Genomic DNA, 453,965 nt, shown 5'->3' on the forward strand with positions numbered 1-453,965 from the left:
GGTGGAGGGGCGGGGGCGGGGCGTACGGGTGGGGGGCACGGCGTATGGGGGCGTACCGGGGGCGGTGCGGCGGGTCGTACGGGTGGGGGTGCTGCGGCGGGACGTACGGGTGGGGCGTGAGGGCGTCGGGGCGGGGTCGCGGCGTCCGCTGGGGCCGCCCCCTTGCCCGCCCGTTCCGCCCCCGGGGGGCGGCCCCGCCGCCCAAGGGACTCAAGGCGGGCGGCCGGGCCGCCTCTGGGGGCCGCCGGAGTGGAGACGAGCAGGGGGATGGCTGGATGTGACAGATGCTCGTCATTGCGGACGCGCGGGGCGGAGGCGACGATGGGGGCATGGCTGCTCCCCACCGCGTCGTCGTCGTCGTTTTTCCCGATGTCGACCTCCTCGATGTGACCGGCCCCGCCGAGGTGTTCTCGCTGGCGAATCGCGAGGTCGGCGGGGCGCCCCGTTACGAGGTGCGGCTCGCCGGGCCCGGGGGCGGGGTGGTCAGGACGTCGGCCGGGGTCCGGCTCGTGACCGATCTCGCGCTGGAGGACGTCGGGGCCGCGGTCGACACGCTGCTGGTTCCGGGGGCTGTGGAGGCGGGGCCTGAGGGCCCCGTGGCGGTGGTGGATCCCGGGATCGTTGCGTGGGTGCGCGAGACCGCGCCGTGTGCCCGGCGGATCGCTTCGGTGTGTGTGGGCGCGCATGTGCTCGCCGAGGCCGGGCTGCTGGACGGGCTGACGGCGACCACCCACTGGTCGACGGCGGCCCAGCTGGCGGCCGATTACCCCTCCGTGAACGTCGACGCCGACCCGATCTTCGTACGGTCGTCGGGGCGGGTGTGGACCGGAGCGGGGATCAGTTCCTGTCTGGATCTGGCGTTGGCGCTGGTCGCGGAGGACCTGGGTGAGGAGGTCGCGCTCGCGGTCGCCCGCAACCTGGTGCTGTACCTGAAGCGGCAGGGCGGGCAGAGTCAGTTCAGTGTGCCGCTGTCGCCGCCGGCTTCCTCCAGGCGGGACATCGACGAGTTGCGGCTGTGGATTTCGGAGCGACTGGCCGAGGATCTGTCGACGGCCGAGCTGGCGTCGCGGATGGGTCTGAGCGAGCGGCACTTCGCCCGGGTGTTCCGGCAGGAGACGGGGGCGAGTCCGGCCGCGTACGTGGAGGCGGCGCGGGTCGAGGTGGCCCGGCGGCTGCTGGAGAGTACGGACTCGTCGCTGGCGGCGGTGGCCAGGGCTTCGGGGCTGGGTTCGGTGGAGACCCTGCACCGGGCGTTCCGCAAGCAGCTGGCGACGACTCCGGCCGCGTACCGGCGCAGGTTCCGTACGACTGCCGGCGTTTCCCGGCCGTAGGCCTGCGGGATGTTCCTTCTTCCCTTTCCGGGTTTTTCTTCCCTCTTCGAGAAAGCGAAACGTGACCATGACGAATTCTTCCGTGCCCTCCTCGACGCTGCGTCAGGTCGGTGGGCTGAGCGATGCGCTTCCCCGGCTGGGTGACGCGGCCGCGCTGATCATGATCGACTTCCAGGACACCTATCGTTCCGGTGTGATGGCCCTGGAGGGGGTGGAGGAGGCCATCGCGGCGGGCGCCCGGCTGTTGTCCGCGGCGCGGGCGGCGGGGCTGCCGGTGGTGCATGTGCAGCACGACGGTGGCCCGGGTTCCCCGTACGACATACGGGCGGACATCGGCCGGATCAGTGCCGAGGTGGCGCCGGTCGAGGGTGAGGAGGTCGTGGTCAAGAACTTCCCGAACTCCTTCCACCGGACGGAGCTGGAGAAGGTGCTGGCCGCCCGGGGGGTGCCCAGCGACGGCACGTTGGTGCTGGCGGGGCTGATGACACACATGTGCGTCAACTACACGGCACAGGGTGCGTTCAACCTCGGTTATCGGCCGGTGGTCGTCGCCGAGGCGACGGCGACGCGGGCGCTGGGCGCTCCGGACGGGACGGTCGTTCCGGCCGAGGTGCTCAAGCCGGCTGCGCTGGCCGGGATCGCCGATCTCTTCGCCGTGGTGGCGCCGAAGGTGGACGACCTGCTGGTGTGAGGGTGCGCGCGAGTACGGGAACGGCCGGACGGGGAGGTGCTCCCGTCCGGCCGTTGCCGTACCTGTCCCGTGACGTGCGGAGGCGACCGTACGGGTCAGACCGCGTTCGACGACCTGACGGCCAACGCCCTGCGCAGGTCGTCGAGTTGGTCGACGAGTTTGCGGCGCAGGGCGGGGGTGAGGTCGGCGTCGTCCAGGTGCTTCTCCCCCAGCGCGAGGGCTTCCTTGGTCACCTCGTAGGCGGGAAAGGCGTACCGTCCGGCGGCTTCGGCGATGGCGGGGCCGCGGCGGGAGGCGAGTGCGGTGGCCGCGGGGTAGTAGGCGACGGCGTACGGCTGGAGGAGGTCGGCCTGTTCGGGCTGCCAGAAACCCTGGGCGGTGGCGGCGAACAGGTAGTTGGAGAGGTCGTCGTGGGAGAACAGGGCTTCCCAGGCGGCCGTCTTGGCTTCACGGGTGGGCAGGGCTGCACGGCAGCGGGCGGCACCTTCCTCGCCGGTGGCGCTGGGGTCGCGGGCGAGTTCGGCGTCGATGGCGGCCTCGTCGGTGGCGCCGAGTACGGCGAGCCGGTGAAGGATGCGCCAGCGGAGTTCGGGGTCGAGGAGGGGGCCGCCGGGGACGCCTTCGGAGTCGTACCAGTCGCGGATGCTGTCGGGCTGGGTGGCGGCGTCGATGAAGTGGCGGACGGCGGTGAGGCGCAGCCCGGGGTCATTGCCGTCCTCGGTGCGGCGGATCAGGTCGCGGCAGAGGCCGGTGAGGGCGGCGAGGGCGGCGGGGCGCTGCTCGGGGGCGAGGTAGTGGTCGGCGATGGAGTCGGCTGCGAAGGCGAGCACGCCCTGGACGACGGCGAGGTCGGTTTCGTGCGGGAGGTGGGCGCGGGCGGCGTCGAGGTAGGCGGTGGGCGGGAGTTGCCCGTCGCGGACCATGTCGCGGGCGGCGTTCCAGAGGACGGCGCGGGTGAGGGGGTCGGGGGTGTGGGAGAGGGAGCGCAGGACGGTGCGCCAGGAGGTGGGGTCGAGGCGCACCTTGGCATAGGTCTGGTCGCCGTCGTTGAGGACGAGGAGGGCGGGGCGGCGTCCGCGGCGGGTTGGCTGGGTGTCCGGGGCCGTGGCGTCCGGGGCGCCGTCGGCGGTCGGGGCTGCGGCCGGTACGTCCAGTTCGAAGCGTTCGCGCAGAACGAGGGCGTCCGGGTCGAGGAGGTCGTGGTCGTACGCGCCGACGGTGATGCGGTGGGGCCGGCTGCCAGAGTGGTCGATGTCGAGGGTCCAGCCACCGTCGATGTCGGTGACGGTGGGGGTGAGCGTGTCGACGCCGGTGGTACGCAGCCACGACTGGGCCCAGGCGTGGACGTCGCGGTCGGTGGCGGAGGCGAGGTTGTCGATGAAGTCGGCGAGGGTGGCGTTGGCGAACCGGTGCCGGGCGAAGTGGGTGTTGATTCCGGCGAGGAAGTCCTTCTCGCCCATCCAGGCGACCAGTTGGCGCAGGGCGGAGGCACCCTTGGCGTAGGAGATGCCGTCGAAGTTGAGGAGCGCGGAGGCGCTGTCGGGGACGGCTGCGGCGTCCGGGGCGACGGGGTGGGTGGAGGGGCGCTGGTCGGCGTCGTACCCCCAGCCCTTGCGGGAGACGGCGAAGCTGGTCCAGGTGTCCTGGAAGCGGGTGGCTTCGGCGAGGGTCTGGTAGCCCATGTACTCGGCGAAGGACTCGTTGAGCCAGATGTCGTCCCACCACTGGAGGGTGACGAGGTCGCCGAACCACATGTGGGCCATCTCGTGCGCGATGGTGACGCCGCGGGTCTGGCGCTGGGTGTCGGTGACGGCGGACCGGAAGATGTACTCGTCGCGGAAGGTGACGAGGCCCGGGTTCTCCATGGCGCCCGCGTTGAACTCCGGGACGAAGGCCTGGTCGTAGGAGTCGAAGGGGTACGGCTCGTCGAACTTCTCGTGGAAGCGGTCGTAGCAGGCGCGGGTGATGCCGAGGATTTCGTCGGCGTCGGCGTCGAGGTGGGGGGCGAGGGATCGGCGGCAGTGGATGCCGAAGGGCAGGCCGGCGTGCTCGGTGCGTACCGAGTGCCAGGGGCCGGCGGCGACGGCGACGAGATAGGTGGAGATCAGGGGGGTGGAGGCGAAGACCCAGCGCCGGTTTCCCTGCCCTGTGCTCCCCTGTCCTGCGCTCCCCCGCCCGGTTCCTTCTTGGCCGCTGCTCTCCTGCGCGGTGTTCTCCTGCCCGGCGTGCTGCTGGCGGGCGTTGTCCTGGCGGGTGGCGATGCTGTTGCCGAGGACGGTCCAGCCCGCGGGTGCGGTGACGGACACGTCGAACACGGCCTTGAGGTCGGGCTGGTCGAAGGCGGCGAAGACGCGTTGCACGTCGTCGAGGAACAGCTGGGTGTAGACGTAGGTCTCGCCGTCGGCGGGATCGGTGAAGCGGTGCATGCCTTCGCCGGTGCGCGAGTAGTGCATGGCCGCGTCGACGCTGAGTTCGTGGGTGCCGGGGGCCAGGCCGGTGAGCGGGAGGCGGTTGCCGGAGAGGCAGGTGGGGTCCAGGGGGTGCCCGTCGAGGGTGACGGAGCGCAGGACGGCGGGCTTGAGCTCGGCGAAGGTGTCGACGGTGGCATCGGCTTCCGGGACGGCGTCCGCCTCTGCGGTGGGGTGCACCGTGAAGTGGATGACGGTACGGGAGTCGAAGGTGGCGTCGCCGGTGGTCAGATCGAGGTCGACCGTGTACCGCTGGACATCGATGTGCCGGGCTCGGGTCTGCGCTTCGTCGCGCGTCAGTACGGGCATGGGGACATGCTGCACGATGCGCGCCGGGGAAGAGAGCGGGGGGCGGAAGCATGGACGCGGCTTTACGGGGATCGGGGCGTGGGGATGCGACGGGTGTGGACGCGTCCTCGCCCGCGCGTCCGCCCCCCTGTACGCCCGCGTCCGCCTCCGTACCCCGGGGCAACCACCTCCGTACGCCCGCGTCAGCTCCGTACGCTCGCGTCAGCCTCCCGCTGGATGGGTCCCCCGTACTGACGCCGGCGGGCTGTGGCGGGGGCGGGCGTGGGCGTGAGGGCTGCGGCGGGCGTGGGCGTGAGGGCTGGGGCGGGCGGTGCGGGAGGGGCGCCGGTCGGGGAGGTGAGCGCCCCCGAAGAGGTACGGGTGCGGGGCGGGGCGTTGAGTGGGGGCGGGACGCTCTGGGGGGGGGCCGCCCCCTTGCCCGCCCGTTCCGCCCCCGGGGCGGCCCCGCCGCCCAAGAGGGCTACGGAGGGTGGGCGACCCCGCCGCCCGAGGGGGGTTACGGGGGGCGGGCAGGGCCCCACCTGCCCGAGGGGGCTAGCCGGGGGCGGCCCCGCCGCCCAAGAGGGGTACGGGGGGGCTGGGCGGCCCTGCTGCACGAGGGGGCTACGGGGACGGGGGAACTGCGCCGCCCGAGGGGCTGCCTTCCCGTGCGCTTCGCCCGTTCTGCGCCGGAACGACGCGCCCGCTGCTCGGTGCGGGCGGGGAGGGTGCCCTGACCGGGTGGATGTCGGCACGGGCGGGCGGGCTGTGTCGCTGCTTCGCGCCCCGGCCGCTCCCCCGGTCACTGCTCCGGCGGCTGGTCCGCGATCCTCTCGTGGTGGCGGATCACTTCCGCGATGATGAAGTTGAGGAGTTTTTCCGCGAACGCCGGGTCGAGTTTGGCACTTTCCGCGAGGCCGCGCAGGCGCTCGATCTGGCGACCCTCGCGGGCCGGGTCGGCGGGCGGCAGGTGGTGTTCGGCCTTGAGGTGGCCGACCTGCATGGTGCACTTGAAGCGTTCCGCGAGCATGTGGACGACGGCTGCGTCGATGTTGTCGATGCTGTCACGGAGGCGGTCGAGTTCGGTGCGTACGGACGGATCGACGTGTCCGGATGTTCCGGCGGGGGCGGAAGACCCGGAGGCTGCGGGGGTGCCGGCGGGGTCCGTGGGGCCGGTGGCGCTGGTGGTCATGGTCTGTGAGCTTACGGCGCGCCCGAGCGGCCCGTCGGCGGTGGTCGGGATGCGGGATGCGGGATGCGAGGACTTCGGCCGCCGGGGGACGGGCCGACCCCACCGGGCCCGAAGGGGACGGGTGCGATGCCGTCGCGGCAGTGGCCGGGCGGCGGGGCGGGCACGCGTCCGACGGGCGGGGTGAGCGAACCCGCCCCCAGGCGGGAGAGCCGGGCCCCGGGTCGCGGTGACCGGCCCCCAGGCGGGACAGCCCCGCCCCCGGACGAGGTGACCGCCCACCCGGACGACGCCGCCCCGCCCGAGACTCCCCGAACCGGACCGGTACGACCCACGGAACCGCGCCTGGGTGACGGGACGCCTGCCCGACGCGCCCTCGGGAAGTGGACACACCGCCCGGCGCGCCCTCGGGAGGTGAACGCGCCGTCCGGCGCCACTCGTCGCGTGACGCCCACCCTGCGCCACCTCGGGACATGGCGCCCACCCGGCCGCCCTCGCCGCACGGCGCCCGCCCGGCACGGTCTCCTCGTGCTCCGTGCCGGGTCCGCTTCCTCGGGGGGTTACAGTCCCGCTGCCGCCCTCGCGATGTCCGCCGCGAAGGTCGAGACCTCCGTGTACACGCCCGGGTAGTTGGGCCGTGCGCACCCGTTGCCCCAGCTCACGACGCCGACCTGGATCCACGCGCCGGCGTTGTCCTTGCGGAACATGGGGCCGCCCGAGTCGCCCTGGCAGGTGTCCACGCCGCCTTGCGGGAGTCCGGCGCAGATCTCCTCGCCGGGGATGAGGTCGGAGTAGGACGCCTTGCAGCTCGCGTCGGAGACGAACGGCACCTGGGCCTTGAGCAGGTAGCGCTGCTGGGCGCCGCCCTCGGTCGCCGCGCCCCATCCGGCGACGGTGAACGTTCCCGAGTTGTACGCCGTCGTGGTGGCGATCTTCAGGGTGGGGAGGTTGATCGGCTTGGCGAGCTTGATGAGCGCCCAGTCCTTGCCGTTGCCGTTGTAGCCGGGGGCCCGGAGGACCTTGGTGGACTTGACCTTGATGGCGCTGGTGCTCCTGAGGTCCACGACGCCGGCGGTGGCGGTGATGCTGGTGTTGTTGCCGGAGCCGTTCACGCAGTGGGCGGCGGTGAGCACGATGTCCTGGGCGTAGAGCGAACCGCCGCAGCCCATCGAGAGCCGGACCATGAACGGGAACTCGCCCTGGGCGGCGCGCGTTCCTCCTACGACGGGCTGGGTGCCGTGCGGCGCGGGGGCGCCGGCGTGGGCCCCGGCGGGCTGGAGGCTGACCGCGGCGAGGGCGACGGCGCCTATGACGGCGCATCTCCTGAGGGCACGGAGTACGTTCTTCAACGGAGTGCCTTTCGTGGGGGGTGGAGAGGAAGGCATCGACGCGACGATGGCATGCGCCCGTCAACGCGCTGATGGATTATGTGGAGTTGATCGTCCGGCCGACAAGAATCCCTTTTCGGCCACTGCCGGGCAGGGTTCACGAGGGGTACGAGCATGGGCATCGGCAGCGAGGTCGAGCATGGTTTTCCGCATCTGGCCACGGTGCGTGCGGCGCTGACGGCGCTCTACCGGAGGATCGGCGAGGACGGCGTCCGTTCGTACGCGCCGAGCGTCTTCCCGGTGGACGTCGCGTTCTCGGAGCAGGACGACCCGCATCTGGGCGCGCAGTACGTGGCGCGGGCGCTGGTGGCCCACCTGCGGCTGCCGGACGCCCGGGTGATCGTCAACTACCGGGAGATGGAGCATGCCGCCGGGGTCGAACTCACCGCGGGGCCGGAGTACTTCATCGAGCTGAACGAACGCTTCCGTCATCCCGCGCACCGCAAGGACATCGGCGCCGCCCTCGCCCACGAGATCACCCACGTCCTCCTGCACCGTCTGGACCTGAGCTTCCCCGGCACGCCCGACAACGAGATCCTGACCGACACGGTGACCACCTACCTCGGGGCGGGCTGGCTGCTGCTGGACGCCTACCGGCAGGACGGGGCGTCCAGCCAGAAGCTCGGCTACCTCACCCCGGAGGAGTTCGGTTACGTGCTGGCCAAGCGGGCGCTGGCGTTCGGTGAGGACCCCTCGCCCTGGTTCACCAGCGCGGAGGCGTACACGGCGTACACCAAGGGCATGGCGCAGGCCCGCCGCGACGAGCAGCAGCCTCCGCTCGCGGCGGCGGGCCGGCTCGCCAGGCACCGGTACGCGAAGGACCGCCGGCAGGCCCTGGAGCGGGGCGGCTCGGGGGTGCCGGGCCCGCTCGCCCCGTACGCGTTCGAGGGCGAGCCCGAGGCGCTGCGTGTCTCGTTCCCCTGCCCGGCCTGCCACCAGCGCATCCGGGTGCCGGTGCGCGGCGCGCTGCGGGCGCGCTGCGCGCTGTGCCGTACGGTCCACGACTGCGACAGCTGACCCCTCCGCACCCCGCGCTGCGCCCCCCCACACCCACAACTCCCGTCCGCCGCACGCGCGTAGTCGCTGACCTGCGGCAATGTCAGCGGTGCGACGTACGCTCGAAGGCATGGACGACAAGCCGACAGCGGGCCTCCGGGACCTGTTCGAGGCTGTGCACGGTGACGAGGACGACGCTGTTGTACGGCTGCTTCGGGCAGGCGCCCCGGCCGAGGCCACCGACGAGGACGGAACGACGGCGCTCTACGCGGCGGCGGTGAACAACCGGGCGGGAGCGGTCCGGCTGCTGCTCGCGGCCGGGGCCGACCCGGACCGGCCGAGCGGGTCCGGGGGCGACCCGCGGGACGGCGACCTGCCGCTGTGTGCCGCGGCCGTCGGCGGTCACACCGAGGTGGTACGGGCCCTGCTCGCCGCGGGCGCGCGGCCGGACCTGCGGGAGGCGTACGGGTTCACCGCGCTGATATGGGCGGCGGGGCGCGGTCATGCCGAAACGGCACGGGCGCTGTTGGAGCACGGCGCAGACCCGGACCTGCCGGGCCCGTCGGGTGAGCCGCCGCTGGTGCTGGCGGCGCGGCGCGGTTCGCCCGCGACGGTTCGGGTGCTGCTGCGGTACCGGGCGGCGGCGCGGCGGGCCGCCCTGGAGGAGGCACGGCAGTGGCTGGAATGTGATGTGGAGCACATGCTGCGGCTCGGGCTGACGCACACGTACGGAGCCCTGGACGGGGACGAGTTCGCCGCGCGGCGGGTCGTCGAGGAGGGCGGAACGACGGTGGTGGTGGAACTGCTGCGGGACGGCCTTCCAGTGGCCGCGGCCGAGCAGCAGACAGGGCATGCGGCCGTGGTCACGCGTCTGGAGTGCGTACTGGGCGTCGAGACGCCGGCCGGGGAGCTCGCCGGGCGGGCGGTGCGGTCGGGCTCGCCGGTGAGCAACGACTGGCGGGAGGCGGTGGCGGTGCTGTGGCAGCGGGCCGACGAGGCGACGCTGCGCGCGGCGGAGGAGTGGTGTGCGGAAAGCTCCACGGCTCTGCACCAAACCTTCGCAGCGGATGTGCTGGCGAGGGCGGCACCGGGGGCTCGGGCGGTGCCGTTGCTGCGGGAGCTGGCGTCCCGGTCCGGCCCCGCCCATCTGACGCGCGCGGCGGTACGCGCGCTGGGCCGTCACGCCGACCCGTCGGCGCTGCCGGACGTGGTGCGGCACGCCGCGCACCAGGACGGCGAGGTGCGCAGGCGGGTGGCCGAGGCCCTCGGGTGCCTGGTGCCCCGCGCCGGGGACAGCACGGCGGCACCGGCGCCCGCCGCGGCGGCACTCCTCGACCTCACCCGGGACGACGACCTCGCGGTGCGCCGGGAGGCCGTGGTCGCGCTGGCACGGACGGCCGACGCCACGCAACAGGTCTGCGACGTGCTGGCGGAACAGGTCGGGGCGGAGGCCGAGAAAGGGACGGCCACAGAAGGGGAGGAAGCGGGCCGCCCTGCGGACAGGGCCGCCGCCGGCCCTGCGGAAGCGGAAGCCGCCGCGCCGACGGGCCACGCCGAAGCGAAGGCCCCACGAGAGGCGGACGGCCACGGACAGCCGGCCGGGCCCGGTCGGCTGGACGGCGCCGCGGCAACGGTTTCCGGGTGCGGTGGGGTGGCATCCGGTCCGCGCCGCGGTCCGCGGTCCAGCACCACAACGCCCCTTTCCCCCACCGACCCCGCCTACGCCGAAGCGGCGCGAGGGCTCGCCGTACGGCAGGATCCGCGGGCGGTGGGGGCGTTGCTGCGGGTGCTCGCGGACGGGGCTCCGGAGGGGCCGGGGCGGGCCGTCGCCGTCGAGGCAGTCGGCTTCGTACGGGACGCGGCCCTCCGGCGTCGACTGGAGTGGACGTCGCCGCGCCTTCGGTAACACCCGCCGGACGAACGGGACATCGTCGCGCCTTCGGTGACGGCCGCCGGACGAACGGGACATCGCCGCGCCTCTGATGACGCCCCGGAGCGGTCGGCTCCGAGGCGTGGTCGTCGACGCGGAACAGAGCGTCCGGGGCGGGGCTGTACGGGGGCGAAGCCGCCCGGGGGGCGGTGCGGGACAGGTCCGTCGTCCGGGGCGGAGCTGTGGCCCTACAGGACGGGGCCACCCAGGGCGGTGCGGTTCCGGACTCGGCCCTGCGGGACGGGGCCGCGTCCGGGGCGGGGCCCTGCGGGACGGGGCCGCGTCGGGGGCGGGGCCCTGCGGGACGGGCACGGGGCGCCTCTCCGCTCCCGCCACCGCGGCTTGCGCCGCGACGCCTCGACCCCTCGCCCGCCCCTAGAGCACCGCCTCCGCGAAGAGCTCCCGTACCCAGCGGGCCACATCCGCCCCCTCCCCCGGCCCCGCCCCGGCCTCCGGGAACAGCCGCCCCCAACAGCCGGCCCGGGACACCGCACCGAGCCGGCAGGCCAGGCTCACCGCGCGCCGCAGGTCGGCGGTGCTGTGCCCGTCCCCGGTCCAGGGTTCCAGGTAGGCGTCGCGCAGCCTGGGCAGCACCTCGGCCCCGTACCGCGCCCTTGCCACCCGCGCGTTGACGAGAAGGCTGCTGAAGGGGTGGCCGACCACCGCGTCTCCCCAGTCGAAGAACGCGTACCGTCCCGGATGTTCCGCCCCCGGGGCGAAAACCTGTGCCTCGTGCAGGTCGGAGTGGTCGAGGGAATGGGGGATCCCGAACGCCTCCAGTTCCTCGCACCAGTCGGCGACCCGGTCCTGTCTGCCGAGCAGTTCGCCCTTCTCTTCCGTGCCCAGCACCTGGCTCCCGCCGACGAGCCGCGCGAAGAGTCCGGGCAGCATCCGGGGGCGTCCGCCCGGCACCCCGAGCGCTTCCGCTTCCTCCGCGTGAGGGATCAACGCGCGCTGCATCGCCGCGTACTGCCGCAGCGGCTCCTCCCAGGCGCGGGCGTCGACGGCTCCCCCGTTGAGCACGTCGGCGAAGACCGTGCCCCCGTCCGGCCACAGCGCCCAGCCCCGCCCGGTGTCGACGGCGTACGGCCGCAGCACGTGCTCGGGCACCCAGCGCGCCAGGGCTTCGCCCAGACCTGCTTCGAACGCGGATGCGGGCGGGTTCGCCTTGAACCAGGCGGCGGCCGTCCCGTCGCCCACCGGGATCCGTACGAGTACGGACCAGGGCCGCACCCGTACGGTACGGGGCCCATGGGGTACCAGTCCGGCGTCCGCCACCGCCTGCTCGGCCCAGCCGAGGGCGTCCCGTCGCCAGTCGGGGCGGTCCCAGGGCGTGGCGGTGTGCGCGTAGTTGCCGCGGTCGACGGCCGGATTCGAGTGCTCGTGCATACGGCCATCACACCACCAGGTGCAACGCGGTCTCCACGCAGTATCCGTCACCCACGCGCGGGCCCGCACCAGCGGCGACACCTTCTCGGGTGCCATCTCGTCGAAGCCGCCCGCGCCTGATCCGCGACGTCGTCGATCCGCGCCGAGCCCGCGACCGCGAGGTGAAGTCGTAGTGGACGCCGCCCTGACCCGCCTCGTCGGCGTCCGGCAACCCCCCGGTGCAGACGGGCATGGACTTGGTCTCCGGTCCGCGGCTCGTCTGCGCGACGCCGACGCGGGGAATGCGCGGGAACGGGTGCGGATCGTCGTCGACGAGGGCGTGCGGGTGGCGTCGTTCGCCCTCGCGTACGGGGCGGCGGGCGTCGCCATGGGAACCCGCTTCCTGCTCACGTCCGACTCCACCGTCCCGGCCGCCGGTAAGGCGACGTACCTGGCGGCGACCGTCAAGGACATCACCGTCACCACCGCGGTCGACGGGCTGCCGCACCGGATGCTGCGCTCGGAGCTCGTCGGCTCGCTGGAGGGGACGGGGCGTGCGGGGGCACTCGTACGGGCGGTGGGCCCGTGCGGCCGGTTCCAGGAAGCTGTCCGGCATGTCGTGGTCGCACATGGTCCGGGACGGTCTCGCGATGAAGCACGGCAGGGAGTTGACGTGAGGTCAGGTTCTGCTGGCCGCCAACACGCCGATGCTGCTGAAGGCTTCGCCGGTCGAGGGCCGCACCGACCTCGGAGTGAGGGCGTCGGGGCAGGTCGGCGGCGTGATCGACCACCTGCCGAGTTGTGCCGCTCCCGTGACGCACATCATGGCCGCGGCGGACGCGGCGCTGAACCTGCACTCACTGCACCGCACGCCGCCCGCCCCGGGGTGAGCGCCCGGTGGCCCCGTACGGGGAAGCGCCCTGCGGGCCGCCGCGCGGAGGCCGGAACCCCGTGCGTGGCCGCACCCGGGATTCCCTGCGTGGCCTGTCCGGAAAAGGGGCTGGGCCCGGACCTCCGCAGTCGGCGAAGTTCCGGGCCCAGCCCACGGGTTGACGCAGTGTCAGCCCTTTTCGTTCCTCAGGTCACCCGGTCAGGCAGCGGTGCGACGGCCGCCCTGGCCACCGCCCTGCCGCCGCTGCGAGGACTGGCCCTGGCCGCCTCCGGCACGGGACTGGCCCCCGCCGGTACGCGCCTGGCCGCCACCCGCACGGGACTGCCCGCCGCCGGTACGCGCCTGGCCGCCGCCCGTACGGGGCTGGCCACTGCCGGAACCGGCGCGCGCCGGACGCCCGCCCGTTCCCGTACCGCTGCCACTGCCGCGGGTCCGGCTGCGCGCGCCGCCGCCGGAGCCCGCGGGGCGGCGCTTGGCGGGCTGCTGCTGCACCTGCTGCGGCACCTCCACTACGACGGCCACACCGGACGGCTCGCGCGCGCCCGTGAGGGACGCCAGCTCCTCGTCGGTGGACTTGACGCGGGCGGTGCGCGGGTCGATGCCCGCGTCACTCATCAGCCGGGTCATCTCACGCTTCTCCTCGGGGAGGACGAGCGTGACGACGGATCCGGACTCACCGGCGCGGGCGGTACGGCCGCCGCGGTGCAGGTAGTCCTTGTGGTCGGTCGGCGGGTCGACGTTCACGACGAGGTCGAGGTCGTCGACGTGGATGCCGCGCGCCGCGACGTTCGTCGCGACGAGCGCGGTGACCTTGCCGGTCTTGAACTGTTCGAGGGTGCGGTTGCGCTGCGGCTGGGAACGCCCGCCGTGCAGCGCCGCCGCGTACACGCCGGCGGCCAGCAGCCGCTTGGCGAAGCGGTCGGCGGCGCGCTTGGTGTCCACGAACATGATCACGCGGCCCTCGCGGGCGGCGATGCGCGCCGCGACGGCCTTCTTCTCGGTCTCGTCCATGACGTAGAGCACGTGGTGCTCCATCGTGGTGACGGCGCCGGCGGAGGGGTCCACCGAGTGCACGACCGGGTCGGTCAGGAACATCTTGACGAGCTTGTCGATGTTCTTGTCGAGGGTCGCCGAGAACAGCATGCGCTGTCCGTCCGGCTCGACCTGCTTGAGCAGCGCCACGACCTGCGGCATGAAGCCCATGTCGGCCATCTGGTCGGCCTCGTCGAGGACGGTGATGGCGACCTGGTCGAGCCGGGCGTCGCCCCGCTCGATGAGGTCCTTCAGCCGTCCCGGCGTGGCGACGAGGACCTCGGCGCCGCGCCGCAGCGCGTTGGCCTGCTTGGTGAGCGACATGCCGCCGACCACCGTGGTCAGCCGCAGGTTGACGGCGGTCGCGTACGGCGTCAGCGCGTCGGTGACCTGCTGCGCGAGTTCGCGCGTCGGTACGAGGACGAGCGCCAGCGGCGCGTGCGGCTCGGAGCGGCGTCCGGCGGTACGGGCCAGCATCGCCAGCCCGAAGGCCAGCGTCTTGCCGGAGCCCGTACGGCCGCGGCCCAGGATGTCCCGGCCGGCGAGGGAGTTGGGGAGCGTCGCGCCCTGGATCGGGAACGGCTCGGTCACCCCCTGCGCGGCGAGCGTCTTGAGGAGTGCGGCGGGCATGTCCAGCGCTTCGAAAGCCTCGACCGACGGCAGCGCGGGGGTGATCGACTCCGGCAGTGCGAATTCACCCTGGAGCGGCGTGGACCGGCGGGCGGAGCCCTTGCCGGAAGTCTTCGTCGAAGCCTTGCCGCGGCCCCGGGACGGGGCGGCACTCGACGGTCGGTTGCGCGCCGGACGGCCGGTGCGCTCGGAGGAGGATCGTTCGAAACGGGTCATGCAGTCATTGCCTTCTTCCTAAAGGACGCCCGAGGGAACCGGGCGGGCAGCGGAACACCGTAATTCGGCTCCGCCTGCGAACACAACGCAAGCCGGGGCCCGCACCTCTCGGTGCGGGCCCCGGCTAGGAGGTTCGCGTCCGGGCGATTAGGCCGGGACGATGTTCTCCGCCTGCGGGCCCTTCTGGCCCTGCGTGACGTCGAAGGAAACCTTCTGGCCTTCCTGGAGCTCACGGAAGCCCGAGGTGGCGATGTTGGAGTAGTGGGCGAAGACGTCGGCGCCGCCGCCGTCCTGCTCAATGAAGCCGAAGCCCTTTTCCGAGTTGAACCACTTCACGGTGCCAGTAGCCATTTTTATTCTCCTAAAACAGGGGCAGAGCCGGAAATCCGCACTTTACGAATTCCTCGTCGCCGCAATGACCCCATCCGGAGAGCCGTAAAGGCAATGACCGGATAAAACAAATGTGCGCCTGTCGAAGCGTTCTCGTCAGGCGCACATAAAGTTCATGGGTACCAAAACTGCAACTCGGCTACCGTAGCACGCCACCTCGGGAGGCGCACGGGGGAACATGGATCTTCTTCGGCCACTCGGCTCGCACTCCCCCGGCGCCAGGGGGCGCGGCACCCTTCACATCCGTTCGATGATCGTCACGTTCGCCTGTCCGCCGCCCTCGCACATGGGCCGTCGGCTGCACCCTGAAACTCGATCTCTCGCTGTGGCTGCGCACGGCACGACCCCTGCGGGACGCGTGGGGGACACCGGGTGCGTGCCGGGCGCGGGTGGTGGAGGGACGGACGGTCGAGGACCGATGCCGCCCTCCTGTCCGGCCGCCCTTGCCGCCGCCGTGAGGTGACTTCGTACCCTCGTCGCATGATCGCCAGACTCCAGTGCACCGTCCTCGACTGCCCCGACCCGCAAGAGCTCGGATATTTCTACGCCGCGCTGACCGGTGGTGACGTCGACCGTCCGGACCCGCAGTGGGCCACCGACGACGACTGGACGACGGTCCACACCCCGGGCGGGCCGGTCCTCGCCTTCCAGCGCGCCCCCGACTTCCGCCGCCCGCGCTGGCCCGACCCCGACCACCCGCAGCAGTTCCACCTGGACTTCGCGGTGCCGGACCTGGCCACCGCGCACGCCGAGGTGCTGGCGCTGGGCGCGGAGGTGCTGGACCATGTCGCCTCGGGGCGCTCATGGAACGTGTACGCGGACCCGGCGGGCCATCCGTTCTGCCTGGTCGGGCACTGAGTCGCACGCCGGGAACGGAGGCGTCGTCGGTGGTGGCGCGGGAGCGACGGGGCTCCGGCCCACGGGGTGCAACGGCCGAGGGCACGGTGGCCGCCGGGCAATGTGCGGCAGCTGTGCCGTGACTCCTGCGCTCGTCACGCGTTGGGCAGGGCATGAAGAAACGAAGCATGGCCGCCGTCGCCTCCCTCGCCGCCGGTTTTGTCGCCGCTATGGTCTCCCCCGCCCCGGGTGCGCACGCCGCCGCGCCCGCCGACCAGCTCGGTTCGCTGCCCGTCTCCGGCGAACTCCTCGACGAGGTGGCGGACACCGCCACCGACGCCGTTACAGGGGTCGCCTCCCAGGCGGGACCGGCAGCCGGGAAGTAGCGCGTCGAACGTTCTTGTTCCGGCCGTGCCCCGCACCCAGCGGTATCCGGGTGCGGGGCACGGCCGTGCCGCAGTGCGTTCGGGCAGGGCGCGCGGGGCGAGTCGGCGCACGGCTCGCGGCCGGCTCGCCGACGGCTCGTGCAGCGCTCAGACCGGACGCATGCTGATGAGCGCCAGGCGGCCGGCGCATTCCAGCAGTCCGCCCGGATCGGGCCCGGCGTCCCCGGTGCTGGTGCCGGTGTCCGTGCCGGTGCACAGTACGGCGTCGTACGGCAGCAGGGTGGTCGTGGTTTCGCCCGCGAGCACGGCCGGGCCGTCCAGGGGAATCGCGAGGGCGGTGCCCGGCCCGTCGGGCCACCGGCTGCGGTGGCCCCGGGCGACTTCGACGCGGACGGCCAGGCCGCTCGTCCGGTTGTGCATCACGTTGAGGTTGGCCACCGGGCCGTCGAGGAGCCGGCAGTCGGTGGGCACGTCACCCGGGAAGTGCTGGGGCACGTAGCGGGCGTCGACCATGCGGGACCCGGGAGTGCCGCCCGCGGCCGGGGTCGTGGTCAGGGCCATGCCCGCGCCCTCGACCATCGTCAGGATGCGGTCCACGCCCGGGAAGACGGAGAACGGGCCGTCGGTGGCGACCTCCGCCAGACTCACCCGCCACGCGAAGCCGGACCCCGCGGGCCCCGGTGGCCAGGAGGCGATCTCGCGGGTGACGCCGCCGCCGTTCCTCCACGGAACGGCGGGGCGGCCGGCGGCGCGCATGATCCGCGTGCTCACCGCAGGACTCCTTGCGCGCGGGCCGCCGCGAGCCAGCTGGGGAATTCGCGCACCAACTGGTCGTAGAGGTCCGCGTCGGAGAGCGCGGACGGGTTCTCACCCGCGTGGAAGTAGCCCGCGTTGTCGACCAGCCGCTGCTCGGGAACGGCGAGTTCGTCGAGCTTGCGCAGGAAGTCGAACTGGTTGCTGCGGGTGTTGCCGAAACCCACGAACTGCCAGAACAGCGGGAGACGGGCAGCCTTGCAGATATAGCGTTCGGCGGCCTGCTTGTTGATCGGGCCGCCGTCCGTCTGGAAGACCACCAGGGCGGGGGCGGTCGCGCCGCTGTCCAGGTAGTGGTCGATGACGGCGTCCATGGCCAGGTGGTAGCTGGTCTTCCCCATGTGGGCGAGGCCTCGCGTGATCTGCTCGACGCGGCCCCGGTGGTGGGCGAGTTCGATCTCCGTGACCGCGTCGACGTCCGTGGAGAAGAACACGGCCGGGACCGTGCCGTCGTCGTCGAGGTGCGCGGCGAGGCCCAGCACCTGGTCGGCGAGGGCCTGAACGCTGCCGTCCTGGTAGTACGGCCGCATCGACCCCGAGTAGTCGACGACCAGGTACACCGCCGCACGCTGCCCGTCCAGCCCGTGCTTGCGCAGGCTGACGCCCGCGCTCTTGTAGAGACTGACGAGCGCGGGGGCCGTCTCCTGAACCTTGCGGAGGTCGATCGGCATGGGGCGGACCCGCCTTCCGTACGTGCGTTCCGGGCCGGTGCGTTCCCGGACCGCCGAGGCTACGCGACCCCGGCTCACCGGTACGGGGCGTCGAGAGCGGCAGCCTGCCCGGCACGCCTTCCTGGCGGGCGAGGTCGCCTACGTCTGGCAGCTCGCGCTGTGCGCGGTGGCGGTGCTCATGGCCGCTGCCGCCCTCCTGGTACGCCGGATGCTGCGTCCCCCGCCGGAGAGCGCCGTCCCGGCGGCCACCGCACGCCCCGCGCGGTCCGCCGCGCGGTGACGGGAACGTGCCGCGGCGCCCGCCCCTTGTCCGGTCGGGGACGAGGTGGGGCGGGCGCCGCGTAAGTTCCGTACGACGCTGTACGGGACATCAGTGGGCGTTGTTCACGGAGCGCGCGGGGCTGCCCGGAACAACGTAGAAGCCACCGTACGCCAGGTCAGACCGTCAGTGCACGGTCGGTCGGCTTCACCGGGGCCGGGAGGGCGCTGACACCGGTGAGGTAGCGGTCCACGCCGCGGGCGGCGGAGCGGCCCTCGGCGATGGCCCAGACGATGAGGGACTGGCCACGGCCCGCGTCACCTGCGACGAAGACCCCGTCGACGTTGGTGGCGTAGTCCGCGTCGCGGGCGATGTTGCCGCGCTCGTCGAGGTCGAGGCCGAACTGCTGGACGAGGCCGTTGGCCTGGTCGGTGCCCGTGAAGCCCATCGCGAGGGTGACCAGCTGGGCGGGGAGGACGCGCTCGGTGCCCGCCTTCTGCGTCGGCTTGCCGTCCTTGAACTCCACCTCGATGAGGTGGAGGGACTGCACGTTGCCGTCCTCGTCGCCCTCGAAGTGGGTGGTGGAGACGGAGTAGAGCCGCTCGCCGCCCTCCTCGTGCGCGGAGGTGACCTTGTAGAGCATGGGGAACGTCGGCCAGGGCTGGCCCGGGTTCCGCTCCTCGCCGGGCCTGGGCATGATCTCCAGCTGGGTGACGGAGGCAGCGCCCTGGCGGTGGGCGGTGCCCACGCAGTCCGCGCCGGTGTCGCCGCCGCCGATGACCACGACGTGCTTGCCCTCGGCGGTGATCGGGGAGACGGTCAGGTCGCCCTCCTGCACCTTGTTGGCGAGGGGCAGGTACTCCATCGCGAAGTGGATGCCCTTCAGGTCCCGGCCGGGGACCGGGAGGTCGCGGGAGACGGTCGCGCCGGCGGCGACGACCACCGCGTCGTACCGGCGGCGCAGCTTGGCCGCGTCGACGTCGCGGCCGATCTCCACCTCGGTGCGGAACTTGGTGCCCTCGGCCCGCATCTGCTCGATGCGCCGGTTGATGTGGGACTTCTCCATCTTGAACTCGGGGATGCCGTAGCGCAGCAGCCCGCCGATGCGGTCGGCACGCTCGTACACGGCGACGGTGTGTCCGGCCCGGGTGAGCTGCTGGGCGGCGGCGAGACCGGCCGGGCCCGAGCCGATGACGGCGACGGTCTTGCCGGAGAGCCGCTCGGGCGGCTGCGGGGTGACGTCGCCGCTGTCCCACGCCTTGTCGATGATGGTGACTTCGACGTTCTTGATGGTGACGGCGGGCTGGTTGATGCCGAGCACGCACGCCGACTCGCAGGGCGCCGGGCACAGCCGCCCGGTGAACTCCGGGAAGTTGTTGGTGGCGTGCAGGCGCTCGGACGCGGCCGTCCAGTCCTCGCGGTAGGCGTAGTCGTTCCACTCGGGGATGAGGTTGCCGAGCGGGCAGCCGTTGTGGCAGAACGGGATGCCGCAGTCCATGCAGCGGCCGGCCTGCTTGCTGATGATCGGCAGGAGGGACTTGGGAACGTAGACCTCGTTCCAGTCCTTCACGCGCTCCTCGACCGGGCGGGTCCTGGCGACTTCGCGCCCGGTGGTCAGAAAGCCCTTGGGGTCAGCCATGGGTCGCCGCCTCCATCATCTTCTCGGTGGTCTCCTGCTCGGAGAGCCCGGCCAGCTCAGCGGCGTCCTTGGCGGCGAGCACTGCCTTGTACGTGGACGGGATGATCTTGCTGAATCGGGCTGCGGCGGCGGGCCAGTCGGCCAGCAGCTTCGCCGCGACGGTCGATCCGGTCTCCTCCTGGTGGCGGCGCACGACGTCGTGCAGCCACTGCTGGTCGGAGGTGGACGGGGTTTCGACGGCGCCCAGGTTGCCCGCGTTGACGTTGTTGCGGTCGAGGTCGATGACGTACGCGACACCGCCCGACATGCCGGCGGCGAAGTTGCGTCCGGTCTCGCCGAGGACGACGGCGTGGCCGCCGGTCATGTACTCGCAGCCGTGGTCGCCGACGCCTTCGGAGACGACGGTCGCACCGGAGTTGCGGACGCAGAAGCGTTCGCCGGTCCGGCCGCGGAGGAAGATCTCACCGCTGGTGGCGCCGTAGCCGATGGTGTTGCCGGCGATGGTCGAGTACTCGGCGAGGTGGTCGGCGCCCCGGTCCGGGCGGACGATGACCCGGCCGCCGGAGAGGCCCTTGCCGACGTAGTCGTTGGCGTCGCCCTCCAGGCGCAGGGTGACGCCGCTGGGGACGAATGCGCCGAAGGACTGGCCGGCCGAACCGGTGAAGGTGATGTCGATGGTGTCGTCGGGCAGTCCGGCGCCGCCGAACTTCTTTGTCACCTCGTGGCCGAGCATCGTGCCGACGGTGCGGTTGATGTTGCGGATGGCGATCTGCGCGCGGACCGGCTGGGCGGCTTCCGCGGACTCCGCGCCCAGGGCGTCGGCGGCCAGCTTGATCAGCTGGTTGTCGAGCGCCTTCTCCAGGGCGTGGTCCTGGGCGGCGACCTGGTGGCGGACGGCGCCCTCGGGCAGCTCCGGCACGTGGAACAGCGGTGCCAGGTCCAGGCCCTGGGCCTTCCAGTGGGTGATCGCCCGGTCGGTTTCGAGGAGTTCGGCGTGCCCGACGGCCTCCTCGATCGTGCGGAAGCCCAACTCGGCGAGGATCTCGCGCACTTCCTCGGCGATGAACTGGAAGAAGTTGACGATGTACTCGGCCTTGCCGGTGAACCGTTCGCGCAGTACCGGGTTCTGGGTGGCGATACCGACGGGGCAGGTGTCGAGGTGGCAGACGCGCATCATGACGCAGCCCGACACGACGAGCGGGGCGGTCGCGAAGCCGAACTCCTCGGCGCCGAGGAGGGCGGCGATGACGACGTCGCGGCCGGTCTTCAGCTGGCCGTCGGTCTGCACGACGATGCGGTCGCGCAGCCCGTTGAGGAGGAGGGTCTGCTGGGTCTCGGCGAGGCCGAGTTCCCAGGGGCCGCCCGCGTGCTTGAGCGAGGTCAGCGGGGAGGCGCCGGTTCCGCCGTCGTGGCCGGAGATCAGCAGGACGTCGGCGTGCGCCTTGGAAACACCGGCGGCGACCGTGCCGACGCCGACCTCGGATACCAGCTTCACGTGGATGCGGGCCGCCGGGTTGGCGTTCTTGAGGTCGTGGATCAGCTGGGCCAGGTCCTCGATGGAGTAGATGTCGTGGTGCGGGGGCGGCGAGATGAGGCCGACGCCGGGCGTCGAGTGACGCGTCTTGGCGACCCACGGGTACACCTTGTGGCCGGGCAGCTGGCCGCCCTCGCCGGGCTTCGCGCCCTGCGCCATCTTGATCTGGATGTCGTCCGCGTTGACCAGGTACTCGCTGGTCACGCCGAAGCGGCCGGACGCCACCTGCTTGATGGAGGAGCGTCGCGCCGGGTCGTACAGGCGCTCGGCGTCCTCGCCGCCCTCACCGGTGTTGGACTTGCCGCCCAGCTGGTTCATGGCGATGGCGAGGGTCTCGTGCGCCTCCTGGGAGATGGAGCCGTACGACATGGCGCCGGTGGAGAAACGCTTGACGATCTCGGCGGCGGACTCGACCTCGTCGATCGGGATCGGCTGCCGGCCGGACTTGAAGCCGAACAGACCGCGCAGCGTCATCAGCCGCTCGGACTGCTCGTTCACGCGCTCCGTGTACTTCTTGAAGATGTCGTAGCGGCGGCCGCGCGTCGCGTGCTGGAGGCGGAAGACCGTCTCCGGGTCGAAGAGGTGCGGCTCGCCCTCCCGGCGCCACTGGTACTCGCCGCCGATCTCCAGCCGGCGGTGCGAGGCGGCGATGCCGGAGGCGGGGTACGCCTTGGCGTGCCGGGCGGCGACCTCCTGGGCGATGACGTCGAGTCCCGCGCCGCCGATCTTGCTGGGGGTGCCGTTGAAGTACGTGGCGACGAAGTCCTCGTTCAGGCCGACGGCTTCGAAGACCTGGGCGCCCCGGTAGGAGGCGACGGTGGAGATGCCCATCTTGGACATGACCTTGAGGACACCCTTGCCGAGGGCGTAGATCAGGTTCCGGATGGCCTGCTCGGCGTCGTCCGTCTCCAGGAACGTCCCGGCGCGGACCAGGTCTTCGACCGACTCCATCGCGAGGTACGGGTTGACGGCCGCGGCACCGTAACCGATCAGCAGCGCGACGTGGTGCACCTCGCGCACGTCACCGGCCTCGACCAGCAGGCCCACCTGGGTGCGCTGCTTGGTGCGAATGAGGTGGTGGTGCACGGCGGAGGTGAGCAGCAGCGACGGGATCGGGGCGTGCTCGGCGTCGGAGTGCCGGTCGGAGAGCACGATCAGGCGCGCGCCGGCCTCGATGGCGGCGTCGGCCTCGGTGCAGATCTCCTCGATGCGGGCGGCGAGTGCGTCGCTGCCGCCGGAGACCCGGTAGAGGCCGGAGAGGGTCGCGGCCTTCATGCCGGGCATGTCGCCGTCGGCGTTGATGTGGATGAGCTTGGCCAGCTCGTCGTTGTCGATCACCGGGAAGGGCAGGGTGACCGAGCGGCACGACGCGGCGGTCGGCTCCAGGAGGTTGCCCTGGGGGCCCAGCGAGGACCGCAGCGAGGTGACGAGTTCCTCGCGGATCGCGTCCAGCGGCGGGTTGGTGACCTGGGCGAACAGCTGGGTGAAGTAGTCGAAGAGCAGCCGGGGGCGCTCGGAGAGCGCCGCGATCGGCGAGTCCGTGCCCATCGAGCCGAGCGGCTCGCCGCCGGTCCGCGCCATCGGGGCGAGGATGACCCGCAGCTCTTCCTCGGTGTAGCCGAAGGTCTGCTGGCGGCGGGTGACCGAGGCATGCGTGTGCACGATGTGCTCGCGCTCGGGGAGGTCCTCCAGCCCGATCTCGCCGCTTTCCAGCCACTGCTGGTACGGGTGTTCCGCGGCGAGCGTCGCCTTGATCTCGTCGTCCTCGACGATGCGGTGCTCGGCGGTGTCGACGAGGAACATGCGGCCCGGCTGGAGGCGGCCCTTGCGGACGACCTTCGCGGGGTCGATGTCCAGGACGCCGACCTCGGAGGAGAGGACGACGAGGCCGTCGTCGGTGACCCAGTAGCGGCCGGGGCGCAGACCGTTGCGGTCGAGGACCGCGCCGATCTGGGTGCCGTCGGTGAAGGTGACGCAGGCCGGGCCGTCCCAGGGCTCCATCTGGGTGGCGTGGTACTGGTAGAACGCGCGGCGGGCCGGGTCCATGGAGGCGTGGTTCTCCCACGCCTCGGGGACCATCATCAGCACCGAGTGGGGGAGCGAGCGCCCGCCGAGGTGCAGCAGTTCCAGCACCTCGTCGAAGGACGCGGAGTCGGAGGCGTCCGGTGTGCAGACGGGGAAGATCCGCTCCAGCTTGTCCTCGCCGAAGAGTTCGCTCGCCAGCTGCGACTCGCGCGCCTTCATCCAGTTCCGGTTGCCCTTGACGGTGTTGATCTCACCGTTGTGGGCGATGAAGCGGTACGGGTGGGCCAGCGGCCACGACGGGAAGGTGTTCGTGGAGAAGCGCGAGTGCACGAGCGCCACGGCGGTCGCCAGGCGGCGGTCGGAGAGGTCGGGGAAGAACGGCTCCAGCTGCCCGGTGGTCAGCATGCCCTTGTAGACGATGGTGCGCGCGGAGAGCGACGGGAAGTACACACCGGCCTCGCGCTCGGCGCGCTTGCGCAGGACGAAGGCCTTGCGGTCGAGGGCGATGCCCGCGCTGTGGCCGTCGGCCACGAAGAGCTGCCGGAAGGCGGGCATGGTGGCGCGCGCGCCGTTGCCCAGCAGATCGGGGGTGACGGGCACCTCGCGCCAGCCGAGGACGGTGAGCCCCTCCTCGGCCGCGATCGTCCCGATCCGCGCGACGGCCTCGGCGCCCGCGTCCGGGTCGGCGGGCAGGAAGCCGATGCCGACGGCGTACGCGCCTGCCGCCGGGAGTTCGAAGTCCGCGACCTCGCGGAGGAAGGCGTCCGGGACCTGGAGCAGGATGCCGGCGCCGTCGCCGGAGTCGGGCTCGGAGCCGGTGGCACCGCGGTGTTCGAGGTTGCGCAGTACCGTCAGCGCCTGCTCGACCATGTCATGGCTGGCCACACCGGTGAGGGTGGCCACAAAGCCGACGCCGCAGGCGTCGTGCTCGTTACGGGGGTCGTACATCCCCTGCTGGGCGGGGCGACCGTCCATGGGCGACCAGGCGTGGGTACGCATCGGCACTCCCGTCGTCGTCGTGGCATAAGGCAAATACCGAGGGACGACACTGGCCCTCCGCGAAATTTCGTGCAGGTTACATGATGGCTGGCTTCTCGGGAAGCGGATAGCTCATTCCACCATGCGGACACCGCCCGTAGCGGTGGATGTGGTGCGGGGCGGACAGAACGCCGCCCTCCGGACCGTGGCGAGCAGGCATCGTTGCCTGCGGCGCTTACGGCTCATGCCCGGTGGTCAACTGGACGAAACCGATGAGTAACGGCTACTTATGCGCCACCTTGCATAGAGCCTCATCCTACGGCGCGGTCCGGGAATCCGCGCCGGGGCGTACGTCACACTGCCGACACGCCCGCGTCGCGACGCGGAAACCCCCGGCGGAACCGTTCCACCGGCCCGCCAGGGGTTCCTCACGTCCTTCCGTACGGCCCCCGGGTCACGCCCTTCCGTCCGGTCCCGGGCCCGCCGCTCCGAGCGGCTAGACCGCGGCTCCGAGGAGCGCGCCCAGCCCGTACGTCACCGCCGCCGCCGATCCGCCCAGTACGAGTTGCCGCAGCCCGCTGAACCACCACGTCCGTGCGGTCACCCGGGCGACGACCGCCCCGCACGCGAACAGTCCGGCGAGCGACAGCAGCACGGCGGGCAGCAGCGAGACGGCTCCCAGCAGGTACGGCAGGACGGGCAGCAGCGCCCCGAGCGCGAACGCGGCGAACGAGGACCCGGCGGCCACCAGCGGCGAGGGAAGGTCCTCGGGGTCGATGCCCAGCTCCTCCCGCGCGTGGATCTCCAGCGCCTGCTCGGGGTCCCGGGACAGCTGTTCCGCGACCTGACGGGCGAGGTGCGGCTCGACGCCCCGCGACTCGTACAGCGCCGCCAGTTCCGCCATCTCGTCCTGGGGGTGCTTGCGCAGCTCCCGCCGCTCGACGGCGAGCTCCGCCTCGACCAGCTCCCGCTGGGAGGCGACCGAGGTGTACTCCCCCGCCGCCATCGAGAACGCACCGGCCGCCAGCCCGGCCAGCCCGGTGATCACGATGGTCTGCTGCGGGACGGCGCCGCCGGCCACCCCCGTCATCAGCGCCAGGTTGGACACGAGCCCGTCCATCGCACCGAACACCGCCGGCCGCAGCCAGCCGCCGTTCACGTCGCGGTGGGTGTGGTTGTCGCGGTGCGCCGCGTGCAGCGTCGCTCCGGTCTCGATGACGGCCATGCCGGTCCCCCCGTACCACTCGTCCTTCTCACCGTCGGGGAGCGCCCCGACGACAGCGAACCTACGCACGATTCGAAGCTCTCGCCAGCAAGGAAGGCCGTACTTACTCGCTCCTACCGGGGTTGCGCCGTGGTTTCCAAGGCAAGCCTGTCCTTGCTGCGAAGGCTTCGAACCGCTGAAACCGTCCCGGAACTCGCCGGGGATCCCACCTCTCCCCAAACGGCCCACCGAAAGGGATGATTCGGGCATGACGACCGTCGGTCCACCCGCCGGACCTCGCGGGCCGAGACGAGAACCCACCCACCGAGAGGCCACCGGATGACCCAGCCGCCCACCCGCCCGACCACCCTCACGGTCCTGGGCAGCACCAACATGGATCTCGTCGCGTACGTCGCCAAGGCCCCGGCCCCGGGCGAGACCGTCGCGGGCCACTCCTTCCGCACCGTCCCCGGCGGCAAGGGAGCCAACCAGGCCATCGCGGCCGCCCGCGCGGGCGCGGCGGTGACGATGATCGGCGCGGTCGGCACCGACGAGTTCGGCCCGCGCCTGCGCTCCGCCCTCGAACACTCAGGCGTCGACACCGACTTCCTGCGCACCGCCGAGGGCGCCTCCGGCACGGCGCACATCGTGGTGGACGACGACGGGTGCAACTCCATCGTCGTCATCCCCGGCGCGAACGGCACCGTCACCGGCCTCACCCCCGGTGACGAGACGGTCATCGCCGGGGCCTACGCGCTCCTGCTCCAGCTCGAACTCCCGCTGCCCGCCGTCACCGCGGCCGCCCGCGCCGCCCGACGGCACGGGGTGCGTACGATCCTCACCCCGGCCCCCGCCGGCGCCATGCCGCCCGAACTTCTGGAAGTCACCGATCTGCTGGTGCCCAACGAGCACGAAGCGGCAGCCCTCACCGGCCTCCACAACCCCCTGCTCGCCGCCCGCGCCCTCCTGGACCATGTTCCGGAGGTGGTGGTCACCCTGGGCGCCGCGGGCAGTGCGTACGTCACCCGTGCGGCCCCCGACCCGGTCTTCGTCCCGGCCGTGCCCGCCGAGCCGGTCGTCGACACGACCGCGGCCGGGGACACCTTCGTGGGCGCGCTCGCGGTGGCCCTCGGCGAGGGAAAGCCGATGCGGGACGCCATGCGCTGGGCGGCGGCGGCCTCGGCCCTGTCCGTCCAGCGGCACGGCGCGTCGACGTCCATGCCGTGCCGCCAGGAGATCGACGCCCTCTGACGCCGGGCCCGCGCACGGCAGACGCATGCGGCGCGCCCCGGGACGCGAAGGGGCCGCCGCAACCGTGACGGTTCCGGCGGCCCCTTTTCGCTTGCGCGGGCGCTCGTGTCTTCGCTTGCGCGGGCGCTCGTGCGGACGAGCGTCAGCCCTTCCTGGCGTCGGCCTTGCCCTCCTCGGTCGGGTCACCCTTCGACAGGCTCGCCCCCCGGCCCTTCACGAGGCTCGAGTCGGCCTTGCCCTCCTCGGTCGGGTCACCCTTCGACAGGCTCGCCCCCCGGCCCTTCACGAGGCTCGACCCGCCGGGCTTCGCGAGGCTCGACCCACCGGCCTTCGGCTCACCGGCTTCCGCGGCATCCCCGTCGGCGGCGTCCGCGTCGGTCGCCGCGTCCGGCTTCGTCTCCGGCCCGGGCTCCGGCTCGACGACGGCTTCGCGCCCCGGTCGCATGCGCGCCGACAGGACGAGGTAGACGACGGCCAGGACGAAGACGACGATCGCCGTCCACACGTTCAGGCGCAGGCCCAGGATGTGGTGCGCGTCGTCGACCCGCATGTACTCGATCCAGCCGCGCCCGGCGCAGTACAGGGCGACGTACAGCGCGAAGACCCTGCCGTGCCCCATCTTGAACCTGCGGTCCGCCCAGACGACGGCGGCCGCGACACCGAGGCACCACAGCGACTCGTAGAGGAAGGTCGGGTGGTACAGACCCGGCTCGTCCCCCCTGGTGATCCTGAGCGCCCACGGAAGGTCGGTGGCCCGGCCGTACAGCTCCTGGTTGAACCAGTTGCCCCAGCGGCCGATGGCCTGCGCGATGGCGAGAGCGGGAGCCATGGCGTCCGCCCAGGCGGGAAGCGGGATCCCCCGGCTGCGGCAGCCGATCCAGGCGCCGACGGCACCGAGCGCGACGGCGCCCCAGATGCCGAGCCCGCCTTCCCAGATCTTGAACGCGTCGACCCAGTTCCGGCCTTCGGAGAAGTAGAGCTGGTAGTCGGTGATGACGTGGTAGAGCCGCCCGCCGACGAGACCGAACGGGACCGCCCACACCGCGATGTCGGCGACCGTCCCCGGCTTGCCGCCACGGGCGATCCAGCGCTTGCTGCCGTACCAGACGGCTACGAAGACACCGATGATGATGCAGAGTGCGTAGCCGCGCAGCGGGAGGGGTCCGAGATGGATCTCACCGGCCGCCGGGCTGGGAATGTAGGCAAGGTTCATGGCGTGTCCGACGCTACCTTGCCGGGCGCGGACAGGAACAACCCGCCCGGCAACGGCTGGGTAACGGGGACCGCGCGCGAGCGGCGGGCCGGCGCGTGCCGGGCAGGCACCGATCCGCGCCTGTCCGGGGCCGTTTGTGCGGCACGGCCCGGGACGTGACGGACCGTCCGGGGCGGGATCGGCACGGCGGACGCCCCGGGCGCGTCGGTACGGCGGGCGGGGGAGGTTGCGGGCCCGTCCTGCCGGTCACCACGGCGTGCACGGGCGCGGGCACGGGACCTTCCGGTCCCGTCCGTACGCCGTAACCCCGCCGTACCTCGCCAACCGGCACCCGGCACCCGGCACGGTCACCGCCCCGTCACCCTCACCGGGGGCCGCTGCCACCACCCGCAGCAGGCGCCCCGGCCCCCTCCGGCACGGCCGCCGGACCCGAGGCCGCGCCCGGCGCCCCGGACGGTGCCGTCCGCGCCCCCGGCACGGAACCCGGCGCAGAGCTGGGTGCGGAACCCGGCGCAGAGCCCGGCACGGAACCCGGCCCAGAGCTGGGCGCGGCTCCGGACCCGGCACCCGGTGCCCCACCCGCTCCCGGAGCTTGCGGCGTCCTGGTCCCCGCCGGCTTGCCCCTGTTCGCCGCCTCCACCCACTTCACCAGATTGGCGGGCGTGATCTGCTCACTTCCCTTCTGCGGGTAGATCGGCTCCCCGTTGAGCAGCACCGTCGGTGTCGCCTTGTACTTCGACTTGTCGAAGTCCTTCTGGACCTTGGTGACCCACCCCGCGTGTGTTCCCTCGTCGACGCACTTGTCGAAGGCCGTTCCCCGCAGTCCTGGCACCTTGGACGCCAGGTCCAGCAGATGGCTCTTCTTGCCGAACGCGTCGTCCGTCTCCTCCGGCTGGTTGCGGAAGAGGACGTCGTGGTACTCGTGGAACTTCCCCACGCCCTGCGCACAGCCCAGCGCGTTCGCCGCGTACTTCGAACCGTTGCCCGTCACCGCCTTGTCGATGAACGACACCAGGTGGTACTCGGCCCGGAGCTTCCCGGCCTTCTCCAGCTTGTTGATCGTGTCGCGCATGCTGTTCTCGAACATGCCGCAGGCCGGGCAGCGCATGTCCTCGTACACGGTGAGGAGCGACGGCGCGTCCGTCGCTCCCACCGGGAGGGCGACCTTCTCGGCGCCGACCGCGCCCGCGGGGACGACGACCTGTCCGGAATTGCCGTCGGACGCCTCGTCGCCCTTGCCGTCACCGCTGTTCGCGGCGACCACGCCGACGACCGCGGCCAGGCCGAGGACACCGACCACCGCCGCGCCGACCACCAGCGCGCGGCGCCGTTTGTCGCGTGCCTTCTGTGCTTCGCGCTCCTGGATGAGCCGCTCTCGGGCGGTTCGCTTACCTTCGAAGTTCTTCTCGCTCACACCCGCAGCAACGAATCGGGGCGGCACCGATGTGCCACCCCGACCCACAATCCACTCAAATGGACTACGGAACCTAAAAGTTACGCCGCCGACAGATGGACGTCAGTCCTGCGTACGTCAGTTCCGCCGTACGCCGGCCGCCAACTCGGCGGCCAGTTCGCGCACCGCGACCAGACCGGCCTCCTCGTCCGGCGCGTCCAGCATCCGCTTGACGAACGCCGAGCCGACGATCACTCCGTCGGCGAAGGCCGCAACTTCCTTGGCCTGTACGGCGTTCGAGACCCCGAGCCCGACGCACACCGGCAGCCCGCTGCCGGTCGCGCGGGTCCGCCGTACGAGTGCCGCGGCCTCCTGGCCGACGGACTCCCGCGTTCCGGTGACGCCCATCAGCGACGCCGCGTACACGAATCCCGAGCCCGCGGCCGTGATCGTGGCCAGCCGCTCGTCACGGCTGCTGGGGGCGACCACGAAGACCGTGGCCAGACCGTGCTTGTCGGCGTGCTCGCGCCACAGCGCGGACTCCTGGACCGGCAGGTCGGGCAGGATGCAGCCCGCGCCGCCCGCCTCCGCGAGTTCCGCGGTGAACCGCTCGACGCCGTACCGGTCGATGGGGTTCCAGTACGTCATCACCAGCACCGGCACCCCGGTGGCGGCGTGCGCCTCGCGCACCGTGCGCATCACGTCCGCGATCTTCACGCCGCCCCGCAGCGCGATGTCGTCGGCGGTCTGGATGACCGGGCCGTCCAGCACCGGGTCGCTGTGCGGCAGGCCGACCTCGACCACGTCCGCGCCGCCGGCGACGACGGCCTTGACCGCCTCGATGCCGCCGTCCACGGTCGGGAACCCGGCCGGCAGGTACGCGATCAGCGCGGCCCGCCCCTCACCCTGCGCCGCGGCCAGAGTGTCGCTCAACAGCTGTACGTTCCCGCTCACTTGGCGTCCCCCGTGATCTCCGCGACCGCCGCCTCGTCCTCGGCGACGACTGCGTCCGTGTCGTACAGCCCGAAGTAACGGGCCGCGGTGTCCATGTCCTTGTCGCCGCGCCCGGACAGGTTGACCAGGATCAGTCCGTCCGCACCCAGCTCCTTGCCGAGGTCCAGCGCCCCGGCGAGCGCGTGCGCGCTCTCGATGGCCGGGATGATTCCCTCGGTACGGGAGAGCAGCCGCAGCGCCTGCATGGCGGCGTCGTCGGTGACCGCGCGGTACTCGCCGCGGCCGATGTCCTTGAGGTACGAGTGCTCCGGGCCGATGCCCGGGTAGTCGAGCCCGGCCGAGATCGAGTAGGGCTCGGTGATCTGGCCCTCCTCGTCCTGGAGGACGTAGGACCGGGAGCCGTGCAGGATGCCCGGTTCGCCGGCGCTCAGCGTGGCCGCGTGCTCACCGGTCTCGATGCCGTGCCCGGCGGGCTCGCAGCCGACCAGGCGGACGTCCGCGTCGGGGATGAAGGCGTGGAAGAGGCCGATGGCGTTGGAGCCGCCGCCCACGCACGCCACGGCCGCGTCGGGGAGCCGTCCGGTCCGCTCCACGATCTGCTTCCGCGCCTCCACGCCGATCACCCGGTGGAAGTCGCGGACCATGGCGGGGAAGGGGTGCGGGCCCGCGACCGTGCCGAACAGGTAGTGGGTGCGGTCGACGTTGGCGACCCAGTCGCGGAACGCCTCGTTGATGGCGTCCTTCAGGGTGCGGGAGCCGGACTTCACGGCCACGACCTCGGCGCCGAGCATCCGCATCCGGGCGACGTTGAGCGCCTGCCGCTCGGTGTCGATCTCGCCCATGTAGATGGTGCAGTCGAGGCCGAACAGGGCGCAGGCGGTGGCGGTGGCGACGCCGTGCTGGCCCGCGCCGGTCTCGGCGATGACGCGGGTCTTGCCCATCCGCCTGGTGAGCAGTGCCTGGCCCAGCACGTTGTTGATCTTGTGCGAGCCGGTGTGGTTGAGGTCCTCGCGCTTGAGGAAGATCCGGGCGCCGCCGGCGTGTTCGGCGAAGCGCGGCACCTCGGTGAGGGAGCTGGGCCGGCCCGTGTAGTGGACCATCAGGTCGTCCAGCTCGGCGGCGAACGCGGGGTCCGCCTTGGCCTTCTCGTACTCGACGGCGACCTCGTCCACCGCGGCGACCAGCGCCTCGGGGATGAACTTGCCGCCGAAGTCACCGAAGTAGCCGTCGCTGGTGGGGACTTGGCCCTGGGGATCGGGAATGAAGAACTCGCTGGGCATGCGGAAACTCCTCGTAGGAACTACGTGATCCGAGAGTGAGGTGAAAGGTGTGTCGCTGTGACGACGCCCGCGGGGCGTTCAGCGACGACGCCATCGCATGCCGTTGATCTGGCCCGGTTCGGACCCGATGTGGTACCGCACCCGTCGGCCCCGCACCCGGCGTGCGGGCGCGCGGCAGCCGCGCGGGCGGCAACCGCGGGCGAGACGGGCGTGCGGAGTCATGGCCGGGTCAGCTCCGGCCGTGCCGCAGTGCCGGGTGGGCGCCCGCGGCGACCAGGTCCGACACGGCCGCCTTCGGGTCGCGGCCGGTCACCAGGGACTCGCCGACGAGGACGGCGTCCGCGCCCGCGTTGGCGTACGCGATCAGGTCGTGCGGTCCGCGCACGCCCGACTCGGCGATCTTCACGATGTGCGCGGGGATCTCCGGAGCGATCCGCTCGAAGGTGCCGCGGTCGACCTTGAGGGTCTTGAGGTTGCGGGCGTTCACGCCGATGATCTTCGCTCCGGCGGCGACGGCCCGGTCGACCTCGTCCTCGTCGTGCACCTCGACCAGCGGGGTCAGCCCGATGGACTCGGCGCGCTCGATGAGGGAGACCAGCGCGTCCTGCTCCAGCGCCGCCACGATCAGCAGCACCAGGTCGGCGCCGTACGCACGGGCCTCCCAGAGCTGGTAGGAGGTGACGATGAAGTCCTTGCGCAGCACCGGGATGTCGACCTTGGCGCGGACGGCCTCCAGGTCGGCCAGCGAACCGCCGAACCGGCGCTCCTCGGTGAGTACGGAGATGACGGCTGCGCCACCCGCCTCGTAGTCGGCGGCGAGGCCGGCCGGGTCGGCGATGGCGGCGAGCGCTCCCTTGGAGGGGCTGGACCGCTTGACCTCGCAGATGACCTTCACGCTGTCGCCGCGCAGGGCCGCGACACCGTCCTTGGCCACCGGCGCCTTGGCGGCCCGCTCCTTGAGCTCCTCCAGACTGACACGTGCCTGCCGCTCCGCGAGGTCGGCGCGTACGCCTTCGATGATCTCGTCGAGCACACTCACGCGAGCTGCCCCCTTCCGGGACTGTGGTGGAGAGCCGGGATCGGCCACGCCGATGGTATCCGCACCGGGCCGAAGGTGGCGCATCCAGCGGCGCGGCGTCCCACTGTGTGGGCACCGACCTGCGGATTTCAGGGGGCGAGCGCAGAGCCGAACGGGAGGTTCCGGACCACGCTGAACACGGCGAGAAGTCCTCCCACGACCCACCACAGAACGGGGGGCGGGGCGAACCGCACCCGCTTCCGCTGCACCGCCCGAGTGATCCACACCACCATCAGCACCGCGAAGACCGCGTACCCGAGCACAGCCATGGCGTTGGCGCCGAGCGCGCCCACCAGGTCGCCGTGCGCGACCGCGTGCGCGCTGCGCAGCCCGCCGCAGCCGGGGCAGAGGATGCCGGCGGTGGCGAGCAGCGGGCACACCGGGTAGTGGCCGGGCTCGTTCGGGTCGACGGCGCCGACGTACGCGAAGGCGGCGACGGCCGCGGCGAGAGTGGCCAGCGGCGCCGCGAGGCGGCGTACCGGGGAGGCGGGCAGCGCCGGGGGCTGCTGCCGGGCGGGGGGTCCGGCGGGCGGGAGGGCGGGAGGAGGAGTCGGCGAGGGGGCATCCACGTGCCGATTGTCCCCGCTGCCGCCCTCCGGCGCACGCACCCGGCGTACCCGCGCCTCGTGCGGACGCCGGAATCCGGTCCGGGAGCGCGAGAAGGCGCAGCCCGTGCCGGACTGCGCCTTGCCGCGTTGCGCGGGAGCCGGCCGCGTGCCGGCCGCGTTCCGTGCGCGCCCCGGCCGTGCCCGTCCGCCGTACTGCTGCTGGTGACTAGTGCTGGTGCTGGAGCTGCGCGCGGCCTGCCGCCTCGCGGGCCTCGACGAGGGCCGGGGCCTCCTTGGGCATGCCCATCCCCGCCATGCGCATCGCCAGACCGACCAGTCCGCCGACCAGGGAGATGCCGATGCCGATCCAGAAGCCGACGGAGTTGGCCATCACGATGTAGGCACTGGAGACGCAGATGCCGATGAAGGCGATGACAACGCCGGTCCAGGCGGCCGGGGTGTGTCCGTGGTGTCCGCGGCTGGCCATGAGGTGCTCCTTGGTGACTTCGTGTTCTTCAGCTTCGGGATGCTCGGACTCATTGTTCCCCACCGGGACACTGCGCGTGACTTCGGGTCACCCTTCGCGCGTCGGCGCTTCGCGTTCCCGGGCGCCCGCTTCGCGGGTGGGGTCCTCGCCGCGGTCCAGGGCCTTCCAGAGCTCCTCGGGGCGTTCGGGGTCCGCGGGCCTGCGGGTGGGGGTGCGGGGGCTTTGTTCCCGCTCGTACCTGCCGCCCATGCCGGGCCACGACCCGCCGAAGCGCAGAGCGAGGAGACCGGCGACGAGGATGAGGAGGGCGCCGCCCGCGGTGACGTAGGGCCACGCCGTCCGGGTGAGGCCGGTGACGGTGGCGGCGAGGTCGCCGGAGACCTGGGCGGCCTGCTCGTCGAGCGCGGCACGGTCGTTCGCGCCGAGCACGGAGGCCAGGGCGGCCCCGGCGCCGCTCAGCGCGAGGAGCGCGGAGACCAGGACGCGGCCTGCCCTGCGTACGGCGAAGACGGCGACCAGGGCGGCCAGCGCGACGATCGCGAGGGCTGCCGGGACGCCGGTGACGGACTGGCCGTCCGCGTCGACGGTCCTGGCGCCGATGCCCGCGACGGTGGCGGTGCCCGACGTCCAGGTCTGTCCGGAGGCGATCAGTACGACGGTGGAGCCGAGCGCGCCGAGCAGCAGGGCGGCGGCGAGGCTGCGCCTGCCGCCGCTCCGGGCCGCTCGGGCGGCGGGTTCGGCGGGGGCTCGGGGGGTGGGGGGTACGGCGCTCACTCCCCCACTATCCCTCACCCCCCTCCACGCCCGGCGCGGCGGTCGCCGCTCAGCTGCCGAGGCGGTTCGCGGTATGCACGGCGCGCAGTACGGCGGCGGCCTTGTTGCGGCACTCGGTGTCCTCGGCGACCGGGTCGGAGTCGGCGACGACGCCCGCTCCGGCCTGCACGTACGCGGTCCCGTCCCGCAGCAGGGCGGTACGGATGGCGATGGCCGTGTCGGAGTCCCCGGCGAAGTCGAGGTAGCCCACGCAGCCGCCGTACAGTCCGCGTCCGGTCGGCTCCAGCTCCTCGATGATCTGCATCGCGCGCGGTTTCGGCGCGCCGGAGAGGGTGCCCGCGGGGAAGCACGCGGTCAGTACGTCGAAGGCGGTCCGCCCTTCGGCGACCCGTCCCGTCACGGTGGACACGATGTGCATGACGTGCGAGTACCGCTCGATCGACATGAAGTCGACGACCTCCACGGAGCCCGGCTCGCAGACCCGTCCCAGGTCGTTGCGGCCCAGGTCGACGAGCATCAGGTGCTCGGCCCGCTCCTTGGGGTCGGCCAGCAGTTCGTCGGCGAGCGCCTGGTCGAGCTGCGGGGTGGCGCCGCGGTGCCGGGTGCCGGCGATGGGATGCACCATGGCGCGCCCGTCCTCGACCTTGACCAGGGCCTCGGGGCTGGAGCCGACGACGTCGAACCCGTCGAAGCGGAAGAGGTACATGTACGGGGACGGGTTGGTCGCCCGCAGCACCCGGTAGACGTCCAGCGCGCTTGCCGTGCACGGCGTCTCGAAGCGCTGCGACGGGACGACCTGGAACGCCTCGCCCGCCCGGATCCGCTCCTTGACGTCCTCCACCGCCGCCCGGTAGTTCGCTCCGCCCCAGTTCTCCGTGTACGGGGGGACCTCGGAGGGAGGCATGGCGGCGGGTGCGGAGGGCACGGGCCGCGACAGGTCGGCCTCCATCGCGTCGAGGCGGGCGACGGCGTCGGCGTACGCCTCGTCGACGCCCGTGTCGAGGTCGTTGTGGTTGATCGCGTTGGCGATGAGCAGGACGGTGCCGTACCGGTGGTCGAGGACGGCGAGGTCCGAGGTGAGCAGCATGGTCAGCTCGGGGAGGCGCAGGTCGTCCGTTCCGTGCTCGCCGATCCTCTCCAGGCGCCGCACGATGTCGTACCCGAGGTAGCCCACCATGCCGCCGGTGAACGGCGGCAGGTCGCCGGCCAGGTCGCGCGGGGTGTGCAGGGTCTCGACGGTGGCCCGCAGCGCGGCGAGCGGGTCGCCGTCGGTCGGTACGCCGACGGGCGGTGTGCCGATCCAGTGGGCGCTGCCGTCGCGTGCGGTGAGGGTGGCGGCGCTGCGGACCCCGACGAAGGAGTAGCGGGACCAGGAGCGGCCGTTCTCGGCGGACTCCAGGAGGAAGGTGCCGGGGCGCTCGGCGGCGAGCTTGCGGTACAGCCCGACGGGGGTGTCGCCGTCCGCGAGGAGCCGGCGGCTGACGGGGATGACGCGGCGGTCGGCCGCAAGCTTGCGGAAGGTCTCCAGATCCATGCCCGCCGACCCTACTTGCCCTGCGCGGCGGGCACGACGACCGGCAGGACGTCGGCGTCGAAGCAGGTGCGCGCGCCGGTGTGGCAGGCGGCCCCCCTCTGGTCGACCTTCACCAGGACCGTGTCGCCGTCGCAGTCCAGGGCGACGCTCTTCACGTGCTGCACGTGGCCGGAGGTGTCCCCCTTGACCCAGTACTCGTTCCTGCTGCGCGACCAGTACGTGCAGCGGCCGGTGGTCAGGGTCCGGTGCAGTGCCTCGTCGTCCATCCAGCCGAGCATCAGCACCTCGCCGGTGTCGTACTGCTGGGCGATGGCGGGGACCAGACCGTCGGCGGTGCGCTTGAGGCGGGCCGCGACGGCGGGGTCGAGGGGGCTCTGGGGTGCGGGCGTACTCATGGGGCAATTGTGCAGCTTCCCGGACGGACCGAGGCCGGCAGTCCACTGTGCGGACGGCCCCCCGCGGTCGTACGCTGGCGACATGTCTACCCATGCCAAGCGCGAACGGCTCCTGCTCGCCGATCTGTTGGAGGCCGCGGGCCCCGACGCCCCGACCCTGTGCGAGGGGTGGCACACCCGGGACCTCGCCGCCCACACGGTGGTGCGGGAGCGACGCCCGGACGCGGCGGCCGGCATGTTGCTGGCCCCGCTCAAGAACCGCCTGGACCGCGTGCAGTCGGAATTCGCCGCGAAGCCCTACGACGAGTTGGTCCGGCTCATCCGTACGGGGCCGCCGCGCCGCTCCCCGTACTCCCTCAAGCAGGTGGACGAGGCGGCGAACACGGTGGAGTTCTACATCCACGCCGAGGACGTGCGGCGCGCCCAGCCCCAGTGGACGCCGCGCGACCTGGACCCGGTGTTCGCCGACGCCCTGTGGGCGCGGGTGGAGAAGACGGCCCGCGTGCTGGGGCGGAAGTCCCCCGTCGGCCTGGTCCTGCGCCGCCCGGACGGCCAGACGGCGGTGGCGCACCGGGGAACGCCGGTGGTGACCGTCACCGGCGATCCCGGCGAACTCGTCCTCTTCGCCTTCGGCCGCCAGGACGCGGCCCGGGTGGAACTCGACGGCGACAAGGAAGCGATCGCCCGGCTGCACGAGGCGAAGCTGGGCATCTGACCGGACCGCCGCGGCGACGGCGGAGGGGGGCGGGGCGGGTGCGGCGTGGGAGCCGTCCCCGCCCCGCCCTTCGCGCACCGGCCCGCCGTACGTCGTGCCGTGGGCCGGCGCGCTAGCCGCCGGGCAGTTCGGCCTCCCGCACCTCCCGGTACGACACGCCCACCAGCCCCGCCGCCAGGCAGAGCGCCCCGCACCCCCAGAACACCGGCGTGGCGCCCCACAGTCCGATCGCGGCCCCCACCACCGGGTAGGCCAGCGGTGCGATCCCGAGGCTGATCAGCGACATCAGCGAGGAGACCCGGCCCAGGTACGCGGGTGCCGTGGCCGTCTGCACCAGCCCCGCCGTCAGCCCGCCGCACAGCGCCACCAGCATTCCCATCGGCGCGGCCACCAGCACCGCCCACACGAGACCGGGCACCGACCCCAGGGCGCAGACCAGAACCGACCCCCCGGCCAGTCCCGCCAGCCGCACCCGGCCGGCCCGCGACACCCGTCCCCGCGCGGTGAGCAGCAGCGCGGTGGACGCCGCGCCTGCGCTGAACGCGCCCACGATCCAGGCGATGCCCGTGGCGCCCCATCCCCGCTGCGAGGACAGCAGGACGACGCCGACGTTGATGAGGGGGATGCCGCCGAGCTCGAAGAGGATGTTGGAGAGGATCAACGGTCCGACGAGCCGGTGCCGGCGGACGTAGCCGAAGCCGTCGGTCAGATCCCGCCACACGGAGCTGCGCTGCGGCTCGTCGCCCTCCCGCGCCGGTTCCTCCTGGGGCAGCGGGGCGATCCGCACCGCCACCAGCAGCACCAGAGACACCGCGAACAGCACGCCCGCGACCGCGAACGCCGCCGCGGCCCCGCCGAGCCCCATCGCCAGTCCGGCCACCGGCGCTCCGACGATGCCGCCGAACCTGTTCGCCAGCGCCTTCATGCCCTGGACCCGCACGAGTTGGTCGGGCGCGGTGATGCGCGGGGGCAGCGCTCCGACGGCCGGCATGAAGAGCGCGTCCACCGCCCCGAAGACCAGTGCCACGAGCACCAGCAGCCACACGGCGGGGCCGGTCAGCATCAGTGCCGCCGCGATGCCGAGGATCATCGCGCAGCGCACCGCGTCCGAGACGATGACGATGCGGCGGGGGCCGAAGCGGTCGGCGATCACGCCGCCGCCGAGCATCAGCACGGCCCGCGGCACCGCCCCGCTCGCCATGATCAGACCGACTTCGGCGGGGCCGCCCGCCTGGGCGGCGGCCCAGCCGAGCGCGAGGAAGTACACGGCGTCGCCGACGAGGGAGGCGGCGTAGGCGCTGAGCCAGCGCAGGACGTTGCCGTCCCGGTGGGCGGGCCGGCCCGTGGGCCTGGCCTCCGGGGCGTCCTGTGCCGGGCCCCCGGAGGCGTCCGGGGCGTCCGCCGGGTCGAGGCGTGGTTCAGTCATCGTTTGCTGGCCCTCTCAGGGACGGAACGGGAAGCCGCACATCCGGACGAAGACCTGTTCGCGTCCTTCGGTGTCACCGGCCGCCTCGGCGGCGCGTGCCCGCTCCCGGTAGGAGATGATCAACCCTCGGAGTTCTTCGGAGAGTTGCTGGAGCTCTGTCGCGGTGAGCCGGGGCAGGCACTCCCAGTCGAACGGCGTGTCCGACCACTTCTCGCCCCAGTTCGCGCCGTGGCCGGAGCAGGCGGCCCCGCACCCCTGGCCGAAGCGCAGGAGCGGCCGGGGCGCGCCGCCGACGGCGGCCACGCCCTGGGGTTCGGCCGCGCCCTGCGGTTCGGCACCGAAGCCGAAGTCGCGGAACGTGAAGCCGCGTGCCACCCGCCACCAGCGTTCCCGGGCGTCGCTGCTCTCCCCGGGGGCCTCCACGATGACGCCGTGCGCGGCCATCTTCCGCAGGTGGTAACTGACCAGCGAGACCGCCTCGCCCACCTGGTCCGCGAGGTGCGAGGCGGTGGCGGCACCCCCGGCGAGCAGGGCGTGGTAGAGGTCGATGCGCAGGGGGTGGGAGAAGACCCGGAGTGCGTGGAGGTCGGCGACGCACCGGGGCTCGGCCGAACGTTCGTATTCCGGTGCCATGTGCGCACCGTAGAGAGGGAGGGAAATGTTGCGCAATCTTCTTTGCGCAACATTCCCTTCGCAACTCACTTTCCACACGACTGAGTTGGGGAACCTACCAGCGCACGGGCAGCTTCCGTACCCCCCTTATCAGCAGCCCCGGAATCCACGGCCCGGCGTCCGGCGACTCCGTGGGCGCCAGTTCCGGGAAGCGCTCCAGCAGCGTACGGATCGCGATGCGGCCCTCCAGCCGGGCCAGCGGGGCGCCGATGCAGAAGTGGATGCCGTGCCCGAAGGCGATGTGCCCGCGGGCGTCGCGGCGGATGTCGAAGCGCCCCGCGTCGCCGAAGCGCGACTCGTCGCGGTCGGCGTCCGCCATGACGATCACCACCGAGGAGCCCGCCGGGATGCGCACGCCTTCGAAGTCCACGTCCTCGCGGGCGATGCGCGGCGTCGAGCCCTCCACCGGGCCGTCGTACCGCAGCGCCTCCTCCACCGCGCCGTCGATCAGACCGGGCAGGTCGGCGCGCAGCAGGGCGAGCTGCTCCGGGTGGTTGAACAGGGCACGCAGTCCGTTGCCGATCAGATTCACCGTCGTTTCGTGCCCCGCGACGATCAACAGGAAGGCCATGGACAGGAGTTCGTCCTCGTTGAGGCGGTCGCCCTCCTCGTCGGCGGTGTGGATCAGCGCACTGAGCAGGTCCTCACCCGGAGCCTTGCGCTTGTCCTCGATGAGCCCGCCGAGGTACGGCATGGCCGCGGCGTACGCGGCCTGCTCGGCCTCCGGACTCGTGGGCGCCACCACCTCGTTGGACCAGCCGCGGAAGGCGTCCCGGTCCAGGTCGGGCACGCCGAGCAGGTCGCAGATGACGGTCATCGGGAGCGGGAAGGCGAGCGAGTCGATGACGTCCGCGGTACGCGCCCCGCCCGCCTCCATCGCGTCGATCAGCTCGTCGGCGATCTGCTGCACCCGCGGGGCGAGCGCCGCGACGCGGCGTGGCGTGAATTCACGGGTCACCAGCCGTCGCATCCGGGTGTGGTCCGGCGGGTCCCTCAGAAGGACGTGCGCGTTGCCGGGCCCGTGGGCGTACGCGGGAAGCTGCGGGGCGAGGTGTCCGTGCGTACGCCAGTCGCGGCTGAACCGGGGGTCGACGTACGCGGCACGGCACGCCTCGTGCCCGACGACGATCCACTGGTCCTCCCCCAGCGGGGTCAGCACCCGGTGGACCGGGCCCTGTGCACGCAGTGCGGCGTAGACGGGGTAGGGATCGGCGACGAAGTCCGGGCTGAGTCGCAGGAGTTCGACGGCAGGGCCGGGCGACGGCGGTCGTGGTGACGCTGACATGACTGTTCCCCCTCGGTAGCACTTCTCCGAGGGGGAACGCTAGTCACCGGCGATCTTCCGCCACAGCTGCTTTTGCGACAGTTGTACGGGCAGAACAGGCTCGGCCCTTCCGGCGGAGCGGCTCGGCCTCCGGGCGGACCGGCTCAGCGCACCGGATGCCCGGCCGCCACCAGCGACGCCTTGACCTCCGCGATCCGCAGATCACCGAAGTGGAAGACCGACGCCGCCAGGACGGCGTCCGCACCCGCACCGACGGCCGGCGCGAAGTGCTCCAGCCTGCCGGCACCGCCGGACGCGATGACCGGGACCGTGACGTGCTTGCGCACGGCGGCGATCATCTCGGTGTCGTAGCCGTCCTTGGTGCCGTCGGCGTCCATCGAGTTGAGCAGGATCTCGCCCGCGCCCAGTTCGGCGGCCCGGTGCGCCCATTCGACGGCGTCGACGCCTGCGGAGCGGCGGCCGCCGTGCGTGGTGACCTCGAAGGAGCCGTCGGCGGTACGGCGGGCGTCGACCGACAGGACGAGGACCTGCCGGCCGAAGCGCTCGGCGATCTCGCGGATGAGGTCGGGGCGGGCGAGCGCGGCGGTGTTCACGCCCACCTTGTCGGCCCCGGCCCGCAGCAGTTTGTCGACGTCCTCGGCGGTGCGGACGCCGCCGCCCACCGTGAGCGGGATGAAGACCTGCTCGGCGGTGCGCCGCACCACGTCGTAGGTCGTCTCGCGGTTCCCCGACGAGGCGGTGATGTCGAGGAAGGTCAGCTCGTCGGCGCCCTCGGCGTCGTACAGCTTGGCCATCTCGACGGGGTCGCCCGCGTCGCGCAGGTTCTGGAAGTTGACGCCCTTGACGACCCGCCCGTTGTCCACGTCCAGGCAGGGGATCACCCGTACGGCGAGACTCACGCGGCACCTCCGGTTCCCGGGGTGCCCCGGTACGCCTCGACCTCGACCTCGACGACCAGCGAGGGGTCGACGAAGCCGGAGACGATCACGAGGGTCGCGACCGGCCGGATCTCGCCGAAGAGTTCCTTGTGGGCGCGGCCCACGTCGTCCACGTCGCGGGCGTGCGTGAGGTACATCCGGGTGCGGACGATGTCGGTCCGGGACAGGCCCAGCTCCTTCAACGCCTTCTCGGCGACGCCGAACGCGGTCATCGTCTGCTCGTACGGGGTGCCCGCCTCGATCATGCCGTCCTGGGTGACGGACGTGCAGCCGGCCACCAGGACGAGCCCGCCCGGCAGTTCCACGGCACGGGAGTAGCCGAACTGCTCCTCCCAGGGGGCGCCGGTCGACACGCGTCGTACGGAGTCACTCATCGGGAAACCGCCTCCAGGGCCTCTTCGAGCGTGAACGCCTTCGCGTACAGCGCCTTGCCCACGATCGCGCCCTCCACACCGTCGGGCACGAGCGAGGCGAGGGCCCGCAGGTCGTCGAGCGAGGAGACGCCGCCGGACGCCACGACGGGCTTGTCGGTGGCGGCGCACACGTTCTTCAGCAGCTCCAGGTTCGGGCCCTGGAGGGTGCCGTCCTTGGCGATGTCGGTGACGACGTAGCGGGAGCAGCCCTCGGAGTCGAGCCGCGCGAGGGTTTCGTACAGGTCGCCCCCGTCGCGGGTCCAGCCGCGGCCACGGAGGGTGGTTCCCCGTACGTCCAGGCCGACCGCGATCCTGTCGCCGTACCGGGCGATGACCTTGGCGACCCACTCGGGGGTCTCCAGGGCGGCGGTGCCGAGGTTGACACGCCGGCAGCCGGTGGCGAGCGCGGCCTCCAGGGACGCGTCGTCGCGGATGCCGCCGGACAGCTCGACCTTGATGTCCATGGCGTCGGCGACCTCGGCGATGACCTGCCGGTTGTCGCCGGTGCCGAACGCGGCGTCCAGGTCGACCAGGTGCAGCCATTCGGCACCCGACCTCTGCCAGGCGAGGGCCGCCTCCAGCGGGGAGCCGTACGACGTCTCGGAGCCGGACTCGCCGTGCACCAGCCGGACGGCCTGGCCGTCGCGGACGTCGACGGCGGGGAGGAGTTCGAGCTTGTGGGACATCAGAGGGTTCCGATCCAGTTGGTGAGCAGCTGGGCACCGGCGTCGCCGGACTTCTCCGGGTGGAACTGGGTCGCCATGAGCGCCCCGTTCTCGACGGCCGCCACGAAGGGCCGGCCGTGGGTGGACCAGGTGACGCGCGGGGCGCGGATGAGCGGGTTGGTGACTTCGAGCGACCACTCGTGGGCGGCGTACGAGTGCACGAAGTAGAACCGCTCCTCGGCGGAGAGGCCCGCGAACAGCTGCGAGTCCTCGGCCGCCTCGACGGTGTTCCACCCCATGTGCGGGACGACGTCCGCCTTGAGCGGCCCGACCACGCCGGGCCACTCGTCGAGGCCCTCGGTCTCGACGCCGTGCTCGATGCCGCGCGCGAAGAGGATCTGCATGCCGACGCAGATGCCCATCACGGGGCGCCCGCCCGAGAGCCTGCGCCCCACGATCCAGTCGCCGCGCGCCTCGCGCAGCCCCTGCATGCACGCGGAGAACGCGCCGACGCCGGGCACCAGCAGCCCGTCCGCGTTCATCGCGGTGTCGTAGTCGCGGGTGATTTCGACGTCCGCGCCCACCCGGGCGAGGGCCCGCTCGGCGGACCGGACGTTGCCGAAGCCGTAGTCGAAGACGACGACCTTCTTGGTGTTGGTCATTCCCAGAGTCCCTGGATCCGCAGGACGCCCGCGGTGAGACACATCACCGAGGCGAGGCCGAGCAGCACGATGACGCCCTTGGGCATCTTCTGCTTCGAGAAGGAGATGACGCCGCCGAGCAGGAACAGCCCGACGACGATCAGGACGGTGTTGAGGCCGGTCATGGGGTTACAGCGCGCCCTTGGTCGACGGGAGGATGCCGGCCGCACGCGGGTCGCGCTCGGCGGCGTAGCGCAGGGCCCGCGCCAGGGCCTTGAACTGGCACTCCACGATGTGGTGCGCGTTGCGCCCGTAGGGCACGTGGATGTGCAGGGCGATCTGCGCCTGGGCGACGAACGACTCGAAGATGTGCCGGGTCATCGTCGTGTCGTAACTGCCGATCATCGGCGCCATGTTCTCGGGCTCGGTGTGCACGAGGTACGGGCGGCCGGAGAGGTCGACGGTGACCTGCGCGAGCGACTCGTCGAGGGGGACGGTGCAGTTGCCGAAGCGGTAGATGCCGACCTTGTCGCCGAGGGCCTGCTTGAAGGCGGCGCCGAGCGCCAGCGCGGTGTCCTCGATGGTGTGGTGGGTGTCGATGTGCAGGTCGCCGTCCGTCTTGACCGTGAGGTCGAAGAGGCCGTGGCGGCCGAGCTGGTCGAGCATGTGGTCGTAGAAGCCGACACCGGTCGACACGTCGACCTTGCCGGTTCCGTCGAGGTCGATCTCGACGACGACGGAGGTTTCCTTGGTGGTGCGTTCGACGCGTCCGACGCGGCTCATGTGCTCTGCTCCTTCTTGAGGGCGCGTACCGCTTCGAGGAACGCGTCGTTCTCGTCGGGGGTGCCCGCGGTCACCCGCAGCCAGCCCGGTACTCCGTTGTCCCGGACCAGGACCCCGCGGTCGAGGATCTGCTGCCAGACGGCGTGGGAGTCCTCGAAGCGTCCGAACTGGACGAAGTTGGCGTCCGAGTCGGTGACCTCGTAGCCCAGTGCGCGCAGTTCGGCAACGAGCCGGTCCCGCTCGGCCTTCAGCTGTTCGACGTACCCCAGCAGCGTATCCGTGTGCTCCAGCGCGGCGAGCGCGGTGGCCTGGGTGACCGAGGACAGGTGGTACGGCAGGCGTACGAGCTGCACGGCGTCCACCACGGCCGGGTCGGCGGCCAGGTAGCCGAGCCGCAGCCCGGCGGCGCCGAACGCCTTGGACATGGTGCGCGAGAGCACCAGGTTCGGCCGGCCCGCGATCAGCGGGAGCAGCGAGGCGCGGTGGCTGAATTCGCCGTACGCCTCGTCCACGACGACCAGCGAGGGCTTGGCGGCCTGTGCCGCCTCGTACAGGGCGAGGACGGTGTCCGCCTCGACGGCGGTGCCGGTGGGGTTGTTGGGGGAGGTGATGAAGACGACGTCCGGCCGGTGTTCGGCGATCGTCCTGCGGGCCCGCTCGACGTCGATGGTGAAGTCGTCGTTCCGCGGGCCGGAGAGCCAGCCGGTGCCGGTGCCGCGCGCGATGAGCGCGTGCATCGAGTAGGACGGCTCGAAGCCGAGGGCGGTGCGGCCCGGGCCGCCGAAGGTCTGGAGCAGCTGCTGGAGGACCTCGTTGGAGCCGTTGGCCGCCCAGATGTTTGCGACGGTGACCGGGTGTCCGGCCGTCCGGGTCAGGTACCGGGCCAGTTCCGTGCGCAGCTCGACCGCGTCCCGGTCGGGGTAGCGGTTGAGGTCGCGGGCCGCCTCGCGGACGCGCTCGGCGATGCGCTCGACGAGGGCCTCGGGCAGCGGGTACGGGTTCTCGTTGGTGTTCAGCCGTACCGCTACGTCGAGCTGCGGGGCACCGTACGGGGACTTGCCGCGCAGCTCGTCGCGGATCGGGAGGTCGTCGATGCCGGTCACGTGGGCACCTTCCATCCGAACCGTGCCTTCAGGGCCGCTCCGTGCGCGGGCAGGTCCTCCGCCTCGGCCAGGGTCACCACGTGGTGGGTGATCTCGGCGAGCGCGTCCTTCGTGTAGTCCACGACGTGGATGCCGCGCAGGAAGGACTGCACGCTGAGTCCCGAGGAGTGGCAGGCGCAGCCGCCGGTGGGCAGGACGTGGTTGGAGCCGGCCGCGTAGTCGCCCAGCGAGACCGGGGACCACGGGCCGACGAACACCGCGCCCGCGTTGCGCACCTTTTCGGCCACCCGGGCCGCGTCGGCGGTCTGGATCTCCAGGTGCTCGGCCCCGTACGCGTTGACGACGGCGAGGCCGTCCTCGACCGTTTCGACGAGCACGATCGCGGACTGCTTGCCGGTGAGCGCCGGAACGATCCGCTCGTCCCGGTGCTTGCTGACGGCGACCTGCGCCTCCAGCTCCCTGGCCACCGCGGCGGCCAGCTCCTCGCTGGTGGTGACCAGGACCGACGCGGCGAGCGGGTCGTGCTCGGCCTGGCTGATCAGGTCGGCGGCGACGTGCACCGGGTCGGCCGTGCCGTCCGCGAGAACGGCGATCTCGGTCGGTCCGGCCTCGGAGTCGATGCCGATGACACCCGTGAAGTAGCGCTTGGCGGCGGCCACCCAGATGTTGCCCGGGCCCATCACCATCGGTGCGGGCGGGCAGGACTCGGTGCCGTACGCGAACATCGCCACGGCCGTGGCGCCGCCCGCCGCGTACACCTCGTCGATGCCGAGCAGCGCGCAGGCGGCCAGGATCGTCGGGTGCGGCAGTCCGCCGAACTCCTTCTGCGCGGGCGAGGCCAGCGCGATCGACGGGACCTCGGCCTCCTGCGCCGGCACCACGTCCATGATCACCGACGACGGGTACACCGACCGCCCGCCGGGCGCGTACAGCCCGACGCGGTCCACCGGCACCCAGCGCTCGGTGACCGTGCCGCCCGGCACGACCTGCGTCGTCCCGGTGGTACGGCGCTGGGCGCGGTGCACGATGCGGGCGCGCCGGATGGACTCCTCCAGGGCGGCGCGCACCTTCGGGTCCAGGGTCTTGAGCGCGTCGGTGATCGCCTGGGCGGGGACCCGGACCTGCTCCAGTGCGACCCCGTCGAACTTCTCCGCGTACTCGATCAGCGCCGCGTCGCCGCGATGATGCACGTCCTCGCAGATCGGACGCACCTTCTCCAGGGCGGCCGTCACGTCGAAGTCGGCTCGGGGCAGCAGGTCGCGCAGGGCCGTGCCCTCGGGGAGGGCACCGCCGCGCAGGTCGATTCGTGAGATCACACGGTCAATTCTCTCAGACCTCTTCCGGCCACAGGACGCCCGTATCACTGGCTGATACAGGCCACAAGACGCCACCGGCGTCCCGGATGTCCTCGGTGACCACTAGCGTGCACTGCGTTACGTACGGGAGCGAGGGGGGCAGGGGTGTCCGATCCGCAGCAGGACCCGGAGGCGCCGGACTGGCTGAGCGCGGCGGAACGGGGCATGTGGCAGGCGTTCCGCAACGGCAGCGCGTACGACCTGCGGGTGCACGACCCGCTGGCCGACGACCCGATGGTGGACCGCCCGTGGGGCCCCGAGCGCACCGTGCGCGCCCGGGTGATGGCGTTGCTGCTGCTCAGCGGACCCGATGCCCGCCCCGGGCGGGTCGCCGCGCTCAAGGTGCGCGGGGTGCAGATCGAAGGTGTGCTCGACCTGTCCGGCGGGACGGTCTCCCCGTACGTCGAGTTGCACGGCTGCCGTTTCGACAGCGAACTGCTGCTCCCGGAGTGCCGCTTCAGCACCCTGCGCCTGGTCGGCTGCGCGTTTCCCCGGCTGGAGGCCGCCCGGCTGCACACCGAGGGCGACCTGCACCTCCCCCGCTGCCGCGTCGAACGCGGGATACGCCTCACCGACGCGCAGATCGGCACCGACCTGCTCATCAACCAGATCGTCGTCCACCGCGACCGCAACGACCGTGCCATCGCCGCCGACGGACTCAACGTCGCCCAGGACCTGCAGGCCGAACTGATCGAGTCGTACGGGGAGGTCAGCCTGCGCGGCGCGAGGATCGGCGTCTCGATGAGCCTGCGCGGCAGCCACCTGCGCAACCCCTACGGAAAGCTCGCGCTGAACGCCCCGCAGCTGACTGTGGAGCGCACCCTCTACCTGACCCCGGCGGGCCTGTCCTCCGCCGCGTACGGCAACACCACTCCCCCGTACGGCATCGGCCGGGGCCTGGGGCACGTGCCCGTGCGGGGCATGCGGGTGCAGCGCTTCGAGTGCGAGGGCGGGGTGCGGCTGGACGACGGGCGGTTCGGGGACGCGGTCGACCTGCAGGAGGCCCGCTTCACGATGGAGGACGACCAGGAGCTGTCGCTGCGCCGCATCCAGGCCCCCGAGCTGCGTTTCCTGTGCGAGCGTCCGGAGCGCGGAAAGGTCGTGCTGTCCGGCGCGAAGATCATCACCCTGGTCGACAGGTCGACCAGCTGGCCGGGGCCCGGCAGGCTCTCGATGGGCGGCTTCGTGTACGAGACCCTGGTCCCCCTCGGTCACTTCCCGCTCGTCCGCCGCCTGGAGTGGGTCACGGCGGCCACCGCCGAGTACGCCCCGGAACCCTACGAACGCCTCGCGGCCGTGAAGCGGGCCGGCGGCGAGGACTCGGAGGCCCGCGAGGTGCTGCTCGCCAAGCAGCGGCGGCAACGGGAGACGATGCCGCCGGCCGGCAAGGCGTGGGGCTACCTCCAGGACTGGGTGGTGGCGTACGGATACCGCCCGGGGCGGGCCGCCCTGTGGATGGCGGTCCTCTGGGCGGCCGGCACGTTCGCCTTCTCCCGCTACGACCCGGAGCCCATCAGCCCCGGCCAGCACCCGCAGTGGAGTGCCCCGCTCTACGCCCTCGACCTGCTCGTCCCGGTGATCAACCTGGGCCAGGACGGCCACTGGCGGCTGGAGGGCGGCTGGCAGTGGGCCGCCGCCGTCCTCATCCTCCTGGGCTGGATCCTCGCCACCACGGTCGCCGCCGGCGCCTCCCGCCTCCTGCGCCGGGGCTGACACCCGCCCGCAACCCGGTTCCACTCCCCCCACACCCCGGTCACCGCGCCCTCTCATCCACCCCCTTTCTTTACCGTCCCTTGACCGGGTCCCGTACAACCTTCCCGCCGCCACCAAAGCTTCACACCCCACCCCTAGCAAGCCCCTCACCTGCGGTTTTCAATGGTTGAACCATGTCATTCCTTCGCGCGCTGCTGAGCTCCGCCCGCCTGGCCCGCCGCTCTCCCCAGCGCGCCGCGCACGCCGTCGCCGCCCCGTCGCCCGGCGACCGGGCGGCGTTCGGCGACGACCTGCTGCTCGACGCCCCCGACGACCGGATCGCCCCCGCTCTGGTCGCCGCCGCCCACGGCTCGTACACCCCCGCCTCGGAACTCCTCGCCGCCACCCGCGAGCGCGCCGAGTGGGAGGACCGCGACCGCTACACGCTGCGTCTGGCCACCTTCGCCCACCACCGCCAGGACTGGCTCACCGACTGGCTGCTGGCCGCCCCGCACAACCCGGACGCACTCCTCGTGCAGGCGGAGCTGGAGGTCAGCCGGGCACTGGATCTCCCCGCCCCGGCCGACCGCCTGCGGCCGGCCCGCCCGCTGATCGACGCGGCGGCCTCGGGCTCCCCCCGCGACCCGGTGCCGTGGCGGATCGCCCTGGACCACGCCCGCGGCGCCCAGGCCGGGCACGACACGTTCGAGGGGCTGTGGGAGCAAGCCGTGCGGCGCTCCTCGCACCACTACGGCTGCCATGTGGCCGCCCTGAAGTACCTGGCCGCGCAGGGCTCCACGTACCGCGAGTGCTTCGACTTCGCCGAGCAGGCCGCCGAGGAGGCGCTGCCCGGCTCGCTGATCCAGGCGCTGCCGCTGCGGGCCGCGTTCGCGCTGCTCGCGGACGGTACCGCCGCGCCGGCGCTCGCCGTCGACCTGGCCGCCCGCGTCGACAAGGCCGCCGATCTGGCGATCGCGCTGTCTGCGGAGTACGACGGGGGCGACCCGTGGGCGGCGGAGATGCGCAACGTTCTGGCATACGTGCTGGCGGGCCGGGAGCGGTGGACGGAGGCACTGGCAGAGTTCCGGCAGATCGGCCCGCACGCGACCTCCTTCCCCTGGGCGTCCCTGACCGACGACCCGCTCGGCCGTTTCCTCGAAATCCGGGAGACGGCACGCACCCTGGCGGTCGCCGACCCACCGCCCGCGCCGGACCGTACGAGGCCGGAGGAGGCCCGTCGGTGGACTCCCGGCCGCAGCAGGTCCGACGGCCATTACGCTTGACCGCTGTGACCACCGTTCGCCTTCCCCTCTTTCCGCTGAACTCGGTTCTGTTCCCGGGCCTCGTGCTGCCGCTGAACGTCTTCGAGGAGCGATACCGTGCCATGATGCGCGACCTGCTCAAGTCGGCCCCCGGGGACGGCGAGGACGGTGCCGCCCCGGAGGACGAGGAGCCGCGCCGGTTCGCCGTCGTCGCGATCCGCGACGGCCGGGAGACCGCCCGTACCGCCACCGGCATGCCCGACGACCCCACGGCGATGTCGGACAAGGGCCCCGCGGCCGGCTTCGGCGCGGACCCCGCCCAGGCCTTCCACCGGGTCGGCTGCGTCGCGGACGCGGCGACGATCCGCGAACGCGAGGACGGCAGCTTCGAGGTCCTCGCCACCGGCACGAAGCGGGTGCGGCTGCTGTCCGTGGACGCGACCGGCCCCTACCTCACGGCCGAGCTGGAGGAGCTGGAGGAGGAACCGGGCGACGAGGCGGGCGCACTCGCCGAAGGCGTGCTGCGGGCCTTCCGCAACTACCAGAAGCGGCTGGCCGGAGCCCGCGAGGCGACCCTCACCACCTCCGCCGACCTCCCCGACGAGCCGTCGGTGGTCTCCTACCTGGTGGCGGCGGCCACCATGCTCGACACCCCGACCCGCCAGCGCCTCCTCCAGGCGCCGGACACCGCGACCCGGCTGCGCGAGGAGCTGACCATCCTCCGCACCGAGTCGGCCCTGATCAGGCACCTGCCGTCCATCCCCGCGGAATCCCTGACCCGCGCCCCCACCTGCCCGAACTGACCTCAGGAGTGCATACGTTGGCCAAGTCCGCGAAGAAGAAGCAGGCCCAGACGTCCGGCGGGACGCCCGCGACGGTCGCACTGACAGCGGCGGGGACGCCCCATACCCTGCACTCCTACGCGCACGACCCGGCGGCGCCCTCGTACGGCGAGGAGGCGGCACAGGCCCTCGGCGTCACCCCGGACCGCGTCTTCAAGACCCTCGTCGCCGACGTGGACGGCGCGCTCACGGTGGCGGTCGTCCCGGTCGCGGGCAGTCTCGACCTGAAGGCGCTCGCGGCGGCCGTGGGCGGGAAGCGCGCCACGATGGCGGACCCGGCGGCGGCCGAACGCACCACGGGGTACGTCCGGGGCGGCATCTCCCCCCTGGGCCAGCGCAAGCGCCTGCGCACCGTGCTGGACTCGTCCGCCTCCGCGCACCCCACCATCTGCGTCTCGGCGGGCCGCCGAGGCCTGGAGGTCGAACTGGCCCCCGCCGACCTGACCACCCTCACCGGAGCCACGCTCGCCCCCATCAGCCGCCCCTGAGCAGCCACCCCCACGCATCCCGGCGACCCCGCGCGCGGGGAGGGCGCGCTCCACGTCGGCCCCCTTGGGCGACAGGGCCGCACGCTGCCCGACAGCCCCGCGTACAGGGAGGCCGCGCCCTACGTCAGCCCCCTTGGGCGGCGGGGCCGCCCCCCGGGGGCGGAACGGGCGGGCAAGGGGGCGGCCCCCCACCGGAGGTGCGCCCTCCCGCCCTACGCCCCCGCAACTCCCGTGCCGCCCCCGCCCTACCTGGGCCCGGCCTCTCCCCCGGACACGGCCCCGGGCGCCGCCCCACCCCCAGGCCGCCCGACCCCGTCCGAAGCCCCGGCCCCGCCCGAAGTCCCGTCCACAGCTCCGGACCCGGAACCGGCCTCACCATCCGCCCCCGCCTGCACTCCCGGCGCCCCGTAATACGCCCCCCACTCGAACGCCGGCTCCGGATCCCGCACCCCCCAGACCGCCGTCAGCCCCAGATGCACCAGCACGGCCACGAACGGCCATGCCAGCAGCGCCCCCTTCGCCTCCAGCTTCAGCGGCGCGTCGAAGACGACCTCGGTACCCACCGTCTTGGCGTGCGCGACCACGTCCGCCGTCGGCCCGAACCAGCCCCCGGCCATCCACCCCAGCCACGACCCGAACAGCCCGCCCAGCAGCAGCGCCACCACCACCGGCACCCCGCCCCGCCGGTGCAGCCAGAAGACGACGGCCCCGCTGACCAGCCCGAAAAGGACCCCGAGCAGGACGAAGGTGCTCTCGGCCCCGGCCGCCTCCTCGCCTTCGGTGTCCTTGAGGAAGACCGCCTTGTCCGTGGACACGAGCGGCACCTTGGGCGCCAGCCACGCCCACAGCAGGCCCAGTGCCAGCCCGGCCACGGCCATCACCACCAGTACGACCACGGCGCGCCGGATGTCCGTGGCAAGGTCGGGGTCGCCTTCGCCGGAACCGTCGGCCGAGGGCGCCGTGGGCGTCGTCCCCTCCCCGTACCCGGCAGACGTCTGCCAGGGGTCGTGGGGCGAAGGCTGGTGAGGCGGTGTCAGAGGTGCGGTCACCCTGACATCGTGCCAGGCGCGCCGGGGCCGCGCCTCACCGGACGGCCCTCCGGGAAATCCGCCGCTCAGCGCACCGCGGCCCGCCGGTAGGCCCACGTCGCGACCCCCAGCGACACGATCCCCACCCCGGCGCACACGCCGAGGTCCCGTACGACCGCCGCCCAGTCGGGGTGCGCGTCGAAGGTGCGGGCGAAGGCCTCCACTCCGTACGTCGAGGGGAGCAGATCCCGTGCGTAGGAGATCACGGCGGGCATCCGCTCGCTCGGCAGCACGCCCAGCAGCAACGCCGCGGACATGCCCAACTGGCCCAGCAGCGTCGCGAGTTCGGGACGCGGGGCGAGCAGTCCGAGCGCCGCGCCGAGCCCGGCGAGGGCCGCTCCCGCCAGCGGGATCACCGCTGCCAGTACCCAGAGGTTCCCCATCGGCAGCCCGAACAGCGCGCATCCGACACCCGCCGTCACGAGCGTCCCGGGCACGGTGAACGACGCGTACGCCGCTGCCGCGCCCAGTACGACGGACGCGGGCGGCACCGGCAGCGTCGCGTAGTGGTCGAGCCCGCCGCTCGCCCGGAGCTGCCCGAAGTACTGGGCGAGGAGGTTCAGCGCCACGAAGGCGACGACGAGCACGCTGGACCCGGCCACCACGGCCCGCGCCTCGTTGCCGCCGTCCACGACCCCGCGCATCAGGATCATGATGCCGACGGACTGGAAGGTCGCCACGAACAGCAGCGGGATCCGCGCCACCCGCGCCCGCGACAGCTGCGCCCGGTACACGGCGGCCAGCGAGGGCAGGAACCGCGCGCGGGGAGCCAGCTCCGCCGCCTCGCACGGGGCGGGCGATGCGGCGCTCGGCGTTGTCGCAGCCTCCGTCGCATCCGTACCGATACCCGTCCCCGCCTCGATCTCAGACACCGCGCTCACGCCTTGACCAGTCCTTCCGTGCGCCCGCCGCCGAGCGCGAGGTAGACGTCCTCCAGGCTCGGGGTGGCCAGCGTGAAGTCGTCGAGGGCGGCGAAGGCCGCGCCTCCGGTGACCGCGGCGACCGCGGCCCGCGCCTCGTCCGGGGCGAGCCGGAGCGTCCAGCGCCTGCCGGACTCCTGCACCCGGTCCGCCCCGAGGCCGCGCAGCGCGGCCACTTCGGGCACGTCGAGCGGGGCCCGTTCCCGCCACACAAGTTCCACCCGTACCTCGTCGGCGACCCGCGCCTTGAGCCCGGCGGGGGTGTCGCAGGCGATGACCCGCCCGCGCTCCAGGACGGCGACCCGGTCCAGGACGGTCTCCGCCTCGATGACGTTGTGCGTGACGAGCAGGACGGTGGCGCCGCGTTCGGCCCGCCGCCGGTCGACGGCCGACCACACCGCGCGCCGGGCGACCGGGTCCATGCCGGTCGTCGGCTCGTCGAGGACGAGCACCGGCCGCTCCCCGACCAGCACGGTCGCGAAGCACGCCAGCCGTCGTTGCCCGCCGGACAGTTTCTTCAGGGGCTTTCCGGCGATCGCGGTCAGCCCGAGTTCTTCGAGTACGTCGTCCCGCTCGCTCCGCGCGTCCCTCGCGGCGAGCCCGCGCAGCCGGCCCGTCGTCTCGACGGCCAGTGACACCGTCAGCTCGTCGAGGGCGGTGCTCTCCTGCCCGAGGTAGGCGAGGAGGCGCGAGGCCCGCTCGGGGTGGCGCACGAGGTCGTGGCCGAGCACGTCGACGCGGCCGGCGTCCGGGCGCATCAGACCGGTGAGCTGCCGGACGAGAGTGGTCTTGCCGGCGCCGTTGGGGCCGAGCAGGCCGAAGATCTCGCCGCGCCGGACGGTCAGGGAGATGCCGTCGCTGGCCCGTACCTCGGGTACCGCGGGCGCGCCGCGCCGGGCGCGGGCCGGGGGGTACACCTTGAGGAGGTTCTCGACCGCGCACACGACGGAGCCGGCCCGTCCGTCGTGGGGGGCCGGGGCGGTGCCCACCGGACCCGCTTCAGCCGCTGCTGTGCCCGTACTCACGAGCCACGAGCCTACGTGGTCCCGGGCCGTGCGGGGTGCGCCGGGTCCCTCCGCGGGCGTACGGGCGGGGCGCCCCGGAACGTCCGCGGGGGGCGGGCCGGGGAACGGGCCGCGGCGGCGCGGCGGTTCTGGCGCGGTCCGTGCGCGCACGGCCGCCCGGGTGGTTCAGTCCGACGACGCCGTGGCGTGTTCCGCCGCCGCCCGGACGTCGATCTCGCGCCAGAAGCCGGCCCTGATCGCGTACCGGTCGTGCTCGTCGATCTGGTCGTCCTTGTGGGCGAGGAGTCCGAAGCGGGCCGCGTACCGCAGGAGCTCGCCGTCGATGCGGTGCGGGATGCGCGGGTACATCGTCGACAGCTTCTGGGTGTGGCCCGGCTCCGGGAGGCGTTCCATCCAGCGCCGGGCGAAGACCTGGCCGACCTCGAAGGGGTCGCCGCCGACCGTGGTGATGTCCTCCTCGCGGTCCGCCCAGCGCTGCTCCGCACTGGTGAGCTGGGCGAGGGTGGGCAGCGAGGCCGTCTCGGGCGGCTCGCCGACGGAGGAACCGCCGGGGCGCTCGACCCAGCCCCGGTCGGAGGACCAGCGCAGGGTGGCGCCGGCCGGGGGCGGGGTCTGGGGGTGCTGCGGGTGCGGGGCGGGATGGCTGCCCGGACCGCGCAGCCCGGCCAGGTCCTTCGGCGTCGGAACGCCCTTGACCGTACCGGCGGCGGGGGCCTGGGAGCCGTTGCGGGAGGGCGCCGCGGGGGCGCTGTCCCCGTTGCGGGCCGCGGCCTGCGCATCGGCGCGGGCCGCGGTCTCCCGGGCCTGTGCCTCCGCCTGTGCGGCGAGCGCGGACTCCGGCAGCGGGGCGGAGAGGATGGCGGCGATCTCGGGGCGGGGCGCGGGCGGGGGGGCGCAGTTGCCGCCGTACTCCTTGGCGCGTACGGCCCTGGTGATCCACACCCGGTCCAGGACGCGGCGTTCGTCGGCCTCCGCGACCAGGTCCTCGGACTGGTTGTAGTCTCCGTCGGCGGCCTGTACCGCCCACAGGTGCACGGCGACGCCGTGCTCCTTCGCGGACATCAGCCCGGGGAGCAGATCGCCGTCCCCGGTGACCAGGACGATGTCGGAGCAGGCGCGATTTCTGGCCAGTTCGGTCAGTTCGGCGTGCATGGCCGCGTCCACGCCCTTCTGCGCCCAGCGGCCGTCGCTGCGGGTCAGCGCCCCCAGCCGTACGGTCACCCGGGGCATGACGCGCAGCCTGCGGTGCTCGGGCTGCGGCACGCGGTCGGGGGCGCCGTCGAACCAGTAGATGCGCAGCAGCGGCTGCTGGGTGTCGGCTTCGGCCCGCTCGCGCAGACCCTGGATGAGGGCGGCGTGATCGACGGTGATGCGCGAGCGGGCCGGCTCTCCGGCCAGCAGACTCGCGGCGGCGCCCAGCAGATAGCCGGCGTCCACCAGGACGACGCAACGGTCCACGCGTTCCACCCTCTTTCTGAACCTCGGAAGAAATACTTTCGAAGTACGCGAAAACAAAGGACACGGATCGGGAGACGTACGGGTTTTCATCGAGTCTGCCCGACCTCGAAGGGCTTAACGGCCGGAACTCGATCATCGGCGTGGCGGGGAGCGAAGTTCCCGGGAAGTTAGCCCCGATGGCCGTCCCTTACGTACCGTGATGATCCAAAATGCGCGGTCTGCCCCGCTGTGTGAGTCTGATCCCGGCCCTGGCACCGAGCCCTTTCAGGAGGCATTCGATGGCCAAGAACAAGAATTCGCGCAAGCAGAGCAGCCCGCAGGACCGCGCCTCGCAGCAGGCGGAGAAGAGCGGCTCCTTCGACACCGAGTCGCAGGTGCAGTCCCCTCCGCAGGGCAGCCCCGCGGATGTGGCCCGCAAGCACCAGAAGCGTTTCGGCCACAACTGATCCATGGTTTTAACGCGAGAGGCGCGCCCCTGTGCACGGGGGCGCGCCTCTCCTTCGTTCTGTGCCCCGCGCGGATTCGTCCTGTGCCCTGCGCGGGCGTCGTGCGGTCCGCGGCGGTCCGATGTGCCGCGCGGGCGCCGTGCGGCCTGCCGAGGGTGTCAGCCCGTCAGGCAGCTCGGGCCGAGCAGCACCTTCAGGTCGCCGAAGAGCGAGGGGTCCGCCGTCACCCGGTGCCGGTCGAGCCGCAGCACGGTCGTGCTGCGCGCCCCCTGCAGCTTGATCCGTACCTCCGTGTTGCCGCGGTGGCTCTGCAGGATCTCGCCGAGCTTGCTGACCATCGGCGGGGTGACCTTGACGGTCGGGATGGTCAGCACCACCGGGGCGTTGGTCCCGGCGTGTGACAGGTCGGGGACCTGCATCTCCATCGCGACCAGACGCGGCACGTCCTCGCGCTTGTCGAGCCGCCCCTTCACGAACACGACGGTGTCCTCGACGAGCTGGGTGGAGACGAGCTGGTAGGTCGCCGGGAAGAACATGCACTCCAGGGAGCCCGCCAGGTCCTCGACCGTGGCGATGGCCCAGGCGTTGCCCTGCTTGGTCATCTTGCGCTGGAGGCCGGAGATGATGCCGCCGACGGTGACGACCGCGCCGTCCGGGTAGTCGCCGCCGGTGAGCTGGGAGATCGCCGCGTCGGCCTTGTCGGACAGGACGTGTTCCAGGCCGAAGAGCGGGTGGTCGGACACGTACAGGCCGAGCATCTCGCGTTCCTGCGCGAGAAGGTACGCCTTTTCCCATTCGACGTCCGAGAACTCGACGTCGAGTCCGAAGCCGGGCTCGCTGCTGTCCTCCTCGCCGCCGAAGAGGTCGAACTGTCCTTCGGCCTCCTTGCGCTTGACCTGCACCACGTTGTCGATCATCGGTTCGTGGTGGGCGACGAGTCCCTTGCGGGTGTGCCCCAGCTCGTCGAAGGCGCCCGCCTTGATGAGGGATTCCACGGTGCGCTTGTTGCAGACCACGGCCTCGACCTTGTCGAGGAAGTCGGGGAAGGAGCTGTACTTCCCCTTGGCCTTGCGGCATCGGATGATCGAGTCGACGACGTTCTGGCCGACGTTGCGGACGGCGGTGAGGCCGAAGAGGATCACGTCGTCGCCCTGGGCGGCGAAGTTCGACTCGGACTCGTTGACGTTGGGCGGCAGCACCTTGATGCCCATGCGGCGGCACTCGTTGAGGTAGACGGCAGACTTGTCCTTGTCGTCCTTCACCGAGGTCAGCAGGGCTGCCATGTACTCGGCGGGGTAGTTCGCCTTGAGGTAGGCGGTCCAGTAGGTGACCAGCCCGTAAGCGGAGGAGTGCGCCTTGTTGAACGCGTATCCGGCGAAGGGGACCAGCACGTCCCACAGGGCCTGGATCGCGGCGTCGGAGTAGCCGTTCTTCTTCGCGCCCTCCTGGAAGAGGACGAAGTTCTTCGCCAGTTCCTCGGGCTTCTTCTTGCCCATCACGCGGCGCAGGATGTCGGCCTCGCCGAGCGAGTACCCGGCGATGATCTGGGCGGCCTTCTGCACCTGCTCCTGGTACACGATGAGGCCGTAGGTCAGGCCGAGCGTCTCCTTCAGGGGCTCTTCGAGCTCCGGGTGGATCGGCGTGATCTCCTGGCGGCCGTTCTTGCGCTCCGCGTAGTTGGTGTGGGAGTTCATGCCCATCGGGCCCGGCCGGTACAGGGCCGAGACGGCGGAGATGTCCTCGAAGTTGTCGGGCTGCATCTGGCGGAGCAGCGAGCGCATGGGGCCGCCGTCGAACTGGAAGACGCCGAGCGTGTCGCCGCGGCAGAGCAGTTCGAAGGTCTTCGGGTCGTCGAGCGGCAGGGAGAGCATCTCCAGGTCGATGCCCTTGTTCGCCTTCACCATCTTGACGGCGTCGTCCATGATGGTGAGGTTGCGCAGGCCCAGGAAGTCCATCTTCAGCAGGCCGAGCGACTCGCACTGTGGGTAGTCCCACTGCGTGATGGTGACGCCGTCGGTGTGCCGCACCCAGATCGGGGCGTGGTCGACGATGGGCTCGCTGGACATGATCACGCCGGCCGCGTGCACGCCCATCTGCCGTACCAGGCCCTCGACGCCCTTCGCGGTGTCGATGACCTTCTTCACGTCCGGCTCGTTTTCGTACATCCCCCGGATCTCGCCGGCCTCGCTGTAGCGCGGGTGCTTGGGGTCGGTGATGCCGGAGAGGTCGATGCCCTTGCCGAGGACGTCGGCGGGCATGGCCTTGGTGAGCCGGTCGCCCATCGCGTACGGGTAGCCCAGGACGCGCGCGGAGTCCTTGATGGCGTTCTTCGCCTTGATCTTTCCGTACGTGCCGATCATGGCGACCTTGTCGGCGCCGTACTTCTCCGTCACGTACCGGATGACCTCGACGCGCCTGCGCTCGTCGAAGTCGATGTCGACGTCGGGCATCGAGACGCGCTCGGGGTTGAGGAAGCGCTCGAAGATCAGGCCGTGGGTGATCGGGTCGAGGTCGGTGATGCCCATGGCGTACGCGACGATCGAGCCGGCCGCCGAGCCCCGGCCGGGACCGACCGCGATGCCGTTGTTCTTGGCCCACATGATGAAGTCGGCGACGACCAGGAAGTACCCCGGGAACCCCATCTGGATGATGATGTCCATCTCGTACTCGGCCTGCTTCTGCCGGTCCTCGGGGACACCGCCGGGGTAGCGGCGGGCCATGCCGCGGCGGACCTCCTCCTGGAACCAGGTGACCTCGGTGAAGCCGTCGGGGATGTCGAACTTCGGCATCAGGTCGCGCTTCTCGAACATGCCGGTGGTGTCGATCTGCTCGGCGACCAGCAGCGTGTTGCGGCAGCCCTCCTGCCAGGCGTCCGAGGAGTCGATGGCGTACATCTCGTCGGTCGTCTTGAGGTAGTAGCCGGTGCCGTCGAAGCGGAAGCGGTCCGGGTCGGAGAGGTTCTTGCCGGTCTGGATGCACAGCAGGGCGTCGTGCGCGGTCGCCTCGTGCGCGTACGTGTAGTGCGAGTCGTTGGTGACCAGCGGCGGAATGCCCAGTTCCTTGCCGATTCTGACCAGGTCGTCGCGGACCCGGCGCTCGATCTCGATGCCGTGGTCCATCAGTTCCAGGAAGTACCGGTCCTTGCCGAAGATGTCCTGGTAGTCGGAGGCGGCCTGTCTGGCCTCCTCGTACTGGCCCAGGCGCAGCCGGGTCTGGAGCTCGCCGGAGGGGCAGCCGGTGGAGGCGATCAGGCCCTCGGACCACTGCGAGATGGTCTCGCGGTCCATCCGCGGCCACTTCTGGAGCCAGCCCTCGGCGTACGCGTCGGAGGACAGCCGGAAGAGGTTGTGCAGCCCGGTCTTGTTCGCCGCCCAGATCGTCTTGTGGGTGTAACCGCCGGAACCCGAGACGTCGTCGCGCTTCTGGTGCGGCTGGCCCCACTGGATCTTGCGCTTGTTGCGCCGGGACTCCGGGGCGACGTACGCCTCGATGCCGATGATCGGGGTGACGCCCGCCTTCTGCGCGGAGTGGAAGAAGTCGTACGCGCCGTGCAGGTTGCCGTGGTCGGACATCGCGATGTGCGTCATGCCCATCTCGTTGCATGCCTGGAACATGTCCTTCAGCCGCGCGGCACCGTCCAGCAGCGAGTACTGGGTGTGGACGTGGAGGTGCGTAAAGGGCGGCTTGGTCACGGCGGGGGCCTCCGGTGCTGCGGTCGGTGACGGGGCGGGGAACGAGTGGATCGGGCAGGCTGGAAGTCTACTTCGGAGGACCGACAGACCCCCGGGCACTCAGCGGTACGGTCGTGCGTTGAACCGGTCAGCAGACCTGTCCCACTTGTCCCGCACGCACAGTCGCGTCATGCACCAGGAGGCCCCGGCGATGTCGGTTCCGCAGACAGAAGCCGCCCAGCGCGGCGAGCAGATTCTCGCCGTGTTCGACACCGCTTTCGGGCAGCTGCTGGCCGCCGATCCGGCCGCGTTCCGCGTCAAGTTCCGCAAGATGGCGGCCTCCGCGTTCGCCTTCTACCGGGGCACCGCCTCCCTGTTCTACGCCGACCAGGAGCGCGAGGAGCACACCGGCCCCTACCTGGACGAGCGGACCTCCCGGGTGTGGATCCACGGCGACCTGCACGCCGAGAACTTCGGCACGTACATGGACGCCGAGGGCCGTCTGATCTTCAACGTCAACGACTTCGACGAGGCGTACGTCGGCCCGTTCCTGTGGGACCTCAAGAGGTTCGCCGCCTCCGTCGCGCTGATCGGCTACCAGAAGGCGCTCGGCGACGACCAGATCACCGATCTCGTACGGGTCTTCGCCGCCGCCTACCGCGAGCGCATCCACCAGCTCGCCACCGGCGCCAAGAACGACGAGGTGCCGCCCTTCACCCTCGACACCGCCGAGGGCGCGCTGCTCGGGGCGCTGCGCGACGCCCGCTCGCTGACCCGGTTCGGCCTGCTGGACTCGATGACCGAGATCCGCGACTTCGAGCGGCGTTTCGCGGCCGGCGGCGGGACCGTCGACCTCGACGCCGCCACCCGCTACAAGGTCCTCGCCGCTTTCGACGGCTACCTGGAGACGCTGCCCGAGTCCTCGCTGACCCGCCCCGACTCCTACCGCGTCAAGGACGTCGTGGGACGGCGCGGCATCGGCATCGGCTCCGCCGGGCTGCCCTCGTACAACATCCTCCTGGAGGGCAACAGCGACGCCCTGGAGAACGACGTGATCATCTACATGAAGCAGGGCCAGACCCCCGCGGTCTCCCGGCACATCACCGACCGCGCCGTCCGCGACTACTTCCAGCACGAGGGCCACCGCACGGTCATCTCCCAGCGCGCCCTCCAGGTGAACGCCGATCCGTGGCTGGGCTGGACCGAGCTGGACGGCCAGGGCCAGCTGGTGGCCGAGGTGTCGCCGTACGCCGTCGACCTGGACTGGGCGGACATCGACGAGCCGGACGAGATCGCGGCCGTCGTCGCCGACCTCGGCCGGGCGACCGCCACCATGCACTCCGCGGCCGACGACGAGAGCGGCCACTCGCTGGTCCCGTTCTCCACCGAACGCGCCATCGACGCGGCCATCGCGGCCGACGAGGAGGGCTTCGGCGATCTCCTGGTGGACTTCGCCCACAGCTACGGGGCGCGGGCGCGGCGCGACCACCAGATCTTCGTGGACCTGTTCCGCAACGGTCGGATCACAGGTCTCTAGCGCTGCGACGTCCCTTGCGGGCGGCCGTGGCACACTCACTGCGATGGGCATATCCAGGACTCCGCTGAGAACCTTGCGGGCAGCACTCTTCACGGCACTTCTCGTGACGCTGTCCGTGGGTTCGCACGTGCTGCTGTCCGGAGCTCCGCTGCCCCCGGTCACGGTCGCGGTCGTCGGTGCCGCCGTGTTCGCCCTCGCGTACGCGCTGGCGGGACGCGAGCGCGGCTTCGGCCGCATCGCCGCCCTGCTGGTGCCGCTGGAGCTGGCGGCGGACACCCTCTTCACCGCCGGGCAGCACGTCTGTTACGGGCCGTCCGGCGGGCCCGTCGCCGGCGCGCTGCGCACCTTCGGCCTCGATGTGCTCTGCGCCGGCACGCCGCTCGCCGCCCCCTTCGTCCACACCGGTCCCCGCGAGGACCTCACCGCCCTGCTGGCCTCCCCCGACCCCACGCTGCCCTGGCTGCTGCTCGGGGCGCACGTGGCGACCGGGCTGCTGGCCGCGCTGTGGCTGCGGCGGGGCGAGGCGGCGCTGGCAGGGCTCCTCCGGACGGCCGCGGTGTCCGCCCTGGGGCCGTTGCTGCTCGCGGTGGCGTCCACGGCCGGTGCTCCGCCCGTACCGGAACCCGCGCGGCCGGCCGGGCGCCGGAACGCGGCCGGGTTGCTGCTGCGCTCACGGCTGCTGGTGCACTGCGTGGGCAGGCGCGGGCCGCCCGCCGCCGCGTTCGCCCCCGCCGCCTGAGCCCCGGGTCGCCGACCCCGGCCGGGCCAGTCCCCGCACGGCAGTCCAGTAATCACGGAGTTGGAACGATCATGAGCGCACGCAACAACCAGGCGAACAAGCAGGCGGCCCGCGAGCGGCTGCGCATCGAGCGCGAGCGCCAGGCGAAGAAGGACAAAACCAAGCGGCAGCTGGTCGTCGCCGGGTCGGTCGTCGCCGTCCTCGCGATCGCCGGCGGTGTCGGCTACGGCGTCATCCAGGCGAACAAGCCGAAGGCCTGGGAAGCGGCCAAGGAAGCCCCGGTGACCAAGCCCGCCAACAGCTCCGGCGAGAACGGCACCACGGTCGTCGTCGGCAAGGCCGACGCGAAGAAGACGCTGGAGCTGTACGAGGACCCGCGCTGCCCGAGCTGCGCCGCCTTCGAGCAGGCGAACGGCGAGCAGATCAAGAAGGACGTCGAGGCCGGCAAGTACAAGGTCCAGTACATCGGCGCCACGTTCATCGACAACATGGCGGGCGGCGAGGGCTCCAAGAACGCCACCAGCGCCCTGGGTGCGGCCCTGAACGTGAGCCCCGAGGCCTTCCTCTCCCTCAAGGGCGCGCTGTACGCGCAGAACAACCACCCGGACGAGCGCGAGGACAAGTTCGCCGACGACAACTACCTGATCAAGGTGGCCGACCAGATCCCCGCCCTCAAGGGCAACAAGAAGTTCCAGGACGCGGTCAAGGGCGGCACGTACGACGCGTGGGCGCTGAAGATGTCGGACAAGTTCGACGACAGCGGGATCAAGGGCACGCCGACGCTGAAGATGGACGGCAAGACCGTCGTCAAGGAGGGCACCGAGGCCGCGCCGATGGCCCCGGCGGACTTCCAGGCGGCGATGGAGAAGGCCCTCAAGGCCTGACGCTCCCTCACCTCGCGGGCACGTCGGGGCATCGCCCGGCCGACGGGTGGACGAACTTTCCCCGTTCGTCCACCCGTACGACCTACCGATCAGTAGTGTGATCGGCCGTGACCAGTCGAACCTCTCCTGCCACGGGTGTCCCCTCCGCGACCCGGACCCCGTCCCGCCGCACCGCTCTCAGAGCCGTCGCCGCCACCGCCGCGGTCCCCGTCCTCGTGGGCGGCGCGGCCGCTCCGGCCGCCGCGGTCGCCTCGGGGGCGACCGCACAGGCGTCCGCGTTCCTCCACGGTGTCGCCTCCGGCGATCCGCTGCCCGACGGCGTCCTGCTCTGGACCCGCGTCACCCCCGTACTCGAGGCGGTGCCCGGCTCCGGCCAGGGGCCGGACACCGCGGTCGGCTGGGAGGTCGCGGAGGACCGGGACTTCGCCCGTGTCGTCGCCCGGGGAACGACGACCGCGAGCGCCGCGACCGACCACACCGTCAAGGTCGACGTCAGGGGCCTGCGCCCGGAGAGCGCCTACTGGTTCCGCTTCTCCTGCGGCGACGTCCGCTCACCGGCGGGCCGCACCCGCACCACGCCCGCCGCCGACTCGGCGACGGAGGGCGTCCGCTTCGGCATGGTGTCCTGCGCCAACTGGGAGTCCGGCTTCTTCTCCGCCTACCGGCACCTGGCGGCCCGCTCCGACCTGGACGCGGTCCTGCACCTGGGCGACTACCTCTACGAGTACGGGGCCGGCCAGTACCCCGAGCCCCAGTACGCCGTACGGCAGCACGAGCCGAAGCACGAGATCGTCACGCTCGCCGACTACCGCGCCCGGCACGGCACGTACAGGACGGACCCCGACCTCCAGGCCCTGCACCACCGGCACCCGGTCGTCGCCATCTGGGACGACCACGAGTTCGCCAACGACGCCTGGTCGGGCGGCGCGGAGAACCACACCCCGGGCGCCGAGGGCGACTGGGCGGAGCGCGTGGCCGCCGCCAAGCAGGCCTACTTCGAGTGGATGCCGGTGCGCGCCTCCACCGAGGGCACCGTCTACCGCCGGCTGCGCTGGGGCAGGCTCGCCGACCTGCTCCTGCTGGACCTGCGCGCCTTCCGCTCGCAGCAGGTCCCGGTCGGCAGCGGCGCCGTGGACGACCCGGACCGCACGCTCACCGGCCGGGCCCAGCTCGACTGGCTGAAGGGACACCTGGCCTCCTCCGACGCCGCCTGGAAACTGGTCGGCACCTCGGTGATGATCTCGCCGGTGGCCTTCGGCTCGCTCCCCGCCCACCTCCTCAAGCCGATGGCGGAGCTGGTGGGCCTGCCCCGGGAGGGTCTGGCGATCAACACCGACCAGTGGGACGGCTACACCGACGACCGCAAGGAACTCATCGGCCACCTCACCGGCAAGGGCGTCCGCAACACCGTCTTCCTCACCGGCGACATCCACATGTCCTGGGCCAACGACCTCCCGGTGAAGGCCGCCACCTACCCGCTCTCGGGTTCGGCGGGCGTCGAGTTCGTCGTCACCTCCGTGACCTCCGACAACCTCGACGACATGCTGCGCGTCGCCCCGCACACCGTCTCGCTCGCCGCCGCGACCGCCGTCAGGGCCGCCAACCGGCACGTGAAGTGGCTGGACATGGACTCGCACGGCTACGGCGTCCTGAACGTCACCGCCGGGCACACGCAGATGGACTACTACGCGATATCCGACAAGACCCGCAGGGACGCGACCAGTTCGTGGATCAGGTCCTACCGGACCCGTTCGGGTACGCAGCGGGTGGAGCGCGTGTACCAGCCCGTACGCTGATCCGCATGAACGGGGGCGAGGGCCGGGACGGCACGGGCGGCAACAGGGACAGCGGCGGCAGCGGCGAGGAGGCCGGGCGGCGGATCGTCGACGGCCGGTTCGAGCTGCTGGAGCTGCTCGGCAGGGGCGGCATGGGCTCCGTGTGGCGGGCCCGCGACCTGGCGCTGCACCGCGAGGTCGCGCTCAAGGAGGTGCGGCCCCCCGACCCGGCCCTCGCCGCCGCCGACCCGACGGCCTCGCGCAACCTGCGGATGCGGGTGCTGCGGGAGGCCCGTGCGCTGGCCCGGATCAACCACCCGAACGTGGTGACGATCCACCACATCGTGGGCGGCGCGGACCCGGATATCGGCACGGGCGGGCCCAGCCCCTGGCTCGTGATGGAGCTGCTGCCCGGCCGGTCGCTGCACCAGCGCCTGGAGAGCGGGCCGCTGGCCTACCGGGAGGCGGCCCGGCTCGGCCGCCAGGTCCTGGCCGGGCTGCGCGCCGCGCACGCGGCCGGGATCCACCACCGGGACGTGAAGCCGGCGAACGTCATGCTCCGGCCGGACGGCACGGCCGTCCTCACCGACTTCGGCATCGCCGCCCTCGTCGACGCCTCCCCGCTGACCGTGACGGGCGAGTTCATCGGCTCGCCCGAGTACATCGCCCCCGAACGCGTCCGCGGCGCGGACGACTCCGCGTCCAGCGACCTGTGGTCGCTGGGGATGCTGCTGTACGTCGCGGTGGAGGGCCTCAGTCCGATGCGGCGCGGCAGCACCCTGGCCACTCTGGCCGCCGTACTGGACGATCCGGTTCCGCCGCCGCGGCTGGCCGGGCCGCTCGGCCCCGTGCTGGCCGCGCTCCTGGTCCGCGACCCGGCCGCTCGCCCCGACGGGGCACGGCTGGACGCTCTGCTGGCGGACGTGGAGGCGGGGCGCCGGCCCGACGCCGGGGCGGGCGCCGGGGCGGGGCCGGTGACGCCGACGGCACGGGACGGCATGCGGCCACCGCCCGTTCCGTCCCCGTACGCGCCCACGTTGGGCCCTGGACCCCTCCCGAGCGCCACCACCGCCCCCTCCCACGGTCACGGGCCGCCCGCCGGGCGGCGACGGCACCGGGCGCTGACCGTCGCGGGTGCGGTCCTCGCCCTGGCGCTGGTCGCGGCGGGCACGTACGTACTGGCCAGGCAGCAGGAGCCGGGGCCGCGCACCGACGCTTCCACCACCACGGGCGCCTCCGCCGCGACGGGCGGCGGCTCCGGCGTCCCCGCCCCGCCCCTCCCCGCGTCCGCCACTTCCCCCTCGTCCGGGGCGTCCGCCTCGAACCCGGCGGCGGCCACGTCCCGGACGGCCGCCGCCCCCACGCGGGCCCCGGAGCGCCCGCCCAGCAGGCCCGCGCCGTCGGCCGGTCCGGCCGACGCGTGGATCGCCCAGCTGCACTCCGCCCCGGTCCCGGCGGGCCGGGCCGCGCTGGAGAGCAGCCTGGCCTCGATCCGGCGGCAGGTCCCGGAGGCGCGGGTGCTGCGCAGCGACGACTTCGCGTCCCTGCGCCCCGGCTACTGGGTGGTGTACGCGCCCGGCCCGTTCGAGAGCGGCCGTGCCGCCCTCGCGCACTGCGCCTTCCGCGGCCGCCCGGCCGCCGACCAGTGCGTCGGCCGCTGGCTCAGCCACGAGGCGGCCGACCGCGTCTACCTGTGCGGCCCGCCCGCGAACAGGCCGAAGGGCCGCTGCACCCGCCCGTAGGACGCACCGCGGCGAGGTCCTCGGCCCCTGCGCCGGTGCGGGCCTACAGGGTTGCCAGGAACCCCACCGCCACCTTCCACGTCTGCTCCGCGGCCTTCTGGTCGAAGTCCGGCAGCTCGGCGTCGGTGTAGAGGTGCCCGGCACCCGGGTAGCGGTAGATCTCCACGTCGGCGCCGATGCGCTGCATCTGGAGGTACCAGGTGTTCAGCCAGTCGTCCGACTCGAAGGGATCCGGCGAGGCGACGTGCAGCTGTACGGGCAGTTCGTCGACGCTCGCTCCCTCCGCGATGTCCGAGGTACCGTGCAGCAGGAGCAGGCCGCGCGCCTTGTCGTCGCCGATGGCGAGGTTCTGCGCGACCGACCCGCCCCAGGAGAACCCGGCGTACACGAGCCCCTTGTCGGAGTGCGGTGCGGCGGCCAGCACGGCCCGTCGCAGCAGCTCGTCGCGGCCGGTCTTCTCCATCAGGGCGCGGCCTTCCTCCGCGCTCCCGGCGGTTTGCCCTTCGAAGAGGTCGGGCACGTGCACCTGGTGCCCGGCGGCGCGCAGCCGTTCGGCGGCAGCATGCACGGCCGGGCGCAGACCGTAGACGGAGTGGAAAAGAATGATGTCCATTCCGCAATCCTGCCAGTTAGCGTCGGAGTCATGGAGAACGTACTGCGCCCGTTGATCGTTCTGGGCGGCTCGGTCGTGCTCACGCTGTTGCTCGGCTGGGCCGTCGACCTCGTGCTGCGCCGAGCCGATGCACGCCACCACGAGACCCCTCTGTGGGGGCTGCTGCGCCGCTGCCGCCCGCCGCTCATGGTCGTCCTGCTCACCGCCTTCCTGAGAGGCGCGTACGACCAGACCGACCTCACCCTTGTCCAGGAGCACGAGGCGGGCATCGGGCAGGGGCTCTCCCTCGTCCTGATCGCCGCGACGGCCTGGCTGATCGTGCGGGTCGCGTCCACGGTCGTCGAGTCGACGTACGCCAGGTACGCGTCCCTGTCCCGGGACGCCGCCCGGGTCCGCCGGGTCCGCACACAGGTGACGCTCATCATGCGGATCGTGACGGCGGTCGTCGGCGTCATCGCCGTCTCGGCCATGCTCATGACCTTCCCCGACATGCAGGCCATCGGGAAGTCGATGCTCGCGTCCGCGGGAATCATCGGAATCGTCGCCGGTGTCGCCGCCCAGTCGACGCTCGGCAACCTCTTCGCGGGCTTCCAGATCGCGTTCGGCGACATGGTGCGGCTCGGCGACACGGTCGTGGTGGACGGCGAGTGGGGTGTCGTCGAGGAGGTCACGCTGACCTTCCTCGCGGTACGCACGTGGGACGAGCGGCGCATCACCATGCCCGTGTCGTACTTCACCAGCAAGCCGTTCCAGAACTGGTCGCGCGGCGGCGCCCAGATGACCGGCACCGTCTTCCTCCAGCTCGACCACCGGGCCCCGGTGGCGGCGATGCGCGTGAAGCTGCGGGAGATCCTGGCGGCCACCCCGTCCTGGGACGGCCGCGACTGGAGCCTGGCGGTGACGGACACCACCGCGAGCACCATGGAGGTGCGGGTGGTGGTGACCGCGAAGGACGCCGACGACATATGGACGGCGCGGTGCGCGGTGCGCGAGCAGCTCATCGACTGGCTGTGCACGCACCACCCGTACGCCCTGCCGAAGGTGAACACCGCCGAGGCGGTGCCGCCGCCGAGCGGCCAGTGGCCGTCGCAGGCCTCCCCCAACGGGCGGGCCCCGCGCGCCGAGGAGATCCACACCAACAACTCCGACATCCGTACCGACGACGACGCCCCGCCGCCGGGCGCGGACCGCGCGGACGGCCGCCGGGCCGCCGCCGCCCGCGGCCACCAGACGCGCACCGGGCGCGGCTAGAAACGGCGCACGACACGGCCCGCGGCGTACCGAGGCCGGACTCGCCCGCACGGGAGTCCGGCCTCCGCCGTCTCCGGCTACCGCCCGCGCGCAGGTAGCCGCCCTCGGCGTACAGCGCCACCGACCGCGGGTTGACGTCCGCACTGCGCCCTCGGACGCAGTCGCCCCCGGCGCGAATGCGCCGGGGGCGGGCCTCACCGCAGGCTGCGTATGTCCAACTGGTGCAGCACCCGGTCCACCACCTCGGGGTCCACCCCCGGTTCGTTCCGCGCCGCCAGCACCTCGTGCCGGGCCGCCGACATCATCTCGCGGCGGATCCGGCCGATCGCCTTCACCCGCTCGGCCCGCGACGCGTACGCCTCCCGGCGCTCGTCGTCGCCGATGTCCGGGCTGATCCGCGCCCCGATGTCGAAGGCGCCGCGCAGCAGCCGGTCCGACACCTCCTCCGGGAGTTCCTCCACCTCTTCGATCTCCTTGAGCCGCCGCCGTGCCGCCTTCGCCGCCCGCACCGCGAGCGTGTGCTCCAGTTCCCGCTCGGCGTTGGTGTCCGCCCGTACGCCCAGCTTGCGCACCAGCCAGGGCAGGGTCAGTCCCTGCAGCACCAGCGTCGTCATGATCACGGTGAAGGCGACGAAGAGGATCTCGTCCCGCGCCGGGAAGGGCTCCCCCGAGTCCGTTTTCAGCGGGATCGCCAGCACCAGCGCCACCGATGCCACCCCTCGCATCCCCGACCACCACATGACGACGGTTTCCCGCCAGCTCACCGGAATGTCCTCGTCCACGTCCCGCCGCTTGTGCAGCCGCTTGGCCAGCCAGGTCGCCGGCAGCAGCCACAGCAGCCGCACACCCACCACGGTTCCGGCGATGGCCGCACCCCAGCCCAGCATCTCGCCGAACCGCCCGTCGGCGAGGCCGAAGACGGAGTGCAGTTCCAGTCCGATGAGACCGAACGCGACGCCGGTGACCAGGGTGTCCACGATCTGCCAGAAGGTCTGTCCGGCGAGCCGCCCCTGCACGTCGTCCGCGTCGACCGCGTGCGAGGCGAGGTAGAGGGCGGAGGCGAGCACCGCCAGCACGCCCGAGCCCATGAACTCCTCCGCCAGGACGTAGCTGACGAACGGCACCAGCAGCGTCAGCCCGATCTGGAGGGTCGGGTCCCCCAGGAAGCCCATCAGCTTGTTGCTGAGCCAGCCGAGCCCGCCGCCGACCGCGACCGCGACCACCGCCGACAGCACCAGTTCGCCCATGGCCGCCGGCCAGGAGAACGTTCCGCTGACCGCCGCACCGATCGCCACGTGGTACAGCACGATCGCCGTGACATCGTTGAACAGGCCCTCCCCCTCCAGGATCGACACCAGCCGCCTGGGTAGCCCCAGCGATCCCGCGACGGCGGTCGCCGCGACCGGGTCCGGCGGCGCGACGAGCGCGCCGAGCGCGAGGGCGGCGGCGAGCGGCAGCCCCGGCACCACGGCGTTGGCCACGGCGGCCACCGCTGCCGTCGTCACGAAGACCAGTGCCACCGCCAGCAGCAGGATGGGCCGGAAGTTCGCGGTGAACTGCCGCCAGGAGGTGCGCTGCACGGCCGCGTACAGCAGCGGCGGCAGCACCAGCGGAAGGATGTACTCCGGCGGGATCTCCACGTTCGGCACGAAGGGGATGAGCGCCAGCACCACCCCGGCCAGCGTCATCAGCACCGGCGCTGGCAGCCCCAGTCGCTCTCCGAGCGGAACGGAGACGACCGCTCCGAGCAGCAGCACGAACAGCAGCGCCAATTGATCCACGGGGTGCCCTCCGGGCGGCTCGCAACGGTGACTCTGGGGTGATCAAGGCTTCAAGCGTGCCACGAAGCGCGTCAAACGGTCACAAAGGGGCTGAGCGGATGATCCGGCCGGCCCCAGGAACCCACGCGCGTCGGCACGCACACCGCGCAGCCGCCGGCGTCGCACACCGCACCCGCCCGGCCGTACCGCACCCCGCACGCGACCGCCGGTGCCGCACCGCACCCGGCCGTCGGTGTCGGATCCCGGACGCGCGGGCCGGTGTCAGAACTCGCGGCGCATGGCCCGGTGCACGATTCCCGCGTCGAGGAACTGAGGCCCGTACGCCGTGTACCCCAGCCGCTCGTAAAAACCCAGCGCACCGACCTGCGCGTGCAGGTCGATCGCCGTCAGCCCCCGCTCCCCGGCCGCGTCCTCGATGCCCCGCACCAGTGCGGCGCCGACGCCGAGCCCGCGCGCCTCCGCCCGGACCGCGAGCCGGCCCAGCGAGCCGACCTCGGGCCCCGCACCGGTGCGTCCGGCCGCGTCCGCCCCGTGCAGCAGCCGCCCGGTGCCCAGCGGCGTCCCGTCCGCTGTCACCGCCAGGACGTGCACCGCGGTGGCGTCGAGGTCGTCGTACTCCAGGTCGGCGGGCACGTCCTGCTCGACCACGAAGACCTCCTTGCGCACGGCGAAGCAGGCGTCGATGTCCTCGGGGCCCTCGGCCACCCGCACCGTGCAGGAGGTCATCGGGTCACTCGCTCTCGGCGCGGATCACGCCCAGCGCGTGCTGCAGGTCGTCGGGGTAGGGGCTCTCGAACTCGACCCACTCGCCGTCGCCGGGGTGCGTGAAGCCGAGCCGCATCGCGTGCAGCCACTGCCGGGTCAGCCCCAGACGCTTGGCCATGGTGGGGTCGGCGCCGTACGTCACGTCGCCGACGCAGGGGTGGCGGTGGGCGGACATGTGCACGCGGATCTGGTGCGTGCGGCCGGTCTCCAGTTTGATGTCGAGCAGGGAGGCCGCTCGGAACGCCTCGATGAGGTCGTAGTGCGTGACGGACGGCTTGCCCTCCGCCACGACGGCCCACTTGTAGTCGTGGTTCGGGTGCCGGCCCACGGGGGCGTCGATGGTGCCGCTCATCGGGTCGGGGTGGCCCTGGACCAGCGCGTGATAGCGCTTGTCGACCGTACGCTCGCGGAACTGCGTCTTCAGGGAGGTGTACGCGCGCTCCGACTTGGCGACGACCATCAGGCCGGAGGTGCCGACGTCCAGCCGGTGCACGATGCCCTGGCGCTCGGCGGCGCCCGACGTGGAGATCCGGTACCCGGCGGCGGCGAGACCACCGATCACGGTCGTCCCGGTCCAGCCGGGGCTGGGGTGGGCGGCGACGCCGACCGGCTTCACGATCACCAGGACGTCGTCGTCGTCATGGATGATCTCCATGCCCTCGACGGGCTCGGCGACGACCTGTACGGGGGTGGGCGGCGCGGGCATCTCGACTTCGAGCCAGGCCCCGCCGTGCACGCGTTCGGACTTCCCGACCACCGAGCCGTCGACCTGGACCTTTCCGGCAGCGGCGAGTTCGGCCGCCTTGGTCCGGGAAAACCCGAACATCCGGGAAATGGCGGCGTCGACGCGCTCGCCCTCAAGGCCATCGGGAACGGGCAGGGTGCGGATCTCGGGAATCGTACTCACCCGTCGAGTATGCAGGACCCCACCGACAAGCCTTACCGAAAGCCGCCTCCGCCTCCTGGCGACGGGCCCCTGACCTGCCCCCGCCCGCCTCCCCCGGGGCGGGCGCCGACGCCCGGGTCGCCGCCCGGCGCCGCGTCGGCCCTCGTCAGTCCTTGTGCACGGTGCCGTCCGGGTCCAGGCCGCGGAACGACAGGATCACGATCAGGATGCCGCCGCAGACGATGGCCGAATCGGCGAGGTTGAAGACGGCGAAGTTCACGGGCGCGATGAAGTCGACCACCGCCCCCTCCAGGAATCCGGGCGTACGGAAGATCCGGTCCGTGAGGTTGCCCAGCGCTCCCCCGAGGAGCAGACCCAGCGCGATGGCCCACGGCGTGCTGTAGAGCTTGCGCGCCAGCCGGGCGATCACCACGATCACCGAGGCCGCGATGATGGTGAAGATGATCGTGAAGGCCTCGCCGAAGCCGAACGCCGCGCCCGGATTGCGGATCGCCCGGAACTGCAACAGCTCACCGATCACGTCGATCGTCTCGCCACTGGGTTCCAGCTTGGCCACCACCAGCAGCTTCGTGCCGAGGTCCAGGGCGTAGGCGAGCAGCGCGATCACGAACAGGACCGCGAGCTTCCGCTTCCCCCGCCCGGCCGGCACCGCCTCGCCGTCAACCTGGCTGGACCCCTCCGGGGCCCGGCCCGCCGCGCCCTCGGCCCCACCGGCCGCTGACCCGCCGACGGGCTCCCCGGCTCGCGCTGTTCCCGCGCTGTCCCCGGCAGCCCGCCCCGCAGCAGCGCTCTCGGCCTTCGAGGGCTGCTCCGGTTCGGCTCCTTCCACATCTGGCGTACCGATGATGCGCTCCGCCTCTGCCACGTAAGTCCCTCGCCCTCAAACCTGAATGAGCACGAGGGTACGGCACACCCGTACGGACCCCGAGCCCCGACAACCCCGCCCTTCCGTGGCCTCCGGGGCAGGGGGCCGCCGAGCGGCGGACGGCGTCTCCCCTGCTCGACCGGGCCGAAGAGCCCGGGCAGGCGCCGGCCCGCACCGGAGGTGCACCCGCACCCGACGCCGGCCCCGCTCAGCGCCGCGGCAGCAGGACTGGACGGGACGCCCCGCGAACGCCCCTCAGTACCGCCGCTCCTGCTTCTGCTTGCACTCCACGCACAGCGTCGCCCGCGGGAACGCCTGCATCCGCGCCTTCCCGATCGGCTTCCCGCAGTTCTCGCAGACGCCGTACGTCCACGCGTCCAGCCGGTCCCGCGCGTGCTCCGTCTGCTCCAGCATCTCGCGGGCGTTGGCGGCCAGCGACATCTCGTGCTCGCGGGTGATGTTCTTGGTCCCGGTGTCGGCGTCGTCGTCGCCCGCCCCGTCCCCGGAGTCCCGCATCAGCCCGCTCAGCGCCTCCTCGGCGGCCGCGATCTCGGCGCGCAGCCGCAGGATCTCGCTGTCCAGCTCGGCCCGCGCCTCGGAGACCTCCGCCGGGGTCCAGGGGTCCTCACCGGGCCGTACGGCCAGTTCGCCCGGCACCGCCCCGGTCGTCGCACGCGCTGCCGGCACCGCCTGCTTCCCGGCCGTCGCGGCCCCGCCCGGACTCTTCTTCGCAACCACCGTCTCGGCTCCCGTCTCCGCGGCCTCGGCCGCCGCCTCGGCCGCGGGTGCGGCCTGTGTCCCGGCTTCTCCGGCGGGCGCCGCCGAAGCCGTCTTCCCGGCCACGGCCCTCTTGGCCGCAGCCTTCTTCACCGCTGTCTCCGCCGTCTTCGCCGCCGGGGCCTTCTTCGCCGCCTTTTTCGCCGTCTTCCCGGCAGCGGCGCGTTTCACCGGCGCCACCGCGTGCTCGCTGCCGCTCGCCCCCACGCTCTGCTCCTCCTCGGCGGACTGCTTTCCGGCCGCCGCTCCGGTGGTTCTCTTCGACGCCGTCTTCTTCGTTCCGGCGGTCTTGTCAGCCACCATGGCCGCGGCCCCTTCACATTTTGTGATCTTGCACGCGAATCGTGCTGGGACGATAAATCGGCCTCAGCGCCGCGGCAACGGGGGACTGCGCCGGTTGTGCCCTCCCCACGCGGTATCGAGACGAACCTGCATCCGTTGTGCCCAGCTCTCCGCCGGGTAATCGCCCCACGCGCGCGTGCCCGCACTCCGCCCGCCCGCGTATGGCCATTCGGGTCACTCCCGCCGCACGCCCCGCCCCGCGCTCCCCCCGCGCCCGCCCCGGAAAACCTGTCTGCCGCCGTCTGCGCGGCCCCGTACACTGGCCGGAGCGAAAGGCGTCGATGGGGCCGAGTAGCGCCGCACGCAGCGATGAGCGACCCGGGGACGGTGAGAGCCCGGGGGCGAGCACGGCGTGAAGCATCACCCCGGAGCCGCCGGAAGAAAGTCCGCCGCAGTCGGGCGGACGACTAGACCCGGCATCGCGCCCCTAATGAGGGGGCCGCGGACGCACGTCGTCCGGGGTCAAGGAGGGTGGTACCGCGGGAGCAGCACGATCGCTCTCGTCCCTCCGACGGAAGCCACCAGTCCGCCGGAGGAAGAGCGCCCGATGACACCGCCCCAGTACAACCCGGTCCCCGCGCAGGTCGACTTGCCCGCCCTGGAGCACGCCGTGCTCGACTTCTGGGAGCAGGCCAAGGTCTTCGCCAAGTCCCTCGAAGCCTCCGAGGGCCGCCCCGAGTGGGTCTTCTACGAAGGCCCGCCGACCGCCAACGGCATGCCCGGCGCCCACCACATCGAGGCCCGCGTCTTCAAGGACGTCTTCCCCCGCTTCCGCACGATGCAGGGCTACCACGTGGGCCGGAAGGCGGGCTGGGACTGCCACGGCCTGCCCGTCGAGCTGGCGGTCGAGAAGGAACTCGGCTTCAGCGGCAAGCAGGACATCGAGAACTACGGCATCGCCGCGTTCAACGACAAGTGCCGCGAGTCCGTCACCCGCCACACCGACGCCTTCGCCGAGCTGACCCAGCGAATGGGCTACTGGGTCGACCTGGACGACGCGTACCGCACGATGGACCCGGAGTACGTCGAGTCCGTCTGGTGGTCCCTGAAGGAGATCTTCAACAAGGGGCTCCTCACCCAGGACTACCGGGTCGCCCCCTGGTGCCCCCGCTGCGGCACCGGCCTCTCCGACCACGAGCTGGCGCAGGGTTACGAGACGGTCGTCGACCCGTCGGTCTTCGTCCGCTTCCCGCTGACCGGCGGCCCGCTCGCCGGTGAGGCCGCGCTCCTGGTCTGGACGACCACGCCCTGGACCCTGGTGTCCAACACGGCCGTCGCGGCGCACCCGACGGTCCGCTACGTCGTCGCCACCGACGGCACGGAGAAGCTCGTCGTCGCCGAACCCCTCCTGGAGAAGGCCCTCGGTGAGGGCTGGACGGTGACCGGCGAGTCCTTCACCGGCGCCGAGATGGAGCGCTGGACCTACCAGCGTCCGTTCGAGCTGGTGGAGTTCCCGAGCGCGAGCGAGGGAACCCATGAGCACAGCCCCACGGGGGCCCACTTCGTCGTCAACGCCGACTACGTCACCACCGAGGACGGCACCGGCCTCGTCCACCAGTCCCCCGCCTTCGGCGCCGACGACCTCGTCGTCTGCAAGTCGTACGGCCTGCCGGTGGTGAACCCGGTCCGCCCCGACGGCACGTTCGAGGAGGACATCCCGCTCGTCGGCGGTGTGTTCTTCAAGAAGGCCGACGAACAGCTCACCGCCGACCTGGACGCCCGCGGCCTGCTGTTCCGTCACGTCCCGTACGAGCACAGCTATCCGCACTGCTGGCGCTGCCACACCGCGCTGCTGTACTACGCGCAGCCGTCCTGGTACGTCCGTACGACCGCCGTCAAGGACCGTCTCCTCGAAGAGAACGAGAAGACCAACTGGTTCCCGGACTCGGTCAAGCACGGACGTTTCGGCGACTGGCTCAACAACAACATCGACTGGGCCCTGTCCCGCAACCGCTACTGGGGCACCCCGCTGCCCATCTGGCGCTGCGAGGACGACCACCTCACCTGCGTGGGCTCCCGCGCCGAGCTCTCCGAGCTGTCCGGCCAGGACCACAGCGCCCTGGACCCGCACCGCCCGTACATCGACGACGTCACCTTCGGCTGCACCCACGAGGGCTGCACCCTGACGGCGACGCGCGTGCCCGAGGTCATCGACGCCTGGTACGACTCAGGTTCGATGCCGTTCGCACAGTGGGGCTACCCGTACAAGAACAAGGACATCTTCGAGAAGCGCTACCCGGCGCAGTTCATCTCGGAGGCCATCGACCAGACCCGCGGCTGGTTCTACACGCTGATGGCCGTCGGCACCCTGGTCTTCGACAAGTCGTCGTACGAGAACGTGGTCTGCCTCGGCCACATCCTCGCCGAGGACGGCCGCAAGATGTCCAAGCACCTGGGCAACATCCTCCAGCCCATCCCCCTGATGGACCAGCACGGCGCGGACGCGGTGCGCTGGTTCATGGCGGCCGGCGGCTCCCCGTGGGCGGCCCGGCGCGTCGGCCACGGCACCATCCAGGAGGTCGTCCGCAAGACCCTCCTCACGTACTGGAACACGGTCGCCTTCCAGGCCCTGTACGCCCGTACGTCGTCCTGGGCGCCCAGCGCCGCCGACCCGGCGCCCGCGGAGCGCACGGTCCTCGACCGCTGGCTGCTCTCCGAGCTGAACGCCCTGGTCGACCAGGTCACCCAGGCCCTGGAGGCGTACGACACCCAGCGCGCCGGCAAGCTCCTGTCGGCCTTCGTCGACGACCTCTCGAACTGGTACGTGCGCCGCTCCCGGCGCCGCTTCTGGCAGGGCGACAAGGCCGCGCTGCGCACCCTGCACGATGTCGTCGAGACGGTGACCCGTCTGATGGCCCCGCTGACCCCCTTCATCACGGAGCGGGTCTGGCAGGACATGGTCGTCCCCGTCACCCCGGACGCACCCGAATCCGTCCACCTCGCCTCCTGGCCGGAGCCCGACCTGGCCGCCATCGACCCCACGCTCTCCACCCAGATGGCGCTCGTGCGCCGCCTGGTCGAGCTGGGCCGCGCCACCCGCGCGGAGTCGGGCGTCAAGACCCGCCAGCCGCTCTCCCGGGCCCTGGTGGCGGCCAACGGCTTCGCCGCCCTCTCCCCCGAGCTCCAGGCGCAGATCACCGAGGAGCTCAACGTCTCCTCCCTCGCCTCCCTGTCCGAAGTCGGCGGCTCCCTCGTCGACACGACCGCCAAGGCGAACTTCCGCGCCCTCGGCAAGCGCTTCGGCAAGGGCGTCCAGGACGTCGCGAAGGCGGTGGCCGCGGCCGACGCGGCAGCCCTCTCCCTCGCCCTGCGCGACGGCGAGGCCCCCCTCACCGTCAACGGCGAGACCATCGTCCTCACCCCCGACGAGGTGATCATCACGGAGACCCCGCGCGAGGGCTGGTCCGTCGCCTCGGACTCCGGTGCCACGGTCGCCCTCGACCTGGAGATCACCCCGGAACTCCGCAGGGCGGGCCTCGCCCGCGACGCGATCCGACTGATCCAGGAGGCCCGCAAGAACAGCGGCCTGGACGTCGCCGACCGCATCGCCGTCCGCTGGACCTCCACGAGCCCCGAGACGACCGAGGCGCTCACCGCCCACGCCTCCCTCATCTCGGACGAGGTCCTGGCCACGGAGTACGCGGAGGGCGCTGCTGACGACACGTTCGGCACCGCCTTCACCGACGAACCCCTCGCGCTGGCCTTCCACCTGCGCAAAGTCTGACCGCCCGCGTCACCGACGCGTCAGGGCCCGGAGGCAACAGCCTCCGGGCCCTGCTCATTCCCGCGAAGCCCTCCACCGCGCTCCGCCGGAGCCCCGCGCCCACGGCAAAGGGGCGGGCCCCGGAACCGAAGTCCCGGGGCCCGCCCCTCGCCTGCCGACGGCTACGCGCTCATCACGCGCACCGACCGCCTCAGTTGTCGTCCTCGTCGATGAGGAACCCGCGCATCGGCGAGGGCGCCTGCTGCATCGGCTGCTGGCCCTGCGGCCGCACCGGTGCCATCGGCTGGGTCATCGCCGGGGTCATCTGCTGCTGACCGCCGTACGACTGCGCACCGTTCGACTGGCCGTTGCCCATCGAGGGGCCGCCCATCGACGGGTTGCCACCCATGGAGTGACCCATGGACGAGGCACCGGCAGGTGCCATCGTGCTGCTCATCTGCGGGGCCGGCGGCAGCGAAGCCGTGGCCGGGGTCCGCGGCGGAGCCAGCGAGTCGTCCGCCTGGGTCTCCAGCTGACGCAGCTGCGACTCCAGGTAGGACTTCAGCCGGGTCCGGTACTCGCGCTCGAAGCCGCGCAGGTCTTCGACCTTGCGCTCCAGCGTGGCGCGGGCGGACTCCAGCGAGCCCATCGCGACGCGGTGCTTCTCCTGCGCGTCCCGTTCCAGTGCGTCCGCCTTGGCGCGGGCGTCGCGCTCCAGGCCCTCGGCACGCGAACGGGCCTCGCCGACGATCTTGTTGGCCTCGGAGCGGGCCTCCGCGATCGCCTGGTCGGCGGTCTGCTGCGCCAGCGAGAGCACGCGGGCGGCACTGTCGCCACCGGGCTGCTGCATCTGCTGCTGCGGCGGCTGCTGCTGCATCGGGTTCTGTCCCATGGGACCACCCATCGGACCCTGACCCATGCCCTGACCCATGCCGCCCTGCATCGGACCGCCCTGACCCTGCATCGGACCGGGACCGTGCTGACCCTGCATCGGGCCCTGGCCCATGGGGCCGGGACCGTGCTGGCCCTGCTGCGGGCCGGGACCGTGGCCACCGGGACCGGCGGGCAGCTGCGGCGGGCCGGGAAGCTGGGGCTGGCCCATCTGCGGCGGCTGCTGCTGTTGCTGCTGAGGCGGTCCTGATATGGCCGCGGGGACGGGCGCACCCGGTCCACCGGGCCGGTTGTCCTGCTGCTCCGGCTTGCGCATGCCCTGCTGCTGCTGGTTCTGCGCGGCCGCGCGGGTCGCTGCGGCCAGCTTGGCGCGCAGGTCCTCGTTCTCGCGGAGCAGTCGGGTCAGTTCGGACTCGACCTCGTCGAGGAAGGCGTCAACCTCGTCCTCGTCATAGCCTTCTCGCAGGCGGACGGTCGTGAACTGCTTGTTCCGCACGTCCTCGGGGGTCAGCGGCATCTCTTCTTCACCTCTACGTAGTCGTCGGCAGTCGGCAAGACCGTATCGCTCACATCCCGCGCCCAATGTTGTTCACAACACTGATCAGGATGTAGACGATGATCATCAGAACGAAGAAGGACAGGTCGAGTGCCACGCCCCCGAGACGCAGCGGCGGAATGAACCGCCGCAGAAGCTTGAGCGGTGGATCGGTGACAGTGTAAGTGGCCTCAAGAACGACCACCATCGCCTTGCCGGGTTGCCAGGAGCGCGCGAACTGAAACACGTAATCCATGACGAGCCGGAAGATCAGCACGACGAGGAAGCACATCAGCGCGATGTAGATCACGTCCAGTGCGATGCCCATTCCCGTGCGTCCCTCTCCCCTGGCTCTCGCCTCAGTCCGGCCTCGTGGCCGGTTGTTCCGGTCGGTCCTGCTCTCGGCTCCGTCAGCTCTGGTTGAAGAAACCGCCCTCTGCAATACGGGCCTTGTCCTCCGCCGTGACATCGACGTTAGCAGGCGACAACAGGAACACCTTCTGCGTCACTCGCTCAATGCTGCCATGCAGACCGAAGACGAGTCCTGCGGCAAAGTCGACAAGTCGCTTCGCGTCGGTGTCGTCCATCTCCGTGAGGTTCATGATCACCGGAGTGCCCTCGCGGAAGTGTTCCCCGATGGTACGGGCCTCGTTGTAGGTCCGGGGGTGCAGTGTGGTGATGCGGTACGGCTCCCGCTCGGACACGACCTTGGGCATGATCACCGGTGCGTTCTTCTCCAGGCTCGGGCGTTCGGGTGTGATGGATGCCACGGGGGCGATTCGCGCGGGTCGTCCGCTTTCCACCGGAAGTTGTACGGGCTCGCGGGGGGCCGGGGGCTGCACCACTCGTACCGGTTCGTCCCGCTCCCGCTCGACCTGGTGCGGGGGCTGGTGCCGACGGTGGTCGCGCTCCGGCTCCGGCTCGGGCTCGAAGTCGTCGTCGGGGTCAAAGCCCCGGCCGTCGTACCCATCGTCCTCCACGAGGCCGAGGTAGACCGCCATCTTGCGCATAGCGCCGGCCATTTCCTGAGTCCTCCGCTCTGTGGTGGATCGGCCTCGTCACCAAGTGCCAGCGATCCACTGGGCCTGTCCCTGATAGTGGGGATGACCATATTTTCTGCTGTGGTCCGACTGCTTCGCGACGTTACCCGAGGCGAGGGCGGACGCCGAGTACCGCAGTGCCGACGCGCACATGTGTCGCACCGGCGGCCACGGCCTCGTCCAGATCCGCGCTCATTCCCGCGGACACCATGGTGGCAGCCGGATGAGCGGTGCGCAGGCGGGACGACATTTCCCGCAGGCGCTCGAAGGCTTCCCGTGGACGCCCGGCGTACTCCCCGGCCAGCGGCGCGACGGTCATCAGCCCGTCCAGCCGGAGTCCCGGCGCCCCGGCGACGGCCGCGGCCAGCTCGTCCACGCCGTCCGGGGCCACCCCGCCCCGTTCGCCCCGTTCGCCCGATCCGGCGTCCAGGGCCACCTGCAGCAGGCACCCGACCTCGCGCTCGGCCCGCACCGCGGCGGCGGACAGCGAGTGCACCAGCTTCAGCCGGTCGACGGACTGCACCTGCTGGGCGTAACCGACCACCGAACGCACCTTGTTGGTCTGCAACTGGCCGACGAAGTGCCAGGTCAGCGGCAGGTCGGCGCACTGGGCCGCCTTGGGGGCGGCGTCCTGGTCCCGGTTCTCGGCGACATGCCGGACGCCCAGTTCGGCGAGCAGTCGCACATCGCTCGCCGGGTAGGTCTTGGTGACGACGATCAGGGTCACCTCGTCACGCGCCCGCCCGACCGCCGCACAGGCGGCGGAGATACGTTCCTCCACCTGTGCCAGGTTCGAGGCGAGCAGGTCCTTGCGCTCCGGGAGCCCCCGGGCGCCCGCGTCTTCCGTACGGTCCGTCATGTCCTACCCGTCCAACCAGACATAGCCGGCGAGCCGTCCCGTGGTGCGGTCCCGCCGGTAGGAGAAGTGGTCGCGCGACTCGCGCGTGCACACCGGCGACTGCGACCGCCCGCGCACCCCGAGCGCCGCGAGCTGGGCGTGCACTCCGGCGCTCACGTCGACCGCCGGGGTGCCCCAGCTGGTCTGGGCGAAGGACGCCGGTTCGATCGCGGCGGCGTCGGCGCGCATCCGCTCGGGCACTTCGTAGCAGCGCCCGCACACGGCGGGGCCGGTCCAGGCGGTGGTACGAGAGGGCTCGGCGCCCAGCGACACCATCGCCTTCACCGCCTCGGGCACCACCCCGGCGAGCATCCCGGGCCGTCCCGCGTGCGCGGCGGCGACGACTCCGGCGACCGGGTCGGCCAGGAGCACGGGGGTGCAGTCCGCGGTGAGCACGGCCAGAGCGAGTCCCCTGCGGGCGGTGACGACCGCGTCGACGGCCGGAACAACGGCCCCCGCGGGCCACGGCCCGTCGACCACGGCCACGTCCCGCCCGTGCACCTGGTTCATCCAGACCACCTGCGCCGGGTCGAGCCCCAGGGACCCCGCGGCCAGGCGGCGGTTCTCGCGTACGGCGCCGGGGTCGTCGCCGACCGCGCCGCCGAGATTGAGCTGCTCGTACGGAACGGCGCTCACCCCGCCCCACCTGTCGGTGAAGGCGAAGTGCGCGCCGTTCTCGTCGTCGTAACGCTCTATCACTTAGAGGCGTCCGGTCACTTCAGGAAGTCCGGTACGTCCAGCTCCTCGGCCGCGCTGTCCGCGTACGAAGGGCGGGCCGGCGGGACGTGCGGCGAAGAAGCGGGCGGCGCGGTGACCTCGTTGACCGGTGCGGGCTGCTCGGCCGGGGCCGGGGCCTCCTCGCGGATCGGCACGGAGCCGATGCCGGTCGGCCGCGACGGCGGCTCCGGTGCCGGGCGCGAGACGGGGGCGCTCTCCTCGCGCTTGCCCGCCCCCGCTCCCAGTACGTTCTCGCGCCGGGCCGGCGGCTGTCCGCCGTCGAATCCGGCGGCGATGACGGTGACCCGCACCTCGTCGCCCAGGGCGTCGTCGATGACGGCGCCGAAGATGATGTTGGCCTCGGGGTGCGCCGCCTCGCTGACCAGCTGGGCTGCCTCGTTGATCTCGAAGAGACCGAGGTCGGAGCCGCCGGAGATGGAGAGCAGGACGCCGCGGGCGCCGTCGATGGAGGCTTCGAGGAGCGGCGAGGAGATCGCCATTTCCGCCGCCGCCACCGCACGGTCGTCGCCGCGCGCCGAACCGATGCCCATGAGCGCCGAACCGGCCTCGGACATGACCGACTTGACGTCGGCGAAGTCGAGGTTGATCAGGCCCGGGGTGGTGATCAGGTCGGTGATGCCCTGGACGCCCGAGAGCAGGACCTGGTCGGCCGACTTGAACGCGTCGAGCACGCTGACCTGACGGTCGCTGATCGACAGGAGCCGGTCGTTGGGGATGACGATGAGGGTGTCGACCTCTTCGCGGAGCTGGGCGATGCCGTCCTCCGCCTGGTTCGCGCGCCGCCGGCCCTCGAAGGTGAACGGGCGGGTGACCACGCCGATCGTCAGGGCGCCCAGCGAGCGGGCGATGTTGGCGACGACGGGGGCGCCACCGGTTCCGGTGCCACCGCCTTCGCCTGCCGTCACGAAGACCATGTCGGCCCCCTTGAGGACCTCCTCGATCTCCTCGCGGTGGTCCTCGGCCGCCTTGCGGCCGACGTCGGGGTTGGCGCCTGCGCCAAGTCCTCGGGTGAGTTCGCGGCCGACGTCCAGCTTGACGTCGGCGTCGCTCATCAACAGCGCTTGCGCGTCGGTGTTGATGGCGATGAACTCGACGCCCTTCAGACCGACCTCGATCATCCGGTTGATGGCATTGACACCACCGCCGCCGACACCGATGACCTTGATGACTGCGAGGTAGTTCTGCGGTGCTGCCACGTCGAAGGCCTCTCGCCTCGATTTACGTGCCGCCACGGAGTTTGCAGCGCCGCGACGACTGATGCCGATTTGGGACGGTCCGAACGCCGACCCGAACCCTAACGCTGAAGTTTAGGGTTACCAGTGTGTCTGTTCCTTGGACTCTTCCGAACAGGACACTAAGTCGACAAGTGGTGCGCGTTCAACGAACACGCCGAACCTCCCGTTTTTCTTTTCACCCTATGTGATCACCCATATCCCTGACCAACCAGGGGCCTGACCGGCCCAAAGACCCGTCAACTCCCGGACGCGGCAGGGGCGGTGGGGGCACTTACGTCGAAGTGTCCCGCTCCGGGCACTGCTTTCATGAGAGCGAGCAGCGCACGGGACTTCGCCGCACCGTCCTCGCCGCTGCCCCAGAAGGCGCTGCGGCCGGAGCCGAGTTCCAGTGTGATCGAGTCGTACGAAGTCACCTTCACCGCCGTCAGGTTACGGGCCACGGCGGCCGGGAGTTCACCGGTGACGCGCACCGCTTCGTCCAGCAGACGCTGCTCGCCGAACCGGCGCAGGCTCGGGGAGCGCTGGGCCGCCAATTTCAGGAGGGGTACCCCGTCCGGAGCTTTCGTCACAGTGGCGAACCGCACACCGTTGCGGTCCACTTCGGTGAACTTCCCGCCCTTTTCGACGAGGAGCACCGGCTTTCGCTCCGTCACTTTCAGTCCGATTCCGTGCGGCCAGGCCCGGACCACATCGATCGTGTCGATGCGCGGCAGCTCGGCGCGCAGACGGCCCTCCACGGCACCGGCGTCGACCGAGATCATGGGCACACCGGTCGGCACGGCGGCGGTCCGGAGCACCTCGTCGGGTGACAGGACCCGGGTGCCGCTGGTCGTCACCCGCTCCACGCGCAGCCACTGGGAGCCGTAGAGCACCCAGACCCCGCCGCCGGCGAGCAGCACGGCGACCGCGAGGAGGAGGACGACCGGGCGGCTCACCGGAAGCCGAAACCGCCCCCCCGGGCGCCCCGTTCGGGGCGGGCGGGGGGTGGCCGGACCCGGTTGCTGTCGTGCGCCGCGTTCGCGGGTCGTCGGTCCGGCCACGTGGGTGCCGCCTCCTGCGTCGGGGGCCGGTCAGCCGGCCCGGTGTGCTGCGATCGCCTGGTAGACCATGCCGACGAGCAGCTCGTCGGCGTCCCGGCGGCCGAACTCCGAGGCCGCGCGCGACATCTCGTACAGCCGGTGCGGGTCGGAGAGCACCGGCAGGACGTTGCCCTGCACCCACTCGGGGGTGAGCAGTGCGTCGTCCACCAGCAGTCCGCCGCCCGCGTTGACCAGCGGCTGCGCGTTCAGCCGCTGTTCGCCGTTGCCGATGGGCAGCGGGACGTAGGCGGCCGGCAGCCCGACGGCGGAGAGTTCGGCCACCGTCATGGCGCCCGCGCGGCAGAGCATCATGTCGGCCGCGGCGTACGCCAGGTCCATCCGGTCCACGTACGGTACCGGGATGTAGGGCGGCATACCGGGCATGTTGTCCACGCGCGGCAGTTCGTTCTTCGGCCCGACCGCGTGCAGGATCTGGATTCCGGCGCGCTGGAGGTACGGGGCGGCCTGCTGGACGACCTCGTTGAGGCGCCGGGCGCCCTGCGAGCCGCCGGAGACCAGCAGCGTCGGCAGGTTCGGGTCGAGCCCGAACGCCGCGCGCGCCTCGGGGCGCACGGCGGCCCGGTCGAGAGTGGCGATGGAGCGGCGCAGCGGGATGCCCACGTAGCGGGCGCCGCGCAGCTTGCTGTCGGGGGTGGAGACGGCGACGGCCGCCGCGTACCGGGAACCGATCTTGTTGGCGAGGCCGGGGCGGGCGTTGGCCTCGTGGACGATGATCGGCACCCCGAGGCGCTTGGCCGCGAGGTAGCCGGGCAGGGCCACGTAGCCGCCGAAGCCGACGACGCAGTCGGCCTTGGTGCGCTCCAGGATCTGCTCGGCGGCCTTGATGGTGCCGCGCAGCCGCCCGGGAACGGTGATCAGTTCAGGGGTGGGCTTGCGGGGCAGCGGCACGGCCGGGATGAGGCCGAGTTCGTAGCCGCGCTCGGGGACCAGCCTGGTCTCCAGGCCGCGCTCCGTGCCGAGGGCCGTGATGCCCACAGTGGGGTCCTGCCTGCGCAGGGCGTCCGCGAGGGCGAGCGCGGGCTCGATGTGGCCGGCGGTCCCCCCGCCGGCGAGTACGACATGCACCGAAATTCACCGCTCTCCGGACGGACGCTTGGTAACGCGCCGTCTCATCGTCTTCCATCTCGTCCCGGGCCGCCTCATGGCCAGTGCGCCCCGCGCCGCCGGGTCCTGACGCGCGAAGGCGATCAGCAACCCTACGGCGAACATGGTCGGAAGCAGGGCGGAGCCCCCGTACGAGAACAGCGGGAGCGGGACCCCGGCGATCGGCAACAGGCCGAGCACCGCACCGATGTTGACCACGGCCTGCGCCATGATCCAGGTGGTCACGCCTCCCGCGGCGTACCTCACGAAGGGGTCCTCCGTGCGTCCGGCCACGCGGATACCCGCATAGCCTAGGGCCGCGAACAGGGCGAGTACCGACAGCGTCCCCGCCAGACCCAGTTCCTCGCCGGTGATGGCGAAGATGAAGTCGTTGTGGGGCTCGGGGAGTTGACCCCATTTTTCCACACTCGCACCCAGTCCGGATCCGAACCAGCCGCCGGATGCGAGGGCGTAGATTCCGTGCACGGCCTGCTGGCAGCGGTCGCCGATCATCTCGCTCTGCAGGACGCATTCGAGCCGGGACATCCGGTTGGGGCTGGAGGTGACCAGCAGGAAGCCGAGGGTGGCGGACACGGCGAGCACCCCCACGAACAGCCGGGTGGGCGCGCCCGCCAGCCACAGCAGGCCGAACAGGACGGCGGTGAGGATCACCGCGGTGCCCATGTCGCCGCCGAGCATGATCAGCCCCAGCAGCATGAACGCGACCGGGACCAGCGGCACCAGCATGTGCTTCCACTGGGCGAGGAGGTTCTTGTCCTGTTTGCGGGCGAGCAGGTCGGCGCCCCACAGGATCAGCGCCAGCTTGCCGAACTCGCTGGGCTGGAGCTGGAAGGGGCCGCCGACGGAGATCCAGTTCTGGTTGCCGTTGACCGCGTGTCCTATCCCGGGGACCTGCACGAGCGCCATCAGGAAGACCGTGCCCGCCAGCAGCGGGTAGGACAGCGCGCGGTGCAGCTTGAGCGGCATGCGGGAGGCGATCAGCAGCAGGACGCCGCCGATGCAGGCGGCCAGGAGCTGCTTGCGGAAGAAGTACGAGCCGGGCAGGTCGAAGCGCAGTGCCTGGATCATCGACGCGGAGTAGACCATCACCAGGCCGAGGCCGGTGATCAGCAGCGAGCTGCCCAGGATGACGTAGTACGCCGTCAGGGGCCGGTCCCAGGCCCTGTGGAGCTGCTCGTACAGCCTCCGGGGGCCGCTGGGGCCGCGGAGGCGGCCGGGGCCCGTCCCGCCGCGCGGGGCGGCGGGACGGCTGCCTGACGTTCTTCTGGCCGTGACCGGCATCTCGGTGGTCCCCTCCGACAACAGTTGCGCTGATGAGCCGGGGCCGGTCGCCGGCCGGGGTGTCTAGTGGCCGTCGTCCGCCCGGGTCGCGGCCAGTTCGCGCACGGCGTCGGCGAAGGCCTCGCCGCGCTTGTTGTAGTTGGCGAACATGTCCATCGAGGCGCAGGCCGGGGCCATCAGCACCGTGTCCCCCGGGCCCGCGAGTGCGGCCGCCTCGCGGACGGCCGCCTCCAGTGCCCCAGTGTCGGTCCGGTCGAGGTCGACCACGGGCACCTCGGGCGCGTGTCGCGCCAGGGCTTCGCGGATCAGGGCACGGTCCGCGCCGATCAGGACGACGCCGCGCAGGCGCGGTGCCGACCTGGCGACGAGGTCGTCGAAGGTGGCGCCCTTGGCGAGCCCGCCGGCGATCCAGACGATGGACTCGTAGGCGGCCAGGGAGGCCTCGGCGGCGTGCGTGTTGGTGGCCTTGGAGTCGTCGACGTACGCGACGCCCGCCACGTCCGCGACGTGCTCGATGCGGTGCGCGTCCGGACGGAAGGCGCGCAGGCCCTCCCGTACGGCCGCGGGCTTCACGCCGTACGCACGGGCCAGCGCGGCGGCCGCGAGGGCATTGGCGATGTTGTGCGGGGCGGGCGGCTGGACGTCCGCGACCTCGGCGAGCTCCTGGGCGTTCTTCTGCCGGTTGGCGACGAAGGCGCGGTCGACGAGGATGCCGTCGACGACGCCGAGCTGGGAGGGGCCGGGGGTGTTCAGGGTGAAGCCGATGGCGCGGCAGCCCTCTTCGACGTCGGCCTCACGGACCAGGTGCTCGGTGGCGGGGTCCGCGGTGTTGTAGACGCAGGCCACCTGGTTGCCCTCGTAGACGCGGCCCTTGTCGGCGGCGTAGGCGTCCATGGAGCCGTGCCAGTCGAGGTGGTCGGGGGCCAGGTTGAGGACGGCGGCGGAGTGGGCGCGCAGGGACGGTGCCCAGTGCAGCTGGTAGCTGGAGAGCTCGACGGCGAGGACGTCGTACTTCGCGCCGTCGAGGACCACGTCGACGATCGGGGTGCCGATGTTGCCGACGGCGGCGGTACGCAGGCCTGCCGCCGTCAGGATCGACGCGAGCATCTGCGTGGTCGTCGTCTTGCCGTTGGTGCCGGTGATCGCCAGCCACGGGGGGGCGTCGGGGCCGCGCAGCCGCCAGGCGATCTCCACGTCGCCGACGACGTCGACGCCGGCCTTGGCCGCGTACGCGAAGAGCGGGCTGGAGGGCGGCCAGCCGGGCGAGGTGACGACCAGTTCGGTTGCCCCGGGGAGGGACTCCGCGTCGTTGAGCCGTACGGCGATGCCTTCGCTTTCGAGTTCCGCTGCGCGGGCCCGGTGCGTGGCGCTGTCGCCGCCGTCGACGACGGTGATGCGGGCGCCGAGGCCGGCCAGGGCGCGGGCGGCGCTGATGCCGCTCACGCCGAGACCGGCGACGGTGATGTGCTTGCCGTTCCAGGATGCCTGGGTGGTCACTTGCCGGCTGCCCATCCTGCGTAGAAGAGACCGAGACCGACGATCACGCACATGCCCTGGATGATCCAGAAGCGGACCACGACAAGGACTTCGGACCACCCCTTGAGCTCGAAGTGGTGCTGGAGCGGGGCCATCCGGAAGACCCGCTTGCGGGTCATCTTGAACGAGCCGACCTGGATGACCACCGACATGGTGATGAGGACGAAGAGCCCGCCGAGGATGGCCAGGAGCAGTTCCGTACGGGAGCAGATCGCCAGTCCGGCGAGCGCGCCGCCCAGGGCGAGCGAGCCGGTGTCGCCCATGAAGATCTTGGCGGGCGAGGTGTTCCACCACAGGAAGCCGAAGCAGGAACCCATCAGGGCCGAGGCGACGACCGCGAGGTCGAGCGGGTCGCGCACCTCGAAGCAGGCGTTCGGGTTGGTGAGGCTGGTGGCGTTGGCACACGCCTCCTGGAACTGCCACAGGCCGATGAAGGTGTACGCGCCGAAGACCATCACGGAGGCGCCGGTGGCGAGACCGTCGAGGCCGTCGGTGAGGTTCACGCCGTTCGACATCGCGAGGATCATGAACAGCGCCCACACCACGAACAGCACCGGTGTGATCGACCAGCCGAAGTCCGTGACGAAGGACAGCCGGTCGGAGGCGGGGGTCTGGCCGCGGCTGTCGGCGAAGTTGAGCGACAGCACCGCGAAGGCGATGCCGACGATCAGCTGGCCGAGCATCTTCGCCTTGGCCCGCAGGCCCAGCGAACGCTGCTTGACGATCTTGATGTAGTCGTCGAGGAAGCCGACCAGGCCCATGCCCGCCATCAGGAACAGCACCAGCACGCCGGACAGCGTCGGCTGACTGGACGTCAGCACCTTCGTCAGGGCGTAGGCGATGAGCGTGGCCATGATGAAGGCGATGCCACCCATGGTGGGCGTGCCCCGCTTGCCGTGGTGGCCGCGCGGGCCGTCGTCACGGATGAACTGGCCGTAGCCCTTGCGGGCGAGCAGCTTGATCAGCAGCGGGGTGCCGATGAGCGTCAGGAAGAGGCCGATGGCCCCTGCGAAGAGGATCTGGCTCATGCGCCGGCGACCTCACCCTCGGTGGCGGGTTCGAGCAGTGCCTGGGCGACCGCTTCGAGGCCGACCGACCTGGATGCCTTCACCAGCACGACGTCCCCCGGGCGCAGTTCCTCGCGCAACAGGTCGATCGCCGCCTGCGTGTCGGACACGTGCACCGACTCCTCACCCCACGAACCCTCGTTATAGGCGCCCAGTTGCAGCCAGGACGCTTCCCGGCCCCCGACTGCCACCAGCTTGCTGACGTTGAGCCGGACGGCGAGCCGTCCGACCGCGTCGTGCTCGACGAGCGAGGCGTCTCCCAGCTCGGCCATGTGACCGAGCACCGCCCACGTCCGTCCCCCCCTTGCCCGTGAGGCCTCGCCCATTGCCGCGAGCGCGCGCAGGGCGGCTCGCATGGATTCGGGGTTCGCGTTGTAGGCGTCGTTGACAACCGTCACGCCGTCAGGACGCTCGGTGACCTCCATGCGCCAGCGGGAGAGGGTGCCCGCCTCGGAGAGCGCCACGGCGATCTCGTCTGCGGACATGCCCAGCTCATGGGCGACGGCGGCCGCGGCGAGCGCGTTCGACACGTGGTGCTCACCGTACAGCCGCATGGTCACGTCACTGCACCCGGAGGGTGTGCAGAGCGTGAAGGCCGGCTGTCCCAGTTCCGTCAGGCGTACGTTCTCGGCCCGTACGTCCGCGGACTCGGCCTCGCCGAAGTACAGCACCCGTGCCTTGGTGCGCGAGGCCATCTCCCGTACGAGGCCGTCGTCCGCGTTGAGGACGGCGACGCCGTCCTCGGGGAGCGACTCCACCATCTCGCCCTTGGCGACGGCGATGTTCTCGCGGCTGCCGAACTCGCCGACGTGCGCGGTCCCGACGTTGAGGACGAGGCCGATGCGCGGCGGGACGAGCTCCGTCAGGTGGCGGATGTGGCCGATGCCCCGGGCGCCCATCTCCAGGACCAGGTGCCGGGTGTCCCCGACGGTCCGCAGGGCGGTGAGCGGGAGGCCGATCTCGTTGTTGAGGCTGCCCTCCGTGTAGACCGTGGGGGCCTTGCGCTCCAGGAGCTGGGCGATCAGGTCCTTGGTGCTGGTCTTGCCCGCGGAGCCGGTGAGGGCGACCACGTCGGCGCCCAGGCGGGCGACGACGCTGCGCGCGAGTGCGCCGAGCGCCTCGGTCACGTCGGGGACGACGATCGCGGGTACGCCGACGGGACGGGTGGCCAGTACGGCCACGGCGCCCGCGTCGACCGCGCGCTGGGCGAAGTCGTGGCCGTCGGCGCGTTCACCCGCGTACGCGGCGAAGAGGCTGCCGGGACGGACCTGCCGGGAGTCGATGACGACAGGACCGGTGACAGTGAGGCTCGTGTCCGGTATGTCGTGCGGTTGTCCGCTGACGAGGTCGGCGATCTCGGCGAGGGAGAGGGCGATCACTGCTTCATCCCATCTCGTGCCGGCGGCGCTCGATGGCGTCGCGCAGCACCTTGCGGTCGTCGAAGGGGCGTACCACTCCGGCGATGTCCTGGCCCTGTTCGTGGCCCTTGCCCGCCACGAGGACGGTGTCGCCGGTCTTCGCGCGGGCGACTGCCTCGGCGATGGCGGCGGCCCGGTCCTCGAAGACGGCGACGTCGCCGCGCTCGTGCGCGGGCACCTCGGCGGCGCCCGCGAGCATGGTGGCGAGGATGGCGAGGGGGTCTTCGGAGCGCGGGTTGTCCGAGGTCAGTACGGCGGTGTCGGCGAGCCGTGCGGCTGCCGCTCCCATGGGTCCGCGCTTCTGTTGGTCGCGGTCGCCACCGCAGCCGAGCACGATGTGGATGTCGCCCTCGGTGACCTTGCGCAGGGCGCGCAGGACCGACTCGACGGCGTCCGTCTTGTGGGCGTAGTCGACGACGGCGAGGTAGTCCTGGCCCGCGTCGACGCGCTCCAGGCGGCCCGGCACGCCGGGGACGGCGGCGATGCCGTCGGCGGCGGTCTGCGGGTCGTACCCGGCGGCGGCGAGGGTGACGATCGCGGCGAGAGTGTTGGCGACGTTGAACGGGCCGGGCAGCGGGGCGGTCGCACGGATGTGCTCGCCGTGGGGGCCGAGCGCGGTGAACGTGCTGGACTGCGGGCCGACTTCGACCTTCTCCGCACGCCAGTCGGCGTCCGGGTGGCCCTCGGCGGAGAACGTGATGACGGGGACGCCGGCCTCGGTGACCAGGCGGCGGCCGTACGCGTCGTCGACGTTGAGGACGCCGAGCCGGGACCGCTCCGGGGTGAAGAGCATCGCCTTCGCCTGGAAGTAGTCCTCCATGTCGGAGTGGAACTCCATGTGCTCGGGGCTCAGGTTGTTGAAGACGGCGACGTCGAAGACGCAGGCGTCGACCCGGCCTAGCACCAGGGCGTGGCTGGAAACCTCCATGGCGACCGAGGTGACGCCCCGTTCGCGCATGACGGCGAACAGGGCCTGGAGGTCGGTGGCCTCGGGCGTGGTCCGTTCGGACTTGATCCGCTCGTCGCCGATCCGCATCTCGACCGTGCCGATGAGCCCGGGGAGGTCGCCGGCCGCCTTGAGACCGCCTTCGACGAGGTACGCCGTGGTGGTCTTGCCGGAGGTTCCGGTGATGCCGATCTGGAGCAGGTCGCGGCCGGGGTTGCCGTAGATGTCGGCGGCGAGCTGGCCCATGTGGGAGCGCGGGTTGTCGACGGCGAGGACGGGCAGCCCGGTGGCGGCGGCGCGTGCGGCGCCCGTGAGGTCGGTGAGGACCGCGGCGGCGCCGAGTTCGGCGGCCTGCGAGGCGAAGTCCGCGCCGTGGAGGCGGGCGCCCGGCAGGGCCGCGTAGATGTCGCCGGGGCGCACCGCGCGGGAGTCGTGGGTGATTCCGGTGGTCTCTCCAGGTCCTGGGGACTCGATGCCCAGCCGTTCGGCCAGCTCCCCGAGGGTCGTCGGGCGGACCCGGTCCGGCCTGGGCGCCCCGGGGTAGTTCACCGGGGCGTCCTTCTGGGTGGTTTGGGACTGATCAGCGTGTGGCACGGCGGTGAGCGTACCCGGCGCGACGGGGTCCGGGCGAAAGCAGGGGGCCCGTGCAACCCGTTTTCCGCGGTCGTTGGTGAGGGTTGTCACTGAGGGTTTCCGGTTCGCACTGTGGGTTTCCACGGAGGGCCGGATTTGTCGGTTTCGTTCCGGATGTTTTCGGCCAGTCCCCCGGGCCGGTGCGCACCGGCCCGGGGCCCGGTCAGCTTCCCGGGTCGAAGGAGACCGGCAGGTGCGGGGGCGTGCCGCCGGTCGGGGCGACCTGGAGGGACTTCAGGGCGAACTCCATGACCTGCTTGTGGACCGGGCCGCAGATCTGGCCGCCGAAGTAGCTGCCCCTGGTGGGGTTCTGGATGGCGCAGTAGACGGTGATGCGGGGCTTGTCGGCGGGGGCGAAGCCGGCGAAGGAGGCGGTGTAGCCCTTGTACCGGCCGGTCCGCGGGTCCACCCGGTTGGACGTACCGGTCTTGCCGCCGACGCGGTAGCCGGGGATGCGCGCCTTGGTGCCGGTGCCCTCCTCGTCGTCGACCACGGACTCCAGCATCTGCGCGAGGGTCCTGGCGGTCTGTTCGCTGACCACGCGGGTCTTCTTGGGGGCGGGGGCGGGGGTGAAGCGGCCGTCCGGCCCCTTCGTGCCCCGTACCAGGGTCGGCTCGATCCGCACTCCCCCGTTGGCGATGGTCGAGTAGACGGAGGCCGCCTGCATCGCGTTGACGGACAGGCCCTGGCCGAACGGGATCGTGTACTGCTGCGAGGTGGACCACTTGTCCGGCGCGGCCAGGATGCCGGAGGTCTCGCCGGGGAAGCCGAGTCCGCTGCGGCGGCCGATGCCGAACTTCGTCAGGTACGAGTGGAGGACCCGGTTCGCCTCGCCCTGGGTGGCGCCGAGTTCTCCGGTGGCCAGGATGGTGCCGATGTTGGAGGACTTGGCGAGGACGCCGTTGAGGGTCAGGTACCAGGTCGGGTGGTCTACGTCGTCCTTGAAGAGGCGGTCGCCCCGCTTGAGGCGGTTGGGGACGACGACGTGGGTGGCGGGGGTCGCCTTCTTCTCCTCCAGCACGGCCGCCAGGGACATGATCTTGGAGGTGGAGCCCGGCTCGTACGCGTCCTGCAGGGCGGCGTTGCCCATGGCGGCGGAGTTGGCCTGGGAGAGGTCGTTGGGGTCGAAGCCCGGGGCGTTGGCCATGGCGAGGACCTCGTGGGTACGGGTGTCCTGCACGATGACGTACCCGCGGTCCGCGTGGGACTTCTCGACCTGCGCCTCGATCGCGCTCTGCGCCGCCCATTGGATGTCGCGGTCGATGGTCAGTTCGATGTCGGAGCCGGGCACCGCGGGGGTCTCGTCGGCTCCCGCGGTGGGGACGCGGCGGCCGTTCGCCTGGGCGAAGGTGATCTCGCCGTCCCGGCCCGCGAGTTCCTCGTTCAGCTGGACCTCCAGGCCGCCGGCGCCCTTGCCCTCGGCGTTGACGTAGCCCAGTATCCCGGCGGCCAGGTCGCCGTTGGGGTAGACGCGGGCGCTGCTGGGCTCCTGGAGGATGCCGCCGAGGAGGTTGGCCGCGGAGTCCTGCTTGCGGCGGTTCGCGGCGGCCGCCTTGTCCCCGTACACGCTCTTGAGGTCCTTGATCTGCTTCCAGACCTGCGGGGTCTGACGGCGTGCCAGGACGACGTAGCGCGACTTGGGCATGGCGAGCTTCTTCGCCAGTACGGCGGGGGTGGTGTCGAGGATCGGGGCGAGGAGGTCCGCGGCCTGCTGCGGGGCGTCGGGGAGCTTGCTCTGCTCGGGGGTGAACAGGTACGGGTCGGCGGTGATGTCGTGCGCGGCGACGCTGGCGGCGAGCGCGATGCCGGTGCGGTCGGTGATCTCGCCGCGCACGGCGGCCAGGGTGTGCCTGGCCTGCCGCTGCCGCTCGGCCTTGTCGGTGTACGTGGCCGCGTCGACGGCCTGCACCTGGAACAGCCGTACGACGAAGGCCAGCATCACCAGCGTCAGCCCCAGGCTGACCAGGCGCAGCCGGGGCTTGGGACTGCCGAGCCGCAGCTGCTTGGGCCTGGCGGCGGACCGGGGACCCGCCTTCGCGGCCGGCCGGGCGGCGGGCCTGCGGGCGGCGGGGGCGGGCCTGCGGCCTGCGGGCCGGCCGGGGGCGGGGACCCGCCGGCGCGGCACGTCGTCTTGCGGAGGTCCAGCCTTCGGGGGCACTGCGTCACCTGCCGGAGGTCGTCGGGGGCTGCTGCGCGGGCGTCGGGGCGGTGGTACTGGCGTTCCCCGGCGGCTCGGCGGGCGGCGGGCTCGTGGCGGGCGGGATCGAGGAGGTCGTGGCGGGCGGGCCCGCGGGGGCCGTGGCGGGCGGGCCGGCGGGCGGCGGGGCCGGGAGGGCGTCCTGTGCGGCGGCCGGGGCTCCCTGCGGGCGTACGGGTTCGGGGGCCGGCTCCGGCGGGGGCGCCTCGCTCGGCGTGCCCCGTACCCTGCCGTCGGGGTCGAGGAAGGCCGGGGAGCCGCCGGGCACCATGCCCAGTTCGCGGGCCCTGCGCTCCAGGGCGCCGGGTGCCGAGCGGTCGTCGACGTCGCGCTGGAGCTGCTGTTCCTCGTCGGTGAGCTCGGTGGTCTGCTTCTTGAGGTCGTTCAGCCTGAACGAACCCTCGTTGAGTGCCGAGTTCAGCATGAGCAGACTGATCAGCCCGCCGCCGAGCAGCACCACGACCAGCAGCACGAAGGGCGTGCGGGCCGCCTGGTTGGGGCCCGACGGCAACAGCCGGGAAAGCCGCGCGGCCCTCCCCCTCAACTGCTCGGCCGGTCCGCTCACTCGGTTCCTTCCTCCCGGATGCGCTGGGCGCCGCGCAGCCGGGCGGGCGCCGCCCGGCGGTTCTCGGCGACCTCTTCCTCGGTGGGCAGTTCGGCGCCGCGCGTGAGCAGCTTCAGGCGGGGCTGGTAGCGCTCGGGCACCACGGGCAGGCCCGGCGGCGCGGTGTTGGCCGCGCCCGCGGCGAAGACCTGCTTGACGATGCGGTCCTCCAGCGACTGGTACGACATGACCACGACCCGGCCGCCGACGCGCACGGCCCGCACGGCCGCCGGGATGGCGGCCTCCACGCTGTCCAGTTCGCCGTTGACCTCGATGCGCAGCGCCTGGAAGGTGCGCTTGGCGGGGTTGCCGCCGGTGCGCTTGGCGGCCTGCGGCAGCGAGTCGCGGATCAGCTCGACCAGGCGGGCGCTGTTGCTGAAGGGCTCCTTGGCGCGTTCGCGCACGACGGCCGAGACGATCCGCTTGGCCTGCTTCTCCTCGCCGTACTGGCGCAGGATGCGGACCAGTTCGCCCGGTGCGTAGGTGTTGAGGACCTCGGCGGCGCTCATGCCGACGCTCTGGTCCATGCGCATGTCGAGCGGGGCGTCCTGGGCGTAGGCGAAACCCCGGTCGGCCTCGTCGAGCTGCATCGAGGAGACCCCGAGGTCGAACAGGACGCCGTGCACGCGCGGCGTGTCGAGCCGCTCCAGTACGTCGGGCAGTTCGTCGTACACCGCGTGCACCAGGGTGGCCCGGTCGCCGAAGGGTGCGAGGCGCTCGCCGGAGAGGCGCAGCGCCTCCTTGTCCCGGTCGAGGCCGATCAGGCGGACCCCGGGGAACTGGGTGAGGAGGGCCTCGCTGTGGCCGCCGAGCCCCAGGGTGCAGTCGACGACGACCGCTCCGGGCTCGGCGATGGCCGGAGCCAGCATGTCCAGGCACCGCTGGAGCATCACCGGGACGTGTCGGGTCTGGCTCATGCGCCCTCTCGAAACAGGAGCGCGCGACTCGATCGTCTGCGCGTACCGCCGCGCGCGGGGGGAACTGCTGGATTTCGTACAACGCGTCACTTTAGTCCACGGGTCCCCGCGGTCAATCAACGGCCGACGTGCCGCGTGCCGTTCCCGTCACCCGGGGCGGGGGCCGGCTTCTCACCCGGAAGAGGGAAGGCGATCCACCCCTTGAGAAGGTCCTGTGCGTTAGCTCACAGCAGGTCCGGTTGGCGATCATTTTCCCGGCCCCCGGCAGGCCCCGGGCCGCGGCGGCCATTACCGTCGTAGCCATGTCGACTTCCGCATCCTTCTCCGACGATTCCGTCGACCCGTCCGTCATCGACCGTCTCGTCGCAGCCAATGAGCGGTACGCCGCCGGCTTCGAGGACCCGGGAATGGACGCGCGCCCGGTGCTGCGCGTCGCCGTGGTCGCCTGCATGGACGCCCGCCTCGATCTGCACGACGCGCTCGGTCTGGAACTGGGCGACTGCCACACCATCCGCAACGCGGGCGGTGTGGTGACCGACGACGTGATCCGCTCGCTCACCATCAGCCAGCGGGCGCTCGGCACCCGCAGCGTCCTGCTCATCCACCACACCACCTGCGGCCTGGAGTCCCTGACCGAGGACTTCCGGCACGAACTGGAGGACGAGGTGGGCCAGCGTCCGTCCTGGGCCGTCGAGGCGTTCCGGGACGTGGACCAGGACGTCCGGCAGTCGATGCAGCGGGTGCGCACGTCCCCCTTCCTGCTGCACACCGATGATGTCCGCGGCTTCGTCTTCGACGTCACGAAGGGACTCCTGCGGGAGATCGACCCGGCCTGATTCACCACCTGATCGCGCACAAAAAAGCCCCAAGTCCGGCATTTCGCACTCACTTGTCCACAGGCGAGTGACACGAAGCGCTCACGCCAACAAGAATGCCTACGTGACATCCGGCCGGGAACCCTCCGGCCGGGCTGTCCGTGTTCAGGTGTGGGCCGCTCGCGTCGTCGTGACGCCGGCCCGTAGGGGCCGAGGAGGGCCGGGTGACGACCTATGACGATCGAGCGAGCCTTACGGATCTGACCACCACGGCGGAGCGCGTCCGCACGTCGGTGGAGGCCGTGATCGAGGGCAAGCCGGAGGTCGTACGGCTTTCGCTGACGGTGCTCCTCGCCGAGGGGCATCTGCTCATCGAGGACGTGCCGGGCGTCGGCAAGACGATGCTGGCGAAGGCCCTGGCGAGATCCATCGACTGTTCGGTGCGGCGCATCCAGTTCACGCCGGACCTGCTGCCGTCGGACATCACCGGTGTGTCGATCTACGACCAGCAGCGGCGCGACTTCGAGTTCAAGCCGGGTGCGATCTTCGCGCAGATCGTGATCGGCGACGAGATCAACCGCGCCTCACCCAAGACCCAGTCCGCGCTCCTGGAGTCCATGGAGGAGCGGCAGGTGACCATCGACGGGCAGACGTACGAACTGCCCAACCCGTTCATGGTGGTCGCCACCCAGAACCCGGTCGAGATGGAGGGCACCTACCCGCTGCCGGAGGCCCAGCGCGACCGCTTCATGGCGCGCGTCTCCATCGGGTACCCCTCCCCCGAGGCGGAATTGCAGATGCTGGACGTGCACGGCGGCGTCTCGCCGCTGGACGACCTCCAGCCGGTGGCGCACGCGCACGACATCGTGAAACTGATCGACGCGGTGCGCACCGTGCACGTGGCGGAGGCGGTACGGCGCTACGCGGTCGAACTGGTCGGCGCCACCCGCACCCACCCCGACCTGCGCCTGGGCGCCTCTCCCCGGGCCACCCTGCATCTGCTGCGGGCGGCGAAGGCCTCCGCCGCGCTCGGCGGCCGGGACTACGCGCTGCCTGACGACGTACAGGCCCTGGCGGTGGCCGTGCTCGCGCACCGGCTGCTGCCGACCGCACAGGCCCAGTTGAACCGGCGCACGGCCGAGCAGGTCGTCACGGAGATCCTCCAGCGGACCCCGGTGCCGACCAGCGGGCCCGTGGCCGCTCCGCCGTACAACGGCTCGCCCGGCGTCCGGCCGCTGTGATGCCGGCCGCGGGGCCCGAGGCCGTACCCGGGGAGAGGGGCGGGGTACGGGCGGCGCTGTCCGGGCTGACCACGCGCGGCCGGTCCTTCCTGGCGGCCGGACTCGCCGCGGCCGGCTGCGCGTACGTTCTGGGCCAGGGCGACCTGCTCCGGGTGGGGCTGCTCCTGGCGGTACTGCCGCTGATGTGCGTGCTGGTGCTGTACCGCACCCGCTACCGGGTCGCGGGCAGCCGCCGGCTGACGCCCGCACGGGTGCCCGCCGGGTCCGAGGCGCGGGTGCACCTGCGGATGGACAACGTGTCGCGGCTGCCCACCGGGCTCCTGATGCTCCAGGACCGGGTGCCGTACGTGCTGGGGCCGCGCCCCCGCTTCGTACTGGACAAGGTGGAGGCGGGCGGCCGGCGCGAGGTGTCCTACCGGGTGCGCTCAGACCTGCGCGGGCGGTATCCGCTGGGACCCCTGCAACTGCGGCTGACCGACCCGTTCGGGATGTGCGAGCTGAGCCGGTCCTTCAGCGCGTACGACACGCTGACGGTGATCCCCCGGGTGGTGGCCCTGCCTCCGGTGCGGCTGAGTGGCGAGGCCAACGGGTACGGCGACGGGCGGCTGCGGTCACTGGCGCTGGCCGGCGAGGACGACATCATTCCGCGCGGCTACCGGCACGGCGACGACCTGCGCCGGGTGCACTGGCGCTCCACCGCCCGCTACGGCGAACTGATGGTGCGCCGCGAGGAGCAGCCGCAACGGGCCCGCTGCACGGTCCTGCTGGACACCCGTCGGGAGGCGTACGCGGGCGCGGGCCCCGACTCGGCCTTCGAGTGGGCGGTGTCGGGGGCGGCGTCCGCGCTGGTGCACATGCTCGAACGGGGGTTTTCCGTACGCCTGTTGACGGACACGGGCACTTCCGTGCCGGGCGACGGCGGAGGCGGATTCACCGGTTCCACCCAGGAGTCGGCCGACTCGGCGGGGCTGATGATGGACACCCTCGCAGTCGTCGGGCACTCCGAGGGCGGCGGGCTCTCGCCTGCGTACGACGTCCTGCGGGGCGGCAACGAGGGCCTGCTGCTCGCCTTCTTCGGCGACCTGGACGACACGCAGGCGGCCGTGGCCGCCCAGATGCGGCAGCGCAGCGGCGGGGCCGTCGCCTTCGTCGCGGACAGTGCGCTGTGGACCGCCGAACAAGGCCCCGCCGAGGCATTGCGGGAGCAGGCGGAGGAGCGGTTGCGGCTGCTGCGTGACGCGGGCTGGACGGCCGTCCCGGTGGGGCCGGGGGCGCCCCTGCCGGACCTGTGGCGGCAGGCCGAGGCGCAGCGCAACGGCGGCGCCGACACCAGGAGCATGAAGACGGGGACATCGGGGATGTCGGGGATCTCGGGGGGCTGGTCGTGACCGAGGCACTGGCCGGGGGCGCGGACCCGTTCGCGCGGACTCGTCCCATCGGCAGAGGGTTGGCCGCCGGGCGCCGGCCCGTCACGGGCGGAGGGACGTCATGAGCGGGCAGGTGCGGATGACGTGGTGTGCGCTGGCCGCCACACTGATGGCCTCCGGCGCCATGATTCCGCTGGTCACGGAGGCCGGCTGGTTCTTCCAGGCGGCGCTGCTGGTCGCCGTGCAGGCGGCGGTCGGGACACTCGCTCGGCGGGTGCCGCTGGCCAGGACACTGACCGTCGCGGTGCAACTCGTGGTGTCGATGGGGTTGCTGACGCTGCTGTTCGCCGGAGACCAAGCGGTGCTCGGGGTGCTGCCGGGGCCCGACGCCGTCGGGGAGTTCGGGCGGCTGCTGACCTCGGGCACCGCGGACGTCAACCGGTACGCGATCCCGGCTCCGGCCTCCGAGGGCATCCGGCTGATGCTGGTGGGCGGGGTGCTGTTCATCGGTCTCGCGGTGGACGCGCTCGCGGTCACGTTCCGCAGCGCGGCCCCCGCCGGGCTTCCCCTGCTCGCCCTGTACTCGGTGGCCGCCGGGCTCTCCGGGGGCGGTGCGAGCTGGATGTGGTTCCTGCTGGCGGCCTCCGGGTACCTGCTGCTGCTCCTGGCCGAGGGGAGGGACCGGATCTCGCAGTGGGGCCGGGTGTTCGGCGGGGCCGGGCCCCGCCGGCAGAGCGCCGGAGGACTGGAGCGCGGCAGCGGTTCGCCGCTCGCCCCGCTCCGTACGGGACGGCGCATCGGCATCTTCACCCTGGGCATCGCCCTCGCGGTGCCCGCCGTGCTGCCCGCGCTCGACGGCGGGCTGATCGGCGGCAGCGGCCCGGGGCGCGGGGGCGGAGGGGGCGGCGGCACCATTTCCGCGGTGAACCCCGTCGTCTCCCTCCAGGACAGCCTGAACCAGCCGGTCGACCGGGAGGTGCTGCGCTACCGCACGACGGCGCAGCAGACCCAGGACATGTATCTGCGGCTCGTCGCGCTCGACCAGTTCGACGGCACGGCGTGGAAGTCGTCCGAGCGCAAGGTCAGGGACGTCCCCGATCCGTTCCCCCGCCCCGCGGGGCTGGGCCAGGACGTCCCCACGACCGAGGTCAGCACGAACATCCGGGCCGCCGACTCGTACGCGCAGATATGGCTGCCCCTGCCGTTCCCCGCCACGCAGGTCAACGTCGGCAAGCGCTGGCGCTTCGAGCCGGAGGGCCGCACCCTCGTCGGCGATCAGGGACAGACCACCAGCGGCGTGGAGTACAACGTCCGCAGTCTGGCCGTGCAGCCGACGAAGGAGCAGCTCGCTGCGGCTCCGCCCCCGCCCGCCGATGTGCGCAGGGAGTACACGCGGGTCCCCGAGTCGCTCCCGCCGGTGGTCGAGCGGACGGCCCGCCAGGTGACCAGCCGTGCCACGAACGACTACGAGCGGGCCCGCACCCTCCAGAACTGGTTCGCCTCCGAGGGCGGTTTCTCGTACGACACCCAGGTGCAGTCGGGTACCGGGACGACGGCCATCGTCCGCTTCCTGGAGCGGAAGGAGGGCTTCTGCATCCACTTCGCCTTCTCGATGGCGGCGATGGCGCGGACCCTGAACATTCCGGCGCGGGTCGCGGTGGGCTTCACTCCGGGCGCGGCCAAGTCGGGCGACACGATGTCGGTCGGGCTGCGGGACGCGCACGCCTGGCCGGAGCTGTACTTCGAGGGGCTCGGCTGGACCCGGTTCGAACCGACCCCGACGCGGGGCACCGCGCCCGAGTACACGCGTGAGGACGTCCCGGCGGCCAACCCCAGCGACCCCTCGCGGCCGTCCCCGGGGACGGCCGGCGAGCCCAGTGCCGCGCCGGACCCGGCGGACACCTGCCCGGCCGAGGCGCGCCGGATGGGCGAGTGCGGCCGGGACGATCAGGCGGCACCGGCCGGCCCGACGGACACCGGCCTGCCGACGGGCACGGTCGTGGGTATCGCGCTGGGCGTCGCGGCGGCTCTGCTGCTGCCGATGCTGCCGTTGTTGTGGCGGACCCGGGTGCGGGCCCGGCGGCTTGGCTCGGGCGGGCGCAGCCCGACGGACGCGGCGGCCAGGACCCTGGCTGCCTGGCGGGAGATCACCGATTCCGCGTGGGACCTGGGCATTCAGCCCGACGAGTCGCAGACGCCGCGCAGGACGGCCGCGCGGATCGTCCGGCTGGGCGCACTGGACGGCGGGCCGGCCGAGGCGGTGCACCGGGCGGCGGGCGCGGTGGAACAGGTGCTGTACGCGCCGCAGCCGCGGCCGACCAGTGGCCTGGTGGACGACGTGCACCGGGTGCGGGCAGGGCTGGGGGCAGGGGCGGACAGGCGGGCCCGGCTGCGGGCGCTGCTCCTGCCGCGCTCGGCCGCCCGGGTGGCCTGGGAGGTGGCGGCACGCCTGTCGGCGTCGTCCGCGGCCTGGAGCCGCCGGTGGAACGGATGGTCCGCGGCGCTGCGGCGTCGGACGGCCCGCCAGCGGGGGTGAGTGACCTCCCGGTCGCCGAGGTCGCCGGGGTCGCCGGGGTGAGTGGCCCGGGGCCGGAGTCCGCGCGCGGGCGGCATGCGGGAGGGGCGGCCACCCCGAAGGTGGCCGCCCCTCACACGTCGTCGTCCAGCATGTTCACCGGGTGTCCCGGTGTGCGCTCCACCCGTACGGTCCGGGTCTCAGCCGCCCTGTTCGTCCCGGCGGCGCTGCCAGCGTTGCTCTATCCGGTTCATCACCGAACGGCGCTGCCTGGTCTGTCGATGGCCTTCGGTCGCCGCGGCACCGGGTACCGGTTGCTCGCCGGGCTTGGGAGCCTTGCGCCATCCGGTGACCGCGAGTACGGCACAACCGAGCATGACAAGGAAGCCGACCACGCTCACCCAGATCATCTGGGCGACCATTCCGGCCATGAGGAGCGCGATACCCACAAGGAAGCCTGCGACCGCTTGGTAGACCCGTCGCCGGGTGTACGTACGCAGCCCGCTTCCCTCAAGCGCTGTCGCGAATTTGGGATCTTCGGCGTACAGCGCTCGCTCCATCTGCTCGAGCATTCGCTGCTCGTGCTCCGAGAGCGGCACGGAGTCCTCCTACTCGTCGGTCGCGGGGGGCGACCGGATGCGGCCCTTTCAGAATAGGCAGGGAATCGCCCCGGTGAAACCCGCCCTCTACGCCAATTCGCCAATCCGGGCCGCCGTGCCGGCTTGGCTGTTGAAGCGTGCATTCCCCAACGGCCGACCCGTCATGCCGACGGTGTCCTTCGATCATACGGGGCCCGGAGGCTGATCGGGGGGCCTGTGACGGACTCCGTGCTTCCCTCATGCCCGGTCCCGTCCCTGATCAGCCGCCTCGGCGGGCTTTCGGGGGAACCCTGAGGGCGTTGCTCCGACCGTGCCGGGTGACTGCTGGGGCGGGGGAAGGCGGTGGGGCGGGGGTGTGAGGGACGGGCGGCGCTAGCGCGGTGCCGCGGCCTCGGCGCGCTTCTCGCCCAGTACGTGCAGTTGGGTGGCGACCGCGTGGAACGCGTCGAGTTCGGCGGCGGCGGCCTCCAGCTTCAGGAGTGCCTCCATCGCACCGGGCTCGGTGTCGACCAGGGCGCCGGGGACCAGGTCGGCGAAGACCCTGACGCCGTGCACCGCACTGACTTCGACGCCCGCGCCGTTGGCGAGCTCACGGAGCTGCCCGGCGGTGAAGCGGCGGGGTACCGGGTCGCCCTCGCCCCAGCGGCCCGCCGGGTCGGTCAGCGCGGCGCGGGCCTCGTTAAAGTGTCCGGCCAGGGCGCGCGCGAGGACGGCGCCGCCGCTCCCTGCGGCGAGCAGGCTGAGGGTGCCGGCCGGGCGAAGCGCGGCGACGACGTTGCGCAGGCCTTCGGCGGGGTCGTCGACGTACTCCAGCACTCCGTGGCAGAGCACGGCGTCGTACCCGCCGCGCTCGACCACGTCGAACAGGCCCAGCGCGTCGCCCTGGACGCCGCGGACGCGCTCGGCGACCCCGGCCTCGGCGGCCCGGCGCTCCAGAGCGAAGAGGGCGTTGGGGCTCGGGTCGACGACGGTGACGCGGTGGCCGAGCTCGGCGACGGGCACCGCGAAGTTGCCGGTGCCGCCTCCGGTGTCGAGGACGTCCAGGGTGTCGCGGCCGGTCTCCTTGGCGCGCTGGTCGAGAGCGTCCTTGAGGACCTCCCGGACCACGGCGGTACGGAGGGAGGCGCGGGGGCGCATCGGGTCCGACACGGCATTGACTCCTCGGTGAACGGTGCGGGCGGGCCCCTCGGACAGGGCTCCGTGGGTCCGCGGACAAGGCAGCGTCCAGCCTAATGGCCCGGGGCCCCCGCCCAGGTCACCGCGCCTGCCGGGTTCACCCCGCCCGTGCGGGCCCGGGGCCGGGCTCCTCCTCCCGGGCGCGCGGCAGCACCGGCTGGAGTACGAGCATCCGCTCGACCAGGCGCAGGAACATCGCGGCGTCGCGCATCAGGTCGTCGGCGTCCCGCGCACTGGCCGCCCCCCGTATGCCCGCCTCCGCGCGGGCCCTGCGGTCGGCACCGGAGGCGAACAGGGCGCTCCACTCGGTCAGTTCGGGCGCCGTTTCGGGCAGCACCTCCCAGGCGCTGCGTATGCGCTGCCTGCGGCGCGGGGTGGCTTCGGGGCGGCCCCGGGCGGCGAGGACCGCGGCGGCGGTGCGCAGGGCGGCCAAGTGGGCGGTGGCGTACCGCTCGTTGGGGGCCTCGGTGACGGCTGCCTCCTCCAGGCCGTGGCGGGCCTGGGCGAGGAGGTCGAGGGCGGCGGGCGGCGCCGAGGCGCGGCGCACCACCGGGTGGACATCTGCATGGACACCAGCGCGAGTCATGACGAACCTCCTGATCGTCGGGTAACGGCGCTGTGGCCGTATGTGTCCACTGTGAGGGACGCCACTGACAATCCGGCCTGAGCTGGGCTTTTGCGCGCCGAGGGCCAGGCGATACTTTTGAACTGACCGGTCAGTTCAAAAGAGTTCGGCAAGTGGGGAGGGTGCGTGGACAGCCCGCACACCGTGGCAGCGGAGAAGGCCGGAACCGACGGAGCTGCGGTGACCGCAGTGGACTTCGGCTTGAAGGGCCCGCGCGGCTGGGCGTTCCGCGGCGTGGACTTCGCCGCGCCCGCCGGATCGTTCGTCGCGATCGAGGGGGTGTCCGGCTCCGGCCGCACCTGCCTGCTGCTGGCGCTCACCGGACGCATGCGCGCCACCGAGGGTCATGCCGAAGTGGGCGGCTTGCTGCTGCCGAAGAAGATGGCGGCCGTGCGCGGCGTCAGCGGCCTGGGCCCCGTGACCGGGGTCAACGAGCTCGATCCGGCCTTCACGGTCGCCGAGCACCTGCGCGAACGCGCCCTGCTGCAGAGCCGTTTCGACCGCGGACTGCGTTCGCTGTTCCAGCGGCCCGCCAAGCGACGCGCCGACGCCAGGGCCCGGATCGACGCCGCCATGGAGGCCGCCGGTCTCGACCTGGACTCGCTGCCCAAGGGCGCGCGGACCTCCGTACGGGACCTGGAACGGCTGGAAGCACTGCGGCTGTCCGTCGGCCTCGCGTTGATGGGCTCGCCCCGGCTGCTCGCCGTGGACGACGCGGACCTCAAGCTGTCCGACGCGGAGCGCGAGCAGGCGTGGGAGCTGCTGCGGTCGGTGGCCGCTTGCGGCACGACCGTCCTGGCGGTGTGCAGCGAGCCGCCCGAGGACGCCCTGCGACTCTGCGTACGGAACGCGACCAAGGACGCGGCAGAGGCAGAGCCCGCGCAGTCCGCGGCAGACGTGAAGTCCTCGGATTCCGTGAAGGCGACGGACAGCACCGCGGACACGACCGACGAAGGCACGACCGAGGAGGGGACGGCCGATGCGCTCGCCGAAACTGGCCGCTCTTGAGCTGAAGCGGTTCGGCAGGGGGAAGCTGCCGCGCGCCGCGCTCGTCGCACTGCTGCTGCTGCCGCTGCTGTACGGAGCCCTGTACCTGTGGTCCTTCTGGGATCCGTACGGGCGGCTCGACAGGATTCCCGTGGCGCTCGTCAACGACGACAAGGGCGCGACCGCCGGGGGCAAGAGGGTCGCCGCCGGTGACGAGATCACCAGGAAGCTGCTGGACAGCAAGGTCTTCGACTGGCAGGAGGTGTCCGCGGAGGACGCCAGGGACGGGGTCGAGAACGGCAGTTACTACCTGTCGCTGACCATGCCGTCCGACTTCAGCGAGCGGATCGCCTCCAGCTCCGGCGACTCCCCGGAGACCGGTGCGCTCCAGGTGCACACCAACGACTCCAACAACTACATCGTCGGGCAGATCTCCCGTTCGGTGTTCTCCGAGGTGCGCACGGCGGCCTCCACGAACGCCTCGCGCGGCTTCCTCGACAAGATCTTCATCTCGTTCTCCGACATCCACGCCGCCACCGAGAAGGCCGCCAAGGGCGCCCAGGACCTCGACGGCGGCATCGGGAAGGCGAAGAAGGGCTCGCAGGACCTCGCCAACGGTCTGAACGACGCGAAGAAGGGCAGCGGGAACCTGTCGGGCGGCATCAAGAAGCTCGACAAGGGCGCGGGCGATCTCGCCGTGGGCGCCAAGCGGGTCGCCGATGGCACCAAGGAGCTGGCCGGCAAGGTCAACCGGGTCGCCGGGCAGGTCCGCCCGTACCTGAAGGACGACGGCACCTCGATCGCGCACTCCGCACAGTTGGTCGCCGACACCTCGAAGGTGGCCAGGAACCACCTCAAGACCCTGGTCAAGGGTGCTCCCGTCGCCGCGCAGGGCGCACGCACGGCGGCCAACGAACTGGCCGCCGCGCACAAGGAACTCTGCGAGCAGGCACCCGCGGCCGACGACGAGGCACAGACCGCTGCCAGGGCCAAGGTCTGCCCCGGGCTCAAGAAGGCCGCCACGGCCGCCGAGGAGGCGGCGACGGTGTCCGCGGACGTCAACGCGATGGTCAAGGACAGCAACAGTGACCTGACGCTCCTGGACACTCGCCTCAAGGACATCCAGGCCAAGTCGCAGAAGCTGGTCCGTGGCGCCCCGCGTCTGGACGAAGACCTGCAGACCGCCGTCGCGCAGGTCAACGCCCTGAACTCGGGCGCCCAGAAGGTCTCCCGGGGCGCCGCCAAGCTGCACACCGGCCTCGCCTCCGCCCGCACCGGCGCCACCGACCTCGACCAGGGCGTCGGCAGGCTGAAGACCGGGGCGCACAACCTGGACGGCGGACTGTTCAAGCTCGCCGACGGCAGCGGAAAGCTCGCGGGCGGACTGCACGACGGGGTGGGCAAGATCCCCGACTACGACAAGGACTCCCGTGACCAGCGCACCGAGGTGATGGCCGACCCGGTCAAGCTCGCCTCGCAGTCCCTGCACAAGGCGCCCAATTACGGCACCGGGTTCGCCCCGTACTTCATCCCGCTGTCGCTGTGGGTGGGCGCGATGGTGGCGTACATGCTGATCCAGCCGCTCAACCGGCGCGCCCTCGCCGCGGGTGCGTCCGCGTGGCGGATCGCCCTCGCGGGCTGGCTGCCGGTCGCCGCGCTGGGCGTGCTCCAGGTGGCCGCGCTGATGTCCGTACTGCACTGGGGCCTGGGTCTGGAGATGACCCGCACCGCCGGCACGCTGGGCTTCCTCGTACTGGTGACGTGCTGCTTCGCGTCGATCGTGCAGTGGCTCAACGCCCGGTTCGGAGCGGCGGGGCGCATCCTGGTGCTCGCGGTGCTGATGCTTCAGCTGACGTCGGCGGGCGGCACGTATCCGGTCCAGACGTCTCCGACGTTCTTCAACGCGATCCACCCGTTCCTGCCCATGACGTACGTCGTCGAGGGGCTGCGCAGGCTGATCTCGGGCGGCGGGCTGGAGCCGGTGTGGACGGGCAGCCTCGTGCTGGCCGCCTTCACCGCGGGCGCACTCGCCCTCACCGCGGTGTCCGCCCGGCGCAAGCAGGTGTGGACGCTGGACCGCCTGCATCCGGACCTCAGCCTGTGAACGCGCGGCCGGTGAGCCCGGAGAACACCCCGGGGGCTGAAAGAATCGGCGCCATGGACAGCACCAGCACGCGTCGCCGCAACACCCGGCAGAAGCTCTACGAGGCGGCCGTGACACTCATCGCCGAGAAGGGTTTCTCCTCCACCACCGTGGAGGAGATCGCCGACCGGGCGGGTGTCGCCAAGGGCACGGTGTACTACAACTTCAAGAGCAAGAGCGAGCTCTTCGAAGAATTGCTGCGGTACGGCGTCGGACTGCTCACCGCCTCCCTCCAGGAGGCGGCCGACGCCACCGCCGCACGGGACGGCAGCAACGTGGAGTCGCTCGACGCGATGATCCGGGCCGGCCTTGAGTTCATCGACCGGTACCCGGCCTTCACACAGCTGTACGTCGCCGAACTGTGGCGGACGAACAGGGCGTGGCAGTCCACCCTCCTGGTGGTGCGTCAGCAGGCGGTCGCCGTCGTGGAGACGGTCCTGTCCCAGGGCGTCGCGAACGGCGAGCTGAGCCGGGAGATCGACATCAAGCTGACGGCCGCGGCACTGGTCGGGATGGTGCTGGTGGCGGCGCTGGACTGGCAGGCGTTCCAGAGCGAGCGATCCCTCGACGACGTCCACTCCGCGCTGTCGCGGCTGCTGCACGGCCGGGTGGGTGGCACCCAGGGCTGAGCCGGCGGGCCCAGCTCTGAGTATCCGTACCTAGTGCGGGAGATGAGTAGGTACGCGGATGGGCTCCCACCTGCGCGGACGACAGAGTGGGAGGCACGGAGGGGGCGCTCGCGCCGAGACCGCCGACACGGGGCGGCGGAAGCGGCGCGGCACCCCTGCCGAACGGGGAACGGGGACACGGGGGAAGCGCGGCGGCCCGGTGAGGCTCGGGGGGATCGAGCCTGACCGGGCCGCTGCCGTTCCGGTCCCCCGCCGGCCGGGGGCTCCGGAGGTCCGGCATCCGCACCACCGGACGGCATCCGGCGCTGTCCGGCGTCCTGCACCGCCGGGCGGCTTCTGGCTACGATCGCGTCCGTGTCCGTACTCCCCCTCGTCTTCACCAGCGGCTGGGCCAGCGGGATCAACGCCTACGCGGTGGTCCTGCTCCTCGGCATCTTCGGCGCCACCGGGCTGACCGACGAAGTGCCCGCCTCCCTGCAGCGCACGGACGTCCTGGTGGTCGCCGCGATCCTCTTCCTCTGCGAGGCGGTCAACGACAAGATCCCGTACCTGGACTCGCTGTGGGACAGCGTCCACACGGTGATCCGTCCGATCGCCGGCGCGGTCGTCGGCGCGCTGCTCGCCGGGCAGAGCGGTTCGCTGCCGGAGCTCGCCGCGGGCGCGGTCGGCGGCTCCACCGCCCTGATCAGCCATCTGGTCAAGGCCGGAACACGGATGGCGGTCAACACCTCGCCGGAACCCTTCAGCAACATCGCGGTGAGCACCGCGGAGGATCTGGGCGTCGCCGGGGTCCTCACCTTCGCCATGTTCCATCCGGTCGCGGCGGCGGTCGTGGCCGCCGTCCTGCTCCTGGCGGGGCTGGTCATACTGCTGTTCCTGGCGAGCCGGATCCGGCGGTTCCGGCGGCGCAGGGCACAGCGGCGCGAGGAGAAACGCCTGGCCGGGCCGGGTGCGCGGCCTCCCGGCTGAGTTGTCGGTTGCGGCCGTTAGAGTCACTGGCATGGCACGGACTGTGGTGATCGGCGCCGGACTCGGCGCGATGGCGACCGCTGCCCGGCTGGCCGTCGCGGGCCACCGGGTGACGGTGTACGAAAGGGGCGGGACCTACGGCGGTTCCGCGGGCCGCTTCGAGCGGGACGGCTTCGCCTTCGACACGGGCCCGGGCCTGCTGCACCTGCCGGCCGTGTACCGGGACGTGTTCGTCAAGACGGGCAAGGAGCCACTGGAGAGCTGCGTCGGGCTGACGCAGGTGGACCCCGCGAGCCGGCACTTCTTCCCCGACGGCACGGCGCTCTCGCTGCCCAATGCCTCCCGCGGGGGCGTCGTCTCGGCCCTGGACGATGCGCTGGGGGCCGGGGCGGGGGGGCGCTGGGACGCCTTCATGACCCGGGCCCGGGACGCCTGGGACCGCACCCGCCGACCGCTGCTCGAAGAGCCGCTGCGCGCCGACTGGCAGGTGCTGGGCCGGGACCCGTACCCCGCGCTGCGGCACCGGCGGCTGCTGCGCCGCGACCGGCAGGCGGCCACGACGGCCGAGGTCGCCGCCTGGGAGCTGGCCGATCCGCGGCTGGTCGCCCTGCTGGAGGGCTACGCGCTGGCGTACGGCCTGGACCCGCGTGACGCACCTGCCTCCGCCGCCGTCCTGCCTTATCTGGAACAGACGTTCGGAAGCTGGTACGTGGCCGGGGGCACCCGGGAGCTGGCGCGGGCGCTGTACGAGCGGTGCCTGGCCCGGCGCGTGCGGTTCGTCTTCGATTCCGAGGTCACGGCCGTGGTGGAGAAGGACGGCCGGGCCGCGGGAGTGGAACTGGCGGACGGGACGGTCGCCGAGGCGGACTCCGTCGTCGCGGCGGTGCCCCCGGCGCGGCTGGCGGCGCTGCGGACCGGGCACGGGGTGTACGGCGACCTGGACGCGCCCGCCCGCGCGCCCGAGCGGGTGGCGGCGGGCCGGGTGCAGGTCCTGCTGGCACTCGAAGGGGGGCGGGAGGCGGGCGCGGTGCACCGGAGCGTGGTGCACGCCGCCCACCGGGAGTTCGAGCTCCGGGAGGTCTTCGACGAACTGGGCCCGGTCGAGTCCGTCGGCGACGACCTCTCGCCCACCGTGTTCGTGTCCCGGCCGGACGATCCGGCGCTGCGCCCCGACGAGGGGCACGAGGCGGTGGTGCTCACCGCCGCCGCCCCCGTGCACCCGGCCTACGACTGGAGCACACCGGGCCTGGCCGGTCTCTGGGCGGACCGGATGGTGGCCGCCGCTGCCGTCGCGGTGCCGGGGCTGGCCGGACGGATCCTGTGGCGCGAGGTCCGTACACCCGCGGACACGGCCGCCGTCACGGGGGCGGCCGGTGGGGCGGTGCCGCCGCCCGCCCTGGCCGGTCGCGACGGCCGCTTCCTCGCCCCGTCCAACACCACCGCCCTGCCGGGGCTGTACGCGGCGGGGGGCTGGGCGCATCCGGGCGGCGGGCTCGCACACGCCGGGATGTCGGGCGCCCTGGTGGCCGGGCTGATCGTGGAGGGGGACGGCTTCCGCGGGTCGCGGTAGGGGCACGGCCGCACCCGGAAACGGCCGGGGTTCCCGGGAAGGCAGAGCTGGTTCCCCGGGAACTCCGGCCGTCTCACTTCCTCCTGCGCGGGCTCAGTGGCGGTACTGGCCGTTCGCCCCGCTGTCGTACCCGTTCGGGTAACCGGCGGGCTGCTGGGGGGCCTCGGGGACGAACGGCTGCTCCCCGTCGCGCTGCTGCGGCACCCACACCCCGCCGGGCGGTGTCTCGGTCGCGTAGGCGTCGTCGCCGTAGGGTCCACCGCTGTAGGGCTGCTGGGCGCCGTACGGGTCGTAGTCGCCGCCGCCGTAGGACTGGGTACCGATGTACGGGTCCGAGTACGCGGCGTACTGCTGCTGCCCCGTGTCGTACGTGCCGTAGGACCCGGCGTCGTGGAGGGCGCCGCCCTGGTCGTACGTCGGGTAGGAGCCGCCGCCGAAGTCGTCGAAGCCCTGCGGCTGCGATGCGGCGTAGGGCGCCGGGGTGTCGTAGACCCCGTACCCGCCCGTGTCGTCCGGCATCGGCTGCGCCTCGTGAACCGCGGTCTGCACCTCCGGCTGTCCGTGGGCGGCGTATCCGTGTGCCGGGTCGAAGCCGTCCGCGGCCGGCTCGGGCTGCGCCCCGTACTCCAGGTCCGAGACCTGGAGCGTCGGCCGTGCCCCGGCGGACTCGCCGGCCTTGCCCCGGCGGCGCTTGCTTGCGCCGGGATTGCCGCCGATCGCCCAGCCCGTCGAGAAGCCGCGGCGGAAGGAGAGGGTGACGTACGTCTGGCCCACGGCGAAGGCGGCGGCGCCCGCCGCGATCACCAGGACCGACGGCAGCAGCACGCCGACCACGACGACGGCGAAGCCCGCGAAGGCGAGCACGCGCCAGCGCAGTCGTGCCTTGTACTGCAACAGCACTTCGCCGAGCAGCCACAACGCGACCACGCCGAATGCGATGTAGAGGACCGTCCAGCCCATGTACGCCCCTCCTCCTGCCGACCGCCCGCCCCTGATGGGCGCGGCGGCGCGAGTACAGCTGTGGTGACTGCTACGACTGCGCCGGCCGTGACGACTGGTCGTGCAGTCCGAGATTCTCGTAGATTTCGAGGGTCGCCGTCGAGTTGTTCAGCGTGATGAAGTGCATTCCCGGTACACCTTCGGCAAGCAGCGTCGCGCAGAACTCCGTGGCGAACTCGATGCCAATGGAGCGTACAGCGGCCGGATCGTCCTGGACCGCGAGCATCCGCTCCCGCACGGCATCCGGGAAGTGCGCGTTGCTGAGCTGCGGAAGCCTGTCCAGCTGTTTGACCAGCGTGACCGGCATCACCTCGGGGATGATGGGGGTGTCGCAGCCCGCCGCCTGGACGCGGTCCCGCATCCGCAGGTAGCTCTCGGGATCGAAGAACATCTGCGTGATGGCGTAGTCGGCGCCGGCCCGGCACTTCTCCACGAAGTACCGGATGTCGGAGTCCCAGCTCTCCGAGCGCGGGTGCATCTCCGGGAACGCGGCGACCCCCACGCAGAAGTCGCCGGACTCCTTGATGAGCCGGACCAGTTCCGAGGCGTACGTCACGCCTTCGGGGTGGCGGACCCATTCGCCCATCGGGTCGCCGGGCGGGTCGCCGCGCACGGCGAGGATGTTCCGGATTCCGGCATTGGCGAACTGCCCGATCATGTTGCGCAGCTGGGCGACGGAGTGGTCCACGGCGGTCAGGTGCGCGACGGGCGTGAGCGTGGAGTCGGAGGCGATCTTCTGGGTGGCCTTGACGGTGCCTTCGCGGGTGGAGCCGCCCGCTCCGTACGTCACGGACACGAAGCTGGGGGCCACCGCCTCGACCCGGCGCAGGGCGTTCCAGAGGTTCTGCTCACCCTTCGGGGTCCGGCGGGCCGAGAATTCGAAGGAGAACGACGTCTTTCCGGTCTCCAGAAGTTCACGCACCGTAACGGCGCGGTCGGTTCTGGTGGAAGCTGTGCCAAGGGCCATGCGGAGAGGTTAGCCAGGGGCATGGCGGAGCCCCAACCGAACGGGCACCAAAGATCTGTTATGTCGGATTCTTGTCCATCCTTCGGACAGTTTTCCGGTCACTCGTGCTGGGAACCCGGCCGGACGGCATCGGTCGAGGGCTTCCGTCCGCGCGTTCCCGGCCGCGCCTCCCGGCCGCGCCTCCCGGCCGGGCCCCGCGCCGCCCGCCGGGCCCCCGGCTGCGGCTAGCGGCCGAACGACCTGATGCGCCCGGCGAGTTCGGCGGTCGCGGCAGCGGGGTCGGCGGCCTCGGTGAGGGCCCGGACGACCACCACCCGGCGGGCGCCCGCGGCCAGCACCTCGTCGAGGTTGCCCGCGTCGATGCCGCCGATGGCGAACCAGGGGCGGTCCTGGCGGAGCGAGGCCGCGTACCGGACCAGGTCCAGGCCGGGGGCGTAGCGGCCGGGTTTGGTGGGGGTGGGCCAGCACGGTCCGGTGCAGAAGTAGTCCACGCCGCTCTCGGCGACGGCGGCGTCGACCTCGGACTCGGCGTGCGTGGAGCGGCCGACCACGACGTCCTGGCCGAGGATCGCGCGGGCGGCGGGCACCGGCAGGTCGCCCTGGCCCAGGTGCAGGACGTCGCTGCCCACGGCGTGCGCCACGTCGGCGCGGTCGTTCACGGCGAGCAGCTTGCCGTGCCGGCGGCAGGCGTCGGCGAAGACGGCCAGGTGCTCCAGCTCCTCGCCCGCCTCCATGCCCTTGTCGCGGAGCTGGACGATGTCGACGCCGTTGGACAGCACGGCGTCGAGGAACGCGGGGAGGTCTCCCTGCGCCTTGCGGGCGCCCGTGCAGAGGTAGAGCCGGGCGTCGGCGAGCTGGGCGCGAGGCGCGGGCAGCGTGGGCATGGTGCGGTGTCCCCCGTTCCGCGGGCGCCCGTAGGGGCTCCCGCCTGGCGGGCGTGCGTACGGCCCAGGGGCTGGGCCGGGACCGTAGGCACGCCCCGATCGGCTTGTGTCAGAGGGCCAGCGCCTGAGCGCGGCGCTTCACCTCCGTGCCGCGATTCTCGCTCAGGGCCTCGGCGGGGGTGCCGGGCAGGGTCGGGTCGGCGGTGAAGAGCCACTCCAGCATCTCCTCGTCGGAGAAGCCGTCGTCCTTCAGGACCGTCAGGAGGCCGGGCAGACCCTTGACGATCTTGTCGCCGTCGATGAAGGCGGCGGGCACCTGGAGCGCACGGTTCTCACCGCGCCGCACCGCGATGAGCTGGCCGTCCTTCACCAGCTGGCGCACCTTCGTCACCTCCAGGTCGAGCATCTCCGCGATGTCGGGGAGGTAGAGCCAGGCGGGTACGAGTGCATCGGTCTTTGCGTCAATCTCGGTCACAGGACAAGCCTGCCATCCAGGACCGACAGTCGGCACCCGGGACCGCCCGGAGCGCCCCTGCCGACGGCTGCGCTAGGGCTGTCGGACTGCCGCCTTCAGCGGTACGGAGGGGTCGGCGGCCAGCACCGGGTCGAGCGCGGCGCCCGCCTCGACCAGCTTGCGCCCCTGCGCCAGGTCCCGGGCGCGGCCCACCGCGAGCAGCGCCACGAGGGCCCCGTCACGGAGCCAGCAGACCGACCAGGAGGGGCCGGCCGCGTCGCCGCGCCAGATCATCGAGTCGGCGTCGGCGTGGTGGCCGATGTACTGCACGAAGCGGCCGAACTGCTCGGACCAGAAGTACGGCACGGGGTCGTAGACCAGCGGCGTGCCGCCCAGGATGTTCGCGGCGACCGCGCGGGGACCCTGGAGGGCGTTGTCCCAGTGGTGGACTAGCAGCCGGCGCCCGTAGCGCCGGGACGGGAAGGAGGCACAGTCCCCGACGGCGTACACGTCGGGAGCCGAGGTGCGCAGGTGCGCGTCGGCGGTGACGGAGCCGTCCGGCCCCAGTGCGATGCCGGAGCCCTCCAGCCAGGCCGTCGCGGGTCTGGCACCGATGCCGACGACGACGGCCCCGGCCGGGACGCGGCGTCCGTCGGCGAGCAGCACCGCCCCGGGCTCCACCGCGGCCACGCGCGCCTGGGTGAGGAGTTCCGCGCCGCCCTCGGTGTACCAGGCGGCCATGGGCCCGGCGATCCCGGCGGGCATCGTCCCGGCGAGCGGCCGGTCGGCGGCCTCCACGACGGTGACCCGGCAGCCCGCCTCGCGGGCGGCGGTGGTGAACTCGGCGCCGATCCAGCCCGCGCCGACCACCACCACGTCGCTCTGCGCGTCCAGCACCGGGCGCAGCCGGTGCGCGTCGTCCAGGGTGCGCAGCAGGTGGACACCGGGGGCGCCGACGGTGCCGGGCAGGGTGACGGGGTGAGCGCCGGTGGCCAGCACCAGGGCGTCGTACGGAACGGCCCCGCGCACGGTGTCGATCTCATGGTCGGCGGGCCGCACTCCGACGGCCTCGGTACCGAGCCGCAGGTCGACGCCGAGCGCCTCGAAGTCGACGTCGAAGGCGGAGCCCTCCGCCTTGCCCAGGAGCACCGCCTTGGACAGCGGGGGCCGGTCGTACGGGGGGTGCCGCTCGGCGCCGAGCAGCACGAGGGAGCCTCGGAAGCCCTGCTCGCGCAGGGCCACGGCGGTCTGCACTCCGGCCATTCCCGCGCCGACGACGACGATTCGTTTCTGCTCGCTCACTCGGCCACCTCAAGTATCTGACACAGTGTCAGGAATGCGCTTCCCCGTCCGCCTGCTCCTCGACCACGCTCGTACCGCTGCCCTCCTGGGATTCCCATGCCCAGCTCTCCTCCAGCCGAACGCGACCGTCCGGCAGGAGGGTGACCGCGGACAGACAGTGTCCGGAGGACGTGGTGCCGTCCGACTTCAGCTGTACGTACCTGAAGTCCAGCCGGTCGCCCTCCCGGGTGCCGACGAGATGTCCCCGCACGATGTCGCCGCCCGTGTACTCGGCCCAGATCAGGCCGTCCTGTTCGTGGTAGGCGAAGCGGGTGCGGGTGCCGACCTGTCCGGGGGCCTGGTCGGCGACCGGGGCGAGGACGAGTCCGTCGAGCGAGCGGGGCACGGGGGCGCTCCCTTACGGGCCGTTGTGGCGAACGTCTAGTCTGGTCACCGTACAAGCACTCACGGGAGCCCGGCTGACCGGGCTGAGAGGGAGGCTGACCAGGCCTCCGACCGTACGAACCTGATCCGGGTCATGCCGGCGAAGGGAGGGGCTGGACGCCCATGCATTCCTCTGAGCAACGCCCGTACGACGTCCTGGTGATCGGCGGCGGGATCATCGGCCTCGTGACGGCCTGGCGGGCCGCACAACGGGGCCTGCGCACCGCGCTCGCCGACCCCGAGCCGGGCGGCGGCGCCGCACAGGTGGCGGCCGGCATGCTGGCCGCCGTCACCGAACTCCACTACGGCGAGCAGACCCTGCTCGGCCTCAACCTCGCGTCCGCGCGCCGCTATCCGCAGTTCGTCGCCGAACTGGAGGAGGCCAGTGGGCTGGACACCGGTTACCGCGCGTGCGGCACCCTGGCCGTGGCCCTGGACGCCGACGACCGGGCCCACCTGCGCGAACTGCACGCCCTGCAACGGCAGTCGGGGCTCACGTCCGAGTGGCTGAGCGGGCGCGACTGCCGCCGTCTGGAGCCGATGCTCGCCCCGGGGGTGCGCGGTGGCCTGCGGGTCGACGGCGACCACCAGATCGACCCGAGGCGGCTTGCCGCTGCCCTCCTGGCCGCCTGCGAGCGGGGCGGAGTGGCCTTGTACCGGACGACCGCCGAGCGGCTGTCCGTGGTACGGGAGCGGGCGGCGGGCGCTCTGCTGGCGGACGGCACCGAGGTGGTCGCCGACCAGGTGGTACTGGCCGCCGGGTCGCTCAGCGGGCGGCTGGCGGGTGTACCCCCGGAGGTCCTGGTGCCGGTGCGCCCGGTGAAGGGGCAGGTGCTGCGACTGACGGTGCCCCGCGCGTACGCGCCGTTCCTGAACCGCACGGTGCGCGCGGTGGTGCGCGGCAGCCACGTCTACCTGGTGCCCCGGGAGAACGGTGAGCTGGTCGTCGGCGCCACCACCGAGGAACTGGGCTGGGACACCACGGTCACGGCGGGCGGCGTGTACGAGCTGCTGCGCGACGCGCACGAGCTGGTGCCCGGCATCACCGAGCTGCCCCTCACCGAGACCCGGGCCGGACTGCGGCCCGCCTCCCCCGACAACGCCCCGCTGCTCGGTCCGACCGCCCTGCCGGGGCTGCTGCTCGCCACCGGCCACTACCGCAACGGAGTGCTGCTCACCCCCGTCACCGGGGACGCGATGGCGACGGTGCTGACGACCGGCGAGCTCCCGCAGGAGGCCCGGCCGTTCACCCCGCGCCGCTTCCCCGCCGTACCCCCACCGCCCGCCCCCTCCGTACGACAGGAGCAGCTCGTATGAACGTGTCCGTGAACGGCGAGCCGCGCGCACTGTCCGCCGGTACGACCCTCGGCGACCTCGTCGCGACCCTCACGCGCGCACACGCGGGCGTGGCCGCGGCGCTCAACGAGACAGTGGTGCCGCGAGGCCGCTGGGCGGACACCGCCCTCGGCGACGGCGACCGCGTCGAAGTACTCACCGCAGTCCAGGGAGGCTGAACACCATGGCCGACGACCTCTTCGAACTGGGCGGCGTGTCCTTCTCGTCCCGGCTGATCATGGGGACGGGCGGTGCGCCCAGCCTGGACGTACTGGAACGCTCGCTGACCGCCTCCGGCACCGAACTCACGACGGTGGCCATGCGGCGGCTCGACCCCTCAGTGCAGGGCTCGGTGCTGTCCGTGCTGGAACGGCTCGGCATCCGCGTCCTGCCGAACACCGCCGGCTGCTTCACGGCGGGCGAGGCGGTGCTCACCGCACGACTGGCGCGGGAGGCGCTGGGCACCGACTGGGTGAAGCTGGAGGTCATCGCCGACGAGCGGACCCTGCTGCCCGACCCGGTGGAACTCCTCGACGCCGCGGAGGTACTGGTGGACGACGGCTTCACCGTGCTGCCGTACACGAACGACGACCCGGTGCTCGCGCGGAAGCTGGAGGACGTGGGGTGCGCGGCGGTCATGCCGCTCGGCTCGCCCATCGGCTCCGGGCTCGGCATCCGCAACCCGCACAACTTCGAGCTGATCGTGGAGCGGGCGGGGGTGCCGGTGATCCTCGACGCGGGGGCGGGCACCGCGTCCGACGCGGTGCTGGCGATGGAGCTGGGCTGCGCGGGGGTGATGCTGGCGTCGGCGGTGACGCGGGCGCAGGAACCGGTGCTGATGGCGGAGGCGATGCGGCACGGGGTCGAGGCGGGGCGGCTGGCGTACCGGGCGGGGCGGATCCCGCGGCGGCACTTCGCGGAGGCTTCGTCGCCGGGGGAGGGCAGGGCGAGGCTGGATCCGGAGCGGCCGGCGTTCTGAGGGGGCGGAGTCGGCTGGGGCGCGGTGGCCGCCGGGGGCCGGGGGCGGCTGGGTACGGGGAGCGGTGGCGGCCGGTATACGGGGGGACGCGGGGCGTGGGGCGGGGGGTGCACCTTCGGTGGGGGCCGCCCCCTGGCCCGCCCGTTCCGCCCCCGGGGGCGGCCCCGCCGCCCAAGGGCGCTGGCGCTACCGGCGGGGGCGGGGCGATGTGAGTGGTATGGCCCTGTTACAGGTCGGCTTCAGTCCGGGGGCGGGGCGGGATCGCCGGCCGGTCCGCACGTACCGGCTCGTAGACTCCCTCCGTGGACACGACCCTTGAAGACCCCCTCGTCGGGCACCTGCTCGACGGCCGCTATCGCGTCGAGGCACGCATCGCCGTCGGCGGGATGGCCACGGTCTACCGGGCCGTCGACACCCGCCTCGACCGTGTGCTCGCCCTCAAGGTGATGCACCCCGCCCTCGCCGCGGACGCCTCCTTCGTGGACCGCTTCATCCGCGAGGCGAAGTCCGTGGCGCGTCTCGCGCACCCGAACGTGGTGGGCGTCTTCGACCAGGGCGCCGACGGCGCGTACGTCTACCTGGCGATGGAGTACATCGCGGGCTGCACTCTGCGCGACGTCCTGCGCGAGCGCGGCGCCCTCCAGCCGCGGGCCGCGCTGGACATCCTGGAGCCCGTGCTGGCCGCGCTCGGCGCCGCGCACCGGGCCGGGTTCGTGCACCGGGACATGAAACCGGAGAACGTCCTGATCGGCGACGACGGCCGGGTGAAGGTCGCCGACTTCGGTCTCGTGCGGGCCGTGGACACCGTCACCAGCTCCACCGGATCGCTCCTGGGCACGGTCTCCTACCTCGCTCCCGAGCAGATCGAGCACGGCACCGCCGACACCCGCGCCGACGTGTACGCGTGCGGAGTCGTCCTGTACGAAATGCTGACCGGTACGAAGCCGCACTCCGGCGGCACCGCCGCCCAGGTGCTCTACCAGCACCTCAACAAGGACGTTCCGCCGCCGTCGGCCGCGGTGCCGGGGCTGGCGCCCGAACTGGACGGACTGGTCGGCGAGGCCACCGCCCGCGACCCGGAGGCCCGCCCGTTCGACGCGGTCGCCCTGCTCGGACTGGCCAGGACGGCGCGCGCGGCCCTCGGCGACGAGCAGTTGGACCTCGTACCCCCGCAGGCGAAGCCGGAGGCTCCGGCGGTCGGTCCCGAGGAGCGCACCAGCGTGATCCCGCGCACGCTGCCCACCGAGCGGCACACCAGCCGGCTGCCGCGGCCGGAGCCCGACCCGTCCCGCGCGACGTCGCGGCGTGCCCTGCCCACCCGGCGGGGACTGGCCCTGGTCGTGGCGGCGGTGCTGCTGGCCCTGGTGGGCACCGGGGTCTGGTACATCAACTCCGGGCAGTTCACGCAGGTCCCGGCACTGCTCAGCCAGTCGGAGAAGGACGCACGGGCGAAGCTGTCGGCGGCCGGGCTCGACGTGAAGGGCGTGGAGCGGAAGTTCAGCGACACCGTCACGCGCGGCACGGTCATGGACAGCGATCCGGCGCCCGGCTCACGCATCCGCCACAACGGGTCGGTGACGCTGGTCCTTTCCCGGGGCCCCGAGATAGTGAAGGTCCCGGACGTGAAGCGGATGCCGCTGGCGAAGGCGAGGAACGAACTCAAGGACGCCGGCCTCGCACCCGGCGTCGTCACCAGGGCGTTCAGCGAGGACGTCCCCCTGGGCACGGTCATCAGCACCGAGCCGCGTGCGGGCACCGGCCGCGCACCCGACACCGCGGTGGCGATCGTCGTGAGCAAGGGCGCGCCGGTGGACATGCCGACGGTGACCGGGCAGGGCGTCGAGGACGCCACCGCCACCCTGGAGGGCCTCGGGCTGAAGGTCGACGTCGCGCCCGGGCAGGTCCACTCCCCCGCCGAGGCGGGCAAGGTGGCACGGCAGTCGGTCCCCGCGGGCACCAGGCTCGGCCAGGGCGAGCGCGTGACGCTCACCGTCTCCAAGGGGCCGCGGATGGTCGCGGTGCCGGACGTCCTCGGCAAGCAGGCGGACGAGGCGGCCCGGGTGCTGAAGGAGGCGGGTTTCCAGGTCGAGGTCGAACGGCCGCTCCTGTCCTTCAGCAAGGTCATCGAGAAGCAGTCGGTCTCCGGCGGTTCGCAGGCCCCCGAGGGCAGCACGATCACCGTCACCACGAAGATCCTCTAGCGGGGTCCGGGCGAGCACGACGGCGGGGGGCACGGCGCGGGTGCGGCATCCTGGAGGGTGATGAGCACCGCAGAAGTCCCCACCCCGTTCCCCGCCGGCACCCCGACCGCGCACGTCCCGTCGGCCCGTGTCCCGGCCGGCCACGATCCCGCCCTGCGCAACCCGGTCGGCGGCCATGTCCCCGTCGCCGGAGGGCTCGCCTCGACCGGGCTGCCGTACGCCCGGGAGGTGGGCGCCGAGGCCGTGCAGGTCTTCGTCGCCAATCCGCGCGGCTGGGCGACGCCGCTCGGGAACCCGGCGCAGGACGAGCTGTTCCGTGCCGCCTGCGCCGCCGAGCGCATCCCGGCGTACGTCCATGCCCCCTACCTGATCAACTTCGGTTCGCACACCGCGGCCACGGTCGAGCGGTCCGTGGAGTCGCTGCGGCACTCCCTGCGCCGGGCCCGCGCCATCGGCGCGCTGGGGGTCGTCGTGCACACCGGGTCGGCGACCGGCGGACGCCCCCGTGCGGAGGCCCTCGCGCAGGTACGGACGCACCTACTGCCGCTGCTGGACGAGCTGACCCACGACGACGACCCGTACCTGCTGCTGGAGTCGACGGCCGGCCAGGGCTTCTCGCTGTGCTCGCGGACCTGGGACTTCGGTCCGTACTTCGACGCCCTGGACCACCACCCGAAGCTCGGGGTCTGCCTGGACACCTGCCACATCTTCGCGGCGGGCCACGATCTGGCGGGGCCGGGCGGGATGAAGCAGACCCTGGACCTGCTGGTGGACACGGTCGGTGAGGGGCGTCTGAAGCTGATCCACGCCAACGACTCCAAGGACGTCACGGGCGCGCACAAGGACCGGCACGAGAACATCGGCGCGGGGCACATCGGCGAGGAACCGTTCCGCGAGCTGTTCTCGCACCCGGCGACCCAGGGGGTGCCGCTGGTCATCGAGACGCCGGGCGGCAAGGAGGGGCATGCGGCGGACGTGGCGCGGCTCAAGGGCCTGCGCACGTTCTGAGCGACTTCCGCCCCGGCCGGCCGGAGCCCGTGCAGGCGGCCCGGCCGCTACAGCTCGGGCCCGTCCCCCGGCTCCTCCTGGTACGAGTAGCGCTGTTCGCGCCAGGGGTCGCCGATGTTGTGGTAGCCGCGTTCCTCCCAGAAACCACGGCGGTCCGCCGTCATGTACTCGATGCCGCGGACCCACTTGGGGCCCTTCCAGGCGTACAGGTGCGGGATCACCAGGCGCAGCGGGAAACCGTGCTCGGCGGTGAGCAGGTCCTCGCCCTTGTGGGTGGCGAAGATGGTGCGCGGGTCGGTGAAGTCCTCGATGCGGACGTTGGCGCTGTAGCCGTACTCGGCCCAGACCATGACGTGTGTGACCTTCGGGGCCGGGGGGGCCAGTTCCAGGACCGTCCGGGCGGCGACGCCACCCCATTCGGCCCCCAGCATGCTGAACTTCGTCACGCAGTGCAGATCCGCGAGCACCGTCGTGAAGGGCAGTGCGGAGAACGCCTCGTGGTTCCAGCAGCGTTTCTCGCCGTCCGCGGTCGCGCCGAAGACGCGGAACTCCCAGCGCTCCGGCTTGAACTTGGGGACGGGCCCGTAGTGGGTGACCGGCCAACCGCGCTGGAGCCGCTGTCCCGGCGGAAGCTCGGAGTGCTCGATTGCGCGGTGTTCCCGGCTTTCCGGCTGACCCATGCCTCCCATGGTGACAGACGGCGAGGGGTGGTCATGACCGGGTCTGGGCCGATTCGGGCAACTCCTACTAAGCATGCACTTACTGGACGTCTTCCGAGCTGCGGTGCGAGGATGCGCGCAATCTGCCCGGCCACCCCCTGGAAGGAGCCCCAGCGATGCAGGGCGACCCCGAGGTCATTGAATTTCTCAACGAGCAGCTGACCGCCGAACTGACGGCGATCAACCAGTACTTCCTTCACGCGAAGATGCAGGACAACTTCGGCTGGACCAAGCTGGCGAAGTACACGCGGGCCGAGTCGTTCGACGAGATGAAGCACGCGGAGATCCTCACCGACCGCATCCTTTTCCTGGAGGGTCTGCCCAACTACCAGCGGCTCTTCCACGTCCGGATCGGGCAGACGGTCACCGAGATGTTCCAGGCGGACCGGCAGGTCGAGGTCGAGGCGATCGACCGGCTGAAGCGCGGCGCGGAGGTCATGCGCGCCAAGGGCGACATCACGTCGGCCAATATCTTCGAGGACATCCTCGCGGACGAGGAGCACCACATCGACTACCTGGACACCCAGCTGGAGCTGGTCGAGAAGCTCGGCGAGCCGCTCTACATCGCCCAGCTGATCGAGCAGCCGAGCGAGGCCTAGCAGCCCCTCAGGCGGCCTCGTCCAGGGCCACCCGGCCCGGCTGCTCCGCGACGGCGGACAGCTCGTGCTTGGCGATCAGTTCGCGGCGCGGGCAGGCCCCGCGGCCGAGCAGGCCCTGGATCGTACGGACGCAGTTGCCGCAGTCCGTGCCGGCCTTGGTGACGGAGGCTATCTGGCGCGGGGTGCACGCTCCGGCGGCGGCGTGGGCCTTGATCTGCTGGTCGGTCACGCCGAAGCAGGAGCAGACGAACACGCGGACACCTCGATCCCTCGGCCGGGCCGGTTCATGGTCAGGTAAACCTCACCTTACCTGGCTTGCCGTATTCGTAAAGACCCTGGCCGCACATGACGGAGGGGCACGGATCACATGGATCCGTGCCCCACTGTCGTACGTCCCCCGGGGGCTACTGGTCGCGGTACATCTCCGCCACCAGGAACGCCAGGTCGAGCGACTGGCTGCGGTTGAGCCGGGGGTCGCAGGCCGTCTCGTAACGCTGGTGCAGGTCGTCGACGAAGATCTCGTCGCCGCCGCCCACGCACTCCGTGACGTCGTCGCCGGTGAGCTCGACGTGGATGCCGCCCGGGTGGGTGCCCAGGCCCTTGTGCACCTCGAAGAAGCCCTTGACCTCGTCGAGCACGTCGTCGAAGCGGCGCGTCTTGTGGCCGGAGACGGCCTCGTAGGTGTTGCCGTGCATCGGGTCGGTGATCCAGGCGACGGTCGCGCCGGACGCGGTGACCTTCTCGACCAGGTCGGGCAGCTTGTCGCGGACCTTGTCGGCGCCCATCCGGACGATGAAGGTCAGCCGGCCGGGCTCGCGGTCCGGGTCCAGCTTGTCGATGTAGCCGAGCGCCTCGTCCACGGTGGTCGTGGGGCCGAGCTTGATGCCGATCGGGTTGCGGATCCGGGAGGCGAACTCGATGTGCGCGCCGTCCATCTGCCGGGTGCGCTCACCGATCCACACCATGTGACCGGAGGTGTCGTACAGGGTGCCGGTGCGGGAGTCCACGCGGGTCAGCGCGGCCTCGTAGTCCAGCAGCAGCGCCTCGTGCGACGCGTAGAACTCCACGGTGCGGAACTCCGCCGGGTCGGTCCCGGCGGCCTTCATGAAGTTCAGCGCGTTGTCGATCTCGCGGGCGAGCTGCTCGTAGCGCTGGCCGGACGGCGAGTTCTTCACGAAGTCCTGGTTCCAGGCGTGCACCTGGCGCAGGTCCGCGTAACCGCCGGTGGTGAAGGCGCGCACGAGGTTGAGGGTGGAGGCGGACGCGTTGTACATCCGCTTCAGCCGCTCGGGGTCCGGGATGCGGGCCTCTTCGGTGAAGGCGAAGCCGTTCACCGAGTCGCCGCGGTACGTCGGCAGGGTCACGCCGTCGCGGGTCTCGGTCCCCTTGGAGCGCGGCTTGCTGTACTGGCCGGCGATCCGGCCCACCTTGACGACGGGCACGGACGCGGCGTACGTCAGCACGGCGCCCATCTGGAGAAGCGTCTTGAGCTTGTTGCGGATGTGGTCGGCCGACACGGCGTCGAATGCTTCCGCGCAGTCGCCGCCCTGGAGCAGGAACGCCTCGCCCTTGGCGACGGCTCCCAGTCGGGCGCGCAGCTGGTCGCACTCGCCCGCGAAGACGAGCGGCGGATACGATTCGAGGTCCGCGACAACATCGCGCAGCGCCTCGGCATCGGGGTACTCGGGCTGCTGCGCCGCAGGAAGGTCGCGCCAGGTGTTGCCACCGTTGAGGGTGGTCTTCGCGTTCACGGTCACCCGGCCACCCTACGGGGTGCGGCCCGGTGCTCCGCGCCCCGCTCACAAGGTGAGACGTGCGGTCCACGGCCGGTGGAGCCCCGGCGTGCCGGAGCGGGACGGGCCGGCACCCCTTCTCGTTCACCGCGTCCGGTCCGTGCGTGGGGTAGGGTGCGCCACATGTTCGCGCCGAAGAACCAGACCCGCACGCAGAACTGGTGGTGGACCGCTCATCCGGCGGCCCACTGATCGCGCGTACATCCACTGACGCACAGGCCGCCCCAGGAGGGCGGCCTTTCTGCGTTGCAGGGCCGTTCCTCCAGCTCCCGCCCCTTCCTGGAAGGAACCGCCCGATGCTCGCGCACCCCCTCCCCGAGACCCTCCTGCCCCGGCTCGCCGCCTGCGACGGCCCGCCCTTCGCCCTGCTGCGCCGCCGGGCCCCGGGCCGCGACCACGACACCGTCGAGGTGCTGATCGGCTCCGTGCACGAGGCGCAGCGGCTGGCGGACCTGCCGGTCGGCGGGGAGGGGCTGCCGACGCTCGCCCTCGTCCCGTTCCGGCAGATCGCGGAGCGCGGCTTCGACGTGCGGGACGACGGGACGCCGTTGAGCGTGCTGGTCGCGCAGGAGGCGTACGAGCTGCCCCTGGAGGGGGTGCTGTCCGCGCTTCCCTCGCACGAGGTGCACGTGGAGAGCGGCGGTTTCGACGTCGCGGACAAGGAGTACGAGGAGATCGTCCGGCGTGTCGTGGACGGCGAGATCGGGCGCGGCGAGGGCGCCAACTTCGTGATCCGGCGCACGTACACGGGGAACATCCCGGGCTTCGGACGCGCCGACGCGCTCGCGCTCTTCCGCCGGCTGCTCGACGGGGAGCGGGGCGCGTACTGGACGTACGTCGTGCACACGGGGGACCGCGTGCTGGTGGGCGCGAGCCCCGAGGTGCACGTGCGGATGTCCGGCGGGACGGTGGTGATGAACCCGATCAGCGGCACCTACCGCTACCCGGCCGACGGTCCCACGCCCGAGGACCTGCTCGACTTCCTCGCCGATCCGAAGGAGACCGAGGAGCTGTCGATGGTCGTGGACGAGGAACTCAAGATGATGTGCACCGTCGGCGACATGGGCGGGGTCGTGGTCGGTCCGCGGCTCAAGGAGATGGCGCACCTCGCGCACACGGAGTACGAACTGCGGGGGCGCAGTTCGCTGGACGTGCGGGAGGTGCTGCGCGAGACGATGTTCGCGGCGACGGTGACGGGCTCGCCGGTGCAGAACGCGTGCCGGGTGATCGAGCGGCACGAGGTGGGCGGGCGCGGCTACTACGCGGGGGCGCTGGCTCTGCTCGGCCGCGACGCGACGGGCGCGCAGACCCTCGACTCGCCGATCCTCATCCGTACCGCCGACATCCGTCCCGGCGGGCGGCTGCGGGTGCCGGTCGGCGCCACCCTCGTACGGAACTCCGACCCGGCCGGGGAGGTCGCGGAGACGCACGCCAAGGCGGCGGGGGTGCTGGCCGCGCTGGGGGTGCGCCCTGGGCGTCCGCGCGAGGAGTCGGTACGTCCTCTCCTCGCGGACGACGCGCGGGTGCGGGCGGCGCTGGACGGGCGGCGGGCCCACCTCGCGCCGTTCTGGCTGAGGATGCAGGAACGCACCCGTACTCTGTCCGGACACGCACTGGTGATCGACGCCGAGGACACCTTCACCGCGATGCTCGCGCACGTCCTGCGCGCCTCCGGCCTTGAGGTGTCCGTGCGCCGCTACGACGAGCCGGGGCTGCGGGAGGCGGCACTCGGGCATCCGGGTCCGGTCGTGCTGGGGCCCGGTCCGGGAAACCCCGCGGACGCGGACGACCCGAAGATGCGGTTCCTGCGGACGCTGACGGCGGACCTGTTGCGCGAGGCGCGGCACGGGGTGCTCGGGGTGTGCCTGGGGCATGAACTGATCGCGGCGGAACTGGGCCTGGCGGTCGTGCGCAAGAGGGTGCCGTACCAGGGGGTGCAGGAGACGGTCGATCTGTTCGGACGGCCCGAGACGGCCGGCTTCTACAACAGCTTCACGGCGGTCTGCGACGACGCGGAGGCGGCCGAGCTGGCGGCACACGGCATCGAGGTGGCCAGGGGCGCCGGGGACGCGGGGAGCCGCAGTGAGACGCGGGACGCCGGGGACGCGGGGGCAGGCGGCGACGTGGGCCCCGCGGGCCCGGGCGAGGTGCACGCGCTGCGCGGTCCCGGTTTCGCCTCCGTGCAGTTCCACCCGGAGTCGGTGCTCAGCATGCGGGGGACGGCGGTGGTGACGGACCTGCTGGCAGGGGTGGCGGCAGCGGTCGCCCGCTCGGCCGACTGATCCCGCACCTCTGCGCACCGGCGCGGCCGGGACCTCCTTCCCGGCCGCGCCCGGTGCGCACCCGCGCCGAGCCGGTGACGGCATCCCCGGAACGACGCCCGCCACCCTCTCCGGCGCGTGACTCCCGGGCCCCTCGCACGGCCCCGGGCGTTCAGCCGAAGAAGACCTCCGCCTCCGCGTACAGCTGTGCCGGCACCGTCTTCAGCGTCGCCGTCGCCTCCCCGATCGGCACCCGCACGATGTCCGTGCCGCGCAGTGCCACCATCGTCCCGTAGTCCCGCTCGTGCACCGCGTCGATCGCGTGCAGCCCGAAGCGGGTGGCGAGCCAGCGGTCGAAGGCGCTGGGCGTGCCGCCGCGCTGGACGTGCCCGAGGACGGTCGTACGGGCCTCCTTGCCGGTCCGCTTCTCCACCACTCCCGCCAGCCACTCCCCCACGCCCGACAGCCGCACATGTCCGAAGGCGTCCCGCGTGCCGTCCTTCAGCACCATGTCGCCGTCCTTGGGCACCGCACCTTCGGCCACCACGACTATCGGCGCGTACGAGGACGTGAAACGCGAGGTGATCCAGCCGCAGACCTGCTCGACGTCGAAGGGGCGCTCGGGCACGAGGATGACGTTGGCGCCGCCCGCGAGTCCGGAGTGCAGGGCGATCCAGCCGGAGTGGCGGCCCATCACCTCCACCACCAGGACCCGCATGTGGGACTCGGCGGTGGTGTGCAGCCGGTCGATGGCCTCCGTCGCGATGGACACGGCGGTGTCGAACCCGAAGGTGTAGTCGGTGGCGGAGAGATCGTTGTCGATGGTCTTGGGGACGCCGACGCAGTTGATCCCGTACTCGCCCCAGAGCCGGGCGGCGACGCCGAGGGTGTCCTCGCCGCCGATCACGATCAGGGCCTCCACGCCGTGCCGGGCCATGGTGGCCTGCATGCGGCGCACGCCGTCCGCGCCGTCGCTGAGGGGGTTGGTACGGGAGGAGCCGAGGACGGTGCCGCCCCGGGGCAGGATGCCGCGGACGGAATCGATGCCCAGGCGCACCGTGCGGTGGTCGTCGAGGACACCTCGCCAGCCGTCCCTGAAGCCCACGAACTCGTGTCCGTAGCGCTGGACGCCCTTGCGGACGACGGCCCGGATGACCGCGTTGAGCCCCGGGCAGTCGCCTCCCCCGGTCAGTACTCCGACCTTCATGGCACCGTGCGTCCGCATGTGCGGGTCCCTTCGCCGCGCCGAGCACTGGGACCCACCACGCTAGGGGCGCGCTCAGACGTCGTCGAGACCGCGTTCGATCGCGTACCGCACCAGTTCGACCCTGTTGTGCAGCTGGAGCTTGCCGAGGGTGTTCTGCACGTGGTTCTGGACGGTGCGGTGCGAGATGACCAGGCGCTCGGCGATCTGCTTGTACGACAGCCCCTTGGCGACCAGCCGCAGGACCTCCGTCTCGCGGTCGGTGAGCTGCGGGGCCTTCGGTTCGTCCGGGGCGGCCGGCGCCGGGTCCGAGGCGAGGCGGCGGTACTCGCCGAGGACGAGCCCGGCCAGACCCGGTGTGAAGACCGGGTCGCCGGCCGCCGTGCGGCGCACCGCGTCGCACAGTTCCTCGGTGGACGCCGACTTCAGCAGATAGCCGGTCGCACCGGACTTCACCGCTTCCAGTACGTCGGCGTGCTCGCCGCTCGCGGACAGCACCAGCACCCGCAGCCCGGGGTCGGCGCCGACGAGTTCCTTGCAGACCTGCACGCCCGGCATGCCCGGCAGATTCAGGTCCAGGACCAGGACGTGGGGGCCGACGGCCTGCGCGCGGCGCACCGCCTGCGGGCCGTCCCCGGCGGTGGCGACCACGTCGTAACCGGCGGCCGCCAGGTCGCGGGCGACGGCGTCGCGCCACATCGGGTGGTCGTCGACGACCATCACCCTGATCGACCGGGCCTGCTCCGCGGTCGCTTCGGTCACTTCACTCATCAGCGTTACGCCTTCCCCCGTGGAACCTTCAGTTCGACTTCTGTGCCCTGCCCCGGCGTCGAGAGCAGTTCGGCGCTCCCGCCCAGGTCCCGCAGCCGCCCGCGGATCGACAGGGCGACTCCGAGGCGTCCTTCCCCCTCGGCCTGCGCGAGCCGCCCCTCGGGGATGCCGGGACCGTCGTCCCGTACCGTCACGATCACCTCGTGGGGCTCGTCCTCGACCAGCAGCCAGGCCTGGGCGCCGTCGCCGCCGTGCCTGCGGACATTGTCCAGTGCCGCACCGACAGCGGCCGCCAGCTCCCTGGCCGCCGCGGGTTCGAGGAGCACCGGAGCGCCGGGTTCCGCGAAGGAGACCCGGGCTCCGGCGTGCGGGGCGAGCAGCGCGCGCAGGTCGACGGCGCCCGTCCGCGTCGTGTCGTCCGGCTCGTCGACCTCGACACTGCGGACCACCGCGCCCCGGGAGGCGTCCTCCCAGGCCCGGCTGGGCGGCACGAGACCACTGGAGACCAGGGTCCGCAGGGCGACCTCCTGCTCGCCCGCCATGCGTCCCAGTTCGGCGGCCTCGCCGCCCAGGGCGCTGCCGCGCCGCTGCACCATGGCGAGCACCTGGAGGACGCTGTCGTGGATGTCCCGGGCGAGCCGTTCGCGCTCGCGGGTGGCGGCCTCGATCTCCAGGGCGCGGGCGAGGGTGCGTTCGGAGGCGCGGGCGACTTCCACCACGTACCCGATGGCGATGGAGGCGACCCAGACCAGCAGCACGTTGTGCAGGGTGTCCCGGCTGGGGGTGCCGCGCTCCACCAGGTTCGCGGCGGCGACCAGGGACGAGGCGCAGGCCGCCCAGCGCCAGCCGCCCTTGATGGCGAACGCCAGGACCGAACCGGCCGTCCATATGCTCGGCAAGGTCGGGCCGTCGATGTGCCGCGCCTCGAAGTTGGCGAGCGGGGTCAGCAGGATGCCGACGAGGGCGACGGCGAGGTCGGTGCACAGGAACGGCTTGGTGCAGTTCGCGGCGTTGGCCACCCTGGGGAGCGTGGCCAGCGTCCACAGGGCCATCACCGTCAGGTAGCCGACTGCCACCCAGGGGCGCTCGAACTCGTCCCGGGTGAACACGTACAGGAGCACCGCGTAGGCCATCGTGAGCACGCGGTACCCGGTGAGCGCACGCCACAGCGGCTGCTCGACCGACATCCGCACGACCCGCTCGCGCCGTGCCTTCGCCATCTCTCCCCCACCCCCGGAAGCACGTCTCCGGCCCCTCTGTGCGCCCCGCCCGCCGTACCGGGCGCGTCCCGGAGCAACGACGTCCCCGGGCACCGAAACGTTCCGCCGCGTTCGGCGCGTCCGGCCTACCTCGCCGTTTCCGCCTGCTCGGCCTCGGTCTTCGCCGCCTTCTCCAGCTCCGCCCTGGCGGCCTTCTGGGCCTTCTCCAGCTCGGCCTTCTCGGCCTTGGCCGCCTTCTCTGCGTCCGCGATCTGCCGCTTGGCCGCGGTGGCGTAGATGTCGACGTACTCCTGGCCGGAGAGCTTCATGATCTCGTACATGACCTCGTCGGTCACCGACCGCAGGATGAACCGGTCGCCGTCCATGCCGTGGTAGCGGCTGAAGTCGAGCGGCTTGCCGATCCTGATGCCCGGCCGCATCAGCTTGGGCACGACCTTGCCGGGCGGCTGGATCTTCTCCGTGTCGATCATCGCGACGGGAATCACCGGGGCGCCGGTCGCCAGCGCCACGCGCGCGAGGCCGCCGGGCTTGCCGCGGTACAGGCGTCCGTCCGGGGAGCGGGTGCCTTCCGGGTAGATGCCGAAGAGGCCGCCGTTCTCGACGACCTCGATGCCCGCCTTGATCGCCGCCTCACCGGCGCCGCGCGCACCGGAGCGGTCGACGGGGAGCTGGCCGACGCCCTTGAAGAAGGCGGCCGTGAGCCTGCCCTTGACGCCCGGCGAGGTGAAGTACTCCGCCTTGGCGATGAAGGTGACCTTGCGGTCCAGCACGGCCGGGAGGAAGAAGGAGTCCGAGAAGGACAGATGGTTGCTCGCGAGGATCGCCGGCCCGTCCGCGGGAATGTTCTCGAGGCCCTCCACCCAGGGCCTGAAGGCGACCTTCAGTGACCCTCCGATGGAGAACTTCATTGCGCCGTAGATCAACGTGTGCCTTTCCTTGTCTGCCGAAAAGACCATAACCCGTGTCCGGCCTGCGCTCTCTCCCCCGCGCGTGCCCGTGCCCACCCCGCGCGCGTGCCTCTGCCGGAGGTCCGCCGCAGCGCTGCCGCCGTGCGGGCCGGGGACCCTGCGGACCTGGTCGGTGTCGGTCCGGTCGCGTACGGTGAAGGCAGCTTGAGCCCCCCTTTCACGAACAGGAGACCCCGGTGCCGGTCCTTCCTGGAGCCGAGCCGTTCCGCCACGAGGGCGGAGAGGTAGGCGTCCTTCTCTGCCACGGTTTCACCGGTTCCCCGCAGTCGCTGCGCCCCTGGGCCGACCACCTGGCGGAGCGGGATCTGACGGTTTCCCTGCCGCTGCTGCCCGGTCACGGCACCCGCTGGGAGGACATGCAGGTCACCGGCTGGCAGGACTGGTACGCGGAGGTGGACCGCGAGCTGCGCGACCTCGTCGAACGCTGTGCGCAGGTCTTCGTCCTCGGCCTGTCCATGGGCGGAGCACTGGCCCTGCGACTGGCCGCGAAGCACGGCGACGCGGTCAGCGGACTCGTCCTCGTCAACCCCGGCAACAAGGTGCACGGTCTCGCCGCGCACGCGCTCCCAGTCGCCCGCCATCTGGTGCGTACGACGAAGGGCGTGGCCGACGACATCGCGCTGGAGGGCTCCCACGAGGTGGGCTACACGCGGGTCCCGCTGCACGCCGCGCACTCGCTGCGCCGCTTCTTCCGGCTGGTCGACGGCGAACTGCCGCAGGTGACGCAGCCGACGCTGCTGCTGCACAGTCTCCAGGACCACGTGGTCCCGCCGGCGGACTCGGCCCGCATCCTCAGCCGCATCTCGTCGACCGACGTCACCGAGATCCTGCTGGAACAGAGCTACCACGTGGCGACGTTGGACCATGACGCGGAGCGGATCTTCGACGAGAGTTACGCGTTCATCGGCCGCCTCGCTCCGAGCGTCGGGAAGAAGGGGAGCACTGCTGGTGGCTGAACACAACGCGGAGCGCGCGGACCGCGAGGAGGAGCGGGAGCCGGAGGCCGTCACGGGCGGCCACAAGGACGACGCGGCCGTGCCGCTGGACGAGTCCGCCGTCTGGGAGGCGATTGTGGCCGGTTACGGGGAAGAGCCTCCGGACCCGCCGGGGGCGAAGCCGTTCAAGTCGGTGGACGACCTGGCGCGTCTGGAGGGCGGGGTCAACGGGGACGCACCGGCCGCCGAACCGGGTCCCGTGGAGGACGACCGTCCGGTGGGCAGTTCAGTGATCTTCGCCCCGGGCGTCGGGATGGCCGGTCCCCGGGACTTCTCGCCCGCCGAGGCGAAGGACGAGGACCTCGACGAATCGGACGAGGGGCACTTCGTCCCGCCGGACCCGGACCTCCCGGAGGCCGACGTCACGTCCAGGTTCGCCTGGCTGGCGGTGATCGGCGGCCCGCTGCTGCTGCTCGTCGCGGTCCTGTTCAGCTGGGACATGACCTGGTGGCTCCAGGTCCTGGGCATCGGCGGCTTCCTGGGCGGCTTCGCGACGCTGGTGGCAAGGATGTCGCACGGCTCGGACGAAGAGGACGAGGACCCCGGCCGCGGAGCAGTCGTCTGACCCCACGCCCCCGCCGGCCGCACGCCGTAGCCTGCTTGGGCGGCGGGGCCGCCCCCCACGTCACGTCAGCCCGCTTGGGCGGCGGGGCCGCCCCCGAGGGCGGAACGGGCGGGCAAGGGGGCGGCCCCCCACCGGAGGTGCACCGCCGCCCCGCGCCCCGCGACCGCACCCGCCGCACCCGCCGCTCCCGCGCCCGCCCACCCCCCGCCAAGCACCTCGACGCCCACCCCCTACACCGCGCCCCCTCCCTCCCCCGGCACCCGCACCACCCCCACCACCGGCAAGTGATCCGTGGCCGCCCGCAGGTCCGCCCCCGGCAGCTCCGGCACCCCGCACCCCAGCACCTCCACCCCGTCCGTGGCGAAGATCGCGTCGATCCTCTGGTGCGGGTCCGCCGGCACGGACGTGAACTCCCCGCCCCATGGTGCGGTCGCCCACCCGTCCTGCAATTCCCCCGCCAGTCGGCGGAACGTCCGCCCGTCCGGCCGGTCGTTCAGGTCGCCACCGGCGATCGCGTGCGCCACGCCCTGGGCCCGCCACCCCTCCAGGTGCTCCAGCAGCAGCCCCGCCTGCTCGTAGCGTTCATCGGCCTGAAGGCTCAGGTGGCAGCTCAGCACCCCGAGCCGCGCGCCCCCGATCCGTACGACCGCCGTCGCGAACCCCCGCTGGTGCAGGCCGGGAGTGCGCGGCAGCAGCACGTCCTCGGTGCGCTCCACCGTCGCCCGCAGCGAACACAGCAGCAGCGGCCCCGCGGCGGGCGCGCCACCGCCCAGCACCACCAGGTCGCTGTGCGCGGCCAGCCAGGCGGCCTTCTTGCGCCAGCGGAAGAAGCGCGGCGCCTCCTGGATCAGCACCAGGTCGGGCTCGCAGGCGCGGATCACCCGGGCCAGCGCCTCCCGGTCGTCGCGCATGGAGCGGATGTTGTAGCTGAGGACACGGACGACGGCCGAGCCGTCGGGTTCCGTCGTGGACGGGGGCAGGGGGTCGGTCGCCATGCGGGCCAACATAGACCGGTGCCCGCCGTGTCCTGAAGTGGACGCGACGGGCACCGACGTACGTACGAGAGGGGGCTCAGCCCTGGCGCGCCAGGTCCGCCGCGCCCACCAGTCCGGCCTTGCCGCCGAGCTGTGCCGCGAGGACCTGCGCGTGCGGTCGCCACTGGCCGCCGATCAGCCAGCGCCGGAACGACTTGCGGATCGGGCCGAGGACCAGTTCGCCCTCGTCGGAGACGCCGCCGCCGACGATGAACGCGGACGGGTCGAACAGTGAGGCCAGGTCCGCCAGGCCCGCACCGGCCCAGCGCGCCAGCTCGCGGAAGGAGTCGACGGCGACCGGGTCGCCCTGCCGGGCGGCGGCGCTGACGTGCTTGCCCTCGATGCCCTCGACGGTGCCGTCGCCGAGGCCGAGCAGGATCTGGGCGTTCTCGGGGGTGGCGTTGGCGCGCTGGCGCGCGTAGCGCACGAGGGCGCGGCCGGACGCGTACTGCTCCCAGCAGCCCTGGCTGCCGCAGCCGCACAGCAGGCCGTCCGGGACGACCCGGATGTGGCCGAACTCGGCGGCCACGCCGAAGCGTCCGCGGCGCAGCTTGTTGCCGATGATGATGCCGCCGCCGAGGCCGGTGCCCAGGGTGATGCAGATGACGTCCTCGTGGCCCTTGCCGGCCCCGAACTTGTACTCGCCCCAGGCGGCGGCGTTGGCGTCGTTCTCGACGACGACGGGCAGCCCCACGCGCTGCTCGACCTTGTCCTTGAGCGGTTCGTGGCGCCAGTTGATGTTCGGGGCGAAGAGCACGGTGGCGCGCTTGTCGTCCACGTACCCGGCGGCGCCGATGCCGACCGCCTCGACCTGGTGGCCCGAGCTGACCTCCGAGACCGCCGCCGAGATCGCGTCGACCATCTCCTCGGGGGTCTTCGGTGTCTTCACCTTGTACGTTTCGAGGATCTGTCCCTCTTCGTCGACCACTCCGGCCGCGATCTTCGTGCCGCCGATGTCGACGCCGATGGTGAGTCCCATGAGTCCCTCAGTTTTAGGTCGAGCCCCGCTCGGAGCCGGAGACAGGCTCCGAGGGCCACGGTACCCGAGGAGGGCGCTCAGTCGAGGTCGATGTGTTCACCTTTTGAACGGTCATCCGGGTCATCCGGGCCGTTCTCGGACGACTTGGGCGTTTTGTCCATACGTTCGGCGCTCGTCGTCGGGTCGGCCGAGGCCTGCGTCCAGCGCTGTTCGTGACCGGCGACCGCCGACCGATAAGCCGCCAACAGCTCATTTCCCGCTGCCGCGAGATGATCGAAGACCTGCGGGTTGCGCTCCACCACCGGTTCGACCACTGCCTTCGCCTGCTGAACGAACTGCTGGGCGACGCCCTGGGCCGCCGCACCGAGCAGCGGGGACTGCAGGCCGGACACCTTGTCGGCGACCGCGTCCATCAGCCGGCGCAGTTCCTCGGCGGCGGACCCCGTCCCGGAGCCGTGCTGCGCACGACGGCGGGCCTTCTCGGCGGCGAGGTCCTCCTCGCACGCCGTCGCCCAGGCGTCCGCGTCGTACGCCTCGGACGCGTCGTGCGCACGTGAGGCATGCCCCTCGGAGTCGTACGCACGGGGATCGTCGGGGCGTTCGGTGGCTTCGCTCATGACGCACTCCTGCGACGCGGAGAGGGGGCAACGGAAACGTACCCCTTCGACGTTACCCGAACAGCGGTACGCCGTTCCTGGTTCGTTCACCCCGGGAGCCGCCGCCCCGCGGCGCACCGGAGCTCACCGCCCGTGCGGCCACAGCCCCGGGTCCGGAGTGAAACGGACCCGCAGCGTCCCGTCCTGGAGCGCCGCCCCCGAGACGGCGCACCGGCGCAGCGCGGACGGCAGCGGCAGTATGCGCCGGAACGGCCCGGCGGACAGCACGAGTTCGTCGCCGCGCCGGACGAGCCCCAGGTCACCCTTGGTCGCGCCCGGCAGCGGCAGGTGCCACACCAGCACGCCGTCCTCGCCGAGCCGGTCCTCCACGACGCGCACCGGACCGTTCGCGGGACCGCGGCGGGGATCGCAGGAGAGGTCCCGCGCGAGCAGCTCCAGGTCCTCGACGCCCCGCGGCGCGCGCCCCAGGTGCGGCAGCTCCCGTACCGGGGCGGGGCTCTCGCGCATCTCCTTGAGGTGCGCCTGCTGGTGCGCGGAGAGTGCGGCCAGCCAGGGGTCGGCGGAGGCCGTCGGCAGCACCCGGTTGGCGACGACCGCGTCCAGGACGAGACCGTGCAGGGCGAGGCCCAGCCGGGCGGTGCGCAGGGCGTCCGCGGCGGCCGGTCCCGGTTCGAGGACCAGGCGCACCGACAGGGCTGGGCTCTCGACCACGGCCTGGGCGGCGGCCAGTTCGGCGTCCTGGCGGGCGCTCGTCCCGTACAGCCACTGCGCGGGCATCGGCACCCCGGCGAGCTGCGCCAGCATCGGGCGAAGCGAGCGGGCGGCCTGGCGCTCCGGCGGCAGCAGGCGGCGCAGGTAGCGGCGCAGTTGCTCGGGCAGGGCGAGAGCGGCGAGGGCGGTGTGCGTGGGCGGCATGTCGACGACGACCAGGTCGTACGGGGCGCCGGGCGTCCGGTACAGGGTCCGCAGCGCCCGCAGCAGGGCGAACGGCTCGCTGCCGGGGAGTTCGGTCAGTTCGTCGGCGTCCAGGGCGCCGGCGCCCAGCAGGTCGAGGGCGGCGGCGGAGCGCTCCTGCAGGGCGACGAGTCCGGTGCGGAAGTCGTCGGCGGAGTCGATCTGTGCGGCCCGCAGGCGCGGTTCGGCGGCGAGCGGCCCCGGTGCGGAAGCGACATCGGCCGCGGATATCGCCGCGACGGGTACCCCGAACGCGGGCCCCAGGGTGTCCTGGCGGTCGGTGCCCAGGAGCAGCACGCGCGCGCCCGCGCGGGCTGCCGCGAGCGCGGTCGCGGCGGCGACGGTGCTGCGGCCGGCACCGCCGGGACCGGTGACGAGGACCGTACGCGGCAGCGATCCGCTGTTCTCGGCGGACCCGCCTGCCCCGGCCGCGGTCCCGGGCCGCGAGGCGCCGACGGACCCGGGCGGTTGTCCGGCGGCCTCCGGGGCCCCTGCCGCAGCCGAGGGCCCGGTGGGGTCGCCGGCCCCTGCGGACGCCGTGCGTCCCGTGCTCATACGCGTTGCTCCCGTGCCGTTCCGCGGTCCTCGGATCAGCTCGTGGGGCCGGACTCGACGCGCTTCTTCAGACCGGCGAGCGCGCGGTCGATGATGACCTTCTCGGCCTTGCGCTTGATCATGCCGAGCATCGGGATCTTGACGTCGACGGTGAGCCGGTAGGTCACCTCGGTGCTGCCGTTCGCCGCGGGGGCCAGGTGGTACGAGCCGTCGAGGGCGCGCAGCATCTGGGACTTCACCAGGGTCCAGCTGACCTCGTTGTCGCCCGTCCAGGTGTACGCGAGGGTGTGGTCGTCCTTGATGGCACCGGCGTCGAGCACCAGGCGGACCTTCTCGGCGCGGCCGTCGGCGTCGGTGGCCAGGACCTCGGCCTCCTTCACCTCGCCGGTCCAGTCCGGGTAGCGGCCGAAGTCCGCGATGACGCCCATGACGTCGGCCGGCGCCGCCTCGATGGTGATGCTAGAGCTGGTGTGTTCCGCCATCGCGGTGGCTCCTCAGGGTCCGGACCGGGGTGTGCTGACTGGGATGTGCTGGCTGGGGCGTGCCGAGTGGGGTGCGCCGGGTGGCGCGGGGCCGGTTCGCGGCTGGTGCGGGCCCCGCTCGCCGGGCAGGTGCGTGCCGCGTGAAGGCTACCGCGCACCGCTGGTTCACCACTCCAGGGCCCAGGGCCGCCCGGTGGAGGCGAAGTGCCCGACGTTCACGCACTCGGTGGCGCCGACGCGCATCCGGCGGGCCAGCGGCTGGTGCACGTGGCCGAAGAGCGAGTACCGGGGGCGGGTCCTGCGGATCGCCTCCAGCAGGGCGCGGCTGCCGCGCTCGAAGCGGCGCGCCACCGTGTCGTACACCAGCTCGGGGACCTCGGGCGGGATGTGCGAGCAGAGCACGTCGACCTCGCCGAGTGCCTCGACCTTGGCCGCGTACTCCTCGTCGCCGATCTCGAAGGGCGTGTTCATCGGGGTGCGCAGGCCGCCGCCGACGAAGCCGAAGACCAGGCCGCCGATTTCGACGCGCTCGCCGTCGAGCACGCGCGTACCGGGGCTGACCGTGCCGGGCCCGGCGAAGTCCGGCCAGAGCGCGGGGATGTCGACGTTGCCGTACGTGGCGTACGTCGGGTCCGGGAACGCCGCGAACATCTCCGCGTACTGCTTGCGGACCGCCGTGTCGGTCGCCGTGCGGCTGTCGGTCTCCAGTCCCGCCCACAGCCGCCGGCTCAGTTCGCGGGCCTCGTCGAAGCGGCGCGCGTTGCGCAGCTCGACGATGAGGTCGGCGTTCCCGGTGCCGAAGAGGTCGGGGAAGATGCCGCGCGAGTGGTCCGCGTAGTCGAGGTACAGGACGAGGTCGCCGAGACAGACCAGGGCGTCGGCCCCCTCGCCCGCGCGCGCGAGGTCCGCCGCGTTGCCGTGCACGTCGCTCACCACATGAACTCGCATGACGATCAGCGTAGAACCCCGGCCGATCGCTGAGTAGAGGCGGTCCCGGTCACCGTGGCGGGCGGGCGGACCTGCGGTTACTTCCGAGTCGCCCCGGGGGTCGACTACTGTGCGCCAAGCACCGTCCGATCAGTGTGACGCAGCGTACATCTGCCCGGGACCCCCTATCGGGAACCGAGTACTGGTGGGTAACGTCCGGGCAGTCCAGTCGTGCTCATCCCCCACTGAGCACCTGCCCGACCTTGGACCGCAGCCGGCCCCACGCCGACGTGGCGACCGGTGCCTGATGAGGAGCAGCAGTCTTGCGCGAGTTCAGCCTTCCGGCTCTGTACGAGGTCCCTTCGGACGGCAATCTGACGGATCTCATCCGCCGCAATGCCGCTCAGCATCCCCACACCGCGGTCATGGGCCGCAAGGTCGCGGGGACGTGGACGGATGTCACCGCCACCCAGTTCCTGGCCGAGGTGCGCGCCGCCGCCAAGGGCCTGATCGCCGCGGGCGTCGAGCCGGGCGACCGGATCGGCCTGGTGTCGCGCACCCGCTACGAGTGGGTGCTGCTCGACTTCGCGATCTGGAGCGCGGGCGCGGTGACCGTGCCGGTGTACGAGACCAGCTCCGCCGAGCAGGTGCAGTGGATCCTGGGCGACTCGGGCGCGAAGTTCTGCCTGGTCGAGTCGGAGGCCCACCGCGAGTCCGTCGCCTCCGTGCAGGGCGCCCTGCCGGACCTCAAGGGCGTCTGGCAGATCGACGCGGACGCCGTGGGGCAGCTCAACGCGTCCGGGGCGGAGATCTCCGACGAGCTCCTGGACGCCCGGATGTCCTCGGCGAACGCCGACGACCCGGCCACCATCGTCTACACCTCCGGGACCACCGGCCGCCCCAAGGGCTGCGTGCTGACCCACCGCAGCTTCTTCGCGGAGTGCGGCAACGTGGTGGAGCGGCTGAAGCCGCTGTTCCGCACCGGTGAGTGCTCGGTGCTGCTGTTCCTGCCCGCCGCGCACGTCTTCGGGCGGCTCGTCGAGGTGGCGTCGGTGATGGCGCCGATCAAGCTGGGCTGCGTGCCGGACATCAAGAACCTCACCGACGAGCTGGCGTCGTTCAAACCGACACTCATCCTCGGTGTGCCGCGCGTCTTCGAGAAGGTCTACAACTCGGCCCGCGCGAAGGCGCAGGCCGACGGCAAGGGCAAGATCTTCGACAAGGCCGCCGACACGGCGATCGCCTACAGCCGCGCCCAGGGCACCCCCGAGGGCCCGGCGCTGGGCCTGCGGCTCAAGCACAAGGTCTTCGACAAGCTGGTCTTCGGCAAACTGCGCGCGGTGCTCGGCGGGCGCTGCGAGTTCGCCATCTCCGGCGGGGCTCCGCTGGGCGAGCGGCTCGGCCACTTCTTCAGCGGCATCGGGTTCACGGTGCTGGAGGGCTACGGCCTCACCGAGTCCTGTGCGGCAACCGCGTTCAACCCGTACGACCGGCCGAAGGTCGGCACCGTCGGCCAGCCGCTGCCCGGCTCCGTGGTGCGCATCGCCGACGACGGCGAGGTGCTGCTGCACGGCGAGCACATCTTCACGGAGTACTGGAACAACCCGTCGGCCACCGCCGAGGCGCTGACCGACGGCTGGTTCCACACCGGGGACATCGGGACCCTCGACGAGGACGGCTACCTCGCGATCACCGGCCGCAAGAAGGAGATCATCGTCACGGCGGGCGGCAAGAACGTTGCCCCCGCCGTCATCGAGGACCGCATCCGTGCGCACGCGCTGGTCGCGGAGTGCATGGTGGTCGGCGACGGGCGGCCGTTCGTCGGCGCGCTGGTCACCATCGACGAGGAGTTCCTGGGCCGCTGGGCGGATGAGCACGGCAAGCCCGCGGACTCGACGGCGGTGACGCTGCGGGACGACCCGGATCTGCTGGCCACGGTGCAGCGGGCGGTGGACGACGGCAACGCGGCGGTCTCCAAGGCGGAATCGGTACGCAAGTTCCGCATCCTGCCCGCCCAGTTCACCGAGGAGGCCGGGCACATCACGCCGTCGCTGAAGCTGAAGCGCAACGTGGTGGCGAAGGAGTTCGCGGACGAGATCGAGGCGCTCTACCGCGGCTGAGCACGTGCCGCGGGGTCCGGCGGGCGCCGCCTCGGGGGCGGGGCCGGCTGCGGGCGCCGCGCCGGGGGCCGGGGGCCGGGGCGGCGGAGGTGCCGCACCGGAGCCCGGGCCGGCCGGAGGCGACCGACCAGGGCCGGGACCGCCCGCGGTCCCCGCCCGCGCCGTCGCGGCCGGTCGCGCAGCCCGGACGGCCTGTCGGTGCGCCGCGGCGCACCGGGCGCGCTCGCCGGGGACGGCGACCTCCCGAAGGCGCCCCGCTTGCCCGCGGGGAGCCCGGGCCGTGTCCCGTCCGGTCCCCCCAACGTCTCAGAGCAGCGTCCTCAGCTTCTCCGCCAGCAGGTCCCAGCGCCACTTCTCCTCGACCCAGGCGCGCCCCCGCTCGCCCATCCGCCGCCGCAGCTCCGGGTCCCGCAGCAGTGCGGTGATGCGGTCGGCCGACTCGGCGGCGTCACCACCCCGTACGACCCAGCCCGTCTCCCCGTCGAGCACGGCGTCCGGCGCACCCCCGGAGTCCCCCGCCACCACCGGCAGCCCGGTCGCCGAGGCCTCCAGGTAGACGATGCCGAGCCCCTCCACGTCGAGCCCGCCGCGCCGGGTGCGGCACGGCATCGCGAAAACGTCCCCCGCCCCGTAGTGCGCGGGCAGTTCACTCCACGGCACCGCGCCGGTGAACCGCACCGACTCCGCGACGCCCCGCTCCCGCGCCAGCCGGTGGAGGTCCTTCTCGTACGGTCCGCCGCCGACGACCAGCAGCACCGCGTCCGGCACCGCGCGCAGGATCGCGGGCATCGCCTCGACGAGGGTGTCCTGGCCCTTGCGCGGCACCAGCCGGGACACGCACACCACCACGGGCCGGTCGGTGAGTCCGAGCCGTGCCCGCACCGCGTCGCCGCCCGAGCCCGGGTGGAAGGTCTTCTCGTCGACGCCCGGCGGAAGCTGGACCATGCGCGCGGCGGCCTCGGGGGTGAGCGCGGCGGCGATCCGCGAGCGGGTGTACTCGCCCAGATAGGTGATCGTGTCCGTGCCCTCGCCGATCCGTCGCAACAGGTTGCGCGAGGCGGGCAGTTGCGCCCAGCCGGCCTCGTGCCCGTGCGTCGTGGCGACCAGTCGCCGGGCGCCCGCGCGGCGCAGCGCGGGCGCCATCAGCCCGAGCGGCGCGGCGGCCCCGAACCACACCGACGTGCAGCCGTGCTCCTGGAGCAAATGGGTGGCGCGCCGGGTCACCCGGGGCGTCGGCAGCAGCATCGTCGTACGGTCCCGCACCACCGCGAAGGGCTGCTCGGCGTCGAACGCGGCGGTGGCCTCGGTCCCCTCGCGCCCGCGTTTCCACGTCGACGCGTACACGACGAGCTGCCCGGGGTCCAACCGCAGCGCCATGTTGTGCAGGAACGCCTGGATGCCACCGGGGCGGGGCGGGAAGTCGTTGGTCACGATCAAGGTCTTGTCCATCGTCGCCGACAGTACCGAACGGCGCCGCGTCGTCGCCCGATCGCCTCCGCGCCCGGCATCATGACCCTTCAGCCGAACACATCGAACGAGGGTGGTCATGACACTCCCGAGCAGCACCGGACGCCCGGGCCGCTTCCCTGCCCCGCCCGCCGCACTCGCCCTGCCCGTCGCGGTGTGGGTCCTGACCCGGGCCCTGCTGCTGCTCTGCGTCTTCAAGGTGCTGGTCTTCCCCGGCCCGGACGTCACCAGCGACGTGTCGGTCATCTACCAGGGCTGGTTCGAGGTCCTGCGGACCGGCACCTTCCCGCTGGACGACGTCACCTGGCAGTACCCGCCGGCCGCCGCGCTCGCCGTCCTCTCCCCCGGCCTGCTGCCGTTCTGGGACTACGCGTCGGCGTTCTTCGTGCTCGCCTGCCTCGCGGACGCCGTCGTGACGGGCCTGCTGCTGTACGCCGGGCGCCGGCCCGGCAAGCGGATCGCCGGGGCGTGGGTGTGGATCGCGGGTCTGGCGCTGCTCGGGCCCACCTCGTACGCCCGCTACGACGTGATGGTGACCGCCATCGCGGTCGCGGCGCTGCTCGCGGGGGCCCGCAGGCCGCGCCTGATGGGGGCCCTGTCCGCCCTGGGGGCGATGCTGAAGGTCTGGCCCGCCCTGCTGCTCGCGGGGACGGCACGCGGGCGTACGACGCGTTCCTCGTGGTCGGCCTTCGTGCTGACGGCGCTCGCACTGGTGCTGCTGTTCACCGCGACCATGCCCGGAGCGCTGGCCTTCCTGACGTTCCAGCGGGACCGGGGCACCGAGGTGGAGTCGCTGGGCGCGCTGGTCTTCCACGTCGCCCGGCAGTTCGGCTGGCAGGGCGAAGTCCTCCTCAACTACGGCTCGGTGGAGTTCCTGGGCCCGTACGTGCCGCTGGTGAGCACCCTCGCGATGGCGCTCACCGCGCTCGCCTTCGGGTGGCTGCTGATGTGGCGGCTGCGAGCGCGGCGGTTCAGCGCCTCGACGGCGTGCGACGCCGCGTTCGTGGCGGTACTGCTGTTCACCACGACCAGCCGGGTGATCAGTCCGCAGTACATGCTGTGGCTGGTCGGCCTCGGGGCGGCCTGTCTGGTGTTCCGGGGCAGCCGGATGGACCGGCCGGCGCACCTGGTGCTGGCGGCGACCCTCGTCACCTGCCTGGAGTTCCCGCTCTGGTTCTCGCACGTGGTCGCCAGTGACGCCCTGGGCGTGAGTCTGCTGTCCGTCCGCAACGGTCTGCTGGTCGCGGCGACGCTCCTGGCCTGCCGCACCCTGTGGCGGCACACGGTCAGCGGACCGGCTGCCGCGCCGCAGCGTCCCATGCCGGCGCAGCGCCACGTCCCGGCGGAGCGGGAGGACTCCGCCGCGGCGGCTCAGCCGAGCGCCTCGCGCACGTAGGAACGCCACTGCGCGGTGAACTCGTCGAGGGTCGTGCCGAGTTCGGTGTGCAGTGCGTTCTCCACCGCGCCGTCCCGCTGCGGGTGGCGGCCGACGGACACGTAGAACGCGAAGAGCGTCCGCTCGTCGGTGCGTGCCACGATCATCCGGCAGGCCAGCCAGCCGCCCTCGTACGCCCCGGCGAGACGGTCGGCGTCCCCGGTGAAGCGGAAGTCGTCGTCGGCGGGCAGCGCGGCCGGCGGCCCGTCCCGGCGCACCGCGCGCCGCAGTTCGGGGGCGACCTGGGCCGGGGTGCGGTCGCTGCCCCGGTAGGCCACCCAGTCCGCGAAGCCCTCCGACAGCCACATGGGGGTCGCGGCGGTGGTGTCGGTACGGGTGGCCACGTGCGTCGTCTCGTGGGTGAGCACCACCTGTCGCCCGGCCGCCCCCAGCACGTCGTACGCCTCCGGGTTGACGATCACGCGGTCCGCCGACGTCCGCTTCCCGCCGCGGCCCGCCCCGGTGGTGACGGCCGCTATGCCCCGGTACCCGGCGGCGGGCGACCCCAGGAGCGCGCCCATCCCGCCGAGCGAGGGCGGCACCAGGAGGACCGCCGCGAGGTCGCGCTCCCGCTTCCACACGGCGGCGACGGCGGCCACCGCGCGGTCGGCGTTCTCCGCGACGGCCCGCAGCCGCTTCCGGTCCTGCCCGGCCCCCAGAACGATCGCCCGCCGCCCGCGCACGGCGGTCACGGGGCCCTGCTGCCAGATCTCCTGCGAGCCGCTCCGCTCCGGCCGGTCCCCGGTGATGTACCACTGACCGCCCTGCCGCAGCAGGTCGATGCGGCGCGGGGTGACGGCGGGCTCCGTGTCGTACCCGTCGATCCGGTACCGGTGTTCCACCCGGGCGGTGGCGGTAGCGCCGCCGGTCCTGTCGAGTCCGGTCAGCCGGTACTCCCAGGAGGCGAGCGGCACCGCGGCGAGGTTGTCGAACTCCTGCTCCTGTACGGCCCGCAGGCCGTCCGCGCCCGGTTCGAGTACGTCCAGGCAGGCCTGCCGGTCGCGGTTCACGAGGGCGGCGGCCCGCTTGTCCAGCAGCCGCCGCACGTCGCGGGCGGCGGTGTCGGCCGGCGCGGCCGGGGCGGCACAGGACGCCGTCAGCGCCCCGCCGAGCCCGAGACCCGCGCCGAGACCCAGTCCGAGCACCGCCCGCCGCCCGTACCGTCCGCCGCTCGCGTGTGCGCCCATCCGGCGATCGTACGACGGCGTGATCGGCCCCGTACCGCCGTGCCGCGGCGGGCCCTCCCCGCGCCGGGTACGGGCGCCCGCGGTCAGACCCGGGTCACCGCCGAGATCGGCATCATGCCCACCGGGTCGTAGCGCACCGGCGCCCCCGGGTAGGGCGCGTGCACGACCTGGCCGTTGCCCATGTACATCCCGACGTGGCTGGCGTCGTCGCGGTAGGTGACCAGGTCGCCGGGCTGCGCCTCGTCCAGCGAGACCCGCCGGCCCGCGGACCGCTGCGCCTGCGAGGTGCGCGGCAGCGACACCCCGGCCTGCCCGTACGACCACTGCATGAGGCCCGAGCAGTCGAAGCCCGACGGGCCGTTGGCCCCCCAGACGTACGGCTTGCCGACGGCGTTCCTGGCCGCCAGCACCGCGGCCGCCGCACGCGAGGACGCGGGCATCGCCCCGGACATCTCCGGCATCTCCTCGCGTCCGCCGCGCGAGGCCCGGTCGAACTCGGCGCGTTCCGCCTGGGGCAGCGCGTTGAGCAGCCGGCGGGCCTCGGCGAGTTTGTGCTCGACGGCGCGCTTGTAACGCGAGACGACGGCCCGGGTCTGCTCCAGCTCCGCGAGCTTGCGGGTGGCCTCGGTGCGCTCCTGGCCCAGCCGGCGCTGTGCCTCGGTGAGTGCGTGCACCCTGCCGGTGTGGAAGACGCCGATGCGGTCGAGCGCCGCCGCCTTGTCGAGGTAACTGTCCGGGTTCTCCGACAGCAGCAGCGACACCGCCGGGTCCATGCCGCCCGACCGGTACTGGGCACCGGCCAGCTGCCCGATCACACCGCGCATCCGGTTGAGACGCTCCTGGCCGCGGGCCGTGCGGTCGCGGGCCTGGCCGACCTCCTCGCGGAGGGTCTCGGCGCGCTCATTGGCCTTGTTGAACCGCTCGGTGGCCTTCTCCGCCTGTTCGAAGAGCCGGTCGACGGTGGCCTGGGTGGCGGTGGGCGCTCCCGCCGGGTCGGCACCGGCCGGCGTGGCCCCGAGGGCCGCCGCGGCGGTCGCCGCGGCCGCGGACAGGACGGTGACCCGGGTGCTCTGTGTGAGCCCGGACTGCGAGGGACGACGGTGTGACGCCACGGGAAGCCGCACTCCTTCCACTGCTGGGGGGCAGCGCCCTGCCGCCCGGGGCGGGCGGACTGCTCGACGGGCACTGCGCTGGCAGACAGTAGCGGGGCGCTCACAGGGCGGCCAAAGAGGCGGGCGGGCGGGAAAAGGACCAGGACAGCACGACGCCCCGCCGATGACCAGGTCATGGGCGGGGCGGGGCGGTCAGCACGGGCTGCCGCGATTCGCTCGAACGGGCGGTGTGTTCGGCGTCGCTCGCGGGGCAGGGCGGGCGCGGATGCCGCACACCGCCGGTGCGTGGGGCTCAGCCGCCGACGCGCACTCCGTACATGAACGACCCGAGGTACTTCATGTCCTCGTAGCGGACGTTGGTGCCCGGCTTGGGGGCGTGCAGCGACTGGCCGTTGCCGGCGTAGAAACCCACGTGGGCGAGGTCGCTGAAGAAGACCAGGTCGCCGGGGCGCAGGTCGCTCTTGTTGTAGATCTTCGGGCCGGCGTTCACCTGGGTGAAGGTGCTGCCGCCCACCGTCACGTTGACCTGCTGGAACGCCCAGTAGACAAGGCCGGAGCAGTCGAACGCGTTGGGGCCCTTGTTGCCCCAGTCGTACGGCGCGCCGATCTTCGTCGCGGCCTTCGCCATCGCGGCGGCGCCGATGCCGGAGGCGGCCACCTGGGTGCCGAGCTCGACGCGGCTGCCGGCGTCACGGCTGGCGCGCTCCTCCTTCTGCTGGATGGCCCGGCGCTCTTCCTCGGTCAGCGTGTTGTACAGCTTCCGCGCGTCGGCGAGCTTGCCCTGGATCGTGGCCTTCTTCGCGCCGAGTTCCTTGCGTACGGCGGCGAGGTCGGCGAGCTTGCCGCTCGCTTCCTCGCGCTGCTGGGCCAGGATGCGCTGCTTCGCCTGGATCTTGCGGAGCGACTCCGCCTGCCGGGCCGTCAGCTGGTCCATGGCCGAGGCGCGGTCCAGGAACTGGTCCGGCTCGGAGGAGAGGAAGAGCTGGAGCGACGGGTCGACGCTGCCGGTCCGGTACTGCGCGGTGGCCAGCGAACCGAGGCCGTTGCGCAGCTCGTTGAGGTCGCCCTGACCGCGGGCCACCGAGTCCTGGAGGTTTCTGACCTGCTTCTCCAGGGTCTCCTGCTTCTCCTTCGCCCCGTTGAACTTCTCGGTGGCGGCCTCCGCCTCCTCGTACAGCGCGTCGACCTTCGCCTTGACTTCCTTCTTGTCCGGCTTGGGCGTGGCGTTCGCCGACTGGGAGGTGAGCACGACGGCGGCCGCGGCGGATATGGAGAGCACGGTCACACGGGTGCGGCTCGGCTGCTTGGGACGACGGTGGGACGCCACGGAGGCGAGCTCCTTCTTCCTCAGCCGCCGACCAGCGAGGTTGGCGGGCCCCTCGCTGATACTCCGGATGAGTGATCAACCGCGCGAGGGTTCGAGCCCAGACCCTAGTGACCTTCTCGTGATCAGTTCAAATCCTCAGGAGAAAAATCTCGCCCCTGAGCCACATGAATTCCACGCGTCACACCGTGTGTCATGGGCAGTTGACGGAGCGCCATGCCCAATCCACGCCAATTCGGGCGTTGTACACATGAAGGTGACATCGGCCCGCACGGACCGTCACACACGCGACAGCCGCTTCAACAGCATCACCGAAGCGACCGGCCGGGCGCCCGACTTGGCGACCCCGTCGGCGACTTCGCGGTCCGTGGAGACCACGACCACCGGACGTCCGACCGGCTCCGCCCGTACCAGCTGCCGGATCAGTTCGTCCGCCGTCACGCCCGCCTTGCTGAACAGCACCCGCACCCCGCGCGGCGGCGCCAGCAGCACCGGGGCCGCCAGCTCCGCGCCGTCGAAGACACAGGTGACCTCGGCGCCGGTCGCCGCCGCCAGCATGGACAGACCGCCCAGCAGCCGCAGCCGCTGCTTCTCCAGCGGCATCGTCGGATAACCGGTCTTCGTCACGTTGTACCCGTCGACCACCAGATGCGCCTGCGGCAGCGCCAGCAGCTGGTCGAGGACGGCGGGATCCGTGTCGGACAAGGCGCGTGCCGCGATGTCCTTGGGCGACATCCGGCCGGGTTCCACCGCGTCCACGCCGTCCGCGGGCCGTCCGGCCGACGGCGGCAGGGCGAGTTCGCGACGCAGCCCCTGGGCCGCTTCGAGCACCGTGTCCAGCAGCAGCCGCAGCCGCATGTCCTCGACGCTGCGCCCCTCGCGTACAGCACGACGGCCCGCCTCCACGGACGCCTCCGCCTCGCCGAGCCTGGCCCGCAGCCGCCGGGACTCTGCCTCGGCAGCGGCGACCCGGGCGGCCGCCTCGGCCCTGATGCCGTCCATCTCGGCCTGGGTCCTGCGCAGCGCGGCCTCGCCGCGCTTGACGTCACTGAGAGCGCCGCGGAGCTTGCGCTGTGCCGCGTCGCACTCCTTGCGGGCGGCGTCCAGCTCGGTGCGCAGCCGCTCGGTCTCCGCCTTCGTGCGCTCCCGGGCCTCGGCCAGCTCGGCCCGCACCCCCTCCAGCTCGCGCTGGGCCGCCTCGTCGGCGCGCTCGGCGTCCGCGCGCAGCACCTCCTCGCCCGCGGCGGCCACCAGCTTCACCCAGCCGGCCGGACGCAGCACGTAGGCCGCCGCCGCGACATCGACGGGATCGGCCGCGGCGGGCAGCGACCCGGCCTCCAGCGCGCGCGTCAGCTCGGGCTGCGCCTCGCGCAGCCGCTCGCCGATCCGCTGCCGGAAAACCGGGGCGCTCTCCAGCGCGGCGGCCATCGCGTTGCCCGCGAACTTGGCGCGCCGGCTGGGGGTGAACCGGGCGTACTGCCGCAGCTGGGCGGGGAGTTCGGCGACGCTCAGGCCGCCGAAGGCGTCCGAGACCAGCGTCACGACCCGCCGCCGCACCCCCTCGGGCAACGGGCCGTCGAGCACCTCTGCGGCGTCGTCGGCCGACCCGGCCGCCTCAGCGCCGCTCGCAGGCTCCACAATCCGTCACCCCATCACCTTCGCCACCCGCGGTGAGCGGGTACTGCCCTGCCGGGCCGTCCTCCCATGGTCTCCCTAGGAGCCGGCGTCCGGCCTGTCCACCAGTTCGATCTGATCCACCGCGTTGCACCAGCGGCAGCGCACGGACTCGATGGTCTCACTGACCACCTCGCGTTCCTCGACCTTCGACTCCCCGGCAAGGTCCAGGTGGACGTACTCGACGACCTTCGACGAGCGGGTCACGTCGAACCGCGTGAGATTTCCGCAGAGCGTGCAGCGCCACCGGGTCGCGGCAGTCGGCAGGGGAACCGTCGTCGTCATGCGTACCGTCCTCTTCCTTCGAAAATACGAGAAACTACGAAACCTACGAGCACTGCGACACGCCGGGCGTGTCTCGTACGTCGTTGCCGCGGTGCGCCGTCGAACTGCGGATACCCTGCGCGCAACCCTACGGCCTACCGGTACCCCGCGCGGAGGGCAGCCGACCCTTGAGACCGGTACCGCGGGGGCGGACCACCGGCGAGCCGGAACGGGAAGGGCGGCGGTGTTGCCGCATGCTCGACACCATGAGCAAGGTCACGGTCAAGGCCCCCCGGCAGGTCCTGGGCCTCGCCTCCCGCTGGCGGGCCCTCTCCCGCGCCCCCCTCGTGACGTACTCCGTGATCGGCGCCTGCTGTGTGGTGTTCCTGCTCGGCCCGGCCTCCGGCTTCAACCCGTCGTACGGCACCGGCGACGCGCTCCTCCTCGCGCAGGGCGCCTACTTCGAGCGCTGGGGCGTCGTCCCCGAGGAGCTCGTACAGCTCGGCCCGCACGCCCTGCTGACCCCGCTCACCGCCCTGTTCGTGCACGGCAACTGGCTGCACCTGCTGGGCAACATGCTCTTCCTGTACGTCTTCGGCGCGATGACCGAGGAAGGCATGGGACGACTGCACTACGCGGTCTTCTACGTCGTCACCGGCTACCTCGCGCTCGTGGTGTACGCCGTCGTGCACGCGTCCTCGACGGAGACGCTGGTCGGGGCGTCCGGCGCGATCTCCGCGGTGCTGGGCGCGTTCCTGTGCCTGTTCCCGCACGTACGCGTCACCAGCGTCTTCCCCTTCCTCCTCTTCCTCCCGCTGCGCTTCCCGGCGTGGATCGTGCTGATCTTCTGGTTCGTGCTCCAGTGGCTGGCCGCGCAGGGTCTGGGCACCGGGCCGGGCGTCGCGTACCTGGCGCACGTGGTGGGCTTCGCGGGCGGCTTCCTCTACGCGTGGGCGCGATTTCGCCGTACGGCTAGAGTGAGGGCCGCAGCAGCGCCACCGGCCACCGAGGGAGAAAGCCAGCCGTGATCACCGCGATCGTGCTCATCAAGACCAGCGTGGACCGGATCCCCGAGATCGCCGAGTCGATCGCCGCGCTGGACAGCGTCAGCGAGGTCTTCTCCGTCACCGGTACCTACGACCTGATCGCCATGGTGCGCGTCGGACGGCACGACGACCTGGCGGACATCATCCCCGGCTCGATCAGCAAGATCCCCGGCGTCGAGGCGACGGACACCCACGTCGCGTTCCGCACCTACTCGCAGCACGACCTGGAGGCCGCGTTCGCGATCGGCCTCGACGGCTGACTCCCGTGGCCCGCAACGCCCGTCCTCGGTGCGGTAGTTCCACTGCGCACCGTTCGCCACGAGCTCCTTCACGGCCCGTACGAAACGTTCCACGTGCTCGTCGGGGGTGCCCGCGCCGAAGCTCACCCGGATCGCGTTGAGGGACCTCTCGCCCGGCCCGGCCTCGGGTGCGCCGCACTCACCGGCCTCCTGCGGATCGCTGCCGAGCAGTGTGCGCACCAGCGGGTGGGCGCAGAACAGGCCGTCCCGTACGCCGATGCCGTACTCGGCGGAGAGCGCGGCGGCGAAGTGCGAGCTGTTCCAGCCGTCCACCACGAACGAGAGGACGCCGACGCGCGGTGCCTCGTCGCCGAACAGCGAGAGCACCTTCACGGCGGGCACGTCCGCGAGCCCTTCGCGCACCCTGCGCACCAGCGCCTGCTCGCGCTCGACCAGGGCGTCGAATCCGGCCTCGGTGAGCGCCCTGCACGCGGAGGCGATGGCGTACACACCGATCACGTTCGGCGAACCGGCCTCGTGGCGCGCCGCGGTGGTGTGCCACTCGACGTCCACGCCGCCGTCCGCACGCCGCGCGACCTTCTTCGACGCGCCGCCACCGGCCAGGTACGGCTCGGCCGCCCGCAGCCAGTCTGCCCGCCCGGCGAGCACCCCGGAGCCGAACGGCGCGTACAGCTTGTGCCCGGAGAAGGCCACCCAGTCGACGTCCAAGTCCCGCACCGAGAGCGGGTGGTGAGGGGCGAGCTGGGCGGCGTCGAGCACGATCCGCGCGCCGTGCGCGTGGGCGACGGCGGCGAGCTCGCGCACCGGCCAGATCTCCCCCGTGACGTTCGAGGCACCTGTCACACACACCAGCGCGGGACCCTTGCCGTTGCCCGAACCAGGCCCGCGGCCGTCGCAGGGGGTCCGGTCGGCGAGTGCGCGTTCCAGCGTCTCGACGGCCTGCGCGGGCGTGCGGGGCGCGTCCAGGTACGTCACCCGGGCGTCCTGCCAGGGCAGCAGCGACGCGTGGTGCTCGGTCTCGAAGACGAACACCTGGCAGTCGGCGGGCAGTGCGGAAGCCAGCAGGTTCAGCGAGTCGGTCGTCGACCGGGTGAAGACCACCTGGTCGTCGTCCCGGCAGTCGAGGAACTCGGCGACCGTCACCCGGCTGTTCTCGAAGAGGTCGGTCGAGAGCTGCGACAGGTACCCGGCCCCCCGGTGCACGCTGCCGTAGTACGGGGCGTACGCCGCGACGTCGTCCCACACACGCTGCAGCGCCGGAGCGCTCGCCGCGTAGTCGAGGGCCGCGTAGGTGACCTCGCCCCCGGTGACCAGGGGCACGGCCACGTCCCGTCCGAGAACGGGCAGCGGCTTCCCGCAGCAGGGCTCTTCGGACGCGGCGGGGGCGGACGGGGTGGCGGTGGCGAAGGACTGAGCGGGCATGACGGAACTCCCGGCAGGACAAGGCGGAATGGCTTCGACACGTCCCGCACGCCTGACGCAGGCTCACTTGCCGTGGCGCGTACGGGAGTTGCCTCGACGCACGGCCGTCACAGGCCGCACGGAGGTGAAGGTGGAACGGGGCCGAAGGGCCCTATCGCATTCGCTTGCTCACGAGACTGCTCCCTTGAGGACCAGGACCCCAGGGGCGCGCCACTCCGAAGGAGTGCGCAGGGGTCCGCGCTTGCCGTAGACCTCGCTGCCTACGACCTGGTCTTCACCCGGGGCACCCCGCCACGGACGGAGGGTTGCCGGACAGCGGGCCGGGGCCGTAGTCGCTGTCACTCATGACCTGTGCAGCATCTTGCCACACGATCCACGACGCGCAAGAGCGCGGTCCGCTCGCCGAGACGGGCGGACCGCGCTCCGCGCCACGGGTGCGGCGGGTCAGGCGTTGCTGGCCGCCACCCACCGCTCCAGCGCCCGCTGGGCGGCGCCGGAGTCCAGCGACTGCCTGGCCCGCTCGATCCCGGCGGCGATCCCCTCGTTCAGCGAACCCCCGCCGGGCCCCAGGGCCACCAGCGCCGCCGCCGTGTTGAGCAGCACCGCGTCCCGTACGGGGCCCTTCTCGCCCGCCAGGAGCCGGCGTGCCACCTCCGCGTTGTACGACGCGTCCGCGCCCCGCAGCGCCTCCACGGGGACGATCTCCAGGCCCACGTCGCGCGGGTCGAAGGCCTCCTCGTGCACGGCCCCGTCGCGTACCACCCACACCCGGGACGTCGCGGTGGTGGTGAGCTCGTCGAGGCCGTCGTCGCCGCGGAAGACGAGCGCGCTGTTCCCCCGCTCGGCCAGCACGCCCGCCACGATCGGCGCCATCCTGGCGTCGGCGACTCCGACGGCCTGGGCGCGCACCCGGGCCGGGTTGGTGAGGGGGCCCAGGATGTTGAACGTGGTCTGCGCGCCGAGCTCCCTGCGGGCCTTGGCGGCGTACCGCAGCGCGGGGTGGAACTTCACCGCGAAGCAGAAGGTGATGCCGGCCTCCTCGGCGACCTCCGCGACCCGCTTCGGCGTCAGGTCCAGGTTGACGCCCAGCTTCTCGAGCACGTCGGAGGAGCCACTGGCCGAGGAGGCGGCCCGGTTGCCGTGCTTGACGACCTTGGCGCCCGTCCCGGCGATGACGATCGCGGACATGGTGGAGATGTTGACGGTCTTCGCCAGGTCGCCGCCGGTGCCGACGATGTCGACGCTGGGACCCGGCACCTCGATGAGGCGGGCGTGTGCGTACATCGCCCGTACCAGCCCCGTCACCTCCTCGACGGTCTCGCCCTTGGCGCGCAGCGCGACCGCGAAGCCGGCGATCTGCGCGTCGGTGGCCTCGCCGCTCATGATGCGGTCCATGGCCCAGGCGGTGTCGTCGGCACCGAGGTGCTCGCCGCGCAGCAGGGGGTTGAGGATGCCCGGCCAGCCGCGGGCCGCCACGCTGTCGCCGCCGACGGGGGTCACCACGTTCATGGTCCGCTCCAGGGTCCACGAGCCGGTCAAGGCTGCCGATAGGGGTGGCCCCACCCTATCCAGCGCGGGGGACAGCGAAGAGCCCCGTCCGACGTACGGACGGGGCTCCTGCTGTGGCGGACAGTTCCGGGCCGCGGGCGCGACCCGGCCGGGGATCAGTGGTGGCCGTGGCCGCTGGTGATCTCCTTGTACTCCTCGGCGGTGGGCTTGGCGATCTGGTTGCCCTCGCCGTACATGCCCTTGCTGAGCTTGGCGCGCAGCTTCTGGGTCGGGCCCACCTTGCGCTCGACGCCGTTCTCGTCCACGGAGGGGCCGATCTCGGCCGGCGCGTACTGCTCGTGCGCCGTGAGCGTGTGCAGCTGGTCCTGGCCGAGCGGCTCGTGGATCTCGACGAACTCACCGTGCGGCAGCCGCTTGATGATGCCGGACTCGCGTCCGTGCAGCACCTTCTCGGCGTCCCTGCGCTGGAGACCCAGGCAGATCCGCTTGGTGATGATGAACGCCAGGACCGGACCGGCGAAGAAGCCGATGCGCACGAACCAGGTGATCGAGTTGATCGACAGGTGGAAGTGCGTGGCCCACAGGTCGTTTCCACCGCCGACGAGGCCGATGAAGTAGACCGTGATCCAGGCGACGCCGAAGCCGGTGCGGGTCGGGCTGTTGCGGGGGCGCTGCGCGATGTGGTGCTCGCGCTTGTCCCCGGTGACCCAGGACTCCAGGAACGGCCACACCGCGATGACGGCGAGGATCAGACCGAAGAGCGTCAGCGGGATGAACACACCCAGGGCGAGCGTGTGACCCCAGAGGTTGATCTCCCAGCCCGGCATGACACGCACCAGACCCTCGGCGAAGCCCATGTACCAGTCGGGCTGGGCGCCGGTGGACACCTGGTCCGGACGGTAGGGGCCGAGCGCCCACACCGGGTTGATCGTGAACAGCGCCGAGATCATCGCGATGACACCGAAGACCAGGAAGAAGAAGCCTCCGGCCTTGGCCATGTAGACGGGCAGCAGCGGCATGCCGACGACGTTGTTGTTCGTGCGGCCGGGGCCCGCGAACTGGGTGTGCTTGTGGTAGAAGACCAGGATCAGGTGGGCCACCATCAGGCCGAGCATGATGCCCGGCAACAGCAGGATGTGGACCGAGTAGAACCTGGCGACCATGTCGTGGCCGGGGAACTCGCCGCCGAACAGGAACATCGAGATGTACGTGCCGACGACCGGCACGGACAGGATCGCGCCCTGCGTGAAGCGGACACCGGTGCCCGACAGCAGGTCGTCCGGGAGCGAGTAGCCGGTGAAACCGGTGAACATGCCGAGGACGAACAGCAGGAAGCCGAACAGCCAGTTGACCTCGCGCGGCTTGCGGAAGGCACCCGTGAAGAAGACGCGCATCATGTGCACGAACATCGCCGCGAGGAAGATCAGCGCGGCCCAGTGGTGGATCTGCCGGATCAGCAGGCCGCCGCGGACGTCGAAGCTGATGTCCAGCGTCGACGCGTAGGCCTCCGTCATGCGGATGCCGTGCATCGGCGCGTAGCTGCCGTGATAAACGATCTCGTTCATCGACGGGTGGAAGAACAGCGTCAGATACACACCCGTGAGGATGATGATGAGGAAGCTGTACATGGCGATCTCACCGAGCATGAAGGACCAGTGGTCCGGAAAGATCTTGCGCATGTTGGCCTTGGCGAGGGAGTAGATCCCCAGTCGGCCGTCCGCCCAGTCGGCGACCCGCTCACCGGCGGGGGCCTTCTGCTGCGGCTTGGATTCGGTAGTCGTCGCAGTACTCATCCGCGCTCCCAGAACGAAGGACCGACGGGCTCGTCGAAGTCGCCCAGCGCTTCGAGGTAACCCTCGCCGTTCACGCCGATACGCAGCTGCGGGAGTGCGTGACCGGCGGGGCCGAAGATGACGCGGGCGCCGTCGGAGAGGTCGAAGGTGGACTGGTGGCACGGGCAGAGGACGTGGTGCGTCTGCTGCTCGTACAGGCTGATCGGACAACCCACGTGGGTGCAGATCTTGGAGTACGCGACGATGCCCTCGTGCGCCCACTCGCGCTGCTTCTTGTCCTTGATCTCGTCCGGCTGGATGCGGACGATCATCAAGGCGTCCTTGGCGATCTTCGTGTTGAAGTCGTGGTCGTCCTCCTTCAGGCCTTCCGGCATGGCGAAGGTGAGCGAACCCACGACGACGTCCTCCGCACGCAGCGGCTCCATCGTGTTCTGGTTGATGAGCAGCTTGCCCTTCGCCCAGGACGTCGTGCGGAGCCTCTTCTCCGGCAGCGGACCGAGGTCGCGCAGCAGCACGACGCCGGACAGCGGCACCAGGGCCAGTGCGCCGAACATCGTGGTGCGGATCAGCTTGCGGCGGCCGATCGCGGACTCCTGGGCGCCGGCCTTGAAGTCGGCCATGACCTTGGCCTTGACCTCGGGCGTGGCCGAGATCGGGTGGCGCTCGTCGGCGACCTCCACGTCGGACATCAGGGTGCGGGCCCAGTGGACCGCGCCCGCGCCGATGCAGAACAGGGCGATACCCAGGGTCATGCCCAGGGAGAGGTTCAGCGCGCTCACGTGGCCCAGCGGCCAGACGTACACGATCCGGTCGATCGGGAACGCCACGAAGGAGGCGATGAAACCGACCGTGGCCAGCATGGACAGCGTGAACAGGAACGCGACCACACGCTCGGACCGCTTGGCCGCGCGCTCGTCGAGGTCCTGGATACGCGGCTTGTGCGGCGGCAGGCCCGGGTCCGCGAACGGATCGTCGTTGCGCGCCACCTCGCCGTGCGCGTCGCCCTGCTCAGCAGGCAGGGACTCTTCTGGATTCTCTTGGCTACTCATGACTTCTTGGCCTTAGCGGTGTGGGCCGCGACCCAGACGGCGACTGCGATGAGCGCACCCAGACCGAAGATCCAGGCGAACAGACCCTCACTGACGGGGCCGAGATTGCCCAGTCCGAAGCCGCCGGGGCTCGGGGTCTCTTCGCCATTCACGGCCTTGACGTACGCGATGATGTCCTTCTTCTCCTTCTCCGGCATGGTGCTGTCCGGGAAGGAGGGCATGTTCTGCGGGCCGGTCTGCATGGCCTCGTAGATGTGCTTCGGCGAGACGCCCTCCAGGCTGGGGGCGTACTTGCCGTGGGTCAGGGCGCCACCCTCACCGGTGAAGTTGTGGCACTGCGCGCAGTTGGTGCGGAACAGTTCGCCACCCCTGCCGATGTCGGCGCCTTCGGGGTTGGTCTGGCTTTCGGTCGGCGTGATGGGACCGGCGCCGAGAGAGGCCACGTACGCGGCGAGCTGATCGATCTGCGCCTGCGTGTAGATGACCTTCTTCTTCGGCACCTGTGCGCCGGGCTGCTGCGCCGGCATGCGGCCGGTGCCGACCTGGAAGTCCACTGCGGCGGAGCCCACTCCCACGAGGGAGGGACCGTCAGTGGTGCCCTGACCGCCGGTTCCGTGGCAGCTTGCGCAGCCAACGGCGTAGAGCTTCTTGCCCTCCTCAATGGCGAGGGACTGGGCGGTCTCGTCGGCCTGCGCCTTGCCCGCAGGCGCAAACGCGGCGTACAGCCCCCCAGTGGCCGCCAGCGCGAGGAGTAGGACGACGACCGCCGCCAGCGGATGGCGTCGTCGTGCGGAGAGCTTTTTCACGGATTACCCCGGTGTCAGGATCTTCTGCGTCGATGCGGGAAGTGTTGCGGGCTCGGGCCCGGGCTCGTGGAGCCGGGTTACTTGATCATGTAGATCGTGGCGAACAGGCCGATCCAGACGACATCGACGAAGTGCCAGTAGTAGGACACGACGATGGCGGCTGTCGCCTGCTCGTGAGTGAATCTCTTGGCGGCATACGTCCGGCCCAGGACCAGCAGGAAGGCGATGAGTCCGCCTGTCACGTGCAGTCCGTGGAATCCGGTCGTCAGGTAGAACACCGAACCGTACGGGTCCGACGAGAGCGAGAGGCCCTCGTGCTTGACCAGCTCGGTGTACTCGTACACCTGGCCGCCGATGAAGATCGCACCCATCACGAACGTGATGATGAACCACGTCCTGAGCTTCTTCACATCGCCCCGCTCGGCGGCGAAGACGCCGAGCTGACAGGTGACGGAGGAGAGCACCAGGATCGAGGTGTTGGTCAACGCGAACGGGAAGTTCAAGGCCGAGGCCTTTTCGCTCCAGAACTCGGGACCCGTCACCGATCGCAGGGTGAAGTACATCGCGAAGAGGGCCGCGAAGAACATCAGCTCGGAACTCAACCAGATGATGGTTCCGACGCTGACGAGGTTCGGCCGATTGACCGAGGGGTGCGCGTGCCCGGTATCTACTGTCGTTGCTGTCGCCACGACCGACATTATGTCGGTCGCTTATCCCGCCCTCACCCCGGGGGGTGCCGTTCGGAGTGTCAAGAGGGTGTGTCCTGCCCGAACGGCCCATCGAAGAGCGGTGCGAAGCGGTGTGGCGGGGGCGGCCGACGGAGTAGCATCCGCGCATCGGAGCGAGCCCGACCGGCCCGCTGCACTGTCCTGAAAACCCCGAGAACACCGCGCAGTTCACCGCGAAACCGGACGTCACGGAGGAACCATGCAGCAGCCGACCGCCACGGTGCTGGTCTACAGCGACGACGCCAGCACCCGCGAACAGGTGAGGCTCGCCGCCGGTCGCAGGCCGGCCGCCGACGTACCGCCGGTCGAGTTCCTGGAGTGCGCCACGCTGCCCGCCGTACTGAAGGCGCTGGACGCGGGCGGAATCGACGTGTGCGTACTGGACGGCGAGAGCGTCCCGGCCGGCGGCATGGGCGTCTGCCGGCAGATCAAGGACGAGATCTTCGACTGTCCGCCCGTGCTGCTGCTCATGGGGCGTCCGCAGGACGCCTGGCTGGCCACCTGGAGCCGCGCGGAGGCGGCGGTGACGCTGCCCGTCGAGCCGGTGGGCTTCGCCGCCTCGCTGGCCGCGCTGCTGCGCACCCGCCGCACGGACCGCACTCCTCCGGTACGGGCCTGACACCTCGTCGTACGTGCCCCTGGGCCGCCGCGTGCGGCCCGGGGGCACGGAGTGCGGCCGGGACGTCACGCGCCGCTGCCCCGCTCCGCCCGAGCCCGTCCTCAGACCCGGGGGCGCAGCCGGGGGGCGCGGACCCGGTCGCGCTGCTCCTCGGTGGCGGCGAGCAGGGCGCTGCCCTTGCGCCACTTCTTCCAGGGGACGTTCCAGTCGCCGAAGCCGTTGCCGAAGGGGTCCATGTCGGCGCCCCGGCTGCCGACGACCTTGACGATGTCGCCCGCGCGGACGGTCTCGTAGAACCAGCTCGCGTTGCCGGTGGACATGCCCGTGCAGCCGTGGCTGACGTTCGCGTTCCCCTGTGAGCCGACCGACCAGGGCGCGGCGTGCACGTACTCGCCGCTCCAGGTGACCCGGGTCGCGTAGTAGACCGGCAGGTCGTACGAGTCGCTGGTGCCGCGCGGGATGCCGATGCTCGTGCCGCGCATCCGTACGAAGTACTCCTTGCCGAGTACGACCTTGACGCCGTTGCGGGTGGAGAAGCCGCGCTTGCCCGTGGTCACCGGAATGGTGTTGATCACCTCTCCGTTGCGCCTGACCGTCATGTAGTGCGACGAGGCGTCCGTGACGGCCTCGATCTTGTCGCCGATGGTGATCTTCAGGGGGGCCGTGGCGGTCCCGTACAGGTCCTTGGCGACCTTGATGCCCTCCAGGGTGCTGTGCGCCCTGACGGTGGCTCCGGAGGGCCAGTAGGCGCGCGGACGGTAGTGCAGGAGCTTGTCGTCCACCCAGTACCAGGAGCCGTCGACGGACGGCTTGGAGTCCACCTTCAGGGCGCGCTCGACGACCGCCCGGGCGCGCGGGTCCTTGACCGGGGCGCTGAGTTCGGCGGTGAGGGGCTGTCCCACGCCGTACTTGCCCGCCTCGGGGCCGAAGGTGAGCTCCAGCTTCTTCTTGCCCGGGGCGGTCCGGAAGCCGAGCCTGCGCACGCCGGGGGCGCCGCCGCGGTCCTCGGTGGCGACGCGGACCGTGTAGTCGGCCCCTGCGGCCAGAGGAGCGGTGGAGTGCCAGCGGGACCCGTCGGCGGCGAGTTCGCCCGCCACCTGGCGTCCTGCGGCGTCCGCGGCGATGACGTCGGTGATCCGGGCCTCGTCGGCCGCGACGGTCACCTCAAGCGGCTTCTCGGGGTCGGCGTCGGTGCTGCCGGGCCTGCCGTTGAAGGTGACCTGCCGCGCCGCGTCGTACGGCTTCGCGGAGAGCGAGGTGACCCGGGGTTCGCCGCATGCGGTCAGTCCCGCCCCGAGGGAGGCGATCAGCAGGGTGCAGCTCAGGACCGTCCGGCTTCGGGGTGCGTGGCTCATGATCACACGATATGAAGCATCGTCAGTCCGAGCGCGTTGGAAGTGCTCAAGTGACTGCAAACGAATGAGGGGCTCGTCCACCTGATCGTTCTCAGGTGGACGAGCCCCTCAGGAGGTGCTGTCGCCGGCAGCGGTCCTACTGGGTGCGGTTCTCACCGCGGTAGAACTCGAAGACCCAGCCGAACAGGCCGACCAGGATCAGCGGCAGCGAGAAGAACAGCAGCCACCAGCCCATCGCGACCGCGAGGAAGGCGAAGGCGCCGCCGATGGCCAGCGAGAGCGGCTGCCAGCTGTGCGGGGCGAAGAAGCCCAGCTCACCGGCCTCGTCCGCGACGTCGGCCTGCTTGTTGTCCTGGGCCATCGCGTCGACCCGCTTGGCCGTGAAGGCCAGGTAGAAGCCGATCATCAGGCTCAGTCCGAAGGCCAGGACCAGCGCCGTGGTGCCCGCGGGCTCCTTCGACCACACGCCGTACACGCCGGCCATGATCAGGATGAAAACGCTCAGCCAGATGAACAGCCAGCCTTGGATCTTCACTTGCCCGTCTCCTTCGCGCTGAGGGCGAGCTGCTCGATGCCGTTGTCACGGTGGTTCTCGAGCTGGTCGATGGCCGAGATCTCCGGGTGGTGCAGGTCGAACGCCGGGGATTCGGACCGGATGCGCGGCAGCGTGAGGAAGTTGTGCCGCGGCGGCGGGCAGGACGTCGCCCATTCGAGCGAACGGCCGTAGCCCCAGGGGTCGTCGACCTCGATCTTCTTGCCGTACTTCGCGGTCTTCCAGACGTTGTAGAAGAACGGGAGCATCGACAGGCCCAGCAGGAACGAGCTGATGGTCGAGATCGTGTTCAGTGCGGTGAAGCCGTCGGCCGCGAGGTAGTCCGCGTAACGCCGCGGCATGCCCTCGGCACCGAGCCAGTGCTGCACCAGGAACGTGCCGTGGAAGCCCACGAACAGCGTCCAGAAGGTGATCTTGCCGAGCCGCTCGTCCAGCATCTTGCCGGTGAACTTCGGCCACCAGAAGTGGAAGCCGGAGAACATCGCGAAGACCACGGTGCCGAAGATGACGTAGTGGAAGTGCGCGACGACGAAGTACGAGTCCGAGACGTGGAAGTCCATCGGGGGCGAGGCCAGGATGACGCCGGTCAGACCACCGAAGGTGAAGGTGATCAGGAAGCCGACGGCCCAGAGCATCGGGGTCTCGAAGGACAGTGAGCCCTTCCACATCGTGCCGATCCAGTTGAAGAACTTCACACCGGTGGGCACTGCGATGAGGAACGTCATGAACGAGAAGAACGGCAACAGCACGCCGCCCGTCACGTACATGTGGTGGGCCCATACGGTGACCGAGAGGCCGGCGATCGCGATGGTCGCGGCGATCAGACCGATGTAGCCGAACATCGGCTTGCGGCTGAAGACCGGAATGACCTCGGAAATGATGCCGAAGAACGGCAACGCGATGATGTACACCTCTGGGTGTCCGAAGAACCAGAAGAGGTGTTGCCACAGAATCGCTCCGCCGTTGGAGGCGTCGAAGATGTGGGCACCGAACTTACGGTCCGCCTCCAGGGCGAACAGCGCGGCCGCCAGCACCGGGAAGGCGAGCAGGACCAGGACACCGGTCAGCAGCACGTTCCAGGTGAAGATCGGCATGCGGAACATCGTCATGCCGGGCGCGCGCATGCAGATGATCGTGGTGATGAAGTTGACCGAGCCGAGGATCGTGCCGAAGCCGGAGAAGGCCAGACCCATGATCCACATGTCGGCGCCGACGCCCGGCGAACGGACCGCGTCCGACAGCGGGGAGTAGGCGAACCAGCCGAAGTCGGCCGCACCCTGCGGGGTGAGGAAGCCCGCCACCGCGATGATCGACCCGAAGAGGTACAGCCAGTACGCGAACATGTTCAGCCGCGGGAACGCCACGTCGGGCGCGCCGATCTGCAGCGGCATGATCCAGTTCGCGAATCCGGCGAACAGCGGCGTCGCGAACATCAGCAGCATGATCGTGCCGTGCATCGTGAACGCCTGGTTGAACTGCTCGTTCGACATGAGCTGCGTGCCGGGACGAGCGAGTTCGGCGCGCATGAAGAGCGCCATCACGCCACCGATGATGAAGAACACGAACGACGTGATGAGGTACATCGAGCCGATCGTCTTGTGGTCAGTGGTGGTGAGCCACTTGATCACAATGTTTCCCGGCTCCTTGCGCCGCACGGGCAGCTCGTTCTCGTACGAGTCGATTGCTGCCGCGGCACCCTTGGGTTCGTTGAGGATGCTCACAGTTTGTTCGTCTCCGCATTCCGGGCCGGGTCGGTCTGGGCGATGCCGGCCGGGATGTAGCCGGTCTGACCCTTCGCCGCCAGGTCCTTGAGGTGCTGCTTGTACTCCTCGGGGGAAACGACCTTGACGTTGAAGAGCATCCGGGAGTGGTCCACGCCGCAGAGCTCGGCGCACTTGCCCATGAAGATGCCCTCCTTGGTGGGAGTCACCTCGAAGGCATTGGTGTGGCCGGGGATCACGTCCTGCTTCATCAGGAACGGCACCACCCAGAAGGAGTGGATGACATCACGCGAAGTGAGGACGAACCGGACCCTCTCACCCTTCGGCAGCACCAGCGTGGGGCCGGGGTTGTTGTTCTCCGGGTTGCGGGTTCCGGGGATGCCGTAGTCGTAGACGCCCTCGGCACCGTCCGGGAACTGCTTGGTGAACTTGTCCGGAACCGCACCGAGTTCCTTGGGAACGCCGGTCTTCTGCTGGGTCTTGGGGTCGGTCTGCGGACCGGTGGACTTGTTGCCGTCCACGTCCTCGACGTAGTTGAAGCCCCAGCTCCACTGGTAGCCGACCACGTTGACGGTGTGGGTCGGCTTGTCGTCGAGATGCAGGAGCTTCGTCTCGTCCCGGGCGGTGAAGTAGAACAGCACCGAGACGATGATGAGCGGGGCGACCGTGTACAACGCCTCGATGGGCATGTTGTAACGAGTCTGCGGTGGTACCTCGACCTTGGTGCGGCTGCGCCTGTGGAAGATGACGCTCCACAGGATCAGGCCCCACACCAGCACGCCCGTGACGAGCGCTGCCGCCCACGAGCCCTGCCAGAGGGAGAGGATCCGCGGCGCCTCTTCCGTTACCGGGGTGGGCATCCCCAGACGGGGGAAGTCCTCCCATGTGTACGAGCAACCAGAGGCGGTCGCCAGGACCACGCCCGCGGTCAGCACCTGGAGCAGCTTCCGCCGCATCGGGCGCCGCGACGAGCGGTCGGAGCCGTTGGGACTCACGTAGCGCCTTCCCGAGAGTCTCGCCCGCGCGTGTAGTGGTGGCTGCGGCCATCTGACTGGTCGGTCGCCGGCCCTGACGCGGGCAGGGGTTTGGATGTTTATGCGGACCAAACCCTACTGGACGCATTTTGGGGTCGCGCGGGGAGGGTGCCCAACGCGCCGCACCTCTCCCCGAAGGGGTGGCCCCGCGACGGGTTGTCCGCGGAACCCTCGCCTCCGCCCGGCATCCGGCGCTCCCTGCCCCGATGGGCGTACCGGCCGGAGCGCGAGCGGCGGCTAGCGTGGCCCGGTGCCCTACTTCGACGCCGCTTCCGCCGCTCCCCTGCACCCCGTTGCCCATCAAGCGCTGCTTGCCTCCCTGGACGAGGGGTGGGCCGATCCCGCCCGGCTGTACCGCGAGGGGCGCCGGGCCAGGGTGCTCCTGGACGCCGCCCGGGAGGCCGCGGCCGACGCCGTCGGCTGCCGCCCCGACGAACTCGTTTTCACTCCTTCGGGAACCCACGCGGTGCACACGGGAATTGCCGGGGCCCTCGCGGCGCGTCGGCGTGTCGGCCGTCATCTGGTGACCTCCGCCGTAGAACACTCCTCCGTACTCCATTCGGCCGCCGCCCACGCGGCGGACGGCGGGTCGGTGACCGAGGTCGGCGTCGGCCGGCTGGGCGCGGTGGCCGTCGGGGAGTTCGCGGGGGCGCTGCGCGCCGACACGGCGCTGGCGTGCCTGCAGTCCGCCAATCACGAGGTCGGAACGGAGCAGCCGGTGGCCGACGTCGCACAGCAGTGCCGGCGGGCGGGTGTGCCGCTCCTGGTGGACGCCGCGCAGTCGCTGGGTTGGGGCCCGGTGGACGGCGAGTGGTCACTGCTCACGGCGAGCGCGCACAAGTGGGGAGGGCCGGCGGGGGTCGGCCTGCTGGTCGTACGCAAAGGGGTGCGGTTCGCACCGCGGGGGGCGGCGGACGAGCGGGAACAGGGCCGCTCCCCCGGCTTCGTGAATCTGCCGGCCGTGGTCGCGGCGGCGGCTTCGCTGCGAGCGGTGCGGGCCGAGGCGCAGGCGGAGGCGGCGCGGCTGCGGGAGCTGGTGGAGCGGATCAGGGCGCGGGTCGCGGAGTCGGTGGCGGACGTGGAGGTGGTGGGGGACGCGGTGCGGCGGCTGCCGCACCTGGTCACCTTCTCCTGTCTGTACGTCGACGGGGAGAGTCTGCTGCACGCGCTGGACGCGGCCGGGTTCTCGGTCTCCTCCGGGTCCTCGTGCACGAGCAGCACGCTGACGCCGAGCCATGTGCTGCGGGCGATGGGGGTGCTGTCGGAGGGGAACGTACGGGTGTCGCTCCCGCGGGGGACGGCGGCGGAGGAGGTGGAGAGGTTCCTGGAGGTGCTGCCGGGGGTGGTGCAGGGGGTACGGGCGGAGCTGGGCGCTCCCGTGCCGGAGGCGCCTCGGGCGGCTGCGGGGGCGGGTCCGGCCGTGGGCGCGGCTGTGGCTGCCGGGGCCGTCACCGTGGACGCGCTCGGGAAGCGGTGCCCGATTCCGGTGATCGAGCTGGCGAAGGTGATCGGGGACGTGCCGGTCGGGGGGACGGTGACCGTCCTCGCCGATGACGCGGCGGCGCGTCTGGACATTCCGGCGTGGTGCGGGATGCGGGGGCAGGAGTACGTGGGGGAGGAAGTGCGGGAGAGGGGGGTGGCCTACGTGGTGCGGAGGGTGTCGTAGGGGGCGGGCGGGGGTGCGGGCCCCCTACGGGCGGTGGGACATCGTCCGGTGGTCCGGTGGGGGCCGCCCCGTGCCCGCCCGTTCCGCCCCCTCGGGCGGCCCCGCCACCCGAGGGGGCGGGGCGGGGGGCCGCCCGTGGAGGTGCCGTCAGGACAGGTGGGCGCGGACTTCGGCTGCGGCCTCGTGGCCGTAGGCCTTCGTGAAGCGGTCCATGAAGCCCGCGCGGCTCAGGGTGTACTCCTGGGTGCCGAGCGTCTCGATGACCAGCGTGGCGAGCATGCAGCCGATCTGCGCGGCGCGCTCGTGGTTGACGCCCCAGGCCAGGCCCGAGAGGAAGCCCGCGCGGAACGCGTCGCCGACGCCCGTCGGGTCGACCTTCGCCTCCTCCTCCGCGCAGCCCACCTCGACGGTGTCCAGGCCGAGCTTCTCGATGCGCACGCCGCGCGAGCCGAGCGTGGTGACGCGGTGGCCGACCTTGGCCAGGATCTCGGCGTCGGTCCAGCCGGTCTTCGACTCGATGAGGCCCTTCTCGTACTCGTTGGAGAAGAGGTACGTGGCGCCTTCGAGCAGCGTGCGGATGTCGTCGCCGGACATGCGGGCGATCTGCTGCGAGAAGTCCGCGGCGAAGGGGATGGAGCGCGAGCGGCACTCCTCGGTGTGGCGGAGCATCGCCTCGGGGTCGTCCGCGCCGATCAGGACCAGGTCCAGGCCGCCCACCCGGTCCGCGACGGACTTGAGCTCGATCTGCCGGGCCTCGCTCATCGCACCCGTGTAGAAGGAGCCGATCTGGTTGTGGTCGGAGTCCGTGGTGCACACGAAGCGGGCGGTGTGCAGGACCTCGGAGATGCGGACCGAAGCCGTGTCGACGCCGTGCCGGTCGAGCCAGGCGCGGTACTCGTCGAAGTCCGAGCCGGCCGCGCCGACCAGGATCGGCTTGGTGCCGAGCTGGCCCATCCCGAAGCAGATGTTCGCGCCGACGCCGCCGCGCCGTACGTCGAGGTTGTCGACGAGGAAGGAGAGGGAGACCGTGTGCAGCTGATCCGCGACCAGTTGGTCGGCGAAACGGCCGGGGAAGGTCATGAGGTGGTCGGTGGCGATGGAGCCGGTGACTGCGATACGCACGGCGGGGCTGCTCCCTGTGGGGATGGTGGGAAGACTGACGAGAACGATGCGACAGCCCAAACTACCGGGTCGTGCCCGCGGCCCGAAGAGGCAAAACTACCCGATAGTAGGGCTTTTTTGCTGAGGCCGCAGGTGCATACGGTGCGAGGAGACCGGGGCTCTCGCGGTTCACGCGGCCCCTTGAGTACGGGAGTTGCCCCAATGCCGAAGCACAGCGTCACGACCCCCGCCCGTACCGCCGCCAGGTCCGAACTCGACGGCGGGTGGGCGCAGTTGCAGGGGGACTGTGCGCGCATGGTGGCGCACTGGGCGGTGCCTGCCGCGGTGGCCGAGCGCGTTCCGGCGTCGCTGATCCACGGCGTGGTGGTGCCGCCGGCATCCGCGCGGCTGGTGGGCGCGATGCCGGAGTACGGAGCGTGAGCGCGCGGCACGGCTGCGGCCTCCGGGGCACGCCCGCGGCGGGGCTCTGACGCGCGGGCGTACGGAACCGGAAGCGCGCCGGCTCCGTCCCACCGGTGTCTCCCGCGCTGGGGGCAGTCGCAATCGGGCGCCGTGTGCGGCGCAGGCGAAGGAGCGATCCGGTGAGCAGCGAGCAGGACACGGAACGCACCCCCCGTCGGCGGCGTTCTCCGGCGGCCGTCGCCTCGGTGGCCGCCGCGGTGCTGCTGGTCGGCGGCGGGGGCGCGTACTGGGCGGCCTCGGCCGGCGGCGACGGGGCGGGCAACCCGCGGGAGCCCGGCGGCGCTCCCCCGCTGCTGGCCCTGGACGGTCATACCGACGCGGGCGCCGGAGGCGTGGGCGCGCGGGGCACGGGGCCTACGCCGTCCGGCAGCGGTCCCGGGATCGCGCCGGGCGAGCCGGACCCGCACGGCGGTTTCGGCGGCCGGGTGGTCTACCGGGCGGCCGGGGACCTGCCGGACGGGCCGGAGAGGGCCGCCGTGCACCGGGCGCAGGGCCTGGTGTCCGAGGGCGAGGTCCGCCGGCTGGCGCAGGCCCTGGGGCTGATGGACACGCCGACGCGCGCGGGCGGAACGTGGGTGGTCGGTGCGGTGGCGGACGGTTCGGGTCCGCAGTTGCGGGTGGACGAGCGCGCGCCGGGGGCCTGGACGTTCGCGCGCCACCCGACCGCCGAGGGAAGTGTCGACTGCGTCCAGGGCAAGCAGTGCGCGCCGGGGACGCCGGTGGGCGAGGAGACGGCGAAGAAGGCCGCCGCGCCGGTACTGAAGGCGTTGGGGATCGAGGACGCGAAGCTGGACGCGGGCCAGGTGCTGGGCGGTGCCCGGGTGGTGAACGCGGACCCGGTGGTCGGCGGATTGCCCACGTACGGCTGGATGACCGGCATTCCGGTCGGGCCGGACGGCCGTGTGAGGGGCGGCAGCGGCCAGTTGAAGGGGCTCACCAAGGGCGCCGAGTACCCGGTGGTCGGGGCGCAGGAGGCGCTGGGGCTGCTCAACAGGTCGGGGCGGGGCGGCGCACTGCCGGACATCGGCGGCTGCGCGACTCCGGTGCCCGTGGAGAAGGACAGGGGCCAGGTGGAGCCCGTGGCTCCGGGTGAGGGTACGGAGCCGTCCCCGGGGCTGGGGAGGATTCCGCCGTGCGAGCCCCGGCAGGTGCCGCAGCGCACGGTGACGGTCGATTCCGCGGTCTTCGGGCTGTCGGCGCAGTACGCGGACGGGCAGCGGATGCTGGTGCCGTCCTGGCTGTTCCGTATACGGCCGACCGGGGACGAGAAGCCGTACACGGTGACCTATCCGGCGGTGGAGCCGAAGTTCCTGAAGGCGCCCGGTCCGTCGGTGAGCGCGTCTCCGCCCGGCCCGTCGGACGGTCCGGCGGCACCCGGCCGGCACGTGGAGTCCTACTCGGCGGACGGCAGGAAGCTCACGCTCAGCTTCTGGGGCGGGGTGTGCAGCACGTACACGGCGGAGGTGACCGAGCGCGACAGGTCCGTCGAGGTGCGGATCGTGGAGACCGAGACGGAACCGGGCCGGGCCTGCATCGCGATCGCGAAGAAGCTCACGGCGACGGCGACGCTGGACGGGCCGCTGGACGGCCGCGAGGTGCTCGGCGAGGGCGGGGAGGCCGTACCGAAGGGCTGACGCCTGCCGTACGGCAGGCGGCGCCCCGTCGGGCACGGCGAAGGCGGACGGCCCGGAGTCCGGGTCGTCCGCCTTCGCCGTGCCCGATGACGGGACTAGTTGAACGAGTCGCCGCAGGCGCAGGAGCCCGTGGCGTTGGGGTTGTCGATCGTGAAGCCCTGCTTCTCGATGGTGTCGACGAAGTCGATGGAGGCACCGCCCAGGTACGGGGCGCTCATCCGGTCGGTGACGACCTTCACGCCGTCGAAGTCCTTGAGGACGTCGCCGTCGAGCGAGCGCTCGTCGAAGAAGAGCTGGTAGCGCAGGCCCGAGCAGCCACCGGGCTGCACGGCGACGCGGAGCGCGAGGTCGTCGCGGCCCTCTTGCTCCAGCAGGGCCTTCACCTTGGCCGCGGCGGCGTCGGACAGGAGAATGCCGTCGCTCACGGTGGTCTTGTCGTCCTGAACGGACATCTACATCTCTCCCGGGTTGTACGGACTGCTTGCCGACGGTTGCAACCGGCGGGGCCGCGGAGAAATTCCGGGCCTGCGTGCGTGTCTTGTTCTTTCATGCTCGCACACCGGCGCCGGGGCGGACGCGGGTCGGGGCGCCCGGTGTGCGCGGGGACGGCACCGGGAATTTCGTCACATCGACGAGATCGGCATCGTCAAAGTGACGTGAAGCAGTTATGATAGATAGCGTCAATTCGACGAAAAGGCCCTCTGTCCTTCCTACGGGCCCCTCTCGCATCGCAGAACAGAAAGGGTGCGTGTCGTGACCACCGCCCAGCCCCGCCAGGCCGTCGACCTCGACGTCCAGCCGTCGCCCCTCGCCCTGCTGCTCCTCGGCCGTGAGGCCGACCCCAGGAGCGAGCGTGGCGTGGAGTGCCCCGGCGACCTGCCCTCGCCGTCCGACCCGGACCTGGTGGAACGCGCCCGCGCCGCGAAGGAGAAGCTCGGGGACAAGGTCTTCGTCCTCGGCCACCACTACCAGCGCGACGAGGTCATCCAGTTCGCCGATGTGACCGGCGACTCCTTCAAGCTCGCGCGCGACGCGGCGAACAAGCCGGAGGCCGAGTACATCGTCTTCTGCGGCGTGCACTTCATGGCCGAGTCCGCCGACATCCTCACCTCCGACGACCAGAAGGTCGTACTGCCCGACCTGGCGGCCGGCTGCTCGATGGCCGACATGGCGACGGCCGAACAGGTCGCGGAGTGCTGGGACGTGCTGACGGACGCCGGTGTCGCCGAGTCCGTGGTGCCCGTCTCGTACATGAACTCCTCCGCCGACATCAAGGCCTTCACCGGCAAGCACGGCGGCACCATCTGCACCTCCTCCAACGCGAAGCGGGCCCTGGACTGGGCGTACGAGCAGGGCGAGAAGGTGCTCTTCCTCCCGGACCAGCACCTGGGGCGCAACACCGCCGTCCGCGACATGGGGATGTCGCTGGACGACTGCGTGCTCTACAACCCGCACAAGCCGAACGGCGGGCTCACGGTCGAAGAGCTACGCAACGCCAGGATGATCCTGTGGCGCGGGCACTGCTCGGTGCACGGCCGCTTCTCGCTGGAGTCGGTGGAGGACGTCCGGGCCCGGATCCCCGGCGTACGGGTCCTGGTCCACCCGGAGTGCAAGTACGAGGTCGTCGCCGCGGCGGACGAGGTGGGCTCCACGGAGTACATCATCAAGGCCCTGGATGCCGCCCCCGCCGGGTCGAAGTGGGCGATCGGCACCGAGCTCAACCTGGTGCGCCGCCTCGCCAACGCGCACCCGGACAAGGAGATCGTCTTCCTCGACAAGACCGTCTGCTTCTGCTCCACCATGAACCGCATCGACCTCCCCCACCTGGTGTGGACCCTGGAGTCGCTCGCCGCGGGCAACCTCGTGAACCGCATCGAGGTCGACCGCGAGACGGAGAGCTTCGCAAAGCTGGCGCTGGAGAGGATGCTGGCCCTCCCGTAGCCCGTCGGAACGCTCCCGTGCCGGGCCCCCGGTTCGTCTCGCGGGCCGGGGGCCGATGAGTTTCGCCGGGAAGGACGGTCCAACCTTCAGCAGGGAACAACGGAGCCCACCCGGCACGAGGAGCGCGGACCGATGCTGTACATGATCCAGATGAACGTGGACGCCGACAGCTGGGACAGTGTCATGTCGTCCTACGGCCCGGACGACATGAAGGCGATGTTCGCCCACATGGAGGCCCTCAACAACGAGCTGACCTCGGCGGGCGAACTGGTCGAGGCGCGCGGACTGGGCGGTCCCGGCCTGGCCAGAACCGTACGGGCCGACTCCGAGGGCAAGCCGCAGGTCACCGAAGGACAGGCGGTGAAGGGGCCGATCCTCGCCGGGTACTGGGTGGTCGACGTGCAGAGCGCGGAGCGTGCGTACGAGATCGCCGCGCGCGCCTCCGCGTGCCCCGGACCGGGCGGCAGCCCCGGCAACGACCCGGTCGAGGTGCACGCGATTCCGGACGACCCGACGGTCTGACGTCCGCGCCGCGCTTGCCGCACGCACATGAGTAAGGGGTGCCTTCCCGGAGGGCACCCCTTACTCATGTTTCCGGCCGCGGACGGGGTCAGACCGTCACGTGCTCCCGGTCACCGTCCTGCGACGCCGTGCGGGCGTCGTCCGGCTTCCGTTCGTCCCGCTTGGCCGCCCTCTTCGCCGCCCGGCGCTCCTTGCGGAGCTCCACCATGGCGTACAGGGTCGGCACCAGAAGGAGGGTCAGCAGGGTCGACGTGATCAGGCCGCCGATCACCACGATGGCGAGCGGCTTGGAGATGAAGCCGCCCTCCCCTGTGATGCCCAGCGCCATCGGGAGCAGCGCGAAGATCGTCGCGAGTGCGGTCATCAGGATCGGGCGCAGACGGTGGCGGCCTCCCTCGACGACCGCTTCGACGACGCCCATGCCCTGCGCCCGGTACTGGTTGATCAGGTCGATCAGCACGATCGCGTTGGTGACCACGATGCCGATCAGCATCAGCATGCCGATCATCGCCGGGACGCCCATGGGGGTTCCGGTGGCGAGCAGCAGGCCGATCGCACCGGTCGCCGCGAACGGGATGGACACCAGCAGGATCAGCGGCTGGATCAGCGACTTGAAGGTGGCGACCAGCAGCAGGAACACGATCGCGACGGCTGCCAGCATGGCCAGGAACAGCTTGGCGGTCGCCTCCTCCTGGTCGGCGGAGACGCCGCCGACGGAGACCGTGGCGCCCTTGGGCAGATCGGCCTCGATGTCGTTGATCTTCGCCTGGAGGGCGCTGGAGACCGCACCGGTGTTGTCGCCGACCGGCTTGGCGCTGACGGTCGCCGAGCGGGCACCGTCGATGCGGGTCATGGACACCGGGCCGTCGACCAGCTTCACGTCGGCGACCTGGCCGAGGGTGACGCCGGGGCCGACCGGCAGCTTCTTCAGCTCGTCCATCGTGGACGCGGGCCTGGCGGACTTGACGACGATGTCGCGTTCGGTGCTGTCCAGCATGGCCTTGCCGGACGGGGTGCCGCGTACCGCCTGGGCGACGACCGCGCCGAGCGCCGCGTCGTCGAGCCCGGCCTCGGCGGCCTTCGGGGTGCCCTTGACGGAGATGCGCGGCACGGACTGGGCGAGGTCGCTCCGGACGTCGGTGACGTCCTTCAGTCCGGCGACGGCGGACCGCACCTGTTCCGTCGCCCTGGCGAGCGTGCCGGGGTCGCCCGCCTTGACGACGACGCTCAGGTCCTGGCTGCCGAAGCCGCCGCCCGCACCGACCTTGGTGTCGCCGATGCCCCGAAGGTTCGCGAGCTTGTCCTGGAGCTCCTCGGTGGCCGCCTTGGTGTCCTCGGCGCTCTTCAGGGTGAGCTGATACGTGGCCTGGTGGGCGCCGGAGGCACCGCCGAAGGCCGCCATGAAGCCCGAGGAGCCCACGGTGACCTGGTAGTCCTTGATCGTGTCGACGGACTCGATGGCCTTCTCGACCTTGCGGGCCGCCGCGTCCGTGGCCTCCAGGCCGGTGCCGGGCTCCAGCTTCTGCGAGAGCGAGAGGGTCTCCTGCTCGCTCTCGTCGAAGAAGTTGGTCTTCAGCAGGGGCGCCATCGCGAACGTGCCCAACAGGACGACGAGCGCGATCGCCAGGCTGACCAGGCGGCGCCCGGTCGCGAAGCGGAGCACGGGGACGTACATGCGCTGGAGGCGGGACCTGTTCTCCTGCTCCTCCGCCCTGCGGCGCAGCTCCTGCGGGTCGACGCCCTCCGAGCCCTTGGGGGCGCGCAGGAACCAGTACGAGAGGACCGGGACGACCGTGAGGGAGACGAGGAGGGAGGCGAGCAGCGCGGCCGACACGGTGAGGGAGAACGAGCCGAAGAGCTGGCCCACCATGCCACCGACCAGGCCGACCGGCAGGAACACCGCGACCGTGGTCAGAGTCGACGAGGTGACCGCGCCCGCGACCTCCTTGACGGCGGTGACGATCGCGCTGTACCGCTCCTCGCCGTAGGACAGGTGCCGCTTGATGTTCTCCAGGACCACGATCGAGTCGTCCACGACGCGGCCGATCGCGATGGTCAGCGCGCCGAGGGTGAGGACGTTGAGGGAGAGGTCCCGGGTCCACAGCACGATCAGAGCGAGGACGACGGACAGCGGGATCGAGATCGCGGTGACCAGCGTCGAGCGGACCGACGCCAAGAAGACCAGGATGACGACGACCGCGAAGACGAGACCGAGCGCGCCCTCGGTGGTCAGACCGGATATCGACTTGGAGACCGCCGGGCCCTGGTCGAAGACCGTGGTCAGGGTGGCGCCGGAGCCGAGGGTGTCGCGCAGCTCGGGCAGCTTGTCCTTGACCGCGTCGGAGATGGCGACGGCGCTGCCGTCCTGGTCCATCGTGATCGACAACGACAGGCTGGGACTGCCGTTGGTACGGGTCACCGAGGTCGCCTGTGCGGGCTTCTCCTCGACCGTCGCGACGTCACCGAGGCGTACCGGCTTGGGCGCCGTGGCCTCGCCCGGCTTCGGCTGACCGCTGATCCGCAGGTCCTCGATCTGCTTCAGCGAGGTGAGGCTGCCGCCGACCTGGACGGTGCGGGACTTGCCGTCCTCGGCGAAGGCGCCGGCCGGGACGGTCGCGCCGGCCTGCTGGAGGGCCTGGCCGAGCGTCATCGCGTTGAGCCCCGCGGCGGCCAGCTTCGCGTCGTCGGGGGTGACGGCGACCTGGAGCTCCTGGACGCCGGCGACGGTGACCTGGCTGACGCCCTCGATGTTCTGGAGGACGGGGACCACGGTGCGGTCCAGCTGGTCGGCGAGGGCCTGCTGGTCCTTGTCCGAGGTCACGGCGAGCGTGACGGTCGGCAGGTCGTCCGTGGACCCGGCCACGACCTGCGGGTCCACGTCCTTGGGGAGCAACGCCCGGGAGCGGTTCACGGCCTGCTGGACGTCGGCGACGAGCTGCTTGGTGCCCTCGTCCCCGTAGTCGAACTGGGCCATGATCACGGCGGAGCCCTCGCTCGCCGTGGAGGTCACGGACTCGATGCCGTCGACCGCCTTGAGGGAGTTCTCCAGGGGCTCGACGACCTGCTTCTCGACCACGTCGGGAGCCGCGCCCTGGTAGGGGGCGATCACGGACACCATCGGAAGCTCGATGGTGGGCAGCAACTGCTGCTTGAGCTGCGGGATCGCTATCGCGCCGAAGACCAGCGCGACGATCGACATCAGCCCGATCAGGGCCCGCTGGGCGAGGCTGAATCTGGACAGCCAGGACATGGGTGGAGTCTCTCTTCTGTGGCGAGCGGTGCAGGTGGACGCGGAGGTCCACTCATACGATCGGCCACGGAGAACCACTCCCCGGTCGCCCCCAGGTCCCCTTTGCGACCCGCGCGTACCGCAGCTGGAGTACGCGGGATCGGACCCTCACTCCACCCTTGGGCGTACGAGGCCCGATTCGTACGCGAACACCACCAGTTGTGCCCGGTCGCGGGCGCCCAGCTTGGACATCGCACGGTTCACGTGGGTCTTGACGGTGAGGGGGCTCACGGCGAGGACGGCGGCGATCCCGTCGTTGGAGTTGCCGCCCGCGACGTGGACGAGGACCTCCCGTTCGCGGACGGTCAGGGAGGCGAGGCGTTCGGCGTGGGCACTGTCGGCGGAGGGTGCGGGGCCGCCGGCGTCGCCCTGCTTGAGGAAGGTGGCGATGAGGCCCTTGGTCGCCGCGGGCGACAGCAGGGCCTCCCCCTGGGCGGCGATCCGGATGGCGTTGAGGAGTTCGTCGGGTTCCGCGCCCTTGCCGAGAAAGCCGGACGCGCCGGCCCGGATCGACTCCACGACGTACTCGTCCACCTCGAAGGTCGTGAGCATCACCACGTGAACGGCCGCGAGTTCGGGGTCCGCGCCGATCGCGCGCGTGGCGGTCAGCCCGTCGGTGCCCGGCATCCGGATGTCCATGAGGACGACGTCGGGGCGGGTGCGGCGGGTCAGTTCGAGTGCCTGGGCGCCGTCGGCGGCCTCGCCGACCACTTCCATGTCCGGCTCGGAGTCGACGAGGATGCGGAAGGCGCTGCGCAGGAGGGCCTGGTCGTCGGCGAGGAGGACCTTGATGGGGGGAAGAGGGGCGGGGTCCTGCCGTCCGGTCATGTGCGTTCCTCCCCCGGGGCGGTGTGCGTGCGGGGCTCCCTGGCCGTACCCGCCGTTTCGGGCAGGATCGCATGGACGCGGAACCCGCCGCCGTAGCGGGGGCCCGCGGTGAGGGTGCCGCCCAGGGCGCCGACGCGTTCGCGCATGCCGAGGAGGCCGTGGCCGCCGCCGTCCCCGGGCGGTTCGGCGGCTGTGCCGGGGCCGCGGTCGGCGGGCGGGCCGACGCCGTCGTCGAGGACGGTGACCTCGATCGACGCACCGACGCGCACGACGCTGACCTCGGCCTTCGCGTGCGGGCCCGCGTGCTTGCGGACGTTGGTGAGGGCCTCCTGGACGATCCGGTAGGCGGCCAGATCGACGGAGGCGGGGAGCGCGCCGTCGTCGGTGCGGGCGAGGACGACCGGCAGCCCGGCGTTGCGGAAGGTGTCGAGGAGGCCGTCGAGGACGGCGAGGCCGGGGGCGGGCTCGGTGGGGGCGTTCGGTTCGCCGGACTGGCGCAGCAGGCCCACGGTGGCGCGCAGTTCGTCGAGGGCGCTGCGGCTGGCCTCCCGTACGTGCGCCAGTGCCTCCTTGGCCTGGTCGGGGCGTTTGTCCATGACGTGCGAGGCGACTCCCGCCTGGACGTTGACCAGGGCGATGTGGTGGGCGACGACGTCGTGCAGGTCACGGGCGATCCGCAGGCGTTCCTCGGCGACCCGCCGGCGGGCCTCCTCCTCGCGGGTGCGCTCGGCGCGCTCGGCGCGCTCGCGGATGGCGTCGACGAAGGCACGGCGGCTGCGGACGGCGTCGCCCGCGCTGGCGCCGATGCCGGTCCAGGCGAACAGCCCCAGGTTCTCCTGCGCGTACCAGGGGCCGTCGCTGAGGCACATGCCGGTGGCCGTCAGCGTGGTCATGGTGAGCAGCCCGATGCGCCAGGTGGTGGGGCGGTCGGTGCGGGCGGCGACCGTGTACAGCGCGACGACGGCCGCCATCGCGACGGGGGCCGGCGGCCCGGTGGGGGCGAGGGCGAGTTCGGCGACGGTGAGGGCCCAGGTCACGGCCAGCACCGGGAGCGGACGGCGGCGGCGCAGGACGAGCGCGGCGGCGGCCAGTGCCATCAGGGTGATGCTGAGCGGGCCGGGGGCACGGGTGCTGAAGGTGGGACCGTGCGGGCCGCCGTGCGGGTCGGCGAACGACGCGGAGACCATGCACGCGAGCAGCGCGGCGGCGAGGGCGGCGTCGAAGGCGAGGGGGTGGGCCCGGAGCCAGGACCGGGGGCGGGCGAGAGGGCCGGCGGGTCCGGAGCCCGGGACGGGGGCGGCGGTCATGGGGCCACGGTACGGGGACCGACGGCGGGCGCGGGCCGCGGTACGGGGGATGCGGCGCGAGCACCGGCCGCACGGGACGGGCGGGCAGGCAGCGGGCAACCGGACTCAGGGACGTCGGCAGGGACGTGCCGGTGGCCGGGGCCGCGGTCGGTGGCGGCGGCCGGGGACGTGGCGGACCCGGGACGGGGCGGGTCCGGGTACCCACGGTGCCGCGATCACGGGCACCGGCATGGGGCTGAGCCGGTGTGCCCCGGAACGCGCCGAGCCCCGCCAAGGGGTGGCGGGGCTCGGGGTCGGAGTGGGAGGCGGAGGGTCAGCCCGGGATGAGGCCGCCCTCGGTGAGCATGGCGCGGACGTCCTCCAGGGTGGAGTCCGGTGCCGGGAGGATCAGTTCCGAGGGCTCCAGGGAGTCGTCGGGAAGGGGCGCGCCCAGGCTCCGTACCGCGTCGAGCAGCGCCTGCAGCGTGCGGCGGAAGCCGGGCCCGTCGCCGTTCTCCATCTCGGCGAGCAGTTCGTCGTCGAGCTTGTTGAGCTCGGCGAAGTGGCTGTCGGCCAGGTCTCGCTGACCCTCGCCCATGATCCGTACGATCATGACGTCCTCCTCCCGGCTCTACTGCTTGTCGAACTTGGGGTGGGACCGGGGCTGGGACTGGGGCTGGGCCGCGTCCTGCGGGCCGCCCTCGATGGCCTGCTGGGACGGGCCGCCGGCCAGTTCCGCCTTCATCCGCTGGAGTTCCAGCTCGACGTCCGTGCCGCCGGAGAGGCGGTCCAGCTCGGCCTGGAGGTCGTCCTTGGCGAGGCCGGACTGGTCGTCCAGCGCACCCGAGGCCAGCAGTTCGTCGATGGCCCCCGCGCGGGCCTGGAGCTGCGCGGTCTTGTCCTCGGCGCGCTGGATCGCGACGCCGACGTCGCTCATCTCCTCGGAGATGCCGGAGAAGGACTCCGCGATCCGGGTCTGCGCCTGCGCCGCCGTGTAGGTGGCCTTGATGGTCTCCTTCTTGGTCCGGAAGGCATCGACCTTGGCCTGGAGGCGCTGTGCCGCGAGGGTCAGCTTCTCCTCCTCGCCCTGGAGGGTCTGGTGCTGCGTCTCCAGGTCGGTGACCTGCTGCTGCAGCGCGGCACGGCGGGACAGGGCCTCGCGGGCGAGGTCCTCCCGGCCCAGTGCGAGCGCCTTGCGGCCCTGGTCCTCCAGCTTGGAGGACTGGCCCTGCAACTGGTTGAGCTGCAGTTCGAGCCGCTTGCGCGACGTCGCTACGTCGGCGACTCCGCGGCGCACCTTCTGCAGCAGCTCAAGCTGCTTCTGGTACGAGTAGTCGAGTGTCTCCCGCGGGTCTTCGGCCCGGTCAAGGGCCTTGTTCGCCTTCGCGCGGAAGATCATCCCCATACGCTTCATGACACCGCTCATGGGCTTCGCGCGCCCCCTTCTGACGGACTCCGGCTCCTGGTCACTCCAACAGAACCCACAGTACGGGCCCTGTCTCCATTACCGCACTGTTAGGGCGCCGATGGACTCCTCCCTGGGGACGACTGTGCGGACGCGGGCTCGGGCGTAGGGAGTACGCGGGCCCCGGGGCAACCCTGTAACGCGACCCCGGCACCCGGCCCCCGGGCCCCGTACAGAGCCTCGAAGCGGCTTTGTACGGGCGTCGGGCGGCCTTCGTGTGCGGGCCCGCAGGACAGAGGTGTTGCCGGATCGTTCCCCTCAAGGCTGGGGTCCATGCGTCCCACCCCGTACCCTTGGGTTTTGTGTTCCGTAGCCGTGCCAACTCCAGCGCTGAGAAGACCGCCGTCTCCGACAAGGTGACTGCCGACCTCTCCAAGCAGCCCCGTGACCCGCAGGCGCCCAAGGGGCGCCCCACCCCGAAGCGCACCGTCGCGCAGTCGCAGCGCCGTAGCGCGGTGACCGCGCCGACGAACCGCAAGGAGGCGATGAAGCGCCAGCGGGAGGCCCGCCGCGCCGACCTCGCCAAGCAGCGCGAAGCCCTCGCCAGCGGTGACGAGCGGTACCTGCCCCTCCGTGACAAGGGCCCGGTGCGCCGCTTCACGCGGGACTTCGTCGACTCGCGCTTCTTCGTCGCGGAGTTCTTCCTGCCGATGGCCGTGCTCATCCTCGTGCTGAGCATGGTGCAGATCGGGAACCTGCAGACGGTCTCGCTGATGCTGTGGATGGCGGTGATCGTGCTGATCGTGATCGACTCGGTCGGTCTGTCGATCCGCCTGAAGAAGCAGCTGCGGGCGCGATTCCCCGACGAGCCGCTGCGCGGCGCCGTGGCCTACGGTCTGATGCGTTCGCTCCAGATGCGCCGACTGCGTCTGCCCAAGCCGCAGGTCAAACGCGGGGAACGGCCCTGAGCCGGGAAGCCCCCCTCTCTCCGGGAGCCCCGTCGACCGCCGATCCGGCGGGTCTCGACGGGGCTTCCGCCGCATGGCCGGCCTGCCCGACCGGCCCGGCACACGTGTCCGGTCCGGCCGGCGGAGCCGGTCCGGCGGGCGCGGGGCAGCCGGGGGGACTGCGCGACACGGTCCGGCGGGAACTCGTCGCCCGCCAGGTCGACGAGCAGATGTCCGACCGCTTCCCGGTCGGGCAACGGCTGCGGATACTCGACGTCGGCATGGGCCGGGGCGCGCAGGCACTGCGCCTGGCCCGGGCCGGCCACCGGGTGACCGGGCTCGAAGCCGACGCGCGGATGCTGGCGACGGCCCGGGAGTCGCTGTCCGTGGAGCCCGCCGGAATCCGCGAGCGGGTGCGGCTGATGCAGGGCGACGGCCGCGACACCGGCGTGCACTTCCTGCCGGGCAGCTTCGACGTGGTGCTGTGCCACGGGGTGCTGATGCACGTGCGGGAGCCCGACGCCCTGGTCGCGGGTCTGGGCAGGATGCTGGCGCCCGGCGGGCTGCTGTCCCTTCTCGTACGGAACGCGGAGGCGCTGGCGATGCGGCCGGCGCTGGCCGGGGACTGGGCGGGGGCACTGGCCGCCATGGACACCGACACGTACACCGACCGGCGCGGGCTGCCGGTACGGGCGGACCGGCTCGACGCGCTGACCGCCACGCTCGCCGGGATCGCGGCCCCGCTGCGCGCCTGGTACGGGGTGCGGGTCTTCACCGACGCCGCGCCGGACGTGGCCCCGCCGTCCGCGGACGAGCTGGCGCGGGTACTGGCCCTGGAGGACCGGGCCGGACGCACCGATCCGTACCGGCGGGTGGCGGCGCTGCTGCATCTGTGCGGGGTGCGGGGCTGACGGCGGGGTGAAATCCGTTCACCGCGGTGGTCAGGCGCGCGGCCCCGCTTCGCGTCCTCTTCAACGTGGCCACGACAACGCAAAAGACCGGGGCACCGGTCAGCACCCCCAAACTGCCCGCGCGCGAGACCTGGCGTGCCCTCTACCAGCACTTCCGTCCGCACCGCTGGGCCGTCGCGCTCGGCGCGCTGTTCACGCTGATCGGCGCCGCGAGCGGGCTGGCACAGCCGCTCGCGGCCATGGTGCTCGTCGAGCGGCTCGGTGAGGACAGGTCGATCGTCGGCCTCCTGCTGCTGCTCACCGCGCTCGTGGTGCTCGGCACGGCGATCGCGTCCGTCGGTTCGTACGTCCTGGAACGCACCGCCGAGACTGTCGTCCTGGTCGCCCGCCGAAACCTGATCGGCAGGCTGCTGCGGCTGCGGGTGCCCGAGGTGGAGCGCACCCAGCCGGGCGACCTGATGTCCCGGGTCACCTCCGACACGACGCTGCTGCGCTCGGTCACCACGAGTTCGATCGTCTCGGCGGCGACCGGCAGCCTGACCTTCCTCGCGACGATCGCGCTGATGGCGGTCCTGGACCCGGTGCTGCTCGGGGTCACCCTCGGGGTGATCGTGCTGATCGGCGGGGCCGTCGGGTTCGTCATGCCGAAGATCGCACAGGCGACGAAGCAGTCCCAGGAGGCCGTCGGAGCGATCTCGGCCGTGCTGGAGCGCGCCTTCGGCGCCTTCCGGACGGTCAAGGCCTCGGGGGCCGAGGCCCGCGAGGCATCGGTCGTGGAGAGCGCCGCGCAGGAGGCCTGGCGGCACGGCGTGCGCTCCGCCAAGTGGCAAGCTCTCGCGGGGAGTTCGGTCGGGCTGGCGGTCCAGATGTCGTTCCTGGCAGTACTGGGGATAGGCGGCGCACGGGTGGCTTCGGGGGCGATCTCGGTGGCCACCCTGATCGGCTTCCTGCTGTACCTCTTCTACCTCATCGACCCGATCAGCCAGATGGTGAGCGCGGTCACCGAGTACCAGGTGGGTTCGGCGGCGGTGGCCCGGATCGTGGACGCGGAGAGGCTGGAGGTGGAGGAGCCGGGTTCGTCGGTGGCTCCGGTGACGGGAGGTCCCGCGCAGGTCGCCTTCGAGGGCGTCACCTTCCGCTACCGGGACGATCTTCCGTACGTCCATCACGGCGTCGACTTCGAGGTGCCCGGCGGCGGCATGACCGCCTTCGTCGGCCCTTCGGGGGCCGGTAAGACGACCGTGTTCGGGCTGATCGAGCGGTTCTACGAGGCCACCGGCGGCCGGGTGCTGGTCGACGGCCGCGACGTACGGGACTGGCCGCTCGCCGAGCTGCGCGCCGCCATCGGGTACGTGGAACAGGACGCGCCGGTACTGGCGGGGACGCTGCGGGAGAACCTGGTGTTCGCCGCCCCGGACGCCTCGGCGGAGGCGATACGGGAAGTGCTGGTCAAGGCCCGGCTGGACGGGCTGGTGGAGCGGCTGCCGGACGGGCTGGACACGGTCGTCGGACACCGGGGGTCCAAGCTGTCCGGCGGTGAGCGGCAGCGCGTCGCCATCGCGCGGGCACTGCTGCGCAAGCCCCGGCTGCTGCTGCTGGACGAGGCGACCTCGCAGCTCGACGCGGTGAACGAGCTGGCACTGCGGGACGCGGTCGCGGAGGCGGCGCGGGAGACGACGGTGCTGGTGGTGGCGCACCGGCTGTCCACGGTGACGCTCGCCGACCGGATCGTGGTCATGGACGCGGGGAAGGTACGGGCCGTGGGCACGCATGCGGAGCTGGTTTCCGGCGACCCGCTCTACGGGGAACTGGCCGCGACGCAGTTCCTGCACGCGGAGTCGGCCGTGCCCCAGGCCCCCTGATCGGCCCCTTCCGGCGGGCCGTGCCGTACGGACAGAAGGGACACTCCAGACATGGACGACCGATCTTCACTCCTCCGTGCACGTCTCCTCCCTCTCCCCGGCGCCCCGGCCCGCCGCCGCGCGCTGGTCGCGCTGAGCGTCTGCTCCGTGCTGGTGGCCGGGGCTGCCGGGTGCTCCGAACCCGCTCCGAGCGCCCTCGCGCCGTCCGGATCGGCGGCCGTCTCCGCGTCCGCCACGCCCTCCCAGGGCTCCGGTGCCTCCGACCCCCGGCAACTGGAGCAGGACTACCAGCGAGTGATCAAGAACGTGCTGCCTTCGGTCGTGCAGATCGACGCGAGCGGCGGACTCGGCTCCGGAGTCGTCTACGACGACAGCGGCCATGTCGTCACCAACGCCCACGTGGTGGGCAACGAGAAGCGGTTCAAGGTCACTGTCGCCACCGAGGGCGGGGCCCCCGTGGGCGCGAAACTCGTGGCGACGTACCCGGAACAGGACCTCGCCGTCCTCAAGCTGGACAAGGTGCCCGACGGGGTGAAGCCGGCCCCGCTCGGGGACTCGGCGAAGGTCGAGGTCGGACAGATCGTCCTGGCCATGGGCAGTCCGCTCGGGCTGTCCAGCAGCGTCACCCAGGGCATCGTCTCCGCCGTCGGCCGCACGGTGAGCGAGCCCAGCACCGGGGCCGGGCCCGGGGCCACCATCGGGAACATGGTGCAGACCTCGGCGGCCATCAACCCAGGCAACAGCGGGGGCGCGCTGGTGGACCTGGACGGCCGGGTGATCGGCATCCCCACCCTGGCCGCCAGCGACCCGCAGATGGGCGGCGGACCCGCGCCCGGGATCGGGTTCGCGATCCCCGCGTCGATGGTGAAGACGGTCGCCGACCAGATCATCAGGACCGGAAAGGTCACGGACTCGGGACGGGCCGCGCTCGGGATCACCGGGCGGACGGTACTGGGTGACGACTTCCAGCCGGCAGGCGTGGCGGTGGTCGCCGTCCAGCCGGGCGGAGCGGCGGCCGAGGCGGGACTGAAGCCGGGGGACGTGGTGACCGCGATCGGCGGGAAGCCGGTGGAGACGATCACGTCGCTGACGGAACTGCTGGCTTCGTCGAAGCCGGGCGAGAAGACGAAGGTGGACTACGTCCGGGACGGCGGGAAGGCCACGGCGGAGGTGACCCTCGGGGAGATCTGAGCGAGGCGTCGGCCCCCCTCGGGCGGCGGCCCCCCCCTCGGGCGGGGGCCGCCCCGGTAGCCCTCTGGGGCGGCCCCCCTCGTAGCCCTTTTGGGCGGCGGGGGCACCGGACGGGCTGAAGGACTCCCCCGCCACCCCTCCTCGTACGCCCGCCCCCGCCCCGCCCCCTAGCCGTCCGCCCGCAGGCTCATCGGCCCGTACACCTTCGTCCCGTCCTCCGAGAGGACCACCTGTTCGGCGCCGCCCTCCAGGAGGTCCTTCCAGACCTCGCCGAGCCAGGACTCCGCGTCCCCCTGTGTGGTGAACTCCTCCGGCTCCACCGCCGGTTGGACCTCTGTCCCGTCCGCCGTCTCGAACCGCCACGTCCACGCCATGTACGCCTCCCGGGTCGATCAGATGCTGCTCGCAGCGTAGCCGGGCGCGCAGCGCGCACAAGGACGCGGGAGGATCGTCCTGTGGAACTGACTCTCCTCGGTACCGGCGCACCCACCGGCCTGCCCCGCCCCGCCTGCCCCTGCGCGACGTGCGCCACCGCCCGCGGCACGCACGCGCGTGCCGCCACCGCGCTGCTGGTGGACAACGCGCTGCTGCTCGACCTGACCCCCGGGGCGGCGCTGGCCGCCGCCCGTGCGGGGCATTCGCTGGGCGGCGTACGGCAGGTCCTGCTCACCCACCCGCACGACGGGCCGCCCGTGGAACTGCCACCGGGGCTGCCGCGGGCCGGGCGGGTGCCGGACGGCCAGGAGTTGACGCTGATCAGCGGACACCGGGTGCGGGCGGTGCCCATGGACTCCCCCGGGACCGGGTACGAGGTGACGTCGGCGGAGGGCAACCGGCTGCTGTACCTGCCGCCCGGGGGTGCGCCCGCCGGTGAGGGCGGCGGCGCGCGCCCGTACGACATGGTGGTGATGGATGCCGTGCGGCGGCCGGACGCGCTGGCCGGGCTGCGTATGCGGGGGGCGGTGGACGCGACGACCGACGTGGTCGCCGTGCACCTGGACCACGACGTTCCCGCGGGTGCGGAGACCGAGCGGCGGCTGGCGGCGCTCGGGGCGCGGATCGTGCCGGACGGGACGACGCTCGTGGTCGGGGCGTACCGCGAGGTGCCGGACGTGCCGCGGCGGACGCTGGTGCTGGGCGGCGCGCGGTCGGGCAAGTCGGTGGAGGCGGAGCGGCGGCTGGCGGGCTTCCCGGGCGTCGTCTACGTGGCGACCGGTGGCCGGCGCGAGGGTGACCGCGAGTGGGCGGAGCGGATCGGGCTGCACCGGGAACGGCGGCCGGGGAGCTGGCGTACGGAGGAGACGTGCGAGCTGGTGCCGCTGCTCGCCGAGCACGGGCCGCCGCTGCTGATCGACTGCCTGGCGTTGTGGCTGACGGACGCGATGGACCGGGTCGGGGCGTGGGACGACGAGAAGTGGGCGTCCGGCGGGCAGCAGGCGTTGCGGGAGCGGACGGCGGAGCTGGTGGCGGCGGTGCGCGCCACCCGGCGCACGGTGGTCGTGGTGAGCAACGAGGTGGGGTCGGGGATCGTCCCCGCGTCGGCGGGCAGTCGCCGCTTCCGTGACGAACTCGGCCGTCTGAACGCGGCGTTCGCGTCCGAGTGCGAGCAGGTGCTGCTGGTGGTGGCGGGGCAGGCGCTGGTACTGCGCTGAGCGGCGCGAGCGGACCCGCGCGGGGGCGGGGCCCGCACGAGGAGGGTGCGGGCTCTCAGGACCGGGCCGTTCGGCCGGTACTGTTCGGCGAATGAGCGCGCTGAATCTCGACGACTTCTCCGACCTGATCGAACGTCCCGACAGCGGCGTGCGGCGTGATGCCGAGGACCGCCGCGAGCGCCTTGCCGTGGCCCCCGGCACGCTCGGCCGCCTCGACGAGCTGGGCGAGTGGCTGGCCGCAGCGCAGGGGACGGTGCCCGTCAGGCCGGTCGAGCGGGCCAAGGTCGTGCTGTTCGCCGGTGACCACGGGGTCGCCGAGCTGAACGTGTCCGCCCGCCCGGCCGGGTCCGCCCACCTGCTGGTGCGGGCCGCGCTGGACGGGGCGAGCCCGGTGGCCGTGCTGGCGCGGCGTGTCGGCGTCCAGGTGCGGATCGTGGACGCGGGCCTGGACTGCGACCCGGCACTGCTGCCCGAGGAGGTCGTGCGGCGCCGGGTGCGGCGCGGTTCGGGGCGCATCGACATCGAGGACGCGCTGACGCTGGAGGAGGCCGAGACCGCCGTACGGCTGGGCATGGCCGTCGCGGACGAGGAGGCGGACTCCGGTACCGATCTGGTCGTCCTCGGGGATCTGAGCGTCGGCGGCACCACTGCCGCCGCCACCCTGATCGCCGCGCTGTGCGGCACGGACGCCTCGGTGGTCACCGGGCGCGGCGGCGCGCACATCGACGACCTGGCGTGGATGCGCAAGTGCGCGGCGGTGCGGGACGCGCTGCGGCGGGCCCGGCCGGTCCTCGGCGACCAGCTGGAGCTGCTGGCCGCGGCGGGCGGCGCGGACCTGGCGGCGATGACCGGCTTCCTGCTGCAGTGCGCGGTGCGGCGTACGCCGGTGATCCTGGACGGGGTGGTGTCGGCGGCGTGTGCGCTGGTGGCGCAGCGGGCCGCGTTCCGGGCGCCGGACTGGTGGCTGGCGGGGCATGCGAGCGGCGAACCGGCGCAGGCGAAGGCGCTGGACCGGATGGCGCTCAACCCTGTGCTCGACCAGGGCGTCACTGTGGGGGAAGGAACCGGGGCATTGCTCGCACTCCCCCTCGTACAGGCCGCCGCCGCGCTCGCCGCGGAGCTGCCGGTTCGGGAGGGAACCGCTGACGCGGAGAGGACCGGAAGCGACGGGGCGGACGAGGGCCTGGACGGCTGAGTCCACCCCCGGCAGTCCTCGCGGACATCCCGGGACACAACACCTCAAGCGGAGAAATGCCCCATATCATCGCGCTTTATGGGAGATGTCCGCTTGGTCACCGAAGCCCCACCCGCCAGGACGCCGGCCGCGCGCCGCGGCACGAAGCTGTCGCGGCGCAGCGCCTCCTTCGCCGTCTGGTACCTGCGCGTCGTGACGTTCGTCTGCTTCCTGAGCGCGGTGTGGGTCTCCCTCGGCAATGACCTGCGGCGGCACAACGACGGCGACCACTTCACCCCGTACCTGCTGACGGCCGGTTTCGCCTCGGGGCTGTTCGCGCTGGTCATGGCGGTCACGATGCGGCGGCGCAAGCGGGCGGCGTGGATCCTGAACACGGTGCTCAGCGGCCTGCTCCTGCTGCTGTTCGCACTGGTGATGGCCGTCCCGGAGATCCGCCAGTACGGGCGCAACTGGGTCTCCCTGGCGCTCACCGGCGCGTTCTTCGTGGCGCTGCTGCTGGGGCGGCGGGAGTTCTACGCCAAGGGCGACCGGTCGAACCCGAAGCTGGCGGCGTTCGTGGCCGTCGGCGGCCTGCTGGTCACCTCGCTGCTGGCGGCACTGCTGGTCACCGTCACCAACACCGCCTCGCACGGCGCGGGTTCGTCCACGTTCCTGGAGCGCTGGCGGTACGGGGCCTCCCGGCTGATCACGCTGGCCGCGCCGGACGCCCAGTTCGCTGGCATCATGACGCCCGGCTGGGTCAACGTACTGATCAACATCATGAGCACCGCCCTGCTGATCGGCGTGCTGCTGGCCGCGTTCCGCTCCCGCCGGGCCGTGGACCCGCTGTCGGAGGAGGACGAGGAGAAGCTCCGCGCGCTCCTGTCCCGGCACGGCGAGCGCGACTCGCTCGGCTACTTCTCGCTGCGCCGCGAGAAGAGCGCCGTCTGGTCGCCCACGGGGAAGGCGGCGGTCACCTACCGGGTGGTCGGCGGGGTGTCCCTGGCGTCCGGCGACCCGATCGGCGATCCCGAGGCGTGGCCGGGGGCGATCGAGCCGTGGCTGGCCGAGGCCCGGGAGCACGGCTGGGTGCCCGCGGTGATGGGCGCGAGCGAGGAGGCCGGCACCATCTACGCCCGGCACGGGCTGGACGCGCTCGAACTCGGCGACGAGGCCGTCGTGGAGACGGCCGAGTTCACCCTGGAGGGCCGCGCGATGCGCACCGTGCGGCAGGCGTACAACCGGGTGAAGCGGGCCAGGTACCAGGTGCGCATCCGCCGCCACGAGGAGATCCCCGAGGCGGAGATGGCCGAGTTGCTGCGCAGGGCCGACGACTGGCGCGACGGGGCCACCGAACGCGGCTTCTCGATGGCGCTGGGCCGGCTGGGCGATCCGGCGGACGGGCGCTGCGTGATGCTGGAGTGCACGGACGCCCAGGGCGAACTGCGGGCCGTGCTCAGCTTCGTGCCGTGGGGGCCCGAGGGGCTGTCCCTCGACCTCATGCGGCGCGACCGGGACGCCGAGAACGGGCTGATGGAGTTCATGGTGATCGAACTCCTCCAGCGCGCCGAAGAGATCGACGTCACTCAGGTGTCGCTCAACTTCGCCATGTTCCGCTCGGTCTTCGAGCGTGGTGCACGCCTCGGTGCGGGACCGGTGCTGAGGCTGTGGCGTTCCCTGCTCAGCTTCTTCTCGCGCTGGTGGCAGATCGAGTCGCTGTACCGGGCCAACGCCAAGTACCGACCGATCTGGGAGCCCCGCTTCATGCTGTTCGAGAAGAGTGCCGATCTCTTGCGCATCGGCCTCGCCGCAGGCCGCGCGGAAGGCTTCCTCGAAGCCCCCGGCCTGCCCAAGTGGATGCACCGCAAGCACCTGGGCACGGGGAAGAGACAGTGAGCGGCGCGACGGCTCCCGCCGGCTCGCCCGTCCGGCGCTTCGCCCGCCGTGAGTGGGGGCCGCTGTACGCGCGCGTGCGCGAGGCGCTGGTGGCCCGTACCTGGCGGGCCGTCCCGATGACCCTCGTCGCCGTGTGTCTGACTCTGCTGTTCCAGATCGTGCAGAACCAGGAATGGGGTTATCGGACGGTCCAGAACATCGGGGCGGTGCGCGCGCAGGACCCGCTGCCCCTGGCACTGCTGCGCACGCCCCTGTCGCTGTTCGTGCCGGCCCCGGACCTGCCGGTGTGGGGGGCGCTCGCCCAGATGCTGCTGGTGTTCGGCGTCGCGGAGATCTGCCTGGGGCGCCTGCGCACCCTCTTCCTCGCGTACGTCGCCACCCTGTCCGGCACGCTCTACGCGCGCGTGGGCGTCGCGCTCGGCCCGGAGACGGCGATCGGGCTGCCGGAGGCCGACAGGGCGGTCGTGGACACCGGCCCCTCGGCCGCCGTGGTGGGCCTCGCGCTGTACGTGTGCGGGCGGTACGGGGCCCACTGGACGGCCGGCCTGGTCGTCCTCGCGATGGTCGTCGAGGTGATCGTCAAGCCGAACCTGGCGGGCAAGGAGCACATCGCGGCACTGCTCGGGGTGTTCCTTCTGATGCTCGCCGAGCGGGCGGTACGCGGGCTCCGCGAGCGACGGCCGGCCGGCCGGGGCCGTGCCGTCCCGCGCAGCGACGGTCCCGTTCAGGGGCGGGACGAGGGGGCGCCGCCGATCCAGTCGTGAAGGGCACGCCTGCGCCGGGTCCAGCGGCGATCGTGCCGGTAGGCGCGGCGCGCCGCCCTCGCCCGCGCCCGGGGCCTGCGGCGGTAGAAGCGGCGCGCCCAGGGCGAGTGGGGGCGGGCCAGCCGGACCGCGCCGACGGCACCGACGAAGGGGACGACGACCCCGAACAGCGCCGTGCGCACCTTGCCCTTGAACAGGGCGATCACCGACCACGCTCCGTTGAGCACGATGTTCGTGACGAACAGGCCCCTGTTCTGCGCCTCCTCCTGCGTCAGGTCGTTCACGCCGAACGGCAGGAAACCGGTCAGCACCAGCACCACCAGCGCGGCGGTGAGGACCACGATCTCGACGCTGGTACGGCCCTGTTCGCTCCAGTACACGTCGTCCAGGTGCAGGAGCAGCGCGAACTCGTCCAGGACCAGTCCCGCGCCCAGGCCGAAGAGGACCGCGCAGATCGCCGCGCCCGCCCCGTGCCGGCCGCTGGAGACGGCGCCGAAGCCGCCGACGGTGGTGAGGACGACGCCGGGGACCACGTGGTGGATGTGCATGCCACCCGGGGTGACGTTCCGGAAGGGACCCTTGCCGGCCCGGATGAGGCGGGTGATGGTGCGGGTGACCAGGAAGGACAGGACGAAGGAGAGCAGCGCGAGGAAGAGCGGGAGCTTTCCCGGTTCGACGAGGTTCCGGTAGATCCAGTGACCCATGCCACCCACTCCGCTTTGCCGGTTTTGTGCCTGATGCGTAACCTACCGGCCGGGCCCGGGGGATAGCCTGCGCCCGGTGACCACTCCCCCGCCCGCCCCGTCTCCCGCTCCCCCGCCGTCCGCGCCCCCTTCCGTCGCCGACGGCCTGCGTTTCGCCTTCGGCACCCTCACCGCCCTCCCCGTGCGCCTCACCCGCTGGGACCGCGCGGCCGCCCGCGCGGGCATGCTGTGCGCACCGCTCGCCGGCGCGGTGGCCGGGCTGGGCGCGGCGGCACTGGGCGGACTCGTGCTGGTGCTCGGCGCAGGCCCGCTGCTCGCCGCCGTCGCGTCGGCCGCCGTACCGGCCGCGCTCACCCGGGGGCTGCACCTGGACGGTCTCGCGGACACCGCCGACGGGCTCGGCAGCGCCAAGCCCGCCGCGCGGGCGCTGGACATCATGAAGCAGTCCGACATCGGGCCGTTCGGCGTCATCACGCTGCTGTTCACGCTGCTCGCCCAGGTGGCCGCACTGGCACAGCTGTACGCGGCCGGGTGGGCGCACGGCGCACTCGCCGCGCTGGTGGCGGGCGTCGCCGCCCGGCTGGCGCTCACCCTGGCCTCGCGCGCGGGCGTGCCCGCCGCCAGGCCGGAAGGGCTGGGGGCCGCCGTGGCAGGGGTCGTCCCACAGCGCCGCGCGGTCCTGACGTGCGTCGTGGTGACGGCGCTGTGCGCGGCCGCGGGGCTCGCCCTGGGACCGTGCGGGGCCCTGCACCACGCGCTGGCGGTGCTGGGCGCCCTGGGGGCCGCCCAGGTGCTGCTGGCGCATTGCGTGCGACGGTTCGGCGGGGTGACGGGGGACGTGTTCGGGGCGCTCGCGGAGACCGCGGCGACGGCGGCCCTGGTGGTGCTCGCCCTGGGGTGAGGCCCGGTCAGCGGGGCCGGGCCGCTGTGGTGCTCGCCCCGGGTGAGGGCCCGGTCAGCGGGACCTGGCCGCTGTGGCTCTCGCCCCGGGTCGAGGCCCGGTCAAGCGGGCCCGTGCCGCGCTCAGCACTGCTCGCGCCACTCGTCCAGCTCGTAGTTCTTGCGCATGGAGCTGAGGCGCAGGGCGCGTGCCTCGTCGCAGAAGCGCGAGGTCGGCACCTCGTACTCCACGTGGAAGACCGCCTTGTCCGCCTCGATGAACGGGCTGAGCTTCGCGCACTCGTGGTACTCGGCGCACTGCTCGTTGACGGCGAAGTCGAAGTCCTTCACCAGTTCCGGGATCTGGTCGAGGTCGTTCTTGAGGCCGACCGCCATGCCCCGGTCGTGGGCGAGGCGCGCGATCAGACGGTTGTAGCGGAGCTGGTCGGCGGGGGTGAGCGGAAAGCCGGTCCTGTTGTCGTAACCGTCCATGTTGTCCGGCTCGACGGCGTCGAAGCCCTTCTCGCGGCACATGTCCATGCGGGCCGCCATCAGGGGTTCCAGGACGTCGGTGCGCCGGATGTCGAGCCAGCGTTCGCCCTCCCACCCGTTGCTCCTGCCGAGCACCTCCTTGGGGAACCGGGCGGCGTCCGGGCGGAACTCCTCCCACGCCCCGGTGGAGAGGTAGCAGATGACCTTGCGGCCCTCGGCGTGCAGCTCGGTGACCGTCCCGGCGGAGGTGGTGTGGCCGTCCACGTCGTACACCGGCACGTCGACCGACAGGTCCAGCTCCCCGCTGAGCTGCCACTGCCAGGCCGGCCCCGGGCGCGGCTGCCACCGGGGGCCGGTGGGCGCGGGAGCCGGCCCGGTGGGGCCGGGCGCAGGACCGGGCGCGTCGGCGCACCCGGCCGCCAGGAACAGGAACAGCACCGCCCAGAGCGCCGCGTGCCGCCCCCTCACGGCGACGTCACCGCGTCCAGCCCGTACGGCAGCGTCCCCCACGGGTGCGCGCCGTCGCCCGGCACCGCGCAGTGCACCGCCGCGCCCCGTCCGGCCGCGAGCGCGCCGACGTCCGCCGGGGCCGCGTACACCAGGTGGCAGAAGCGGTCCGCCGGGTGCCGCGCCGTCCAGTCGGGGGGCGGACCCGCCGTCCGGTACGTGTCCCAGGTGCCCTCGAAGGTCACCAGCACGTTGGCCGCGTCGAGGTATCCGGGGTCCGGGTGCACCCCGTGGTTGAACACCAGGGTGGCCGCCCCCGCCGCACGGGCCGCCACCGCGAGCCTGCGGTAGTGGGCAAGGGCGTCGGGCCCGGAGGAAACCTGGTCGAAGAAGGCGCCGTCGGCGGCGTACCAGTCGCGGTGGCGCACCAGGTCGCCGGTCACCGCCTCGTGGGGGCGGCGCGCGTAGTCCGTGTCGACGTACCCGAGGACCCGCACCCCCGATGCCCGCAGCCGCCCGGCGACCGCCGCGAACGCCGGGTCGGGCGCGCTCCCGGGCCCGCTGGCCGGGTTGAGGATCACCCCGTGGAGCCGCTCGGCGGCGCCCAGGAGGGCCTCCCAGGCGCCGGGGCGGCCGGCGGGATGTTCGTAGAACGGGACGAGCAGCTGGGTCACGGGGCGGGTCCTCAAGCTCCTGACGGCAGGGGTGGCCGGGGGCGTCCTCACGGCCGGTGCGCCGTCGCTCTCCCCAGGGTGCCGCAGGCCAGCGCGGTCAGCACCAGGGCCGCGCCCGCCGGGGCGGCCAGCGCGGCCGAGGGAGTGGCCCCGCCCAGTACCGCGAGAGTCTGCGCGAGGGCCGCGGCCCCGCACACCGAGGCCGCCACGGCGACCGCGCCGAACGCCTGGAGCAGCAGCCCCGTCCACATCAGGGTGCCGACGAACAGCAGCCCGAGGGCCCGTGCGCCGTCGAAGCCTTCCGCCTGTGGCCACAGCAGCGTTCCCGCGGTCGCGAGGGCCGCCAGCACCAGCAGGTAGGTCCCCAGGCAGCGGGCCAGGGTCAGCGCGGACGCCCTGCGGAACGCGCCCGGCGTGGTCGCCGACCGCAGCCCCGCCAGGGTCCCGCTGCGGAACCGGTGCAGCAGCCACTCGGCCGGGCCCATGCTGAGCGTGAGGGCGACCGCCCCGGGCGCGGCAGCCGCCCCCGACGCCCCGCCGGCCAGCACGTCGCCCAGTGCCACGTGCAGTACGAGCACACCCGTGGCCAGCCCGAAGACGCCGTAGGGCACGGACGCCAGCACCCGCGGCCCGCCGGGGCCGCGCCGGCCGCCCCGCACGCCGCGCAGCAGTTCCGCCACCGCGAGCCCCAGCACCGCGAGCGGCGACACCGCGAGGAGCACGAGGCGGGCCGCGTCCGGGACGTCGTACAGCAGAGCGAGGACCGCGCCCGCCGACATCGGGGCGAGCGCCGCGAGCAGCAGCCGTTCCCGGCCGAGGACCAGCAGGACGGTCGCGGCGCCCTGGTACAGCGCCTGCACGGACGCGAAGGCGACCGCGCCGCCCTCGCCCGCGCCGGACACCGCGAGGGCCACGCCGGTCCCGAGCAGCGCCCCCAGCGGCGCTCCGACGAGCAGGGCGCGGGCCGCCGCCGGCCGGTCGCCGAGCCCCAGCCAGGTGTACGCCCGGTGGGCCAGCGCCTGGTTCCAGGCCCACCCGGTGAGGGCGCTCGCAAGCAGTACCGCGACGGGCGCCGAGCCGGTGGCGAAGGGTGCGCCCAGGACGTACGCCAGGCCGGGCAGCGCGAAGACCAGGCCGCGCAGCAGGCACGGCAGCAGGCTGACGTGCCAGGGGTCGCCGGGCGGGAGGGTGGGCTCCGGGTATCCGCGGGGCACCCGCGCGTAGAGGTCCTCGGCGAGTTCGAAGGAGTTGGCCCGGCCGTAGGTGAGCCTGATGTGCTCGTCGTTCATGCCGTCGGATTCGAGGATGGCGGCGATCTCGTCGGGGTGCACCGCCGCCTCGACGAGACCGTGCAGGCGGGTGGCGAGTTCGTCCATCGGGTCGGCGGCCGTCGCGGTGGCCCAGCGCGGGCGCGGGCGCGGTATGGCCGGCAGGGTGTCCTGCCGGTCGTCGGGCGTCAGCCACAGGGGTCCGCTCATGAAGTGCCCTCCGGGACACGGGCGTTGCTCACCAGATGGATCCGTCCGCGGTCATCGCCCGCCACGGGTCCGGGATGCGCAGCTGTACGGTCCACTCGCTGGACACCTCCTGCAGGACGGGCTCCGGGACGCCGTCCAGCTCCTCGTATATGCGGCGGAATCCTTCGACGGAGCGCCGCAGGGTGAACATGTCGATGACGCGCTGGCGCGACAGCTCGCCCAGCCTGGCTCGCCGTTCGTTGTCCCGCAGCAGTTGCAGGGTGGCCCGCGCCATCGCCTCCGGTTCGCGCGGCGGGACGACCAGGCCGGTGTCCCCGACCGCTTCGCGCACCCCGCCGACGTCCGTGGAGATCGTCGTACGGCCGCAGGACATGGCCTCGATGATGCTGAAGGGGAAGCCCTCGCTGATGCTGGAGAGCATGACGACGCTGCCCGCGGCGTAGGCGCGCGCGACGTCCGGGACGCGGCCCTCGTAGGTGATGCCGTCGGTGACGCCCAGTTCCGCGGCGAGCTTCTCCAGCGTGGTCCGGTACGGTTCGCCGCCCTCGGGGACCCCGCCGAACAGCCGCAGCCGCAGCGCCGGGATCTCGGTGCGGCAGATCGCGTACGCGCGCACCAGCGTTTCCAGGTCCTTGATGGGGTCGATGCGGCCCGCCCAGCTGAGCGTGGGGGTCTCGGGTTCGGGCCCGGCGTGCGGGAAGAGCTGGGGGTCGACGCCGTTGTAGATGGTGCGGATGCGTTCGGGGTCGGCGCCGCCGCGCTCCTCCCACCTGCGGTTGTACTGGTTGCAGGGGGTGATCAGGTCGGCCTCTCGGTATCCCAGCGAGTTCAGCTCGCGGTAGAAGCCGAGCAGCAGGGCCTTGACGGGCCAGCGCTGGGCCGCCGACCGGTAACCGAGGTAGCGCTCGCGCAGGTAGATGCCGTGCTCGGTGAGCAGGAACGGCGCTCCGTCGAAGTGCTTGGCGGCGAGCGCGGGCAGGGTCGCGAGTCCGCTGCTGACGGCGTGCGCGATGCTGCCGTCGGGGAGGCGGGCGCCGAGCGGGCGCAGCAGGTGGTCGAGGAGGTCGGTGGCTATGAGTGCGTCGTGCAGGGTCGGCTGCGCGCGGGCGGTGTCCAGATGCGGCATGGTCCAGATCCGCGTCAGGGTGCGCAGCACTTCTTCGCTGCTCAGCGCGGCGGTCAGCCGTCCCTGCCGGGCGAGTTCGGCGAGCGCGAACAGCTCGCGGCCGAAGTCGCAGCCGGCCGACGGGTCCAGGACGGACAGCAGGAAGCGTTCGTAGGTGGCGAGGAAGTCGCGTCGGGCCCGGCCCCGGAGCCGGGCCCTGCGCGAGCCGTCGGCGGGGCCCCACAGGGGCACCACGCTGTGCTGGTGGACGTTGGCCGGCAGTTCCCAGGTGACGGGCTCGCGCCCGCTGCCCGTGAGGGACAGGACATGGAAATCGACGTCGGGCATGCCGCGCACCAGTTGGTCGCACCAGGTGCTGACACCCCCCTGGACATGCGGGTAGGTGCCTTCGGTGAGCATGCTGACATGACGCCCACGGCTCATGTACGTGTCCCCCCAGGACGAGTTGCCGATGGCTGTGACGGGTAGGGCCGCGGCGGTCCACCGCGGCCCTACGGTGTCACGGAGCGGTCGGAGCGGTCGGCAGCTTCAGTGTGACAGCGGACTGGAGCGCCTCCGGGCCGGTCCACGCGGAGCGCTGTCCGGCGTACGGGGACCCGAAGGCGCCCGTGCCGAGCAGCAGTTGCTTCCTGGTCCCCTCCGGAGCGGTGACCGGCGCGACGACCCCCGACGGCGCCTGGACGGTGACGGTCTCACCGATGCGGTACGCGGTGACCTTCCCCGCGGCGAGCGCCTTGTCCCAGGCCGCGCGGCGCGTGAACTCGGCGCCGACGTCGCGCTGGCGCGGGTTCACCACGGGCGCGTTGTCCGCGAAGAGGCCGCGGTAGTCCGCCAGGATCCTGTCCAAGACCGGGTAGAGCAGCCGCTCCTCCGCCAGGTTGGACTGGTGGACGTAGTGCGGGCGCGGGTCGTTGGCGACGACGTGGTTGAGTGCCGTGCGCGCCTCCTGGGGCACGATGTACGACCCGTAGCCGGTGGCGGTGTCGAGCGGGGCCGGCAGGCAGGTGGAGGCCGGGTTGTCCTCGCAGGCGCCGCTGCCGCCGTCGGCCCTGCTGCTGTAGATCCAGTTGTACTCGTCGGTCATCTCCGCGGCGGTGCCCACGTTGTAGTACACGTTCATCGGGTGGCGGGGCACGGTCAGCGCCCCTGCGGTGCCGACGGCCCGCTGCTGCGGCTCGCGGGAGGCGTCGCTCGCGATCCACTTCACGCCGTTGTCGGCGAGGGCCGGAGCCAGGTTCGGGTTGTCCACGGGCTGCTGCGGGGTGGTCCTCAGCCCGGAGTGCTCACCGGTGACGAGCTCCGTGCGGTCGACGGTGATGCCCTTGGCCACCGCCCACTTGTGGTTGTCGGAGATCTGCTTGGCGATCTCGGCGCGGCTCATCCACAGCGTCTTGCCGGTCGCGTCGGTGGCGCACTTCCACGGCACGACCGTGTTGTCCTGCGTGCAGCCCAGGAAGGGGTGCGTGTACGTGTGGTTGATCCACCGGTACTGCGTCCGGTCGGCCACCAGCCGCGCGGTCAGCGCGTCGGTGCCGCCGTGCTCGGCCTTCCACTCCTCGCCCGCCCCGGCGTTGTACACCATGTCGAGCACGAAACCGCGCTCGCGCTGCCACTGGGCGGTGTACTGCGCGTCGGCCGCCGTCATACGGATCGGACGCTCACCCGCCTCCTCACCGCCCTTGCAGTCGAAGTCGCCCGGCGTGCAGTTGAGCGCGCTGTCCCAGCGAGCATCGGGGGCGAAGACGTCGTCGACGTGAACGGAGAAGTAGTTGCGGCTCTGCCCCAGGTGTACGCCCTGGGTCAGCCACTCCACGACCCCGCGCGCCAGCACCCGGAACTGCCGCTGGTACTTGTTGTAGGCGAAGGTGACGACCAGTTCGCGGCGCCCGTCGTGGGCGTACTCGCCGACCAGGCTGCCGCGCGTCGCACCGGTCCCGGTGGGGGCGTCGACGTAGCTGGTGAAGCCCTCGCGGGGCCGGGCGACGTACCCGTAACTCTCCAGCACCGAGTCCGAGTTGTCCTCGAACTCCAGCGGGCCGTCCAGGTAGCCGAACGGTCCGGCCTTCCCGGCGGCGGTGACGGTCGCGTCGACGCCGTCGAGGCTGCCCGCGTACCCGTCCTGGCTGGTGTAGTCCAGGCCGACGCCGGGGTGCGCCCAGGTGTAGGCGTCGACCTGCCGTACGCCGAAGGCCTTCTCGTACGCCGTCAGGGCCGCCGACTCCGGCGAATCCGTGCCGAACGGGGCCTCGTTGGGCAGCACCACGCCCTGGAACCTGGCGCGCGGGCGGCCGTTCACGGTGTCGCTGAGGAACGCCGCGTTGATCACCGGGCGCCCGGCGGTGCCCAGCTCGACGGTCGTGTACGGCACGCCCGTGCTGCGCAGTTCGTCGGTGACGGCGTCCACGGCCGCTCCGCCGTCGTCGACGACGAGCACCCTCAGGTCGATGCGCGGCGGCGTCGGAGCGGCGACCGCTCCGGTGGGTGCCAAGGCGAGCGCCGTGCCGAGCAGTCCGGCGCTCAGCAGGGCCGCCCCCGCTCTGCGCGCCCGCATCACACCTGTCGTTCCGTTCCGGTACGCCATGGCGTACACCCCTCCCCCTCGAAGGTCCTCATTACGTCGTCCCTGCGGACGCGGAACGCAAGACCTGTGCAAATCATGCGAAGCAATCGTCCGGTCCTTCGCACGAACTACGGCGAGTGTGACGCATCGCTCACGCTCTGCGGTTCGGAAACCTCGGAGAGACACCTCTGACGAGTGAACCGCTCACCACCGTGATCGAAGCGCCCCACCGCGCGTAGGCTCGGGCAAACAGGCGCACACTCCCGCCGCCCCCAGGAACTCAGGAAGCGAGATTTCACCACCGTGACTGCTCTCACTCTCAGCACCTCCGGTGCCGCGACGCTGCGCGCCGACGCGCTCGTCATCGGCATTGCCAAGGGCCCCAAGGGTCCGGTCGTCACCTCCGGCGCGGAGGCCGTGGACAAGGCCTTCGACGGAAAGCTGGCCTCCGTCCTGGAGACCCTGGGTGCCGGTGGCGCCGAGGGAGAGGTGACCAAACTCCCGGTCCTCTCCGGCGGTCTGAAGACCCCCCTCGTGCTCGCCGTCGGCCTCGGCCCGGTTCCCGAGAAGGACGAGGCGTACGCCACCGAGTCCCTGCGCCGCGCCGCCGGTGCCGCCGCCCGCGCGCTGAACGGGGTCAAGAAGGCCGGTTTCGCACTGCCCGTCGAGTCCGTCGAGGACGCGGAGGCGATCGGTGAGGGCGCGCTGCTCGGCGCGTACGGCTTCACGGCGTACCAGGACCAGGGCGAGGACAAGGGCGACGCCAAGCTGCCGCTCGCGGAGGTCACCCTGCTCGGCACGAAGCCGCGCGACAAGGCGTTCAAGGCCGCCGCGGAGCGTGCCGTCGCCGTCGCCGAGGAGATCAACCGGGCCCGCGACCTGGTGAACACCCCGCCGAACGACCTCTACCCCGAGTCCTTCGCCGCGGTGGCCCAGGCCGCCGCCAAGGAGCACGGACTCAAGATCCAGATCCTCGACGAGAAGGCTCTCGTCAAGGGCGGCTTCGGCGGCATCCTCGGCGTCGGCCAGGGCTCGGCCCACGGCCCGCGCCTGGTGCGGATCTCCTACACCCACGCCAAGGCGGCGAAGTCCCTGGCCTTCGTCGGCAAGGGCATCACCTACGACTCGGGCGGCATCTCCCTCAAGCCGGCCGGCCACAACGAGACGATGAAGTGCGACATGGCCGGCGCCGCCGCCGTGTTCGCCGCCGTCGTCGCGGTCGCCCGGCTGGGCCTGAAGGTCAACGTCACCGGCTGGCTGGCGCTCGCCGAGAACATGCCGTCCGGCACCGCGACGCGCCCCGGCGACGTGCTGCGCATGTACAGCGGCAAGACCGTCGAGGTCCTCAACACGGACGCCGAGGGCCGCCTGGTCCTGGCGGACGCGCTGACCCGCGCCTCGGAGGAGCACCCGGACGCGATCGTCGACGTGGCGACGCTGACCGGCGCCATGATGATGGCGCTCGGCTCGCGCACCTTCGGCATCATGGGCAACGACGAGTCCTTCCGCACCGCGATCCACGAGATCGCGGAGGAGGTCGGCGAGCAGTCCTGGCCGATGCCGCTGCCGGCCGAGCTGCGCAAGGGCATGAACTCCGAGACCGCCGACATCGCCAACATGGGCGAGCGGATGGGCGGCGGCCTGGTCGCCGGCCTGTTCCTGCAGGAGTTCGTGGGCGAGGACATCGCCTGGGCGCACCTGGACATCGCGGGCCCGGCCTTCCACGAGGCCGCCCCGTTCGGCTACACCCCCAAGGGCGGCACCGGCGCCTCGATCCGCACGCTGGTGAAGCTGGCGGAGCGCACGGCCGCCGGCGACCTCGGCTGACCTCCCTGTCCCGCACGGCCCCGGGCTCTCCCGGGGCCGTGCGTGCGCGCACGTACGGTTTCGCCCTCAACGAAATATTTGTACGTACGTACGCGTTGCCACCCCCTGAGGCGCGGTGTGCCTCCGTCTCAGGACCCGGCCCGGCGTCCCGCCATCCGTCAACAAGTGCGAAGATGGTTCACCGGCAGGACAGGGCCCCCACCACAGGGCCGAACAACAAGCGGCCGTACACCCCCGCCGCCCGGTCTTCGACGACCGGCGACCGGCGCACATGCATGGAGGACGTGACGTGGCGAACGACGCCAGCACCGTTTTCGACCTAGTGATCCTCGGCGGTGGCAGTGGCGGTTACGCCGCGGCTCTGCGCGGCGCCCAGCTGGGCCTCGACGTCGCTCTGATCGAGAAGAACAAGCTCGGCGGCACCTGCCTGCACAACGGCTGCATCCCCACGAAGGCCCTGCTGCACGCGGGCGAGATCGCCGACCAGGCCCGCGAGAGCGAGCAGTTCGGCGTCAAGGCCACCTTCGAGGGCATCGACATCGCGGGCGTGCACAAGTACAAGGACGACGTGATCGCCGGCCTGTACAAGGGCCTCCAGGGTCTCGTCGCCTCCCGCAAGGTGACGTACATCGAGGGCGAGGGCCGTCTGTCCTCCCCGACCTCCGTCGACGTCAACGGCCAGCGCGTCCAGGGCCGCCACGTGCTCCTGGCGACCGGCTCCGTGCCGAAGTCGCTGCCGGGCCTGGAGATCGACGGCAACCGCATCCTCTCCTCGGACCACGCGCTGGTCCTGGACCGCGTCCCGGAGTCGGCGATCATCCTGGGCGGCGGCGTCATTGGCGTCGAGTTCGCCTCGGCGTGGAAGTCCTTCGGCGCGGACGTCACGATCATCGAGGGCCTCAAGCACCTCGTGCCGGTCGAGGACGAGAACAGCTCGAAGCTGCTGGAGCGCGCGTTCCGCAAGCGGGGCATCAAGTTCAACCTGGGCACGTTCTTCCAGAGCGCCGAGTACACCGACAACGGCGTCAAGGTCACCCTGGCGGACGGCAAGACCTTCGAGGCGGAGGTGCTGCTGGTCGCGATCGGCCGCGGCCCGGTCTCGCAGGGCCTCGGTTACGAGGAGCAGGGCGTCGCGATGGACCGCGGCTACGTCCTCGTCGACGAGTACATGCGCACCAACGTCGAGACGATCTCGGCCGTCGGCGACCTCGTCCCCACCCTCCAGCTCGCGCACGTCGGCTTCGCCGAGGGCATCCTGGTGGCGGAGCGTCTCGCCGGTCTCAAGACCGTGCCGATCGACTACGACGGTGTCCCGAAGGTGACGTACTGCCACCCCGAGGTCGCCTCCGTCGGTCTCTCCGAGGCCAAGGCCAAGGAGATCTACGGTGCGGACAAGGTCGTCGCTCTGAAGTACAACCTCGCCGGCAACGGCAAGAGCAAGATCCTCAAGACCGCGGGCGAGATCAAGCTCGTCCAGGTCAAGGACGGTGCCGTGGTCGGCGTCCACATGGTCGGTGACCGGATGGGCGAGCAGGTCGGCGAAGCGCAGCTCATCTACAACTGGGAAGCCCTGCCGGCCGAGGTCGCGCAGCTCATCCACGCGCACCCGACGCAGAACGAGGCGCTCGGCGAGGCCCACCTGGCCCTCGCCGGCAAGCCGCTTCACTCCCACGACTAATAGCGTTAGTCCGGGCGCGACGACCACTTCCGCACATTTCGTTAGGAGCAACTGAAACCATGTCGGTTTCCGTAACCCTGCCGGCGCTCGGCGAGAGCGTCACCGAGGGCACCGTCACCCGCTGGCTCAAGGCCGAGGGCGAGCGCGTCGAGGCCGACGAGCCGCTGCTCGAGGTCTCGACCGACAAGGTCGACACCGAGATCCCGGCCCCGGCCGCGGGCATCCTGGCCTCCATCAAGGTCGCCGAGGACGAGACCGTCGAGATCGGCGCCGAACTCGCGATCATCGACGACGGCTCGGGCGGTGGCTCCGAGGCCGCCGCTCCGGCCGCCGAAGAGGCTCCGGCCGCTCCGGCCCAGGAGGAGGCTCCCGCACAGGAGGCCCCCGCCGCCGAGGCGCCGAAGCAGGAGGAGGCGCCCCAGCAGGAGGCGCCCGCCGCCGCCGGCTCCGCCGAGGGCACCGACGTCACCCTTCCGGCGCTCGGCGAGAGCGTCACCGAGGGCACCGTCACCCGCTGGCTGAAGGAGGTCGGCGAGGAGGTCACCGAGGACGAGCCGCTGCTGGAGGTCTCGACCGACAAGGTCGACACCGAGATCCCGGCCCCCGTCTCCGGCGTTCTCCTGGAGATCGTCGTCGCCGAGGACGAGTCCGCCGAGGTCGGCGCGAAGCTCGCCGTCATCGGCGCGAAGGGCGCGACCCCGGCCGCCGCCCCGGCTCCCGCGCAGGAGGCCCCGAAGCAGCAGGAGGCGCCGAAGCAGGAAGCTCCCAAGCAGGAGGCCCCCAAGCAGGAGGCCCCCAAGCAGGAGGCCCCCAAGCAGGAGGCCCCGAAGCAGGAGGCTCCCCAGGAGGCCCCCGCCGCTCCGGACCCGGCCCCGGCCGCCCCCGCCGCCGCTCCTTCGCCGGCCCAGACGGCTCCCGCGGCCGCCCCGGCCGCCCCCGCCGCCAAGGCCCCGGCTCCGGCCGCGACGTCCGGTGACGACGGCGCGTACGTGACCCCGCTGGTCCGCAAGCTCGCCGCCGAGAACGGCGTCGACCTGGGCCAGGTCAAGGGCACCGGCGTCGGCGGGCGCATCCGCAAGCAGGACGTCTTGGCCGCCGCCGAGGCCGCCAAGACCCCTGCTCCGGCTGCCGCCCCGGCCGCGTCCGCCAAGGCCCCGGCCCTGGAGGTCTCGCCGCTGCGCGGTCAGACCGTCAAGATGACCCGCATGCGCAAGGTCATCGGCGACAACATGATGAAGGCCCTGCACGGCCAGGCGCAGCTCACCTCGGTTCTGGAGGTGGACATCACGAAGCTGATGAAGCTCCGTGCCGCCGCCAAGGACTCCTTCGCCGCCCGTGAGGGCGTCAAGCTGTCCCCGATGCCGTTCTTCGTCAAGGCCGCGGCCCAGGCGCTGAAGGCCCACCCGGTCGTCAACGCCCGGATCAACGAGGACGAGGGCACCATCACCTACTTCGACTCGGAGAACATCGGCATCGCCGTGGACTCCGAGAAGGGCCTGATGACCCCGGTCATCAAGGGTGCCGGTGACCTCAACCTGGCGGGTATCGCGAAGAAGACCGCCGAGCTGGCCGGCAAGGTCCGCGGCAACAAGATCACGCCGGACGAGCTGTCCGGTGCGACCTTCACGGTCAGCAACACCGGCTCGCGCGGTGCGCTGTTCGACACGGTCATCGTGCCGCCGAACCAGGTGGGCATCCTGGGCATCGGCGCCACCGTCAAGCGTCCCGTGGTCATCAACCACCCGGACCTGGGCGAGACCATCGCGATCCGCGACATGACGTACCTGTCGCTGTCCTACGACCACCGTCTGGTGGACGGCGCCGACGCGGCCCGTTACCTGACCGCGGTCAAGGCGATCCTGGAGGCCGGCGAGTTCGAGGTCGAGCTCGGCCTGTAACACGCCTCCGCCGCACGTCCGCGCCCCCGCCCGGGTCCCTTCCGGGCGGGGGCGCCGCCGTATGGTCTACCCAGCGCGCCGGTTTTCCCCGAAGGAGCCCCCATGACCCCGCCCGTCGTCCACTCGCTGCGCGAGCAGATCCGCGAGCACATCGTGGAGGGGATCGTCAGCGGGCGCTGGAAGCCGGGCGAGCGGATCGTGGAGCGGCGGATCGCCACCGAACTGGAGGTCAGCCAGACACCCGTACGGGAGGCGCTGCGGGAACTGGAGACGCTGCGGCTGATCGAGTCGGCTCCGAACAAGGGCGTCCGGGTGCGCAACCTGACCGCCGCCGACCTGGAGGAGAGCTACCCGGTCCGGGCGGGCCTGGAGCAGATCGCCGCCGAGCTGGCCGCGCCGGTGCTCGCGGACGACGTCTCCGCGCTGGAGCCGCACGTGGTGGCGCTGTACGCGGCGGACCGCGCGGCCGACGGGGAGGCGCAGGTGCGGCACACGGTGGGGTTCCACCGGGAGCTGGTGCGGGCGGCGGGCAACGGGGTGCTGCTGCACACCTGGGAGGGCCTGGGCATCGAGGTGTTCACCGCACTGTCGATCCGTTGGCTGGGAACGGTGCAGAAGTCGTACGCGGAGGAGCACGAGGAGCTCGTGGACGCCTTCCGGCGGCGGGACCCGCGGATCGGGGAACTGGTGAAGGCGCACGTCCTGGGGTGTGCGCCCCGCGCGTGAGCAGGGACGCGGGACGGCCGGTGAGACACGGCTGACACCACCGCGTTTTGTCCTTTTTGACCTGCTTCACCCTGACACTTCGTGCCCTTTCCAGTGGCACCGAATGCCTACTTCTGCTCTCGGAGCATTTTTTTGCTCCCAGGCTTTGATCGATCATCGATCAGTTGCTTACAGTCGTCGACGGACCTCATCCGGTCCCGCACCTCGGGTCCCGTCCTGCCAGACATGACCCCCTGATCCACTTCTCCACCCCCACCCCCTCCTTTACCGGAAGGCGGCGTCATGACCGACTCCGTACGCAAGCTTCCGAGCGAGCTCGACCAGCTCCCGGACCGCGACACCGAAGAGACCGCCGAATGGGCGGCCTCCCTCGACGCCGTCGCCAAGGCCGCCGGCTCGAACCGCGCCGAGTACCTGATGCGGCGCACCCTCCAGCACGCCGAGGCCGCCGGGCTCGCCCTGCCGAAGCTGCTGGAGACGGACTACGTCAACACCATCCCGACCGCCTCCGAGCCCGCCTTCGACGGCGACCTGGAGATGGAGAGCCGGATCACCGCCTGGAACCGCTGGAACGCGGCGGCCATGGTGACCCGCGGTTCGCGGTTCGGCGTGGGCGGCCACATCGCGACGTTCGCCTCCGCGGCCTGGCTGTACGAGACCGGCTTCAACCACTTCTTCCGCGGCAAGGAGGGGGACGGCTCGGGCGACCAGCTCTACATCCAGGGCCACGCCTCCCCCGGCATCTACGCGCGCGCCTTCCTCGACGGCCGCCTCAACGAGCAGCAGCTCGACAACTTCCGGCAGGAGGCGGGCGGCAACGGCCTCCCCTCCTACCCCCACCCCCGCCGCCTCCCCTGGCTGTGGGAGTTCCCCACCGTCTCCATGGGCCTGGGCCCGCTGTCCGCGGTCTACCAGGCGCGCTTCAACCGCTACCTGGAGAACCGCCGGATCAAGGACACCTCGAACTCCCACGTGTGGGCGTTCCTCGGCGACGGCGAGATGGACGAGCCCGAGGCGACGGCGGCCCTCACGCTGGCCGCCCGCGAGGGCCTGGACAACCTGACCTTCGTCATCAACTGCAACCTCCAGCGCCTGGACGGGCCGGTCCGCGCCAACTTCCGCGTCGTGCAGGAGCTGGAGGGCGCCTTCCGGGGCGCCGGCTGGAACGTCGTCAAGACTCTGTGGGGCTCTGCCTGGGACGAGCTGTTCCAGCTCGACACGACCGGTGCGCTGGTACGCCGGCTGCGCGCCGTCCCCGACGCCCAGTTCCAGACGTACGCGACGCGCGACGTGGCGTACATCCGCGAGCACTTCTTCGGCGCGGAGCCCGCGCTCAAGCAGCTCGCCGACGTCCTCACCGACGCGAAGATCGCCGAGTGCTTCCACACCTCGCGCGGCGGCCACGAGGCCCGCAAGGTGTACGCGGCGTACAAGGCGGCCGTCGAGCACAAGGGCGCGCCGACCGTGATCCTCGCCCAGACGGTGAAGGGCTACACGCTCGGCCCCGGCTTCGAGTCGCGCAACGCCAACCACCAGATGAAGAAGCTCACCGGCAAGGAGTTCCGCGCGATGCGCGACCTCCTGGAGCTGCCCATCCCGGACTCCGAGCTGGACGAGACCCTCGTCCCGTACGGTCACCCGGGCGCCGACTCCCCCGAGGTCCGCTACCTCCAGGAGCGCCGCGCCGCGCTCGGCGGCCCTGCCCCGGCCCGCCGCACGCACCCCGTCGCGCCGCTGCCGCAGCCCGCCGAGAAGTCCTTCGCCGCCCTGAAGAAGGGTTCCAAGCAGGGCATGGCCACCACCATGGCGTTCGTCCGCCTGGTGAAGGACCTGATGCGCGACAAGGAGACCGGCAAGCGCTGGGTGCCGATCGTCCCCGACGAGGCGCGCACCTTCGGCATGGAGGCGCTGTTCCCCTCCGCGGGCATCTACTCGCCGCTCGGCCAGACGTACGACCCGGTCGACCGCGACCAGCTGATGTACTACAAGGAGGCCAAGGACGGTCAGGTCCTCAACGAGGGCATCACCGAAGCCGGGGCCATGGCGGACTTCATCGCCGCGTCGACCGCGTACTCCACGCACGGCGAGACGATGATCCCGTTCTACATCTTCTACTCGATGTTCGGCTGGCAGCGGACCGGCGACCAGATGTGGCAGCTCGCCGACCAGCTCGGCAAGGGCTTCATCGTCGGCGCGACCGCCGGCCGCACGACGCTGACCGGCGAGGGCCTCCAGCACGCGGACGGCCACTCGCACCTCATCGCCGCCACCAACCCCGCGTCGCTGAACTACGACCCGGCGTTCGCGTACGAGGTCGCGGTGATCGTCCAGGACGGCCTGAAGCGGATGTACGGGGAGAACCCCGAGGACGTCTTCTACTACCTCACCGTCTACAACGAGCCGATGCCGCAGCCCGCGATGCCCGAGGGCGTCGAGGAGGGCATCGTCAAGGGCCTGTACAAGTTCAAGGACGCCGCCGCCGCGACCTCGCCGGACGCCCCGCGCGCCCAGCTGCTGGCCTCCGGCACGGCGATCCACTGGGCCCTGGAGGCCCAGGAGCTGCTGGCCGCCGACTGGGGCGTGTTCGCCGACGTGTGGTCGGCGACCTCGTGGGGCGAGCTGCGCCGCGACGCGCTGGAGGCCGACGAGGCGGCGCTGCGGGGCGAGTTCCGCACCCCGTACGTGACGGCCGCGCTGGCGGACGCGCCGGGTCCGGTGGTCGCGGTCAGCGACTGGATGCGTCAGGTCCCCGACCAGATCAGCCAGTGGGTCGAGCAGGACTACACCTCGCTCGGCACGGACGGCTTCGGCATCTCCGACACCCGGGAGGCGGCCCGCCGCCACTTCGGCGTCGACGCGCAGTCGGTCGTCGTGGCGACGCTGGCCCGGCTGGCGAAGCAGGGCTCGGTCCCGGCCTCGGCGGTCAAGGAGGCCCGGGAGCGGTACGGCCTGTAGCTCCCGTCCCAGCGAAAGAAGTACCTGTCGGGCACACGGCCCGACTGTCAGTGGCAGCGCGCATGATGACGTCATGCGCGCTGCCCGTTTGATCAAGATGGTGCTGCTGCTCCAGTCCCGGCCGGCGATGACGGCCGCGGAGCTGGCGCGGGAACTGGAGGTGTCCGAGCGGACGGTCCAGCGCGACGCGCGGGCGCTCTCGGAGGCTGGCGTACCGGTCTACGCGGACCGTGGCAGGGACGGCGGCTACCGGCTCGTCGGCGGCTACCGCACGAGGCTGACCGGGCTGGCCCGCAGCGAGGCCGAGGCGCTCTTCCTGTCCGGACTCCCGGGGGCGCTGCGGGAGATGGGTCTGGAGGACGCGGCGTCGGCGGCCCGGCTCAAGGTGTCGGCGGCGCTGCTTCCGTCGCTCCGGGACGCGTCCGCGAACGCGGCGCAGCGCTTCCACCTGGACGCCCCGGGCTGGTACCAGGAGCCGCACACCCCGGAGCTGCTGCCGGCGCTCGCGGAGGCGGTGTGGGGCGACCGGGTGGTGCAGGCCCGCTACCGGCGGGACGGCCGCGAGGTGGAACGGCGATTGGATCCGTACGGGCTCGTGCTCAAGGGCGGCATCTGGTACGTGTGCGCGCGGGTCGTTGGGCCGGGGGACGTGCGGGTGTACCGCCTGGAGCGCTTCACGGCGGCCGTCGTGACCGACGAACCCTTCGTGCGGGCCGCGGACTTCGACCTGCCCGGATTCTGGGCGTCCCGGGCGGCGGACTTCGCGCGCTCCCTGCTGCGGGACGAGGTGACGCTGCGTCTCTCCGCGGCGGGGGCGGCGGCGCTCCCCCGGGTGACCGACGCGATGGCCTCCCGCGAGGCCCTGGCGGCGGCGGGGCCGCCGGACGCGGCGGGGTGGGTGCGGGTCACCCTGCGGGTGGAGTCCGTGGAGGTGGCGTACACGCAGTTGCTGGGGCTGGGGGCGGAGGTGGAGGTGCTGGGGCCGCGGGAGCTGCGGGGGCGGATGGCGGAGACGGGGAGGGGTGTGGCGGCGCTTTACGGGGGTGTGGGGGGCGTGTAGGGGCGGGGTGCGTGGCAGTGGCGGGGCGTTTCGCGAGAGCGGGGCTGCCGCGGGGCGGGATGTGTGCACGGCGGGGCGTTTCGCGGGGGGCCGGGGCGCTTCGCGGGGGGGCCGCCCCCTTGCCCGCCCGTTCCGCCCTCGGGGGCGGCCCCGCCGCCCAAGGGGGCTCACGTCGGGCGGCCCCGCCATCCAAGGGGACTCACGTCGGGCGGCCCCGCCGTCCGAGGGGGCTCAGCGACTGTCCGCTCCACCGGGCCCGAGCGGGGTCCGCGGCCAGGTGTGCCACCGCCCGCCCCACGTACTCCGGTGACTCCGCGGTCGATCCGCCCGACCAGCGCCCGAACCTGGTCGACCTCCAGGTGGTGGGTGGGTACGGCGATGCCCTCGCCCCCCGCCGCGGTGACGAGTCCATGCCGCCTCATCCCGGCGCCTTCTGTCGGGATGACCGGCGGAATGACGCCGGTGCCTCAGCGCAGACCTTCGAGCGTCGATCCGTCCGCCATCCGCGCCCGCAGCTCGGCCTTGACGCCCCGGGGCGCGCGCACGGCCATGGTGGCCCCGTTCGCGTCGGCCCGCACTCCGCCGGTCGCCTGGATCCTCTGCACCTTGCGGCTGCCGGCGGCGAGCAGGTACCAGTCGCCCGACTTCGGCCCCTTCCAGCCCGCGCCCGCGAGCACGTGCTGGCCGAACCGGCTGCACGCCGCGGTGTCCCGTGCCTCGACGACCGGTACCCCGAGTGCCGTCGGTGACGTGCCGGGCAGCTGGAGCTGCACCAGGACCCGCCCCGGCCCCCGCCAGGTGTCGGCCCGGGTGCACACCCAGTCGGCCCGGCCGGCCCCTTCGGGCAGGGTCTGCTGCGCGTACACCCAGTTGTTGACGGCACGCACTCCCGCGCCGCGCAGCGACGGCAGGTGGCAGGCGGTGCGCGCCCAATTCGCCAGCGCCGCCGCGCCGGTGGCCTCGCGGGGCTGCCGGGCGGGGGCGCCACTGCCCGGCGGCGGGGTGTAGGTGAGGTGTACGGGTGCCAGATCGCCGAGGTCGGTCAGCAGGAAGGCGTGCTTCTCGACGATCAGCTCGGAGGAGCGGAGCTGGAGGACCGGCCAGGAGTCGCACGTGCCGCCCGCTCCCGGCCGGGGCACCGCCGCGGTGACGCCGTCGCCGCGCACCGCCAGCTCACCGCCCGGCGCGCCGGGTTTGAGCAGGTCGCGGGTGCGGGTCTCGTCGATCCAGGGGGCGAGCAGGAAACGGGAGGCGGGGCCCTCCCGCGTGACGACGAGGGCCGCCCCGGTCACCACGTCCGCGTCGTCGGTACGGGCGAAGTCCAGCACCGGGGGCTGTGACGCGTCGGCGGGCTCGGTGTACCGGACCGTGCGGTCGCCGTCGTTGAGCAGCACCACCGCGGCGCCGTCGACGTCGCCCGCGTACAGCAGCCGGGGCGGCTCGGCGGGCGGTGCGGTGCCGGTGCCGGGGGTGCTGGAGATCCGTACCGTACGGGCCGGAGCGGACCACACCTTGAGCGCGCGGTCGAGCAGCGCGAGGTCGTCCCGGCGGTCGCCGCGCGCCGGCCAGACGGTGAAGTCGACGCGCGAGGTGTCGGCCCATTCGTCGTCCTTGGCCCGCACCAGGTTGCGGGGATCCGTGACCCGTTGGGCTATGGAGGCGTTGCGGGCGCCGGTGGCCGCTTCGCGTTCCTGCGTGCCGGGGCCCTCGCGCAGCTCCAGGGGCAGGGTCGCGGCGGCCACCGCGGCGACGACGAGGGCCGCTCCCGCCGTACGCAGCCGGTGCCGGCGGCGCAGCAGGTCGGTGGGCCGGGTGTGCACGAAGCAGGGGTCGAACTCGCCGGACAGCAAGGGGTGTCCGGCCCCCTCGGCCGACTCGCCGAGAGCCTTCTTGGCGAGCCGCTCGGCGGTGCGCAGGGCGAGGGCGGGTTCGGCGACCCCGGCCTCGGCGAGGAGGTCGCGGGTGCGGTCCTCCGTCAGGTCCTCGGCCCGGCGCAGCGCGAGGGCGGCGCGGGTGGCGGCGTCCGCCCCGGACAGGGCCTGCTCCAGGGCCAGTTCGTCGGCGCCGCCCGCGGCGGGGAAGACCCGCAGCCCCCACACGGCGGGCAGCACGTGCCGCAGCCGGTCCGGGGCGGGGACGCGGCCGGGCCACCAGCCGGGCCGTTTCCCGTACGCCAGGGACTCGCGCAGCACCCGGGCGCGCAGCGCGGCGTAGGCGCTCCCCCCGCCGGTACCTGCGGGGGCGGTGCGCTGTCCGGGGACGCCCGGCGCGGTCCGCCGGGCGGGGCGTGTGCGGGCCGGGAGGGCGCGCTGGGCGATGCCGTGGGCGACGAGCACCCGGCGGTGGCGGCCCAGGGCGGGCGGGAGGGTGATAAAGGCGAGTCGGACGAGGCGCGGATAGTGCTCGACCAGCGCGGCTTCGGCCTGTGCCACGCTCAGAGGGCCTTCGTGAGCCGCGGTGCGCTCGGTGCGGTCTTGCGTGTCCATGGCGAGGGCAACCCCTTTGAGGGTGAGAGTGCGTGCGTCGCTTGCCCTTCAAACGAGTGAATCGTGGGACGGTCACACCAAGCCCGGGACAGCCGGGAACCGGAGGTCGGGAACGGAGGGGTGTGAGAAAGGAGACGCTCTCCCGCCGCCCCCTCCGCGTGCGTCGCGCCCCCGCAGGCCGGATGCTGTACCTCGTGATGGACGAGACGGAATTCTGGGAGACGGTCGACAGCACCCGAGAGGCCGCCGAGGGCGACCCCGAGGACCACGCCGACCTGCTGGTCGAGCGACTGCTCCAGCTCGACCCCGACGCCGTGCTCGACTTCGCCAGACACTTCGAGGTGCGGTACAACCGCGCCTACCGCTGGGACCTGTGGGGGGCCGCCTCGGTCCTGCTGGGCTCGGCGAGCGACGACGCCTTCGACTACTTCCGGTGCTGGCTGATCGGCCAGGGCCGGGAGGTCTTCGAGGGCGCGCTGCACGAACCGGACGACCTGGCCGGCCTGCTCGACGACTTCGACGACGAGATCGACGGGGACGGGGAGGAGTTCGGCTACGCGGCGGACGAGGCGTACGAGCAGTTGACCGGGGCGGTCGCGCCGGACCTGGGGGTCCCCGCCCAGGCGGCGGAGCCGGAGGGCACGCCGATCGACCTGGACGACGACGGGGTGCTGGCGGCCCGTTATCCGCGGCTCTGGGAGAGGTTCGGGAACTAGCGGACCGCTTCTTCCCGCGAGGGGTCAGCCGTTCCCCGGTTCCAGGAGCAGCAGGGCCACGTCGTCCTCCACCCCGCCGTGCGCGAAGCGCGCCAGGTCGGCGAGGACCGCCTCCGCGAGCGTGCCGAGTTCCTCCTCCGGCGCGGGCTCCGTCGTCACCATCGCGGAGAGGCGGGCGGCCAGCGGGTAGAAGTCGCCCCGCGCGTCGCGGGCCTCGGTGACACCGTCCGTGTGGGCCAGCAGGCGGTCCCCGGGGCGCAGCGGCAGCACGGTCACGGCGGGCGCGGCCAGGTCGGTCAGGCCGAGGCCGAGCGGCGGGGCCGGGTCGAGGGACAGTTCGGTCGCCGTCCCCTCGCGCAGCAGCAGGGGCGGCGGATGCCCGCAGGACACGACGTGCACGGACTTTCCGTCGGCCGGGAACTCCAGCAGCACCGCCGTCGCGAAGAGTTCCGCGTGTTCGACGGCTGCCGAGTCGACGACCAGGCGGCGGTCCAGGCGGGCCGCCACCGCCGTCAGGTCCGCGTCGTCGAGGACGGCTTCCCGGAAGGCGCCGAGGAGGGCGGAGACCGTCGAGACGGCCGTGAGGTCGTGCCCCTCCACGTCGGCCACCACGGCCCGTACGCCCCAGGGGCCCTGCCGCACGTCGTAGAGGTCTCCGCTGACCAGGGCGCCGCGGTGCGCCGCCCGGTAGCGGCCGGCGCACCGCACCCCTCCGACCAGCGCGGGCAGTGGCGGCAGGACGGCGAGCTGGGAGACCTCGGCCACCGTGCCGATGTGGACCAGCCGGGCGTCGCGCCGGCTGCGGACCCAGGCGAGCAGGACGCTGATCGCGGCGGCGATGACCAGCGGCAGCAGGTCGCCCCGCGCGGCCTGCCAGCCGGGGGTGACCGGACTGGCCACGGCGAGCACGCCCGCTCCCAGCAGGGCGGTGACCAGCGGTCCGTGCGCGAGGGCGGCGAGCGGCGGCAGGACGGTGAGGAAGAACCCCAGCCGGAAGTGGCTCGGGATGAGCATGTCCGCGAAACCCAGCACGAGCAGCAGGGCGACCGGCAGCACGCGCAGCCAGCGGGGCGCCCGTTCGCCCCGCAGCCACCCCGGGGTCTCCTCACCGCGTCGAGCGCGGACCGAGCTCATGGAAGAGGCTCCTCGGGGGCGACGGTGGGGCGGACGGGGCGCGACGGCCGGGTCAGGGGCACGCCGGGTCACTACCGGACCAGTATGACCGTATTGCCCTTTTCGCGCCCGGCCGGGCGGCGGGCTCAGTCCGTCAGCGGCCTGCCCATCAGGACGTCGTCCACGTACTCCCCGTGCAGATGGAACTCGCCGGGCAGCACGCCCTCCACGACGAAGCCCTCCGCCTCGTACAGGGTCCGGGCGGGCTTGTTGTGGCTCAGCACCCGCAGCGTGAGGCGCCGGGCACCGCGGCGGCGCGCCTCGTCGCAGGCCGCCCGCACCAGGGCCCGGCCCAGACCCCGGCCGCGGGCCTCCTCGGCCACGGCGAGACCGTTGATCTGCAGAACGTGCGCGTTGCAGGCCAAAGGGGTGGGCGGCACGAGCCGGACGTAGCCGAGGAGCCGGCCTGCCGCGTCGGGGTCCTCGGCGACGAGCACGTCGCCGGGCTGGTGGCGGGCGTCGAAGTACGGCGCGTACGGCGGCTCGGGCAGGGGCGTCACGGCGTGCAGCGGCGACCAGGTCTCCCGGTCGAGCCGCGCGAGCTCCGCGTCGTCGGACAGGTCGGCGGTGCGTATCGAGGGGGCGGAAGGGCGGTTTCGCGTCTCGGACATGGCGTCACGATGCCATGGGACGCGCGAAAGCAGTGGCGCAGAGGCAGGATGGACCCATGCGCATCGCGGTCACCGGCTCTACGGGCCTCATCGGTACGGCACTTGTACGTTCCCTGCGCGCGGACGGGCACGAGGTGGTGCGTCTCGTACGACGGCCGTCCAGGTCCCCGGACGAGGTGTGCTGGGATCCGAAGCGCAGTCACGTCGACGCGGGCGGACTCGCCGGCTGCGAAGCGGTGGTGCACCTCGCCGGTGCGGGCATCGGCGACCACCGCTGGACGGACGCCTACAAGCGGGAGCTGCGGGAGAGCAGGCTGCTCGGCACGGCGGCGATCGCGGAGGCCGTCGCCTCGCTCGACGTACCGCCGCGCGTCCTGGTCAGCGGCTCCGCGCTCGGCTTCTACGGGGAGACCGGCGATCGGCGGGTGGACGAGGACGCGCCGCCCGGCCACGGATTCCTGCCCCAGCTGTGCGTGGAGTGGGAAGAGGCCGCGGCGCCCGCCGAGGAGGCGGGGATCCGGACGGTGTTCGCGCGCACCGGGCTGGTGGTCGCGAGGGGCGGCGGGGCGTGGGGCAGGCTCTTCCCGCTCTTCCGGGCGGGCCTGGGCGGCCGTCTGGGTGACGGACGGCAGTACTGGAGCTTCATCGCGCTGCACGACGAGGTGGCGGCGCTGCGGCACCTGATCGACACGGAGTCGCTGTCGGGGCCGGTGAACCTGACCGCCCCGGAGCCGGTCACCAACCGGGAGGTGACGGCGGCGATGGGCCGCGTGCTGCGCCGGCCGACCGTGTTCGCCGTGCCCGGTCCGGCGCTGCGGATCGCGCTCGGCGAGCTGGCGGGAGATGTGCTGGGGAGTCAGCGGGTGGTGCCGGCACGGCTGCTGGAGTCCGGCTTCTCCTTCGCCTTCCCGACCGTCGACGACGCGATCCGGGCGGCGCTCCGCACCGACTGACCGAACGTTCTTGACCGGTTTTTGACGAGAGGGTGCCGGAAACCGGTCGCATGCTGGACCGGTTGTCGAGCGTTTCTCCACCGTTGTGCGACCGCTGTGCATCGGTGCCCGGGACGTGCGCGCCTGCCGCACGCGCCGTGGGGACTTCTACGCTGCGTCCTCCATACGGGTATTCAGCAGGGCTGTCGGGGGCAGGAGCCCTGCAACCACAGCCGCGCCGACCTCGGGGAGGGGCACGTGCCGAACCCAGCACACCATGCGGACGTCATCATCGTGGGGGCCGGAGTCGCCGGACTCTGTGCGGCCCACCAGCTCATCAGCGCCGGTGTCACGGTCCGCGTCCTGGAAGCCGCCCCGCACGTCGGCGGGCGGATGGCCACCGAGGAGGTCGACGGGTTCCGGCTCGACCGGATCGGTCAGGTCCTCAGTACCGCCTATCCGGAGCTGCTGCGCACCCCCGGCCTCGAAAGCCTCGTCCTGCGGCCGTTCGCCCCCGGCGTCCTGGTCCACGGCGAAGGACGCCATCACCGCGCGGGCGAAGTGGGCGCGGCACGCGACGGATCACGCGGCACGGTCCGCGGCGGGGCGCTCAGCGGGGCACGCAACGGAGCCCTGACCGGAGCACGCAGCGGTGCCCGGAGCGCGAGGGGCGCACTGAACGCTGCGCGCGCCCTGGCAAGCGCCCCCCGCGGCTCCGCCGCCCGCACCGCCACGCCGTCCCGCACCGCCACGCCGTCCCGCGCCGCCACGACGCCCGTGCCCGGCACGCCACTGCCCGGCAGCCCGGCGACGGACCCCGCCCCGCTCCGGATCCGCCCCCTCGGCGGTCCCCTCGAACAGGCCCGGCTCGCCGCGGCCCTGTCGCGCTTCGCCGCCACCCCGGTGGAGCGCCTCCTGGCCCGGCCCGAACTCCCCGCCCTGGACGCCCTTGCCGGACGCGGCCTGCCGTCCCGCACGGTCGACGGGTTCCTGCGCCCGCTGCTGTCCGCGCTGCTCTCCGACCCCGGCCTCACCACCTCCAGCCGCTGCGCCGACCTGGCCCTGCGCGGCTTCGCACGCGGCCGGCTCTGCCTGCCCGAGGGGGGCGCGGGCACCCTGCCCGCACACCTCGCCGCGACCCTGCCGCCCGGCACGGTCCGTACCGGAGTGCACGTCACCGGCGCGTCCATCTCCTCGGTCACCACCGAGGAGGACGGCGAGCTGGGCTGCCGTTCCCTGCTGGTGGCCACCGGCGCGCGCGCCGCCGCGGACCTCCTGCCCGGCCTGCGGGTGCCCGGCTTCCACCCGGTCACCGTCCTGCACCACGCCGCGGCTCCCGGCTCGGCTCCCACGACCGGCTCCGCCCTGGTCCTGGACGCCGACCGGGGCGGCCCCGTCTCGCACTCGGCCGTCATCAGCGCGGTCGACCCCAGCCGGGCGCCCGACGGCCGGGTGCTGATCTCCTCCACCGTGCTGGGCCTGCCCGTCACCCCGCCGGGACTCGACGCCGACGTCCGGTCCCACCTGGCGCGCCTGCACGGCACCCCGACGGACGACTGGGAGCTCCTCGCCGTCCACCACGACCCGGAGGCCGTACCCGCCATGCCCGCCCCGCACGACGTGCACCGTCCGGTGCGGCTGCTGTCCGGCCTGTACGTGTGCGGCGACCACCGCGGCACCAGCACCGTGCAGGGGGCCCTGCACTCCGGCCGCCGGGCCGCCCTGGAGATCCTGCGCGACTTCGGCATCCGGCCGGGCTACGCGGCCGAGGAACTCCGCGAGGCCGCCTGAGGCTCCCGCCGCACGACGGCCGGCGTCGTGCCCCTGGCCTCCGATTCACGGCCCCGGACCGGAGACGTGCCCGCGGGAGAAGTGCTCACCTGCCTTCCCCGCGGGCCCGCACACCCGCCCCTCGCCCCGTCCGTGCGACGCGCACCGCCGCCTCAGCCCAGCGCGGCCACCCGGTCCCGGTACCCCCGTACCGCCGCCGCGTCCCGGTACGGCTCCAGCCTTCGCTCGAACTCGCGCACGTACTCCGTGGCCCGCGCCGAGCGCATCTCGGAGGCCTGCTGGGCCGCCTCCGCGCCGAGCGCGCACGCCTGGTCCAGTTCGCCGAGGCCCAGCCGTGCCTGGGCGAGGACCACCCGGCAGAACAGCCTGCTGCGGGCGTACCCGGCCGGCCTCAGCTGCAGGGACTTCTCGGCGTGCTGCGCCGCCGCCCGGTACTGCTGGAGGTCCCGGTGGCAGTGGCCGAACTCGTCCGCGAGCTGACCCTCGTCGAAGAACTTCGCCCAGTGCGGCACGTCGTCCCCGGGGCGCGCGGCCTCCATCGCCCGTTCCGCCCGTACCAGCGAGGACGTACAGGCCCGTACCTCCCCCAGCACCCCGTGGCCGCGTGCCTCCACCGCGTGCAGCATCGCCTGCACGACCGGCGGCGCCGAGGAACCGACGCCCTGCTGGGCGACCCGCGCCAGCTGGACGGCCTCCCGGCCGTGCCCGAGGTAGACGGCCTGGCGGCTCATGGTCACCAGGACGTACGACCCGTACGCCCGGTCCCCGGCCGCCTGCGCGAGACGCAGCGCCTGCACGAAGTAGCGCTGGGCAAGTCCGTGCGCCGCGATGTCGTACGAGGTCCAGCCGGCCAGTCGGGTCAGGTCGGCGACGGCCGCGAAGAGCCGGCGTCCCGTCGCCTCCCCGTAGACCCCCCTGAGCATCGGTTCCGCCTCGTGCTCCAGGTAGCGCACGAGGGCCTGGCGTGCGTGCCCGCCGCCGTAGGCGTGGTCGAGGGTGCGGAACAGCTCGGCCACCGAGCGCAGCGCCGCGACGTCCCCCGAGGTGACCCGCTGGCCGGGGCCCCGGTCGGTCTGCCGCTGCCGGGGCAGGACGGCGACCGGCCGCCCGCCCTGGGCGGGCACCCGCGCCGCAGGGGTGCCGTTGACGACCGGGGGCTCGGCCGCGCGGCCGACCCGGTCGTCGGCCCGGCCGATCAGCCAGTCACGGCTGGGGACGACGAGTCCCGCCGGGGTGAACGCGATCTTCCGCAGCTCGGCGTGGCTGCCGGAATCCTTGCGCCACAGCCCGCTCACGATGTCGACGGCCTCCTCGGGGGTGGCGGCGAATTCGAGTCCCGCGTAGACGGGGGCGCAGGCGTCGAGCCCGAGGTCCTGGGCGGAGAGGCGTCTGCCGAGTCTCCTGGTGAACACCTCGGCGATGAGCGCGGGAGTGGTGCCGCGCGGCTGCTGGCCGCGCAGCCAGCGGGTGACCGAGGTCTTGTCGTACCGGAGGTCGAGCCCGTGCTCCAGTCCCAGCTGATCGACGCGCCGGGCCAGGCCCGCGTTGGAGAATCCCGCCTCCGCGATGAGCGCGGCGAGCTGTCGGTTGGGGATGCGCTGCGGAGGTCGTTCCGTCATCAGCTGTGGCTCTCCTGCCTTCCGGGCCCCGGGTGGCAGCCCTGCGTGGAACGGCGCGAATTTAGCGAGACCGGGCCCCGCAACCGGCCTCTGCGCCTCTACTTCATCCGTTCGTGTGAGGATTCCGGGAAGGCGCTGACGGAGACCCCGCTCCTCGCCCTGCCCATGGACCGCTTCCCGCGCCGCCGTACAGTGGCTGGGGCGAGGCGATACGAAGGAGACACCACCGTGAGTGAGCTGCGGTTCGTCCGACTGGGGTTCGGTGAGAACGCCGTCGAGTACCGGGAGGCCTGGCAGAGGCAACGCGAGGTGCACGCGGCCCGCTTCGCCGACGAGGTGCCGGACACGTGTCTGCTACTGGAGCACCCGCCCGTCTACACGGCGGGCCGTCGCACCGAGGACAGCGAGCGCCCCCTGGACGGGACGCCGGTGGTCGACGTGGACCGCGGCGGCAAGATCACCTGGCACGGTCCCGGCCAGCTCGTCGGCTATCCGATCCAGAAGCTGCCGCGCCCGGTGGACGTCGTCGCCCACGTGCGGCGGCTGGAGGAGGCCCTCATCCGCACGTGTGCGGAGCTGGGCCTGGAGACGACCCGCATCGAGGGCCGCAGCGGCGTGTGGGTCCTGGGCGACCCCGTCGAGCAGCGCCCGCAGATCGGCGGCCTGTCCCTCGACTTCGACCCGCGGCTGTCGGACCCCGAGTTCGACGCCCGGCTGAACGGTCCCCAGTACGCGCCGTCCAACGCCGGTCAGCGGCGCGAGGACCGCAAGCTCGCCGCGATCGGCATCCGGGTCGCCAAGGGCGTCACCATGCACGGTTTCTCGCTGAACGTGAACCCGGACAACACCTGGTTCGACCGGATCGTGCCCTGCGGCATCCGCGACGCGGGCGTCGCCTCGCTCGCCAACGAGCTGGGCCGGGACGTGACCATCGAGGAGGTCCTGCCGGTGGTGGAGAAGCACCTGGCGGCGGTGATGGCGGAGTCCGTCCCCGCGCCCCGCCCGGTCGAGAAGACATCCGCCCAGGGAATGCCCCTGCCCAGGTGAGGGTTGCCCGGACGTAGAGCCATGTAAATATCGGGCGTACCCTGGTGTTCGCCGATGAATCGAAGCCGTTACGGCAAGAGGGAGTGCGGACGTGTCCGCTGTCGCACCCGACGGGCGCAAGATGCTGCGTCTTGAGGTCCGGAACAGCCAGACCCCCATCGAGCGCAAGCCCGAGTGGATCAAGACCCGGGCGAAGATGGGTCCCGAGTACACCAAGATGCAGGCCCTGGTGAAGGGCGAAGGACTGCACACGGTGTGCCAGGAGGCCGGCTGCCCCAACATCTACGAATGCTGGGAGGACCGCGAGGCGACCTTCCTCATCGGCGGCGACCAGTGCACGCGGCGCTGCGACTTCTGCCAGATCGACACGGGCAAGCCCCAGGCCCTGGACCGCGACGAGCCCCGCCGGGTCGGCGAGTCCGTCGTCACCATGGACCTGAACTACGCCACCATCACCGGCGTCGCCCGCGACGACCTGGAGGACGGCGGGGCGTGGCTGTACGCGGAGACCGTGCGCCAGATCCACCAGCAGACCGCCGGCCGCGCCGAGGGCCGCACCAAGGTCGAGCTGCTGGCCCCCGACTTCAACGCGGTCCCCGAGCTGCTGGACGTCGTCTTCGAGTCCCGCCCGGAGGTCTTCGCACACAACGTGGAGACCGTGCCGCGCATCTTCAAGCGCATCCGCCCCGGCTTCCGCTACGAGCGGTCCCTCGACGTCCTCACCAGGGCCCGCGAGGCCGGTCTGGTCACCAAGTCGAATCTGATCCTCGGCATGGGCGAGACCCGGGAAGAGGTCAGCGAGGCGCTGCGCGACCTGCACGAGGCGGGCTGCGAACTCATCACCATCACCCAGTACCTGCGGCCCTCCCCCCGGCACCACCCCGTCGAGCGCTGGGTGAAGCCGATGGAGTTCGTCGAGCTGAAGGACGAGGCCGACGCGATCGGCTACTCCGGCGTGATGTCGGGTCCGCTGGTCCGCTCCTCCTACCGTGCGGGCCGGCTGTACGGTCAGGCGATGGAGCGGCGCGGGGCACCGGTGACCCCGCAGGCCGTGTGAAACCCGGCACAGCCGACGCACCGCAGTGCCCGCCGTGACGACGCGGCCCGTTCGACACCCGCAGGTGGGGGCGTTGAACGGGCCGTGTCGGCGTTTCACCCGTAACGTCGAGGTTTCATCGGTGTTTGACCGGTCGGTCACCTGCTGGTAACACCAGTCGGTGACGCTTGCTCCACGCACCGCAGTTCCACCGAGGTTCCACAGCACCGCCGCACCGCAGCTCCACCCACCGCCGCCATTCGCCGTTGTTGTCACGAGAGGGAACCCCGACATGCAGGCCGTACGCGCCAAAGCCCTCCCGTCCGTCACGGACGCGCTGCGCACCGTCGAGACGTTGCTGATCGGCACCGGTCAGCGCACCGCCCGCCGCAACGCCTGGACCTCCGTGCTGGAGGACCGGCGCCGGGCGAAGGACCGGGTGGAGACGCAGGACGTACTGGAGGCGGTGTCCGCTCGTACGTCCTGAGCAACGTAAACTTTCTCGCATGGCGAGGAAGGAACGCGCAGCGAACGCGGACACTGCGAACCCCGGGCGACTCAAGCAGATTGCCCTGACGTACAAGATGACCCGGCGGAACGACCCCAAGGTGGGTCTCGTCGTGGCGGGCGTGGGCATCGTCGTTTTCGGCGTCCTCCTCGGCCTCGGCTTCCTGATCGGGCACCCGGTCTACCTGGGCATCCTGGGTTTCCTGCTGGCTTTCCTCGCGATGGCGATCGTCTTCGGACGCCGCGCCGAGCGCGCTGCCTTCGGGCAGATGGAAGGGCAGCCGGGGGCGGCGGCGGCGGTCCTGGACCAGGTCGGCCGCGGCTGGACCACGACACCGGCGGTGGCGATGAACCGCAGCCAGGACGTCGTGCACCGGGCCGTCGGCAAGGCGGGCATCGTGCTGGTCGCCGAGGGCAACCAGAACCGGCTGCGGACGCTGCTGGCGTCCGAGAAGAAGAAGATGGCCCGCATCGTCGGTCCCGAGGTCCCGGTGACCGACATCATCGTCGGCAACGGCGAGGGCCAGGTGCCGCTGAAGAAGGTCCGCACCACCATGCTCAAGCTGCCGCGCACCCTCACCGGCCCGCAGGTCACCGCGACCAACGACCGGCTGCGCGCGATGGGCGACCTGATGAGCAACATGCCGATCCCCAAGGGCCCGATGCCCGGCACCAAGGGCATGAAGATGCCGCGCGGCCGCTGACCGTCCCCCTTCCGTTCCTTCTGTGCAGGCGACGGCCCCGGAACCTTCTCCAGGTTCCGGGGCCGTCCTGCTGTCGCCGTCCCCCCGTCCGCGGGCCGCGTCCCGGGTTACATGCGCACCTGTACGGCGCGGGCCAGCCGGTCGTGCAGGCCGCGGCCGTCCCGGTCCCAGATCAGCGCCGGGACCGCCAGGCAGAGCAGCACGGAGCGCACCACGACCCGGCCGAGGCCGAGGCGTCCGCCGCGCTCGGAGACGACCCGCAGACCGAAGAGGCGCTTGCCGGGGGTACAGGCGACGGTGCCGACGGTGAGGACGCTCAGAACGAGGAAGATGCCCAGCGCCCAGTTGCCGGCCGCCTGCGAGTCGCCGCGAGCGAAGAGCCCGTAGGCGATGAGCAGGCACAGGCCCCAGTCGACGAAGAGAGCGCCGAACCGGCGGCCCAGCGGGGCGACGGAGCCCGGCCCCGCGGGGGGCAGGCCGAGGTGCTTGCCCCGGTGTCCGAAGTCGGCGCCCATCTCCTCGGCGGCCGCGCGCGGCCCGGAGAGCCACGATCCGATTGCTTGCCTGTTGTCCACCCCACAAAGGTACTGCGCCCCCGTTCGTCCCGGTCCGGGCGGGGCACACATAAGGGCGCCGGGAAGGACACCGGCGGGGTCCGTCACCACGCCCTGGTTAACTTGGGCGAAACAAATGGGTCATGCTGGAGAAATCCCGGCTGCCTATGGTCGACGCCAGCGTGTGCCACCGCACTGGCCCGCACGAAGACCCGCAGAAATAGCGGCAACCCCGTCCGGCCCCGGGCGGGAGTAGGAGGAGCTGGATGTTCGGGAACGCCGACGAAGCCAAGAAGTTCATCGCGGACAACGACGTCAAGTTCGTGGACGTCCGGTTCTGCGACCTGCCGGGCGTGATGCAGCACTTCACGATCCCCGCGGCGGTCTTCGACCCGGACGAGGAGCTCGCCTTCGACGGTTCGTCGATCCGCGGCTTCCAGGCCATCCACGAGTCCGACATGGCGCTGCGCGCCGACCTGTCGACGGCCCGCCTGGACCCGTTCCGCCGCGACAAGACGCTCAACATCAACTTCTTCATCCACGACCCGATCACGGGCGAGCAGTACAGCCGCGACCCGCGCAACATCGCCAAGAAGGCGGAGGCGTACCTGGCCTCCACCGGTTTCGCGGACACCGCGTACTTCGGCCCCGAGGCCGAGTTCTACGTCTTCGACAACGTCCGCTTCCAGACGTCGGCGAACGAGAGCTTCTACCACATCGACTCCGAGGCCGGCGCCTGGAACACCGGTGCGGTGGAGAACAACCGCGGCTACAAGGTCCGCTACAAGGGCGGCTACTTCCCGACCCCGCCCGTCGACCACTTCGCCGACCTCCGTGCCGAGATCTCCCTGGAGCTCGACAAGAACGGCCTCCAGGTCGAGCGCCAGCACCACGAGGTGGGCACGGCCGGCCAGGCCGAGATCAACTACAAGTTCAACACCCTCCTCGCCGCCGCCGACGACCTGATGCTCTTCAAGTACGTCGTGAAGAACGTCGCCTGGCGCAACGGCAAGACCGCGACCTTCATGCCGAAGCCGATCTTCGGCGACAACGGCTCGGGCATGCACGTCCACCAGTCGCTGTGGCAGAACGGCATCCCGCTGTTCTACGACGAGCAGGGTTACGCCGGTCTCTCGGACATGGCCCGCTACTACATCGGCGGCATCCTCAAGCACGCCCCGTCGCTGCTGGCCTTCACCAACCCGACGGTGAACTCCTACCACCGTCTGGTCCCCGGCTTCGAGGCCCCGGTCAACATGGTGTACTCGCAGCGCAACCGCTCCGCCGCGATGCGCATCCCGATCACGGGCTCCAACCCGAAGGCCAAGCGCGTCGAGTTCCGCGCGCCGGACCCGTCGTCCAACCCGTACCTCGCCTTCTCGGCCCTTCTGATGGCCGGTCTGGACGGCGTGAAGAACAAGATCGAGCCGCCGGAGCCGATCGACAAGGACCTCTACGAGCTGGCCCCCGAGGAGCACGCGAACGTGCAGCAGGTCCCGACCTCGCTGCCGGCCGTCCTCGACGCGCTGGAGGCCGACCACGAGTACCTGCTGGCCGGCGGCGTCTTCACCGCCGACCTGATCGAGACGTGGATCGACTACAAGCGCACGCACGAGATCGCCCCGATCCAGCTGCGCCCGCACCCGCACGAGTTCGAGCTGTACTTCGACCTCTAAACCGGCCGGGTACGTATCCGTCCGACGCGCCTGACGCGTCGTGCGGGGAGCCCCGTCACCGCCTTCGGGCGGTGGCGGGGCTCCCGTCGTGCCGGGCGCGGGACGCGTCAGCTCAGCTCGTCGCGGATCAGTTCGCGGACCAGCCGGCACGTGGTGCTGGACGGCGGGTGGACACCCACCCGGGCGGCGGTGGCGCGGATCCTTCGGTTGGTCGCCTTCTGCGGGACGTAGACCCCGGTGTCCATCAGGGCTATCGCCAGGCGCATGGCCTTGAGGCGGCGGTTGTGGGAGATGTACCACTCGCGCGGCCGGCCGGCCGGGAGGGGTTTCTTGTACAGCGGTTTCGGCGGTACGGGCTGGCGGCTCTTCGGCTTGCGGGGGCGGGCGTCGTCCCTCAGTACGGCAGCGGTCACGGGCATCCTCCCGAGGCGTTCACGGACCCTCTCGGACGCTTCCCATTTTACTGGCCACCACTGACAATCGCCGCTGGCCAGAAGGCATTTGACCGCTGTGCGGGGTGGGGCGGGAGGTATCTTCGGGGCATGGAGATCTGGATCAATCCCGCGTGTTCCAAGTGCCGTTCCGCCGTGCGCATCCTCGACGAGGAGGGGGCCGACTACACGGTGCGCCGCTACCTCGACGACGTGCCCGACGAGGCGGAGATCCAGGCGGTGCTCGGCCGGCTCGGCCTGGAGCCCTGGGACATCACGCGCACCCGGGAGGCGGACGCCGAGGAGCTGGGCGTACGTGACTGGCCGCGGGACGCCGACGCGCGCGAGCGGTGGATCACGGCGCTCGCCGCCCACCCGAAACTGATCCAGCGGCCGATCCTCACCGCCGACGACGGGACCGCGGTGGTCGGGCGTACGGACGAGGCGGTACGGGACGCCCTGGGGCGCTCGGCACGCCGGGGGAACTGAGGAAAGCGCGCGACGGGGCATCCTGAGGGGCCGTTACGGGGCGGGCGGGGTTCCTCGGGCCCGGCCCCCGGCATCGGTGGCGGCCCGTGCCGTCGGTCAGGCGGTCGTGGCCGTCCGCGGCGCCGTCTCCCGGGCCGCGGTCAGCGCCGTGTCCGCCTGTTCCAGGATCTCCGTCACGCGCAGGCCGAAGCGGGCGTCGCAGGGGTGCGGGGTGCCGCTGCGGGCCGATTCCAGGAGGGCGTCGATCGCCGCGCCGAAGGACTCGGCCCCCGGCCCCCACGGGTTGGGGAGCGCCGCGACGCCGGAGGCGCCCCGCAGTTCGACGCCGACACCGGACGCCTCGGGCGGGGCGCTCAGGCTGAGGGTCGCCGTGCTGGACGCACCGGAGGCGTGCCGCAGGGCGAGGTGGGCCATGTCGCCGTGGCCGCCGGAAGCGGCCAGATGGGTGACGTCGCCGAGGACCGGCAGGAGCACGGACAGGGCGTGCGGCCCCACGTCCCACAGGGCGCCCTTCTCGCCGCGCCACGGGGAGGCCGCGTACACGCTGTCGGAGTCCGGCGAGAAGAGCGCGCCCAGCCAGTACGCGTGGGCGGTGAACCAGCCGTCCACGGCGGCCTGTTCGGTGACCCAGGAGGACGTGCCGGTCGCGAAGCGCAGGGTGAAGAAGACGACGGAGGCGACGCCCGCCGCCTCGGCCGCCTCGGCGACCTGCCGCGCGCCGTCGGCGGTCGTCGCGACCGGCTTGTCGAGGAGCAGGTGGCAGCCGGCCTGTGCGGCGCGCACGGCGAGCGGCGCCTGGACGTCCGGCGGGAGGGCGATCGCGACCGCGTCGCAGTCCGCGAAGAGGGCGTCCACGTCGTCGTACGCCCGGGTGCCGTGCGCTTCGGCGATCTCCGCGGCGGCCTCGGGGCGGCGCCCCCACACGCCCACGAAGTCGACGTCGGGGTGGGCGGCGAGCGCCGGGGCCTGGGTGCGGTGGGCCCAGGGGCCGGTGCCGAGCAGTCCGATGCGGGTACGGGCGGGGGTGTGCGCCGGGGTGCCGGCGGGGGGCGTCGTGGTCATGCGACCAGTCTGCCCCTGGGGGCGCGAGTGATCCAGGCGGGCGGTGCGACGCACGTCACCCGGCACGGCTCGTGCGGTAACACGGGGTTCACAAACGGGCAACGGCCGGGAAATCGCGGGTTGCCAGGCTGCCGACCATCACCGCAGCAGCAACGGGGCCGCGATCCCGCCACCGCCGCAACCGGTGGCCGAGTCCCCCCGCAGCCGCGTAGAACCCGTAAAGGATGGCGTCCGTGACGTTCAAGGCCGAGTACATCTGGATCGACGGCACCGAGCCGACCGCCAAGCTCCGCTCGAAGACGAAGATCCTGGCGGACGGCGCCGCGCTGCCCGTCTGGGGCTTCGACGGTTCCAGCACCAACCAGGCCCAGGGGCACGCCTCGGACCTCGTCCTGAACCCGGTGTTCTCCTGCCCGGACCCGATCCGCGGCGGCGACGACATTCTCGTCATGTGCGACGTCCTGAACATCGACATGACGCCGCACTCCACCAACACGCGCGCGGAACTGCGGCCGCTGGCCGAGCAGTTCGCGGCCCAGGAGCCGATCTTCGGGATCGAGCAGGAGTACACGTTCTTCGAGGGCGAGCGCCCGCTGGGCTTCCCGGTGGGCGGCTTCCCGGCCGCACAGGGCGGCTACTACTGCGGTGTCGGCGCGGACGAGATCTTCGGCCGCGAGATCGTGGAGAAGCACCTCGACCACTGTCTGACGGCGGGCCTGGGGATCTCCGGCATCAACGCCGAGGTCATGCCGGGGCAGTGGGAGTTCCAGGTGGGACCGCTGTCGCCGCTGGAGGTCTCCGACCAGCTGTGGATCGCCCGCTGGCTGCTCTACCGCACCGCCGAGGACTTCGGAGTGTCCGCCACCCTGGACCCGAAGCCCGTCAAGGGCGACTGGAACGGCGCCGGCGCGCACACCAACTTCTCCACGAAGGCGATGCGCGAGGGCTACGACGCGATCATCACGGCGTGCGAGTCGCTGGGTGAGGGCTCGAAGCCGATGGACCACGTGAAGAACTACGGCGCCGGCATCGACGACCGCCTCACCGGGCTGCACGAGACCGCCCCCTGGAACGAGTACAGCTACGGCGTCTCCGACCGCGGCGCCTCGGTCCGCATCCCCTGGCAGGTCGCCCAGGAGAAGAAGGGCTACATCGAGGACCGCCGCCCGAACGCCAACGTCGACCCGTACGTCGTCACCCGGCTGATCGTGGAGACGTGCTGCACGGCCCTGGAGAAGGCCGCGCAGGTCTGAACCTCCCGCGCGGGATGGGGCGTTCGCCGGTACGGACCGGCGGGCGCCCCTTTCGCGTGCCCGGCGTGACGTCGGCGGTGTGGCCCGAACCGTGTGTCCGGGGGAGCACTGCCGCCCCCGCCGGGCCCGTGCTTGAATAGGGCGCATGACCGGCTTTCAGAACTCCAGTGCCACGGGTCGTGGCGACCTGGAGCCGTTCTGGCCCTCCCGTCAGCACCACGACTTCGACCGGGTCTGTTGTCGCGCCGTGAACGCGCGCACCCTCTAACGCCGTACCCCGGACCTCTCCGGTACGGCCTTCGGTCCGCGCGACCGGGCAGGAAGCAGCACGCCGCCGTGTGACTCCCCGCGGCGGTCTCCTCCGCGCGAAAGCAGACTCCGTCATGGCCCACGCCACCGTCACCCGCCCCCTCCCCGCCCCCTCGCCGGCCCGCCCGCGCCGGACGGCGCCCGAACCGGTGCGCCCCGGGCCGCACCGGCTGCGCGCCGTCGAGCGCGACGAGGTGGTGTCCCCGGCAGCCTCCCCCTCGGGGCCGCGTCCCGCGTACGACGTGGCCGACTACCTTCCCCCCGGTGCCACCTGGCTGCCCGCCCCGCAGCACGTGCTGCCCGCCCTGCCGGGCCGCCCGCCGATGGTCGGCTACCTCGTCCTCGTACCGGCGGACCGGCGGCCGGACACCGCTCCGGACGTCGCGGGGCGCGCCGCCGGACAGCGGGCCGTCGACCCTCCCGCCGACGAGGAGCGCGCCGACGTGCGGCACGGCGTTGTGCGGATCGACTCCTCGCGGCGGCTCGCCGAGGTGGACGGGCGGGCGCTGGACCTCACGTACCTGGAGTTCGAGCTGCTGGCGCACCTGGTGGCGCATCCCCACCGCGTGCACACCCGGGACCGGCTGGTGACCACGGTGTGGGGGTACGGACACGTAGGCGACGGCCGCACCGTGGACGTGCACATCGCCCGGCTGCGCCGCAAACTGGGGGCCGAGCACCGGCACACCATCCAGACGGTGCGCCGGGTGGGTTACAAGTACGCTCCCTGAGTGCTGCGTACGGGGTCCCGCGCGGGCGGTGGTGCCAGGTACACCCCGCCCCGGGTGCGGAACCCCGTGCCCCGGCCGCGTCCCCGGGGGAGACTGTGCCTGCGGCCAGGCACGGAAGCCTCGGGGACACGGCCGCGGACGGAGAGGGACCCACCACCATGAATGCCACCCGGATACGCGCCGCGCTGCTGGCGGGGGTGCGCGCGCTCGGCCTGTCGGTCGCCTCCGTCGCGGTCAGTTGCGTGCTGTTCTCCCTCACTCTGCTCTCGCTGGTCCTCGTCGGGATCGGCGTGGGCGTCTTCACCACCCCCGTGGTGCTGGGCTGGGTGCGGGCCTGGGCCGACCACCGCAGGCGGCTGGCGGCATCCTGGTCCGACGTGCGGATCGACGTCCCCTACCGTGCGCTGCCTGCGGACATCCGTTCCGGTGTGACCGGGCAGGTGGAGCGGACCTCGCTGATGCTGAAGGACCCGGCGACCTGGCGGGACCTCCAGTGGCTGTTCGTGGACCTGTCCGCGGGAGCCGTCACCGCGCTCGTCCCCGGGCTGACGCTCTGGTACTGGCTCTACGGGCTCGTGATCGCGGCCGGCCTGTGGCGGGTGTTCGCGCACAGTGGCGGTGAGTGGTTCCTCTTCGTCCGGGTGCACAGCCAGTTCACCGGCCTGCTCGCGCTCGCTCTCGGCCTCGGCATCCTCGCGCTCGGCCTCCGCTACAACACCACCCTTCTGCGGGCCCACTTCCGTCTCGCCAAGTGCTTCCTCGCCCCGACGAAGGAAGCCTCGCTGGCCCTGCGCGTGGCGAAGCTGACCGAGACCCGGCACGACGCCCTCGACACCTCGGCCGCCGAACTCCGTCGCATCGAACGGGACCTGCACGACGGCGCGCAGGCCCGGCTGGTCGCCATGGGCATGAACCTGGGCACCATCGAGGCCCTCATCGAGAAGGACCCGGCGAAGGCGAAGAAGCTGATCGGGGTGGCCCGCGCGTCCTCCGCCGAGGCGCTGACCGAACTGCGCGACCTGGTCCGCGGCATCCACCCGCCGGTGCTCGCCGAGCGCGGACTGGGCGACGCGGTACGGGCGCTGGCGCTGCGGCTGCCGATCGAGACGGAGGTGACGGTGGACCTGCCGGGGCGCTCCGAGGCGCCGGTGGAGTCGGCGGCGTACTTCGCCGTCAGCGAGGTGCTCACCAACGCGGTCAAGCACTCGGGCGCGGACCGCATCTGGGTGGACCTGCACCACACGGGCACCGGCCGCGACGGCATGATCCGCGTCTCGGTCACCGACAACGGATGCGGCGGGGCGAGGATCGGGGCGGGCTCCGGGCTGAGCGGGGTCGAACGCAGGCTCGGTACATTCGACGGTGTCCTGGCCGTCAGCAGTCCCGCGGGCGGTCCCACCATGGTGACCATGGAGATTCCTTGCGCGTCCTGCTAGCCGAAGACCTTTTCCTCCTCCGCGACGGCCTGGTGCGGATGCTCGAAGCGTTCGACTTCGAGGTCCTGGCCGCCGTCGAAACCGGGCCCGAACTCACCCAGGCCTTCGAGGAGTTGGAACCTGATGTCGCCGTCGTCGACGTCCGGCTCCCGCCGTCCCACACCGACGAGGGACTCCAGTGCGCACTCGCCGCCCGGCGCGCGAGACCCGGCCTGCCCATCCTCGTGCTGTCCCAGCACGTGGAGCAGTTGTACGCGCGCGAGCTGCTCGCCGACGGCAACGGGGGCATCGGCTACCTCCTCAAGGACCGGGTCTTCGACGCCGAGCAGTTCGTCGACGCGGTACGCCGGGTCGCCGGCGGGGGCACCGCCATGGACCCGCAGGTCATCTCGCAGCTGCTGTCGCGGCGGGCCCAGGACAAGCCGATCGGGCAGCTCACCCCGCGCGAGAAGGAGGTGATGGAGCTGATGGCACAGGGCCGCTCCAACGCGGCCATCGCCGCCCAGCTCTTCGTCACCGAACGCGCGGTGGCCAAGCACACCTCCAACATCTTCGCCAAGCTGGACCTGCCGGTCTCCGACGACGACAACCGGCGGGTCCTCGCCGTGCTGGCGTACCTGGACCACTAGGCCCGCGACGGGCCGGACCCCGCCCAAGGGCGACAACCTGTCGTGGCGTGCATAACCTATGGGCGCAGTGACCGACGGGAGCGGCCGAGCGGGCCGACCGGACAGCCGACCGGACAGAGGAGACGCCCGACGTGCGTGAGCGGTGGTGGCAGGGGCCGGTGGCCGCTGCCGGGGTTGCGGGTCTGTTCGCCCTGGTCGGCGGGTGCGGTGGGCCGGTGGCCTCGGCACCCCGGCTGGACCCCGGCGTCTCCCCCACCGCGCAGCGGACCGCGGCCGTGATCGACTACCCGCCGTTCATCGGGGTGCTCGCCGAGGGCGCGGACCACTGGTGCACGGCGAGCGTCGTCGACAGTCCGAAGGGCAACATCGTGGCCACCGCGGCGCACTGCGTGCACGAGCCGGAGGGCGGGGAGAAGCGGACGATCTCGTTCGCGCCCGGCTTCTCCGGCGAGGGCAGCGGCAAGCAGCCCTACGGCACGTGGAAGGTACGGGCGATCCAGGTCGACGACCGCTGGCAGGAGCAGGAGGACGACCCGTACGACTTCGCCTTCCTGACCCTGGAGCCCGACGCGGAGGGCCGCGACGTCCAGGACGTCGTGGGGGCCGCAGGGCTCGACTGGCAGTCCGGCCCCGAACGGCAGGTGACGGTGATCGGCTACCCCGAGCCCGGCCACAACCCGGACAACCGGCCGGTCACCTGTACCACCGGCAGCACGCTGGACCCCGATCTGCCGGGCATGCTGCGGATGGAGTGCGCGGGCTTCTGGAACGGCACCAGCGGCAGCCCCTGGCTCACCGGCTACCGGGGCTCCGACCGGCCGGGGAAGCTCATCGGCGTGCTGAGCGGCGGCGACACCGACGCCGAGTCGACGGCCGCCCTTTTCGGCAGCCCGGCACGGGCCCTTTATCAGCGGGCACTGAAGGCATGAGCGGGCATTCCGGGAATTCGTGCGTTTCCACGACATCGCGGTGCCGGTGAGGAAAGGCTGAACGCGGCGTTCCCCGCGTACGTATGGGACTTCGCCCGGAAGAAAGCGAAGGATCCTCATGGGACACGAACGACACAAACGGTCGAAATTGGCGAACAGGACGATTGCTGCCACGGCCGCGCTGCTCCTCGGCGGGGGCGGGCTGGTCGCACTGAACGCGAGCGCCTCCGCCGACGAGGATCCGGCGCGGTTACGGGCCGCCGGACCGCGCATGGCGACCATCAGCTGTCCCGAGGCGGCGAACGCGCTGACCGAGGTGCCCCGGGGCGCGCGGCAGGACGTGGACCGCGAGCTGGCGGCGATGGACAGCCGGCTCACCGAGGCCTACCGGACGTTCGCGGAGTCGCAGGAGCGGGGCGGACAGCAGGACGCGGTACTCACCCCGCTGAAGGACGAGCGGGCCGCGTCCCTGGACCGGATCGGCGACGCCATCGAACGCCAGCCGGGCGCCGAACGCCCCCGTGACCTGGACGCACTCGCCGCGTGCACGATGCGGGCGGAGGACGGCGGGAACCGCGCCGGGGACAACGGGACCGACGCCGGCACCGGCGGGAGCGGCGGCGCAGGCTCCGGCAGAGGTGGCGGAGAAGGTGCCGGCCAGGGTGACGGCGCGGGGTCCGGGAACGGCGGCGTGCAGGGCGACGGCGGGGCCGAAGGGCCTCGCGGGGGCAACGGCCCCGAGTCCTCCGACTTCGTCGACATCCGGTCCGTACGCCCGAACGCCCCCCGCGTCCAGAACCGACGCAACGCGTCACGCGGCACCTTCACCACAGCCTGCGGCCGAAACGAGAACGGCAAATTCAACCCGGACAACGTCATCGTCGCGCCCGGTGTGAGCAATGGTGCCCACCACATGCACGATTACGTCGGAAATCAGGCCACCGACGCTTTCTCCTCGGACGCCGTTCTCGCCGCAGGCGCGACGACCTGCCGCAATCCCGGTGACAAATCCACGTACTACTGGCCCGTCCTGCGGCTGCAGAACGGGAAGGACGAGGCGGACGCCGACGCCGACGGCGGCGGAAAGGACCAGAACACCGGGGAGATCCAGACCCCTTCCCAGGTGACTCTCGACTTCGTCGGGAACCCGACGGGCCGGGTCACGGCGATGCCGCGTTTCCTGCGGATCATCACCGGCGACGCGAAGGCCTTCACCAACGGCGACGCGAACGCCAACGCGTCGTGGAGCTGCACCGGTTTCGAGAACCGGCAGCTGAAGGACAAGTACCCGGTCTGCCCGCGCGGCAGCAAGGTGGTCCGTACGTTCAGGTTCCAGAGCTGCTGGGACGGCGCGAACGCCGACAGCGCCAATCACCGCACCCACGTGGCCTTCGCCCGCCCCGACGGCTCGTGCGCCCTGGGCTTCCGCCCGATCCCGCAGCTCGTGCAGCGGGTGGTGTACACGGTGCCGCCCGGCCCCGGCTTCGCGGTCGACTCGTTCCCCGAGCAGCTGCACAAGCCGGTCACCGACCACGGCGACTTCATCAACGTCTTCGACGAGAAGCTGATGCGGCGGATGGTGAGCTGCATCAACAGCGGGCAGCACTGCCGCTGACGGCTCGTTCGCGCCGCCACGACGGCCCGCCGGCCCACCCGGCGGGCCGTCGCACGCGTACGGTGACTGCCGGACCAAGCGGCTGCCGGACCGATCGGCTGCCCCACCGGGTGTCTACCGGGCCGGGGGCGTCGTCCGTACGCCGAAGCCGACGGACCCGGTGTGACGGGTATGGCTCGTGTGACCGCGGTGGTCCGCCGGCCCCTTCTCCCCGTCCCCCGAGTGGCTCTCCCCCTTCTCCACGCTTCCCCCGAGTCGGCCGCGCAGTGCGGTGAGCACGGCCTCGTCGCCGACGGCGACCCATTTGCGGCCGACCAGGTAGCTGCCGCCGTAGTCGTTCGCGGAGTCCAGCCACTCCTGCCGTCCCCGGTCGGTCGCGAACGTGGCCAGCAGGTAATCACCTTCGTCCGTGCGGCAATTGGCCTGCCTGATCTCCGCCGACGACGTCCCCGGCTCCGGTACGCAGCCCGCCTTCGCCGCCAGTTCCTCCAGGGTCCCGGCCGCCTCCGGCGGCACGTCCTGCGCGCCGCAGCCCGTCGTGAGCAGGAGGGCCGCCAGGGCCGGTATCCACACTGTCACTCGCTTGCGCATCCCCCCACCGTGCCGCCCCCGCCGACCCACCGGGGCCGAACGCCCCAACTGATGCGCCCGTTACGCCCCATGCGGGATCATGCCCCCATGCACCTCCCTGCCCTCCCCGTGCTCGCCCCGGCCTACGTCGGCGGCGTCCAGCTCGCCGCGCACGCCGTGCGCCGTCACCTCGACGACGACGCCCGCGAAACCTTCCTGCGGGCCTGCTCCACCAACGTCGACCAGCTCGAAGGGGGCCGCTGGGGCACCCTGCTGACCAGCGCGGTCGTCGTCGAGGAGCCGATGCCGCTGCCGTACGCGCTCCTGCTGCTCGCGGTCCTCGGGTACGCCGAGTACGCGTACGGGGCGTGGTGGGCGGCCGGGGTGTTCCTGCTCGGCCACGCGGGGGCGACGCTGCTGGTGTACGGGGGGCTGCGCGCCAACCGCGCGGACTCGGCGACGCGCTCCGCGGTGGACGTCGGCACCAGCTACGGGTTCAACACCGTCCTCGGGGCCCTGACCGCCGCCCTGCCCGCCGGGCCGCTGCGGTTCGCCGCCCGCGCCGGGCTGCTGGCCGTCGGCGCCCGCCCCCTCCTCAACCGCGAGCGCCCCACCTTCACGGACGTCGGGCACTTCGCGGCGCTGGCGCTGGGCATCGGTCTCGGCGGGCTGGTCCCCCGGCCCTGCCGGGCGGCCTGAGCAGGGCCCGCGTACCGTCTCGTGGAGCGCCCGTACGACCTCCACCCCTCACGCACGCCGCAGGAGTCCCGCCACCATGACCGCACTCGTCTCGACCACCGTCGTCAATCTCCGCGACCTCGGCGGCCTCCCCCTCTCCGGCGGCCGCACCGTCCGCCCCGGCCTGGTCCTGCGGGCCGGACAGCTCGACCGCCTGGACCCGGCCGCCGACCCGGTGGTGGCGGACCTCGCCCTCGCGACGATCGTGGACTTCCGCAGCGCGGCCGAGCGCCACGACCACCCGGACCGCGTGCCGGCCGGGGTGCGCCACGTCGTCGCCGACGCACTGGCCGACACCATCTCGGAGGCCGCCGCGCGCGGCGACGCGGCCGACAGGCCGGCTGCCGCGCAGCTCAAGCACGTCCTGTCCGACCCGCAGCTCGCCGAGGAGCACCTGGGCGGCGGGCGCGCGCGGGCCATGTTCGAGGACACCTACCGCGCGCTGGTCTCCTCCGCGTCGGCGGTCGCCGCGTACCGCACCTTCCTGACCGAGCTGGCCGCGCCGGACGCCGGCCCGCTGCTCTTCCACTGCACGGCGGGCAAGGACCGCACCGGCTGGGCGGCGACGATCGTACTGATCCTGCTGGGGGCCGACGCCGAGACCGTCGAGGCGGAGTACCTGGCGGTCGACGAGGCGGTGCGGGAGGCGTTCGTCCCGCTCATCGACGGCTTCGTCGCGAAGGGCGGCGACCCGGCGATCGCACAGGCGGTCATCGGTGTCGTACCGGAGTACCTGAAGGCGGCGCTGGCCGAGGTCGACGAGAAGTACGGCTCGATGGAGGCGTACGTACGGGACGGCCTCGGCATCCCGGACGAGGCCGTCGCCCGTCTCCGCGCCCGTCTGACGACCGGCTGATCACGGGGAGGGGGTCAGCGGCTTCTCCAGCAGCGTCACCGCGTACGAGGGGGCCCGCCCGGGGCCTCCTTCGCCCCGTTCTCCCCCACCGCCCGGTAGCCGGCCGAGTCGCCTGCGGCACGGAAGGTGAGGGCCGCGGGGGTGTCGATCACGAGCAGTACGGCAACTGCCGCGTGAGCGGCCCCCGCAGAGGGCACCCGACCCCTATGGAACGCACAGACGCGCCTACGGAGAACCCGGCGACGGACGACCCCCGACCCGTCGCCCCCGAAGCCGCCCGGCCGCCGCGCCGCCGGGTCTCCCTCTGGATCAAGATCCCCGGCGTGCTGCTCGCCCTGCTCGCCGTGCTCCTGCTGGGCACCCGGCTGTTCCTGATCCCGGGCCTGGGCGACCTCTTCGGCACCGAGACCAAGGACAGGACCGGGCCCGCCGTCCTCAAGTCCCTTCAGGACATGAGCAATTACGAGGCAGCCGCCGGAAACTTCCAGGTCGTGGTGGACCTGGAGAAGGACGCCAAGCTCCTGCCCGACGCGATCCGGGGCACCCGCACGCTGTACGTCGGCGCGGGCACCGTCGGAGCGAGCGTCGCGATGGGCGGGCTCGGTGCGGGTGACGTCACGGTGAACGAGGACCGGACCGCCGCCACGATCCGGCTCCCGCACGCCACCCTCGGCAAGCCCGCGCTGGACCCGGACCGCTCGTACGCCGTCTCCAAACAGCGCGGTCTCCTCGACCGGCTGGGCGACTTCTTCTCCGACAACCCGAACGACGAGCAGGCCGTGCACCGGCTCGCCGCCCAGCGCATCGGCGAGGCCGCGAAGGACAGCGGGCTGACCGCCCGCGCCGAGAAGAACACCACCGGCATGCTCCAGGGGCTGCTGCGCTCCCTCGGCTTCAAGGACGTGACCGTCATCTACAAGTGACGTGCCCGGCGCGGCAGTTCGGCCGGACACCTCGCGGAAGGTCCGGCACTGGGGCCCGCCGGGACGCGAAGCCGCCGGGGTCGTGGGACCGGCGGGGCCCGACGGCGACCCGGTTCAGCCGGTCGCCGCCCGCGGCCCCGGCACCACCGGCAGCAACGGCTCCAGCAGGGCCAGCCGGCCGGCCAGTTCACCGAAGGGGCCGTCGGAGGGTTCGTCGGCCAGTATCCGCAGTACGAGGGACGCCGTTTCCGGATCGTACGCCGCACTGACCGCCATCAGCGCCGCGAAGTCGTGGACGAGCTTCAACTCCAGTTCGGGGCGCGGGATCTCGCGCCCGTCGAGCCAGAGCAGCGCGGTCGACTCGGCCAGCGAGACCCAGGAACGGACGACCAGCGCGAGCCGGGCGGACGGTTCGCCGACACCCAGATGGTCGAGGATCTGCTCGTACGCGGCCTGCCGGACCTCGTCGATCATCGCGTTCGTCGTGGACGAACCGACGGCCGGGCCGCCCCGCATCAGCGCGAAGAACCCGGGGCCGTGCTCGTCGACGAAGCCGAAGAAGCGGCTCATCACCCGCAGCAGCCGCGCCCCCAGCGGCCCTTCGTGCGGTTCCTGGAACCGGGCGGCGAGCTCGTCCGCCGCACGCCGCAGGGCCGCTTCGTACAGGCTCTGCTTGCCGGGAAAGTAGTGGTAGACCAGCGGTCGCGAGATGCCCGCGGCGGCGGCTATCTCATCTATCGAGACCTCATCGGGCGAGCGATGGCTGAACAACTCCAGCGCCACGCCGATCAGTTGCTGCCTGCGCTCTTCGACGCCCATCCTGCGGCGCACCCCGGTCGTCATCCCACCAGCGTAACCGCCAGGCCCGTGATCGGGGCAGCAGGGCCCGGCCCCGATCGGCCCCTGAGCTGCCCCTATAGGGTCCCCACCGCCGCTCACCTCTCCCCTGAGGTCGAGGAGGAAGCGCCCCCGGGCCGCCGCAGGACGCGGACCAGGAACGAGCCCCCGTGCCCGGCACGGGTCGTCCACCCCTCCCGGCGGCCGGTCCCGCCGTCGCCCGCCCACAGCCGACGCGTACCGCAAAAGCCCTGTTCAACGGGGTACGGGCGGTGCGCCGCTCCCGTTTCGGCGCGAGCGAGGGCCGGAGTGCCAACGGGAACCTGCACCGTGGTGCCGGTCGGGCGCGGCGGCCCTTCGCACGCCCGGAGCCTCCGGCGCCCACGCCCGGCGCACAGCTCCCGACGTGCAACGAACAGTGGCCCGGCAGCGCTTCCTCCGCCGCTCCCCGCTTTCTCCGGGCGACAGCGGTGCACCGCCGCCACCCGGGTCGGCCCGCCGCGCGCTTCACCGCAGCACGTCCGCCTCCGTCCCGTCCTTCAGCTTTCCGCTCAGGTCGGCCCCTGTGCCCGCCGTCACCGGTACGGCGAGGAGGTTGCCGTCGGAGCTGCCCGCGGCGCCGCCGCGCACCGACAGCGACGCGAACTCGTCGTTCCCGGCCGCGAGCAGGTACGGCGCTCCGGCCTTGGCCTTCCACAGCACCCCGGCGAGCACCTTCGGGTCCTTCGCCCCGCAGGCCGCCGAGTTCTCCGCCTTCGCGGCGACCGCACCGGGCGCGCCCCTGCCCGGGCCGGGCGGCTGGAACTGGGCGAACACCCGGCTTCCGTTGCCCCGCCAGGTCTCGGCGCGGGTGCACACCCAGTGCGCCGTGCCGTTCGACTCGGGGAGGGCCTGGGCGGCGTACGCCCACGAGTTGACGCTGCGCACTCCGCGCGAACGCACCGTCGGCAGCAGGCACGCGGTGTGCGCCCAGCGCTCCCGGTCCGCCGTCGACCTGAGGTCCGCCGGCGCGGCGGGCGGACCGGAGGTGAGCCGGGCCGGGGTGAGTTCGCCCAGGTCGGTGAGGGTGCGGGTGCCGGTGGCGTCCCGTACCTCCATGGCGTCCCAGGTGCGGCAGTCGCGGGACGTCGAGGGCGCGGCGAGAGGGTCGGTGATGCCGTCGGGGGCACGCCGCAGCGCGCGGGGCGCGGCGGCGGGGTCCAGCAGGTCACGGACGGCGACCCGGTCTGCCCACGGGGCGGTGAGGTAGCGGACGTGGGTGTCGGTGCGGGCGACGACCACCGCGGCCGCGGACGCCTCCGAGGCACCGTCGACGCGGGCGAAGTCCAGGACGACGCCGGCGCTTCCGTCGACGGGCTCGGCGTACCGGACCAGACGCAGCCCGTCGTACAGGACGACCACCCTCGCGCCGTCCACTTCACCGGCGTACAGGAGTTGCGGCGGGCCCATCGCCGGACCGGTGGGGGTCTGGGGGGTCGCGGAGACACCGGCGCTCTCGCCGGGACGGGCCCACACGGCGAGGGCGCGGCCCAGCAGTGCGAAGTCCTCGGCGAGCGATCCGCGCACCGGCCAGACGGAGAAGTCCGTGCGGTCGGAGGTCTTCCAGGCGTCCGCCGGGGCGATCGTCAGCCGGGCCGGGTCCAGCGCGCGTTCCGCCGAGGGGTTCTGCGCGTACAGCGGCCCGGACGCCCCATCGGTGCCGCCGATCAGGACCGCGCCGACGGCGAGGGCGGCGACGGCCGCGACAGCGGCGCGGGTGAAGTGGCGGCGGCGCATCAGGTCGGTGGGCCGGGCCTGGAGCGAGCACGGGTCGAACTCGGCGGATTCCAGAAGTGCGGACGGCTCGACGGTGTCCGCCTCGGCGAGCGCCGCCGCCGGGTCGGCGACCCCGCAGCCGTCGAGCACCCCGCGTACCTCCGGGTCGGTCAGCCGCTCCAGCGTGCGCAGCACGTACGCGGCGCGGCCCGCGCCGGTGAGGGCCGCGAGCTTCTGGTCCAGGGCGAGTTCGTCCGCCCCGCCGGACTTGGGAAAGAGCCGGACCCCCCACACCTGCGGCAGCAGCGGCGGCAGTTGCGACCGGGTGGGCCAGGCCCTGCGCAGCAGTGGCTGCTCGGCTTCCAGGGCGCGGCGCAGCACCTGCTGGCGTACGTAGGCGTGGCCGCGGTCGCGGCCCGAGGTCCCGGCGGTTGCCGTTGACCCGGTCTCGGGGCGGGGCAGCGGGATGCCGGCGACACTCTGCGGGGTGCGGCCGGTCCGGCCGCGCGGCAGGGCGCGCTGGGCGAGCGAGTGGGCGGTCAGGACACGGCGGTTGCGCCCGAGGTGCGGGGGCAGCACCAGGTAGGCGAGGCGAACGAGGCGCGGGTAGTGCTCGACGAGCGCGGCCTCCGCCTGCTCGACGCCGACCGCCACGGTGGCTGCGGGGTCGGCGGGCGTGGCCTCGGCGTCGGCTTCGTCGCCGGTTCTGCCGGGGTGGGCAGCGGGGGCGTCGGTGGGCTTGCGGGGGCGGCTGATGACATCCTGTGGGCGTCGCACATTACGCAGAACGAGCGATACATCCGATGGTCACCCACGACTCCCGGGCGGTTCGCGCCCGGCTCGTCCGAACGAGCACAAGGGGCCCGGCGCAACCTGCGCGACGGTCCCCCGCGGCTCCCTCCGCGGCGTCCACGCCGTGGCCTGCGAGCAGCCGACGGCTTGGCCCCGTGTCCCCCCGCACGTCAGGGGCGCGGGCGCAACAGGGCCAGGGTCAGGGTGGAGTCCGGGTGGGCGGCCAGGCCCTCCGCGTACGCCCGCTCGTACGCCGCGTCACCGATCCCGGCCCGCGCGCGCCGCTCGCACTCCTCCCGCACCGGGGTCAACTCCGGCGTCCCGCGCTGCGGTTGGCCGACCCTGCTCCAGTAGGCCTGGCCCAGTCCGTACACCCGGGCGGCCTCCTCCCCCGACCCGCCGTACGCGAGAGCCGCCGCGAGCAGGTCGAGGCCGAGTGCCGTGCCGTAGCTGTCGCCGATGAGGTGCTTGCTGTCGAGCATCGCGCGCGCGTACTCGGCCGCCTCGTCCGGCCGGCCCTGGAGGAGGGCGATCAGCGACAGGGCGTACTCGGCGTAGGAACGCGTCCACACCTCGCCGTGTTCCGCGCACAGTTCGCGCAGGGCGTGCGCCTCGGCGTGCGCCTCGTCGAGACGGCCGAGGCCGGTCAGGGCGTAGGTGCGCACGAAGCGGCAGCGCAGTTGGGAAGGGGAGTCGAAGGGTGCGCCGGGGCGGGCGGCGAGAGCCCGGTCGGTGAGCGTGTGGGCGGCGAGCGGGCGGCCCGCCATGAGGTGGGTGACGCCGAGGAGGTACGCGGCGGCCAGCATGTCCTCGGGGTCCTTCGCCTGCCAGGCGGCCACCGCGCACTGCTCGCCCAGCCACTTCGCGCTGTCCTGGTCGCCGGAGACCGTGGCGGTGAAGCCGAGCGCCCACAGCGCGCGGGAGCGGTGCGGGCCGGGCGCGCTGTGCAGTTCGAGGGCGCGGGTCAGGTAGCTGCGGGCCTCGGGGAGGTGGCCGCAGCAGCCCCAGAAGAAGCCGACCCGGCCCGCCATTTCGAGGGCACGCTCGGGTGCGGCCTCCAGGAAGTGGTCCAGGGCGGCGCACAGGTCGGCGTGGGCGGCTCCGACCCTCCGGTACCAGTCGGCCTGCTGCGGGCCGAGCCAGTTCTCCTCGGCCCGGCGGACCAGGTCGGCGTAGTAGGCGGCGTGGCGGGCCGCGGCGGGCGGGGCCTCGCCCAGCTCGCGCAGCCACATGGCGCCGTACTCGCGGAGGGTGTCGAGCATGCGGTAGGTGCGCGGGCTCGGCTCGGCGGACCGGGTTCGGGGGCGGGGCGGGCCGTGGTGCGGGGGCTGGTGCGGGTACGGGTGCTGGTCCTGCTGCTGGTGCCGGTCGCGGGTCTGTTCCTGGCCGGCCCGGTCCAGGCCGCGGTCCTCGTGTACGACGGACTTGCGGATCAGATCGTGCAGCGTGCGGGAGACGGCGTCGCCGTCGAGCGGGCCGCCCGCGCACACCTCGCGGGCCTCCGCCTCCTCGAAGTCGCCCCGGAACACGGAGAGCCGCGCCCACAGGAGACGCTCCAGCGGGGTGCACATCTCGTGGCTCCAGCCGATGGCGGTGCGCAGGGCACGGTGCCGCGGGGGCCAGGTGCCGTCCTGGGCGAGGACGTCCAGCGGGGAGGCGAGCAGGCGGCGGGCGAGGGACTGGACCCTTCCGGTCGTGCCGTCGGCGTCGCTCGTGCTGTCGGGGTGCTCGGTGCTGTCGGCGGGCCCGGTGCCGTCGGGGTGCTCGGTGCTGCCGGCGTGCCTCGTACTGTCGGCCTCGCTCGTGGTGTCGTCCGGGTCGCCGCTCGGGTCGCCGCTCGGGTCGCCGCTCGGGTGGCTCAGCTGGGCGCAGGCGAGTTCCAGGGCGAGGGGAACGCCTTCGAGGCGGGCGCAGATCGCGTCCACGGCTTCCGCGGCGGCCGGATCGTCCGTGGCGTCGGAGCCGTCGACGGACAGGCCGGGAACGTACCGGCGGGCCCGGTCGCGGAAGAGGGCCGCCGCGCCGTCCGGCCCGTGCAGCGGCAGCGGGGGCACGTCGAGGACGAACTCGCCCCGGGACCCGAGGGGCTGCCGGCTGGTCGCCAGGACGGTCAGCCCCGGGGCGGTGGTGAGAAGTTCCGCGACGAGGTGGCCGCAGGCGGCGGCGAGCCGTTCGCAGGAGTCCAGTACGAGGAGCAGCTGTTTGCCCTGCAGCCATTCGCAGAGGGCCTCGGCGGGCATGCGCCGGGCGTGGTCGGCGTAGTCGGCGAAGTCGACGGCGTCGGAGACGGTCGCGACGAGGAGCTGGTCGTCGCGGAGCGGGGCGATGTCCGCCCACCAGACCCCGTCGCAGTGGCGGGGAGCGGCGTGGCGGGCCGCGCGCAGGGCAAGGCGGCTCTTGCCGACGCCGCCGGGGCCGGTGAGGGTGATCAGGCGGTGCGTACCGAGGGCGTGGTCCACGCGGGCCAGTTCGGGGCGGCGGCCGACGAAGCTGGTCGTTTCCTCGGGGAGGTTCCCCAACACGGGGGCCATTGTTCACCACTTGCGGGTGGCGCGGGGCCCTGCGGGGCGGGGGCGGGGGCGGGGGCGGGGCGGGGGCGGGTGCGCGTGGCGCGGCGGGGTGGTTGTGCGTGGCCCTCCGGGGCGGTGGGGGGCGGTTGCCTGCGGCGCCGGGCCCTCCCCGCCCCTTCCCGAAACCGCTGGCCGCGGGGCTTGATGGTACGGGTGGGAGGGTGGCTGGTCGCGCAGTTCCCGGCGCCCCTGGAGGGGCGCCCCGGAGCGGCGGTCGGCTGTGCGGGTGGGTGCGCGGTTCCCCGCGCCCCTGGAGGGGCGCGGGGTGGAGGGACAGTTGCGTTGTCCGGTGGGACAGTTGCGTCAGCGGGTGGTGTACACCGCCACCGTTCGGGCCGGCACGGTGAACGTTCCCGAGCCCGGTTCGTGGGTGGCCTGCTTGACCCGGGGGTCGGAGCCTCGTGCCTGTACGGGGTGCAGCGTGTACGGGGTGCCCGCCAGCGCCGGGATCGTCTGCCGCTGTGCGGCCGGTGTCGCGTTGAAGACGACCAGCAGGTTCCCGGCCCGCATCGTGACGACGCCCGGGGTCTCGTCCTTCCCGAAGAGGGGGAAGGAGACGCCCGCCTGCACCTCGCCGGCGGTGGTCATGCTGAACGCCTTCTCCGTCGTGCGGATTCTCAGCAGGTCCCGGTAGGCGGAGGAGGCCGACGTGATCTCCTGACAGCCCGGTTTCAGTGCCGGGTTCGCCAGCAGGGGCTTGCCGAAGGGCCACTTGGGCTGGTTGTCGGCGGCCGGGGGCAGGCCGCGTCCGAAGCCGTTGCCCGTGCGGCAGTCCCACTGGATCGCGTTGAACCAGTCGCCGCTGTCGTAGGAGTTGCGGTCCAGCGACTTCGAGCGCAGCAGGTCCGTGCCCGCCTGGGAGAGCGCCGGGCCCTGGGAGAGTGCCGCCGTGGCCATCGCGAGGACCTGCATGCGGGAGCGGTCGGCGGCCGACGTCTTCGCGGGGAGCTTGAAGGCGAGCGCGTCGTACAGGGTCTCGTTGTCGTGCGCGTCCGCGTAGGCGAGCGCGTCGCCGGGGGCCGCCGCGTACCCGGCCGGCGCTCCGTTGTAGTCGACCTGCGAGCCCTTGACCGTACGGCCGTTGCTGTCCGTGAAGGTGTAGTCGGCGAGGTTGCCGGTCAGGCCGACCTTGAGGAGGTCCTGGTAGTGCAGGAGGCGGGCCTTCTGCTCGGCCGGGGTGCCGTTCGCCGTCGAGGAGTTGGGCTCGGTGTACAGGCCGCTCGCGAAGCCCTGGACGCCCGGGTCCTCGTCGAAGGGGCCGCCGCCGCGCACCGCGTCGCGCGCGCGGTCGGAGAAGGTGGCGATGCCCGTCCCCGCCATGTTCTTCTGGCTGGCCTGTTCGAAGCGTGCGTCGTCGGCGATCTCGCCGAAGTTCCAGCCCTCCCCGTACAGGACGATCTTCTTCCCGTCGACGCCGTCGCGGGCGGGCGTCAGGGCGTCGAGGGCCTTTCGCACGGCCAGGATGTTGGCCTTCGGGTGGTGGCCCATGAGGTCGAAGCGGAAGCCGTCGACCTTGTACTGCTTCGCCCAGGTGACGACCGAGTCCACGACGAGCTTGCCCATCATGGCGTTCTCGGGCGCGGTGTTGGCGCAGCAGGTGGAGGTGGCGACCGAGCCGTCCTCGGTCAGCCGCTGGTAGTAGCCGGGCACGATGCGGTCGAGGACCGACTTGTCCGACTGGCCGGCGGCCACGGTGTGGTTGTAGACGACGTCCATGACGGTACGCAGGCCGCTGCCGTTGAGCGCCTGCACCATCCGCCGGAACTCGACCGTGCGTGTGGGGCCTTCGGGGTCGCTCGCGTACGAGCCCTCGGGGACGGTGTAGTGCAGCGGGTCGTAGCCCCAGTTGTACGCGTCCTTGGCGGCGGCCTTCGCCACGCAGGCCTGCTGGGCGTCGGAGTCCGGAGCGTAGGACTTCAGGTCACAGGCGGGGGTGGCCTGTGCGGACTTCTTCTCGGGGACGGTGCCGATGTCGAAGACGGGGAGCAGGTGGACGTAGTTGGTGCCGGCCGCGGCGAGCTCCCGCAGGTGCTGCGAGCCCTTGGAGTCGCGGTCGGTGAAGGCCAGGTACTGGCCTGGGTGCCGGGAGGTCCTGTCCTCGATGGAGAAGTCCCGTACGTGCAGTTCCTGGATCTGTGCTTCGCGGAGCGGCTTCGCGGCCGGTTTCCGCAGCGTGTGCCACCCCTTGGGGGCCAGCTTCGGGTCGTTCAGGTCGACGACGAGGCTGCGGGCGGAGTCGGTGGTGAGGGCGGTGGAGTACGGGTCGGTGACGCGGTTCGTCACGACCTTGCGGACGCTCGGCGCCCACACCTTCACCGCGTAGCGGTAGGGCTGTCCGACCCATTTGCGGTCGCCGGTCGCCGACCAGACGCCGCTGCGGTCGTCACGCCGCATGGGGACCTCGCGGCCACCGATTTCCAGGGTGACCTGCTGGGCGGTGGGCGCCCACAGGGAGAGGACGGGGCGTCCGCCGTCGCGGAAGACCGGTCCGAGGTCGGCCCGGGTGGCGCGGGCACCGTACGTGGCGTCCAGGACGCCGGGGATCTGCACGCCGGTGGCGGCCAGCAGGGCTCCGTTGGCGGCCCGCTGGGTGGCGATGAGCTGTCCGCGCAGCGACTCGTCGACGCGGTCGCGGTCGCGTGCGTCGAGGGTGAACGCCGGGTAGTCCTTGAGGTGCGGGAATTCGGCCTTCTGGGCATCGGTCAGGGTGCCCAGGTTCAGGCGCAGCCAACGGCCCTCCTCGTTGAGCGCCCCGTCGACGACCTCGATGCCGCCGTCACGCGCGTACACGAGCTGCTGGCTGGTCGCCTCGCTCGCCTTCACCTTCCAGACGACGGTGTCCCGGTCGATCCACTGCGCCTCTGCCCTGGTCAGGTCGAGCGAGCCCGCGCCGCCGGCCTGCGGCAGCACGTACTTCGGCTGTCCGGCGAGCGCCCAGACCTCGTGGCCGTACGTCGCAAGGTCCAGGGACTGGTCGGTGGGGAGGTCCTTCTCGTCGCCCCTGTGCAGGATGTACGACAGGGAGGTGGCCCCGGCGGCGAGCGGGACCTCGTACGTCACGCCGTACGCGTCCTTCCGCACCGGCGGCAGCGGCTTCGCCCAGTCGGTCGGGTCCTTGGCGCCGGCCCAGACGTGCAGGCCCCAGCCGTCGTAGTCGCCGTCGGCGCGCTGGTAGTGGAGCACCGCCTTGCTCTTGTCCTGCGGCGGGTACGTGCCGTCCGGTGCCTTGGTGAGCTGCCCGTCCTTGCCCTGCTCGACCCACACCTCGCCGGTGGCGGCGAGGTCGACGGTGCGCGCCGGGCCGTCGGCGGTGCCGTTCTTCTCCACGGTGTACGGGAAGGAAGTGGCTCCCTCGGCGAGCTTCACCCACGCGAACGCGCCGTACGCGTCGCGCCCGGTGAACGCCCCTGTCCCGGCCGGGGACTTGAGCTGCCAGCCGTCGTAGTCGCCGTCGGCCCTCCGGTAGTGGACGACCGCGTACGCACGGTCCCCGGCGCGCGGCTTCTCCGCCGGCGGGGCCTGTCCGGCCGTCGTCGAGGCGAGGGCACCGGCCGTACGTCCGGCGCTGTCCACCACCACTGCCTTGTACCGCAGGGCGGTTCCGGCGGGCACCGTCTTCGGGTCGAGGTACTGGGTGACCTTGTACGGGGCGTGGTCGGCGGAGCCGAGGACCTTCCAGGGACCGTTGCCGGTCTGGCCGGCGAAGACGACCCGGTTGAGCTGTCCGCCGGTGGGGGCGGCCTCGATCTCGACGGTGCCGGTGGCTCCGGCGGCCGGGGCCTTCAGCGTGAGGGCGGGGCCGGCGGCCGGTGCCCCGAGCGGCTTCTCCGCCTGGAGGACGAGACTGGAGAGCGCGGGGACGGTGACCTCGGCCGTGCGGTCGGCCCCGCTGCGTACCGCGTCCGACGTGCCGTACAGGGGACGGAAGTTCATGCCCGCCGAGGCGGTCGGGACCCGGACGGTCCGCGGCGTCGTGGCGTTGTTCGTCACCACGACGTACTCGACCTTGCGCGCCGCGTCCGTACGGGAGAAGGCGAGCACGGAGTCCGCGGCGTACCGCTCCTCCTGCACGCCGTCGCGCAGCGCGGGGTGCGCCTTCGTCAGCTGCGACAGGGCCGCGATGGACCGGTAGACCGGGTGCGCGGTGTCGTACGCGTCGCTCGCGTGAGTGCGGTCGGTGCCGAGCTGGTCGTCGTCGAGGTAGTCGGGCGTCTTCGACGCGAAGAGGGTCTGCCGGGCGTCCTTGTCGCCGCCGGGGCCGGTGAAGCCCTGCTCGTCGCCGTAGTAGACGACCGGGTTTCCGCGGCCGAGGAACATCAGCTCGTTGGCGAGGCGGGCGCGCCGGACGAGTTCCGCGTCGTCCGCCTGCGGGTTGTCCTGCTTGAGGAAGGCGCCGATGCGGCCCATGTCGTGGTTGCCGGTGAACGCCACCTGCTCGTACGCGTTGGCCTTGTCGGTGGTGTAGCGGTAGTCGGCCGCGTACACCTTGGCGAGCTTCTCGGCGCCCGCACCCTGGGAGGCGTATGCGCGCAGGGCGTCCTGGAGGGGGAAGTCGAGGGTGGCGTCCAGGCGGCCCCGGGTGACGTAGGGGGCGTTGGCGGCCGGGCTGGAGTCGTAGACCTCGCCGAACATGAAGAACTTGTCGCGGCCGCGCTTCTTCGCGTACGCGTCCAGTGCGGTCGCCCACTGGGTCCAGAAGTCCATGTCGACGTGCTTGACGGTGTCGATGCGGAAGCCGTCGATGTCGAAGTCGCGGACCCACTTCTCGTAGATCTTCTCCATGCCCTTCACGACCTCGGGACGTTCGGTCCACAGGTCGTCGAGGCCGGAGAAGTCGCCGTACTCGGCGCTCTCGCCCGCGAAGGTCGAGTCACCCCTGTTGTGATACATCAGCGGGTCGTTGAGCCACCCCGGAGTCTTCCGCTCGCCCGCGCGCGGCGTGGGCGTGTACGGGAAGGAGTCGGCGTCGACCTTCGGGATGCGGCCGGCGCGGTCGTCGAAGGGGCGGCCCTTCGTGTCGAGGTACGGGTGGGACCCCTTGGGGCGGTAGCCGTACTTCTTCTCCGCGTGGTCGACGATGTCGGCGGTGTGGTTGGTGATGACGTCGAAGAAGACCTTCATGCCCTTGGCGTGGGCCTTGTCGATCAGCGTCTCCAGGTCGGCGTTGGTCCCGAAGTGCGGGTCGACCTGCGTGAAGTCGGTGATCCAGTAGCCGTGGTACCCGGCGGAGGCGTCCTTGCCCGCCCCCTGCACCGGCTTGTTCCTGAAGATCGGTGCCATCCAGATGGCGGTCGTTCCCAGGCCCTTGATGTAGTCCAGCTTCTGCGTGAGGCCCTTGAGGTCGCCGCCCTGGTAGAAGCCCTTGTCGACGGGGTCGAAGCCGTGGTCGAGGCGGGTGCCGGTGAGGCCGCCGCGGTCGTTCTTCGGGTCCCCGTTCGCGAACCGGTCCGGGAGGACGAAGTAGAACTGGTCCCGGGTCAGGTCGTGCCGGGCGGGTTCGGCGGCGAGCCTGGCGTCGGACGGCGGGGGCGGCACGGGCGGCTTCGGTGCCGCGAACGCGGGGGCGGCGGGGGCGAGCGTGGCGCACAGCGCCACGGTCACGGCGCCGGCGGCCGCTCTTCGCAGGGGTGTGGGTATCACGGGGCAGGGTCTCCTCGGAACGGCGCGCGTCGGCCGATCGGCCGCTGAATGTTCTTGCTGCAAGGGAGCAGAAAGTTCTTGCACGGGACGCTACGAGGGTGGCGGGTGGGGGTCAACCCTTTGTGCGGGGGGAGTAGTTGGGAGGGTGGCAGCGGGGGCGGAGGTGGGGCGAAAGGGCAGGTGGGAGGGGGTCGGAGGGGGGTGCACGTCAGTCGGCCCCCGCCCGGGGAGCCGGGCGGGGGGGGCGGCTGGGTCACTGACTAGTCGCGCCAGGTGTCGGTGAGGGGGAGGAGGCCGGTGGGCGGGATGGTGGCGGTGCGGTTGGGGCCGCTTTCCCAGGTGACGTTCCCGGCGGCGTCCTTCCGCACGTACTTGTACGAGAAGGAGGTGCCCGCCGGCAGGCGCACGTCCAGCTTCCAGACCGGATACGCGGCCGGGTCCAGCTTGGGCGCGGCGGCCGGGTTCCAGTTGCCGAGGGCGGGCAGGTCACCCGTGACGTGGATGTTCTGCCCGTACTGGGTGGTGGCCCGCACGCCGAAGGACGCGCCGCTCTCCACCGTCGGCGCCTTGCAGTCGCGTGCCCCCGCGTGCAGGGCGACGGCCGTACCGGGGGCCAGCGTCGCGGTGAAGCGGCCCGAGCCGTCCACGGTGACCGGACGCCCGCTCTGCACGTCGCAGTAGTCGCCCGCCGCCAGGGCGGTCTGGAAGGTACGGGTGAGCGGGGAGCCCTCGTGGTTCAGGGCGACGTACGCCCGGTCGCCGCGCCCGAAGGCGATCTGGCTGCCTCCGTTGTCCCACCAGCCGGTCACCGGCTGCCCCTTGGCAGTGTTGCGCAGGCCGACCATGGAGGAGATCTCGCGCCAGGAGTGCTGGCACTTCCAGCCGTCCGCACCGCAGGCGTTGACCTGTCCGCCGCCGGGCGGCCCGGCGTTCTTGTCGGTCCACTCGTAGCCGGAGTGGACGTCCGGTGCGCCGTAGGGCCAGGCCAGCATGAAGACGTGGGCGAGCGTGTAGGCACTGCCGGCCTTGTAGTTGAGGGTGTCGCCGACGCGCTCGGTGTCGTGGTTGTCGACGAAGACCGCCGACTTCCCGGACTCCATGAACCCCCAGCCCGCCCCGAAGTTCTTGAGGTCGGCGAGCCTGCCGCCGCCGGTGAACACCTGCTTGAGTCCGCGCCCGTACCGGAACTCCTGCACGTCGCCGGTGCCGAGGTACTCGCCCGGCGAGACCGCCTCGCCCTCGCCGTGAATGGCCTCGTGCTTCCAGTACGCGCCCGGGTCGCTCAACTTGCCCTTGATGGCGGCGAGATCGGTGGCGGGCATGTGCTTGGCGGCGTCGATGCGGAAACCGTCGACGCCGAGCGAGAGCAGGTCGTTGAGGAACCCGGCGATCTTCGTGCGGACGTACTCCTCACCGGTGTCCAGGTCGGCGAGTCCGACGAGTTCGCAGTTCTGGACGTTGCCGCGGTTGCGGTAGTCGGTGACCTCGGCCCGGCAGTCGTCCATGTCCGCGCCCGAGTAGAGGCCGGGGTAGTCGTACTTGCGGTACGCGGTGCCGCCCGTGCCCGTGCCGTCGCCGGCGGCCATGTGGTTGATGACGGAGTCCACGACGACCTTCACACCCGCCGCGTGGCAGGTGTCGACCATGCTCCTGAAGGCGGCGCGGTCGCCGAGCCGTCCGGCGATCCGGTAGCTGACGGGCTGGTACGAGGTCCACCACTGGCCGCCCTGGATGTGCTCCTGGGGAGGCGAGACCTGGACGAACCCGTACCCGGCGGGGCCGAGGGAGTCGGTGCAGGCGCGGGCGACGGACGAGAACTTCCACTCGAAGAGCACCGCGGTGACGTCCCGGTCACCGGCCGGTGCGGCCTGGGCGGTGGCGGCGGGTGCGACGAGCACCGCGGCAGGTGCGAGCAGGGCGGCGGTTGCCGCGGATATGGCGGACAGCAGTCTGCGGGCCATGGGGATTCCTCCTGCGTGGGCGGCCTGGATACGGCCTGTGAGGGGGGAGGCGTGCGGCTCTGGGGATAGCCGTCGGCGGCGTGCGAGGGGGCGCACGCCGCCGACTGCATGTTCTTGCTGCAAGAAGTCAGCAGCTTCTTGCGGAGGAACGGTACGAGCCGCCCCGGAGGAGGTCAATCCCTTGCGCAGGACGAGAAATGAGAGCGGAGGGGAACGCGAACCGGCAGGTCAGACCCGCGCCATCGCGGTGGACCCGCGCACCATCAGCTCCGGCTGGAACACGTACTCCGTGCGCTGCACGGGGCTGCCGCCCAGTTCTTCCAGCAGCGCGCCGACCGCGGCCGTCGCCATCGCCTGGACCGGCTGGCGGACGGTGGTGAGCGGCGGGTCCGTGAACGGGATGAGCGGCGAGTCGTCGTACCCGACCACCGACACGTCCTGCGGGACGCGCAGCCCCCGTTCGCGGGCCGCGCGGACGACGCCGAGCGCCATCATGTCGGACCCGCAGACGATGCCCGTGCACCCCTGGTCCAGCAGCTCGCCCGCGGCGGCCTGACCGCCCTCGACGCTGAACAGGGTGTGCTGGACGGCGAGTTCGGCGCGGTCGGCCGGGACGTCGAGCAGCTCGGCGAGCGCGTCGATGAACCCGTCGCGTTTGCGCCGGGAGGGGACGTAGCGCACCGGGCCGACCGCCAGGCCGATCCTCTCGTGGCCGAGATCGGCGAGGTGGCCGACGGCCATCCGGACGGCGGCCCGGTCGTCCGGGGACACGTACGGGGCGCTGATCGCCGGGTTGTAGCCGTTGATCAGCACGTACGGGATGCCGCGCGCGTCCAGTGCCCAGTACCGGGCGGGATCGGTGGAGAGGTCGGCGTGCAGCCCGGAGAGGAAGACGATGCCGCCGACGCCGCGTTCCACGAGCTGCTCGACGAGTTCGTCCTCGGTCGCGCCGCCGGGGGTCTGCGTGCACAGGACCGGCGTGTAGCCGCGTCCCGCCAGGGTCTGCTCGATGACCTGGGCGAACGCCGGGAAGATCGGGTTGGTCAGCTCGGGGATGACGAGCCCGATCAGGTCCGGGGTGCGCTGTTTGAGACGTACCGGCCGTTCGTAACCGAGCACGTCGAGGGCGGCCAGCACCCGCTGCCGGGTGCCGTCGGCCACGCCCGCCTTGCCGTTCAGGACACGGCTGACGGTGGCCTCGCTGACCTCGGCCTGCGCGGCGATGTGGGCCAGCCGGGGAGCGGGGGCGCCGCTCCCCGGCGTCGTCAGCGTCACACGGCCCACCAGACGGTGGTGTCCGCGGGCAGTTCCAGCTCGCCGTCGACGACCACGACGTCACCGCTGGCGAGCAGCAGCCGGCCGGGGGCGGCGAGGCGCACCGGGGCGTGGGAGGCGTTCGCGGTGCAGACGAAGCCCTCGCGGGCGAAGGCCAGCACCCCGGCCGGCGCGTCCGGCAGCCACGTCACGTCCGTGCCCGCACCCAGGCCCTGGTGGTCACGGCGCACCGCGAGCGCGGAGCGGTACAGCTCCAGGGTGGAGGCGGGGTCGCCGGTCTGCGCCTCCACGGACAGGTCCGCCCACGACGCGGGCTGGGGCAGCCAGCTGCCGCCCGTGCCGAACCCGTACGAGGAGCCGGCGGACGTCCACGGGATAGGCACCCGGCAGCCGTCGCGGAAGCCGTCCTGGCCGGCCGCGCGGAAGAAGGACGGGTCCTGGCGTACCTCGTCGGGGAGGTCGGTGACGTCCGGCAGACCCAGTTCCTCGCCCTGGTAGACGTACGCCGAGCCGGGCAGGGCCAGCATGAGCAGCGTGGCGGCGCGGGCCCGGCGCAGCCCCAGCTCGCGGTCGCCCGCGGTGCGGATCTGGGTGCCGAGGCCGGGCGGGTTGGCGAAGCGGGTGGCGTGCCGGGTCACGTCGTGGTTGGACAGCACCCAGGTGGCGGGGGCGTCGACGGGGCGCATCGCGGCGAGCGAGGTGTCGATGACCTCGCGGAGCGCGTCGGCGTCCCAGTGGGTGCCCAGGTACTGGAAGTTGAAGGCCTGGTGCAGTTCGTCGGGGCGCACGTAGTTCGCGGTGCGTTCGACGGTGGGGGTCCACGCCTCGGCGACGCCGATGCGCTCGCCCGGGTACTCGTCGAGGATCTGCCGCCAGGAGCGGTAGATGGCGTGCACGCCGTCCTGGTCGAAGAACGGCATGACGTCGTTGCCGAGCAGTTTGAGCTGGTCGTGGGAGCCGATGTCGGGGAGGCCCGCGGCCTTGACGAGGCCGTGGGCGACGTCGATGCGGAACCCGTCGACGCCCATGTCCAGCCAGAAGCGCAGGATCGAGCGGAACTCGTCGGCGACGGCCGGGTGCTCCCAGTTGAAGTCGGGCTGCTCGGGGGCGAAGAGGTGCAGGTACCAGTCGCCGGGCGTGCCGTCGGGGTCGGTGGTACGGGTCCAGGCGGGGCCACCGAACACGGACTCCCAGTCGTTGGGCGGGAGTTCGCCGTTCGCGCCCTTGCCGGGGCGGAAGTGGTAGCGCTCGCGCAGGGCGGATCCGGGGCCTTCGGCGAGGGCGCGCTTGAACCAGTCGTGCTGGTCGGAGGAGTGGTTGGGGACGAGGTCGGTGATGACGCGCAGGCCCAGTTCGTGGGCGTCGCGGATCAGGCCGTCGGCGTCCAGCAGCGTGCCGAACATCGGGTCGATGGCCCGGTAGTCGGAGACGTCGTACCCGGCGTCCGCCTGTGGGGAGGCGTAGAAGGGGCTGAGCCAGACGGCGTCCACGCCCAGGTCCCGGAGGTACGGCAGGCGGCTGCGGATGCCCGCGAGGTCGCCCATGCCGTCGCCGTTGCCGTCGGCGAAGCTGCGCGGGTAGACCTGGTAGATCACCGCGTCGCGCCACCACTCGGTGGGCGTGGCGGCCGTGGCGGGGGCAGGGGCAGGGGCAGCGAGGTGCTGGGTCATGTCGTCCCTGGGGGTGTGGGGTGGGCGTCCGGGTGCGGACGTACGTACAGGAGGGGCGGGGCGGGTCAGCCCTTGGTGGCACCCGCCGTCATGCCGGCGACGAGGTGGCGCTGGGCGAAGACGAAGAAGACGCCCGCCGGGATGGCGATCAGTACGGAGGCGGCGGCCATCGGGCCCCACTGGCTGCTGTACTGGTTGACGAACTTCTGGAGTCCGCCGGCGAGGGTCATGTTCTCGTCGCCGACCAGAAAGGCGGAGGCGTAGGCGACCTCGCCCCAGGCGGTGATGAAGGAGTAGAAGGCGGTCACCGCGATGCCCGGCTTGGCGAGCGGCAGCACGAGACGCCAGAACGTGCCGAACGGGTTGAGCCCGTCGACCTGCCCGGACTCGTCGATCTCGCGCGGGATGCCGTCGAAGAAGCCCTTCATCATCCACGCGCAGAACGGCACGGAGATGGTGAGGTACGTGATGACCAGGCCCATCGGCTGGTTGAGCAGCCCGACCTTGGCCATGATGTTGTAGATCGGCACGATCAGGACGGCGACCGGGAACATCTGGGTGATCAGCAGTGTCCACATCAGGCCGCGCTTGCCGGGGAAGCGGAAGCGGCTGATGGCGTAGCCGGTGGTCGCGGCGACGAAGACACCGAGGACGGTGGACAGGCCCGCGATGAGCAGCGAGTTCCAGAACCAGGTGAGGAACGGGGTGTCGCTGAGCAGGCTGGTGTAGTTGGTGAGCGTCGTCTCGCGGACGAAGTCGGTGGTGGTCGCGTACTTGGCCGGCTTGAGCGAGGTCAGCAGGACCCACAGCACCGGGAAGACGGCGACGACGGACGCGACGACGAGGGTGGCGTGCAGGCCGAACGACGCGAGGGGCGAACGGCGGGCGCGGCGCTGGACGTTGGCGCTCTGGCCGGTCACCAGCGTGCCCTTCGCCGGGGCGGTCGTCACCGGGGTGGTGGTGCTCACCAGACTTCTCCCTGCTTGCGGAGGACGCGCCGGTAGAACACGGCGAAGATCAACAGGAGTACGAGGATCAGCACGCCCCACGTGGAGGACTGCGCGAAGTCGCGCGGGCTGATCTCGAAGGAGAACTTGTACGCCTGCGTGACGAGGATCTGGGTGGCGTCGCCGGGCCCGCCGCGGGTGAGCAGGAAGATCACCGGGAACATGTTGAAGGTCCAGATGGTGGAGAGCAGGATCACGGTCGTGCTCACCGGACGCAGTCCGGGCAGCGTGATGTGCCGGAAGCGCTGCCAGGCGGTCGCGCCGTCCATCTCCGCGGCCTCGTACATCTCGCTCGGGATGGACTGGAGCCCGCCGAGCAGCGCCACCATCATGAACGGGATGCCGAGCCAGACGTTCACGGAGATCACCGCGAACTTCGCCCAGGTCGGGTCGTTCAGCCACGGCACGGCGTCGATGCCGCCGCCCGCGAGGATCTTGTTGAGCAGCCCGTTGTCCGTGTTGTACAGGAAGCGCCAGGCGAAGACGGAGACGAAGCCGGGGACCGCCCAGGGCAGCACCAGCAGCACGCGGTACAGGCCGCGGCCCGCGATCCTGCGGTTCAGCATGTTGGCGAGGCCCATACCGAGTCCGAAGGTGATCGAGACGCAGGCCACGGTCCACACGACGGTCCAGCCGAGGGTGCCGAGGAACTGGCTGCCGGTGATCGCTTCGACGTAGTTGTCGAGGCCGACGTACTGGTACGTCGCGTCGATCGTATTGACGCCGATGGTGCGCTCGACGTTGCGCTCGTTGGCGTCGGTGAGCGACAGGTAGATGCCCCGCAGCAGCGGGTACCCGATGATGACGCCGATGACGACCACCACGGGGGCGACCATCGTCCAGGCGTACCAGTGCGTCGACAGTGCCCGGCGGAGTCCGCCCGGCCCCTTGCCCGGTGTGTGGCGTCCGGCGTCGCGGCTCGGGCCGCGGGAGACGATGTCGTCTCCCGCGGCCTTCACCAGGGGCCGGCCGGTGTCAGCGGCAGCCATCAGTTGCTACTTCCAACCCTTGAGGAGCTTGCGGTACGACTCGCCGGTGGTCTTCACGCCCGCCTCGGGCGCGGTCTGTCCGGTGAGGACCTTCGTGTACTCGGTGACCAGCGGGGCGAACAGGCTGCCGGTCTCGGGGATCCAGGGGCGCTCGACGGCCTTCTCGACGACCGGCTTGAAGAAGCCGACGATCTCGTTCTTGGCGACGTCGGGCTGTCCGTAGACCGAGGTGCGGGTCGGGAGCAGGTTGAGGTCCTTGGTGACCTGCGCCTGGACCTCGGGCGAGGACATGTACTCGACGAAGGCGTAGGAGGCGTCCAGGTTCTTGGAGCCCGCGTACACGGCGAGGTTGTGACCGCCCTGCGGGGCGCCCTGTCCGGCGGAACCGGCGGGGACCGGGGCGATGCCCAGGTTGGCCTTGTCCGTGAACTGGTCTCCGCTGTAGGTGTCGGCGATCGCCCACGGGCCGTTGATCATCATGGCGACCTCGCCGGACTTGAACGCCTTCTGCATGTTGTCGAAGCCGTCGGTGGCGTCGGTCTTGGCGGCCCCGGAGGTCACCAGGTCCTTGACGACGTTCATTGCCTTGACACCGGCCGCGTTGTCGACGGTGACCGTCTTGCTCTCGGCGTCGACCAGGTCGCCGCCCTCGCCGTAGAGGAAGGAGAGGAACCAGTACGCGTCGTCGCCGCGCAGGTACATGCCGGTCTTGCCGGTCTTCTCCTTGATCTTCTTCGAGACGGTCTTCAGCTCGTCGATCGTCTTGGGGACCTCGACGCCGGCGGCCTTGAACATCTTCTTGTTGTAGAAGACGCCCATCGAGTCGATGACCTGCGGGACGGCGTACGTCTTGTCCTTGTACTTCGTCGACGCCGCGGCCTGCTTGAGGAAGTCGTCCTGGTTCTTCAGGGCGGCGGTGCCGTCCAGCGGGGCCAGGTAGCCGAGGTCCGCGAAGTCCGGGGTCCAGGCGACCTCGGCACGGATCACGTCGGGGGCGCCGGTGCCCGCCTGGGCGGCGTTCTTGAACTTGTTCTGGGCGTCACCGAAGGGCACGTTGACGTACTTGACGGTGACCTTGGGGTGCTTCTTCTTGAAGTCCTCGGCGATCTTCTTGAAGACCTTGTCCTCGCTGCCGACCGTGGAGGTGTCCCACCAGGTGACCTCGCCGGCGAGCTCGCCGCCCTTGCCCTTGGTCTGGCCGCCGTCACTGTCGCCGCCACAAGCGGTCGCCGCGAGCGCCAGGGTCGCGACCAGGGCGGTGGCTGCTATGCCACGTCGCATCTGAACTCCTTCAACTGCCGTACCGCTCCGTCGCGGCGCCGGGTCGAGGAGGAACGTAACAAGCCTGAAAGAAGTCCGAAAGAGTTTGCGGGAAATTTCTGCAAGGGGGGTGGATCGTTACATCGGCGTGTCCGGAGTATTGCCGTCCGAAGCGGCACGGGGCAGGTGGGAGGCGTTCAAGGGGGCGGGCAGGGGGTTGCACCGCACCGACCGCAAGAACTTGCAAGCCTTGTTACTTTCGACGGGTCCCGGCGTTGATCACGTTGTTGCCGCCAGGAAATCCGTACGAGAGGGAGCGCCATGACATCCCCCACCCGCACCCCCGCAGGACCCGGCCCCGCCCGGTGGTGGCGCGATGCCGTCATCTACCAGGTGTACGTCCGTTCCTTCGCCGACGGCAACGGGGACGGCGTCGGGGATCTCCCCGGCATCCGCGCCCGGCTGCCCCACCTGGCGGAGCTGGGCGTGGACGCGGTGTGGCTGACGCCCTTCTACACCTCCCCGCAGGCGGACGGCGGCTACGACGTGGCGGACTACCGGTCCGTGGACCCCCGGTTCGGGACCCTCGCCGATGCCGAGCAACTCATCGCCGCCGCACACGAGTCGGGCATCCGCGTCATCGTCGACGTGGTGCCCAACCACACCTCCGACCAGCACGAGTGGTTCCGGGCGGCACTGGCAGGCGGCCCCGAACGGGACCTCTACCACTTCCGGCCTGGACGCGGGGCCAACGGCCAGCTCCCGCCGAACGACTGGGAGTCCGTCTTCGGCGGGCCCGCCTGGACGCGTACCGCCGACGGTTTCTGGTACCTGCACCTCTTCGCCCCCGAGCAGCCCGACCTCAACTGGGAGAACCCGGCCGTGCACGCCGAGTTCGACTCGATCCTGCGCTTCTGGCTGGACCGCGGCGTCGACGGATTCCGCGTCGACGTCGCACACGGCATGGTCAAGGCGGCGGGCATGCCGGACATCCGGGCGCGCGAACAGGCCAGGATGATCGGCTCCCAGGTCCTCCCCTTCTTCGACCAGGACGAGGTGCACCTCATCCACCGCGGGTGGCGGCGGCTGCTCGACTCGTACGAAGGGGAACGCATCGGCGTCGCGGAGGCCTGGGCGCCGTCCGCCGAGCGGCTCGCCCTGTACGTACGGCCCGACGAGCTGCACCAGGCGTTCAACTTCCAGTTCCTGACATGCCCCTGGGACGCCGTCGCGATGCGCGCCGTCGTCGACTCCTCACTGCGCGCGACCGGTTCGGTGGGCGCCCCCACCACCTGGGTCCTCTCCAACCACGACGTGGTCCGCCACCGCACCCGGTACGGCGGCGGGGACGGCGCCCGGGGGCTGCGGCGGGCCCGCGCCGCCGCCCTGCTGATGCTGGCGCTGCCCGGCTCGGCGTACCTCTACCAGGGCGAGGAGCTGGGCCTGCCCGAGGTCACCGACCTCCCCGACACGGTCCGCCAGGACCCGTCCTTCTTCCGCACCGACGGCCAGGACGGCCTGCGCGACGGGTGCCGGGTGCCGATCCCCTGGGAGGCCGGGGGCCCCTCGTACGGCTTCGGCGACGGAGGCAGCTGGCTGCCGCAGCCCGAGCAGTGGAGTGGGCTGAGCGTGGCCGCGCAGCGAGGGGTGGCGGGCTCGACCCTGGAGCTGTACCGGCGCGCGCTGGCGGTGCGGCGGGAGCTGCCCGGCCTGGGTGACGGAGAGATGCAGTGGGTGTCCGGCGGAGCGACGGACGGGCTGCTGGACTTCGTGCGGCCGGGCTTCCGCTGCACCCTCAACACGAGTTCCGAGCCCCTCGAACTCTCCTCACCCGGGCGCCTGTTGCTGGCTTCGGCGGAGGTGGAGGACGACGGCTCGACCGTCGTCCTCGCGGCCGAGTCCTGTGCCTGGTGGGAAATCTGACAGGCGCCCGGTAAGGTCCACAGACATGACCGCACGGCTAGCCGACATCGCAGCCCAGGCGGGTGTCAGCGAAGCGACGGTCAGCCGGGTCCTGAACGGCAAGCCGGGTGTTGCCTCGGCCACCCGCGAGTCCGTTCTGGCCGCGCTCGACGTCCTCGGGTACGAGCGCCCGGTCCGGCTGCGCCGGCTCAGCGCGGGCCTTGTCGGGCTCATCACCCCCGAGCTGGAGAACCCGATCTTCCCCGCGCTCGCCCAGGTGATCGGCCAGGCCCTGACCCGGCAGGGCTACACCCCGGTACTCGCCACCCAGACCCCCGGCGGCTCCACCGAGGACGAACTGACCGAGATGCTGGTCGCACGCGGCGTCTCCGGCATCATCTTCGTCTCCGGCCTGCACGCCGACACCACGGCCGACATGCGGCGCTACGAACAGCTCCGCGCCCTGGGTGTCCCCTTCGTCCTCGTGGACGGTTTCTCGCCGAAGGTGCAGGCGCCGTTCATCTCCCCCGACGACCGGGCGGCGATGCGGCTTGCCGTGACGCATCTCGCCTCTCTCGGCCACACCCGGATCGGGCTGGCGGTGGGCCCGAAGCGGTTCGTACCCGTCCTGCGCAAGATCGAGGGCTTCCGCAGCAGCGTGCAGGAGCGGCTGGGGCTGTCGGCGGAGGAGGCCGACGACCTGGTCCAGCACTCCCTCTACACGCTGGAGGGCGGCCAGGCCGCCGCCTCGGCGCTCATCGAGCGGGGCTGCACGGCGGTCGTCTGCGCCAGCGACATGATGGCTCTCGGCGCGATCCGGGCGGCCCGGCGCCTGGGCCTGGAGGTGCCGCGCGACGTGTCCGTGGTCGGCTTCGACGACTCCCCGCTCATAGCGTTCACCGACCCGCCCCTGACGACGATCAGGAAGCCCGTCACCGCGATGGGGCAGGCGGCGGTGCGGGCCCTGCTGGAGGAGGTCGGGGGGACCCCCGCCCCGCACAGCGAGTTCGTGTTCATGCCGGAACTGGTGGTGCGCGGGTCGACCGCCTCCGGTCCCCGCCTCTGAAGTGCGGCTTTCCGGGGGCTCTCCCCCGTGAGGTCGTCGTCCTCAGGTCGGACGTCGGCCGGACCGGAACCCACTCGAGGATGATCGGGCTTCCATAACGATCTGGCAGACTTCCGTTTCATGGGTGAAGCGACCACGAGAACCGAGGCAGGCCAGCGGGCCACCATCCCGTCACCCACGGTGAGCGGGGAGGGGGCGTCACCGGCCCGCCGTTCGGTCGGTCGCTCCCTCGGCTCCACGATCGGTGCCGCGATCACCCGCATCAGGTCGCCGCGCCGTCCGCGCATCTGGTTCGAGATTTTGCTGCTCGTGGTCAGCTACTGGATCTACTCGATGATCCGCAACGCCGTCCCCGAGCAGAAGGCGAAGGCGCTCGCCAACGCCGACTGGATCTGGAAGGTCGAGAACGAACTCGGGATCGCCGTCGAGAAGACGATCAACCATGCGGTGGACTCCGTCACCTGGCTGGTCGTGTCGATGAACTACTACTACGCGACCCTGCACTTCATCGTGACGATCGGCGTGCTGATCTGGCTCTACCGGTGGCAGCCGGGCAGGTACGCGGCGGCCCGCACGATCCTCTTCGCGACGACCGGCGTGGCCCTGGTGGGCTACTACCTGTACCCGCTGGCACCGCCCCGCCTGATGAACGGCGGCGGCTTCGTCGACACCGTGCTCGTGCACCACACGTGGGGGTCGATGGCCTCCGGCGACCTCAAGCACATGTCGAACCAGTACGCGGCGATGCCGTCCATGCACATCGGGTGGTCCACGTGGTGCGGGCTGACGATCTTCTTCCTGGCCTCCGTGCCATGGGTGCGGGTGCTGGGGCTGCTCTACCCGACGCTCACGCTCGTCGTGATCGTGGCCACCGCCAACCACTTCTGGCTGGACGCGGTGGGCGGCCTGCTGTGCCTGTCCTTCGGATACGCGGTGGCCTACGCCTGGTACGGGTCCCTGCCCCACCGACTCCCGAAACTGGTGACCCCGGGCGCCGGCCCCCTCCTCCCAGCCCGCGCCTGACACCCGCCCACTGCTGATCGCGGCAGGGCCGCACGCCCCGCCCCCGTAGGCCCCTCGGGCGGCGGGGCCGCTCTACGTCGGCCCCCATGGGCGGCGGGGCCGCCTCCGGGGGCGGAACGGGCGGGCAAGGGGGCGGTCCCCCACCGGACGGTGCATTACGACCCCACGCCCCGCCACCTGCCGCACCCGGGCACCGCCCACCCCCCGTACCCGCACCCCCGCCCCCACTTCCGCCACGCCTACCCGCACCCGACCCCCGCCTCCCCCACCCCCTACGCTCGGAACCCGCACCCCTTTCCGCCAGCGCCAGCAAATTGCGGGGAACCAAAGATGACCGTGCCCGGCCGCCGCAGCTCGACCTTCACCCGCCTCATCCGGCACGGCTTCACCGACCCGGCCGCCTCCGAGCGCCTCCTCGACGAGGACGCCCTCGCCTCCGTACGGCACGACCCGGTCCTCCTGGACGCCCTCGGCGCGACCGCCGACCCCGACCTCGCCCTGCGCGGCCTGGTCCGCCTCGCCGAGGCCCAGCCGGACGACGACAAGCGGCAGGAGTTCCTCCGTACGCTCGTGTCCGCCAAGCCGCTCCGGGACCGTCTCCTGGGCGTCATGGGCGCGTCCGAGGCCCTCGCCGACCACCTCGCCCGCCACCCCGGCGACTGGCACGCCCTGCTCACGTACGAGGCGGCGGACCTGCACCCCGGAGTGGCGGAGTTCGAGCGGGGGCTCTCCGAGGCGGAGGACCCGGACGCGCTGCGGGTCGCCTACCGCCGCTGCCTGCTGTCGATCGCGGCCCGCGACGTGTGCGGCACGACCGATGTCGCGCAGACCGCCGCCGAGCTGGCCGATCTCGCCACGGCCACCCTGCGGGCCGCGCTCGCCATCGCCCGCCGGGCCACCCCCGCCGACGCCGCACAGTGCCGGCTGGCGGTCGTCGCGATGGGCAAGTGCGGCGGCCACGAGCTGAACTACGTCTCGGACGTGGACGTGATCTTCGTCGGGGAGGCCGTGGACGGCGCCGACGAGGACAAGGCGATGCGCGCGGCGACCCGGCTCGCGGCGCATCTCATGCGGATCTGCTCGGAGACGACCGGTGAGGGCGTCATCTGGCCGGTGGACGCCAACCTCCGCCCCGAGGGCCGCAACGGCCCCCTGGTCAGGTCGTTGTCCAGCCACGTCGCGTACTACCAGCGCTGGGCGAAGACCTGGGAGTTCCAGGCGCTGCTGAAGGCCCGCCCGGTGGCCGGGGACCCGGCGCTGGGCGAGGAGTACGTCGCGGCCCTCTCCCCCATGGTGTGGCAGGCCGCCGAGCGGGAGAACTTCGTGCCCGACGTGCAGAAGATGCGCCGCCGGGTGGTCGACAACATCCCGGTCGGTCAGGTGGAGCGCGAGCTGAAGCTGGGGCCCGGCGGACTGCGGGACGTCGAGTTCGCCGTACAGCTGCTGCAGCTGGTGCACGGCAGGAGCGACGCGTCGCTGCACAGCGGGTCGACCCTGGAGGCGTTGCAGGCGCTCGCCGCCGGAGGATACGTGGGGCGGGCGGACGCCGCGCAGCTCGACGAGGCGTACCGGTTCCTGCGGCAGATGGAGCACCGCATCCAGCTGTACCGGCTGCGCCGTACCCACCTCGTGCCGGAGGGCGAGGCCGACCTGCGGCGGCTGGGACGTTCGCTGGGCATGCGGGGCGAGCCGGTCACCCAGCTCCAGCAGGCGTGGCGGCGGCACGCGTCGGTGGTCCGCCGCCTGCACGAGAAGATCTTCTACCGTCCGCTGCTGGACGCGGTGGCCCAACTCGCTCCCGGCGAGACCCGGTTGAGCCCGCGTGCGGCCGGCCAGCGGCTCGAAGCCCTCGGCTACGCGGACCCGGTGGGCGCGCTGCGTCACCTGGAGGCCCTGTCGTCGGGCGTGACGCGCAAGGCCGCCATCCAGCGCACCCTGCTGCCCGTTCTGCTGGGCTGGTTCGCGGACTCCGCCGACCCGGACGCCGGACTGCTGGGGTTCCGTAAGGTGTCGGACGCGCTCGGCAAGACCCCCTGGTACCTGCGGCTGCTGCGGGACGAGGGGGCGGCGGCCGAGAACCTGGCCCGGGTGCTGTCGGCGGGGCGGCTCGCCCCGGACCTCCTCCTGCGGGCCCCGGAGGCGGTGGCCATCCTCGGCGACCCCAAGGGCCTCCAGCCGCGCGGCCGCGACCACCTGGAGCAGGAGGTACTGGCGGCGGTGGGCCGCGCGGACGGCGCCGAGGGCGGGGTGGCGGCGGCGCGTGGAGTGCGGCGGCGTGAGCTGTTCCGTACGACCGCCGCCGACATCATCGGCTCGTACGGCACGGAGGACAGCCCCGCCGAGTCCGACCCGGGTGCCCTCGTCGACCGGGTCTGCGGCGCGGTCAGCGACCTCAACGCGGCGACCCTCGCGGGTGCCCTGCGTGCGTCGGTGCGCGAACAGTGGGGCGACGAGCTGCCGACGCGTTTCGCGGTGATCGGGATGGGCCGCTTCGGCGGTCACGAGCTGGGGTACGGGTCGGACGCCGACGTGCTGTTCGTGCACGAGCCGCGCGAAGGCGTCGACGAGCAGGAGGCCGCGCAGGCCGCCAACAAGGTCGTCACCGAGATGCGGCGGCTCCTGCAACTCCCCACCGCCGATCCGCCGTTGCTGATCGACGCGGACCTGCGGCCGGAGGGCAGGAGCGGGCCACTGGTCCGCTCGCTGAAGTCCTACGAGGCGTACTACCGGCGGTGGTCCCTGGTGTGGGAGAGCCAGGCGCTGCTGCGGGCCGACCCGATGGCCGGCGATCCGGATCTGGGGCGGCGCTTCATCGAGCTGGTGGACCCGTTGCGCTACCCCGTGGAGGGGCTCGGCGACGACGCGGTCCGCGAGATCCGCCGCCTCAAGGCCCGTATGGAGTCCGAGCGGATGCCGCGCGGCGCGGACCCGACGCTGCACACGAAGCTCGGGCGGGGCGGGCTGAGCGACGTCGAGTGGACGGTCCAGCTCTTGCAGATGCAGCACGGGTGGGCGGAGCCGGGACTGCGCACCACGCGCACGCGGGCCGCACTGGCCGCGGCACACGCGGCGGGGCTGATTCCCACCGAGGAGGCCCAGATCCTGGACGAGGCGTGGGTACTGGCGACGCGGGTGCGCAACGGCGTGATGCTCGTACGGGGACGGGCGGGCGACACGTTCCCGTCGGACGGCCGCGAACTGGCCGCCATGGGAAGGTACTTGGGGTACGACCCGGGGCACGTGGGCGACATGCTGGACGACTACCGGCGGATCACCCGCAGGGCGCGCGCAGTGATGGAGGAACTCTTCTACGGAGCGTAGGGGGCGGGCCCGGGAGCCGACGGGACACGGCCGCGCTGCCGGGGCTCCGGGGCGGGTCCGCGGGGGCGGCGAGGGCTGCACTCCCCGGATGTGCGCCCCGGTTACGCCCCGACCACCCCGTCGATGCCCTCCCGCAGGAAGTCCGCGTGCCCGTTGTGGCGCGCGTACTCGTGGATGAGGTGCAGCATCACCATCCTCAGCGACACGTCCTGCTCCCACCGGGCGAAGTACCCGGTGACGTCGAGCGACTGTGCTTCCCGCTCGATGCGTCGGGCGTGTTCGACCTCCGCCTCCCAGGCCGTGAACACCTGCGCGCGGGTCGAGCTGCTCGCGTCGTACGCCTCCTGGTAGTCGCCCTTCGCCGACCAGAGGAAGGGAAGGTCCCGCTCCTGGTTGACGACCCGGCGGAACCAGGTGCGCTCCACCTCGGCCATGTGCCGTACGAGGCCGAGCAGACAGAGGGTGGACGGAGGCATGGACCGGCGGCGCAGGTCCTCGTCGCCGAGGCCCTCGCACTTCATGGCGAGGGTCGCCCGGTGGAAGTCGAGGTACGCGCGCAGGGTTTCGCGTTCGTCGCCGCGCAGGGGCGGGGCGGGGCGCTGGTCACCGAGGGGAACGCTCACCGGGTCAGCCTTTCGTGCGGCGCAGGACGAGGGTGTGGAAACCGAAGTGGTCGCGGTAGTCGTGCAGCCATTCGGAGCGGTGGAGGCCGGCGACTTCGAGGGCGTCCGCGCTGTCCGGGTCGCCGGGGTGGTCGAGCGCCCACTCGGCGAGGGAGCCGGTCCAGTTCCACTCGTAGTCGTCGAGTTCGTGGCGGGTGGAGAGGTGGCCGTAGACCGGCGTCCAGCCGTCGGCGGTGACGCGGTCCACGGTGGTGGCCAGGTCCTCGTACTCGCCGAGCATGTCGACGACCTCGGGGGTGGGCTCGGTGAGCCAGTACGCGTCGCCCGCCAGCACCCGGCCACCGGGCACGAGGTGGCCGCGGGCCTTGGCGAGGGTGGCGAGCAGCCCGCCGAAGGCATGCACGGCACCGACGCTGATGACGACGTCGAACGGCACGTCCGGGGTGAAGGCGGCGGCGTCCGCCTCATGCAGGACGAGCCGGTCGCCCACACCCCGCGCGTCGGCCTGCGTACGGGCCTCGGCGAGCGCTTCCCCGGCGGTGTCGACGCCGACGGCACTCGCCCCCGGATGCGCCTCCAGGGCTCTGATCAGCCACTCGGCCTGCCCGCATCCGAGGTCGAGGATGCGTTCGTCGCCCCGCGTCACCGCCCGGTCGATCAACTGCCGTACGGCTTCGTCGGTGAGCGGCGCGGCGATCGGGTGATGGATATGGGCCAGCCGCGACCTGCGTGATCTTTCCATCCGGCCAGCTTCTCAGCGGCGCACCGGCCGCGCACGCGGTTTTCCCATGGTCACGACAACCGCTTCTCCCGCCGTCGCCGACCGGTGTCCCGCCGTGACGAGGACCGGGCCGGCGGCGCGACGCCGACGGCCCGGGTCCCGCTCCGGGTGCCGTCCGGGCCGGGCCGCTACAGCACCGGCAGGTTCTTCCGCAGCTCAAAGGCGGTGACCTCGCTGCGGTACTCCTCCCACTCCTGCTTCTTGTTGCGCAGGAAGAAGTCGAAGACGTGCTCGCCCAGGGTCTCGGCGACGAGTTCGCTGCGTTCCATCAGGGCGATGGCCTCGCCGAGGTTCTGCGGGAGGGGTTCGATGCCCATGGCACGGCGTTCGGCGTCGGAGAGGGCCCAGACGTCGTCGTCGGCGCCCGCCGGGAGTTCGTACCCCTCCTCGATGCCCTTGAGGCCGGCGGCGAGGAGGACCGCGTACGTGAGGTACGGGTTGGCGCCGGAGTCGATGGAGCGGACCTCTACGCGCGAGGAGCCGGTCTTGCCGGGCTTGTACATCGGGACGCGGATGAGCGCGGAGCGGTTGTTGTGGCCCCAGCAGATGTACGAGGGAGCTTCGCCGCCGGAGCCCGCGGTGCGGGCGGAGCCGCCCCAGATGCGCTTGTAGGAGTTGACCCACTGGTTGGTGACGGCGGAGATCTCGGCGGCGTGCTTGAGCAGGCCGGCGATGAAGGAGCGGCCGACCTTGGAGAGCTGGTACTCGGCGCCGGACTCGTAGAAGGCGTTGCGGTCGCCCTCGAAGAGCGAGAGGTGGGTGTGCATGCCGGAGCCGGGGAACTCGGAGAACGGCTTGGGCATGAAGGTGGCCTGGACGCCCTGTTCGAGCGCGACCTGCTTCATGACCAGGCGGAACGTCATGATGTTGTCCGCCGTGGACAGCGCGTCGGCGTAGCGCAGGTCGATCTCCTGCTGGCCGGGGGCGCCTTCGTGGTGGCTGAACTCGACCGAGATGCCCATGGATTCGAGCATGGTGATCGCCTGGCGGCGGAAGTCCATGCCGACGTTCTGCGGGGTGTGGTCGAAGTAGCCGGAGTTGTCGGCGGGGACGGGCTTGGAGCCGTCCAGCGGCTTGTCCTTGAGCAGGAAGAACTCGATCTCGGGGTGGGTGTAGAAGGTGAAGCCGAGGTCTGAGGTCTTGTTCAGGATGCGCTTGAGGACGTAGCGCGGGTCCGCGAAGGACGGCGAGCCGTCCGGCATGAGGATGTCGCAGAACATCCGGGCCGTGCCGGGGGCCTCCGCGCGCCACGGGAGGATCTGGAAGGTACTGGGGTCCGGCTTGGCGATCATGTCGGACTCGTAGACGCGCGCGAAGCCCTCGATGGCGGAGCCGTCGAAGCCGATGCCCTCGTCGAAGGCCTGCTCCAGTTCGGCCGGGGCCACGGCGACGGATTTCAGGAAGCCGAGCACGTCGGTGAACCACAGGCGTACGAAGCGGATGTCACGCTCCTCCAACGTACGGAGCACGAATTCCTGCTGCTTGTCCATTTTCACATCCATTCTCGCTGGTCGGGCCGCCTGCTGCCACGCCTGGGACACGCTGGGCTCTCCCAGCATCCCACCACACGGTTTCCGGGAGGTTGCGCAGCGCCCCTCCGGTCCGTACGGACTTGCGGGTTCCCCTGGCGTGCACTGGTGACGTGCGGCGAGGGGGCCGTTACGATCGGCCCGCATGGGGGACCTGCGGCACATCCGCACCAGGCGCACCACCCGCGCCTCGCGCCTCGCGCGCACCGGGGGGTTCAGAGGGGCGGTGGCGCTGCTGTGTGCCTCGACGGCCCTCCTCGGTGCGCTGCTGATGTGTCTGGCCCCCGGTCCTGCCGCGGCCGCGGAACCCCCGGGCGTGCCGCCGCAGACTCCGACCTCCGCTGCTGCGCACACGTACAACTGCCCGTACGAGCACGGCGGTTGCGGGTCGTTCGGGCACCTCTCCCCCGCCGTGCTGACCTCGTCGCCGCCGGACACCCCCCTGGGGGCGGACGCGCCGCGGGTACGACGCGGGGGCGCAGAGGAGACGATCGGGACGCGACGCGGGGGCGAGGCGTGGGCGCGGGCGCCGGGGCTGCACGAGTTGCAGGTGCTGCGCAGGTAGGAGGGGTTCCCGCCACCGGGATCCTCGCCCTGTCCTGCGCACCACTCTCCCATCGCACAAGGAAGTTGCCCTCATGTCAGTCAATACGTCCCGCAAGGCCCGGATAGAGGAGCTGCGGCGCGCCCAGAAGGCCCGGGACCGCCGCAACAGGATCGTCGCGTTCGGCGTCGGCGGCGCGGTCCTGGCCGGTCTGGCCGGCTTCGGCGCGCACGTCTTCTCTGCGGAGTCCGACAAGAAGGCGGCCCGGGTCGCCGAGGCGAAGGCCCCCATCAAGGACGAGCAGGCCTGGGACGCGAAGAAGCTGGGCCGCAACCACGTCGCCAAGGACGTCGGCTACCCGATGACACCGCCGGTGGGCGGCGACCACCACCAGGCCTGGATGAACTGCCAGGGCGACGTCTACGACAAGCCCGTCCCGAACAAGCACGCCGTGCACTCGCTGGAGCACGGCGCGGTCTGGGTCACGTACAACGACAGGGCCGCCAAGGCCGACGTGGCCGGGCTCGCGGCCAAGGTCAGGAAGACCCAGTACTCGCTGATGAGCCCGGTGCGGGAACAGTCCGGGGCGATCATGCTGAGCGCCTGGGGCAAGCAGGTCACGGTGGACGGGGCGGACGACCCGAGGGTGAACCAGTTCTTCACCCGGTACGTGATGGGTCCGCAGACCCCGGAGCCCGGCGCGGCCTGCTCGAACGGGTTGACCGGCGACGCGGTGACCGGGCGGTGAGCAGGTCCCTGTGGCAGGCGCTGGGCGCCGTGGTGTTCGCGCTCGCGGTGGTGGCGGGGGCGGTGACCGTGACGCGGGCGGCCTCGGCTTCCGACGCCCGACCCGCCGCCGCCCCCGGCCGGGCCTCCCCGCCGGGGGATTCGGCGGACGCGGGCTTCGCGCGGGACATGGCGGCGCATCACCAGCAGGCGGTGGAGATGTCGTTCGTCGTACGGGACCGGACGGACGACCCGGACGTACGGCGGCTCGCGTACGACATCGCCAACACGCAGGCCAACCAGCGCGGGATGCTGCTGGGGTGGCTGGACCTGTGGGAGCTGCCGAAGATCGCTTCGCCGGACGCGCCGCCGATGGGATGGCTGGGCGGGCACCGCAGCCACGCGGGCGGAGCCGGGGCGGCCGAGGGGCTGATGCCGGGGATGGCCACCCGGGCGCAGCTGAAGGCGCTCGGCGAGGCGAAGGGCCGGGCGGCCGAGGTCCTCTACCTGCGGTTGATGACCGCCCATCACAAGGGTGGGGTCACGATGGCGCAGGGGTGCGCGAGGCTGTGCACGGTCGGTGCGGAGAAGAGGCTGGCGCAGGGGATGGTGGATGCCCAGGAGGCGGAACTGAACCTGATGGAAGGGATGTTGCGCGAGCGGGAGCAGTAGGGAGGGGGCGGGGCGCGCCGCCCGGGTGGGATGCCCTCCCGGGCGGCACGCCGGTCAGGGGGCGCGGGGCGTCTCGGGTGGCACGCCGGTCGGGTGGGATGCCTCCTCGGATGGCACGCCGGTCGGGCGGACAACTCGGGCGGCGCGCCGGGCTCCCGCGAGCAGGACCCGGCGTGTCCTTCCGGTGGCTTTCTCGGCCCGGCTGACAGGAGCAAGCGCCAGGTGAGGCCCTGTTAGGGTCACCGGAACCCGCGCCGTCGAACCTGCGTTCGCCCCGCTCCCGCTCCAGCGCTCCGAGGACCCCTGCATGACCCAACCGCCGCCGTCCCCCCACGAGCCGAATCCTTGGGCCCCGCCACCGGAGGGGGCCGACGCGCCGACCGCCCCGGGGGCACCGGCGCCGGCCGACGCGCCGCCGTCCGCTCCGTACGCACCCGGCGGTCAGGGTTCCGGCTATGGGCCGATGCCTCCCTACGGCCAGCCGTCGACGGTGCCCGCACCGTACGGCCCCCCGCGCAACGGGATGGGTGTCGCCGCCCTGGTGCTCGGTCTCGTCGGAGTGTTCCTCGGGATGGCCGTCTTCCTGTTCTGGGCGAGCTGGCTGCCGGCGCTGCTCGCCGTGGTCTTCGGCTTCGTCGGCCTCGGCCACGTCAAGCAGGGCAGGGCCAACAACCGGGGCCTGGCCATGGCCGGCCTGATCCTCGGCAACGTCGGCCTGCTGATGGCGTTGGGCGGCGGGGCCTTCACCGTCGTCTCCGTCAAGGCATTCGCCGAGCACGCGGACGAGTCCATCCTGGAGATCGAAGCGTCGGAGAGCGCGGAAGCCGCCGAGGAGGCAAAGGCGGAGGAGGCCGAGCGGGCCAGGGAAGCCGCCAAGCATCTCGCCCTCGGCGAGACGTACACCTACGAGAACGGCCTCAAGGTCACCGTCGCCAAGCCGCGGCCGTACACGCCCGGCGAGATCGCGTTCGGCCACGAGAAGGGCGAGAAGGCGATCCAGCTGGTCGTCACCGTGGACAACCCCACCTCCGGCACGGTCACCATGGACACTCACCTGCCGTACGTCAACGACGCCGAGGGCGTCGACGCGGACCTGCTGATCGACAGCAGCAATCAGCAGCGCGTCCTCAAGACGACGTTCCCGCCCGGCAAGAAGGCCGTCGGGAAGTACGCCTACTCGCTGCCCGGCGACGCGGCCGACAAGATCGAGGTGTCGCTGATCACGGACTACGGATTCGTGTACTGGGCGGGCCCGACCACGGCCGAGTAGCAGTCGGGGGATGGGCGCACGGCATGGTCCGCGCGCCCCTACTCCCTTGCCGGGTGTGCGTCCGGAACTCAGAACTTGACGCGTGCCGCGACCGGCAGGTGGTCGCTCATCGTCCGCGGCAGTGCCCACGACGACATCGGCTCCACGTTCCTGACCATGATCTGGTCGATCCGCGCCATCGGGAACGCGGCCGGCCAGCTGAAGCCGAACCCGTCGCCCGCCGCGCCCTGCGTGGAGCGCATCTGGGCGGTGACACCGTTGAGGGCGCGGTCGTTCATGGTGCCGTTGAGGTCGCCGAGCAGGACGACTCGGCGCAGCGGCTCCCGGGCGATCGCCTCGCCGAGGGCGTCGGCGCTCTTGTCGCGTTGGTTCGCCGTGAAACCGGCCTTGAGCTTGACCCGTACCGAGGGCATGTGGGCCACGTACACCGCCACCTCGCCCTTGGGGGTGGCCACCGTGGCACGCAGCGCGCGCGCCCAGCCGAGCCGGATGTCGACCCGGCGGGTGTCGCTCAGCGGGTACTTGCTCCACACGCCGACGGTGCCCTCGACAGCGTGGTACTGGTACGTGGCGCCCATGGCCTGCTTGAACGCGGCCAGGTTGTCGCCCGCGATCTCCTCCAGTGCGACGACGTCCGCGCCGGACCCGGCGAGCACGCGCGCGGTGCCGGCGGGGTCGTTGTTCTCGGCGTTGACGTTGTGGGTGGCGACGGTGAGGTCGCCGCCCGAGGTCGACTTGTCGGTGTAGAGGCCGCCGAACAGGTTGAGCCAGACCCCGACCGGCAGGAGCAACGCGACCAGGGCGAGGGCGGAACGGCGCAGCAGCGCGAGGACCAGCAGCAGCGGGATCGCCAGACCGAACCAGGGCAGGAACGTCTCGGTGAGGCTGCCGAGGTTGCCGACGGTGTTCGGGATCTGTGCGTGGAAGATCATCACCAGCGCGACGAGCACGGCCAGCGCGGCCAGGAACATCCCGCGCCGCCACACCCGCGGGTCCCCCCGCCAGCCGCCACCGACGGGACGGCCGAAACGCGAACCGGAGCCTGATCCGGATCCCGAACCGGAACCGGAACCGGAACCCGGACGCGAGCCGGACCCCGACGTCGAGCCCGATCCGGGGCCGGAGCCGTCGCCGGGGCCGGCGTTGCCGGAACCGTCACCGGGGCCGCTTCCGAAGCCGCCGCCGTTACCGGCGGCGAAACCGGAGCCGCCGTTGCCGGAGCGGGAACCGCTGCCGGAACGGGGGCCGTCGCCGGAACCGAAGGCGGACGGGAAGCCGTTGCCGAGGCCGGGACCCTTTCCGGGGCAGGAGCCGGAGCGGGAACCGCCGCCGAAACCGCCGCCGGAGCTGTCACCCGGACCGTGTCCCGAACCGGAACCCTGAGAGGTGGAGGGGTGGCGGCCGGGGGCGGCGAGAGGGGGGCAGGGTCCGGCGGGCCGGTCGGCCGGGAGGCCGGACCCGGTGGTGGCAGGGGGGCCGGAGCGGGGCCTGGAGGGTTCGGCCTCCGGGCTGTCGTTCCCGGTGTCCGGCCTGTACGCCTGCGCCATTCCGCTGTCCTCACTTGCCTTGCTCGCGAACCGCCCGCCGTGCCCCCACGACCCTAGGGGATGACCGGCACCCAGCCGTGCCGCCATCCTGGACGTCCTTACAGCGGGGAGGACGACGGGATCCGCCGAGGGGTTCCTGAGCCGCGCCCTTCCCTGGCCTCTGTGACGAAACGAGCACAAAAGCGCAGGTCGAAAGGGTCCCCGCGCAGCCCACTTCCGCATGGGGACGCGGGATGCCACCATGGATGTGATCCGGAGACGCCGTCAGGGCGCTTCGAGATGACGAAGGAGCCGTACCAGCCATGACGCTTCAGGCTGCCCAGAATCCTGCCCGCGAGTCCGCGTCCGAGAGCCAGAACTCTCCGCGGCCCGCCGACCCCAAGGCCCTTTACGGCGGCACCGGCACGCGCCGGATCACCGTCCACCAGATCGCCGCCGCCAAGGAGCGCGGCGAGAAGTGGCCCATGCTCACGGCGTACGACGCGATGACGGCGTCCGTGTTCGACGAGGCGGGCGTTCCGGTCCTGCTCGTCGGAGACTCGATGGGCAACTGCCACCTCGGGTACGAGACGACCGTACCGGTCACCATGGACGAGATGGCAGTACTGTCGGCCGCCGTCGTACGGGGTACCAGGCGCGCGATGGTCGTCGCGGACCTGCCGTTCGGTTCGTACCAGGAAGGGCCCGTGCAGGCCCTGCGCAACGCGACCCGCCTGATCAAGGAGTCGGGCGTGGGTGCGGTCAAGCTGGAGGGCGGCGAGCGGTCGCTGCCGCAGACCGAGCTGCTGGTCGCCTCCGGCATCCCGGTGATGTCGCACCTGGGGCTGACGCCGCAGTCCGTGAACACGCTCGGCTACCGGGTACAGGGACGCGGTGACGAGGCCGCGCACCAGCTGCTGCGGGACGCGAAGGCGGCGCAGGACGCGGGCGCGTTCGCGCTGGTGCTGGAGCTGGTGCCGGCGGAGCTCGCGGCCGAGGTGACGCGGAGCCTGTCCATCCCGACGATCGGGATCGGGGCGGGGCCGGACACGGACGCCCAGGTGCTGGTCTACACCGACATGGTGGGCCTGACCGGGGGCAAGGTGCCGCGGTTCACGAAGCAGTACGCGGACATGCGCCGGGTACTGGGTGACGCGGCGAAGGAGTTCGCTGAGGAAGTCACGGGCGGCACCTTCCCCCGCGAGGAACACACCTTCCACTGACCCCTGCACAGCCCCCTCGGGCATCGGGGCCGTCCCCACCCCCGTAACCCCCTCGGCAGCGGGGCCGCCCCACCCCATTCCCCCCTTGGGCGGCGGGGCCGCCCCGGGGGCGGACCGGGCGGGCAAGGGGGCGGCCCCCACCGGACGGTGCCCCCCATCCCCACGCCCCGCCATCCCCGTACGCCCCGACCTCCCGCCCCTCCCCGCCCAGCCGGCGGGCCGTCGCCACACCCCCCGGGACGGCCCCGCACCCCCGTCCAGGGCGACTGTCGGCACACTGTCAGCGCCCTGTCGGCACCCTGTCGGCCACCCGCCGACCACCCCGCCCCTCTGTCGGTCCCCTGTCAGCCGCCCCAGCTTCCCTGGTGGACATGACGCGACACGACAAGAACCCACCCGCCGTCCAGGTCCGCGGCCTGGTCAAGCACTACGGCACGACCAAGGCCCTCGACGGCGTCGACCTCGACGTCCGCGAAGGCACCGTCCTGGGCGTCCTCGGCCCCAACGGCGCGGGCAAGACCACTCTCGTACGGTGCCTGTCGACCCTGATCCGGCCGGACGCCGGCACGGCGACCGTCGCCGGGTACGACGTGGTCCGCCAGCCCCGCCAGTTGCGCCGCACGATAGGCCTGACCGGGCAGTACGCCTCGGTCGACGAGAAGTTGTCCGGCCGGGAGAACCTCTACATGATCGGGCGTCTGCTCGACCTGCCGCGCAAGGACGCCAGGACGAGGGCGGACGACCTGCTGGAGCGCTTCTCGCTCACGGACGCCGCCCGGAAGCCCGCCGCCCAGTATTCCGGCGGCATGCGCCGGCGTCTCGACCTGGCGGCGTCGATGATCGGCCGGCCCGCCGTCCTGTACCTGGACGAGCCGACCACGGGACTCGATCCGCGGACCCGCAACGAGGTGTGGGCCGAGGTGCAGCGGATGGTCGGCGAGGGCGTTACCGTCCTGCTCACCACGCAGTACATGGAGGAGGCCGAGCAGTTGGCGAGCGAACTGACCGTGATCGACCGGGGAAAGGTCGTCGCGGAGGGCAAGGTCGACGAGCTGAAGGCGAAGGTCGGCGGGCGCACTCTGCGGATCCGTCCGGCCGACTCGTCCCAACTGCACGCCATGGCCGCCACGTTGGCTGCGGCGGCGCTGAACGGTGTGGCAGGGGCGCAGGCCGTCGCCGACGAAGGGCTGCTGTACGTGCCGATCCTCAGCGACGAGCAACTGACGTCGGTGATCGGCGTGCTGGGGGCGCGTGGGTTCGCCGTGGCGGACATCGGCACCCACCTGCCCAGCCTGGACGAGGTGTTCCTGGCGATCACCGGCGAGAAGAGCAGCGGGAACGACACGAGCGACGACGAGAAGACAGAGGTAGCGGCATGAGCACGGCCACTCTCACCAAGCCGGTGCCCGACCGGCAGCAGCCACCGCGCCCGGCGGCCGTCGCCGACGAGGGCCGGATCGGACTGCGCGGCAATCTGCGGCACATCGGCGCGCTCGCCCGGCGCAACATGCTCCAGATCAAGCAGGACCCGGAGTCGCTGATCGACGTCCTGCTCATGCCGATCATCTTCACCCTGCTGTTCACGTTCGTCTTCGGCGGCGCGATGGCCGGCAAGGGGAACCTCGACCAGTACGTGAGCTACCTGGTGCCCGGCCTGATGGCGATGATGGGCATGAGCGTGTCGATGTCGGTGGGCTCCGGCATCAACGAGGACTTCCAGAAGGGGGTCATGGACCGGTTCCGGACGATGCCGATCGCCCGCTCGTCGGTTCTCATCGCGAAGATAGTCGTCGAGGTCGGCCGGATGCTGCTGGCCTTCTCGATCCTGCTGGCCGTCGGCCTGATCCTGGGCCTGACCGTCGCCACGTCGGTCCTGCACGTCCTGGCGGCGGTCGGGTTGTCGCTGCTCTTCGGCGCCTCGCTGATGTGGATCTTCATCCTGATCGGACTCACCGTCAAGACGGCTCAGGCCGTACAGGGGATCGCGATGCTGGTACTGATGCCGCTCCAGTTCGGTTCGTCGATCTTCGCTAACCCGGAGACGATGCCCGGCTGGCTCAAGTCCTTCACCGACTACAACCCGCTGTCCAACCTGGCGGACGCGGCGCGCGGCCTGTTCCAGGGCGGCCCCGTCGCGCACGACGTGTGGATGGTGCTGGCCTGGTCGGCCGTGATCACCCTGGTGACGGCACCGCTGGCGATCGCCAGGTTCCGCAAGAAGACCTGAGGTTCACGGGCCGCACGCCCGCCCGCCCTCCGTTGCCGCCTGCCGGTACTGATCGCGTCGCGCGTACACCAGGGCGGCGGCCTCGTGCACGGAGAGGCCGCCGCCTTCGGCGTACGCGGACCCGTAGGCCGTGTCGTCGAGGACCGTGCGGGCCAGCCGGACCGCGAAGTCCCGGCTCTCGGCCTCGTTCCCGGTGACGAAGTATCCCCGCGGGAGTGCCGCCGCGTACGCGGCGACCAGCCGGGCCGCGTCCGACGCGAGGGCCTCGCCCCGGGCTGCGTCGGCCTCCGCCGTGGCAAGTCCGGCCAGCGAGCCCGCCACGGTCATGAGCTGCACGGCCGGCATCTGCGGGGCGATCAGCAGGGACAGCCCCTCGCAAGACCGTTCCAGGGCCCGCGCGCCGAGATCGAGCCCCTCCGCGTACGCCCCCTCCAGGTTGGAGATCCAGGCGAGCAGTCCGAGGGAGATTCCGTCGAAGACCATCAGGTTGCCGTTGTCGGAGTCGCCGCGCAGCAGATCGAACTGCTCGCGCGCCTCCGCCGGCCGGCCGGTGCGGGCGAGCCGGATGCCGAGGATCATCCGGGCCGCCGGGGCCGCCTCCAGTCGTGGGCCCTCCGGGTCGTCGAGCACCGAACGCAGCAGGGCTTCGCCCTCAGCGCCCACCTCGTCGTCGTCGAACTCGATGAGCGCGCCGGCGAGCCGGGCCCGCAGCAGCATCGTCTGGGCGCGGGCGTCGAGTTTCGCGGCGTGCTCCATGGCGGTCCGGTACGCGTCCGCGGCGCGGGCGAAGTCACCGACCCGCTCACAGGCCTCGCCGCGTGCCGACAGGGCCTCGGCGGCTTCGTAGGCGTCACCGAGGCGGACGAAGATCTCCAGGCTCTCCTCGGCGTCCCGGCGGGCGTCCCCGGCCCAGTGCGCGTGGTTGGCGAAGATGTTGGCGCGCATTTCGAGGGCAGCGGCCAGTTCCCACTCGTAACCGAACGCGCGGCAGGCGTCGACGGTCCGGTCGATCGCGTCGCGCAGCGGCTCGTCGCTGTCGGTGGTCATCAGCAACGCCAGGATCCACAGGGAGCCCGGGGTGCGGCAGGCCTGGGGCAGTTCGGGCCGGTAGGTGGCGACGACCCGGCCGAGCCACTGCTTGGTCTCGGGGGTGAACCAGGTGTCCGCACCGTGGTTCATGCTGACCAGATTAAGGACCCGGACGCCTCGCCGGGCCTCCTGGAGCACCTCGGGGCGCATCGGCGGGGGCGCATCGGTGCACCGCTCGTACACGGGGGATGCGGGTACCACGGGGTCGCCGGGGGCGCCGAACGGGTCCTCGCTCAGCGCCATCGCGGCGGACGTCCAGTGCCGGGCGTCGCCGCGCAGGTCACGGACCTGCCAGTACCAGGCGAGGGAGTGCACCAGGCAGAGCGCCTCGTGCTCGTCCCCGGCGGCCACGGCACGGCGCAGCGCGGTGCGCAGGTTCTCGTACTCGCGCTGGAAGCGGGCGATCCAGCGGATCTGTTCGTGGCCGCGGAGCAACGGCTCGCCGGTGCGGGCGAGTTCACGGAAGTGGACGAGGTGACGCCGTTCGGCGGCCTCGCGCCCGCTGGAGGCGGCGAGGCGCCCGGCCGCGTACTCGGACACGGTCTCCAGGAGGCGGTAACGCGTCTCGCCGTCCCCGTCGGCGGGCGCGGCGACCACCAGGGACTTGTCGACGAGCGAGCCGAGCAGGTCGAGCGCGTCGGGCCCGCAGACGGCTTCGGCGGCGGCCAGGTCGCAGCCGCCCGAGAAGACGGACAGCGCGGCCAGGGCCGCCCGTTCGGCTTCGTGAAGCAGTTCCCACGACCAGTCGACGACCGCCCGCAGGGTCTGCTGTCTCGGCAGTACCGTCCTGGCGCCGCCGGTGAGCAGCCGGAACCGGTCGTCGAGCCGATCGGCGATCTGCCGGGGTGCGAGCATGCGCAGCCGGGCCGCGGCGAGTTCGATCGCGAGCGGCAGTCCGTCGAGGCGGCGGCAGATCTCGGCGGCGGCGTCCGGGTCGTCGTCGATGCGGAAGCCGGGGCGGGCGGCGGCCCCGCGCTCGGCGAACAGCCGGAGCGAGACGGCTTGCGGCAGCGGCTCGACCGGGCGCACCAACTCCCCCGGCACGCCCAGCGGTTCGCGGCTCGTCGCGAGGATCGTCAGCCCCGGGCAGTGGGCGAGAAGGTGGTCGGCGAGGCGGGCGGCGGCCTCCACCAGGTGTTCGCAGTTGTCGAGCAGCAGCAGCATGCGGCGCCGGGCGCAGTGTTCGGTGAGCCGGGTGAGGGGGTCGTCCGCGTGCCGCTCGGCGGCCCGCATGGTTTCCGCTCCGGCGCCGCGCAGGACGGTCTGGCGGGCCCCGAGCGCGGTGAGCACGGCGTCCGGGACGGCGTCCGGGTCGTCGACGGGCGCGAGTTCGGCCATCCACACGCCGTCGGGCCAGGCCGGGTCGGCCGCCTCCTGGTTCCCGGCCGCTTCGGCAGCCTCCTGCGACAGCCGGGTCTTGCCTGCCCCGCCGGGTCCGAGCAGCGTCACCAGCCGGGCCCGTGCGAGGTCGTCCCGGATGGCCCCGATGTCGGCCTCCCGGCCGACGAAGGAGGTGAGCCGGGTACGGAGGTTGCCGCCGGCCGCCGGGGGCGGGGGCGGAGCGGCCGGTCCCCGTACGGGTGGCGCCGCAGCGCCGCCCGCATTCGGTACGGGTGGCACCACAGCGTCGCCCGTCCCCAGCAGCATCGCGTGCAACGAACGGAGTTCGGCCGAGGGGTCCGCGCCCAGACGGTCGGCGAGGTCCCTCCGTACCGTCTCGTACGCGTCGAGGGCCTCCGCCGTGCGTCCCGCCTCGTGCAGGGCGCGCAGCCGCAGGGCCTGGAGGGGCTCGTCCCTCGGGTGCGCCTCGCAGAGCGCGGCCAGTTCGGGCAGCGACTCCCGCGCGCGTCCCAGGGCGAGGGCCGCGGCGACGCGCGCGCGGCGGGCGTCCAGCCGACGGGCCTCCCAGCGGGCCGCGTCCGCGGCGCGTTCCGGCAGGTCCGCGAAGGCGGGGCCGCCCTGCCAGAGGGCGAGGGCGTCATCGAGGAGGGCGGCGGCCTTCGCCGCGTCCCCTCCGTCGGCGAGGACGCGGGCGCCTTCGGCGGTCAGCCGCTCGAAGCGGTACAGGTCCACGTCGTCGGGGGCGGCCGCCAGCACGTATCCGCCGTCGACCGAGGTGATCGTGTCCCGGCCGAGCGCTCGGCGCAGCCGCGCGACCAGGGCTTGTACAGCGGCGGGAGCGTCGGCGGGCAGGCGGTCGGTGTTCCCCCACACCTCGGCCACGAGGGCGGTCACCGAGACGCGCCGCCCGGGGCGCAGCGCGAGCACGGTCAGGGCTGCGCGCAGGCGGGGCCCGCCGAGGGGGACGGCGGTGCCGTCGTCACGGAGGGCTCGGGCGGGGCCGAGGATCTGGTAGCGCACCGGGCCATTGTCCCTGGCATCGGCGGCACGGCCGGCAACCGCGTCCCCGGGGCTGGGATTCCTGGGCCCGCACCGCCGGGAGTTCCCGGAACCAATGCGGTGACGTGGAACGTTCTCCCCGCATCACCGGTACGGTCGAGGCGCCGTGCCCCGCCCCCGTCCAGGAGCCGCCCCTCATGACCACCGCCATCAGCCGCCGGGACCGCCGCGTCAGCCCGGTCTTCCTCGGCATCGTCGCCGTCATGGCGGTAGCCGGGTGGGCCGTCTGGACGGACTTCGCGGCCAGTCCCGGCATCGCCGTGTTCCTTTTCGTGACGGCGGCCTGGGTCGTCTCGCTGTGCCTGCACGAGTACGCGCACGCACGCACCGCCCTGCACAGCGGTGACATCACCATCGGCGCGAAGGGCTACCTGACGCTCAATCCGCTGAAGTACACCCACGCGCTCCTCAGCATCGTGCTGCCGATCATCTTCGTGATCATGGGCGGGATCGGTCTGCCCGGCGGCGCGGTCTTCATCGAGCGCCACCGCATCCGGGGCCGGGTCAGGCACAGCCTGATCTCGGCCGCCGGGCCGCTCACGAACGTCGTGTTCGCGCTCGTGTGCACCGCGCCGTTCTGGCTGGACGCACTGGACGGCGTGCCCGCCGCCTTCCGGTACGCGCTCGCGTTCCTGGCCCTGCTCCAGGTGTCGGCGGCGATCCTGAACTTCCTGCCCGTGCCGGGGCTGGACGGGTACGGGGTGCTGGAGCCGTGGCTCTCGTACGAGGTACGGCGGAAGGTCGAACCGTACGCGCCCTACGGGCTGCTGTTCGTGTTCGCGCTGCTGTGGGTGCCGGAGGTCAACCGGGTCTTCTTCGACGTGATCTACGGGCTCACCGGAGGGCTCGGCGTGGGCGAGGTGGAGAGCTACTGCGGGCGGAACCTGTTCCAGTTCTGGCAGGGGACGAACCCGCTCTGCGCCCTGCCCTAGGCGGCGGAGGAGGACGCTTCGCGGTCCGCCTTCGCCCTGCGCAGGTAGTACCAGGCCATGTTCGACGAGACACCGGCCAGCAGGATCCAGACGATCCCGAGCAGGTTGCCCTCAATGAAGGAGACCACCGCCGCGGCGACCGACAGGACACAGACGATCAGGGCGTAGAGAGCGAGGCGGGGCATGGGGGACGGCTCCTGTCCGGGTCACGGTGAAGTACGACCCGTCCAGTGTCCCCCATGCCCCTCTCGCACCTATACGTCGGTCACGCGCAGGCCCGCGTGGGCCTTGTAGCGGCGGTTCGCCGAGATCAGGTTCGCGACCAGGGACTCGACCTGGTGGGCGTTGCGCAGCCGGCCCGCGAAGACGCCGCGCATGCCGGGGATGCGGCCGGCCAGCGCCTGCACGAGGTCGGTGTCGGCGCGCACCTCGCCCAGCACCATCACGTCGGTGTCGATCTCCTCGACCGCCGGGTCCTGGAGCAGGACGGCGGAGAGGTGGTGGAAGGCAGCCGTGACGCGCGAGTCCGGGAGGAGCGCGGCGGCCTGTTCGGCGGCACTGCCCTCCTCCGGCTTCAGGGCGTACGCGCCCTTCTTGTCGAAGCCCAGCGGGTTCACGCAGTCGACGACGAGCTTGCCCGCGAGTTCCTCGCGCAGCGCTCCGAGGGTCTTGGCGTGGCCGTCCCACGGCACGGCGACGATCACGATGTCACTGCGCCGGGCGCACTCGGCGTTGTCCGCGCCCTCGATGCCCAGGCCCAGCTCGTCGGCGGCACCCTGGGCGCGCTCGGCGGCGCGCGAGCCGATGATCACCTTCTGGCCGGCCCTGGCCAGCCGGTACGCGAGGCCGCGCCCCTGGTCCCCCGTACCGCCGAGGACGCCGACGACGAGGCCGGACACGTCGGGCAGCTCCCAGGGGTCCTTGGCCGGCTTCTTCGCGGCGGGGGGCTGAGGATTGTCTGTGGTGGAAGTCATGAAACGACCCTACTCGCAGGTAGGACCCTCGTCCGGGTGAGCGCGGGCCCGTCCCGCGGACACCGCCCGCGCACGGGCGGCAGGCTCCCGGCATGGATGCCGTGAGGGTCGCACTGCTGCGGGAAGTCCTGGCCGGTACCGAGTGGCTGGGCGCGACGAGACGGTTCGCCGGGGTGCTGCGGGCGTCGGTGGAGCGGCAGGACAGCGGGCTGCTGCTCGTCGGTACGGAGCGGTACGAACCGTGGCACCTAGCGGCGCACCTGCAGGACGAGGCCGCGTGGTCGGGGCTGCCCGCGCTGGCCCCCACGCTCGTACGGCACGAGGTGCGCGCCGCCGATCCCGCGCACCTCTCGGTCGGCCTCGGCCGGCTCGCGGCGGCCGGGCGCGGAGAGACGTTGCTGGTGGTGGCGCCGGAGGAGGCGGGGGCGGGACTGCTGGAGCGGGTGGACGACGTGCGGCGGGCCGGGGCGACGGTGCTGGCCCTCGGCGGCGAGGACGAACACGGCGAACTCGCCTCCCTCGCACACGAGTCGCTGACGGTCCCGGCGGAGGGGGAGGTGGGGCTGGACACGGTCCAGCACCTGGTGAGCGCGGCGGCGGGCGAGAACACGGTGCCGGGGGTGCGCGGCGGGCGGAGGTGGCGGGACCGGCTGGCGCGGGCGGCGGACCGGTTGATGGCTCCACCGCCGGAGAGGTGGTAGGGGCCGAGGTGCGCGTGGCCCTTTGGGCGGCGGGGCCACCCCCCGGGGCGCGGGGGCGCCTCCCTGCACGGGCGAAGCCGAGTGCTCGGGGGAGGGCGGGCACGGGGGCGGCCCCCACCGGACGGCGCACCCACGCCCCTGCGCCGCGCCACTCCCGTGCCCCGCCGCCCAAGGGGAGCTGCCGGGAGCGGCGGCGGGATTAACGGGTTGCTTCGGGTGGGGGCGGGGCGGAGCATGTCCCTCCGTGTCCCGAAAGCTCCGTGCCCTTCTTCCCGACCTCTCCCCCTGGCGCTCCTCCGCCGATTTCCGGTTGCTGTGGGTGCAGGGTCTGGTGGCGTTCTTCGGCAGTTCGATGGCCCTCATCGCGCTGCCGCTGCAGATCGCGCACCTCACCGATTCCCCTCTCGCCGTCGGTGCGATCGGGGCCGTCGAGCTGGTGCCGCTCATCGTCTTCGGGCTGTACGGCGGTGCTCTGGCGGACGCCGTGGACCGCAAGCGGATCATCCTGCTGACCGAGGTCGGCCTCGGGGTCGCGGCCGTCGTCCTTCTCGTCAACGCCCTGCTCCCGCACCCCCTGCTGTGGCCGCTGTACGTGGTCGCCGCGGCGGTTGCCGCCCTCGCCGGGCTCCAGCGTCCGGCGCTGGACTCCCTGCTGGCCCGGATCGTGCCGCACGACCAGCTCACGGCCGCCGCCGCGCTCAACGCGCTGCGCTGGCAGGTCGGGGCCATCGCCGGGCCCGCCCTCGCGGGGGTCGTGGTGGCGACGGCCGGTACGGCCACCGCGTACGCGATCACCGCGGCCGGGTTCGCCGTCTCGGTCGTGATGTGCCTGCGACTGTCCCCCGCGCCGCCCTCCGACACGGCGGAGAAGCCGTCGCTGCGCGGCATAGCGGAGGGCGCGCGCTACGCGTGGAGCAAGCCGGTCCTGCTGGGGACGTACGCCATCGACCTGGCCGCGATGTTCCTGGCGTTCCCGAACGCCGTCTTCCCCTTCCTGGCCGCCGATCTGGACGCCGAGTGGGCGCTGGGCCTGATGTACGCGGCGATGCCGCTCGGCGCGTGCCTGGTGGGCCTGACCAGCGGGTGGGCGTCGAAGGTGCGGCGGCACGGCAGGCTCGTCGTACTCGGGGCGGCGGGGTGGGGTCTCGCCATGGCGGCGGCCGGGCTGACCGACGACATCTGGCTGGTGCTGCTCTGCATCGCGATCGCGGGCGGGGGCGACATGCTGAGCGGGCTGGGCCGCTCCACCATCTGGAACCAGACCATCCCCGAGGAGCTGCGCGGCCGGCTCGCCGGGATCGAGATCCTCTCCTACAGCTGCGGCCCGCAGCTCGGCCAGGTCCGTGCGGGCGCGGTCGCGAGCTGGACGGGCACGCGCGGCGCGGTGTGGAGCGGCGGCGCGGCGTGCGTGGTCGCCGTGGGCCTGCTGGCCGCCGTACTGCCGAAGCTGCTGTCCTACGACTCGGACACGGACGAGGACGCGGCACGCCGCCGGGCCCAGCGCCAGGCCCAGGACCAGGGCGGGGGCCCGGCCCCCGCACCGGACGGGGTGCAGGACCGGGCGCACGCACCGGAGCAGGACCCGGCGGCGACGGCGTGAGCCGCGCGGGTCAGGCGTCCGCGTCGCCCCGGCCCGCGTCCTTGTCGCCCTTGTCGTGCCACTTCGGGTCGTTCTCCCACTCCAGGTTGCGTTCGGCGGCCCGGTCCATGGCGTGCTGGGCCTCCTCGCGGCTGCCGTACGGCCCGAAGCGGTTCTGGGCGGGACACTGCGGGCCCTCCTCCACGGTCTTGTGCTCCAGGCAGTAGAACCACTCGCCGGCCTTGCCGGTGGTGCGTCGCTTGAACAGGGCCATCGTCGTGTCTCCTCGCTTCGCCGGCCGCTCGTCGCGCGGGCGTCTCTGTCGCCATAGTGCCCCCGAGTGGCTGGCTAGACTCGTCCGTATGTCTGGCCAGTCGCTGCTCGTACCAGGGGAGCTCTCTCCCACCCGTTCCGTCCCCGGCAACATCCGGCGCCCCGAGTACGTCGGGAAACCCGCGCCGACGCCCTACACAGGGCCCGAGGTCCAGGACTCCGACACCATCGAGCGGATGCGCGTCGCGGGCCGCGTGGCCGCCCGTGCGATGGAGGAGGCCGCCAAGCACATCGCGCCCGGCGTGACCACCGACGAGCTCGACCGGGTCGCGCACGAGTACATGGTGGACCACGGGGCGTACCCCTCGACCCTCGGCTACCGGGGCTACCCGAAGTCGCTGTGCAGCTCCGTCAACGAGGTCATCTGCCACGGCATCCCCGACTCGACCGTCCTCAAGGACGGCGACATCGTGAACCTCGACGTCACGGCCTACCTCAACGGCGTGCACGGCGACAACAACGCCACCTACCTCTGCGGCGACGTCGACGAGGAGTCGAAGCTGCTCGTCGAGCGGACCCGCGAGTCCCTCAACCGCGCCATCAAGGCGGTCCGTCCGGGCCGTCAGATCAACGTCATCGGCCGCGTCATCGAGTCGTACGCCAAACGCTTCGGCTACGGCGTCGTGCGGGACTTCACCGGCCACGGCATCAACACGTCCTTCCACAGCGGCCTGATCGTGCCGCACTACGACAGCCCGCACGCGACGACCGTGATGCAGCCCGGCATGACGTTCACGATCGAGCCGATGCTGACGCTGGGCACGCACGAGTACGACATGTGGGACGACGGCTGGACGGTCGTCACCAAGGACCGCAAGCGCACCGCCCAGTTCGAGCACACGCTGGTGGTGACGGAGACCGGGGCGGACATCCTCACGCTTCCGTAGCCGGCGGTGGGGTTCGGACCTCCGCACTTTTTACCGACAGCGCGTCGGGAACCGGTTGACTTAGGTAAGCCTAAGCAGCGAGGATCGGTGGTGGCGGGTGCCACTGCTGCCACCACCGCTCTTGACCCGGCCCCTTCTGTCCCCGGAGGTCCGCTTTGGACACCCCTTTCTCCACCCAGATCCGTGTCGCCTCGCACGAGCAGCACACGGAGGCGGAGACCTCGACGTTCATGAGCGACCTCCTCGGCGGCAAGCTCGGCGTGGACGCGTACACGCGCTACACGGAGCAGCTGTGGTTCGTCTACAAGGCCCTTGAGGACGCCGCCGCTTCACTCGCGGACGACCCGGTGGCCGGCCCCTTCATACAGCCCGAGCTGATGCGCGTCGCCGAACTGGAACGCGACCTCGCACACCTGCGCGGCGCCGACTGGCGCGAGGTCCTCGTCGCCCTCCCTGCCACAGCGGCCTACGCGGCACGTGTCACCGAGTGCGCTGCCACCTGGCCCGGCGGTTACGTGGCCCACCACTACACCCGCTACCTCGGCGACCTCTCCGGCGGTCAGATCATTCGCGACAAGGCCGAGAAGACCTGGGGCTTCGCCCGCAAGGGCGACGGCGTGCGCTTCTACGTCTTCGAGGGCGTCGCCAACCCGGCCGCGTTCAAGCGGAATTATCGGGAGCTGCTGGACGCCGTACCGGCGGACGAGCTCGAAAAGAAGCGCATCATCGAGGAGTGCAAGCGTGCCTTCGACTACAACGGGGCGGTGTTCAGGGAGCTGGGCGGCGAGTTCCCGCTCAGCGCATAGCTGCTGACCAGCTGTCAGTGATGTGAGAGGTGCGCGCCGGAGTCGGCGCGAACCCCTCGGCCGCGGCTCGGTGCGGGCCCCTCGGCCGTGGAACCGCGTCACCTCGCCTACGGAAAGGCCCGCGCGCGCGGACCGGCTCCGACCGCGCGTGCCTCTCCGGCGGCCCCGAGCCCCTTGCCGGCCACGGCTGCTCCGGCCGGCCCACCGGCCCGCGCCGTCCCGGCGAACCGGACCCGGCCGCCCAGTTCGATCAGGCCGTCCGGGCCCGGGGCGGTGAGAAGCTGCGAGCCCCTCCCCTGCCGGATGTTGAGGGCGCGGCCGAGCCGGGCGGTGAGCAGAAGCGCGGCGGCCCCCGTCGCCTCGTCCTCCACGATGCAGTCGCCGCGCCGCGGGAAGGCACGCGCCCGCACCCGCCCGGCGGCCTCGTCCTCCCAGGCCCATGCGTACAGCCATCCCTCGCCCGGCGGCGGCGCGGGCAGCGCCTCCACCTCGGCTGCGGACCCGTACCGCCGCAGCGTGCGCGGCGGCGCCCACTCCGCACGCGCGGCGATCCAGGTGAACTCGCCGTCCTGACGGGCGAACACGTCGCCGACGGCCAGTTCGAGCACCTCGATGTCGAGCAGCCAGGCGACGCCGACGAGGGGGTGCCCGGCGAAGGGGAGGCCGAGGGTGGGCGTGCGGATGTCGACGACCCCACGCTCGGGATCGTCCACGAACACCGTCTCGCTGTAGCCGAGTTCCCGTGCGTACGCCTGGCGGGAGGCGGGGTCCGGGTGGGTGCGGGGGGCGTTCCGTACAACAGCGAGGGTGTTGCCGTGGTGGCCGGCGGGACCACAGAAGACTTGGAGGAGGTCGAGATCGTTCACGGTCGGCATCTAAGCACGGTGCGACTCGACGGCAAGGCCCCTGACCTGAGCCCCCCTTGGGCAGCGGGGCCTCCGCCCTGCCAGAGCCCGCGGGGAGCTGACCCGTACCCGGTCCCCGTGCCCGTGCCGTTCTTCGCCCCGGTAGGGTTCCGGTCGTCGGTGACGGCCGGTACCACGGAGACACAGAAGGCACCACATGGGAACGCGCACGCGGAGCACTCGGAGACCGAAGCGGCGCACGGCCGCGTCGGCGACGCTGGCCCTGGCCCTCGCGCTGACGGCGAGCGGGTGCGTGACGGTGCACGGCGAGCTGGAGGTCGTCCCGGCGGCGACCCGGGCCGAAGCGGCCCAGGCGCTCAAGGACTTCACGGACGCCTACAACAAGGCCGACAAGGCGTACGACCCGGCCCTCGTCGCGGGCCGGGTCACCGGCGCGCTCGCCGCCATCAACCAGGCGGCGCTCAGGGCCCGCCGCCAGCAGAGCCCGGCCGGCAACCCGGGCCATCGCGAACTCGCCCTCGGCGACGCCCGTTTCCTCATACCGAAGAAGGCGGGCTGGCCGCGCTGGTTCGTCGCGGACACCGACAGCAACCGCGACACCGACCGCACGCAGGACGGCGGCGGCACGGGTGCCGACTCGCGCTGGCTGATCGTCTTCGTCCGGGGTGGCGCGGACCAACTCTGGGAGGCCTCCCACCTGTTGACGCTGCCCGTCGGCAAGGTCCCGGACTTCGCCGTCGACCCCGACGGCTTCGCGAAAGCCGTCCCGCCGGACGGCAGGGGTCCGGCGACGCCGCCGGGGGAACTGAGCCGGGCCTACGCCTCGTACCTCCAGCGCGGCGGCGGGCAGGGGGGCGCCGCCTTCACGCCCGGCCCGTACACCACCGCCTGGCTCGCCCAGCGCAAGCAGGCCTCGCAGCGCGTCGGCCGGTCCATGCAGTACCTCGACCAGCCGCTGGACACGGGAGTGTTCGCCCCGGTGGCGCTGGCCACCGCCGACGGCGGCGCGTTCGTCTTCTTCGCCACCCGGCACTTCGAGAAGCAGACGGCGGCGCCCGGCGTCCCGCTGCTGGACCTGAACGCGGACGTACGGGCCCTCATGACCGGCACCCCGAGGTCGTCCCTGCTGAAGGAACGGGTGGCGAGCCAGGTGGCGCTGGTGCCGGAGCGGGGCGCCGCCGGGACCGGGGTGGACCTCCAGTCCCGGGTGCAGGGCCTGGTGTCGGCGCAGGGGTCGTGACTTCCCCGCCGCGCACGGCGGTTCAGCGGCCGAGGGGCCAGGCCACCGCGTGCGGGTCGGCGTCCGAGCCCGCCTCGTCGGCGGCGGCGACGTACCGGGCGCAGGCGTCGGTGAGGGTCTCCAGCAGGGTCAGCGGGTCGGGCAGCTGGTGTTCGAGGCCGCGCTCCCAGTGCACGTCCAGCTCACCGGGCAGCCGTGCCGGGGGCACCAGGACGTAGCTGCCCCGGCAGTGCCACCGCAGGCCCGGATGCTCGTCCATGGTCTCGGGATGGCAGTCCAGCTCGCACGGCCACCACTCGTCCTCGTCCTCGGGGGTGCCGCGGGTCGCGGTGAAGAACAGCATCCGGGCGTCCGCCCCGCTGCCGCCCTCGCCAAAGACCGCCACCGGGCCGACCTCGACACCGGCCTCCAGCAGCCGCTCCAACGCACTGCGACCGGCCTCCAGCGGAACGTCCAGGACGTCGTGGACCATGCCGGTCGCGGTGATGAAGTTGGCCTGCGGATGGGTGTTCGCCCAGCGTTCGATCTGTGCGCGGTCGGTGGTCGACTGAGTCTGCCAGGCGAAGGACACCGGATGCCGGGCGGGCGTAGGACAGCCCACCCGCTCGCAGGAACAGCGGTAGGCGACGGGGTAGGCGGCCGGGGCCAGCGGGAGCCCGGCCGCCGCGGCGGCCCGCAGCAGCTCCAGCCGGTCCGCGCCGGGGTCGGTGACGGGCCTGTTCCCGGCCCGGCGGCGCAGCCACTGGGCGATCCGGCCCTCGACGCCGAACGCACCGGACGGTTTCGCCTCTCCGGCCGACTTCGCTGCTCCGGACGATTTGGCTGCTCCGGACGAATAAGACTCCGCGCCCATCTGGCTCCTCACCCTCAACGTCGGCCCCCGGCGGTCCCCACCATGCTCGCACCATCCTGCGCCCCGGGTGGCCGGTGTCCGCATCCGGGGTCCCCGCGGGAGCCGGGCGGGGCACCGGGCCGGGCCGCTCAGCGCGGGGCGAGGCCGTTCAGCGCGTAGTCGACGAGCCGGTCGGCGTACGCGTGCGTGAGGGGGGCGGTGCGCAGCAGCCAGCGGTGGGTGAGCGGCCCGGTGAACAGTTCCAGGGCGGTCTCGGGGTCGACGTCGGCCCGTACGTGCCCCGCCTCGCGGGCGGCGACGAGCCGGTCCACGTACAGCTGGAGGGCGGGGCGCAGCAGGGTGTCGACGTAGCGGGAGCCCAGTTCGGCGTCGACGATGCCTTCGGCGGTCAGGGCGCGGGTGGGGATGTCGTACTTGGGGTCGACGAGTTCGTCGACGGTCGCGCGCAGGACGCGCCTGAGGTCGGCCGCGAGGTCGCCGGTGTCGGGAATGGCCTGCGCGGTCTCGCCGAGTGCGTCGGCGGCCTGCTGGTTGAGGTCCACGAAGGCCTCCAGCAGGACGGCCGCCTTGGAGGGCCACCACCGGTAGATGGTCTGCTTGCCGACTCCGGCGCGGGCGGCGATGCCCTCGATGGTCGTCCGCTGGTAGCCGACCTCGCCGACGAGGGCGAGGGCGGCGTCGTAGATCGCCCGCCGGGAGCGCTCGCTGCGGCGGGTGGAGTCGGGGGTCCTGGTGTCTGCCATGGACGCAATCTACCAGCTCGACGAGACGATACGTCTCGCGTGTGGTGTTTCACAGCGGCCTCCCCCGCCCCAGGGGTCGCGCACGCACGTGGTGCGGCCCAATCCACCCTTTCGATGCACAGCACAAATCGCTCCCCACCCCCGACCATGGGCACACGGCCGCCACATCCCGTGCCCGGCCACCCCTCAGTGAGGAGCCCTCATTGACTCCACGCATTCGTGACTGCGCGCCCCGCCGCTACCTGATGTGTCCTCCGGAGCACTTCAGGGTCACGTACTCCATCAACCCCTGGATGGACCCCGCCAAGCCCGTCGAACTCCCCCTGGCGCTCGCCCAGTGGGAGGACCTCCGCGACCGCTACCTCTCCCTCGGCCACACCGTGGAACTCCTCGCCCCCCGCCCGGACCTGCCCGACATGGTCTTCGCCGCGAACGGCGCGACCGTCGTCGACGGCCGTGTCCTGGGCTCCCGGTTCGCCTACGCGGAGCGCACCCCCGAGGCCGAGGCCCACCGCGCGTGGTTCCGCGCCCACGGCTTCACCGACCTCCGCGAGCCGGAACACGTCAACGAGGGCGAGGGCGACTTCGCCGTCACCGCGTCCTGGCTGCTGGCCGGGCGCGGTTTCCGCTCCACCTCCGCCGCCCACGACGAGGCGCAGGAGTTCTTCGGCCGGCCGGTCATCGGCCTCGACCTCGTGGACCCCCGCTACTACCACCTGGACACGGCGCTCGCCGTGCTCGACGACCGCACGGACGAGGTCATGTACTACCCGGGGGCGTTCTCCCCGGGCAGCCGGGCGGTCCTGGCCCGCCTCTTCCCGGACGCCGTGATCGCCGAGGAGGCGGACGCCGCGGCACTGGGCCTCAACGCGGTGAGCGACGGCCGGCACGTCCTGCTGCCGCAGGCGGCGGCCGGCCTCTTCGGACCGCTGCGCGCCCGCGGGTTCGAGCCGATCGGCATGGACCTCGGCGAACTCCTCAAGGGCGGCGGCAGCGTCAAGTGCTGCACCCAGGAACTGCGCCCCCACGCCCCCGGCCCGCGGCGGGCGGCTCCGGCACCACTCGCCCGGTCGGGGGCCGGCTCCTGAGGCCGGCGGACGGGACCCGGCCCTAGACCTCCCGGGAAGCACCCTGCGAAGAGCGCTCCGACGGGGGCGGCCACGCGTCGCCCCAGTCGGTGTCCCTGGCCGCCCGGTAGAGGTCCCCGTGCCGCTTCTTGGACACGTTCTCCCGTGCCAGTACGGGCTGCCGCCCGCTCTCGCCCTCGTCCCGCCGGCACAGCTCCAGCATCACCAGCCCCTTGCGGATCTGCGGCCTGCGCACCACCCGCCCGTCGACCGGCCGCGCGCCGACCACCGCGTCCCGCACCGCCACCACGTACGCGAACTTCTCGTCCTCGTACGGCAGCGAACCGCCCTTGACCTGCCGGTGCAGCGACGAGCGGCTGACCCGCGCCGAGAAGTGGCACCAGTCGGTGCCCTCCGGGTCCATCGGGCAGGCTCCCCCGTCCGGACACGGCGCGGCGATGCTCAGCCCGGCCGCGAGCAGCTGCTCCCGCGCGGCCAGCACCCGCCGGTACCCGTCCGGAGTGCCCGGCTCGACGACGACGACTGCCCCGGTCGCGGCGCGGGCCGCCTCCGCGACGAGGGTGGTCCGGTCGGCCGCGTCCAGTTCCTTCAGCACGTACGAGATCGTCACCAGCGCGCTGCCGCCGAGGCTGAGCGCCGCCCCGATCCGGGCCCGCTGCCACACCACGTCCCGCAGGGCCGGCGCCCCGGAGGCCTCCGCCAGCTCCCGGCCGAGCGTCAGCGCGGGATCGGCCCAGTCCAGCACGGTGCTGCGCTGCGTCCCCCACGCCTCGGACACCGCCCAGGTCGCCGCCCCGGTGCCGCCGCCGACGTCGGTGTGCGTGTCCGGCGTCCACGCCGGGGCCGCTTCCCGCAGGGCGCCGAGCGCCGACCGTACGGCCTCGAAGGTCGCGGGCATCCGGTACGCCGCGTAGGCGGCCACGTCGGAGCGGTCCCGGAGCACCGGGGCGTCGGTCGGGGTGGTCCCCCGGTAGTTGGCGATCAGCCGGTCGACGGCCTGGGCGGTCCGCTTGGGCCCCAGCCCGTCGAGCAGTCCGGCGAGGGCACCGCGCAGTACCTCCGAAGTGGCCCGCGGGACGGAGCCGGCGGCGGCGTGCGAGGTGGGGAGGGTGGCGTTCACCGGAAGAGTGTAGGGGGCAAAAAGGGACGTGAGGGAACTGCTGCGCGAGCAGGGGCAGTTGCATACGCTGGCAGCCGTTGACCATTCCTGGGGGGCACCGTGGGACAGCGGATCGTGCGCACCGCGCTGGTGGCCGGGGTGGCCGTACTGGCCCTCCTGCTGCTGCTCGCCGCCTACGGCGGCACCAAGGACTCCGCCGACGACAAGGGCGCCGGGGACGGCGCACGCGCCTCGTCCGCACCGGGCACGGGCACGCCCGCGCCCGTCCCCCGGCTCCTCGTCCCCGCGGCCTTCGACACCTCGAACGGCTGGCGGATCGCCGGCGGCTCGACGGAGTACGCCCTCGCGCAGTCGCCCGCCCTGGTCGCGCACGTGGAGCGTGCCGGGCCGGAGGATTTCGTGCTCCGCGCGTACGACGCGGACAGCGGAAGGACCGTCTGGACGGGCAGGCCGTGGCGCTCCCTGGCCGGCCCGGAGCACTTCCCCCGGCTGCTCACCGTCGTCAAGGGCGACCGGCGCTTCTTCGTGACCTGGTCGTACGGGAAGGTCAGCGGCTCGGACGCGCTGTCGACCGGGGACTCGGTCGTCGCCCTCGACGTGTACGAGGCCGGGAACGGCTCCCAGCGGCACCTGGACCTGCCCTGGACGGGCGTCCCGGTGGTCTCCGGCACGGGGCCCGGCATCCTGGTCACCGACGGCGCGGCGACGGCGACGGTCGTGGACCCGCTGACCCTGCAGCCCGCCTCCTTCGCGTCCCGGGACCTCGGCCACCCCAAGGGCTGCAAGAACTGCCGCACAAGCACCCAGGTGCGCGGCCTGACCGCGAAGGGGCTGCTGGTGAGCGGCCGGACGGAGTTCTGGGTACGGCCGACGGCCGGGAAAGCGGGCAAGGGCGGCTGGTACAGCGCGAAGGCCGCCCCCGGGGGAACGGACCCGGCGTCCGGGCTGCCGACCTCCCTCACCGCCTCCGGGCACGTCCTCGCCAAGTGGCAGATGAGGAAGCCGAGCGCCTGGGACCGGTGGGCGGTGCACGACGCGGACACCGGCAGGGTCCTGGCCACCGCCGACTGCCGCAAGCCCGCGATCGAGCCGGGCGAGTACCCGCAGGCGGTGACCGCGCCCGGCGGCCAGTACCTGGTCGCCGGGAACCTCGCCTTCGACCTGCGCACCCCCGTACCCAAGGGCGCGAAGACGGGACACTGCCTCCAGGAGCGGGCGGGCTCCAAGGCCGTCACCCTCGTCTCGGTCACCGACACGGGCCTGGCGTACGGCACCACCAGCCCCACCTCGGGCGGCGGCACCCCCGTCGAGGTCCCCCTCGCGACCGCGGTCCCGGCGGCCCTCGCGGACACCGCGCTGCTGCCGGAGGCGGAGGTCGCGGGCACGGGGCTGTTCCGCTGGACGGACCGCCAGGACCGCCCGTACCTGGTCGGCTACCGGCTCCGCTGAGGCACGCCCCGCCGCTGCCCGGGCCAACCGCGCACGAACGCCGCCTCGCGGCACGCCCGTACGAGCACTCCCGTACGAGCACTGACGTGCGAACCCTGGCGTACGGACGCCGACTCGGACACTCTGAGCGGATGTTGCTGCCGAGCGCACACGAACAGACCGAACTCATCGAGGTCGTCCGCATCTCCCCGGACGCCAACGACCCGCTGCCGAAGACCCTGGACGGCGAGGACGTCGCGATCTGGGAGGGCGACGAGGCCCGTGAAGTCCTCTCCCTGATCAAGGAACTGCCGGTCAGCAGGCCCGGCCAGACGTTCCTGCCGGGGTGGGGGCTGCGGGCGCACGGCCCGCGCGGCATGCTCTTCGAGTTCGCCTTCAGTTACGACTGCCACGCCGCCCGGGTGTGGGGACCCGCCGTGCCGCACAAGCAGGAGGGCCTCTACCCCTTCGACCCGGACAGTCCGCAGGCCGTCGAACTCCTGCGGCGCTTCAGGGCCTGCACCTGACCCGCCCCCGCACACGGGGCCGCCCCCGTACGGAGGGACGTCCGTACGGGGGCGGCATCACGCAGGCGGGAGGCGGCGGGCCTCCCGCTGGCTCACGCCTCCGGGCTCCGCTGCCAGGGGCGGCACAGCCCCAGGAAGCACCCGACGGCGAGCAGCGCGCACACCAGCTGCACGACCGCCATGGGGACGGCCGTCGCCTCGCCCGCGATGCCGACCAGCGGCGAGGCGACCGCCCCGACCAGGAACGACGACGTGCCGAGCAGGGCGGAGGCGGAACCGGCCGCGTGCGGGGTGCGCATCAGGGCCTGCGTGTTCGTGCTGGGCATGATCAGGCCCATCGCCGACATCAGCACGAACAGCCCGGCCGCGACCGGCCACAGCCCGACCTTCCCGAACACCCCGCTCGTCATCAGCAGCAGCGCCAGGCCGGCGAGGGTGATGACGGCGAGCCCGACCGCGAGCACCTTGTCCAGCCGGACCCGGCCGACCAGCAGCTTGCCGTTGATCTGGCCGACGGTGATCAGGCCGATGGAGTTGACGCCGAAGAGCAGGCTGAAGGTCTGCGGGGACGCCCCGTAGATCTCCTGCACGACGAACGGGGAGGCGCTGATGTACGCGAAGAGGACGGCGAAGGAGAGGCCGCCGGTGAGCATGTAGCCGGTGAAGACACGGTCGGCGAGCAGCCCCCTCATGGTGCGCAGGGCCTCCCCCACGCCGCCGGTGTGCCGCCGCTCCTGCGGCAGCGTCTCGTGCAGGTACTTGAACACGACGAGGGTAAGGGCCAGCCCGACGCCGGTCAGCACGTAGAAGACGCCGCGCCAGTCCGTCAGCCGCAGCACCTGGCCGCCGATGACGGGCGCGATCACGGGAGCGACACCGGAGATCAGCATCAGCGTGGCGAAGAACCGTGCCATCTCCACGCCGTCGTACATGTCACGCACCATCGCCCGCGCGATGACGATGCCCGCGGCTCCGGCGAGACCCTGCAACAGCCGGAATCCGATGAGGAGTTCGGCGTTGGGCGCGAAGGCGCAGATGGCGGTCGCGAGGACGTAGACGACCATGCCGACCAGCAGCGGGCGGCGACGCCCCAGCTTGTCGCTGAGCGGGCCGACGACGAGCTGGCCGAGCGCCATGCCGGCGAGGCAGGCGGTCAGGGTGAGCTGGATGGTGGCGGCGGGCGCACCGAGCGCCCTGGTGACCTCGGGCAGGGCCGGGAGGTACATGTCCATGGAGAGCGGCGGCAGCGCGGTGAGCCCGCCGAGGACGAGCGTGACGAGAAGGCTGGTCCGGCGGACCCCGGCTCCGGGAACGGCTGCCTTTCCCGCGCCGCCGGACGCGGACGTCTTCTCGGAACGCGCGGACGGGAACGCGGTGTCCGAGGGCGCGGATCCGGCGGGCACGGACGCGGAAGGATGTCCGCTCCCGGCGGACGCGGTCCTGGTGATCCCGGCGGTCCCGGCGGACACAGCAGGCCCGGCGGGCCCGGCGGGTCCGGCGGTGGCTGCGGTCGCCGATCCCGCCGCCGCCATCGCCTCCGCGCCCGCCCCGGGTATGTGGTCGCTCGCCGCCGTTCCCGCTTCCTGCTTGCCGCTCTCCGGCATCGTCACTCCCATTTCGTTGAATACCGACCTATGCTCTCAGCTCGTCCGGAGCGAACGGAACAGGCTTCCGGTAGGGGAGCGAAGGGCGGGGTGATCCGCAGCGGACCCATTCGCCGGGGAGTACTGGCCACCGGCCGGATCGCCTCGGCGTTCACCGCCGAGTTGCGGAAGATGCCGGACGCGGAGGTGGCGGCCGTCGCCTCCCGTACGCCGGAACGCGCGAAGGACTTCGCCGAACGTTTCGGCATTCCCCGGGCGTACGGGAGCTGGGCGGAACTCGCCGCCGACGACGATATCGACGTGGTCTACGTCGCCGGACCCCACACGGCCCACCGGGCGGCGGCCAGAATGTGCCTGGAGGCGGGCCGCGCGGTCATCTGCGAGAAGGCGTTCACCCTGAACGCGCCGGAGGCGGCGGAGTTAATCGCCATCGCCCGCGCCCACGACCGCTTCCTGATGGAAGCGATGTGGACTTCGCGTAGGCCGACTGCACGGGCGTGCGGGACGTCCCGCACGACAGCCTGCGCCACGAGGCGGCGGAGGTGATGCGCTGCCTGCGCGCGGGCGAGAGGGAGTCGCCGCTGGTCCCGCTGGACGGAGCCCACGCGGTGATGCGGACGCTGGACGCGGTACGGGAAAGGATCGGCGTCCGCTACCCGTCGGAGGCCGCCCCCGGGGCAGCGCAGGCCTGACCCGCGGGGCTGCCACCCCCACCGGGGCCGGCGCCGGGTGACTCCCCGTACGCCACATGCCGGACGGCCGGGACCCCGCCCCGTCGTCAGTGGCTACCCTCGCCCCCCATGAGCACTCAGACGCAGCAGGCGGACCAGACCCAGCGGGATCGGACGCGCGGGATCGCGCTGGTGACGGGCGCGGGCTCCGGCATCGGCCGGGCGGTGGCGGTGGAGCTGGCCTCGGCCGGCTGGACGGTGGCCCTCGCGGGCCGCCGCGAGGAGCCCCTGGCCCGGACGGCGGAACTCGCCGGAGCAGCGGGCGGCGACACCTTCGCCGTGCCCACCGACGTCTCGCACCCGGACGAGGTGAACGCCCTCTTCTCCGCCGTACAAGACCGCTGCGGCCGCCTCGACCTGCTCTTCAACAACGCGGGCACGTTCGGCCCGGCGAATACCCCCACCGAGCAACTCGCCTACCTGGACTGGCAGTCGGTCGTCCAGGTGAACATCACGGGCGCCTTCCTCTGCGCCCAGGCCGCCTACCGTCAGATGCGGTCCCAGTCCCCGCAGGGCGGCCGCATCATCAACAACGGGTCCCTCTCCGCCCACACCCCCCGCCCGCACTCCGTCGCCTACACCACCACCAAGCACGCCATGACGGGCCTCACCAAGTCCCTCTCCCTCGACGGCCGCCCGTACCGGATCGCGGTCGGCCAGATCGACATCGGCAACGCGGCCACCGACATGACGCAGCGCATGCAGACCGGCATCCTCCAGGCCAACGGCGAACTGGCGGCGGAACCCGTCATGGACGTCGCGGAGGTCGCCCGCACGGTCCGCCACATGGCTGCCCTCCCCCTGGAGGCGAACGTGCAGTTCGCGACGGTGATGGCGACGACCATGCCGTACGTGGGCCGGGGCTAGGGGTTCGGCCCGTCGGGCTCGTCCGGTGCGGCACGCCGTCGGGGCCCGCGCGGGGGAATGCCCGCCGCAACGGCCGGGTTGGGCGTGACATGACTACGCACACGCCCGAGGTCCTGCGCTACACCGCCTTCTCCGCCGACCCCTCCGGCGGGAACCCCGCCGGGGTCGTCCTGGACGCGTCCGCCCTGTCCGACGCCGAGATGCTCGCGGTCGCCGCCGAACTGGACTACAGCGAGACGGCCTTCCTGCTCCCGACGGACACCGAACTCACCTACCGCGTCCGCTACTTCAGCCCGCAGGCCGAGGTCCCGTTCTGCGGACACGCCACCGTCGCGACGGCCGTGGCACTGGGCGAGCGGCACGGCCCCGTCGACCTGGTCTTCGAGACGCAGGCGGGCACCGTCCCGGTCGCCGTCACGAAGTCCGGCGCCGACGGCTCCCCGTACGCGGTCCTCACCAGTGTCGCCCCGCACACCGAGCCGGTCGCCGACGCGGACGTGACGGAGGCCCTGGCGGCCCTGGACTGGCCCGCCGCCGACCTGGACCCGGCCGTGCCGCCCCGGATCGCGTACGCGGGGGCCCGCCACCTCATCCTCGCGGCGGCGACCCGCGCCCGCCTGGCGGACCTCTCGTACGACTTCGACCGTCTGGCCGCCCTCATGCACCGTCTGGACCTGACCACCCTCCAGCTGGTCCACCGCACCTCCGACACGGCCTTCCACGTCCGCGACCCGTTCCCGGTCGGCGGCGTGGTCGAGGACCCGGCGACGGGCGCGGCGGCGGCCGCTTTCGGTGCGTACGCACGGGAGCTCGGCCTGGTCGCCGAGGACGCCACCCTCACCCTTCACCAGGGCGACGACCTGGGCCGACCGGGGGTCCTGACGGTCGAACTGCGCGCGGGCGACCCCCGTATCCGCGTCGGCGGCACGGGAGCCCGCATCCCGGACCCGGCCGTCTGACCCTCGCGCAGCCCCTACGCCTGGCCCGTTTCGAAGCGTGTGACCTTCCCGCCGTCCACCACGAACTTCCATACGGTCCGCGTCGAGGCCCACGCGTCGTTGCGGTAGTCGACGCCGAGTTCCGTTCCGCCGCTCGCCTCCGACTCGACGCGTCCTCCGCACCTCGGCATCAACGACGGCAGGAACGCCTTGGGGCGGCGTAAAGGGAATGTGAAGTTCCTCGTACGATGTGGCCGACTGTTGATCATTTTGAGTACGTGGGGGAACCACATGAAGTTCAGGCGCATATCGACGCTCGTCGCGTCCGCCGCCATCGCACCGGCCGTGCTGCTGGCCTCTCCGGTGCACGCCGCCGAGACCGGGACGCCCGCCGTTTCCGCGCCCGACGCCGGGTCGAAGACGTCTGCGCAGCAGGCGGAGGAGGACCGCGTCGAGATCCTGCGCCTGTTGGGCGCCAAGGACGCGGGGCGGGGCCTCAAGGAGGCGGGTAGCAAGGCCATCGACGCTGGCCCGGCCGCCATGCGGGAGTTCCTGGAGAAGGGCCAGTTCGAGGTCCGCATCGTCGACAACCGGGTGCGGACCGGCCAGATCATGAGCACCGGCGGCCCGGCGGTGCGGGAGGCCGCGCAGAAGGCCCTCTCCGGCACGCCCGAGGACGTCCAGAAGTTCCTCGACAAGGGCCAGTTCGAAGCCCGCATCGTCGACAACCGGGTGCGGGCCACTCAGATCGCGAGCACCGGCGGCCCCGCCGTGAAGGAAGCCGCCAAGAAGGCGCTCCTGGGCACCCCCGAGGACGTCCAGGAATTCCTCGACAAGGGCCGGTTCGAGGCCCGCAAGCAGGACGAGGCCAACGCCGGCAAGGACAAGGACGAGGTCAAGCCCGTACCCGACGCCTCCAAAGAGGCCGACAAGGGCTCCGGCTCCGACAAGGGCACGGGCTCCGGCGCCGGTTCGGGCGAAGACGGCAAGACCGGGCCGGACGCCGACAAGGGCACCGGCCAGGGCACGGGCGGCGCCGGAAACACCGGCGGCACCGGCAGCACGGGCGACACCGTCGCCGACAAGGGCGACGCCGGCGACAAGCCGGTGACCGGCACGGACACGAACGGCCGGGCGACCGCGGCCGACGACACGTCCCTCGCCGCGACCGGCGCCGGTTCGGCGCTGCCGTGGGCCGCGGGCGCCACCGCGCTCGCCCTCGCGGGCGGTGCGGGCCTGCTGGTGGCCACGCGCCGCCGCCGCTCCGCCGAAGGCTGAGCCGACGCTCCACGAAGGACGGCCCCGACCGGAGAATCCATCCGGTCGGGGCCTTGGCGCGACCTCTCGCCCGTACGCGGGAACGGAGGCGGCAGACGGGTCGTGCCGCAGGCCGGCCGGGTTCGGTCGTCGCACCTGCTGACGGCGGCCGGTGGCAGTCGGGGTTCGTCCGGTACTGACCCGGCCCCGATGCAATCAGGGGCGCGCAGAGGACCGTTCAGAGGCACCTACTTTCCGAACCGGTCTCTGCGAGTTCCGGTGGGAGTCGCGGAGTGCTGTCTGTGGACTCCCCCGGACGCGCGCCCGTTCGAGTCACCGCCGGTCAGGGTGGAACACCTTCGACGCGGTGGGAGCCATCCGGCTGAGGACAATCGTGCGGACCTGCGTCATGCTCCTGCCGCGGAACCCTTCCCGCCATGCCGCACGACCGGGGGCCCGGGCCAAGACCGCCGAGGTCCGCAAGCCACCGGAACACCGCGACGCAAGGCGGCAAGGGCTCAATCAGTGACGACAGACCAACTGCAGCATTGGGACGACAATATCCATAACCGCTTTGGCCAACGGCAGGTGCCCGCTGAAAGCCGATCCGATGATTGTCGACCCGAACACCTCTTTCTCGCACAGCAGATGCGGCTGGCATACGGGTGACTTTCGTCGACGTCTGTGCCGGTGCGCGGTAATCTCGTAGCGGAACCTGTCAGGCGGAATTCACCAGCCGACGGCCCCTGCGCCGCGAATACCGCCATTCACGACGTACAGGTTTCGAGTTCCTCCTGCAGTATGAACAGTAACTGCGCTCCCCGGCCTTCTTCGGGCCAGGCAGCGCAGTTACTGTGTGCGGACGCATCCGGGGCCCAGCGGCCCCTACGAGCCGCGCATCTGGGAACGTCCGCCGTCCGCCTCACCCTTGCGGGACACTCCGGGGTGGTCGCCGGCGGGGGCGCAGGAAGGCTTCGCAGCCGCTGCCGGCAAACCGAGGTGCGGCATTGCGGTGACGCATGCTCGTCGAGCTTCCACAGACAGGACCTTCCGGGCGGACGCCGCAAGCCCGGCGGGCGGGCCGACGGTTGTGGGGTAGACGGCCGCGTGGAACTGCTCGGCGCCCCCGCCGCGCACCCTTGGGCACGCGGTCGGGCCTCCGAGGAGGGCGGGTCCTCTGGCGAGGGCCCGGTGCACTGCGTCCGTACGCCGTGTGGTCACGGACCGGAGGCCCTGCTGCGCTTCTCTCATCGCCCTTATGGCCACGAACACGGCCTGCGGACACGCCCTGCCTGGCGTGCAGGGCCGCACAGTGAGCGGCCCTGCACCACCCGGGGGCAGGTTCCCACCGCGGGCGTTCCGTGAACCGCATCCGGGGGGCAGGCGCTCCCGGCCGCGCGCGGCGGGGTACCGGGACCGTCACCCCGCAGAGGGAATCGCCGTCGCAGGAATAGGCTGAACGGGTGTAAGGAGCCGCGAAGCCCCATGAGGGCGCCACTAGCATCCGCGGACATGACCTCATCCACGGCCGTGAAGCCAGAACAGCAGCGTTCCCTCCTGGGTACCCTCATCATCATCCCGTGGGCCAACGAGCCCGCGACCGAAAACGGCGCCGTGACGCCATTTCTCCTGGTGTGTTCCCGAGGGGACGGCCGTGACGGGCCGGAAGCAGGCACGGAAGCGCTGCGGGCCGAACTGGCGAAGGCCGGTCTCTCGACCGGCGGCGCGGTCGAGGACCTCACGCGGACGTCTCGAAGTTCGATCTCGCTGCTGGTGGAGGCGGGCCAAGCGGTACTCAGCCTCCCCTTCCTGCACGTGCAGTGCCCGGTCTCCTCGGCGTGGCAGCAGGCGGCTCAGGAGAGCGGCCAGGCCTTCCTCATCTGCGCGACGCGCCCGTGGCCGGAGGCCGTGCAGGGCAAGGACGTCGGCGCGGAGCAACTGCGTGCCTTCGTCTCGGACGAACGAACAGTGCCGTCCAGCGTCCGTTGTCTCCTGCCGGTGCGCAGGGTACGTACCTGACGCACGAGGCGCAGTGGTGACTGGAACGGCGGTCCACTCCAGGACGCGCCGTTCCGGCTGTCATCCGGTTGCACCCGTAGGACGAAGCCACGGTGAACGCGGAAGGACTGCGCGGCACCCAACGCACGGTGCTCCGCCGGCACAAGCGGTGGACGGGACGGTGGGTACACGGACCAGGGGATGGCCGAGCTGTCGCAACGGCCCCCCGGTCCTGCCGGTCCTCAGCGGCCCCTGGTACCCGAATCCGGTCAAGACGTTATCGGCGGGAAACGATCCGGCCCCCGGACCCCGCCCTCCGAAAACCCCAGGACCCCGCCCTCCGAAAATGGGTGTGCCCCGGGACACGAAGATATTTCTTCGCGTCCCGGGGCTTTCTCACGGATTCCACAGCTTCAGGTCTGCCCCAGTCGCACCAGGAGTTATTCGCCCTCACACTTTCGCTGACATACGCGCAGTGCTTGGCTCATCCGGTATCGAATCTGGCGGAGCGGAAGCGGAGGCGTTCAGCGGTGCCTCAGTTGCTGGCCGCAGAACCTCAGTTGTGCACCGCACCCAGAATCGGAAGTGCGGGAGCGGAGGAGTCGTCCTTGACCTTCGAGTTCTGGCGGATCTCGTTGCACTGGAAGGCACGGGCCTCGTCCAGCACCTCGATGGTGAGGACGTCGATGTCCTGGATGGTCGGGCAGATGTCGCGGATGATCTCGACGCTCTGCGAGTAGTCACCCGTGACCGACTCGTCGGCCGAGGCCGGCGTAACAGCCATACCGGTCGCCGCCAGGGTCAGCATCGACGCTGCCAGCACCTTCTTGTTCTTCGAGTTCATTGCTGAGCGCTCCTTCCAGAATGTTGAAGCACCCGGACTGGGTGCTGACGCCGGACCCAACCGGCGAGCAGCACCAGAGGTTGTGCGGGCGGAGGCTCTTTCACCCGATTGCCTTCCTGGGCGGCCCAGAAGTGTGATCACAGTATGTTCAATAGGCGTACTGATACGGCACTCGGGTGAACGTGCCTCCTGGAGAGAAACGTCCCGACGGTACGGCCGTTGTTCCTCGTGCTGGCGCACTCACTGGGAGATGCCCACATATGCCTAGGAAGGTACACACCATGAGTGTGAAGAAGATCGTCGCTGGTTCCATGTTGACTCTGACCGCGACCGGCATGGCCGTCACCCCGGCCATGGCCGACGAAGAGGTCCACGGTCACTACTCGCAGAACATCGAGATCATCCGCGACATCTGCCCGACCATCCAGGACATCGACGTCCTCACGATCGAGGTGCTGGACCAGGCGCGCACCTTCCAGTGCAACGAGGTCCGTCAGGGATCCTCGGTCCACGACAGCTCTGCCGCCCCGGCGCTGCCGCTTCTCGGCCAGGTCGTCAACAGGTAATACCTGCACTTGGGCATCCTCGCGGTGCTCTTGATGAAAATTTCCTCGTAGTAGAGGGAAATGAGCCCCGGGGCTGCGGTGCAACCGCCAGATCCGGGGCTCATGTGTTTCGCGCACAGAAAACTACATGCTCTCGTACGGCATTGGCATGTCCAGTCACATTGACCGCGGGGGAAATAGCGACTGTCCGGACATGCGGTGACTCAGTGCGTTGCTGCAAAAGGGTGAATGGGAGCCGGGTGTCGGAACCTCGACCCCCAGGAGCCAGTTAGAACGACTGTCGACGCTTACTAATGGCTCGACAGCTATACGGACGCCAGGAAGGCACAAGAACCATGAACGCCAAGAAGATCCTCGCCGGCTCGATGCTCACGCTGACCGCGACCGGCATGGCCGTCACGCCGGCCATGGCCGACGAAGAGGTCCACGGTCACTACTCGCAGAACATCGAGATCATCCGCGACGTCTGCCCGACCATCCAGGACATCGACGTCCTCACCATCGAGGTGCTGGACGAGGCCCGCGCCTTCCAGTGCAACGAGATCCGCCAGAACTCGAAGGTCAAGGACGACTCCGCTGCCCCCGCGCTGCCCATCCTCGGCGCCGTCATCAACTAACGCCAGGCAGTACAGCGGTAGATGACCTTGAAGCCCGGGGTCGCTGTCCTTCACAGCGACCCCGGGCTTTTTCTTTTGACTCATCGCGTCACCATGTGTTCGCCCGCTCGAACGTCACAGTTCCACCATCGGGGAGTAGAGATCCGTCACTGTTCCCTGACGCAAAAAGAATCGGCTCTTCACGGATGATTTTTCAATCACTCCGTGAAGAGCCGACGAGACCCTCGGTTACTTAGCGGTGGGTGCCGCAAAAGGCGCCGTGGTGACCGCCCCCACTGAAGATGCCGGTGTTGCTGGAGGTCTTGAGGACGTCAAAGTTGCCGCCGCCCCACATGGCGCCGTACACGTGCTCGTTGTTGTTCATGTCGCAGCCGTCGGCGGCGGCGGAGCTCGTGCCGGCAGCAAAGGCCGCAACGACAATGGCGGCGCAGGTAAGAGCCTTCTTGATCATCTTCACCCTCTGGTCGAATTTCCGTGCCTCCCCGGTGCGGGGAAGCATTCGCGGTGATTCTTGCCGGTCCGCGGAGGAAACGAAGCAGGAGACGTGCAGGCCCACACCTTCGGGAGTGCACATTGCGTCATTTGGCCGCAGCATTTGCCAATGTTCAACCAACCGAACAGTCACCACAGTTGCTTCGCGCCGACCGGGCGCCGCACGCCGTTGCACCGAAACGGTTCGGGTTCTGGTCATGGGCCGGGGCAAAACCTTGAAGGAGGTGGCTGCGCTCTCCGGGGGCCGCTGGGCCATTGATCCCACTTTTCCGGCGCTCTGCGCCGGACCCCCACGGCTCCGTCGGTCACGACACCGCGCCGCTCATCTCAGGATGCGATTCCCGCCGTGCAGGAAACGTCCGGGGTTGCACGCGGAATCCGCTGACGTAGTGGCGGATGCGCGGAGCGGACCAGGCGAAAGCGTGTGACGGCGAGTTTCCACCCGAAGGCCCGTGACCGTTTCGGTTGCCGTTCGTTGTCCGTGGTGTTCCCTGCTTTACGGAGCAGCGAATGGCCCCCGCTGATGAGTGACCCATGAGCGGGGGCCTTCTGATGACATGGGCACGCTCGGATAAGCCGGCATCAGCGACGCCGCTCGAAAGTGCCCGAGAGGTGGAATCCGTGGAATCCTGGCTGGTGCGGCGGATCTTCCGGTCGCGCGGCCATGGTGATCCCGGCCGGCCGCGGGTTGTTCGCGGTCAGCGGCTGCTTGCCCACTGTGCTGGCAGAAGATGCCCAGACGAGAAAAGCCCCTGGTCAGGGGGCGAGCAGGCAGACGAGTCGGGCTGTACGCCGGGTTCTGTCGCCCGGTCGCCTCGCGGCGGCCGGGGAGACGGCCATCCATCTAGGACCGGCGTTGCCGCCGGCCTCGTGCGGTCTACCCGTGAACTCGGGCGAGCAGCCCTCGGACGTTCACGCAGGACCGTCTCGCGACGGTCCCTCTTGACCTTGCTCCGGGTGGGGTTTACCTAGCCGTCCGAGTCACCTCGGACGCTGGTGGTCTCTTACACCACCGTTTCACCCTTACCGGGGGCCTTGCGGCCCCAGGCGGTTTGTTTTCTGTGGCACTGTCCCGCGAGTCACCCCGGGTGGCCGTTAGCCACCACCCTGCTCTGTGGAGCCCGGACGTTCCTCGGGAGGCCCCCCCAGGGGGTCCCCACGCGGCCGTCCGCCCGGCTCGTCTGCCGTACGGGTCATGCTACCGGGCCGTCGGGCAGCGCTTGACCTTGTCGCGGCGTCAACGTTTCTACTGGGGCCATGCGGATCGGAGAGATCGCCGCGCTCGTCGGTGTCACCACGCGTGCGGTACGGCATTACCACCACGTCGGGCTGCTGCCCGAACCCGAACGGCGGACGAACGGCTACCGGCAGTACGGGCTGCGGGACGCCGTCGTACTCGCCCGGATCCGGCGGCTGACCGAGCTGGGCCTGGGCCTCGAAGAGGTGCGGGACGTGCTGCGCGACGACGCGGGGCGCGAACTGGCCGAGGTGCTCGGAGAACTGGACGAGGACCTGGCCAGGCAGGAGGCGGAGATCCGGGGCCGGCGGGAGCGGATCGGAGGGCTGCTGGAGCAGGCGCGGGACGGAGGGCTGTCGCCCGAGTGCCCCGTGTCGGAGGAGCTGGCCGAGCTGCTGCGGGCGCTACCGACGGGCGGGGACGCCGCCGCCAAGGACCGCGAGGTGCTCGCGCTGATCGACACCCACGTCACGGACGACGTACAGGCACAGCTGGTGCGGTCGCTGCGTGAGGCTGCCACGGTGCCGGGTGCGGAGGAACGGGCCCAGGAGGTGTACGCGCGGCTCGACGCGCTGGCGGACGCGGCGGCGGACGATCCCCGGGTGGCGGAGGCGGCGCGGGTGCTGGCCTCGTGCATCCCGGACGGGATGTGGGGCGACGGGGCGGGGGCTCCGGACGAGGACGCGCCGTTCGTGCGGGCGTTCTACGCTCATTTCGCGCCGGCTCAGGCGGAGGTCCTGCGGCAGGCGATGCGCCTCGCGTTCGGGCCGGACGCGGCGGGGGAAGAGGGCGGCGGACCGACGTGACGAAGATTCTCAGAGGTGTCGCGTACGTGGCGTTTCCCGGTGAGCTGGTGCTGCTGGTCTGCCTGTTGAGCGGGGTCCGGCTGCCGGGTGCGGTTCTCGCCGGGGTCGAGGCGCTGGTGGTGGCGGTCGTGCTGGCCGAGCTGGCCGTCTTCGTGTCGTTGCGGAGGCGGGGGCTGACGACGCGGGAGGCCGTGGCCGCGCTGGTGCCGGAGAAGCCCCGGCGGCTGGTGGGGCACGAGGTGCGGGTGCTGGCATCGATCGGGCGGTGGGCGGTGCGGCGACCGCACGGGGTCGGGGCCGGGGACCTCGCGTTCGGGCACGCGAAGGCCCAGGCGGCGCTGCTGGGCACCTTCGCGTTCGTGTGCGTGGTGGAGACTGCCGTGCTGCACATCCTGCTGGCCGGGGTGCCGCTGGTGCAGGCCGTCTTCCTGGTGCTCGACGTGTACACGGTGGTGCTGATCGTGGGGCTGCACGCCGCCGCCGTGACCCGGCCCCACGTCGTAGGGGCCGACGGGAGCCTGCGGGTGCGGTCGGGGGCCCATGTCGACCTGTTGCTTCCGGCGGCGCGCATCGCCTCCGTGCGGTACGAACTGCGGCTGAATCCCGGGGCGGAGGAGGACGGCGTGCTGGAGCTGGCGGCGGCCTCGCAGACGTCCGTGACGGTGGAGCTGCAGGAGCCGGTCGAACACGTGTCGCTGCTGGGTGCGCGGCGGCCGGTGACGACGGTGCGCTTCCACGCGGACGACGCGCGGGCGCTGGTGGCCGCGGCCCCGCGGACGCGCGGCGCATCCGGCCCCGGCGTCACGCGGGCGCGAACAGAACCTTCGCCGTCCCCGGGTCCGCCTGCGTCAGCCTGACCCGGATGCGTTCGCCGAGGGGCAGGTTGCCGCCGCCCTCGACGCGGGCGATGACGGCGAGGCCGGCACTGTCCAACTGGACGGTGCCGACCGTCGGTTCGCGGTCCTTGACGTCGACGACACGGGCGTCGAAGAGTTCGCCGACGCGGTCCTTCAGGAGGGCCGCTTCGAGGATGTCGACGCACTCGCGCTCGACGGTGTTCTGGCGTCGGGTGCCCTCGGCCATCTCCCGGGGGAGCCCGGGGAGCGCTTCCATGACCCATTCCGGGGGCTCGGCCTCCGCGACCGCCGCCACGCACAGCTCGCCCGCGTACCTGTCGACGAGACGGCGCAGGGGCGCGGTGCAGTGCGTGTACGGGGCGGCCACCGCGGCGTGCACGAAGGGGTCGGGGACCTCGTCGTCGGTGAATACCGTGTAGCCGGCGCCCCGCAGCAGGGTCGTGCACTCCTGGAGGAAGGCCGCGTGGGCGGGGTCGGCCGGGTGGAGGGCGCGGACGATCTCCGCGTACGAGGTGTGGTGCGGCCAGTCGATGCGCAGGGCCTGTGCGGTGCGCCGCAGCCGGGCGACCGCGCCGTCCGGTGCGACGGGGAGGGTGCGCAGGACGCCGGTGCCGGAGGCGGTCATGAGGTCGGCGGCCGCCATGCCGGTGAGCAGGGAGATCTGGGCGTTCCAGCCCTCGGCGGGCAGCGGGGCGCGGTACGCGAGACGGTACGCGCCGTCGTGCGCCTCGATCTCCTGCTCGGGGACGTTGAGGGAGATGCCGCCGCGGGCCCGTTCCCGCTCCTGCCGCAGCAGTCCGATGTCCTTGAGGAGCGCGAGGGGCTCCTCCGCCGTGCCCGCGTCGATGTCCCTCTGTACGCCCGCGTAGTGGAGTTTGGCGCGGCTTCGGACGAGGGCCCGGCGTACGTCCGTGGCGACGGCGGTCCCGTCCTCGTCCAGGTCGATCCGCCACAGCAGGGCGGGGCGGGTCTGGTCGGGCAGGAGGCTCGCGGCTCCCTCCGACAGCGACCGCGGGTGCAGCGGAACCTTCTCGTCCGGGAAGTAGAGGGTGGTCACGCGGCGGTGCGCCTCGGCGTCGAGCGCCCCGCCGGGTGCGACGAAGGCCGCCACGTCCGCGATCGCGTAGTGCACCCGGAAGCCGCCGCCCTCCCGCCGCGAAAGGTGCATGGCCTGGTCGAGGTCGGTGGAGGAGGGCGGGTCGACGGTGAACAGCGGGAGGTCCGTGGCGTCGTACGGTTCGGCCAGGTGGTACGGGTCGGACGGCGGCCGGGGGTTCTTGGCCGCCCGCTCGGCCTCGGCCAGCACCTCGGGCGGGAAGGCGTCGGGGCCGGCCGGGTCGGCGGGCAGGTCCAGCGTCGTCCGCAGCTCGCGCAGGGCCGCCCGCAGGGGGGCGGCCTCGGCGGCGCCGGTCACATGGATATGGCGGCGGGGCATGGGTCGAGCTTAGGACGGTACGGGCGAAGCGGCACGGCGTACGGACGGAAAACGGCGGACGGGCGCGCGCTCCGGGCGGAAGGCTCCGGTCCGGTACCGCCGCGTGACGGACTACCGTTGCCTGGTTCCGCCGCATCTCGGATGCGTCCCGTACGTACGAAGGAGTTCCCCGGTGCTCGTGCTGTTGCCGCCGTCCGAAGGTAAGGCCGCCGCGGGGCGCGGCGCCCCGCTGAAGCCGGAGTCGCTCTCGCTCCCGGGCCTGGCACCGGCGCGGGCGGCCGTGCTGGACGAGCTGGTGGAGCTGTGCCGGGCGGACGAGGAGAAGGCCCGTGCCGTCCTCGGGCTGAGCGAGGGGCTGCGCGGTGAGGTCGCCAAGAACGCGGACCTGCTGTCCGCCGGGACCCGGCCGGCCGGGGAGGTCTATACCGGTGTCCTGTACGACGCCCTGGACCTCGCCTCCCTCGACGCGGCGGCGCGCAGGCGCGCCCGCCAGTGGCTGCTGGTGTTCTCCGGTCTCTGGGGGGCGGTCGGGGTCGCCGACCGCATTCCCTCCTACCGCTGCTCGATGGGTGTGAAGCTGCCCGCGCTCGGCGCGCTCGGCGCGTACTGGCGGCCCGCGATGGCCCGCGTCATGCCGGAAGCGGCCGGGGACGGCCTGGTACTGGACCTGCGGTCGGCCGCCTACGCGTCGGCGTGGAAGCCCAGGGGCGAGGTCGCGGGACGGACGGCGACGGTGCGGGTGCTGCACGCCCAGGTCGTGGACGGTGTCGAGAAGCGCTCGGTGGTCAGCCACTTCAACAAGGCGACGAAGGGCCGGATCGTACGGGACCTGCTGGCGGCGGGCGCGGCGCCCGCCGACCCCGCCGAACTGGTGGTGGCGCTGCGGGACCTGGGGCACGTGGTGGAGGCGACGGAGCCCTCGGCGGCCGGGAAGCCGTGGGCGCTGGACGTGGTGGTGCGGGAGATCCACTGATCCGCCGAGCGACGGGTCCGCGGGTCCTTGCGGAGGGCGTCCCCGGCGCGGGCACCGGGTCGATGCGCGTAGAGTAGAAAGGTTGCTTTTCCGGACCATCCCTCTCCGACCACTCGTAAAGGAACCGCGTGCCCAGCTCATTGCGCGACATTTTGACCTCCGTGGCGCAGGGGCAGTACCCGGCGCCCGACGGCCGAACCGTCGTCGTGCCCCAGCCGAGCCCCCGCGACGCGGGGGTGCTCGCCTTCACGGCGCACTCGGTGATCTTTTCCGACCAGGACCCGGAGTGGATACGGGAGACCTTGGAGAAGGCCTGCCCGGATCCCTTCTCGGCCTCTCTGCACCCGGTGTTCCTGGCCTCGCTGATGGCGCGCACGGGCCGCCGCATGGACACGGTCGGCTCCCTCACCCTGGCCCCGGCACTGGACGGCCCGCCGCCGCTGGAACTGACGCCTCTCGTGGACCCGGACCACCCGAGGGTCGCCCGGGCGCGGAAGTACCGGGACGACGTGCGGGTCTGGAGGTCCGAGGGCGGCGGCGTGCTGGTCATCGGCCGGGGACTGGCGGGCCGCTGGGAGACGGCCATCGAGGTGGACGAGGAGTCCAGGCACCGGGGGCTGGGGCGCGCCCTGGCGGAGTCGGCGCGGCACCTGATCCCCGCCGGGGAGGTCGTCTGGTCGCAGCAGGCCCCCGGGAACGCCCGGAGCGTGCGCGCCTTCCAGGCGGCGGGGTACCGGGCCGTCGGCGCGGAGGCGCTGCTGATCGCGGCGTAGCCGGACGCGGGCAGCGAAGCAGCCGCCGGGGAAGCGGAGTCTTCTCTCGGGGCGGTGCCGCCGCGCGGGGAACGAAACCAGGGCATTGCACAGCACGCAACGGTCGTTGCACGCTTCACGTTCCCCCGGCAGGATGCCCCCATGGCATCCCCTTCCCTCCTCGACCTGGCCCCCGTCCTGCCCGTAGTCGTCCTGGACGACCCCGCCGACGCGGTGCCCCTCGCCCGGGCCCTCGTGGCGGGAGGGCTGCCCGGGATCGAGATCACCCTGCGCACCGAGGCCGCCCTGGACGCGATCGGGGCGATCGCCGCCCACGTACCGGAAGCCACCGTCGGCGCGGGGACCGTCACGTCCCCCGCCCTCGTCGAGGCCGCCGCGCAGGCCGGGGCGCGGTTCCTCGTCAGCCCCGGCTGGACGGACACGCTCCTGCGTGCCATGCAGGGATCCGGCCTCCCCTTCCTCCCGGGCGTCTCCACCGCCTCCGAGGCCGTCGCCCTCCTCGAACGCGGCGTCACCGACATGAAGTTCTTCCCCGCCGAGGCCGCCGGTGGCACCGCGTACCTCAGGTCGCTGTCCGGCCCGCTCCCCCGGGCCCGTTTCTGCCCGACGGGCGGCATCACCCCCGCCTCCGCCCCGGCCTACCTCGCGCTCCCCAACGTCGGGTGCGTGGGCGGCACGTGGATGCTCCCGCAGGACGCGATCGAGGCCGGGGACTGGGCGCGCGTGGAAGCGCTCGCCCGCGAGGCGGCAGCCCTGCGGTAGCGGTACGCGCAAGGCCCGGCCCGCACTCGTGGAGTGCGGGCCGGGCCTTGCGGTCGTACGTACGGCAGGTGCCGCTCAGCGCAGGTGCGAGGTGTCGTTCAGCAGTCGCACCGACGCGTTGCCGTCGGCGTAGTAGGCCACCTCCGACAGCGACGCGGCCGACAGCTCCATCCGGAACAGGGACTGCGGTGGGGCCCCGAGTGCCAGCCGCACCAGGGTCTTCACCGGGGTGACGTGGGTGACGACCAGGACGGTCCTGCCCGCGTACTGCCCGGTGAGCCGGCCGCGTGCCGCCTCGACCCGCTTCGCGACCTCCGCGAAGCTCTCACCGCCGCCGGTGGGGGCCGCGTCCGGTGAGGCGAGCCAGTCGTCGAGGTCGTCGGCGTACCGGGCACGCACCTCGGCGAACGTCAGCCCTTCCCAGGCCCCGAAGTCCGTTTCCCGCAGGCCCTCTTCGACCCGTACGGGCAGGCCCAGCCGGGACGCCACGGCGTCCGCCGTCTGGCGGCAGCGGGTCAGCGGGGAGCTGACGACCGCCTGGATGGTGTCGCGCGCGGCGAGCGAGGCGGCCACCGCCTCGGCCTGCTTGCGGCCGACGGCGGACAGCTCCGGGTCGGAGCCGCCGCTTCCCGAGAAGCGCTTCTCGGGGGTGAGGAGGGTCTCGCCGTGCCGGAGCAGCACGAGGGTGGCGGGCCGCCCGAGGTCGGCGGACGGCCCCCAGCCGACGGCCGGGGCGTCGGACTCCGCAGGCTCCTGCGGCTCCTCGTCGAGCGCGAACAGTCCCTCGTCGGGGACGGCGGAGGCACCGGCGGACCCGCCCCGGGCCCCGGCCATCGCCGCTCGCGCTCTGGCCGCTCCGGCGGTGGCGTCACCGATCACCCGGGGCGGTTCGGCCACCGAAGCGCCCGCGGAGAGGGGAGCGACCCGCCTGTCCAGGGCCGCGGCCGAACCCGAGGGCTCCCACTGCTTGCCCTTCTTGCCCGCGTCCATCGCCTCGTTCGCGAGCCGGTCCGCGTGCTTGTTCTTCTCGCGCGGGATCCACTCGTAACGGACCTGCGAGCGCGGCAGCACGGCCGCGGCCTCGGCGGCCAGCGGCTTCATGTCGGGGTGCTTGATCTTCCAGCGTCCCGACATCTGCTCGACGACGAGCTTGGAGTCCATCCGCACGTGGACGAGCACGTCGGGGAAGAGGTCGCGGGCGGCCTTCAGCCCGGCGATCAGGCCCTTGTACTCGGCGACGTTGTTCGTGGCGACACCGATGTACTCGGCCGCCTCGGCGAGCGTCTCGCCCGTCTGCGGGTCGAGGACGACCGCGCCGTAACCGGCGGGCCCCGGGTTGCCCCGGGACCCGCCGTCCGCCTCCACCACCACGGAGCGCGCCATCGGTTCTACAGCCCCGAATCCGACGTGCGGACCAGGATCCGGCGGCAGTTCTCGCAGCGCAGCACCGCGTCGGGGGCGGCCGCGCGGACCTCCATGACCTCGGTGATGTTCAGCTCCAGCTGGCAGCCCTCGCAGCGCCGCTGGTAGAGGCGGGCGGCGCCCACCCCGCCCGACTGGGTGCGCAGCTTCTCGTACAGCTTGACCAGGTCCGCGGGGACGGAGGCCACGACCAGCTCGCGCTCCTTGGTGGCCTTCTCGATCTCCGCGTCCAGCTCGCCGGTGGCGGCGTCGCGGCGCGCGGTGGCGTCGTCGACCTTGGCCTGCACGGCGGAGACCCGGGCCGTCAGCTCGGCGGCGCGCTCCTGCGCGGACTCACGGCGCTCCATGACCTCCAGGACGACGTCCTCCAGGTCGCCCTGGCGCCTGGCCAGCGAGACGATCTCCTTCTGGATGTTCTCCAGGTCCTTCGGGGAGGAAACGGCCCCCGAGTCCAGCCGCTGCTGGTCGCGGGCGGCGCGCTGGCGGACCTGGTCGACGTCCTGCTCGGCCTTGGTCTGCTCGCGGGCGGTGTCGCTCTCCTCGGTCTGTGCGGCGACGAGGAGGTCCCGCAGCTGGCTGAGGTCCTTGGTGAGCGACTCGATCTCGGCGTGCTCCGGCAGCGACCGGTGCTTGTGGGCGAGCTGGGACAGCCGTACGTCGAGGGCCTGGACGTCGAGAAGTCGGATCTGGTCGGCGGGCGCGGCGTTCAGTTGGGGGCTCCAGGAGAAGAGAAGGGGGCGGAGAGGTGTGATGTCCAGGGGTCGGTGACCGTCTTCGAGACGTGGACCCGAAGGTTCCACCCCTCGCGGTCGGAGATCCGGTCGAGCTGGGCGGCGGCCTGTTCGCACCAGGGCCACTCGGTGGCCCAGTGCGCGGCGTCGACCAGCGCGGGCAGCCGCGCGTGCTCGCGGGCCTCGGAGACCGGGTGGTGCCGCAGGTCAGCGGTCAGGAAGGCGTCCACTCCGGCCGCCCTGACCTGCTCGAAGAGGCCGTCGCCCGACCCGCCGCTGACGGCGACGGTGCGGACGGGAGCGTCCGGGTCACCGGCGAAACGGATGCCCTGCGCGGTGGCGGGCAGCCTTTTCGCGGCCCGCGCGGCGAACTCGCGCACCGTCTCCGGCACGTCCAGCTCACAGATCCGGCCGAGGCCGCGCCGCCCGTGCGGATCGCCGGGATCCGGTACGAGGGGGCCGGTGACACGGAGGTCGAGCGCGAGGGCGAGGGCGTCGGAGACGCCGGGGTCGGCGGTGTCGGCGTTGGTGTGCGCGACGTGCAGCGCGACGTCGTTCTTGATCAGCGTGTGCACGACGCGGCCCTTGAAGTGGCCGGCCGCGACGGTGGTCGTCCCGCGCAGATAGAGCGGGTGGTGGGTGACGACCAGGTCGGCGCCCAGCTTCACCGCCTCGTCGGCGATCTCCTGCACGGGGTCGACGGCGAACAGGACCCGCTGCACCGCGGTGTCCGGATCGCCACAGACCGTACCGACCGCGTCCCAGCTCTCGGCCCGCTCGGGGGGCCAGAGGGCGTCGAGGGCGGCGATGACTTCAGACAGACGGGGCACGGGGGCAAGGCTACCTGCCGTCCGTGCCCCCGCGGCCTGCCGCTCCCGCCCGGTGGTACGGGCGCGGCAGGCCGGCGACTACTTGACGAGGAAGCCGCGGAGGTCGCCGAGGACCTCGTCGGCGGCGGCGGCGCCCAGGCCGAGGTACCAGGTCTCGTCCGGGACGTCCTTGGCGCGGCCGGACTTCACGGCGTCCAGCCTGTTCCACAGCGGGTTGGCCTCGGCCTTGTCGCGCTTGGTGGCCTTGGCGTCGCCGTAGACACCGGTGAAGATCCAGTCGGCCGCGGCCTCGTCGATCTTCTCCGGGCTGACCTCGACGGCGAGGTCGTCCGCCTGCTGGTTGCGGGGGCGGGGCACTCCGGCGTCGTCGAGGATCGTGCCGATGAACGAGGCCTTCGCGTACAGCCGGATCTTCCCCGGCAGGTACCGCAGCATGGTGACGGTCGGCTTCTTGCCGTCGTGTGCGGCGGCGACGTCCTCGCCGAGCTTCCTGGCCTTCTTCTCGTACGAGGCGAGCTGGGCGTCGGCCTCGGCGGTCTTGTCGAGGGCGGCGGCGTTCAGCCGGAAGTTCTCCTTCCAGGTGAAGCCGGGACGGACGGAGAAGACGGTCGGGGCGATCCGGGAGAGCAGCTTGTACTGCTTCTCGGCGCGCAGTTGGCTGCCCAGGATGAGGTCCGGCTTGAGGGCGTCGATCGCTTCGAGGTTGAGGCTGTTGATCGTGCCGACGCTCTTCGGGCTCCCGGCGCCCCTCTTCTTCAGGTACTCGGGCAGCGCCTGCGAGCCCTCCGCCGGGGCGTAGCCGACGGGCTGCATACCGAGCGACACCACGTTGTCCAGCTCGCCGACGTCCAGGACGACCACGCGCCGGGGGGCGGCCTTGAGCTCGGTGGTGCCCATGGCGTGGGTGAGGGTGCGCGGGAACCCGCCTGCCTTGGCGTCGGTTCCGAAGGCAGCGGTCTTCTTCCGGGCGTCCCCGAAGTCCTTGCCGCCCTGCGCGACGGACTTTCCGCCGTCGGCCTTCCTCTCGCCCGCACCGTCGCCGCCTCCGTCCCCGTCCCCGTCGCCGCCTCCGCAGGCGGACAGGGCGAGCGCGGCGGTGAGGGCCAGGGCGACCGCGGCGGTACCGCGTCGGCGTATGGAGGACATGGGGGGACTCGCTTCCGGACTGCGTTCGGGGGTCGTTCGTCGGCTGTCCCGCACGGGGAGCGGGTCTGCGCACGGAGCGGTGATGCGTACGCCGGGGAGCCGAACGAAGTGAGGCGACCCTTACCTTACGTCCCTCCACCGCTCCCTCGTCCCAGCACAACCTCCTCCCCCTTTTCGCTGGAACGGCCGGACGGCCACCCTTATGTGTGAAGTGGCGTGACTCGCGTTGTCCGGCGGGAAAGCGGAAAACTAGCGTCGCGGGCGGAGGTGACGGTTCACATGACAGCCTGTGCCATCGAGACCGCCCCGGAGGGCGGTGCGGTGCGGCGCCCCGGGTTCACGATCGCCGCGGACGGTTCGTACGCCGCGAGGCTCGCCGGGGAGGGAGAGGCCCGGTTCCCGGAGCGATGGACGCTGGACGGCCCGGAGCCGTACGCGGTGCCGCTCCCCGCCGACCAGCCCGAGGAGCCCGGCACGGAGGTGCTGCCGCTGGCCGACGGGCGGGTGCTGATCCACCGGCAGGCGGCGGGCCGGCACCTCTTCTCCCTGCTCTACCCGACGGGTCCTGCCACGGGCCAACTACCGCTGGGTTCGATCGAGTTCGGTCCGGAGCGGGGCACTCTGACCCTCCTCCCCCCGGCCCCGGGCGGCAGCCGCGCGTACGCGCTCGCCGTCGGCCCGCACACGACGGCGCTCTGGCTGGTGGCGGGCGGCGCGTTCGGCCCCGAGCACGTGGCGGAGGTGCCGGGGCGCTGCGCGGGCGGGGTGTGGCTGGACCGGACAGGGCGGATGCTGGCCCTGGACCGTGCCTCGCCGGACGGCGACGTGGTCAAGTCCGTGGCTGTCGACCTGGAACGCGGCGGTGAGGTCACCCCTCTCCTGCAGATCGCCGAACGGAGCGACGACCGTCTGCTCCTCGCCGACCCCGACAGCGGTCTCCTCCTCATCCGCTCGGACGCGCCGGGCGAGGACCGGCTCGGCTGGGGTGTGCTCGGCAGCACCCGCCCGGTCCGCTTCCCGGACTCGCTGCGCGTGGGCGACTGCACGCTCACCCCGTTCGCGGCCCAGCCCGGCCAGGTGCTGACGCCGGAGTCGTGCGCGGTGGCGGTACGGATCGACCGGGCGCCCACAGCCGGAGGTCCGGCGCACGGCAGCTGGGTCGGCGTGTGGCGCCCCTCGGACCGCCGCCTGCACCAACTCGCGGCGCCGGAGGGTTGGTTGCCGGGCACCGGTCTGTGGACCCGGGAGGGTGTACTGCGGCTGCCGTTCGCGACGCGGGAGGTGCCGTGCGGGGTCGCGGAGGTGTGCGTACCGGCGGACGGCGAGCCGGCCGCCGGGGACGGCGCCGCGCCGGAACGGGTCGCTGACGGGGGGCCTCGCAGCGACGCGGTCCCGGATGCCGGCGTACCGGCCCTGGACGGCGGCAGACCTGCCCCGCCCGCCGCCCGGGACAGCGGCACCGCACCCGGCGGCACCGCACCCGCCGGGCCGACCGCACCCGCCGGCGGGGATTCCGTCGGCCCGGACCCCGTCGGCCCGGACGGCTCCCTCCCCCGGAAGCCGGTTCCCCTCCAACAGGCCCCGCTGCACAGGACGTCGCTGACCGGACGGCTGCACCGCATCGGGCCCCGCGCGACGCGTCCCGGGCCGGAGGCCGCGACGCCGGCTGCCTCCCCCGCGCGTCCCCCGATGAGGACGGCAGCCCCCGTTCCACCTGCCGGCCCGGCCGCGACACCATCGGTGCCGTCGGGCGTCCCGCCGCTGTCCGTTCCCGTCTCGGCGCACGCGGCGGCTCCCGCGATGGTGCGGATGACGGTGCCTGTGGTGGTCCCCGTACCCGGGGCGGGAGCGGCGGGCGGGACGTAGGCGCGGTATCCGGGGACGGGAGCTCGGCGCGGTACGTGGGGGCGGGAGGTCGGCGCGGTACCTGGGGGCGGGAGGTCGGCGCGGTACCTGGGGGCGGGAGGTCGGCGCGGTACCTGGGGGCGGCGCCTGAGAACGTGGCCCGCCACCAGCCCCCCGTGCACCACCAGCGACTGACCGTTCACGTGCCCTGCCGCAGGTGAGGCCAGGCACCCGACCAGGGGCGCCACGTGCCCGGGGGCCAGCGGATCCTCCCCCTCCCCAGACTCCGCGACGCCCGTGAACACGTCCTCGGTCATCCGCGTCCTCGCCCGGGTGCGCGACCGCCGTTCCGCCCCGCGACCGGATCTCCGCGACGACGTCCTCGGCGGGGCCGGCGGAGGCCTCCCCGGAGCCGTCGCGTCCCGGGCGGCACCGGCGGGACGGCTCCGGTAGCACGGCTCCGGCGGGACGGCTCCGGTAGCACGGACCCCGGCCACGGCTTCAGCGGTACGGGAGCTGCGTGCCGGCCCGGCCCGCACGGTCACAGCGCTCCGGCCCACCGGCCTACCGGCTTCCCGGCTTCCCGGCTTCCCGGCTTCCCGGCTTACAGCGCAATGGACGTTCGCAGTGCCGCGCCCGTCCGCATCTGCTCCAGCGCCTCGTTGATCTCACCCAGTTGCACCCGGTGGGTGATCATGCTCTCCAGGTCGATACGGCCTGCCCGCCAGAGCGCCACGGCCCGCTCGTACGAACGGATCGCGTCACCACCCCCGTAGAGCGAGGGCAGGATCCGCTTCTCGTCGAAGAACAGCTCGAACATGTTGACCTGGAAGTGGTCGTCGAGCGCCCCCGCGCCGACGACGCACAGGGTGCCGCCGCGCCGGGTCGCGTCGTACGCGGCCCGCGCCGTGGCCGACTTCCCGACCACCTCGAAGACGTAGTCGAAGCCCTCCCCCGCCGTGATCCGCTGCTTGGCGTCGGCCAGCTCGTCCGGGGCCAGGGCCTCCGTCGCCCCGAAGCCCAGCGCCGCCTGCCGGCGCGAGGCGACGGGGTCCACGGCGACGATCTGCGCCGCGCCCCGCACCCGCGCCCCCTGGATCGCGGAGATCCCCACCCCGCCGCAACCCAGGACCACCACCGACGAACCGGCCTCCACCTGCGCCGTGTTGATGGCCGCGCCGAGCCCGGCCGTCACCCCGCACCCGATGAGCGCGGCGATCTCGAACGGCACGTCGTCCGGGATCGGCACCGCGCACCCGGCGTCCACGACGACCTCCTCGGTGAAGGTCCCGGTCCCGGCGAACCCGAAGAGATCTCCGCCCGCCCGGCGGAAGTTGGGCGTTCCGGCATTCATGAACCCTGCCAGGCACAGATGCGTCTGCCCGCGCTTGCACGCCGCGCAGGTTCCGCAGGCGGGCAGCCAGCACACCAGGACCCGGTCGCCGGCCGCGACCCAGACCACCCCCTCCCCCACGTCGACGACCTCTCCGGCGCCCTCGTGCCCGGGGACGAACGGCGCGGGCTGCGGGAGCACGCCGCTCATCGCGGAGACGTCCGAGTGGCACAGCCCGGTGGCCCGCAGCCGGATCCTGACCTTCCCCGGTCCGAAGCCCACCGCCTCGACGTCGTCGTGCACTTCGAGCTTGTCCTGACCCGTTTCGTGCAACACCGCTGCGCGCATGGTCCGACTTCTCCCCTCACGGGCGTGCCCACTGACCTGCTGACGAGTTGCCCCCACGCGAGGGGCGTGGTCCGGGGTTCGGCGGCGAGGGCCTCGGCGGGGCGATGGGCATGGAACCAGGGCTCCTTGGCGCGCCGTCGAAGACCCCGACGCGGCCGTCCGCACCGTCGGACACGCCGGGGCCGTACGGGACCGGCCGTCCCACGCACCCCACTTCTAGAACGCGTTCTAAACCGATGGCCCTCATGTATAGCGCACCGGCGGTGGGTTGGGAAGGCGCGCGATGACGGGTGGCGGACTCCTCGCCCCGCCGCCACCGCCACCCCTCCCGCGTGAGTCGACAGGCGGCCATCGGGGTTCCCCTCTCCGTCCCCCGCGGTTCAGTCCTGGTCCTCCGGCTCCCGCCGGGACCCCTTGGACCGTGGCTGCGCGCGTACGTGCATCCGTTCTCCCTGCCTGCCGAAGAGGCTGAGCACCTCGACGGAGCCCTCGCCCGTGCTGCCGAACCAGTGCGGCAGCCGGGTGTCGAACTCGGCTGCCTCTCCCGGCCCGAGGACCATGTCCCGGTCCCCGAGGACCAGCCTCAGCCGCCCGGAGAGGACGTACAGCCACTCGTATCCCTCATGGGTGCGCGGGTCGGGGGTGCTGCGGCTCACCGGGAGGATCATCTTGTAGGTCTGGAGCGGGCCGGGCCTGTTGGTGAGCGGCAGGACGGTCGCGCCGTGCACCTGGCGGGGTTTGATCCGTACGCGCGGATCACCGACCTCGGGCGCGCCGACCAGGTCGTCCAGCGGCACCTGATGGGCCTGCGAGATGGGCAGCAGCAGTTCCAGGCTGGGACGGCGCTGCCCGGACTCCAGCCGGGAGAGGGTGCTGGTGGAGATACCGGTGGCTTCCGAGAGCGCGGCGAGGGTGACCCCGCGCGCGGCCCGCAGCCGCTGGAGGCGGGGGCCTACGTCGGCGAGGGTACGGCTGATCTCCGGTGAGTGGTCCATGGGCCCATTGCACCGCTGTTTCCCGGAAACGGCAACAATGTTTGCCGCTTCCGGGATCGCGGCGCACGGTGTGGTCATGACCCACGAGACGAGCACGCACGCACGGAACGAATCCCGGGACACCTACGACGCGGTGGTGGTCGGCGGCGGCGCCGGCGGGCTCAGCGCGGCCCTGGTGCTGGGGCGGGCGCGGCGCAGGGTCGCCGTGGTGGACTCCGGAAGTCCCCGCAACGCGCCCGCCGCCCGGATGCACGGTTTCCTGTCCCGGGACGGGCTGCCGCCCGCCGAGCTGCTGCGGATCGGGCGGGCCGAAGTGACCGCTTACGGAGTCGAGTTGACCGACGGACGCGTGGAGAGCGTGGGTAGCGTCGCCACGCCGTCCGGCGCGCCCCTCTTCGACGTCCGGCTCGCCGACGGCACCGTCCTGCGGGCCCGCCGGGTCGTGGCCGCCACCGGCCTGCGGGACGAGCTTCCCGAGTTCCCGGGGGTACGGGAGCGGTGGGGGCGGGACGTGCTGCACTGCCCGTACTGCCACGGCTACGAGGTACGCGACCGGCCCCTCGGGGTGCTCGGGACGCAGCCGCACTCGGCGCAGCACGCGCTGCTCATCCGCCAGTGGTCCGCCGACCTCGTGTACTTCCCGCACTCGGTCGCCCTGGGCGACGACGACCGGGCCGGGCTCGACGCGCGGGGTGTCCGGATCGTGGAGGGCGCGGTCGCCGAGGTCGTGGTGGAGGAGGGCGCGCTGCGCGGGATCCGGCTGGCGGACGGGCGTTTCGTGGCGCGGGAGGCGGTGTTCGTCGCCCCGCGGTTCGTGCCGCGTGACGGGCCGCTGGCGGGACTCGGGTGTGCGAGGGACGAAGCGGGGTGGGTGCTCACCGATCCCACCGGCCTGACGAGCGTGCCGGGGGTGTGGGTGATCGGCAACGCGGCAGACCCGCGGGCCCAGGTCGTCTCGGCAGCCGGCGCCGGATCCGCCGCGGCCGCCGCCCTGAACCACTCCCTGGTGGACGAAGACACCACCCGAGCACTCACCCCCGACCCCGCCACCCCTTGACGAACCCCCGTAGCCCCCAGGGGCGCGGGGTGCGTGCAGGGGACAGGGGTGCGCTGGAGCGGGTGGGGGTACGCAAGTGCGGGCGGGCGTGGGGCGGGGGGTGCACCGTCCGGTGGGGGCCCGCCCCCTTGCCCGCCCATTGCGCCCCCCGGGGGCGGCCCCGGCGCCCGAGGCAGCTACCGGGGGGGTGGGGAGGCCCGCCGGGCAGCCCCTACGCCTCCCCGTCCCGCTCCCGCCCCACCCCCGCCAGCCCCACCACGATCAACACCGCACCGATCACCAGCACCCCCGCCCCCGTCCGGAACGCCAACGCGTACCCCGCCGTCAGCGCCTCCGCACTCGTCCCCCCGCCCGTCCGCGACGCCGCGACCGTCGACAGGACGGCGAGTCCCAGCGCCCCGCCCATCGTCCGCGACGTGTTGATCAGCCCGGAGACCAGCCCCGCGTCCCCCGGCGCCGCCCCGGACGTGGCGAGCGAGGCGAGCGGCGTGGACGCCAGGCCCGCCCCGAGCATCATGAGGATCCCCGGCCCGAGGATCGCCGTCGCGTACGAGTCGTGCGCGCCCATCGTCGACTGCCACCCGAACCCGGCGGCCGCGACGAGCGTCCCGATCGCCGCCAGGTTCCGCGCGCCGACACGCGGCATCAGCCGGGGGGCCAGCTTGGATCCGGTGACGATGGCGAGCGAGCTGGGCACGAGCGCCAGTCCCGCCCCGAGCGGGCTGTACCCGAGTACGTTCTGCGCGTACAGCGTCATGAAGAACCACATGCAGAACATCGCCGACCCGTTGACGAACATCGCCGCGTTCGCCACCGACACCGCCCGCACCCGGAACAGCTTCAGCGGCATCAGCGGCGCCTTCGCCCGCGCCTCGACCGCCAGGAACGCCCCGACCAGCAGCAGTCCGAGCAGCAGCGGCACCAGGGTCTCCGCGGCCGTCCAGCCCTCCGCCTCGGTCTGCACGATCCCGTACGCGAGCGTGGCGAGTCCCGCCGTCACCAGCACGGCGCCCGGCAGGTCCAGCCGCCGCCCCTCGCGCGCGTGGCTCTCGGTCAGCCAGAAGTACGCCCCCACCAGCACGAGCGCACCGATCGGCACGTTGATCAGCAGCACCCAGCGCCAGGAGAGCGTCTCCGTGAGGAGTCCGCCGACGAATCCGCCCGCCGCGCCGCCGCCGGCTCCGACGGCCGACCAGGTACCGATGGCCCGCGTCCGTGCCGCGCCCTCGGGGACGGCGGACGTGAGGATGGTCAGGGTCGCCGGCGCGAGCACCGCCGCCCCCAGCCCCTGTGCGGCGCGCGCGGTCAGCAGCTGCCACCCTTCCTGGGCCAGCCCGCCCGCCAGCGAGGCCGCCGTGAACAGGGCCAGCCCCACCAGGAACGTCAGTTTCCGCCCGAAGATGTCCGAGGCCCGGCCGCCCAGCAGCATGAATCCGGCGAAGGCGATGGAGTAGAGGTTCACGACCCACTGCAGCCCGGCGGCGGTCATGCCGAGGTCGGCGCGCATGGAGGGCAGGGCGACGTTCACGACGGACACGTCGAGCACGACGAGGAACTGTCCGGCACAGGCGGCGAGCACCACCAGCCAGGTACGGGCGGGGCGGGCAGAGGGCGCGGATATGAGGCTGTCGGAGCCGGCGGGGGTGTGGTGGACCATGCCAGTCATGGTCGCAGGTGCTCGGCGCCGCGTTCGTCCGCGTGCGGGCGCACCCCGCCTGCCACCGGGTCGGGATCTGCTCACCTCTCCGCTCGGGGTTCCGGCGTCTCGGGTCCGGCGCAGCAGGACGCGCTCCCGCCCGACGGCAGGCACGGGGACGCCGGGCACGCAAGCGCGTCCGTCGACCCCGCCCCCGCCGCGTCCCACCCGGGTACGGCACGATGGCCCCCGTTCCCGCCGCCGCCGCACAGGAGAGATCCCGCCATGCCCGCCGTCTCCGAGCCCGTCTCCCCGCAGCCCGCCACTCCGCAGGCCGCCGCCCCGCAGCCCGCCACCCTCGCCGCGTTCGAGTCAGCCAAGGGCTTCATGCCGGCGGCCGAGGGGCTCGCCCTGTACGCGGCGGCCGCCGAAGCGGCGGACGCGCTGCGTCTGCCCCTCCTGGAGGTCGGCACGTACTGCGGCCGCTCCACCCTTCTCCTCGCCGACGCCGCCCGTGCGGCCGGGGTGACCGCGGTGACCGTGGACCACCACCGGGGCAGCGAGGAGCAGCAGCCCGGATGGGAGTACCACGACGCGACGACCGTGGACCCCGAACTGGGCGTCATGGACACACTTCCCACGTTCCGTCGCACCCTCCACAGGGCGGGGCTGGAGGAGCACGTACTGGCGCTCGTCGGACGCTCCCCGCAGGCAGCACGGCTCTGGGGCACCCCGCTCGGTCTCGTCTTCATCGACGGCGGGCACACCGACGAGCACGCGAACGGGGACTACGAGGAATGGGCCCCGCACGTCGCGCGGGGCGGGCTGCTGGTCGTCCACGACGTGTTCCCGGACCCTGCGGACGGTGGGCAGGCCCCCTACCGCGTGTATCTCAGGGCGCTCGCCTCGGGGGCGTTCACCGAGGTGTCGGTGACGGACTCGCTGCGCGTCCTGCGGCGTACCGGCCCGGGGATCTGAGCGCCGCGCATAGCATCGCCCTGTGTCGTACGACGGTCAGTCCCCCCACGCAAACCCGCCCGCGCCCGAGCCCGAGTTCGATCCGCCCCCGCGGCGCGGGCGGGGCAACGCCCTCGTGGTGGCCGCCGCGCTGTTGCCGGCCTGCCTGGCCGGGTGGCTGATCTGGCAGGCGGTGGGCGGACCGGACGAGGACCGGCCGCCGAGCGCACGGACCCTGCCGGGGGCGAGCGCGACCGGCAGCGCGAGTACGGGCGCCGCGGCGGCGCCCTCCGGCCCGGTCACGGCCCCGGATCCGAGCGGTGCGCCGGGCACGCCCCCGGCGAGGTCCGCCGCCCCGAACCCCCCGGCGGGCCGCGGTCCGCTCACCGGTCGTGTCGTCGTCGTCGACCCCGGGCACAACCCCGGCAATTTCCGGCACACCCGCGAGATCAACCGCCAGGTCGACGTCGGCACCCATCGCAAGGAGTGCGACACCACGGGTACGGCGAGCAACGCCGGATACACCGAGGCGGAGTTCACCCTCGACGTGTCGCGCCGCCTGAAGGCCCTCCTCGAAAAGCAGGGCGCCACCGTCACCTTCACCCAGAACGACGACCGCCCCTTCGGCCCGTGCATCGACGAGCGGGCCCGGATCGGCAACGAGGCGAAGGCCGACGCGGTGATCTCCGTCCACGCGGACGGTTCGACCGCCGGTCACCGCGGCTTCCACGTGATCCTGCCCGCACGGGTGAACTCCGGCGGCGCGGACACCTCTTCGATCGTCGGTCCCTCGCGCGACCTGGGCGAGCGCATCGTGGGCCACTTCGTACGGGTGACCGGTGACGCGCCCTCGAACTACGTGGGCGACAAGACCGGGCTGGTGGTGCGCAAGGACCTCGGGGGGCTCAACCTGTCGACCGTTCCGAAGGTGTTCATCGAGTGCGGGAACATGCGTGATGCGCAGGACATCGCCCTGTTGTCCAGTGCGCAGTGGCGGCAGAAGGCGGCCCAGGGCCTGGCGGAGGGCATCAGCAGCTTCCTGAAAAGGACGTGAGGAAGTCCTGAGCGGGGCGGGCAGCGCCTGGTCACCGCCCGGCAACGAAGGGGGCGGCCCCAGCGATCGGACGATACATTCATCCGTACGATGGGCAACCGCCCCGAGCTTCGCTCCGAGTCTTCGCGAGAACCGCGCACACCGGCACAGCGTCAATCGCCACGAAGAAGCCCGAAGAAGCCACGAAGAAGACGACTGACAAAGGACTTTACGTGAACATCCGCTCCCTCACACGAGGTGATGGCGTGGTGATCGGAGCAGCGGTGGTGCTGTTCATCGCCTCGTTCCTCAGCCTGAACAGCACCGCTGGCTGCACCGGCGGGTTCTGCCCGACCATCAACGCCTGGGACTCCCTCGGGCTGCTGATGAGCATGTTCCTCGCGGGCGTCATCGCCGCCGCGCTGATCGTGGTCGCGCGCGGGCTGCCGGGGCCGCGCAAGGTCGCCGGTATCGAGCTCGGTCAGTTCGGCGTCGCCCTTGCCGTCTTCGCCGCCTGGACCGCGTTCTGGACGATCCTCGACGCCGGCAGTGCGGGTGCGGGTCTGATCCTCGGCCTGATCGCCGCCCTGGTGCTCGCCGCCGGTGCGGTCGCGGGTCCGCTGGTCCCGGCACTGAAGGCCCCGCTGATGGGCGCCCCGAAGCCGGCCGTCGCGGGCCCCTACGGCGCCCAGCAGGGCCAGCCGGGTGCCGGTTACGGCTACCCGGGCGCCCAGCAGCCGTCGTACGGCGGCCAGCCCGCTCCCGGTGGCTACGGCTACCCGGGCGGCGCGGCCCAGGACCCGCAGGCGGGTGCCGCACAGGCGGGTGCCACGCAGGCGCCTGCCGCCGGTCAGGCGTCGCAGGGCGGGCAGCCTCCGGCCGCCGCCGACGCGTCCGGGTTCGCACCGTTCTGGTTCGCCGTCCCGGTGGCCCGTCCGCTGTACGCGGAGGACGGCTCGCCGACGCCGATCGCCGAACTGGCCCCCGGTACCTGGTACTTGGCGGTGGACCAGCGCGGTCCCGGTCTGGTCGCCCAGACGCAGGACGGCCGTCGCGGTCTGCTCCAGGACACGACGGGCATCCAGCGCGGCTGACATCACGCACGACGACGGCCCCCACCCCCTCGACGAAGGGGGGCGGGGGCCGTCGTCCTGTCCGGGCGCGGCCCGGGTCGCACAGTCGACTGATCTGACGCTCCGTCAGTCCCACTGTGCGGGGAGGCCCCGCCATGCGGTTCGGACTGGCGCTCGGGTACGGAGGCGCGGCACCGGCGCCGTACGCCGGCACACGTCTGCGACGATGTCGCCGAGGGGCTGCTGGCGGTGAAGGCGATGCTCGGCTTTCGCATCGGCGGCATGGGGCACGCGGCGAGGAACTTCCACGCGGATCTGATGGCGCGCATGGGGTACGGGGCCCGGGCCCGCCGCATCCAGGAACTGTTCCTGGCCGGGCGGCGCGAGGAGGCGGTGGCGGCCGTGCCGGACGCCTTCGCCGACGAGATCTCGCTCGTCGGACCGTTCGCCCGGAGCGCGGAGAGGCCGGAGCTGTGGCGGGCGGGCCCGGTGACGGACCTGCTGGTCACCTCACCGACCCGCACACCTTCAGGGAGCTGGCCGAACTCAACTCCTGGGCCGACGTGCGGCGGTCAGTCCCAGGCGAGGTGGGCGAGCCACTCGTCGAGCAGCGCGCGGTCGCCCAGCACCTCGGTCCTCCCGGCGTCCGGGGCCCGGCGGCGGTAGGACACCTGCAGGAGGTCGGCCAGCGGGCCGCGCAGGGCGACGGCCGCCTTCTCGTGGCCGCGCCGCCACTGGACCGAGTCGCCGGTGAGGTCGACGACCCACTCGGCGTCCACTCCGGGCGGGGCGTCGGTGGCGTGCAGGTGGAGAGTGCGGCCCTCGCCGAGGAGCCCCGCCGGACCCGGCCCCCCCTCGAAGGTCTGCGGCAGTGTGCTGAGCCACATCCACTCGTCGATCGCGTCGGCCGCGATCTCGGGGTCCACCTCGAAGGGGACCTTCGCGGCCAGCGCGGCGTCCGCGCGGTGCACCACGGTCTCGTGGGTCATCCGGCGCGCCCAGAACTCGACGGGGTTGCCGGGGGCCCACGCCCACACCTGTGCGTTGGGCCCGGCCTCGCGCAGCGCACCGGCGCACAGTTCGGCGCCCTCGGCGAACCAGGCGTCCAGGGCGGCCGGGTCGTTCGAGTCGGGGCCGTCGCCGTCCGTCACGTCGTCCGGCGGGAACATCCGCGCGGAGCGGGTCCGCACGGTGTCGTACGCCCAGCGGTGCGCGCCGCCGGTGTGCAGGACGAGCTGGTGAAGGGTCCAGTCGGGGCAGGAGGGGACCCGGGCGGTCAGGTCGGCGCCCGATACCACCGCCCGCATGAGGGCGGTCTCCTCGATGATCCGGTCGCAGTGCCGTGCGAAGCCGAGCAGAGTCATGGCCGCACCCTAAGCGGGCCGTCGTGCCCGTGACCAGCTCAATTCTCCGACGGGGCGCTTCCGTTGGGCCGGGCCTCGTGCTGCCGGGACGGCTGCTGCGCCGGCACCCGGGCGAAGAGGTCCGCGGGTGCGCCCCCCTTCGCCATCTCGCCCGCCGACGGCACCTTCTCCGTGACCTCCGCGCCGGCGTCCTTGCCCGCGTCCTTGACGCCGCCGATGACGTTCTCGAACATGCCGATGTCGGCGACGCCCGCCGTGCCCGCGGCCAGTTTGGTGCCGAGGCCCTTCAGCGACTCGATGCCTTCGGACAGCGGGGCGACCGCCTTGGAGAGCAGCGGGTCGCCCTTGGCGTTGTCGCGCGCCGCCTTCAGCCTGTTGTAGGTGAAGCCCCCGGCGAGGCCCGCCTTGACGAGGGCGAACTTCCGCCCGTCCGCGCCCTTCTGGAACTTGCCCGCCCGGTAGGGCTTCACGATCCACTGGTAGGCGGCACCGGCGGCCAGCGACGCGTTGGCGACGAAGCGGGTCTTGGCGAGCCGCTGCGTCTCGACCTCACCGGTGGGCGACGGCGTGCCGGCGGACGTCGGGGTGGTGACGGACGTCGGGGTGGTGGTCGCGTTCGCCGCCCGGCCCGTGTCCTTGTCGTTGCACGCCACGAGGGGCACCAGCAGCGCGCACGTCAGTGGCACCGCGACGAGCGCGCGGCGGGCGGGGGTGGGGGTACGGGGCACAGCGGGCCTCCCGGGGCCTGGCGACGGCGGCGGCGACGTCCGCGGCGTGCGTGACGCGGGCGGCGACGGCGTTTCCGGCAGCGTCACCCGCTGCCCCCGCCGCCACCACCAGGACAGGGCCATCCGGGTTTGACGCCCGTCAAATCGGCAACATGTTCGGCATGTCCACACGAACCCGCACCGGAAATCCCGCGGCCACCCTGATCGCCGTCGTCGCAGACATCGCCGCCCTGATCCTGGGCCTGTGGATCCTCTTCTACCTGTTCGACGCCAACCAGGGCAACGCCCTGGTCGACTTCGTCAAGGAAGCCGCCCGTTTCCTGGCCGGCTGGTCCCACGACCTGTTCACCTTCGACAAGCAGTGGGTGAACGTGGTCTGCGGCTACGGGCTGCCCGCCGTGGTCTACCTGATCGTGGGGCACGCCATCGCCGGCGCCGTCCGCCGCCGCTGACGGGGCCCCGCAGGGGAAGCGTCAGCAGCAGTCCGGGTCCAGGCCCAGCGGCAGCCGTTCGCCGCTGAAGACCGCGCAGGTGGCCTCCTCGCCGCCGAGCGCGGCCACCGCCAGGAGCAGCGAGCCGGCCGTCCAGGTGGTGAGTTCGCGCGGCCAGACCGCCTCGTCGTCGAAGACGTAGCCCGTCCAGTACATGCCGCTGCCGTCGTCGGCGCGCAGGTGCTGGACGGACTGAAGGATCTCCAATGCCCGGTCGGACTCCCCCGTCATCCACAGCGCCAGGGCGAGTTCACAGCTCTCGCCGCCGGTCACCCAGGGGTTGGGCAGCACGCAGCGCACGCCGAGGCCGGGCACCACGAAGGCGTCCCAGTGCGCCTCGATGCGCTCCTTCGCCTCGGCTCCGGTGACCGCGCCGGCGAGGACGGGGTAGTACCAGTCCATCGAGTAGCGGGACTTGTCCAGGAAGCGCTCGGGATGCCGCTGGATGGCGTGCCGCAGGGCGCCGACCGCCAGCTCCCAGTCGGGCTGCGGCTCCTCGCGCCGCTCGGCGATGGCCAGGGCGCAGCGAAGCGCCTGGTGGATGGACGAACTTCCGGTCAGCAGGGCGTCGTTGACGGGCGTGCCGTCCTTTTCGCGCTTCCAGCCGATCTGCCCGCCCGGCTGCTGGAGTGCGAGTACGAACTCCACGGCCGCGTACACGGCGGGCCACATCCGGTCGATGAACGCGTCGTCGCCGGTGGCGAGGTAGTGGTGCCAGACGCCGACCGCGATGTACGCGCAGAAGTTGCTCTCGCGCGCGAGGTCGGTGGGGCGGGTGTGGTCGCCGTCGTCGTAGGCCGCGTACCAGGAGCCGTCCGGGTTCTGGTGCCTGACCAGCCACTCGTACGCGCGGGCCGCCGCCTCGTGCTCACCGGCGGCGTCCAGCGCCATGGCGGCCTCGGTGTGATCCCACGGGTCCAGGTGGTGGCCGCGGAACCATGGGATCGCGCCGTCCTCGCGCTGCCCGGCGAGGATGCCCGCGACGGTCTCGGCCGCCTGACCCTCCGTCAGGACACCGGGGAGGACGAGGTGTTCGAGGTAGCCGGGGCCGGGCCCCGGGCCTGCGCCGAGGCTCGTCACTTGGTCTCCGTCGCAGTCGCGCCGGTGGCGGCGGAGTCCGCGGCGACGGGTGGGCCGGCGGCCTCGGCGGGCAGGTGCGGCTTGGTGGCGTACGCGACGAAGCTCTTGCCGACGACCGGGTTCAGCGCCTGCTCGGCGAGCCGGGTGAGCAGCGGCTTCTTCATGATGTCCCAGACGAGGAGCTTGTGGTACGCCTTCACCGGCAGCGCCTTGTCGTTGTCGACGCCGAACGCGCACTTGAGCCACCAGTACGGGGAGTGCAGGGCGTGCGCGTGGTGCGTGCCGTACGGCTTCAGGCCCGCCTCGCGCATCCTGGCGAGCAGCTCGTCCGCCTTGTAGATGCGGATGTGGCCGCCCTCGACCTCGTGGTACGCGTCGGACAGCGCCCAGCACACCTTTTCGGGGCCGTAGCGGGGCACGGTCACCGCGATCCGGCCGCCGGGCCTGAGGACGCGCACCATCTCGGCGAGCACGCCCTTGTCGTCGGGGATGTGCTCCATGACCTCGGAGATGATCACGACGTCGAACGACGCGTCCGGGAAGGGCAGGTTGAGCGCGTCGCCCTCCATGGCCGTCGCGGTGGCCCCCTCGGGCGCCTCACCGGCCTCCTTCATCGCCGCGAACCACTTGGCGACCTCGCGGATCTCCTCGGCGTTTTGGTCGAGGGCCACCACCTGGGCGCCGCGCCGGAAGCACTCGAAGGCGTGCCGTCCTGCGCCGCAGCCCAGGTCGAGGACGCGGTCGCCCGGGGCGAGCGGGAAGCGGGAGAAGTCCACGGTCAGCACGGGGGCTCAGCTTTCATCCGGCGGTGGGGGTCGAACAGGTGGTTCGGTGGCTCAAGCGCGGCTGGGCGGCTAGGACTTGAGAGCCGCGGCCTTCGGTTCGGCCTGCGTGGCGAGGGCCTCGCGGTAGCGCTCGGCGGTGCCGATCGCGGCCTGCTGCCAGGTGAACTTCCCCAGCACGCGGGCCCGCCCGGCCGCTCCCAGCCGTCTGCGCAGGTCGCGGTCGCCCAGGAGGCGCGCGAGCTGCCCGGCGAGGGCGTCGGCGTCGCCCGGCGGTACGGCCAGGCAGGTCTCCCCGTCCGGTCCCGCGACCTCGGGGATGGCTCCGCCGGTGGTGGCGACGAGCGGTGTGCCGGTGGCCATGGCCTCGGCGGCGGGCAGCGAGAAGCCCTCGTACAGCGACGGCACGCAGGCGACCTCCGCGCCGCGTACGAGGTCCACGAGTTCGGCGTCGGTGATGCCCTTGACGAACTCGACGGCGTGCGCGAGCCCGTACCGCTCGATGGCGTGTGCGACGGGCCCGTCCTCGGCGCGCTTGCCGACGACCACGAGGTGCGCGTCGGGCCGCTCGGAGCGCAGTTTGGCGAGCGCTTCGACGAGGTGGACCAGGCCCTTCAGCGGCACGTCGGCGCTGGAAGTGGTGACGATGCGGCCCGGGACCTCGGGCACGGAGGCGTCGGGCGACCACAGACCGGTGTCCGCGCCGATGTGCACGACGTGCACCCGGTCGGCCCGCACCCCCAGGTGCTCCACGATCTCCGCCTGCGACGACCCGGACACGGTCAGCACCGACGGCAGACGACGGGCGACGCGCCTCTGCATGCGGGTGAAGCCGTACCAGCGGCGCACGGAGACCCTCCGCAGCCGGGTCGCGGCGGCGTCGAGGTCGAGTTGCCGGTCGACGGTGATCGGGTGGTGGATGGTCGTCACCAGCGGTGCGCCGAGATCGCCGAGGAGGCCGTAGCCGAGCGTCTGGTTGTCGTGCACGACGTCGAACTCGCCGCGCCTGGCGGCCAGATGGCGCTTGGCCCGCAGCGAGAAGGTGAGCGGCTCGGGGAAGCCGCCGGTGCGCATGGTCGCGAACTCGACGGCGTCGATCCAGTCGCGGTACTCGGCGAGCCGCGGCGTGCGAAAGGGGTCGGGGCTGCGGTACAGGTCGAGGCTCGGCAGCTCGGTGAGCGGGACGCCCTCGTCGAGCACCGGGTACGGCTGGGCCCCCAGCACCTCCACGCGGTGCCCGAGCCGGGCCAGCTCCCGGGAGAGGTGACGGACGTAGACGCCCTGGCCGCCGCAGAACGGGTTCCCCTTGTACGTCAGGAGCGCGATGCGCAACGGACGGTCGCCGGCGCTCGCGGCGGCGGCGTCCCCCGCGCGGGGGCCCGCCTGTACGGCCTCAGCGGTCACTCTCGGCCCCCTTCTTGACGCACTTCCGCCGGAGCGTAGCCGCTGGCGCTAATCTAGAACAAGTTACAGAGTTGATCGAACGCAGAGCCTTGAATCTACCGGCAGTAAGCGGCGGCGTAAGGTCCGGATCAGGTGATTCGCGCCACGGCGGCACGGACCGCCCCGATCCGGCACGGCCGCTTCGACCGACTGCCGGACGGACACGGCACGGGCACGGCCCGGCAGGGACACGGCACGGACACGGGGGCACGGGGTCAGATGAAAGCGGAAGCCGGAACGGTCGGTGGCGGCGGAACCGCCACCCCTCCCCTGACGGAGCGTCAGGAAGCGCGTCGGCGCCGCATCCTGCACGCCAGCGCACAGCTCGCGAGCCGGGGCGGTTTCGACGCGGTGCAGATGCGGGAGGTCGCCGAGGAGGCGGGGGTCGCCCTGGGCACCCTGTACCGCTACTTCCCGTCCAAGGTGCACCTGCTGGTCGCCACCATGCAGGACCAGCTCAGCCACCTCCACACCACCCTGCGCAAGCGCCCCCCGGCCGCCACGGGCTCCGCCGAGCGCGTCGCGGAAACCCTCATGCGCGCCTTCCGCGCCCTCCAGCGCGAACCCCACCTCGCCGACGCCATGGTCCGCGCCCTCACCTTCGCCGACCGCTCCGTCAGCCCCGAGGTGGACACGGTCTCCCGGCAGACCACGGCGATCATCCTGGACGCGATGGGCCTGAACGCCCCCGACGACCGGCCGACCCCCGAGCAGCTCTCCGCCGTGCGGGTGATCGAGCACACGTGGCACTCGGCGCTGATCACGTGGCTGTCGGGGCGGGCATCGATCGCCCAGGTCAAGATCGACATCGAGACGGTGTGCAGGCTGATCGACCTGACGTCGACGGAGGAGTGAGGAAGTCCGGTTCATCGGACGTCCCACCTCCGCCGGAACGCAGTCACCCGGCCCCCCCTGGTCCAGACGAACCGGCGACATGCCGACGCGCCCTCCGCTCACAGGGGCACATGGGGATCGCCTTCACCCTCGCCGCCCGTACTGGCATCGAGCCGTCGCCCCCTGCTCTCGGCCACTCGCAGCACGTCCGACAGACACTCGGCCAGGCGTGTGGCCGTGAACCGCAGTGCGTCAGGCGGTACGGACGTGCCGCCCATCAATTCGCGCGCATGACCCAACACCTCGCTCCCGGTGTCGAGTTGCAGCGCCTCCATCCGGTCCGCGAGCCGGGCGAGGTAGCCGGCGCCGTCGGTACTGAGGTAACAGGGATGCCCGTCGGGGGTGACCCAGGGAAGCAGACGGAGGGCGTACCGCGAGGAATCGGGACGATCCATGGGGGGTCCTTCCAAGCCAAGTTCTCTAGACAGGTAAAGTGCACACCTTCCGCTCTAGAGATGTCAATCGAACACAGCAGTCTTATGGGGCCCCTGCGTACGCGGGGATCTAGGGTGTCCCGCAAAGGATTGGGAGGAGTGCTTTGGGATCGGGGCACGGCGCAGCCGGAAAGCTCAAGTACCAGCGGATCGCGGAGGAACTGCGCTCCGCCATCGAGGCAGGCGAGTACGAGCCCGGGGACCGCTTGCCGGGCGAGAACGACCTGATGACGCTGCACGGCGTAGCCAGAATGACCGTGCGCCAGGCCCTGTCGGTACTGCGCAGCGAGGGCATCGTCGAGGCACGCAAAGGCGCAGGCGTCTTCGTGCGCGCCTTCCGGCCGCTGCGGCGGCGAGGCATCCAACGGCTGGCTTCGGAACGCTGGGCCGCAGGCCGGTCAGTGTGGTCGGCGGACGTGGACGATCGCCGGGAACTGGTGGTCGACGGCGTGCAGGTCACCCAGGAGGAGGCCCATGAGCGCATCGCCACGGTGCTCGGCGTCGAACCGGGCGCTCCGGTCTGGGCACGCCGCCGCCGCTACCTCCTCGACGGCAAACCCGTGATGAGCGCGGCCTCGCACTTCCCGGCCGGTCTGGTGGCGGGTACAGCGGTCCTGCTGCCCGACCCCGGCCCCGGCGGGGTGTACGCCCGGCTCGCCGAGGCCGGACACGCACCCGCGCACTTCCGCGAGGAGCTCCGCACCCGGATGCCGTCGGCAGGGGAGGCAGACGAACTCCGGCTCCCGAGCGGCACCCCCGTGATCCTCATCACCCGTACCGCGTTCACCGCCGACGGCACCGTGGTCGAGGTCAACGACATGGTGCTGGACGCGGCCTCGTACATCCTGGAGTACGAGTTCGACGCGTAGGGCAGGCCGGGCGGGCAGTCAGCCGAGCCGGTTGATCCGGATCACGTACACCCGCTTGCGGTGCTCGGTGCTCGACCTTCTGGCACCAGAGGAGCAGCCGGTCCGTGCCGATCGTGCGCAGCTTCATCGGGTTCTGCTCGTCGTAGTCGTGGCCGGCTTCCATGCGCAGCGAGGCCAGGTCGAGGAGGCCCTGCACGATCCGGTCGACCTCGGCGCGTCCGGCGGCGGGCAGGCCTGCGGCCACGTTCTCGTCGAGGAATTCCGAGCACCAGACGTCTTCGTCCGGCTCGCCGCTCACCAGGAGACGTCCTGCTCGGCGAGGTGAAGGATGCGGGCGATCTCCAGCCGAGCCGCGTTCGCTGCCTCGTCACCCGACGCCGGGTCCGTGCTGATGCGTTCGGCTTCGCGCAGCGCGGCAGCACGCCCGGGGTGCCGTTCAACGGCGACGAAGGTGGCCCACTTGAGCAGGAAGTTCCGCATCCAGCCGATGGAACCGGTCTGTACCGCCTGGTCGAAGGCCTCGCCCAGCTCCCGGTCGAACTGGGTGAGGTTCAGCGGCCTTGGGTGACGTACCGCCTCGCGCAGCGCTTCCCGGGTCGCGGCGGGCATGGGGATCAGCGGGCCATCGGTTCCGACGGGCTGCGTGGACATACCTGGGCTCCTGGGCGTCACTGGGGAGGATCGTTCACGCGCGAAACGTGACGCTCGCGCGTGAACGACAGGCCTTGAGGGCAGGCGGGAACTCGGAGTGGCAACGCTCGGGTCCACTCGTAGCGCCGCGTATCTGATCGCAATCGTCAGCGCGTTCCCACTTGGATCATCCTGTGCTCCAGGAACTCGCCGTAGCCCTCGGGACCGAACTCGCGGCACAGTCCGGAGTTCTCGTAGCCACCGGACGGGCCCATCATGTCCATGCTGAAGGTGTGGACAGAGTACGTGCCGGTGCCTGCCTGGCGGACGAGATCGACGCCGCGTTCCGTGTCCGCCGTCCAGACGCTGCCGCTCAGGCCGTACTCGGAGGTGATGACGCGGGCGAGTTCCTCGTGCCGGGCGGCGATGGCGTCCTTGATGCGGGTGACGACGGCGATCCGCTCGTCCAGCGAGGTCCGGGGCCGGGGCCCGTCGTCGAAGGCGCGGCGGGCGGCGGCCACCGCACGGTCGACGTCCGCCTCGTTCGCGTGCGGGACCCGGCCGATGACCTGCTCGGTGTGCGGGGAGACGACCTCGTTGGACGCGGTCCCCAGAGGATCGGACAAGGTGCCGCCCACGTACAGCTGTCGGTGCTCCACAAGCTCGGTCATGGCTGTCGCCTCTCGCAAGTCCGTTTGCGCGCCCGCGAGCTGACTTGGCGTCAGCCGGTACGCACCCCGGACTGATACCAGTTCTAGTGGGTACGGGGAAGGGCCCCGGCTCGGTCGCGGAGGAGGAACGGGGCTAGGGCGAGGAGGAGACAGAGACCGCCGAGGGAGAGGAAGTCGAGGTTCACGGCCATCAGCACCGCACCGAGGACCATCGCACCGACCGTGAGCACTCGGGTGCGTGCGGGGGCGGCGGCCAGGCCGGTCAGGGCGATCAGACCGAGGAAGAACAGCGGGGGAACGATGCCGTAGACGACGGGCTCGACCCCGGGCACCGACTTGACCTGCTGGAAGATCTCGACCATGGCGGGCCTGTCGTTGGCCATGAGCCCGGCGACCAGGTCGATCGCGGCCTGCGCCGCGGTGGCGAGCAGGCCCAGGAGCCCGACGACGAGGGCGACGACGGCCGGGACGCGCCTCCTGGCGGGAGCGGCCCGGTACAGGTGCAGCATCACCGGGACGAAGAGCAGCACGCCGGCCAGCATGGCGAGATGACCGGCGGTCCAGCCCGCGCTCGGCACTCCGCGCTCACTGAGGAGCCGGATGGCGCCGTACGCGACGAGTGCGAGGGGGCCCGCGACGAGAGCGGTACGGGTGAGGCGACTGGGGACGGCGGGGAGAGCGGGCGGGAGCGGCGGGGCGGGGGCCGGGGGCGAGGCCCGGGGGAGGGAGGCCGTGCGCGTCGCGTACGCGTCCGTCGCGTTGCCCGTGCTGGCCCTTTCGCGCCTCGTACGGACCTTGCCCGTGCCGGCCGGCGCATTCTCCGTGCGGGCGTTGTCCGTCTCGGCCGTCTCGTTCCTCGTGCTCTGCGGGTATGTCATGTCCCGACCTTGTCCGTGCACCGGCATCCGGCCCATCGGGGAAAGCCACGGCCCGCCCCCCACCACGCCCCTGAGTTTCCTCGGGGTCGGAGGACTGCTCGTCCCCGACGTCCACTGGAACCCGTTCTAGTTATAGTGGCCGGAAGGCAAGTCCCGTACCAAGACGCACAGTTGGGGGAGCCATGACACAGCCGTCCGGTACGGGTCCCGCCCCGGGCGGCTCGCCCGGGGTGATCGACCACGGCGGCGTCCGGAGCATCGACCCGTACGCCTCGCGGAACGTCGCCGTCTCCGGGGCGGAGACTCATCTGCGCCGCCTGGTGAGGCTCGGCCACGCGGAGGCGGTGCCGGGCGGCGACCCCGTCACGTACATCGCCGTGTGAGCGGCGACGGCGTGCCCGGTGGCACGCATCGGGGCCGGTGGGCGGCCCGGCGGCGGGCGGGCCCGCCCCGGTACCGGTCGGTAGAATGCGGGCATGATCACCCTCCGTCGCAGCGCCGCAGCGCTCGCCGTCACCGTCGCGCTCGGCGCGGTGGCCGCCCCGGGCGCCTCCGCCGCACCGAGTCCCACGCCCGTCGCGATCCCGTCCGGGCTGTACGGGAAGGGCGACCCCTCGTTCGACGGAGTCTTCCGGCAGTCGCTGGCGCTGCTCGCGCAGGACCAGGTCGGGGTCGAGCCCGCCGCGAAGGCCGTGGACTGGCTGACGGGGCAGCAGTGCGACAACGGCGCCTTCCCCGCCTTCCGGCCCGACCCGGGCACTCCGTGCGACGCCAAGACGCAGCTCGACACCAACATGACGGCCGCCGCCGTGCAGGCGCTGAAGGCGCTGGGCGGGCAGGACGCCGCCGTGACGAAGGCCGTCGGCTGGCTGAAGTCCGTACAGAACGCGGACGGCGGATGGCCGTCCTGGCCGGGGTCTCCGAGCGACGCCAACTCCACGTCGATCGTGATCGGCGCCCTGCAGGCGGCCGGTGAGAAGCCCGCGGACGTGAAGGGCAAGGACGGGAAGTCGCCGCTCCAGGCGCTGCTGGGGTTCCAGGCCGACTGCGACGGCAAGCCCGAGAACCAGGGTGCCTTCGGCTTCCAGCCCGACAAGGACGGAAAGCTCGCGCCGAACGCGGACGCGACCGCCGCCGTGGTGACCGCCGCCGCCGGGCGCGGCGGATTCGTCATCGACGTGCCCAGGGGGAAGGACCGGCCCATCGAGGCCGCGCCGGGCTGCAAGGAGGGCATCGCCGACCCGCGGACCGCCGCGTCGGCCGGCTCCGCCTACCTCGCCCGGACGATGGACGAGAACGGCGGCTTCCTCAAGGCGCCCCCGATGCCCGGCTCCGACGCCACCGACAAGCCCGACGTCGGCAACACCGCCGACGCCGTGGTCGCCCTCGCCGCCGACGGGCACAAGGACGCCGCCCGGAAGTCCGCCGACTGGCTGACCAAGAACTCCGCCCCGTGGGCGAAGGCGAGCGGTCCCGCCGCGTACGCGCAGCTGATCTTCGCCGCGCACGCCACCGGCATGGACCCCTCCTCCTTCGGCGGCACGGACCTCGTCAAGGAGCTGAACGCGACGGGGCCCGCCCCTGAGAAGGCCGCCGACGGCGCGGAGAAGAAGGACGACGCGGAGAAGAAGACGGACGGCGGTTCGTCCACGGCCTGGTGGGTCATCGGTGCGGCGTTCGTGGCCAGCGTGGGCGCGGGCCTCCTGATCAGCATGCGCAACAAGAAGAACAAGCAGCTGTGACAGCGACCCGCCGGGCGGGCTCCGCGGCGCTGCCGGCGACGGTGGCGGGCGTGCTGCTCTGCCTCCTCGGTCCGGCCGCCCCGGCGGCGCACGCGGACGGCGGCTACCGGTACTGGTCGTTCTGGGAGCGTGACGCGGCGGGCCGGACGTGGACGTACGCCACCCAGGGCGCGGCGACCACGACCCCGGCCGACGGAGCCGTCCAGGGGTTCCGGTTCGCGGTGAGCCAGAACTCGCAGGACGCTGCCAAGCCCCGCGGGAACGCCGACTTCGAGACCGTGTGCGCGAAGACGCCGGCGAAGGACAAGGCCAAGCGCGTCGCCCTCCTACTCGACTTCGGCACGCCCCAGGACGCTCCGGAGGGCGACACTCCGCCCCCGGCCCGTTCCGTGTGTGCGCAGGCCGGAGCGGATGCCACGACCGCGGAGTTGCTGGCGCGGGTCGCCCGGCCACTGCGGTACGACAGCTCGGCGCTGCTGTGCGCCATCGCCGGATACCCGAGGACGGGGTGCGCGGACCAGGTGTCGGGGAGCGGGGACTCCGCCGGTGTCTCGCCGGGCGCGACGGCCCCGACGGCCGCCGCCACTCCTTCCGTTTCCGCGTCCGACCAGGAGGGCGGGGGGCCGTCCGCCGGGGTGCTCGTCGGTCTCGCCGCCGTGCTCGCCCTGGGTGCGGCCGCCGTGTGGCAGTCGCGCCGCCGCCGGGGATGAGCGGACGCGGCCCGAAACTTCCGGGTGCCTTCATGCTGCGCGCCCCCGCCGCCGGGCGCAGCAACGCGCTGCACGCCGGGGCGTGGTGGCTGTGGGCGCTGGGGCTGGCCACCGCCGCGTCGCGGACCACCAACCCGCTGCTGCTCGGGCTGCTGGTGGGGGTGGCGGGCTATGTGGTCGCCGCCCGCCGCACCGACGCCCCGTGGGCACGGTCGTACGGGGCGTTCGTCAAGCTCGGCCTGATGGTGCTGGTGATCCGGCTGGTGTTCTCGGTCTTCCTGGGTTCGCCCATCCCGGGGCAGCACGTGCTGTTCACCCTGCCCGAGGTGCCGCTTCCGGACTGGGCGAAGGGGGTGCGCCTCGGCGGCAGGGTGACCGCCGAGCAGCTGGTCTTCGCCCTGTACGACGGGCTGAAGCTGGCCACCCTGCTGATCTGTGTGGGCGCGGCCAACGCGCTCGCCAACCCGGCCCGCCTCCTGAAGTCGCTGCCCGGCGCCCTGTACGAGGCGGGGGTGGCGGTTGTCGTGGCGATGACCTTCGCGCCGAACATGGTGTCCGACGTCGTACGGCTGCGCACCGCGCGGCGGTTGCGCGGGCGGCCGACCGGCGGGGTGCGGGCGCTGCTCCAGATCGGGCTGCCGGTCCTGGAAGGCGCGCTGGAGCGGTCGGTGGCGCTGGCCGCGTCGATGGACGCGCGCGGGTACGGGCGGACCGCCCGCGTCCCGCCCGCCGTACGGCACGTGACGACCGCCCTGACCCTGGGCGGTCTGCTGGGCGTCTGCGCCGGCACGTACGGTCTGCTCGCGGCCGAGGGCGCCGGGTACGGGCTGTGGGTGCTGCTGATCGGGCTGGCCGCCGCGATGGGCGGGCTGCGGCTCGGCGGGCTGCGCAGTGTGCGCACCCGCTACCGCCCGGACCGGTGGGGCGCGCGGGCCTGGCTGGTCGCCGGGTCCGGGGCGGCCGTGGCGGGGCTGATGATCTGGGCGGCTTCCCGGGACCCGGCCGCTCTGCATCCGGGGGTGCTGCCGCTGGTGGTGCCGGAGTTCCCGGTGTGGCCCGCGTTGTCCGTGCTGATCGGGCTGCTGCCTGCGTTCGTCGCCCCCGTACCCGCCCCGCCCTCCGCTCCTCCCAGCTCCTCCCCCCAGGGAACGTGAAGTGATCCGGTTCGAGAACGTGTCCGTCCGGTACGAGGGCGCCGGTGCGCCGGCCCTCCAGGACGTCGACCTGACCGTCCCCGAAGGCGAGCTGGTGCTGCTCGTCGGCCCCTCCGGCGTGGGCAAGTCCACGCTCCTGGGGACGGTGTCCGGGCTCGTCCCGCACTTCACCGGGGGCGTGCTGAGCGGCCGGGTCAGCGTCGACGGCCGCGACACCCGCACCCACAAGCCGCGCGAGCTGGCGGACGTGGTCGGCACCGTCGGCCAGGACCCGCTGTCCCACTTCGTCACCGACACCGTCGAGGACGAGCTGGCGTACGGCATGGAGTCGCTGGGCGTGGCCCCCGACGTGATGCGGCGGCGCGTCGAGGAGACCCTCGATCTGCTGGGCCTCGCCGATCTCCGCGACCGCCCGATCGCCACCCTGTCGGGCGGCCAGCAGCAGCGCGTCGCCATCGGGTCCGTGCTCACCCCGCATCCCAGGGTCCTCGTCCTGGACGAACCGACGTCCGCCCTGGACCCGGCCGCCGCCGAGGAGGTCCTGGCGGTGCTGCAACGGCTGGTGCACGACCTGGGCACGACCGTGCTGATGGCCGAACACCGTCTGGAGCGGGTCGTGCAGTACGCCGACCAGGTCCTCCTCCTGCCCGGCCCCGGCCTCGCCCCGGTCCTGGGCGAACCCGCCGAGGTGATGGCCCTCTCGCCCGTGCATCCGCCCGTGGTGGGCCTCGGCCGGCTGGCCGGGTGGTCGCCGCTGCCCCTGTCGGTACGGGACGCCCGCCGCCGGGCGTCCGCGCTGCGGGCCGAGCTGGCCGGCCGTACCCCCGCGGCCGTCGCCCCGCCGCCCGCCGCGCCCGCCGTCGCCGAGACGGACGCGCTGTCGCTGCGCCGGGGCAGGATCGAAGCCCTGCGCCGGGTGTCCCTGACCGTGCGCCCCGGCGAGACCGTGGCCCTGATGGGCCGCAACGGGGCGGGGAAGTCCACCCTGCTGAACGCCCTCGTCGGCCTGCACGCCCCCTCCTCGGGGCGGGTCCTGGTCGGCGGGAAGGCTCCCTCCAGGACGCCGCCGCGCGAGATGGTGCGCCGCGTGGGTCTCATCCCGCAGGAGCCGCGCGACCTGCTGTACGCGGACACCGTCGCCGCCGAGTGCGCGGCGGCCGACCACGACGCGGGCGCCGCACCGGGGACCTGCCGTGCCCTGGTGAGCGCCCTGCTCCCGGACGTGCCGGACGAGACGCACCCCCGCGACCTGTCCGAGGGGCAGCGCCTGGCGCTCGCGCTCGCCCTCGTACTGACCGGCCGGCCCCCTCTGCTGCTGCTCGACGAGCCGACGCGCGGCCTGGACTACGCGGCGAAGTCCCGCCTGATCGGCATCCTGCGTGATCTCGCGGCCGACGGAACCGCCCTCGTCCTGGCCACCCACGACGTGGAGCTGGCCGCCGAGCTGGCGCACCGGGTGGTGATCCTCGCGGACGGCGAGGTCGTCGCGGACGGCCCGACCGCCGACGTGGTCGTCTCCTCGCCGTCCTTCGCGCCGCAGGTCTCGAAGGTGCTCGCCCCGCAGCAGTGGCTGACCGTGGCCCAGGTGCGGAAAGCGCTGGAGGACGTACGCCCGTGAACCAGGACCGGCCCCTTCCCGCCCCCGCCCCGGCGCCGCCCCGGCGCTCCCCCGCGCGCGCTCCCCGGGCGCCTCGTGCGCCGCGCCCCGTCCGGCTCGGGCCGCGGTCCGTCGCCGCGCTCGCCCTGGTGAGTGCCGTCGGGGTGATGGCCTTCGGGTGGCCGCTGCTCGCCGACTCCGCCGCCGGGCTCGCCCACTCCCGGGACGCGCCGTGGCTGTTCGCCGCCCTGCTGCCGCTGCTCGTCGCGGTGGTGGTGGCGACGATCGCCGACGCGGGGCTCGACGCGAAGGCCGTCGCGATGCTGGGGGTGCTCGCCGCGGTCGGCGCGGCGCTGCGGCCACTCGGGGCGGGGACGGCCGGCCTGGAGCCGATGTTCTTCCTGATGGTGCTGAGCGGGCGGGTGCTGGGGCCCGGCTTCGGCTTCGTCCTGGGATCGGTCACGATCTTCGCCTCCGCTCTGCTCACCGGCGGGGTCGGGCCGTGGATGCCGTTCCAGATGCTGGCCATGGGCTGGTTCACGATGGGCGCGGGACTGCTGCCGGGCTGGCAGCGGCTGCGCGGCCGGGCCGAGCTGGTGCTGCTGGCTGTGTACGGGGCCGCTGCGTCGTTCTTCTACGGCACGGTCATGAACCTCCAGGGCTGGACGTACCTCGCCGGGCTCTCCACGGGTGTGTCCTTCGTTCCGGGCGACCCGGTGCACGAGAACCTGGTGCGCTTCCTCGCGTACTGCCTGGCCACCTCGGTCGGCTGGGACCTGGGCCGCGCCGTGCTGACCGTCGTGCTGACCCTGACCGTCGGCCCCGCCCTGCTGAAGGCGCTGCGCCGGGCAACCCGCCGGGCGGCGTTCGCGGCGCCGGTCGCCTTCGAGGACGTGCGGGCGGACGCGCCGGACGCCCCCGGGGCTCCCCAGGAGCGGTAGCCGCAGGCCCCGCGGGCAGTCACCGGGCGGTTCCGTTCCGTACCGGGCGGGGTCCCGTGGCGGTGAGTCGGGTCATAGGACCTTGGTCCTCCACTAAGCAGGGCCGTAGCCGTGGGCGCTCGTCACCCGCCCCCTCCGCACCCGTTCCGGCCTGCGCATTCCCCGCACGCCCGAAGCGGTCCTTTATGCCCGATTCGCTGTCTCCACTAGTACGAGGGGTGTTTGCGGGGGGCGCGGCCGGGCTGCTCCACTGAGTGAGTCGCAAGGCGCCGGACGGCTTCCGCTTTCCGCCGTGGCGCTTCTCCCCGGCTTCTCCGGGTCCGATGCGGCAGTCACTGTCTCCGACGTTGGGTTTCCTTCGTGTCCTTCGCTGTCCTGAACCGCTTCTCCGCTCGTCAGAAGTCCGCCGTGGTCGGCGCCACCGCCCTGCTGGGCGCGGCGGGCGCGGTCCTCGGTACGTCCACCCCCGCGGCAGCCGCCTCGGCGCAGGACACGGCCAAGCGGATGATGCCCGCGGCCCAGTACCAGTGCTTCAGCAAGATCGTGTCGCACGAGTCCGGCTGGAACCACCGCGCCACCAACGCCTCCTCCGGCGCGTACGGCCTGGTCCAGGCGCTCCCCGCGTCGAAGATGGCCTCGGCCGGCTCGGACTGGAAGGAAAACCCGGCGACCCAGATCGAGTGGGGACTGGACTACATGAACTCGCGCTACGGCAGCCCGTGCGGTGCGTGGGACTTCTGGCAGACCCACCGCTGGTACTGAGCCCCGCCACCGGCGCCGGGCCCCGCCGTCGCGCGGTGAGCCGTGCCGCGGGGTCCCTCGCACGGTTCCCCGGGGGCCCCTCGCGCAGCCCCCGGGACTCAGCGCACGCGGTGGTAGCTGCTGCCGTCCTTCGTACGCGCCAGGAAGCCGCCCTCGACGAGATGGCGGCGCAGCGCCGAGCAGTCCTCGTGCACGGTCCTGATCGTGTCGTTGACCTCGCGCTCGGTGTAGGGGCGGCCCTCCGTGAAGAGTGTCCGCGTCAGGTGCGCGAGCAGCTCCTCCCGCCGTCCCGGCTTGCGCGGCACGGAGGTGAGCCGTCCGTCCCTGAAGAACGCCTCTACGCCCCGACCCGCCACGACCTGCTCCGCCCTGCTCTGTCCCGCTGCGAACACGAGCCTCTGTTCTAGCCGCCGGACACCCCGGCCGCCAACCATTAACGGCACCCCGGGCACAGCGGCCCCGGCCCCGCACCGCCCCTGCCCTGTCGTGCCCGGAGCCCGCCGGGGAGGGCTGCCGGGCCCGTACGGCAGGATGGAACGCATGAGCATCGTGAAGATCAACGCCCTGACCGTGCCGGACGAGCAGCGGGAGGTCCTGGAGAAGCGGTTCGCTTCCCGGGCCGGGGCCGTGGAGAGTTCCGACGGATTCGAGTGGTTCGAGCTGCTGCGCCCCGTCGAGGGCACCGACCAGTACCTCGTCTACACGCGATGGAGGGACGAGGCCTCCTTCCAGGCGTGGATGGAGGGCCCGATGAAGGCCGCCCACCAGCAGGGTGCGGGCAGCACAGAAGGCGGCGGGCGTCCCGCACCCGCCGCCTCCGGCTCCACCGTGTGGTCGTTCGAGGTGGTCCAGCAGGCCGCCCCGAAGACGGCCTGAGCACTCCTACATCTGCAGCAGGCGCTCCGTCACCTCGCGGTACTTGCGCAGGGCGACCCGCAGGTCCTCCGTCTCCGCCTCCCGGTCCTTGGACTCCCAGGCGCCGCGGAGCGAACGGCGGTGCTCGGCAAGGGTTTCCGCGATGTGGCGGGTGGCCTCCTCCAGTACGTGGTCGGCCTCCTCGACCGCGCGCCGGGGCTCGTCGACGAACTGATTGACGGCCTGCTGCAGGCGCAGGCCCAGCTTGTCGCGCTCGCCGTGCGGCAGGAGCTGGGCGCCGCCGCCCGGCCCGGCGGTACCGGAGCCCGCGTCCCGGCCGCTGGCCCGGCCGCCGACCGGGACGGTGCCGGTGTCCGAGCCCCGGCCGACGCCGTGTTCGGCGTCGAGGCTGCGGGCTGCCGCGGGATCGCGCGGGTCCGGGCCGCTGCCGTCCAGGTCGCGTCCGGAGTTCCCGGCATGCCCGCCCGACGGCCTGCGCAGTGGGCCCACCTCGTCGGAGGCGCCCGCGCCGCTCACCCCGTATTCCTGTGCGCTGCGCCTCTGCTCGGCCTGTACGGGGTCGTGCAGGGCGTCCGGGTCCGCCTGGGCGCCGCGTTCGGAGGGCGCGGCGGCGCGTGAGGCGCCCGCGTCCCCGAGACGGCCGTCGTTGCTTTCGTGACCTTCGCGTGCCATGTCAGACTCCACTCCCCTTGGCGTGCCGCCCCATCAGGCGCGGCCGGTTCGAGCCGTGCTTCTCCCCGTGCTGTCCGTCCGCGTGCCGCTCGCCGTCGTGGGCGTGCTTTCCGTGGCCCGTTCCGTGCCCGGCGCCGTGCTCGGTGACCAGTTCCTCGAAGAGCGCGCGGGCCTCGACGACGGCCTCCCGCATCTCCTCGGTGCCGCCCTCGCCGCGCGCCGCGCGCCGGACCCTGCGGAAGCCCTCGACGTGACCGGCGTGGTGCACGGACAGCGCGTCCAGCTGCTCGCCCTCGCTCTCCGGGTAGCCCCGGTCGACGGCGACGCGGGACAGCAGCCGGTCGGCGTCCGCGACCGCCTTCTGCGGCGAGTCGACGAACTGCTCCTGCACGCCCGCCCATTGGGCGACGTACGTCTCGTGGCGCTCCCGCGGCAGCTCGCGCGGCCGGAAGTCGCCGTGCCGCTTCACCCGTTCCGCCAGCTCGTGCTCGGCGGCCTTGGTGTCGCCGCCGTGCCGTTCCAGTACCCGTTCGTATTCGGGGCCGAACCGCCGCTTCAGGCTCGTGCCGCCCACGCGGCCCCGTCCGGGACCGAGGAAGACGACGGCCGCTGCGACGGCGATCACGACCACCACGATCAACACAATGATCAGGACTGTGGACATGTTCTGCCTTTCCGGTACTTGGTCCGGTGCGCGAGGCCCGGTACGTCATGCCCGACAAGGGCCTCTCGCCCCTCGGGTAGCCCGTAAAGAGATGGCCAAACGGTCCCCGCACCCTGTACAGAGGCGACATGACCTGGATCATCGCCGCCGAACGGCCCGACACCCCCGACGCGACCACCCTGCGCCGCGACTACTACGGCGAGGTCGCCGGCCGCTACTGGCACCGCCCGGCCACCGAACGGGAGATCGACGAGGGGCTGACCGACGACGGCACCGGCCTGCTCGTTCCGCCGACCGGCGCGTTCTTCGTCGGGCGGTACGAGGGCAAGCCGTCCGGCTGCGCGGGACTGGTCCTGTTGAACGGCGAACTCGCCGAGCTGACAAGGGTGTTCGTGCGCCCGGAGGCACGCGGCACGGGTGGCGGCGGGCTGCTGCTGGCGGCGGTCGAGGCGGCGGCACGGGCGTACGGCGTTCGGCGTATCCAACTCGACACCCGCAACGACCTGGTGGAGGCGCGGGGCCTGTACGTCAAGCACGGCTACCGCGAGGCCCCCGCGCACAACGCGAAGCAGTACGCCGAGCACTGGTACGTCAAGGATCTCGGCCCTGTCGGAGCTCCCGTCGGAAGCTGACGCCCCGCTTCCTCCCCCTGCCCGTCGGGCCTCCTCCACCGGGTCTGCATAATCGCTGGCAGTTTCGAGGGAGGGGACGCCATGGAAAACGGACACTCATGTCCGGCATGCGGTACCGAGCGAGCGGCACCGGACGGAGACAGACCGGGCCCCGGCGGCCCCGTATGCGAGTGCGCCCGCCGCGCCGCAGACGCACACCACGCCGGGCGTACGGCGGACCTGGCCGACGCGGAGGACTTCAATCCCCTCCGCATCCGCCCCTACGTCAACCTGGCCCACCCGGAGGAGGAGCCGCCACCGCGGGACGCCGCGGGCCCGGGAGCCCCGCCGGGCGACGCCGGGCGCGGCGCCCCGCACGGCCGGGCGGCCCCGCACGACTCCGCGGCCCGCGCCCCGGCAGCCGAGGCGTCCGAGGCCGCGCACACGATGCCGTTGCACGCCGTTCCCGCGGGTACGGGCCCGTACTCCCCGGGACACGAAGCGGGCACGAACCCCGCCGGGGAGCCGAGCGCCCCCCTCGACGAAGCAGGCACCGGCGCGGGCCGCGGTCCGTACGCCCCGGGTCCCGGCCCGTACGCCCCGCAGACCTCCGGCGCCTCGGACGGTTCCGGCACGTACACCCGCGCCGCCGGCCCCGGCACGGACACCTCCGGCGGCGGATCCGGCACCCGCTCCCGGCGCGGCACCCGTACCGTCCTCCTCATCGCCGCGGCGGCCGTGGTCGTCACGGCCGGGGCCGCCTTCGCCGCAGGGGTCTTCGACAGCGGCCCGGACGGCACCCGGGCCCTTCCCGCGGCCTCATCCAGTTCCGCTGCGACGCCGGTCGCCGAGGCCGCCGCCGTGCCGTCCCCGACGGGGACCGTCTCCCCCTCCGCGACCGCGACCGTCGCCCCGACGCGCAGCGCCCTGCCGACGCCGACCAGGGCGTCCCGTACCGCGACTCCGACACCGACACCGACAGTGCCGCTGTCCGCGCCCCCCACGAAGCCCCCGTCGCGTGCCCCCAGCACTCCGCCGCCTGCCGCGTCGCCACCTGCGAAGCCCCCGGAGGACGCGGCGGCACCCGCTTCCCTGGCGAGGGGCGCCCGGGGTCCCGAGGTGCGGGAACTCCAGGACCGGCTCTCCCAGCTGTGGCTCTACTTCGGCCCGGTGAACGGCCGCTACGACTCGGACGTGGAGGACGCGGTGGCGGACTTCCAGCGCTACCAGAACGTCGACGGCGACCGCGAGGGCGTCTACGGCCCCGCCACCCGCAACGCCCTGGAGGCCAGGACCGAGGAGCCGTAGCGGTGCTTTCCGGGGGCCGGGGTGGCGCGAGTCCGCCATCTTTTGTATCGTGCAAGAACAAAGTGGTTCCGTCCGCGTACCCTGACCGGTGGACGGAACCGCTTGTTTTCTTTTCCGCGCCGAGCGCCCGCGCCCCGCGCGGGCACCGCGCGCCCGCCCCGAGCGCTCTGGAGTCCGTACATGACGGCCACCCCCGCCCAGCCCACCGTTCTGCCCTTCAAGGCACTCCTCCTGGACATGGACGGCACGCTCGTCAACTCCGACGCGGTGGTCGAGCGCTGCTGGCGCGAGTGGGCGCTCGACCACGGCCTGGACCCGGACGAGGCGCTCAAGGTCGTCCACGGCCGGCAGGGTTACGCGACGATGGCGGTTCTCCTCCCGGACCGCCCGATGGAGCAGAACCACGCCGACAACAAGGTCATGCTGGCCAAGGAGACCGCCGACACCGAAGGCGTCGTCCCGGTCCCCGGCGCGCCCGAGTTCATGGCGGCCCTGGACCGGCTGCCGCACGCCCTGGTCACCTCGGCCGACGAGAAGCTGGCACAGGCCCGGATGAGCGCCGCCGCGCTGCCGATGCCCCGTACCCGGGTCACCGCGGAGCTGGTCTCCGCGAGCAAGCCGGACCCGGAGGGCTTCCTCAAGGGCGCGGCCGAGCTGGGCTTCGGCGCGTCGGACTGCATCGTCCTCGAGGACTCGGGGGCGGGCATCGCGGCGGGCCGGGCGGCGGGCATGCGGGTGCTGGGCGTCGGCCCGCGCGCGGGTGCCCACGACCCGACGGTGCTCGTGCGGGACCTGACGCAGGTCCGCGTCGTGACCGCGGAGGACGGCACGACGGCCCTGCACGTCACGGCCTGAGGCACGGCTCTCGCCAGGCGCCTGGCGTACGCACGAAGGGGGCGGCCCGCGGTTCTCACCGCGGGCCGCCCCCTTCGTGCGTACGGGACGCCGCCCGGCGTCAGCCGGAGATCGCCTCGTACAGGCTGAAGGCCGCCAGTGCCAGCATCAGGCAGGCGGCCACCTTGGTGATCAGCCGCAGCGGCACCCGCTTCATCAGCGCCTGTCCGCCCACGATGCCGAGCCCCGCCACCGCCCACAGCGCGAGGACCGCGCCGATGCCGACGGAGACCGGGTTCTCGTAGCGGGCGGCCAGCGTGGCCGTCATGATCTGCGTGAGGTCACCGAACTCGGCGACCAGGATGAGCATGAACCCCGCTCCGGAGACCTTCCAGAAGGACTGGTCCTGCGGCGGCTTGATCTCTTCCTCGCCGTCGTCCTTCTTGAACAGGAGCACCATGGCTCCCGCCAGGAACAGCAGGCCCACCACGGTCTGCACGATCCACTGGGGCAGCAGGGTCAGGACGCTGCCCGCCGCGATGGCGATGCAGACGTGCACGAGGAAGGCGGCGGCGACGCCCGCGAAGACGTAGCTCGCGCGGTAGCGGGTGCCGAGCATCAGCCCGGCGAGGGCGGTCTTGTCGGGGAGTTCGGCCAGGAACACGGTCCCGAAGGTGATGGCCATGACGGTGAAGCTGAACACGGGCGGTGGCTTCCTCAATCGGTCGGGCTGTCCGCACCGAGAGACCTGCCTGTTTCCGGGGTCGCTTCGGCACGGCAGCGTCGTCGAATACAACAAACACTGCGGCCGAAGGTCTCGCTGGCCGACGCGCTGACACGGTGGTGTCGGCGCGGGCCTCCGGGCGCCGGCCGAGCAAGCTCAGCAGTATGTCGACGGTCCGGCGAAGAGCTACTCCCCTTCTGCGCGCTCCAGGGTACGGGACGTCCCGGCCGGTGCGGCCATCGCGCCCCGCCGGGCGTCTGCGGCTCAGTCCCGGTGCACCCGCCCCCGCGCCACCGGCTCCAGCACCGCCGCCACGGCCACTGCCTGTACGGCGAGCAGCGCCACCAGCACGAACAGCTGGACCGCCCCCCCTGCACCGGTGACGCGCCGCCCAGCAGCATCCCCACGAACGCCCCCGGCAGCGTGACCGGGCCCACCGTCCGGGTGCCGTCCCCGGACAGCCGGGCGCAGGCGACGACGGTGACCGCGAGGGCGAGCAGCACGGCGAGCACGGCGGTCAGGGTGGTGTTGCCGGACAGCAGGCCGGCAGCTGCGGCGGCGGCGGTCACCGCCCCACTTCAGGCAGCCCGGCCTCCTGTCTCCTGTCTCCGCTCCCCCGCCTCGTGTCCCAACTCCCGCTCGTGCGCGCCTCGTGGCGATTCGGCGGGATCCCGTGAACACCTTGATATGACGTGCCCATGACGTCACGCTGTTACCTGGCGCACGCCTCCCGGAAACCCGGCGCCGCCACGATGGCTTTGCCGCGCGGAAGTTGACGGAATGCGCGGAGCAACTTCCCCCCACACAACGGGAGTTCCTATGTCACGCCCCACCGCCGCCCGCACCGCGCATTTCTACGCGCGTCGCGCCGCCGTCGCCGCCGGAGCGACCGCCCTCGCCGCCGCAGGCCTGCTCGCCACCTCACCGAGCGCGGTGGCCGCGCCGCCCCCGCCCGTCGACGCGGGCACCGCGCGCACCTACCTCGCCGCCCTGACCGTGCAGGCGGAAGGCACCTCGGACGGGTACAGCCGGGACAAGTTCCCGCACTGGAGCACCCAGTCGGGCGCCTGCAACACCCGCGAGTTCGTCCTGAAGCGGGACGGCAGGAACGTCGAGCAGGACACCAGCTGCGCGGCCGTGAGAGGCAGTTGGTACTCCGAGTACGACGGCGCCACCTGGACGGCGGCCTCCGACGTGGACATCGACCACATGGTGCCGCTCGCCGAGGCATGGCGTTCGGGCGCGAGGAACTGGACGACCGCCGACCGCCAGGCCTTCGCCAACGACCTGAACCGCCCGCAGCTCATCGCCGTCACCGACAACGTGAACCAGGCGAAGGGCGACAAGGACCCGGCCGAGTGGCTGCCGCCGCGGACCGCGTACACCTGCACATACGTCCGGATGTGGGTGCACGTGAAGCACCACTGGAAGCTGTCCGTCGACCAGGCGGAGAAGACCGCCCTGCAGGGCGCTCTGCGGAACTGCTGAGCCGCGCGGCCCCACGGAGCGGCCCGCCGGGAGCCCGGCACCCCGTGCGGCCCGTGCGGCCCCAGGCGGTCCCCGGTATCGAAGTCAGTGCGAAGTCGACGCCCGGAACTCCCCCGCTCACCTCCGTCGTTCCGTACCCTACGGGGCCGTGGCCCCGCACGGGGACGACGGAGGAGGGCACATGACCGGGCTGCGGCTGGGACCAGTACTGCGGTACGTCGACTGGGAGAACGGTGACACGGCGACCGTCTGGGTGGAGACGGACCGCCCCTGCACCGCGGAGGTCGTCTGCGAGGGCGGCGGCGGAGGCACCGCGGAAACGTTCCAGGTGGCCGGGCACCACTACGCGCTGATCGTGGTCACCGGGCTGCGACCGGGCACCTCGACGCCGTACGAGGTGCGCCTCGGCGACAGCAGGGTGTGGCCGCTGCCGGATTCCGGCTTCCCGCCGAGCACCATCGACACGCCGCTCCCCGGCGCGGACTCGGCGGTGCTCACTTTCGGTTCGTGCCGGTGGGCGGCGCCCGCCGAGGACTCGAAGGACCCGGCGGGCCCGGACGCGCTGGACACGCTCTCGGCGCGCATCGCCCGCGACCCCGGCGGCGAGCGGCCGGACGCCCTGCTCCTGCTGGGCGACCAGGTGTACGCGGACGAGATCTCCAAGGCCACCCGGCGCTGGCTGGCCGCCCGGCGCGACCTGCGCGAGCCGCCGGGCGTGGAGGTCGCGGACTACGAGGAGTACACCCGCCTTTACTACGAGTCCTGGCTCGACCCGGGGGTCCGCTGGCTGCTGTCCACCGTTCCCACCTGCATGATCTTCGACGATCACGACGTCATCGACGACTGGAACACCAGCGCCGCGTGGGTCGCCGACATGCGGGCCACCCCGTGGTGGCGCGAGCGCATCCTCAGCGGCCTGATGTCGTACTGGGTCTACCAGCACCTGGGCAACCTCTCCCCGGAGGACCTGGCCGCGGACGAGCTGTACGCGCGGGTACGCGCCACCGCGGACGGGACGGAGATCCTGCGCGAGTTCGCGGACCGCGCCGACCAGGACCCCGTTTCCGTGCGCTGGAGCTACCGGCGCGACTTCGGTTCCGTACGGCTGCTCATGGTGGACACCCGGGCCGCCCGCGTACTGGAGGAGGGGGCGCGGGCGATGCTCGACGAGGACGAGGCGCGCTGGCTCGCCGAGCAGGTACTGGACGACTCCCGGCGCTGCGACCACCTCCTGATCGGCACCTCGCTGCCGTGGCTGCTGCCGCCGCTGATCCACGACGCGGAGGCCTGGAACGCGGCGCTCGCGACGGGACTGCGGGGTCCGCGCTGGGCCAGGTTCGCCGAGGACCTGCGCAGGCGCTCGGACCTTGAGCACTGGGCGGCCTTCCCCGAGTCGTTCGCGCGGATGGCCCGGCTGATCGCGGAGGCGGGCAGCGGCCCGAACGCCCCGGCGACGGTGTGCGTGCTGTCGGGCGACGTCCATCACGCGTACGTGGCCGAGCCCACCGAGTGGCCGGCCGACGCGACACCGACCACCGCGAGGGTCCTTCAGCTGACCTGCTCACCGGTGCACAACGGCATCCCGTCCTCGATCAAGCTGGGATTCCGCTTCGGCTGGAGCGCGACCGGCAGGCGGCTGGGGCGGCGACTGGCCCGGCACGGCCGGCTGGGGGAACCGCTGCTGCGGTGGCGGCGCACCGGCGGACCGTGGTTCGGGAACCAGCTGATGACCCTGACGATGCGCGGGCGCGCGTCACGGCTGCGGCTGGACCAGGCGCAGCGGCTGCGCGGCGGACAGCAGGGGGGAGGCACGGCCCGTCTCTCCACCATCATGACCACGGACCTGACACAGGAATGACACAAAGGGGCCAACTACCGTAAAGCAGGCGCCACTTGGGAGTGAATTTCAGCCATGACCAGAAAGTTGAACTTGCAAGCACACTGAGGCTACCTAACCTCCTGGCAACGCAGGTCTCTTCGAGCTGCGTACCCACCAGGCCCTCCCCAGGCCTCCACCGAGGAGTCCCCCACCCATGACTGCCCCCTCCGCGCCCGCTTCCCCCTCCGGTCCCCCTCCGTCGTCCGGCCTGCCCGCACGGCTGACGGAGGCCGGGCCGTACGCGCTGGCCCTCTTCCGCTTCGTCACCGGCCTGCTCTTCGCCTGCCACGGCGCCGCCTCGCTCTTCGGGGTGCTGGGCGGTGCGGGCGGCACCGGCGGCACGGTGCCCGCCGGATCCTGGCCGGGATGGTACGCAGCGGTGATCCAGCTGGTCGGCGGCACGCTGGTGGCCCTCGGCCTGTTCACCAGGACGGCGGCGCTGATCTCCTCCGGCTCCATGGCGTACGCGTACTTCGTGATGCACCAGCCGGAGGCGCTGTGGCCGCTGGAGAACGGCGGCGAGGCGTCCGCGATGTTCTGCTGGTCGTTCCTGCTGCTGGTCTTCACCGGACCCGGCGCGGTCGCGGTGGACCGCCTCCTGGCGTCCGGCCGCGCACGTCCTGCCGCACACCGGGACGAGCAGCGCACCCCGGCGGCGGCCGCCTGACCCGCACGGCTGCGCCCCATGCCGCGCAGGCAGGCGTGCGGACCGATCCCGCTCGACGGTCCGCACGCCCCTTCCGCGTCACCCGGGGCGAGGCCCTGCACCGTCACGACGACGGTCGTCCCCGCACTCCGCTTCCCGGCCTTCCCCGCGCGACCTGTGCCCCCGCACCGTCGCGTGTCCCGCCCGCGGACCCGCACTCCGCGCGCCCCGTACCGCCGTCGCATCCGACGCGGCAGTCGGGTGAGCGCGCACCAGCCGGGTGGAGGCCGTCACACCTCACGACGTGATCTCCCCGACATCAGCCGCCCCGGAAGCATCCGGACGCCGCGCCAGGCGTAGGCTGGACCGCTGTTAAGCCGCCCCTGCCGCTCCCCTCGCGACGTCGCGGCGTTGATCCAGACCCACCGGGGAGTTCGCAGTGCTGGAGAGCCTTGGGGCGCTGACCGCAGGCCCGTGGATGTACGCGGTCGTCGGCGTCTCGATCGTTCTGGACGTGTTCCTGCCGATCCTGCCGAGCGGCGTGCTGGTGATCACCGCGTCCACCGCCGCGGCGGCGGGCGCGACCAACGCGGCCGTCCCGGACTCCTTCGCGCAGGACCTCCCCGACCTGCTCCTGCTCGCCCTGTGCGCGGCGACCGCCTCCCTGCTCGGTGACGTGGCGGCCTACCGGCTGGCCTGGCGCGGCGGAGCACGCCTGGACCGGGCCATCGCGCGCTCCCGGCGGCTGACCAGCGCCCAGGAACGACTCGGCACCGCGCTCAGCAGGGGCGGCGGCATCCTGGTCGTCATCGCCCGCTTCGCTCCGGCCGGCCGCTCGGTGGTCTCGCTGGGCGCGGGCGCGGCGCATCGCCGGGCGAAGGAATTCGTCCCGTGGTCGGCGCTGGCGGGCGTCGCCTGGGCGGTCTACAGCGTGGGGCTCGGCTACTTCGGCGGCCAGTGGCTGGGATCGAGCTGGCTGAGCACCGGCCTGTCCGTGCTGGCCCTGTTCGTCGCGGGAGCCGTCGCGGCCTACGTGGTCCGCCGGCCCCGCACCTCCAGCCCCGCCAGCAACCTCGCCGACGCCTCGGCCACCTCCCTCACGGCCTGATCGAACACTTCCTGGTTGTGCGCGGCGGGCGCACGGAAGCCGGAGATCTTCCGTACGTACTGGAGCGCTGCGGCGGCGATCTCCTCCTCCGTGGCCTTTCCGGGAATGGCGGGCGGTCTGAGCGTCTTGATGCTGCGGCACATACGGACAACGGTAGCCAGCCCCACTGACAACGGCCCCCCGCGCGGCCCGAACCCCATTCCGCGAGGGTCCCCGCCCGCACCGCCCGCCCTCACCACCCACGCCGAAGGCCCTGGCCGAACGATTACTCGCTCGGCCAGGGCCTTCAACAGTTCTTCCGGTGGGCGCGGACGGTTTCGAACCGCCGACATCCGCCTTGTAAGGGCGGCGCTCTACCCCTGAGCTACGCGCCCGGGCATGAGGCAACAGCGTACATGGCCAGGCGGGCTGCTTCGCAATCGATCCGGCAGCGGTCCGGGAGAGGGCGGGGGGAGCCCGGGTGCCACGTCGGGGCCGGTCAGGCTGCCGGTCAGGGCTCGCGACGGCGTGTCCCGGGGGGTTACCCCCACCCCCGATGCGGTGGGCCGCCGGATCGTACGCGCACCGCCCAGATTCCTATCGTGGAGGCACACAGACCGCACACCACAGGGGGAACGATCACCATGGCCGTCAAGAAGACCCGCGCCTTCCTCGCCGCCGGCGGCGCCGTCGTCCTCGCTCTCGTCGCCACCGGCTGCGGCAGCGCGGACGCCTCCGAGGCCCCGGTGGACAGGAAGTCGTTCCCGCTGAGCGGCAAGACCCTGACCGTCGTCACGGACGACTCCCGCCTGGAACTGGTACCCGCCGACGTCAAGGACGTAGAGGTCGAACGGCAGGTCGACGGGTGGGTGTTCCTGGGCAGCGGACCCGACCCGGTCTGGGAGATGAAGGGCGACAAGCTCACCCTGACGGTGAACTGCGACGGCCTCTCGCAGGACTGCACCGCCCGGCACAGCCTGAAGGTGCCGCGCGGCGTCGCGGTGACCGTGGACGACGACAACGGCAACGTGCACGCCGGCGGTTTCGACACCGACATGCGGATCAGGTCCGACAACGGTGCCGTGATCGTGAAGGACATGAGCGGCAACCTGCATCTGGAGAGCGACAACGGCAAGATCGAGGGCGAGGGGCTCTCCGCGAAGTCGGTGACGGCCAAGTCCGACAACGGGCGGATCACACTGGGTTTCACCGCCGTCCCGGACCTGGTGGAGGGCGTCAGCGACAACGGGGCCATCCGCCTCACCCTGCCGAAGTCGCCGTACAAGGTCGACGCGTCGAGCAGCAACGGCGCCGTACGGGTGGACGTCCCGAAGGCCGACAGCAGCACCCACGTGGTCAAGGCCCGCAGCGACAACGGCGAAGTCACCGTGCAAAGCGCGAACTAACCGGCCCGTGTGTTCGTCATTACCTGGTGGGAGAATGAATCAGCCGGGTCAGGCAGGCGGACACAGCACGGGAGAGGGATGTGACGGCGATCCACGCGCAGCCGCACACGCAGCGAGTACGCCGTCGGGCCGAGCGTCGCCCCGAGCCGGAATCCCGTCCGGGATACCGGGAGCCGGGCTCCCGCCGGGCTGCACGTGCCCTTCGCGGCGGAGGGGCCCTCCGCGACGCACTGACGCTCGCGCTGCTGCCCCTCCCGCTCCTCGCGCTCGCCGTCGCCGCCACGCCCCTCGCCTTCACGGGCGGAGGCACCCGGCGGTGGTTCGGCGGGCGCAACGAGAGCGCGCGGGCCGACGCGCAGGCGGCGAAGGACGCGGCGGCGGCCGCCTTCTACGAGCTGGACACGGCACAGCGCGACCTGCGGATCTCCATCGAGACGATCTCCGCGGTCGACAGCTCCCCCGGCGCGCAGCGCACGGCACAGCAGTTCGCCGCCCTCGGCAGGCGCATCGACGAGGCCAGCCACACCTACATCACCGCCGTCGACGCCCACGACCTGGAGCGCGACGACCTGGACGCGGGCGACGCGTCGCACGCCAGGACCGAGCTGGGCAAGGCCAAGGACGAACTGGTACGGGTCAAGGGCGAGCTCGACCGGTTCCAGCAGGGCCTCGGGCCGCTGCTCGACAAGGCGGAGACGCAGCTCGCACGGCTCGCCCCGGCGGTGGAGCGGGCCCGGCAGGGTCTGCTCGCCGCGAGCAACGCCCTGGACGCCGTACGGGCGGCGGGCCTGCGCGCGGACGACCTCGCCGCCAGGCTCGCGGCGCTCGCCCCCGAGCTGACCAAACTGAACCAGGGCGCCGGCCAGCACGGTGTGCCGGAAACCCTGGCGCGCGCCGAGCACGTGCAGCGGGACGCGGAGGCGGTACGGGCGGAAGCGGTACGGCTGCCCGAACGGGCGGCGGAGATCGACAAGCGCCTGGTGTCGCTCCGTACCCGGGCGCAGGCGCTGACCACCCGCGCAGGCAAGGTCGATCCGGTGCTGAGCGAACTGCGCCGGCGGTTCACCGCGGCCTGCTGGCAGGACCTCCAGCAGGTACCCGACCAGGCCACGGAAAACGTGCGCCTGGCGGAGGAACGCCTCAAGGAAGCCGCACAGGCCCGCGCCGAACAGCGCTGGCCGGACGCCACGTCGCTCCTCAGTACCGTCCGTGCCCTCCTCAACGGCACCGACGAGGCCGTCTCCGCGGCGGGCGACCGTCTCCAGCGCCTCAACGCGGTCGCCAGGGACCCCCAGCAGGAGATACAGCGCACCCGCTTCGCGATCCGCGACGCCCAGCGCCTCGCGATGGCGGGACGCAACACCCCCGACCCCCGGCACGCGCGGCCGCTGGACGACGCGGTGGCCCGCCTGGAGCACGCCACCGCCGCCCTGGAGGGACGCCACCCCGACTACTGGCACTTCCTCACCGAAACGGAGGCGGTGCGCCGCACGGTGGCCCGTGTCGTGTCGGAGATCCGCGAGGAGCGGGGCGCGGGAGCCTGAACGGCCGTCCCGGCGGGCATCCGCTGCCCTGGCCTGTCCGCTGCCTTAGCCTGTCCTCATGCCCCGATACGAGTACCGCTGCCGCTCCTGCGGCACCACCTTCGAAGTGTCCCGTCCCATGGCCGAGTCGTCCGCCCCGGCCGCCTGCCCGGAGGGGCACGACGACACGGTCAAGCTGCTGTCCGCGGTGGCCGTGGGCGGCACCGCCGCCTCCTCGGGCCCGGCGCCCTCGGCCGGCGGGGGCGGCGGTTGCTGCGGTGGCGGCGGCTGCGGCTGAACCCCCGCCTCCCGTCCGGCCCGCGGAGCCGGTTTCACCGTGCGGGCGAGAGCGTGACGTCGCTCGTTCACCGTTTGCGCGAGAGCGTGATGCCGTCCGACACCGGCAGCATCACGCTCTCCATCCGCCTGTCGGCCGCCACGTGCGCGTTGAACTCCTTGATGGCCGCCCCGCCCCCGGTCGCGTCCGGGTCGACGACCGCACCGCCGTACAGCACGTTGTCGCTGACGATCAATCCGCCCTGCCGCAGCCTGGGCACCAACTCCTCCCAGTAAGCGATGTAGTTGACCTTGTCGGCGTCGAGGTAGGCGAGGTCGATGTGCGGCTCGTCCGGCATCGCCCGCAGGGTGTCCCGCGCGGGCGCGATCCGCAGTTCGATCCGGTCCGCGACCCCTGCCCGGGCCCAGGCCTCGCGGCCGTACGCCGTCCACTCCTCCGACACGTCGCAGGCGATCAGCCTGCCGTCCCGCGGCAGTGCCTGTGCCATCGACAGGGCCGAGAAGCCGGTGAAGGTCCCGACCTCGACGATGTGGCGCGCACCGGTCAGCCGCACCAGGAAGGCCAGCAACGGCCCCTGTTCCTCGGCGGACTGCATCATGGCGGAGTCCGGGAACCGCTCCCAGGTCGTCCTGATCAGCTCCCGCTGCACCGCGTCCAACGGCGGGTTGTGCGCGAGGACGTAGGCGTACAGCTCGTCGGTGATCTTCGTGGTGTTGCCCTTGCTCATGCGCTGCTCCCCAGATACCCGAGTACGGCCAGCATCCGGCGACCTTATCCATGGCTCTCGCCCGGACCGGGCTTGTTGCAGACCGTGTTGGCGTGTCGCTCGTACGGGGAGCGGACGACAACCCCCGCAACCCCCGCAACCCCCGCGGCGCACCGCGGCGCACCGCGCCCGTTCCGGCGGTCTTCTTCAGTGTGCGTTCAGGGACGGGCCTCTAGCGTGGAACGCATGATCGAAACCAGCGCGGGCAGCGCACCTCAGTGGATCAACAGCCTCATGGACACCATGGGTGCTCCGGGCGCCGGTCTCGCCATCGCCCTGGAGAACCTCTTCCCGCCGCTGCCGAGCGAAGTGATCCTGCCGCTGGCGGGCTTCTCGGCGGGGGCGGGGCAAATGAGCCTGTGGGCCGCCCTGTTGTGGACGACGGCGGGTTCGGTGATCGGTGCGCTCGCGCTGTACGGAGTGGGCGCCCTGCTCGGGCGTGACAGGACGGTGGCGATAGCGGAGAAGATCCCGCTGGTGAAGGTCTCCGACATCGAACGGACCGAGGCGTGGTTCGCCAGGCACGGGACGAAGGCGGTGCTCTTCGGCCGGATGATTCCGCTCTTCCGCAGCTTCATCTCCGTGCCGGCCGGCATCGAGCGGATGCCGCTGCCGGTGTTCCTGGGGCTCACCACGCTGGGCAGCGCGGTGTGGAACACCATGTTCGTGATGGCCGGATATCTGCTGGGGGACAACTGGGCGCAGGTGTCGGGTTATGTCTCCGTGTATTCGAAGGTGGTGCTGGCCGTGGCGGTGCTCGCCGTGGCGGCCCTCGTGGCGGCTCGCGTCGTCAAGAACAAGAGGAAGCGCCGGCAGTCGTGTCCCGCGTCCGGGCGGACGCGCGGATGAACTGCCGCAGGATCTCCTCTCCCGCCGCGATCCCGTTCTCGGCGAGGGCGGTGACCTGTGGGGCACTCCAGCCGGAGTCGGCGAGTTCGCCGTGGCCGGGGCGCCAGCCCCGGTCGGCGGCGAGCAGGAGGTCCGCGTCGAGGAGGGAGTCACCGGCGGCGAGAGTGAGTGCGGCACCGGTGCGGCGGGCGACCTCGCGGACGGCGGCGCTCTTGGTGAGCGGGTCGGGCACGACGTAGATCTTGCGGCCCTGGAGGGAGACGTTCCAGCCGCGTGGCGCGGCCCAGGCGGCGAGTTCCTTGACCCAGCCGTCCGGGAGCAGGGCGCGCTCGACGACGAGGTAGGCGAAGAGGTCCTCGGCGACCCTGTCCTTCAGCAGCCAGGCGGGGTCGGCACTGCGGGCGAGGTGGGCGCGGATCTCGGCGAGCGGGGCACACTCGTCGGCGAGCCGGCGGGCCACCTGTCGCTGCCAGTCCGGGTCGGAGACCCCGTCGACGAGGAGGTGCCCGCCGTTGGCGCAGATCGCGAACTCCGGTGCCGGACCGGGCAGGTGGATGCGGTGGTACTGCTCGCGGGTGCGGGTCGTGGTGGGGACGAAGAGGGTGTCCGGGCTTCCCGACGCGAGCCGGACGAGCAGCTCGGCGGCGGTCTCGGTGACGTACGAGAGCGGCTTCGAGTCGTACACCTCTACGCACAGCAGGCGGGGGGCCTCGGCGTCGGGCATGCGCAGGCCGAGCGCGGCGGAGGAGTAGATCAGGGTGCGGTCGAGGTCGCTGGCGACGAGGACGGGGGCGGGGGCAGGCACCGGGGCTGTCCTGGGGTCGGGGGCGGGCCGCGGAGCGGTCCCGGGGGCGGCAGTGGCGGGGGGCGTGCGGTCGTGGAGCGCGGCCCGCGGGCCGGCCGGCTCGGCGAAGGGGCGTGCGGGGCTGCTCACTTGGTGCCGACCGTCTTGCCGTCGGCACCGGTGGCGCCCCTGGTGAAGCGGGGATGGATCAGGCCGACGCAGGTGTACGGCAGGTGGTCGACCTCCTCGACGGGGACGCCGCGCTGCTCGGCGAGGAGCCGTACGTGGCGCAGGTCGGCGTCGGCGCCGCGGCGGGCGAGGATCTTCCAGGGGACGCGGCGCAGCAGGACGCGGGTGGTCTCGCCCACCCCGGGCTTGACGAGGTTGACGTCGTGGATGCCGTACTCCTCGCTGATGCGTTCCACGGCGGCCCAGCCGTCCCAGGTGGGGGTGCGGTCCAGTCCCTGGAGTGCCTTGGCCTCGGTGTCGACGGCGTCGGCCACCTCCTCGAAGCGGGCGGCGACCGAGTCGAGGAAGAGGGCGGAGACGTCGTTGCCGACGAGGTCGCGGTAGAACTTTCCGCCGTGGAAGTCGTGCGGGCCCACCAGGTCGGCGCGCAGCACGGTGCGCGAGATCAGGCCGGAGACGGTGGAGTTGAGGCAGGCGGAGGGGATGAGGAAGTCCTCCTGGGTGCCGTAGGTGCGCACACACGACCCCGGGTCGGCGAGGACGGCGATCTCCGGGTCGAAGCCGTGGCGCGCGTCGACGCCTTCGGCCCGGTGGAACGCGGCGACGGCGTCGGCGAGTTCGCGGGTGATGGCGCCCTTGCCGGTCCAGCCGTCGACGAAGACGACGTCGGCCGGGTCGTGGTGGGCCGCCAGCCAGCGCAGCGCGTTCGCGTCGATGCCGCGGCCCCGGACGATGGACACCGCGTAGTGCGGCAGGTCGAGGCCGTGGCGGTACTGCGCCCAGCGGCGCATCAGGACGCCGACGGGGGTGCCCGCGCGGGCGAGGGAGACCAGGACCGGGCGGGGGGACCGCTCGGCGAGGACGGTTTCGGTGACGACGCCGACCGCCTGCGCGATCCGTGCCGCCGACTCGTCCAGTGCCGTGCGGAACAGCTCCTGGTACTCGGGCGTCGGCTGGTACTCGACCGGCAGCGACTCCGCGTAGTGGGCGCCGCCGGCCTGGATCGCCTCCTCGCGCTCCTCCGTGGGTGCTTCCAGGGTCACGTCCGAGAGGTCCTGGAGCAGCCAGCCGACGTCATCGGGTGCGTAGGAGGAGAAGCCGGGGCCCCGGAGCGGCTCGGGGAGCGGCGCGGGGAGGTGTTCGGGCACGGAGGGCTCCAGGGCCGACGAGGAAGGCGGGGAGGAAGAGGAGGGCTGGAGGGAGGAAGGGGAAGGTGCGGGGGCGTAGGAGGGCAGGACGGCGAGCAGGACGCGGCCGGTGTGCGCGGCGAGGCGGGCCAGCAGGCCGTCGGGGGCGTGCAGCGAGGGCGTGTCGGCCACGGAGTCGACGACGACGAGCACGGCGTCGAAGCCCGCACCGGACGTGCCGCCGGCGACGTTGTAGGCGTACCGCTCGCCGGGCCCGTCGGCGGGGTCGTCGTGGGCGGGGAAGACGAGCCGGGTACGGATCGCGTAGCCCGGGTCGTCGACGGCGAGTACCGGCGAACGGGTCGTGGTGGAGTACCGGACGTGTGCCCCGGTGCGGTTCTCCAGCTCCTGGGCGAGGCGCAGCGGCGCGTACATCAACTCCTCGAAGCCGAGGACCAGTACGCGCGCGTCCTCGGGCAGCTCCCCCAGCGCGGCGGCGGCCCGGCCGGCCATGGCGGGCAGGGCGTCCTCCAGCGCGGTCCGGTGCGCCGGGGTGAAACCGTGCCGACCGCCGTCGGGAATCGCGGCGGGCCAGCCCAGTTCCACCCGTACGACCTCGGCGGCCCCGGCGCCCCCGGTCCCGGCACCGGCCCCGTCCTCGGCGTCCTTGACCCCGGCTCCGGAAAGCCCTGTCACGGCACCGGCCCCGGCGGCCGAAGTGGCGCGCCGCTGTCGCGTCTCCTCCTGCTCGACCAGCTGCCGGCCCGTCTCCAGGACGTTCTGTGGCAGTCGCACCGTGCCGGAGGCCCTGGCGAGGAGGTCGACGCGGGCGCCGATCGCGTCGGCGAAGGCGGCGAGCCGGGCGTGGTCCTGCGGGGAGCGCATGTCGACGAGGGCGACGACGACGTACCGTTCGCGCGGATTGCGGGCGTGCAGGTCGCGGATGGTGTTCAGGACGGTGTTCCCCGTGGAGAACTCGTCGTCGACGAGGACCAGCGGCCCGTCCGAGGCCAGGAGCGCGGGGTCCTCGGGCAGCAGCAGGTGCGAGGTGGCGTGCGAGTGGGACTCCTCGAATCCGCCCGCGGCCGGGACGTCCTCGACCGGCCGCCGGGTGGAGTGGAGGTAGGGCGCCGCCGCGAGGCCGTCGGCCACGCAGTGACCGAGGCCCGTCGCCGTCTCGGCGTACCCGAGGACGACCGCACGGGCGGCGTCCCGGTCACCCAGCAGCTCGCGCACCCGCCGCCCGAGTTCGAACCCGGCCCCGTACACCAGGGAGGGCCGCTGGGGGACGTGCTTGCCGAGCACGTTCGACACGAGGAGGTGCGCCCGCTTGGGGTTGCGCCGCAGCGCCAGCCCCAGCAGGTCGGTCAGGGACTCGCCGCCGGCCAGGACACCGCCCGTGCCGCCGCCCGCGGCGTCACCCTCCACCAGTTCCACACCCAGTCGTTCCGCGACCCAGCTACCGGACCACACCACGTCGTTGTTCTCTCTTCTCTGTTTCATCGGCCGGTCCGTCATCGCGTCCGGGCGGGGTACCGCGTCAGTCCGCGAGCCGCGAGAGACCCGCGGTCAGGAGTTCCACGAAGCCGGTGTCCTCGCGCGCCACTCCGAACGTCTCGGCGCGCAGCAGGGTGCGCTCCGCCCACGTCCGGTGCGGCTTCACCTCGTTCATCTTGTTGGTGTACGCCGAGCGCAGCACCCCGCCCCCGCCCCGGTCCGGCCGCAGGATGTCCCGGGCGTCGCTGTACTCCTCGTGGCTCACCACGGACAGCGCGTGCACGGGCAGGACGTGCGAGGGGTGGATGCAGGTCTTGCCGAGCAGTCCGTTGGCCCGGTCGAGGGCGATCTCGCGCAGCAGCCCGTCCATGTCGTGCGCGATGAGCGCGGTGCGCAGTTCCTCGGCCTGCCCCTCCATGAAGGGGCTGCGGCGCAGCTGCGGTTTGAACATGCGCACCTGGGCGCGGAAGTACTCCCACACCGGCCCGGTGATGGTGAAGCCGGTGCCGTCGGAACGGCCGAGCACGTTCACCACGTCGCCAATGACCGAGGCGACGATCTGGACGTCGTACGCCGTCATGTCGGGCGCCCGGCGCAGTCCGTACGCGGAGCAGAAGTCGGTGACGCCCAGGCGCAGCGCGAGCACCCGGTCGCGGTACTTGTCGACGGTACGGGCGATGCCGCGCAGGGTCTCCGCCCGGGTTTCCAAGTGCAGGAGTTCCGGGGACTCCAGGACGGGCATCGCGAAGAGCCGTCTGCCGCCCGCCGCCTCGGCCGCCGTCAGCGCCTCCAGGAACGCGACGCCACGCTCCTCGGTGAACTTCGGAAGTACGAATCCGGACAACAGCCGGGCGGCGTCGCCGAGCCTGTGCACGAGGTCCGGCATCTGTTCCGGTTCACGTACCCGGACGAACAGCAGCGGGGTCTCGCGGCCGCACGCCGCCAGCTCGGTGAGCTGGCGCACCAGATTCTCCTCGGCGCCCTCGACCTCCGTGTCGTCGATCGAATCCTCCAGGCAGAGCACCATGGAGACCACGCCGCGCCCGGCCTGCTTGAGTACGTCGGCGGCGAGCGAGGGCCGGGTCGCCGGGCTGTACAGCGTGGCGCCGAGTGCCACCGCGAGCGTGCGCGCCGGGGAGTCCGCGTCAAAGACGAGCGGCTCCACATGGAAAAGGTCCTTCCGCACCGAGGCAGGAATATGCCCGAAATGACGCATGTGAGTACCCCTGTGCTGGCGCGTGGACTGTGGACATGTGGCCGGTAATAGTACGTAGGGCCACGTGTCCGTAGTTCCCCTGTCGCATGAACTCCAGGTAACCCGCGGCGTCCGGCCCCGGTCCTACCCATGCCCCCGACGGTACGGGACACGCCCCCCCACGTTGTCCCCGCACGCCTCGGGGGGGCAGGATGACCGGCATGACGCACGCGATGCTGAAGGGCGCGAACGTACCCCTCGACGCTACGGCCGTACGGGCCGTGCTCCGGTGGACCCCCGGCCCCGGCATCCCCGACGTGGACGCCTCCGCCCTGCTGGTCGGGCCGGACGGGCGGGTGCGCGCCGACGAGGACTTCGTCTTCTACAACCACGTCCGCCACCCCTCCGGCCTGGTGCGCAAGCTGTCCAAGAAGCGGATCCCCGAGGGCAACACCGACACCGTCGTGGCCGATCTGTCCTCGCTGGCGCTCGACGCCTCCGTCGACCGGGTGGTGGTGGCGGCCTCGCTCGACGTGGAGTCCTTCGAGGGCGCCACCTTCGAGCACGTACGGGACCTGCGGATCCTGCTGTACGACGCGACCGTCGCCGGAGCGGAGCCGCTCGCCGTGTTCGACGTGAAGCCGGAGACGGGCGAGGAGACGGCCGTGATCTGCGGCGAGGTCTACCGGCGCGGTGAGGGCTGGAAGTTCCGTGCGGTGGGGCAGGGGTATCCGACCGGACTGATCGGCCTGGCCACCCAGTTCGGCGTCTCGGTGGACGAGAGCGAGGCGGCGGAGGGCGCCGGCCCCGCCCGTACCGGGCCCGCCGAGGGGGCGGCCACCCAGGCTGCCCCGGGTCCCACCGCGGAGCCCGGTACCCAGGCGGCGCCCCCGGCCTCCTCCCCCGCCCAGCCGGCCTACGGTTATCCGCACCCGGCGCCGCCCCGGCCGCAGTCCCCGCCCGCCTACGGCTACCCGCAGTCCGCGTCCACCCAGCCGGCGTACGGCTACCCGCAGCCCGCCGCCGCGGCGGCCCACGCCCCGGACCCGAACTTCCGGCTGCCCCCGATGGGCCCCCAGTTCATCCGCGGCTGACCCGGCTCCCGTCGCCGCGCGGGCCCCGGGCGCCGGTCGGCCCGCCCGTGGGCGGGGTTGCGTGCCGCTCGGACGGCCCGCCCCCGGGCCGAGGGCGGGTCAGGCCTTCGTCTTGTAGCCGCGGCCCCACTGCAGACCCCAGCCGTACAGTCGGTCGAGTTCGGCCTGGAACCCGTAGACGAACTTGACCTCGCGCCGCACGGTCAGCCCGTCCTTGGTGTTCTCGATGGTGAAGACGGCGCAGGAGCGGGCCTGCGGGGCACGTTCGTCGAGGGCGATCTCGATGCGCGGCCCGTTGCTGGGGTAGAGCGTGACGACGGCCTGCGTCCGGTCGAAGGCCGGGGTCTGGTCGTAGATGTACACGAAGACCAGGAGCCGCTTGATCTGTTCGCGGTGGTCGAGGTTGATGAAGACGGTCTCGCCGGAGGGGGCGCCGAACCGGTCGTCGCCGCTGAGCTTGACGTACGGCGGGTCGTTCATGTCGCCGAAGAAGCCGCCGAGGGGCTGTACGACGCCCTTGGTGCCGTCCCGCAGCTCGTAGAGGCAGCCGAGGTCCAGGTCGACGTTGACGACGCCCTGGGTGTGTGCCTGGACGGTCTCGGGCTGGAAGAACTTGAAGGGGCGGCCCAGCAGGCTGCCGGAGTGCTTCTGCCGGCCGCCTATGTCGGAGGTGCGCATCCGCCAGGAGAGGTTGACCCGCAGGCTGCCGGTGTCGGCGCCCTGCTTGCTGAGCGAGACCACCGGATGTCGCTTGGTCAGCTCGATGGAGTTGGTCGCGGCGCTGCCCGAGTCGAACTGCGCGGACCTGCTCGGCTGCAAGCCGCCCAGCACACCCTGCCTGAGCCTGTCCCAGAAGGTCATCCGACCCACCCCCACCCCTGTGTCCCCATGCCCCTCGACACCCCGACGGGGCGGTCGCGGCGGGCCGTTGGGCCCGTGCGACCGCCCCGTGGAGAAGCGTTCCTCAAACTGCCGCGTGTCACACCCCGGAGGAGACTTCGTCCCGCTTCCCCGGACTGGATCCGCCCGCGCCTTCCTCGGCCGCGATCCGCTTGTTGCGGCGGACCGAGGTCAGGAAGGACGCGGCGATCAGGAGGATACCGACGGAACCGGTGATGATCTCGTGGATCTCGTGCTGGATGGTGATGAGCAGGATCGCCGCCAGGGCGCCGATCGCGTAGTGCGCACCGTGCTCCAGGTAGACGTAGTCGTCGAGGGTGCCCTCGCGGACCAGGTAGATCGTCAGCGAACGCACGTACATGGCGCCGATACCGAGGCCGAGCGCCATCCAGAAGATGTGGTTCGTGATGGCGAAGGCGCCGATGACTCCGTCGAACGAGAACGAGGCGTCGAGGACTTCGAGGTACAGGAAGAGGAAGAACGCCGCCTTGCCGGCCAGACCGACCGCGGAGACCGGCTTGCCCTGCTTCTTGGCCTTCTCCTCCAGCTCGTGCTCGCGCTCCTCGTCCTCCTCCAGCTTGTTCTCGAAGTGGCCGGAGAGGCCGCCGACGATCAGGTACGTGATCAGACCGGCCACTCCCGCGAGCAGCACGGTGGACGTCTTGTCCGCGTGCCCGGTGCTGGTGTGTGCCTGGGTGGCGAACGTGAGGGAGGCGCCGAGCAGCACGATGAGCGCGACGCACACCGACAGCATGTCGACCTTGCCGAGCTTGGCGAGGGGACGCTCCAGCCAGGCGAGCCACTTGATGTCACGGTCCTCGAAGATGAAGTCGAGGAAGATCATCAGGAGGAACATGCCACCGAAGGCGGCGATCGACGCGTGCGCGTCGGTCACCAGGGCCTCGTACCTCTCCGGCTGGTCCATGGCCAGCTCGACGGCTTCGATCGGTCCGACCGAGGCGCTGATCGCCACGATGACGACGGGGAACACCAGCCGCATGCCGAAGACGGCGATCAGGATGCCGATCGTCAGGAAGATCTTCTGCCAGAAGGCATTCATCTTCTTGAGGATTCCGGCGTTGACAACCGCATTGTCGAAGGACAGAGAGATTTCGAGGATGGACAGGATCAACACGATCCCGAACGCCTCCCACCCCCACTGCCAGGCGGCGAAGGCAAGGCCGAGCGCAGTGACTGCGAACGACCAGCCGAAGGTTTTCAGGACCACTGACTACCCCATCGTCTTGTAGCGGGCTTTACGAAACGTTGACCCCGAAGTCTAGAGCGATGCCTCGGAGGCCCGACGCATACCCCTGCCCCACAGCACGGAACTTCCATTCGCCGCCGTACCGGTAGACCTCGCCGAAGATCATCGCGGTCTCGCTGGAGGCGTCCTCACTGAGGTCGTAGCGGGCCAGCTCGTTGCCGTCCGCCTGGTTCACCACACGGATGAAGGCATTGCTGACCTGGCCGAACGTCTGCCCACGATTGTCCGCGTCATGAATCGAGACCGGAAAAATGATCTTGTCGACGGTCATCGGGACCTTGGAGAGATCGATGAGCAGCGACTCGTCGTCACCGTCGCCCTCGCCGGTCAGGTTGTCGCCCGTGTGCTCGACGGAGCCCTCCGGACTGGTGAGGTTGTTGTAGAAGATGAAGTACTCGTCGCCGAGCACCCGGCCGTCCTTGCACAGCAGTGCGCTGGCGTCCAGGTCGAAATCGGCCCCGGTGGTGGAACGTGCGTCCCAGCCGAGTCCGACGAGGATCCGGGTCAGGTTCGGAGCGGCCTTGGAGAGGGAGACATTGCCTCCCTTGGCGAGCGTGACGCCCATGTTCTTTCTTCCTCCCCGCGGTGAAGCTGTGGATAGGCGCGTCCGGCGCCGCACGAACGTGCGGCGCCGGACGGGTGGTGCGTGACTGGCTCGCAGGCGTGCCGCCCCGGCTCAGACGTTGACGCCGAAGTCCTGGGCGATGCCGCGCAGGCCCGAGGCGTAGCCCTGGCCGATGGCGCGGAACTTCCACTCCGCACCGTTGCGGTAGAGCTCGCCGAAGACCATGGCGGTCTCGGTCGAGGCGTCCTCGCTGAGGTCGTAGCGGGCCAGCTCGTTGCCGTCCGCCTGGTTCACGACGCGGATGTACGCGTTGCGGACCTGGCCGAAGCTCTGCTGGCGGGACTCGGCCTCGTAGATCGAGACCGGGAAGACGATCTTGGCGACATCGGCGGGTACGCCCGCCAGGTTCACCTTGATGACCTCGTCGTCTCCCTCGCCCTCACCGGTGAGGTTGTCACCGGTGTGCTCGACGGAGCCGTCGGGGCTCTTGAGGTTGTTGAAGAAGACGAAGTTCGAGTCGTTGGCGACCTTGCCGGCGTCGTTGGTGAGCAGCGCGCTGGCGTCGAGGTCGAAGTCGCCGCCGGTGGTGGTGCGCGCGTCCCAGCCCAGACCGACGATGACGGCCGTCAGGTTCGGCGCGGCCTTGGACAGCGAGACGTTTCCGCCCTTGCTGAGGCTGACTCCCACGAGTCCTCCAATGGTGTCGAGGGGCTCAGGGAGGCCCTGCCCCGTACTGCAGCTGGTATCGGATCAACGTGTCGATCCTAGTGACCGGTTCCCTGATCCGGCAGGACTTAGGTCCCGACTTACCGGTTCCGGGCGCAGCGGCGTGCGGACCGCCGCCGGGTCAGAGCGCGGCGAGGGCCCTGACGTACGCGTCGGGGTCACGGGCGTCGGGCAGGGCGTTGACGACCGCCCAGCGGACGACGCCGTCCTTGTCGATGACGAAGGTGCCGCGCACCGCGCAGCCCTTGTCGGAGTCGAAGACGCCGTAGGCCCGTGCGACGTTGCCGTGCGGCCAGAAGTCGGACAGCAGCGGGTACTCCAGGTCCTCCTGCTCGGCGAAGACGCGCAGGGTGTGCATGGAGTCGCAGGAGACGGCGAGGAGCTGGACGTCCTCGTTGACGAAGGTCTGCGAGGCCTCGCGCAGGGCCCGCAGCTCGTCGGTGCAGACCCCGGTGAAGGCGAAGGGGTAGAAGACCAGCACCACGTGCCGCTCGCCCCGCAGGTCGGACAGGCGCACGGTGCGGCCGTGGTTGTCCTTGAGCGCGAAGTCCGGGGCGACGGAGCCCACCTCGGCAGCCGTGCCCGTTTCCGCCTCGATCGTCATGCGTGCCGCCGCTTCCTCGCCGTGGGGACCGTTCGCAACGAGCCTACGCAAAGGGCCCCCGCCGGTCTGCGCCGGAGGGGGCCCTTCGTAGCTGCTCATGAGGTCGTTCCGGCTGCTAGCGCTTGCCGGACTTCGCCGCCTTCGGGGTGACCAGGCGGCTGCCCGTCCAGTCCTTGCCCGCGTTGATGCTCTTGGTCTGCGAGAGACCGGCGGTCTGTGCGGCTTCGTTGATGTCGCTCGGTTCGACATAGCCGTCACGGCCGGTCTTGGGGGTCATCAGCCAGACGGTGCCACCGTCGTCGACGAGCTGCGTGGCATCCACCAACGCGTCCGTCAGGTCGCCGTCCTCGTCCCTGAACCACAGGACGACGGCGTCAGCCACGTCGTCGTAGTCCTCGTCGACGAGTTCGCCGCCGATGATCTCCTCGATGGCGTCGCGGAGCTCCTGATCGACATCGTCGTCGAAGCCGATCTCCTGGACCACCTGCTCGGGCTGGAAACCCAGCCTCGCGGCAGGGTTGGTCCGCTCCTCCGCGTGGTCCGCGGTCGCGCTCACGGATTGCCTCCTGATCTTTTTTCGGGAAGTGCTTTTTCAGCGATGTGCCTGAGCCGCGCGCGTGCGCGGCATTGGCCGTAGTCCACACGGGCGGGACCGATCGCGCAAGTACCCGGCCGCCCGGACCGCCGAAACGGTGACGGATGGGGCACCCGCACCGCAACTCCTGACGGGCCCCCAGGCGGGCACAGTGATTCATCCCACACCATTACGTACGTTTCCTGATGTTTTGTGGCTTCAGTGCGCCAATCGGAGGCCAACGGTCTTACGAAACACATGAACGGGTTGGGCGTAAGGTTGCGATTTGGCCGATGCCACCTGCACGGGCACCGGCCGGGGGTCGGCCCGCCCTGTGGTTACCCCACGGTAGAGATGACGTTTACGTCCCCTGGGTACACGATGGACAGCGGCGCGACACCCAGACAGTGACAGCTCAGTGACCCCCACTGGCGCCTCCTCACTGGCACCCGCATGTGTGGTCATTTCCCTACGAGTGAAGGAACAGCGTGGCTTCCGGATCCGATCGCAACCCGATCATCATTGGCGGCCTGCCGAGCCAGGTCCCGGATTTCGATCCCGAGGAGACCCAGGAATGGCTCGACTCGCTTGATGCGGCCGTCGACGAGCGGGGCCGCGAACGCGCCCGCTACCTGATGCTCCGACTGATCGAGCGCGCCCGCGAGAAGCGCGTGGCCGTGCCCGAGATGCGCAGCACGGACTACGTCAACACGATCGCGACCAAGGACGAGCCGTTCTTCCCGGGCGACGAGGAGATCGAGCGCAAGGTCCTCAACGCGACCCGCTGGAACGCAGCCGTGATGGTCTCCCGGGCCCAGCGTCCCGGCATCGGCGTCGGCGGCCACATCGCCACCTTCGCCTCCTCCGCCTCGCTGTACGACGTGGGCTTCAACCACTTCTTCCGCGGCAAGGACGACGGCGACGGCGGCGACCAGATCTTCTTCCAGGGGCACGCCTCGCCGGGCATCTACGCCCGCGCGTTCCTGCTGGACCGGCTGACCGAGGCGCAGCTCGACGCGTTCCGCCAGGAGAAGTCGAAGTTCCCCGACGGTCTGTCCTCGTACCCGCACCCGCGGCTGATGCCGGACTTCTGGGAGTTCCCGACCGTCTCGATGGGACTGGGCCCCCTCGGCGCCATCTACCAGGCCCGGATGAACCGGTACATGGAGGCGCGCGGCATCGCCGACACCTCCAAGTCGCACGTGTGGGCGTACCTGGGCGACGGCGAGATGGACGAGCCCGAGTCGCTCGGCCAGCTGTCCATCGCCGCGCGCGAGGGTCTGGACAACCTGACCTTCGTCGTCAACTGCAACCTGCAGCGCCTCGACGGCCCGGTACGCGGCAACGGCAAGGTCATCCAGGAGCTGGAGTCGCAGTTCCGCGGCGCCGGCTGGAACGTCATCAAGCTGGTCTGGGACCGCTCCTGGGACCCGCTGCTCGCACAGGACCGCACCGGCATCCTGGTCAACAAGCTCAACACGACCCCGGACGGCCAGTTCCAGACGTACGCCACCGAGACCGGCGCGTACATCCGCGAGCACTTCTTCGGTGGGGACCAGCGGCTGCGCGACATGGTCAAGGACATGTCGGACGAGCAGATCCTGCACCTGGGACGCGGCGGCCACGACCACAAGAAGGTGTACGCGGCGTACGCGGCGGCCAAGGCGCACAAGGGCCAGCCGACCGTGATCCTCGCGCAGACGGTCAAGGGCTGGACGCTGGGGCCGAACTTCGAGGGCCGCAACGCCACGCACCAGATGAAGAAGCTGACCGCGGACGACCTCAAGCGCTTCCGCGACCGGCTGCACATCCCGATCGCCGACAAGGAGCTGGAGAGCGGCGCGCCGCCGTACTACCACCCGGGCCGCGACTCGGAAGAGATCCAGTACATGCACGACCGCCGCAAGAGCCTGGGCGGTTACGTACCGAGCCGGGTGGTGCGCGCCAAGCCTCTGCCGCTGCCCGGGGAGAAGACGTACGCGGCCGCGAAGAAGGGTTCCGGCACGCAGTCGATCGCCACGACCATGGCGTTCGTGCGCGTCCTCAAGGACCTCATGCGGGACAAGGAGATCGGCAAGCGTTTCGTGCTGATCGCGCCCGACGAGTACCGCACCTTCGGCATGGACGCGTTCTTCCCGAGCGCGAAGATCTACAACCCGCTCGGCCAGCAGTACGAGTCCGTGGACCGCGAACTGCTGCTCGCCTACAAGGAGTCGCCGACCGGACAGATGCTGCACGACGGCATCTCCGAAGCGGGCTGCACGGCCTCGCTGATCGCCGCGGGTTCGGCGTACGCGACGCACGGCGAGCCGCTGATCCCGGTGTACGTCTTCTACTCGATGTTCGGTTTCCAGCGCACCGGTGACCAGTTCTGGCAGATGGCCGACCAGCTCTCGCGCGGTTTCGTACTGGGTGCGACCGCCGGCCGTACGACGCTGACCGGTGAGGGCCTCCAGCACGCGGACGGCCACTCGCAGCTGCTCGCGTCCACCAACCCGGGCTGCGTGTCCTACGACCCGGCCTTCGGGTACGAGATCGCGCACATCGTCCAGGACGGCCTGAAGCGGATGTACGGCGAGAACGCCGAGGACATCTTCTACTACCTGACCGTCTACAACGAGCCGATCCAGCACCCGGCCGAGCCCGAGAACGTGGACGCCGAGGGCATCCTCAAGGGCATCTACCGGTACAGCACCGGCGAGAAGGGCGAGATCCCGGCGCAGCTCATGGCGTCCGGTGTCGCGGTGCCGTGGGCGGTCGAGGCGCAGCAGATCCTCGCCGACGAGTGGAACGTCAGGGCCGACATCTGGTCCGCGACGTCGTGGAACGAGCTGCGTCGCGACGCCGTGGAGTGCGAGGAGCACAACCTCCTGCACCCCGAGGAGGAGATCCGCGTGCCGTACGTGACGCGGAAGCTCGACGGCGCCGAGGGGCCGTTCGTGGCGGTCTCCGACTGGATGCGCGCGGTTCCGGACCAGATCTCGCGCTGGGTGCCGGGTGCGTACACCTCGCTCGGTGCGGACGGCTTCGGTTTCGCCGACACGCGTGGCGCGGCCCGTCGCTTTTTCCACATCGACGCCCAGTCGATCGTGCTGGCGACGCTCTCCGAGCTGGCCAAGCAGGGGAAGATCGACCGTTCCGCGTTGAAGCAGGCGGTGGACCGCTACCGGCTGCTCGACGTGACGGCGGCCGACCCGGGTGCGGCCGGCGGCGACGCGTAACCGCATGACGTGGTGAGCGGGGGCGGGGGGGCCCCCGGGGGCCCCCCCCGCCCCCGCGCGTTCTCTACGATGCCGGGCATGAAGCAGCAAACCGCTCAAGTCAGGTGGGAGCGGCGTACCCAGAACCCGCTGCTGGCCCTCGCCGTCGTCTTCGCCGTCGCGTACGCCGTGCCGATCGTGGCGCCGGACGCCCCCGCCGGGGTGCACCGGGCCTGCTCGGCGACGGAGTGGGTGGTGTGGGCGGTCTTCGCCGCGGACTACCTCGTACGGCTCGTGCTGGCCCCCGCGAAGTGGCTCTTCGTCCGCAGCCATCCGCTGGACCTGCTGGCCGTGCTGCTGCCGCTGGTCCGGCCGCTGCGGCTGCTGCGGCTGGTGTCGACACTGCTGCTGGCGGGGCACCGGGCGCGGATGGCCTCGCAGATCGGTCTGACAGCCCATGTGGGCGGCGCGGTGGTCGGGCTGCTTATGTTCGGTTCGCTGGCGGTCCTGGAGGTCGAGCGGGACGCGCCGGAGGGGAACATCAAGACTCTGGGTGACGCGGTCTGGTGGTCCTTCACCACGATGACCACGGTCGGGTACGGGGACCACTCCCCCACCACCGGTCTGGGGCGGGTCCTCGCGGTCGGGCTGATGCTGTCGGGGATCGCCCTGCTCGGCGTGGTGACCGCGAACATCGCCGCCTGGTTCATTTCCCGGTTCGAGCGGGACGACGCCCACGAGCGCCGTCAGACGGCGCTCCTCGAAGCGCTGACCCGGGAGGTCGGCGAGCTGCGGGCGGAGGTCGGACGGCTGCACGCCGGGGAACCGGCGGTTCCCCGGCAGGCTTCCGGATCCGGTGTCAGCTCTCCCACACCTTGAACGCCCGCACCTTGTACGGGGACCGGGGCACCCAGCTGCCACTGCCCGGATAGGTGTCGAACTCGCCGGTCTCCGCGCACTGGGCCGACTGGTAAGTGGTGACGGGGCGGCCGGTGCGGTTGGCGAGGGCCTGGGCGTCGGCGCCGGGCGGCAGCGGCACACAGGACTCGATCTCCGTGCCGGCCAGCTCGTGGGCGTACCGCTTGCCCTTGAAGTCGGGCTTGTGCCAGAGGCAGAACTCTCCGACGGCGCAGGCCCCGAGCTGGACGCCGGCGGGAGCGGGAGCCGCGGCGCCGGTCGCCGCCGGTTCTGCGGCCGTGGCGGGTTCGGCGGTCTGGGGCAGCAGCGCGGTGACCGCCAGGGTGGCGGCGAGCGCGGTCGTACGGATCGTGTTCATGAGGTCCCCCCGAAAGCGCGTGGTTCGAATGCGCCCACGGTGACCTGCGGAAACGGGGGCGCGGAAGGGGCCCCGCCACGGATCACCCGGATAGGCGACAGCCCCGCCGGAACCGCTCCGGCGGGGCTGTCGGGGCGCGGAGTTGACGCCTCCGCAAGGGTGCGCACGGCGCAGTGCCGTACCTCAGATGTGGACGCCGCCGCCGGCCGCGTCGGCGTTCGCGCCGCGCTTGGTGAAGAGGGCGACGAGGGCGGCGACCACGGCGACGCCTCCGGCGACGGTGAAGGCGAAGCCCATGCCCGACACGAACGTGTCATGGATGACGCCGGAGATCGCCTTGAAGCCTTCGGGCGTCATGCCCGGTGCCTTGGCCAGTTCCTGGGGGACCATGCCGAACTCGGCGGCCTGTTCCAGCTGTGGCGACGGCGGGGCCGGAATGCCGGCGTCCTTCCAGTTGCCCGCGAACTCGGCGTTGACGCGCGAGGACATCACCGCGCCGAGCACGGCCGTTCCCAGCGCGCCGCCGACCTGCATGCCCGCCTGCTGGAGGCCGCCGGCCACGCCGGACAGCTCCAGCGGCGCGTTGCCGACGATGACCTCGGTCGCGCCGACCATGACCGGCGCCAGGCCGAGTCCGAGCAGCCCGAACCACAGGGACATGGTCAGGGTGCCGGTGCCCGCGTCCAGCTGGGACATCCCGAACATGGCGGTGGCGGTGCACACCATGCCGCCGACCAGCGGTACCCGCGGCCCGAACTTGGTGATCATCAGGCCCGCGAGAGGCGATGAGATGATCATCATGCCGGTCAGCGGCAGCAGGTGCAGTCCGCTGTCGACCGGGCTGAGGCCGTGCACGCCCTGGAGGTAGAACGTCACGAAGAACAGGCCGCCCATGAACGCGAACGCCATCAGCACCATGAGCACCACTCCGGCGGACAGCGGCACGGAGCGGAACATGGCCAGCGGGAGCAGCGGCTCCTTCGCCTTGGTCTCCCAGAACGCGAACAGGAGGAAGAGGACGACGGAACCGCCGACGCACAGCCAGGTGTTCACACCGCCCCAGCCCCAGGACTCGCCCGCCTTGATGAGTCCGTAGACGAGTGCGCCCATCGCGCCCGAGAGCAGCAGGATGCCGGGGATGTCGAAGGAGCGCGGGGCGTTCTCGGCACGGTGGTCGCGCAGGACGACCAGGCCGAAGACCAGGGCGATGATGCCGACGGGCACGTTGATGAAGAAGACGGACTGCCAGGAGACGTGCTCGACGAGCAGGCCGCCGACGATCGGTCCGCCCGCGGTGGAGGCGCCGATGACCATGCCCCAGATGCCGATCGCCATGTTGAGCTTCTCGGCGGAGAACGTGGCGCGCAGCAGGCCGAGCGCGGCCGGCATGAGCAGTGCGCCGAACAGCCCTTGGAGCACGCGGAAGGCGATGACCAGGCCGATCTCCTGGGAGAAGCCGATCGCGGCGGAGGACACGGCGAAGCCCGCGATGCCTATCAGGAAGGTCTGCCGGTGGCCGAAGCGGTCGCCGAGCTTGCCCGCGGTGATGAGCGCGACGGCGAGCGCGAGCAGATAGCCGTTGGTGATCCACTGGACGTCGGCGAGGGTCGCCTGGAGGTCGTGCTGGATGGCGGGGTTGGCGATGGCGACGATCGTGCCGTCGAGGGCGACCATCATCACGCCGATCGCCACGGCGAAGAGCGTCAGCCACGGGTGGCCGCGAAGCCCCCCGGCCTTCTGCGGTACGGGGTCCGGGCCCGGCGGCACCTTGTCGAGCGTGGTCTGTGCAGTCATGTTTCCAGATTAGTGTCAGTGGCTGACACTTGACGAACCAATTCACAAGCCGGTAACTGTCACGTGGCTCACAGGTAGGCTGAGCGGGAAAAACCCCTGGCCGGACCAGGGAAACTCAGAGGAACAGGGCCCAGACGAATGGCGGACCAGCGGGATGCGGCGGACCCCGGAAAGCCCCGGGTGCGCGGCCTGCGCGAGCGCAAGAAGCAGCGCACCCGCAACGCGCTGCTGCGGGTCGCGCTCGAACTGTTCACGACGCAGGGCTACGAGCGGACGACCGTCGACGAGATCGCGGACGCCGTCGACGTCTCGCAGCGCACCTTCTTCCGCTACTTCTCCTCCAAGGAGGAGGTCGCCTTCACCGTGGTGTCGATGGCGGAGGCCCGTTTCCTGGACGCGGTGCGCGCCCGGCCCGCCGACGAGGGCCCGCTGACCGCTCTGCGCAACGCCGTCATCCTGGCCTGGGACTCGGTGGGCGAGGCGATCGAGGCCGTGGTGCCGATGGAACTGCACATGCGGACGTACCGGATGATCGAGTCCACCCCGGCACTGCTCGCGGTCCACCTGCGCCGCTCCACGGAGGTGGAGGACGCGCTGGCGGCCGTCGTCGCGGAACGCGAGGGGCTCGACGTCGACGAGGACCCGCGGCCGCGGATCGCGGTCGCGGCGTTCGGCGGGGTGATGCGGCTCACCGGCCGGATGTGGGGTCAGCGCGAGGACGCGAGCCTGCCCGCCATCCGCGAGCTGACCGTCCACTGCCTGGACCAACTGGGCCCCGCGCTGGCCGGGAACTGGCGGCGCCCCGACGGGGATCACGGCGGGACGACAGGGAGCGGCAGTGGTGTGCCGGATCGGGGGCAGAGTCCCCCACACCTGCCCTGACCTTCGCACCTTTATCCAAACGTGATCCGCGTCACGGAATATGCACGGGCCGCGACAGGTCGTTTAAGTTGGCCCGCAGTGAATTCCTTCGACTCCTCCCCCTCCTTGACCGCGTGGCGGACGCTGCTCGCCCTGGCCGTGGTGTTCGTGATGCTCGCGACCACCGGCTGGACCGCCGTCCGTGAGGGGCACGACGCCGACGTCTCCCTCAAGGAGGCGTTCGCGGCCTGGCAGCACGACCGCTTCGACGGCCGCCGGCTCCCCGACCCGCAGGGCCCGCCGCAGCGGGTGGCCCGGTTCTTCGACGCGCTGTCCGCACCGCAGCGAAACCGCCTCGTGGAGGCGTATCCGCTGGTCGTCGGCAACCTCAACGGCGCCCCCGTGGGCTTGCGTTTCGCGGCGAACCGGCTGGCGCTGACCCAGTCGAAGGCGACCGAACTGCGCCGGATGGCGAACCCGAAGGTCTCCAGGGCCGGACGCCAGGACGCCGACCGGCGCATGCACCGGTTCGCCGCGCTGCTGCGCCCGCACCGTCAGGTGCTGGCCTTCGACCCGGCCGGCGGCGGCCGGGTCGCGGAGGTCTTCGGCGACCTGGACCGGGCGTCGCGGATCTCGGTCGTCGTGCCCGGCGTCGACACCAACGTCGTCAACTTCGAGCGGTCCTACCTGCGTTACTCCTCCCCGGTGGGGATGGCCAAGTCGCTGTACGCCGCAGAACGCGCGGCGGCCCCCGGCAAGCCGGTCGCCGTCATCGCGTGGGCCGACTACACGGCGCCCACCGGCCTCGGCATGGACGCGATGGCGGGGGCCGCGGCACAGGCGGGCGCACGGCGGCTGACCGCCCTGGCCCACGCGCTGCCGGGCTCCGAACAGGGCTCCGACGTGCCGGTGGCGTTGTTCTGCCACAGCTACGGGTCGGTGGTGTGCGGGGTCGCGGCACGGCGGTTGCCGGAGCGGGTCACCGACATCGCCGTTTCGGGCAGCCCGGGGATGCGGGCGGACTCCGCGGCGGAACTGGGCACGACGGCACGGGTGTGGGCGATGCGCGACGCGGACGACTGGATCCAGGACGTGCCGTACCTGGAGGTCGGCGGGCTCGGGCACGGCACGGACCCGGTGTCGGCGGAGTTCGGGGCCCGGGTGCTGTCGGCGGCGGACGCGGTCGGCCACACCGGCTACTTCGTGCCGGGCACGGAGAGCATCGGCAACTTCGCGCGGATCGGCGTCGGCGCGTACGACGGGCTGAGCTGCGCGGGCGGCGGGAACTCCTGCCGCGACGGAATCGGCGAACAGGGCGGGGACGGGGATGTGTGAGGTGTCCGAGGCGCGAAGCGAGCGGCAAATCGGGGTGGCCGCCGAGGGGCGACGTCCGGGCGGACGCCGCATACGATGAGCCGCATGGGTGATGTGCTGGCCGGTATTCATGCCACCTGGGAGTTCGACGGCGACTCCGTGCTCATCCGCTTCGAACGGGGGATACGTACGCCGAAACTTCTGTCCGCGCTCGGCGAGCGGCGCATCCCGCACGAGGCGCTGGCCGACGTGACGCTGACTCAGGGCAAGCGCGGCACGGTGGTGCTGCACGCGGTACCGAGACCGGGCGCCGATCCGCTGATGGACGCGGCGGCCGGACAGCTCAAGGAGGGCTGCGACCCCTACCGGCTGGTGCTTCCGGCGGAACGCGAGGTGATCGCCGAGTACTACGCGGACGAGCTGCGGGAGCGGGTACGGGCCGCCGCCGCACGCGTCGGCGACGCGGGGCCCGCGGACCGGTTCCTGGTGGCGGCACCCGAGGGGCCGCTCCAGTTCAAGGCGTACGACGGCAAGGCCGGCTTCGACGGTGCGCAGGTGACCTTCCGGTGGTTCTGGACCGGTGCGTCGTCGGCGAAGTGGAAGGTCGGTGACCAGAGCTTTCCCGTCGCGTCGCTGAGCGGGGTCGAGTGGCGCTCGCCCGACGTCTTCAACGGGCACCTGCGCATGCTGTTGCGGGACGACGCGGACGGCAGGAGCGTCGGCCCGGCCGACCAGGACCCGGCCGCGGTGGTGTTCGGGCTGGGCTACGGGCCGGTGCACGAGTCGCTGCCGTTCGCGGCGGCGGTGCTGGCCGCGGTGCGCAGCACGGTGCCGGCGGGCGTCTCCGAGCGGGGCCTGGCGCCCTCGGTCCCGGCGGGTGCGCCCCTCCGGATGGGCGCGCTCGGCGCGGGACGGCGGGACCCGGCGGACATCGCGGAGCGGATCAGGCACCTCGGGGAGCTGCACGAGGCGGGGCTGGTGACCGACGAGGAGTTCGGCGCGAAGAAGGCGGAGCTGCTGTCGGAGTTGTAGCCGGGGCCTGCGGGGGCCTGGTACCGGGGTATGAGGGCAGGGACCAGACCACGGTATGACGTGGGGAAACGGTTGTGCTGCCTACGCTGGGGACGCCATGAGAGAACCGATTCCGTCACCCCCTCGACGTCCCCCGCCGCCCGCCACCCCGCCGAGGCCGACGGACCCGCCCCCCGCCGCCGGCCCTCCCGTGGAAGGGCTGATCCGCGCGGGCAGGCGCAATCTGCGCGAGCTCCGCCACGCCCTCACCCACCCCTCGCACCCGCCCACCCCCCTGCTGGCGGACGCGCCCAGGCGCTGGCAGCGGCTGCTGCCGTACGCCGTGGTCCTCGCCGTCACCGCCGCGCTCCTCCCGGTCTCGCTCACCGTGCTGACCCAGGACTACGACGTGCCGGGCGGCGTCGCGTCGGCGCTGGCGGCGTTGCAGGTGCTGCCGCTGCTGATGATGGCGCACCGGCCGTTGCAGGCGTGGTGGCTCGTCTTCCCGTCCGGTGTGGCCGGCAGCCTCTTCCTGCTCCGTGCACCGGTCGAGGCGGGGGACGCGATCTGGCCGTGGCCCGCGCCGGCCATCGTCGGCATGCTCTTCCTGCTGTTCGCCCTCGCCCTGCGGGAACGCAGGAAGGCCCTGATCGGGGTGTGGCTGTGCACGGCGGTCGCGGGCATCACCCTGGGGCAGTTCCTCCCCGAGGCCAGCGACGGCACGAATGTGCTGACGATCGTGCTGAGCGGGGTGGTCCTGGTCATCGGCGGGGCACTGCGCGAACGCGGAGAGGCGCAGCGCCGGCTGGTGGAGCAGGAGACCATCAGCGAGGCGGAACGGGCCCGGCGCACCCTGCTGGAGGAACGCACCCGCATCGCACGGGAGTTGCACGACGTGGTCGCCCACCACATGTCGATGATCACGGTGCAGGCCGACTCCGCCCCGTACCGGATCAGCGGGCTGCCCGCCGAGGCGACGGAGGAATTCGCGTCGATCGCCTCCAGCGCCCGGGAGTCGCTGACGGAGATGCGCCGGCTGCTCGCGGTGCTGCGCAGCGAGGGCGCCCAGGGGGAGCGCGCGCCGCAGCCGGGCCTGGGCAAGGTGCAGCAGCTGGTGGAGGCGACGGTACGGGCGGGGGTGCCGGCCGAGCTGTCGATGGCGGCGGAACTGGCCCCCGGGCCGGGCAGGCCGGCGGTGCCGCAGGCGGTGGACCTGTCCGCGTACCGGATCGTGCAGGAGGCGCTCGCCAATGTTGTCCGGCACGCGCCGGGCGCGGTGACCCGGGTGTCGGTACGGGCGGAAGAGAAGGACCTGCTGGTGCTGGTCGTCAACGGGCCCGCCCCGGAGCCGGATTCGCCGACCTCGCGGGCGGCACGGGTGGAGGCGAAGGGTGCCGGTGGGCACGGGCTGGTCGGGATGCGTGAGCGCGTACGGTTGACCGGCGGCACGCTGGACACCGGGCCGCTGCCGGACGGGGGTTTCCGGGTCGCGGCACGGCTGCCGCTGACGGCGGAGGCGGCCACTCCTCCAGCGCCGGACACACCCGCCGCGCCGGCACGCGAGCACACCGCCGGCACCTCTGGCACCGCTGACGCACCTGGCGCCTCCGGCACCGCCGACGCACGCAGCACTCCAACTCCCCGCAGGACCGGCCCCGCTCCCCCGCAGCACCCGACAGTGAAGGACTCACCCGACCCATGACCATCCGCGTGATCATCGTCGACGACCAGGCCATGGTGCGGGCCGGATTCGCCGCTCTGCTCTCGGCGCAGGCCGACATCGACGTGGTGGGCGAGGCGCCCGACGGCCGGCAGGGTGTGGACGTCAGCCGCAGCACGCATCCCGACGTCGTGCTGATGGACGTACGGATGCCGGAGATGGACGGGCTGGCCGCCGCACGGGAGCTGCTGAACCCCCCGGCAGGGGTGGTGCACCGGCCGAAGGTGCTGATGCTGACCACCTTCGACGTCGACGACTACGTGTACGAGGCGCTGCGCGCGGGGGCTTCCGGGTTCCTGCTGAAGGACGCGCCGCCCGCCGATCTGATCGCGGCGGTCCGGGTGGTGGCTGCCGGGGACGCCCTGCTCGCCCCGTCCGTGACGCGCCGCCTGATCGCGGACTTCGCGGCGCAGCGTCCCGCCCGACGCCAGAACCCCGCACTGCGCCTGAACGGGCTGACGCCCCGCGAGACGGAGGTGCTGGAACTGATCGCGCGCGGCCTGTCCAACCAGGAGATCGCCGACCGGCTGATCCTCGCCGAGCAGACCGTGAAGACGCACATCGGGCGGGTACTGGCCAAACTGGACCTGCGGGACCGGGCGCAGGCCGTCGTCTTCGCGTACGAATCGGGCCTCGTGGCGCCCGGCGACGCGGGGTGACGGGGGCGCTCGCCCCACCCCCTCGGGGGGCCGCCACCAGCTCCCGCAGGGGGGCCGGCCCTACCCTCTGACCTGCGGAAAACCTCCAGTACTGCGGTATTACCCAGGAGTTGGCTCCGTGGTGTGACGCCCCGGCGCATGCCCTGTTCCTACCTTCCTCCCATCGAGCCCGGCACGGGCGGCGAAGTGGACGAGAGAGGGGATGGGGCATGCGCCGGTTCAGGAGGACGGTGGCCGCCGTCGCGGTCGCGCTGACCGTGGTCGGGGGCAGCGCGGGGTGGGTCTCCGCCGATTCACAGACGGCCGTGGTGGGACCGCCGCCCGGGACGGCCGCCTGGCAGCAGGAGGGGCTGATCGACCCGGCCACCAGCACGCCGCACCAAGTGGCTGCCTTCTTCGGCGGGTTGAGCCAGGAGAGACAGCGGGAGCTCGCCCGTCGGCATCCGTCCGTGGTCGGGAACCTGGACGGCGCGCCGGTCGGGCTGCGGTACGCCGCCAACCGGCGGGCCCTGGCCGCCGACGGCCGGTTCGGCAGGCTGCTCGCCCCCGGCCGGCAGATCCTCGCCTTCGACCCCCGGGGCCGTGGCCAGGCCGCCGAGGTGTACGGGGACTTGCAGCGCGCACCGCACGTGGCGGTCGTCGTCCCCGGGTCGGACATGGACGCGGCGACGTACGACCGGAGCAAGGACCCGTACGGTACGCCGGCGGGGATGGCCAAGAGCCTGCGCGCGGCGACGAACGACCGTACCGCCGTGGTGGCCTGGACCGGCTACACCACCCCCGTCGGTGTCGGGATCGACGCGGCCTCCGGTTCGCTCGCGGAGGCGGGCGCCGGACGCCTCGCCCGGTTCGCGGACGGACTGGACGCGGTGGGCGTGAACGACCCGGCGGTGTTCTGCCACAGCTACGGCTCGGTGGTGTGCGGGCTCGCCGCCCCCCGGCTCGACGCGTCCGACCTCGTGGCGCTCGCCTCACCCGGCATGCACGCCGACAGCGCGGCCCAACTGCGCACCCGGGCCCGGGTGTGGGCGGCGAAGGACCCCTCGGACTGGATCGGCAACGTGCCGAACGTGCGGGTGCTCGGGCTCGGGCACGGGGCCGACCCGGCGGCCCCGGCGTTCGGTGCGCGCACCGTCCCGACGGGCGCCGCACACGGACACACGGGGTACTTCGCGCCGGGCACCGAATCGCTGCGGACCTTCGCGGCGATAGCGGAACACCACACCTCCTCCTGACCTCCTCCCCAAGGACCTCCCGATGAGCCTCTCCGCCCTCGCCGCGAAAATCGACTCCCACACCCCCTCACACCGCGACCGCGCCATCGACGGGCTTCGCGCCCTCGCGCTGCTCGCCGTCCCCACCGGCCACTGGCTGCTCGGCGGCTTCACCGTCAGCCCCGACACCGGCTCCCTCCACAACGCCAGCCCCCTCGCCACGTTCTCCGGCCTCGCCCCCGCCAGCTGGTTCCTCCAGATGCTCGGCATCTTCTTCCTGGTCGGCGGCTACGCGTCCGTCCTCTCGTACAACAAGCGCAAGGGCAGCGGCGGCGACTGGCTGAAGGGCCGGCTGGTGCGGCTCGGGCGGCCGGTGCTCGGGGTGACCGCCGTCTGGGCGGTCATGGTCCCGCTGCTGTACGGGCTCGGCGTGCCCGAAGCGACCCTGCGCACCGGAGCGAAACTGGTCGTGCAGCCACTGTGGTTCGTCGGCGTGTACGCGGCGATCACCGCGCTCACCCCGCTGTGCATCCGCGCCGCCCGCCGCGCGGGCGTCTGGTCGGCGCTCCCGCTGATCGCCTCCGTCGCGGTCGTCGACTTTCTCCGGTACGGGCCGTACGCGGACTCCGCGCCGTCCTGGCTGAGTGTGCTCAACCTGCTGCCCGGCTGGCTCTTCGCCTACCAACTGGGCGTCGCCTGGGGCGAGAAGCGGCTGAACCGGCAGGCCGCCTACGTCCTGCTCGCCGGGGGCACCGTCCTGTTCGCCGCGCTCCTGCTCGCGTTCCACTACCCGGCGTCGATGGTCGGCGTCCCCGGTCAGGACCGCACCAACTCCCACCCGCCGTCGCTGCTCGTCCTCGCGCTGGGCGCGGCCCAGAGCGGTGCGGCGATCCTCCTGCGCGACCGGATCGCGAAGCTGCTGCGCCGCCCCGCCCTGTGGGCCCCGGTCGTCGTCGTCAACCTCTCCGCGATGACCATCCTGTGCTGGCACCAGACGGCGATGCTCGCCGCCGCCGTCCCCGGCTCGTACCTCGGCACGATCCCGGGCCTGACCGAGGCCCCCGTCACGCCGGGCTGGATCGCGGCGCGGCTCGCGTGGCTGCCGGTGTTCGCGGTGCTGCTGGTGGTGATCGGCAAGTACGCGCGGGTCTTCGAGCACCCCGGGCAGCTGGCCGAGCGCACGACGAAGGCCCGCCGGGCAGTCGCGGGACTGCTCGCGGCGGGCTTCACGGCCTTCGCCCTGGGGCTGGCGTGAGGACGGGTACGGGCCCGGACTCCGCTCCGGCGGGCCTATTCGCGCGCGGCCGACGTGAACGTCATGTCGGCGTACCGGGGTCCTGCCACCCGTTCCGCGATCGGCTCCAGGAGCGCCAGCTCGCCCGCGCTCAGCACGAGTTGCGTGGCGGCGGCGTTCTCCTCGACGCGGGTGCGCCTGCGGGTGCCCGGGATCGGCACCACGCCCACCCCGTGCACCTGCGCCTGCTGCTGCACCCACGCCAGCGCGACCTGGCCCAGCGTGACGCCCCGGGTCCGGGCGACCTCGCGCACCGGTTCGAGGAGCGCGCCGTTGGCCTCCGCGTTGGCACCGTTGAAGCGGGGCTGGTGGCGGCGGAAGTCGGTGGCGTCCAGGTCCTTCTCGGCGCTGGCGAACGCGCCGGTGAGGAAGCCGCGCCCGAGCGGCGAGTACGCGACGAGGGTCGCGCCGGTCTCGGCGACCGCCGGGACGACACCCGCCTCGATGTCCCGGCTGAACAGCGACCACTCCGACTGCACGGCCGCGATCGGGTGCACGGCCTGCGCGGCCCGCAGTTCACCGCCGGTGACCTCGCTCAGCCCGAGCTGCTTCACCTTGCCCGCGGCGACCAGCTCGGCCATCACCCCCACCGTCTCCTCGACGGGCACGTGCAGGGCCCGCCGGTGCATGTAGTACAGATCGATGACGTCGACGCCGAGCCGGCGCAGGCTGTCGTCGACGCACCGCCGGATGTAGGCGGGGTCGTTGTTGATGATCCGCTTCGTGGTGTCCTCGGGGTCGATGGCCAGGCCGAATTTGGTGGCGATCGTGATCTCGTCCCGGTGCGCGGCGACGAACGGCGCGAGGAACTTCTCGTTCTCCCCGGCCCCGTAGGCGTCCGCGGTGTCGTACATCGTGACGCCCAGTTCCAGCGCCCGTTCCAGGGTGGCGCGCGCCTCGGCGGCGTCGGTGGGTCCGTACGCGAAGCTCATGCCCATGCAGCCGAGGCCCTGGACGCCGACCTCGGGGCCGGTGGGACCGCCGAGGCGGGTGGTGGGGATGCGGTGGTCGATGCTCATAAAAGTGTCAGAACCTCTCTGACGCCCGGCGGGCGTCCGCGTACAGGTCGATCTTGTAGTCGAGTACGGCAAGGGTGTCGCGCAGTTCCTCGATCCGGGCGCGTACGTCCCGGCGGGTCGCTTCCAGAAGTTCCTGCCGGGCCTCGAAGGTGTGCTCGCCCTCGCGGACCAGTTCCGCGTACCGCACCATGTCGGCGACCGGCATTCCGGTCAGCCGCAGCTTTCCGACGAGCGCGAGCCAGTCCAGGTCCCGGTTGCGGAACCGGCGCTGGCCGGTGTGCGAGCGGTCCACGTGCGGCATCAGGCCGATCCGCTCGTACCAGCGCAGGGTGTGCGCGGAGAGGCCGGTGACCTCGGCCACCTCGCTGATCGTGTAGTGGTCGCGCCCCTCGGGCAGCGGGTGTCCGCCGCTGAGGGAGCTGGGGCGCGGAGCGGCCTTCGGTCGGTTCGGTACGGGACTGCTGTCGATCACCGTCATGCCTCCACGCTAGAACCCTGGAGTGCACTCGAAGCAAGCGGAAACGGGAAGAGTTTTCCTGCGTACGGAACTATCGTGCGCCGCATGAACGACGGAACCATCCGGCGCGCGACCGCTGCCGACGCCCCGGAAGTGCTGCGCCTCCGCCAGGTGATGATCGACTCGATAGAGAGGGCCGACAGGTCCACCGACTGGCACGCGGCATCCCTGCCGGTCCTGCGCGAGCAACTCGCGCACCCCGGGCCGTCCTTCGCGGCATTCGTCGCGGACCACCCGGAGCGCCCCGGCCGCCTGCGCTCCCTCGCCTGCGGAACCCTGGAGTACCGGATCGGCAGCCCGGCCAACCCGGAGGGCTGCTACGGGTACGTGTTCAGCGTCGCCACCGACCCCGACCAACGGCGCCGGGGCCTGGCCAGGGCCACCATGGAGGCGCTGCTGCACTGGTTCCGTGAGCACGGCGCGACCACGATCGACCTGGGCGCCTCCCCGGAGGCCGAGCCGCTCTACGCCTCGCTGGGCTTCCGCCGCCGAGACAGCCCCGTCCTCCGCCTCCAGCTATGACCCCGCCCCCCTTGAGCGGAAGGACGCCCCATACCCAGCCCACTTGGGCGGCGGGACGCGACATGCCCACTTCAGCCCGCTTGGGCGGCGGGGCCGCCCCCCGGGGGCGGAACGGGCGGGCAAGGGGGCGGCCCCCACCGGACGGTGCACCCCCGCCCCACGCTCCCCACCCCGCGCCCCGCCGCTCCACCTGCCCACCGGTCACCCCTCCCGCCCCGCGACCGCCACCACCCCCACCACCTAAACTCGCCCCCATGCAGAGCGTGACGAAGATCGAGTCCTGGCCCGTCCCCACCGCCGCCGCAGCCGTCGTCCGGGCGGACGGCACCGTCCTCGGGTCCCACGGCCCGACCTCCCAGCGCTTCCCGCTCGCGTCGGTCACCAAGCCGCTCGGCGCGTACGCGGCCCTGATCGCGTACGAGGAGGGCGCCATCGAGCTGGACGAACCCGCAGGCCCGCCCGGCTCCACCGTCCGCCACCTCCTCGCCCACACCAGCGGGCTGGCCTACGACGAGCCCCGCGTCACCTCCGAGCCCGGCACCCGCCGCCTCTACTCCAACGCCGGCTTCGACACCCTCGGCGACCACATCGCCAAGGCCTCCGAGATCCCCTTCCCGGACTACCTCCGCCAGGCGGTCCTCGAACCCCTCGGCATGACGGCCACCACCATGGACGGCTCCCCCGCCCGCGACGGCGTCTCCACGGTCGACGACCTCGCCCGTTTCGCCGCCGAACTCCAGGCCCCCCGCCTCCTCGACCCCCGCACGGTCGCCGAGGCCACCCTGACCGTCCAGTACCCCGGCACCAAGGGCGTCCTCCCCGGCTTCGGCCACCAGAACCCCAACGACTGGGGCCTCGGATTCGAGATCCGCGACGCCAAGTCCCCCCACTGGACGGGCAGTTCCTCCTCCCCGCGCACCTTCGGCCACTTCGGCCAGTCCGGTACGTTCCTGCTCGTCGACCCGGACGCCGGTCTCGCGGTCGTCGCCCTCACCGACCGCGCCTTCGGCCCGTGGGCGGCAGAGGCCTGGCCCCCCTTCGTCGATGCGGTGCTCGCGGAGGGACGTACCCTCTGATCAACTTCTACGTCCGGGGGACGCATGTACCGCGCCATGTTCTGGGTCTGTGTGGCCCTGATCGTCTTTCCACTGGTCACGATCCCGTTCCGGCCGCACCTCACCCTCTACCTGGCCCTCCAGGCGGTCGTGTTCGTCTACCCGGCCCTGCACTGCGCCCGCAAGGCCCGCACTACCGATCCGCGCCGTCGCCGGTCCTGAGCGTCCGGCACTCGAACCAGACCGTCTTGCCGCCGCCCGGCAGGGGCTCCACACCCCAGTCGTCGGTGACCGCGTCCACCAGCAGCAGCCCCCGCCCGCTCTCGGCCAGCGCCTTCACGGTCCGGGACGGGCGGGGCAGCGCGGGGCAGTCGTCGGCGACCTCCACCCGCAGCACCTCGCCCTCGCACAGCAGAATGCGCATCCGGCAGTGGCGGCCGGGGACGTGCCGTACGACATTGGCGATCAGCTCCGTGAACGCCAGCTCCGCCGCGTCCGCCAGGTCGAGCAGACCCCAGCCCGCGAGGTACATGCGCAGGATGCGGCGCATGTGGCGCGCGGAGTGCTCCCCGACCGCAAAGCCCGTGCGATAACCGGGTTCCGAGGTCCGCTCAGCGGTGCCAAGGGGTGCCTGCCGGGCACCAGTTGTGTGATTCATGCCACCAGCGTGCAAGGAGTTGGTTACGCTCGGCTACGAACCGAAGCGAACGCCGTACGGCGTTGGAGCCCGGAGGTGCCCGCCGTGGCCAACATCCAGTCACTCGACCCCAGCGCGTCCCCCCTCGACTACTACGGCGGCGAACTCCGCCGTCACCGGGAGGCCAACGGCCTCAAGCAGGGCCAGCTCGGCGACATCATCTTCTGCACGGGGTCCCTGATCGGCCAGATCGAGACCACGAAGAAGATCCCGACCCGCGACTTCTCGGAACGGGTCGACGCGGCACTCGGCACGGACGGCGTCTTCTCGCGGCTCGTCGGGTTGGTACTGCGAAGCCAGTTGCCGACGTGGTTCCAGGCCTACGCCGACATGGAGGCGAAGGCCGCGTACATCTCCACCTACCAGGCGCAGTTGGTGTACGGGCTGTTGCAGACGGAGGAGTACGCGCGGGCCGTGCTGGCGACCGGCTCCCCCGAGGCGCTCGACAGCCTGGTCGCCGCCCGTATGGAGCGTCAGCGCATCCTGGAGCGAGGGCGTCCGCCGCTGATCTGGGCGGTCCTCGACGAAGCGATCCTGCACCGCCCGATCGGTGGCCGTGAGGTCATGCGGAAGCAACTCATCCACTTGTTGAGCTTCAGCCAGCAACGCTGGACTCGGGTTCAGGTGCTTCCCTTTGAGGCGGGCGAACACTCCAGCTTGGCCGGGTCGTTGAACTGCCTGCGCTTCGAAGACGACCCGGACATTGTCTACACGGAGGACGTCATCTCCGGCCATATGACAGCCAATTCAGACACGATCCGCGAAGCCGCTCTCCGATACGCTCACTTGCAGGCCAAAGCCCTCTCCGTGGAGGACTCGGCGGCACTGATCAGGCGCGTGATGGAGGAACGTTATGCAGACCGGTCCCAACCTGACGAACGCGCAGTGGCGTAAGTCCAGTTTCAGCGGCAACACCGGCGGCGACTGCGTCGAGTGCACCGTGACCGGCGGCGCCACCTGGCACAAGTCCAGCTACAGCGGGACCAGCGGCGGCGAATGCGTCGAGGTCGCCGCAGGGGACTGCCCCAGCGTCCCCGTCCGCGACAGCAAGAATCCCTCCGGCCCCGTCCTCACCTTCCGCGCCGACGCGTGGCGGGCGTTCGTGGACGGGCTGCGGTAGGAACTCCGACAGCGCGGCCGGAACCGTATACCCTCCCTCACGCGACACGCAGAGACGTGATGCGACAAGGCTGAATACGGGGAGAGTCGGATGCACCAGGGCGCGGCAGCGGGCGGACAGTTCCATCCGCTGGAGGACAACGACCCCCGGTCGGTGGCCGGTTACCGCATTGCGGCGCGGCTCGGGGCCGGTGGGATGGGGCAGGTGTACCTGTCGTACACGCCCGGCGGCCATCCGATCGCGATCAAAGTGATCCGGCCGGAGCTGGGCGAGGACCCCGGGTTCCGGCAGCGGTTCCGGCTGGAGGTGCAGGCGGCGCAGCGGGTGCAGGGGCTGTACACCGCGCCCGTCATCGACTTCGACACCGAGGGCGGCCGGCCGTGGCTGGCGACGGCGTACGTTGCCGGGCACTCGCTCGCGGTGGCGGTGGCCGAGCACGGGAGGCTGCCGGTCGCGGCCGTATTGCGGCTGCTCGCCGGGATGGCGGAGGCGCTGAAGGTCATCCACGACGCGGGCATCGTGCACCGGGACCTCAAGCCCGCGAACGTCCTGCTCGGGGCGGACGGGCCGAAGGTCATCGACTTCGGGATCGCGCGGGCGGCGGACGCGACGGCGCTGACCGGAACGGGCGTCACGGTCGGGACGCCCGCGTTCATGTCGCCCGAACAGGCGGCGGGGCGGGAGCTCGGCCCGCCGTCCGACATCTTCGCGCTGGGCCAGGTCGGCGTGTACGCGGCGGTCGGCAACCAGGCGTACGGGCAGGGCAATTCGCACGCCGTGCTGTACCGCATCGTGCACGAGAAGCCGGATCTCACCGGGCTGCCGGAGGAACTGGGCTTTCTGGCGCACTGCCTGGCAAAGGACCCTGCGCAGCGGCCGACGCCCGCCGAGATCATCGAGTTCTGCCGCGCCGCATCCCCCGAACCGCTGAGCCAGCGCGGGAGTTGGCTGCCGGAGGTCATGGAGGAAGACATCGACCGCAGGACCCGGGCATGGGCGGCGATGCGTACGTCCATGTCGGCGACGGCGGAGGGCGCGGCGGGAAGCGGGACGGGCAAGGCGTCGCCCCAGAACATCTCCGGCGGCCCGGACCTCTCCGGCGGGCGGGACGAGGCCGCTCCGGAGGGCAGTGGCCCGGCGGCTCCGTCCTCGCTCGGTGGCGTCGGCACACCTGGTGGCCCCGGCGGTTTCGGCACCCCCGGCACTCCCGACGGATCGAGTGCCCCCAGCGGCCCCGCCACCCCCGGCTCACCCGCCGGGCCCGTCCCCTACCCCTTGACCGCCCCCGGCGACTCCCACGCCCCGACCGCCACCGCCGCCTCTCCCGTCGGCCCCTCCACCCCGCCCCCGCCCGCTGCTCCCGGCATGCCTCCCACCCCGCCCGGCGGCTCGGCGACGTCTCCGCCGTACCCCGGTTCGTATCCCGGACAGCCCGCGCAGCAGCCCACCACCGCCCCGTACCCAGGGCCCGGCGGCCCCAGCCATCCCACGCACCCCGCCCACACCCCCCAGCACAGCCTGCACGCCGCCCCGTATCCCATGCAGCCGCAGGCCAGCTGGGCTCCGCCGCCGCCCAAGAAGAAGATGAGCGGCGGCGTCGTCGCGCTCATCGTCATCGCGGCCGTCCTGCTGCCGATCGGCGGCTGTGCGGCGTACCTCGTGAGCCTGACGGACAACCTGACGGACGACTCGAAGCGGGACCGGACCAGCTCGTCGGCCGGGAGCACCGGAGGCGCAAGCGGTAAGCCGCGGCCCGACCCGAAGCCCGTCACGTACAAGGGCGTCAACCTGACGAGGAACTACTACGTCCGGTTCGCCGACTCGCCGCCCAGGCCGATCCACTCGGGCGACGCCGCCTACGAGGCGGACTCGGACTTCTACTACTGGAGCAACGAGCGCTACATCGGCAGCCGGAGCAAGAAGATCTCGCTGCTGAACAACTCGCAGAAGGGTTCGCTCCGGACCTGCCGCGACGAGACCCGCTTCACCGAGCGCCTCACCCTCAGCCAGGTGTCGCCCGGGTCGCAGATCTGCGTGCACACGGACGCGGGCCACATCGCCCTGGTCACCTACCGCGGCAGGTCGTCGGCGTCCGACCCCAGCGACTACGTCACCCTCGACTTCACGCTGTGGCGCAACGCGGAGGAGCCCGCCGACTCCGGCTACTGACCTTCCGCGATCTCCCACACGAGGACTTCGGCGGCGGTCGCGGCCGTCAGTTCGAGGCCCGGCCCGTCGCTGACCCGCATCGAGTCCCCCGGCCCCAACTCGGCTTCCGCACATGTCACTTCGCCGCGCACGACGTGGAGGTAGGCGGACCGGGGGACCGGCACCCGCTCGCCCGTCGCGGGCCGCCGCACGTGCAGTGCCGCTCCGGCCGCCGCCACCTCGTACGGAGTGGCGTCGGAGATCCCGCGCACCAGTGCGTACGCCGGGTCGCCGCCCGGTACCAGCGGGGCCAGCCACATCTGGACGAAGACCAGCGGCACGTCGCCCGCGTTGCGCTCCTCGTGCCGCACCCCGTCGGCGGCGCTCAGGTGCTGCACGTCGCCGGGGCGTACCACGGTGGCGCGGCCCGTGGAGTCGAGGTGGGTGAGTTCGCCCTCGACGACCCAGGTGACGATCTCGGTGTGGCTGTGCGGGTGCTCGTCGAAGCCCGCGCCGGGGGCCAGGCGTTCCTCGTTGCAGGCGAGGACGGGCCCGAAACGCAGGTTGTCCGGGTCGTAGAACCGGCCGAAGGAGAAGGCGTGCAGGGACTCGATGCCGGCGGCGGGCTCGCCACCCCGGTAACGGTCGGCAGCGCGGCGTACGGATATCACGGTGACCAGCGTAGGCCCGGGACACCGGGCCGGTCGCCGGATAAGGCAGTCTTGTCCCCGTGCCCCGATCCGATCCAGAGCAGCCCACCGAGTCCGTGACCGAGACCTCCGCGGAGGAGAACGCGTCCGCGAACGGCGGCCGGACGCGTCATTCGCATACCGCGACGCTCAAGCGGCTGGAGCAGTCCGCCGGCTCCCTCGCGGCGAGCGCCATCGCGCGGATGGACGAGACGCTGCCCTGGTACCGGGCCATGCCGCCCGAGAACAGGTCGTGGATCGGGCTTGTCGCGCAGGCCGGTATCGCCGCCTTCACGGAGTGGTTCCGGCATCCGGAGGCCCCGCAGGCGATCTCCACCGACGTGTTCGGGACCGCGCCGCGCGAGCTGACGCGGGCGATCACGCTGCGCCAGACAGTGGAGATGGTGCGTACGACCATCGAGGTCATGGAGTCGGCGATCGAGGAGGTCGCCGCCCCGGGCGACGAGTCGGTCCTGCGCGAGGCGCTGCTCGTCTACGCACGGGAGATCGCCTTCGCGACCGCCCAGGTGTACGCGCAGGCCGCCGAGGCGCGCGGCGCTTGGGACGCCCGGCTGGAGTCCCTCGTGGTGAACGCCGTGCTGTCCGGGGAGGCCGACGAGGGAGCCGTGTCGCGGGCCGCCGCCCTCGGGTGGAACTCCCCCGAGCACGTGTGCGTGGTGCTGGGGACTGCCCCCGACGGAGACTCCGAACTGACCGTGGAGGCGATCCGGCGGGCCGCGCGGCACGCGAAGCTCCAGGTGCTGACCGGGGTGCTCGGGGCGCGACTCGTCGTCATCGCGGGCGGCAGCGACAACCCGCTGAGCGTCGCTAAGTCACTGATCGGGCCGTACGCGGCCGGGCCCGTCGTCGCGGGGCCCGTCGTACCCGACCTGCTCGCGGCGACGAAGTCCGCGCAGGCGGCGGCCGCCGGGCTCAAGGCGTGCACCGCGTGGCAGGACGCTCCCAGGCCCGTCCTGGCGGACGATTTGCTCCCGGAGCGGGCGATCGCTTCCGACCCTGCTGCGCGCGAGCAGTTGGTGGAGGAGATCTACAGACCGCTGGAGGAGGCCGGGTCGGCGCTCCTGGAGACGCTGAGCGTGTACCTGGAGCAGGCGAGCAGTCTGGAGGGGGCGGCGCGGATGCTCTTCGTGCACCCGAATACCGTGCGCTACCGGCTTCGACGTGTGACTGACGTCACCGGCTGGTCCCCGTCGGACGTCCGCTCGGCGTTTACGCTCCGTATCGCCCTCATCCTGGGGCGTCTGGCCGACGGGGAATCTCCGTCCTAGACTTTTGTTGGATACAAACAATTCCCCTGTCGGTTCTTCGTCCCAGTCCCCACGGGCAGAAGACGCCGCCCACAAGAGAGAGTGTGAGGGTGCTCGTACTCGTCGCTCCCGGCCAAGGCGCTCAGACGCCCGGCTTCCTTAATCCCTGGCTCGAACTGCCCGGCGCCGCCGACCGCGTCGCGGCCTGGTCCGACGCCATTGAGCTCGACCTCGCCCGCTACGGCACGACGGGCGACGCCGACGAAATCCGTGACACCGCTGTCGCCCAGCCGCTGCTGGTGGCCGCCGGACTGCTGTCCGCGGCCGAACTCGGCGGCTTCGCCGACGCCGGCGCCGTCGCCGGGCACAGCGTCGGCGAGATCACCGCCGCCGCACTCGCGGGCGTCCTGACCGAAGAGGCCGCGCTGCGGTTCGTCCGCATGCGCGGACGCGGCATGGCCGAGGCCGCCGCGGTCACCGAGACGGGCATGGCCGCCCTGCTCGGCGGCGACCCCGAGGTGACCGTCGAGCACCTGAGGAAGCTCGGGCTGACCCCGGCGAACGTGAACGGCGCCGGCCAGATCGTCGCCGCCGGTACGGCCGAGCAGCTCGCCGCCCTGCAGGCCGACAAGCCCGAGGGCGTGCGCCGTGTCGTACCCCTGAAGGTGGCCGGTGCGTTCCACACCGAGCACATGGCACCGGCGGTCGCCGAACTCGGCAAGGCCGCCCAGGACCTGACGGTGTCCGACCCGAGGCTCGCGTACGTCTCCAACGCCGACGGCCAGGTCGTCGCCGCCGGTTCCGAGATCGTCTCGCGCCTGGTCAGCCAGGTCTCCAACCCGGTCCGCTGGGACCTGTGCATGGAGACCTTCGGTGCGCTCGGCGCCACCGCGATGATCGAGGTCTGCCCCGGCGGCACGCTGACCGGGCTCGCCAAGCGCGCCCTGCCGGGCGTGAAGACGCTCGCGCTGAAGACCCCCGACGACCTCGACGCGGCCCGCGCGCTCCTCGCCGAGCACGCGCACCCGACCGCGTAAGGAGCGAGCATGTCGAAGATCAAGCCCAGCAAGGGCGCCCCGTACGCGCGCATCCTCGGTGTCGGCGGCTACCGTCCCACCCGGGTCGTGCCCAACGAGGTGATCCTCGAAAGGATCGACTCGTCCGACGAGTGGATCCGCTCGCGCTCCGGTATCGCCACCCGTCACTGGGCGGGCGACGAGGAGTCCGTGGCGATGATGTCGATCGAGGCGGCCGGCAAGGCCATCGCCGACTCCGGGATCTCTCCGGAGCAGATCGGCGGCGTCATCGTCTCCACCGTCTCGCACTTCAAGCAGACCCCGGCCGTCGCGACCGAGATCGCGCACCGGATCGGCGCGGTCAAGCCCGCCGCCTTCGACATCTCCGCCGGCTGCGCCGGTTTCGGCTACGGCCTGACCCTGGCCAAGGGCATGATCGTCGAAGGTTCCGCCGAGTACGTCCTCGTCATCGGCGTGGAGCGGCTCAGCGACCTCACCGACCTGGAGGACCGCGCGACGGCCTTCCTGTTCGGCGACGGTGCGGGCGCGGTCGTCGTCGGCCCCTCGGACGAGCCGCACATCGGCCCGACCGTGTGGGGTTCCGAGGGCGACAAGTCCGAGACGATCAAGCAGACGGTCGCCTGGGACCAGTGGCGGGTCGGGGACGTCTCCGAGCTGCCGCTGGACAGCAAGGGCGAGGTCAAGTTCCCCGCCATCACCCAGGAGGGCCAGGCGGTGTTCCGCTGGGCCGTCTTCGAGATGGCGAAGGTCGCCCAGCAGGCGCTGGACGCGGCCGGTATCTCCGCACAGGACCTGGACGTCTTCATCCCGCACCAGGCGAACATGCGGATCATCGACTCGATGGTGAAGACTCTCAAGCTGCCGGAGCACGTCACGGTCGCCCGGGACATCGAAACCACCGGCAACACCTCGGCCGCCTCGATCCCGCTCGCGATGGAGCGGCTCCTGGCGACCGGACAGGCGAAGAGCGGCGACACCGCCCTCGTCATCGGCTTCGGGGCGGGTCTCGTGTACGCCGCGACGGTCGTTACCCTCCCCTAGGGCAGTCCGGAGAAATCCGGCACCGCCCCACCCTCTGCACACCCGCTGAATCAGAACACCGAAGGAGCGCCACCATGGCCGCCACTCAGGAGCAGATCGTCGAAGGTCTCGCCGAGATCGTCAACGAGATCGCCGGCATCCCGACCGAGGACGTCCAGCTGGACAAGTCCTTCACCGACGACCTGGACGTCGACTCGCTGTCCATGGTCGAGGTCGTCGTCGCCGCCGAAGAGCGTTTCGACGTGAAGATCCCCGACGAGGACGTCAAGAACCTCAAGACGGTCGGCGACGCCGCGAACTACATCCTCAAGCACCAGGCCTGATCGGGCCCGTAGCTAGCGCTGCACACGCCACCCGGCGGTGGCGCCGTAGACAATTCCCCCTCTACACGTGGAGAAAGAATTCCTGTGAGCCCGACCAATCGCACCGTGGTCGTCACCGGTATCGGCGCTACAACACCGCTGGGTGGCGACGCCGCATCGACCTGGGAAGGCCTGCTGGCAGGCCGCTCGGGCGTCAGCCCCCTGGAGGGCGAGCGCTTCGCCGAGCTTCCCGTACGGATGGCGGCCCAGGCGGCGGTCGACCCGTCCGAGGTGCTGCCGCGTCCGCTGGCCCGCAAGCTGGACCGCTCCGCGCAGTTCGCGCTGATCGCGGCCCGCGAGGCGTGGGCCGACGCGGGCTTCACCGCGAAGGCCGGTGAGGACGAGCACATCGCCCCCGAGCGCCTCGGCACCGTCATCGCCTCCGGCATCGGCGGCATCACGACCCTGCTCGACCAGTACGACGTGCTGAAGGAGAAGGGCGTCCGCCGCGTCTCCCCGCACACCGTCCCCATGCTCATGCCCAACGGCCCCTCCGCCAACGTCGGTCTGGAGATGAACGCCCAGGCGGGCGTGCACTCCATGGTCAGCGCGTGCGCGTCGGGCGCCGAGGCGGTCGGCTACGCGATCGAGATGATCCGCTCCGGCCGCGCCGACGTCGTCGTCGCCGGCGGTACGGAGGCGACGATCCACCCGCTGCCGATCGCCGCGTTCGCCAACATGATGGCGATGTCCAAGAACAACGACGAGCCCGAGAAGGCGTCGCGCCCCTACGACACCGCACGCGACGGCTTCGTCCTCGGCGAGGGCGCGGGCATCGTGGTCCTGGAGTCCGCCGAGCACGCCGCCGCGCGCGGTGCGAAGGTGTACTGCGAGGCCGTCGGCCAGGGGCTGTCGTCCGACGCCCACCACATCGCGCAGCCCGAGCCGTCCGGCCGCGGCATCGCCGCCGCCCTCCAGCAGCTGCTGGACTCCACCGACCTGGAAGCGTCCCAGGTCATGCACCTCAACGCGCACGCCACGTCCACTCCGCAGGGCGACGTCGCCGAGATCAAGGCGCTCCGCAAGGTGCTGGGCGACGACCTCGACCACGTCGCGGTCTCCGCCACCAAGTCGATGACCGGCCACCTGCTGGGCGGCGCGGGCGGCATCGAGACGGTCGCCACCGTCCTCGCCCTGCACCACCGCACGGCCCCGCCGACCATCAACGTCGAGGACCTCGACCCGGAGGCGGCGGACGCGGACATCGTCCGCGACAAGCCGCGCGCGCTGCCCGGCGAGGGCACGATCGCGGCGATCAACAACTCGTTCGGGTTCGGCGGCCACAACGTGGTGCTGGCGTTCCGGACGGTGTGATCCGCGTCCGTACGCACGGACAGCCGCTCCGTACCGGCTGACAAGGCCCGCCCCCTGTGGGGGCGGGCCTTGTGCGTACGGTCACGGGCCCGGCCCGGCGAGGCGCGCGGGGTTGCGCGGCGGAGTACCCCGTGCGAAAGCTTCAGACGACCTGGTGGAGCCAGCGCACGGGGGCACCCTCACCCGCGTACCGGAAGGGTTCGAGCTCGTCGTCCCACGGCTTGCCGAGCAGCCGGGAGACCTCTTCCTCCAGGACGCTCTCGCCGCGCCGGGAGCGGGTCAGGGCGGCACGCAGCCGGTCCTCGGGGACGAGGATGTCGCCGTGCATGCCGGTGACGGCGTGGAAGATGCCGAGCGCCGGGGTGGAGCTGTAGCGCTCGCCCTCCGCGCCGGGGCACGGCTCGGCGGTCACCTCGAAGCGCAGCATGTCCCAGCCGCGCAGGGCGGAGGCGAGTTTGGACGCCGTACCGGTTCCGCCCTGCCAGGAGAACTCGGATCTCCAGGTGCCCGGCGCGGCCGGCTGTCTGACCCAGTCGAGGCCGACGCGCACGCCGAGCACGGATCCCACCGCCCATTCGACGTGGGGGCACATCGCACGCGGTGCGGAGTGGACGTAGAGAACTCCACGTGTCGTCACCGGGACCTCCTGCTGTGTGGGTCGAGGTTCACCAACACCTGCGGCCTCGTCGTTCCCCCGGCCATTCGGTCGAAGTGACGCTCCTGGCCGGCTCCCGAGGTTGTCAACAGTAAACAGCATCGGGAGTGAAACTCCTGAAAAGGGACAGTATGTGACGTCAGGTAATTTACTGGTACGGGCCGGACGGGGCGGTCCGGGGTGCCGTGCCCCGCCGCGCCGACGCCGTGGGGAAAAGCTACCGTGCGGGGCGTGCGGGGGTGTGACGTACTGTCGGTCCGGGAGCGGGGAAATACCGGGGTTTCCGGGCTTTCCGCCCCCGCCCGCTTCCGGGGGTGGAAGCGGCGCACCGGAACCACCGCGCGGAGGGAAGCACAGCATGCGGGACAGCAGCGGGGGCGGCCGGCGCCCGCACCGCCGTACGAAGGCCGTGGCCGCCGTCCTGGCGGCGACCGCCGTCGGCGCACTGCTGGTGGGCGGGTGCGGGGGTGACGGCGGCGGGGCCGACGGCCCGTCCGCAGGGACCCCGTCCGGTGCGAGGGCGGGCGGTACGCCACCGGCCACGCCGAAACCCACCCCCACGTGGGACCGCAGCCCGTCCTCGCTCGTTGCCGTCGGCGATTCGATAACACGGGCGTTCGACGCGTGTGCGGTCCTCGCGGACTGCCCGGAGTCGTCGTGGGCGACCGGCACGGACCCGGCCGTGAACAGCCTCGCGCGCCGGCTGCTGGGCGCGGAGGGCGCCGCCGAGCGCAGCTGGAACCTCGCGGTCACCGGCTCCCGCGTGGCGGACCTGCCCCGGCAGATGGCCCGCGCCGCCGGGCACCGGCCGGAGCTGGTCACCGTCATGACCGGCGCGAACGACGCGTGCCGCAGCACCGTCTCCGGGATGACGCCGGTCGCCGACTTCCGCGCCTCCTTCGAGAAGGCCCTGCGCACCCTGCGGGCCGACCTGCCGACGACGCAGGTGTACGTGGCGAGCGTGCCGGACCTGAAGCGGCTGTGGTCGCAGGGCCGTGGCTTCCCGGCCGCCAAGCAGGTCTGGGCACTCGGCGTCTGCCCCTCCATGCTGGGAGACGCCGACGCGACGGACGAGCGGGCGGCGACCCGGAGGGACGCGGTGCGGGAGCGGGTGGTCGCGTACAACGGGGTGCTGCGGGAGGTGTGCGCCAAGGACGCGAAGTGCCGGTACGACGGGGGCGCGGTCTTCAACTACCCCTTCACCGGTACGCAGCTGAGCGAGTGGGACTGGTTCCACCCGAGCAAGGACGGCCAGGCAAGGCTGGCCGACCTGGCCCACCGGCGCATCACCACCGACTAGCCCCCCGCCTGCCCCCTTGGGCGGCGGGGCCGCCCCCCGGGGGCGGAACGGGCGGGCAAGGGGGCGGCCCCCCACCGGACGGTGCCCCCCCACCCCACGCCCCGCCACCCCACACGTACGCCCCACCGCCCAAGGGGGCTACCGGGCTACCGGGGTCCCTCCCACCTCACCACGCTCCGGACATCCGTCAGCGAACGACCGACCCGCACCTCGTACGGCCCCTCCACGAACTCCCACGCCCCCGCCCCCTCGTCCCAGACCTCAAAGGTCCGGCGCGGCAGGACCAGCGTCACCTCCACCTCCTCGCCCGGCTCGGCCGCGACGCTCGCGAACGCGGCCAGCCACCGCGCCGGGCGCTCGACCGTGTCGGCCGTCGGCGCGACGTAGGCCTGGACGACCTCGCGGCCCGCACGGGTACCGGTGTTGCGGACGCGGACGGTCACTGTCGTACCGTCGAGGACGGCCGGCCCGTACTCCCACGTGGTGTAGCCGAGGCCGTGGCCGAAGGGGTAGGCGGGGACGGCCCCGCTCCTGTCCCACGCCCGGTAACCGATGAACACACCCTCTTGGTAGGGGAGTTCGCCGTCGACCGGCGTGACCTGGGTGACGGGGACGTCCGCGAGGGCGGCCGGCCAGGTGGTGGGGAGGCGACCGCCCGGCTCCTGCGCGCCGAGGAGCACCTCGGCGAGTGCCGCGCCGCCCTCCTGGCCGGGGAACCAGGACAGGAGGACCGCCGCGACCTCCTCGCGCCACGGCATCTCCACCGGCGAACCGGAGTTGACGACGACGACCGTGCGCGGGTTGACCGCGGCGACCGCCCGGACGAGGTCGTCCTGGCGGCCCGGCAGGGCGAGGTCCTTGCGGTCGAAGCCCTCGGACTCGACGCGGTCGGTGGTGGCGACCACGACGACCGCGGTGTCGGCGTCGCGTGCCGCCTCGACGGCCCGCGCGATCAGTTCGTCCTCGTCGAGCCGCGGGGCGAGGTGGGTGAGGGAGAACATGACGGCCGGCATGGGCGCGCCGGTGTCCTTCGCGACGACGTGCCGCAGCGAGACGGACACGCTCTCCCCCGCGGTGAGGTGCACCCGGCCGCGCTCGGTGGGTGCGCCGAAGAAGGACTCGAAGGGGTCGGCGCCCTCGGTGGGCCCGTGGAAGCCGTCGAAGAGGGTCTCGCCGCCGACGGTGAGGGCGAACTCGCCGAGGCCGCGGGTGCCGAAGGCGTGCTCGCCGCTGTCGCGCGGGGTGCAGGTGCCGATGACTTCGACGCTGTGCAGGGTCTCGTGGGTGACGCCGGCGGGGAGGTCGTCACCGATCCACTGGACCTGGCCGTTGGGCAGCGAGCCCTCACCGATGACGTTCCCGTCCGCGTCGCGGCAGACCGCGCGCAGCTCGAAGCCCTTGTCGGCGACGCCGAGTTCGTCGCTCGGGTCGGCGCCGACGGAATAGGTGAGCATGTCGGCGGGGAGTGCCGCGGCCAGGCCGTCGAGGGGGGTGACGACGTGCTCGGGGAAGACGGTCGCGGAGCCGCCGCCGAGAACGCGGGCGTCGCGGGCGGCCGCTCCGAGGAGGGCGACCTTGCGGGTGCGGGAGACGTCGATGGGCAGTGCGCCGCCCTCGTTGCGTACGAGCACGAAGGCGCGGCGGGCGATCTCGCGGGCGAGGTCCTGGCCGTCGATCGCGGCGGGCAGGTGCGCCTCCGGTACCACGGCGGGGGCTCCGTCGAGCGCGCCGACACGGGCCGCGAGGCGGAGCACGTTGCGTACGGCCTCGTCGACGAGCGCCTCCTCGACCTCGCCGGACCGCACCGCTCCGGCGAGCGCCTCGCCGTACACGGTCTGCGGTCCCGGCATGGCGATGTCCAGGCCGCCTTCGACGGCGCCCCTGGTGGAGCGGGCGGCCATCCAGTCGGAGACGATCGCGCCGTCGAAGCCCCATTCGCCGCGCAGCACCTCGTTCTGGAGGTAGCGGTGCTCGGACATGGTGGTGCCGTTGACGGAGTTGTAGGCGCACATGATGCCCCAGGGGTGGGCGTTCTCCACGATCGCCTCGAAGGGGGCGAGGTAGAGCTCGCGCAGGGGGCGCGCGCCGATGGTGTTGTTGACGGTGAAGCGGTCGGTCTCGGCGTCGTTGGCGACGAAGTGCTTGACCGTGGTGCCCACCCCGCCCTCCTGGACACCGCCGACATAACCGGCCCCGATCACTCCGGTGAGGTACGGGTCCTCGGAGTACGCCTCGAAGTGCCGGCCGCCGAGCGGCGTGCGGTGCAGGTTCACCGTCGGGGCGAGGAGGACGTGCACGGCCTTGCGGCGGGCCTCCTGCGCGAGGAGACGGCCGGCCCGGCGGGCCAGTTCCGGGTCCCAGGTGGCGGCGAGCGCGGTCGGCGAGGGAAGGGCGATCGAGGGGTCGTCGGCGGTCCAGCGGGTGCCGCGCACGCCGATCGGGCCGTCGGAGAACACGAGCGACTTCAGGCCGATCCCGGGGAGCGCGGGCAGCGCCCACATGTCCTTGCCCGCCAGGAGGCGGGCCTTGGCGTCGAGGTCGAGTGTGCCGAGTGCGGCGGCGACGACGTCCTCCCGGATCTGCTCGCCGTCGTGCGCGGTGTGCTGCTGGGTGGTGGGCTCGCCTGCCACGGCCGTACCTCCTCGGTGGGGCTGCTGGTGCCCCCATGGTTACTCCGAATACCTGTGGACCGGTAGGCTTCGTTATTTATTCGTGACATTCATCGATGGCGTACCGTCCTGACCAGCGAGATCACAGGGAGGAGTATCGAGGATGGCCAGAGCCAGGAGCGAGGAACGGCGGGCGGAGATCCTGCGCGCCGCCCTGGAGGTGATCGCCGAGCGCGGCTACCGGGGTGCGTCGCTCGCGTCGGTCGCCGAGCGGGTGGGCCTCACCCAGCAGGGTCTGCTGCACCACTTCCCCACCAAGGAGGCACTCCTGATCGCCGTACTGGAGGAGCGCGACCAGTGGGACACCGGCGGGGCGGGCCTGAGCCGGGAGGCCTGGCGCCTGGACCTGCTGGAGCCGCTCGTCGAGTACAACGCGATGCGCCCCGGCATCGTGCAGACCTTTTCCGCCCTGCTCGGGGAGAGCGTGTCGGACGGGCACCCGGCGAAGGACTTCTTCACCGAGCGGTACGCGACCGTACGCGGCGGCATGGGCGCTGCCCTGCGCGCCGAGTTCGGGAACCGGCTGCCGGGCGGCCTCACCCCGGAACAGGCGGCTCCGCTGCTGGTGGCGGTGATGGACGGGCTGCAGTACCAGTGGCTGCTGGACCCGGAGTCGGTGGACATGCCCGGCGCGTTCCGGGACTTCCTGGGGTTGCTGCGGGGGGCGGGAGACGGTCCGCGGGGCTGATGCGCGGGGGCCGGGGAGAATCGATCCTCCATGCCACTGGCGCTGCTACCGTTTCTGTTATGAGCAGCGTCACACGCAAGTACTCGATCAGCATTCCCGAGGACCTGGCCGAATCGGTCCGGGCGAAGGTGGGACCCGGAAACTTCTCGGCTTTCGTCACCGCTCTCATAGAGCGCGAGGTCCAGCGCGGCAACCTGCGGGAACTGATCGACGCGGCGGAGCTCCAGCACGGCCCCGTGGACCGGGCCGCGGTCGAGGCCAGGCGTGCTGCCCTGCGCGGTGAAGCGCTGGACGGGGAGATGCGGGACAGCGAAGCGCGGGACGGCGCGAACGCGGGAACTCGCTCGAAGAAGGCCGCGGCGTGACGGCGGCCACGGCCCTCGTACTCGACTGCGAGGGTCTTTCCCGGCTGATCAACCGCGACCCCGACCTCACCGCGTGGCTGCTGGCCGCCGAGGCGGAGGACGCCCAGGTCGTCACGTCGACGGCCACCCTCGTCGAAGCGCGCAATCCGAAGGTCCCGCAGGCCAGGTTCGACTACGCGATCTCGCGACTGCACGTGGTGCCGGTGGACGAGGCGCTGGCCCGGTCCGCCTCCAAACTGCTCGCCGTCGCGGGTCTGCACGGGCACAAGTACGCACTGGATGCCATCCTTTCGGCGACCGCCCTCCAGCTGCCGGGCCGTACGGCCATCCTGACCTCCGACCCCGAGGACATCAGCACGCTGTGCGGGCCACGCGTCCGCGTCATCAAGCTCTGACGCCGAGCCACTGGCGCCGCGTGAGCCCCCTCACCGCGCCAGTCCCAGCGTCACGCCCAGCCCTACCAGCACCGAACCGATCCCCCGGTTCAGCGCCTTCTGCCGGCGCAGCATCGCCGCGCGCAGGCGCCCGTCGGAGAAGAAGAGCGCCACCAGCCCGAACCAGCCGAAGTGCGCGACCGACATGAACAGCCCGTAGCCCGCCTGCTGCCAGAGTGCCGTCTCCGGGCCGACGACCTGCGTGAAGGTCGACACGACGAACAGGGTCGTCTTCGGGTTGAGCACGTTGGTGAGGAATCCGGCCCGCATGGCACCCAGTGGTGTCAGCTCCCGCTTCCCGCCGTCGAGATCGACGTCCAGGTCGCTTTTCGCGAAGAAGGTCCGCAGGCCGATGTAGACGAGGTACGCCGCGCCGAGCAGCTTGATCGCGGTGAAGAGAGTGGTGGAGGACGCGATCAGCAGCCCGACCCCGAGCATCGTGTACGTGACGTGGACGAGGACGCCGGCCGCGACGCCCGCCGCGCCCAGCAGTCCCGTGGTGCGCCCGTACAGGTAGCTGTTGCGCACCACCATGGCGAAGTCCGCGCCGGGACTGATGACGGCGAGGAGGGTGATCACGGCGACGGCCAGCACTTCGGTCATGGCGACGATCTTCGCCCGGGTCACCCCCCGCGTTCAAGGGCTTTCCGCGTCCGGTCGGGCATCAGGTCGTACCTCCGATCAGCCACCGGGTCGTGCGTGCGGGCAGGGATCGGGTCGTGCGTGCGGCCGGGCGTCCGGTCGGTCATCGGATCATGCCGACAGGGGCCGGTCCTTGCCGTCCACGGCGTTCACGTCGTCCACGGACGGCTCGCCGAGGAGGTCGCGGGCCATCAGGGTGGCCCCCGCTACCGCGCCCGGCATCAGGAAGACGGCCACGAACGGCACCAGGTACGCGAGGGTGAGCGGGACGCCGAAGCCGAGGACCATCGCGCGGCGGCCCTTCAGCAGGGCGAGGCGCTCCTTGAATTCGATGCCCCGTCGCTGGAGGGCCACGGCCGTCAGCTCCTCCGCGAGGAAGAACCCCGACACACAGAAACCGAGGACCGGTACGGCCGTCTGCCCGACGACCGGGATGAACCCGCAGGCGAAGAGGATGATCCCGTACAGCAGGACGCGCAGCAGCACCCGGACGCTGTCCCGCGCGGAGATCCACAGCTCACGCATCAGCGGGAGCCCGGACTCGGGGGCGGTCCCGTCCGGCGAGCGGGACCTGTCGACGCGCTCCGACAAGGCGTCGTAGAAGGGCTGTCCGACCAGCAGCGTCACCGCGGTGAAGGTGACGACGGCGAGGAACAGCGCCAGCGCGAACAGCAGGGCGCGCAGCAGCTCGCGGAACAGCCGCAGCCACGTCTCCCCCCACTGGTCCGCGAACGGCGTCGCCCATGCGACGAAGTCGTCCGACCAGGCGACGAGACCGGCCAGGGCGGCCAGGTACAGGACCAGAGTGACCAGCCCGGGAAGCAGTCCGAGGCCGTAACTGCGCCCGTGCTGCGTCATCCACCGCTGGCCCTTGGCCAAGTACTTGAACCCCACCCCGAGATCACTCATGGGCACACCCTAGAGGGCGGCTCCGGCCTCACTTCCCGCGCGGCCGGGCCTCAGGCCCGGGGCGGGCGATGGCTGGGGCCGGTGCGGGGGGGGGGGTGGCTCAGGGGAATGTCCCGCTTGTACGTGCAAGCGGGGACATTCACCGGACCTCCCTGCCCCACGCCCTCTCCCGTACCTCTTGTGAAGCGGCTCATGGGGCGGTAGACCCCTGCGTACCGATCTGCCACGTCCGCACCCGGAGGTACGCACTTCCATGCCGGCACACATACCGAGACCCGTTCTCGTCGCCACCGCCGCCCTCGCGGGGGCCGCGCTGCTCCTTCCCGCGGCCTCCGCCCAGGCCGCCCCCGAACCCGCCGGGCGCGACCGGCCCGCTCCCCATGAACGCGCCGGCGCCTCGGCGGAGTTGAGGGCTCCGGCGGCCAGGAGCGGCGAGGGGCCGGCGGCGCGTGCGCTCGGGGACGCCGGAGTACGGCACGGGAGCCGGACGGACGGCTTCCCCCGGCACACCAGGCTGAAGGAGCCCGCGCCCGACTCCGCGGACAAGTCCATCAAGCTGGGCCTGACGCCGTACCACGCGATAGCCCCGAAGCTGAACCGGCTGCAGAAGCAGAGCGACCGGATCAGCGTCGAGCTGGCGGGGAAGTCGGCCGGGGGGCACGACCTGTACCTGGTGACCGTGACCGCGCCGGAGAGCGCGCACGCGGCGCGGGAGCAGGAGCGCATGCGGGAGCGGATCGAGAACGAACCCGCCTCGGCCGCGAAGGACCGGCGCATCCGGGACGCGTACAAGACGCCCGTCTTCATCAACAGCAACATCCACGGCAACGAGTGGGAGGGGACGGACGCGTCCCTGAAGCTGATCGAGGAGCTGGCGAGGGCGAACGACGCCAGGACCCAGAAGCTGCTGGCCCTGAGCCGGATCCACTTCAACGTGACGGCGAATCCGGACGGGCGCGTAGCCGGGACGCGGGCGAACTCCAACGGCTTCGACATCAACCGGGACTTCATCACGGCGACCCAGCCGGAGACGCGCGCGATACGGCAGATCGCGATCGACAGGCAGCCCGCCGTCATGCTCGACCTGCACGGATACGTCAACGGGACGCTGATCGAGCCCACCACTCCCCCGCACGGCGAGAACTACGAGTACGACCTCTTCCTCAAGAACTCGTACGCGAACGCGCTGGGGATGGAGGCGGCCGTCAACGCGCTCGGGTACACGCCCGCCGAGGACGGTGTCGATCCCGTCGTGATCCCCTTCCGGGACCAGCAGGAGGGCTGGGACGACTGGCCGCCCATCTTCACCCCGCAGTACATGCCGTTCCAGGGCACGGTCGCCGCGCACACCATCGAGGTTCCATTGCAGGTCAACAACGCGGCCTACGAGAGCCTGCCGGTGGCGGAACTGCGGCGGCGGTCCGCGATCAACACGGACATCGCGGGCGCCACCATCAAGGCGGCGCTCACGTACACGGCCGACCGCCGCGGCGCGTTGATCGCCGATCAGATCGAGACGTTCCGGCGGGGAGCCGCGGGAGCGAAGCAGGTGCCGGTGTCCGAGGAGACCGTGCCGGGCGTTCCGGGCGTCGGGCCCGAGGACGTGTACACGACCGAGTTCCCGCGTGCCTACGTCATCCCGGCGGGCAGGGGCCAGCGGTCCGCCGTGGCCGCGGCGCGGCTGGTCGACCATCTGGTGGCCAACGACGTGAAGGTCGAGCGGGCGCTGCACGCCTTCCGGGCGGGCGGCACGTGGTACCCGGCCGGGTCGTACGTCGTCGACATGTCGCAGCCCAAGCGCGGGATGGCGAACGTCGTCCTGGCGGAGGGGCGCGACATCAGCGGCGACGTCTCCGTGATGTACGACATCTCCGGGTGGAGTCTCGGCCTGCTCTGGGGTGCGAGCGTCGACAAGGTGACGGCCGGGCGCGTGGAGGTGCGCGGGCGTACGGTGCACGCCGCGTCGCCGACCGGATACGTCGCACCCCGGGGCGACCTGCGGCTGCGGCTCGACGACCCCAAGGAGGTCGAGGCGCTCAACTCCCTGCTGAAGGACAGCGTGCAGGTGCGGCGGGCCGCCGACGGAACGGCCGTCGTGCCGGGGTCGGCGCGCGCGAAGGCCGTGCGGCTGGCGGACCGGCTGGGGGTCGCGTTCCCCGCGACGCGGGCCGTCGGGGTCGCGGACGTCAAGCGGACGCGGGTCGCGGCCGCGGTGTCGTCCGGCGAGCTGTTCGCGCTGCGGGAGATGGGCTTCGAGGTCGTCCCCGTGTCGACCGCCGTGCTCAACGCGGGATTCGACTGGCGGAGCGTCGACACGCTGTACGTGTCGGCGGACCTCTCGTACGGGAAGCTGAACGCGGCCGCGAAGGCCGCCCTGGACGCGTTCCTCAACGGGCACGGTCTCGTCGGGCTCGGCGCGAGCGGGGCGAGGCTCAACTCCGACGCCGGACTCCTCGCCGCGAAGGCCGTACCGGGCAACGAGGACGCCAACGGGGTGGTGCGGGTGGACAGTTCGCCGTCCAGTGCGGTGGCCTCGGGTGCCCCGGCGCACACCTTCGTGTTCTCGCCGATGTGGTTCAGCGAACTGGGCAAGGGCGTCAGGGCCGACCAGGCGTACGGAAGGAGCGGCGGAAACCCGCTCGTGTCCGGGCACTGGCGGGCCGGCAAGGACGGTGGCGGCGGTCCGCAGGACGCGGCCGGGAAGGCGGCGATCGTCAGCGGTACGTCGGCGCGGGGCGCGCAGGTCGTGCTGATCGGCACGCAGCCGCTGTTCCGGGCGCACCCGAAGGGCGAGTTCGCGCAGGTGGCCAGGGCGCTGTTCGTCACGGCCGGGTAGCACCGCGGGGGACGCGGAATAGGCGGCGGCGACGGTGACTTGTGCTCCGTACATGGTCAGTACCGTTCGCGCACCGGACGGTTCGTACACAGGGGAGCTGATCCGGATCGTGAGCACCAGGACCGAAGTCAAGGGCACCGTCGCCGCCGGTTACGAGGAGGTGCGCGAGGAGTTCGCGGCCGTCCTCGCCCACCCGGACGAGGGGCCGGACCACGCCGCCCAGCTCGTCGCGTACGTGCGCGGCGAGCGGGTGGTGGACCTGTGGGGCGGGCCGCACATCGAGGCGGACTCGCTGACGCCCGTCTACTCCTCCACGAAGGGTGCGGCGCATCTGGTCGTGGCACTGCTGGTGCAGGACGGAGTGCTGGACCTCGACCGGGAAGTGGCGCAGTACTGGCCTGAGTTCGGGGTCCACGGCAAGGACCGGCTGACGTTGCGCGAGCTGCTCGCGCACCGCTCCGGGGTGGTCGGCGCGGACAGCGGGTTCAGTCCGGAGGAGCTGGCCGACGACCGGGCGATCGCGGCGCGGCTGGCCGGCCAGCGGCCGTACTGGCGGGCCGGGACCGCCGTCGGGTACCACGCCTATGTCATCGGCGCGCTGACCGGCGAGGTCGTGCGGCGGGTCACGGGCAGGACGATCCAGGAATGGTACGAGGAGCGGGTGCGGGCGCCGTACGGGCTGGACTTCTGGATGGGGGCACCGGAGGACGTCCTGCCCCGCGTCCTGGACACGCTGCCGATGACGCCGACGCCCGCCCAGCAGGCGGAGATGGACGCCAGTCCGACCGGGGCGCACAGCCTCGGCGGCATCGCGTTCAACCTGAACGCGAAGGTGCCCACCGATCTCGTGGCGACGGCCAACTCGGCCGCGGTGCGCCTCGCCGGGCCGTCGTCGTTCGGCGGTGTCGGGTCGGCGCGCGGTCTCGCCGGGATGTACCAGGCCATCCTCGGCGGCGGTCCCGACGGGACTTCTCCGCTGCTGGACGCGGACGTGCTCGCCGAGTTCGGGCAGGTCCACTCGGACGGCATCGATCTGGTCGGCGGGGCGCGTTCGGTGTTCGGGCTGGGCTTCCAGGCGATGTCGGCGGAGAAGTACCCGGTGCTCGGGCACGGTGCGATCGGGCACAGCGGGGCCGCGGGCTCCGTCGCGTTCGCCGACCCCCGCAACCGGATCGCGTACGGGTACAACCGCCGCCGGTTCGCCTACCCGGGCGGGGCGGCGCCGGAGAACGTCCGGCTGGTGCGCGCGCTGGTGCGGGCGGCTTCGGCGTAGCTCCCGGACGCCGGCGGCCGTCCCGTACGGACAGGACGGGTGCCCGCGGGGACGAACCGAGAGGGGCCGCCCCCGGAGCGAATCCGGGGGCGGCCCCTGCCACGTAGCGCTGGGACGTCAGGCGACGTTCAGCTCGACCTTGATGTTGCCGCGGGTGGCGCTGGAGTACGGGCACACCTGGTGCGCCTTCTCCACCAGGGCCTTCGCCGTGTCCTTGTCCACGTTGGGGATGGACGCGGTGATCTCGACCTCCAGGCCGAAGCCGCCGGACTCGGCGGAGCCGATGCCGACCTTCGCGGTCACCGTGGAGCCGGAGATGTCGGCCTTCTCCTGGCGGGCGACGACGCCGAGGGCGCCCTGGAAGCAGGCGCTGTAACCAGCGGCGAAGAGCTGCTCCGGGTTGGTGCCGGCACCGCTGCCGCCCATCTCCTTCGGAGGGTTGACGACTACGTCGAGCTTGCCGTCGTCGGAGGCGACGCGGCCGTCCCGGCCGTTCTCGGCGGTGGCGACGGCGGTGTACTTGACGTCGATCTTCTGGATGGTCATACGAGTAGAACCTCCTGCTTGGTTCGCCACGGCTCGCGCCCACGCGCCGTGACGGTCTGGGGTGAGCTTACTCGGCCGGGTACGGGCCCGATGGAGGGCCCGTACCCGGAAGCAGGGGGTCTACTTGCCGACGGAGACGATCATCTTGCCGGTGTTGTGGCCGCGCAGCATGCCGAGGAAGGCGTCGACGTTGTTCTCCAGGCCCTCGACGACGGTCTCGTCGTACTTGAGCTCGCCGGAGCGGATCCAGGCGGAGACCTCCTCGACGAACTGCGTCTTGAGGTGGGCGTGGTCGCCGACCAGGATGCCGGTCAGGCGCAGCCGCTTGCCGATGATCGACATCATGTTGCGCGGGCCCGGGACCGGCTCGGTCTCGTTGTAGCCGGAGATCGCGCCGCACAGGGTGGCACGGCCGTGCACGTTGAGGGTGGAGATCGCCGCTTCCAGGTGCTCACCGCCGACGTTGTCGAAGTAGACGTCGATGCCCTCGGGGGCGACCTCGCGCAGCTGCTTGACGACCGGCGCCTCGTCCTTGTAGTTGAAGGCCGCGTCGAAGCCGTACGACTCGGTGAGGAGCTTGATCTTGTCGGCGGAGCCGGCCGAGCCGACGACCCGCTTGGCACCGCGCAGCTTGGCCATCTGACCGACCTGGCTGCCGACCGCGCCGGCCGCACCGGACACGAAGACGGTGTCGCCCTCCTTGAAGGAGGCCACCTCGAAGAGACCGGCGTAGGCGGTGAGGCCCGGCATGCCGAGGACACCGAGGTAGGTGGAGAGCGGGGCGAGGGACGCGTCGACCTTGGTGGCGTAGTCGGCCCGCACGTCGGCGTAGTCGCGCCAGCCGAGGTCGTGCAGGACGTGGTCGCCGACGGCGAAGCGGTCGTCGTTGGTGGCGATGACCTCGCCGACCGCACCGCCGGTCATCGGCTCGTTCAGCGCGAAGGGCGGGACGTACGACTTCACGTCGTTCATGCGGCCGCGCATGTAGGGGTCGACGGACAGGTGCAGGTTGCGGACCAGGATGCGGCCCGCCGCCGGCTCCGACACCGGGAACTCGACGAGGTCGAAGTCCTCGGGCACCGGCCAGCCGTTGGGGCGGCGTACGAGGTTCCAGGCGCGGCCGGTGGTGGGGAGTGTGGTGCTCATGAGGTGCGGCCTCCACGGCGTCGGGGGTAAAACAACTTTACGATCTGAATGAACCTTGCTCCTCAATGTTTGAGATTGTCAAGTAAGTGGGGTGTGTGTTGCCGGACAAACCTTTCGGACCTGCGGATTTCCAGCTCGTCCTGCTGCGGCGGATGGCCGATCACCGGCCGGAGCTGGTCGAGGACGCACGGATCTCCCTCGGAGTGAGCCTGACCGAAATGCGCGAGGCCAATCGCCGCTGGCAGGCCATGGTGCGCTCGCCGCGCGCCCGGGACGCCGTGCGGCGCTACCGGTCGGTCCTCGGTCCGCCCGAGTCGGTCGTCCCGCGCCGGATCGGCGACCTGGAGTGCGAGGCCCTGCTGTGGCGGGTGCCGCTCTGGCCGGACCTGCGGTTCGAGGCGATGTGCGGCCCGGACGGACGGGTGTGGAACGAGTGGCTGGTGCGGGCGCCCGGCGCGGCCGGGCCCGTACTGGCGACGGCGGACGACCTGCGGCCCTGGTCGGCGACCGTGGACGAGGTGGCGCGGGCCTTCGCCGCGCACGGGCCGGTACGGATGCTGGAGGGGTCCGCACCCACCCGCTCGCGGCTCCGGGTGACGCTGCCGGACGGGCAGCGGCGCGTGGCGGAGTTCACCTGGGGACTGCTGCAGGGGGTGGCCGACGAGGACGGCGCCGGCTCCCCTCCAGGCGGCGCGGGCTGACGTTCTGGCGCTGCGTCAGCTTCGGTACCCCGTGCGGCTCATCCCAGCGCGCGCCCGCGGTGCGCGCCACGCACGATGCGACTATGACCGTCAGCCTTGAGCAGTTGCAGCGTTGCCATGTCGCCGTCGACCTGGGGGCCGCGAGAACGCGGGTGTTCGTGAAGGGACTCGGCCTCGTGGTGGACGAGCCGAGCTGTGCCGCCGTCAACACCCGGACGGGGGCGCTCATCGCTGTCGGCGCGTTCGCCGAGCAGATGACCGGCCGCACCCCCGACTACATCCGCGTCGTCCGGCCCGTCTCCGGCGGCACCGTCGTCGACATCGAGATGGCGCAGCGCATGCTCCGCCAGCTGCTCGGCGACAAGCTCCGCCGCCAGCTGCGCCGCAAGCCCCGGCTGCGGGCCGCGGCCTGCACCCCGCACGACGCGGACCCGCTCGCCCAGCGCGCCGCCGTCGAGACGCTGGTGGGCATCGGGGCGCGGCGGGTCGAACTGGTGGACACACTGATCGCCGCGGCGGTCGGCTGCGGGCTGCCCGTCGAGCAGCCCTCCGCCACCATGATCATGGTGTGCGGGGCGGCCACCACCCAGATCGCGGTGCTCTCCCTCGGGGCGATCGTGACGGCGGAGCGCATTCCGGTCGGCGGCAACGCCATCGACCACGCCGTCATCACACATCTGCGGCAGGCGCACGAGCTGATGCTGCCCTCGCAGTCCGTACGCCCCCTCCAGCTCGCCCTCAGCGACGGCGGCATCGCGGCGGGCGGTCCCGCCTCCACCGAGATCCACGGCCGGGACGTGGCGACCGGCCTGGCCCGCTCGGTGCTCGTGGACACCGCGGCGGTACGGCACGCCATCCACACCCCGCTGACCGCCGTCGTCGACGGCATCGGCAAGATCCTGCGCTCCTGCCCGCCCGACCTGGTCGCCGACCTCGGGGACTGCGGGATCATGATGGTCGGCGGCAGTGCGCTGCTGCCGGGACTGGACCAGATGCTGCGCGACGCGACGGGGATGCCGGTGCAGATCGCCGAGCGGCCCGACGTGTGCGCGGTGCTGGGGCTCGGCGCCATGCTGGAGGGCCGGATCAAGCCGCTGAACCTGGATCCGATCACGAACTGAGGGCGGCCGGCGGCCCGCTCGCACCGGGCTGCGCCGTGCCGCCCTGCCCGACACGGCACCCAGGCGCGCCGCGCTCCGTACGGGCACCGCGGTGCCGCCCCCGCACCGAAGGAGCGAGATGCACGACGAGGGACGCACCGCTCCCGGACTGACCCGGCTGCTCGACGCGGTCCTGGGCGTCGGCACGGACCTGGAACTGCGCGGCACTCTCCAGCACATCGTGGACTCGGCGACCGAGGTGACGGGGGCACGGTACGGGGCGCTCGGCGTGCTCGACACCGACCGCACCCGGATCGTCGAGCTCTGCACCGCCGGGCTGGACGACGAGGCCCGGGAGCGCATCGGCAGGCTGCCGGACGGGCACACCGGGCTGCTCGGCGCGCTGGTCCGGGAGCCGCGCCCGCTGCTGGTCGCGGACATCGCCGCCGATGTGCGCTCCACGGGCTTCCCGCCCGGCCACCCGCCGATGAGGTCCTTCGTCGGGGTGCCGGTACGGGTGGACGCGGCCGTCTTCGGCAATCTGTACGTGACGGACAAACAGGACCGCTCGCCCTTCACCACCGACGACCTCGCTCTGCTCCGGGTGCTCGCCGCGCAGGCGGGCATCGCGATCGGCAACGCCCGCCTGTACGAGTCCGCCGTCCAGCGGGAGCGCTGGATCGAGGGCGCCGCCGCCGTCACCACCGCGCTGCTGGACGGCACGACGGGCTCCGACGCCCTGATGACGGTCGCCGACAAAGCGAGGTTCCTGGCCGGGGCGGCGGCCGGGATCGTCCTCCAGCCGACCGCGCGCGGCGGTATGGAGATCGTCGCCGCGGCCACCGGACCGGGCGACGACGCGGCCGACTTCCTCGGGACGCAGATCGCGCCCGGCAGCGCGGTGCTCGAACAACTCCTGGGCGGGGAACCGGTGTTCGTGCAGGACTCCGCGTCCGACCCGCGGATGACGACCCCCGTGCGCTCCCGTTTCGGTCCGAGCATGCTGCTGCCGTTGCAGAGCGGCGGCAAGCTCATCGGCACGCTGGCCCTCCCCCGGCGGCCCGGCGCCGCCCCGTACACCGGAGTGGAACGCCTCCTCGCCTCCCAGTTCGCCTCGCAGGCCGCCCTCGCGATGGTCATGGCGGACAGCCGGGACGCGCGCGAACGCCTCGCCGTCTTCGAGGACCGCGACCGCATCGCCCGCGACCTGCACGACCTCGTCGTGCAGCGCCTCTTCGCGACGGAGATGATGCTGGAGTCGACGCGCCGGCGGACCGTGGCGGCCGACATGGACGAACTGCTGGGACGGGCCGTCGACGAACTCGACTCCACCATCCAGGAGGTCCGCACCGCCATCTTCGCGCTCCAGCAGCCGCCCGCCGACGCACCCACCACCGTGCGGGGAAAGGTGCTTAGGGAGACGGCGGGCGCCGCGGCGCTGCTCGGCTTCGCGCCCTCCGTCCACTTCGAGGGCGCGGTGGACTCGCTGGTCGTGCCGCCGGTGGACAAACAGCTCGTCGCCGCCCTGCGCGGAGCCCTGGCGGCCGCGCACCGCCGGCCCTCCGTCACGTCGGTGGAGGTACGGATCGACGCGACGGCGACGCTGCCGGACGGACGGCAGGGTGTACGGATGACGGTGACGGGCGACGGGGAACGGGACAGCGGGGGCGACGAGACGGCCACCGACGGCGACGGGACCCGGACGACGACCGTGACGTGGCAGTCACCCTTCTGACCGCCGTTGCGGCCCGCCCCGCGCGTCCGCGCGCGGGGCGGGCGCCCCGCCGGCCTGCCGGCCCTACTCCGGCGGGGTCGGGGTGCCCGGTCCCTGGAACATCGTCTGGACGTCCAGCTCCAGCCTGACCGTCGGCCCGACGATCGCGATGCCGCGCGCGAGCATGTTCCGCCAGTTCAGCGTGTAGTCCTCGCGGTGCAGTTCGGCCGTGGCGCGCGCCGCGCACCTCAGTTCCTCGCCGTAACCGCCGTTGACCGCACCCAGGTAGGAGGTGTCGAGCGCCACCGAACGGCTCACTCCGTGCAGCGTCAGCGCGCCGTGCACGGTCCAGGCGTTGCCGCCCTTGCAGACGAACCGGTCGCTCACGAAGTCGATGTACGGGTAGTTCTCGACGTCCAGGAAGTCCGCCGACCGCAAGTGCCCGTCCCGGGTCTTGTTGCCGGTCGTCAGGCTCGCGGCCTCGATGCGTACCCGCACCTCCGACGCCTCGGGGTCGGCGGCGACCCGTACCCCGCCCTCGAACTTCTGGAACCGGCCGTGCACGTTGGCCATCCCCACGTGCTTGGCGATGAAACGGATCGCGGTGTGCGGCGGGTCGATGGTCCACATGCCCGGCGTCGGCGGCTCCAGCTGCTGCGCCACCTCCATCTCGACGCGCCCCATGGACAGCGTCTCGCCCGGCTCGATGTAGAAGGACCAACTGGCGGGCTTCATCGCCTCGGCGGTCATCAGCAGCCCGTACTCCCCGGCCGGCAGGGCCGCAGCGAAGAGCCCGAACAGGTCCGTGGTGCCCTTCGCGGCCACCCTTCCGTCGGACTTCGCCGTGATGGTGATCTCGGCCCCGCCGAGCTTCTGCCCGACCGGGTCCACCACCTCGCAGCCCACCGTCCCGGCGCCGCGCGGCACCGGCAGCACCAGCCCACCGCCCCCGCCTGCGGCCGAACCGGCCTTCGCGCGGGCGCGCCGGAGGAGGTCGAGGACCATGGGATACAACCTTTCGACGGAGACGGCCGGACCCGCGGAAGGTCGAACGGCCTCTCGGATGCGCGGACGAGTCGCAGCATTCCACGGCGCGGAACGGTCACGCGTGCCGGGGTGCGGGGCCTCGCGCCCGGCCTGGATTCGGCGGGTGCGGGGCGACAGGGGCGTGCTCCGAAGTGGGGCGGGTGGGACTCGAACCCACGGCCGACGGATTATGAGTCCGCTGCTCTAACCGGCTGAGCTACCGCCCCCACTCGGCGTGGCGCGTACAAATGTGCGCGCCGTCTGCCGCAGCATAGCCGGTCATACGATCTCCTGCCTCGGATGGTCGGCAACGCGTGACCATGAGGACTTCCCTGCTGCCCGGACGGTTCCCCCACGTGCCGCATGCCACACGGACGAGGCGGAAACAGGTGCGGTGAGCCCCCGGGCGCCCGGCGGGCGCACAGAAAAGGAGGGCCCCCGAAGAGGCCCTCCTTCCCACCTGCTCCCCCGACTGGACTCGAACCAGTAACCCTCCGGTTAACAGCCGAATGCTCTGCCAATTGAGCTACAGGGGACCGCGCTCCCCCGACTGGACTCGAACCAGTAACCTGCCGGTTAACAGCCGGCTGCTCTGCCAATTGAGCTACAGGGGATTGCTGCGGTGCCTCGAATGCACCCCCACCCGGTCTCCCCGGGGGCGTGCGCTCGCTGCGAGACATACATTAGCGCAAGCAGGGGGGTGCTCCGCCAATCGGTATGCCCGGGATGATCTGCGGGCAGGACGGGTAGGCGGCCAGCACAGCACCGCGGTGCAGAGCAGGACCCAGCACGCACCGACCGACACCGTTGCAGGAAGAAGGGTGGCAGCCATGCGCTACCGGCTTACGTTCGTCGCCGGACTGGCCCTTGGATACGTGTTCGGCACCCGGGCCGGGCGCGAGCGCTACGAGCAGATCAGGAAGTCCGCACAGCGGTTCGCCCAGAACCCGGCCGTGCGCAACAGCGCGGAATCGGCCGCACAGACCGGCCGCGAGTTCGCGGGCAAGGCGCTGCACACCGTCTCCGACAAGATGGGCGACCGCGTACCGGAGTCCGTCGCCCAGCGGGTGCGGGCCCTGCGGGAACGCGCGCAGAGCGGCGAGGACGACTGGGGGACGACCAACACCTGATCGTCGCGCCCCCAGGGGTGCACTGCTGCCGCATTCCGTTCCGGCGGGGTGCGGCAGAATCTTGTCCATGGGCATAGTCGCGGGGTTGGACAGTTCGGCCGGTTTCACACATGTCGTCGTCTGTGACACGGACACAGGTGCGGTACTGCGCGAGGGGTACGCGCCGCATCCCGTCGAGGACAGGGCGACCGAGACGGATCCGCAGGCCTGGCTGCTGTCGCTGGGCGAGGCCGCGGCGGACGGCCTGCTGGACGACGTGCAGGCCATCGGGGTCTCCGCGCAGCAGCACGGGCTGGTGCCGCTGGACGCGAGCGGGACGCCGGTGCGCCCGGCATTGCTCGGCAACGACAAGCGGGCGCAGGTGGCGGCGGCCGGCCTGGTGGAGGCGCTCGGCGGCAAGCAGGCGTGGGCGCAGGCCGTCGGCACCGTGCCGTCCTCGCCGCAGCCGCTGGCCAAGCTGGCGTGGATGGCGCGGCACGAACCGCACCACGCGGCGAAGATCGCGGCCGTCGTGCAGCCGCACGACTGGCTGGTGTGGCAGTTGCTGGGCCGGCCGGGGCGCTGGACCACCGACCGGGGCGCCGCCTCGGGCACCGGCTACTGGTCGGCGGCGACGGAGACGTACCGGCCGGACCTGGTGGAGATGGCGCTGGGCCACCAGGTCGCGCTGCCGGACGTGCTCGGCCCCTCGGACTCGGCGGGCACGACGCCGGAGGGGCTGCTGATCTCGGCGGGCACCGGAGAGACCATGGCCGCGGCGTTCGGGCTGGGGGTCGGGGCCGGCGACGCGGTGGTGTCGCTGGGGGCTTCCGGGTCCGTGATGGCGGTGCACCACGAGGCGCTGGCCGATGCCAGCGGGATGATCACGTCGTTCGCCGACGCGACGGGGATGCACCTGCCGGTGGTGCACACCTCGAACGCGGTGCGAGCCCTGCGCGGTACGGCCGAACTCCTGGGTGTACAGGGCGGGTTGGAAGAGCTGTCGGAGCTGGCGATGAAGTCGACGCCGGGGGCCTCGGGGCTGGTGCTGCTGCCGTACCTGGAGGGCGAGCGGACGCCCTGGCTGCCGCACACGGCGGGTTCGCTGTTCGGGCTGCGGCGCGAGTCGATGAAGCCGGAGCACCTGGCGCGGGCGTCCTTCGAGGGGATGCTGTGCTCGCTGGCGGACGCCATGGACGTACTGCGCGCGCGCGGAGTGCAGGTGCGGCGGGTGTTCCTGCTGGGGGCGGCGGCGGAGCTGCCCGCCGTGCAGGCGATGGCGCCGATGGTCTTCGGGACGCAGGTCGTGGTGCCCCAGCCGGCGCAGTACGCGGCGATCGGGGCGGCCCGCCAGGCGGCGTGGGCGCTGGGGGTGGCGCAGGGCACGCTGTCGGCGCAGGCACCGCCGGCCTGGCAGGGGGCGGTGGCCCAGGTGCTGGAGCCGGGTGAGGAGCTGGCGGCGGGCGGGGCGGTCCGGCAGCAGTACGCGGCGGCGCGGGAGTCGGTCCATCCGGGGGCGTTCGGGTAGGGGCGGGCGGGGCTACCGGGAGGACGAGCGGCGCCGCCGCCCAGAAGGGCTGCGGCGCGGGTTTGGGGGAATTCCCGGGTGGGGGTGGGGGTGGTTGGCGGAGGATGGGGGCCTCACCCCCGTCCCCCGCCCTCCGACGAAAGACCGCGCGTGCTTCTCGAACTGCTGCGGGCACACCTGGGCCCGTACAAGAAACCGATAGCCCTGCTGCTGGTGCTGCAACTGCTGCAGACCAGCGCCGCCCTCTACCTGCCCACCCTCAACGCCGACATCATCGACAACGGTGTGGTCAAGGGGGACACGGGCTACATCCTGGAATTCGGCGCGTTCATGATCGCGGTGAGCGTCGTCCAGGTCGTCTGCAACATCGGAGCCGTGTTCTACGGGGCGAGGACCGCCGCCGCGCTCGGACGTGACGTCCGGGCCGCCGTCTTCGCCCGGGTGCAGAGCTTCTCGGCGCGGGAGGTCGGGCAGTTCGGGGCACCGTCGCTGATCACCCGTACGACCAATGACGTCCAGCAGGTGCAGATGCTGCTGCTGATGTGCTTCACGCTGGTGGTGTCCGCGCCGATCATGTGCGTCGGCGGCGTGGTCATGGCGCTCGGCCAGGACGTGCGGCTGTCCGGGGTGCTGCTGGCGGTGGTGCCGGTGCTGGGCGTCAGCGTCTCGCTGATCGTACGGCGGATGCGCCCGCTGTTCCGGACCATGCAGGTACGCCTCGACACGGTGAACCGGGTGCTGCGCGAGCAGATCACCGGCAACCGGGTCATCCGGGCGTTCGTGAAGGACGCGTACGAGAGGGAACGGTTCCGTGGAGCCAACGCGGACCTGACGGACGTGTCCCTGGCGACCGGCCGTCTGATGGCGTTGATGTTCCCGATCGTGATGACCGTGGTGAACGTGTCGAGTGTCGCGGTGGTGTGGTTCGGTGCGCACCGGATCGACAGCGGGGGGATGGAGATCGGCGCGCTGACCGCGTTCCTCGCGTACCTGATGCAGATCGTGATGTCCGTGATGATGGCCACCTTCATGTTCATGATGGTGCCGCGCGCGGAGGTGTGTGCCGAGCGGATCGAGGAGGTGCTCGGGACGGAGTCGAGCGTGGTGCCGCCGGCCGCACCCGTGACCGAACTGCGGCAGCACGGCCAACTGGAACTGCGGGACGTGGAGTTCAGCTATCCGGGGGCCGAGGAGGCGGTACTGAGGGGCATCCGGATCGAGGCGCGGCCGGGCGAGACGACCGCGATCATCGGGTCCACGGGCAGCGGCAAGTCGACGCTGCTGGGGCTCGTTCCCCGGCTGGTGGACGCGACCGGCGGACAGGTGCTGGTCGACGGGGTGGACGTACGAACGCTGGATCCGGTGCTGCTCGCCAGGACGGTGTCGCTGGTTCCGCAGAAGCCGTACCTGTTCTCCGGGACGGTCGCGAGCAACCTGCGGTACGGCAAACCGGATGCGACCGACGAGGAGCTGTGGCGGGCGCTGGAGACGGCGCAGGCCAAGGACTTCGTGGAGCGGCTGGAAGGCGGCCTCGACGCGCCCGTTTCGCAGGGCGGCACCAATGTCTCCGGCGGGCAGCGGCAGCGGCTGTCGATCGCGAGGACGCTGGTGCAGCGCCCGGAGATCTACCTCTTCGACGACTCGTTCTCCGCACTCGACTACGCGACGGACGCGGCACTGCGGGCGGCACTCGCCCGGGAGACGGCGGAGGCGACCGTGCTGATCGTCGCCCAGCGGGTCTCCACGATCCGCGACGCCGACCGGATCGTGGTCCTCGACGAGGGCCGGGTGGTCGGCACCGGACGCCATCACGAGCTGATGCAGACCAACGGGACCTACCGGGAGATCGTGCTCTCCCAGCTGACGGAGGCCGAGGCGGCATGAGCGGGCCAGGTGGACGCATGGCAGGACCGCCGGTGGAGAAGTCCACGGACTTCAAGGGGTCGGCGAAACGACTGGTGCGCCAACTCGCTCCGGAGAAGGCCACGTTGTGGGTGCTGTTCGTGGCGATCGTCGGCAGCGTGGGGCTGTCGGTGACGGGCCCGAAGATTCTCGGCGCGGCGACCGACCTGCTCTTCGGCGGGATGGTCGGCCGGCAGATGGAGCCCGGCGCGACCAAGGCACAGGTCATCGAGAGGCTGCGCGCGGACGGTGACGGCGGGCTCGCGGACATGCTGACCGGGGTCGACTTCACACCCGGCAGCGGCATCGACTTCACCGCGATCGGCAACGTACTGCTGCTGGTGCTCGGTGTGTACGTCGGGGCCGGGCTGCTGATGCTGGTCTCCACGCGGCTGGTGAACCGGGTCGTCAACCGGACCGTGTACCGGATGCGCCGCGACGTGCAGGCGAAGCTGTCACGGCTGCCGCTGGCGTACTTCGACCGGGCCAAGCGCGGCGAAGTGCTCTCCCGTACCACCAACGACATCGACAACATCGGCCAGACCCTCAGCCAGACCATGGGCCAGCTCATCAACTCGGTGCTGACGGTCGTGGGCGTCCTGGTCGTCATGTTCTGGATCTCGCCGCTGCTGGCGATGGTCGCGCTGCTCACCGTGCCGCTTTCGGTGGTCGTGGCGACGAAGGTCGGCAAGCGGTCGCAGCCGCAGTTCGTGGCGCAGTGGAAGTCCACGGGCGCGCTCAACGCGCACATCGAGGAGATGTACACCGGGCACGCGCTGGTGAAGGTCTTCGGACGGCAGGACGAGTCGGCCGAGGCGTTCCGGGAGCAGAACGACAAACTCTACGAGGCGGGATTCCGCGCCCAGTTCAACAGCGGGATCATGCAGCCGCTGATGATGTTCGTGTCGAACCTCAACTACGTGCTGGTGGCCGTGGTGGGCGGTCTGCGGGTCGCCTCGGGCGCACTGTCCATCGGTGACGTGCAGGCCTTCATCCAGTACTCGCGGCAGTTCTCGATGCCGCTGACGCAGATCGCCTCGATGGCCAACCTGGTGCAGTCGGCGGTGGCTTCGGCCGAGCGGGTCTTCGAACTGCTGGACGCCCCGGAGCAGCAGCCGGACGCGGTCGGCGCGCCGGGGCTGCCGGTGACGGGGCCGGACGAGCTGCGCGGGGCGGTGGAGCTGGAGAACGTGTCCTTCCGCTACGACGCGGACAAACCGCTGATCGAGGACCTGTCGCTGCGGGTCGCCCCCGGGCAGACCGTGGCGATCGTCGGACCGACCGGAGCGGGCAAGACGACCCTGGTCAACCTGCTCATGCGGTTCTACGAGGTGACCGGCGGACGCATCACCGTGGACGGCGCCGACATCGCGAAGATGTCGCGGGAGGAGCTCAGGTCCGGGGTCGGGATGGTGCTCCAGGACACGTGGCTGTTCGGCGGGACGATCGCGGACAACATCGCGTACGGGGCGAGCGGGCCGGTCTCCCGGGAACAGGTCGAGGAGGCCGCACGGGCGGCCCATGCGGACCGTTTCGTACGGACGCTGCCGGACGGGTACGACACGGTGATCGACGAGGAGGGGGCGGGGGTCAGCGCGGGCGAGAAGCAGCTGATCACGATCGCCCGTGCGTTCCTGTCGGACCCGGTGATCCTGGTGCTGGACGAGGCGACGAGTTCGGTGGACACCAGGACCGAGGTGCTCATCCAGAAGGCGATGGCGCGGCTGGCGCACGGCCGGACGAGCTTCGTGATCGCGCACCGGCTCTCGACGATCCGGGACGCGGATGTGATCTTGGTGATGGAGAACGGGGCGATCGTGGAACAGGGCACGCACGAGGAGCTGCTGGGGGCGGCGGGGGCTTATGCGGGGCTGTACGCGGCGCAGTTCGCGGAGGCGGTGGTGGAGGTGGAGTAGGGGGCGTGCGGGGGGCGGGCATATATGCGCTGGCGGGGCGTGGGGTGGGCACCGTCCGGTGGGGGCCGCCCCCTTGCCCGCCCGTCCCGCCCCCGGGGGCGGCCCCGCCGCCCAGGGAGGCTACGAGGGCTCGCCCAAGGAGGCTACGAGGGGGTGGGTGGGCTGGAGATCAGTCCAGGTAGCCGCGGAGTTGGTCGGCGAAAGCGTGGTCGCGGAGCTTGTTGAGCGTCTTGGACTCGATCTGGCGGATGCGTTCGCGCGTCACGCCGAAGATGCGGCCTATCTCTTCGAGCGTGCGCGGGCGCCCGTCCGCCAGTCCGTAGCGGAGCTGGACCACCTTGCGTTCGCGTTCGCCGAGCGTGGAGAGGACCACTAGCAGGTGCTCGCGCAGCAGCAGGAAGGCCGCGGATTCGACGGGGGACGCCGCGTCGCCGTCCTCGATGAGGTCGCCGAGCGCCACGTCGTCCTCCTCGCCGACGGGAGCGTGCAGCGAGACCGGTTCCTGCGCGAGCCGCAGAACCTCCCCCACTCGTTCCGGGGTGAGGCCGAGCTGCGCGGCGACCTCGTCCGCGCTCGGCTCGTGCCCCCGCTCCTGGAGCAGGCGGCGCTGGACCCGGACGACCCGGTTGATGAGTTCCACGACGTGGACCGGGACCCGGATCGTGCGGGCCTGGTCGGCGAGGGCGCGGGACATGGCCTGGCGGATCCACCAGGTGGCGTACGTCGAGAACTTGAAGCCGCGCGCGTAGTCGAACTTCTCGACGGCCCGGATCAGGCCCAGGTTGCCCTCCTGGACGAGGTCGAGCATGGTCAGGCCGCGACCGATGTACCGTTTCGCCACGGAGACGACGAGGCGCAGGTTGGCCTCGATCAGACGGCGCTTGGCCATCCGCCCCCGTACGACCAACGTGTCCAGATCCAGGGCCAGTTGGGAGTCCAAGTCGTGGGCGCTCGCCAGTTTCTCCTCCGCGAAGAGGCCGGCTTCCACGCTGCGGGCGAGTTCGACCTCCTCGGCGGCGGTGAGGAGCGGGATGCGGCCTATCTCGCGCAGGTACTGGCGGAAGAGGTCGGAGGACGGGCCGGCGGAGTCCGCGGCCCTGGCCGGGCGTTCGGGCTGGTCGGGGCGCTCGGTCCGGTCCGCGGGCTCCGGCGCCTGTTCCGGGCCATAGCGTTCCCCGTCCCGTTCGGCCGGCGTGTCCTCGGTGGCGCCGGCCGGTTCGGGGACCACCGTGGTATCGGGGTGGTGCTCGGCGCGGCTCTGTACGGGTACGGCCGCGACCAGATCGGCCAGGGTCTGGGTCTGCACGGGGGCGACCTCCAGGGTGAACGCTGCCGGGCGGGGCCGGACGGGCCACAGGCACCGCAACCAGTGTGGGGTGCGGCACACGGCCGCCGCGAGGGGCGTGCGGGGACTTTCTGAGTCCGGTCCGTAACCGGACGGTTACCCGGAAGAACCCCCGGCATATGCGGCGAACGGGGCGCGGGGGCGGACCGCCCCGGCGGCCCCGCCGGGCTCGGCGACCCCGCGAGAGCGAACGGGGCCCGGCCCGTCCCGGAGCCCGCCCCGGGCCCGCGTCCTGGGCGACCCGCGCCTGTACCGCCCCGTCGTGCCCCGACCGGCCCGGCCCCGCAGGGCTAGAGCGCCGCCACTCCGTGGTTGCGCAGGGACTGGGCGTACTGCTGGAGTACCCACAGTTCGCTCTGGACGGCGGCGAGGTGCTGCGGGTCGCCGTGGCTGCCGACCCGGGCGAGGGAGCCCTGGACTTCGAGGATGCGGCGGTCGACGGCGCGCAGCCGGACCTGGACGAGCTGGACGCCCGCGTAGATCTCGTCGACCGACTTGGCGTGGATCGCTTCGACGGCGAGTTCCGTCACCATGGCTCTGACCTGGTCGTTGAGTGCGGTCTCGCGGACCCGGGCGAGATAGTCGGCGGGGTTGTGGGCGCCCAGTTCGGCGCCGCCCGCCTCCTCGATGGTCTGCCGTACGGCCGCGTACGGGGGCGCGGTGAACTCGTCGGCGCCGTACGCGTCGAAGGCGGGCGAGACCAGGTCGGGGCGCTGGAGGGCGAGCTTGAGCAGTTCGCGCTCGGTGCGGTGGACGGGGCTGCGCAGGTTGAGCGCGGGGCCCGCCGGGACGGGAGCGGCCGGGCCGGCGTCGTAGCCCTGCTGCCGGGACTGCGGCGCGGAGGGCGCGGGGCCGCGTCCGCCGCGGTCCTTCGCCCAGCGCGCGAGCTGACCGATCCGCTTGACGACGAACTGGGTGTCGAGGATGCCGAGCATGCCCGCGAGCTGGACGGCGACCTCGTGCTGGGAGGCGCTGTTCTTGATCCGGGCGACGACCGGGCCGGCCTCGTCGAGGGCGGCGGCCCGGCCGCCCGGGGTCTCCAGGTCGTACCGGGAGATGATCTGCCGCAGCGCGAATTCGAAGAGCGGGGTGCGGGGCTGGGTCAGGTCGACGACCGCCTCGTCGCCCTTGATGAGGCGCAGGTCGCACGGGTCCATGTTGTCGGGGGCGATGGCGATGTACGTCTCGGCGGCGAACTTCTGGTCGTCCTCGAAGGCGCGCAGGGCGGCCTTCTGGCCCGCCGCGTCACCGTCGAAGGTGAAGATCACGCGGGCCGAGCCGTTGTCCATCAGCAGGCGGCGGAGGATCTTGATGTGGTCGCCGCCGAAGGCGGTGCCGCAGGTCGCGACGGCGGTGGTGACACCGGCCAGGTGGCAGGCCATGACGTCGGTGTAGCCCTCGACGACGACGGCGCGGCTGGTCTTGGCGATCTCCTTCTTGGCCAGGTCGATGCCGTACAGGACCTGCGACTTCTTGTAGATCGGGGTCTCGGGGGTGTTGAGGTACTTGGGCCCGTTGTCGGTGCCGTCCTCGCGGAGCTTGCGCGCGCCGAAGCCGACGACCTCGCCGCCGATGTCGCGGATCGGCCACATCAGGCGGCCCCGGAAGCGGTCGATGGGGCCGCGCCGGCCGTCCTGGGAGAGGCCGGAGGTGATGAGTTCCTTGTCGCTGAAGCCCTTGCCGCGCAGGTGGCGGGTGAGGTGGTCCCAGCCCGCCGGGCTGTAGCCGACGCCGAAGTGGGCGGCCGCGGCCTGGTCGAAGCCGCGTTCGGCGAGGAAGGTGCGGCCGATCTCCGCCTCGGGGCTCTCCAGCTGCTGCACGTAGAACTCGGCGGCCGCCTTGTGCGCCTCCACCAGGCGGGTGCGCTCGCCGCGCTGCGTGGAGGGGTTGTAGCCGCCCTCCTCGTACCGCAGGGTGATGCCCGCCTGCGCGGCGAGGCGCTCGACCGTCTCCGCGAAGGTGAGGTGGTCGATCTTCATCACGAAGGCGATCGTGTCGCCGCCCTCCTGGCAGCCGAAGCAGTGGAAGAGACCCTTGCTCGGGCTGACCTGGAAGGACGGCGACTTCTCGTCGTGGAAGGGGCAGAGGCCCTTGAGGTTGCCGCCGCCCGCGTTGCGGAGCTGAAGGTATTCGGACACGACGGCGTCGATCGGGAGCGCCTCCCGGACCGCCTTCACGTCGTCGTCGTTGATCCTGCCTGCCACGCGTGAAGTGTACGGGGAGGGTCGGACACTCCCTCCCTCAGCTCCGTCCGCGGCCCCCGCCCGCCACCCCCGTCCGTCAGCCGGGGACGGTCAGCGTCTCCAGGGGGACGGAGGGGTCGGCGAGGTCGTGCTGGTCCACCGGGTTTCCGCTCCGGACGAGCTGCTTGACGTGGTCGGTGACGTCCCACACGTTGACGTTCATCCCGGCGAGCACCCGGTCGTCCTTCAGCCAGAACGCGATGAACTGCCGCTTTCCCGCGTCGCCGCGCACCACCACCTGGTCGTACGTCCCCGGCGGCGCCCACCCCACGTACTCCAGCCCCAGGTCGTACTGGTCGGAGAAGAAGTACGGGATCCGGTCGTACGGCGCTCCGCGGCCGAGCATGGACTTCGCGGCGGCAGGCCCGCCGTTCAGCGCGTTCGCCCAGTGCTCGACGCGCAGCCGGTGGCCGTCCAGCGGGGAGCCCGGCAGGTGCAGGGGTACTGCGGCGACGTCGCCGGCGGCGTAGATGTCGGGGTCGGAGGTGCGGAGCCGGCCGTCGACGGCGATGCCGCCGCCGTGTTCCCGGTCGACCAGGGCGAGACCGGCGGCCTCGGCGAGCGCGGTGCGCGGGGCGGCGCCGATGGCGGCGAGGACGTCGTGGGCGGGATGCTCCTCCCCGTCGTCGGTACGGACCGCCAGGACCAGGCCGTCCTGGCCGACGATCTCGGTGAGGCGGGCCCCGAAGTGGAAGCGGACGCCGTGCTCGGCGTGCAGGTCGGTGAAGAGCTGGCCCAGCTCCGGGCCGAGCACGGAGTGCAGCGGGGTGGGCTCGGCCTCCACGACGGTGACCTCCGCCCCGTAGCCGCGCGCCGCGGCGGCGATCTCCAGGCCGATCCAGCCGGCCCCGGCGATCACCAGGTGGCCGTTGTCGCGGCCGAGGGTGGCGAGGACGCCGCGCAGCCGCTCGGCGTGCGAGAGACGGCGCAGATGGTGGACGCCGGCGAGGCCGGTGCCGGGGATGTCGAGCCGGCGCGGTTCGGAGCCGGTGGTGAGGAGGAGCTTGTCGTAGCCGATGCGGGTGTTGTCGCCGAGCGTGACGGTTTTCGCGTCCCGGTCGAGGCGCACGACGGGCTGGCCGAGGTGCAGTTCGACGTCGTGGGCGGCGTACCAGCCGGGCTCCTGGACGAGGACGCTGTCGCGGGCGTCGTCGCCGGTGACGAATTTCTTCGACAGCGGCGGACGTTCGTAGGGGTGGTCGCGTTCGTCGCCGATGAGGATCACCCGGCCGGTGAACCCTTCGTGACGGAGGGTTTCGGCCGCTTTCGCCCCGGCCAGTCCTCCGCCGACGATGAGATACGTCTGATCTGCGTCGACCACTTGATTGCCTCCACCGCTGTGCCCTGTGTGCCTCGAACCGTACGCGGCCCGCTGTCGCGCGGGCCGCACGCCGCTTCGGTGCGCTGTCGCCGGACGGGGATCCGCGCGTGTTCGCGCGCACGCCGCCCTCAGCGAGCGTCCCGCACGGAGCGTGAAGGGGGAAGAGGGGGGAGAGGTGAAGGGTGCGGGGGCGGTGCCCGGGAAGCGGGTGCACGAAGTGTTCGCCGGCCGCCGCGGGCTGCCCTTCGGGGCCGGGGGCGGCAGCCGCGGACGTCTCCCCCGCGGACCCTCCGCGGCCACCGCACCCCCAGGGTCGGCGCGATGTGGACGGCCGGCGGGACTTTCGTGCACAAAGCAAAGGGAGCGCCCCATTCCGGCGGAGGGTCACTACGCTCGTGGACGCTCCCGTGCACGTGCTGCGGAAGACGAAGGGCCAGGTGCACCCGTGCTGCGCATCCACTTCACCGCGGAGGACCTGACCCGGCTGCGGGTCGCCGCCCGGCCGGACCCGCTCTGGGACCTCGTGCACGCCCTGCACCTCCTGCAGAACAGGCAGGCCGCACTCGTCTTCGATCCCTGGCGCCGGGAGGTGCGGGAGGCCCTCGCACGCGAGGGGCTGACGGCCACGACGGCCGCGCTGGCCCGGCTGTGTCCGTGGGCGGCGTACTTCCCGGACTTCCTGACGCCGGGGCAGGGGATCGCCGACCTGGAGACCGGCATCGACCAGGTGCTGTCGACGCCGCGCCACCGGCTGAGCGACGAGCTGGGGCGGGTCTTCGCGGGCGGGGACGGCCCCGGCGAGCCGGTGCCGGAGGTGGCACGGAGGCTCGCGGAGGGGGACGTGGAGACGCTCGTACGGCTCGGGGAGGCGCTGCGGCGGTTCTACGCGGTCGCGGTCGCCCCGTACCTGGGAGATGTACGGGCGGCCGTGGCGGCGGACCGGCCGGTACGGGCGGAGGCGGCGCTGGAGGACGGCGCGGACGGCCTGCTGGCCAGTTACCAGCCGGAACTGACCTGGCGGGAGGGCGGCCGGGTACTGGAGGCCGAGTATCCCGTGACCAGAGAACTCGCTCTCGAAGGCAGGGCGTTGACGATGATCCCGTCGTTCTTCTGCGTGCGGCAGCCGGTGGCGCTGGCGGACCCCGCGCTCCCGCCGGTGCTGGTGCATCCGCTGACGCCGGAACCGGGCTGGCTGCTGCGGTCGCGGGCCGCGAGGGACGGGTCCGCTCCGGCGGGCGGGCTGCCGGTGGCCCAGCTGATCGGGCACACCAGGGCGGCGGTACTGGACGCGCTGGACCGGCCGATGACGACCACTCAGCTCGCGTCGGCGCTGCGGCTCGCCCTGTCGACGGCCAGCAGGCACGCGACGGTGTTGCGGGAGGCGGGGCTGGTGACGTCGGAGCGGCGGGGGTCCGCCGTGGTGCACCGGAGGACGCCGTTGGGCCAGGCGTTGCTGGCGGGCGGCGCGGGAAGGTAGGCCGTTCCAGGGGGCCGCGACGGGCCCGCGAGCGCAGGCCGTTCCAGGGGGCCGCGACGGCCCCGCGAGCGGCGCGCTGCGGGCCCTCGCGCCGCTCGGGGCCGGGCCTCCGCTTGCCCGGCGGCTCCGGTCGTCGCCTACCGTCGCGTCAGTCGCCCGTGCAGGGAGCGTGCCGAGGCGTCCGTGAGGGCCGCGATCTGGTCGACCAGGACCCTTTTGCGGGCGCGGTCGTCCTCCGCCGTGTCGTACAGGGCGCGGAACTGGGGGTCCAGTCCGTCGGCCGGGCGGGCCGTCAGTGCCTCGGCCAGTTCCGCGATGACGATGCGCTGGTCGGCGCGCAGGCGTTCCTGTTCCTCGCGCTGCATGACGTACCGGTCCGCGACCGCCTTCAGCACCGCGCACTCGTTGCGCGTCTCGCGCGGGACGACCAGTTCGGCGGCGTACCGGGTGAGCCGGCCGTCCCCGAAGGCGGCCCGGGTCGCGCTCTCCGCCGCGAGGCAGAAGCGGCCGATGAGCTGGCTCGTCGCGTCCTTCAGGCGGGCCTGGGCGAGGGCCGAGCCGTCGTACCCGTGCGGCCACCACTCCTGGTCCATGAGCCGGTCCAGGGCCTCGGCCAGTTCGGCGGGGTCGGTGTCCTCGGGGACGTAGCGGCCCAGGGCCACCCGGTAGATCTCCCGGCGTTCCGGTTCGGCGAGGAGGAGGTTGGGGTCCAGGTGCCCGGCGTGCAGGCCGTCCTCGAAGTCGTGTACCGAGTACGCGACGTCGTCGGACCAGTCCATGACCTGCGCCTCGAAGCACTTGCGGTACTCGGGGGTGCCTTCGCGGACCCACAGGAAGACGGGGAGGTCGTCCTCGTACACGCCGAACTTCACGGAGCCGGGGTCGGTGGGGTGGCTGCCGCGCGTCCACGGGTACTTGGTCGCGGCGTCCAGGGCGGCCCGGGTGAGGTTGAGGCCGACACTGACGAGTTCGCCGCTCCGCGGATCGTGCACGAAGCGTTTGGGTTCGAGGCGGGTGAGCAGGCGCAGCGACTGTGCGTTGCCTTCGAAGCCGCCGCAGTCCTTGGCGAAGTCGTTCAGGGCCAGTTCGCCGTTGTGGCCGAAGGGCGGGTGGCCCATGTCGTGGGAGAGACAGGCCGCTTCGACGAGATCCGGGTCGCAGCCCAGGGCGGCCCCCAGCTCCCGGCCGACCTGCGCGCACTCCAGCGAGTGCGTGAGCCGGGTGCGGGGGCTGGAGTCCCAGACCTGGCTCCGGGAGCCGGGGGTCACGACCTGTGTCTTTCCGGCGAGGCGGCGCAGTGCGGCGGAGTGCAGCACGCGGGCGCGGTCGCGCTGGAACGCGGTCCTGCCGGGCCGTTTGTCGGGCTCGGCGTCCCAGCGCTGTGTCGCGGCCGAGTCGTATGCGGTGCTTTCCATAGGACGACCGTAACCGCAGGGGCCGACAGTCATGCGTGCTTCGATGCGCAGGTCAGGAAGCGGTACGGGCAGCAGTTCGGGGAGCGGTGCCGGTTGCGCCGGCGATATCAGGCGGGCGAGGGCGGCCGGGGTGCGGTCCGTGTGCCGTTGCGCGAGATCCGGCCGAGCCGGGTGGAGAGCTGGGCGGTGATACGGGCCAGAAGCTCGCCGGTGCTCTCCAGGGGCAGGGCGGGGGCCTCGCGTGCCGCGTTGCTCTGGGGTGCACCGGGTCCATCGGGTGCTTCGCGTGCCGCGTGCGTCCGTTGTGTCTCGTGAGACGCACATGTGCCACGCGTCCGCTGTGCCTCGCGTGCGTCACGCATCCGCGCCCGCTGTCCCTCGCGCGCCCCGCCGGGCCTCCGTGCCGCTCCGTGCGTGGTGGTTCGCGGTGTCGCGGGCTCCGTCGACATGCGTCCGATCCTCCCTGCCGGGGACGGCGCCCACGTGGCGCGGGAGCAGCGGCTGCCGCCGGGCGCGCCAGGTGAGCCTCTTGAAGAGGTGCACGTCCTCGTTCCCGCCGGGGATGCCGGGCGTGCGCCCTGTCTCCGCGTACCCCAACCCCCGGTAGAAATCGGGTGCTTGGAAGGTGAAGGACGAGACGGCCACCCCCTCGCAGCCGCGCCGCAGCGCTTCCTCCTCGGCGGCCCGCATCAGCGTGCGCCCCCAGCCGGCGTGCCGGGCGTCCTCCCGTACCCAGAGCATGTCGACGGAGCAGAGACCGCCCCAGGTGGAGCCGGTGAGGCCTCCGACCAGTTCGCCCCGGTCGTCGGTGACGCGGACGGACAGTTCCTGTTCGTCGTACGCGCCTGTCGCCCGGTGGTTGAAGTCGGTGAGTTCCTTGTCGAGACGGTCCTGGAGGTCCTCGTCCTGGGCGCCGATCCGTACGGCCGCCCTGTCGCCGGTCGTCATGCGGCGAGTATGCAGCGCCTTCCGGCCCGGCCCCAGCGGTTTTGACCCGTCCCGCACGCCGGACCACGGCTCCTCCCCCGCCCCGCACGCGGGACTGGTGCTCCTCCCCCGCCCCGCACGCCGGAACGGCCGGGGACGAGGTCCCCGGCCGTTCCTGGGCTGCGCGGTCCGCTCAGACGCGCCGGTGCCTGCCGTAGTAGCCACCGACCTGGTCGTGGTAGCCCGGGTCGCCCACGTGCTTGTCCTTGTCGAACTCGGGCGCGTCCTTGATCTGGTCCTTGGTGAGGTCCACGTAGATCTTCTTCTCCGCCGCGTCCACCCGCTTGACGGTGCCCGCGGGCAGCAGCACGTGCTTGCCGAAGATCCAGACGCCGGTGTCGACGACGAGGTAGGCGGAGCCGACCTCGTCGGAGTGCTTGTCGACCTTGCCGATGCTTCCGTCCGTCGCCTCGACCTTGTAGTCGGTGAGGGTGGTGCCCGGCTGGTGGCCGGACGTCGGCTGGTAGCCCCAGATGTTCTCGCTCATGAACAGCTCCTTCATCGTCGGCAGTTGTACCGGTCGAACCAGGGAAAGTGATCCGCCGTCATGTGCAACCTGCGGAATTTCCCGCACCGGCCGAGTGCCCGGACTTCCGGCTTCTACACGGAGTCACCCGCTTCGGCCGGAATTCACCGGGGCACGGGCCGCGGAAAACGGGGTACGGCGGAAATGCGGGCGGCCCGGGCGGAAATACGCCCGGGCCGCCCGCAAGGGACCGTGGTCCTACTACTCCTCCGTCACACCCCGTCTACCAGCGGTACCAGCGGCCACGTCGGCCACCAGGACCGTTGGAACGCGCGACGAATCCGAGAAGCCACAGCACCAGGAGCGCGAGCGCCACCCACATGAGGGCCTTTACTGCGAATCCGGCACCGAAAAGGATCAGGATCAGGATCAGGACGAGAATCAGGGGAACCATCGTTATCAACCTCCGCCACTCGTGTGCCCTCTGATAAGCGCACCATGCGCTGCGCAATAGCACAAGTTCGCGGAAATCCCCAGGGGAACGGCGGAACTGCCGGGACCCGTCACGCGTCGCAAGGACACGGAGGCACGGCCGCCGGGGCAGTGCGGGGCAGCAGGGGAACAGCATGCGGGTTTTCGGTCGGGGGACGGGGAAGCGGCCCCGGAAACGGCGCGTGGCACAGGCGGTGATGGCCGGATGCGTACTGGCGCTGCTGCCGTCCACGTGGACGTACGCGACCGCCGACGGGCGCGTCGGGGAGGTGGCACAGGCGCCCGCGCGGGATGTGGCGATCGTCTTCGGGGCGGGCCTGTGGCGCGGGGAGCCCACTCCGTACCTGGCGCGGCGGCTGGACGCGGCGGCCGAGCTGTACCGGGCGGGGAAGGTGCGCGTGGTGCTGGTGACCGGGGACAACGGGCGCGCGGAGTACGACGAGCCCGATGCGATGCGCGCCTATCTGGTGCGGCACGGGGTGCCGGACGGGCACGTCGTGAGCGACTTCGCCGGGTTCGACACCTGGGACTCGTGCGTGCGCGCGAAGAAGATCTTCGGGGTGGACCGGGCCGTACTGGTCAGCCAGGGCTTCCACATCCGGCGGGCCGTCGCCCTCTGCGACGCGGCGGGCGTCGAGGGCTTCGGCGTCGGCGTGGCCGACGTACACGACGCGACCTGGTACTACGGCGGCGCGCGGGAGATGTTCGCGGCGGGCAAGGCCGCACTGGACGCCGTGCTCAAGCCCGACCCGCACTTCCTCGGCGAGCGGGAGGCGGGGGTGAGCGAGGCGCTGGCCGGGAGCGCGGGACGCTGACCCGCCGGCCGCCGACCCGGCCGGTGCCCGCGCGCCGCGGGACAGGGCGGGCGGCGCGCCGCGGGTGACCGGTCCCCCGCGCCCCCGCACCCGCACCCCCCGGAACGGGCGGCGCGACGGGCACCGGGCAGGGCGGCGGGAGGGATCAGCCGAAGTCGACGTGCGTGATGGTGTCGTGCTCGTCGACGTGGACGTTCACCCGGTCCTCGACGTAGTCCATCGTCGTGAAGGAGCCGGGCGTGATGACGCGGTACGGCTGGGGCAGGTCGCGCTCGTGGACGAGGCGGTCGACGGGCATGGAGGCAGGGGGCTGCTTCCCGTCCCGTACGAGCGTCCTGCCCACCCACTGCTGGTGGTCGGGTGCGACGGCCACCGCCGGCAGGCCGGATCCGGCCGCGTGGGACTCGGCCGCGGGCGCGAAGAACGTCGCGGCCAGGGCCGCCGCCGTGAACAGGGTCTTGAGGTGGGTGCTGTGCATGCACCGCAGGTTGCTACTCGACGCGCGCAACTGCCAAACCGCTTGCACCCGTTCGAGTGCGTCACCCGCCCGACTGTTCGTCAACCACCCGTAAGTCCACCCCTCGAAGGCATGAGTGTGCGGGGGCGGGGCCGTGCGAGGGCGCGACGGAGGAGCCGGAGTGGCGTCACAAGGGCGGGCCGGCGGTGCGCGGGCGGGACAGTTGAGCGGGGCCGTACGCATGGCTGTTACAGAATGTCCGGACCGCCGTGATGCACAGTGCCTAAGGTCGGGGGACCCACGGTGGCGGCCGGGACCCCCGGGCGCTCCCCCCATACCCCACAGGCGGCATCCCCCACCCATGCCTCTCCGCATGTCTCTCCGTACGTACCCGCGCGGGGGCCGCGCGCGCGTCGCCGCACCGGCCGCCGCGGCGTCCCTGTGCGCCGTGCTCGCGGCCTGCGGCGCTCCCTCGGGACTCGGCAGGAGCGAGCCGGCCCCGGCCGCCAGCGCCCAGCCGGTCCCCGAGAAGCTCTGGTCCGACTGGTCGCCGGAGTCGTCCTCGCCCTCGGACGCCGGCACCGACCCGGAGCTGCAGCCCGCCCCCGAGCCGCTGTCCGGCGCCCCTGCCGTGCCCGCGGGCGGGTTCTCCGCACTGGACCAGGTGACGGTGCTGCGCGCCGACCCGCGGATGAAGGCGCTCACGCAGGACGGCGTCCGGCGCGAACCGGGCGCGCCCGGCATCCGGCCGGCGGAGCTGCGGGACCTGACCGGCGACGGACGCAACGAACTGATCAGCGCGGTGGACCTGGAGAGCGGACGGGTGGTGGTGGCGGTGTACACGCAGCGCGGGTCGCAGATCGTGCCGATCCTGCACACCAGTGGGGTACGGCCGGTGATCGAGGCCGTCGGCGTCGACCTGGTCGTCCGGGGGTCAGCGACCGACGGCGGCGAGCAGAGCGTCCGCTACCGCTGGGACGGCAACCGGATGATCACCGTCAGCGAAGTACGGAGCTTCCGCACGGACAACGGATCCACGGCACCGGACACCCGCCCGGAGCCGGACACCCCGGCCCCGGCACCAGGTACGGAACCCGGGGTGCCGCCGTCCTCGGTGCCCACTCCCGCTCCCCCGCGCCAGGACCCCGGCCAGCACAACGAGCCGGTCCCCGGCGCCCCCGGCCGCACCCCCGCCGCTCCCGGGTCCGCCCGGTGATCCGCCGGACCGTCCGCCGCGTGCGGACCTTCGTCGCCGGGCTCAGCCTCCGCTGGAAGATCGCCGCACTGCCGGCCGCCGGAGCCGCGCTGGTGGCGCTCGCCATCGGCGCCCTGATCCACCAGGCCCGCAGCGCGCAGGTCGCCGGCACCGCGCGCGAGGCGGCGGTGGCCGAGCTGTACCGGGTGCGGCAGCTGTACGAGCTGACCGGGCGCGTCGACCCGCGCGACACCGGCGCCGCCCTCGACGCCGCCGACCTGCCGCCCGCCCTGGCCGCCGACGCCCGCGGGGGCAACCGCAACACCTATCTCGACCTGTCCGGTCCTGACCCCGCCGTGTGGGCGGCCAGGCCGGTCGGCGAGCACGTGCTGTCGGTGCGGCTGCCGCTGGGCGCGCAGCGCGCGGAGATCCGCGAACTGGACCGGAACCTGGTCGTGTGGGGGGCGCTGGTCGTCGCGCTCGCCGCGCTCGGCGGGACGGCCGTCGCCTCCCGGCTGAGCCGCCAGCTGCGCACTGCCGCGGCCACCGCCCGCCGGATCAGCGACGGCGACCTGGACGCCCGCATCGCGGGCCGCCCAGGGGGCCCGCCCGGGTCGTCCGGCAAGGACGAGGTCGCCGAACTGTCGGCCGCCGTCAACACCATGGCGGCCTCCCTCCAGCGCCGCATCGAGGCCGAGCGGCGGTTCACCGCCGACGTGGCGCACGAGCTGCGCACCCCGCTCACCGGGCTGCAGACGGCCGCCGAGCTGCTGCCGCCGGGGCGGCCCACCGAGCTTGTGCGGGGCAGGGTGGCCGTCCTGCGCACGCTGACCGAGGACCTCCTGGAAGTCGCCCGGCTGGACTCGGACACCGAGGTGCCGGACCTCGTGGTGCGCCCGCTGGGCAAGCTGGTCGCCTCGGCCACCGCACAGCTGGAGTGCCCGTTCGCGATGCCCGAGGGCCGCGACACGTACGTGACGACCGATGTGCGCAGACTGGAGCGGATCGTCACCCACCTCGTCACCAACGCCCGCCGGCACGGCGCGGATCCGGTGGAGGTGCGCGTCGAAGGCCCGCGCCTGGTGGTCCGCGACCACGGGCCCGGATTTCCACGGGCGCTGCTGGTGGACGGCCCGCAGCGGTTCCGCACCGGGGCAGCGGAACGCGGGCGGGGCACCGGGCTCGGGCTGACGATCGCGTTCGGCCAGGCGCGGGCGATCGGCGCCGAGGTGGAACTCTTCAACGACCCGGACGACGGGGGCGCGGTGGCCGTGGTGACGCTGCCCCGGGCGCAGCCGGAGGAACAACGGGAAGAGGGGTAGGCCGACCGCCTCCGGCCGTGCGGCCGCTAGGCGGCGAAGGGGCGGACGGACTTGGCGTCGCGCAGGGCCTGGGCCCACCAGGTGAGCTGGGTCAGGAGCGACTTGACGGCCGCCTCGGCCGCTTCGGGCTCGGTGTGCCGGCCGTCCTGGTCGAACTGGCCCCACGGCCCGTGGAAGGAGACGGTGTCACGAAGGGTGACGGCGTGCAGTTCGGCGAAGACCTGGCGCAGGTGCTCGACGGCGCGCAGACCGCCGGAGAGCCCGCCGTAGGAGACGAAGCCGACCGGCTTGGCGTGCCATTCGACGCCGTGCCAGTCGATCAGGTTCTTGAGGCCTGCGGGGTAGGAGTGGTTGTACTCGGGGGTGACGACGACGAAGGCGTCCGCCGCCGCCAGCTGGGCGGAAGTGCGGGCGAGTTCCTTCGCCACCTGCCCGGAGGGGCGGGAGGAGAGCGCGGTCGGCAGTTCGACCTGTGCCACGTCGACGACCTCGCTCTCCAGCCCGCCGAACTGCTCGGCGCGGGCGAGGAACCAGTCGGAGATGACGGGCGCGAACCGGCCCTCACGGTTGCTCGCGACGATCACGGCGAGCCGCAGGGGCCTGCCGTTGTGGGAGTCGGCGGCGGAGGCGGAGGCGTGGAATGCGGTGCTGTTGATGTCCATGCCGAGAACGTTCTTACGTCAAGTTGGGTTGAGGTCAAGCGGCTCCGGAAGACGTGTGTCCCGGGGCCGGTACGGAGTGCGCACGGCGGCGGTTCTCTGCGGCCGTCACGGGGCGACTAGCGTGAGCGGATGACGCATTCCTCGCACCCCGCCCCGTACACCGAGATCGACGGCCGCACACCGACCGCACCAGAAATGCATGCCGTGCTCCCTCAGCTCACCTCCGGATACGGCCACTTCACTGCCGCCCAGGTCCGCGACGGCCGCGTTCGCGGGCTGGATCTGCACCTGGCGCGGCTGACCGCGGGAACGCGCGAGCTGTTCGGCGCGGACCTCGACGGGGAGCGGATACGCGAACTGCTGCGGCACGCGCTCGCCGGTGCGGGGGTACGGGACGCGTCGGCGCGGGTGCACGTCTACGGCTCGGGGTACGGTCCCGACGTCCCGCTCACCGTCGTGATCACCATCCGTCCGCCGATGGCGCCGCCGGTCGCGTCGCTGAGCCTGCTCCCGGTGCCGTACCTGCGCCCGGTCCCGCACGTGAAGCACCTCGGCTCGTTCGCCCAGACGTACTACACGCTTCTCGCCGAGCGGCAGGGCCACGACAGCGCCCTGCTCACCGGACCGGACGGGGAGATCTCGGAGGGCGCCGTCACCAACATCGTTTTCCACGACGGGAGTTCGCTGGTCTGGCCGGACTCCCCCGCATTGCACGGCATCACGCAGGCCCTGCTGGAACGCCACCTCCCGGCCGCCGGCCCGGCGTCGGTGCGCCGTCCGGTCACCCTCGCCGACCTCCCCGCGTACCGTGCGGCCTTCGTCACCAACTCGCACGGCATCGCGGCGGTGCACCGCATCGGCGACACCGAATTCCCGGTGGACGCGGAGTTGCTGAAGACGCTCACGGAGGTCCACGACTCGGCACCCTGGGACGCCGTCTGAGACCGCCGCGTACGGAGACGCCCGGCAGGGAGGCGGGCCAAACGGGTCCGTGGCGGGCGGGACGGGCGGCCGGGACCCGCCCGCCGTCAGGACGGCCACCCCCTCACCCATTCGGACCGGTCCGCCTACGGAAGCCCTGTTACCCCCGGTGACCTGCGCTTACTGTCCCGCATACGAGTGACGGCGTCCCCCCTTACCACCCCGTCTCCGCCCTCTCGGCAGGCGCGCCGGGCCGCCCGCCGCTTATCTCGAAGACAGAGACCAGCACGAGTACGAGCGGTACGTCACGGAGGCCCGCATGCGCCAGCCCGCCCTCATCCGACCGGCCCGCACGGCCCTCGTCACGGCCGTCGCCGCGCTCGCGCTGGGCGCCGCCGTGGGCGGGTCGGCGTACGCGGAGGACACCGGACCGGCGATGCTGGAGTTCAACCCGCCGACGGTCTCGCCCGGCACGGTCGTCACGGTCAACACCACCGCGTGCGGGCCCGGGACGAAGGGCACCGGCGACGCCTCCTCGCTCGGCCTGGGCGACTTCGTGATGGAGCCGGGTACCCACAAGGAAGTGCTGGTCGGGCAGTTCACGGTCCCCCCGGGCACCGCACAGGGCGACTACGGGGTCACGGTGGACTGCGTGGACGGCATCGGGGCGGCGACGGGCGATCTGTGGGTGACGGGCGGCACGGGGCCGAGTACCGGCCCGTCCCACACCGTGCACCCCACCGCCCCCACCGCCCCCACCGGACACGTCCGTACCGGTGTCGGCGGTGGTACGTCCGCCCCGGGCACCTCCCAGATCGCGGCGGGAGTGGCCCTGCTGGCCGCGTCCGCCGTGGGCGGCACCTGGCTGCTGCGCCGCCGGGCGAGCGGCTCGCGCGGCGGCTGAGCCGTCGACGCCCGCGCCCCCGCCCTTCACCATGAGTCCCGGGCGGGGACGCGGGCCCGCCACCCGTACCGACCCCGCCCGCACCGGCAGCACCGGCCGTACGCATCCGGACGGGCACACGCACGCAGGACGAGAGGCCGTACGCACGAGTGGGAGCGCCGCCTATGCATGTGCCCCGTGAGCCGGTGGGCGCGGACCGCGCCCGGCTGCGCACCCAGTGCGCCGCGGTGGTGATCGCCGCGCTCAGCGGACTGTGGCTGATCCAGGACGGCGCGGCGGACGGCGTCGCCCCGCCGCAGCCGAGCGCCGCCGAGGCGTTCGCGCCCGACCGCGCAGACCGGTCGGGGGCGCGGTCCGGGAGCCCGGACCTGCCCGCGGGCCCGCGGGCCTCCGGGCAGGCGGGCGAGCGACCCGGTACCGGACCCGCGACCGCCGCCCCGGCTCCCCTCCCCCCGTCCGCCCCGGTGCGCCTGCGCATCCCGCAGATCCGGGTGGACACCCCGCTGACCGGCCTGGGGCTCGACGCCTCGGGCGGCCTCGACGTACCACCGAGGGACGAGGCGAACCTCGCGGGCTGGTACCGGGACGGCACCCCGCCGGGCTCCACCGGGACGGCCGTCGTCGCCGGCCACGTCGACACGGCCACCGGCCCGGCCGCCCTCTACCGCCTCGGCTCGCTCCGCAAGGGACACACGGTGGAGGTGCTGCGCGAGGACGGCCGCACCGCCGTCTTCACGATCGACGCGATCGAGGTGTACGACGCGGCCGACTTCCCCGACAGCAAGGTCTACGGCAGGTCCGCGCGCCCGGAACTCCGCGTGATCACGTGCGGCGGCGGCTTCGTCGAGGGCAAGGGCTACCGGGGCAATGTGGTGGTGTACGCCCACCTCACGGGCGTGAAGCCGGTACGGGAAGCAGCGCGGGAGCCCGCCCGGCAGGCCGCACGGCAGGCGGTTCGGGAGCCCGCTCGGCAAGCAGTACGGGAAGCCGCCCCGGCACCCGGTCCCGCCCCCGCGCTCATGCCGCCACCCACTGGTCGTACGCCAGTTTCGCGACCAGCGTGAAGACGACCACCAGCAGCACCACCCGCACGAATCCGCTGCCCTTCTTGAGCGCGGTGCGCGCCCCGAGCATCGCCCCCGCGAGGTTGAAGGCCGCCAGCAGCAGCCCCAACTGCCACAGCACGTATCCCTGGTAGGCGAACATCGCCAGCGCGCCGGCGTTCGTGCACACGTTGACGATCTTCGCGGTGGCGGAGGCGGTCACCATGTCGAAGTGCAGGATCGCGGTCAGCGCGAGCACCAGGAAAGTTCCGGTGCCGGGCCCGAACAGTCCGTCGTAGAAGCCGATGCCGAGCCCCGCCAGGGCGATCGCGGCGAGGATCCGCTGCCGCGTGGCGGGCCCGGTGGCCGGGGCGGTACCGAAGCCGGGCCGGAAGATGACGAAGGTGCCGACGCCGACCAGCACCACCATGATCATGGGGCGCATGACCCCGTTGCTGATCCCGGCGGCGAAGAAGGCGCCGGACATGGACCCGGCGAGCGCGGCCAGCCCGACGCGTACCGCGATCTTCACGTCGACGGGTGTCTTGCGGACGTAGGTGATCGCGGCCCCCGTCGTGCCGACGATGGCGACCGCCTTGTTCGTCCCGAGGGCGAACGTGCTCGCCATGGTGCCCGGCAACCCCATGACCAGCGCCGGAAGCAGCAGCAGTCCGCCTCCGCCGACCACCGCGTCGATCCATCCGGCGGCCGCGGCCGCCACGCACAGGAGCAGGATCGTGGTCAGCGATATATCGGGCATGACCACGACTGTATGGAGCGCAACCGCCCCGCGTCACTTACTCACTTGAATCTTGAGCGAAATCTGAGCTGCCCGCGGCGGGCCGGTCCGGCATCCGGTCGGGTGCGGGCGGCGCGGCCGGTTCGACGAGGACGACCAGGCAGGCGGCGGCCAGGGCGCTCGCTCCGAGCAGGCCGCCGGCGACGTGCCGACGGGCGCGCTCGGCGACGGCGGCGGGCCGGACGGGGACGGGTCTGCGGTGTCGTGCCATGTCAGCGTGTCCTCAGTGAGTGAAGTTCTCGGTGTGGATGCGGGCGTCCGGCACCCCGGCCCGCCGCAGCGACGCCACCGCCGCGTCCGCCATGCCGGGCGGCCCGCACAGGTACACGTCGTGCTCGGCGATGTCGGGCAGCAGGTCGTGCAGGGCCCGGGGGGCGAGCGGGTCGTATCCGGAGTCCGACGCGCCCAGCAGGAAGTGCAGGCCGGCCCCTGTGCGCCGGGCGATCTCCTCCAGCTCCGCGCGCAGCACCAACTGTCCCGCGTGCCGCGCCCGGTAGAGCAGCGTCACCTCCCCGGGGCCGCCCGGCAGCGTCTCGAAGAGCGCCCGCATCGGGGTGATTCCCACTCCGCCCGCGATCAGCAGCACCTTCCGCCGGGTCCGCCGGTGCGCGGTCATCGCCCCGAAGGGCCCCGTCGTCACCACCCGCGTCCCCGCGCGCAGCCGCCGCAGCCGCCGCGTGTGGTCCCCGGCGGCCTTCACCGTGATCCGGAGCATGTCGTCCTTCACCGGCGCCGACAGCGAGAACGGCAGCGCCGTGTGCCAGACGCGCCGTTGCAGGAACCGCCAACGGAAGAACTGCCCCGGCTCCGCCCGCAGTTCCGCCACCCCGATCCCCTGCACCAGCACGGACACGACGCCCGGCCCCTCGTCCCGCACCTCGCACACCCGCAGGCTGTGCCGCAGGGCCTGCCGCACCGGCACCACGGCCCGGTACCAGACCAGCAGCACCGCCACTCCCGCGTGCAGCAGCGCCCACCCCCACAGCGTCACCGGGCTCCCGGCCACATCGGGCCCGACCAGCTGGTGCGCGAAGGCCAGCGCGGCCCCCACGTACGTCAGCAGGTGGACGGCCCGCCACGCCTCGTGCCCGACCTTCCTCCGCACGGTGCGTACGGAACTCACCCCGGCCGCCGCCAGCAGCACGGTCCCGGCCGTCGCGGCGAGGATCCCGCCGTAGCCGAGCAGGTCGACGGCGGCTGTGAACAGGTCCACGTCCGCGTGCACGGCGTACCCGCACAGCGCGAGCAGGCCGTGCCCCGCGCACAGCGACAGCACGTGCCGTCCGCCCCGGGCGTGCCACCGTGCGAGCCGGTCCGCCCCCACCCCGTGCTCGACGGCCGGCACCCGCGCCATCAGGAACAGCATGACGAGCACCCCGTACCCCGCGAGCAGCCCGCTGAGATGCGCCGCGGACGCGAACACCGCGTCCAGCCGGAACGACGGGACCGCCTGCACGCCCCAGGTCACGCACACCACGCCGATCCCGCCGACGATCCCGGCCCGCACGGTGCGGGGGGACAGCCGCGACGGCATCCGCACGGCCACGGCGGCAGGTGGTGTGCGGGTCATGGGCGGCACCCCGGGACCCGCCGTCGCCGCCACGGCCCCCGGCCCCCACGGGGCCCCCGCCACGGCGGCGGTCCGGGGGGCGGCGGCAGGGACGTATGCGCGGGACAGATATGCCGCCAGGGCGGGGTGGGCATCTGCCTGCGGCGGGGTGGCCTCGATCGTCACGCCGCCGAATCTAGACCCACCAGGTGGCGCGAACAGGCTGGTCAGGGGCCGTACGACGGTTCCTTAAGGCAGCCTTGAGACAGCCCTGAAGGGGGATTAAGGGCAGTACGGGACGGGGCGCCGCACCGGGCAGGATCGGGGACCGGCGGCGGCGTACCGGCCGTCCTAGAATGACCCAATGATCTTTATTGTCGTGAAGTTCCCCGTCAAGCCCGAGTACGTCGACTCCTGGATGGAGCACGTGGACGCGTTCACCTCGGCGACACGCGCCGAGCCCGGCAACCTGTGGTTCGAGTGGTCCCGCAGTGTCGAGGACCCCCACGAGTACGTGCTGGTGGAGGCCTTCCAGGACGACGCGGCCGAGGCACACGTGACCTCGGACCACTTCCGCGCGGGCCTGGACGCGATGCGCCCGTTGCTGCGCCGCACGCCCCGCATCGTCAGCCCAACGATCGAGGGCGCGACGGGCTGGAGCGAGATGGGCGAACTCCGGATCTGAGCCGGCCGGGCGAAGGGGCGGAGGCGGCGCGGGCGCTCAGCCCTCGACGACCGCCGGGTCCATCCAGACGACCTCCCAGTTGTGCCCGTCGGGGTCCTGGAAGGAGCGGCCGTACATGGTGCCGTAGTCCATCGGCTCGTTCGCGGGGGTGGCGCCCGCCGCGAGGGCCGCGTCGCAGAGTTCGTCGACCTTGGCGCGGCTCTCGGCGCTGATCCCGATGAGAGCCTCGGTGGTGGTCGCCGTGTCCGCGATGTCCTTCTTGGTGAACTCCTTGAAACGCGGTTCGGTCAGGAGCATCACCACGATGGTGTCGCTGATGACCACCGACGCGGTCTTGTCGTCCGAGAACTGCTTGTTGATCGTGAAGCCCAGCTCGACGAAGAAGTTCTTCGAGACCTCCAGGTCCTTGACGGGGAGGTTCAGGAAGATCATCTGCGGGGTCTGCTGCGACATGATGCGTTCTCTCGTCTCTGTCGGTCCGGCGCGGCCCCTGTGCCGTCGCCCTTCACCGATATAGACCGGGGGCGAGCCGAAAAATCATCGCCTCCGGGAAGAAAAATGACACAGCATTCGAACGCGCGCCGCGGGAAGGCCGAGGACACCGCCCGCACCCACGCCGAGGGCGACTGCCAGTGCGGTGCGAGCCGTACGGTCACGGCCTCCCCGGCGCGTTCCCTGGCGGCCTTCACGTACCCGGAGGTGCGCCGGCGGTGGCTCCCGGGCAGCGGGTTCGCGCTCCGTACCCACCGGCCCGCCGCCGCACTGACCGCCGACTGCACGCACCGAGGTGCCGGGACCCCGGGCGGTGGCGGCCGCGGAGGAGTTCTGGAAGGAACGACTCGGCGCGCTGAAGGCGTTGCTGGAACAGTGCTCCCGGACCGTGTGCGCGGCGTTCGGCACGCCGTCGTCCCTCCGGCGGGCCGGCGTTCAGGCGCCTCGCCCGGGGCGCGCGACAGTCCCGCAGCGACGAGTGATCTCCTTGCATTCACCGGGAGTTGACGCCATGTCAATTCCCTACTCCTATGTTCCGTTGTCACACCGTCCCCACCCCCCAGGAGTGAGACATGGAACGCCGTACTTTCCTGCGCACCGCCGTCATGGGCACCTCCGCCGCCGCGTTCGGCGGCACGTTGTGGCGCGGCGCGGCGCACGCCGACCCCGCGCAGCCGGGAGCCGGGCCGTACGGGGCGCTGCGCGCCGCCGACGCCAACGGCATCCAGCTGCCGGCCGGATTCACCAGCCGGATCGTCGCCAGATCCGGGCAGAAGGTCGCCGGTACCTCGTACACCTGGCACAACGCCCCCGACGGCGGCGCCTGTTACGCCGACGGCACCGGCTGGATCTACGTCTCCAACTCGGAGATCAACCCCTCCGGCGGCGCGGGCGCGATCCGCTTCTCCGCCACCGGCGCGATCACCTCCGCGTACCGCATCCTGTCCTCCACCCGGCAGAACTGCGCCGGCGGCACGACCCCGTGGAACACCTGGCTGTCCTGCGAGGAGGTCGACCGGGGCTATGTGTACGAGACCGACCCGTGGGGCGTGAAGGCGGCCGTCCGCCGTGACGCCATGGGGCGCTTCAAGCACGAGGCGGCGGCGGCCGACCCGGTGCGCAAGGTCGTCTACCTCACCGAGGACGTCTCGGACGGCTGCTTCTACCGGTTCACCCCCACCACCTGGGGAAACCTTTCCGCAGGCAAGCTGGAGGTGCTGCGGATGGGCTCGGGCACCAGCGGCCCGGTCACCTGGGCCACCGTCCCCGACCCGTCCGGCGCGTCCACCGCCACCCGCAACCAGGTCTCCGGCGCCAAGCGCTTCACCGGCGGCGAGGGCTGCTACTACGCGAACGACGTCTGCTTCTTCACCACCAAGGGCGACAACCGGGTCTGGAAGTACGACGCCGCTGCCCAGCGCCTCGACCTCGCCTACGACGACTCCCTGGTCACCGGCGGCAGCGCGCCCCTCACCGGCGTCGACAACGTCACCGGCACGGCCTCCGGCGACCTCTACGTGGCCGAGGACGGCGGCAACATGGAGATCTGCGTGATCACCCCCGCCGACGTCGTCTCGCCGTTCCTGCGCATCGGCGGGCAGTCCGGCTCGGAGATCACCGGCCCCGCCTTCTCGCCCGACGGCAAGCGGCTGTACTTCTCCAGCCAGCGCGGTACGTCCGGCAGCTCGTCCGGCGGCATCACCTACGAGGTGACGGGCCCGTTCCGGGCGTAGATCGGCTGCTGCGCCACGGGGGCCGTCCCGCCGCCGCCCCGCAGCAGGGCGGCCCCCAGCGGCGTCAGCGAGTGCAGCACGGCGCTGCCGTGGCGCAGGGTGTCCACCAGCCCCGCCTCCCGCAGCACGCACGCGTGCTGGCTGGCGGAGGCGAGCGACACCCCGGCCCGGCGGGCCAGCTCGCTCGTCGTACAGCCGTGCTCGATGGCCCGCAGCACCGCGGACCGGGTGTGCCCGACGAGGCGGCCGAGGTACGGGGCGGACGGGGCGTCGGGGGTACGGGGGGTGGCGTGCTCCACGGGGTACACCAGCACCGGCGGCAGCTTCTGGTCGTACAGCATCACCGGCGCCCCCTGGCAGAAGAAGGACGGCTGGAGCCGCAGCCCCCGTCCGCCCAGGTGCACTTCGCGCTCCGCGGGATAGTCCGCCTCCAGCACGGGAGGGCGCCAGCGCAGTCCCGGCGGCAGCGAGGCGAGCAGCGCGTCCGTGCCGCCGTCGAGGAGGGCACGGCCCCTGGCTGCCCGGTCGGCCTCGATGCGGGCGCGCAGGTGCGGCCAGTACGGGGCGACCGCGGCCCGGTGATGGTCGCCCAGGGCATCCACGAGAGCTCCGAGCGCCGGAGGATCCTTCGCCTCGCCCGTCACGAGGCCGACCTCCTCGGCCACCCGCTCCTCCGGCGTGGCCCGCACCGCGGCCACCCCTTCCTCCCACCCCTGCACGCCCTCCGCGGGGGTGAGGAAGTCGGGGAAGTAGCCGCGCGGCGGCACCACGGACGCGAGCATGCGGCGTCCGCCGCTTCTGCCGCCGCTCGCCAGCCGGGTCCGCGCCTCGCTGCGCCACTGGCCGTACACCCGCCCGCCGCGCCGGTCACGCAGCCGGTGGAAGCTCAGGACCGTCTCCCACAGGGCGTCCGGACGGGCGGCGATCCGCACCCGTGCGAGGTCCTCCCCCGTGAAGTGGATACGCAGCACCACCGACCCAACTCCCCACCCTAGCCCGTCGATTGCATCCGCAACCATTGCCCCTGTCGAGTATGCACGCACTTACACCCGGTCACCACGGCCTTTCGGCCACACTTGAAACGGCTCGCGGCGCCGGGTGGCCGGGCGGGAAGCTGGGCGGTGTCGGACGGACGGTTGCGGTGCGACACCGAATGGGCGGGGCGAAGGCCGTGGGGGGCTTCGTCTTGCTTGACGGCGGTGTGCACGGCGGCGGAGTCGGTCGTCCGGCTCAGGTGCCGGGGCGCGGTGAACGGGTGGGGATCCGTACACCGCGCCCCGCACCGTGCGACCAGCACCCATGAACGAAGGTCAACTTTTCAACTGCCACTTTGCAGCCTGGAGTTGAACTCCACTCTTCGCAAGGGGCTCCGAGCGGGCGCCCCGCGTTCCGCAGCTCTCCGCGGCCGTGCTCCGTCCGGCGCGGCGCCCGTGGCCGCGGGGGCCGGACACGCCGGAGCGGCGGCACCCCCGCACAGGGTGCCGCCGCTCCGCAGGAGCCGGATCGTTCGCCGGGGTGAGGGTGGGTGAGGTTCCGGCGGCGGATCCGGTGGTCTCGCGGGAAGGACGTCAGCGGCTGTCGCTGCCCGCCGACTGGGCCGCCGCGCGGCCCGCTTCCAGCCGGGCGACCGGAATACGGAACGGGGAGCAGGAGACGTAGTCCAGGCCCACCTCGTGGAAGAAGTGGACGGACTCCGGGTCGCCGCCGTGCTCGCCGCAGACGCCGAGCTTGAGGTCGGGGCGGGTCCTGCGGCCGGCCTCGACGGCCTGCTTCACCAGCGCGCCGACGCCGTCGCGGTCGATCGTCTCGAACGGGGAGACGCCGAAGATGCCCTTTTCGAGGTACGCGGTGAAGAAGGACGCCTCGACGTCGTCGCGGGAGAAGCCCCACACCGTCTGGGTCAGGTCGTTGGTGCCGAAGGAGAAGAACTCCGCGGCCTCCGCGATCTGACCGGCGGTGATGGCGGCGCGCGGCAGCTCGATCATCGTGCCGAGCGCCAGCTTGAGGTCGATGCCGTGGGCCGCCTCGACCTCGGCGATGACCGTCTCGGCCTCCTCGCGGACGAACTCCAGCTCCTGCACGGAGCCGACGAGCGGGATCATGATCTCCGCACGCGGGTCGCCCTTGGCGTTCTTGCGGGCGGCGGCGGCCTCGGCGATGGCGCGGATCTGCATGGTGAACAGGCCGGGGATGACCAGGCCCAGGCGGACGCCGCGCAGGCCGAGCATCGGGTTCTGCTCGTGCAGGCGGTGCACGGCCTGCAACAGGCGCAGATCGTTCTCGTTGGCGTCCTTGCGGGACTCGGCGAGGGCGACCCGTACCGACAGCTCGGTGATGTCGGGCAGGAACTCGTGCAGCGGCGGGTCCAGCAGGCGGACGGTGACCGGCAGGCCGTCCATGGCCTCGAAGAGCTCTATGAAGTCCTTTTTCTGCAGCGGCAGCAGGCTCTTGAGGGCGTCCTCGCGCTCGTCGTCGGTGTCCGCGAGGATCAGCTTCTCGACCATCTCGCGGCGCTCACCGAGGAACATGTGCTCGGTGCGGCACAGGCCGATCCCCTGGGCACCGAAGCGGCGGGCGCGCAGCGCGTCCTCGGCGTTGTCGGCGTTGGCCCGCACCCGCAGCCGGCGGCGGCGGTCCGCGTACGCCATGATCCGGTGCACGGCCTCGACCAGCTCGTCGGCGTCGTCGGCGCCGGCGTGCATCCGGCCCTCGAAGTACTCGACGACCGGCGAGGGGACGACCGGGACCTCACCGAGGTAGACCTTGCCGGAGGAGCCGTCGATGGAGACGACGTCGCCCTCCTCGACCACGGTGCTGCCGACGGTCAGGCGGCGGCGCTTGGTGTCGACCTCGATCTCCTCGGCACCGCAGACACACGTCTTGCCCATGCCGCGGGCGACGACGGCGGCGTGGGACGTCTTGCCGCCGCGCGAGGTCAGGATGCCCTCGGCGGCGATCATGCCGTCGAGGTCGTCGGGGTTGGTCTCGCGGCGGATCAGGATGACCTTCTCGCCGGAGCGCGACCACTTGACGGCCGTGTACGAGTCGAAGACGGCCTTGCCGACAGCCGCGCCCGGCGAGGCGGCGATGCCGCGGCCCAGCAGCTGCGTCTTCGCTTCGTCGTCGAAGCGCGGGAACATCAGCTGGGCGAGCTGGGCACCGTTGACCCGCTGGAGGGCCTCCGCCTCGTCGATCAGGCCCTGGTCGACGAGCTGCGTGGCGATGCGGAACGCGGCACCGGCGGTGCGCTTGCCGACGCGGGTCTGGAGCATCCAGAGCTGACCGCGCTCGATGGTGAACTCGATGTCGCAGAGATCCTTGTAGTGGGTCTCCAGCGTCTCCATGATCTGCATGAGCTGGTCGTACGACTTCTTGTCGAGCGACTCCAGATCGGCGAGCGGGACGGTGTTGCGGATGCCCGCCACCACGTCCTCGCCCTGCGCGTTCTGCAGGTAGTCGCCGTAGACGCCCTGGTGGCCGGAGGCCGGGTCGCGGGTGAAGGCGACGCCCGTGCCGGAGTCGGGGCCGAGGTTGCCGAAGACCATGGAGCAGACGTTGACCGCGGTGCCGAGGTCGCCGGGGATGCGCTCCTGGCGGCGGTAGAGCTTGGCGCGGTCGGTGTTCCACGAGTCGAAGACCGCGTTGATCGCGAGGTCCATCTGCTCGCGCGGGTCCTGCGGGAAGTCGCGGCCGCACGCGTCGGAGACGATCTTCTTGAACTTCTTGACGAGCCTCTTGAGGTCGGCGGCCTCCAGGTCGGTGTCGACCTTCACCTTCTTGGCCGTCTTGGCCTCTTCGAGCGCGTCCTCGAAGAGCTCGCCGTCCACGCCGAGGACGGTCTTGCCGAACATCTGGATCAGCCGCCGGTAGGAGTCCCAGGCGAAGCGCTCGTCCCCGCCGGCCTGCTTCGCGAGCCCGGTGACGGACTTGTCGGAAAGGCCGATGTTGAGGACCGTGTCCATCATGCCGGGCATCGAGAACTTCGCGCCGGAACGGACCGAGACCAGCAGCGGGTCGTCCGCCTGGCCGAGCTTCTTGCCCATCTTCGCCTCAAGGGCGTCGAGGTGCGCGCTGACCTCGTCGCGCAGTTCCTTGGGGGCGTCGCCGCTGTCGAGGTAGACCTTGCAGGCCTCGGTCGTGATGGTGAACCCCGGAGGCACCGGCAGACCGAGGTTGGTCATCTCGGCGAGGTTCGCGCCCTTGCCCCCGAGGAGGTCCTTGAGGTCCCTGTTCCCCTCGGTGAAGTCATAGACGAACTTCTGCGCGGTGGAGTGCGCAACTACGTGGGGTTCTTTGTTTTCCGACACGGGTCTCGGCTCCTCAAAGACGCGGTGGCTGCCCTGACGGCGAGGAACATACCCAGATCGAAGGTGTCTGGGTACGTCTACTTAACCGTCATACGGCTTTAACCGCCTGTCCGCCAGCAGATCGAAAGCGGTCCGCGCCCAGCGCCACCGTCGCCACTCTGTTCAAGAGTCGAACGCATCACCACGGACAGCCAGCACGAGCGCCCGAACGATCGACTCTCGGTGACGCAAGCCAGGGAAAGGTGAAAAAAGAAAGGGTGGCACTGGGTGCCACCCTTTGGGAATTGCATTCCGCCGCTAAGTGCTCATCTGAGCGTCTACACCATCAGGCGTGGCGAGAATCACGCCGCCCACCCTCCGGTACCGGAACTCGGATCTCACCCTCCGGACGTGTCCGATTCCGCTTCGTCACTGATGCCCGCACAGTCGTACGGGTCCTTCAACCAGCCATCCGGCAGGACAACCCGCCCATTACCGGACGTACGGCCACGAGGTCCGTCGGCACCCTCCGGCCACGGCTGGTCCAGATCCAGCTCGCTCAGATGAGCGTCCATCTCGGCCAGCGACGAGGCAGTAGCGAGCCTTTTGCGCATTTCGCCGCCGGTCGAGAACCCCTTCAAATACCAGGCGACGTGCTTCCGGAAGTCGATGACACCGCGTGCCTCGTCACCGATCCACTCCCCGAGCAGTTCCGCGTGGCGCCGCATGACGACCGCGACCTCCCGCAGCGTCGGCGTCACCCGCTCCTCGCGCCCCTCGAAGGCCGCCACCAGGTCGCTGAACAGCCACGGGCGCCCCAGGCAGCCGCGCCCCACCACGACCCCGTCGCAGCCGGTCTCGCGCACCATGCGCAGCGCGTCGTCCGCCGACCAGATGTCGCCGTTGCCGAGCACCGGGAGCTCCGGGACGTGCTCCTTGAGCCGGGCGATGGCGTCCCAGTCGGCGGTGCCGCCGTAGTGCTGGGCGGTCGTGCGCCCGTGCAGCGCGATGGCCGTGACGCCCTCGTCGACGGCGATCCGGCCCGCGTCGAGGAACGTGAGGTGGTCGTCGTCGATCCCCTTGCGCATCTTCATCGTGACCGGCAGGTCCCCGGCGTTCCCGACGGCCTCGTGCAGGATCGCGCGCAGCAGGGGCCGCTTGTACGGGAGGGCCGAACCGCCGCCCTTCCGGGTCACCTTCGGCACCGGGCAGCCGAAGTTCAGGTCGATGTGGTCGGCCAGGTCCTCGTCCACGATCATGCGGACCGCCTTGCCGACGGTGACCGGGTCGACCCCGTACAGCTGGATCGAGCGCGGCGTCTCGGTCGCGTCGAAGTGGATCAGCTGCATGGTCTTCTCGTTGCGCTCGACCAGCGCCCGCGTCGTGATCATCTCGCTCACGAACAGGCCCTTCCCGCCGCTGAACTCGCGGCAGAGGGTGCGGAACGGCGCGTTCGTGATGCCGGCCATGGGAGCCAGCACCACGGGCGGCTGCACGACATGGGGGCCGATGTTGAGCGAGGTCATTAGCTCATTGTCCCCCACGTCCCGCCAAGGCCCCGCCTCGCCGGCCGCCCGCCGGAACGCCCGGCCGGCCCCGCCGACGCGGCAGGGCCCGGACACGGCGTACCGCGGTGTCCGGGCCCTGCGCGGTGTTCAGCCGTCTTCGGGCCGGATCGCCCCGCAGGCGTCAGCTCTGCGCGCTGTCGGCGTCCGCGCCCTGGGTGTCTTCGGGCGCGGCCTTCTCGCGCATTTTGCGCACCAGCTCCGCCTTCTGGTCGGCGGCGCTCTGGCGGTCGGCGTTGCGGTGCGGGCCGTTGTTGGCGCGCTCGTCGCGGGACTGCCTCTTGCGCTGGCCGCCGCCCTGGCCGATGGGGTTGTTGATGTTCTTGCTCGTGGTCACGGGTTCTCCCGGCTGATGTGAAGTGATCTACGGATTTCGTCGGTGGGGGACGGGCGCGGCGACGTCAAGGACGTCTGCAGGGGCCCGTCACGCTCTCACTCGTAAATCGGCGTCTGGAAGAACATGGGTCTGACGGTACCCGCTCCCCGTACCGGGTCGCACCAGATTTCCCGGACGCCGACACGGGTCACGCCGGGGCCCCCGGCCGCGTGGACGCGCACCGGGGGCCCGGGAAAAGTACGAGCGGGTCAGCAGCCGAGCAGCCGGACCGCCAGGTACTCCTGGATCATGTCCAGGGAGACGCGCTCCTGCTTCATGGTGTCGCGCTCGCGCACGGTCACCGCGTTGTCGTCGAGGGTGTCGAAGTCGACGGTGACGCAGAACGGGGTGCCGATCTCGTCCTGACGGCGGTAACGGCGGCCGATGGCGCCCGCGTCGTCGAACTCGATGTTCCAGTTCTTGCGCAGGTCCGCGGCGAGCCCCTTGGCCTTCGGGGAGAGCTGCGGGTTGCGGGACAGCGGGAGGACGGCCACCTTGACGGGGGCCAGTCGCGGGTCGAGACCCATGACGACGCGCTTCTCCATGACGCCCTTGGCGTTGGGCGCCTCGTCCTCGCGGTACGCGTCGAGCATGAACGCGAGCATCGCGCGGTTGACACCGGCGGCCGGCTCGATGACGTACGGCGTCCAGCGCTCGTTGGCCTCCTGGTCGAAGTAGACCAGGTCGTGGCCGGAGGCCTTGGAGTGCGCCTTCAGGTCGAAGTCGGTGCGGTTGGCGACGCCTTCGAGCTCGGAGAACTCACTGCCGCCGAAGTTGAAGCGGTACTCGATGTCGGCGGTGCGCTTGGAGTAGTGCGAGAGCTTCTCGGCCGGGTGCTCGTACCAGCGGATGTTCTCGGGGTTGATGCCGAGGTCCAGGTACCAGTTCCAGCGCTGCTCCATCCAGTATTCCTGCCACTGCTCGTCCTCGCCCGGCTTGACGAAGAACTCCATCTCCATCTGCTCGAACTCGCGCGTGCGGAAGATGAAGTTGCCCGGAGTGATCTCGTTCCGGAAGGACTTGCCCATCTGCGCGATGCCGAACGGCGGCTTCTTGCGGGAAGTCTGCTGCACCTGGGCGAAGTTGGTGAAGATGCCCTGTGCGGTCTCGGGGCGCAGGTACGCGGCGGAGCCGGTGTCCTGGGTGGGGCCGAGGTGCGTCTGGAGCATGCCGGAGAACTGCTTGGGCTCGGTGAACTGGCCCTTGGTGCCGCAGTTCGGGCAGTTGACGTCGGCCAGGCCGTTCTCGGGGGCACGGCCGTGATGCTTGGCCTCGTACGCCTCGATCAGGTGGTCGGCGCGGTGCCGCTTGTGACAGGCGGTGCACTCGGTGAGCGGGTCCGAGAAGGTCTGGACGTGACCGGACGCCTCCCACACCTCGGGGGCAAGGATGACCGACGAGTCGATGCCGACCACGTCCTCGCGCCCGACGACCATCGCACGCCACCACTGGCGCTTGATGTTCTCCTTGAGTTCGACACCCAGCGGACCGTAGTCCCAGGCAGCCCTGGAGCCGCCGTAGATCTCACTGCACGGGTAAACGAAGCCACGGCGCTTGCTCAGGCTGACGATGGTCTCGATCTTGTCGGCGGCCACGGTGCTCTCTTCATTACGACGACGAAGGTCTGTGAGGTTTGCCGGTCCCACTGACTGCCCCCGGCGCGCGGTCCCCCTGCACGACCACGACCCGGCGCGGCCCGGCGAATGCCTCAGGTTACCGGCGTGCAGGGGCCCTGGATCAAATCGGTATGGGGGACAGAGCGGACAACAGCACTATTGACAATCGTTTCCACTTTTGTTGAAAATGACTGTCATGAACGTACGACGCCTCATACCTGTCACCGCCACCGCTGTCGCGGTCTCCCTCGGCCTGGTCACCCTCTCGGCCTGCGGGGGCCCCTCGACCGCGGCGGACACCAAGAACGGGGACGGCGCCGGCAAACTGAACGTGATCGCGTCGTTCTACCCCCTGCAGTACCTGGCCGAGGAGATAGGCGGCGACAAGGTCGCCGTCACCCCGCTCACCAAGCCGGGCGTCGAGCCGCACGACCTGGAGCTGAAGCCCAGGCAGACCGCGGAACTCTCCGACGCCGACCTGATCGTCTACCTCAAGGGCCTCCAGCCGGCCGTCGACGAGGCCGTGAAGCAGTCCGGGGCGAAGGCCACCGTCGACGCCACGTCCCTGACGAAGCTGGAGGCGCACGGCACCGCGGCGGGCGGCCACGAGCACGGCGAGGGCGAGGAACACGGCGACGAACACGCGGAGAAGGAGGAGGCCGGGCACGAGGGCCACGGCCACGGCCACGACGAGGCCGGCTCCGACCCGCACATCTGGCTGGACCCGGTGAAGTACGCCGAGGTCGCCCAGGGCGTCGGCAAGGCCCTGGAGAAGGCCGACCCGGACAACGCCGCGACGTACCGGAAGAACACCGACACCCTGGTCGGCAAGCTCGACGGCCTGAACACGGCGTTCAAGAACGGCCTGAAGAACACCACCACCAAGACCTTCATCACCACCCACTCCGCCTTCGGCTACCTCGCCGAGCGGTACGGTCTGGAGCAGGAGGGCATCAGCGGCGTCGACCCCGAGTCGGAGCCCAGTCCCGCCCGCATCAAGCAGCTCCAGAGGATCGCGAAGGAAGACAAGGTCAACACCGTCTTCTTCGAGACCCTGGCCAGCGACAAGACCGCCAGGACCCTCGCCGCGGACACCGGCCTGAAGACGGACGTCCTGGACCCGCTCGAAGGCATCACCGACAAGTCCAAGGGCTCGGACTACATCGAGGTCATGCAGTCCAACCTCGACGCGCTGAAGAAGGCCCTCGGCGCCAAGTGATCCCGTCCGACCCCCACCCCGATCGGAGGCGCGAGCAGTGCAGCGTTCAGTGAGCCAGAGCGACGCCGTCATATCCCTGAGCGCGGCCACCGCCACGCTCGGCTCGCGCCCCGTGCTGCGCGGAGTCGACCTCGCCGTGCAGCGCGGCGAGGTCGTCGCGCTGCTCGGAGCCAACGGTTCCGGCAAGTCCACGGCCGTCCGCTCCGTCATCGGGCAGGTGCCGCTCACCGGCGGCTCTGTCGAGCTGTTCGGCACGCCGCTGAGGCGCTTCAGGCAGTGGGCGCGGGTGGGCTACGTACCGCAGCGGACCACGGCCGCGGGCGGGGTGCCCGCCACCATCCGCGAGGTGGTGTCCTCCGGGCGGCTGTCCCGGGCCCGCCTCGGACTGCTCTCCCGGGCCGACCGGGCGGCCGTGAACCGGGCGATCGACCTGGTCGGGCTCACCGACCGGGCCAAGGACTCGGTGAGCGCCCTGTCCGGCGGCCAGCACCAGCGGGTGCTGATCGCCCGCGCGCTGGCCTGCGAACCGGAACTCCTGATCATGGACGAGCCGCTCGCCGGGGTGGACCTGGCCAGCCAGGAGATCCTGGCCGCGACCCTGCGCGAACAGGTCGCGGCCGGAGTGTCCGTACTGCTGGTACTGCACGAACTGGGCCCGCTGAGGCCGCTGATCGACCGCACCGTCGTCCTGCGCGACGGTCTCGTCGTGCACGACGGGCCGCCGCCCGCCGGGGGCCTGCTGCCCGGCCACGACGCGCACCACCTGACCAAGGAAGACTGCCACCCGGACGCCGTGCACGCCGCCGCGGCCGGGGTACCGACGGGACTGCTGGGCTGATCATGAGCGAACTCCTGGACATCTTCAGCACCCCGTTCATGCAGCGGGCCCTGATTGCCGCCGTCCTCGTCGGCATCACCGCCCCCGCGATCGGGATCTACCTCGTGCAGCGCCGCCAGTCGCTGATGGGCGACGGCATCGGCCATGTCGCCATGACCGGCGTCGGCCTCGGCTTCCTGCTCTCCGCCAGCCCCATCTGGACGGCGACGGCCGTCGCGATCGTCGGCTCGGTCGCCATGGAGCTGATCCGCTGGTACGGCAAAACGCGCGGCGACATCGCCCTCGCGATGCTCTTCTACGGGGGCATGGCCGGCGGTGTGCTGCTGATCAACCTCGCCCCGACCGGCTCCAACGCCAACCTCTCCTCGTACCTTTTCGGCTCGCTCTCGACGGTGTCGAGCCAGGACGTCACCGCGATCGTCGTCCTGGCGGCCTTCGTCGTCCTCGTGACGATGGGCCTGCGCAGGCAGCTGTTCGCGGTCAGCCAGGACGAGGAGTTCGCGCGGGTGACCGGGCTGCCGGTGCGCCTGCTGAACCTGCTCGTCGCCGTCACGGCCGCCGTGACCGTCACCGTCGCCATGCGGGTCGTGGGCCTGCTGCTGGTCAGCGCGCTGATGGTGGTGCCGGTTGCCGCCGCGCAGCAGATCTCGCGCAGCTTCACCGTCACCTTCGTCCTGGCCGTCGCCATCGGCACGACGGTGACCCTGGGCGGAACGGTCACCTCCTACCAGTACGACGTGCCGCCCGGCGCGACGATCGTGCTGCTGGCCATCGGTGTCTTCATCGTGCTGACGCTTCTCGCCACGCCCCTGGCACGGCGGCGCTCGCGCGCGAAAGCCTCCCCGGAGCTCCCGTCGGAGACGGTACGCGCCCCCGACGCGGCGAAGGTGTGACCGCACCCCTCGACAGCCCTGGCACAATGGCCCGACGCATCTATTCGTGTAATGGCGACCAGAGGAGGCACCTGTGACGACGGCGCCGAGCGGTGCGGCGGCCAACGCGGCTCCGGTACGCGGACGCTCCACCCGGCAGCGGACCGCCGTGGCGGCGGCGCTGGACGAGGTGGACGAGTTCCGCAGTGCCCAGGAGCTGCACGACATGCTCAAGCACAAGGGCGCCTCGGTCGGCCTGACCACGGTCTACCGCACCCTCCAGTCCCTGGCGGACGCGGGCGAGGTCGACGTGCTGCGGACGAGCGACGGCGAGTCGGTCTACCGGCGCTGCTCGACCGGCGACCACCACCATCACCTGGTGTGCCGCAAGTGCGGCAAGGCGGTCGAGGTCGAGGGACCGGCGGTCGAGACGTGGGCGGAGTCGATCGCGGCCCAGCACGGGTACGTGAACGTGGCGCACACGGTGGAGATCTTCGGCACGTGCGCGGAGTGCGCGGCCGCCTGACGGCGGCCACCACCGGGCCGCGGCCCATCGGCCGGAGAAGTGACCGGCCCGCAAAAAGTGAGGGCCGGTGACGTGACCGGCCCGTCCGGTGATGAACCTGTGAACGCCTCAACTCCCGCCAGGAGTTGGGGCGTTCGTCGTTGACGGCCAGTTTCGGCCAACCCTCGCCCACCCTCCTGACAGGTCGTCAGTCGCGTGGCACCCTGCCTGTCGCACACCGATTTCCGCACCGCTCCCCTCTTCACAGAAGGAGTTAGCGTGAGACGTCGTCCCCACAGTGCGATGCTCGGCCTGGCCGCTGCCGTAGGCGGCCTGCTCGCCACCGGAGCGGCCCCCGCCTCCGCGGCGGCCGGCACCCCCTCCCCCGCCTCCTCCCCCGCTCCCGCCGCCGAACAGCAGGTCCGGGACTTCTGGACGCCGGAGCGGATGCGCTCCGCGAAGCCGCTGGACCTGCTGAAGGTGCCCCCCTCGAAGGTGAACCCGGCGAAGGCCGGCGGGCCCGTCTCCTCGGTCCCGTCCACGAAGGCGTTCCCGCAGAAGGGCGGGGCGTGGACCGGCGGCGGGGCGGTCGTGAAGACCTCCGGCCGGGTGTTCTTCACCTACCAGGGCCGCACGGCCTCCTGTTCGGGCAACTCCGTCACCAGCCAGAACAAGTCGACCGTCGTCACGGCCGGGCACTGCGTCAAGATGGGCGGCGCCTGGCACACGAACTGGGTGTTCGTCCCCGCGTACCACGACGGCGCGACGCCGTACGGTACGTGGACCGCGTCCAAGATCTCCGCCACCGACCAGTGGGCGGCGAGCGAGGACATCAACTACGACGTGGGCCTGGCGGTGGTGAACCCGCTGAACGGGCAGAAGCTCGCGGACGTGGTCGGGGCGCAGGGCCTCCAGTTCAACGGCGGCTACAACAAGCCGATGTACGCGTTCGGCTTCCCGGCCGCGGCGCCGTACGACGGCAAGCGGCTGATCTACTGCTCCGGGAACACGACGCGGGACTTCCTGTTCTCCAAGGACCACAGCATGGCGTGCGACATGACCGGGGGATCCAGCGGCGGCCCCTGGTTCAACTCCTTCAACGAAGCGACGGGGACGGGGCTGCAGGCGTCGGTGAACAGCTTCGGCTACACGTTCCTGCCGGGGCGGATGTTCGGGCCGTACTTCGGGGCGGAGGTCAAGGCCGCGTACGACAAGGCGCAGGTGAGCTAGGAGGCGGGGGCCGCCACCGCCCCCGGCAGCCCCTGGGCGGCGGGGGCGGGGGCGGCCCCGCGGGGGCGGAACGGGCGGGCACGGGGGCGGCCCCCCACCGGACGTGCGCCCTCCCGCCGTACGCCCAGCACGGCGCGCGTCACCTGGTTCTGGGGGGCAGCCGGACGACGGTCAGGAAGAAGTCGTCGATCTGCCGTACCGCGGCGATGAACTGGTCCAGGTCCACCGGCTTGGTGACGTACGCGTTGGCACGCAGCTCGTAGCTGCGCAGCACGTCCTCGTCCGCCGAGGACGTCGTCAGTACCACCACCGGGATGTGCGCCAGATCCTCGTCCTTCTTGATCCGCTCCAGCACCTGCCGCCCGTCGTACTTGGGCAGGTTCAGGTCCAGCAGGATCAGGTCCGGCCGTACCGCGTCGGTGTGGCCACCCTGCCGGTACAGGAAGTCGAACGCCTCCTGCCCGTCCCGCACCACGTGCAGCCGGTTGCGGATCTTGTTGTCGGCGAACGCCTCCCTGGTGATCAGTTCGTCCCCGGGATCGTCCTCGACGAGGAGCACTTCGATGGGGTGGGCGGGCGTGCTGCTCATGCGTTCGCTCCTGTCGTGCCGACCGTGTCACCGGACGGTGCGGCGTGCTCCGCCACCGGCAGGCTGAAGCACACCCTGGCCCCCTCCGGCACTCCGGTGTCCAGGCGGATCGTCCCGCCGTAGTACTCGACGATCTTCCGGCAGAGGGCCAGCCCGATGCCGGTCCCCGGGTACTCGTCGCGGGAGTGCAGCCGCTGGAAGATGACGAAGACCTTCTCGGCGAACTCCCCGGGCACGCCGATTCCGTTGTCGCGGACGCTGAAGTGCCAGAGCCCGCCGTCCCGTTCGCAGTCCACGACGACACGCACGGGACGTTCGGGGTGGCGGAACTTCACCGCGTTGCCGAGGAGGTTCTGCCACAGCATGACCAGGCTGGCCGGGTCGCCGACGACGACCGGCAGCGGGCGGCTCCGCACCTCGATCCCCGCCTGGGCCTCCGCCACGGCCACGGCCAGGTTGCGACGCGCCTCGGCGAGCACGTCGTCCATCGCGACCCGCACCGGGGCGTCGTCCAGCCGCCCCACCCGCGAGAAGGTCAGCAGGTCGCTGATGAGGATCTGCATGCGCTTCGCCCCGTCCACCGCGAAGCCGATGTACTGCTTGCCGCGCGCGTCGACGACGTCCCCGTACCGCTTCTCCAGCAGCTGGCAGAACGAGGCGACCTTGCGCAGCGGCTCCTGCAGGTCGTGCGAGGCGACGTACGCGAACTGCTCCAGCTCGGCGTTGGAACGCCGCAGTTCGGCGGCCTGGGCGTCCAGGTCGACGGCCTGCCTGGCGAGTTCGCGCTCCCGCGCCCTGGCCTCCGTCAGCTCCCCCGCGATGCGCCGCCGCATCGAGTCCACCGAGCGGCCGACGGACCGTACGTCCGCCGGGCCCGGCACCTCGATCCGCCGGTCGAACTCGCCGCCCGCGACCTGGTCGGCGGCCGCGCGCAGCGCGCTCAGCGGGGAGACGACCATGCGGTTGAGCAGCAGCGCCAGCAGGCTGCCGGTCGCGACGATCACGGCGAGCATCCCGAGGAACACCCAGTCCCGCAGGACGCGCAGCGCCATCATCTCGTCGCGGGCCTCGTCGCGGGCCTGCACGAGGTGCCGCTCCTGGGCGTGCAGCAGTTCGCGCAGTTCGTCGAAGCGCCGCTTGCTGGCCTCGACCCGCGGCTGTACGGAGTCGACGCTCGCACCGGCGCGGATCGCGGCGATCAGCGGGTCGGCCTGCTCCTGGCGCCACCGCGCGGCCTTGTGCGTGACCGCCGCGAGGTCGCCGCCGAGCCGGCCCCCGGCACCGAGGAGCCGGGCCACTTCGGCCCGGTGGAGGCGTTCGTCGCGGACGCCTTCCTCGTACGGTGCGAGGAAGGCCTCGTCGCCGCTGAGGGCGAAGCCGCGGACGCCCGACTCCTGGTCGAGCAGGGCCTTCTGGAGCTGGAGGGTGGCGGACCGGCCCGGCTGGATGTGGTCGACGAGCTCGGTGTTACGGCTGTTGGTACGCCCCAGGAGGACGGCGCCGACGGACGCGCAGAGCAGCAGCAGGGCGGCCATGGTGCCCAGTACGAGCCGGATCCAGCCGCGTACCGAAAGCCGCCCGAACCCGACGGGCTCGCGGGGGCCGGCGGGGCGGTCGTCGGCGGGCTGCCGGGTGCCGGCGGGCCTGTTGCAGGCGCGCCCCCGGCTGCCGGCCGGTCCGCCGGTGGTGGGTCCGTCGCGTCCGGCTCCGGGGGCTTCCTCGCCCATCTCAGCCGGTTCCCCACGCCAGGTGGAGGACGGCTATGTCGTCGGCCAGTCCGCCGTGCGGGGCGGCGGCGTCCGTCGCCGCCTGGACGAGCGTCTGCACGAACTGGTGGGCGGGCAGCGCCTCGTACTCGCGCGCCAGTGCCAGCAGCCCGTTCTCGCCGAGGCGGGTGCGCGGCCCGGTGAGGCCCTCGAAGAGGCCGTCGGTGAAGACGACGATGCCGGTGCCGGGTTCCAGGGGGAGATCGGTCTCGGGCCAGACGCCGGTGCCGGGTGCGATGCCGAGCGCCATGCCGCCGGGCGGGTCGTACCAGGTGGTGCCCGAGGGGCCGCGGACGAGCAGCCCCGGGTGGCCCGCCCGCACCACCCGCACCGAGCGCCGGTCGGGCGGGAAGACCAGGCTCGTCAGGGTGGCGAAGACCTGCTGGGCGGACCGCTCGGCCGCCATGATCTCTTCGAGGAGCCGGATCTGGGCGGGCCCGGTGCAGCCGCTGAGGACCGCCGCCCGCCACGCCACCCGCAGGCACACCCCGAGTGCCGCCTCCGCCGCCCCGTGCCCGGACACGTCGCCGATGACGGCGTGCACGGTTCCGTCGGCGGTCTGCACGACGTCGTAGAAGTCCCCGCTGAGCAGACCCTGTTCGCGCCCCGGGTCGTAGCGGGCGTCCACTTCGAAGCCGGTGCCGCGCATCAACGGCACGGGCAGCAGACCGAGTTCCAGCCGGGCGTTCTCCTCGGCGCGCAGGCGTCCCGCGTGCAGGGCGACCGACGTCTGCTCGACCTGCTTGCGCTGCACGGCGTACCGCACGGCCCGGCTGAGGGTCTCCGCGTCGAGGCGCCCCTTGACCAGGTAGTCCTGCGCGCCCTCCGCCACCGCGGTGTGACCGGCCTCGCCCTCGACGAGCCCGGTCAGTACGACGATGGCCGCGTCCGGGTGCGCGGCGAGCACCTGGCGCACGGCGTCCAGCCCGCGCACGTCGGGCAGGTGCAGGTCGAGCAGTACGCACACCGGCCCGATGTGCGTACTGAGGAACCTGCGTGCCTCGTCCAGCGAGGTGCACCAGTGCACGTCCGCCGCGAGGTCGCTCTCCTCCAGTACGTCCGTGAACAGCAGGGCGTCGGCCGCGTCGTCCTCGACCAGGAGCAGTGCCGCGTCGAGGCGTCTTCGCCCCGTTACCGCACCCGGCACCACGAGTCGTTCGGCCACCCCATACCCCCGCCCCAGGAAGCCGGGCTGCCCGGCCGGTGTGCCCGTGCCTCCTTCGGCGAAATGATACTGCCGGGGCCGCAGCCATCAGCCCTGTTCGGGCACCTGCGACAGGGGCAGAGCGGACTGCGCCTGCTGCTCGTTGGGGATCGCGCCGCCGAACCTCCGGTCACGCTGGGCGTATGCGTAGCACGCGTCCCACAGGTTGCGCCGGTCGAAGTCGGGCCACAGCACGTCCTGGAAGACCATTTCGGCGTAGGCGCTCTGCCACAGGAGGTAGTTGGAGGTGCGCTGCTCACCGCTGGGCCGCAGGAAGAGGTCCACGTCCGGCATGTCCGGGTAGTACAGGTACTTGGCGAAGGTCTTCTCGTTGACCTTCGACGGGTCGAGCTTCCCGGCCGCCACGTCCCGCGCGACGGCCTGCGCGGCGTCGGCGATCTCCGCCCGGCCGCCGTAGTTCACGCAGAAGTACAGGGTCATCGCGTCGTTGTCGACGGTCTGCTCCTGGGCGATCTGGAGCTCCTGGACGACGGACTTCCACATCTTGGGCATCCGCCCGACCCAGCGGATCCGGATGCCGAGCTCGTTCATCTCGTCGCGGCGGCGGCGGATGACGTCCCGGTTGAAGTTCATCAGGAAGCGGACCTCGTCGGGCGTGCGCTTCCAGTTCTCGGTGGAGAAGGCGTACAGGGACAGGTTCTTGACCCCCATCTCCAGGCACCCCTTCAGCACGTCGAGCACCACACCCTCGCCCACCTTGTGGCCCTCGGTGCGCGGCAGCCCGCGTTCCTTGGCCCAGCGGCCGTTCCCGTCCATGACGATGGCCACGTGTTCGGGGATCAGCTCGTCGGGGATCTTCGGGGGGCGGGCACCGGACGGGTGCGGCTCGGGGATCTTGTACTCGCGCCTGTTGCGTCCGAGAATCCCGCGTCGTGCCATGGCTGTGCTCTCCCTTGTTGCCTTACGTCTTCTCTACGTACCTGAGCGAGCGCAGCCCGCGCTCCAGGTGCCAGTGCAGGTACGCCGACACCAGTCCGCTGCCCTCACGCGCGTGCCGCGGCTCGCACGCGTCGGCGGCCGTCCAGTCCCCCGTGAGCAGGGCGCTCAGCAGCGCGACGGCCTCCGCAGAGGGTACGACGCTGCCGGGCACCCGGCAGTCACCGCATATGACCCCGCCGGCCGAGACGGAGAACAGCCGGTTGGGTCCGTCGATGCCGCACTTGGCGCAGTCGTCGAAGCTGGGGGCGTAGCCGTTGACGGCGAGGGAGCGCAGGAGGAACGCGTCGAGGATCAGGTTCGGGGCGTGCTCGGCACGCGACAGCGTCCGCAGGCCGCCCACCAGCAGGAGGTACTGCTGCACCGCGGGCTCGCCCTCGTGGTCGGTGAACCGTTCCGCGGTCTCCAGCATGGCCGTGCCGGCGGTGTACCGGCCGTAGTCGGTCACGATGCCGCTGCCGTACGGGGCGATGATCTCGCCCTGGGTGCAGAGCGGCAGGCCGCGGCCGATCAACTCGCTGCCACGCGCGAAGAACTGCACGTCCACGTGCGAGAAGGGCTCCAGACGGGCACCGAACTTGGACTTCGTGCGGCGTACGCCGCGGGCCACGGCGCGGACGCGGCCGTACTTGCGGGTGAGCAGCGTGATGATGCGGTCCGCCTCGCCCAGCTTCTGGGTGCGCAGGACGATGCCGTCGTCACGGAACAGGCTCATGGGTTCCATTGTCCCGTACGGACGGGCGCGAGCGTGCAGGGTGCGGGGGTGCGACGGGCACGCCGGGCCGCGTGCGCCGCACTCGGCGCGGTGGCCGCCGTGATGGCCGTGTGCCTGCTCGTACTGCTGCCCGGGAGCCCCCTCGACCCGGCCCCGGTCCCGCCCGCGCACTCCCCGGCCCCGCGCACCTCCGAGCCCCCCGGGGCGGACCACCACGAGGGCCGGCATCACCACCGCCGAGAGGGTAGCCGGACACGGCGAACAGCCGCAGCAGCAGGAACAGGCACGCGCCGGGCCTGCTCAGGACGGTGTGCGGGCCGCCGCCGCCAGCAGCCGGTCCGTGTCCTGCGGACAGAGCTTCAGGGCCGCCCCGACCATCGTCAGGACCTCCCGTTCGGCCGGGCTGTACGGGCCGTCGGCAAGGGCGATGCGGGCGCCCTGGAGCAGGAGCGACTCCCGCCCCTCGACCGCCAGGTGCGGGGCGAGGGGGCCAAGGGCCTCGTGCAGTTCGATGGCCAGGGAGGCGCTGTACGGGAAGTCCGGCTCGCCCTCGCCCCGCGCGCCCGCCGCCGCGGGCTCGGCCGCGTCCGCCGGGTGGCATCCCCGGTCCGAGGTGAGGGCCTGCATCAGGAGGGTGAGCTGGTCCTCCGTACAGTCCTCGAACCCGGCGGAGCGGACCGTCGCGGCGGCCGTGCCGGTCACCGTGCGGCAGGACGTGCCGCCGGCGGCGAGGACGGCGAGGGCGACCGTGTGGACGGCGTCGCGGAGCATCGCGGAGAAGCGGACCGTGGTGGGGTGGTCGAGCGTCTCGGTCCCGAACTCGCGCGCGCAGGAGGCGCACTGGACGCTCGGGCCGACGAGGCCGCGCGCCACCAGCGGCACACCGAGGACGGTGAGACGCCGGCGGCCGGTGCGCCGGGAGTAGTTGCGGTCGCCGCCGCAGCCGGGGCAGAAGAACTCACCGTCGCCGACGACGGTCCACGTGGTGCGCACGCCCCACGCACCGCGCCAGACACTGCCCCACGGGCTGGACGATCGGCCTCGCACTGGCAGCACGGCGCACCTCCGTAACGCTTCGGCATCCTTGCCGGGGTTGGACGTGATGTTAGCCAC

402 protein-coding genes, 4 tRNA genes, 1 other RNA gene, 12 pseudogenes and 2 riboswitches are annotated in these 453,965 nt (G+C 72.1%); of the genes and pseudogenes, 194 read left to right on the forward strand and 225 right to left on the reverse strand.

Annotated features, from left to right (window positions below):
- The first annotated feature begins 329 nt into the window (after positions 1-329).
- Positions 330-1,331, forward strand: a complete 1,002-nt coding sequence (locus tag HNQ79_RS00475) for a GlxA family transcriptional regulator (RefSeq protein WP_185025575.1) — start codon at positions 330-332, stop codon at positions 1,329-1,331.
- Positions 1,332-1,398: 67 nt separating this feature from the next.
- Entirely contained in the window at positions 1,399-2,022 is a 624-nt protein-coding gene (locus HNQ79_RS00480; RefSeq protein WP_185025577.1) for an isochorismatase family protein, read from the forward strand.
- Positions 2,023-2,117: 95 nt separating this feature from the next.
- Here the strand turns inward: HNQ79_RS00480 and pepN are convergent, their stop codons facing one another.
- The 3 genes from pepN to HNQ79_RS00495 all read right to left on the reverse strand — a co-directional run bounded on the left by pepN (position 2,118) and on the right by HNQ79_RS00495 (position 7,316).
- On the reverse strand, positions 2,118-4,799 hold the full coding sequence (gene pepN / locus HNQ79_RS00485; RefSeq protein ID WP_185025579.1) for an aminopeptidase N: 2,682 nt from the start codon (positions 4,797-4,799) through the stop codon (positions 2,118-2,120).
- Positions 4,800-5,580: 781 nt separating this feature from the next.
- Positions 5,581-5,970 (reverse strand): chorismate mutase, encoded by a 390-nt coding sequence (locus HNQ79_RS00490; protein ID WP_185025581.1) that lies wholly within the window; start codon positions 5,968-5,970, stop codon positions 5,581-5,583.
- 557 nt (positions 5,971-6,527) lie between these two features.
- A complete protein-coding gene (locus HNQ79_RS00495) occupies positions 6,528-7,316 on the reverse strand; it encodes a S1 family peptidase (protein ID WP_185025583.1) in 789 nt (262 codons plus the stop codon).
- Positions 7,317-7,469: 153 nt separating this feature from the next.
- Here HNQ79_RS00495 and HNQ79_RS00500 point away from each other — a divergent pair, with 153 nt between their 5' ends.
- Positions 7,470-8,372 carry a hypothetical protein gene (locus HNQ79_RS00500; RefSeq protein ID WP_185025585.1) on the forward strand — a complete coding sequence of 301 codons (903 nt, stop codon included), beginning with the start codon at positions 7,470-7,472 and terminating at the stop codon, positions 8,370-8,372.
- A 109-nt stretch (positions 8,373-8,481) separates the two neighbouring features.
- Positions 8,482-10,257: an ankyrin repeat domain-containing protein gene (locus tag HNQ79_RS00505; protein WP_185025587.1), complete on the forward strand. Its 1,776-nt coding sequence runs from the start codon at positions 8,482-8,484 to the stop codon at positions 10,255-10,257.
- A 399-nt stretch (positions 10,258-10,656) separates the two neighbouring features.
- Here HNQ79_RS00505 and HNQ79_RS00510 read toward each other — a convergent pair whose 3' ends face one another.
- On the reverse strand, positions 10,657-11,670 hold the full coding sequence (locus HNQ79_RS00510) for a phosphotransferase (protein WP_185025589.1): 1,014 nt from the start codon (positions 11,668-11,670) through the stop codon (positions 10,657-10,659).
- Positions 11,671-12,007: 337 nt separating this feature from the next.
- On the opposite strand from HNQ79_RS00510, the pseudogene HNQ79_RS00515 reads away from it, so the two are divergent.
- A pseudogene (locus tag HNQ79_RS00515) lies at positions 12,008-12,539 on the forward strand (nitronate monooxygenase); the annotation flags it as partial.
- A gap of 200 nt (positions 12,540-12,739) precedes the next feature.
- Here HNQ79_RS00515 and HNQ79_RS00520 read toward each other — a convergent pair.
- Positions 12,740-14,419, reverse strand: a complete 1,680-nt coding sequence (locus HNQ79_RS00520; RefSeq protein ID WP_185025591.1) for a DEAD/DEAH box helicase — start codon at positions 14,417-14,419, stop codon at positions 12,740-12,742.
- A 147-nt stretch (positions 14,420-14,566) separates the two neighbouring features.
- On the reverse strand, positions 14,567-14,770 hold the full coding sequence (locus HNQ79_RS00525) for a cold-shock protein (protein WP_003969786.1): 204 nt from the start codon (positions 14,768-14,770) through the stop codon (positions 14,567-14,569).
- A gap of 519 nt (positions 14,771-15,289) precedes the next feature.
- Between HNQ79_RS00525 and HNQ79_RS00530 the strand changes: the two genes are divergently transcribed.
- A complete protein-coding gene (locus tag HNQ79_RS00530; protein WP_185025593.1) occupies positions 15,290-15,667 on the forward strand; it encodes a VOC family protein in 378 nt (125 codons plus the stop codon).
- A gap of 167 nt (positions 15,668-15,834) precedes the next feature.
- Positions 15,835-16,032, forward strand: a complete 198-nt coding sequence (locus tag HNQ79_RS00535; RefSeq protein ID WP_229923163.1) for a hypothetical protein — start codon at positions 15,835-15,837, stop codon at positions 16,030-16,032.
- Positions 16,033-16,179: 147 nt separating this feature from the next.
- Here the strand turns inward: HNQ79_RS00535 and HNQ79_RS00540 are convergent, their stop codons facing one another.
- Together HNQ79_RS00540 and HNQ79_RS00545 are read right to left on the reverse strand one after the other, a co-directional pair.
- Positions 16,180-16,803 carry a HutD/Ves family protein gene (locus HNQ79_RS00540; protein ID WP_308437317.1) on the reverse strand — a complete coding sequence of 208 codons (624 nt, stop codon included), beginning with the start codon at positions 16,801-16,803 and terminating at the stop codon, positions 16,180-16,182.
- A complete protein-coding gene (locus HNQ79_RS00545; RefSeq protein ID WP_185025597.1) occupies positions 16,800-17,516 on the reverse strand; it encodes a VWA domain-containing protein in 717 nt (238 codons plus the stop codon). Before HNQ79_RS00545 ends, HNQ79_RS00540 begins: the two co-directional genes overlap by 4 nt.
- On the opposite strand from HNQ79_RS00545, the gene HNQ79_RS00550 reads away from it, so the two are divergent.
- Positions 17,515-17,796, forward strand: coding sequence for a hypothetical protein (locus HNQ79_RS00550; RefSeq protein ID WP_185025599.1), 282 nt, complete (start codon positions 17,515-17,517; stop codon positions 17,794-17,796). The genes HNQ79_RS00545 and HNQ79_RS00550 overlap by 2 nt on opposite strands.
- A gap of 157 nt (positions 17,797-17,953) precedes the next feature.
- Here HNQ79_RS00550 and HNQ79_RS00555 read toward each other — a convergent pair whose 3' ends face one another.
- The 3 genes from HNQ79_RS00555 to HNQ79_RS00565 form a co-directional block, all read right to left on the reverse strand.
- Positions 17,954-19,414: a glutamate synthase subunit beta gene (locus HNQ79_RS00555; RefSeq protein ID WP_185025601.1), complete on the reverse strand. Its 1,461-nt coding sequence runs from the start codon at positions 19,412-19,414 to the stop codon at positions 17,954-17,956.
- On the reverse strand, positions 19,407-23,972 hold the full coding sequence (gene gltB / locus HNQ79_RS00560) for a glutamate synthase large subunit (RefSeq protein ID WP_185025604.1): 4,566 nt from the start codon (positions 23,970-23,972) through the stop codon (positions 19,407-19,409). Before gltB ends, HNQ79_RS00555 begins: the two co-directional genes overlap by 8 nt.
- Positions 23,973-24,447: 475 nt before the next feature.
- Positions 24,448-25,176: a VIT1/CCC1 transporter family protein gene (locus HNQ79_RS00565; protein ID WP_185026507.1), complete on the reverse strand. Its 729-nt coding sequence runs from the start codon at positions 25,174-25,176 to the stop codon at positions 24,448-24,450.
- 318 nt (positions 25,177-25,494) lie between these two features.
- Between HNQ79_RS00565 and rbsK the strand changes: the two genes are divergently transcribed.
- On the forward strand, positions 25,495-26,406 hold the full coding sequence (rbsK, locus tag HNQ79_RS00570) for a ribokinase (protein ID WP_185025606.1): 912 nt from the start codon (positions 25,495-25,497) through the stop codon (positions 26,404-26,406).
- A 142-nt stretch (positions 26,407-26,548) separates the two neighbouring features.
- Here rbsK and lgt read toward each other — a convergent pair whose 3' ends face one another.
- The 11 genes from lgt to hisI form a co-directional block, all read right to left on the reverse strand.
- Positions 26,549-27,619 carry a prolipoprotein diacylglyceryl transferase gene (gene lgt, locus HNQ79_RS00575; protein ID WP_185025608.1) on the reverse strand — a complete coding sequence of 357 codons (1,071 nt, stop codon included), beginning with the start codon at positions 27,617-27,619 and terminating at the stop codon, positions 26,549-26,551.
- Between the two features lie 364 nt (positions 27,620-27,983).
- Positions 27,984-29,033 carry a DsbA family protein gene (locus tag HNQ79_RS00580; RefSeq protein WP_185025610.1) on the reverse strand — a complete coding sequence of 350 codons (1,050 nt, stop codon included), beginning with the start codon at positions 29,031-29,033 and terminating at the stop codon, positions 27,984-27,986.
- A gap of 117 nt (positions 29,034-29,150) precedes the next feature.
- Positions 29,151-29,966 (reverse strand): tryptophan synthase subunit alpha, encoded by an 816-nt coding sequence (gene trpA, locus HNQ79_RS00585; protein WP_185025612.1) that lies wholly within the window; start codon positions 29,964-29,966, stop codon positions 29,151-29,153.
- Positions 29,963-31,246 carry a tryptophan synthase subunit beta gene (trpB, locus tag HNQ79_RS00590; protein ID WP_185025614.1) on the reverse strand — a complete coding sequence of 428 codons (1,284 nt, stop codon included), beginning with the start codon at positions 31,244-31,246 and terminating at the stop codon, positions 29,963-29,965. Before trpB ends, trpA begins: the two co-directional genes overlap by 4 nt.
- Before the next feature lie 78 nt (positions 31,247-31,324).
- The gene (gene trpM, locus HNQ79_RS34705; protein WP_373312432.1) at positions 31,325-31,468 is read right to left on the reverse strand and encodes a tryptophan biosynthesis modulator TrpM; all 144 of its coding nucleotides are present in this window, start codon (positions 31,466-31,468) and stop codon (positions 31,325-31,327) included.
- A 7-nt stretch (positions 31,469-31,475) separates the two neighbouring features.
- A complete protein-coding gene (trpC, locus tag HNQ79_RS00595; RefSeq protein ID WP_185025616.1) occupies positions 31,476-32,285 on the reverse strand; it encodes an indole-3-glycerol phosphate synthase TrpC in 810 nt (269 codons plus the stop codon).
- Positions 32,286-32,413: 128 nt separating this feature from the next.
- Complete coding sequence (locus tag HNQ79_RS00600; RefSeq protein WP_185025618.1) at positions 32,414-32,893, reverse strand: DUF2752 domain-containing protein; 480 nt, start codon at positions 32,891-32,893, stop codon at positions 32,414-32,416.
- 205 nt (positions 32,894-33,098) lie between these two features.
- Positions 33,099-33,359 carry an HGxxPAAW family protein gene (locus HNQ79_RS00605; protein WP_185025621.1) on the reverse strand — a complete coding sequence of 87 codons (261 nt, stop codon included), beginning with the start codon at positions 33,357-33,359 and terminating at the stop codon, positions 33,099-33,101.
- An 87-nt stretch (positions 33,360-33,446) separates the two neighbouring features.
- On the reverse strand, positions 33,447-34,133 hold the full coding sequence (locus HNQ79_RS00610; protein WP_185025623.1) for a TIGR02234 family membrane protein: 687 nt from the start codon (positions 34,131-34,133) through the stop codon (positions 33,447-33,449).
- A gap of 49 nt (positions 34,134-34,182) precedes the next feature.
- Positions 34,183-35,667 carry an anthranilate synthase component I gene (locus HNQ79_RS00615; RefSeq protein ID WP_185025625.1) on the reverse strand — a complete coding sequence of 495 codons (1,485 nt, stop codon included), beginning with the start codon at positions 35,665-35,667 and terminating at the stop codon, positions 34,183-34,185.
- An 11-nt stretch (positions 35,668-35,678) separates the two neighbouring features.
- Positions 35,679-36,062: a phosphoribosyl-AMP cyclohydrolase gene (gene hisI, locus HNQ79_RS00620; protein WP_373312430.1), complete on the reverse strand. Its 384-nt coding sequence runs from the start codon at positions 36,060-36,062 to the stop codon at positions 35,679-35,681.
- 82 nt (positions 36,063-36,144) lie between these two features.
- Between hisI and HNQ79_RS00625 the strand changes: the two genes are divergently transcribed.
- Positions 36,145-36,777, forward strand: a complete 633-nt coding sequence (locus HNQ79_RS00625) for a TIGR03085 family metal-binding protein (RefSeq protein WP_185025627.1) — start codon at positions 36,145-36,147, stop codon at positions 36,775-36,777.
- Positions 36,778-36,889: 112 nt separating this feature from the next.
- Here the strand turns inward: HNQ79_RS00625 and HNQ79_RS00630 are convergent, their stop codons facing one another.
- The 11 genes from HNQ79_RS00630 to hisD all read right to left on the reverse strand — a co-directional run bounded on the left by HNQ79_RS00630 (position 36,890) and on the right by hisD (position 46,019).
- On the reverse strand, positions 36,890-38,203 hold the full coding sequence (locus HNQ79_RS00630) for an MFS transporter (protein WP_185025629.1): 1,314 nt from the start codon (positions 38,201-38,203) through the stop codon (positions 36,890-36,892).
- A 15-nt stretch (positions 38,204-38,218) separates the two neighbouring features.
- Entirely contained in the window at positions 38,219-38,836 is a 618-nt protein-coding gene (locus HNQ79_RS00635; protein ID WP_185025632.1) for a winged helix-turn-helix domain-containing protein, read from the reverse strand.
- Positions 38,837-38,930: 94 nt separating this feature from the next.
- A complete protein-coding gene (locus HNQ79_RS00640) occupies positions 38,931-40,160 on the reverse strand; it encodes a cytochrome P450 family protein (protein ID WP_185025634.1) in 1,230 nt (409 codons plus the stop codon).
- 143 nt (positions 40,161-40,303) lie between these two features.
- Positions 40,304-41,059 (reverse strand): imidazole glycerol phosphate synthase subunit HisF, encoded by a 756-nt coding sequence (gene hisF / locus HNQ79_RS00645; RefSeq protein WP_185025637.1) that lies wholly within the window; start codon positions 41,057-41,059, stop codon positions 40,304-40,306.
- Positions 41,056-41,472, reverse strand: a complete 417-nt coding sequence (locus tag HNQ79_RS00650) for a RidA family protein (RefSeq protein ID WP_185025639.1) — start codon at positions 41,470-41,472, stop codon at positions 41,056-41,058. The genes hisF and HNQ79_RS00650 overlap by 4 nt, the downstream gene beginning before the upstream one ends.
- Positions 41,469-42,197: a bifunctional 1-(5-phosphoribosyl)-5-((5-phosphoribosylamino)methylideneamino)imidazole-4-carboxamide isomerase/phosphoribosylanthranilate isomerase PriA gene (gene priA / locus HNQ79_RS00655; protein ID WP_185025642.1), complete on the reverse strand. Its 729-nt coding sequence runs from the start codon at positions 42,195-42,197 to the stop codon at positions 41,469-41,471. The genes HNQ79_RS00650 and priA overlap by 4 nt, the downstream gene beginning before the upstream one ends.
- On the reverse strand, positions 42,197-42,838 hold the full coding sequence (hisH, locus tag HNQ79_RS00660) for an imidazole glycerol phosphate synthase subunit HisH (protein ID WP_373312429.1): 642 nt from the start codon (positions 42,836-42,838) through the stop codon (positions 42,197-42,199). The genes priA and hisH overlap by 1 nt, the downstream gene beginning before the upstream one ends.
- Positions 42,835-43,002, reverse strand: coding sequence for a CG2302 family histidine operon protein (locus tag HNQ79_RS00665; RefSeq protein ID WP_185025644.1), 168 nt, complete (start codon positions 43,000-43,002; stop codon positions 42,835-42,837). The genes hisH and HNQ79_RS00665 overlap by 4 nt, the downstream gene beginning before the upstream one ends.
- A gap of 4 nt (positions 43,003-43,006) precedes the next feature.
- Positions 43,007-43,600, reverse strand: a complete 594-nt coding sequence (gene hisB / locus HNQ79_RS00670) for an imidazoleglycerol-phosphate dehydratase HisB (protein ID WP_185025646.1) — start codon at positions 43,598-43,600, stop codon at positions 43,007-43,009.
- On the reverse strand, positions 43,597-44,703 hold the full coding sequence (locus tag HNQ79_RS00675; protein WP_311772280.1) for a histidinol-phosphate transaminase: 1,107 nt from the start codon (positions 44,701-44,703) through the stop codon (positions 43,597-43,599). Before HNQ79_RS00675 ends, hisB begins: the two co-directional genes overlap by 4 nt.
- A complete protein-coding gene (hisD, locus tag HNQ79_RS00680; RefSeq protein ID WP_185025652.1) occupies positions 44,700-46,019 on the reverse strand; it encodes a histidinol dehydrogenase in 1,320 nt (439 codons plus the stop codon). Before hisD ends, HNQ79_RS00675 begins: the two co-directional genes overlap by 4 nt.
- Positions 46,020-46,223: 204 nt before the next feature.
- On the opposite strand from hisD, the gene HNQ79_RS00685 reads away from it, so the two are divergent.
- From HNQ79_RS00685 to ybaK, 4 genes are all read left to right on the forward strand, one after another.
- On the forward strand, positions 46,224-47,771 hold the full coding sequence (locus HNQ79_RS00685) for an oxidoreductase (RefSeq protein WP_221507211.1): 1,548 nt from the start codon (positions 46,224-46,226) through the stop codon (positions 47,769-47,771).
- A 173-nt stretch (positions 47,772-47,944) separates the two neighbouring features.
- Positions 47,945-49,033, forward strand: a complete 1,089-nt coding sequence (locus tag HNQ79_RS00690) for a hypothetical protein (RefSeq protein WP_229923162.1) — start codon at positions 47,945-47,947, stop codon at positions 49,031-49,033.
- 5 nt (positions 49,034-49,038) lie between these two features.
- Positions 49,039-49,815 carry an LON peptidase substrate-binding domain-containing protein gene (locus tag HNQ79_RS00695; protein ID WP_185025657.1) on the forward strand — a complete coding sequence of 259 codons (777 nt, stop codon included), beginning with the start codon at positions 49,039-49,041 and terminating at the stop codon, positions 49,813-49,815.
- Positions 49,816-49,832: 17 nt separating this feature from the next.
- Entirely contained in the window at positions 49,833-50,342 is a 510-nt protein-coding gene (ybaK, locus tag HNQ79_RS00700) for a Cys-tRNA(Pro) deacylase (RefSeq protein ID WP_185025659.1), read from the forward strand.
- A gap of 245 nt (positions 50,343-50,587) precedes the next feature.
- Here the strand turns inward: ybaK and HNQ79_RS00705 are convergent, their stop codons facing one another.
- From HNQ79_RS00705 to HNQ79_RS00720, 4 genes are all read right to left on the reverse strand, one after another.
- The gene (locus tag HNQ79_RS00705; RefSeq protein ID WP_185025661.1) at positions 50,588-51,391 is read right to left on the reverse strand and encodes an ABC transporter permease; all 804 of its coding nucleotides are present in this window, start codon (positions 51,389-51,391) and stop codon (positions 50,588-50,590) included.
- A 65-nt stretch (positions 51,392-51,456) separates the two neighbouring features.
- Positions 51,457-52,203 (reverse strand): ABC transporter permease, encoded by a 747-nt coding sequence (locus tag HNQ79_RS00710; protein ID WP_221507213.1) that lies wholly within the window; start codon positions 52,201-52,203, stop codon positions 51,457-51,459.
- A 104-nt stretch (positions 52,204-52,307) separates the two neighbouring features.
- Positions 52,308-53,294, reverse strand: a complete 987-nt coding sequence (locus tag HNQ79_RS00715) for an ABC transporter ATP-binding protein (RefSeq protein ID WP_185026515.1) — start codon at positions 53,292-53,294, stop codon at positions 52,308-52,310.
- A gap of 246 nt (positions 53,295-53,540) precedes the next feature.
- Entirely contained in the window at positions 53,541-54,842 is a 1,302-nt protein-coding gene (locus HNQ79_RS00720; protein WP_185025663.1) for an NYN domain-containing protein, read from the reverse strand.
- Between the two features lie 269 nt (positions 54,843-55,111).
- Here HNQ79_RS00720 and HNQ79_RS00725 point away from each other — a divergent pair, with 269 nt between their 5' ends.
- A complete protein-coding gene (locus HNQ79_RS00725; protein WP_185025666.1) occupies positions 55,112-55,279 on the forward strand; it encodes a hypothetical protein in 168 nt (55 codons plus the stop codon).
- 158 nt (positions 55,280-55,437) lie between these two features.
- On the opposite strand, the gene dnaE is transcribed toward HNQ79_RS00725, so the two are convergent.
- Positions 55,438-58,971, reverse strand: a complete 3,534-nt coding sequence (gene dnaE, locus HNQ79_RS00730; protein ID WP_185025668.1) for a DNA polymerase III subunit alpha — start codon at positions 58,969-58,971, stop codon at positions 55,438-55,440.
- 190 nt (positions 58,972-59,161) lie between these two features.
- On the opposite strand from dnaE, the gene HNQ79_RS00735 reads away from it, so the two are divergent.
- The 5 genes from HNQ79_RS00735 (at position 59,162) to HNQ79_RS00755 (ending at position 65,627) form a co-directional block, all read left to right on the forward strand.
- Positions 59,162-60,487, forward strand: coding sequence for a DUF2252 domain-containing protein (locus HNQ79_RS00735; protein ID WP_185026517.1), 1,326 nt, complete (start codon positions 59,162-59,164; stop codon positions 60,485-60,487).
- 43 nt (positions 60,488-60,530) lie between these two features.
- Positions 60,531-61,226 (forward strand): hypothetical protein, encoded by a 696-nt coding sequence (locus tag HNQ79_RS00740; protein WP_185025670.1) that lies wholly within the window; start codon positions 60,531-60,533, stop codon positions 61,224-61,226.
- A 71-nt stretch (positions 61,227-61,297) separates the two neighbouring features.
- Positions 61,298-62,110: a thioredoxin domain-containing protein gene (locus HNQ79_RS00745; protein WP_185025672.1), complete on the forward strand. Its 813-nt coding sequence runs from the start codon at positions 61,298-61,300 to the stop codon at positions 62,108-62,110.
- A gap of 107 nt (positions 62,111-62,217) precedes the next feature.
- Positions 62,218-63,906 carry an alkaline phosphatase D family protein gene (locus tag HNQ79_RS00750; protein ID WP_185025674.1) on the forward strand — a complete coding sequence of 563 codons (1,689 nt, stop codon included), beginning with the start codon at positions 62,218-62,220 and terminating at the stop codon, positions 63,904-63,906.
- 5 nt (positions 63,907-63,911) lie between these two features.
- Positions 63,912-65,627 (forward strand): serine/threonine-protein kinase, encoded by a 1,716-nt coding sequence (locus HNQ79_RS00755; RefSeq protein WP_185025676.1) that lies wholly within the window; start codon positions 63,912-63,914, stop codon positions 65,625-65,627.
- Between the two features lie 43 nt (positions 65,628-65,670).
- On the opposite strand, the gene HNQ79_RS00760 is transcribed toward HNQ79_RS00755, so the two are convergent.
- The gene (locus HNQ79_RS00760; protein WP_185025678.1) at positions 65,671-66,240 is read right to left on the reverse strand and encodes a dienelactone hydrolase family protein; all 570 of its coding nucleotides are present in this window, start codon (positions 66,238-66,240) and stop codon (positions 65,671-65,673) included.
- 30 nt (positions 66,241-66,270) lie between these two features.
- On the opposite strand from HNQ79_RS00760, the gene HNQ79_RS00765 reads away from it, so the two are divergent.
- Positions 66,271-67,491 carry a mechanosensitive ion channel family protein gene (locus HNQ79_RS00765; protein WP_185025680.1) on the forward strand — a complete coding sequence of 407 codons (1,221 nt, stop codon included), beginning with the start codon at positions 66,271-66,273 and terminating at the stop codon, positions 67,489-67,491.
- A gap of 194 nt (positions 67,492-67,685) precedes the next feature.
- Here the strand turns inward: HNQ79_RS00765 and HNQ79_RS00770 are convergent, their stop codons facing one another.
- The 5 genes from HNQ79_RS00770 to HNQ79_RS00790 all read right to left on the reverse strand — a co-directional run bounded on the left by HNQ79_RS00770 (position 67,686) and on the right by HNQ79_RS00790 (position 72,889).
- Complete coding sequence (locus tag HNQ79_RS00770; protein WP_185025682.1) at positions 67,686-69,272, reverse strand: Na+/H+ antiporter; 1,587 nt, start codon at positions 69,270-69,272, stop codon at positions 67,686-67,688.
- Between the two features lie 261 nt (positions 69,273-69,533).
- Positions 69,534-69,998: a GNAT family N-acetyltransferase gene (locus HNQ79_RS00775; protein ID WP_185025684.1), complete on the reverse strand. Its 465-nt coding sequence runs from the start codon at positions 69,996-69,998 to the stop codon at positions 69,534-69,536.
- A gap of 4 nt (positions 69,999-70,002) precedes the next feature.
- Entirely contained in the window at positions 70,003-70,944 is a 942-nt protein-coding gene (locus HNQ79_RS00780) for an RluA family pseudouridine synthase (protein WP_185025686.1), read from the reverse strand.
- Positions 70,945-71,089: 145 nt separating this feature from the next.
- Positions 71,090-71,809, reverse strand: a complete 720-nt coding sequence (lspA, locus tag HNQ79_RS00785) for a signal peptidase II (protein ID WP_185025688.1) — start codon at positions 71,807-71,809, stop codon at positions 71,090-71,092.
- 255 nt (positions 71,810-72,064) lie between these two features.
- Complete coding sequence (locus HNQ79_RS00790) at positions 72,065-72,889, reverse strand: TraR/DksA family transcriptional regulator (protein WP_185025690.1); 825 nt, start codon at positions 72,887-72,889, stop codon at positions 72,065-72,067.
- A gap of 586 nt (positions 72,890-73,475) precedes the next feature.
- Between HNQ79_RS00790 and ileS the strand changes: the two genes are divergently transcribed.
- Complete coding sequence (gene ileS, locus HNQ79_RS00795) at positions 73,476-76,652, forward strand: isoleucine--tRNA ligase (RefSeq protein WP_185025692.1); 3,177 nt, start codon at positions 73,476-73,478, stop codon at positions 76,650-76,652.
- A 190-nt stretch (positions 76,653-76,842) separates the two neighbouring features.
- Here ileS and HNQ79_RS00800 read toward each other — a convergent pair whose 3' ends face one another.
- From HNQ79_RS00800 to rsmH, 16 genes are all read right to left on the reverse strand, one after another.
- Positions 76,843-78,039, reverse strand: a complete 1,197-nt coding sequence (locus HNQ79_RS00800; protein WP_185025695.1) for a DivIVA domain-containing protein — start codon at positions 78,037-78,039, stop codon at positions 76,843-76,845.
- Between the two features lie 49 nt (positions 78,040-78,088).
- The gene (locus HNQ79_RS00805) at positions 78,089-78,385 is read right to left on the reverse strand and encodes a YggT family protein (protein ID WP_185025697.1); all 297 of its coding nucleotides are present in this window, start codon (positions 78,383-78,385) and stop codon (positions 78,089-78,091) included.
- Between the two features lie 82 nt (positions 78,386-78,467).
- A complete protein-coding gene (locus tag HNQ79_RS00810) occupies positions 78,468-79,079 on the reverse strand; it encodes a cell division protein SepF (RefSeq protein WP_185025699.1) in 612 nt (203 codons plus the stop codon).
- A gap of 121 nt (positions 79,080-79,200) precedes the next feature.
- Positions 79,201-79,956 carry a YggS family pyridoxal phosphate-dependent enzyme gene (locus tag HNQ79_RS00815; RefSeq protein ID WP_185025702.1) on the reverse strand — a complete coding sequence of 252 codons (756 nt, stop codon included), beginning with the start codon at positions 79,954-79,956 and terminating at the stop codon, positions 79,201-79,203.
- Positions 79,957-79,959: 3 nt separating this feature from the next.
- Entirely contained in the window at positions 79,960-80,694 is a 735-nt protein-coding gene (pgeF, locus tag HNQ79_RS00820; RefSeq protein WP_185025704.1) for a peptidoglycan editing factor PgeF, read from the reverse strand.
- A 14-nt stretch (positions 80,695-80,708) separates the two neighbouring features.
- Complete coding sequence (gene ftsZ, locus HNQ79_RS00825) at positions 80,709-81,929, reverse strand: cell division protein FtsZ (protein WP_185025706.1); 1,221 nt, start codon at positions 81,927-81,929, stop codon at positions 80,709-80,711.
- Positions 81,930-82,204: 275 nt separating this feature from the next.
- On the reverse strand, positions 82,205-83,008 hold the full coding sequence (locus tag HNQ79_RS00830; protein WP_185025708.1) for a cell division protein FtsQ/DivIB: 804 nt from the start codon (positions 83,006-83,008) through the stop codon (positions 82,205-82,207).
- Between the two features lie 30 nt (positions 83,009-83,038).
- On the reverse strand, positions 83,039-84,133 hold the full coding sequence (gene murG / locus HNQ79_RS00835; protein ID WP_185025710.1) for an undecaprenyldiphospho-muramoylpentapeptide beta-N-acetylglucosaminyltransferase: 1,095 nt from the start codon (positions 84,131-84,133) through the stop codon (positions 83,039-83,041).
- Between the two features lie 6 nt (positions 84,134-84,139).
- Positions 84,140-85,453: a putative lipid II flippase FtsW gene (gene ftsW / locus HNQ79_RS00840; RefSeq protein WP_185025712.1), complete on the reverse strand. Its 1,314-nt coding sequence runs from the start codon at positions 85,451-85,453 to the stop codon at positions 84,140-84,142.
- Between the two features lie 63 nt (positions 85,454-85,516).
- Positions 85,517-86,950 carry a UDP-N-acetylmuramoyl-L-alanine--D-glutamate ligase gene (gene murD / locus HNQ79_RS00845; protein ID WP_229923161.1) on the reverse strand — a complete coding sequence of 478 codons (1,434 nt, stop codon included), beginning with the start codon at positions 86,948-86,950 and terminating at the stop codon, positions 85,517-85,519.
- Entirely contained in the window at positions 86,947-88,017 is a 1,071-nt protein-coding gene (mraY, locus tag HNQ79_RS00850; protein ID WP_185025716.1) for a phospho-N-acetylmuramoyl-pentapeptide-transferase, read from the reverse strand. Before mraY ends, murD begins: the two co-directional genes overlap by 4 nt.
- On the reverse strand, positions 88,014-89,435 hold the full coding sequence (locus HNQ79_RS00855) for a UDP-N-acetylmuramoyl-tripeptide--D-alanyl-D-alanine ligase (RefSeq protein ID WP_185025718.1): 1,422 nt from the start codon (positions 89,433-89,435) through the stop codon (positions 88,014-88,016). The genes mraY and HNQ79_RS00855 overlap by 4 nt, the downstream gene beginning before the upstream one ends.
- Positions 89,436-89,439: 4 nt before the next feature.
- Positions 89,440-91,104: a UDP-N-acetylmuramoyl-L-alanyl-D-glutamate--2,6-diaminopimelate ligase gene (locus HNQ79_RS00860; protein WP_185025720.1), complete on the reverse strand. Its 1,665-nt coding sequence runs from the start codon at positions 91,102-91,104 to the stop codon at positions 89,440-89,442.
- A 112-nt stretch (positions 91,105-91,216) separates the two neighbouring features.
- Positions 91,217-93,211, reverse strand: coding sequence for a peptidoglycan D,D-transpeptidase FtsI family protein (locus HNQ79_RS00865; RefSeq protein WP_185025722.1), 1,995 nt, complete (start codon positions 93,209-93,211; stop codon positions 91,217-91,219).
- A gap of 4 nt (positions 93,212-93,215) precedes the next feature.
- Positions 93,216-93,815 carry a cell division protein FtsL gene (gene ftsL / locus HNQ79_RS00870; protein ID WP_185025724.1) on the reverse strand — a complete coding sequence of 200 codons (600 nt, stop codon included), beginning with the start codon at positions 93,813-93,815 and terminating at the stop codon, positions 93,216-93,218.
- The gene (gene rsmH / locus HNQ79_RS00875; protein ID WP_185025726.1) at positions 93,812-94,771 is read right to left on the reverse strand and encodes a 16S rRNA (cytosine(1402)-N(4))-methyltransferase RsmH; all 960 of its coding nucleotides are present in this window, start codon (positions 94,769-94,771) and stop codon (positions 93,812-93,814) included. Before rsmH ends, ftsL begins: the two co-directional genes overlap by 4 nt.
- Before the next feature lie 302 nt (positions 94,772-95,073).
- On the opposite strand from rsmH, the gene HNQ79_RS00880 reads away from it, so the two are divergent.
- The 4 genes from HNQ79_RS00880 (at position 95,074) to HNQ79_RS00895 (ending at position 100,730) form a co-directional block, all read left to right on the forward strand.
- A complete protein-coding gene (locus tag HNQ79_RS00880) occupies positions 95,074-95,607 on the forward strand; it encodes a beta-class carbonic anhydrase (RefSeq protein ID WP_185025728.1) in 534 nt (177 codons plus the stop codon).
- A gap of 203 nt (positions 95,608-95,810) precedes the next feature.
- Positions 95,811-96,827 carry an AAA family ATPase gene (locus HNQ79_RS00885; protein ID WP_185025730.1) on the forward strand — a complete coding sequence of 339 codons (1,017 nt, stop codon included), beginning with the start codon at positions 95,811-95,813 and terminating at the stop codon, positions 96,825-96,827.
- Positions 96,827-98,215 carry a DUF58 domain-containing protein gene (locus HNQ79_RS00890; RefSeq protein ID WP_185025732.1) on the forward strand — a complete coding sequence of 463 codons (1,389 nt, stop codon included), beginning with the start codon at positions 96,827-96,829 and terminating at the stop codon, positions 98,213-98,215. Before HNQ79_RS00885 ends, HNQ79_RS00890 begins: the two co-directional genes overlap by 1 nt.
- Positions 98,216-98,315: 100 nt before the next feature.
- Positions 98,316-100,730 (forward strand): transglutaminase TgpA family protein, encoded by a 2,415-nt coding sequence (locus HNQ79_RS00895; RefSeq protein ID WP_185025734.1) that lies wholly within the window; start codon positions 98,316-98,318, stop codon positions 100,728-100,730.
- Positions 100,731-100,909: 179 nt separating this feature from the next.
- On the opposite strand, the gene HNQ79_RS00900 is transcribed toward HNQ79_RS00895, so the two are convergent.
- The 3 genes from HNQ79_RS00900 to HNQ79_RS00910 all read right to left on the reverse strand — a co-directional run bounded on the left by HNQ79_RS00900 (position 100,910) and on the right by HNQ79_RS00910 (position 103,070).
- Positions 100,910-101,308, reverse strand: coding sequence for an SCO2097 family morphological protein (locus tag HNQ79_RS00900; RefSeq protein ID WP_185025736.1), 399 nt, complete (start codon positions 101,306-101,308; stop codon positions 100,910-100,912).
- A gap of 372 nt (positions 101,309-101,680) precedes the next feature.
- Positions 101,681-102,457, reverse strand: coding sequence for a class I SAM-dependent methyltransferase (locus tag HNQ79_RS00905; protein WP_185025738.1), 777 nt, complete (start codon positions 102,455-102,457; stop codon positions 101,681-101,683).
- 124 nt (positions 102,458-102,581) lie between these two features.
- Positions 102,582-103,070 (reverse strand): SAV_6107 family HEPN domain-containing protein, encoded by a 489-nt coding sequence (locus tag HNQ79_RS00910; RefSeq protein ID WP_185025740.1) that lies wholly within the window; start codon positions 103,068-103,070, stop codon positions 102,582-102,584.
- A 165-nt stretch (positions 103,071-103,235) separates the two neighbouring features.
- On the opposite strand from HNQ79_RS00910, the gene HNQ79_RS00915 reads away from it, so the two are divergent.
- From HNQ79_RS00915 to HNQ79_RS00935, 5 genes are all read left to right on the forward strand, one after another.
- Positions 103,236-104,117: an ATP-binding cassette domain-containing protein gene (locus HNQ79_RS00915; protein ID WP_185025742.1), complete on the forward strand. Its 882-nt coding sequence runs from the start codon at positions 103,236-103,238 to the stop codon at positions 104,115-104,117.
- Positions 104,089-106,200, forward strand: a complete 2,112-nt coding sequence (locus HNQ79_RS00920) for a YhgE/Pip family protein (protein ID WP_185025744.1) — start codon at positions 104,089-104,091, stop codon at positions 106,198-106,200. The genes HNQ79_RS00915 and HNQ79_RS00920 overlap by 29 nt, the downstream gene beginning before the upstream one ends.
- Positions 106,201-106,253: 53 nt before the next feature.
- Entirely contained in the window at positions 106,254-106,868 is a 615-nt protein-coding gene (locus HNQ79_RS00925; RefSeq protein WP_185025746.1) for a TetR/AcrR family transcriptional regulator, read from the forward strand.
- A gap of 354 nt (positions 106,869-107,222) precedes the next feature.
- Entirely contained in the window at positions 107,223-107,837 is a 615-nt protein-coding gene (locus HNQ79_RS00930; RefSeq protein ID WP_185025748.1) for a DUF4126 domain-containing protein, read from the forward strand.
- Between the two features lie 31 nt (positions 107,838-107,868).
- Positions 107,869-109,407, forward strand: coding sequence for a phytoene desaturase family protein (locus tag HNQ79_RS00935; protein ID WP_185025749.1), 1,539 nt, complete (start codon positions 107,869-107,871; stop codon positions 109,405-109,407).
- Between the two features lie 93 nt (positions 109,408-109,500).
- Here HNQ79_RS00935 and HNQ79_RS00940 read toward each other — a convergent pair whose 3' ends face one another.
- From HNQ79_RS00940 to HNQ79_RS00965, 6 genes are all read right to left on the reverse strand, one after another.
- Positions 109,501-110,367, reverse strand: coding sequence for a hypothetical protein (locus HNQ79_RS00940; protein ID WP_185025751.1), 867 nt, complete (start codon positions 110,365-110,367; stop codon positions 109,501-109,503).
- Positions 110,368-110,437: 70 nt separating this feature from the next.
- Positions 110,438-111,373: a methylenetetrahydrofolate reductase [NAD(P)H] gene (gene metF, locus HNQ79_RS00945; protein ID WP_185025753.1), complete on the reverse strand. Its 936-nt coding sequence runs from the start codon at positions 111,371-111,373 to the stop codon at positions 110,438-110,440.
- A 224-nt stretch (positions 111,374-111,597) separates the two neighbouring features.
- On the reverse strand, positions 111,598-112,248 hold the full coding sequence (gene thiE / locus HNQ79_RS00950) for a thiamine phosphate synthase (RefSeq protein WP_185026519.1): 651 nt from the start codon (positions 112,246-112,248) through the stop codon (positions 111,598-111,600).
- 118 nt (positions 112,249-112,366) lie between these two features.
- A complete protein-coding gene (locus HNQ79_RS00955) occupies positions 112,367-112,732 on the reverse strand; it encodes an Rv2175c family DNA-binding protein (RefSeq protein WP_185025755.1) in 366 nt (121 codons plus the stop codon).
- Between the two features lie 72 nt (positions 112,733-112,804).
- Positions 112,805-114,013 (reverse strand): NAD(P)/FAD-dependent oxidoreductase, encoded by a 1,209-nt coding sequence (locus tag HNQ79_RS00960; RefSeq protein ID WP_268253536.1) that lies wholly within the window; start codon positions 114,011-114,013, stop codon positions 112,805-112,807.
- A 28-nt stretch (positions 114,014-114,041) separates the two neighbouring features.
- Positions 114,042-114,398: an avidin-fold protein gene (locus HNQ79_RS00965; protein ID WP_185025757.1), complete on the reverse strand. Its 357-nt coding sequence runs from the start codon at positions 114,396-114,398 to the stop codon at positions 114,042-114,044.
- A gap of 51 nt (positions 114,399-114,449) precedes the next feature.
- Positions 114,450-114,562: riboswitch (TPP riboswitch) on the forward strand.
- Here HNQ79_RS00965 and thiO point away from each other — a divergent pair.
- From thiO to HNQ79_RS00990, 5 genes are all read left to right on the forward strand, one after another.
- On the forward strand, positions 114,560-115,753 hold the full coding sequence (gene thiO, locus HNQ79_RS00970) for a glycine oxidase ThiO (RefSeq protein ID WP_185025759.1): 1,194 nt from the start codon (positions 114,560-114,562) through the stop codon (positions 115,751-115,753). Its footprint overlaps the riboswitch before it by 3 nt.
- Complete coding sequence (thiS, locus tag HNQ79_RS00975) at positions 115,750-115,950, forward strand: sulfur carrier protein ThiS (protein ID WP_185025761.1); 201 nt, start codon at positions 115,750-115,752, stop codon at positions 115,948-115,950. The genes thiO and thiS overlap by 4 nt, the downstream gene beginning before the upstream one ends.
- Positions 115,951-115,955: 5 nt before the next feature.
- Positions 115,956-116,750, forward strand: coding sequence for a thiazole synthase (locus HNQ79_RS00980; RefSeq protein ID WP_185025763.1), 795 nt, complete (start codon positions 115,956-115,958; stop codon positions 116,748-116,750).
- Positions 116,751-117,052: 302 nt separating this feature from the next.
- Positions 117,053-118,951 (forward strand): Stk1 family PASTA domain-containing Ser/Thr kinase, encoded by a 1,899-nt coding sequence (gene pknB, locus HNQ79_RS00985; RefSeq protein ID WP_185025765.1) that lies wholly within the window; start codon positions 117,053-117,055, stop codon positions 118,949-118,951.
- 153 nt (positions 118,952-119,104) lie between these two features.
- Positions 119,105-119,959 (forward strand): deoxyribonuclease IV, encoded by an 855-nt coding sequence (locus tag HNQ79_RS00990; RefSeq protein ID WP_185026523.1) that lies wholly within the window; start codon positions 119,105-119,107, stop codon positions 119,957-119,959.
- Positions 119,960-120,006: 47 nt separating this feature from the next.
- Here HNQ79_RS00990 and HNQ79_RS00995 read toward each other — a convergent pair whose 3' ends face one another.
- Positions 120,007-120,639 carry a sulfite oxidase-like oxidoreductase gene (locus HNQ79_RS00995; RefSeq protein WP_185025767.1) on the reverse strand — a complete coding sequence of 211 codons (633 nt, stop codon included), beginning with the start codon at positions 120,637-120,639 and terminating at the stop codon, positions 120,007-120,009.
- 155 nt (positions 120,640-120,794) lie between these two features.
- On the opposite strand from HNQ79_RS00995, the gene bfr reads away from it, so the two are divergent.
- Positions 120,795-121,277, forward strand: a complete 483-nt coding sequence (bfr, locus tag HNQ79_RS01000; protein WP_185025769.1) for a bacterioferritin — start codon at positions 120,795-120,797, stop codon at positions 121,275-121,277.
- A gap of 7 nt (positions 121,278-121,284) precedes the next feature.
- On the opposite strand, the gene HNQ79_RS01005 is transcribed toward bfr, so the two are convergent.
- Positions 121,285-121,530: a (2Fe-2S)-binding protein gene (locus HNQ79_RS01005; RefSeq protein WP_185025771.1), complete on the reverse strand. Its 246-nt coding sequence runs from the start codon at positions 121,528-121,530 to the stop codon at positions 121,285-121,287.
- 151 nt (positions 121,531-121,681) lie between these two features.
- On the reverse strand, positions 121,682-123,034 hold the full coding sequence (locus HNQ79_RS01010) for a class II 3-deoxy-7-phosphoheptulonate synthase (protein ID WP_185025773.1): 1,353 nt from the start codon (positions 123,032-123,034) through the stop codon (positions 121,682-121,684).
- Positions 123,035-123,193: 159 nt separating this feature from the next.
- On the opposite strand from HNQ79_RS01010, the gene HNQ79_RS34710 reads away from it, so the two are divergent.
- Positions 123,194-123,262 (forward strand): trp operon leader peptide, encoded by a 69-nt coding sequence (locus tag HNQ79_RS34710; RefSeq protein ID WP_373312447.1) that lies wholly within the window; start codon positions 123,194-123,196, stop codon positions 123,260-123,262.
- A 104-nt stretch (positions 123,263-123,366) separates the two neighbouring features.
- Positions 123,367-125,352 (forward strand): anthranilate synthase family protein, encoded by a 1,986-nt coding sequence (locus HNQ79_RS01020; protein ID WP_185025778.1) that lies wholly within the window; start codon positions 123,367-123,369, stop codon positions 125,350-125,352.
- Positions 125,353-125,503: 151 nt separating this feature from the next.
- Here the strand turns inward: HNQ79_RS01020 and HNQ79_RS01025 are convergent, their stop codons facing one another.
- The 4 genes from HNQ79_RS01025 to HNQ79_RS01040 all read right to left on the reverse strand — a co-directional run bounded on the left by HNQ79_RS01025 (position 125,504) and on the right by HNQ79_RS01040 (position 129,449).
- Positions 125,504-126,538 (reverse strand): 6-phosphofructokinase, encoded by a 1,035-nt coding sequence (locus HNQ79_RS01025; RefSeq protein ID WP_185026525.1) that lies wholly within the window; start codon positions 126,536-126,538, stop codon positions 125,504-125,506.
- 72 nt (positions 126,539-126,610) lie between these two features.
- The gene (locus HNQ79_RS01030) at positions 126,611-127,306 is read right to left on the reverse strand and encodes a response regulator (RefSeq protein WP_185025780.1); all 696 of its coding nucleotides are present in this window, start codon (positions 127,304-127,306) and stop codon (positions 126,611-126,613) included.
- Positions 127,307-127,311: 5 nt separating this feature from the next.
- Entirely contained in the window at positions 127,312-128,526 is a 1,215-nt protein-coding gene (macS, locus tag HNQ79_RS01035) for a MacS family sensor histidine kinase (protein WP_185025782.1), read from the reverse strand.
- A 125-nt stretch (positions 128,527-128,651) separates the two neighbouring features.
- Complete coding sequence (locus tag HNQ79_RS01040; RefSeq protein WP_229923159.1) at positions 128,652-129,449, reverse strand: lysophospholipid acyltransferase family protein; 798 nt, start codon at positions 129,447-129,449, stop codon at positions 128,652-128,654.
- 221 nt (positions 129,450-129,670) lie between these two features.
- Here HNQ79_RS01040 and HNQ79_RS01045 point away from each other — a divergent pair, with 221 nt between their 5' ends.
- Both HNQ79_RS01045 and HNQ79_RS01050 read left to right on the forward strand, forming a co-directional pair.
- A complete protein-coding gene (locus HNQ79_RS01045) occupies positions 129,671-130,450 on the forward strand; it encodes an alpha/beta hydrolase (RefSeq protein WP_185025784.1) in 780 nt (259 codons plus the stop codon).
- On the forward strand, positions 130,443-131,054 hold the full coding sequence (locus HNQ79_RS01050; protein WP_185025786.1) for a hypothetical protein: 612 nt from the start codon (positions 130,443-130,445) through the stop codon (positions 131,052-131,054). Before HNQ79_RS01045 ends, HNQ79_RS01050 begins: the two co-directional genes overlap by 8 nt.
- Before the next feature lie 230 nt (positions 131,055-131,284).
- Here the strand turns inward: HNQ79_RS01050 and HNQ79_RS01055 are convergent, their stop codons facing one another.
- The 6 genes from HNQ79_RS01055 to HNQ79_RS01080 form a co-directional block, all read right to left on the reverse strand.
- Positions 131,285-132,049: an endonuclease/exonuclease/phosphatase family protein gene (locus HNQ79_RS01055; protein WP_185025788.1), complete on the reverse strand. Its 765-nt coding sequence runs from the start codon at positions 132,047-132,049 to the stop codon at positions 131,285-131,287.
- 76 nt (positions 132,050-132,125) lie between these two features.
- Complete coding sequence (locus HNQ79_RS01060; RefSeq protein WP_185025790.1) at positions 132,126-133,067, reverse strand: ROK family glucokinase; 942 nt, start codon at positions 133,065-133,067, stop codon at positions 132,126-132,128.
- A gap of 77 nt (positions 133,068-133,144) precedes the next feature.
- On the reverse strand, positions 133,145-133,684 hold the full coding sequence (locus tag HNQ79_RS01065; protein WP_185025792.1) for a DUF5304 domain-containing protein: 540 nt from the start codon (positions 133,682-133,684) through the stop codon (positions 133,145-133,147).
- A 123-nt stretch (positions 133,685-133,807) separates the two neighbouring features.
- Complete coding sequence (locus tag HNQ79_RS01070) at positions 133,808-135,193, reverse strand: ArsA family ATPase (protein WP_185025793.1); 1,386 nt, start codon at positions 135,191-135,193, stop codon at positions 133,808-133,810.
- 35 nt (positions 135,194-135,228) lie between these two features.
- The gene (locus HNQ79_RS01075) at positions 135,229-135,675 is read right to left on the reverse strand and encodes an SRPBCC family protein (protein WP_185025795.1); all 447 of its coding nucleotides are present in this window, start codon (positions 135,673-135,675) and stop codon (positions 135,229-135,231) included.
- 165 nt (positions 135,676-135,840) lie between these two features.
- A complete protein-coding gene (locus HNQ79_RS01080; RefSeq protein WP_185025797.1) occupies positions 135,841-136,623 on the reverse strand; it encodes a metallophosphoesterase family protein in 783 nt (260 codons plus the stop codon).
- A 302-nt stretch (positions 136,624-136,925) separates the two neighbouring features.
- Here HNQ79_RS01080 and HNQ79_RS01085 point away from each other — a divergent pair, with 302 nt between their 5' ends.
- Positions 136,926-138,722 (forward strand): AMP-dependent synthetase/ligase, encoded by a 1,797-nt coding sequence (locus HNQ79_RS01085; protein WP_185025799.1) that lies wholly within the window; start codon positions 136,926-136,928, stop codon positions 138,720-138,722.
- Between the two features lie 306 nt (positions 138,723-139,028).
- Here HNQ79_RS01085 and HNQ79_RS01090 read toward each other — a convergent pair whose 3' ends face one another.
- On the reverse strand, positions 139,029-140,171 hold the full coding sequence (locus HNQ79_RS01090) for a glycosyltransferase family 4 protein (protein WP_185025801.1): 1,143 nt from the start codon (positions 140,169-140,171) through the stop codon (positions 139,029-139,031).
- A 97-nt stretch (positions 140,172-140,268) separates the two neighbouring features.
- On the opposite strand from HNQ79_RS01090, the gene HNQ79_RS01095 reads away from it, so the two are divergent.
- Complete coding sequence (locus tag HNQ79_RS01095; protein WP_185025803.1) at positions 140,269-141,585, forward strand: glycosyltransferase 87 family protein; 1,317 nt, start codon at positions 140,269-140,271, stop codon at positions 141,583-141,585.
- On the opposite strand, the gene HNQ79_RS01100 is transcribed toward HNQ79_RS01095, so the two are convergent.
- The 5 genes from HNQ79_RS01100 to HNQ79_RS01120 form a co-directional block, all read right to left on the reverse strand.
- The gene (locus HNQ79_RS01100) at positions 141,561-142,811 is read right to left on the reverse strand and encodes a hypothetical protein (protein ID WP_229923158.1); all 1,251 of its coding nucleotides are present in this window, start codon (positions 142,809-142,811) and stop codon (positions 141,561-141,563) included. The two genes, HNQ79_RS01095 and HNQ79_RS01100, sit on opposite strands and share 25 nt — an antisense overlap.
- Before the next feature lie 83 nt (positions 142,812-142,894).
- Entirely contained in the window at positions 142,895-143,923 is a 1,029-nt protein-coding gene (locus tag HNQ79_RS01105; RefSeq protein ID WP_185025805.1) for a C40 family peptidase, read from the reverse strand.
- A 292-nt stretch (positions 143,924-144,215) separates the two neighbouring features.
- On the reverse strand, positions 144,216-145,250 hold the full coding sequence (locus tag HNQ79_RS01110) for an NlpC/P60 family protein (RefSeq protein WP_185025806.1): 1,035 nt from the start codon (positions 145,248-145,250) through the stop codon (positions 144,216-144,218).
- A 276-nt stretch (positions 145,251-145,526) separates the two neighbouring features.
- Positions 145,527-146,888, reverse strand: a complete 1,362-nt coding sequence (locus HNQ79_RS01115; protein WP_185026531.1) for an NYN domain-containing protein — start codon at positions 146,886-146,888, stop codon at positions 145,527-145,529.
- A 72-nt stretch (positions 146,889-146,960) separates the two neighbouring features.
- Positions 146,961-147,206, reverse strand: a complete 246-nt coding sequence (locus tag HNQ79_RS01120; protein ID WP_185025808.1) for a hypothetical protein — start codon at positions 147,204-147,206, stop codon at positions 146,961-146,963.
- Between the two features lie 245 nt (positions 147,207-147,451).
- Between HNQ79_RS01120 and HNQ79_RS01125 the strand changes: the two genes are divergently transcribed.
- Complete coding sequence (locus HNQ79_RS01125; protein WP_185025810.1) at positions 147,452-148,213, forward strand: rhomboid family intramembrane serine protease; 762 nt, start codon at positions 147,452-147,454, stop codon at positions 148,211-148,213.
- Positions 148,210-148,491, forward strand: coding sequence for an Lrp/AsnC family transcriptional regulator (locus HNQ79_RS01130; RefSeq protein WP_185026533.1), 282 nt, complete (start codon positions 148,210-148,212; stop codon positions 148,489-148,491). The genes HNQ79_RS01125 and HNQ79_RS01130 overlap by 4 nt, the downstream gene beginning before the upstream one ends.
- Positions 148,492-148,497: 6 nt before the next feature.
- Here HNQ79_RS01130 and HNQ79_RS01135 read toward each other — a convergent pair.
- From HNQ79_RS01135 to ctaE, 6 genes and pseudogenes are all read right to left on the reverse strand, one after another.
- A pseudogene (locus tag HNQ79_RS01135) lies at positions 148,498-149,913 on the reverse strand (aminotransferase class V-fold PLP-dependent enzyme); the annotation flags it as partial.
- Between the two features lie 232 nt (positions 149,914-150,145).
- Positions 150,146-150,263, reverse strand: a riboswitch (SAM riboswitch).
- Positions 150,264-150,357: 94 nt separating this feature from the next.
- The gene (gene trpD / locus HNQ79_RS01140; protein ID WP_185025813.1) at positions 150,358-151,422 is read right to left on the reverse strand and encodes an anthranilate phosphoribosyltransferase; all 1,065 of its coding nucleotides are present in this window, start codon (positions 151,420-151,422) and stop codon (positions 150,358-150,360) included.
- A gap of 155 nt (positions 151,423-151,577) precedes the next feature.
- Positions 151,578-153,215 carry a cytochrome bc1 complex cytochrome b subunit gene (gene qcrB, locus HNQ79_RS01145; protein ID WP_185025815.1) on the reverse strand — a complete coding sequence of 546 codons (1,638 nt, stop codon included), beginning with the start codon at positions 153,213-153,215 and terminating at the stop codon, positions 151,578-151,580.
- Positions 153,212-154,264 carry a cytochrome bc1 complex Rieske iron-sulfur subunit gene (gene qcrA, locus HNQ79_RS01150; RefSeq protein ID WP_185025818.1) on the reverse strand — a complete coding sequence of 351 codons (1,053 nt, stop codon included), beginning with the start codon at positions 154,262-154,264 and terminating at the stop codon, positions 153,212-153,214. Before qcrA ends, qcrB begins: the two co-directional genes overlap by 4 nt.
- Positions 154,261-155,070, reverse strand: coding sequence for a cytochrome bc1 complex diheme cytochrome c subunit (gene qcrC / locus HNQ79_RS01155; RefSeq protein ID WP_185025820.1), 810 nt, complete (start codon positions 155,068-155,070; stop codon positions 154,261-154,263). Before qcrC ends, qcrA begins: the two co-directional genes overlap by 4 nt.
- A gap of 77 nt (positions 155,071-155,147) precedes the next feature.
- Positions 155,148-155,768, reverse strand: a complete 621-nt coding sequence (gene ctaE, locus HNQ79_RS01160) for an aa3-type cytochrome oxidase subunit III (RefSeq protein WP_185025822.1) — start codon at positions 155,766-155,768, stop codon at positions 155,148-155,150.
- A 229-nt stretch (positions 155,769-155,997) separates the two neighbouring features.
- Here ctaE and HNQ79_RS01165 point away from each other — a divergent pair, with 229 nt between their 5' ends.
- Complete coding sequence (locus tag HNQ79_RS01165) at positions 155,998-156,417, forward strand: DNA-binding transcriptional response regulator (protein ID WP_185025824.1); 420 nt, start codon at positions 155,998-156,000, stop codon at positions 156,415-156,417.
- 101 nt (positions 156,418-156,518) lie between these two features.
- On the opposite strand, the gene HNQ79_RS01170 is transcribed toward HNQ79_RS01165, so the two are convergent.
- From HNQ79_RS01170 to ctaC, 4 genes are all read right to left on the reverse strand, one after another.
- The gene (locus HNQ79_RS01170; RefSeq protein ID WP_185025825.1) at positions 156,519-157,772 is read right to left on the reverse strand and encodes a L,D-transpeptidase; all 1,254 of its coding nucleotides are present in this window, start codon (positions 157,770-157,772) and stop codon (positions 156,519-156,521) included.
- 136 nt (positions 157,773-157,908) lie between these two features.
- Entirely contained in the window at positions 157,909-158,307 is a 399-nt protein-coding gene (locus HNQ79_RS01175; protein ID WP_185025827.1) for a cytochrome c oxidase subunit 4, read from the reverse strand.
- Positions 158,304-160,046: an aa3-type cytochrome oxidase subunit I gene (gene ctaD, locus HNQ79_RS01180; protein WP_185025829.1), complete on the reverse strand. Its 1,743-nt coding sequence runs from the start codon at positions 160,044-160,046 to the stop codon at positions 158,304-158,306. Before ctaD ends, HNQ79_RS01175 begins: the two co-directional genes overlap by 4 nt.
- On the reverse strand, positions 160,043-161,041 hold the full coding sequence (ctaC, locus tag HNQ79_RS01185; RefSeq protein WP_185025831.1) for an aa3-type cytochrome oxidase subunit II: 999 nt from the start codon (positions 161,039-161,041) through the stop codon (positions 160,043-160,045). Before ctaC ends, ctaD begins: the two co-directional genes overlap by 4 nt.
- Before the next feature lie 289 nt (positions 161,042-161,330).
- Here ctaC and HNQ79_RS01190 point away from each other — a divergent pair, with 289 nt between their 5' ends.
- Positions 161,331-162,746 (forward strand): cysteine desulfurase/sulfurtransferase TusA family protein, encoded by a 1,416-nt coding sequence (locus HNQ79_RS01190; protein ID WP_185025833.1) that lies wholly within the window; start codon positions 161,331-161,333, stop codon positions 162,744-162,746.
- 147 nt (positions 162,747-162,893) lie between these two features.
- On the opposite strand, the gene HNQ79_RS01195 is transcribed toward HNQ79_RS01190, so the two are convergent.
- Positions 162,894-163,868, reverse strand: a complete 975-nt coding sequence (locus HNQ79_RS01195; protein WP_185025835.1) for a carbohydrate kinase family protein — start codon at positions 163,866-163,868, stop codon at positions 162,894-162,896.
- A gap of 201 nt (positions 163,869-164,069) precedes the next feature.
- Here HNQ79_RS01195 and HNQ79_RS01200 point away from each other — a divergent pair, with 201 nt between their 5' ends.
- Entirely contained in the window at positions 164,070-164,288 is a 219-nt protein-coding gene (locus tag HNQ79_RS01200) for a hypothetical protein (RefSeq protein ID WP_185025837.1), read from the forward strand.
- Between the two features lie 161 nt (positions 164,289-164,449).
- Positions 164,450-165,964: a hypothetical protein gene (locus tag HNQ79_RS01205; protein WP_185025839.1), complete on the forward strand. Its 1,515-nt coding sequence runs from the start codon at positions 164,450-164,452 to the stop codon at positions 165,962-165,964.
- A 95-nt stretch (positions 165,965-166,059) separates the two neighbouring features.
- Here the strand turns inward: HNQ79_RS01205 and HNQ79_RS01210 are convergent, their stop codons facing one another.
- Complete coding sequence (locus HNQ79_RS01210) at positions 166,060-166,416, reverse strand: HesB/IscA family protein (RefSeq protein WP_185025841.1); 357 nt, start codon at positions 166,414-166,416, stop codon at positions 166,060-166,062.
- A gap of 292 nt (positions 166,417-166,708) precedes the next feature.
- Between HNQ79_RS01210 and nadA the strand changes: the two genes are divergently transcribed.
- Complete coding sequence (nadA, locus tag HNQ79_RS01215; protein WP_185025843.1) at positions 166,709-167,905, forward strand: quinolinate synthase NadA; 1,197 nt, start codon at positions 166,709-166,711, stop codon at positions 167,903-167,905.
- A 132-nt stretch (positions 167,906-168,037) separates the two neighbouring features.
- A complete protein-coding gene (locus HNQ79_RS01220; protein WP_185025845.1) occupies positions 168,038-168,427 on the forward strand; it encodes a YciI family protein in 390 nt (129 codons plus the stop codon).
- 88 nt (positions 168,428-168,515) lie between these two features.
- Here HNQ79_RS01220 and HNQ79_RS01225 read toward each other — a convergent pair whose 3' ends face one another.
- The 5 genes from HNQ79_RS01225 to HNQ79_RS01245 form a co-directional block, all read right to left on the reverse strand.
- On the reverse strand, positions 168,516-171,677 hold the full coding sequence (locus HNQ79_RS01225; RefSeq protein WP_185025847.1) for an efflux RND transporter permease subunit: 3,162 nt from the start codon (positions 171,675-171,677) through the stop codon (positions 168,516-168,518).
- Between the two features lie 147 nt (positions 171,678-171,824).
- Positions 171,825-172,544 (reverse strand): response regulator, encoded by a 720-nt coding sequence (locus HNQ79_RS01230; RefSeq protein WP_185025849.1) that lies wholly within the window; start codon positions 172,542-172,544, stop codon positions 171,825-171,827.
- Positions 172,541-173,851 (reverse strand): sensor histidine kinase, encoded by a 1,311-nt coding sequence (locus HNQ79_RS01235; protein WP_185025852.1) that lies wholly within the window; start codon positions 173,849-173,851, stop codon positions 172,541-172,543. Before HNQ79_RS01235 ends, HNQ79_RS01230 begins: the two co-directional genes overlap by 4 nt.
- 313 nt (positions 173,852-174,164) lie before the next feature.
- The gene (gene pspAA / locus HNQ79_RS01240) at positions 174,165-174,443 is read right to left on the reverse strand and encodes a PspA-associated protein PspAA (RefSeq protein ID WP_185025854.1); all 279 of its coding nucleotides are present in this window, start codon (positions 174,441-174,443) and stop codon (positions 174,165-174,167) included.
- 18 nt (positions 174,444-174,461) lie between these two features.
- Positions 174,462-175,256, reverse strand: a complete 795-nt coding sequence (locus HNQ79_RS01245; RefSeq protein WP_185025856.1) for a PspA/IM30 family protein — start codon at positions 175,254-175,256, stop codon at positions 174,462-174,464.
- Positions 175,257-175,597: 341 nt separating this feature from the next.
- On the opposite strand from HNQ79_RS01245, the gene HNQ79_RS01250 reads away from it, so the two are divergent.
- The 4 genes from HNQ79_RS01250 (at position 175,598) to HNQ79_RS01265 (ending at position 180,146) form a co-directional block, all read left to right on the forward strand.
- A complete protein-coding gene (locus HNQ79_RS01250; RefSeq protein WP_185025858.1) occupies positions 175,598-176,203 on the forward strand; it encodes a DUF3043 domain-containing protein in 606 nt (201 codons plus the stop codon).
- Between the two features lie 158 nt (positions 176,204-176,361).
- The gene (locus HNQ79_RS01255; protein ID WP_185026535.1) at positions 176,362-177,093 is read left to right on the forward strand and encodes a class I SAM-dependent methyltransferase; all 732 of its coding nucleotides are present in this window, start codon (positions 176,362-176,364) and stop codon (positions 177,091-177,093) included.
- Positions 177,094-177,158: 65 nt separating this feature from the next.
- The gene (locus HNQ79_RS01260; protein WP_229923156.1) at positions 177,159-178,955 is read left to right on the forward strand and encodes an ABC transporter ATP-binding protein; all 1,797 of its coding nucleotides are present in this window, start codon (positions 177,159-177,161) and stop codon (positions 178,953-178,955) included.
- A gap of 51 nt (positions 178,956-179,006) precedes the next feature.
- Positions 179,007-180,146: a S1C family serine protease gene (locus HNQ79_RS01265; protein ID WP_185025860.1), complete on the forward strand. Its 1,140-nt coding sequence runs from the start codon at positions 179,007-179,009 to the stop codon at positions 180,144-180,146.
- Between the two features lie 167 nt (positions 180,147-180,313).
- Here the strand turns inward: HNQ79_RS01265 and HNQ79_RS01270 are convergent, their stop codons facing one another.
- The gene (locus HNQ79_RS01270; RefSeq protein WP_185025862.1) at positions 180,314-180,520 is read right to left on the reverse strand and encodes a hypothetical protein; all 207 of its coding nucleotides are present in this window, start codon (positions 180,518-180,520) and stop codon (positions 180,314-180,316) included.
- Between the two features lie 81 nt (positions 180,521-180,601).
- Here HNQ79_RS01270 and HNQ79_RS01275 point away from each other — a divergent pair, with 81 nt between their 5' ends.
- The 4 genes from HNQ79_RS01275 (at position 180,602) to HNQ79_RS01290 (ending at position 185,632) form a co-directional block, all read left to right on the forward strand.
- Positions 180,602-181,798, forward strand: coding sequence for a bifunctional adenosylcobinamide kinase/adenosylcobinamide-phosphate guanylyltransferase (locus HNQ79_RS01275; RefSeq protein WP_185025864.1), 1,197 nt, complete (start codon positions 180,602-180,604; stop codon positions 181,796-181,798).
- 91 nt (positions 181,799-181,889) lie between these two features.
- Positions 181,890-182,993 carry a nicotinate-nucleotide--dimethylbenzimidazole phosphoribosyltransferase gene (cobT, locus tag HNQ79_RS01280; protein ID WP_185025866.1) on the forward strand — a complete coding sequence of 368 codons (1,104 nt, stop codon included), beginning with the start codon at positions 181,890-181,892 and terminating at the stop codon, positions 182,991-182,993.
- Between the two features lie 78 nt (positions 182,994-183,071).
- Positions 183,072-184,868: a phosphatidylglycerol lysyltransferase domain-containing protein gene (locus HNQ79_RS01285; protein ID WP_185025868.1), complete on the forward strand. Its 1,797-nt coding sequence runs from the start codon at positions 183,072-183,074 to the stop codon at positions 184,866-184,868.
- Complete coding sequence (locus HNQ79_RS01290; protein ID WP_229923155.1) at positions 184,865-185,632, forward strand: hypothetical protein; 768 nt, start codon at positions 184,865-184,867, stop codon at positions 185,630-185,632. Before HNQ79_RS01285 ends, HNQ79_RS01290 begins: the two co-directional genes overlap by 4 nt.
- Here HNQ79_RS01290 and HNQ79_RS01295 read toward each other — a convergent pair.
- The gene (locus HNQ79_RS01295; RefSeq protein ID WP_185025870.1) at positions 185,593-186,336 is read right to left on the reverse strand and encodes a hypothetical protein; all 744 of its coding nucleotides are present in this window, start codon (positions 186,334-186,336) and stop codon (positions 185,593-185,595) included. The two genes, HNQ79_RS01290 and HNQ79_RS01295, sit on opposite strands and share 40 nt — an antisense overlap.
- 76 nt (positions 186,337-186,412) lie before the next feature.
- Here HNQ79_RS01295 and HNQ79_RS01300 point away from each other — a divergent pair, with 76 nt between their 5' ends.
- On the forward strand, positions 186,413-187,237 hold the full coding sequence (locus tag HNQ79_RS01300) for an adenosylcobinamide-GDP ribazoletransferase (RefSeq protein WP_185025873.1): 825 nt from the start codon (positions 186,413-186,415) through the stop codon (positions 187,235-187,237).
- A 122-nt stretch (positions 187,238-187,359) separates the two neighbouring features.
- On the opposite strand, the gene HNQ79_RS01305 is transcribed toward HNQ79_RS01300, so the two are convergent.
- From HNQ79_RS01305 to HNQ79_RS01325, 5 genes are all read right to left on the reverse strand, one after another.
- The gene (locus HNQ79_RS01305) at positions 187,360-188,175 is read right to left on the reverse strand and encodes an endo alpha-1,4 polygalactosaminidase (RefSeq protein ID WP_229923154.1); all 816 of its coding nucleotides are present in this window, start codon (positions 188,173-188,175) and stop codon (positions 187,360-187,362) included.
- Positions 188,172-188,828: a spherulation-specific family 4 protein gene (locus tag HNQ79_RS01310; protein ID WP_185025875.1), complete on the reverse strand. Its 657-nt coding sequence runs from the start codon at positions 188,826-188,828 to the stop codon at positions 188,172-188,174. Before HNQ79_RS01310 ends, HNQ79_RS01305 begins: the two co-directional genes overlap by 4 nt.
- Before the next feature lie 47 nt (positions 188,829-188,875).
- Positions 188,876-190,306 (reverse strand): hypothetical protein, encoded by a 1,431-nt coding sequence (locus tag HNQ79_RS01315; protein ID WP_185025877.1) that lies wholly within the window; start codon positions 190,304-190,306, stop codon positions 188,876-188,878.
- Positions 190,307-190,334: 28 nt separating this feature from the next.
- Positions 190,335-191,855 carry a GT4 family glycosyltransferase PelF gene (gene pelF, locus HNQ79_RS01320; protein WP_185025879.1) on the reverse strand — a complete coding sequence of 507 codons (1,521 nt, stop codon included), beginning with the start codon at positions 191,853-191,855 and terminating at the stop codon, positions 190,335-190,337.
- Between the two features lie 76 nt (positions 191,856-191,931).
- Positions 191,932-194,013, reverse strand: a complete 2,082-nt coding sequence (locus tag HNQ79_RS01325) for a hypothetical protein (protein WP_229923153.1) — start codon at positions 194,011-194,013, stop codon at positions 191,932-191,934.
- A gap of 282 nt (positions 194,014-194,295) precedes the next feature.
- On the opposite strand from HNQ79_RS01325, the gene HNQ79_RS01330 reads away from it, so the two are divergent.
- From HNQ79_RS01330 to HNQ79_RS01355, 6 genes are all read left to right on the forward strand, one after another.
- Complete coding sequence (locus HNQ79_RS01330; protein WP_185025881.1) at positions 194,296-195,819, forward strand: leucyl aminopeptidase; 1,524 nt, start codon at positions 194,296-194,298, stop codon at positions 195,817-195,819.
- Positions 195,820-196,108: 289 nt separating this feature from the next.
- Complete coding sequence (gene lpdA, locus HNQ79_RS01335) at positions 196,109-197,497, forward strand: dihydrolipoyl dehydrogenase (RefSeq protein ID WP_185025883.1); 1,389 nt, start codon at positions 196,109-196,111, stop codon at positions 197,495-197,497.
- 59 nt (positions 197,498-197,556) lie between these two features.
- Positions 197,557-199,395, forward strand: a complete 1,839-nt coding sequence (sucB, locus tag HNQ79_RS01340; RefSeq protein ID WP_185025885.1) for a 2-oxoglutarate dehydrogenase, E2 component, dihydrolipoamide succinyltransferase — start codon at positions 197,557-197,559, stop codon at positions 199,393-199,395.
- A 102-nt stretch (positions 199,396-199,497) separates the two neighbouring features.
- Positions 199,498-200,121 carry a GntR family transcriptional regulator gene (locus HNQ79_RS01345; RefSeq protein WP_185025888.1) on the forward strand — a complete coding sequence of 208 codons (624 nt, stop codon included), beginning with the start codon at positions 199,498-199,500 and terminating at the stop codon, positions 200,119-200,121.
- Between the two features lie 282 nt (positions 200,122-200,403).
- Entirely contained in the window at positions 200,404-203,076 is a 2,673-nt protein-coding gene (gene aceE, locus HNQ79_RS01350; protein WP_185025890.1) for a pyruvate dehydrogenase (acetyl-transferring), homodimeric type, read from the forward strand.
- A gap of 73 nt (positions 203,077-203,149) precedes the next feature.
- Positions 203,150-204,136 (forward strand): helix-turn-helix transcriptional regulator, encoded by a 987-nt coding sequence (locus HNQ79_RS01355; RefSeq protein ID WP_185025892.1) that lies wholly within the window; start codon positions 203,150-203,152, stop codon positions 204,134-204,136.
- A gap of 229 nt (positions 204,137-204,365) precedes the next feature.
- On the opposite strand, the pseudogene HNQ79_RS33400 reads toward HNQ79_RS01355, so the two are convergent.
- The 3 genes and pseudogenes from HNQ79_RS33400 to HNQ79_RS01360 all read right to left on the reverse strand — a co-directional run.
- Positions 204,366-204,452 (reverse strand): annotated as a pseudogene (locus tag HNQ79_RS33400) (SDR family oxidoreductase); the annotation flags it as partial.
- Positions 204,451-204,543 (reverse strand): annotated as a pseudogene (locus HNQ79_RS34715) (SDR family oxidoreductase); the annotation flags it as partial. The pseudogenes HNQ79_RS33400 and HNQ79_RS34715, both read right to left, overlap by 2 nt.
- 60 nt (positions 204,544-204,603) lie before the next feature.
- Positions 204,604-206,622 (reverse strand): hypothetical protein, encoded by a 2,019-nt coding sequence (locus tag HNQ79_RS01360; RefSeq protein ID WP_185025893.1) that lies wholly within the window; start codon positions 206,620-206,622, stop codon positions 204,604-204,606.
- 197 nt (positions 206,623-206,819) lie between these two features.
- Between HNQ79_RS01360 and HNQ79_RS01365 the strand changes: the two genes are divergently transcribed.
- Entirely contained in the window at positions 206,820-207,338 is a 519-nt protein-coding gene (locus HNQ79_RS01365) for a DUF4240 domain-containing protein (RefSeq protein ID WP_185026543.1), read from the forward strand.
- Between the two features lie 24 nt (positions 207,339-207,362).
- On the opposite strand, the gene HNQ79_RS01370 is transcribed toward HNQ79_RS01365, so the two are convergent.
- Both HNQ79_RS01370 and HNQ79_RS01375 read right to left on the reverse strand, forming a co-directional pair.
- Positions 207,363-208,472, reverse strand: a complete 1,110-nt coding sequence (locus HNQ79_RS01370) for a PP2C family protein-serine/threonine phosphatase (protein ID WP_185025895.1) — start codon at positions 208,470-208,472, stop codon at positions 207,363-207,365.
- Between the two features lie 125 nt (positions 208,473-208,597).
- Complete coding sequence (locus HNQ79_RS01375) at positions 208,598-209,122, reverse strand: GNAT family N-acetyltransferase (protein ID WP_185025897.1); 525 nt, start codon at positions 209,120-209,122, stop codon at positions 208,598-208,600.
- 56 nt (positions 209,123-209,178) lie between these two features.
- Here HNQ79_RS01375 and HNQ79_RS01380 point away from each other — a divergent pair, with 56 nt between their 5' ends.
- Positions 209,179-210,075, forward strand: coding sequence for a TIGR01777 family oxidoreductase (locus tag HNQ79_RS01380; RefSeq protein ID WP_185025900.1), 897 nt, complete (start codon positions 209,179-209,181; stop codon positions 210,073-210,075).
- Positions 210,076-210,312: 237 nt separating this feature from the next.
- The gene (locus HNQ79_RS01385; protein ID WP_185025902.1) at positions 210,313-211,845 is read left to right on the forward strand and encodes an NAD(P)/FAD-dependent oxidoreductase; all 1,533 of its coding nucleotides are present in this window, start codon (positions 210,313-210,315) and stop codon (positions 211,843-211,845) included.
- Positions 211,846-211,997: 152 nt separating this feature from the next.
- On the opposite strand, the gene HNQ79_RS01390 is transcribed toward HNQ79_RS01385, so the two are convergent.
- Positions 211,998-213,464 (reverse strand): NsdA family TPR-like regulatory protein, encoded by a 1,467-nt coding sequence (locus tag HNQ79_RS01390; protein WP_185025904.1) that lies wholly within the window; start codon positions 213,462-213,464, stop codon positions 211,998-212,000.
- Positions 213,465-213,692: 228 nt separating this feature from the next.
- Between HNQ79_RS01390 and lipB the strand changes: the two genes are divergently transcribed.
- The 4 genes from lipB (at position 213,693) to HNQ79_RS01410 (ending at position 216,758) form a co-directional block, all read left to right on the forward strand.
- Positions 213,693-214,511 carry a lipoyl(octanoyl) transferase LipB gene (gene lipB / locus HNQ79_RS01395; protein WP_185025906.1) on the forward strand — a complete coding sequence of 273 codons (819 nt, stop codon included), beginning with the start codon at positions 213,693-213,695 and terminating at the stop codon, positions 214,509-214,511.
- Positions 214,512-214,602: 91 nt separating this feature from the next.
- The gene (gene lipA / locus HNQ79_RS01400; protein WP_185025908.1) at positions 214,603-215,568 is read left to right on the forward strand and encodes a lipoyl synthase; all 966 of its coding nucleotides are present in this window, start codon (positions 214,603-214,605) and stop codon (positions 215,566-215,568) included.
- Between the two features lie 271 nt (positions 215,569-215,839).
- Complete coding sequence (locus HNQ79_RS01405; RefSeq protein ID WP_185025910.1) at positions 215,840-216,034, forward strand: SCO2195 family GlnR-regulated protein; 195 nt, start codon at positions 215,840-215,842, stop codon at positions 216,032-216,034.
- A 19-nt stretch (positions 216,035-216,053) separates the two neighbouring features.
- Positions 216,054-216,758: a DUF4191 domain-containing protein gene (locus HNQ79_RS01410; RefSeq protein ID WP_185025912.1), complete on the forward strand. Its 705-nt coding sequence runs from the start codon at positions 216,054-216,056 to the stop codon at positions 216,756-216,758.
- Positions 216,759-216,865: 107 nt separating this feature from the next.
- On the opposite strand, the gene HNQ79_RS01415 is transcribed toward HNQ79_RS01410, so the two are convergent.
- Positions 216,866-217,333 (reverse strand): RDD family protein, encoded by a 468-nt coding sequence (locus HNQ79_RS01415; RefSeq protein WP_185025914.1) that lies wholly within the window; start codon positions 217,331-217,333, stop codon positions 216,866-216,868.
- A 245-nt stretch (positions 217,334-217,578) separates the two neighbouring features.
- Between HNQ79_RS01415 and glnA the strand changes: the two genes are divergently transcribed.
- The gene (gene glnA / locus HNQ79_RS01420; protein WP_185025916.1) at positions 217,579-218,988 is read left to right on the forward strand and encodes a type I glutamate--ammonia ligase; all 1,410 of its coding nucleotides are present in this window, start codon (positions 217,579-217,581) and stop codon (positions 218,986-218,988) included.
- A 107-nt stretch (positions 218,989-219,095) separates the two neighbouring features.
- On the opposite strand, the gene HNQ79_RS01425 is transcribed toward glnA, so the two are convergent.
- The gene (locus tag HNQ79_RS01425) at positions 219,096-219,407 is read right to left on the reverse strand and encodes a hypothetical protein (protein WP_185025918.1); all 312 of its coding nucleotides are present in this window, start codon (positions 219,405-219,407) and stop codon (positions 219,096-219,098) included.
- A 123-nt stretch (positions 219,408-219,530) separates the two neighbouring features.
- On the opposite strand from HNQ79_RS01425, the gene HNQ79_RS01430 reads away from it, so the two are divergent.
- Complete coding sequence (locus HNQ79_RS01430) at positions 219,531-219,908, forward strand: arsenate reductase family protein (RefSeq protein ID WP_185025920.1); 378 nt, start codon at positions 219,531-219,533, stop codon at positions 219,906-219,908.
- A gap of 96 nt (positions 219,909-220,004) precedes the next feature.
- Here HNQ79_RS01430 and HNQ79_RS01435 read toward each other — a convergent pair whose 3' ends face one another.
- The gene (locus tag HNQ79_RS01435; protein WP_185025922.1) at positions 220,005-220,970 is read right to left on the reverse strand and encodes a Gfo/Idh/MocA family protein; all 966 of its coding nucleotides are present in this window, start codon (positions 220,968-220,970) and stop codon (positions 220,005-220,007) included.
- Positions 220,971-221,203: 233 nt separating this feature from the next.
- On the opposite strand from HNQ79_RS01435, the gene glnII reads away from it, so the two are divergent.
- From glnII to HNQ79_RS01465, 7 genes are all read left to right on the forward strand, one after another.
- Positions 221,204-222,223 carry a glutamine synthetase gene (gene glnII, locus HNQ79_RS01440; RefSeq protein ID WP_185025924.1) on the forward strand — a complete coding sequence of 340 codons (1,020 nt, stop codon included), beginning with the start codon at positions 221,204-221,206 and terminating at the stop codon, positions 222,221-222,223.
- A 145-nt stretch (positions 222,224-222,368) separates the two neighbouring features.
- Entirely contained in the window at positions 222,369-222,491 is a 123-nt protein-coding gene (locus HNQ79_RS33405) for a hypothetical protein (RefSeq protein WP_260421457.1), read from the forward strand.
- Between the two features lie 115 nt (positions 222,492-222,606).
- Entirely contained in the window at positions 222,607-223,263 is a 657-nt protein-coding gene (locus HNQ79_RS01445) for a winged helix-turn-helix domain-containing protein (protein ID WP_185025926.1), read from the forward strand.
- Positions 223,264-223,421: 158 nt separating this feature from the next.
- On the forward strand, positions 223,422-224,699 hold the full coding sequence (locus HNQ79_RS01450; protein WP_185025928.1) for a sensor histidine kinase: 1,278 nt from the start codon (positions 223,422-223,424) through the stop codon (positions 224,697-224,699).
- On the forward strand, positions 224,684-225,328 hold the full coding sequence (locus HNQ79_RS01455) for a LuxR C-terminal-related transcriptional regulator (RefSeq protein WP_185025930.1): 645 nt from the start codon (positions 224,684-224,686) through the stop codon (positions 225,326-225,328). Before HNQ79_RS01450 ends, HNQ79_RS01455 begins: the two co-directional genes overlap by 16 nt.
- A 131-nt stretch (positions 225,329-225,459) precedes the next feature.
- Positions 225,460-226,257, forward strand: a complete 798-nt coding sequence (locus HNQ79_RS01460; protein WP_229923152.1) for a trypsin-like serine peptidase — start codon at positions 225,460-225,462, stop codon at positions 226,255-226,257.
- Between the two features lie 118 nt (positions 226,258-226,375).
- A complete protein-coding gene (locus HNQ79_RS01465) occupies positions 226,376-227,872 on the forward strand; it encodes a DUF1996 domain-containing protein (RefSeq protein ID WP_185025931.1) in 1,497 nt (498 codons plus the stop codon).
- A 114-nt stretch (positions 227,873-227,986) separates the two neighbouring features.
- On the opposite strand, the gene HNQ79_RS01470 is transcribed toward HNQ79_RS01465, so the two are convergent.
- The gene (locus tag HNQ79_RS01470; protein WP_185025933.1) at positions 227,987-228,463 is read right to left on the reverse strand and encodes a hypothetical protein; all 477 of its coding nucleotides are present in this window, start codon (positions 228,461-228,463) and stop codon (positions 227,987-227,989) included.
- A gap of 87 nt (positions 228,464-228,550) precedes the next feature.
- Between HNQ79_RS01470 and HNQ79_RS01475 the strand changes: the two genes are divergently transcribed.
- The 3 genes from HNQ79_RS01475 to HNQ79_RS01485 all read left to right on the forward strand — a co-directional run bounded on the left by HNQ79_RS01475 (position 228,551) and on the right by HNQ79_RS01485 (position 230,959).
- A complete protein-coding gene (locus HNQ79_RS01475; RefSeq protein WP_185025935.1) occupies positions 228,551-229,141 on the forward strand; it encodes a rhomboid-like protein in 591 nt (196 codons plus the stop codon).
- 76 nt (positions 229,142-229,217) lie between these two features.
- Entirely contained in the window at positions 229,218-230,036 is an 819-nt protein-coding gene (locus HNQ79_RS01480; protein ID WP_185025937.1) for a tyrosine-protein phosphatase, read from the forward strand.
- 206 nt (positions 230,037-230,242) lie between these two features.
- Positions 230,243-230,959 carry a DUF4230 domain-containing protein gene (locus HNQ79_RS01485; RefSeq protein ID WP_185025939.1) on the forward strand — a complete coding sequence of 239 codons (717 nt, stop codon included), beginning with the start codon at positions 230,243-230,245 and terminating at the stop codon, positions 230,957-230,959.
- A gap of 114 nt (positions 230,960-231,073) precedes the next feature.
- On the opposite strand, the gene HNQ79_RS01490 is transcribed toward HNQ79_RS01485, so the two are convergent.
- The 10 genes from HNQ79_RS01490 to HNQ79_RS01535 all read right to left on the reverse strand — a co-directional run bounded on the left by HNQ79_RS01490 (position 231,074) and on the right by HNQ79_RS01535 (position 250,736).
- Positions 231,074-231,802, reverse strand: a complete 729-nt coding sequence (locus HNQ79_RS01490; protein WP_185025941.1) for a TetR/AcrR family transcriptional regulator — start codon at positions 231,800-231,802, stop codon at positions 231,074-231,076.
- 501 nt (positions 231,803-232,303) lie between these two features.
- Positions 232,304-234,328 carry a hypothetical protein gene (locus tag HNQ79_RS01495; protein WP_221507174.1) on the reverse strand — a complete coding sequence of 675 codons (2,025 nt, stop codon included), beginning with the start codon at positions 234,326-234,328 and terminating at the stop codon, positions 232,304-232,306.
- 185 nt (positions 234,329-234,513) lie between these two features.
- Entirely contained in the window at positions 234,514-236,874 is a 2,361-nt protein-coding gene (locus HNQ79_RS33410; protein ID WP_229923151.1) for an ATP-binding protein, read from the reverse strand.
- A gap of 342 nt (positions 236,875-237,216) precedes the next feature.
- Positions 237,217-242,553, reverse strand: a complete 5,337-nt coding sequence (pulA, locus tag HNQ79_RS01505) for a pullulanase-type alpha-1,6-glucosidase (protein WP_185025944.1) — start codon at positions 242,551-242,553, stop codon at positions 237,217-237,219.
- Positions 242,554-242,813: 260 nt separating this feature from the next.
- Positions 242,814-244,514 carry a carbohydrate-binding module family 20 domain-containing protein gene (locus tag HNQ79_RS01510; RefSeq protein WP_185025945.1) on the reverse strand — a complete coding sequence of 567 codons (1,701 nt, stop codon included), beginning with the start codon at positions 244,512-244,514 and terminating at the stop codon, positions 242,814-242,816.
- A gap of 228 nt (positions 244,515-244,742) precedes the next feature.
- Positions 244,743-245,801 (reverse strand): LacI family DNA-binding transcriptional regulator, encoded by a 1,059-nt coding sequence (locus tag HNQ79_RS01515; protein WP_221507251.1) that lies wholly within the window; start codon positions 245,799-245,801, stop codon positions 244,743-244,745.
- On the reverse strand, positions 245,786-247,459 hold the full coding sequence (locus HNQ79_RS01520) for a glycoside hydrolase family 13 protein (protein WP_185025949.1): 1,674 nt from the start codon (positions 247,457-247,459) through the stop codon (positions 245,786-245,788). The genes HNQ79_RS01515 and HNQ79_RS01520 overlap by 16 nt, the downstream gene beginning before the upstream one ends.
- 65 nt (positions 247,460-247,524) lie before the next feature.
- On the reverse strand, positions 247,525-248,427 hold the full coding sequence (locus tag HNQ79_RS01525; RefSeq protein ID WP_373312423.1) for a sugar ABC transporter permease: 903 nt from the start codon (positions 248,425-248,427) through the stop codon (positions 247,525-247,527).
- Positions 248,424-249,455, reverse strand: coding sequence for a carbohydrate ABC transporter permease (locus tag HNQ79_RS01530; protein ID WP_185025953.1), 1,032 nt, complete (start codon positions 249,453-249,455; stop codon positions 248,424-248,426). Before HNQ79_RS01530 ends, HNQ79_RS01525 begins: the two co-directional genes overlap by 4 nt.
- Before the next feature lie 6 nt (positions 249,456-249,461).
- Positions 249,462-250,736, reverse strand: a complete 1,275-nt coding sequence (locus tag HNQ79_RS01535; RefSeq protein ID WP_185025955.1) for an extracellular solute-binding protein — start codon at positions 250,734-250,736, stop codon at positions 249,462-249,464.
- A 300-nt stretch (positions 250,737-251,036) separates the two neighbouring features.
- On the opposite strand from HNQ79_RS01535, the gene HNQ79_RS01540 reads away from it, so the two are divergent.
- The 4 genes from HNQ79_RS01540 (at position 251,037) to HNQ79_RS01555 (ending at position 258,027) form a co-directional block, all read left to right on the forward strand.
- A complete protein-coding gene (locus HNQ79_RS01540) occupies positions 251,037-252,638 on the forward strand; it encodes a glycoside hydrolase family 13 protein (RefSeq protein ID WP_185025956.1) in 1,602 nt (533 codons plus the stop codon).
- Positions 252,639-252,663: 25 nt separating this feature from the next.
- A complete protein-coding gene (locus HNQ79_RS01545) occupies positions 252,664-253,683 on the forward strand; it encodes a LacI family DNA-binding transcriptional regulator (protein WP_185025958.1) in 1,020 nt (339 codons plus the stop codon).
- A gap of 120 nt (positions 253,684-253,803) precedes the next feature.
- Entirely contained in the window at positions 253,804-254,706 is a 903-nt protein-coding gene (locus HNQ79_RS01550; protein WP_185025960.1) for a phosphatase PAP2 family protein, read from the forward strand.
- A 330-nt stretch (positions 254,707-255,036) separates the two neighbouring features.
- Positions 255,037-258,027, forward strand: coding sequence for a bifunctional [glutamine synthetase] adenylyltransferase/[glutamine synthetase]-adenylyl-L-tyrosine phosphorylase (locus tag HNQ79_RS01555; protein ID WP_185025962.1), 2,991 nt, complete (start codon positions 255,037-255,039; stop codon positions 258,025-258,027).
- A gap of 101 nt (positions 258,028-258,128) precedes the next feature.
- On the opposite strand, the gene HNQ79_RS01560 is transcribed toward HNQ79_RS01555, so the two are convergent.
- The 3 genes from HNQ79_RS01560 to glnA2 form a co-directional block, all read right to left on the reverse strand.
- A complete protein-coding gene (locus HNQ79_RS01560) occupies positions 258,129-258,650 on the reverse strand; it encodes a DinB family protein (RefSeq protein WP_229923150.1) in 522 nt (173 codons plus the stop codon).
- Between the two features lie 4 nt (positions 258,651-258,654).
- Entirely contained in the window at positions 258,655-259,392 is a 738-nt protein-coding gene (locus tag HNQ79_RS01565; protein ID WP_185025964.1) for an SAM-dependent methyltransferase, read from the reverse strand.
- 167 nt (positions 259,393-259,559) lie between these two features.
- Positions 259,560-260,921: a gamma-glutamylpolyamine synthetase GlnA2 gene (glnA2, locus tag HNQ79_RS01570; RefSeq protein WP_185025966.1), complete on the reverse strand. Its 1,362-nt coding sequence runs from the start codon at positions 260,919-260,921 to the stop codon at positions 259,560-259,562.
- A gap of 184 nt (positions 260,922-261,105) precedes the next feature.
- On the opposite strand from glnA2, the gene HNQ79_RS01575 reads away from it, so the two are divergent.
- The 4 genes from HNQ79_RS01575 to HNQ79_RS01590 all read left to right on the forward strand — a co-directional run bounded on the left by HNQ79_RS01575 (position 261,106) and on the right by HNQ79_RS01590 (position 264,172).
- Positions 261,106-261,525 (forward strand): hypothetical protein, encoded by a 420-nt coding sequence (locus HNQ79_RS01575; protein ID WP_185025968.1) that lies wholly within the window; start codon positions 261,106-261,108, stop codon positions 261,523-261,525.
- A 73-nt stretch (positions 261,526-261,598) separates the two neighbouring features.
- On the forward strand, positions 261,599-262,252 hold the full coding sequence (locus HNQ79_RS01580) for a thioredoxin-like domain-containing protein (protein ID WP_185025970.1): 654 nt from the start codon (positions 261,599-261,601) through the stop codon (positions 262,250-262,252).
- Positions 262,249-262,902: a DUF305 domain-containing protein gene (locus HNQ79_RS01585; RefSeq protein WP_185025972.1), complete on the forward strand. Its 654-nt coding sequence runs from the start codon at positions 262,249-262,251 to the stop codon at positions 262,900-262,902. The genes HNQ79_RS01580 and HNQ79_RS01585 overlap by 4 nt, the downstream gene beginning before the upstream one ends.
- A 463-nt stretch (positions 262,903-263,365) precedes the next feature.
- A complete protein-coding gene (locus HNQ79_RS01590; RefSeq protein WP_229923149.1) occupies positions 263,366-264,172 on the forward strand; it encodes a DUF4190 domain-containing protein in 807 nt (268 codons plus the stop codon).
- A 68-nt stretch (positions 264,173-264,240) separates the two neighbouring features.
- Here the strand turns inward: HNQ79_RS01590 and HNQ79_RS01595 are convergent, their stop codons facing one another.
- Positions 264,241-265,143, reverse strand: a complete 903-nt coding sequence (locus HNQ79_RS01595) for an endonuclease/exonuclease/phosphatase family protein (protein ID WP_373312446.1) — start codon at positions 265,141-265,143, stop codon at positions 264,241-264,243.
- 878 nt (positions 265,144-266,021) lie between these two features.
- Here HNQ79_RS01595 and panB point away from each other — a divergent pair.
- The 3 genes from panB to HNQ79_RS01610 all read left to right on the forward strand — a co-directional run bounded on the left by panB (position 266,022) and on the right by HNQ79_RS01610 (position 269,148).
- Complete coding sequence (panB, locus tag HNQ79_RS01600; protein ID WP_185025976.1) at positions 266,022-266,921, forward strand: 3-methyl-2-oxobutanoate hydroxymethyltransferase; 900 nt, start codon at positions 266,022-266,024, stop codon at positions 266,919-266,921.
- A 371-nt stretch (positions 266,922-267,292) separates the two neighbouring features.
- A complete protein-coding gene (locus tag HNQ79_RS01605) occupies positions 267,293-268,300 on the forward strand; it encodes an ATP-binding cassette domain-containing protein (RefSeq protein WP_185025978.1) in 1,008 nt (335 codons plus the stop codon).
- Positions 268,297-269,148: an ABC transporter permease gene (locus tag HNQ79_RS01610; RefSeq protein ID WP_185025980.1), complete on the forward strand. Its 852-nt coding sequence runs from the start codon at positions 268,297-268,299 to the stop codon at positions 269,146-269,148. Before HNQ79_RS01605 ends, HNQ79_RS01610 begins: the two co-directional genes overlap by 4 nt.
- 3 nt (positions 269,149-269,151) lie before the next feature.
- Here HNQ79_RS01610 and HNQ79_RS01615 read toward each other — a convergent pair whose 3' ends face one another.
- Positions 269,152-272,598 (reverse strand): AfsR/SARP family transcriptional regulator, encoded by a 3,447-nt coding sequence (locus HNQ79_RS01615; protein WP_185025982.1) that lies wholly within the window; start codon positions 272,596-272,598, stop codon positions 269,152-269,154.
- Positions 272,599-272,774: 176 nt separating this feature from the next.
- On the opposite strand from HNQ79_RS01615, the gene HNQ79_RS01620 reads away from it, so the two are divergent.
- Entirely contained in the window at positions 272,775-273,569 is a 795-nt protein-coding gene (locus tag HNQ79_RS01620) for a site-2 protease family protein (protein ID WP_185025984.1), read from the forward strand.
- Here the strand turns inward: HNQ79_RS01620 and HNQ79_RS01625 are convergent.
- Together HNQ79_RS01625 and npdG are read right to left on the reverse strand one after the other, a co-directional pair.
- Entirely contained in the window at positions 273,566-273,754 is a 189-nt protein-coding gene (locus HNQ79_RS01625; protein WP_185025986.1) for a hypothetical protein, read from the reverse strand. The genes HNQ79_RS01620 and HNQ79_RS01625 overlap by 4 nt on opposite strands.
- 69 nt (positions 273,755-273,823) lie before the next feature.
- The gene (gene npdG / locus HNQ79_RS01630; protein WP_185025988.1) at positions 273,824-274,543 is read right to left on the reverse strand and encodes an NADPH-dependent F420 reductase; all 720 of its coding nucleotides are present in this window, start codon (positions 274,541-274,543) and stop codon (positions 273,824-273,826) included.
- A 92-nt stretch (positions 274,544-274,635) separates the two neighbouring features.
- Here npdG and HNQ79_RS01635 point away from each other — a divergent pair, with 92 nt between their 5' ends.
- Both HNQ79_RS01635 and HNQ79_RS01640 read left to right on the forward strand, forming a co-directional pair.
- A complete protein-coding gene (locus HNQ79_RS01635; RefSeq protein ID WP_185025991.1) occupies positions 274,636-275,244 on the forward strand; it encodes a hypothetical protein in 609 nt (202 codons plus the stop codon).
- Positions 275,245-275,488: 244 nt separating this feature from the next.
- The gene (locus HNQ79_RS01640; RefSeq protein WP_185025994.1) at positions 275,489-276,844 is read left to right on the forward strand and encodes an MFS transporter; all 1,356 of its coding nucleotides are present in this window, start codon (positions 275,489-275,491) and stop codon (positions 276,842-276,844) included.
- A 10-nt stretch (positions 276,845-276,854) separates the two neighbouring features.
- Here the strand turns inward: HNQ79_RS01640 and HNQ79_RS01645 are convergent, their stop codons facing one another.
- A complete protein-coding gene (locus HNQ79_RS01645) occupies positions 276,855-277,097 on the reverse strand; it encodes a hypothetical protein (RefSeq protein ID WP_185025996.1) in 243 nt (80 codons plus the stop codon).
- A gap of 88 nt (positions 277,098-277,185) precedes the next feature.
- Between HNQ79_RS01645 and map the strand changes: the two genes are divergently transcribed.
- Both map and HNQ79_RS01655 read left to right on the forward strand, forming a co-directional pair.
- The gene (gene map, locus HNQ79_RS01650; protein WP_185025998.1) at positions 277,186-278,043 is read left to right on the forward strand and encodes a type I methionyl aminopeptidase; all 858 of its coding nucleotides are present in this window, start codon (positions 277,186-277,188) and stop codon (positions 278,041-278,043) included.
- 155 nt (positions 278,044-278,198) lie between these two features.
- Positions 278,199-278,849, forward strand: a complete 651-nt coding sequence (locus tag HNQ79_RS01655; RefSeq protein WP_185026000.1) for a biliverdin-producing heme oxygenase — start codon at positions 278,199-278,201, stop codon at positions 278,847-278,849.
- 107 nt (positions 278,850-278,956) lie between these two features.
- On the opposite strand, the gene HNQ79_RS01660 is transcribed toward HNQ79_RS01655, so the two are convergent.
- Positions 278,957-279,724, reverse strand: a complete 768-nt coding sequence (locus HNQ79_RS01660; protein ID WP_185026002.1) for a PhzF family phenazine biosynthesis protein — start codon at positions 279,722-279,724, stop codon at positions 278,957-278,959.
- A gap of 187 nt (positions 279,725-279,911) precedes the next feature.
- Between HNQ79_RS01660 and HNQ79_RS01665 the strand changes: the two genes are divergently transcribed.
- A complete protein-coding gene (locus tag HNQ79_RS01665) occupies positions 279,912-280,955 on the forward strand; it encodes an SCO2278 family lipoprotein (protein ID WP_229923148.1) in 1,044 nt (347 codons plus the stop codon).
- A gap of 22 nt (positions 280,956-280,977) precedes the next feature.
- On the opposite strand, the gene HNQ79_RS01670 is transcribed toward HNQ79_RS01665, so the two are convergent.
- Complete coding sequence (locus HNQ79_RS01670; protein WP_185026004.1) at positions 280,978-281,808, reverse strand: bifunctional DNA primase/polymerase; 831 nt, start codon at positions 281,806-281,808, stop codon at positions 280,978-280,980.
- Between the two features lie 128 nt (positions 281,809-281,936).
- The gene (locus HNQ79_RS01675; RefSeq protein WP_185026006.1) at positions 281,937-282,551 is read right to left on the reverse strand and encodes a TetR/AcrR family transcriptional regulator; all 615 of its coding nucleotides are present in this window, start codon (positions 282,549-282,551) and stop codon (positions 281,937-281,939) included.
- Between the two features lie 203 nt (positions 282,552-282,754).
- Here HNQ79_RS01675 and ddaH point away from each other — a divergent pair, with 203 nt between their 5' ends.
- Entirely contained in the window at positions 282,755-283,639 is an 885-nt protein-coding gene (ddaH, locus tag HNQ79_RS01680; protein WP_373312421.1) for a dimethylargininase, read from the forward strand.
- A 22-nt stretch (positions 283,640-283,661) separates the two neighbouring features.
- Here the strand turns inward: ddaH and HNQ79_RS01685 are convergent, their stop codons facing one another.
- On the reverse strand, positions 283,662-284,759 hold the full coding sequence (locus tag HNQ79_RS01685) for a small ribosomal subunit Rsm22 family protein (RefSeq protein WP_185026008.1): 1,098 nt from the start codon (positions 284,757-284,759) through the stop codon (positions 283,662-283,664).
- A 99-nt stretch (positions 284,760-284,858) separates the two neighbouring features.
- On the opposite strand from HNQ79_RS01685, the gene HNQ79_RS01690 reads away from it, so the two are divergent.
- Both HNQ79_RS01690 and HNQ79_RS01695 read left to right on the forward strand, forming a co-directional pair.
- A complete protein-coding gene (locus HNQ79_RS01690; RefSeq protein WP_229923147.1) occupies positions 284,859-286,208 on the forward strand; it encodes a hypothetical protein in 1,350 nt (449 codons plus the stop codon).
- A gap of 131 nt (positions 286,209-286,339) precedes the next feature.
- Positions 286,340-286,714, forward strand: coding sequence for a hypothetical protein (locus HNQ79_RS01695; protein ID WP_185026010.1), 375 nt, complete (start codon positions 286,340-286,342; stop codon positions 286,712-286,714).
- 92 nt (positions 286,715-286,806) lie between these two features.
- On the opposite strand, the gene HNQ79_RS01700 is transcribed toward HNQ79_RS01695, so the two are convergent.
- Positions 286,807-288,318 (reverse strand): Bcr/CflA family multidrug efflux MFS transporter, encoded by a 1,512-nt coding sequence (locus HNQ79_RS01700; RefSeq protein WP_229923183.1) that lies wholly within the window; start codon positions 288,316-288,318, stop codon positions 286,807-286,809.
- A 93-nt stretch (positions 288,319-288,411) separates the two neighbouring features.
- On the opposite strand from HNQ79_RS01700, the pseudogene HNQ79_RS01705 reads away from it, so the two are divergent.
- The 3 genes and pseudogenes from HNQ79_RS01705 to HNQ79_RS01715 all read left to right on the forward strand — a co-directional run bounded on the left by HNQ79_RS01705 (position 288,412) and on the right by HNQ79_RS01715 (position 290,875).
- Positions 288,412-289,010 (forward strand): annotated as a pseudogene (locus HNQ79_RS01705) (Gfo/Idh/MocA family protein).
- Positions 289,011-289,118: 108 nt separating this feature from the next.
- Positions 289,119-289,916, forward strand: a complete 798-nt coding sequence (locus HNQ79_RS01710) for an SDR family oxidoreductase (RefSeq protein ID WP_185026012.1) — start codon at positions 289,119-289,121, stop codon at positions 289,914-289,916.
- An 89-nt stretch (positions 289,917-290,005) separates the two neighbouring features.
- Complete coding sequence (locus tag HNQ79_RS01715; RefSeq protein WP_185026014.1) at positions 290,006-290,875, forward strand: PhzF family protein; 870 nt, start codon at positions 290,006-290,008, stop codon at positions 290,873-290,875.
- Between the two features lie 14 nt (positions 290,876-290,889).
- On the opposite strand, the gene HNQ79_RS33415 is transcribed toward HNQ79_RS01715, so the two are convergent.
- The gene (locus HNQ79_RS33415) at positions 290,890-291,045 is read right to left on the reverse strand and encodes a hypothetical protein (protein ID WP_185026016.1); all 156 of its coding nucleotides are present in this window, start codon (positions 291,043-291,045) and stop codon (positions 290,890-290,892) included.
- A 100-nt stretch (positions 291,046-291,145) separates the two neighbouring features.
- On the opposite strand from HNQ79_RS33415, the gene HNQ79_RS01725 reads away from it, so the two are divergent.
- Both HNQ79_RS01725 and HNQ79_RS01730 read left to right on the forward strand, forming a co-directional pair.
- A complete protein-coding gene (locus tag HNQ79_RS01725; protein ID WP_185026018.1) occupies positions 291,146-292,132 on the forward strand; it encodes an ALF repeat-containing protein in 987 nt (328 codons plus the stop codon).
- A gap of 1,491 nt (positions 292,133-293,623) precedes the next feature.
- A complete protein-coding gene (locus tag HNQ79_RS01730) occupies positions 293,624-294,130 on the forward strand; it encodes a DUF5949 family protein (RefSeq protein WP_221507175.1) in 507 nt (168 codons plus the stop codon).
- Between the two features lie 535 nt (positions 294,131-294,665).
- On the opposite strand, the gene HNQ79_RS01735 is transcribed toward HNQ79_RS01730, so the two are convergent.
- Positions 294,666-294,953: a hypothetical protein gene (locus HNQ79_RS01735; protein WP_185026020.1), complete on the reverse strand. Its 288-nt coding sequence runs from the start codon at positions 294,951-294,953 to the stop codon at positions 294,666-294,668.
- 281 nt (positions 294,954-295,234) lie between these two features.
- Between HNQ79_RS01735 and HNQ79_RS01740 the strand changes: the two genes are divergently transcribed.
- On the forward strand, positions 295,235-295,519 hold the full coding sequence (locus HNQ79_RS01740) for a hypothetical protein (protein ID WP_185026022.1): 285 nt from the start codon (positions 295,235-295,237) through the stop codon (positions 295,517-295,519).
- Positions 295,520-295,854: 335 nt separating this feature from the next.
- Positions 295,855-296,136: a hypothetical protein gene (locus HNQ79_RS01745; RefSeq protein ID WP_185026024.1), complete on the forward strand. Its 282-nt coding sequence runs from the start codon at positions 295,855-295,857 to the stop codon at positions 296,134-296,136.
- 232 nt (positions 296,137-296,368) lie between these two features.
- Here the strand turns inward: HNQ79_RS01745 and HNQ79_RS01750 are convergent, their stop codons facing one another.
- Positions 296,369-296,593, reverse strand: coding sequence for a hypothetical protein (locus HNQ79_RS01750; protein WP_185026026.1), 225 nt, complete (start codon positions 296,591-296,593; stop codon positions 296,369-296,371).
- Between the two features lie 807 nt (positions 296,594-297,400).
- An RNA gene (rnpB, locus tag HNQ79_RS01755) (RNase P RNA component class A) lies at positions 297,401-297,808 on the reverse strand.
- A 77-nt stretch (positions 297,809-297,885) separates the two neighbouring features.
- On the opposite strand from rnpB, the gene HNQ79_RS01760 reads away from it, so the two are divergent.
- Positions 297,886-298,671 carry a MerR family transcriptional regulator gene (locus tag HNQ79_RS01760; protein WP_185026028.1) on the forward strand — a complete coding sequence of 262 codons (786 nt, stop codon included), beginning with the start codon at positions 297,886-297,888 and terminating at the stop codon, positions 298,669-298,671.
- Complete coding sequence (locus HNQ79_RS01765; protein ID WP_185026030.1) at positions 298,668-299,528, forward strand: hypothetical protein; 861 nt, start codon at positions 298,668-298,670, stop codon at positions 299,526-299,528. Before HNQ79_RS01760 ends, HNQ79_RS01765 begins: the two co-directional genes overlap by 4 nt.
- Here HNQ79_RS01765 and HNQ79_RS01770 read toward each other — a convergent pair.
- Complete coding sequence (locus HNQ79_RS01770; protein WP_185026032.1) at positions 299,473-300,963, reverse strand: RNB domain-containing ribonuclease; 1,491 nt, start codon at positions 300,961-300,963, stop codon at positions 299,473-299,475. The two genes, HNQ79_RS01765 and HNQ79_RS01770, sit on opposite strands and share 56 nt — an antisense overlap.
- A 172-nt stretch (positions 300,964-301,135) precedes the next feature.
- Between HNQ79_RS01770 and yaaA the strand changes: the two genes are divergently transcribed.
- From yaaA to eda, 3 genes are all read left to right on the forward strand, one after another.
- Entirely contained in the window at positions 301,136-301,936 is an 801-nt protein-coding gene (gene yaaA / locus HNQ79_RS01775; protein ID WP_185026034.1) for a peroxide stress protein YaaA, read from the forward strand.
- Positions 301,937-302,064: 128 nt separating this feature from the next.
- Positions 302,065-302,709, forward strand: a complete 645-nt coding sequence (locus HNQ79_RS01780; RefSeq protein ID WP_185026036.1) for a GNAT family protein — start codon at positions 302,065-302,067, stop codon at positions 302,707-302,709.
- Between the two features lie 141 nt (positions 302,710-302,850).
- Positions 302,851-303,471 (forward strand): bifunctional 4-hydroxy-2-oxoglutarate aldolase/2-dehydro-3-deoxy-phosphogluconate aldolase, encoded by a 621-nt coding sequence (eda, locus tag HNQ79_RS01785; RefSeq protein WP_185026039.1) that lies wholly within the window; start codon positions 302,851-302,853, stop codon positions 303,469-303,471.
- Between the two features lie 75 nt (positions 303,472-303,546).
- Here the strand turns inward: eda and HNQ79_RS01790 are convergent, their stop codons facing one another.
- From HNQ79_RS01790 to HNQ79_RS01805, 4 genes are all read right to left on the reverse strand, one after another.
- Positions 303,547-304,854, reverse strand: coding sequence for a bifunctional RNase H/acid phosphatase (locus HNQ79_RS01790; protein ID WP_185026041.1), 1,308 nt, complete (start codon positions 304,852-304,854; stop codon positions 303,547-303,549).
- A gap of 5 nt (positions 304,855-304,859) precedes the next feature.
- Positions 304,860-305,603: a zinc ribbon domain-containing protein gene (locus HNQ79_RS01795; protein ID WP_185026561.1), complete on the reverse strand. Its 744-nt coding sequence runs from the start codon at positions 305,601-305,603 to the stop codon at positions 304,860-304,862.
- The gene (locus HNQ79_RS01800; protein ID WP_185026044.1) at positions 305,600-306,454 is read right to left on the reverse strand and encodes a Nif3-like dinuclear metal center hexameric protein; all 855 of its coding nucleotides are present in this window, start codon (positions 306,452-306,454) and stop codon (positions 305,600-305,602) included. Before HNQ79_RS01800 ends, HNQ79_RS01795 begins: the two co-directional genes overlap by 4 nt.
- A gap of 78 nt (positions 306,455-306,532) precedes the next feature.
- Positions 306,533-307,600, reverse strand: a complete 1,068-nt coding sequence (locus tag HNQ79_RS01805; RefSeq protein ID WP_185026046.1) for an ABC transporter substrate-binding protein — start codon at positions 307,598-307,600, stop codon at positions 306,533-306,535.
- Between the two features lie 279 nt (positions 307,601-307,879).
- Between HNQ79_RS01805 and HNQ79_RS01810 the strand changes: the two genes are divergently transcribed.
- Positions 307,880-309,466 carry a hypothetical protein gene (locus tag HNQ79_RS01810; RefSeq protein WP_308437315.1) on the forward strand — a complete coding sequence of 529 codons (1,587 nt, stop codon included), beginning with the start codon at positions 307,880-307,882 and terminating at the stop codon, positions 309,464-309,466.
- Between the two features lie 110 nt (positions 309,467-309,576).
- On the opposite strand, the pseudogene HNQ79_RS34920 reads toward HNQ79_RS01810, so the two are convergent.
- The 3 genes and pseudogenes from HNQ79_RS34920 to HNQ79_RS01820 all read right to left on the reverse strand — a co-directional run.
- Positions 309,577-309,777 (reverse strand): annotated as a pseudogene (locus HNQ79_RS34920) (short chain dehydrogenase); the annotation flags it as partial.
- 272 nt (positions 309,778-310,049) lie between these two features.
- Complete coding sequence (locus HNQ79_RS01815; RefSeq protein ID WP_185026048.1) at positions 310,050-311,126, reverse strand: alcohol dehydrogenase catalytic domain-containing protein; 1,077 nt, start codon at positions 311,124-311,126, stop codon at positions 310,050-310,052.
- Positions 311,127-311,506: 380 nt separating this feature from the next.
- On the reverse strand, positions 311,507-312,121 hold the full coding sequence (locus HNQ79_RS01820; protein WP_185026050.1) for a helix-turn-helix domain-containing protein: 615 nt from the start codon (positions 312,119-312,121) through the stop codon (positions 311,507-311,509).
- 76 nt (positions 312,122-312,197) lie between these two features.
- Here HNQ79_RS01820 and HNQ79_RS01825 point away from each other — a divergent pair, with 76 nt between their 5' ends.
- Positions 312,198-313,178: an NAD(P)/FAD-dependent oxidoreductase gene (locus HNQ79_RS01825; protein ID WP_185026052.1), complete on the forward strand. Its 981-nt coding sequence runs from the start codon at positions 312,198-312,200 to the stop codon at positions 313,176-313,178.
- Positions 313,179-313,389: 211 nt separating this feature from the next.
- On the opposite strand, the gene HNQ79_RS01830 is transcribed toward HNQ79_RS01825, so the two are convergent.
- Positions 313,390-314,844, reverse strand: coding sequence for an MFS transporter (locus HNQ79_RS01830; RefSeq protein ID WP_373312419.1), 1,455 nt, complete (start codon positions 314,842-314,844; stop codon positions 313,390-313,392).
- A 255-nt stretch (positions 314,845-315,099) separates the two neighbouring features.
- Between HNQ79_RS01830 and HNQ79_RS01835 the strand changes: the two genes are divergently transcribed.
- The 4 genes and pseudogenes from HNQ79_RS01835 to HNQ79_RS33420 form a co-directional block, all read left to right on the forward strand.
- Positions 315,100-315,792, forward strand: a complete 693-nt coding sequence (locus tag HNQ79_RS01835; protein WP_185026056.1) for a class I SAM-dependent methyltransferase — start codon at positions 315,100-315,102, stop codon at positions 315,790-315,792.
- 22 nt (positions 315,793-315,814) lie between these two features.
- A complete protein-coding gene (locus tag HNQ79_RS01840) occupies positions 315,815-316,825 on the forward strand; it encodes an N-acetylmuramoyl-L-alanine amidase (protein ID WP_185026058.1) in 1,011 nt (336 codons plus the stop codon).
- Positions 316,826-317,037: 212 nt separating this feature from the next.
- Positions 317,038-317,898 carry a DUF5336 domain-containing protein gene (locus HNQ79_RS01845; protein WP_185026060.1) on the forward strand — a complete coding sequence of 287 codons (861 nt, stop codon included), beginning with the start codon at positions 317,038-317,040 and terminating at the stop codon, positions 317,896-317,898.
- A 189-nt stretch (positions 317,899-318,087) separates the two neighbouring features.
- A pseudogene (locus tag HNQ79_RS33420) lies at positions 318,088-318,431 on the forward strand (LLM class F420-dependent oxidoreductase); the annotation flags it as partial.
- Positions 318,432-318,449: 18 nt separating this feature from the next.
- Here the strand turns inward: HNQ79_RS33420 and HNQ79_RS01850 are convergent.
- Together HNQ79_RS01850 and HNQ79_RS01855 are read right to left on the reverse strand one after the other, a co-directional pair.
- Entirely contained in the window at positions 318,450-319,241 is a 792-nt protein-coding gene (locus HNQ79_RS01850) for a maleylpyruvate isomerase family mycothiol-dependent enzyme (protein ID WP_185026062.1), read from the reverse strand.
- A 143-nt stretch (positions 319,242-319,384) separates the two neighbouring features.
- Positions 319,385-319,969, reverse strand: a pseudogene (locus HNQ79_RS01855) (hypothetical protein); the annotation flags it as partial.
- A 161-nt stretch (positions 319,970-320,130) separates the two neighbouring features.
- Here HNQ79_RS01855 and HNQ79_RS01860 point away from each other — a divergent pair.
- Positions 320,131-320,421, forward strand: coding sequence for a hypothetical protein (locus HNQ79_RS01860; RefSeq protein WP_185026064.1), 291 nt, complete (start codon positions 320,131-320,133; stop codon positions 320,419-320,421).
- Between the two features lie 21 nt (positions 320,422-320,442).
- Here HNQ79_RS01860 and HNQ79_RS01865 read toward each other — a convergent pair whose 3' ends face one another.
- The 3 genes from HNQ79_RS01865 to HNQ79_RS01875 form a co-directional block, all read right to left on the reverse strand.
- A complete protein-coding gene (locus tag HNQ79_RS01865; RefSeq protein WP_185026066.1) occupies positions 320,443-321,540 on the reverse strand; it encodes a prenyltransferase/squalene oxidase repeat-containing protein in 1,098 nt (365 codons plus the stop codon).
- Entirely contained in the window at positions 321,537-322,325 is a 789-nt protein-coding gene (locus HNQ79_RS01870; protein ID WP_185026068.1) for a class I SAM-dependent methyltransferase, read from the reverse strand. Before HNQ79_RS01870 ends, HNQ79_RS01865 begins: the two co-directional genes overlap by 4 nt.
- Positions 322,326-322,394: 69 nt before the next feature.
- On the reverse strand, positions 322,395-323,726 hold the full coding sequence (locus HNQ79_RS01875) for a glycosyltransferase family 4 protein (RefSeq protein ID WP_185026070.1): 1,332 nt from the start codon (positions 323,724-323,726) through the stop codon (positions 322,395-322,397).
- A 258-nt stretch (positions 323,727-323,984) separates the two neighbouring features.
- Here HNQ79_RS01875 and HNQ79_RS01880 point away from each other — a divergent pair, with 258 nt between their 5' ends.
- The gene (locus tag HNQ79_RS01880; RefSeq protein ID WP_185026563.1) at positions 323,985-324,620 is read left to right on the forward strand and encodes a TetR family transcriptional regulator; all 636 of its coding nucleotides are present in this window, start codon (positions 323,985-323,987) and stop codon (positions 324,618-324,620) included.
- A gap of 98 nt (positions 324,621-324,718) precedes the next feature.
- Here the strand turns inward: HNQ79_RS01880 and HNQ79_RS01885 are convergent, their stop codons facing one another.
- Positions 324,719-325,054, reverse strand: a complete 336-nt coding sequence (locus HNQ79_RS01885; protein ID WP_185026072.1) for a hypothetical protein — start codon at positions 325,052-325,054, stop codon at positions 324,719-324,721.
- 143 nt (positions 325,055-325,197) lie between these two features.
- On the opposite strand from HNQ79_RS01885, the gene HNQ79_RS01890 reads away from it, so the two are divergent.
- Both HNQ79_RS01890 and HNQ79_RS01895 read left to right on the forward strand, forming a co-directional pair.
- Positions 325,198-325,962, forward strand: coding sequence for a GntR family transcriptional regulator (locus tag HNQ79_RS01890; protein WP_185026074.1), 765 nt, complete (start codon positions 325,198-325,200; stop codon positions 325,960-325,962).
- A 148-nt stretch (positions 325,963-326,110) separates the two neighbouring features.
- On the forward strand, positions 326,111-326,287 hold the full coding sequence (locus tag HNQ79_RS01895; RefSeq protein ID WP_185026076.1) for a hypothetical protein: 177 nt from the start codon (positions 326,111-326,113) through the stop codon (positions 326,285-326,287).
- Here the strand turns inward: HNQ79_RS01895 and HNQ79_RS01900 are convergent.
- The 4 genes and pseudogenes from HNQ79_RS01900 to HNQ79_RS01910 all read right to left on the reverse strand — a co-directional run bounded on the left by HNQ79_RS01900 (position 326,257) and on the right by HNQ79_RS01910 (position 328,141).
- Positions 326,257-326,613 carry a DUF6247 family protein gene (locus HNQ79_RS01900; RefSeq protein ID WP_185026078.1) on the reverse strand — a complete coding sequence of 119 codons (357 nt, stop codon included), beginning with the start codon at positions 326,611-326,613 and terminating at the stop codon, positions 326,257-326,259. The genes HNQ79_RS01895 and HNQ79_RS01900 overlap by 31 nt on opposite strands.
- A gap of 146 nt (positions 326,614-326,759) precedes the next feature.
- Positions 326,760-326,987, reverse strand: coding sequence for an aldehyde dehydrogenase family protein (locus tag HNQ79_RS34720; RefSeq protein WP_376699965.1), 228 nt, complete (start codon positions 326,985-326,987; stop codon positions 326,760-326,762).
- A pseudogene (locus tag HNQ79_RS34725) lies at positions 326,970-327,263 on the reverse strand (aldehyde dehydrogenase family protein); the annotation flags it as partial. The gene HNQ79_RS34720 and the pseudogene HNQ79_RS34725, both read right to left, overlap by 18 nt.
- A gap of 83 nt (positions 327,264-327,346) precedes the next feature.
- Positions 327,347-328,141 (reverse strand): hypothetical protein, encoded by a 795-nt coding sequence (locus HNQ79_RS01910; protein ID WP_185026083.1) that lies wholly within the window; start codon positions 328,139-328,141, stop codon positions 327,347-327,349.
- Positions 328,142-328,404: 263 nt separating this feature from the next.
- Here HNQ79_RS01910 and HNQ79_RS01915 point away from each other — a divergent pair.
- From HNQ79_RS01915 to HNQ79_RS01945, 7 genes and pseudogenes are all read left to right on the forward strand, one after another.
- Positions 328,405-328,524 (forward strand): annotated as a pseudogene (locus HNQ79_RS01915) (MBL fold metallo-hydrolase); the annotation flags it as partial.
- A gap of 96 nt (positions 328,525-328,620) precedes the next feature.
- Positions 328,621-329,883 carry an SCO2321 family membrane protein gene (locus HNQ79_RS01920; protein WP_373312444.1) on the forward strand — a complete coding sequence of 421 codons (1,263 nt, stop codon included), beginning with the start codon at positions 328,621-328,623 and terminating at the stop codon, positions 329,881-329,883.
- Positions 329,880-330,593 carry an SCO2322 family protein gene (locus tag HNQ79_RS01925; RefSeq protein ID WP_185026087.1) on the forward strand — a complete coding sequence of 238 codons (714 nt, stop codon included), beginning with the start codon at positions 329,880-329,882 and terminating at the stop codon, positions 330,591-330,593. Before HNQ79_RS01920 ends, HNQ79_RS01925 begins: the two co-directional genes overlap by 4 nt.
- A gap of 32 nt (positions 330,594-330,625) precedes the next feature.
- Positions 330,626-331,747: an energy-coupling factor transporter transmembrane component T gene (locus tag HNQ79_RS01930; protein ID WP_229923146.1), complete on the forward strand. Its 1,122-nt coding sequence runs from the start codon at positions 330,626-330,628 to the stop codon at positions 331,745-331,747.
- 1 nt (position 331,748) lies between these two features.
- The gene (locus HNQ79_RS01935; protein WP_185026089.1) at positions 331,749-333,365 is read left to right on the forward strand and encodes an ABC transporter ATP-binding protein; all 1,617 of its coding nucleotides are present in this window, start codon (positions 331,749-331,751) and stop codon (positions 333,363-333,365) included.
- A complete protein-coding gene (locus HNQ79_RS01940) occupies positions 333,362-334,285 on the forward strand; it encodes an ECF transporter S component (RefSeq protein WP_185026091.1) in 924 nt (307 codons plus the stop codon). The genes HNQ79_RS01935 and HNQ79_RS01940 overlap by 4 nt, the downstream gene beginning before the upstream one ends.
- Before the next feature lie 360 nt (positions 334,286-334,645).
- Positions 334,646-335,047 (forward strand): aggregation-promoting factor C-terminal-like domain-containing protein, encoded by a 402-nt coding sequence (locus HNQ79_RS01945; protein WP_185026093.1) that lies wholly within the window; start codon positions 334,646-334,648, stop codon positions 335,045-335,047.
- 98 nt (positions 335,048-335,145) lie between these two features.
- Here the strand turns inward: HNQ79_RS01945 and HNQ79_RS01950 are convergent, their stop codons facing one another.
- A complete protein-coding gene (locus HNQ79_RS01950; protein WP_373312418.1) occupies positions 335,146-335,439 on the reverse strand; it encodes a DUF2087 domain-containing protein in 294 nt (97 codons plus the stop codon).
- A gap of 148 nt (positions 335,440-335,587) precedes the next feature.
- Here HNQ79_RS01950 and HNQ79_RS01955 point away from each other — a divergent pair, with 148 nt between their 5' ends.
- Positions 335,588-335,923 carry an antibiotic biosynthesis monooxygenase family protein gene (locus HNQ79_RS01955; protein ID WP_185026098.1) on the forward strand — a complete coding sequence of 112 codons (336 nt, stop codon included), beginning with the start codon at positions 335,588-335,590 and terminating at the stop codon, positions 335,921-335,923.
- A 6-nt stretch (positions 335,924-335,929) separates the two neighbouring features.
- On the opposite strand, the gene HNQ79_RS01960 is transcribed toward HNQ79_RS01955, so the two are convergent.
- Complete coding sequence (locus HNQ79_RS01960) at positions 335,930-336,595, reverse strand: hypothetical protein (RefSeq protein WP_185026099.1); 666 nt, start codon at positions 336,593-336,595, stop codon at positions 335,930-335,932.
- A gap of 1 nt (position 336,596) precedes the next feature.
- A complete protein-coding gene (locus tag HNQ79_RS01965) occupies positions 336,597-337,259 on the reverse strand; it encodes a hypothetical protein (RefSeq protein WP_185026101.1) in 663 nt (220 codons plus the stop codon).
- A 128-nt stretch (positions 337,260-337,387) separates the two neighbouring features.
- Here HNQ79_RS01965 and HNQ79_RS01970 point away from each other — a divergent pair, with 128 nt between their 5' ends.
- From HNQ79_RS01970 to HNQ79_RS01980, 3 genes are all read left to right on the forward strand, one after another.
- A complete protein-coding gene (locus tag HNQ79_RS01970) occupies positions 337,388-337,891 on the forward strand; it encodes a GNAT family N-acetyltransferase (protein WP_185026104.1) in 504 nt (167 codons plus the stop codon).
- A gap of 81 nt (positions 337,892-337,972) precedes the next feature.
- Complete coding sequence (locus HNQ79_RS01975; protein ID WP_185026106.1) at positions 337,973-339,178, forward strand: peptidoglycan-binding domain-containing protein; 1,206 nt, start codon at positions 337,973-337,975, stop codon at positions 339,176-339,178.
- A gap of 180 nt (positions 339,179-339,358) precedes the next feature.
- Positions 339,359-340,033: an HAD-IA family hydrolase gene (locus HNQ79_RS01980; RefSeq protein WP_185026108.1), complete on the forward strand. Its 675-nt coding sequence runs from the start codon at positions 339,359-339,361 to the stop codon at positions 340,031-340,033.
- Between the two features lie 100 nt (positions 340,034-340,133).
- Here HNQ79_RS01980 and HNQ79_RS01985 read toward each other — a convergent pair whose 3' ends face one another.
- On the reverse strand, positions 340,134-340,715 hold the full coding sequence (locus HNQ79_RS01985; RefSeq protein ID WP_185026110.1) for a TMEM165/GDT1 family protein: 582 nt from the start codon (positions 340,713-340,715) through the stop codon (positions 340,134-340,136).
- A gap of 285 nt (positions 340,716-341,000) precedes the next feature.
- A pseudogene (locus HNQ79_RS33425) lies at positions 341,001-341,203 on the reverse strand (ABC transporter permease); the annotation flags it as partial.
- A gap of 352 nt (positions 341,204-341,555) precedes the next feature.
- Here HNQ79_RS33425 and HNQ79_RS01990 point away from each other — a divergent pair.
- The 4 genes from HNQ79_RS01990 (at position 341,556) to HNQ79_RS02005 (ending at position 345,857) form a co-directional block, all read left to right on the forward strand.
- Positions 341,556-342,224 carry an HNH endonuclease family protein gene (locus HNQ79_RS01990; protein ID WP_185026112.1) on the forward strand — a complete coding sequence of 223 codons (669 nt, stop codon included), beginning with the start codon at positions 341,556-341,558 and terminating at the stop codon, positions 342,222-342,224.
- Positions 342,225-342,405: 181 nt separating this feature from the next.
- Entirely contained in the window at positions 342,406-344,082 is a 1,677-nt protein-coding gene (locus HNQ79_RS01995; RefSeq protein WP_185026114.1) for an alkaline phosphatase D family protein, read from the forward strand.
- A 229-nt stretch (positions 344,083-344,311) separates the two neighbouring features.
- A complete protein-coding gene (locus tag HNQ79_RS02000) occupies positions 344,312-344,770 on the forward strand; it encodes a DoxX family protein (protein ID WP_185026567.1) in 459 nt (152 codons plus the stop codon).
- Between the two features lie 418 nt (positions 344,771-345,188).
- Entirely contained in the window at positions 345,189-345,857 is a 669-nt protein-coding gene (locus tag HNQ79_RS02005) for a DedA family protein (protein ID WP_185026116.1), read from the forward strand.
- On the opposite strand, the gene HNQ79_RS02010 is transcribed toward HNQ79_RS02005, so the two are convergent.
- Both HNQ79_RS02010 and HNQ79_RS02015 read right to left on the reverse strand, forming a co-directional pair.
- A complete protein-coding gene (locus HNQ79_RS02010; RefSeq protein WP_185026118.1) occupies positions 345,779-346,000 on the reverse strand; it encodes a DUF2277 domain-containing protein in 222 nt (73 codons plus the stop codon). The two genes, HNQ79_RS02005 and HNQ79_RS02010, sit on opposite strands and share 79 nt — an antisense overlap.
- 159 nt (positions 346,001-346,159) lie before the next feature.
- Positions 346,160-346,231, reverse strand: a tRNA-Val gene (locus HNQ79_RS02015).
- 249 nt (positions 346,232-346,480) lie between these two features.
- Between HNQ79_RS02015 and HNQ79_RS02020 the strand changes: the two genes are divergently transcribed.
- The 3 genes from HNQ79_RS02020 to HNQ79_RS02030 all read left to right on the forward strand — a co-directional run bounded on the left by HNQ79_RS02020 (position 346,481) and on the right by HNQ79_RS02030 (position 349,063).
- Entirely contained in the window at positions 346,481-347,242 is a 762-nt protein-coding gene (locus tag HNQ79_RS02020; RefSeq protein WP_185026569.1) for a DUF4097 family beta strand repeat-containing protein, read from the forward strand.
- A gap of 80 nt (positions 347,243-347,322) precedes the next feature.
- Positions 347,323-348,786 (forward strand): hypothetical protein, encoded by a 1,464-nt coding sequence (locus tag HNQ79_RS02025; RefSeq protein ID WP_229923145.1) that lies wholly within the window; start codon positions 347,323-347,325, stop codon positions 348,784-348,786.
- Positions 348,787-348,844: 58 nt separating this feature from the next.
- Positions 348,845-349,063, forward strand: a complete 219-nt coding sequence (locus HNQ79_RS02030; RefSeq protein ID WP_185026119.1) for an FmdB family zinc ribbon protein — start codon at positions 348,845-348,847, stop codon at positions 349,061-349,063.
- A 67-nt stretch (positions 349,064-349,130) separates the two neighbouring features.
- Here HNQ79_RS02030 and HNQ79_RS02035 read toward each other — a convergent pair whose 3' ends face one another.
- The gene (locus HNQ79_RS02035) at positions 349,131-349,790 is read right to left on the reverse strand and encodes an O-methyltransferase (RefSeq protein ID WP_185026121.1); all 660 of its coding nucleotides are present in this window, start codon (positions 349,788-349,790) and stop codon (positions 349,131-349,133) included.
- 225 nt (positions 349,791-350,015) lie between these two features.
- Here HNQ79_RS02035 and HNQ79_RS02040 point away from each other — a divergent pair, with 225 nt between their 5' ends.
- Positions 350,016-350,678: a DedA family protein gene (locus HNQ79_RS02040; protein ID WP_185026123.1), complete on the forward strand. Its 663-nt coding sequence runs from the start codon at positions 350,016-350,018 to the stop codon at positions 350,676-350,678.
- Here HNQ79_RS02040 and HNQ79_RS02045 read toward each other — a convergent pair.
- The 3 genes from HNQ79_RS02045 to HNQ79_RS02055 form a co-directional block, all read right to left on the reverse strand.
- Positions 350,620-351,483, reverse strand: a complete 864-nt coding sequence (locus HNQ79_RS02045; RefSeq protein WP_185026125.1) for an HAD family hydrolase — start codon at positions 351,481-351,483, stop codon at positions 350,620-350,622. The genes HNQ79_RS02040 and HNQ79_RS02045 overlap by 59 nt on opposite strands.
- Positions 351,484-351,608: 125 nt before the next feature.
- On the reverse strand, positions 351,609-354,281 hold the full coding sequence (locus HNQ79_RS02050; protein ID WP_229923144.1) for a phosphoribosyltransferase: 2,673 nt from the start codon (positions 354,279-354,281) through the stop codon (positions 351,609-351,611).
- A 37-nt stretch (positions 354,282-354,318) separates the two neighbouring features.
- On the reverse strand, positions 354,319-355,491 hold the full coding sequence (locus tag HNQ79_RS02055) for an HpcH/HpaI aldolase/citrate lyase family protein (RefSeq protein ID WP_185026129.1): 1,173 nt from the start codon (positions 355,489-355,491) through the stop codon (positions 354,319-354,321).
- Positions 355,492-355,682: 191 nt separating this feature from the next.
- On the opposite strand from HNQ79_RS02055, the gene HNQ79_RS02060 reads away from it, so the two are divergent.
- Positions 355,683-356,564: a TerD family protein gene (locus tag HNQ79_RS02060; protein WP_185026131.1), complete on the forward strand. Its 882-nt coding sequence runs from the start codon at positions 355,683-355,685 to the stop codon at positions 356,562-356,564.
- A 99-nt stretch (positions 356,565-356,663) separates the two neighbouring features.
- Here the strand turns inward: HNQ79_RS02060 and HNQ79_RS02065 are convergent, their stop codons facing one another.
- From HNQ79_RS02065 to HNQ79_RS02090, 6 genes are all read right to left on the reverse strand, one after another.
- A complete protein-coding gene (locus tag HNQ79_RS02065) occupies positions 356,664-357,425 on the reverse strand; it encodes a TerD family protein (RefSeq protein WP_185026133.1) in 762 nt (253 codons plus the stop codon).
- A gap of 118 nt (positions 357,426-357,543) precedes the next feature.
- Positions 357,544-358,692 (reverse strand): DUF475 domain-containing protein, encoded by a 1,149-nt coding sequence (locus HNQ79_RS02070; protein WP_185026135.1) that lies wholly within the window; start codon positions 358,690-358,692, stop codon positions 357,544-357,546.
- Positions 358,693-358,720: 28 nt separating this feature from the next.
- The gene (locus HNQ79_RS02075) at positions 358,721-359,296 is read right to left on the reverse strand and encodes a TerD family protein (protein ID WP_185026137.1); all 576 of its coding nucleotides are present in this window, start codon (positions 359,294-359,296) and stop codon (positions 358,721-358,723) included.
- A 111-nt stretch (positions 359,297-359,407) separates the two neighbouring features.
- A complete protein-coding gene (locus HNQ79_RS02080) occupies positions 359,408-359,983 on the reverse strand; it encodes a TerD family protein (RefSeq protein ID WP_185026139.1) in 576 nt (191 codons plus the stop codon).
- Between the two features lie 160 nt (positions 359,984-360,143).
- Complete coding sequence (locus HNQ79_RS02085; protein WP_185026141.1) at positions 360,144-360,626, reverse strand: peroxiredoxin; 483 nt, start codon at positions 360,624-360,626, stop codon at positions 360,144-360,146.
- A gap of 115 nt (positions 360,627-360,741) precedes the next feature.
- Positions 360,742-361,182, reverse strand: a complete 441-nt coding sequence (locus HNQ79_RS02090; protein ID WP_185026143.1) for a DUF3052 domain-containing protein — start codon at positions 361,180-361,182, stop codon at positions 360,742-360,744.
- 506 nt (positions 361,183-361,688) lie between these two features.
- Between HNQ79_RS02090 and aceE (HNQ79_RS02095) the strand changes: the two genes are divergently transcribed.
- Both aceE (HNQ79_RS02095) and HNQ79_RS02100 read left to right on the forward strand, forming a co-directional pair.
- Entirely contained in the window at positions 361,689-364,421 is a 2,733-nt protein-coding gene (gene aceE, locus HNQ79_RS02095) for a pyruvate dehydrogenase (acetyl-transferring), homodimeric type (protein ID WP_185026145.1), read from the forward strand.
- A gap of 78 nt (positions 364,422-364,499) precedes the next feature.
- Entirely contained in the window at positions 364,500-365,279 is a 780-nt protein-coding gene (locus HNQ79_RS02100) for a potassium channel family protein (protein ID WP_373312417.1), read from the forward strand.
- Here HNQ79_RS02100 and HNQ79_RS02105 read toward each other — a convergent pair.
- Both HNQ79_RS02105 and HNQ79_RS02110 read right to left on the reverse strand, forming a co-directional pair.
- On the reverse strand, positions 365,260-365,667 hold the full coding sequence (locus tag HNQ79_RS02105; protein ID WP_229923181.1) for a peptidase inhibitor family I36 protein: 408 nt from the start codon (positions 365,665-365,667) through the stop codon (positions 365,260-365,262). The genes HNQ79_RS02100 and HNQ79_RS02105 overlap by 20 nt on opposite strands.
- Before the next feature lie 192 nt (positions 365,668-365,859).
- On the reverse strand, positions 365,860-367,470 hold the full coding sequence (locus HNQ79_RS02110) for an MFS transporter (protein WP_185026151.1): 1,611 nt from the start codon (positions 367,468-367,470) through the stop codon (positions 365,860-365,862).
- Between the two features lie 138 nt (positions 367,471-367,608).
- On the opposite strand from HNQ79_RS02110, the gene HNQ79_RS02115 reads away from it, so the two are divergent.
- The 7 genes from HNQ79_RS02115 (at position 367,609) to HNQ79_RS02145 (ending at position 375,504) form a co-directional block, all read left to right on the forward strand.
- On the forward strand, positions 367,609-368,352 hold the full coding sequence (locus HNQ79_RS02115) for a TetR family transcriptional regulator (RefSeq protein WP_185026153.1): 744 nt from the start codon (positions 367,609-367,611) through the stop codon (positions 368,350-368,352).
- A gap of 78 nt (positions 368,353-368,430) precedes the next feature.
- Positions 368,431-369,666, forward strand: coding sequence for an alpha/beta hydrolase (locus tag HNQ79_RS02120; RefSeq protein WP_185026155.1), 1,236 nt, complete (start codon positions 368,431-368,433; stop codon positions 369,664-369,666).
- 84 nt (positions 369,667-369,750) lie between these two features.
- Positions 369,751-370,677, forward strand: coding sequence for a DUF4429 domain-containing protein (locus HNQ79_RS02125; protein ID WP_185026157.1), 927 nt, complete (start codon positions 369,751-369,753; stop codon positions 370,675-370,677).
- Positions 370,678-370,774: 97 nt separating this feature from the next.
- Complete coding sequence (locus HNQ79_RS02130) at positions 370,775-372,358, forward strand: sensor histidine kinase (protein WP_373312415.1); 1,584 nt, start codon at positions 370,775-370,777, stop codon at positions 372,356-372,358.
- Positions 372,355-373,035 carry a response regulator gene (locus HNQ79_RS02135; RefSeq protein WP_185026161.1) on the forward strand — a complete coding sequence of 227 codons (681 nt, stop codon included), beginning with the start codon at positions 372,355-372,357 and terminating at the stop codon, positions 373,033-373,035. The genes HNQ79_RS02130 and HNQ79_RS02135 overlap by 4 nt, the downstream gene beginning before the upstream one ends.
- Before the next feature lie 209 nt (positions 373,036-373,244).
- Entirely contained in the window at positions 373,245-374,270 is a 1,026-nt protein-coding gene (locus tag HNQ79_RS02140) for an alpha/beta hydrolase (RefSeq protein ID WP_185026163.1), read from the forward strand.
- A 22-nt stretch (positions 374,271-374,292) separates the two neighbouring features.
- On the forward strand, positions 374,293-375,504 hold the full coding sequence (locus HNQ79_RS02145; RefSeq protein WP_185026165.1) for an acyltransferase family protein: 1,212 nt from the start codon (positions 374,293-374,295) through the stop codon (positions 375,502-375,504).
- A gap of 35 nt (positions 375,505-375,539) precedes the next feature.
- Here the strand turns inward: HNQ79_RS02145 and HNQ79_RS02150 are convergent, their stop codons facing one another.
- Both HNQ79_RS02150 and HNQ79_RS02155 read right to left on the reverse strand, forming a co-directional pair.
- On the reverse strand, positions 375,540-376,562 hold the full coding sequence (locus HNQ79_RS02150; RefSeq protein ID WP_185026167.1) for an aldo/keto reductase: 1,023 nt from the start codon (positions 376,560-376,562) through the stop codon (positions 375,540-375,542).
- 7 nt (positions 376,563-376,569) lie between these two features.
- The gene (locus HNQ79_RS02155) at positions 376,570-377,040 is read right to left on the reverse strand and encodes a MerR family transcriptional regulator (RefSeq protein WP_185026169.1); all 471 of its coding nucleotides are present in this window, start codon (positions 377,038-377,040) and stop codon (positions 376,570-376,572) included.
- 84 nt (positions 377,041-377,124) lie between these two features.
- Here HNQ79_RS02155 and HNQ79_RS02160 point away from each other — a divergent pair, with 84 nt between their 5' ends.
- The 3 genes from HNQ79_RS02160 to HNQ79_RS02170 all read left to right on the forward strand — a co-directional run bounded on the left by HNQ79_RS02160 (position 377,125) and on the right by HNQ79_RS02170 (position 378,878).
- Positions 377,125-377,601: a GNAT family N-acetyltransferase gene (locus tag HNQ79_RS02160; protein ID WP_185026171.1), complete on the forward strand. Its 477-nt coding sequence runs from the start codon at positions 377,125-377,127 to the stop codon at positions 377,599-377,601.
- Positions 377,602-377,855: 254 nt separating this feature from the next.
- A complete protein-coding gene (locus HNQ79_RS02165; RefSeq protein ID WP_185026173.1) occupies positions 377,856-378,677 on the forward strand; it encodes a serine hydrolase domain-containing protein in 822 nt (273 codons plus the stop codon).
- A 24-nt stretch (positions 378,678-378,701) separates the two neighbouring features.
- Positions 378,702-378,878 carry a hypothetical protein gene (locus HNQ79_RS02170; protein WP_185026176.1) on the forward strand — a complete coding sequence of 59 codons (177 nt, stop codon included), beginning with the start codon at positions 378,702-378,704 and terminating at the stop codon, positions 378,876-378,878.
- Here HNQ79_RS02170 and HNQ79_RS02175 read toward each other — a convergent pair.
- A complete protein-coding gene (locus HNQ79_RS02175) occupies positions 378,850-379,314 on the reverse strand; it encodes an ATP-binding protein (RefSeq protein WP_185026178.1) in 465 nt (154 codons plus the stop codon). The two genes, HNQ79_RS02170 and HNQ79_RS02175, sit on opposite strands and share 29 nt — an antisense overlap.
- An 84-nt stretch (positions 379,315-379,398) precedes the next feature.
- Between HNQ79_RS02175 and HNQ79_RS02180 the strand changes: the two genes are divergently transcribed.
- From HNQ79_RS02180 to HNQ79_RS02190, 3 genes are all read left to right on the forward strand, one after another.
- Positions 379,399-380,247, forward strand: a complete 849-nt coding sequence (locus tag HNQ79_RS02180) for a helix-turn-helix domain-containing protein (protein WP_185026180.1) — start codon at positions 379,399-379,401, stop codon at positions 380,245-380,247.
- Positions 380,207-380,473: a DUF397 domain-containing protein gene (locus HNQ79_RS02185; RefSeq protein ID WP_185026182.1), complete on the forward strand. Its 267-nt coding sequence runs from the start codon at positions 380,207-380,209 to the stop codon at positions 380,471-380,473. Before HNQ79_RS02180 ends, HNQ79_RS02185 begins: the two co-directional genes overlap by 41 nt.
- Positions 380,474-380,563: 90 nt before the next feature.
- Complete coding sequence (locus tag HNQ79_RS02190) at positions 380,564-382,642, forward strand: serine/threonine-protein kinase (RefSeq protein ID WP_185026184.1); 2,079 nt, start codon at positions 380,564-380,566, stop codon at positions 382,640-382,642.
- Here HNQ79_RS02190 and HNQ79_RS02195 read toward each other — a convergent pair.
- Complete coding sequence (locus HNQ79_RS02195; protein ID WP_185026186.1) at positions 382,636-383,292, reverse strand: pirin family protein; 657 nt, start codon at positions 383,290-383,292, stop codon at positions 382,636-382,638. The genes HNQ79_RS02190 and HNQ79_RS02195 overlap by 7 nt on opposite strands.
- 95 nt (positions 383,293-383,387) lie before the next feature.
- Here HNQ79_RS02195 and fasR point away from each other — a divergent pair, with 95 nt between their 5' ends.
- The 5 genes from fasR (at position 383,388) to HNQ79_RS02220 (ending at position 388,332) form a co-directional block, all read left to right on the forward strand.
- Positions 383,388-384,599, forward strand: coding sequence for a fatty acid biosynthesis transcriptional regulator FasR (gene fasR / locus HNQ79_RS02200; RefSeq protein ID WP_185026573.1), 1,212 nt, complete (start codon positions 383,388-383,390; stop codon positions 384,597-384,599).
- Positions 384,600-384,688: 89 nt separating this feature from the next.
- Positions 384,689-385,615: an ACP S-malonyltransferase gene (locus HNQ79_RS02205; RefSeq protein ID WP_185026188.1), complete on the forward strand. Its 927-nt coding sequence runs from the start codon at positions 384,689-384,691 to the stop codon at positions 385,613-385,615.
- Between the two features lie 9 nt (positions 385,616-385,624).
- A complete protein-coding gene (locus HNQ79_RS02210; protein ID WP_185026190.1) occupies positions 385,625-386,656 on the forward strand; it encodes a ketoacyl-ACP synthase III in 1,032 nt (343 codons plus the stop codon).
- 74 nt (positions 386,657-386,730) lie between these two features.
- Positions 386,731-386,979 (forward strand): acyl carrier protein, encoded by a 249-nt coding sequence (locus HNQ79_RS02215; RefSeq protein ID WP_185026192.1) that lies wholly within the window; start codon positions 386,731-386,733, stop codon positions 386,977-386,979.
- Between the two features lie 84 nt (positions 386,980-387,063).
- A complete protein-coding gene (locus tag HNQ79_RS02220) occupies positions 387,064-388,332 on the forward strand; it encodes a beta-ketoacyl-[acyl-carrier-protein] synthase family protein (protein WP_185026194.1) in 1,269 nt (422 codons plus the stop codon).
- 142 nt (positions 388,333-388,474) lie between these two features.
- Here HNQ79_RS02220 and HNQ79_RS02225 read toward each other — a convergent pair whose 3' ends face one another.
- Entirely contained in the window at positions 388,475-388,969 is a 495-nt protein-coding gene (locus HNQ79_RS02225) for a DUF3145 domain-containing protein (RefSeq protein WP_185026196.1), read from the reverse strand.
- 376 nt (positions 388,970-389,345) lie between these two features.
- Here HNQ79_RS02225 and HNQ79_RS02230 point away from each other — a divergent pair, with 376 nt between their 5' ends.
- Positions 389,346-390,287, forward strand: coding sequence for an SGNH/GDSL hydrolase family protein (locus tag HNQ79_RS02230; RefSeq protein WP_185026198.1), 942 nt, complete (start codon positions 389,346-389,348; stop codon positions 390,285-390,287).
- Positions 390,288-390,433: 146 nt separating this feature from the next.
- On the opposite strand, the gene HNQ79_RS02235 is transcribed toward HNQ79_RS02230, so the two are convergent.
- Entirely contained in the window at positions 390,434-392,917 is a 2,484-nt protein-coding gene (locus tag HNQ79_RS02235) for a beta-glucosidase family protein (protein ID WP_229923143.1), read from the reverse strand.
- A gap of 142 nt (positions 392,918-393,059) precedes the next feature.
- Here HNQ79_RS02235 and HNQ79_RS02240 point away from each other — a divergent pair, with 142 nt between their 5' ends.
- The 3 genes from HNQ79_RS02240 to HNQ79_RS02250 are packed head-to-tail and all read left to right on the forward strand — an operon-like array spanning position 393,060 to position 394,404.
- The gene (locus tag HNQ79_RS02240) at positions 393,060-393,644 is read left to right on the forward strand and encodes a TetR/AcrR family transcriptional regulator (RefSeq protein WP_185026199.1); all 585 of its coding nucleotides are present in this window, start codon (positions 393,060-393,062) and stop codon (positions 393,642-393,644) included.
- Between the two features lie 59 nt (positions 393,645-393,703).
- Positions 393,704-394,009, forward strand: coding sequence for a CopG family transcriptional regulator (locus tag HNQ79_RS02245; protein WP_185026201.1), 306 nt, complete (start codon positions 393,704-393,706; stop codon positions 394,007-394,009).
- Positions 394,006-394,404 (forward strand): PIN domain-containing protein, encoded by a 399-nt coding sequence (locus tag HNQ79_RS02250; protein ID WP_185026204.1) that lies wholly within the window; start codon positions 394,006-394,008, stop codon positions 394,402-394,404. The genes HNQ79_RS02245 and HNQ79_RS02250 overlap by 4 nt, the downstream gene beginning before the upstream one ends.
- A gap of 30 nt (positions 394,405-394,434) precedes the next feature.
- Here HNQ79_RS02250 and HNQ79_RS02255 read toward each other — a convergent pair whose 3' ends face one another.
- Both HNQ79_RS02255 and HNQ79_RS02260 read right to left on the reverse strand, forming a co-directional pair.
- A complete protein-coding gene (locus HNQ79_RS02255) occupies positions 394,435-395,046 on the reverse strand; it encodes a LysE family transporter (RefSeq protein ID WP_185026205.1) in 612 nt (203 codons plus the stop codon).
- A gap of 150 nt (positions 395,047-395,196) precedes the next feature.
- The gene (locus HNQ79_RS02260) at positions 395,197-395,994 is read right to left on the reverse strand and encodes an EI24 domain-containing protein (protein WP_185026206.1); all 798 of its coding nucleotides are present in this window, start codon (positions 395,992-395,994) and stop codon (positions 395,197-395,199) included.
- Between the two features lie 253 nt (positions 395,995-396,247).
- On the opposite strand from HNQ79_RS02260, the gene HNQ79_RS02265 reads away from it, so the two are divergent.
- Positions 396,248-398,830: a M14 family zinc carboxypeptidase gene (locus HNQ79_RS02265; protein WP_185026207.1), complete on the forward strand. Its 2,583-nt coding sequence runs from the start codon at positions 396,248-396,250 to the stop codon at positions 398,828-398,830.
- A gap of 52 nt (positions 398,831-398,882) precedes the next feature.
- Entirely contained in the window at positions 398,883-400,103 is a 1,221-nt protein-coding gene (locus HNQ79_RS02270; RefSeq protein ID WP_185026209.1) for a serine hydrolase domain-containing protein, read from the forward strand.
- Between the two features lie 117 nt (positions 400,104-400,220).
- Here HNQ79_RS02270 and HNQ79_RS02275 read toward each other — a convergent pair whose 3' ends face one another.
- On the reverse strand, positions 400,221-400,649 hold the full coding sequence (locus tag HNQ79_RS02275; RefSeq protein ID WP_185026211.1) for an organic hydroperoxide resistance protein: 429 nt from the start codon (positions 400,647-400,649) through the stop codon (positions 400,221-400,223).
- Between the two features lie 120 nt (positions 400,650-400,769).
- Positions 400,770-401,795: an NADP-dependent oxidoreductase gene (locus HNQ79_RS02280; RefSeq protein ID WP_185026213.1), complete on the reverse strand. Its 1,026-nt coding sequence runs from the start codon at positions 401,793-401,795 to the stop codon at positions 400,770-400,772.
- Positions 401,796-401,947: 152 nt separating this feature from the next.
- Between HNQ79_RS02280 and HNQ79_RS02285 the strand changes: the two genes are divergently transcribed.
- The 3 genes from HNQ79_RS02285 to HNQ79_RS02295 all read left to right on the forward strand — a co-directional run bounded on the left by HNQ79_RS02285 (position 401,948) and on the right by HNQ79_RS02295 (position 405,331).
- Positions 401,948-402,496 (forward strand): hypothetical protein, encoded by a 549-nt coding sequence (locus HNQ79_RS02285; protein ID WP_229923179.1) that lies wholly within the window; start codon positions 401,948-401,950, stop codon positions 402,494-402,496.
- Positions 402,497-402,579: 83 nt separating this feature from the next.
- The gene (locus HNQ79_RS02290) at positions 402,580-403,617 is read left to right on the forward strand and encodes a rod shape-determining protein (RefSeq protein WP_185026217.1); all 1,038 of its coding nucleotides are present in this window, start codon (positions 402,580-402,582) and stop codon (positions 403,615-403,617) included.
- Positions 403,618-403,735: 118 nt separating this feature from the next.
- Positions 403,736-405,331: a GAF domain-containing protein gene (locus HNQ79_RS02295; protein ID WP_185026220.1), complete on the forward strand. Its 1,596-nt coding sequence runs from the start codon at positions 403,736-403,738 to the stop codon at positions 405,329-405,331.
- 63 nt (positions 405,332-405,394) lie between these two features.
- On the opposite strand, the gene HNQ79_RS02300 is transcribed toward HNQ79_RS02295, so the two are convergent.
- The 4 genes from HNQ79_RS02300 to HNQ79_RS02315 all read right to left on the reverse strand — a co-directional run bounded on the left by HNQ79_RS02300 (position 405,395) and on the right by HNQ79_RS02315 (position 406,950).
- A complete protein-coding gene (locus HNQ79_RS02300) occupies positions 405,395-406,315 on the reverse strand; it encodes a YceI family protein (RefSeq protein ID WP_185026221.1) in 921 nt (306 codons plus the stop codon).
- Positions 406,316-406,489: 174 nt separating this feature from the next.
- Positions 406,490-406,563, reverse strand: a tRNA-Ile gene (locus tag HNQ79_RS02305).
- Positions 406,564-406,799: 236 nt separating this feature from the next.
- Positions 406,800-406,872 (reverse strand) — tRNA-Asn (locus HNQ79_RS02310).
- 5 nt (positions 406,873-406,877) lie between these two features.
- Positions 406,878-406,950: transfer RNA gene (locus tag HNQ79_RS02315), tRNA-Asn, on the reverse strand.
- 216 nt (positions 406,951-407,166) lie between these two features.
- Between HNQ79_RS02315 and HNQ79_RS02320 the strand changes: the two genes are divergently transcribed.
- From HNQ79_RS02320 to HNQ79_RS02335, 4 genes are all read left to right on the forward strand, one after another.
- Complete coding sequence (locus HNQ79_RS02320) at positions 407,167-407,466, forward strand: YtxH domain-containing protein (RefSeq protein WP_185026223.1); 300 nt, start codon at positions 407,167-407,169, stop codon at positions 407,464-407,466.
- Between the two features lie 67 nt (positions 407,467-407,533).
- A complete protein-coding gene (locus HNQ79_RS02325) occupies positions 407,534-408,973 on the forward strand; it encodes an FGGY family carbohydrate kinase (protein WP_185026225.1) in 1,440 nt (479 codons plus the stop codon).
- 150 nt (positions 408,974-409,123) lie between these two features.
- A complete protein-coding gene (locus tag HNQ79_RS02330) occupies positions 409,124-410,857 on the forward strand; it encodes an ABC transporter ATP-binding protein (RefSeq protein ID WP_185026227.1) in 1,734 nt (577 codons plus the stop codon).
- Positions 410,854-412,791 (forward strand): ABC transporter ATP-binding protein, encoded by a 1,938-nt coding sequence (locus HNQ79_RS02335; protein ID WP_185026229.1) that lies wholly within the window; start codon positions 410,854-410,856, stop codon positions 412,789-412,791. Before HNQ79_RS02330 ends, HNQ79_RS02335 begins: the two co-directional genes overlap by 4 nt.
- 169 nt (positions 412,792-412,960) lie before the next feature.
- Here HNQ79_RS02335 and HNQ79_RS02340 read toward each other — a convergent pair whose 3' ends face one another.
- From HNQ79_RS02340 to HNQ79_RS02350, 3 genes are all read right to left on the reverse strand, one after another.
- Positions 412,961-414,178: an RNA polymerase sigma factor gene (locus HNQ79_RS02340; protein WP_229923142.1), complete on the reverse strand. Its 1,218-nt coding sequence runs from the start codon at positions 414,176-414,178 to the stop codon at positions 412,961-412,963.
- 248 nt (positions 414,179-414,426) lie between these two features.
- Complete coding sequence (gene dnaG / locus HNQ79_RS02345) at positions 414,427-416,340, reverse strand: DNA primase (protein WP_185026231.1); 1,914 nt, start codon at positions 416,338-416,340, stop codon at positions 414,427-414,429.
- Between the two features lie 76 nt (positions 416,341-416,416).
- Positions 416,417-417,700, reverse strand: a complete 1,284-nt coding sequence (locus HNQ79_RS02350) for an NAD(P)/FAD-dependent oxidoreductase (protein ID WP_185026233.1) — start codon at positions 417,698-417,700, stop codon at positions 416,417-416,419.
- Positions 417,701-418,145: 445 nt separating this feature from the next.
- Here HNQ79_RS02350 and HNQ79_RS02355 point away from each other — a divergent pair, with 445 nt between their 5' ends.
- On the forward strand, positions 418,146-419,177 hold the full coding sequence (locus tag HNQ79_RS02355) for a winged helix-turn-helix domain-containing protein (protein WP_185026235.1): 1,032 nt from the start codon (positions 418,146-418,148) through the stop codon (positions 419,175-419,177).
- A 137-nt stretch (positions 419,178-419,314) separates the two neighbouring features.
- On the opposite strand, the gene HNQ79_RS02360 is transcribed toward HNQ79_RS02355, so the two are convergent.
- The 4 genes from HNQ79_RS02360 to HNQ79_RS02375 all read right to left on the reverse strand — a co-directional run bounded on the left by HNQ79_RS02360 (position 419,315) and on the right by HNQ79_RS02375 (position 422,499).
- Positions 419,315-420,592: a deoxyguanosinetriphosphate triphosphohydrolase gene (locus tag HNQ79_RS02360; RefSeq protein WP_185026237.1), complete on the reverse strand. Its 1,278-nt coding sequence runs from the start codon at positions 420,590-420,592 to the stop codon at positions 419,315-419,317.
- Between the two features lie 354 nt (positions 420,593-420,946).
- Positions 420,947-421,540, reverse strand: a complete 594-nt coding sequence (locus HNQ79_RS02365) for a GNAT family N-acetyltransferase (RefSeq protein WP_185026239.1) — start codon at positions 421,538-421,540, stop codon at positions 420,947-420,949.
- 172 nt (positions 421,541-421,712) lie between these two features.
- Positions 421,713-422,066: a PRC-barrel domain-containing protein gene (locus tag HNQ79_RS02370; protein WP_185026241.1), complete on the reverse strand. Its 354-nt coding sequence runs from the start codon at positions 422,064-422,066 to the stop codon at positions 421,713-421,715.
- 262 nt (positions 422,067-422,328) lie between these two features.
- Positions 422,329-422,499, reverse strand: a complete 171-nt coding sequence (locus HNQ79_RS02375; RefSeq protein WP_185026243.1) for a hydrophobic protein — start codon at positions 422,497-422,499, stop codon at positions 422,329-422,331.
- 172 nt (positions 422,500-422,671) lie between these two features.
- Here HNQ79_RS02375 and HNQ79_RS02380 point away from each other — a divergent pair, with 172 nt between their 5' ends.
- Complete coding sequence (locus HNQ79_RS02380) at positions 422,672-423,352, forward strand: SanA/YdcF family protein (protein WP_185026246.1); 681 nt, start codon at positions 422,672-422,674, stop codon at positions 423,350-423,352.
- Between the two features lie 145 nt (positions 423,353-423,497).
- On the opposite strand, the gene HNQ79_RS02385 is transcribed toward HNQ79_RS02380, so the two are convergent.
- Positions 423,498-423,830, reverse strand: a complete 333-nt coding sequence (locus HNQ79_RS02385) for an I78 family peptidase inhibitor (protein ID WP_185026248.1) — start codon at positions 423,828-423,830, stop codon at positions 423,498-423,500.
- Between the two features lie 352 nt (positions 423,831-424,182).
- On the opposite strand from HNQ79_RS02385, the gene HNQ79_RS02390 reads away from it, so the two are divergent.
- Both HNQ79_RS02390 and HNQ79_RS02395 read left to right on the forward strand, forming a co-directional pair.
- A complete protein-coding gene (locus tag HNQ79_RS02390; protein WP_185026250.1) occupies positions 424,183-425,025 on the forward strand; it encodes a hypothetical protein in 843 nt (280 codons plus the stop codon).
- A 20-nt stretch (positions 425,026-425,045) separates the two neighbouring features.
- Positions 425,046-426,326 carry an ATP-binding protein gene (locus HNQ79_RS02395; RefSeq protein WP_185026252.1) on the forward strand — a complete coding sequence of 427 codons (1,281 nt, stop codon included), beginning with the start codon at positions 425,046-425,048 and terminating at the stop codon, positions 426,324-426,326.
- Between the two features lie 26 nt (positions 426,327-426,352).
- Here the strand turns inward: HNQ79_RS02395 and HNQ79_RS02400 are convergent, their stop codons facing one another.
- On the reverse strand, positions 426,353-426,988 hold the full coding sequence (locus HNQ79_RS02400; RefSeq protein WP_185026254.1) for an NADPH-dependent FMN reductase: 636 nt from the start codon (positions 426,986-426,988) through the stop codon (positions 426,353-426,355).
- 129 nt (positions 426,989-427,117) lie between these two features.
- Here HNQ79_RS02400 and HNQ79_RS02405 point away from each other — a divergent pair, with 129 nt between their 5' ends.
- The 3 genes and pseudogenes from HNQ79_RS02405 to HNQ79_RS02415 form a co-directional block, all read left to right on the forward strand.
- Positions 427,118-427,930 (forward strand): aminotransferase class IV, encoded by an 813-nt coding sequence (locus HNQ79_RS02405; RefSeq protein ID WP_185026256.1) that lies wholly within the window; start codon positions 427,118-427,120, stop codon positions 427,928-427,930.
- Positions 427,931-428,228: 298 nt separating this feature from the next.
- Positions 428,229-428,813: a GVDTG sorting domain-containing protein gene (locus tag HNQ79_RS02410; RefSeq protein ID WP_185026258.1), complete on the forward strand. Its 585-nt coding sequence runs from the start codon at positions 428,229-428,231 to the stop codon at positions 428,811-428,813.
- Between the two features lie 164 nt (positions 428,814-428,977).
- Positions 428,978-429,715 (forward strand): annotated as a pseudogene (locus HNQ79_RS02415) (class F sortase); the annotation flags it as partial.
- A gap of 115 nt (positions 429,716-429,830) precedes the next feature.
- Here HNQ79_RS02415 and HNQ79_RS02420 read toward each other — a convergent pair.
- From HNQ79_RS02420 to HNQ79_RS02430, 3 genes are read right to left on the reverse strand one after another with little or no spacing between them, the layout of a single operon-like run.
- Positions 429,831-430,616, reverse strand: a complete 786-nt coding sequence (locus HNQ79_RS02420; RefSeq protein ID WP_185026262.1) for a sulfite exporter TauE/SafE family protein — start codon at positions 430,614-430,616, stop codon at positions 429,831-429,833.
- Between the two features lie 37 nt (positions 430,617-430,653).
- Positions 430,654-430,866, reverse strand: coding sequence for a hypothetical protein (locus HNQ79_RS02425; RefSeq protein ID WP_185026264.1), 213 nt, complete (start codon positions 430,864-430,866; stop codon positions 430,654-430,656).
- Positions 430,867-430,878: 12 nt separating this feature from the next.
- Positions 430,879-432,189 (reverse strand): ferredoxin reductase family protein, encoded by a 1,311-nt coding sequence (locus HNQ79_RS02430; RefSeq protein ID WP_185026580.1) that lies wholly within the window; start codon positions 432,187-432,189, stop codon positions 430,879-430,881.
- A 379-nt stretch (positions 432,190-432,568) separates the two neighbouring features.
- Between HNQ79_RS02430 and HNQ79_RS02435 the strand changes: the two genes are divergently transcribed.
- Complete coding sequence (locus tag HNQ79_RS02435) at positions 432,569-432,889, forward strand: putative quinol monooxygenase (protein ID WP_185026266.1); 321 nt, start codon at positions 432,569-432,571, stop codon at positions 432,887-432,889.
- Between the two features lie 36 nt (positions 432,890-432,925).
- On the opposite strand, the gene HNQ79_RS02440 is transcribed toward HNQ79_RS02435, so the two are convergent.
- Entirely contained in the window at positions 432,926-433,342 is a 417-nt protein-coding gene (locus HNQ79_RS02440) for a VOC family protein (RefSeq protein ID WP_229923140.1), read from the reverse strand.
- A 611-nt stretch (positions 433,343-433,953) separates the two neighbouring features.
- Here HNQ79_RS02440 and HNQ79_RS02445 point away from each other — a divergent pair.
- Positions 433,954-435,114 (forward strand): alkaline phosphatase PhoX, encoded by a 1,161-nt coding sequence (locus HNQ79_RS02445; protein ID WP_185026268.1) that lies wholly within the window; start codon positions 433,954-433,956, stop codon positions 435,112-435,114.
- Here HNQ79_RS02445 and HNQ79_RS02450 read toward each other — a convergent pair.
- The 5 genes from HNQ79_RS02450 to HNQ79_RS02470 all read right to left on the reverse strand — a co-directional run bounded on the left by HNQ79_RS02450 (position 435,084) and on the right by HNQ79_RS02470 (position 442,936).
- On the reverse strand, positions 435,084-436,085 hold the full coding sequence (locus HNQ79_RS02450) for an ArsR/SmtB family transcription factor (protein WP_185026592.1): 1,002 nt from the start codon (positions 436,083-436,085) through the stop codon (positions 435,084-435,086). The genes HNQ79_RS02445 and HNQ79_RS02450 overlap by 31 nt on opposite strands.
- 597 nt (positions 436,086-436,682) lie before the next feature.
- On the reverse strand, positions 436,683-439,421 hold the full coding sequence (ppdK, locus tag HNQ79_RS02455) for a pyruvate, phosphate dikinase (protein WP_185026270.1): 2,739 nt from the start codon (positions 439,419-439,421) through the stop codon (positions 436,683-436,685).
- Positions 439,422-439,798: 377 nt separating this feature from the next.
- The gene (dusB, locus tag HNQ79_RS02460) at positions 439,799-440,926 is read right to left on the reverse strand and encodes a tRNA dihydrouridine synthase DusB (RefSeq protein WP_185026273.1); all 1,128 of its coding nucleotides are present in this window, start codon (positions 440,924-440,926) and stop codon (positions 439,799-439,801) included.
- Between the two features lie 163 nt (positions 440,927-441,089).
- Positions 441,090-441,302 carry a DUF6243 family protein gene (locus HNQ79_RS02465; protein WP_185026275.1) on the reverse strand — a complete coding sequence of 71 codons (213 nt, stop codon included), beginning with the start codon at positions 441,300-441,302 and terminating at the stop codon, positions 441,090-441,092.
- A 248-nt stretch (positions 441,303-441,550) separates the two neighbouring features.
- Positions 441,551-442,936 carry a glycine--tRNA ligase gene (locus HNQ79_RS02470; RefSeq protein ID WP_185026277.1) on the reverse strand — a complete coding sequence of 462 codons (1,386 nt, stop codon included), beginning with the start codon at positions 442,934-442,936 and terminating at the stop codon, positions 441,551-441,553.
- Between the two features lie 217 nt (positions 442,937-443,153).
- Here HNQ79_RS02470 and HNQ79_RS02475 point away from each other — a divergent pair, with 217 nt between their 5' ends.
- From HNQ79_RS02475 to HNQ79_RS02495, 5 genes are all read left to right on the forward strand, one after another.
- A complete protein-coding gene (locus HNQ79_RS02475) occupies positions 443,154-444,176 on the forward strand; it encodes a metal ABC transporter substrate-binding protein (RefSeq protein WP_185026279.1) in 1,023 nt (340 codons plus the stop codon).
- Positions 444,177-444,213: 37 nt separating this feature from the next.
- Positions 444,214-445,014 carry a metal ABC transporter ATP-binding protein gene (locus tag HNQ79_RS02480; protein WP_185026281.1) on the forward strand — a complete coding sequence of 267 codons (801 nt, stop codon included), beginning with the start codon at positions 444,214-444,216 and terminating at the stop codon, positions 445,012-445,014.
- A 2-nt stretch (positions 445,015-445,016) separates the two neighbouring features.
- Positions 445,017-445,907 carry a metal ABC transporter permease gene (locus HNQ79_RS02485; RefSeq protein WP_185026283.1) on the forward strand — a complete coding sequence of 297 codons (891 nt, stop codon included), beginning with the start codon at positions 445,017-445,019 and terminating at the stop codon, positions 445,905-445,907.
- A 73-nt stretch (positions 445,908-445,980) separates the two neighbouring features.
- Positions 445,981-446,412, forward strand: coding sequence for a Fur family transcriptional regulator (locus tag HNQ79_RS02490; RefSeq protein ID WP_185026285.1), 432 nt, complete (start codon positions 445,981-445,983; stop codon positions 446,410-446,412).
- Positions 446,413-446,694: 282 nt separating this feature from the next.
- Entirely contained in the window at positions 446,695-447,621 is a 927-nt protein-coding gene (locus HNQ79_RS02495; RefSeq protein WP_185026594.1) for a trypsin-like serine peptidase, read from the forward strand.
- Positions 447,622-447,760: 139 nt separating this feature from the next.
- Here the strand turns inward: HNQ79_RS02495 and HNQ79_RS02500 are convergent, their stop codons facing one another.
- From HNQ79_RS02500 to HNQ79_RS02525, 6 genes are all read right to left on the reverse strand, one after another.
- Entirely contained in the window at positions 447,761-448,210 is a 450-nt protein-coding gene (locus HNQ79_RS02500) for a response regulator (protein ID WP_185026287.1), read from the reverse strand.
- Positions 448,207-449,937, reverse strand: coding sequence for a sensor histidine kinase (locus HNQ79_RS02505; RefSeq protein WP_185026289.1), 1,731 nt, complete (start codon positions 449,935-449,937; stop codon positions 448,207-448,209). Before HNQ79_RS02505 ends, HNQ79_RS02500 begins: the two co-directional genes overlap by 4 nt.
- 1 nt (position 449,938) lies before the next feature.
- Complete coding sequence (locus HNQ79_RS02510) at positions 449,939-451,141, reverse strand: PP2C family protein-serine/threonine phosphatase (RefSeq protein ID WP_229923139.1); 1,203 nt, start codon at positions 451,139-451,141, stop codon at positions 449,939-449,941.
- Positions 451,142-451,228: 87 nt separating this feature from the next.
- Positions 451,229-452,080: an isoprenyl transferase gene (locus HNQ79_RS02515; RefSeq protein WP_185026291.1), complete on the reverse strand. Its 852-nt coding sequence runs from the start codon at positions 452,078-452,080 to the stop codon at positions 451,229-451,231.
- A gap of 22 nt (positions 452,081-452,102) precedes the next feature.
- Complete coding sequence (gene recO, locus HNQ79_RS02520) at positions 452,103-452,852, reverse strand: DNA repair protein RecO (protein WP_185026293.1); 750 nt, start codon at positions 452,850-452,852, stop codon at positions 452,103-452,105.
- Between the two features lie 300 nt (positions 452,853-453,152).
- Positions 453,153-453,908, reverse strand: coding sequence for a TerB family tellurite resistance protein (locus tag HNQ79_RS02525; protein ID WP_185026295.1), 756 nt, complete (start codon positions 453,906-453,908; stop codon positions 453,153-453,155).
- Positions 453,909-453,965 lie beyond the last annotated feature (57 nt).

Source organism: Streptomyces candidus, assembly GCF_014207445.1.
Taxonomy (GTDB): domain Bacteria; phylum Actinomycetota; class Actinomycetes; order Streptomycetales; family Streptomycetaceae; genus Streptomyces; species Streptomyces candidus.

Coding starts and splice junctions, on each gene's coding strand:
- HNQ79_RS00475 (WP_185025575.1), top strand. CDS start 330: ATGGCTGCTCCCCACCGCGTCGTCGTCGTCGTTTTTCCCGATGTCGAC.
- HNQ79_RS00480 (WP_185025577.1), top strand. CDS start 1,399: ATGACGAATTCTTCCGTGCCCTCCTCGACGCTGCGTCAGGTCGGTGGG.
- pepN (WP_185025579.1), bottom strand. CDS start 4,799: ATGCCCGTACTGACGCGCGACGAAGCGCAGACCCGAGCCCGGCACATC.
- HNQ79_RS00490 (WP_185025581.1), bottom strand. CDS start 5,970: ATGACCACCAGCGCCACCGGCCCCACGGACCCCGCCGGCACCCCCGCA.
- HNQ79_RS00500 (WP_185025585.1), top strand. CDS start 7,470: ATGGGCATCGGCAGCGAGGTCGAGCATGGTTTTCCGCATCTGGCCACG.
- HNQ79_RS00505 (WP_185025587.1), top strand. CDS start 8,482: ATGGACGACAAGCCGACAGCGGGCCTCCGGGACCTGTTCGAGGCTGTG.
- HNQ79_RS00510 (WP_185025589.1), bottom strand. CDS start 11,670: ATGCACGAGCACTCGAATCCGGCCGTCGACCGCGGCAACTACGCGCAC.
- HNQ79_RS00520 (WP_185025591.1), bottom strand. CDS start 14,419: ATGACCCGTTTCGAACGATCCTCCTCCGAGCGCACCGGCCGTCCGGCG.
- HNQ79_RS00525 (WP_003969786.1), bottom strand. CDS start 14,770: ATGGCTACTGGCACCGTGAAGTGGTTCAACTCGGAAAAGGGCTTCGGC.
- HNQ79_RS00530 (WP_185025593.1), top strand. CDS start 15,290: ATGATCGCCAGACTCCAGTGCACCGTCCTCGACTGCCCCGACCCGCAA.
- HNQ79_RS00535 (WP_229923163.1), top strand. CDS start 15,835: ATGGCCGCCGTCGCCTCCCTCGCCGCCGGTTTTGTCGCCGCTATGGTC.
- HNQ79_RS00550 (WP_185025599.1), top strand. CDS start 17,515: ATGGGGCGGACCCGCCTTCCGTACGTGCGTTCCGGGCCGGTGCGTTCC.
- HNQ79_RS00545 (WP_185025597.1), bottom strand. CDS start 17,516: ATGCCGATCGACCTCCGCAAGGTTCAGGAGACGGCCCCCGCGCTCGTC.
- HNQ79_RS00555 (WP_185025601.1), bottom strand. CDS start 19,414: ATGGCTGACCCCAAGGGCTTTCTGACCACCGGGCGCGAAGTCGCCAGG.
- gltB (WP_185025604.1), bottom strand. CDS start 23,972: ATGCGTACCCACGCCTGGTCGCCCATGGACGGTCGCCCCGCCCAGCAG.
- HNQ79_RS00565 (WP_185026507.1), bottom strand. CDS start 25,176: ATGGCCGTCATCGAGACCGGAGCGACGCTGCACGCGGCGCACCGCGAC.
- rbsK (WP_185025606.1), top strand. CDS start 25,495: ATGACCCAGCCGCCCACCCGCCCGACCACCCTCACGGTCCTGGGCAGC.
- lgt (WP_185025608.1), bottom strand. CDS start 27,619: ATGAACCTTGCCTACATTCCCAGCCCGGCGGCCGGTGAGATCCATCTC.
- trpB (WP_185025614.1), bottom strand. CDS start 31,246: ATGCCCAGCGAGTTCTTCATTCCCGATCCCCAGGGCCAAGTCCCCACC.
- trpM (WP_373312432.1), bottom strand. CDS start 31,468: ATGACTCCGCACGCCCGTCTCGCCCGCGGTTGCCGCCCGCGCGGCTGC.
- HNQ79_RS00605 (WP_185025621.1), bottom strand. CDS start 33,359: ATGGCCAGCCGCGGACACCACGGACACACCCCGGCCGCCTGGACCGGC.
- HNQ79_RS00615 (WP_185025625.1), bottom strand. CDS start 35,667: ATGGATCTGGAGACCTTCCGCAAGCTTGCGGCCGACCGCCGCGTCATC.
- hisI (WP_373312430.1), bottom strand. CDS start 36,062: ATGAGTACGCCCGCACCCCAGAGCCCCCTCGACCCCGCCGTCGCGGCC.
- HNQ79_RS00625 (WP_185025627.1), top strand. CDS start 36,145: ATGTCTACCCATGCCAAGCGCGAACGGCTCCTGCTCGCCGATCTGTTG.
- HNQ79_RS00630 (WP_185025629.1), bottom strand. CDS start 38,203: ATGACTGAACCACGCCTCGACCCGGCGGACGCCCCGGACGCCTCCGGG.
- HNQ79_RS00635 (WP_185025632.1), bottom strand. CDS start 38,836: ATGGCACCGGAATACGAACGTTCGGCCGAGCCCCGGTGCGTCGCCGAC.
- HNQ79_RS00640 (WP_185025634.1), bottom strand. CDS start 40,160: ATGTCAGCGTCACCACGACCGCCGTCGCCCGGCCCTGCCGTCGAACTC.
- HNQ79_RS00650 (WP_185025639.1), bottom strand. CDS start 41,472: ATGAGTGACTCCGTACGACGCGTGTCGACCGGCGCCCCCTGGGAGGAG.
- priA (WP_185025642.1), bottom strand. CDS start 42,197: ATGTCCCACAAGCTCGAACTCCTCCCCGCCGTCGACGTCCGCGACGGC.
- hisH (WP_373312429.1), bottom strand. CDS start 42,838: ATGACCAACACCAAGAAGGTCGTCGTCTTCGACTACGGCTTCGGCAAC.
- HNQ79_RS00665 (WP_185025644.1), bottom strand. CDS start 43,002: ATGACCGGCCTCAACACCGTCCTGATCGTCGTCGGGCTGTTCCTGCTC.
- hisB (WP_185025646.1), bottom strand. CDS start 43,600: ATGAGCCGCGTCGGACGCGTCGAACGCACCACCAAGGAAACCTCCGTC.
- HNQ79_RS00685 (WP_221507211.1), top strand. CDS start 46,224: ATGTGGCAGGCGTTCCGCAACGGCAGCGCGTACGACCTGCGGGTGCAC.
- HNQ79_RS00690 (WP_229923162.1), top strand. CDS start 47,945: ATGTCATTCCTTCGCGCGCTGCTGAGCTCCGCCCGCCTGGCCCGCCGC.
- HNQ79_RS00725 (WP_185025666.1), top strand. CDS start 55,112: ATGGCCAAGAACAAGAATTCGCGCAAGCAGAGCAGCCCGCAGGACCGC.
- HNQ79_RS00735 (WP_185026517.1), top strand. CDS start 59,162: ATGTCGGTTCCGCAGACAGAAGCCGCCCAGCGCGGCGAGCAGATTCTC.
- HNQ79_RS00740 (WP_185025670.1), top strand. CDS start 60,531: ATGGGCATATCCAGGACTCCGCTGAGAACCTTGCGGGCAGCACTCTTC.
- HNQ79_RS00745 (WP_185025672.1), top strand. CDS start 61,298: ATGAGCGCACGCAACAACCAGGCGAACAAGCAGGCGGCCCGCGAGCGG.
- HNQ79_RS00755 (WP_185025676.1), top strand. CDS start 63,912: ATGAACGGGGGCGAGGGCCGGGACGGCACGGGCGGCAACAGGGACAGC.
- HNQ79_RS00760 (WP_185025678.1), bottom strand. CDS start 66,240: ATGGACATCATTCTTTTCCACTCCGTCTACGGTCTGCGCCCGGCCGTG.
- HNQ79_RS00765 (WP_185025680.1), top strand. CDS start 66,271: ATGGAGAACGTACTGCGCCCGTTGATCGTTCTGGGCGGCTCGGTCGTG.
- HNQ79_RS00775 (WP_185025684.1), bottom strand. CDS start 69,998: ATGACCTCCTGCACGGTGCGGGTGGCCGAGGGCCCCGAGGACATCGAC.
- HNQ79_RS00790 (WP_185025690.1), bottom strand. CDS start 72,889: ATGGTGGCTGACAAGACCGCCGGAACGAAGAAGACGGCGTCGAAGAGA.
- ileS (WP_185025692.1), top strand. CDS start 73,476: ATGACACCGCCCCAGTACAACCCGGTCCCCGCGCAGGTCGACTTGCCC.
- HNQ79_RS00800 (WP_185025695.1), bottom strand. CDS start 78,039: ATGCCGCTGACCCCCGAGGACGTGCGGAACAAGCAGTTCACGACCGTC.
- HNQ79_RS00805 (WP_185025697.1), bottom strand. CDS start 78,385: ATGGGCATCGCACTGGACGTGATCTACATCGCGCTGATGTGCTTCCTC.
- HNQ79_RS00810 (WP_185025699.1), bottom strand. CDS start 79,079: ATGGCCGGCGCTATGCGCAAGATGGCGGTCTACCTCGGCCTCGTGGAG.
- HNQ79_RS00815 (WP_185025702.1), bottom strand. CDS start 79,956: ATGACGGACCGTACGGAAGACGCGGGCGCCCGGGGGCTCCCGGAGCGC.
- ftsW (WP_185025712.1), bottom strand. CDS start 85,453: ATGCCGGTCACGGCCAGAAGAACGTCAGGCAGCCGTCCCGCCGCCCCG.
- mraY (WP_185025716.1), bottom strand. CDS start 88,017: ATGAGCCAGATCCTCTTCGCAGGGGCCATCGGCCTCTTCCTGACGCTC.
- rsmH (WP_185025726.1), bottom strand. CDS start 94,771: ATGAGCCAGACCCGACACGTCCCGGTGATGCTCCAGCGGTGCCTGGAC.
- HNQ79_RS00880 (WP_185025728.1), top strand. CDS start 95,074: ATGTCGACTTCCGCATCCTTCTCCGACGATTCCGTCGACCCGTCCGTC.
- HNQ79_RS00890 (WP_185025732.1), top strand. CDS start 96,827: ATGCCGGCCGCGGGGCCCGAGGCCGTACCCGGGGAGAGGGGCGGGGTA.
- HNQ79_RS00895 (WP_185025734.1), top strand. CDS start 98,316: ATGAGCGGGCAGGTGCGGATGACGTGGTGTGCGCTGGCCGCCACACTG.
- HNQ79_RS00910 (WP_185025740.1), bottom strand. CDS start 103,070: ATGACTCGCGCTGGTGTCCATGCAGATGTCCACCCGGTGGTGCGCCGC.
- HNQ79_RS00920 (WP_185025744.1), top strand. CDS start 104,089: ATGCGCTCGCCGAAACTGGCCGCTCTTGAGCTGAAGCGGTTCGGCAGG.
- HNQ79_RS00925 (WP_185025746.1), top strand. CDS start 106,254: ATGGACAGCACCAGCACGCGTCGCCGCAACACCCGGCAGAAGCTCTAC.
- HNQ79_RS00935 (WP_185025749.1), top strand. CDS start 107,869: ATGGCACGGACTGTGGTGATCGGCGCCGGACTCGGCGCGATGGCGACC.
- HNQ79_RS00940 (WP_185025751.1), bottom strand. CDS start 110,367: ATGGGCTGGACGGTCCTCTACATCGCATTCGGCGTGGTCGCGTTGTGG.
- metF (WP_185025753.1), bottom strand. CDS start 111,373: ATGGCCCTTGGCACAGCTTCCACCAGAACCGACCGCGCCGTTACGGTG.
- thiO (WP_185025759.1), top strand. CDS start 114,560: ATGCATTCCTCTGAGCAACGCCCGTACGACGTCCTGGTGATCGGCGGC.
- thiS (WP_185025761.1), top strand. CDS start 115,750: ATGAACGTGTCCGTGAACGGCGAGCCGCGCGCACTGTCCGCCGGTACG.
- HNQ79_RS00980 (WP_185025763.1), top strand. CDS start 115,956: ATGGCCGACGACCTCTTCGAACTGGGCGGCGTGTCCTTCTCGTCCCGG.
- HNQ79_RS00995 (WP_185025767.1), bottom strand. CDS start 120,639: ATGGGTCAGCCGGAAAGCCGGGAACACCGCGCAATCGAGCACTCCGAG.
- bfr (WP_185025769.1), top strand. CDS start 120,795: ATGCAGGGCGACCCCGAGGTCATTGAATTTCTCAACGAGCAGCTGACC.
- HNQ79_RS01020 (WP_185025778.1), top strand. CDS start 123,367: ATGCTCGCGCACCCCCTCCCCGAGACCCTCCTGCCCCGGCTCGCCGCC.
- HNQ79_RS01025 (WP_185026525.1), bottom strand. CDS start 126,538: ATGAAGGTCGGAGTACTGACCGGGGGAGGCGACTGCCCGGGGCTCAAC.
- HNQ79_RS01030 (WP_185025780.1), bottom strand. CDS start 127,306: ATGAGTGAAGTGACCGAAGCGACCGCGGAGCAGGCCCGGTCGATCAGG.
- macS (WP_185025782.1), bottom strand. CDS start 128,526: ATGGCGAAGGCACGGCGCGAGCGGGTCGTGCGGATGTCGGTCGAGCAG.
- HNQ79_RS01055 (WP_185025788.1), bottom strand. CDS start 132,049: ATGGCGACCGACCCCCTGCCCCCGTCCACGACGGAACCCGACGGCTCG.
- HNQ79_RS01060 (WP_185025790.1), bottom strand. CDS start 133,067: ATGGGACTCACCATCGGCGTCGACATCGGCGGCACGAAGATCGCGGCC.
- HNQ79_RS01065 (WP_185025792.1), bottom strand. CDS start 133,684: ATGAGCGAAGCCACCGAACGCCCCGACGATCCCCGTGCGTACGACTCC.
- HNQ79_RS01070 (WP_185025793.1), bottom strand. CDS start 135,193: ATGAGCACGGGACGCACGGCGTCCGCAGGGGCCGGCGACCCCACCGGG.
- HNQ79_RS01075 (WP_185025795.1), bottom strand. CDS start 135,675: ATGGCGGAACACACCAGCTCTAGCATCACCATCGAGGCGGCGCCGGCC.
- HNQ79_RS01080 (WP_185025797.1), bottom strand. CDS start 136,623: ATGCGAGTTCATGTGGTGAGCGACGTGCACGGCAACGCGGCGGACCTC.
- HNQ79_RS01090 (WP_185025801.1), bottom strand. CDS start 140,171: ATGGACAAGACCTTGATCGTGACCAACGACTTCCCGCCCCGCCCCGGT.
- HNQ79_RS01095 (WP_185025803.1), top strand. CDS start 140,269: ATGACACTCCCGAGCAGCACCGGACGCCCGGGCCGCTTCCCTGCCCCG.
- HNQ79_RS01100 (WP_229923158.1), bottom strand. CDS start 142,811: ATGGGCGCACACGCGAGCGGCGGACGGTACGGGCGGCGGGCGGTGCTC.
- HNQ79_RS01120 (WP_185025808.1), bottom strand. CDS start 147,206: ATGACGACGACGGTTCCCCTGCCGACTGCCGCGACCCGGTGGCGCTGC.
- HNQ79_RS01125 (WP_185025810.1), top strand. CDS start 147,452: ATGAGCAAGGTCACGGTCAAGGCCCCCCGGCAGGTCCTGGGCCTCGCC.
- trpD (WP_185025813.1), bottom strand. CDS start 151,422: ATGAACGTGGTGACCCCCGTCGGCGGCGACAGCGTGGCGGCCCGCGGC.
- qcrB (WP_185025815.1), bottom strand. CDS start 153,215: ATGAGTACTGCGACGACTACCGAATCCAAGCCGCAGCAGAAGGCCCCC.
- qcrA (WP_185025818.1), bottom strand. CDS start 154,264: ATGAGTAGCCAAGAGAATCCAGAAGAGTCCCTGCCTGCTGAGCAGGGC.
- ctaE (WP_185025822.1), bottom strand. CDS start 155,768: ATGTCGGTCGTGGCGACAGCAACGACAGTAGATACCGGGCACGCGCAC.
- HNQ79_RS01165 (WP_185025824.1), top strand. CDS start 155,998: ATGCAGCAGCCGACCGCCACGGTGCTGGTCTACAGCGACGACGCCAGC.
- HNQ79_RS01170 (WP_185025825.1), bottom strand. CDS start 157,772: ATGAGCCACGCACCCCGAAGCCGGACGGTCCTGAGCTGCACCCTGCTG.
- HNQ79_RS01200 (WP_185025837.1), top strand. CDS start 164,070: ATGCCGAAGCACAGCGTCACGACCCCCGCCCGTACCGCCGCCAGGTCC.
- HNQ79_RS01210 (WP_185025841.1), bottom strand. CDS start 166,416: ATGTCCGTTCAGGACGACAAGACCACCGTGAGCGACGGCATTCTCCTG.
- HNQ79_RS01220 (WP_185025845.1), top strand. CDS start 168,038: ATGCTGTACATGATCCAGATGAACGTGGACGCCGACAGCTGGGACAGT.
- HNQ79_RS01225 (WP_185025847.1), bottom strand. CDS start 171,677: ATGTCCTGGCTGTCCAGATTCAGCCTCGCCCAGCGGGCCCTGATCGGG.
- HNQ79_RS01230 (WP_185025849.1), bottom strand. CDS start 172,544: ATGACCGGACGGCAGGACCCCGCCCCTCTTCCCCCCATCAAGGTCCTC.
- HNQ79_RS01235 (WP_185025852.1), bottom strand. CDS start 173,851: ATGACCGCCGCCCCCGTCCCGGGCTCCGGACCCGCCGGCCCTCTCGCC.
- pspAA (WP_185025854.1), bottom strand. CDS start 174,443: ATGATCGTACGGATCATGGGCGAGGGTCAGCGAGACCTGGCCGACAGC.
- HNQ79_RS01245 (WP_185025856.1), bottom strand. CDS start 175,256: ATGAGCGGTGTCATGAAGCGTATGGGGATGATCTTCCGCGCGAAGGCG.
- HNQ79_RS01265 (WP_185025860.1), top strand. CDS start 179,007: ATGGACGACCGATCTTCACTCCTCCGTGCACGTCTCCTCCCTCTCCCC.
- HNQ79_RS01270 (WP_185025862.1), bottom strand. CDS start 180,520: ATGGCGTGGACGTGGCGGTTCGAGACGGCGGACGGGACAGAGGTCCAA.
- cobT (WP_185025866.1), top strand. CDS start 181,890: ATGAGCGCGCTGAATCTCGACGACTTCTCCGACCTGATCGAACGTCCC.
- HNQ79_RS01285 (WP_185025868.1), top strand. CDS start 183,072: ATGGGAGATGTCCGCTTGGTCACCGAAGCCCCACCCGCCAGGACGCCG.
- HNQ79_RS01295 (WP_185025870.1), bottom strand. CDS start 186,336: ATGGGTCACTGGATCTACCGGAACCTCGTCGAACCGGGAAAGCTCCCG.
- HNQ79_RS01315 (WP_185025877.1), bottom strand. CDS start 190,306: ATGAGCGGACCCCTGTGGCTGACGCCCGACGACCGGCAGGACACCCTG.
- pelF (WP_185025879.1), bottom strand. CDS start 191,855: ATGAGCCGTGGGCGTCATGTCAGCATGCTCACCGAAGGCACCTACCCG.
- HNQ79_RS01325 (WP_229923153.1), bottom strand. CDS start 194,013: ATGGCGTACCGGAACGGAACGACAGGTGTGATGCGGGCGCGCAGAGCG.
- sucB (WP_185025885.1), top strand. CDS start 197,557: ATGTCGGTTTCCGTAACCCTGCCGGCGCTCGGCGAGAGCGTCACCGAG.
- HNQ79_RS01345 (WP_185025888.1), top strand. CDS start 199,498: ATGACCCCGCCCGTCGTCCACTCGCTGCGCGAGCAGATCCGCGAGCAC.
- aceE (WP_185025890.1), top strand. CDS start 200,404: ATGACCGACTCCGTACGCAAGCTTCCGAGCGAGCTCGACCAGCTCCCG.
- HNQ79_RS01355 (WP_185025892.1), top strand. CDS start 203,150: ATGCGCGCTGCCCGTTTGATCAAGATGGTGCTGCTGCTCCAGTCCCGG.
- HNQ79_RS01360 (WP_185025893.1), bottom strand. CDS start 206,622: ATGGACACGCAAGACCGCACCGAGCGCACCGCGGCTCACGAAGGCCCT.
- HNQ79_RS01365 (WP_185026543.1), top strand. CDS start 206,820: ATGGACGAGACGGAATTCTGGGAGACGGTCGACAGCACCCGAGAGGCC.
- HNQ79_RS01370 (WP_185025895.1), bottom strand. CDS start 208,472: ATGAGCTCGGTCCGCGCTCGACGCGGTGAGGAGACCCCGGGGTGGCTG.
- HNQ79_RS01375 (WP_185025897.1), bottom strand. CDS start 209,122: ATGTCCGAGACGCGAAACCGCCCTTCCGCCCCCTCGATACGCACCGCC.
- HNQ79_RS01380 (WP_185025900.1), top strand. CDS start 209,179: ATGCGCATCGCGGTCACCGGCTCTACGGGCCTCATCGGTACGGCACTT.
- HNQ79_RS01390 (WP_185025904.1), bottom strand. CDS start 213,464: ATGACGGAACGACCTCCGCAGCGCATCCCCAACCGACAGCTCGCCGCG.
- HNQ79_RS01405 (WP_185025910.1), top strand. CDS start 215,840: ATGCAGGCCGTACGCGCCAAAGCCCTCCCGTCCGTCACGGACGCGCTG.
- HNQ79_RS01410 (WP_185025912.1), top strand. CDS start 216,054: ATGGCGAGGAAGGAACGCGCAGCGAACGCGGACACTGCGAACCCCGGG.
- glnA (WP_185025916.1), top strand. CDS start 217,579: ATGTTCGGGAACGCCGACGAAGCCAAGAAGTTCATCGCGGACAACGAC.
- HNQ79_RS01425 (WP_185025918.1), bottom strand. CDS start 219,407: ATGCCCGTGACCGCTGCCGTACTGAGGGACGACGCCCGCCCCCGCAAG.
- HNQ79_RS01430 (WP_185025920.1), top strand. CDS start 219,531: ATGGAGATCTGGATCAATCCCGCGTGTTCCAAGTGCCGTTCCGCCGTG.
- HNQ79_RS01435 (WP_185025922.1), bottom strand. CDS start 220,970: ATGACCACGACGCCCCCCGCCGGCACCCCGGCGCACACCCCCGCCCGT.
- HNQ79_RS33405 (WP_260421457.1), top strand. CDS start 222,369: ATGACCGGCTTTCAGAACTCCAGTGCCACGGGTCGTGGCGACCTGGAG.
- HNQ79_RS01445 (WP_185025926.1), top strand. CDS start 222,607: ATGGCCCACGCCACCGTCACCCGCCCCCTCCCCGCCCCCTCGCCGGCC.
- HNQ79_RS01450 (WP_185025928.1), top strand. CDS start 223,422: ATGAATGCCACCCGGATACGCGCCGCGCTGCTGGCGGGGGTGCGCGCG.
- HNQ79_RS01465 (WP_185025931.1), top strand. CDS start 226,376: ATGGGACACGAACGACACAAACGGTCGAAATTGGCGAACAGGACGATT.
- HNQ79_RS01470 (WP_185025933.1), bottom strand. CDS start 228,463: ATGCGCAAGCGAGTGACAGTGTGGATACCGGCCCTGGCGGCCCTCCTG.
- HNQ79_RS01475 (WP_185025935.1), top strand. CDS start 228,551: ATGCACCTCCCTGCCCTCCCCGTGCTCGCCCCGGCCTACGTCGGCGGC.
- HNQ79_RS01480 (WP_185025937.1), top strand. CDS start 229,218: ATGACCGCACTCGTCTCGACCACCGTCGTCAATCTCCGCGACCTCGGC.
- HNQ79_RS01485 (WP_185025939.1), top strand. CDS start 230,243: ATGGAACGCACAGACGCGCCTACGGAGAACCCGGCGACGGACGACCCC.
- HNQ79_RS01490 (WP_185025941.1), bottom strand. CDS start 231,802: ATGACGACCGGGGTGCGCCGCAGGATGGGCGTCGAAGAGCGCAGGCAG.
- HNQ79_RS33410 (WP_229923151.1), bottom strand. CDS start 236,874: ATGGCCCCCGTGTTGGGGAACCTCCCCGAGGAAACGACCAGCTTCGTC.
- HNQ79_RS01510 (WP_185025945.1), bottom strand. CDS start 244,514: ATGGCCCGCAGACTGCTGTCCGCCATATCCGCGGCAACCGCCGCCCTG.
- HNQ79_RS01520 (WP_185025949.1), bottom strand. CDS start 247,459: ATGACCCAGCACCTCGCTGCCCCTGCCCCTGCCCCCGCCACGGCCGCC.
- HNQ79_RS01530 (WP_185025953.1), bottom strand. CDS start 249,455: ATGGCTGCCGCTGACACCGGCCGGCCCCTGGTGAAGGCCGCGGGAGAC.
- HNQ79_RS01535 (WP_185025955.1), bottom strand. CDS start 250,736: ATGCGACGTGGCATAGCAGCCACCGCCCTGGTCGCGACCCTGGCGCTC.
- HNQ79_RS01540 (WP_185025956.1), top strand. CDS start 251,037: ATGACATCCCCCACCCGCACCCCCGCAGGACCCGGCCCCGCCCGGTGG.
- HNQ79_RS01545 (WP_185025958.1), top strand. CDS start 252,664: ATGACCGCACGGCTAGCCGACATCGCAGCCCAGGCGGGTGTCAGCGAA.
- HNQ79_RS01550 (WP_185025960.1), top strand. CDS start 253,804: ATGGGTGAAGCGACCACGAGAACCGAGGCAGGCCAGCGGGCCACCATC.
- HNQ79_RS01555 (WP_185025962.1), top strand. CDS start 255,037: ATGACCGTGCCCGGCCGCCGCAGCTCGACCTTCACCCGCCTCATCCGG.
- HNQ79_RS01565 (WP_185025964.1), bottom strand. CDS start 259,392: ATGGAAAGATCACGCAGGTCGCGGCTGGCCCATATCCATCACCCGATC.
- glnA2 (WP_185025966.1), bottom strand. CDS start 260,921: ATGGACAAGCAGCAGGAATTCGTGCTCCGTACGTTGGAGGAGCGTGAC.
- HNQ79_RS01575 (WP_185025968.1), top strand. CDS start 261,106: ATGGGGGACCTGCGGCACATCCGCACCAGGCGCACCACCCGCGCCTCG.
- HNQ79_RS01580 (WP_185025970.1), top strand. CDS start 261,599: ATGTCAGTCAATACGTCCCGCAAGGCCCGGATAGAGGAGCTGCGGCGC.
- HNQ79_RS01590 (WP_229923149.1), top strand. CDS start 263,366: ATGCCTCCCTACGGCCAGCCGTCGACGGTGCCCGCACCGTACGGCCCC.
- HNQ79_RS01595 (WP_373312446.1), bottom strand. CDS start 265,143: ATGTTCCTGGCCGCGCTGGCCGTGCTCGTCGCGCTGGTGATGATCTTC.
- panB (WP_185025976.1), top strand. CDS start 266,022: ATGACGCTTCAGGCTGCCCAGAATCCTGCCCGCGAGTCCGCGTCCGAG.
- HNQ79_RS01605 (WP_185025978.1), top strand. CDS start 267,293: ATGACGCGACACGACAAGAACCCACCCGCCGTCCAGGTCCGCGGCCTG.
- HNQ79_RS01610 (WP_185025980.1), top strand. CDS start 268,297: ATGAGCACGGCCACTCTCACCAAGCCGGTGCCCGACCGGCAGCAGCCA.
- HNQ79_RS01620 (WP_185025984.1), top strand. CDS start 272,775: ATGACCACCGCCATCAGCCGCCGGGACCGCCGCGTCAGCCCGGTCTTC.
- HNQ79_RS01625 (WP_185025986.1), bottom strand. CDS start 273,754: ATGCCCCGCCTCGCTCTCTACGCCCTGATCGTCTGTGTCCTGTCGGTC.
- npdG (WP_185025988.1), bottom strand. CDS start 274,543: ATGACTTCCACCACAGACAATCCTCAGCCCCCCGCCGCGAAGAAGCCG.
- HNQ79_RS01635 (WP_185025991.1), top strand. CDS start 274,636: ATGGATGCCGTGAGGGTCGCACTGCTGCGGGAAGTCCTGGCCGGTACC.
- HNQ79_RS01645 (WP_185025996.1), bottom strand. CDS start 277,097: ATGGCCCTGTTCAAGCGACGCACCACCGGCAAGGCCGGCGAGTGGTTC.
- map (WP_185025998.1), top strand. CDS start 277,186: ATGTCTGGCCAGTCGCTGCTCGTACCAGGGGAGCTCTCTCCCACCCGT.
- HNQ79_RS01660 (WP_185026002.1), bottom strand. CDS start 279,724: ATGCCGACCGTGAACGATCTCGACCTCCTCCAAGTCTTCTGTGGTCCC.
- HNQ79_RS01665 (WP_229923148.1), top strand. CDS start 279,912: ATGGGAACGCGCACGCGGAGCACTCGGAGACCGAAGCGGCGCACGGCC.
- HNQ79_RS01670 (WP_185026004.1), bottom strand. CDS start 281,808: ATGGGCGCGGAGTCTTATTCGTCCGGAGCAGCCAAATCGTCCGGAGCA.
- HNQ79_RS01675 (WP_185026006.1), bottom strand. CDS start 282,551: ATGGCAGACACCAGGACCCCCGACTCCACCCGCCGCAGCGAGCGCTCC.
- HNQ79_RS01695 (WP_185026010.1), top strand. CDS start 286,340: ATGTTGCTGCCGAGCGCACACGAACAGACCGAACTCATCGAGGTCGTC.
- HNQ79_RS01700 (WP_229923183.1), bottom strand. CDS start 288,318: ATGCCGGAGAGCGGCAAGCAGGAAGCGGGAACGGCGGCGAGCGACCAC.
- HNQ79_RS01710 (WP_185026012.1), top strand. CDS start 289,119: ATGAGCACTCAGACGCAGCAGGCGGACCAGACCCAGCGGGATCGGACG.
- HNQ79_RS01715 (WP_185026014.1), top strand. CDS start 290,006: ATGACTACGCACACGCCCGAGGTCCTGCGCTACACCGCCTTCTCCGCC.
- HNQ79_RS33415 (WP_185026016.1), bottom strand. CDS start 291,045: ATGCCGAGGTGCGGAGGACGCGTCGAGTCGGAGGCGAGCGGCGGAACG.
- HNQ79_RS01725 (WP_185026018.1), top strand. CDS start 291,146: ATGAAGTTCAGGCGCATATCGACGCTCGTCGCGTCCGCCGCCATCGCA.
- HNQ79_RS01730 (WP_221507175.1), top strand. CDS start 293,624: ATGACCTCATCCACGGCCGTGAAGCCAGAACAGCAGCGTTCCCTCCTG.
- HNQ79_RS01735 (WP_185026020.1), bottom strand. CDS start 294,953: ATGAACTCGAAGAACAAGAAGGTGCTGGCAGCGTCGATGCTGACCCTG.
- HNQ79_RS01740 (WP_185026022.1), top strand. CDS start 295,235: ATGAGTGTGAAGAAGATCGTCGCTGGTTCCATGTTGACTCTGACCGCG.
- HNQ79_RS01745 (WP_185026024.1), top strand. CDS start 295,855: ATGAACGCCAAGAAGATCCTCGCCGGCTCGATGCTCACGCTGACCGCG.
- HNQ79_RS01760 (WP_185026028.1), top strand. CDS start 297,886: ATGCGGATCGGAGAGATCGCCGCGCTCGTCGGTGTCACCACGCGTGCG.
- HNQ79_RS01770 (WP_185026032.1), bottom strand. CDS start 300,963: ATGCCCCGCCGCCATATCCATGTGACCGGCGCCGCCGAGGCCGCCCCC.
- eda (WP_185026039.1), top strand. CDS start 302,851: ATGGCATCCCCTTCCCTCCTCGACCTGGCCCCCGTCCTGCCCGTAGTC.
- HNQ79_RS01790 (WP_185026041.1), bottom strand. CDS start 304,854: ATGGCGCGCTCCGTGGTGGTGGAGGCGGACGGCGGGTCCCGGGGCAAC.
- HNQ79_RS01805 (WP_185026046.1), bottom strand. CDS start 307,600: ATGTCCTCCATACGCCGACGCGGTACCGCCGCGGTCGCCCTGGCCCTC.
- HNQ79_RS01810 (WP_308437315.1), top strand. CDS start 307,880: ATGACAGCCTGTGCCATCGAGACCGCCCCGGAGGGCGGTGCGGTGCGG.
- HNQ79_RS01815 (WP_185026048.1), bottom strand. CDS start 311,126: ATGCGCGCAGCGGTGTTGCACGAAACGGGTCAGGACAAGCTCGAAGTG.
- HNQ79_RS01820 (WP_185026050.1), bottom strand. CDS start 312,121: ATGGACCACTCACCGGAGATCAGCCGTACCCTCGCCGACGTAGGCCCC.
- HNQ79_RS01825 (WP_185026052.1), top strand. CDS start 312,198: ATGACCCACGAGACGAGCACGCACGCACGGAACGAATCCCGGGACACC.
- HNQ79_RS01830 (WP_373312419.1), bottom strand. CDS start 314,844: ATGACTGGCATGGTCCACCACACCCCCGCCGGCTCCGACAGCCTCATA.
- HNQ79_RS01835 (WP_185026056.1), top strand. CDS start 315,100: ATGCCCGCCGTCTCCGAGCCCGTCTCCCCGCAGCCCGCCACTCCGCAG.
- HNQ79_RS01850 (WP_185026062.1), bottom strand. CDS start 319,241: ATGACTCTGCTCGGCTTCGCACGGCACTGCGACCGGATCATCGAGGAG.
- HNQ79_RS01860 (WP_185026064.1), top strand. CDS start 320,131: ATGTCCACACGAACCCGCACCGGAAATCCCGCGGCCACCCTGATCGCC.
- HNQ79_RS01880 (WP_185026563.1), top strand. CDS start 323,985: ATGAAAGCGGAAGCCGGAACGGTCGGTGGCGGCGGAACCGCCACCCCT.
- HNQ79_RS01885 (WP_185026072.1), bottom strand. CDS start 325,054: ATGGATCGTCCCGATTCCTCGCGGTACGCCCTCCGTCTGCTTCCCTGG.
- HNQ79_RS01900 (WP_185026078.1), bottom strand. CDS start 326,613: ATGTCCACGCAGCCCGTCGGAACCGATGGCCCGCTGATCCCCATGCCC.
- HNQ79_RS01910 (WP_185026083.1), bottom strand. CDS start 328,141: ATGACATACCCGCAGAGCACGAGGAACGAGACGGCCGAGACGGACAAC.
- HNQ79_RS01930 (WP_229923146.1), top strand. CDS start 330,626: ATGCTGCGCGCCCCCGCCGCCGGGCGCAGCAACGCGCTGCACGCCGGG.
- HNQ79_RS01955 (WP_185026098.1), top strand. CDS start 335,588: ATGAGCATCGTGAAGATCAACGCCCTGACCGTGCCGGACGAGCAGCGG.
- HNQ79_RS01960 (WP_185026099.1), bottom strand. CDS start 336,595: ATGGCACGCGAAGGTCACGAAAGCAACGACGGCCGTCTCGGGGACGCG.
- HNQ79_RS01965 (WP_185026101.1), bottom strand. CDS start 337,259: ATGTCCACAGTCCTGATCATTGTGTTGATCGTGGTGGTCGTGATCGCC.
- HNQ79_RS01970 (WP_185026104.1), top strand. CDS start 337,388: ATGACCTGGATCATCGCCGCCGAACGGCCCGACACCCCCGACGCGACC.
- HNQ79_RS01975 (WP_185026106.1), top strand. CDS start 337,973: ATGGAAAACGGACACTCATGTCCGGCATGCGGTACCGAGCGAGCGGCA.
- HNQ79_RS01980 (WP_185026108.1), top strand. CDS start 339,359: ATGACGGCCACCCCCGCCCAGCCCACCGTTCTGCCCTTCAAGGCACTC.
- HNQ79_RS01990 (WP_185026112.1), top strand. CDS start 341,556: ATGTCACGCCCCACCGCCGCCCGCACCGCGCATTTCTACGCGCGTCGC.
- HNQ79_RS01995 (WP_185026114.1), top strand. CDS start 342,406: ATGACCGGGCTGCGGCTGGGACCAGTACTGCGGTACGTCGACTGGGAG.
- HNQ79_RS02010 (WP_185026118.1), bottom strand. CDS start 346,000: ATGTGCCGCAGCATCAAGACGCTCAGACCGCCCGCCATTCCCGGAAAG.
- HNQ79_RS02020 (WP_185026569.1), top strand. CDS start 346,481: ATGGCCGTCAAGAAGACCCGCGCCTTCCTCGCCGCCGGCGGCGCCGTC.
- HNQ79_RS02030 (WP_185026119.1), top strand. CDS start 348,845: ATGCCCCGATACGAGTACCGCTGCCGCTCCTGCGGCACCACCTTCGAA.
- HNQ79_RS02035 (WP_185026121.1), bottom strand. CDS start 349,790: ATGAGCAAGGGCAACACCACGAAGATCACCGACGAGCTGTACGCCTAC.
- HNQ79_RS02040 (WP_185026123.1), top strand. CDS start 350,016: ATGATCGAAACCAGCGCGGGCAGCGCACCTCAGTGGATCAACAGCCTC.
- HNQ79_RS02050 (WP_229923144.1), bottom strand. CDS start 354,281: ATGAAACAGAGAAGAGAGAACAACGACGTGGTGTGGTCCGGTAGCTGG.
- HNQ79_RS02055 (WP_185026129.1), bottom strand. CDS start 355,491: ATGCGTCATTTCGGGCATATTCCTGCCTCGGTGCGGAAGGACCTTTTC.
- HNQ79_RS02060 (WP_185026131.1), top strand. CDS start 355,683: ATGACCGGCATGACGCACGCGATGCTGAAGGGCGCGAACGTACCCCTC.
- HNQ79_RS02065 (WP_185026133.1), bottom strand. CDS start 357,425: ATGACCTTCTGGGACAGGCTCAGGCAGGGTGTGCTGGGCGGCTTGCAG.
- HNQ79_RS02075 (WP_185026137.1), bottom strand. CDS start 359,296: ATGGGCGTCACGCTCGCCAAGGGAGGCAATGTCTCCCTCTCCAAGGCC.
- HNQ79_RS02085 (WP_185026141.1), bottom strand. CDS start 360,626: ATGACGATCGAGGCGGAAACGGGCACGGCTGCCGAGGTGGGCTCCGTC.
- HNQ79_RS02100 (WP_373312417.1), top strand. CDS start 364,500: ATGAAGCAGCAAACCGCTCAAGTCAGGTGGGAGCGGCGTACCCAGAAC.
- HNQ79_RS02110 (WP_185026151.1), bottom strand. CDS start 367,470: ATGACTGCACAGACCACGCTCGACAAGGTGCCGCCGGGCCCGGACCCC.
- HNQ79_RS02115 (WP_185026153.1), top strand. CDS start 367,609: ATGGCGGACCAGCGGGATGCGGCGGACCCCGGAAAGCCCCGGGTGCGC.
- HNQ79_RS02125 (WP_185026157.1), top strand. CDS start 369,751: ATGGGTGATGTGCTGGCCGGTATTCATGCCACCTGGGAGTTCGACGGC.
- HNQ79_RS02130 (WP_373312415.1), top strand. CDS start 370,775: ATGAGAGAACCGATTCCGTCACCCCCTCGACGTCCCCCGCCGCCCGCC.
- HNQ79_RS02135 (WP_185026161.1), top strand. CDS start 372,355: ATGACCATCCGCGTGATCATCGTCGACGACCAGGCCATGGTGCGGGCC.
- HNQ79_RS02140 (WP_185026163.1), top strand. CDS start 373,245: ATGCGCCGGTTCAGGAGGACGGTGGCCGCCGTCGCGGTCGCGCTGACC.
- HNQ79_RS02145 (WP_185026165.1), top strand. CDS start 374,293: ATGAGCCTCTCCGCCCTCGCCGCGAAAATCGACTCCCACACCCCCTCA.
- HNQ79_RS02150 (WP_185026167.1), bottom strand. CDS start 376,562: ATGAGCATCGACCACCGCATCCCCACCACCCGCCTCGGCGGTCCCACC.
- HNQ79_RS02155 (WP_185026169.1), bottom strand. CDS start 377,040: ATGACGGTGATCGACAGCAGTCCCGTACCGAACCGACCGAAGGCCGCT.
- HNQ79_RS02160 (WP_185026171.1), top strand. CDS start 377,125: ATGAACGACGGAACCATCCGGCGCGCGACCGCTGCCGACGCCCCGGAA.
- HNQ79_RS02165 (WP_185026173.1), top strand. CDS start 377,856: ATGCAGAGCGTGACGAAGATCGAGTCCTGGCCCGTCCCCACCGCCGCC.
- HNQ79_RS02170 (WP_185026176.1), top strand. CDS start 378,702: ATGTACCGCGCCATGTTCTGGGTCTGTGTGGCCCTGATCGTCTTTCCA.
- HNQ79_RS02175 (WP_185026178.1), bottom strand. CDS start 379,314: ATGAATCACACAACTGGTGCCCGGCAGGCACCCCTTGGCACCGCTGAG.
- HNQ79_RS02185 (WP_185026182.1), top strand. CDS start 380,207: ATGCAGACCGGTCCCAACCTGACGAACGCGCAGTGGCGTAAGTCCAGT.
- HNQ79_RS02190 (WP_185026184.1), top strand. CDS start 380,564: ATGCACCAGGGCGCGGCAGCGGGCGGACAGTTCCATCCGCTGGAGGAC.
- HNQ79_RS02210 (WP_185026190.1), top strand. CDS start 385,625: ATGTCGAAGATCAAGCCCAGCAAGGGCGCCCCGTACGCGCGCATCCTC.
- HNQ79_RS02215 (WP_185026192.1), top strand. CDS start 386,731: ATGGCCGCCACTCAGGAGCAGATCGTCGAAGGTCTCGCCGAGATCGTC.
- HNQ79_RS02230 (WP_185026198.1), top strand. CDS start 389,346: ATGCGGGACAGCAGCGGGGGCGGCCGGCGCCCGCACCGCCGTACGAAG.
- HNQ79_RS02240 (WP_185026199.1), top strand. CDS start 393,060: ATGGCCAGAGCCAGGAGCGAGGAACGGCGGGCGGAGATCCTGCGCGCC.
- HNQ79_RS02245 (WP_185026201.1), top strand. CDS start 393,704: ATGAGCAGCGTCACACGCAAGTACTCGATCAGCATTCCCGAGGACCTG.
- HNQ79_RS02255 (WP_185026205.1), bottom strand. CDS start 395,046: ATGACCGAAGTGCTGGCCGTCGCCGTGATCACCCTCCTCGCCGTCATC.
- HNQ79_RS02260 (WP_185026206.1), bottom strand. CDS start 395,994: ATGAGTGATCTCGGGGTGGGGTTCAAGTACTTGGCCAAGGGCCAGCGG.
- HNQ79_RS02265 (WP_185026207.1), top strand. CDS start 396,248: ATGCCGGCACACATACCGAGACCCGTTCTCGTCGCCACCGCCGCCCTC.
- HNQ79_RS02270 (WP_185026209.1), top strand. CDS start 398,883: ATGGTCAGTACCGTTCGCGCACCGGACGGTTCGTACACAGGGGAGCTG.
- HNQ79_RS02275 (WP_185026211.1), bottom strand. CDS start 400,649: ATGACCATCCAGAAGATCGACGTCAAGTACACCGCCGTCGCCACCGCC.
- HNQ79_RS02280 (WP_185026213.1), bottom strand. CDS start 401,795: ATGAGCACCACACTCCCCACCACCGGCCGCGCCTGGAACCTCGTACGC.
- HNQ79_RS02285 (WP_229923179.1), top strand. CDS start 401,948: ATGGCCGATCACCGGCCGGAGCTGGTCGAGGACGCACGGATCTCCCTC.
- HNQ79_RS02290 (WP_185026217.1), top strand. CDS start 402,580: ATGACCGTCAGCCTTGAGCAGTTGCAGCGTTGCCATGTCGCCGTCGAC.
- HNQ79_RS02295 (WP_185026220.1), top strand. CDS start 403,736: ATGCACGACGAGGGACGCACCGCTCCCGGACTGACCCGGCTGCTCGAC.
- HNQ79_RS02300 (WP_185026221.1), bottom strand. CDS start 406,315: ATGGTCCTCGACCTCCTCCGGCGCGCCCGCGCGAAGGCCGGTTCGGCC.
- HNQ79_RS02320 (WP_185026223.1), top strand. CDS start 407,167: ATGCGCTACCGGCTTACGTTCGTCGCCGGACTGGCCCTTGGATACGTG.
- HNQ79_RS02325 (WP_185026225.1), top strand. CDS start 407,534: ATGGGCATAGTCGCGGGGTTGGACAGTTCGGCCGGTTTCACACATGTC.
- HNQ79_RS02335 (WP_185026229.1), top strand. CDS start 410,854: ATGAGCGGGCCAGGTGGACGCATGGCAGGACCGCCGGTGGAGAAGTCC.
- HNQ79_RS02360 (WP_185026237.1), bottom strand. CDS start 420,592: ATGGAAAGCACCGCATACGACTCGGCCGCGACACAGCGCTGGGACGCC.
- HNQ79_RS02365 (WP_185026239.1), bottom strand. CDS start 421,540: ATGACGACCGGCGACAGGGCGGCCGTACGGATCGGCGCCCAGGACGAG.
- HNQ79_RS02370 (WP_185026241.1), bottom strand. CDS start 422,066: ATGAGCGAGAACATCTGGGGCTACCAGCCGACGTCCGGCCACCAGCCG.
- HNQ79_RS02375 (WP_185026243.1), bottom strand. CDS start 422,499: ATGGTTCCCCTGATTCTCGTCCTGATCCTGATCCTGATCCTTTTCGGT.
- HNQ79_RS02380 (WP_185026246.1), top strand. CDS start 422,672: ATGCGGGTTTTCGGTCGGGGGACGGGGAAGCGGCCCCGGAAACGGCGC.
- HNQ79_RS02385 (WP_185026248.1), bottom strand. CDS start 423,830: ATGCACAGCACCCACCTCAAGACCCTGTTCACGGCGGCGGCCCTGGCC.
- HNQ79_RS02390 (WP_185026250.1), top strand. CDS start 424,183: ATGTCTCTCCGTACGTACCCGCGCGGGGGCCGCGCGCGCGTCGCCGCA.
- HNQ79_RS02400 (WP_185026254.1), bottom strand. CDS start 426,988: ATGGACATCAACAGCACCGCATTCCACGCCTCCGCCTCCGCCGCCGAC.
- HNQ79_RS02405 (WP_185026256.1), top strand. CDS start 427,118: ATGACGCATTCCTCGCACCCCGCCCCGTACACCGAGATCGACGGCCGC.
- HNQ79_RS02410 (WP_185026258.1), top strand. CDS start 428,229: ATGCGCCAGCCCGCCCTCATCCGACCGGCCCGCACGGCCCTCGTCACG.
- HNQ79_RS02420 (WP_185026262.1), bottom strand. CDS start 430,616: ATGCCCGATATATCGCTGACCACGATCCTGCTCCTGTGCGTGGCGGCC.
- HNQ79_RS02425 (WP_185026264.1), bottom strand. CDS start 430,866: ATGGCACGACACCGCAGACCCGTCCCCGTCCGGCCCGCCGCCGTCGCC.
- HNQ79_RS02430 (WP_185026580.1), bottom strand. CDS start 432,189: ATGCCGTCGCGGCTGTCCCCCCGCACCGTGCGGGCCGGGATCGTCGGC.
- HNQ79_RS02435 (WP_185026266.1), top strand. CDS start 432,569: ATGATCTTTATTGTCGTGAAGTTCCCCGTCAAGCCCGAGTACGTCGAC.
- HNQ79_RS02440 (WP_229923140.1), bottom strand. CDS start 433,342: ATGTCGCAGCAGACCCCGCAGATGATCTTCCTGAACCTCCCCGTCAAG.
- HNQ79_RS02445 (WP_185026268.1), top strand. CDS start 433,954: ATGGAACGCCGTACTTTCCTGCGCACCGCCGTCATGGGCACCTCCGCC.
- dusB (WP_185026273.1), bottom strand. CDS start 440,926: ATGACCTCGCTCAACATCGGCCCCCATGTCGTGCAGCCGCCCGTGGTG.
- HNQ79_RS02475 (WP_185026279.1), top strand. CDS start 443,154: ATGAACGTACGACGCCTCATACCTGTCACCGCCACCGCTGTCGCGGTC.
- HNQ79_RS02485 (WP_185026283.1), top strand. CDS start 445,017: ATGAGCGAACTCCTGGACATCTTCAGCACCCCGTTCATGCAGCGGGCC.
- HNQ79_RS02495 (WP_185026594.1), top strand. CDS start 446,695: ATGCTCGGCCTGGCCGCTGCCGTAGGCGGCCTGCTCGCCACCGGAGCG.
- HNQ79_RS02500 (WP_185026287.1), bottom strand. CDS start 448,210: ATGAGCAGCACGCCCGCCCACCCCATCGAAGTGCTCCTCGTCGAGGAC.
- HNQ79_RS02505 (WP_185026289.1), bottom strand. CDS start 449,937: ATGGGCGAGGAAGCCCCCGGAGCCGGACGCGACGGACCCACCACCGGC.
- HNQ79_RS02515 (WP_185026291.1), bottom strand. CDS start 452,080: ATGGCACGACGCGGGATTCTCGGACGCAACAGGCGCGAGTACAAGATC.
- recO (WP_185026293.1), bottom strand. CDS start 452,852: ATGAGCCTGTTCCGTGACGACGGCATCGTCCTGCGCACCCAGAAGCTG.